General features: G+C 71.0%; 351 protein-coding genes, 9 tRNA genes and 1 riboswitch (1 of these 361 cut by a window edge). Of the genes, 142 read left to right on the forward strand and 218 right to left on the reverse strand.

Annotated features, from left to right (window positions below):
* The 5 genes in view from VM685_RS12230 to spt are tightly spaced (at most 40 nt apart) and all read left to right on the forward strand, a layout consistent with a single transcriptional unit that may run on beyond the window.
* Nucleotides 1-1,138: the 3' portion of a lipopolysaccharide biosynthesis protein gene (locus tag VM685_RS12230; protein ID WP_325460442.1), read on the forward strand. It extends 233 nt beyond the left edge of the window; 1,138 of the gene's 1,371 nt are visible here — the last part of the coding sequence; the start codon falls outside the window, past its left edge; the stop codon is at nucleotides 1,136-1,138.
* Nucleotides 1,135-2,841 carry a fatty acyl-AMP ligase gene (locus VM685_RS12235; RefSeq protein WP_325460443.1) on the forward strand — a complete coding sequence of 569 codons (1,707 nt, stop codon included), beginning with the start codon at nucleotides 1,135-1,137 and terminating at the stop codon, nucleotides 2,839-2,841. Before VM685_RS12230 ends, VM685_RS12235 begins: the two co-directional genes overlap by 4 nt.
* Before the next feature lie 3 nt (nucleotides 2,842-2,844).
* Entirely contained in the window at nucleotides 2,845-3,828 is a 984-nt protein-coding gene (locus tag VM685_RS12240; protein WP_325460444.1) for an NAD-dependent epimerase/dehydratase family protein, read from the forward strand.
* A gap of 40 nt (nucleotides 3,829-3,868) precedes the next feature.
* On the forward strand, nucleotides 3,869-4,117 hold the full coding sequence (locus VM685_RS12245; RefSeq protein ID WP_325460445.1) for an acyl carrier protein: 249 nt from the start codon (nucleotides 3,869-3,871) through the stop codon (nucleotides 4,115-4,117).
* 8 nt (nucleotides 4,118-4,125) lie between these two features.
* Complete coding sequence (gene spt / locus VM685_RS12250; protein ID WP_325460446.1) at nucleotides 4,126-5,340, forward strand: serine palmitoyltransferase; 1,215 nt, start codon at nucleotides 4,126-4,128, stop codon at nucleotides 5,338-5,340.
* Here the strand turns inward: spt and VM685_RS12255 are convergent.
* Genes VM685_RS12255 through VM685_RS12265 form a run of 3 tightly spaced genes read right to left on the reverse strand, consistent with a single transcriptional unit; the run spans nucleotide 5,337 to nucleotide 8,292 of the window.
* Nucleotides 5,337-6,251: a hypothetical protein gene (locus VM685_RS12255; RefSeq protein ID WP_325460447.1), complete on the reverse strand. Its 915-nt coding sequence runs from the start codon at nucleotides 6,249-6,251 to the stop codon at nucleotides 5,337-5,339. The two genes, spt and VM685_RS12255, sit on opposite strands and share 4 nt — an antisense overlap.
* Nucleotides 6,251-7,159 carry a diacylglycerol/lipid kinase family protein gene (locus tag VM685_RS12260; RefSeq protein ID WP_325460448.1) on the reverse strand — a complete coding sequence of 303 codons (909 nt, stop codon included), beginning with the start codon at nucleotides 7,157-7,159 and terminating at the stop codon, nucleotides 6,251-6,253. The genes VM685_RS12255 and VM685_RS12260 overlap by 1 nt, the downstream gene beginning before the upstream one ends.
* Nucleotides 7,159-8,292 (reverse strand): CDP-alcohol phosphatidyltransferase family protein, encoded by a 1,134-nt coding sequence (locus VM685_RS12265; RefSeq protein ID WP_325460449.1) that lies wholly within the window; start codon nucleotides 8,290-8,292, stop codon nucleotides 7,159-7,161. The genes VM685_RS12260 and VM685_RS12265 overlap by 1 nt, the downstream gene beginning before the upstream one ends.
* 67 nt (nucleotides 8,293-8,359) lie before the next feature.
* Between VM685_RS12265 and VM685_RS12270 the strand changes: the two genes are divergently transcribed.
* The gene (locus VM685_RS12270) at nucleotides 8,360-9,259 is read left to right on the forward strand and encodes a metallophosphoesterase (RefSeq protein ID WP_325460450.1); all 900 of its coding nucleotides are present in this window, start codon (nucleotides 8,360-8,362) and stop codon (nucleotides 9,257-9,259) included.
* On the opposite strand, the gene VM685_RS12275 is transcribed toward VM685_RS12270, so the two are convergent.
* Complete coding sequence (locus VM685_RS12275) at nucleotides 9,229-9,720, reverse strand: DUF2141 domain-containing protein (RefSeq protein WP_325460451.1); 492 nt, start codon at nucleotides 9,718-9,720, stop codon at nucleotides 9,229-9,231. The two genes, VM685_RS12270 and VM685_RS12275, sit on opposite strands and share 31 nt — an antisense overlap.
* A gap of 59 nt (nucleotides 9,721-9,779) precedes the next feature.
* Between VM685_RS12275 and VM685_RS12280 the strand changes: the two genes are divergently transcribed.
* From VM685_RS12280 to VM685_RS12300, 5 genes are read left to right on the forward strand one after another with little or no spacing between them, the layout of a single operon-like run.
* Nucleotides 9,780-10,217: an HIT family protein gene (locus VM685_RS12280; RefSeq protein WP_325460452.1), complete on the forward strand. Its 438-nt coding sequence runs from the start codon at nucleotides 9,780-9,782 to the stop codon at nucleotides 10,215-10,217.
* A 23-nt stretch (nucleotides 10,218-10,240) separates the two neighbouring features.
* Nucleotides 10,241-11,428, forward strand: coding sequence for an LptF/LptG family permease (locus VM685_RS12285; protein ID WP_325460453.1), 1,188 nt, complete (start codon nucleotides 10,241-10,243; stop codon nucleotides 11,426-11,428).
* The gene (locus tag VM685_RS12290; protein ID WP_325460454.1) at nucleotides 11,425-12,480 is read left to right on the forward strand and encodes an LptF/LptG family permease; all 1,056 of its coding nucleotides are present in this window, start codon (nucleotides 11,425-11,427) and stop codon (nucleotides 12,478-12,480) included. Before VM685_RS12285 ends, VM685_RS12290 begins: the two co-directional genes overlap by 4 nt.
* Nucleotides 12,480-13,631 (forward strand): dATP pyrophosphohydrolase, encoded by a 1,152-nt coding sequence (locus tag VM685_RS12295; RefSeq protein WP_325460777.1) that lies wholly within the window; start codon nucleotides 12,480-12,482, stop codon nucleotides 13,629-13,631. The genes VM685_RS12290 and VM685_RS12295 overlap by 1 nt, the downstream gene beginning before the upstream one ends.
* A complete protein-coding gene (locus tag VM685_RS12300) occupies nucleotides 13,628-14,380 on the forward strand; it encodes a nucleotidyltransferase family protein (RefSeq protein WP_325460455.1) in 753 nt (250 codons plus the stop codon). Before VM685_RS12295 ends, VM685_RS12300 begins: the two co-directional genes overlap by 4 nt.
* Here the strand turns inward: VM685_RS12300 and VM685_RS12305 are convergent.
* Nucleotides 14,377-15,141, reverse strand: a complete 765-nt coding sequence (locus VM685_RS12305; protein WP_325460456.1) for an NTP transferase domain-containing protein — start codon at nucleotides 15,139-15,141, stop codon at nucleotides 14,377-14,379. The two genes, VM685_RS12300 and VM685_RS12305, sit on opposite strands and share 4 nt — an antisense overlap.
* Before the next feature lie 436 nt (nucleotides 15,142-15,577).
* Here VM685_RS12305 and VM685_RS12310 point away from each other — a divergent pair, with 436 nt between their 5' ends.
* Together VM685_RS12310 and VM685_RS12315 are read left to right on the forward strand one after the other, a co-directional pair.
* A complete protein-coding gene (locus VM685_RS12310) occupies nucleotides 15,578-18,052 on the forward strand; it encodes a TonB-dependent receptor (RefSeq protein ID WP_325460457.1) in 2,475 nt (824 codons plus the stop codon).
* Between the two features lie 82 nt (nucleotides 18,053-18,134).
* Nucleotides 18,135-19,130, forward strand: a complete 996-nt coding sequence (locus tag VM685_RS12315) for an isopenicillin N synthase family dioxygenase (RefSeq protein WP_325460458.1) — start codon at nucleotides 18,135-18,137, stop codon at nucleotides 19,128-19,130.
* On the opposite strand, the gene VM685_RS12320 is transcribed toward VM685_RS12315, so the two are convergent.
* Genes VM685_RS12320 through VM685_RS12330 form a run of 3 tightly spaced genes read right to left on the reverse strand, consistent with a single transcriptional unit; the run spans nucleotide 19,127 to nucleotide 21,605 of the window.
* Nucleotides 19,127-19,666, reverse strand: a complete 540-nt coding sequence (locus VM685_RS12320) for an MOSC domain-containing protein (protein WP_325460459.1) — start codon at nucleotides 19,664-19,666, stop codon at nucleotides 19,127-19,129. The genes VM685_RS12315 and VM685_RS12320 overlap by 4 nt on opposite strands.
* Entirely contained in the window at nucleotides 19,663-20,499 is an 837-nt protein-coding gene (gene fghA / locus VM685_RS12325; protein WP_325460460.1) for an S-formylglutathione hydrolase, read from the reverse strand. Before fghA ends, VM685_RS12320 begins: the two co-directional genes overlap by 4 nt.
* A complete protein-coding gene (locus VM685_RS12330) occupies nucleotides 20,496-21,605 on the reverse strand; it encodes an S-(hydroxymethyl)glutathione dehydrogenase/class III alcohol dehydrogenase (RefSeq protein WP_325460461.1) in 1,110 nt (369 codons plus the stop codon). Before VM685_RS12330 ends, fghA begins: the two co-directional genes overlap by 4 nt.
* 134 nt (nucleotides 21,606-21,739) lie before the next feature.
* On the opposite strand from VM685_RS12330, the gene VM685_RS12335 reads away from it, so the two are divergent.
* Both VM685_RS12335 and VM685_RS12340 read left to right on the forward strand, forming a co-directional pair.
* Complete coding sequence (locus VM685_RS12335; RefSeq protein WP_325460462.1) at nucleotides 21,740-21,997, forward strand: hypothetical protein; 258 nt, start codon at nucleotides 21,740-21,742, stop codon at nucleotides 21,995-21,997.
* Between the two features lie 182 nt (nucleotides 21,998-22,179).
* Nucleotides 22,180-22,527, forward strand: a complete 348-nt coding sequence (locus tag VM685_RS12340; RefSeq protein ID WP_325460463.1) for a hypothetical protein — start codon at nucleotides 22,180-22,182, stop codon at nucleotides 22,525-22,527.
* Nucleotides 22,528-22,585: 58 nt separating this feature from the next.
* On the opposite strand, the gene VM685_RS12345 is transcribed toward VM685_RS12340, so the two are convergent.
* Nucleotides 22,586-24,037 carry an MFS transporter gene (locus tag VM685_RS12345; RefSeq protein WP_325460464.1) on the reverse strand — a complete coding sequence of 484 codons (1,452 nt, stop codon included), beginning with the start codon at nucleotides 24,035-24,037 and terminating at the stop codon, nucleotides 22,586-22,588.
* 86 nt (nucleotides 24,038-24,123) lie between these two features.
* Between VM685_RS12345 and VM685_RS12350 the strand changes: the two genes are divergently transcribed.
* Entirely contained in the window at nucleotides 24,124-24,354 is a 231-nt protein-coding gene (locus VM685_RS12350; protein WP_325460465.1) for a sulfurtransferase TusA family protein, read from the forward strand.
* Here VM685_RS12350 and VM685_RS12355 read toward each other — a convergent pair.
* The 3 genes from VM685_RS12355 to VM685_RS12365 all read right to left on the reverse strand — a co-directional run bounded on the left by VM685_RS12355 (nucleotide 24,329) and on the right by VM685_RS12365 (nucleotide 27,436).
* On the reverse strand, nucleotides 24,329-25,255 hold the full coding sequence (locus VM685_RS12355; protein ID WP_325460466.1) for a YihY/virulence factor BrkB family protein: 927 nt from the start codon (nucleotides 25,253-25,255) through the stop codon (nucleotides 24,329-24,331). The genes VM685_RS12350 and VM685_RS12355 overlap by 26 nt on opposite strands.
* 201 nt (nucleotides 25,256-25,456) lie before the next feature.
* Nucleotides 25,457-26,602: a CaiB/BaiF CoA-transferase family protein gene (locus VM685_RS12360; RefSeq protein ID WP_325460467.1), complete on the reverse strand. Its 1,146-nt coding sequence runs from the start codon at nucleotides 26,600-26,602 to the stop codon at nucleotides 25,457-25,459.
* 57 nt (nucleotides 26,603-26,659) lie between these two features.
* Nucleotides 26,660-27,436, reverse strand: a complete 777-nt coding sequence (locus VM685_RS12365) for an SDR family NAD(P)-dependent oxidoreductase (protein WP_325460468.1) — start codon at nucleotides 27,434-27,436, stop codon at nucleotides 26,660-26,662.
* 120 nt (nucleotides 27,437-27,556) lie between these two features.
* Between VM685_RS12365 and VM685_RS12370 the strand changes: the two genes are divergently transcribed.
* Nucleotides 27,557-28,888 carry a diguanylate cyclase domain-containing protein gene (locus VM685_RS12370; protein ID WP_325460469.1) on the forward strand — a complete coding sequence of 444 codons (1,332 nt, stop codon included), beginning with the start codon at nucleotides 27,557-27,559 and terminating at the stop codon, nucleotides 28,886-28,888.
* 16 nt (nucleotides 28,889-28,904) lie between these two features.
* Here the strand turns inward: VM685_RS12370 and VM685_RS12375 are convergent, their stop codons facing one another.
* The 3 genes from VM685_RS12375 to VM685_RS12385 are packed head-to-tail and all read right to left on the reverse strand — an operon-like array spanning nucleotide 28,905 to nucleotide 33,078.
* Nucleotides 28,905-29,267, reverse strand: a complete 363-nt coding sequence (locus VM685_RS12375; RefSeq protein WP_325460470.1) for a hypothetical protein — start codon at nucleotides 29,265-29,267, stop codon at nucleotides 28,905-28,907.
* A 39-nt stretch (nucleotides 29,268-29,306) separates the two neighbouring features.
* Nucleotides 29,307-32,798: a transcription-repair coupling factor gene (gene mfd, locus VM685_RS12380; RefSeq protein ID WP_325460471.1), complete on the reverse strand. Its 3,492-nt coding sequence runs from the start codon at nucleotides 32,796-32,798 to the stop codon at nucleotides 29,307-29,309.
* Nucleotides 32,788-33,078 carry a succinate dehydrogenase assembly factor 2 gene (locus tag VM685_RS12385; protein WP_325460472.1) on the reverse strand — a complete coding sequence of 97 codons (291 nt, stop codon included), beginning with the start codon at nucleotides 33,076-33,078 and terminating at the stop codon, nucleotides 32,788-32,790. Before VM685_RS12385 ends, mfd begins: the two co-directional genes overlap by 11 nt.
* A 59-nt stretch (nucleotides 33,079-33,137) precedes the next feature.
* Here VM685_RS12385 and recG point away from each other — a divergent pair, with 59 nt between their 5' ends.
* Nucleotides 33,138-35,213, forward strand: a complete 2,076-nt coding sequence (recG, locus tag VM685_RS12390) for an ATP-dependent DNA helicase RecG (protein ID WP_325460473.1) — start codon at nucleotides 33,138-33,140, stop codon at nucleotides 35,211-35,213.
* On the opposite strand, the gene VM685_RS12395 is transcribed toward recG, so the two are convergent.
* From VM685_RS12395 to kdsA, 6 genes are all read right to left on the reverse strand, one after another.
* Nucleotides 35,210-36,208: an NADP-dependent oxidoreductase gene (locus tag VM685_RS12395; RefSeq protein WP_325460474.1), complete on the reverse strand. Its 999-nt coding sequence runs from the start codon at nucleotides 36,206-36,208 to the stop codon at nucleotides 35,210-35,212. The genes recG and VM685_RS12395 overlap by 4 nt on opposite strands.
* Before the next feature lie 61 nt (nucleotides 36,209-36,269).
* Nucleotides 36,270-36,731, reverse strand: coding sequence for a DUF305 domain-containing protein (locus VM685_RS12400; RefSeq protein ID WP_325460475.1), 462 nt, complete (start codon nucleotides 36,729-36,731; stop codon nucleotides 36,270-36,272).
* A 51-nt stretch (nucleotides 36,732-36,782) separates the two neighbouring features.
* Nucleotides 36,783-37,886 carry a DUF3089 domain-containing protein gene (locus tag VM685_RS12405; RefSeq protein WP_325460476.1) on the reverse strand — a complete coding sequence of 368 codons (1,104 nt, stop codon included), beginning with the start codon at nucleotides 37,884-37,886 and terminating at the stop codon, nucleotides 36,783-36,785.
* A gap of 2 nt (nucleotides 37,887-37,888) precedes the next feature.
* Entirely contained in the window at nucleotides 37,889-38,890 is a 1,002-nt protein-coding gene (gene rfaD / locus VM685_RS12410) for an ADP-glyceromanno-heptose 6-epimerase (RefSeq protein ID WP_325460477.1), read from the reverse strand.
* On the reverse strand, nucleotides 38,887-40,359 hold the full coding sequence (rfaE2, locus tag VM685_RS12415) for a D-glycero-beta-D-manno-heptose 1-phosphate adenylyltransferase (protein ID WP_325460478.1): 1,473 nt from the start codon (nucleotides 40,357-40,359) through the stop codon (nucleotides 38,887-38,889). Before rfaE2 ends, rfaD begins: the two co-directional genes overlap by 4 nt.
* 46 nt (nucleotides 40,360-40,405) lie before the next feature.
* Entirely contained in the window at nucleotides 40,406-41,260 is an 855-nt protein-coding gene (gene kdsA / locus VM685_RS12420) for a 3-deoxy-8-phosphooctulonate synthase (protein ID WP_325460479.1), read from the reverse strand.
* A gap of 180 nt (nucleotides 41,261-41,440) precedes the next feature.
* Here kdsA and VM685_RS12425 point away from each other — a divergent pair, with 180 nt between their 5' ends.
* Genes VM685_RS12425 through VM685_RS12440 form a run of 4 tightly spaced genes read left to right on the forward strand, consistent with a single transcriptional unit; the run spans nucleotide 41,441 to nucleotide 45,073 of the window.
* The gene (locus VM685_RS12425) at nucleotides 41,441-42,697 is read left to right on the forward strand and encodes a cyclopropane-fatty-acyl-phospholipid synthase family protein (RefSeq protein ID WP_325460480.1); all 1,257 of its coding nucleotides are present in this window, start codon (nucleotides 41,441-41,443) and stop codon (nucleotides 42,695-42,697) included.
* Between the two features lie 43 nt (nucleotides 42,698-42,740).
* Nucleotides 42,741-43,742 carry a cysteine synthase A gene (locus VM685_RS12430; protein WP_325460481.1) on the forward strand — a complete coding sequence of 334 codons (1,002 nt, stop codon included), beginning with the start codon at nucleotides 42,741-42,743 and terminating at the stop codon, nucleotides 43,740-43,742.
* A complete protein-coding gene (sseA, locus tag VM685_RS12435) occupies nucleotides 43,739-44,578 on the forward strand; it encodes a 3-mercaptopyruvate sulfurtransferase (protein WP_325460482.1) in 840 nt (279 codons plus the stop codon). Before VM685_RS12430 ends, sseA begins: the two co-directional genes overlap by 4 nt.
* A gap of 51 nt (nucleotides 44,579-44,629) precedes the next feature.
* Nucleotides 44,630-45,073 (forward strand): GNAT family N-acetyltransferase, encoded by a 444-nt coding sequence (locus tag VM685_RS12440; RefSeq protein WP_325460483.1) that lies wholly within the window; start codon nucleotides 44,630-44,632, stop codon nucleotides 45,071-45,073.
* A 4-nt stretch (nucleotides 45,074-45,077) separates the two neighbouring features.
* Here the strand turns inward: VM685_RS12440 and VM685_RS12445 are convergent, their stop codons facing one another.
* The gene (locus tag VM685_RS12445) at nucleotides 45,078-46,175 is read right to left on the reverse strand and encodes an amino acid ABC transporter substrate-binding protein (protein ID WP_325460484.1); all 1,098 of its coding nucleotides are present in this window, start codon (nucleotides 46,173-46,175) and stop codon (nucleotides 45,078-45,080) included.
* Between the two features lie 82 nt (nucleotides 46,176-46,257).
* Between VM685_RS12445 and metC the strand changes: the two genes are divergently transcribed.
* From metC to VM685_RS12465, 4 genes are all read left to right on the forward strand, one after another.
* Nucleotides 46,258-47,421 carry a cystathionine beta-lyase gene (gene metC / locus VM685_RS12450; protein WP_325460485.1) on the forward strand — a complete coding sequence of 388 codons (1,164 nt, stop codon included), beginning with the start codon at nucleotides 46,258-46,260 and terminating at the stop codon, nucleotides 47,419-47,421.
* Between the two features lie 58 nt (nucleotides 47,422-47,479).
* Nucleotides 47,480-48,475, forward strand: coding sequence for an SDR family oxidoreductase (locus VM685_RS12455; protein ID WP_325460486.1), 996 nt, complete (start codon nucleotides 47,480-47,482; stop codon nucleotides 48,473-48,475).
* Between the two features lie 25 nt (nucleotides 48,476-48,500).
* The gene (locus tag VM685_RS12460) at nucleotides 48,501-49,361 is read left to right on the forward strand and encodes a kinase (protein ID WP_325460487.1); all 861 of its coding nucleotides are present in this window, start codon (nucleotides 48,501-48,503) and stop codon (nucleotides 49,359-49,361) included.
* 62 nt (nucleotides 49,362-49,423) lie between these two features.
* The gene (locus VM685_RS12465) at nucleotides 49,424-50,299 is read left to right on the forward strand and encodes an HAD family hydrolase (RefSeq protein ID WP_325460488.1); all 876 of its coding nucleotides are present in this window, start codon (nucleotides 49,424-49,426) and stop codon (nucleotides 50,297-50,299) included.
* Nucleotides 50,300-50,314: 15 nt separating this feature from the next.
* Here the strand turns inward: VM685_RS12465 and VM685_RS12470 are convergent, their stop codons facing one another.
* The 13 genes from VM685_RS12470 to VM685_RS12530 all read right to left on the reverse strand — a co-directional run bounded on the left by VM685_RS12470 (nucleotide 50,315) and on the right by VM685_RS12530 (nucleotide 59,419).
* Nucleotides 50,315-50,956, reverse strand: a complete 642-nt coding sequence (locus tag VM685_RS12470) for a hypothetical protein (protein WP_325460489.1) — start codon at nucleotides 50,954-50,956, stop codon at nucleotides 50,315-50,317.
* Nucleotides 50,957-51,052: 96 nt separating this feature from the next.
* Nucleotides 51,053-51,129: transfer RNA gene (locus tag VM685_RS12475), tRNA-Arg, on the reverse strand.
* A 15-nt stretch (nucleotides 51,130-51,144) separates the two neighbouring features.
* A complete protein-coding gene (locus tag VM685_RS12480; RefSeq protein WP_325460490.1) occupies nucleotides 51,145-51,453 on the reverse strand; it encodes an ETC complex I subunit in 309 nt (102 codons plus the stop codon).
* A gap of 29 nt (nucleotides 51,454-51,482) precedes the next feature.
* A tRNA-Pro gene (locus tag VM685_RS12485) sits at nucleotides 51,483-51,559 on the reverse strand.
* A gap of 61 nt (nucleotides 51,560-51,620) precedes the next feature.
* On the reverse strand, nucleotides 51,621-52,046 hold the full coding sequence (locus VM685_RS12490) for a PaaI family thioesterase (protein WP_325460491.1): 426 nt from the start codon (nucleotides 52,044-52,046) through the stop codon (nucleotides 51,621-51,623).
* A complete protein-coding gene (locus VM685_RS12495; RefSeq protein ID WP_325460492.1) occupies nucleotides 52,039-52,551 on the reverse strand; it encodes a DUF192 domain-containing protein in 513 nt (170 codons plus the stop codon). Before VM685_RS12495 ends, VM685_RS12490 begins: the two co-directional genes overlap by 8 nt.
* 23 nt (nucleotides 52,552-52,574) lie before the next feature.
* The gene (locus VM685_RS12500; RefSeq protein WP_325460493.1) at nucleotides 52,575-53,177 is read right to left on the reverse strand and encodes a cold shock domain-containing protein; all 603 of its coding nucleotides are present in this window, start codon (nucleotides 53,175-53,177) and stop codon (nucleotides 52,575-52,577) included.
* 146 nt (nucleotides 53,178-53,323) lie between these two features.
* A tRNA-Glu gene (locus VM685_RS12505) sits at nucleotides 53,324-53,398 on the reverse strand.
* Nucleotides 53,399-53,460: 62 nt separating this feature from the next.
* Complete coding sequence (gene recJ, locus VM685_RS12510) at nucleotides 53,461-55,260, reverse strand: single-stranded-DNA-specific exonuclease RecJ (protein ID WP_325460494.1); 1,800 nt, start codon at nucleotides 55,258-55,260, stop codon at nucleotides 53,461-53,463.
* Nucleotides 55,261-55,362: 102 nt separating this feature from the next.
* Nucleotides 55,363-56,316 carry a class II fructose-bisphosphatase gene (gene glpX, locus VM685_RS12515; RefSeq protein ID WP_325460495.1) on the reverse strand — a complete coding sequence of 318 codons (954 nt, stop codon included), beginning with the start codon at nucleotides 56,314-56,316 and terminating at the stop codon, nucleotides 55,363-55,365.
* Between the two features lie 44 nt (nucleotides 56,317-56,360).
* Nucleotides 56,361-57,647, reverse strand: coding sequence for a homoserine dehydrogenase (locus VM685_RS12520; protein WP_325460496.1), 1,287 nt, complete (start codon nucleotides 57,645-57,647; stop codon nucleotides 56,361-56,363).
* On the reverse strand, nucleotides 57,644-58,864 hold the full coding sequence (locus VM685_RS12525) for an LL-diaminopimelate aminotransferase (protein WP_325460497.1): 1,221 nt from the start codon (nucleotides 58,862-58,864) through the stop codon (nucleotides 57,644-57,646). Before VM685_RS12525 ends, VM685_RS12520 begins: the two co-directional genes overlap by 4 nt.
* Before the next feature lie 120 nt (nucleotides 58,865-58,984).
* A complete protein-coding gene (locus VM685_RS12530; RefSeq protein ID WP_325460498.1) occupies nucleotides 58,985-59,419 on the reverse strand; it encodes a hypothetical protein in 435 nt (144 codons plus the stop codon).
* A gap of 97 nt (nucleotides 59,420-59,516) precedes the next feature.
* Here VM685_RS12530 and phaC point away from each other — a divergent pair, with 97 nt between their 5' ends.
* The gene (gene phaC, locus VM685_RS12535; protein ID WP_414693364.1) at nucleotides 59,517-61,502 is read left to right on the forward strand and encodes a class I poly(R)-hydroxyalkanoic acid synthase; all 1,986 of its coding nucleotides are present in this window, start codon (nucleotides 59,517-59,519) and stop codon (nucleotides 61,500-61,502) included.
* Between the two features lie 136 nt (nucleotides 61,503-61,638).
* Here phaC and VM685_RS12540 read toward each other — a convergent pair whose 3' ends face one another.
* Entirely contained in the window at nucleotides 61,639-62,400 is a 762-nt protein-coding gene (locus VM685_RS12540) for a hypothetical protein (RefSeq protein WP_325460499.1), read from the reverse strand.
* Nucleotides 62,401-62,502: 102 nt separating this feature from the next.
* Between VM685_RS12540 and VM685_RS12545 the strand changes: the two genes are divergently transcribed.
* The 3 genes from VM685_RS12545 to VM685_RS12555 are packed head-to-tail and all read left to right on the forward strand — an operon-like array spanning nucleotide 62,503 to nucleotide 64,147.
* Nucleotides 62,503-62,829, forward strand: coding sequence for a PadR family transcriptional regulator (locus VM685_RS12545; protein WP_325460500.1), 327 nt, complete (start codon nucleotides 62,503-62,505; stop codon nucleotides 62,827-62,829).
* A complete protein-coding gene (locus tag VM685_RS12550; protein ID WP_325460501.1) occupies nucleotides 62,826-63,407 on the forward strand; it encodes a DUF1700 domain-containing protein in 582 nt (193 codons plus the stop codon). Before VM685_RS12545 ends, VM685_RS12550 begins: the two co-directional genes overlap by 4 nt.
* Nucleotides 63,404-64,147: a GIN domain-containing protein gene (locus VM685_RS12555; protein ID WP_325460502.1), complete on the forward strand. Its 744-nt coding sequence runs from the start codon at nucleotides 63,404-63,406 to the stop codon at nucleotides 64,145-64,147. Before VM685_RS12550 ends, VM685_RS12555 begins: the two co-directional genes overlap by 4 nt.
* Here VM685_RS12555 and msrB read toward each other — a convergent pair.
* From msrB to VM685_RS12580, 5 genes are all read right to left on the reverse strand, one after another.
* Nucleotides 64,144-64,623 carry a peptide-methionine (R)-S-oxide reductase MsrB gene (gene msrB / locus VM685_RS12560; protein ID WP_325460503.1) on the reverse strand — a complete coding sequence of 160 codons (480 nt, stop codon included), beginning with the start codon at nucleotides 64,621-64,623 and terminating at the stop codon, nucleotides 64,144-64,146. The two genes, VM685_RS12555 and msrB, sit on opposite strands and share 4 nt — an antisense overlap.
* 43 nt (nucleotides 64,624-64,666) lie before the next feature.
* Nucleotides 64,667-65,716: an N-acetyl-gamma-glutamyl-phosphate reductase gene (gene argC / locus VM685_RS12565; protein ID WP_325460779.1), complete on the reverse strand. Its 1,050-nt coding sequence runs from the start codon at nucleotides 65,714-65,716 to the stop codon at nucleotides 64,667-64,669.
* 15 nt (nucleotides 65,717-65,731) lie between these two features.
* Nucleotides 65,732-66,223 (reverse strand): 30S ribosomal protein S9, encoded by a 492-nt coding sequence (gene rpsI / locus VM685_RS12570; protein WP_325460504.1) that lies wholly within the window; start codon nucleotides 66,221-66,223, stop codon nucleotides 65,732-65,734.
* Complete coding sequence (gene rplM, locus VM685_RS12575) at nucleotides 66,223-66,696, reverse strand: 50S ribosomal protein L13 (RefSeq protein WP_325460780.1); 474 nt, start codon at nucleotides 66,694-66,696, stop codon at nucleotides 66,223-66,225. The genes rpsI and rplM overlap by 1 nt, the downstream gene beginning before the upstream one ends.
* Before the next feature lie 164 nt (nucleotides 66,697-66,860).
* The gene (locus tag VM685_RS12580; protein ID WP_325460505.1) at nucleotides 66,861-67,892 is read right to left on the reverse strand and encodes a COX15/CtaA family protein; all 1,032 of its coding nucleotides are present in this window, start codon (nucleotides 67,890-67,892) and stop codon (nucleotides 66,861-66,863) included.
* A gap of 96 nt (nucleotides 67,893-67,988) precedes the next feature.
* Here VM685_RS12580 and VM685_RS12585 point away from each other — a divergent pair, with 96 nt between their 5' ends.
* Both VM685_RS12585 and VM685_RS12590 read left to right on the forward strand, forming a co-directional pair.
* The gene (locus VM685_RS12585; protein ID WP_325460506.1) at nucleotides 67,989-68,192 is read left to right on the forward strand and encodes a DUF2842 domain-containing protein; all 204 of its coding nucleotides are present in this window, start codon (nucleotides 67,989-67,991) and stop codon (nucleotides 68,190-68,192) included.
* 70 nt (nucleotides 68,193-68,262) lie between these two features.
* Nucleotides 68,263-68,339, forward strand: a tRNA-Pro gene (locus VM685_RS12590).
* Nucleotides 68,340-68,376: 37 nt separating this feature from the next.
* On the opposite strand, the gene VM685_RS12595 is transcribed toward VM685_RS12590, so the two are convergent.
* From VM685_RS12595 to VM685_RS12620, 6 genes are all read right to left on the reverse strand, one after another.
* Nucleotides 68,377-68,790: a MerR family transcriptional regulator gene (locus tag VM685_RS12595; protein WP_325460507.1), complete on the reverse strand. Its 414-nt coding sequence runs from the start codon at nucleotides 68,788-68,790 to the stop codon at nucleotides 68,377-68,379.
* A gap of 27 nt (nucleotides 68,791-68,817) precedes the next feature.
* Nucleotides 68,818-69,120 carry an integration host factor subunit alpha gene (locus VM685_RS12600; protein ID WP_325460781.1) on the reverse strand — a complete coding sequence of 101 codons (303 nt, stop codon included), beginning with the start codon at nucleotides 69,118-69,120 and terminating at the stop codon, nucleotides 68,818-68,820.
* Between the two features lie 102 nt (nucleotides 69,121-69,222).
* Nucleotides 69,223-70,203 (reverse strand): beta-ketoacyl-ACP synthase III, encoded by a 981-nt coding sequence (locus VM685_RS12605; protein WP_325460508.1) that lies wholly within the window; start codon nucleotides 70,201-70,203, stop codon nucleotides 69,223-69,225.
* Nucleotides 70,204-71,262, reverse strand: a complete 1,059-nt coding sequence (gene plsX / locus VM685_RS12610; protein WP_325460509.1) for a phosphate acyltransferase PlsX — start codon at nucleotides 71,260-71,262, stop codon at nucleotides 70,204-70,206. It abuts the gene before it with no gap.
* An 82-nt stretch (nucleotides 71,263-71,344) separates the two neighbouring features.
* Nucleotides 71,345-71,866 (reverse strand): DUF177 domain-containing protein, encoded by a 522-nt coding sequence (locus tag VM685_RS12615; RefSeq protein WP_325460510.1) that lies wholly within the window; start codon nucleotides 71,864-71,866, stop codon nucleotides 71,345-71,347.
* On the reverse strand, nucleotides 71,863-72,390 hold the full coding sequence (locus VM685_RS12620) for a ubiquinol-cytochrome C chaperone family protein (RefSeq protein WP_325460511.1): 528 nt from the start codon (nucleotides 72,388-72,390) through the stop codon (nucleotides 71,863-71,865). The genes VM685_RS12615 and VM685_RS12620 overlap by 4 nt, the downstream gene beginning before the upstream one ends.
* A gap of 105 nt (nucleotides 72,391-72,495) precedes the next feature.
* On the opposite strand from VM685_RS12620, the gene bamE reads away from it, so the two are divergent.
* Complete coding sequence (gene bamE, locus VM685_RS12625; RefSeq protein WP_325460512.1) at nucleotides 72,496-72,981, forward strand: outer membrane protein assembly factor BamE domain-containing protein; 486 nt, start codon at nucleotides 72,496-72,498, stop codon at nucleotides 72,979-72,981.
* 243 nt (nucleotides 72,982-73,224) lie between these two features.
* Here the strand turns inward: bamE and VM685_RS12630 are convergent, their stop codons facing one another.
* Both VM685_RS12630 and VM685_RS12635 read right to left on the reverse strand, forming a co-directional pair.
* Nucleotides 73,225-75,351 (reverse strand): sodium-translocating pyrophosphatase, encoded by a 2,127-nt coding sequence (locus tag VM685_RS12630; protein ID WP_325460513.1) that lies wholly within the window; start codon nucleotides 75,349-75,351, stop codon nucleotides 73,225-73,227.
* Nucleotides 75,352-75,553: 202 nt separating this feature from the next.
* A complete protein-coding gene (locus VM685_RS12635) occupies nucleotides 75,554-76,021 on the reverse strand; it encodes a hypothetical protein (RefSeq protein ID WP_325460514.1) in 468 nt (155 codons plus the stop codon).
* Between the two features lie 113 nt (nucleotides 76,022-76,134).
* On the opposite strand from VM685_RS12635, the gene VM685_RS12640 reads away from it, so the two are divergent.
* Nucleotides 76,135-77,193, forward strand: a complete 1,059-nt coding sequence (locus tag VM685_RS12640) for a retroviral-like aspartic protease family protein (protein ID WP_325460515.1) — start codon at nucleotides 76,135-76,137, stop codon at nucleotides 77,191-77,193.
* On the opposite strand, the gene VM685_RS12645 is transcribed toward VM685_RS12640, so the two are convergent.
* The 9 genes from VM685_RS12645 to glyA form a co-directional block, all read right to left on the reverse strand.
* Entirely contained in the window at nucleotides 77,097-77,597 is a 501-nt protein-coding gene (locus VM685_RS12645; protein ID WP_325460516.1) for an isoprenylcysteine carboxyl methyltransferase family protein, read from the reverse strand. The two genes, VM685_RS12640 and VM685_RS12645, sit on opposite strands and share 97 nt — an antisense overlap.
* Nucleotides 77,594-78,643 carry a type III polyketide synthase gene (locus VM685_RS12650; RefSeq protein WP_325460517.1) on the reverse strand — a complete coding sequence of 350 codons (1,050 nt, stop codon included), beginning with the start codon at nucleotides 78,641-78,643 and terminating at the stop codon, nucleotides 77,594-77,596. Before VM685_RS12650 ends, VM685_RS12645 begins: the two co-directional genes overlap by 4 nt.
* Nucleotides 78,644-78,713: 70 nt before the next feature.
* Nucleotides 78,714-79,661: a thiamine-phosphate kinase gene (thiL, locus tag VM685_RS12655; RefSeq protein WP_325460518.1), complete on the reverse strand. Its 948-nt coding sequence runs from the start codon at nucleotides 79,659-79,661 to the stop codon at nucleotides 78,714-78,716.
* A complete protein-coding gene (gene nusB, locus VM685_RS12660) occupies nucleotides 79,648-80,094 on the reverse strand; it encodes a transcription antitermination factor NusB (protein WP_325460519.1) in 447 nt (148 codons plus the stop codon). The genes thiL and nusB overlap by 14 nt, the downstream gene beginning before the upstream one ends.
* On the reverse strand, nucleotides 80,091-80,558 hold the full coding sequence (gene ribH / locus VM685_RS12665) for a 6,7-dimethyl-8-ribityllumazine synthase (protein WP_325460520.1): 468 nt from the start codon (nucleotides 80,556-80,558) through the stop codon (nucleotides 80,091-80,093). The genes nusB and ribH overlap by 4 nt, the downstream gene beginning before the upstream one ends.
* Nucleotides 80,559-80,592: 34 nt before the next feature.
* Complete coding sequence (locus tag VM685_RS12670) at nucleotides 80,593-81,183, reverse strand: riboflavin synthase (RefSeq protein WP_325460521.1); 591 nt, start codon at nucleotides 81,181-81,183, stop codon at nucleotides 80,593-80,595.
* Nucleotides 81,184-81,828, reverse strand: a complete 645-nt coding sequence (locus tag VM685_RS12675; RefSeq protein ID WP_325460522.1) for a RibD family protein — start codon at nucleotides 81,826-81,828, stop codon at nucleotides 81,184-81,186. It lies immediately after the preceding gene.
* Between the two features lie 2 nt (nucleotides 81,829-81,830).
* A complete protein-coding gene (gene nrdR, locus VM685_RS12680) occupies nucleotides 81,831-82,301 on the reverse strand; it encodes a transcriptional regulator NrdR (RefSeq protein WP_325460523.1) in 471 nt (156 codons plus the stop codon).
* Nucleotides 82,302-82,332: 31 nt separating this feature from the next.
* Entirely contained in the window at nucleotides 82,333-83,619 is a 1,287-nt protein-coding gene (gene glyA, locus VM685_RS12685) for a serine hydroxymethyltransferase (RefSeq protein ID WP_414693374.1), read from the reverse strand.
* Between the two features lie 180 nt (nucleotides 83,620-83,799).
* Between glyA and VM685_RS12690 the strand changes: the two genes are divergently transcribed.
* The 3 genes from VM685_RS12690 to VM685_RS12700 all read left to right on the forward strand — a co-directional run bounded on the left by VM685_RS12690 (nucleotide 83,800) and on the right by VM685_RS12700 (nucleotide 86,651).
* On the forward strand, nucleotides 83,800-84,240 hold the full coding sequence (locus tag VM685_RS12690; protein WP_325460524.1) for a MucR family transcriptional regulator: 441 nt from the start codon (nucleotides 83,800-83,802) through the stop codon (nucleotides 84,238-84,240).
* On the forward strand, nucleotides 84,237-84,476 hold the full coding sequence (locus VM685_RS12695) for a hypothetical protein (protein ID WP_325460525.1): 240 nt from the start codon (nucleotides 84,237-84,239) through the stop codon (nucleotides 84,474-84,476). Before VM685_RS12690 ends, VM685_RS12695 begins: the two co-directional genes overlap by 4 nt.
* A 315-nt stretch (nucleotides 84,477-84,791) precedes the next feature.
* Nucleotides 84,792-86,651, forward strand: coding sequence for a hypothetical protein (locus VM685_RS12700; protein WP_325460526.1), 1,860 nt, complete (start codon nucleotides 84,792-84,794; stop codon nucleotides 86,649-86,651).
* Nucleotides 86,652-86,701: 50 nt separating this feature from the next.
* On the opposite strand, the gene hemA is transcribed toward VM685_RS12700, so the two are convergent.
* Nucleotides 86,702-87,931 (reverse strand): 5-aminolevulinate synthase, encoded by a 1,230-nt coding sequence (gene hemA / locus VM685_RS12705; RefSeq protein ID WP_325460527.1) that lies wholly within the window; start codon nucleotides 87,929-87,931, stop codon nucleotides 86,702-86,704.
* A gap of 250 nt (nucleotides 87,932-88,181) precedes the next feature.
* Here hemA and VM685_RS12710 point away from each other — a divergent pair, with 250 nt between their 5' ends.
* The 5 genes from VM685_RS12710 to alr all read left to right on the forward strand — a co-directional run bounded on the left by VM685_RS12710 (nucleotide 88,182) and on the right by alr (nucleotide 94,235).
* The gene (locus VM685_RS12710) at nucleotides 88,182-88,490 is read left to right on the forward strand and encodes a hypothetical protein (protein WP_325460528.1); all 309 of its coding nucleotides are present in this window, start codon (nucleotides 88,182-88,184) and stop codon (nucleotides 88,488-88,490) included.
* A 172-nt stretch (nucleotides 88,491-88,662) separates the two neighbouring features.
* Nucleotides 88,663-91,086 (forward strand): TonB-dependent receptor, encoded by a 2,424-nt coding sequence (locus VM685_RS12715; protein WP_325460529.1) that lies wholly within the window; start codon nucleotides 88,663-88,665, stop codon nucleotides 91,084-91,086.
* A gap of 71 nt (nucleotides 91,087-91,157) precedes the next feature.
* The gene (locus VM685_RS12720) at nucleotides 91,158-91,544 is read left to right on the forward strand and encodes a GFA family protein (protein WP_325460530.1); all 387 of its coding nucleotides are present in this window, start codon (nucleotides 91,158-91,160) and stop codon (nucleotides 91,542-91,544) included.
* Nucleotides 91,545-91,643: 99 nt separating this feature from the next.
* The gene (locus VM685_RS12725; protein ID WP_325460531.1) at nucleotides 91,644-93,134 is read left to right on the forward strand and encodes a replicative DNA helicase; all 1,491 of its coding nucleotides are present in this window, start codon (nucleotides 91,644-91,646) and stop codon (nucleotides 93,132-93,134) included.
* Nucleotides 93,135-93,140: 6 nt separating this feature from the next.
* Nucleotides 93,141-94,235, forward strand: a complete 1,095-nt coding sequence (gene alr, locus VM685_RS12730) for an alanine racemase (RefSeq protein WP_325460532.1) — start codon at nucleotides 93,141-93,143, stop codon at nucleotides 94,233-94,235.
* Here the strand turns inward: alr and VM685_RS12735 are convergent.
* Nucleotides 94,232-94,855, reverse strand: a complete 624-nt coding sequence (locus VM685_RS12735) for a Yip1 family protein (RefSeq protein ID WP_325460533.1) — start codon at nucleotides 94,853-94,855, stop codon at nucleotides 94,232-94,234. The two genes, alr and VM685_RS12735, sit on opposite strands and share 4 nt — an antisense overlap.
* Before the next feature lie 132 nt (nucleotides 94,856-94,987).
* Between VM685_RS12735 and radA the strand changes: the two genes are divergently transcribed.
* The 5 genes from radA to VM685_RS12760 are packed head-to-tail and all read left to right on the forward strand — an operon-like array spanning nucleotide 94,988 to nucleotide 100,226.
* A complete protein-coding gene (gene radA / locus VM685_RS12740) occupies nucleotides 94,988-96,358 on the forward strand; it encodes a DNA repair protein RadA (protein ID WP_325460534.1) in 1,371 nt (456 codons plus the stop codon).
* A 4-nt stretch (nucleotides 96,359-96,362) separates the two neighbouring features.
* Nucleotides 96,363-96,971, forward strand: a complete 609-nt coding sequence (locus VM685_RS12745; protein WP_325460535.1) for a CvpA family protein — start codon at nucleotides 96,363-96,365, stop codon at nucleotides 96,969-96,971.
* The gene (purF, locus tag VM685_RS12750; protein WP_325460536.1) at nucleotides 96,968-98,458 is read left to right on the forward strand and encodes an amidophosphoribosyltransferase; all 1,491 of its coding nucleotides are present in this window, start codon (nucleotides 96,968-96,970) and stop codon (nucleotides 98,456-98,458) included. The genes VM685_RS12745 and purF overlap by 4 nt, the downstream gene beginning before the upstream one ends.
* Nucleotides 98,455-99,453, forward strand: a complete 999-nt coding sequence (locus VM685_RS12755; protein WP_325460537.1) for a bile acid:sodium symporter family protein — start codon at nucleotides 98,455-98,457, stop codon at nucleotides 99,451-99,453. The genes purF and VM685_RS12755 overlap by 4 nt, the downstream gene beginning before the upstream one ends.
* 11 nt (nucleotides 99,454-99,464) lie before the next feature.
* Complete coding sequence (locus tag VM685_RS12760) at nucleotides 99,465-100,226, forward strand: SDR family NAD(P)-dependent oxidoreductase (RefSeq protein WP_325460538.1); 762 nt, start codon at nucleotides 99,465-99,467, stop codon at nucleotides 100,224-100,226.
* Here VM685_RS12760 and der read toward each other — a convergent pair.
* From der to VM685_RS12815, 11 genes are all read right to left on the reverse strand, one after another.
* Nucleotides 100,174-101,757: a ribosome biogenesis GTPase Der gene (gene der / locus VM685_RS12765; protein WP_325460539.1), complete on the reverse strand. Its 1,584-nt coding sequence runs from the start codon at nucleotides 101,755-101,757 to the stop codon at nucleotides 100,174-100,176. The genes VM685_RS12760 and der overlap by 53 nt on opposite strands.
* Before the next feature lie 21 nt (nucleotides 101,758-101,778).
* Entirely contained in the window at nucleotides 101,779-103,164 is a 1,386-nt protein-coding gene (locus VM685_RS12770) for a PQQ-like beta-propeller repeat protein (protein WP_325460540.1), read from the reverse strand.
* Nucleotides 103,161-103,946 (reverse strand): tetratricopeptide repeat protein, encoded by a 786-nt coding sequence (locus VM685_RS12775; protein ID WP_325460541.1) that lies wholly within the window; start codon nucleotides 103,944-103,946, stop codon nucleotides 103,161-103,163. Before VM685_RS12775 ends, VM685_RS12770 begins: the two co-directional genes overlap by 4 nt.
* 88 nt (nucleotides 103,947-104,034) lie before the next feature.
* Entirely contained in the window at nucleotides 104,035-104,862 is an 828-nt protein-coding gene (gene panB, locus VM685_RS12780) for a 3-methyl-2-oxobutanoate hydroxymethyltransferase (RefSeq protein ID WP_325460542.1), read from the reverse strand.
* A complete protein-coding gene (locus VM685_RS12785) occupies nucleotides 104,863-105,240 on the reverse strand; it encodes a hypothetical protein (protein WP_325460543.1) in 378 nt (125 codons plus the stop codon).
* A complete protein-coding gene (locus VM685_RS12790) occupies nucleotides 105,233-105,814 on the reverse strand; it encodes an RNA polymerase sigma factor (RefSeq protein WP_325460544.1) in 582 nt (193 codons plus the stop codon). Before VM685_RS12790 ends, VM685_RS12785 begins: the two co-directional genes overlap by 8 nt.
* Nucleotides 105,815-105,838: 24 nt before the next feature.
* Complete coding sequence (locus tag VM685_RS12795; protein ID WP_325460545.1) at nucleotides 105,839-106,216, reverse strand: DUF6249 domain-containing protein; 378 nt, start codon at nucleotides 106,214-106,216, stop codon at nucleotides 105,839-105,841.
* Between the two features lie 99 nt (nucleotides 106,217-106,315).
* Nucleotides 106,316-106,624, reverse strand: coding sequence for a hypothetical protein (locus VM685_RS12800; protein ID WP_325460546.1), 309 nt, complete (start codon nucleotides 106,622-106,624; stop codon nucleotides 106,316-106,318).
* A complete protein-coding gene (locus VM685_RS12805; RefSeq protein ID WP_325460547.1) occupies nucleotides 106,617-107,150 on the reverse strand; it encodes an RNA polymerase sigma factor in 534 nt (177 codons plus the stop codon). Before VM685_RS12805 ends, VM685_RS12800 begins: the two co-directional genes overlap by 8 nt.
* Nucleotides 107,147-107,602, reverse strand: a complete 456-nt coding sequence (locus tag VM685_RS12810; protein ID WP_325460548.1) for a hypothetical protein — start codon at nucleotides 107,600-107,602, stop codon at nucleotides 107,147-107,149. The genes VM685_RS12805 and VM685_RS12810 overlap by 4 nt, the downstream gene beginning before the upstream one ends.
* A gap of 94 nt (nucleotides 107,603-107,696) precedes the next feature.
* Complete coding sequence (locus VM685_RS12815; protein ID WP_325460549.1) at nucleotides 107,697-108,044, reverse strand: ArsC family reductase; 348 nt, start codon at nucleotides 108,042-108,044, stop codon at nucleotides 107,697-107,699.
* A gap of 25 nt (nucleotides 108,045-108,069) precedes the next feature.
* Between VM685_RS12815 and VM685_RS12820 the strand changes: the two genes are divergently transcribed.
* Nucleotides 108,070-108,318 (forward strand): DUF2164 domain-containing protein, encoded by a 249-nt coding sequence (locus VM685_RS12820; protein ID WP_325460550.1) that lies wholly within the window; start codon nucleotides 108,070-108,072, stop codon nucleotides 108,316-108,318.
* Here VM685_RS12820 and VM685_RS12825 read toward each other — a convergent pair.
* Complete coding sequence (locus tag VM685_RS12825) at nucleotides 108,315-108,851, reverse strand: 2'-5' RNA ligase family protein (protein WP_325460551.1); 537 nt, start codon at nucleotides 108,849-108,851, stop codon at nucleotides 108,315-108,317. The genes VM685_RS12820 and VM685_RS12825 overlap by 4 nt on opposite strands.
* A gap of 73 nt (nucleotides 108,852-108,924) precedes the next feature.
* On the opposite strand from VM685_RS12825, the gene VM685_RS12830 reads away from it, so the two are divergent.
* Complete coding sequence (locus tag VM685_RS12830) at nucleotides 108,925-109,332, forward strand: nuclear transport factor 2 family protein (protein ID WP_325460552.1); 408 nt, start codon at nucleotides 108,925-108,927, stop codon at nucleotides 109,330-109,332.
* A complete protein-coding gene (locus tag VM685_RS12835; protein ID WP_325460553.1) occupies nucleotides 109,329-109,727 on the forward strand; it encodes a MerR family transcriptional regulator in 399 nt (132 codons plus the stop codon). The genes VM685_RS12830 and VM685_RS12835 overlap by 4 nt, the downstream gene beginning before the upstream one ends.
* A gap of 4 nt (nucleotides 109,728-109,731) precedes the next feature.
* Here the strand turns inward: VM685_RS12835 and guaA are convergent, their stop codons facing one another.
* From guaA to VM685_RS12855, 4 genes are all read right to left on the reverse strand, one after another.
* Nucleotides 109,732-111,303 carry a glutamine-hydrolyzing GMP synthase gene (gene guaA, locus VM685_RS12840; RefSeq protein WP_325460554.1) on the reverse strand — a complete coding sequence of 524 codons (1,572 nt, stop codon included), beginning with the start codon at nucleotides 111,301-111,303 and terminating at the stop codon, nucleotides 109,732-109,734.
* Between the two features lie 9 nt (nucleotides 111,304-111,312).
* Complete coding sequence (locus VM685_RS12845; RefSeq protein ID WP_325460555.1) at nucleotides 111,313-112,590, reverse strand: RsmB/NOP family class I SAM-dependent RNA methyltransferase; 1,278 nt, start codon at nucleotides 112,588-112,590, stop codon at nucleotides 111,313-111,315.
* 91 nt (nucleotides 112,591-112,681) lie between these two features.
* Complete coding sequence (gene guaB, locus VM685_RS12850) at nucleotides 112,682-114,139, reverse strand: IMP dehydrogenase (protein WP_325460556.1); 1,458 nt, start codon at nucleotides 114,137-114,139, stop codon at nucleotides 112,682-112,684.
* A 71-nt stretch (nucleotides 114,140-114,210) separates the two neighbouring features.
* A complete protein-coding gene (locus tag VM685_RS12855) occupies nucleotides 114,211-115,401 on the reverse strand; it encodes an MFS transporter (RefSeq protein WP_325460783.1) in 1,191 nt (396 codons plus the stop codon).
* A gap of 54 nt (nucleotides 115,402-115,455) precedes the next feature.
* On the opposite strand from VM685_RS12855, the gene VM685_RS12860 reads away from it, so the two are divergent.
* Together VM685_RS12860 and VM685_RS12865 are read left to right on the forward strand one after the other, a co-directional pair.
* Entirely contained in the window at nucleotides 115,456-116,349 is an 894-nt protein-coding gene (locus VM685_RS12860) for a LysR family transcriptional regulator (RefSeq protein ID WP_325460557.1), read from the forward strand.
* A 94-nt stretch (nucleotides 116,350-116,443) separates the two neighbouring features.
* Nucleotides 116,444-117,259 (forward strand): DUF2189 domain-containing protein, encoded by an 816-nt coding sequence (locus VM685_RS12865; protein ID WP_325460558.1) that lies wholly within the window; start codon nucleotides 116,444-116,446, stop codon nucleotides 117,257-117,259.
* Here the strand turns inward: VM685_RS12865 and VM685_RS12870 are convergent.
* Both VM685_RS12870 and VM685_RS12875 read right to left on the reverse strand, forming a co-directional pair.
* Nucleotides 117,223-117,930, reverse strand: a complete 708-nt coding sequence (locus tag VM685_RS12870; RefSeq protein ID WP_325460559.1) for an RlmE family RNA methyltransferase — start codon at nucleotides 117,928-117,930, stop codon at nucleotides 117,223-117,225. The genes VM685_RS12865 and VM685_RS12870 overlap by 37 nt on opposite strands.
* Nucleotides 117,927-119,003, reverse strand: coding sequence for a Ppx/GppA phosphatase family protein (locus VM685_RS12875; protein ID WP_325460560.1), 1,077 nt, complete (start codon nucleotides 119,001-119,003; stop codon nucleotides 117,927-117,929). The genes VM685_RS12870 and VM685_RS12875 overlap by 4 nt, the downstream gene beginning before the upstream one ends.
* 161 nt (nucleotides 119,004-119,164) lie before the next feature.
* Here VM685_RS12875 and hspQ point away from each other — a divergent pair, with 161 nt between their 5' ends.
* Nucleotides 119,165-119,494 (forward strand): heat shock protein HspQ, encoded by a 330-nt coding sequence (gene hspQ, locus VM685_RS12880; RefSeq protein ID WP_325460561.1) that lies wholly within the window; start codon nucleotides 119,165-119,167, stop codon nucleotides 119,492-119,494.
* On the opposite strand, the gene VM685_RS12885 is transcribed toward hspQ, so the two are convergent.
* Nucleotides 119,491-121,083, reverse strand: coding sequence for a tetratricopeptide repeat protein (locus tag VM685_RS12885; protein WP_325460562.1), 1,593 nt, complete (start codon nucleotides 121,081-121,083; stop codon nucleotides 119,491-119,493). The two genes, hspQ and VM685_RS12885, sit on opposite strands and share 4 nt — an antisense overlap.
* A 35-nt stretch (nucleotides 121,084-121,118) precedes the next feature.
* A complete protein-coding gene (locus VM685_RS12890; RefSeq protein WP_325460563.1) occupies nucleotides 121,119-123,923 on the reverse strand; it encodes a M16 family metallopeptidase in 2,805 nt (934 codons plus the stop codon).
* A 179-nt stretch (nucleotides 123,924-124,102) separates the two neighbouring features.
* Between VM685_RS12890 and phhA the strand changes: the two genes are divergently transcribed.
* Nucleotides 124,103-124,984: a phenylalanine 4-monooxygenase gene (gene phhA / locus VM685_RS12895; RefSeq protein WP_325460564.1), complete on the forward strand. Its 882-nt coding sequence runs from the start codon at nucleotides 124,103-124,105 to the stop codon at nucleotides 124,982-124,984.
* On the opposite strand, the gene VM685_RS12900 is transcribed toward phhA, so the two are convergent.
* Complete coding sequence (locus VM685_RS12900) at nucleotides 124,981-129,141, reverse strand: translocation/assembly module TamB domain-containing protein (RefSeq protein WP_325460565.1); 4,161 nt, start codon at nucleotides 129,139-129,141, stop codon at nucleotides 124,981-124,983. The two genes, phhA and VM685_RS12900, sit on opposite strands and share 4 nt — an antisense overlap.
* A complete protein-coding gene (locus VM685_RS12905; RefSeq protein WP_325460566.1) occupies nucleotides 129,138-130,937 on the reverse strand; it encodes an autotransporter assembly complex family protein in 1,800 nt (599 codons plus the stop codon). The genes VM685_RS12900 and VM685_RS12905 overlap by 4 nt, the downstream gene beginning before the upstream one ends.
* Nucleotides 130,938-131,374: 437 nt before the next feature.
* Here VM685_RS12905 and VM685_RS12910 point away from each other — a divergent pair, with 437 nt between their 5' ends.
* From VM685_RS12910 to VM685_RS12925, 4 genes are all read left to right on the forward strand, one after another.
* The gene (locus VM685_RS12910; RefSeq protein WP_325460567.1) at nucleotides 131,375-133,579 is read left to right on the forward strand and encodes a family 16 glycosylhydrolase; all 2,205 of its coding nucleotides are present in this window, start codon (nucleotides 131,375-131,377) and stop codon (nucleotides 133,577-133,579) included.
* A 185-nt stretch (nucleotides 133,580-133,764) separates the two neighbouring features.
* Nucleotides 133,765-135,210 (forward strand): circularly permuted type 2 ATP-grasp protein, encoded by a 1,446-nt coding sequence (locus tag VM685_RS12915; protein ID WP_325460784.1) that lies wholly within the window; start codon nucleotides 133,765-133,767, stop codon nucleotides 135,208-135,210.
* A complete protein-coding gene (locus VM685_RS12920; protein WP_325460568.1) occupies nucleotides 135,207-136,148 on the forward strand; it encodes an alpha-E domain-containing protein in 942 nt (313 codons plus the stop codon). Before VM685_RS12915 ends, VM685_RS12920 begins: the two co-directional genes overlap by 4 nt.
* An 11-nt stretch (nucleotides 136,149-136,159) precedes the next feature.
* Nucleotides 136,160-137,137 carry a transglutaminase family protein gene (locus tag VM685_RS12925; protein ID WP_325460569.1) on the forward strand — a complete coding sequence of 326 codons (978 nt, stop codon included), beginning with the start codon at nucleotides 136,160-136,162 and terminating at the stop codon, nucleotides 137,135-137,137.
* 136 nt (nucleotides 137,138-137,273) lie between these two features.
* Here VM685_RS12925 and VM685_RS12930 read toward each other — a convergent pair whose 3' ends face one another.
* The gene (locus VM685_RS12930) at nucleotides 137,274-138,446 is read right to left on the reverse strand and encodes an FAD-dependent oxidoreductase (protein WP_325460570.1); all 1,173 of its coding nucleotides are present in this window, start codon (nucleotides 138,444-138,446) and stop codon (nucleotides 137,274-137,276) included.
* A gap of 164 nt (nucleotides 138,447-138,610) precedes the next feature.
* Here VM685_RS12930 and VM685_RS12935 point away from each other — a divergent pair, with 164 nt between their 5' ends.
* The gene (locus tag VM685_RS12935) at nucleotides 138,611-139,702 is read left to right on the forward strand and encodes a S1C family serine protease (protein WP_325460571.1); all 1,092 of its coding nucleotides are present in this window, start codon (nucleotides 138,611-138,613) and stop codon (nucleotides 139,700-139,702) included.
* A gap of 1 nt (nucleotide 139,703) precedes the next feature.
* Here the strand turns inward: VM685_RS12935 and VM685_RS12940 are convergent.
* A tRNA-Lys gene (locus VM685_RS12940) sits at nucleotides 139,704-139,778 on the reverse strand.
* Between the two features lie 127 nt (nucleotides 139,779-139,905).
* Between VM685_RS12940 and VM685_RS12945 the strand changes: the two genes are divergently transcribed.
* Entirely contained in the window at nucleotides 139,906-140,490 is a 585-nt protein-coding gene (locus VM685_RS12945; RefSeq protein WP_325460572.1) for a hypothetical protein, read from the forward strand.
* Here VM685_RS12945 and tgt read toward each other — a convergent pair.
* Together tgt and queA are read right to left on the reverse strand one after the other, a co-directional pair.
* Nucleotides 140,456-141,586 carry a tRNA guanosine(34) transglycosylase Tgt gene (gene tgt, locus VM685_RS12950; protein WP_325460573.1) on the reverse strand — a complete coding sequence of 377 codons (1,131 nt, stop codon included), beginning with the start codon at nucleotides 141,584-141,586 and terminating at the stop codon, nucleotides 140,456-140,458. The two genes, VM685_RS12945 and tgt, sit on opposite strands and share 35 nt — an antisense overlap.
* Complete coding sequence (gene queA / locus VM685_RS12955; RefSeq protein ID WP_325460574.1) at nucleotides 141,586-142,659, reverse strand: tRNA preQ1(34) S-adenosylmethionine ribosyltransferase-isomerase QueA; 1,074 nt, start codon at nucleotides 142,657-142,659, stop codon at nucleotides 141,586-141,588. The genes tgt and queA overlap by 1 nt, the downstream gene beginning before the upstream one ends.
* Before the next feature lie 65 nt (nucleotides 142,660-142,724).
* Between queA and VM685_RS12960 the strand changes: the two genes are divergently transcribed.
* Nucleotides 142,725-143,696, forward strand: coding sequence for an endonuclease/exonuclease/phosphatase family protein (locus VM685_RS12960; protein WP_325460575.1), 972 nt, complete (start codon nucleotides 142,725-142,727; stop codon nucleotides 143,694-143,696).
* Here VM685_RS12960 and VM685_RS12965 read toward each other — a convergent pair.
* The 6 genes from VM685_RS12965 to gyrA form a co-directional block, all read right to left on the reverse strand.
* Complete coding sequence (locus VM685_RS12965) at nucleotides 143,668-144,129, reverse strand: hypothetical protein (RefSeq protein WP_325460576.1); 462 nt, start codon at nucleotides 144,127-144,129, stop codon at nucleotides 143,668-143,670. The two genes, VM685_RS12960 and VM685_RS12965, sit on opposite strands and share 29 nt — an antisense overlap.
* Before the next feature lie 2 nt (nucleotides 144,130-144,131).
* A complete protein-coding gene (locus tag VM685_RS12970) occupies nucleotides 144,132-144,701 on the reverse strand; it encodes a phosphohydrolase (protein WP_325460577.1) in 570 nt (189 codons plus the stop codon).
* Complete coding sequence (locus VM685_RS12975) at nucleotides 144,673-145,164, reverse strand: peptidylprolyl isomerase (RefSeq protein WP_325460578.1); 492 nt, start codon at nucleotides 145,162-145,164, stop codon at nucleotides 144,673-144,675. Before VM685_RS12975 ends, VM685_RS12970 begins: the two co-directional genes overlap by 29 nt.
* The gene (locus VM685_RS12980; RefSeq protein ID WP_325460579.1) at nucleotides 145,164-146,030 is read right to left on the reverse strand and encodes a peptidylprolyl isomerase; all 867 of its coding nucleotides are present in this window, start codon (nucleotides 146,028-146,030) and stop codon (nucleotides 145,164-145,166) included. The genes VM685_RS12975 and VM685_RS12980 overlap by 1 nt, the downstream gene beginning before the upstream one ends.
* A 35-nt stretch (nucleotides 146,031-146,065) precedes the next feature.
* Nucleotides 146,066-146,560, reverse strand: coding sequence for a pantetheine-phosphate adenylyltransferase (coaD, locus tag VM685_RS12985; RefSeq protein ID WP_325460580.1), 495 nt, complete (start codon nucleotides 146,558-146,560; stop codon nucleotides 146,066-146,068).
* A gap of 96 nt (nucleotides 146,561-146,656) precedes the next feature.
* A complete protein-coding gene (gyrA, locus tag VM685_RS12990) occupies nucleotides 146,657-149,446 on the reverse strand; it encodes a DNA gyrase subunit A (protein WP_325460581.1) in 2,790 nt (929 codons plus the stop codon).
* Between the two features lie 160 nt (nucleotides 149,447-149,606).
* Between gyrA and VM685_RS12995 the strand changes: the two genes are divergently transcribed.
* From VM685_RS12995 to VM685_RS13005, 3 genes are read left to right on the forward strand one after another with little or no spacing between them, the layout of a single operon-like run.
* Complete coding sequence (locus tag VM685_RS12995; protein WP_325460582.1) at nucleotides 149,607-150,665, forward strand: 2OG-Fe(II) oxygenase; 1,059 nt, start codon at nucleotides 149,607-149,609, stop codon at nucleotides 150,663-150,665.
* The gene (locus VM685_RS13000; protein ID WP_325460583.1) at nucleotides 150,662-151,780 is read left to right on the forward strand and encodes a 2OG-Fe(II) oxygenase; all 1,119 of its coding nucleotides are present in this window, start codon (nucleotides 150,662-150,664) and stop codon (nucleotides 151,778-151,780) included. Before VM685_RS12995 ends, VM685_RS13000 begins: the two co-directional genes overlap by 4 nt.
* A gap of 19 nt (nucleotides 151,781-151,799) precedes the next feature.
* Nucleotides 151,800-152,237, forward strand: a complete 438-nt coding sequence (locus tag VM685_RS13005) for a DUF3617 domain-containing protein (RefSeq protein WP_325460584.1) — start codon at nucleotides 151,800-151,802, stop codon at nucleotides 152,235-152,237.
* 53 nt (nucleotides 152,238-152,290) lie between these two features.
* Here the strand turns inward: VM685_RS13005 and VM685_RS13010 are convergent, their stop codons facing one another.
* Complete coding sequence (locus VM685_RS13010) at nucleotides 152,291-154,126, reverse strand: methyl-accepting chemotaxis protein (protein ID WP_325460585.1); 1,836 nt, start codon at nucleotides 154,124-154,126, stop codon at nucleotides 152,291-152,293.
* Between the two features lie 181 nt (nucleotides 154,127-154,307).
* Here VM685_RS13010 and VM685_RS13015 point away from each other — a divergent pair, with 181 nt between their 5' ends.
* Complete coding sequence (locus VM685_RS13015; protein WP_325460586.1) at nucleotides 154,308-155,489, forward strand: carbohydrate porin; 1,182 nt, start codon at nucleotides 154,308-154,310, stop codon at nucleotides 155,487-155,489.
* Between the two features lie 4 nt (nucleotides 155,490-155,493).
* On the opposite strand, the gene VM685_RS13020 is transcribed toward VM685_RS13015, so the two are convergent.
* The 10 genes from VM685_RS13020 to flbT all read right to left on the reverse strand — a co-directional run bounded on the left by VM685_RS13020 (nucleotide 155,494) and on the right by flbT (nucleotide 164,637).
* The gene (locus tag VM685_RS13020; RefSeq protein WP_325460587.1) at nucleotides 155,494-155,976 is read right to left on the reverse strand and encodes a single-stranded DNA-binding protein; all 483 of its coding nucleotides are present in this window, start codon (nucleotides 155,974-155,976) and stop codon (nucleotides 155,494-155,496) included.
* 121 nt (nucleotides 155,977-156,097) lie between these two features.
* Nucleotides 156,098-156,484 carry a hypothetical protein gene (locus tag VM685_RS13025; RefSeq protein WP_325460588.1) on the reverse strand — a complete coding sequence of 129 codons (387 nt, stop codon included), beginning with the start codon at nucleotides 156,482-156,484 and terminating at the stop codon, nucleotides 156,098-156,100.
* Nucleotides 156,485-156,515: 31 nt separating this feature from the next.
* Nucleotides 156,516-157,217 carry a hypothetical protein gene (locus VM685_RS13030; protein WP_325460589.1) on the reverse strand — a complete coding sequence of 234 codons (702 nt, stop codon included), beginning with the start codon at nucleotides 157,215-157,217 and terminating at the stop codon, nucleotides 156,516-156,518.
* A gap of 40 nt (nucleotides 157,218-157,257) precedes the next feature.
* Nucleotides 157,258-160,029: a hypothetical protein gene (locus tag VM685_RS13035; protein WP_325460590.1), complete on the reverse strand. Its 2,772-nt coding sequence runs from the start codon at nucleotides 160,027-160,029 to the stop codon at nucleotides 157,258-157,260.
* A gap of 136 nt (nucleotides 160,030-160,165) precedes the next feature.
* Nucleotides 160,166-160,999 (reverse strand): flagellin, encoded by an 834-nt coding sequence (locus VM685_RS13040; protein WP_325460591.1) that lies wholly within the window; start codon nucleotides 160,997-160,999, stop codon nucleotides 160,166-160,168.
* A gap of 189 nt (nucleotides 161,000-161,188) precedes the next feature.
* Complete coding sequence (locus VM685_RS13045) at nucleotides 161,189-161,479, reverse strand: flagellar protein FlaG (protein WP_325460592.1); 291 nt, start codon at nucleotides 161,477-161,479, stop codon at nucleotides 161,189-161,191.
* A gap of 121 nt (nucleotides 161,480-161,600) precedes the next feature.
* Nucleotides 161,601-162,425, reverse strand: a complete 825-nt coding sequence (locus VM685_RS13050; RefSeq protein WP_325460593.1) for a flagellin — start codon at nucleotides 162,423-162,425, stop codon at nucleotides 161,601-161,603.
* A gap of 297 nt (nucleotides 162,426-162,722) precedes the next feature.
* Entirely contained in the window at nucleotides 162,723-163,559 is an 837-nt protein-coding gene (locus VM685_RS13055; protein WP_325460594.1) for a flagellin, read from the reverse strand.
* 291 nt (nucleotides 163,560-163,850) lie between these two features.
* Nucleotides 163,851-164,252: a flagellar biosynthesis regulator FlaF gene (flaF, locus tag VM685_RS13060; protein WP_325460595.1), complete on the reverse strand. Its 402-nt coding sequence runs from the start codon at nucleotides 164,250-164,252 to the stop codon at nucleotides 163,851-163,853.
* Nucleotides 164,218-164,637 carry a flagellar biosynthesis repressor FlbT gene (gene flbT / locus VM685_RS13065; RefSeq protein ID WP_325460596.1) on the reverse strand — a complete coding sequence of 140 codons (420 nt, stop codon included), beginning with the start codon at nucleotides 164,635-164,637 and terminating at the stop codon, nucleotides 164,218-164,220. The genes flaF and flbT overlap by 35 nt, the downstream gene beginning before the upstream one ends.
* A 203-nt stretch (nucleotides 164,638-164,840) precedes the next feature.
* Here flbT and VM685_RS13070 point away from each other — a divergent pair, with 203 nt between their 5' ends.
* The 3 genes from VM685_RS13070 (at nucleotide 164,841) to VM685_RS13080 (ending at nucleotide 168,029) form a co-directional block, all read left to right on the forward strand.
* Nucleotides 164,841-166,658 carry a tetratricopeptide repeat protein gene (locus VM685_RS13070; protein WP_325460597.1) on the forward strand — a complete coding sequence of 606 codons (1,818 nt, stop codon included), beginning with the start codon at nucleotides 164,841-164,843 and terminating at the stop codon, nucleotides 166,656-166,658.
* A gap of 62 nt (nucleotides 166,659-166,720) precedes the next feature.
* Nucleotides 166,721-167,269 carry a hypothetical protein gene (locus tag VM685_RS13075; protein ID WP_325460598.1) on the forward strand — a complete coding sequence of 183 codons (549 nt, stop codon included), beginning with the start codon at nucleotides 166,721-166,723 and terminating at the stop codon, nucleotides 167,267-167,269.
* Nucleotides 167,270-167,333: 64 nt separating this feature from the next.
* Complete coding sequence (locus VM685_RS13080; protein ID WP_325460599.1) at nucleotides 167,334-168,029, forward strand: glycosyltransferase family protein; 696 nt, start codon at nucleotides 167,334-167,336, stop codon at nucleotides 168,027-168,029.
* On the opposite strand, the gene pseI is transcribed toward VM685_RS13080, so the two are convergent.
* The 4 genes from pseI to VM685_RS13100 are packed head-to-tail and all read right to left on the reverse strand — an operon-like array spanning nucleotide 168,026 to nucleotide 171,603.
* Nucleotides 168,026-169,078 carry a pseudaminic acid synthase gene (gene pseI, locus VM685_RS13085; RefSeq protein WP_325460600.1) on the reverse strand — a complete coding sequence of 351 codons (1,053 nt, stop codon included), beginning with the start codon at nucleotides 169,076-169,078 and terminating at the stop codon, nucleotides 168,026-168,028. The genes VM685_RS13080 and pseI overlap by 4 nt on opposite strands.
* Complete coding sequence (locus tag VM685_RS13090; protein ID WP_325460601.1) at nucleotides 169,075-169,761, reverse strand: HAD family hydrolase; 687 nt, start codon at nucleotides 169,759-169,761, stop codon at nucleotides 169,075-169,077. The genes pseI and VM685_RS13090 overlap by 4 nt, the downstream gene beginning before the upstream one ends.
* Before the next feature lies 1 nt (nucleotide 169,762).
* Nucleotides 169,763-170,722 (reverse strand): ATP-grasp domain-containing protein, encoded by a 960-nt coding sequence (locus VM685_RS13095; RefSeq protein ID WP_325460602.1) that lies wholly within the window; start codon nucleotides 170,720-170,722, stop codon nucleotides 169,763-169,765.
* Complete coding sequence (locus VM685_RS13100) at nucleotides 170,719-171,603, reverse strand: class I SAM-dependent methyltransferase (RefSeq protein ID WP_325460603.1); 885 nt, start codon at nucleotides 171,601-171,603, stop codon at nucleotides 170,719-170,721. The genes VM685_RS13095 and VM685_RS13100 overlap by 4 nt, the downstream gene beginning before the upstream one ends.
* A 213-nt stretch (nucleotides 171,604-171,816) precedes the next feature.
* Here VM685_RS13100 and VM685_RS13105 point away from each other — a divergent pair, with 213 nt between their 5' ends.
* Nucleotides 171,817-172,689, forward strand: a complete 873-nt coding sequence (locus VM685_RS13105; RefSeq protein WP_325460604.1) for a MoxR family ATPase — start codon at nucleotides 171,817-171,819, stop codon at nucleotides 172,687-172,689.
* Nucleotides 172,690-172,793: 104 nt separating this feature from the next.
* Nucleotides 172,794-173,624 carry a methyltransferase type 11 gene (locus tag VM685_RS13110; protein ID WP_325460605.1) on the forward strand — a complete coding sequence of 277 codons (831 nt, stop codon included), beginning with the start codon at nucleotides 172,794-172,796 and terminating at the stop codon, nucleotides 173,622-173,624.
* Here VM685_RS13110 and VM685_RS13115 read toward each other — a convergent pair.
* Nucleotides 173,621-173,995, reverse strand: a complete 375-nt coding sequence (locus VM685_RS13115; RefSeq protein WP_325460606.1) for a hypothetical protein — start codon at nucleotides 173,993-173,995, stop codon at nucleotides 173,621-173,623. The two genes, VM685_RS13110 and VM685_RS13115, sit on opposite strands and share 4 nt — an antisense overlap.
* 20 nt (nucleotides 173,996-174,015) lie before the next feature.
* Complete coding sequence (locus tag VM685_RS13120; RefSeq protein WP_325460607.1) at nucleotides 174,016-174,828, reverse strand: universal stress protein; 813 nt, start codon at nucleotides 174,826-174,828, stop codon at nucleotides 174,016-174,018.
* Nucleotides 174,829-174,939: 111 nt separating this feature from the next.
* Here VM685_RS13120 and VM685_RS13125 point away from each other — a divergent pair, with 111 nt between their 5' ends.
* A complete protein-coding gene (locus VM685_RS13125) occupies nucleotides 174,940-175,584 on the forward strand; it encodes a YfbR-like 5'-deoxynucleotidase (protein WP_414693367.1) in 645 nt (214 codons plus the stop codon).
* 5 nt (nucleotides 175,585-175,589) lie between these two features.
* The gene (locus tag VM685_RS13130; protein WP_325460608.1) at nucleotides 175,590-176,525 is read left to right on the forward strand and encodes an NUDIX hydrolase; all 936 of its coding nucleotides are present in this window, start codon (nucleotides 175,590-175,592) and stop codon (nucleotides 176,523-176,525) included.
* Here the strand turns inward: VM685_RS13130 and VM685_RS13135 are convergent.
* From VM685_RS13135 to VM685_RS13145, 3 genes are all read right to left on the reverse strand, one after another.
* Nucleotides 176,522-177,448 carry a sterol desaturase family protein gene (locus VM685_RS13135; RefSeq protein ID WP_325460609.1) on the reverse strand — a complete coding sequence of 309 codons (927 nt, stop codon included), beginning with the start codon at nucleotides 177,446-177,448 and terminating at the stop codon, nucleotides 176,522-176,524. The genes VM685_RS13130 and VM685_RS13135 overlap by 4 nt on opposite strands.
* A complete protein-coding gene (locus tag VM685_RS13140) occupies nucleotides 177,445-177,846 on the reverse strand; it encodes a hypothetical protein (protein ID WP_325460610.1) in 402 nt (133 codons plus the stop codon). Before VM685_RS13140 ends, VM685_RS13135 begins: the two co-directional genes overlap by 4 nt.
* A 137-nt stretch (nucleotides 177,847-177,983) precedes the next feature.
* Nucleotides 177,984-178,529, reverse strand: coding sequence for a porin family protein (locus VM685_RS13145; RefSeq protein WP_325460611.1), 546 nt, complete (start codon nucleotides 178,527-178,529; stop codon nucleotides 177,984-177,986).
* Nucleotides 178,530-178,722: 193 nt separating this feature from the next.
* Here VM685_RS13145 and VM685_RS13150 point away from each other — a divergent pair, with 193 nt between their 5' ends.
* The 4 genes from VM685_RS13150 to VM685_RS13165 all read left to right on the forward strand — a co-directional run bounded on the left by VM685_RS13150 (nucleotide 178,723) and on the right by VM685_RS13165 (nucleotide 182,872).
* Nucleotides 178,723-179,838 carry a beta-ketoacyl-ACP synthase III gene (locus tag VM685_RS13150; protein ID WP_325460612.1) on the forward strand — a complete coding sequence of 372 codons (1,116 nt, stop codon included), beginning with the start codon at nucleotides 178,723-178,725 and terminating at the stop codon, nucleotides 179,836-179,838.
* 189 nt (nucleotides 179,839-180,027) lie between these two features.
* The gene (locus VM685_RS13155; protein ID WP_325460613.1) at nucleotides 180,028-180,192 is read left to right on the forward strand and encodes a YegP family protein; all 165 of its coding nucleotides are present in this window, start codon (nucleotides 180,028-180,030) and stop codon (nucleotides 180,190-180,192) included.
* 310 nt (nucleotides 180,193-180,502) lie between these two features.
* Nucleotides 180,503-182,227, forward strand: coding sequence for a D-aminoacylase (locus VM685_RS13160; RefSeq protein WP_325460614.1), 1,725 nt, complete (start codon nucleotides 180,503-180,505; stop codon nucleotides 182,225-182,227).
* Nucleotides 182,228-182,278: 51 nt separating this feature from the next.
* Entirely contained in the window at nucleotides 182,279-182,872 is a 594-nt protein-coding gene (locus tag VM685_RS13165) for an exopolysaccharide biosynthesis protein (protein WP_325460615.1), read from the forward strand.
* Here VM685_RS13165 and VM685_RS13170 read toward each other — a convergent pair.
* The 7 genes from VM685_RS13170 to VM685_RS13200 form a co-directional block, all read right to left on the reverse strand.
* On the reverse strand, nucleotides 182,869-184,116 hold the full coding sequence (locus VM685_RS13170) for a hypothetical protein (RefSeq protein ID WP_325460616.1): 1,248 nt from the start codon (nucleotides 184,114-184,116) through the stop codon (nucleotides 182,869-182,871). The two genes, VM685_RS13165 and VM685_RS13170, sit on opposite strands and share 4 nt — an antisense overlap.
* 41 nt (nucleotides 184,117-184,157) lie before the next feature.
* On the reverse strand, nucleotides 184,158-186,854 hold the full coding sequence (gene ppdK / locus VM685_RS13175) for a pyruvate, phosphate dikinase (protein WP_325460617.1): 2,697 nt from the start codon (nucleotides 186,852-186,854) through the stop codon (nucleotides 184,158-184,160).
* 14 nt (nucleotides 186,855-186,868) lie between these two features.
* Complete coding sequence (gene glyS, locus VM685_RS13180) at nucleotides 186,869-188,878, reverse strand: glycine--tRNA ligase subunit beta (RefSeq protein ID WP_325460618.1); 2,010 nt, start codon at nucleotides 188,876-188,878, stop codon at nucleotides 186,869-186,871.
* Nucleotides 188,879-188,881: 3 nt separating this feature from the next.
* Nucleotides 188,882-189,808: a glycine--tRNA ligase subunit alpha gene (locus tag VM685_RS13185; RefSeq protein ID WP_325460619.1), complete on the reverse strand. Its 927-nt coding sequence runs from the start codon at nucleotides 189,806-189,808 to the stop codon at nucleotides 188,882-188,884.
* A gap of 103 nt (nucleotides 189,809-189,911) precedes the next feature.
* A complete protein-coding gene (locus tag VM685_RS13190) occupies nucleotides 189,912-190,400 on the reverse strand; it encodes a hypothetical protein (RefSeq protein WP_325460620.1) in 489 nt (162 codons plus the stop codon).
* Nucleotides 190,401-190,534: 134 nt separating this feature from the next.
* Nucleotides 190,535-190,951, reverse strand: a complete 417-nt coding sequence (locus VM685_RS13195; RefSeq protein WP_325460621.1) for a hypothetical protein — start codon at nucleotides 190,949-190,951, stop codon at nucleotides 190,535-190,537.
* Between the two features lie 58 nt (nucleotides 190,952-191,009).
* Nucleotides 191,010-191,774: a fasciclin domain-containing protein gene (locus VM685_RS13200; RefSeq protein ID WP_325460622.1), complete on the reverse strand. Its 765-nt coding sequence runs from the start codon at nucleotides 191,772-191,774 to the stop codon at nucleotides 191,010-191,012.
* 373 nt (nucleotides 191,775-192,147) lie between these two features.
* Between VM685_RS13200 and VM685_RS13205 the strand changes: the two genes are divergently transcribed.
* Nucleotides 192,148-192,486 carry a P-II family nitrogen regulator gene (locus VM685_RS13205; protein WP_325460623.1) on the forward strand — a complete coding sequence of 113 codons (339 nt, stop codon included), beginning with the start codon at nucleotides 192,148-192,150 and terminating at the stop codon, nucleotides 192,484-192,486.
* A 27-nt stretch (nucleotides 192,487-192,513) separates the two neighbouring features.
* Nucleotides 192,514-194,061 carry an ammonium transporter gene (locus tag VM685_RS13210; protein WP_325460624.1) on the forward strand — a complete coding sequence of 516 codons (1,548 nt, stop codon included), beginning with the start codon at nucleotides 192,514-192,516 and terminating at the stop codon, nucleotides 194,059-194,061.
* A 61-nt stretch (nucleotides 194,062-194,122) separates the two neighbouring features.
* On the opposite strand, the gene VM685_RS13215 is transcribed toward VM685_RS13210, so the two are convergent.
* The 3 genes from VM685_RS13215 to VM685_RS13225 are packed head-to-tail and all read right to left on the reverse strand — an operon-like array spanning nucleotide 194,123 to nucleotide 198,413.
* A complete protein-coding gene (locus VM685_RS13215) occupies nucleotides 194,123-195,004 on the reverse strand; it encodes a 4-(cytidine 5'-diphospho)-2-C-methyl-D-erythritol kinase (protein WP_325460625.1) in 882 nt (293 codons plus the stop codon).
* A 4-nt stretch (nucleotides 195,005-195,008) separates the two neighbouring features.
* Complete coding sequence (locus VM685_RS13220) at nucleotides 195,009-196,694, reverse strand: tetratricopeptide repeat protein (protein ID WP_325460626.1); 1,686 nt, start codon at nucleotides 196,692-196,694, stop codon at nucleotides 195,009-195,011.
* Nucleotides 196,695-196,742: 48 nt separating this feature from the next.
* On the reverse strand, nucleotides 196,743-198,413 hold the full coding sequence (locus VM685_RS13225) for an electron transfer flavoprotein-ubiquinone oxidoreductase (RefSeq protein ID WP_325460627.1): 1,671 nt from the start codon (nucleotides 198,411-198,413) through the stop codon (nucleotides 196,743-196,745).
* A gap of 214 nt (nucleotides 198,414-198,627) precedes the next feature.
* Between VM685_RS13225 and VM685_RS13230 the strand changes: the two genes are divergently transcribed.
* Entirely contained in the window at nucleotides 198,628-199,368 is a 741-nt protein-coding gene (locus VM685_RS13230) for a hypothetical protein (RefSeq protein WP_325460628.1), read from the forward strand.
* Nucleotides 199,365-200,120 (forward strand): metallophosphoesterase family protein, encoded by a 756-nt coding sequence (locus tag VM685_RS13235; RefSeq protein ID WP_325460629.1) that lies wholly within the window; start codon nucleotides 199,365-199,367, stop codon nucleotides 200,118-200,120. Before VM685_RS13230 ends, VM685_RS13235 begins: the two co-directional genes overlap by 4 nt.
* On the opposite strand, the gene VM685_RS13240 is transcribed toward VM685_RS13235, so the two are convergent.
* Nucleotides 200,117-200,329, reverse strand: coding sequence for a hypothetical protein (locus VM685_RS13240; protein WP_325460630.1), 213 nt, complete (start codon nucleotides 200,327-200,329; stop codon nucleotides 200,117-200,119). The two genes, VM685_RS13235 and VM685_RS13240, sit on opposite strands and share 4 nt — an antisense overlap.
* An 84-nt stretch (nucleotides 200,330-200,413) precedes the next feature.
* Nucleotides 200,414-201,778: a sialate O-acetylesterase gene (locus tag VM685_RS13245; RefSeq protein WP_325460631.1), complete on the reverse strand. Its 1,365-nt coding sequence runs from the start codon at nucleotides 201,776-201,778 to the stop codon at nucleotides 200,414-200,416.
* Nucleotides 201,779-201,940: 162 nt separating this feature from the next.
* On the opposite strand from VM685_RS13245, the gene VM685_RS13250 reads away from it, so the two are divergent.
* The 3 genes from VM685_RS13250 to VM685_RS13260 all read left to right on the forward strand — a co-directional run bounded on the left by VM685_RS13250 (nucleotide 201,941) and on the right by VM685_RS13260 (nucleotide 205,824).
* Entirely contained in the window at nucleotides 201,941-203,134 is a 1,194-nt protein-coding gene (locus VM685_RS13250; protein ID WP_325460632.1) for a cation:proton antiporter, read from the forward strand.
* 33 nt (nucleotides 203,135-203,167) lie between these two features.
* The gene (locus VM685_RS13255) at nucleotides 203,168-203,992 is read left to right on the forward strand and encodes a uracil-DNA glycosylase (RefSeq protein WP_325460633.1); all 825 of its coding nucleotides are present in this window, start codon (nucleotides 203,168-203,170) and stop codon (nucleotides 203,990-203,992) included.
* A 257-nt stretch (nucleotides 203,993-204,249) separates the two neighbouring features.
* Nucleotides 204,250-205,824: a lytic transglycosylase domain-containing protein gene (locus VM685_RS13260; RefSeq protein WP_325460634.1), complete on the forward strand. Its 1,575-nt coding sequence runs from the start codon at nucleotides 204,250-204,252 to the stop codon at nucleotides 205,822-205,824.
* Here VM685_RS13260 and VM685_RS13265 read toward each other — a convergent pair.
* On the reverse strand, nucleotides 205,759-206,217 hold the full coding sequence (locus tag VM685_RS13265; RefSeq protein WP_325460635.1) for a hypothetical protein: 459 nt from the start codon (nucleotides 206,215-206,217) through the stop codon (nucleotides 205,759-205,761). The genes VM685_RS13260 and VM685_RS13265 overlap by 66 nt on opposite strands.
* Before the next feature lie 76 nt (nucleotides 206,218-206,293).
* Between VM685_RS13265 and VM685_RS13270 the strand changes: the two genes are divergently transcribed.
* Nucleotides 206,294-207,373: a PA0069 family radical SAM protein gene (locus VM685_RS13270; RefSeq protein ID WP_325460636.1), complete on the forward strand. Its 1,080-nt coding sequence runs from the start codon at nucleotides 206,294-206,296 to the stop codon at nucleotides 207,371-207,373.
* On the opposite strand, the gene VM685_RS13275 is transcribed toward VM685_RS13270, so the two are convergent.
* Nucleotides 207,370-208,374 carry an LLM class flavin-dependent oxidoreductase gene (locus tag VM685_RS13275; protein WP_325460637.1) on the reverse strand — a complete coding sequence of 335 codons (1,005 nt, stop codon included), beginning with the start codon at nucleotides 208,372-208,374 and terminating at the stop codon, nucleotides 207,370-207,372. The two genes, VM685_RS13270 and VM685_RS13275, sit on opposite strands and share 4 nt — an antisense overlap.
* Nucleotides 208,375-208,394: 20 nt before the next feature.
* Nucleotides 208,395-209,669 carry a class I SAM-dependent RNA methyltransferase gene (locus VM685_RS13280; protein WP_325460638.1) on the reverse strand — a complete coding sequence of 425 codons (1,275 nt, stop codon included), beginning with the start codon at nucleotides 209,667-209,669 and terminating at the stop codon, nucleotides 208,395-208,397.
* Nucleotides 209,670-209,808: 139 nt separating this feature from the next.
* Between VM685_RS13280 and VM685_RS13285 the strand changes: the two genes are divergently transcribed.
* A complete protein-coding gene (locus tag VM685_RS13285; RefSeq protein WP_325460639.1) occupies nucleotides 209,809-210,468 on the forward strand; it encodes a glycine zipper domain-containing protein in 660 nt (219 codons plus the stop codon).
* Between the two features lie 37 nt (nucleotides 210,469-210,505).
* Here the strand turns inward: VM685_RS13285 and VM685_RS13290 are convergent, their stop codons facing one another.
* A complete protein-coding gene (locus VM685_RS13290) occupies nucleotides 210,506-211,249 on the reverse strand; it encodes a TlyA family RNA methyltransferase (RefSeq protein ID WP_325460786.1) in 744 nt (247 codons plus the stop codon).
* The gene (locus tag VM685_RS13295; protein ID WP_325460640.1) at nucleotides 211,246-213,006 is read right to left on the reverse strand and encodes a class I adenylate-forming enzyme family protein; all 1,761 of its coding nucleotides are present in this window, start codon (nucleotides 213,004-213,006) and stop codon (nucleotides 211,246-211,248) included. The genes VM685_RS13290 and VM685_RS13295 overlap by 4 nt, the downstream gene beginning before the upstream one ends.
* A 168-nt stretch (nucleotides 213,007-213,174) precedes the next feature.
* Here VM685_RS13295 and VM685_RS13300 point away from each other — a divergent pair, with 168 nt between their 5' ends.
* Complete coding sequence (locus tag VM685_RS13300) at nucleotides 213,175-215,274, forward strand: TonB-dependent receptor (protein ID WP_325460641.1); 2,100 nt, start codon at nucleotides 213,175-213,177, stop codon at nucleotides 215,272-215,274.
* Entirely contained in the window at nucleotides 215,274-216,296 is a 1,023-nt protein-coding gene (locus tag VM685_RS13305; RefSeq protein WP_325460642.1) for a PepSY-associated TM helix domain-containing protein, read from the forward strand. The genes VM685_RS13300 and VM685_RS13305 overlap by 1 nt, the downstream gene beginning before the upstream one ends.
* Before the next feature lie 8 nt (nucleotides 216,297-216,304).
* Here VM685_RS13305 and VM685_RS13310 read toward each other — a convergent pair whose 3' ends face one another.
* From VM685_RS13310 to VM685_RS13325, 4 genes are all read right to left on the reverse strand, one after another.
* Nucleotides 216,305-218,971: a valine--tRNA ligase gene (locus tag VM685_RS13310; protein WP_325460643.1), complete on the reverse strand. Its 2,667-nt coding sequence runs from the start codon at nucleotides 218,969-218,971 to the stop codon at nucleotides 216,305-216,307.
* Between the two features lie 172 nt (nucleotides 218,972-219,143).
* Nucleotides 219,144-219,734 carry a DUF2497 domain-containing protein gene (locus VM685_RS13315; RefSeq protein WP_325460644.1) on the reverse strand — a complete coding sequence of 197 codons (591 nt, stop codon included), beginning with the start codon at nucleotides 219,732-219,734 and terminating at the stop codon, nucleotides 219,144-219,146.
* 111 nt (nucleotides 219,735-219,845) lie between these two features.
* Nucleotides 219,846-221,372: a TolC family outer membrane protein gene (locus tag VM685_RS13320; protein ID WP_325460645.1), complete on the reverse strand. Its 1,527-nt coding sequence runs from the start codon at nucleotides 221,370-221,372 to the stop codon at nucleotides 219,846-219,848.
* Nucleotides 221,373-221,496: 124 nt separating this feature from the next.
* The gene (locus VM685_RS13325) at nucleotides 221,497-222,069 is read right to left on the reverse strand and encodes a protein-L-isoaspartate O-methyltransferase (protein WP_325460787.1); all 573 of its coding nucleotides are present in this window, start codon (nucleotides 222,067-222,069) and stop codon (nucleotides 221,497-221,499) included.
* A 121-nt stretch (nucleotides 222,070-222,190) separates the two neighbouring features.
* On the opposite strand from VM685_RS13325, the gene VM685_RS13330 reads away from it, so the two are divergent.
* Nucleotides 222,191-222,264: transfer RNA gene (locus tag VM685_RS13330), tRNA-Cys, on the forward strand.
* A gap of 50 nt (nucleotides 222,265-222,314) precedes the next feature.
* Nucleotides 222,315-223,271 (forward strand): flavodoxin domain-containing protein, encoded by a 957-nt coding sequence (locus tag VM685_RS13335; RefSeq protein WP_325460646.1) that lies wholly within the window; start codon nucleotides 222,315-222,317, stop codon nucleotides 223,269-223,271.
* An 18-nt stretch (nucleotides 223,272-223,289) separates the two neighbouring features.
* Here VM685_RS13335 and VM685_RS13340 read toward each other — a convergent pair whose 3' ends face one another.
* The 3 genes from VM685_RS13340 to VM685_RS13350 all read right to left on the reverse strand — a co-directional run bounded on the left by VM685_RS13340 (nucleotide 223,290) and on the right by VM685_RS13350 (nucleotide 226,656).
* Nucleotides 223,290-225,335 carry a prolyl oligopeptidase family serine peptidase gene (locus tag VM685_RS13340; protein ID WP_325460647.1) on the reverse strand — a complete coding sequence of 682 codons (2,046 nt, stop codon included), beginning with the start codon at nucleotides 225,333-225,335 and terminating at the stop codon, nucleotides 223,290-223,292.
* Between the two features lie 140 nt (nucleotides 225,336-225,475).
* Nucleotides 225,476-225,628 (reverse strand): hypothetical protein, encoded by a 153-nt coding sequence (locus VM685_RS13345; protein WP_325460648.1) that lies wholly within the window; start codon nucleotides 225,626-225,628, stop codon nucleotides 225,476-225,478.
* A gap of 29 nt (nucleotides 225,629-225,657) precedes the next feature.
* On the reverse strand, nucleotides 225,658-226,656 hold the full coding sequence (locus VM685_RS13350) for a WYL domain-containing protein (protein WP_325460649.1): 999 nt from the start codon (nucleotides 226,654-226,656) through the stop codon (nucleotides 225,658-225,660).
* 76 nt (nucleotides 226,657-226,732) lie between these two features.
* On the opposite strand from VM685_RS13350, the gene VM685_RS13355 reads away from it, so the two are divergent.
* The gene (locus tag VM685_RS13355) at nucleotides 226,733-227,011 is read left to right on the forward strand and encodes a hypothetical protein (protein WP_325460650.1); all 279 of its coding nucleotides are present in this window, start codon (nucleotides 226,733-226,735) and stop codon (nucleotides 227,009-227,011) included.
* Here the strand turns inward: VM685_RS13355 and VM685_RS13360 are convergent.
* Together VM685_RS13360 and VM685_RS13365 are read right to left on the reverse strand one after the other, a co-directional pair.
* Entirely contained in the window at nucleotides 227,008-227,373 is a 366-nt protein-coding gene (locus tag VM685_RS13360; protein ID WP_325460651.1) for a DUF6285 domain-containing protein, read from the reverse strand. The genes VM685_RS13355 and VM685_RS13360 overlap by 4 nt on opposite strands.
* The gene (locus VM685_RS13365; protein ID WP_325460652.1) at nucleotides 227,370-228,365 is read right to left on the reverse strand and encodes a phosphotransferase family protein; all 996 of its coding nucleotides are present in this window, start codon (nucleotides 228,363-228,365) and stop codon (nucleotides 227,370-227,372) included. The genes VM685_RS13360 and VM685_RS13365 overlap by 4 nt, the downstream gene beginning before the upstream one ends.
* A gap of 114 nt (nucleotides 228,366-228,479) precedes the next feature.
* On the opposite strand from VM685_RS13365, the gene VM685_RS13370 reads away from it, so the two are divergent.
* On the forward strand, nucleotides 228,480-229,820 hold the full coding sequence (locus VM685_RS13370; protein WP_325460653.1) for an acyl-CoA dehydrogenase: 1,341 nt from the start codon (nucleotides 228,480-228,482) through the stop codon (nucleotides 229,818-229,820).
* Here VM685_RS13370 and VM685_RS13375 read toward each other — a convergent pair.
* A complete protein-coding gene (locus VM685_RS13375) occupies nucleotides 229,817-231,229 on the reverse strand; it encodes a Mur ligase family protein (protein ID WP_325460654.1) in 1,413 nt (470 codons plus the stop codon). The two genes, VM685_RS13370 and VM685_RS13375, sit on opposite strands and share 4 nt — an antisense overlap.
* A gap of 392 nt (nucleotides 231,230-231,621) precedes the next feature.
* Here VM685_RS13375 and VM685_RS13380 point away from each other — a divergent pair.
* Nucleotides 231,622-231,697: transfer RNA gene (locus VM685_RS13380), tRNA-Asn, on the forward strand.
* Nucleotides 231,698-231,796: 99 nt separating this feature from the next.
* Here VM685_RS13380 and VM685_RS13385 read toward each other — a convergent pair.
* Nucleotides 231,797-233,182, reverse strand: a complete 1,386-nt coding sequence (locus tag VM685_RS13385; RefSeq protein ID WP_325460655.1) for a hypothetical protein — start codon at nucleotides 233,180-233,182, stop codon at nucleotides 231,797-231,799.
* Between the two features lie 361 nt (nucleotides 233,183-233,543).
* On the opposite strand from VM685_RS13385, the gene VM685_RS13390 reads away from it, so the two are divergent.
* Nucleotides 233,544-235,649, forward strand: a complete 2,106-nt coding sequence (locus VM685_RS13390) for a M10 family metallopeptidase C-terminal domain-containing protein (protein WP_325460656.1) — start codon at nucleotides 233,544-233,546, stop codon at nucleotides 235,647-235,649.
* 328 nt (nucleotides 235,650-235,977) lie between these two features.
* On the opposite strand, the gene VM685_RS13395 is transcribed toward VM685_RS13390, so the two are convergent.
* From VM685_RS13395 to coxB, 4 genes are all read right to left on the reverse strand, one after another.
* On the reverse strand, nucleotides 235,978-236,112 hold the full coding sequence (locus tag VM685_RS13395; RefSeq protein WP_325460657.1) for a hypothetical protein: 135 nt from the start codon (nucleotides 236,110-236,112) through the stop codon (nucleotides 235,978-235,980).
* Nucleotides 236,113-236,221: 109 nt separating this feature from the next.
* The gene (locus tag VM685_RS13400; protein ID WP_325460658.1) at nucleotides 236,222-236,560 is read right to left on the reverse strand and encodes a hypothetical protein; all 339 of its coding nucleotides are present in this window, start codon (nucleotides 236,558-236,560) and stop codon (nucleotides 236,222-236,224) included.
* Complete coding sequence (locus VM685_RS13405; protein ID WP_325460659.1) at nucleotides 236,557-239,100, reverse strand: cbb3-type cytochrome c oxidase subunit I; 2,544 nt, start codon at nucleotides 239,098-239,100, stop codon at nucleotides 236,557-236,559. The genes VM685_RS13400 and VM685_RS13405 overlap by 4 nt, the downstream gene beginning before the upstream one ends.
* Entirely contained in the window at nucleotides 239,097-240,005 is a 909-nt protein-coding gene (gene coxB / locus VM685_RS13410) for a cytochrome c oxidase subunit II (protein WP_325460660.1), read from the reverse strand. The genes VM685_RS13405 and coxB overlap by 4 nt, the downstream gene beginning before the upstream one ends.
* 221 nt (nucleotides 240,006-240,226) lie before the next feature.
* Between coxB and VM685_RS13415 the strand changes: the two genes are divergently transcribed.
* Entirely contained in the window at nucleotides 240,227-240,664 is a 438-nt protein-coding gene (locus tag VM685_RS13415; RefSeq protein ID WP_325460661.1) for a group III truncated hemoglobin, read from the forward strand.
* Nucleotides 240,665-240,671: 7 nt separating this feature from the next.
* Here VM685_RS13415 and VM685_RS13420 read toward each other — a convergent pair whose 3' ends face one another.
* On the reverse strand, nucleotides 240,672-241,112 hold the full coding sequence (locus VM685_RS13420; protein WP_325460662.1) for a VOC family protein: 441 nt from the start codon (nucleotides 241,110-241,112) through the stop codon (nucleotides 240,672-240,674).
* A 234-nt stretch (nucleotides 241,113-241,346) separates the two neighbouring features.
* Here VM685_RS13420 and VM685_RS13425 point away from each other — a divergent pair, with 234 nt between their 5' ends.
* Both VM685_RS13425 and VM685_RS13430 read left to right on the forward strand, forming a co-directional pair.
* The gene (locus VM685_RS13425) at nucleotides 241,347-242,423 is read left to right on the forward strand and encodes an efflux RND transporter periplasmic adaptor subunit (RefSeq protein WP_325460663.1); all 1,077 of its coding nucleotides are present in this window, start codon (nucleotides 241,347-241,349) and stop codon (nucleotides 242,421-242,423) included.
* Between the two features lie 27 nt (nucleotides 242,424-242,450).
* The gene (locus VM685_RS13430; protein ID WP_325460664.1) at nucleotides 242,451-245,681 is read left to right on the forward strand and encodes an efflux RND transporter permease subunit; all 3,231 of its coding nucleotides are present in this window, start codon (nucleotides 242,451-242,453) and stop codon (nucleotides 245,679-245,681) included.
* A gap of 4 nt (nucleotides 245,682-245,685) precedes the next feature.
* Here the strand turns inward: VM685_RS13430 and VM685_RS13435 are convergent, their stop codons facing one another.
* Both VM685_RS13435 and VM685_RS13440 read right to left on the reverse strand, forming a co-directional pair.
* On the reverse strand, nucleotides 245,686-247,482 hold the full coding sequence (locus VM685_RS13435; RefSeq protein WP_414693369.1) for an ABCB family ABC transporter ATP-binding protein/permease: 1,797 nt from the start codon (nucleotides 247,480-247,482) through the stop codon (nucleotides 245,686-245,688).
* Between the two features lie 64 nt (nucleotides 247,483-247,546).
* Nucleotides 247,547-248,317 (reverse strand): hypothetical protein, encoded by a 771-nt coding sequence (locus tag VM685_RS13440; RefSeq protein WP_325460665.1) that lies wholly within the window; start codon nucleotides 248,315-248,317, stop codon nucleotides 247,547-247,549.
* Between the two features lie 95 nt (nucleotides 248,318-248,412).
* Between VM685_RS13440 and VM685_RS13445 the strand changes: the two genes are divergently transcribed.
* Nucleotides 248,413-249,012, forward strand: a complete 600-nt coding sequence (locus tag VM685_RS13445) for a TIGR00730 family Rossman fold protein (protein WP_325460666.1) — start codon at nucleotides 248,413-248,415, stop codon at nucleotides 249,010-249,012.
* Here VM685_RS13445 and VM685_RS13450 read toward each other — a convergent pair.
* Nucleotides 249,005-249,931, reverse strand: a complete 927-nt coding sequence (locus VM685_RS13450; protein WP_325460667.1) for a LysR substrate-binding domain-containing protein — start codon at nucleotides 249,929-249,931, stop codon at nucleotides 249,005-249,007. The two genes, VM685_RS13445 and VM685_RS13450, sit on opposite strands and share 8 nt — an antisense overlap.
* Before the next feature lie 98 nt (nucleotides 249,932-250,029).
* Between VM685_RS13450 and VM685_RS13455 the strand changes: the two genes are divergently transcribed.
* A complete protein-coding gene (locus VM685_RS13455) occupies nucleotides 250,030-250,197 on the forward strand; it encodes a hypothetical protein (protein WP_325460668.1) in 168 nt (55 codons plus the stop codon).
* A 6-nt stretch (nucleotides 250,198-250,203) separates the two neighbouring features.
* Here the strand turns inward: VM685_RS13455 and VM685_RS13460 are convergent, their stop codons facing one another.
* The 3 genes from VM685_RS13460 to VM685_RS13470 all read right to left on the reverse strand — a co-directional run bounded on the left by VM685_RS13460 (nucleotide 250,204) and on the right by VM685_RS13470 (nucleotide 253,384).
* Nucleotides 250,204-252,249 carry an NAD(+) synthase gene (locus VM685_RS13460; RefSeq protein ID WP_325460669.1) on the reverse strand — a complete coding sequence of 682 codons (2,046 nt, stop codon included), beginning with the start codon at nucleotides 252,247-252,249 and terminating at the stop codon, nucleotides 250,204-250,206.
* Nucleotides 252,250-252,434: 185 nt separating this feature from the next.
* Nucleotides 252,435-252,863, reverse strand: coding sequence for an RNA polymerase-binding protein DksA (dksA, locus tag VM685_RS13465; protein ID WP_325460670.1), 429 nt, complete (start codon nucleotides 252,861-252,863; stop codon nucleotides 252,435-252,437).
* Between the two features lie 92 nt (nucleotides 252,864-252,955).
* Nucleotides 252,956-253,384 (reverse strand): flagellar assembly protein FliX, encoded by a 429-nt coding sequence (locus VM685_RS13470; RefSeq protein ID WP_325460671.1) that lies wholly within the window; start codon nucleotides 253,382-253,384, stop codon nucleotides 252,956-252,958.
* Nucleotides 253,385-253,591: 207 nt separating this feature from the next.
* Here VM685_RS13470 and VM685_RS13475 point away from each other — a divergent pair, with 207 nt between their 5' ends.
* The 3 genes from VM685_RS13475 to VM685_RS13485 are packed head-to-tail and all read left to right on the forward strand — an operon-like array spanning nucleotide 253,592 to nucleotide 255,470.
* Nucleotides 253,592-254,701, forward strand: coding sequence for a flagellar basal body P-ring protein FlgI (locus VM685_RS13475; RefSeq protein WP_325460672.1), 1,110 nt, complete (start codon nucleotides 253,592-253,594; stop codon nucleotides 254,699-254,701).
* A gap of 14 nt (nucleotides 254,702-254,715) precedes the next feature.
* Complete coding sequence (locus VM685_RS13480; protein WP_325460789.1) at nucleotides 254,716-255,009, forward strand: rod-binding protein; 294 nt, start codon at nucleotides 254,716-254,718, stop codon at nucleotides 255,007-255,009.
* A gap of 11 nt (nucleotides 255,010-255,020) precedes the next feature.
* Nucleotides 255,021-255,470, forward strand: a complete 450-nt coding sequence (locus tag VM685_RS13485) for a flagellar basal body protein (RefSeq protein WP_325460673.1) — start codon at nucleotides 255,021-255,023, stop codon at nucleotides 255,468-255,470.
* On the opposite strand, the gene VM685_RS13490 is transcribed toward VM685_RS13485, so the two are convergent.
* A complete protein-coding gene (locus VM685_RS13490) occupies nucleotides 255,467-255,844 on the reverse strand; it encodes a VOC family protein (protein ID WP_325460674.1) in 378 nt (125 codons plus the stop codon). The genes VM685_RS13485 and VM685_RS13490 overlap by 4 nt on opposite strands.
* A gap of 134 nt (nucleotides 255,845-255,978) precedes the next feature.
* Nucleotides 255,979-256,144, forward strand: a riboswitch (FMN riboswitch).
* 85 nt (nucleotides 256,145-256,229) lie between these two features.
* On the opposite strand from VM685_RS13490, the gene VM685_RS13495 reads away from it, so the two are divergent.
* Genes VM685_RS13495 through VM685_RS13505 form a run of 3 tightly spaced genes read left to right on the forward strand, consistent with a single transcriptional unit; the run spans nucleotide 256,230 to nucleotide 257,454 of the window.
* Nucleotides 256,230-256,739 (forward strand): 6,7-dimethyl-8-ribityllumazine synthase, encoded by a 510-nt coding sequence (locus VM685_RS13495; protein ID WP_325460675.1) that lies wholly within the window; start codon nucleotides 256,230-256,232, stop codon nucleotides 256,737-256,739.
* Nucleotides 256,739-257,167 (forward strand): PaaI family thioesterase, encoded by a 429-nt coding sequence (locus VM685_RS13500; protein WP_325460676.1) that lies wholly within the window; start codon nucleotides 256,739-256,741, stop codon nucleotides 257,165-257,167. Before VM685_RS13495 ends, VM685_RS13500 begins: the two co-directional genes overlap by 1 nt.
* Nucleotides 257,164-257,454 (forward strand): DUF1330 domain-containing protein, encoded by a 291-nt coding sequence (locus tag VM685_RS13505; protein ID WP_325460677.1) that lies wholly within the window; start codon nucleotides 257,164-257,166, stop codon nucleotides 257,452-257,454. Before VM685_RS13500 ends, VM685_RS13505 begins: the two co-directional genes overlap by 4 nt.
* 44 nt (nucleotides 257,455-257,498) lie before the next feature.
* On the opposite strand, the gene VM685_RS13510 is transcribed toward VM685_RS13505, so the two are convergent.
* The gene (locus VM685_RS13510; RefSeq protein WP_325460678.1) at nucleotides 257,499-259,079 is read right to left on the reverse strand and encodes an ABC-F family ATP-binding cassette domain-containing protein; all 1,581 of its coding nucleotides are present in this window, start codon (nucleotides 259,077-259,079) and stop codon (nucleotides 257,499-257,501) included.
* Between the two features lie 176 nt (nucleotides 259,080-259,255).
* Here VM685_RS13510 and VM685_RS13515 point away from each other — a divergent pair, with 176 nt between their 5' ends.
* The 6 genes from VM685_RS13515 (at nucleotide 259,256) to VM685_RS13540 (ending at nucleotide 264,487) form a co-directional block, all read left to right on the forward strand.
* A complete protein-coding gene (locus VM685_RS13515) occupies nucleotides 259,256-260,323 on the forward strand; it encodes a DUF2157 domain-containing protein (protein WP_325460679.1) in 1,068 nt (355 codons plus the stop codon).
* The gene (locus VM685_RS13520) at nucleotides 260,320-260,883 is read left to right on the forward strand and encodes a GDYXXLXY domain-containing protein (protein WP_325460680.1); all 564 of its coding nucleotides are present in this window, start codon (nucleotides 260,320-260,322) and stop codon (nucleotides 260,881-260,883) included. The genes VM685_RS13515 and VM685_RS13520 overlap by 4 nt, the downstream gene beginning before the upstream one ends.
* Nucleotides 260,884-260,961: 78 nt before the next feature.
* The gene (locus VM685_RS13525) at nucleotides 260,962-261,678 is read left to right on the forward strand and encodes a 2OG-Fe(II) oxygenase (protein ID WP_325460681.1); all 717 of its coding nucleotides are present in this window, start codon (nucleotides 260,962-260,964) and stop codon (nucleotides 261,676-261,678) included.
* A 12-nt stretch (nucleotides 261,679-261,690) separates the two neighbouring features.
* Nucleotides 261,691-262,158: a DUF1203 domain-containing protein gene (locus VM685_RS13530; RefSeq protein WP_325460682.1), complete on the forward strand. Its 468-nt coding sequence runs from the start codon at nucleotides 261,691-261,693 to the stop codon at nucleotides 262,156-262,158.
* Between the two features lie 57 nt (nucleotides 262,159-262,215).
* On the forward strand, nucleotides 262,216-263,181 hold the full coding sequence (locus VM685_RS13535; protein ID WP_325460683.1) for an alpha/beta hydrolase: 966 nt from the start codon (nucleotides 262,216-262,218) through the stop codon (nucleotides 263,179-263,181).
* A gap of 100 nt (nucleotides 263,182-263,281) precedes the next feature.
* On the forward strand, nucleotides 263,282-264,487 hold the full coding sequence (locus tag VM685_RS13540) for a dipeptidase (RefSeq protein WP_325460684.1): 1,206 nt from the start codon (nucleotides 263,282-263,284) through the stop codon (nucleotides 264,485-264,487).
* Between the two features lie 39 nt (nucleotides 264,488-264,526).
* On the opposite strand, the gene VM685_RS13545 is transcribed toward VM685_RS13540, so the two are convergent.
* Nucleotides 264,527-265,594: an FkbM family methyltransferase gene (locus tag VM685_RS13545; RefSeq protein ID WP_325460685.1), complete on the reverse strand. Its 1,068-nt coding sequence runs from the start codon at nucleotides 265,592-265,594 to the stop codon at nucleotides 264,527-264,529.
* 236 nt (nucleotides 265,595-265,830) lie between these two features.
* Here VM685_RS13545 and uvrA point away from each other — a divergent pair, with 236 nt between their 5' ends.
* The gene (gene uvrA / locus VM685_RS13550) at nucleotides 265,831-268,737 is read left to right on the forward strand and encodes an excinuclease ABC subunit UvrA (RefSeq protein WP_325460686.1); all 2,907 of its coding nucleotides are present in this window, start codon (nucleotides 265,831-265,833) and stop codon (nucleotides 268,735-268,737) included.
* On the opposite strand, the gene VM685_RS13555 is transcribed toward uvrA, so the two are convergent.
* Entirely contained in the window at nucleotides 268,734-270,509 is a 1,776-nt protein-coding gene (locus VM685_RS13555) for a DUF885 domain-containing protein (RefSeq protein WP_325460687.1), read from the reverse strand. The two genes, uvrA and VM685_RS13555, sit on opposite strands and share 4 nt — an antisense overlap.
* A 78-nt stretch (nucleotides 270,510-270,587) precedes the next feature.
* On the opposite strand from VM685_RS13555, the gene VM685_RS13560 reads away from it, so the two are divergent.
* Nucleotides 270,588-271,199 carry a glutathione S-transferase family protein gene (locus VM685_RS13560; RefSeq protein WP_325460688.1) on the forward strand — a complete coding sequence of 204 codons (612 nt, stop codon included), beginning with the start codon at nucleotides 270,588-270,590 and terminating at the stop codon, nucleotides 271,197-271,199.
* Here VM685_RS13560 and VM685_RS13565 read toward each other — a convergent pair.
* Nucleotides 271,190-272,029, reverse strand: a complete 840-nt coding sequence (locus tag VM685_RS13565; protein ID WP_325460689.1) for a hypothetical protein — start codon at nucleotides 272,027-272,029, stop codon at nucleotides 271,190-271,192. The genes VM685_RS13560 and VM685_RS13565 overlap by 10 nt on opposite strands.
* Nucleotides 272,026-272,883: a hypothetical protein gene (locus VM685_RS13570; RefSeq protein WP_325460690.1), complete on the reverse strand. Its 858-nt coding sequence runs from the start codon at nucleotides 272,881-272,883 to the stop codon at nucleotides 272,026-272,028. The genes VM685_RS13565 and VM685_RS13570 overlap by 4 nt, the downstream gene beginning before the upstream one ends.
* A gap of 127 nt (nucleotides 272,884-273,010) precedes the next feature.
* On the opposite strand from VM685_RS13570, the gene trmFO reads away from it, so the two are divergent.
* Complete coding sequence (gene trmFO / locus VM685_RS13575; protein ID WP_325460691.1) at nucleotides 273,011-274,414, forward strand: methylenetetrahydrofolate--tRNA-(uracil(54)-C(5))-methyltransferase (FADH(2)-oxidizing) TrmFO; 1,404 nt, start codon at nucleotides 273,011-273,013, stop codon at nucleotides 274,412-274,414.
* Here the strand turns inward: trmFO and VM685_RS13580 are convergent, their stop codons facing one another.
* From VM685_RS13580 to yajC, 6 genes are all read right to left on the reverse strand, one after another.
* Nucleotides 274,415-275,098 carry a squalene/phytoene synthase family protein gene (locus VM685_RS13580; RefSeq protein WP_325460692.1) on the reverse strand — a complete coding sequence of 228 codons (684 nt, stop codon included), beginning with the start codon at nucleotides 275,096-275,098 and terminating at the stop codon, nucleotides 274,415-274,417.
* Between the two features lie 67 nt (nucleotides 275,099-275,165).
* On the reverse strand, nucleotides 275,166-275,783 hold the full coding sequence (locus VM685_RS13585; protein WP_325460693.1) for a hypothetical protein: 618 nt from the start codon (nucleotides 275,781-275,783) through the stop codon (nucleotides 275,166-275,168).
* A gap of 79 nt (nucleotides 275,784-275,862) precedes the next feature.
* Nucleotides 275,863-276,222, reverse strand: coding sequence for an Mth938-like domain-containing protein (locus VM685_RS13590; protein WP_325460694.1), 360 nt, complete (start codon nucleotides 276,220-276,222; stop codon nucleotides 275,863-275,865).
* Nucleotides 276,223-276,234: 12 nt separating this feature from the next.
* Nucleotides 276,235-277,197 carry a protein translocase subunit SecF gene (secF, locus tag VM685_RS13595; protein ID WP_325460695.1) on the reverse strand — a complete coding sequence of 321 codons (963 nt, stop codon included), beginning with the start codon at nucleotides 277,195-277,197 and terminating at the stop codon, nucleotides 276,235-276,237.
* 15 nt (nucleotides 277,198-277,212) lie between these two features.
* On the reverse strand, nucleotides 277,213-278,817 hold the full coding sequence (gene secD / locus VM685_RS13600; RefSeq protein WP_325460696.1) for a protein translocase subunit SecD: 1,605 nt from the start codon (nucleotides 278,815-278,817) through the stop codon (nucleotides 277,213-277,215).
* Nucleotides 278,818-278,832: 15 nt separating this feature from the next.
* A complete protein-coding gene (gene yajC, locus VM685_RS13605; RefSeq protein WP_325460697.1) occupies nucleotides 278,833-279,180 on the reverse strand; it encodes a preprotein translocase subunit YajC in 348 nt (115 codons plus the stop codon).
* A gap of 119 nt (nucleotides 279,181-279,299) precedes the next feature.
* On the opposite strand from yajC, the gene VM685_RS13610 reads away from it, so the two are divergent.
* Nucleotides 279,300-280,139 carry an ATP-binding protein gene (locus VM685_RS13610; protein ID WP_325460698.1) on the forward strand — a complete coding sequence of 280 codons (840 nt, stop codon included), beginning with the start codon at nucleotides 279,300-279,302 and terminating at the stop codon, nucleotides 280,137-280,139.
* A 1-nt stretch (nucleotide 280,140) separates the two neighbouring features.
* Here VM685_RS13610 and VM685_RS13615 read toward each other — a convergent pair whose 3' ends face one another.
* The 12 genes from VM685_RS13615 to VM685_RS13670 form a co-directional block, all read right to left on the reverse strand.
* Complete coding sequence (locus tag VM685_RS13615; protein ID WP_325460699.1) at nucleotides 280,141-282,039, reverse strand: LysM peptidoglycan-binding domain-containing protein; 1,899 nt, start codon at nucleotides 282,037-282,039, stop codon at nucleotides 280,141-280,143.
* A gap of 94 nt (nucleotides 282,040-282,133) precedes the next feature.
* Nucleotides 282,134-282,790 (reverse strand): protein-L-isoaspartate(D-aspartate) O-methyltransferase, encoded by a 657-nt coding sequence (locus tag VM685_RS13620; protein WP_325460700.1) that lies wholly within the window; start codon nucleotides 282,788-282,790, stop codon nucleotides 282,134-282,136.
* 1 nt (nucleotide 282,791) lies between these two features.
* The gene (surE, locus tag VM685_RS13625) at nucleotides 282,792-283,568 is read right to left on the reverse strand and encodes a 5'/3'-nucleotidase SurE (protein ID WP_325460701.1); all 777 of its coding nucleotides are present in this window, start codon (nucleotides 283,566-283,568) and stop codon (nucleotides 282,792-282,794) included.
* Nucleotides 283,569-284,855, reverse strand: coding sequence for a serine--tRNA ligase (gene serS / locus VM685_RS13630; RefSeq protein ID WP_325460702.1), 1,287 nt, complete (start codon nucleotides 284,853-284,855; stop codon nucleotides 283,569-283,571).
* Between the two features lie 75 nt (nucleotides 284,856-284,930).
* A complete protein-coding gene (gene tatC, locus VM685_RS13635) occupies nucleotides 284,931-285,824 on the reverse strand; it encodes a twin-arginine translocase subunit TatC (protein ID WP_325460703.1) in 894 nt (297 codons plus the stop codon).
* Entirely contained in the window at nucleotides 285,821-286,315 is a 495-nt protein-coding gene (gene tatB / locus VM685_RS13640) for a Sec-independent protein translocase protein TatB (protein ID WP_325460704.1), read from the reverse strand. The genes tatC and tatB overlap by 4 nt, the downstream gene beginning before the upstream one ends.
* A gap of 76 nt (nucleotides 286,316-286,391) precedes the next feature.
* On the reverse strand, nucleotides 286,392-286,601 hold the full coding sequence (locus tag VM685_RS13645; protein ID WP_325460705.1) for a twin-arginine translocase TatA/TatE family subunit: 210 nt from the start codon (nucleotides 286,599-286,601) through the stop codon (nucleotides 286,392-286,394).
* A gap of 99 nt (nucleotides 286,602-286,700) precedes the next feature.
* Complete coding sequence (gene scpB / locus VM685_RS13650) at nucleotides 286,701-287,345, reverse strand: SMC-Scp complex subunit ScpB (RefSeq protein ID WP_325460706.1); 645 nt, start codon at nucleotides 287,343-287,345, stop codon at nucleotides 286,701-286,703.
* Entirely contained in the window at nucleotides 287,342-288,148 is an 807-nt protein-coding gene (locus tag VM685_RS13655) for a ScpA family protein (protein WP_325460707.1), read from the reverse strand. Before VM685_RS13655 ends, scpB begins: the two co-directional genes overlap by 4 nt.
* A complete protein-coding gene (nagZ, locus tag VM685_RS13660) occupies nucleotides 288,145-289,158 on the reverse strand; it encodes a beta-N-acetylhexosaminidase (RefSeq protein ID WP_325460708.1) in 1,014 nt (337 codons plus the stop codon). The genes VM685_RS13655 and nagZ overlap by 4 nt, the downstream gene beginning before the upstream one ends.
* Nucleotides 289,155-289,961: an SPOR domain-containing protein gene (locus tag VM685_RS13665; protein ID WP_325460709.1), complete on the reverse strand. Its 807-nt coding sequence runs from the start codon at nucleotides 289,959-289,961 to the stop codon at nucleotides 289,155-289,157. The genes nagZ and VM685_RS13665 overlap by 4 nt, the downstream gene beginning before the upstream one ends.
* A gap of 149 nt (nucleotides 289,962-290,110) precedes the next feature.
* A complete protein-coding gene (locus VM685_RS13670; protein WP_325460710.1) occupies nucleotides 290,111-291,283 on the reverse strand; it encodes a deoxyguanosinetriphosphate triphosphohydrolase in 1,173 nt (390 codons plus the stop codon).
* 81 nt (nucleotides 291,284-291,364) lie between these two features.
* Here VM685_RS13670 and erpA point away from each other — a divergent pair, with 81 nt between their 5' ends.
* Complete coding sequence (gene erpA, locus VM685_RS13675; protein WP_325460711.1) at nucleotides 291,365-291,697, forward strand: iron-sulfur cluster insertion protein ErpA; 333 nt, start codon at nucleotides 291,365-291,367, stop codon at nucleotides 291,695-291,697.
* Here the strand turns inward: erpA and VM685_RS13680 are convergent.
* The 4 genes from VM685_RS13680 to VM685_RS13695 form a co-directional block, all read right to left on the reverse strand.
* Nucleotides 291,694-292,149: an SRPBCC family protein gene (locus VM685_RS13680; protein ID WP_325460712.1), complete on the reverse strand. Its 456-nt coding sequence runs from the start codon at nucleotides 292,147-292,149 to the stop codon at nucleotides 291,694-291,696. The two genes, erpA and VM685_RS13680, sit on opposite strands and share 4 nt — an antisense overlap.
* Nucleotides 292,146-292,484, reverse strand: coding sequence for a metalloregulator ArsR/SmtB family transcription factor (locus tag VM685_RS13685; protein ID WP_325460713.1), 339 nt, complete (start codon nucleotides 292,482-292,484; stop codon nucleotides 292,146-292,148). The genes VM685_RS13680 and VM685_RS13685 overlap by 4 nt, the downstream gene beginning before the upstream one ends.
* Entirely contained in the window at nucleotides 292,481-293,134 is a 654-nt protein-coding gene (locus VM685_RS13690) for a glutathione S-transferase family protein (RefSeq protein ID WP_325460714.1), read from the reverse strand. Before VM685_RS13690 ends, VM685_RS13685 begins: the two co-directional genes overlap by 4 nt.
* Nucleotides 293,135-293,196: 62 nt before the next feature.
* Nucleotides 293,197-294,099, reverse strand: a complete 903-nt coding sequence (locus VM685_RS13695) for a LysR family transcriptional regulator (protein WP_325460715.1) — start codon at nucleotides 294,097-294,099, stop codon at nucleotides 293,197-293,199.
* Nucleotides 294,100-294,188: 89 nt separating this feature from the next.
* Between VM685_RS13695 and VM685_RS13700 the strand changes: the two genes are divergently transcribed.
* From VM685_RS13700 to VM685_RS13720, 5 genes are all read left to right on the forward strand, one after another.
* Nucleotides 294,189-295,055, forward strand: a complete 867-nt coding sequence (locus tag VM685_RS13700) for an isocitrate lyase/phosphoenolpyruvate mutase family protein (RefSeq protein WP_325460716.1) — start codon at nucleotides 294,189-294,191, stop codon at nucleotides 295,053-295,055.
* A gap of 88 nt (nucleotides 295,056-295,143) precedes the next feature.
* Nucleotides 295,144-295,938, forward strand: coding sequence for an exodeoxyribonuclease III (gene xth, locus VM685_RS13705; RefSeq protein WP_325460717.1), 795 nt, complete (start codon nucleotides 295,144-295,146; stop codon nucleotides 295,936-295,938).
* A gap of 45 nt (nucleotides 295,939-295,983) precedes the next feature.
* On the forward strand, nucleotides 295,984-296,613 hold the full coding sequence (locus VM685_RS13710) for a hypothetical protein (protein WP_325460718.1): 630 nt from the start codon (nucleotides 295,984-295,986) through the stop codon (nucleotides 296,611-296,613).
* A 31-nt stretch (nucleotides 296,614-296,644) separates the two neighbouring features.
* On the forward strand, nucleotides 296,645-297,337 hold the full coding sequence (locus tag VM685_RS13715) for an NnrU family protein (protein WP_325460719.1): 693 nt from the start codon (nucleotides 296,645-296,647) through the stop codon (nucleotides 297,335-297,337).
* Nucleotides 297,338-297,379: 42 nt separating this feature from the next.
* Entirely contained in the window at nucleotides 297,380-299,035 is a 1,656-nt protein-coding gene (locus VM685_RS13720) for an acyl-CoA dehydrogenase family protein (protein WP_325460720.1), read from the forward strand.
* On the opposite strand, the gene VM685_RS13725 is transcribed toward VM685_RS13720, so the two are convergent.
* Both VM685_RS13725 and ilvD read right to left on the reverse strand, forming a co-directional pair.
* Nucleotides 299,032-299,724 carry an aspartate/glutamate racemase family protein gene (locus VM685_RS13725; RefSeq protein WP_325460721.1) on the reverse strand — a complete coding sequence of 231 codons (693 nt, stop codon included), beginning with the start codon at nucleotides 299,722-299,724 and terminating at the stop codon, nucleotides 299,032-299,034. The genes VM685_RS13720 and VM685_RS13725 overlap by 4 nt on opposite strands.
* A gap of 1 nt (nucleotide 299,725) precedes the next feature.
* Nucleotides 299,726-301,465, reverse strand: a complete 1,740-nt coding sequence (gene ilvD, locus VM685_RS13730; RefSeq protein ID WP_325460722.1) for a dihydroxy-acid dehydratase — start codon at nucleotides 301,463-301,465, stop codon at nucleotides 299,726-299,728.
* 521 nt (nucleotides 301,466-301,986) lie between these two features.
* Between ilvD and VM685_RS13735 the strand changes: the two genes are divergently transcribed.
* The gene (locus VM685_RS13735; protein ID WP_325460723.1) at nucleotides 301,987-304,752 is read left to right on the forward strand and encodes a TonB-dependent receptor; all 2,766 of its coding nucleotides are present in this window, start codon (nucleotides 301,987-301,989) and stop codon (nucleotides 304,750-304,752) included.
* A 46-nt stretch (nucleotides 304,753-304,798) separates the two neighbouring features.
* On the opposite strand, the gene VM685_RS13740 is transcribed toward VM685_RS13735, so the two are convergent.
* The 3 genes from VM685_RS13740 to VM685_RS13750 are packed head-to-tail and all read right to left on the reverse strand — an operon-like array spanning nucleotide 304,799 to nucleotide 306,624.
* The gene (locus VM685_RS13740; protein ID WP_325460724.1) at nucleotides 304,799-305,137 is read right to left on the reverse strand and encodes a globin; all 339 of its coding nucleotides are present in this window, start codon (nucleotides 305,135-305,137) and stop codon (nucleotides 304,799-304,801) included.
* A gap of 44 nt (nucleotides 305,138-305,181) precedes the next feature.
* Nucleotides 305,182-305,661 (reverse strand): glutathione peroxidase, encoded by a 480-nt coding sequence (locus tag VM685_RS13745; RefSeq protein WP_325460725.1) that lies wholly within the window; start codon nucleotides 305,659-305,661, stop codon nucleotides 305,182-305,184.
* 39 nt (nucleotides 305,662-305,700) lie between these two features.
* Nucleotides 305,701-306,624, reverse strand: a complete 924-nt coding sequence (locus tag VM685_RS13750; RefSeq protein ID WP_325460726.1) for a Gfo/Idh/MocA family oxidoreductase — start codon at nucleotides 306,622-306,624, stop codon at nucleotides 305,701-305,703.
* 107 nt (nucleotides 306,625-306,731) lie between these two features.
* Here VM685_RS13750 and VM685_RS13755 point away from each other — a divergent pair, with 107 nt between their 5' ends.
* Nucleotides 306,732-307,733, forward strand: a complete 1,002-nt coding sequence (locus VM685_RS13755) for an NADP-dependent oxidoreductase (RefSeq protein ID WP_325460727.1) — start codon at nucleotides 306,732-306,734, stop codon at nucleotides 307,731-307,733.
* Between the two features lie 76 nt (nucleotides 307,734-307,809).
* Nucleotides 307,810-308,712 (forward strand): cobalamin biosynthesis protein CbiG, encoded by a 903-nt coding sequence (locus VM685_RS13760; RefSeq protein WP_325460728.1) that lies wholly within the window; start codon nucleotides 307,810-307,812, stop codon nucleotides 308,710-308,712.
* Here VM685_RS13760 and VM685_RS13765 read toward each other — a convergent pair.
* Nucleotides 308,709-309,629, reverse strand: coding sequence for a LytTR family DNA-binding domain-containing protein (locus VM685_RS13765; RefSeq protein ID WP_325460729.1), 921 nt, complete (start codon nucleotides 309,627-309,629; stop codon nucleotides 308,709-308,711). The two genes, VM685_RS13760 and VM685_RS13765, sit on opposite strands and share 4 nt — an antisense overlap.
* 13 nt (nucleotides 309,630-309,642) lie before the next feature.
* On the opposite strand from VM685_RS13765, the gene VM685_RS13770 reads away from it, so the two are divergent.
* Entirely contained in the window at nucleotides 309,643-311,586 is a 1,944-nt protein-coding gene (locus VM685_RS13770; protein WP_325460730.1) for a pyrroloquinoline quinone-dependent dehydrogenase, read from the forward strand.
* On the opposite strand, the gene VM685_RS13775 is transcribed toward VM685_RS13770, so the two are convergent.
* Nucleotides 311,567-312,943 carry an MATE family efflux transporter gene (locus tag VM685_RS13775; protein ID WP_325460731.1) on the reverse strand — a complete coding sequence of 459 codons (1,377 nt, stop codon included), beginning with the start codon at nucleotides 312,941-312,943 and terminating at the stop codon, nucleotides 311,567-311,569. The two genes, VM685_RS13770 and VM685_RS13775, sit on opposite strands and share 20 nt — an antisense overlap.
* A 183-nt stretch (nucleotides 312,944-313,126) precedes the next feature.
* Here VM685_RS13775 and VM685_RS13780 point away from each other — a divergent pair, with 183 nt between their 5' ends.
* Complete coding sequence (locus tag VM685_RS13780) at nucleotides 313,127-314,194, forward strand: phosphotransferase family protein (protein WP_325460732.1); 1,068 nt, start codon at nucleotides 313,127-313,129, stop codon at nucleotides 314,192-314,194.
* 4 nt (nucleotides 314,195-314,198) lie between these two features.
* Nucleotides 314,199-314,972: an SDR family NAD(P)-dependent oxidoreductase gene (locus VM685_RS13785; RefSeq protein ID WP_325460733.1), complete on the forward strand. Its 774-nt coding sequence runs from the start codon at nucleotides 314,199-314,201 to the stop codon at nucleotides 314,970-314,972.
* Nucleotides 314,973-315,033: 61 nt separating this feature from the next.
* Here the strand turns inward: VM685_RS13785 and VM685_RS13790 are convergent, their stop codons facing one another.
* The 5 genes from VM685_RS13790 to glmU are packed head-to-tail and all read right to left on the reverse strand — an operon-like array spanning nucleotide 315,034 to nucleotide 321,157.
* A complete protein-coding gene (locus VM685_RS13790) occupies nucleotides 315,034-316,419 on the reverse strand; it encodes a class II 3-deoxy-7-phosphoheptulonate synthase (protein WP_325460734.1) in 1,386 nt (461 codons plus the stop codon).
* A gap of 59 nt (nucleotides 316,420-316,478) precedes the next feature.
* Nucleotides 316,479-317,675 carry an O-antigen ligase family protein gene (locus tag VM685_RS13795; protein ID WP_325460735.1) on the reverse strand — a complete coding sequence of 399 codons (1,197 nt, stop codon included), beginning with the start codon at nucleotides 317,673-317,675 and terminating at the stop codon, nucleotides 316,479-316,481.
* A 41-nt stretch (nucleotides 317,676-317,716) separates the two neighbouring features.
* Entirely contained in the window at nucleotides 317,717-319,102 is a 1,386-nt protein-coding gene (gene gor / locus VM685_RS13800) for a glutathione-disulfide reductase (protein WP_325460736.1), read from the reverse strand.
* Between the two features lie 13 nt (nucleotides 319,103-319,115).
* Complete coding sequence (gene rpiA, locus VM685_RS13805) at nucleotides 319,116-319,802, reverse strand: ribose-5-phosphate isomerase RpiA (protein WP_325460737.1); 687 nt, start codon at nucleotides 319,800-319,802, stop codon at nucleotides 319,116-319,118.
* A complete protein-coding gene (glmU, locus tag VM685_RS13810; RefSeq protein WP_325460738.1) occupies nucleotides 319,799-321,157 on the reverse strand; it encodes a bifunctional UDP-N-acetylglucosamine diphosphorylase/glucosamine-1-phosphate N-acetyltransferase GlmU in 1,359 nt (452 codons plus the stop codon). Before glmU ends, rpiA begins: the two co-directional genes overlap by 4 nt.
* 115 nt (nucleotides 321,158-321,272) lie before the next feature.
* Between glmU and VM685_RS13815 the strand changes: the two genes are divergently transcribed.
* On the forward strand, nucleotides 321,273-321,974 hold the full coding sequence (locus VM685_RS13815) for an HAD-IA family hydrolase (RefSeq protein WP_325460739.1): 702 nt from the start codon (nucleotides 321,273-321,275) through the stop codon (nucleotides 321,972-321,974).
* A gap of 31 nt (nucleotides 321,975-322,005) precedes the next feature.
* A tRNA-Val gene (locus VM685_RS13820) sits at nucleotides 322,006-322,080 on the forward strand.
* A gap of 309 nt (nucleotides 322,081-322,389) precedes the next feature.
* Here VM685_RS13820 and VM685_RS13825 read toward each other — a convergent pair.
* From VM685_RS13825 to VM685_RS13855, 7 genes are all read right to left on the reverse strand, one after another.
* The gene (locus tag VM685_RS13825) at nucleotides 322,390-324,177 is read right to left on the reverse strand and encodes an SIR2 family protein (protein ID WP_325460740.1); all 1,788 of its coding nucleotides are present in this window, start codon (nucleotides 324,175-324,177) and stop codon (nucleotides 322,390-322,392) included.
* Between the two features lie 452 nt (nucleotides 324,178-324,629).
* Complete coding sequence (locus tag VM685_RS13830; RefSeq protein WP_325460741.1) at nucleotides 324,630-326,801, reverse strand: KAP family NTPase; 2,172 nt, start codon at nucleotides 326,799-326,801, stop codon at nucleotides 324,630-324,632.
* Between the two features lie 339 nt (nucleotides 326,802-327,140).
* Nucleotides 327,141-329,369, reverse strand: a complete 2,229-nt coding sequence (locus tag VM685_RS13835; RefSeq protein WP_325460742.1) for a phage/plasmid primase, P4 family — start codon at nucleotides 329,367-329,369, stop codon at nucleotides 327,141-327,143.
* Entirely contained in the window at nucleotides 329,366-329,812 is a 447-nt protein-coding gene (locus tag VM685_RS13840) for a hypothetical protein (RefSeq protein ID WP_325460743.1), read from the reverse strand. The genes VM685_RS13835 and VM685_RS13840 overlap by 4 nt, the downstream gene beginning before the upstream one ends.
* Nucleotides 329,809-330,063: a hypothetical protein gene (locus VM685_RS13845; protein ID WP_325460744.1), complete on the reverse strand. Its 255-nt coding sequence runs from the start codon at nucleotides 330,061-330,063 to the stop codon at nucleotides 329,809-329,811. Before VM685_RS13845 ends, VM685_RS13840 begins: the two co-directional genes overlap by 4 nt.
* A gap of 89 nt (nucleotides 330,064-330,152) precedes the next feature.
* Entirely contained in the window at nucleotides 330,153-330,842 is a 690-nt protein-coding gene (locus tag VM685_RS13850; RefSeq protein ID WP_325460745.1) for a hypothetical protein, read from the reverse strand.
* A complete protein-coding gene (locus VM685_RS13855; RefSeq protein ID WP_414693370.1) occupies nucleotides 330,839-332,146 on the reverse strand; it encodes a tyrosine-type recombinase/integrase in 1,308 nt (435 codons plus the stop codon). Before VM685_RS13855 ends, VM685_RS13850 begins: the two co-directional genes overlap by 4 nt.
* A 292-nt stretch (nucleotides 332,147-332,438) precedes the next feature.
* Between VM685_RS13855 and VM685_RS13860 the strand changes: the two genes are divergently transcribed.
* Both VM685_RS13860 and VM685_RS13865 read left to right on the forward strand, forming a co-directional pair.
* Entirely contained in the window at nucleotides 332,439-334,583 is a 2,145-nt protein-coding gene (locus VM685_RS13860) for a family 16 glycosylhydrolase (protein ID WP_325460747.1), read from the forward strand.
* Between the two features lie 121 nt (nucleotides 334,584-334,704).
* Complete coding sequence (locus VM685_RS13865) at nucleotides 334,705-335,850, forward strand: mechanosensitive ion channel family protein (RefSeq protein ID WP_325460748.1); 1,146 nt, start codon at nucleotides 334,705-334,707, stop codon at nucleotides 335,848-335,850.
* Nucleotides 335,851-335,853: 3 nt separating this feature from the next.
* Here the strand turns inward: VM685_RS13865 and VM685_RS13870 are convergent, their stop codons facing one another.
* The 6 genes from VM685_RS13870 to VM685_RS13895 form a co-directional block, all read right to left on the reverse strand.
* Complete coding sequence (locus tag VM685_RS13870; protein ID WP_325460749.1) at nucleotides 335,854-336,657, reverse strand: M56 family metallopeptidase; 804 nt, start codon at nucleotides 336,655-336,657, stop codon at nucleotides 335,854-335,856.
* The gene (locus VM685_RS13875) at nucleotides 336,644-337,018 is read right to left on the reverse strand and encodes a BlaI/MecI/CopY family transcriptional regulator (RefSeq protein ID WP_325460750.1); all 375 of its coding nucleotides are present in this window, start codon (nucleotides 337,016-337,018) and stop codon (nucleotides 336,644-336,646) included. The genes VM685_RS13870 and VM685_RS13875 overlap by 14 nt, the downstream gene beginning before the upstream one ends.
* 10 nt (nucleotides 337,019-337,028) lie before the next feature.
* A complete protein-coding gene (locus VM685_RS13880; protein ID WP_325460751.1) occupies nucleotides 337,029-337,598 on the reverse strand; it encodes a MotA/TolQ/ExbB proton channel family protein in 570 nt (189 codons plus the stop codon).
* A 61-nt stretch (nucleotides 337,599-337,659) separates the two neighbouring features.
* Nucleotides 337,660-338,382, reverse strand: a complete 723-nt coding sequence (locus VM685_RS13885; protein ID WP_325460752.1) for a DUF72 domain-containing protein — start codon at nucleotides 338,380-338,382, stop codon at nucleotides 337,660-337,662.
* On the reverse strand, nucleotides 338,379-338,900 hold the full coding sequence (locus VM685_RS13890) for a YdcF family protein (protein WP_325460753.1): 522 nt from the start codon (nucleotides 338,898-338,900) through the stop codon (nucleotides 338,379-338,381). Before VM685_RS13890 ends, VM685_RS13885 begins: the two co-directional genes overlap by 4 nt.
* Nucleotides 338,901-338,938: 38 nt before the next feature.
* Nucleotides 338,939-339,271 (reverse strand): hypothetical protein, encoded by a 333-nt coding sequence (locus VM685_RS13895; RefSeq protein WP_325460754.1) that lies wholly within the window; start codon nucleotides 339,269-339,271, stop codon nucleotides 338,939-338,941.
* Between the two features lie 224 nt (nucleotides 339,272-339,495).
* Here VM685_RS13895 and VM685_RS13900 point away from each other — a divergent pair, with 224 nt between their 5' ends.
* The 4 genes from VM685_RS13900 to VM685_RS13915 are packed head-to-tail and all read left to right on the forward strand — an operon-like array spanning nucleotide 339,496 to nucleotide 343,020.
* A complete protein-coding gene (locus tag VM685_RS13900; protein ID WP_325460755.1) occupies nucleotides 339,496-340,623 on the forward strand; it encodes an ABC transporter permease in 1,128 nt (375 codons plus the stop codon).
* Between the two features lie 38 nt (nucleotides 340,624-340,661).
* Nucleotides 340,662-341,456: an ABC transporter ATP-binding protein gene (locus tag VM685_RS13905; protein ID WP_325460790.1), complete on the forward strand. Its 795-nt coding sequence runs from the start codon at nucleotides 340,662-340,664 to the stop codon at nucleotides 341,454-341,456.
* The gene (locus tag VM685_RS13910) at nucleotides 341,456-342,394 is read left to right on the forward strand and encodes an MlaD family protein (RefSeq protein WP_325460756.1); all 939 of its coding nucleotides are present in this window, start codon (nucleotides 341,456-341,458) and stop codon (nucleotides 342,392-342,394) included. The genes VM685_RS13905 and VM685_RS13910 overlap by 1 nt, the downstream gene beginning before the upstream one ends.
* On the forward strand, nucleotides 342,391-343,020 hold the full coding sequence (locus tag VM685_RS13915; RefSeq protein ID WP_325460757.1) for an ABC-type transport auxiliary lipoprotein family protein: 630 nt from the start codon (nucleotides 342,391-342,393) through the stop codon (nucleotides 343,018-343,020). The genes VM685_RS13910 and VM685_RS13915 overlap by 4 nt, the downstream gene beginning before the upstream one ends.
* Here the strand turns inward: VM685_RS13915 and folD are convergent.
* The 4 genes from folD to VM685_RS13935 are packed head-to-tail and all read right to left on the reverse strand — an operon-like array spanning nucleotide 343,017 to nucleotide 346,062.
* Nucleotides 343,017-343,922, reverse strand: coding sequence for a bifunctional methylenetetrahydrofolate dehydrogenase/methenyltetrahydrofolate cyclohydrolase FolD (gene folD, locus VM685_RS13920; RefSeq protein WP_325460758.1), 906 nt, complete (start codon nucleotides 343,920-343,922; stop codon nucleotides 343,017-343,019). The genes VM685_RS13915 and folD overlap by 4 nt on opposite strands.
* 24 nt (nucleotides 343,923-343,946) lie before the next feature.
* Complete coding sequence (locus tag VM685_RS13925) at nucleotides 343,947-344,420, reverse strand: NUDIX domain-containing protein (RefSeq protein WP_325460759.1); 474 nt, start codon at nucleotides 344,418-344,420, stop codon at nucleotides 343,947-343,949.
* Nucleotides 344,420-345,427, reverse strand: a complete 1,008-nt coding sequence (locus VM685_RS13930) for a S1/P1 Nuclease (protein WP_325460760.1) — start codon at nucleotides 345,425-345,427, stop codon at nucleotides 344,420-344,422. Before VM685_RS13930 ends, VM685_RS13925 begins: the two co-directional genes overlap by 1 nt.
* A 38-nt stretch (nucleotides 345,428-345,465) precedes the next feature.
* Nucleotides 345,466-346,062 (reverse strand): glutathione S-transferase family protein, encoded by a 597-nt coding sequence (locus VM685_RS13935; protein WP_325460761.1) that lies wholly within the window; start codon nucleotides 346,060-346,062, stop codon nucleotides 345,466-345,468.
* A 281-nt stretch (nucleotides 346,063-346,343) separates the two neighbouring features.
* On the opposite strand from VM685_RS13935, the gene VM685_RS13940 reads away from it, so the two are divergent.
* Genes VM685_RS13940 through VM685_RS13950 form a run of 3 tightly spaced genes read left to right on the forward strand, consistent with a single transcriptional unit; the run spans nucleotide 346,344 to nucleotide 347,488 of the window.
* Nucleotides 346,344-346,727, forward strand: a complete 384-nt coding sequence (locus VM685_RS13940) for a 3D domain-containing protein (protein WP_414693371.1) — start codon at nucleotides 346,344-346,346, stop codon at nucleotides 346,725-346,727.
* A gap of 16 nt (nucleotides 346,728-346,743) precedes the next feature.
* Nucleotides 346,744-346,968, forward strand: a complete 225-nt coding sequence (locus VM685_RS13945; RefSeq protein WP_325460763.1) for a hypothetical protein — start codon at nucleotides 346,744-346,746, stop codon at nucleotides 346,966-346,968.
* Between the two features lie 28 nt (nucleotides 346,969-346,996).
* Nucleotides 346,997-347,488 carry an AAA family ATPase gene (locus VM685_RS13950; RefSeq protein WP_325460791.1) on the forward strand — a complete coding sequence of 164 codons (492 nt, stop codon included), beginning with the start codon at nucleotides 346,997-346,999 and terminating at the stop codon, nucleotides 347,486-347,488.
* Here the strand turns inward: VM685_RS13950 and VM685_RS13955 are convergent.
* The 6 genes from VM685_RS13955 to cobA are packed head-to-tail and all read right to left on the reverse strand — an operon-like array spanning nucleotide 347,485 to nucleotide 352,413.
* Complete coding sequence (locus VM685_RS13955; RefSeq protein ID WP_325460764.1) at nucleotides 347,485-348,297, reverse strand: ferredoxin--NADP reductase; 813 nt, start codon at nucleotides 348,295-348,297, stop codon at nucleotides 347,485-347,487. The genes VM685_RS13950 and VM685_RS13955 overlap by 4 nt on opposite strands.
* A 29-nt stretch (nucleotides 348,298-348,326) precedes the next feature.
* A complete protein-coding gene (locus tag VM685_RS13960) occupies nucleotides 348,327-349,067 on the reverse strand; it encodes a phosphoadenylyl-sulfate reductase (RefSeq protein ID WP_414693375.1) in 741 nt (246 codons plus the stop codon).
* A gap of 2 nt (nucleotides 349,068-349,069) precedes the next feature.
* Nucleotides 349,070-349,570 carry a DUF934 domain-containing protein gene (locus tag VM685_RS13965; protein WP_325460766.1) on the reverse strand — a complete coding sequence of 167 codons (501 nt, stop codon included), beginning with the start codon at nucleotides 349,568-349,570 and terminating at the stop codon, nucleotides 349,070-349,072.
* Entirely contained in the window at nucleotides 349,554-351,209 is a 1,656-nt protein-coding gene (locus tag VM685_RS13970) for a nitrite/sulfite reductase (RefSeq protein ID WP_325460767.1), read from the reverse strand. The genes VM685_RS13965 and VM685_RS13970 overlap by 17 nt, the downstream gene beginning before the upstream one ends.
* Before the next feature lie 8 nt (nucleotides 351,210-351,217).
* Complete coding sequence (locus tag VM685_RS13975; protein ID WP_325460768.1) at nucleotides 351,218-351,577, reverse strand: DUF2849 domain-containing protein; 360 nt, start codon at nucleotides 351,575-351,577, stop codon at nucleotides 351,218-351,220.
* Complete coding sequence (gene cobA / locus VM685_RS13980) at nucleotides 351,574-352,413, reverse strand: uroporphyrinogen-III C-methyltransferase (protein ID WP_414693372.1); 840 nt, start codon at nucleotides 352,411-352,413, stop codon at nucleotides 351,574-351,576. The genes VM685_RS13975 and cobA overlap by 4 nt, the downstream gene beginning before the upstream one ends.
* 172 nt (nucleotides 352,414-352,585) lie before the next feature.
* On the opposite strand from cobA, the gene gcvA reads away from it, so the two are divergent.
* Nucleotides 352,586-353,542, forward strand: a complete 957-nt coding sequence (gene gcvA, locus VM685_RS13985; protein WP_325460769.1) for a transcriptional regulator GcvA — start codon at nucleotides 352,586-352,588, stop codon at nucleotides 353,540-353,542.
* Between the two features lie 4 nt (nucleotides 353,543-353,546).
* Here the strand turns inward: gcvA and VM685_RS13990 are convergent, their stop codons facing one another.
* Nucleotides 353,547-353,867 (reverse strand): Hpt domain-containing protein, encoded by a 321-nt coding sequence (locus tag VM685_RS13990; RefSeq protein ID WP_325460770.1) that lies wholly within the window; start codon nucleotides 353,865-353,867, stop codon nucleotides 353,547-353,549.
* A 199-nt stretch (nucleotides 353,868-354,066) separates the two neighbouring features.
* Here VM685_RS13990 and VM685_RS13995 point away from each other — a divergent pair.
* Both VM685_RS13995 and VM685_RS14000 read left to right on the forward strand, forming a co-directional pair.
* A tRNA-Lys gene (locus tag VM685_RS13995) sits at nucleotides 354,067-354,142 on the forward strand.
* A gap of 180 nt (nucleotides 354,143-354,322) precedes the next feature.
* Nucleotides 354,323-355,561: a cation:proton antiporter gene (locus tag VM685_RS14000; RefSeq protein ID WP_325460771.1), complete on the forward strand. Its 1,239-nt coding sequence runs from the start codon at nucleotides 354,323-354,325 to the stop codon at nucleotides 355,559-355,561.
* A 5-nt stretch (nucleotides 355,562-355,566) separates the two neighbouring features.
* Here the strand turns inward: VM685_RS14000 and VM685_RS14005 are convergent, their stop codons facing one another.
* Together VM685_RS14005 and VM685_RS14010 are read right to left on the reverse strand one after the other, a co-directional pair.
* Nucleotides 355,567-356,568: a class 1 fructose-bisphosphatase gene (locus VM685_RS14005; RefSeq protein ID WP_325460772.1), complete on the reverse strand. Its 1,002-nt coding sequence runs from the start codon at nucleotides 356,566-356,568 to the stop codon at nucleotides 355,567-355,569.
* Between the two features lie 77 nt (nucleotides 356,569-356,645).
* A complete protein-coding gene (locus VM685_RS14010; protein ID WP_325460773.1) occupies nucleotides 356,646-357,608 on the reverse strand; it encodes an alpha/beta hydrolase in 963 nt (320 codons plus the stop codon).
* A 58-nt stretch (nucleotides 357,609-357,666) separates the two neighbouring features.
* Here VM685_RS14010 and VM685_RS14015 point away from each other — a divergent pair, with 58 nt between their 5' ends.
* Both VM685_RS14015 and VM685_RS14020 read left to right on the forward strand, forming a co-directional pair.
* Nucleotides 357,667-359,235 carry a carboxylesterase/lipase family protein gene (locus VM685_RS14015; protein WP_414693373.1) on the forward strand — a complete coding sequence of 523 codons (1,569 nt, stop codon included), beginning with the start codon at nucleotides 357,667-357,669 and terminating at the stop codon, nucleotides 359,233-359,235.
* A 24-nt stretch (nucleotides 359,236-359,259) separates the two neighbouring features.
* The gene (locus VM685_RS14020; protein WP_325460774.1) at nucleotides 359,260-359,928 is read left to right on the forward strand and encodes a DsbA family oxidoreductase; all 669 of its coding nucleotides are present in this window, start codon (nucleotides 359,260-359,262) and stop codon (nucleotides 359,926-359,928) included.
* Between the two features lies 1 nt (nucleotide 359,929).
* On the opposite strand, the gene VM685_RS14025 is transcribed toward VM685_RS14020, so the two are convergent.
* Nucleotides 359,930-360,404, reverse strand: a 475-nt coding sequence (locus tag VM685_RS14025; protein ID WP_325460775.1) for an NAD-dependent epimerase/dehydratase family protein, incomplete at its 5' end; no start/stop codon positions are given.

Here is a 360,404-nt window from a genome sequence, read left to right on the forward strand (position 1 = left end):
CCACTACGGCGCGGGCCCGCTGGCCGCCCGCCAGACGACCACCTTCCAGCAGGTGCTGCGGCTGACGCTGGCGCTGGACGCGGCGAGCTGCGCGGTCGGGCTGACGATCGGGATCGCCGGCGCCTTCGTGCTGGCGGGTCCGCTCGGCTGGGGCGCGGCGAACGCGCCGGCCGCGGCGGGCTATGTGCTCTCCATCGCCTTCATGGTCTCGGCGACGCCGCTCGGCCTGCTGCGGCTGTTCGACCGGTTCGACGTCATGGCCAAGCAGACGGCGCTGGTCTCGCTGGTCCGGCTAGTCGGATGCGGGCTCGCCTGGGCGCTCAAGGCGCCGCTGGAGATCTACCTGCTGGTCTGGGCGCTGGGCACCGGCGCGGGCTTCGCCTACCTCGTGACCGCCTCGGTGGGCGAGCTCAAGCTGCGCGGCCTGCTGGAGGGCTTTCGGCTGCGGGGGCCGCTGGGCAAGGGGCTGCCCGGCGTCTGGCGTTTCGCCTGGTCCACCAACCTCAGCGCCACCCTGGACGTGGCCTTCACCCATGTGGTCACGCTGGCCGTGGGGGCCATGGTCGGGCCCGCCCAGGCCGGGTTCTGGCGGCTGGGGCGGCAGGTGGCCGACGCCATCGCCAAGCCGGCCAAGCTGCTCACCCCAGCGCTCTATCCCGAACTCGCGCGGATCCGGGTGGCGGAGGGCGAGGGTCAGATGGCGAGGCTCGCCGCCCAGGTGGGGCTGATGACGGGCGGCTTCAGCCTGGTGATCGTCGCCGTCGCCGCCTTCGCGGGCGCCCCGCTGCTCGGCCTGGTCATGGGCGAGGCCTTCGCGCCCGCCGCGACCCTGATGACCTGGCAGGTGGCGGCCGCCGCGATCGGCATCTTCGCCCTGCCGCTGGAGCCGATGCTGGTGTCGCTGGGGCGTCCGGGCGCGGCGCTCAGGGTCCGCATGGTGGTGAGCGCGGCCTTCCTCGCCGCCCTGCCCCTGCTGATGGGGGAATGGGGCGCGAAGGGTGCGGCCATCGGCCTCGTGGCGGCCGCCGCCGCCATGGCGCTGGGTAATCTGGGGATGCTGCTGCGGGGCCCTCGCGGGCCGCGCAGCCAAGAAGCCGCTTGCGAGGAACCTGCCTCCGGCGCGAAAGACGGTTTGTGACTCCGACTCCCACTGCACCAGACCGCGAACTGCGCCTCGGCTTCCCAACCCTCGTCGAGGCCCTGGAGTTCGCCGCCACGCGCCCGACCGGCGTGAACCTGTACGACCTGCGCGGCAAGCTGGCGCTCGTCCTGCCCTACGCCACCCTGCGCGACGAGGCGCAGGTCCTGGCCCGGCGGCTGCTGGCCTCGGGCCTGGCTCCGGGCGACCGCGTGGGGCTGGTGGCCGACACCGACGCCGACTTCGTGCGTCTGTTCTTCGCCTGCCAGTACGCCGGCCTGATCCCCGCGCCCCTGCCGCTGCCCGCGCCGCTGGCCGGGCGGCAGGCCTATATCGACCAGCTCGGCCGCCTGCTGGGCTCGGCGGGCGCCGCGGCGGTGTTCGGGCCGGCCAGCCTGCTGCCCTGGCTGGCCGAAGCCGCCACAGCCCTGGACATGCCGGCGCCGATCGCCATCGACGACCTGCCGCCGCCGGCGGCGGGCGAGCTGCCGGCCGTGACGCCGGACGCGGCCTGCTACGTGCAGTTCTCCTCGGGCAGCACGCGCAATCCGACGGGCGTGCTGGTCACCCACAAGGCGCTGATGGCCAACGCGCTGGCGATCACCCGTGACGGGCTGCAGGTGAAGCCGCAGGACCGGGCCGTCTCCTGGCTGCCGCTCTACCACGACATGGGCCTGATCGGCTTCCTGCTGAGCCCGCTGGCCAGCCAGATGAGCGTCGACCTGATGCCGACGGCGGCCTTCGTGCGCCGGCCGCTGATCTGGCTCGACCTGATGACCCGCGGCGGGACGATCTCCTACAGCCCCTCCTTCGGCTATGAGCTCTGCGCCCGGCGCGCCGACACCGCCGACATCTCCGGCTACGACCTCTCGGGCTGGCGGATCGCCGGCAGCGGCGGGGACATGGTCCGGCCCGGCCCGCTGCGCACCTTCGCCGAGCGGTTCGCCGAGGTGGGCTTCAGCGAGCGGGCCTTCGTGGCGAGCTACGGCATGGCCGAGGCGACGCTGGCGCTGACCATGGCGCCGCTCGGCCAGGGGCTGCAGGCGGCGTCCGTCGACGTGGAGCGCATGGAGGCCGATGGCCTCGTGCGGCCCGCCTCCGGCCGCCGCGCCCGGGAGTTCGTGAGCTGCGGTCCGGTGCTGCCGGGCCACGAGCTGGAGGTCCGCGGGGCCTCCGGCGAGCGCCTGCCCGAGGGCCAGGTGGGCCGCATCTTCGTGCGCGGACCCAGCATCATGACGGGCTACCTCAACCAGCCCGAGGCCACCGCCGCCGTGCTCGACGCGGCCGGCTGGCTCGACACCGGCGACCTGGGCTTCCTGGACGGCGGCGCCTTCACGCCGACGGGCCGCGCCAAGGACCTGATCCTGCTCAACGGCCGCAACATCTGGCCGCAGGACCTGGAGTGGACGGCGGAGGCCGAGGTGGAGCGCCTGCGCTCCGGCGACGTCGCCGCCTTCGCCGTCGAGGGCGACCCGGAGGACGAGGTGGTGGTGCTGGTGCAGTCGCGCTCGAGCGATCCGGCCGTGCGCGAGGCGCTGACCGCCGACGTGGCCGCGGTGCTGCGGGCCCGTCACGCCGTCGAGGCCCGGGTGGAGTTGGTGGGCGCGCACGCCCTGCCCCAGACCTCCTCGGGAAAGCTCAGCCGCTCCAAGGCTCGCGCCCTTTATCTGGCCGGCGCGTTCCGGTCGGTCGAGCCGGCCTGAACGGTGGCCCGAGGGCTCGCCGCGCTCACGGGCGCGACCGGATTCCTCGGCCGCCAGGTGGCGCGCGAGCTGGCCCGCCAGGGCTGGCGGGTCCGCGTGCTCACCCGCCGCGATCCCGTTCATTCCGACTGGCGGGATTTCGAGCCCGAGGTGGTGATCGGCGACCTTTCCGATTCGGCGGCGCTGGCCGCGCTGACCCGCGGCGCCGAGGTGGTGATCCACGCGGCGGGCCTGGTGAAGGCGCGCCGGCTCGAGGACTTCCGGCGGGTGAACGCCGAGGGGGCGGCGAAGGTCGCCGAAGCGGCGGGCGACGCCCACCTGCTGCTGGTCTCCAGCCTGGCGGCCCGGGAGCCGCAGCTTTCCCCCTACGCGGCCAGCAAGCGAGCCGGCGAGGACGCGGCCCGGGCGACGGCGGGCGAGCGGCTGACCATCGTGCGCCCCCCGGCCATCTACGGGCCCGGCGACCGGGAGATCCTGCCGCTGTTCCAGGCCGCGGCGCGGACGCCCATCCTGCCGGTGTTCGCCGACCACGCCCGCACCGCCCTGATCCACGTGGAGGACGCCGCCCGGCAGGTGGCGGCGCTGGCGGGCATGAGGCCGCAGGGCGCGACCTATGCGCTCAGCGACGCGCGCCCCGCAGGCTACGGCTGGGCCGAGATCATGCGCGCCGCCGCCGAGGTGATGGGCGCGCGCCCGCGGCTGGTGCGCACGCCAGGGGTCGTGGTGCGCGGCCTGGCCGCCGCCAGCGTCCTACGCCGCCTCGCGGGGGAGGCCCCGATCTTCACGCCCGGCAAGGCCCGTGAGCTGCTGCACCCGGACTGGAGCATCGCGCCGCACGAGCAGGCCGCCGGGCTGCCACAACCGGAATTTGACCTTTCGACCGGTCTGGCGCACACGGCGCAATGGTATCGGGCCGCCGGCTGGCTGCCGCGAGTTTTTGTGACCGCGGCGTTACAAACGGTGGAAAAACCGGAACTTCGTGATTAGCTACTCACCGGGACCGAGCCGAAGGGGGCAAGGCGTAAGCATGGCCGAAGTCGTGACTGACCTCACGGTGCGCGAAATCGAGCGCGCCGTGGCAACCGTGCTTGGCCGGTCGGTAAGGTTGCAGGACGAGACTGACATCGCCCGAGACCTGTCGGTCGATTCGCTCGCCCTGATGAACATCGTGATGGAGCTGGAAGACCGCTTCGATATTTCGATCCCCCTCGATCGACTTGCGGATATTCAGACGATCGGCGACCTGAGCGGTCTGATCACCGAGCTGCGGGCGTAAGGCGGACAATGGGACTGCTCGACAAGCATCTGGGCTACAGCCAGGCCTACGAAGGCATCCGCAGCCAGGGCGCGGACCCGTTCAACGTGCGATTCGACGCCGTGCGCTCGCCGACCGAGGCGGAGCTGCAGGGACGGCGGGTGATTCTGCTGGGCACCAACAACTACCTCGGCCTGACCTTCGACCCCGACTGCATCGAGGCCTCCGCCGAGGCGGTGCGCGCCTGGGGCACGGGCACCACGGGCTCGCGGATCGCCAACGGCAGCTTCGACGGCCACCTGGCCATGGAGCGCGACCTGGCCAAGTTCTACGGCCGCGACCACGCCATGGTGTTCACGACCGGCTACCAGGCCAATCTCGGCGTGCTCTCGGCCCTGGTCGGCCGCGGCGACCACCTGATCCTCGACGCCGACAGCCACGCCTCGATCTATGACGGCGCCCGGCTCGGCCATTCGGAAGTGATCCGCTTCCGCCACAACGACCCGGAAGACCTCTACAAGCGCCTGCGCCGCCTGAAGGACCAGCCCGGCGAGCGGCTGATCGTGGTCGAGGGCATCTACTCGATGATGGGCGACGTGGCGCCGCTCAAGGAGATCGTCGCGGTCAAGCGCGAGATGGGCGCCTACCTGCTGGTGGACGAGGCCCACTCCATGGGCGTGCTGGGCGACAAGGGCCGCGGGCTGGCCGAAGCCGCCGGCGTGGAAGCCGACGTCGACTACATCGTCGGCACCTTCTCCAAGAGCCTGGGCGCGATCGGCGGCTTCTGCGTCTCCGACGACAAGGACTTCGACATCCTGCGCGTCGTCAGCCGCCCCTACATGTTCACCGCCTCCCTGCCCCCGGCGGTCGTCGCCTCGACCCTGGCGGCGCTGAAGCGGGTCGAGGACGAGCCCGGGCTGCGGGCCCGCCTGCAGGCCAACTCCAAGCGGCTGTTCGACGGCCTGCGCGCCATGGGCTTCACGACCGGCGACACGGTCAGCCCGATCGTCGCCGTCGTGATGCCGGACCTGCCGGCGGCGCTCACCGCCTGGAACGCGCTCCTGGCCAACGGGGTCTACCTGAACCTCGCCATGCCGCCGGCCACGCCGGACAACCGCCCGCTGCTGCGCTCCAGCGTCAGCGCCGCCCACACCTTCGAGCAGATCGACGAGGTGCTGGGGGTGTTCGAGGCGGTGGGCAAGCAGATCGGCCTGCTGCCCTCCGAGCAGCGCGTCTCGGCCTAGGCCCGCTTCGCGCGCCAGAGTCGCCAGAGCACGCCGGGCGCCGCCAGGATCGGGTGGCGCTCGCGGAAGGGCGTGACGGCGATCTTTAGCCCGGTGTGCCGCTCGATCTTCCAGGCCGCGTAGCGCGCCGCGCCGTCGAAGGTGAAGGCGGCCTTGACCAGCCTCGCCATGTTCAGCGGCTTGCCGGCCAGGCGGCGGGCCCGCCAGCGATCCTCCAGGTGGCGCCGCAAGGCGGGATCCAGCGCCGGGCGCAGGTCGTCGCCGACGCGCTGGAACGCCAGCCCCTCGGCGCTCCAGGCGAGCGGCAGGAGCGAGGCCCAGCGGATCGGGGCGGCGCGGAGCAGCTCGTCGGCGCGGCCGGCGGTCTCCACCCGGAACTCGGCCTGGTAGGTCTGGCGGAACAGGGCGCGCCAGAACTCCAGCGCCACGCCCCGCTCGGGACCCAGCGCCGCGGCGAACCGGCCGGCGGTGCGCACCGCCGCGGTGACGGCGCGGACGACCTCGTCGCGGGCGGCGACGTCCCGCGTCCAGACCAGGGCGGTGGGCTGCACGAAGCGCGCCCAGATGGTGGTGTCGAGCGTCCCGCCGGCGGCGGCCCGCGCGAAGGTGGCGAGCGGCATGGTGGCGACCTTGGCCCGCAGCACGTCGCCCTGCGCGTCGAACTCACGGTAGCTGACCTCGGGCCAAAGGGCGCGCTCGGCCACGCGGCGCAGGCCGGTGCGGTGCGGCTGGTCGGTGAGCACATAGAAGTCCAGGAGGCCCGTGAGGTCGCCGGTGCGCAGCGTCGAGCCGTAGAAGATGACGGCCAGCGCGCCCGGCGCCTGGGCCAGCGCCTCGGCGAAGCGGCGGATGGGCGGCGGCGTCCTGGCCGACAGCTCCTTCTTCACGACGGAGTCCAACGAGACCGCCATCAGGTGACGAACTCCATCACCGGTCCCTGGCGCACCGTGAGCGCGCCGGCCCGGTAGGCTTCGCCGTCCAGCACGTACTCGCCCTGGAAGTCGACCTCGAGATCGCCGTCGCGGCGGACGTAGCCGGCGTCCTCCAGCCAGGCCGGCTGGGCCCCGGTCCAGAGCGGCGGCAGGGCGGCCACGAGCCGGCGCGGCGGCGCCTCGATCGCCAGGGCCTTCAGGCCGGGGCGGACCGGGCCGAACGGCTTCAGGCCCAGCGGCAGGGTCTCCAGCGTCGAGGCGATCACCAGGAACCGGGCGCCGTCCGTCGGGCCGCCGCCGCCGAGCGCCAGGCGCATCCCCTCCCCGGCCCGCCAGCCGCGGTCGCTGCGGCCCGCCATGCTCTGGACCACGGAGGCGGCCAGCGTCAGGGCGACGGAGGCGGTCCCGAAGGCGCCCATGCGGTGCGCCGACTGCGCCAGGCGCGTGGCGCGGACATAGGCGCCCGTACCGAAGATGAAGCCGCGGCGGCGCTCGCTGCCGTCACGGCGGACGACCTCCACGCAGGGCCGGCTGGCCCGCGGCCGGCCAGGCTCCAGGGCGCGCTGCAGGGCGGCCTCAACGGTCCAGTCGGCGGGCACGCCGAGATCCTCGGCGAGCACATTGGTCTTGCCGGAGGGCACGACCGCCAGCCGCGGCCGCCGCTCCCCGAACGCGGCGGGCAGGCGGGTGAGCACGTCGCGCACGGTGCCGTCGCCGCCGTCGATCACCAGGGTGTCGACCCCCTCCCCCGCGAAGCCCGCCAGCGCCTCGGCGAGCGCCTCCTTGGTCTTCGGCTTGGCGAACAGCGTCCCCTCCGGCGCCGCGGCCCAGGCCATGTTCCGCCGGTTGCGGTGGCTCTTCGGGTTGCGGATCACGCCGGCGCGCATCAGCGCGAGAGCCAGGAGACGACCTGGTCGCGCGGCGTCATCAGCGCCTTGGCGAGCTGCACCGCGTGCACGGCCAGGGAGATGGCCGTCCAGGCGCCCATCAGCCAGAAGCCCAGCCCGGGCGCGCCGAGCAGGGCCGCCGGCGTCAGGATCAGCATGTTGGGGTTCCGCCGGGCGGTGATCAGCCGGAAGAAGCTGTCGAACGGCCGCCAGGAGTGCACGTGGAAGCCGTAGCGGCGCATGAACACGCCCTCCATGCCCCGCTGCACCCAGTAGCCGATCAGGATGATGCCGAGCATCAGCCCGGCGTCCGGCGGCAGCTGGCCGGTGGCCTGCAGGCCCACGTACCAGGCCCACCACCAGAAGGGCGGGTGGATCAGGTCGATGCCGTGGTCGAAGAGGTTGCCGAACTTGGACGAGGTGAGCGTCACCCGGGCGAGCTTGCCGTCGACGGTGTCCAGGAAGGTCATGATCCAGGCGCAGACCAGGCCCCAGCCGAACTCGCCGATCCAGAACAGCCAGAAGGCCGCCAGCACCAGCAGGAAGCCCACGAAGGTCACCTGGTTGGGCGTCATCCCGGCGAGCGCGCACCAGCGGGTGACGATCCGCGCCGGCGTCGGCCAGACGTACTTGGTGACGATGTCGGTGACGCCCTTGTAGGAGCCCTTGAAGGTGCGCGCCTCCACGGCCCGGACGTTGGCCTCCGAGAGCGGCGTGAGGACCGGCGGCTCGCGCTTGCGCAGGGCGCTGTTGTAGGCGACCGACGAGGGATCGAGTTGCTCCAGCTCGCCCGGCGCGGTCCCGGCGGCGAGCATGGCGGCCACGGCCTCGGCCCGGCCTGCGGGCGCGTGCGCCGCCACCGGCTCGCCGCCCGGGCCCACCAGCACCACGCCCGGACGCGCGGCGACCTCCTTGACCAGGGGCTCGTCGATCACCCAGTCGGCGCGGGCGATCACCGCGGCCCGGTCGGGGGCGACGGACTCGGCGGGCTCCAGGCCGGCGCGCACGAAGGTGCGGCGCAGGCGCTCGGCCCCGGTCATGCCCCAGATGCGCGCCGCCCCACCGCCGACCGTCACGCCGAGCGGCCGACGCCCGCCAGATTCAACCTCGCCCGACTCGCCCAAGACGCGCATCACCCCTATTCAAAGCCGGCGCCTTGATAGCCAGATTGCGCTCGGCCTGACCAGAATCCTTCACGCTTTGCCGCACTTCCGCCTCGCCCACCTCTCGGACCCCCACCTGCCCCCGCCCGACCTGCGGCCGGGGTGGCGGGACATCGCGTCCAAGCGCCTGCTCAGCCGGATCGCCTGGCGCCGCAAACGCCATCGCCACCGGCCCGAGGTGCTGGCGGGCCTGGTGGCCGACGTGCGCGCCCAGGCCCCCGACCATGTGGCCCTGACCGGCGACCTCACCAACTTCTCCACCCCGGAGGAGTTCGCCGCGGCGCGCGCGTGGCTCGAGGGCATCGGTCCCACCGAGGCGGTGACGGTGAGCCCCGGCAACCACGACGCCCTGGTCCGGTCCCGGGGCGACGATCCGTTCTCCGCCTGGCGCGAGTGGCTCGGCGACGACCCGGCCGAGGCGTTCCCGAAGGTGCGGGTGCGCGGCGAGGTGGCGCTGATCAACCTCTGCTCGGCGGTCCCCACCGCCCTGCACCTGGCCCAGGGCCGGCTCGGGGAGCCGCAGGTCGCGCGGCTGGCGCAGGTGCTGCGCGAACAGGGCGAGGCCGGGCGCTTCCGCCTGGTCCTGGTGCACCATCCGATCGCCGAGGGCGCGGTCTCCGGCCGCAAGGCGCTGACCGACGCGACGGCGCTGCGCGCGGTGCTGGCGCGCGAGGGCGCCGAACTGGTGCTGCACGGCCACGCCCACGAGGCCCTGGTGACCCGCGTCGCGGGACCGACCGGGGCGATCCCCGTACTGGGCGTCCCCTCGGCCTCGGCGGCGGCGGACGGGCACGGCGAGGCCGCGCGCTGGCATGGGCTGGAGATCGCCCGCGCCGGCGACGGCTTCGAAATCGGCGTGGTGGCCCGCGGCCTCACGCCCGGCGGCGGGTTCGGCGAGCTCGGCCGCTACCGGCTGAGGTCGCCGGCGCGGAGGTAGCGCATCTGGACCGGCAGCGTCCGCCCGCCCGCGCCCACCGTGAAGCGCGCGCTCTCGAACGACGGCAGGCCGAATCGCGTCGGCGGGTCGTTGGAGAAGGCGAAGCCCTCCACCGGCATGCCCACGGCGTTGCGGTCGTAGTCGTGGTCGCCGTCGGCGTCGTGGTAGACCGCCACCGCATAGGCGCCGGGCCGCACCCAGAAGCAGGCCGTCGTCACCGGCGCCGCCGCGCGGGTGCGCACCCGCAGCAGCTTGCCGCCGGGGGCGAGGAAGCGGCGCTTGATGTTCGGATAGAGGGTGACGGCCACCTGCCCCCGCGCCGACTGCACGCCGGCCACCCGCACGACGAGCTGCACCGCGCCCGCGGACGGGTCGCCCTCGCACTCCGCCGCCCGGGCCGTGCCCTGGATTGCGAGCGCGCCGAGGACCGCCACGCACGCGGCGGCCAAACGGGCTTTCATCGGTACGACCCCCTCCCTATGATGGGCGGGACAGCGCCAGTGGCCTGTCCTGACGGACGATGACCAATCCTACCGCGCTGAAATTCGGGTATCCAAGGACCCTGGTCGCCGAGACGCCGCATTGGCTCGTTCTCGCGCGCCCCCAGCAGCCGACGCTCGGCTCGCTGGTGCTCGTCTGCAAGGACGTCGCCGGAGCCTTTTCCGAGCTTGGCCCGGAGGCGTTCGCCGACCTCAAGACCGCGGTGGACGGGATCGAGCGCCTGCTCACCGCCTTCGTGGGCTATGAGCGGATCAACTACCTGATGCTGATGATGGTGGACCGCGACGTCCACTTCCACGTCATTCCCCGCTACGAGGGCGCGCGGGAGCACGGCGGCCGCAGCTACGTCGACGCGGGCTGGCCGGCCCAGCCGAACCTCGGCGCGCACGTGGCCCTGGACGAGGACGCGGCCGCGGCGCTGGCGGCCGAGCTCGCCGCCCGCTGGACCGGCGCCTGAGCGCGCGGCGACGGGGGGACCGGTTGCGGATCATCGACCGCTACGTGCTGAAGCTCATGCTGTGGCCCCTGCTGGGCGCCATGCTGGTGACGCTGACCGGCCTCCTGCTGGAGCGCATCCTGCGGCTCCTGGACATGCTCTCGGGCAGCAGCAACCGGTTCGGCTTCCTGGCCGAGCTCAGCGCCAACCTGGTGCCGCACTACCTGGGCCTGACCCTGCCGGCGGCCTTCTTCATCGCCCTGTTCGTGGTGATCTCGCGGCTGAACCAGGATTCCGAAATCGACGCCCTGCTGGCCAGCGGCGTCTCGTTCACCCGGATCGTCTATCCCTACGTCGGGCTCGGGCTGGTGCTGATGTGCGTGAGTCTGGTGCTGTTCGGCTACCTGCAGCCCTATTCCCGCTACGCCTACCGCGCGGTGCTGCACGCCGCGGAGAACGCCGGCTGGAGCGGCACGGTGCAGTCCGGGATGATCGTCTCGCCCAACGACCAGCTGACCATGACGACCGACATGGCCGACGCCGCCGGGCGGCGGCTCACCGGGGTGTTCATCCGCCAGGTGGACGACCAGGGCCGGGAGATGGTCACCACGGCGCGCATGGGCCAGCTGCGCACCAACGCCGACGGCGAGACCGCCACCCTCGTGCTCGACGACGGGCTGCAGCTGCGCATCAACAGCCGCGGCGAGCCGGAGGTGCTGAGCTTCGACAGCTTCAGCCTCGAGGTGCCGCTGAGCGGGGCCGCGCGGCTGCTGCGCGCCCGCGGCGGCGACGAGCGTGAGCTGACCCTGACGGAGCTGGTGGCGGAGTCGCGCCGGCCCGACGGCCTCATTCCCCGCCAGACGCTGATCGCCGAGTTCCTGGCGAGGCTCAGCCGGGCGCTGTCCCTGCCGCTGCTGCCGCTGCTGGCGCTGCCGCTCGGGCTCGCCACCAAGCGGCGGGGCTCCGCGCCCGGGATCATCGTGGCCGGCCTGCTGCTGCTGACCTTCAACCAGCTCCTGCAGTTCGGCCAAGGGCTGGCGGCGGGCGGCGAGGCGCCGGCGGCGCTCTCGGTGGGCGCGCCGTTCGTGGCCTTCACGGCGATCTGCGCGATCACCTTCGCCACCAGCCGCAAGCGGCCGGGCGAGACGCCCGTGGGCGTGGCGGTGGAGCGGATCGCCGACGCGATCGTCGACCTGCGCCAGCGGATCCTGCCGAGGCGGGCGCAGGCATGACCATGGCCGCCCACATCCTGAAGACGGTGGGCCTGCGTATCCTGGCGGCGCTCCTCGTGCTGCTGGGCGTCCTGCAGGTGCTCGACCTGCTGGACGTGACGACCGACATCATCGAGCGCCAACTCGGCCTCTCGGGCGTGGCCTACTACGCGCTCCTGCGCCTGCCGCGGCTGATCGAGCAGGCCGCGCCGCTGGCGGTGCTCTCCGGCGCCCTGTTCGGGTTCAGCCGGCTGGCCCGCAACAGCGAGGTGACCGCCATGCGCGCGGCCGGCATGTCGGCCTACCGGGTCACCGCCCTCGCCGTCCCGGCGGCGATCGTGGTGATGGTCGTCCAGCTCCTGATGGCCACGGTCGTCGCCCCGCGCACCGACCAGACGCTGGCCGAGTGGTGGCGCGCCACGACCCCCAGCGCCAGCCGGCAGGTCGCCCAGCCGCGCACCTTCCGGGTGGGACGCGACCTGGTGGTCGCCACGCCCGCCTCGGTGGGCGGCGAGCGGCTGACCGACGTCAGCATCTACCAGCGCAACGCCGACGGCCGGCTGATCTCGACGACGCGGGCGCGCTCGGCGGTCTACCGCGACGGCGTCTGGGCCCTCGAGGCGCCGACGTTCCGCAGCGTGGCGCCCGGGCGCGTACAGTCGTCCTCGGCCGCCGAGATGATCTGGCGCAGCGAGCTCACGCCCGGGGACGTGGAGGCCCTGTTCGCCGGCAGCCAGCTCAGCCCCGGGGCGGCCGCCGCCGGCCTGGAGGGCAAGGCCGCGGTGCGGCCGCGAAGCTACTACGCCACCCAGCTGCAGCGGTTCGCCGCCGATCCGCTGGCCTGCGTGGTCATGCTGCTGCTGGCCGCGCCGGTGGCCATGGCTAATTTCCGCAGCGGCGGGACCGCCCTGCTCGTCACCTGCCTGGCGGCCGGGCTGGTCTTCCTGGTGGTCGACGGGATGTTCGTGGCGGTGGGCGAAAGCGGCCTGGCCGCGGCATGGCTGGCGGCCTGGGCGGCGCCTGTCCTATTCTCCGTCGGGGGACTCACGGCCCTGCTCTACCTGGAGGGATGATGGACGGGAGCGGCGCAACCAGCGCAGTCGGCCTCGTTCCGGTCTCCACCAAGGCGGAGCTCGAGCGGTTCATCCGCCTGCCGATGGCCCTCGGCCGGGGCGACCCCAACTACATCGCCCCGCTCCTGATGGAGCGGCGCGAGGCCCTGACCCCGAAGACCAATCCGTTCTTCGACCATGCGGAGGTGCAGCTCTGGCTGGCCGTGCGCGACGGCCGCGACGTGGGCCGGATCAGCGCCCAGATCGACCGCCTCTCCCCGGCCGCCATGGGCAAGGTCGGCCACTTCGGCCTGATCGCGGCCGAGGACGATCCGGCGGTGTTCGCCGCCCTGTTCCGCGAGGCGGAGGCCTGGCTTCGCGCCCGCGGCTGCGACCGCGCGCTGGGGCCCTTCAACCTGTCGATCAACGAGGAGGTCGGGCTGCTCGTGGAGGGGCACGACACCCCGCCCATGGTGATGATGGGCCACGACCCGGCCTACACGGGCGCCCAGATCGAGGCCCAGGGCTACGCCAAGGCCAAGGACGTCTACGCCTACATGGCGGAGACCTCGGTCGACCTGCCGGAACGGGTGCTGGAGCGGGTGCGGCGCGGCCTGCCCGAGGGCGTGGTCCTGCGCGAGCTGGACATGAGCCGCTACGACGAGGAGGTCGGCCGGCTCACCGAGATCCTCAACGACGCCTGGCAGGACAACTGGGGCTTCACGCCGACGACCGAGGCGGAGACCGCCCAGATCGCCAAGGCCATGCGGCCGGTGATCGACCGGCGGCTGACCTGGTTCGCCGAGATCGACGGGGAGCCGGCGGGCTTCATCGTCTTCCTGCCCAACGTCAACGAGGCGATCCGCGACCTGGGCGGGAAGCTGCTGCCGTTCGGCTGGGCCAAGCTGCTCTGGCGGCTGAAGGTGAAGGGTGTGAAGACCGCCCGCGTGCCGCTGATGGGGGTGCGCCGGAAGTTCGCCCGCACGCCGCGCGGCGTGGTCCTGCCGTTCCTGCTGATGAACGCCGGCGCCAGCGCCGCCCGCCGGCTCGGCTACGAACGGGCCGAGCTGTCCTGGATCCTGGAGGACAACCGGCCCATGCGCCACATCCTCGAGGCGGCCGGGGCCCGGATCTACAAGACCTACCGGATCTACGAGAAGGCCCTGGCGTGAGGCCGTTCCAGGCGCTGGTGCTGGCCGGCTCGCGCGGTGGGCCGGATCCGCTCGCCGAGGCGGCGGGCGTCAGCCACAAGGCGTTGATCCGCCTGGAGGGCCGCAGCCTACTGGAGCGGGTGGTGGGCGCGCTTCGCGAAGCCGGGGCCGGCCGCATCGCCATCTCCGCCAACCATGCGGACGTATGCCGGGAAGCCGAGCGGTTGGGCGTCGAGGTGCTGGAGGCCGCCGCCGGGCCCAGCGCCAGCGTCGAGACGGGCGCGGCGGTCCTCGGGACGCCGCTGCTGGTCACCACCTCGGACCACGCCCTGCTGCGCCCGGAGTGGATCGCCCGCTTCCTGGACGACGCCCCCGCCGACGCCGACATCTGCGCCCTCCTCGCCCGGCGCGAGACGGTGGAGAGGGACGCGCCGGTCACGCAGCGGACCTACCTGCGGCTGGCCGACGGCCACTGGTCGGGGTGCAACCTGTTCTACCTGGCGAGCCCCCGGGCGCTGGCCGCGGTGCGGCTCTGGCGGCGGGTGGAAGCGGAGCGGAAGCGGCCGTGGCGCATGGCCGCCATCCTGGGGCCCGGGATCCTCGTGGGCTTCCTGCTCGGGCGGCTGACGCTCACCCGTGCGGTGGCGCGGCTGGGGCGGCTGGCCGGGGTGCGCGCCGCGGCGGTGGCGACGCCCTACGGCCTGGCGGCGGTGGACGTCGACAAGATCGCCGACCTCGAACTGGTGCGCAGCCTCGTGGGCGAGGCCTAGGCCGCCGACTGGGCGGACCGCCGGGCCACCCAGCGCTCGGTGAGCGCGAGGTTCGCCTCCACGTCGGCGGGGAAGTCCATCTCGCCCCAGTCGAGGCCTTCGATGGACTGGACGGTGACCACGCCTGTGTCGCGCGCCAGCTCGTCGATGGCGCTCAGGTACCAGCGCTTCAGGCCGCCCGGCGAGCGGATCACCGCGTCGATGGCCGCCACGAACCGCGCCGCGCCGGCGGCGGAGAAGCGGATGAAGCCGATGGATTCGGCGTTGTACTCGGTGATCGTCTTGCCGATCGCCTCGAGGCGGCCGCCCTCCTCCAGGACCTTCATGTCGTCGGCGTCGTACTCGGCCTTGCGGTCGACGGTGACGGTGATCTCCGAGGCGGGCGCGGCCAGCAGGCGCTCGGCCACCGCCGGTTCGAACAGGGTGTCGCCGTTCAGCAGCAGGAGCTCGCGGTCGAACACCTCGCGGGCCATCCAGCAGGAAGCCAGGTTGTCGGCCACGTCATAGAACGGGTTGAACAGGGTGCGGACCTCGAGCCCCGGGATCGACAGGCGCGCCAGCTCGGCGTCCACGGCCTCGGCCTTGAAACCGGTGACCACCACCACCTCACGGATCCCGGCGGCGCGCAGGCCCTGGAGCTGCCACTCCAGCAGGGTCTTGCCGGAGAGGTCGATCAGGCACTTCGGGCGGGAGGTGGTCAGCGGCAGGAGCCGCTTACCCTGGCCGGCGCTGAGGATGAGGGCGCGAGTCACGGACGACATGGCTTCTCACTCGCAGAAGTTGGACGCGGCGGAAAGCCTCCGGCGGATCCGCGGCCGGGTCCCGCGTCGAACGGAGCCCGGCCGCAGTGGCAGGCCGACCGCAAGCGGCGGCCCTGCCGGCTCCGGTGTGGGTATGACGGAGCCGACCTCTGGTAGCAGGTCACGCGCCAGGAAGTTGTGCCCGCGCCCGCATCGCGACCTTCGGACGCAGCAGTCGGACGAACGAAGTTCGCTGACCGCACTCACATGAACTGCGGCCGGATCATGGCGGCGGCGCCTTTCCATTGCCCAATGCGTGTCCCCGGCGCCACAGAGGTGAGGCGTGACCGCCCCGCTTGATCTCAGGCAATTGCCGAGCCTGCCGACACGCCTAAATCCGGACCGCTTTGAGCCGGCGCCCGCGACTCCCCGCGTGGGCCGCTCCGGGAGGTTATCTATGCGAATTGTGAAGCTTCTTTGTGGGACCGCGCTGACGCCGGTCCTGCTCATGTCCGGCCTCGCCACGGCCGCCCACGCCCAGGAGGCCGAGGGGGCCGACCGGGCGGTGGAAGAAATCGTCGTCACCGCGCAGAAGCGCGAGCAGAGCCTGCAGGACGTGCCGATCGTCGTGACCTCGGTGTCCGGCGAGCTGATGCGCGACGCGGGCGTGCGCGACATCCGCGAACTGACCGTGCTGACGCCCGGCCTGACCGTCACCTCCACCTCGAACGAGACCATCGTGACCGCCCGCGTGCGCGGCGTCGGCACCGTGGGCGACAACCCGGGCCTGGAATCCTCCGTCGGCGTGGTGATCGACGGCGTCTACCGCCCGCGTAACGGCGTGTCGTTCGGCGACCTGGGCGAAGTGACCCGCATCGAGGTGCTGAAGGGCCCGCAGGGCACCCTGTTCGGCAAGAACACCTCGGCGGGCGTGATCAACATCATCACCGCCGGCCCGACCCGCGACTTCCAGGCCGAGTCCGAAGCCACCATCGGCAACCACGGCCAGTTCGGCGTCACGGGCGCCATCTCGGGCCCGATCACCGACACCGTGGCCGGCCGCCTGTTCGCCGGCGCCCGTCGCCGCGACGGCTACCAGGACATCGTCGTGGGCTCCGGCCCGCGCGGCCTCACCGAGGACAACGACCAGGACTTCTACACCCTGCGCGGCCAGCTCCTCTGGGAGCCCACCTCGGATCTCTCGGTCCGCCTGATCGGCGACTACACCAAGCGCGACGAGAACTGCTGCGTCGGCACCCAGCTGTTCGTGGGCCAGGCCGCCAACAGCCGCGCGAACCTGATCAACGCCGTGCGTCCGGGCTCCCTCGACACCACCTCCACCCCGTTCGACCGCCTGGGCTACGCCAACCGCGAGACCGACCAGCGCGTCGAGGACATGGGCTTCTCGGCCGAAGCCAACTGGGACATCACCCCGGACCTGCAGCTGACCTCGATCACCGCGGTCCGCAACTGGCGCGCCGAGACCGGCCAGGACAGCGACTTCACCGCCGCCGACCTGGTCTACCGTCCCGCCGACGGCACGAACTTCGTCGAGTTCGGCCAGTTCTCGCAGGAAGTGCGCCTGGCCGGCCAGGCTGTCGACAACCGCCTCAACTGGCTGGTCGGCGGCTTCTACGCCAAGGAAGACCTCGACACCCGCTCGATCCTCCGCTTCGGCGCCGACTACTACCCCTACTTCGCCGGCCGCGTGCTGGGCGGGGTGCCGGCCCTGATCGGCCTGACGCCGGCCACGATCCTGCAGGCGGGCACGGGCACGGACGACAGCTACTCGCAGGAGGGCGACACCTGGGCCCTGTTCACCAACAACTCGTTCGCGATCACCGACGCGCTCGAACTGACCGTGGGCCTGCGCTACACCCGTGACGAGAAGAGCCTGACGACCGACTACACGACCACGGGCTCCTCCTGCGACCAGGGCGAAGCGGCCTTCGGCTCGCTGGCGCGCCTGCTCGGGACGGCGACGGCCACGACGATCGTCGGCGGCCTGTGCCTGAACGGCCAGAACAACGACTTCGACGACCTGGGCGTGATCACCCAGAGCCGCACGGAGGAGGAAGTCTCCGGCACGGCGAAGATCGCCTACCGCTGGAACCCGGACATCATGACCTACGCGTCCTACTCGCGCGGGTACAAGGCGGGCGGCTTCAACCTGGACCGCGAGCAGCTGATCGCCGTGACCGCGACCGGCCCGAACTTCACGGCCGACCCGGACACCAGCTTCAAGGGCGAGTTCGTCGACTCCTACGAGATCGGCGCCAAGACCAGCTGGTTCGGCAACAGCCTGATGCTGAACACCGCGGTGTTCTACCAGCAGTTCACGGACTTCCAGCTGAACACCTTCGTCGGCACGGCCTTCGTCGTGGAGACCATCCCCGAGGTGATCTCGCGCGGCGTCGACCTGGACTTCATCTATGTCCCGCCGATCGACGGCCTGACCCTGCAGGGCGGCGTCACCTATGCGGAAACGGAGATCCAGCCGTTCACCGCCGCCGACCTGATCAACCCGACCCGGTTCAACAGCCTGCGTCGCCTGCCCGGCGCCCAGCTGTCGTTCGCGCCGCGCTACTCGGCCTCGCTGGCCGGGACCTACGAGCGTGACGTGTTCGGCGACATGAAGCTGCGCACCAACGTCTCGGCCAAGTACACCTCGCGCTACAACACCGGTTCCGACCTGCACCCCGTCAAGGAGCAGGACGAGATGGTGCTGGTGAACGCCCGGGTGGGCCTGGGCTCGGCCGACGAGCGCTGGACCGTCGAGCTGTGGGCCAACAACCTGTTCGACAAGGACTACCTGCAGGTCGGCTTCAACGGCCCCTACCAGGTGGACGAGAACAACGACGCGGTCAGCGTCTACGACACCTTCCTGGGCGCGCCCCGGACGGTCGGCGCGACGCTTCGCCTGAAGTACTAGTCTCGCGTACCTGAGACGGACGAACGGCCCGGAGCGATCCGGGCCGTTTTTCTTTGGGCGCGCCGTGTCTAGGGTGGCGGCCATGACCGAGCGCCTGCCGATCATCGACATGGAGCCGCTGTTCGACGCGGCCGACGAGGCCGGCCGGCGCAGGGTGGCCGACGCCATCGCTCAGGCCTGCGAGGCGCACGGCTTCTTCTACCTGGTGGGCCATCGCATCGCGCCGGCGGCCTTCGCCGAGCTGGAAGCGCAGAGCCGCCTGTTCTTCGCGCTGCCGGTCGAAGCGAAGGCGCAGATCGCCATGAGCCGCGGCGGGCGGGCCTGGCGCGGCTGGTTCCCGCTCGGCGGCGAGCTCACCTCCGGCCGGCCGGACCTCAAGGAAGGGCTCTACCTCGGGAGCGAGCTGTCTCCCGAACATCCGCGGGTCCGCGCCGGCCTGCCGATGCACGGGCCGAACCTCTGGCCGGCCGAACTGCCCGGGCTGAAGCCCACGGTCCTCGGCTACATGGACGCGGCGACCCGCGCCGCTGGCGTGCTGATGGAGGGCGTGTCCCTGAGCCTGGGCCTGGACGCCCGATGGTTCCAGCGCGCCTACCTCGCCGAGCCCACGGTGCTGTTCCGGATCTTCCACTATCCGGCGGGCGGCGAGCCGGACGCCTGGGGCGTGGGTGAGCACACCGACTATGGCCTGCTGACCCTGCTGGCGCAGGACCGCTTCGGCGGGCTGCAGGTGAAGACGCCCGGCGGCTGGGTCGAGGCGCCGCCCGTCGAAGGGGCCCTGGTCTGCAACATCGGCGACATGCTGGAGCGCCTGACCGGGGGGCGGTTCAGGTCCACGCCGCACAGGGTGCGTAACGTCAGCGGCCACGACCGCCTCTCCTTCCCGCTGTTCTTCGATCCGGACTTCACGGCGCGGATGCAGCCGCTGCCGGTCTCCGGGCGCGCGGACGTGGACGCCGACCGGGCCGAGCGTTGGGACAAGGCGAGCGTGCACGAGTTCGACGGGACCTACGGCGACTACCTGCTGGGCAAGGTCGCGAAGGTGTTCCCGCAGCTGGTGGATGCGGCGCTGGGCTAGACCGGTTTCAGCGCCTCGTGCGGGCCCGGCGGCAGCTCGACCGTGATCGCGTCGCCCGCCCTCACCTCTCCGCCTGACAGGACGACGCCCATGACGCCGGCCTTGCGGACGAGCTCATCGCCGCGCTTCTCCAGACAGGCCTGCATCAGGCCCTCCTGCAGCTGGTCGAGCTGGTAGCAGGGATTGCGCAGGCCGGTGACTTCGACGACGGTGCCCGCGCCGATCCGCAGCACCGCGCCCTTGGGCAGGCCCAGGAGGTCGACGCCGCGGGTGGTGATGTTCTCGCCCATGTAGCCGGGGGTGACCGCGAAGCCCTTCGCCGCCAGCTCGTCGTGCAGCTCCTGGTGCATCAGGTGGACCTGGCGGATGTTCGGCTGGGTCGGATCGCGCCGCCAGCGGCTGCGGTGCTTCACCGTCGCGCCGCAGTGGGCGTCGCCCTCGACGCCCTGGCCCTGCAGCAGGGTCACCACTTCGCGGTTGAGCTTCTTCGGGCCGTGCTTCGGCTTGGCGGAGACGGCGACGACGACGCCGCTCAAGCCAGCCGCTCCGCATGCCAGGCCAGGTGGTCGGCCATGAAGGTGGCGATGAAGTAGTAGCTGTGGTCGTAGCCGGGCTGCATCCGGAGCGTCAGCGGCACGCCGGCGTCACGGCAGGCGGCCTCCAGCAGCTCGGGCTTGAGCTGGTCCTTCAGGAAGTTGTCGGCGTCGCCCTGGTCCACCAGGATTTCCGGCAGGCGGGCGCCGTCCTCGATCAGGGCGGTGGCGTCATGGCGTCGCCAGGCGTGGCGATCGGGCCCCAGGTAGCCGGTCAGCGCCTTCTCGCCCCAGGGGCAGCGCATGGGCGAGGCGATCGGCGCGAAGGCCGAGACGCTGCGCCAGCGGCCGGGGGTCTTGAGCGCCAGGGTCAGCGCCCCGTGCCCGCCCATGGAGTGGCCGGTGAGGCCCTGGCGGGCCATGTCGACGGGAAAATGCCCGGCGATCACCTCCGGCAGCTCGGAGACGATGTAGCTCGCCATGCGGAAGTGCTGCGCCCAGGGGGGCTGGGTGGCGTCCACGTAGAAGCCGGCGCCCTGGCCGAAGTCGTAGGCGGGATCGTCCGGAACGCCCTCGCCCCGCGGACTGGTGTCCGGGGCCACGAAGACCAGGCCGAGCTCCGCGCAGGCGCGCTGGAACTGACCCTTCTCGGTGACATTGGCGTGGGTGCAGGTCAGCCCCGACAGGTACCAGACGACCGGCCTTGGCCCCTGCTCGGCCTGCGGGGGGACGAAGACGCTGAACGTCATGTCCGTGCCGGTCTCGCGGCTGCGGTGGCGGTAGACGCCCTGGGTTCCGCCGAAGGTCCGGGTCGTGGAGACGGTCTCGAGGCTCAATAGACCACCACGCTGCGGATGCTCTCGCCGGCGTGCATCAGGTCGAAGGCCCTGTTGATCTCCTCCAGGCTGAGCTTGTGGGTGATCATCGGGTCGATCTCGATCTTCCCCTCCATGTACCAGTCGACGATCTTCGGGGTGTCGGTGCGACCGCGCGCGCCGCCGAAGGCGGTGCCCTTCCACACCCGGCCGGTGACCAGCTGGAACGGCCGGGTGGCGATCTCCTTGCCGGCCTCGGCCACGCCGATGATGATGCTCTCGCCCCAGCCGCGGTGGCAGGCTTCCAGCGCCTGGCGCATGACGGTCGTGTTGCCGGTGGCGTCGAAGGTGTAGTCCGCCCCGCCGTCGGTCAGCGCCACCAGGTGGGCCACGAGGTCGCCGTCGACGGTCTTCGGATTGACGAAGTGGGTCATGCCGAACCGGCGGCCCCATTCCTCGCGGGCGGGGTTCAGGTCGACGCCGACGATCTGGCTCGCGCCCACCAGCTTCAGGCCCTGGATGACGTTGAGCCCGATGCCGCCCAGGCCGAAGACGATGCAGCGGGCGCCTGCCTCCACGTCGGCGGTGTTGACCACGGCGCCGACGCCGGTGGTGACGCCGCAGCCCACGTAGCAGGCCGTTTCGAAGGGCGCGTCCTCGCGGATCTTGGCCACCGCGATCTCGGGCAGGACCGTGTAGTTCGAGAAGGTCGAGCAGCCCATGTAGTGGTAGATCGTCTGCCCCTTGTAGGAGAACCGGCTGGTCCCGTCGGGCATCAGGCCCTTGCCCTGGGTGGCGCGGATCGCCGTGCAGAGGTTGGTCTTGCGCGAGAGGCAGCTTTTGCACTGCCGGCATTCCGGCGTGTAGAGCGGGATCACATGGTCGCCCGGCTTCACGCTGGTGACGCCGTGACCCACCTCGACGACCACGCCGGCCCCCTCGTGGCCCAGCACCGAGGGGAAGATGCCCTCGGAATCGAAGCCGTCGAGGGTGTAGGCGTCGGTGTGGCAGACGCCGGTGGCCTTGATCTCGACCAGGACCTCGCCGGCCTTTGGGCCCTCCAGGTCGAGCTCGACGATCTCCAGCGGCTTCTTGGCTTCGAAAGCCACCGCGGCGCGGGTCTTCATGGCAGGGCCCCTCCCCAAATTCCGGATGGGCGAGCAATTCCAGAACCGCGCCGCAAAGGGAAGCCCGCAGGGCCGAAATGACAACGTCGTCAGGACCGTGGCAACGCCGGGCCAAGGTCGGCGTTAGGGCCTTTATGCAACCGGGTCACGAACTCACGTCCGAGGAACGGCAGGTCCTGATGCAGGCGCTGGAGGCGCCTCTGGTGGATCGTGATCCGGTGATCCTCGGCCTGTGCCTTCGGCTTTGCGGCCGAAGGCTCCTGCAGCGCGCTGGCACCACGGCGGTGATGAACGGCTGGCGCGGCTCGCCCCACGCCTTCGTGCTGACCCGGGAGGGCTGGAGCGTGCTCAAGGCCCAGCGCGGCGCCTGGCCGGTCCGCCGGGCGGGCTGAGCGTCTCCAAGTCGGCGCAAACCAGCATTTGATGCGTCTTCTCAGATAGTTGAGCCCGCCGATCACATTTTCGGAACCGGCGTGGCGGCCTCGGGTTGCATCTCCCGGGCTGGCCCTCCGGCCGCGCCCTGACCAATCTGAGGGAATACCGGATGCGACTGAGAACCTTTGGCGCGGCCGTCTTGGCGACGGGCGCGATGCTGGGCCTTGCGGCCTGTGGCGGCGGCGACAAGGCGGCCGAGACGCCCGAAGCCACGGCCGCGGCGACGACCGATCCCGCGACCGCGGGCGGCGCGATGTCGGCGGGCGACGCCGGCATGGCGGCCTCCGGCGCCGCTACCGGCACGACGGGCGCCATGGCGACCGATCCCGCCGCGGCCGACGCGACGACCGGGACCGGCATGAACTCCGGCGCGGCGGGCGCCACGAGCGGCGGCGCCATGGGCTCGACCACGGGCACGACCGGCGCCACCGGCACGGCCGGCGGCACGGGCCCGACCGGCCCCACCGGCACGACCACCAACCCGTAAGGGCAGCCTTCGAGCTACGGAACGCGGGTCCGGCTCCGGCCGGGCCCGCGTTTTCGTGTCAGCCGTGCTCGTCGCGCGCCAGGGACAGCGGCGCGGCCACCGTCTCCAGCGGTTTCTTCTCGGCGCGCACGCCCAGGAACAGGGTGACCACGGCGGCCACCAGCATCAGCCCGCCCCCCAGCAGGTAGCCGACCAGGATCTGGCTTCGCTCGCCGGTGTCGATCAGGGCGCCGAACACCGCGGGCCCCGCGACCCCGCCCAGCAGGGTGCCAATCGCGTAGAACAGGGAGATGGTCAGCGCCCGGAGCTCCAGCGGGAAGAGCTCGCCCACCGTCAGATAGGCGGCGCTGGCGCCGGCCGAGGCGAAGAAGAAGATCACCGTCCAGGCAAGCGTCTGGGTCTCGGCGGTGAGCGCGCCTTGCGCGAACAGCCAGCCCGTGACGCACAGCAGCAGGCCCGCCAGACCGTAGGTCCCGGCGATCATCGGCTTGCGCCCGACGCTGTCGAACAGCCGGCCGAGCAGCAGCGGCCCCATGAAGTTGCCGAGCGCGAAGGGCAGCATGAACCAGCCGATGTTCTGCGCCGGGATGGCGTAGAAGCGCGTCAGGATCATCGCGTAGGTGAAGAAGATGGCGTTGTAGCAGAAGGCCTGGGTCGCCATCAGCACGAGCCCGAGGATGGTCCGCCGCGGATAGGTGCGGAACAGCGACACGCCGAGTTCCGTCCAGCTCGTGCGGGTGCGGTGGACCAGCCGGATGGTCGGGTGCGGGGCGAAGATCGGCGGCATGGCCGTGTGGCGCTCCACCCGGGCCTCGATGTCGCGGACCACGGCCTCGGCCTCCTCGGGGCGGCCATGGGTCATCAGCCAGCGTGGGCTCTCGGGGATGAAGCGGCGGATCCAGATGACGATCAGCGCCAGCAGCCCTCCGATGATGAAGGCGAGCCGCCAGCCCCAGGCCTGGTCGACCACGTCGGGGTCGAGCACCACGATCGAGCCCATCGCGCCGAGGGCCGCGCCCACCCAGAAGCTGCCGTTGATGGCCAGGTCCGTGTAGCCGCGCCGGCGCGCTGGGATCAGCTCCTGGATGGCCGAGTTCACCGCGCCGTACTCCCCGCCGATCCCTGCGCCGGTGATGAAGCGGAAGAGCAGGAACGACCAGAAATTCCAGGAGAAGCCCGTGGCGATGGTCGCCACGAGATAGACGGCGACAGTGATGGTGAAGAGCCTGCGCCGGCCCCAGCGGTCGGTCAGGCGGCCGAACACCAGGGCGCCGAGCACCGCCCCCAGGATGTAGGCGCTGCCGGCCAGGCCGATCTGTCCGGCGTCGAGGTTGAGGCCGTCCGCGCCTGCGATGGCGGGCGAGAGGGAGCCCACGAGCGTGACCTCCAGCCCGTCGAGGATCCAGGTGATCCCGAGCGCCACCACCACCAGCCAGTGGAATCGGCTCCACGGCAGCCGGTCCAGCCGGGCCGGAACATCAGTGGTGAAGACCTCGCGCGCGACGGCCATCCCCTCCCCGTATGCAAATGGACGTGCGGCCACAACGCGCGAAGGCGGAGCTTGGGTTCCACGAAGCCACGTTGTATGCGCCGCCCATGCCTGCCGACGAGATCCTGGTGGACGCCCGGGGCCACCGCTGCCCGGTGCCGACCCTGCGCCTGCGCCGCGCCCTGGAGGCCGCCCCGGCGGGCGCGCGGGTGCGGCTGCTGGCGGACGATCCGCTGGCGCGCATCGACGTGCCGCACTTCGCCGCCGAGACGGGCGCCACGCTCGCCGAGCGGGGCGAGGACGGCGGCGTGCTCAGCTTCGTGGTGGTGAAGGGCTGACCGCGATCGCCGCCTCGTGCGCGTCGATGGCGATCTCCACCTCGGTCGCCAGCGCCCCGCCGAAGAAGATGGCGTTCACATTCCAGGACAGCCAGATCAGGAAGATCACGACGGTCGCGACCGAGCCGTAGGTCGCGCCCAGATGGGCGATCTGCTCCACGTAGAAGCCCAGGCCCCACGAGGCGAAGATGCAGAGCGCCGCCGCGCTGGCCCCGCCCATCACCGAGGCCCGCCAGGCCACCGGCCGCCGCGACATGGCCCAGCGGTAGATGAAGGCCATGCCGATCGTCATGCCGGCGCTGGCCCAGGTCCATTCGCTGTAGAGCCAGAGCGCGCCGCGCAGCGGGCGCAGCTCGAAGGTCTCGCCGATGATCCGGAAGCCGAAGAACACCACGGACAGCACGCCGAGGCCCACGAAGCTCGCCACCAGCACGGCCAGCGCCAGCAGGTTGAAGCCGACGAAGCCGCGGGGTTCGTCCTCGTCATGGATGAAGGAGAGGCCCGCCAGCAGGGCCTTGAAGCCGCGGTGGGCGGCGTAGCCCCCGACCACCAGCGCCACGCCGCTCTGGAAGGACACCGCCTCCAGCGGCGCGTGGCTGAGCCGCATGAGCTCGCTCTGGAAGATCAGCCGCGCGGCGTCGGGCATCAGCCGGGCGAGGTATTCCCCCTGGCGCGCCGCCTGGGCCGGATCGGACAACAGGCTGTAGAGCCCCATGCCGATGGCGAGCGCCGGGAAGATGGCGAGCATGATGAAGAAGGAGACGCCGCCCGTGTAGAGCATCACGTCGCGGCCCCAGAGCCGGCCCAGCGCCTTGGCCAGGGTCTTGAGGCCGATGCGGAGCCAGTGGGTCGGATCCCAGTCGGCCGCCCGCAAGCGGCCGAGGGCGCGCCGGGTCGTCATCCGGCCGGAAGGTGGTGAAGCTGGCAGAGTCTGGCAAGCGCACAAATGGAAACGGCGCGCCACCTTGTTGAAGGGTGGCGCGCCGCCGATGGGCGTGTCGTTCCATCAGGTCGGCCGCCGCTTCGAGGGACGGGAGAGCGCGACGTCCAACCTGGGATGAGGTTTAAGGCCCGGCGGCTGAACCCAACCTGAACGGCGACTTCAGGAAACTCGCGTGTCGGCGATGGCGCCGGCGTCCGCCAGCCGGTCGATGTCCGGGCCGGAGAAGCCCCAGTCCAGCAGCGCCTCGCGATCGTGCTTGCCCACCTGGGCCGGCGGGCCCTGGATGGCGCCCGGGGTGGCGGAAAAGCGTGGCGCGGGCGCGGGCTGGGTCACACCCGCCACCTCCACGAAGGTCTGGCGGGCCACGTTGTGCGGGTGCTTGGGCGCCTCGTCGAGGTCGAGCACCGGGGCGAAGCAGACGTCGGTGCCGCCCATGATCGCCGTCCATTCGTCGCGGGTTTTCGTCGCGATGACCGCCGCCAGCTTGTCATGCAGCTTCGGCCAGGCGGCGCGGTCCATCTGGGCCTGGAAGTCCGGATCGGAGATGCCGGTCTTCTCCAGCAGCAGGGCGTAGAACTGCGGCTCGATGGAGCCGATGGAGACCCACTTGCCGTCGGCGCACTGGTAGGTGTCGTAGAAGTGGGCGCCGCCGTCGAGCAGGTTGGCGCGGCGCTCCTCCTGCCACATCCCCGAGGCCTTGAAGCCGTAGAACATGGCCATCAGCGAGGCCGCGCCGTCGCTCATGGCGCAGTCCACCACCTGGCCCTTGCCGGTCTCCCGGGCGTGGATCACCCCGGCCAGCAGGCCGAAGGCGAGGTAGAGCGCGCCGCCGCCGAAGTCGCCCACCAGGTTGAGCGGCGGGACCGGCTTGTCCTTCGTGCCGATGGCGTGGAGGGCGCCGGTGATGGCGATGTAGTTCATGTCGTGGCCGGCGGCCTGGGCGTAGGGGCCGGTCTGGCCCCAGCCGGTCATTCGGCCGTAGACCAGCTTCGGGTTGCGGGCGAGCGCCACGTCGGGCCCGAGCCCCAGGCGCTCCATCACGCCGGGGCGGAAGCCCTCCAGGATGGCGTCGGCGCCTTCCATCAGCTTCAGGCAGGCCTCGATGGCCGCCGGGCTCTTCAGGTCCAGCGCAACCGAGCGGCGGCCGCGGGCGGTGATGTCCGACGGCGCACCGCCCCGTCCGCCCTTGCGGTCGATGCGGATCACGTCGGCGCCGAGGTCCGACAGCAGCATGCCGCAGAACGGGCCGGGCCCGATGCCGGCGAACTCGATGACCTTCAGGCCTGACAGCGGTCCCTGGCGCATGTTCCGGTACTCCCTTGTGGACCTATCCAAGCATCCTGCCGTCCGGTCAGCCAAGCCTCAGCCGCCGCCGGGCAGCGACTGGCCGTCGTCCACGGTGACGACGCTGCCGGTCATGGCGCGGGCCGGATCGCCCACCAGCATGAGGAAGGCCGCGTCGAGGTCGGACGCCTGCATGAGACGCCGGCGCGGGAAGCCCTTGAGCTGTTTCTGGCCGCCTTCCGTGGGCCACCAGTCGGCGTTGATGTCGGTCTCGATGTAGCCGGGGCAGAGCGCGTTCACGGCGATCCCGCGCCGGGCCCACTCCCGCGCCAGGCTCTTCGTCAGCATGGCCACGGCGGCCTTGGAGCCGCAGTAGGCGGAGAGACCGGGCAGCACGGTGTGGCTGGCGATGGAGGCGATGTTGAGGATCCGCGCCTGGCCCCGTTCGGCGGCGCCGGAGGCGATCAGGGCGCGCGCCGCCGCCTGGGCGGCGAAGAAGGTCCCGCGGACGTTCACCGCGAAGGTGTTGTCGAAGTCCTCGACCGAGAGGTCCAGGGCCAGGCCCTCGCCGCCGACGCCGGCGTTGTTCACCAGGATGTTCAGCGGCCCGAGCTCCGCCTCGATCCGCTGGAACGCCGGGGCGATGGCGGCGGCGTCGGCCACGTCGAGCCGCATCGCCAGGGCGCGGCCGCCGGCGGCGTTCAGCTCGTCGGCGAGCGTCTGCACCTTCTCCTGGCGCCGCGCGGTGAGGGCCACCGCGGCCCCTTGGCGCGCCAGCAGCCGGGCGAAATGCTCGCCCAGGCCGCCGGACGCCCCCGTCACGACCGCCGTCAGACCCGCAAGACCGTCCGCCATCGTCCCTCCCCGCGACTCACCGCCGCGCCGCAACTGACGCGTGCAAGGCTATTGTTCCTATTCGCCCCGCCGCGATTCCGTGCTTAGCACGCTGGCGGGTCACGTCAGGGAATGGGGGATATGGCGGCAGGCGTCCAGGCGCGGGTCCTGATCGTTGCGCGGGACGATGTGCTGGCCGGGCCGCTCGCGGACGGGCTCGACCGTCTCGGCTGGCGAACGGCGACGGCGCGTGGGCCCTATTCGGCCATCGCCTGTCTCTCGGACCTGCAGATCGAGGCGGTGATCGTCGACCTGAAGCACGGCGGCGCGGACGCCCTGGGCCTCGCCGAGCGGCTGAAGGCCGCCTGCGCGCCGCGCAAGTTGCCGGTGGTGGCCATCGGCGATCCGGACCCTTCCCTCGCCGCCCAGGGCTTCGACCTGACGCTCGCGGCGCCGCTGCACCCCGCCCAGGCGGCGATGCGGCTCGAGACCCTGGTCCGCGTGGCGGTGTCGGAGGAGGAGTTCGAACTCCGCCAGGAGACCTTCGCCGACCGCGGCCGGGGCATGGACCTGCCCGAGCCCGACGTGAGCGCCTTCCGGGTGCTGGCGATCGGCGAGCCGGCTCCGCAGTTCCTGGCGCTGTCCAACGCGCTGAAGCGCAACGGGGCGGACGTGGTCGGCGCCTTCACCGCCTTCACGGCCTTCGACTACCTGCACGAGCGCGCCTTCGACGCGGTGGTGCTGTGGGCGGGCGAGAACCCGCAGGAGGCGATGTCCATCGCCGCGGGCTTGCGCCGCAACACCCGCCTCTTCCACACCCCGGCCCTGCTCTACATGCAGAGGGAGACGGCGGTGACCATCTCCGAGGCCTACCATCGCGGCATCTCGGACGTGGCCTCGCCCGAGACGCCGGAGAGCGAAACCGCCAAGCGCGTCGTCGAGCTGGCCCGCAGCCACCGCCGCGGCGTGAGCGTGCGCCAGGCGCTGGAGCGGGCCCGCAGCTCCGGCCTGATGGACGCCGCCACCGGCCTCTTCACCCGCGACCTGTTCGCCGCCCACCTGGCGCGGCTGGCCCAGGCCGCCCGGGTTCGCAACCGGCCGCTCAGCGTCTGCGTGCTCAAGGTGGCCGAGAAGCCCGAGGTGCACGCCGCCCGGGCCGGCGGCTGGCTTGACCGCGCCGTGCCGCAGATCGGCTCGATGATCGGACGCCTGGTGCGGGTGGAGGACACTGCCGCCCGGCTCGCGCCGGAGGTCTTCGCCCTCGCCCTGCCCGCCACGCCCCACGCCGCCGCCAAGGCCGCCGGCGAGCGGATCAGCGCCGTCATTGGCTGCACCGCTTTCGAGGCGGGCGCCGGCAAGCCGCCGTTCGTGGTCGATTTCGACATCGGGGTGGCCGAGGTCGGCGGTCCGGAGACGGTGGCGCGCGCGCTCGAAGAGGCCGCCTCGCGGGCCGACGGCCGCAAGGCCAGCTAATACCGGCCGCGTCGGCCTAGCGCTTCTCGTCCATGCCGTCGCCCACGAGCTTCATGGAGTCGCCCACCTTGGCGAACTCGTCGCCGCAGCGTTGGGCCTGAGTCCCGAACGTCTCGTCCGTGAAACCCTTCGCGACCTCCTGCAGGCGGGCCTCGAGGTTGAAGCCGCCGCCCACCGCAGAGAGGCGGCCGTAGTAGTAGAAGGCCAGCATCAGCCCCGCCTGCTGCTCCTCCTTGTCCTCCGACGCCGCGAGCACGAAGCCGACGACCGCGCAGTTGAGATCGCCGGTCGTAGCCGGGCTCTCCTGGGCGCGGGCCTGGGTCGCGGCCGTGGCGCCCAGGAGCGCGAGCGCCGCGGCGGCGGCCTTCCAACTGGTCACTGAGAAATCCCCCGAACTGAACGTCCGGGCAGCTTGGCCTCAGGCCGCCAGCTTGGCTAGCTCCGTCAGCACCTTCTCGGCGGCGTTCAGGCGCTGCTCCGGCGTCTCCCACTCGCCCTTGACCACGATCTTGTGGTCGGGGCGAAGCTTCCAGGCGACCTGGTTCTTGGCCACGAACTGGACCAGGGCGGCGGGGTTCTTCGGCTCGTCGCCGCGGAAGGTGACGACGGCGCCCTTCGGACCCACGTCGATCTTGGCGACGTTGGCCTCTCGGCAGAGCCCCTTGATGGCGACCACCTTGAGCAGCTGGCCGGCTTCCGGCGGCAGCGGGCCGAACCGGTCGATGAGCTCGGCGGCGAGCGCCTCGCGGTCCTGCGCCTTCTCGGCGTCCGAGAGCCGGCGGTAGAGCGACAGGCGCACGTTGAGGTCGGGGACGTAGTCCTCGGGCAGGAGGACCGCGGCGCCAGTGTTGATCTGCGGCGACCAGCCCCGGTCGTGCTCCAGGCCCTCGGCGCCGGCGAGCGTCTTCAGCTCGTTGACCGCGTCCTCCAGCATCTGCTGGTAGAGCTCGACCCCGATCTCGCGGATGTGGCCGGACTGCTCTTCGCCCAGCAGGTTGCCGCCGCCACGGATGTCGAGGTCGTGGCTGGCGAGCTGGAAGCCCGCGCCCAGGCTGTCGAGGGACTGCAGCACCTTCAGCCGCTTCTCCGCCGAGAGCGTGATCTGCTTCTCGGCCGGCGTGGTCAGATATGCGTAGGCGCGGCTCTTGGCCCGGCCGACGCGGCCGCGGAGCTGGTAGAGCTGGGCCAGGCCGAACATGTCCGCGCGGTGGATGACCAGGGTGTTGGCGGTCGGGATGTCGAGGCCGCTCTCGACGATGGTGGTCGACAGCAGCACGTCGTACTGGCCGTCGTAGAAGGCGCTCATCACCTCCTCGAGCTGGGTCGGCGCCATCTGGCCGTGACCGACCACGAACTTCACCTCCGGCACCTGCTCGCGCAGGAACCGCTCCAGCTCCGGCAGGTCGTTGACCCGCGGGGCGACGTAGTAGGCCTGGCCGCCGCGGTACTTCTCGCGCAGCAGGGCCTCGCGGATGACGACGGGATCCCAGGGGGTGATGTAGGTCCGCACGGCGAGGCGGTCGACGGGCGGCGTGGCGATGATCGACATCTCGCGGATGCCGGAGAGCGACATCTGCAGGGTGCGCGGGATCGGCGTGGCGGTCAGCGTCAGCATGTGCACGTCGGCGCGAAGCTCCTTGAGCTTCTCCTTGTGCTTGACCCCGAAGTGCTGCTCCTCGTCGACGATCACCAGGCCGAGGTTCCGGAAGCCCACCTGCTTGCCGAGGATGGCGTGGGTGCCGATGACGATCTCCACCTCGCCGTTCTTCAGCGCCTCCCGGGTCTCGGCGGCCTCCTTGGCGGTGACCAGGCGCGAGAGCCGGCGGATGCGCACCGGCCAGCCCTCGAACCGCTCGGTGAAGGTCTTGTAGTGCTGGCGGGCGAGCAGGGTCGTGGGGGCCACGACCGCCACCTGCTGGCCGCTCATGGCGACCACGAAGGCGGCGCGCAGCGCCACCTCGGTCTTGCCGAAGCCCACGTCGCCGCAGATCAGCCGGTCCATGGGCTTGCCGGCGGAGAGGTCCTCCAGGACGTCGCCGATGGCGGCCAGCTGGTCGTCCGTCTCCTCGTACGGGAACCGGGCGCAGAACTCGTCGAACACCCCGTGCGGCGGCTCCACCGCGTCGGTCTGCTTGGTGGCCCGCTCGGCGGCGATGCGGATGAGGCCCTCGGCCATCTCCCGCAGCCGTTCCTTGGCCCGCGCCCGCCTGGCTTGCCAGGCCGCCCCGCCGAGGCGGTCGAGCTGCACGCCCTCGCTGTCGGCGCCGTAGCGGGTCAGGAGGTCGATGTTCTCGACGGGCAGGTAGAGCTTGGCCTCGCCGCCATACTGCAGCTCGAGCGTGTCGTGCGGGGCGCCCTGGACGTCGAGGGTCTTCAGGCCCTCGTAGCGGCCGATGCCGTGGTCGATGTGCACCACGAGGTCGCCCGGCGTCAGCGAGGACGCTTCGGCGAGGAAATTGGACGCGCGGCGGCGGCGCTTCGGCCGGGCCAGGCGGTCGCCCAGGATGTCGGTCTCGGAGATGACCGCGAGGTTGTCGGTCTCAAAGCCGGCGTCGAGCGGCAGGACCACCCGCTGCGGGATCTTCGGGTTCGCGGCCCGGGCGGCGTCCCAGTAGGCGGCGAACGGCACGTTCTTCAGGCCGTGGTCGGCCAGCATGTGGCCCAGGCGGTCGGACGAGCCTTCCGACCAGGAGGCGAACAGCACGCGCTTGCCGGCCTCGGAGAGCTTCTTGGCGTGGTCGGCGGTGGCCTCGAAGAGATTCACCGAGTCCATCTTCCGCTCGGCGGCGAAGCTGCGCCCGGCCCGGGCGCCCATGTCGATGGCGACCTCGCCCTCGGCCTCGTTGAAGGCGGAGAACCGACGGTTGGGCCGCTTAGCGAGCTCAGCCTGCCACTCCTCGGCGTCGAGGTAGAGGCGGTTGGGCTCCAGCGGGTGGTACTGGACCTTGCGCTCGGTGGCGGCGCGGGACTCGTAGGCGTCCTCGATCAGCGCGAACCGCTCCTCGCGGGCCTCCCGGGCCAGGTGGTCGAGGGCCACCAGGGCGTCCTTCGGCAGGTAGTCGAAGAGGGTCGCCATGTCCGGGTAGAAGAGCGGCAGGTAGTGCTCCATGCCGGCCCGGCGGCCGCCCTCGGAGACGGCGGCGTAGAGCGGGTCGTCGCCGGGCGCGCCGAAGGTCTCCAGGTAGCCGGTGCGGAAGCGGCTGATCGCGTCGGCGTCCAGCAGGGCCTCGTTGACCGGCAGGAGGCTGACCTCCTTGAGCTGCTTCGTGGAGCGCTGGGTCTCGGGATCGAAGGCGCGGATGCTCTCCAGGGTGTCGCCGAACAGGTCGAGGCGCACCGGCTCCTCGGCGGACGGCGGGAAGACGTCGATCACCCCGCCGCGGATCGCGAACTCGCCGCGCTCGGAGACGGTGGAGGCGCGCTGGTAGCCATTGACGGCGAAATAGGCCTCGAGGTCCGCGATCTCGACGGTGTTGCCGGTCCGCCCCGAGTAGCTGGCGCGCTTGACGATCTTCCGCGGCGGCACGCGCTGGATCAGCGCCGGCACGGACGTGACCAGCAGGACCTTCGCCTTGCCGTCGATCCCCTCGACCAGCCGCGAGAGCGCGGTCATCCGCTGGGCCGAGACGCCGGCCGACGGGCCGACGCGGTCGTACGGCAGGCAGTCCCAGCTCGGGAAGGTCAGGATCTCCACGTCGGGCGCGAAGAAGCGGAAGGCGTCGGCGAAGGCCGAGAGCCGGGTTCCGTCGCGGGCGACGAAGACCGACAGCCCCTTCCGCGCCTTGACCACATCGGCCATGACCATGGCGTCGAAGCCCTCGGGAGCGCCGACGAGGTCGAGGCGGCCGGGATCGTCGGCCACGCGGCGGAGCTGGGCCGGCGCCACGGGCCGCGCGTCGTCAGCCGCCATGATCGTCTCCGCGGGACTTGTGAACTTCGAACCGGAATGCCTTGATCCGGTTCATGATTTCACCATCGAACTCCGGCGGCGTCGGCAGGGTTCCGATGATCCAGGCGTAAAGGTCCTGGTCCGGCTGCTCCAGCAGGCTCTCGAACCAGTCCAGCTCCGCGGGGCTGAAATCCTGGACATGGCGGTCCGCGAACGGCCCCAGGATGAGGTCCGCTTCCCTGAAGCCGCGCCGCCAGGCCCGGAACCTCAGCTTCTTCAGCCGTGCTTCGTCGATGGTCATAAGGAGGTCGCGGATATAGAGCGCGCGTGACGCCGGCGCCAGTCAGCTATGTTCGAAGGATGCGGCCGGAGATTCTGTTCCCGCTTTTTGCGCCGATCACCTCCCTGAAGGGGGTGGGCCCGCGCGTCGCCCCCCTGCTGGAGCGGCTCGCGGGGCCGATCGTGCGCGACGTGCTGTTCCTGAAGCCGCACTCGCTCGTCGTGCGCACGCCGGCCGACATCTCCGCGGCGGTCGACGGCCAGGTGATGACCTTCGACGTCACCATCGACGCCTACGAGCGGCCGCGCAGCAGCGCCCAGCCCTGGCGGGTGCGGGTCTCCGACCCCACCGGCTTCCTGACGCTGGTGTTCTTCGGCCGCTTCGCCGACCAGCTGGAGCAGCGCCATCCCGTGGGCGCGAAGCGGATCATCTCAGGCAAGGTCGAGGACCAGAAGTTCGGCCGCCAGATGGTCCACCCCGATTACATGGTGGAGCCCGGCAAGGCCGGGGACATCCCCGAGCTGGAGCCGATCTATCCGGCCACCGAGGGGCTTCCGGCCCGGCGCGTACGGGTGTTCGCCCAGGAGGCGCTGGAGCGCGCGCCCGAGCTGCCCGAGTGGCAGGACCCCGCCTGGCTGGCCCGCGAGAAGCTGCCGCCCTGGCGCGAGGCGATCGCGCGGCTGCACGGACCCGAGAGCGAAGCCGACCTCTCTCCCCTCTCCCGCCACTACCGCCGGCTGGCCTACGACGAGCTGCTGGCCCAGCAGCTGGCCATGGCCCAGCGCCGCGCCGAACGCCGGCGTGAGCCGGCAGTGCGGATCCCGGCCAGCGAGACGGCGGAGCGGATCCGCGGCGACCTGCCGTTCGCCTTCACCGGCGCCCAGACCCGCGCGCTCGCCGAGATCCGCGCCGACCTGGCCGGCGGCGAGCGGATGAGCCGGCTGATCCAGGGTGACGTGGGATCCGGCAAGACGGTGGTGGCCATGTGCGCCATGGCCGACGTGGCGTCCGCGGGCGGGCAGACGGCGCTGATGGCGCCCACCGAGATCCTCGCGCGGCAGCACTTCGAGACCATCCAGGGCCCGCTCACCGACCACGGCGTGGGCGTGATCCTGCTGACCGGGCGGGACAAGGGCGCGGGCCGGGCCGAGAAGCTCCGGGCGCTGGCGAGCGGAGCGGTGCAGGTGGCGGTCGGCACCCACGCCCTGTTCCAGGACGACGTCGCCTTCCACCGCCTGCAGCTGGCGGTGATCGACGAGCAGCACCGGTTCGGGGTGGCCGAGCGCCAGCGGCTGCAGGCCAAGGGCCAGGCGGTGCACCTGCTGGCCATGTCGGCGACGCCGATCCCGCGCACGCTGGAGCTGACCGTCTACGGGGACCTCGACGTCTCGCGCATCGACGAGAAGCCGCCGGGCCGCACGCCGGTGGCCACCCGCGCCATGCCGATGACCCGGATCGCCGAGGTGGAGGCGCGGCTCCACGAGGTGGTGCAGGCCGGCGCCCAGGCCTTCTGGATCTGCCCGCTGGTGTCCGAGAGCGAGCTGGTGGACCTGAAGGCCGCCGAAACCCGGGCCGCGGAGCTGCGCGAACGGATCGGACCAAGCGTCGGCCTGATCCACGGCAAGATGCCGGCCGCCGCCAAGGACGCGGTGATGGCCGAGTTCGCCGACGGCAAGCTCTCGGTGCTGGTCGCCACGACCGTCGTCGAGGTGGGCGTCAACGTGCCCAACGCCACCATCATGGTGATCGAGCAGGCCGAGCGGTTCGGCCTGGCCCAGCTGCACCAGCTCCGCGGCCGGGTGGGCCGGGGCAGCCGCGAGAGCGCCTGCGTGCTGCTTTACGACCCGCCGCTGTCGGAGACCGCCCAGAAGCGGCTCGACATCCTGCGGCGCACGGACGACGGCTTCCTGATCGCCGAGACCGACCTGGAGCTGCGCGGCGGCGGCGATGCGCTGGGCCTGCGCCAGTCGGGCTTCCCGGACTACGTCTTCGCCGACCCGATCGCCCACCGGGACCTGATCGCCGCGGCCGGCGACGACGCGCGGCTGATCATCGGCCGCGATCCGCAGCTCACGAGCCCGCGCGGCAAGGCGCTGCGCGTGCTGGAGGAGTTGTTCGACTGGAAGGCCGGGATGGCGCTCAAGTCGGCCGGCTAGGCGACCTTGACCATGCGCTTGCCGCGGTTCTCCCCGTGCAGCAGGCCGACGAGGGCCTGGGGAAGCGTCTCGAGCCCCTCCAGAACGTCCTCCTGGACCTTGAGCTTTCCTTCCGCGACCCACTGCTGGAGGTCCTTCAGGGCCTGGTCGCGCTGGGCGTCGAAATCGGAGACGATGAAGCCGCGCAGGGTCAGCCGCTTGGTGACGATCAGGCCCGGCACGCCGCGCGGCCCGTGCTGCGGGGGTGCGCCATCGTATTGGGACACGGCCCCGCAGCAGGCGATCCGCCCGTGGGTGTTCATGGCGAAAAGGCAGGCCTCGAAGACGTCGCCCCCCACGTTGTCGAAGTAGACGTCGATGCCGTTCGGCAGGACCTCCTTGAACTGCTGGCGGAGGTTCCCGGCCTTGTAGTCGACGGCGGCGTCGAACCCGAGCTCCTCGGTGAGCCAGCGGCCCTTCGCTTCCCCGCCGGCGATGCCGACCACCCGGCAGCCCTTGAGCTTGGCGATCTGGCCGACGATCGAGCCCACCGAGCCGGCCGCGGCGGAGACCACCACGGTCTCCCCGGCCTTCGGCTGGCCGCATTCCAGCAGGCCGAAATAGGCCGTGAGACCTGCCACGCCATAGACACTGAGCAGGTGGGTCATCGGCTCCAGCGCCGGCAGCTTGGCCAGCCGCTTCGCCGGCAGGACGGCGTATTCCTGCCAGCCGGTGTCGGCGAAGACGAGGTCGCCGGGCTTCAGATCGGAGCCGTTCGCCTCGACGACCTCGGCGAGCGCGCCGCCGGCCATCACCTGGCCCGCGTTGAGCGCCGAGCGGTAGGTCGCGCCCTGCATCCAGGCGCGGTTGGCGGCGTCCAGCGAGACGTAGCGGATCTTCAGCAGGGCCTCGCCCTCGCCCGGCGTCGGCCGCTCGGACTCGGCGAGGCGGAAGTGCTCAGGCGACAGCGGCCCCTGCGGGAGCTCGTCGAGCACGATCTGACGATTGGCCGGCATGGTCACGCCTCCTGGACATGGAGGCGCGACCATGAGGCCTCAGGCGCGAGGCGCCAAGGCGTCAGCGGCCGCCGTGGCGGTCCAGCCAGCCCTGCAGCTCGCCGACCTCCTTGCGCTGCATCTCGATGGTCTTCTGGGCCATCCGCTTCAGCTCGGCGTCATCGCCATGCTTCGTAAGCACCTCGGCCATGGCGATGCCGCCCTTGTGGTGCTCGATCATCATCTTGGCGAAGGCGCGGTCGGGATCGCGATCCGTAGCCTTCATCATGGCCTGATGCATGTCGTGCATGGCGCGCATGTTGTCCTGGCCGGCGGGGCCGCCGTGCATGGACATGTCCCCCTTCATCATCATGCCGTGCTCGCCGTGCTTCATCTGGCCCGGCGCGTGCTTCATCTCGCCCTGCTTCATCTGGCCCTGGGCGTGCTGGCCGTGCTGGTGCTGGGCCGCGCCCTGGGCGACGGCGGCGCCGCCGAGCGTGAGGGCGGCGACAGCGGCCAGGCCGGCTAGGGTGGTGTTCTTCATGGGTATCTCCCGGTTGTGACGGGAGAACGCCTGCGCCGCTCTGTCGGGTCCCTAACGGTCGGCGAAGGTGGCGACCCGGCCCTTCGCATCGGCCTCCAGGTCCGCATAGAAGAGGTTGTAGCCGGGGACCTTGCGCCGGTCGGCCCAGGAGCCGGTGCGCTTCAGCGCCGCCGAGCGCGGCGCCGAGACCCGCAGCACGCCACCCTCGCAGCGGGCGGACACCTGGCGGGCCATGAAGGCCGGCCTCGCGCCCCACTCCAGGTCGGTGGCGTTGGCCGCGCCGCGGTGCAGCCGGGCCGGGGCGGGTTCGTCCGTGGTGGCGCTGAGGATCGGGTTGAAACAGAGCGCCGGCCGGTCGCCGAGGTTCTCCAGGTCGCCCTGCGGCGTCCACACCAGGGCCCGGTCGAGCAGCACCTGGGCGCGCTCGAACTCGGCGCTGTTGACGCTGGCCCAGGCGGCGAGACAGCCGGCCTGGCCCGGGCCCATGCAGGGCGTGACCGGCGGCGCGTCGGCCGGGACCACGGTCTCGATGAGGTAGGCGGCGACGAGGCGGCCACGCAGCGCCGGATCCAGGGCGATCTCCTCGTCCAGCAGGCGCGCGGCCAGCGTGCCGCCCTGCTCCACACCCACGACGATGAATGGCCGGCCGCGGCTGTAGCGGGCAAGGTAGGTGCGGAAGGCCTGGGCCACGTCGCCGTAGGCGAAGCGCCGGGCCTCGCGGGCGTCCTCGCGCAGGGTGAGCAGGCTGTAGAGGCTGGCCTGGCGGTACCGGGGAGCGAAGATCCGCCCCACCCGCACGAAGGGCCCCGCGTAGTTGGGCGCCATGCTGTGGCGGAACAGCCGGTCGGCGCGGCCGTCGTCGATCGGCGCGTTCCAGTGCTCGCCGCCGTCATAGGTGGTGGGCGAGACGAAGAAGACGTCCACGGCGGGCTCGCCCGAGGCGACCCCGTCCGGGGTGGTGGGCATCAGGGCCCAGGCCGAGCGACTGGCGTAGTCCGGGGCTGGCGGCGGCTCGTAGGTCTGGAACGGCACCTTGGGATCGAGCGCCGTGCGCCGGAGGTCGCCCCAGAAGACTCCGGTGGCGACGCCCAGCACGAGCGTCACGCCCACCACGAAGACGGCCAGCCACCGGGTGCGGCGCGGCAGCGGCGCCATCGTCAGCGGTACGGGTCCGGCTGGGAGAGGTAGCGGCCGACGTATTCGCCGATCCCCTCCTCCAGCGAGGTCATGGGCTTGGGGTAACCGGCCTGGAACAGGCGGTCCATCTTCGCCTCGGTGAAATACTGGTACTTGTCGCGGATCGCCGGCGGCATGGGCGTGTAGTCGATCTGGGCGTTCTTGCCGGCCGCGGCGAACACCTGGCGGGCCATCTCCTCGAAGGTCCGCGCCGTACCCGAGCCCAGGTTGTAGATCCCGTTCACCCGCGGGTTGTCGTAGAGCCAGCGGGTCACGTCGGCGGCGTCGCGGACGTAGACGAAGTCGCGCTTCTGGCCGCCGTCGGGCACGTCCGGGCGGTAGCTCTTGAAGAGCTGGACCGAGTGGCCCTCGCGCACGTGCGGCCAGATCTGCGAGGCCACCGACTTCATCGAGTGCTTGTGCTCCTCGTTGGGCCCGTAGACGTTGAAGAACTTCAGGCCGACCCACTGCGGCGGGGCGTAGTCGCGGGCCGCCTGACGGGCGGCGAAGATGTCGAACATCGCCTTGGACCAGCCGTAGGTGTTGAGCGGGCGAAGCCGCGTCAGGCCCTCGTAGCTGTTGTCGTCGTCGAAGCCGTGCTCACCCGCGCCGTAGGTGGCGGCGGAGGAGGCGTAGACCAGCCGGCGCTGGCGGTCGGCGCACCAGCGGAACAGGTCGCGGGAGAGCGTGAAGTTGGAGTGGACGATCTTGTCGGCGTCCGGCTCGGTGGTCGACGAGACGGCGGCCATGTGGACGACCATCTCCACGTCGCGCCAGCGCTTCTCCAGCCAGTCGAACATGGCCTCAGGGGCCACGAAGTCGCCGATCGGGTGCTTGGCGATGTTGCGCCACTTGCCGAGCTCGGCCTCGCGCAGTCGGTCGCAGACGACGACGTCGAGGTCGCGGTCCTCGGCGAGCCGGGCCACGATGTTGGAGCCGATGAAGCCGGCGCCGCCGGTGACGAAGACGATGCGGCGGGTCATGCCTGTTCCTTGCGCGTCATGCGGCTGATGGCGGCGGTGGTGGAATAGCCCTCGACGATCTCGGCGAGCTTCACCTCGCCGCCCCAGGCCTTCACGAGGTCGCCGCCGACCACCTGCTCCTCGGAATAGTCGGCGCCCTTGACCAGAACGTCGGGCCGGGCGGCCTCGATGAGCTTGAGCGGCGTGGACTCCTCGAACGGCACCACGAGGTCGACGCTGCCCAGGCCCGCCAGCACGATGGCCCGGCTCTCCAGGTCGTTCACCGGCCGGCCCTCGCCCTTCAGGGCGCGCACCGAGGCGTCGGAGTTCAGGCCGACGATCAGCCGGTCGCACCAGGCGCGCGCCTGGCCGAGGTAGGCCACGTGGCCCTTGTGCAGGATGTCGAAGCAGCCGTTGGTGAAGCCCACGCGCAGCCCCTTGGCGCGCCAGCGGGCCACCTCGTCGGCCATGCGCTGCGGCGTGGCGACCTTGGCCTCGGCGGGCGCCAGGTGGGCCGAGATGGCGGCCTCCACCAGCTCCTCGGGACTGACGGTGGCGGTGCCGACCTTGCCCACGGCCACGCCGGCGGCGAGCTGGGCGAAGGCGATGGCGTCGTCCAGCGGCGCCTCGGCCGCGAGCGCCAGGCCCAGCGCGGCCAGCGTCGTGTCGCCGGCCCCGGAGACGTCGAAGACCTCGCGCGAGACCGTCGGGAAGTGGCGCACCGGCTCGCCGCGGACGGCCAGCGAGATGCCCTTGGCGGCGCGGGTCACGAGGACCGCCCTGGCGTCCCAGAGCTCGAGCGCGCGGGCGAGCGCTGCCTCCACCTGGGCGTCCGTGCCGGTGGGCATGTCCGTGGCGTGGGCGAGCTCGAGCGCGTTGGGCTTGATCAGGTCCACGGCGCCGTAGCGGGCGAAGGAGCGGGCCTTGGAATCCACCACCACCTTCGCCTTGCCCGCGCGGGCGGCCTCCAGGCAGGCGGCGATCATCGCGTCGGTGACCACGCCCTTGCCGTAGTCGGACAGCAGGATCACGCCCGCGCCGTCGATGGCGTCGCGCACGGTGCGAACCAGGCGCTGCTCGCAGTCGCCGTCGACCGGCCGGCTCTCCTCCAGGTCGACGCGCAGCAGCTGCTGCTGGCCGGAGACGTAGCGGGTCTTGAGCGTCGTCGGCCGGCCGGGGTCGGTGACGAGGTAGCCCTCGATGCCGCTCTCCTCGCCCACCAGGCGCATGGCCTCATGGCCCTCGGCGTCGCCGCCGATCAGGCCGACCAGCGCCACCGAGCCGCCGAGCGCGGCGACGTTGCGCGCCACGTTGCCGGCCGCGCCCAGCATCACCGTCTCGCGCGAGCGGGTGAGCACCGGGATCGGGGCCTCGGGGGAGATGCGGCTCACCTCGCCGTAGACGAAGCGGTCGACCATCACGTCGCCGACGCACACCACGCGCCGGCCGGGCGCCAGGCCCAGGAGGTGCTGCAGGGCGGAAAGGTCCATGGGCCTAGCGTGTGCGGCGCGTTGTGCGGCGGGTCAAGCCGCGGCGCTAGCCGGCCACCGCGGCGTGGACGGCCTTCAGGGTGGCGAGCAGCTCGCGGGCGCCCGACAGCGGCAGGCAGCTGGGCCCGTCGCAGAGCGCCTTGTCCGGATCCGGGTGGAATTCCAGGAAGACGCCGTCGGCGCCGGAGGCGACCGCCGCCTTGGCGATCACCGCCACGCCCTCGCGCCGGCCGCCGGTGGAGGCGCCACCGGTGCGCGGATCGGCGCCCGGGAGCTGGACCGCGTGGGTGGCGTCGATGGTCACCGGCACGCCCAGCTTCTTCATCTCGCCGATGCCCAGCATGTCGACGACGAGGTTGTTGTAGCCGAAGGAATTGCCGCGCTCGCACAGGACCGTCAGCTCCGCGCCGCCGGTGGCCTCCTTCACCTTGGAGACGATGTTCTTCGCGTCCCAGGGGGCGAGGAACTGGCCCTTCTTGACGTGCAGCCAGCCGCCGGCGGCGTGGGTGGCGCGCGCCGCGGCGACGACGAGGTCCGTCTGGCGGCAGAGGAAGGCGGGGATCTGCACCAGGTCGGCGACCGCCGCGACGGGTTCGGCCTCCTCCGGCGCGTGGATGTCGGTGGCGATCGGCACGTCGAGCTGGCGCTTCACCTCGGCGAGCATCTTCAGGCCCTCGGCGAGGCCCGGGCCGCGGTAGCTGGTGATCGAGGAGCGGTTGGCCTTGTCGTAGCTGGCCTTGAACACGTACGGCAGGCCGAGCTCGGCGGTGACCGCCTTGAGCTCGCCGCCGACCCGCAGCGCCAGGTCCAGATCCTCCAGCACATTGAGGCCGGCGATCACCACGAGCGGCTGGCCGTCGCCGATGGCGAGCTTCCAGCGGTCCAGGGTCAGGGCGGCCATGGCGGGTCCTCGCGGGCGGTGGGTCGGCTGGCGGCTAAGTGGCGCGGCCCGCGCGGCTTCACAAGCGCCTTTCGCGCATCCGCCGGGCCGCCGCGTCCGTATGCAAATACGAATCGGCTCTTCCCGGATCTTGGGTGACCGGTGTTATGCTTAAACCCAGTTTCCGGGGGAGTGCGTGCCATGAGCGTCGCCCACGAGACTTCACTGACGGCCCTCGCCGCGGACCCGCGGGCCTTTGGCCGACTGCCTGAGCTGAGGGGCGCCCCCTCGCCTTTCCGCTTCGCGCTGCGGGTGATCGCCCGCAACTGGGGGGTCGGCCGGCTGACCTTCGTCCTGCCGTCGGGCCGTGAGCTGCCGCTGGAGGGCCGCGAGCCCGGGCCACATGGCCGGCTGGTGGTGCGCGACTTCCGCTTCATGCGCCGGGTGCTGGCGTCCGGGGACATCGGCTTCGCCGAGGGCTACATGGCCGGCGAGTGGGAGACGCCGGACCTCTCGGCCCTGCTCACCGCCTTTGCCCTGAACTTCGAGCGCCTGCGTCGGGTGACCCATGGCGGGGCGCTGATGCGGGCGGTGAACCGCATCCTCCACGCCCTGAACCGCAACACGCGCGCCGGGTCCAAGCGCAACATCCACGCCCACTACGACCTGGGGAACGCCTTCTACTCGCGCTGGCTGGACCCGACCATGACCTACTCCTCGGCGCGCTTCGAGCGGCCGGGCCAGCCGCTGGACGAGGCCCAGCGCCACAAGTACCGCACGCTCGCCGAGGGCATGGATCTCTCGCCCGACCACCACGTGCTGGAGATCGGCTGTGGCTGGGGCGGCTTCGCCGAGTACGCGGCTCGCGACGTCGGCGCGCGGGTGACCGGCATCACCATCTCGCGGGAGCAGTTCGACTTCGCCCGCCGCCGGATGTTCGAACAGGGCCTCGCCGAGCGGGCCGACATCCGGCTGGTGGACTACCGCGACGTGGCGGGCCGCTTCGACCGGGTGGCTTCCATCGAGATGTTCGAGGCGGTGGGCGAGCGCTACTGGCCCGCCTACTTCGGCAAGATCCGCGAGAGCCTGACGCCCGGCGGCCGCGCGGGCCTGCAGATCATCACCATCCGCGACGAGCTGTTCACGGAGTACCAGCGCCGCGCCGACTTCATCCAGAAGTACGTCTTCCCGGGCGGCATGCTGCCGTCGGAGGCCCGCCTGAAGGCGGAGACCGACCGGGCCGGCCTGGACTGGCGCGGGATCAGCCGCTTCGGCCAGCACTACGCCGACACCCTGGCGTCCTGGGCGCAGCGCTTCGAGGCGGCCTGGGACGACATCCGGCGGCAGGGTTTCGACGAGCGCTTCCGCCGGCTCTGGCGCTTCTACCTCAGCTACTGCGAGGCGGGATTCCGCACCGGCCAGACCGATGTGGTGCAACTCAGCCTCGCCAGGGCCTGACCGCCCCTGTTCGCAAGCGCCCGCCGCGCTTAAGTAGCGAGCCATGCAAGTCGCCAGCAGCGTCCTGGACGCCATCGGAAACACGCCCCTCATCCGCCTGAACCGGGCGAGCGAGGCCACCGGCTGCGAGATCCTCGCCAAGGCCGAGTTCATGAACCCGGGACAGTCGGTGAAGGACCGCGCGGCCCTCTACATCATCCGCGACGCTGAGCAGTCCGGGCGGCTTCGCCCCGGCGGCCGGATCGTCGAGGGCACGGCGGGCAACACCGGCATCGGCCTGGCCATGGTCGGAAAGGCGCTGGGCTACAAGTGCACCATCGTCATCCCCCGCACGCAGAGCCAGGAGAAGAAGGACGCCATCCGGCTCTATGGCGCGGAGCTGGTGGAGGTGGACGCCGTCCCCTACGCCAACCCGATGAACTATGTGAAGTATTCCGGGCGGTTGGCTGAAGAACTTGATGCGTCGGAGCCGGGCGGCGCGGTCTGGGCCAACCAGTTCGACAATGTCGCCAACCGCGAGGCGCACCTGCACGGCACGGGCCCCGAGATCTGGGACCAGACCGACGGCAAGGTGGACGCCTTCATCTGCGCCGTGGGCTCCGGCGGAACGCTGGCCGGCGTCGCCCAGGCGCTGCGGGCGCGCAAGCCGGAGGTGGCGATCGGCCTGGCCGACCCGCACGGCGCGGCGCTCTACGCCTACTACACCGACGGCGAGCTGAAGTCGGAGGGCAGCTCGATCAGCGAGGGCATCGGCCAGGGGCGGATCACCGCCAACCTGGAGGGTCTGAAGATCGACCGGGCCTACCGGATTTCCGACGAGGAGATGCTGCTGGCCATCTACGACCTCGTGGAGCACGAGGGCCTGGTGATGGGCGGCTCGACGGGCGTGAACGTGGCCGGCGCGATCCGCATGGCCAAGGACCTGGGGCCCGGGCACACCGTCGTGACCGTGCTCTGCGACCACGGCCAGCGCTACCAGTCGAAAATCTACAATCCCGGCTTCCTGCAGGAGAAGGGGCTTCCCCTCCCCACCTGGCTCGCATGACCGACCCGCTGGTCTCCACAGCCTGGCTTGCCGAACGCCTGGGCTCTGCGCAGGTGCAGGTGGTGGACGCCACCTGGTTCATGCCGGGCGAAGGCGTCGGCCGCGACAGCTACGCCGCCGGGCACATCCCGGGCGCGGTGTTCTTCGACATCGACGAGATCGCCGACCGGTCGAGCGGCCTGCCGCACATGCTGCCGGAGCCGCGGGCTTTCGCCGAGGCGGCCGGGCGGCTCGGGCTGCGCCGGGACAGGACGGTGGTGGTCTACGACGCCCATGGGATCTTCTCCGCCCCGCGGGTCTGGTGGACGCTGCGCACCATGGGATTTCCCGAGGTCCGGGTGCTCGACGGCGGGCTGAAGGCGTGGCGCGCCGAAGGCCGCCCGGTGGAGACCGAGCCGGCCGCCCCGGCAGTGAGCGAACTGGAGTCGGCGCAGGACCCGCGGCTGGTCCGCGACCTGGGCGCGGTGAAGAACCTGCTGGCCCGCCGGGAGGCCCAGCTGGTGGACGCCCGCCCCGCCGCCCGCTTCCGCGGCGAGGCGCCCGAGCCGCGGGCCGGGCTGCGGTCCGGGCACATGCCGGGCGCCTGCAACGTCCCCTGGGGCCAGCTGGTGAACCCCGACGGTACGATGAAGGCCGCGGACGAGCTCCGCGCGGCCTTCGAGGCCGCGGGCGTGGACCTCACCGGACCGATCGTCACCACCTGCGGCTCCGGCGTCTCCGCGGCGCTGCTGGCGCTGGCGCTGGCGCGGCTCGGCCGCGACGACGTGGCGGTCTACGACGGCTCCTGGACGGAATGGGGCGGCCGCACGGACACTGAGGTCGTCACCGGAGCCTGACCCATAGAGATCCGCCTCGCCCACGTCGCCGACCTGACCGAGCTTCCCCGGGTGGAGCTCTCCGCGGCCCAGTCGTTCCATGGGCTCGACGTGCCGGCGGCCGTGCTGACCGAGTTCACCCCGCCGGAGGCCTGGGCGGGGCGGCAGGCGGCCGGAACGCTCTGGGTGGCGACGGACCAGGGGCGCGTCGAGGCCTTCCTCGGCGCCACCGTGCACGGCGATCGGCTGCACATCGACGAGTTCGCCGTGGCCCAGGGCCACCAGGGCCAGGGCCTCGGCCGGCGGATGCTCGAGCGGGTGGTCGCCTGGGCCCGCGATCGGGCCTTCCGCCGCCTCAGCCTGACGACCTTCCGGAACGTGCCCTTCAACGGACCCTTCTACGCCTCCGCCGGATTCCGCATCTGGGACCCGGCGCCGCGGGAGATCGCGGCGCTGCTGGCGGGCGAGGCGGCGCGCGGCCTGAAGGACCGCTGCGCCATGGTCATGGAGCTCTAAGGGCTCAGCGCATCGGCGGGGCGTACATCAGGCCGGGCTTGGGCGCGCTCCACAGGGCGTTGAGGCCTCGATCGAGGTTGAGCCCGGAGTCGGCGCCCACATCCCGGCGGAAGATCTCGTGGTAGGCGCCAACCTGCTTGATCACCTGATAGGCCCAGTCCTTCGGGAGCCCGAGCAGCGGGCCGAGGTCGCCGTCGAGGCCCAGGAGGCGCCGGGCCTGGGGATCGGTGACGGTCTCGCGGGCCGCCTCGACGGTGCGGGAGGTGAGGCCCAGTTCCTCGGCGAGCACGGTGGCGTGCACCGTCCAGCGGACGATGTCGGTCCAGGTGGGGTCGCCCTGCCGCACGACCGGCCCCAGCGGCTCCTTGGAGATCACATTGGGCAGGATCACGTGGGCGCCGGGATTGCTCATCACCGAGCGGGAGGCCGCGAGCGCCGAGATGTCGGCGCTGAACACGTCGCAGGCCTCGCTCTCGTAGAGCCGGCGGGCCTCCTCCTCCGAGGCCGCCGTGACGGGTCGGTAGCGCAGGCCCCGGACGTTGAACCACTCCGAGAGGTTCGCCTCGCTGGCGGTGCCCGCCTGGACGCAGATGCGCGCGCCGGAGAGCTCCTCGGCGCTGGCGATCCCCAGGGTGCGCGGAGCGAGGAAGCCCTGGCCGTCGTAGTAGGTGACCGCGGCGAAATCGACGCCCAGGCCGGCGTCGCGGGCGAAGGTCCAGGAGGTGTTGCGCGACAGGAGGTCGATCTGGCCCTTCTGCAGGGCGCTGAACCGGTCCTGGGCGGTGATCGGGATGAAGCGCACCTTGGCCGCGTCGCCCAGCGTAGCCGCGGCCACCGCCCGGCAGATGTCCACGTCGAAGCCCCGCCAGACGCCGCGGACGTCCGGGAAGGCGAAGCCCGGCAGGCCCGGATGGACGCCGCAGCGCACATAGCCGCGCCTGCGGACCTCGGCGAGCGTCGGGCTCTCCGCCGGCTTGTAGGTCGCCGCCGCGGTCGTGGCCTTCGGCGCGGGCTGGGCGGGCGGGGGCGCGGGGGTCTCCTGGCGCTCGCAGGCCGCCAGGCACAGGCTCATCATCGCCGTCGCCGCCAGGCGCCTGTTCATCCCTGCTCCTTGATCGCGGGAACCGTGAGGCTCTAAGTGCCCCCGGCACTTTCGCCAGCGTCGCTTGGGCCCGCAACCCCGCATGGACGAAGAAACCCGACTGATCCGCGCCGGGACCGCGCCGAAGGGCCTCGTGAAGACCGTGGGGCCGCCGATCCAGAAGGGCTCCACAGTCCTGCTGCCCAACGCCGAGGCGCTCTACGACGACGACCACCACGTCACCTACGGCCGACAGGGGCTGGCGGCCCAGGCCGCCCTTCAGGACGCGCTGGCCACCATGGAGGGCGCGGTCGGGGTGTCGCTCTATCCATCGGGGCTGGCGGCGCTGGCCGGCGCCCTGCTGGCGGTCCTGAGGGCGGGCGACGAGGTGCTGGTCTCCGACGCCATCTACAAGCCCACCCGCCGGTTCTGCGACCAGGTCCTGAAGCGCTTCGGCGTCACGACCACCTACTTCGATCCGGAGGCCGAGGCCGGCCCCCTGGTGGCCGCGGCCTCGGACGCGGTGCGGCTGATCCTGATGGAGAGTCCCGGCTCGCTGACCTTCGAGATGCAGGACCAGGCGGCCGTGGCCAGGCTGGCCCGCGAGCGCGGCATCCTCACCGCCACCGACAACACCTGGGGCGCGGGCTACCTCTACCGGCCGCTGGAGCACGGCGTCGACATCTCCATCCAGGCGCTCACCAAGTACGTGGGCGGCCATTCGGACGTCTTCATGGGCTCGGCCGCGGCGCGGGATCCCGAGCTGGTGCGGAGGCTGGACGACGGCGTGCTGCATCTCGGCTGGGCGGTCAGCCAGGAGGACGCCTACCAGATGCTGCGGGGTCTCCGGACCCTGCCCACGCGCCTGGCCAGGCAGGGCGAGAGCGCGCTGAGGATCGCCCGTTGGCTGGAGGCGCGGCCCGAGGTGGTGCGGGTCTACCACCCTGCCCTGCCCGGCGCGCCGGGCCACGAGCTGTTCGCCCGCGACTATTCCGGCGGCTGCGGTCTCTTCGCCTTCGCCCTCAGGCCCGCGCCGGAGGCGGCGGTCAACGCCTTCCTGGACGCCCTGGACCTGTTCGGGCTCGGCTTCTCCTGGGGCGGGTTCGAGAGCCTGGCCATCTCCTGCGAGCCGCAGCTGAAGAGCCGGAAGTTCCGGCGCGACTACGGCGGGCCGCTGATCCGGCTGCACATCGGCCTGGAGAGCCCCGACGACCTGATCGCCGACCTCGCCCAGGCGCTGGCGGCCTACGAAAGGCTCGCCGGCTAGGAACCGCCCGCGCTCCCGGGGATTGCCCCGCCAAACCCATCACCAGAGGGACCAGGCGATGAGCAATTCCGATATGGGCCGCTTCGAGGCCGAAGGCGAACGCACCGCCCAGGCCGAGCGCGAGATCCAGGCGCCGCTGGACGCCAAGCACGAGCAGCGCTCCTTCGAGTCGGGCGACGAGGACAAGCCGATGCAGGCCGGCGCGCGGGAGTATCCGGCGCCGCCGATGCCCAAGCAGCACCTCCAGAAGCCGGGCCTCGAAGGCGACCTCGAGCTCAAGCCCATGTGGGACGCCCCCTACTGGGAGGGCTCGGGCAAGCTGAAGGACAAGGTGGCGCTGATCACCGGCGGCGATTCCGGCATCGGTCGCGCGGTGGCCGTGCTGTTCGCCCGCGAAGGCGCCGACGTGGCGATCGCCTACCTCGACGAGGACGAGGACGCCGAGATCACCAAGCAGGCCGTGGAGAAGGAGGGCCGCCGGGCCATCCTGCTGCCGGGCGACGTGGCCGACCCCGCCTATGTCGGGCTGGCGGTGCAGAAGACGGTCCAGGAGCTCGGCAAGCTCGACATCCTGGTCAATAACGCCGCCTTCCAGGAGCACACTCACGACATCGCCGAGCTCACGCTGGAGCATTTCGACCGGACGCTGAAGACCAACCTCTACGGCTACTTCCTGATGGCCCAGGCGGCGATCCCGCACATGAAGCCCGGCTCGGCGATCGTGAACTGCGGCTCTGAGACGGCGCTGAAGGGCTCGAAAAACCTGCTCGACTACTCGATGACCAAGGGCGGCATCCACGCCTTCACCCGCTCTCTGGCGGGCAGCCTGATCCCCAAGGGCATCCGCGTGAACTGCGTGGCCCCCGGCCCCGTGTGGACGCCCCTGAACCCCGCCGACAAGGTCGAGGACGAGATCGAGAGCTTCGGCGGCTCGGTGCCGATGAAGCGGCCGGCCCAGCCGGAGGAGATCGCCCCCGCGTTCGTCTTCCTCGCCTCGCCGCAGATGTCGAGCTACATCACCGGCGAGATCCTGCCGGTCATCGGCGGCTACTAGGGGCGCGGCCCCACGAGGGGCGGACGTGCGCGACGACGACTGGCTGGCGGACTTCATGGCGGCGGAGGGCCTCCCCGAGGACTTCCGCACCACCTTCGAATGGGTCTGCCGGCCACTGGCCGACCGCGCCGGGCGGCTGCGCCAGGTGCGGCGGCGCACGGCCACTCTGGGCCTCTGCGGCGCGCAGGGCTCGGGCAAGTCCACCATCGCGGCGGCCACGGCGCGGCTCCTGGAGGCCCGCGGCCTGACCGCGGTGGCGCTGTCGCTGGACGACTTCTACCTGCCGGCCGGCGTGCGCCAGCAGCTCGCCAAGGAGATCCACCCGCTGCTCGCGGTGCGGGGTCCGCCGGGCACCCATGACGTGCGCCTGGCCGGGGCGACGCTGGACCAGTTGCGCGCCAAGGGCCGGGTCACCCTGCCCCGCTTCGACAAGGCGGCCGATACGCGCGCGCCGCGCGGCGGCTGGACCACGCTGGCCACCCCGGTGGACGTGGTGATCTTCGAGGGGTGGTGCGTCGGCGCCCGCGCCCAGGGATTGGCGGCCCTGGCCACGCCCGTCAACGACCTGGAGCGCGAGGCGGACCCGGACGGCCGCTGGCGGACCTGGGTCAACGAACAGCTCGACGGCCCCTACCAGGAGCTGTTCGCCCGGCTGAACAGCCTCGTGCTCCTCAAGGCGCCGAGCTTCGAGGTGGTGGCGGGCTGGCGGGCCGAGCAGGAGCTCAAGCTGCGCGAGCGGACCGGCCAGGGCATGGCCGAAGCTGACATCGGCCGCTTCGTCGCCCACTACGAGCGCCTCACCCGCTGGATCCTCGCCGAGATGCCCGAGCGCGCCGATTGGACCGTGGAGCTGGACGCCCACCGGCGGCCGGTGGGCGAGCGCTAGGCGGCTCGCGCGCGCCGCGGCCATGTCGTAGAACCCGCAGCCTCGCGACGGACGGACCGCACATGAACACCGAACGGCCCCGGGTGGTCTTCGCCTACGACTTCGACGGCACGCTGGCGCCGGGCTTCATGCAGAACCACGCCTTCATCCCCGACGAGCTGGCCATGGACCGGGCCGAGTTCTGGGCCGAGGTCGATGCGCTCGCCAAGGCCCAGCGCGGCGACACCATCCTGGCCTACATGCACATGATGCTCGCCAAGGCCCGCGAGAAGGGCCTGGAGCTGTCGCTGGACAGCTGGCGCCGGCGCGGCGCGACCCTGAAGTTGTTCCCCGGCGTGGAGGACTGGTTCGAGCGCCAGAACCAGCGCGCGGCCGGCATGGGGCTCGACCTGCACCACTTCATCATCTCGTCGGGCAACCGCGAGCTGATCGAGGGCTCGCCGATCGCCCGGCATTTCGAGCGGATCTACGCCTCGGCCTTCATGTTCGACGAGAACGAGGAGGCGATCGGGGTGGCGCTCGGCGTCAACTACACGTCCAAGACCCAGTACCTCTTCCGCATCAACAAGTGGACGCTGGAGGAGTGGGACAACTACGCGATCAACCGCGCCCAGGAGAAGGACGAGCGGCCGGTTCCGTTCGACCGCATCGTGTTCTTCGGCGACGGCTTCACCGACGTCCCCACCATGCGCCTGGTGACCGACCAGGGCGGCTATGCGGTGGCGGTCTACGAGGACGGCAATCCGTTCACCGAGCGGGCGGCCGTGGACCTGCGCAAGGACGGCCGGGCGCATCTCGCGGGACCCGGCGACTACCGGGAAGGCGCGCCGCTTGACCAGCTCGCCCAGGCCATGCTGACCGAGATCGCCGCCCGCGCCCACCTGCCGACCTTCGTCCGCTGGCCCGACGCCGAGACCCAGCCGAAGCTGCCGCTATAGGCTTGCCAGGGGGCTTCACGCCCAGGCGCGGATCGGGTGGCCCCGTGAGCCCCAGAAGATGAACCAGCGGCCGGCGGCCTCCACGATCTTCAACTGCTCGTCCAATACCGTGGGCTCCGCCCGCTTGCCCAGAAAGCCGAGAAGGCCACGCTTCGGCGGCGGGCGGGGCCCCGACGATCTCACCGCCTCCACGGCCGCAAGCAGCTCCTGCCCATAGGCGACGGCTTGCTCCGGCAACTTGTGCTCCCACGCACGGTCGATTTGGGACTGGTCCAGCACTGAGGTGCAGAGCGACAGGAAGGATCCGCGGAAGCTGGTCTCGTCCACGCCGTCGTACTGACCGCCATGGCTGTAGTCCGGAATTCCGTCGCTCTTCACCAGGGGCAGCGCATAGTAGCCGCGGTGCTCCGTCAGGACCCTCTCGATCTCCTCGGGGGTGCTTGCCTCGAGCTTCTCGATGATCCAGGCGTCGGCGGCGGAATCCTCGCCCACCCGAGGCGCCCCGAGACGCTCGTAGGCTGGCGTGCTGACCGCCGGGAAGCGCTCGGTTTCGGCGTCGCTAAGCTGCTCGTCCGCGAGGTAGCGCTCCATGATGCGCCGCCACTCGGCCTCGTGACCCGGACGCGCGCAACTCTCGACGAGAAGGTCCAGCCCCATTTGTCCCGCTCCGCGATGTGGAACGAAATAGAAACACAGTCCGGAAAGCTCGGCCAGACCCTCGCGGGTGGGAACCGCCCCAGCCGTAAGCCGCCCTGGCGCGCCCGGCAGGACTCGAACCTGCAACCGTCCGCTTAGAAGGCGGATGCTCTATCCGGTTGAGCTACGGGCGCCCGGGCGGTCCCGGATCAGTGCGTCCAGGGGATCTTGCGGCCGAAGGCGAAGTTGTCGGCATAGGCCTTGATGATCTTCTTGGCTGGCTTCGGGTCGATCAGCTGGAAGGCGATGCCGTGGGCGTCGGCGTAGCGGACCGCGTCCTCCTTGGTCTCGAAGGTCAGCCGGACCTGGCTGGAGACGGTGTCGCCGGTCTGGGTCCAGCCCATCAGCGGATCGGGTCTGCGCGCGGCGCTCGGCTCGAACTCCAGAACCCAGTCATGGGTCTTCTGCTTGCCCGACTGCATGGCGGTCTTGGACGGGCGGAAGATGCGCGCGAGCATGGACGGTCCTCGAACTCCTCAAGCCGGCGTGGTCGGGGCGGTGTGATTCGAACACACGACCCTCTGCTCCCAAAGCAGATGCGCTACCAGGCTGCGCTACGCCCCGGAAACGCCGGCGGTCCTGCAATATGGGCGTTTTCGGCTTTCCGCAAACGGAACGCGGCCGCTCAGTGGCCCATCAGCTTGAAGACGCCGGAGCAGCGGACCACGTCGGTCTTGCCTACATAGGCGCGACCCTCGGCGAAGGCGACGTCGCGGGTCGCGCGGGTGAGCCTCGCCTCCCCGATGATCCAGTCGCCGGCCCGGGCCATGTGCAGGAAGTCGATGGAGAGGTGGATGGTCACCGCCCGGCGGCGCGCGCCGCGCCAGACGGCGCCCGCCAGCACCCCGTCCATGAAGGCCGACAGCATGCCGCCGTGCACGATGCCGACGCCGTTGGTGTGGCGCTTCAGCGCATAGAAGGCCTGGGCCACGCCCTCGTCGTCGCCGGGGCGGTGGAAATAGGGGCCGTTGTGGGTGGAGAAGGCGCCGCGGCCTTCGGCCAGCACGAAGCCCGCGGGCGGGTCCGGGACCCGTTCCTCGTCCTCAGCCACCGGCGAAGATCCGGTGGACCACCTTGTCGCCCGGCAGGATGCCCAGTTGGGCGGCGCGGCCGCCGGGAATCTCGAGAACCGCGCGGGCCGCGCCGTTCGAGGGCAGTGGAGTCTCGTCGAGCGGCCGGGCGTTGCGGACGATGGAGAGCACCGTGCCGTCGGCGCGGATGTAGACGATGTCGAGCGGGATGAGCGTGTTGCGCATCCAGAACGCCAGGTTCTGCGGCTTGTGGAAGTCGAACAGCATGCCGCGGTCCGGCGCCATGCTCCGGCGGCACATCATCCCGTACTGCCGCTCGCGCTCGCTGTCGGCGTATTCCACCTGGAAGCTGGCGCGGCCTCTCTGGGTGACCACCTGCAGCGGCTGCAGCGGCCGGATCTCGGGCTGGCCCTTGCACCTGCCGGGGTCCTGCCGCGGGATGTCCTGCGCATAGGCCGCCGGCGAGACGCAAAGGACGGCGGCGAGCGCGAGGAGGCCGCGCCGGCCGAGCTGCAAGGTGGACAAGAGAGGACTCCGAGGCTTTCGCGCTAGCCTAGAGTGGTTTCGATCTCGGCGACAACAAGGCCCTTTGGCCCCTCGGCGAAACGGACCATGACGTCGTCGCCCGGCTGGAGGTCCTCCATCCCGGAGCGGCGCAGCGTCTCGATGTGGATGAAGATGTCGCCGGGCTCGGTGTCGCGGACCACGAAGCCGTAGCCCTTGGTGCGGTTGAACCACTTCACCTTGGCGCGCTCCAGCGGGCCCGTCGCCTGCACGGGCCGGCGCGGGACGCGGCTCACGAAGCCGGAGCCGAAGCCGTCGGGCCGCTCACGTCGGAAGCCGTCCTCCCGGCCCCGGCGCTCGGTTGGCGGCGGGGCGCAGCTCTCGTCGATCTCGACGACCTCGGCCACCTGCCATCCCTTCGGCCGGCGGACCACGTCGCAGGTGATGGCCGAGCCCTCGAGGGCGTTGTCACGGCCGGAGTTGCGGAGCGAGGTGACGTGAAGCAGCACGTCCTTCAGGTCGGTCTGGCTCGGATCGTCCGGGACGATGAAGCCATACCCCTTGCCCGCGTCGAACCATTTGACGCGACCGGTGATCCGCACGGCCACGGCCTGCGCATCCACCTGCTCGAATTCGAAACCAGCCATCTCGCCCCTCGGCCCCGATACCCCCCATCCACACGGATTGGAGCCAACTATAACACTGTTCGCCTAATGCGCGCGGCGTCAACGGGGATTTTAAGCGTGCGGAGGGGCCCGGAGCCGGACGGGTGCTCAATACGGGGGAGGCGCGATGGCAGTCCCTAGGGGAGTCGAACCCCTCTTTTCAGGTTGAAAACCTGACGTCCTAACCGATAGACGAAGGGACCGCGGTCGCGAGGCGGGCTCTATATAAGCCTTCAGACGGGGGTGCAAGACCCTCCGCTAAACATCAGGCGCGACGCGGATCGGCGACGTCCTCGATCTCGAACTGGACGCCTTCCCGGCCCTGCCAATCGTCCGGCTTCAGACGACCCACAACATGCACCGCGCCGCCCTCGGCGAGCAGCCGGCGGCCGGTCTCGGTATCCTCCACGCGCCAGGCGATCGCCTTCAGCTTGCCGCCGGAGCCGTCCGCGAGGGTGCAGCGGACGTGGCCGCCGCGCAGGGCCATCGGCCGCTCGATCCGCACGTCGGCGGCGGCGAACACCGGCTCCGGGTTGCCGGGGCCGAACGGCGCCAGGCGCTGGAAATCCTGCCACATGGCCCGGCTGCAGCCCTGGGCGGTCACCAGCGCGTCGACGTCGAGGCAGTCCTCGGCCGCCGCGGCCTCCGATTCGGCGGCCAGGCGTTCGTTCAGGAAGGCGCGGAGCTCGGGAATGGTGTCCGGGCGCACGGACAGGCCCGCCGCCATGGCGTGGCCGCCGCCGGCCAGCAGCAGCCCCTCGTCGAAGGCGGCCTGGACGGCGCGGCCGAGATTCACCCCGGGCTGCGAACGGCCGGAGCCCTTGCCGACGTTGGCGGCGCGATCGATGCCCACCACCACGACCGGCTTGCGGTAGCGTTCGCGCAGGCGTCCTGCGGCGATTCCGATGACGCCGGGATGCCAGCCGTCGGCGGCCACCAGCAGGCAGGCCTGGTCGGGCTGGTTCATCTCGCGCTCGATCACCGTCACGGCGGCCTCGACCACCTCGCGCTCCACTTCCTTGCGGGAGGCGTTCAGGGCGTCGAGCTCCTCGGCCAGCGCCCTCGCCTCCTCCGGGTCATCGGTGGACAGCAGGCGCGCGCCGAGGTCCGCGCGGCCGATCCGGCCGCCGGCGTTGATCCGGGGGCCGAGGATGAAGCCCACGTGGAAGACGCTGGCCGGACCCTCGCTCTTGGCGACGTCCAGCAGGGCCTTGAGGCCGAGATTGCGCCAGCCGCTCATGACCTTCAGCCCCTGGGCCGCGAGCGCGCGGTTGAAGCCGACGAGCTGGGTGACGTCGCAGATGGCGCCCATGGCGGCGAGGTCGAGCCACTGGCGCAGGTCCGGCTCGGCGCGGTCGCCGAACAGGCCGCGACGGCGCGCCTCGCGGTTCAGGGCGGCCAGCAGGACGAAGGTGACGCCAGCGGCGGCCAGGTGACCCTGGCCCGAGACGCAGTCGGGGCGGTTGGGGTTCACCAGGGCAGCGACGCTGGGAATCTCGTCGCCGCGCATCAGGTGGTGGTCGATGACGACGACCTCCAGGCCGATCTCGGCGGCGCAGGCCAGCGCGTCGTGGGCGGCCGCGCCGCAGTCGACGGTGACGACCAGCTCCGCGCCCTCGTCGCGCAGGCGGCGGAAGGCGGCCGGCGACGGACCGTAACCCTCGGTGATCCGGTCCGGAACGTAGATGGGAAGTTCGTGGCCCAAGGCCCTGAACCACCTGACCAATTGGGCGGCGGAGGAGGCGCCGTCGACGTCGTAGTCGGCGAACACGACCATGGGCCGGCGTCGCTCGAGCGCGTCGACCAGGACCTCGGCCGCGCGGTCCATGTCCTGGAAGCAGGAGGGGTCGGGGAAGAGCGCCTTGAGGGTGGGGTTGAGGTAGGTCTGCCCCTGGTCGTCCCCGACGCCGCGGGCGGCGAGCGCGCGGGCCAGGGGTTCGCTCAAGCCCAGCGAGAGCTGGTGGCGGCGGGTCAGGTCCGGGCAGGCCGGCCGCTCGCGCCACCGCCGGCCCGAGAGCGAGCGGTTGACGCCGAGATAGCCGATCGAGGCGCTGCCGTCCGCCAATGCCAGTCTCCCACCCGCTCCGAACGGCCACTATCGGCCTCCGGGGCGTGAGTCGCCACCCGACCGGTAGCCGCAGCGTCCGCCAGAAGCGGACGCAGGGTCTCAGATCGGCCGCTTCATCCGCACTTCGCGCACCGCGCGGGTGGCGGAGTTCATGACCAGGGTGTGGGTGTGCACGAAGCCGCCCTCGAACTTCACCCCGTCGAGGAGGGCGCCCTTGGTCACGCCGGTGGCGGCGAAGATGGCGTCGGCGCGGACCATCTCGTGCAGGTCGTACTTCTTGTCGAGGTCGGTGATGCCGGCGCGGGCGGCGCGGGCGCGTTCGTCGGCGTTGCGGAACATCAGCCGGCCCTGGAACTGGCCGCCGACGCACTTCAGGGCCGCGCAGGCCAGAACGCCCTCCGGCGCGCCGCCGGAGCCCAGGTAGAGGTCGATCCCGGTGGTGGGGTCGGCGGTGTTGATCACGCCGGCGATATCGCCGTCGCCGATCAGGTAGACGCGTGCGCCCACCTCGCGGAGGCTGGCGATGATCTCGGCGTGGCGCGGGCGGTCCAGCACGCAGACGGTGATCTCTGACGGCTCGACCCCCCTGGCCCTGGCCAGCGCCCGGACGTTGTCGGCGGGACTGGCGTCGAGGTCGATGATCCCGGGCGGATAGCCCGGGCCGCAGGCGATCTTGTCCATGTAGGTGTCGGGGGCGTGCAGCAGCGTCCCCTTGGGCGCCCAGGCCATCACCGCCAACGCATTGGGCATGGCCTTGGCGGTGAGCGTGGTGCCCTCCAGCGGGTCGAGGGCGATGTCGATCTTGATCTTGCCGCCCTTGCCGACCTTCTCGCCGATATAGAGCATCGGCGCCTCGTCGCGCTCGCCCTCGCCGATGACGATCTCGCCGTCGAGGGCCAGGTCGTTGAGCGCGGTGCGCATGGCGTCGACCGCGGCCTGGTCGGCGGCGATCTCGTCGCCCCGGCCGGCCAGGTTCCAGGCCGCGATGGCGGCCGCCTCGGTGACCCGGACGGCGTCGAGCACGAGCCCGCGGTCCAGAACTTCGGAACTCATCTCGTGTGCATCTCCCGCCCCAGGCGAGGATTATCCCCGAATTCTCAGATCCGCGCGATGCGTAACAGCCTGGGCCGCTCCAGCACCGCCGGCAGGCCCGCGATCCGCTCCACGGCGGCCATGAGCACCGATTCCGCCACTGCATGGGTGGTGAGCACGATCGGCACCCCCTCGGCGTTCTCCACCGGCTTCTGCAGGAAGCTCTCGATGGACACGCCCGCCTCGGCCAGGGTCTCGGAGACCGCCGCGATCACGCCGGGCTCGTCCTTCACCAGGAAGCGCAGGTAGGCGCGGCCCATCATCTTCGACGGATCGATGGGGGTGAACGGCTGCAACGATCCGGCCGGCGTCTGGAAGACGGGCCGGACGGCGCCGGTCATCACGTCGGCGATGTCGGCGGCCACGGCGGCGGCGGTGGGCCCCGCCCCCGCCCCCGGCCCCTGCACGAAGATCCGGCCGATGCGGGTCCCCTCGATGAAGAGGGCGTTCAGCGCCCCGCCCGCCTGGGCCAGCGGATGGCTCATGGGGGCCAGCGACGGATGGACCCGGACCAGCACGCCGTCGGGCGAGCGGTCGGCGGAGGCCACCAGCTTGATCCGGTAGCCGAGGTCGCGGGCGAGCTTGATGTCGAGCAGGTCGACCTGGTCGATGCCCTCGATCTCGGCGGCGGCGTAGTTCGGCGCGCAGCCGAAGGCGAGCGCCGCCAGGATGGAGATCTTGTGGGCCGCGTCGAAGCCGCCGACGTCCATGGTCGGGTCGGCCTCGGCGTAGCCCAGGCGCTGGGCCTCGGCGAGCACATCGGCGAATGAGCGCCCGGTGGCCTCCATCTCGGTGAGGATGAAGTTGCAGGTGCCGTTCAGGATGCCGGCCACCGACTTGATCTCGTCGCCGACCAGGGCTTCGCGGACCATCTTCACCGCCGGGACGCCGCCCATGACCGCGGCCTCGAACAGCAGCGGCGCGCCCTTGGCCTCGGCCAGGGCGGCGAGCTCCGCGCCATGCTCGGCGATCAGCGCCTTGTTGGCGGTGACCACGGGCTTGCCGGCGTTCAGCGCCGCCTCGACGGCGGCCTTGGCCGGGCCGTCGGAGCCGCCGATCAGCTCCACGAACAGGTCCACGTCCGGCGAGGTCGCCAGCGCCACCGGATCGTCGAACCAGGGCAGGTTCGAAATGTCGAACGGCCGCGGCCGCGAGCGCGAGCGGGCCGAGACGCCGGTCACGCTCACCCGCCCGCCCGCAGGCGCGAACCCGGGATGTTCGGAGAGGAAGGTCAGAAGACCGGCGCCGACGGTGCCGAGGCCCGCGACGCCGATACGCCAGTCTTTGGTCATTGCGCCGCCAGGGTGTTGTGATGCCGCCCGAGGATCTCGTCGGCGTTGGCCAGGAACTTCTTCACGTTGCGGGCCGCCTGCCGGATGCGGTGCTCGTTCTCCACGAGGCCGACGCGGACGAAGCCCTCGCCATACTCGCCGAAGCCGACGCCGGGCGCGACCGCGACGCCGGCCTCCTCCACCAGCAGCTTGGAGAAGAGCAAGCTGCCGGCCTCCTTGAACTGCTCCGGCACCGGGGCCCAGGCGAACATGGACGCCGGCGGCGCGGGGATGTCCCAGCCGGCGCGGCGCATGGATTCCACCAGCACGTCGCGGCGCGACTTGTAGATCGCTCGGATCTCGTCGACGCAGTCCTGCGGCCCGTTCAGCGCGGTCGCCGCGGCCACCTGGATCGGGGTGTAGGCGCCGTAGTCTAGATAGGACTTCACCCGGGCGAGCGCCGCGCAGATCCGCTCGTTGCCGACCACCATGCCGACCCGCCAGCCGGCCATGGCGTAGGTCTTGGACAGCGAGTTCACCTCGACGGCGATGTCCTTGGCGCCCTCGATCTGCAGGACCGACGGCGGCGGGTTGTCGTCGAAGTAGATCTCCGAATAGGCGATGTCGGAGATCACCAGCATGTCGTGCTTCTTCGCCAGCGCGATGGCGTCGCGATAGAAGTCGAGGTCCACGCACTGGGCCGTCGGGTTGGACGGATAGGACAGGATCAGCACGGTCGGTGGGGGCGCGGAGTGCTTCACCGCGCGGCTGACGCCGGCCAGGTACTCCTCCGGCGAGTGCGCCGGCACGTGGCGGATCACCCCGCCGGCCATGATGAAGCCGTAGGCGTGGATCGGATAGGCCGGGTTGGGGCAGACGATGACGTCGCCGGGCGCGGTCAGCGCCTGGGCGAGATTGGCGAAGCCTTCCTTGGACCCGAGGGTGGCGATCACCTCGGTGTCCGGGTTCAGCTTCACGCCGAAGCGGCGGCCGTAGTAGCCGGCCATGGCCTTGCGCAGGCCGGCGATGCCCTTGGAGGCGGAATAGCGCCCCGCCTTCGGGTCTCGCGCCGTCTCGATGAGCTTTTCGACGATGTGCTTCGGCGTCGGCATATCGGGATTGCCCATGCCGAAGTCGATGATGTCGGTCCCCTGCGCGCGCAGGCGGGCCTTGATGCGGTTCACCTCCTCGAGGACGTAAGGCGGGAGGCGACGGATACGGTGAAACTCGGGAGTCATTTCGAAGCTCTTGGCCGCGAGCTGCCCAATGCGGCGTTCCGGGAGCTGAGGTCGGGCATGGATAGACCCCGGGCAGAGGTCCGCCAAGCCATGGTTTGGAAGATTTTGCCCCCGCAGGCCCTATCTCTTAGGCGGCGGAGGCGGGGTAGCTCGCCTGCGCAGGTCGTCGGCGAAGGCTTCGGTGGACCGCGGATCGGCCGGCCCCGCGTCGGGGCCCGCGTCGCTGCGGGCGCGGGCGGCGAAGCTGTCGGTGTTGCTGAGCGTCCAGGTGGAGGGCGCCGTGGCCTGCTCCAGCGCCGCGCCGGCGGCCGCGACCTCGTCCGCCGCCTGGCCGAACAGGCGCAGCGGCCGCACGTCCGTCGGCTTCTTCGGGATCTCGGCGAAGGTGGGATAGTCCCTGTTGGCGCGGACCAGTCGGGAGACCTCGCCCGCGACCGGCGAGGTGGGGTCCACCTTGGCCGCGTCGAAGGGATTGCTCGCGCAGCCGGCCAGCAGCGCCGAGGCCCCGGCGGCCGCCAGCAGGCGCGCAGCCGTAGAGCCTTGACGGGCGTTCACAAAAAGGCGGGCGAGCGGAGTCATCTCCGCTAAGGTCTTATGCGATGATCGGATGCGGTGGAAGGGGCGCGCGCCTTCGCCGCAGGAAGGAAGCCAGATGAGCGAGCAGACGGCCAATCCCACGCCCGGCAAGACCAGCAAGGGCTCTCGCGCCACGGCCCCCGCCGAAAGCCCGGCGTTCGAGAAGCCGCCCCTGCCCGAGGACGCGATGGCGGAGATCGCCGTCACCCAGGCGCCGCGGGAGGAAACCCAGGCTGCCCCCGCGCCCGAGGCCCCCCGGGCGCCGGCCTTCGACATCGCCGCCCTGAGCGCCGAACAGCGCGACCAGCTCGAGAGGCTGTCCAGCAATCTCGCCCGCGCGGCGGTGGCGGCCCAGGGCGTGATCGCCGAGATGGCCCTGCGCAACGCCGAGCGACCGGCGGCGCTGACCGCCGACCCCTTCCACGTGGGCCCCGCGCTCACCGAGGTGATGAGCCGCCTCGCCGCCCAGCCGGACAAGCTGATGCGCGCCCAGGCCGACCTGTTCACCCGCTACATGGACCTCTGGCAGGCGACCGCGCGGCGGTTGCACGACGGCCGCTCCGAGCCGGTGGCCGCCCCGTCCAAGGGCGACAAGCGGTTCAACGACCCGGAGTGGACCGAGAACCCCGCCTTCGACGCCATCAAGCAGTCCTACCTGATCACCTCCGACTGGCTGAACAGCCTGGTGAGCGGCGTGGAGGGCGTCGACCCCATGGAGAAGCGGCGCGCCGAGTTCTTCATGAAGATGCTGACGGACGCCTTCGCGCCGTCGAACTTCCTGACCTCCAACCCCGCGGCGCTGCGCGAACTGCTGGCGACCGGCGGCGAGAGCCTGGTGCGCGGCATGGAGAACTTCGCCGCCGACCTGGAGCGCGGCGGCGGCCAGCTCGCCATCGCCCAGACCGACTACGAGATGTTCAAGATCGGCGAGAACGTGGCCACCGCCCCCGGCAAGGTCGTGTTCCGCAACGAGATCATCGAGCTGATCCAGTACAGCCCGTCCACCGAGCAGGTGCACGAGATCCCGCTGGTGATCTTCCCGCCCTGGATCAACAAGTTCTACATCCTGGACCTCAGGCCCGAGAACTCGATGATCCGCTGGCTCGCCGACCAGGGTTTCACGGTGTTCGTGGCCTCCTGGGTGAACCCCGACGCCAGCCTCGCCGACCGCACCTTCGGCGACTACATGCTGGACGGGATCTACGCCGGCACGGCAGCGGCCATGGAGCAGTGCGGCGTCACCCACGTGAACACCGTTGGCTACTGCATCGGCGGCACACTGCTGGGCTCGGCCCTGGCGCACATGGCGGCTCGCGGCGTGCAGCCCATCGGCTCGGCCACCTTCTTCGCCGCCCAGCACGACTTCTCGGAAGCCGGCGACCTCCTGCTGTTCACCAACGAGAACTGGCTCAAGACCCTCGAGCAGAAGATGGACGAGGGCGGCGGGGTGCTCTCCGGCCAGGCGATGGCCGACACCTTCAACATGCTGCGCGCCAACGACCTGATCTGGTCGTTCTTCGTGAACAACTACCTGCTGGGCCGGGAGCCGAAGCCGTTCGACCTGCTGTTCTGGAATTCCGACCAGACGCGAATGCCCAAGACCCTGCACATGTTCTACCTGCGCAAGTTCTACGGGGAGAACGCGCTCGCCAAGGGCGAGCTGGAGATCGACGGCACGCGGCTGAGCCTCGGGGACGTGAAGATCCCGATCTACATGCAGTCGTCCAAGGAGGACCACATCGCCCCCGCCCGCTCGGTCTACAAGAGCGCCAAGCTGTTCGGCGGGCCGGTGACCTTCACCATGGCCGGCTCGGGCCACATCGCCGGCGTGATCAATGCGCCGGCCGCCAACAAGTACCAGCACTGGACGGCCGAGGAGCTGCCCGCGACGCTGGAGGACTGGCAGGCCATGGCGAAGGAGACCCCCGGGTCCTGGTGGCCGCACTGGGCGGAATGGCTGAAAGCCAAGTCCGGCGGCCTCGTCCCGGCCCGCGACCCCGCCAAGGGGCCGCTGCCGCCGCTCGGCGACGCGCCGGGCGAGTATGTGAAGGTGAAGAGCTGATCATCCCTGACCGTCATGGCCGGGCCTGTCCCGGCCATCCATGATCACCGCGGTCCGGGAATTCCCGCGGCGCCGTCGCGGCTGGCCCCTACATGGATCCCCGGCACAAGGCCGTGGATGACGAGCATGGGGAGCGTCAGGCCGCCGCTTCGTCGCGGCGGGACGGCATCAGGAGCAGCCTCGCCAGCACGAGCAGGGCGCCCACCGGCATGGAGAAGCGGATGATCCACGGCGAGATGTCCGTGGCGCGGCCGAAGCCCATGTTCACCAGGCTAATCTGGGCGGCGGTGAAGCCGCCCTCCCCGGTCGTCCAGTTGAACCAGGCGGAGCCCACGCCGACGAGCGCCAGGGCCATCCAGGCGATCTTGAAGCGCAGGCCCCGCGTCATGGCGGCCAAGGCGGCGACAGCCACCATCACCAGCGGGCTCAGGAAGGCCGTGGCCAGGAAGCCGTAGTGCTGCGGGCTCTTGCCCGCGAGGCTGAAGCGGTTGGCCTCCACCACGCCCTTCGGAAGCCGGTTGGCGAGGAAGCTCGCCACCTGCAGGGAGCCGCCCGGGCCGGAGGGCGCGAGCGCGGTGTTCACCACCACGTCGGCGTCGGCGAACCGGTAGAGGTGGACGGCGGAGACGTGGTCCGCCCCGTCCGGCCGGGTCCATCCCACCGCCCTCACCTCTCGGACGGGGCCCGGCGGCAGGGCGCGGCGGACCTGCTCGAAGGCCGCGCGCCGATTCGCGGCGCGGGCCATGGCCGGCGACAGGCTGGCGTCCACGCGGCTCCAGTCCCCGGCGTGCACGGCGGCGTAGAAGTCGCGGGCGGCGCGGTCGGCCTGGGGATCGAGCGGCGCCCGGGCGCAGCCGGCGACGAACAGCAGGGATAGGAGGACGAACCAGGTCTTCATGCGCCGGAGCTTAGCGGTTCGCCGCAACCTTACTAACTTGTAACGCCCACTACCTTGTTACGCACGCTACCTTGCGATAGAGAAGCTCGTGAGGAGGCGCTCGTGCCCGAAGCCATCGAGATCCAGCTGAAGAAGGGAGCCCTCGAGCTCTGCGTGCTGGCGCTGCTCTCGCAGCACGACAGCTACGCCTACGAGATCGCCAGCCGCCTGGCCGACGCGATCGGCATGGGCGAAGGCACCATCTACCCGCTCATGCGCCGCCTGCAGAGCGACGGCCTGGTCGAAACCTACCTGGTGGAGTCCACCGCCGGCCCGTCGCGGAAGTACTATCGGCTCACCGAGGCGGGGAAGCGGAGCTTCGAGTCGCAGAAGGCGTCCTGGAGGTCGTTCTCCGGCGCCGTGGAAAACATCCTGGGAGAGGCGCAATGACGCGTCAGGCGTTCCTGGCGAGGTTGCGGGAGGGACTGGCGGGTCTGCCCGCCCACGCCATCACCGACATCGTCAACGACTACGAGACCCACTTCGCCGACGGCGCGGCCGCCGGCCGCACGGAGGAAGAGGTCGCCGCGGCGCTCGGGGATCCGTCCCGCCTCGCCCGGGAGCTGAAGGCCGAGATCGGCCTCAAGCGCTGGGAGCAGGAGCGCAACCCGTCGGCCGCGGGCGCGGCGGTGTTCGCGGTGCTGGGGCTCGGGGCCATCGACATCATCTTCCTGCTGCCGATCCTGATGGCGGTGGCCGGCGCGGTGTTCGGGATCGGGGTGGCGGTGATCGCCGTCTTCTTCGCCGGCGGCATGGTGTTTGCGGCCGGGCCCTTCACCGATCCGCCCGGCGGGCCGGTGACCGCGGTCCTGGCCGGCATCGGCCTGATGTCGGGCGCGGCCTCGGTGGGGGCGGTGCTCACCATCGTGGTGATCGGACTGGTCAACGCGCTCGTCTGGTACGGCCGGCTCCACTACCGCCTGCTGAAGCCGGCCCTCGAACCGCAAACCCAAGGGGCAGTGCAATGATCCGCGTGCTTCTGATGATCGCCGTGGCCGGCTTCTTCCTGTCGCTGGTCACCCTGTCCACCGCCGTCGCCATCGGCGGCCCGGACGCGGTCGCCCGCGGGGCCTGGGCGTCGGGCGACTGGTGGGACTGGGACTGGGACGTGGACCACCATGTGGACGTCTCGACCGGCGACGACGGACCCGAGGCGACCCGGGAGCTGGCCTGGACGGGCGGCGACACCCTGGAGCTCGACGTCCTGGCCGACGTCACCTATCGGCAGGCCGAGGGGCCGGCGAAGCTGACGGTGACCGGCCGCAAGCGCGCCGTCGACCTGCTGCGGATCGATAATGACGGGCGCGTATACCTCGACGGCCATCGCAGCCGCACCCGGCTGAACATCGTGATGACCGCGCCGAACCTGTCGACCTTCAGGCTCAACGGCTCGGACCGCCTGGTGCTGGAGAACTACAGCCAGGACGAGCTCAACCTGGACCTGGACGGCGCCGCCGAGGTGGCGGCCGAGGGCCAGGTCCAGCGGCTGGAGCTGGAGATCTCCGGCTCGGGCGAGGCCGATCTCAGCGACCTGAAGGCGCGCGAGGCCTCGGTGGACATCTCCGGCTCCGGCGAGGCGAAGATCGCCCCCACCGAGGCGGCGGACGTGAACATCTCGGGCTCCGGCGAGGTGATCCTGCTGACCAACCCCGCTCGGCTCACCTCCGACGTCTCCGGCTCCGGCACGGTGAGACGCGAAGGCGACTAGGCGGGCCGGAAGCTCAGCGCCAGGCCGTTGTTGCAGTAGCGCAGGCCGGTGGGCTTCGGGCCGTCGGGGAACAGGTGGCCCTGGTGGCCCAGGCACTGGGCGCAGTGGTACTCGGTCCGGCGCATGCCCAGGGTGTTGTCCACCTTCGTGCCGATGGCGCCGGGGATCACCCGGAAGAAGCTCGGCCAGCCGGTCCCGCTCTCGAACTTCCACTCCGAGCGGAACAGCGCCAGGCCGCAGCCGGCGCAGTGGAAGGTCCCCTTGCGCTTCTCCCGGTTCAGCGGGCTGGAGCCCGGCCGCTCGGTCGCCTCGTGGCGCAGCACCCGCCAGGCGTCGGGCGAGAGCTTCGTCTTCCAGTCGGCGTCGGTGAGCTTGCGGTAGGGCGAGCTCGCATAAGGGTCGGCGGCGGCCGGGGCGGGCGCGGCGCAGGCCAGGGCCGTCATCGTCAGGAAGCGGCGGCGGTCGATCGGGCTCATGGTGGAATTACGTGGCCCGCCGCCCCGAAGATGCAAGCGGGACCTAGAGCCCCGCCGCCTCGTCCAGGCCCAGCATCAGGTTGAGGTTCTGCACCGCCGCCCCGGACGCGCCCTTGCCGAGGTTGTCCAGCAGGGCCACGAGGCGGGCCTGGCGGCCGTCGGCGGAGCCGAACACGAACAGCTTCATCCGGTTGGTGCCGTTCAGCGCCTCGGGGTCGAGATCGGCCACGAAGCCGGCGGCGCCCTTGCGGCGCTCCTGCAGGTCGGCGGTTTCCTCGGTCCCGGCGACGTCGACGAAGCGCTCGCCCGCGTAGGCGGCCTCCAGCGCCGTCCGCAGGTCGGCGGGGGACGGCTGGCCAGGCAGGGCCCAGAGCTGCAGCGGAACCTCGACGATCATCCCTTGCGCGTAGCGGCCGACGGACGGCGCGAACACCGGCGGATGGACGAGGCCCGCGTGCTGCTGCATCTCCGGCAGGTGCTTGTGGGCCAGCGTCAGGCCATAGGTGCGGAAGGCGTCGGCGGAGCCGGCGGGGGGGGCCTGGTCCTCGAACTCGGCGATCAGCCCCTTACCGCCCCCGGAATAGCCGGAGATCGCGTTGACGGTCAGCGGGAAGTCGGCGGGGATGAGGCCGCGCTCCACCAGCGGGCGGACGAGCCCGATGAAGCCGGTGGGGTAGCAGCCGGGGTTGGAAACCCGCAGCGAGCGGCGGATCTGGTCGCGCTGTCCCTTGTCCATCTCTGCGAAGCCGTAGGCCCAGCTGCGCGAGACCCGGTGGGCGGTGGAGGCGTCCACCACCCGGACGTGGTTGGAGGAGATCATCTCCACGGCCTCCATGGCCGCCTCGTCGGGCAGGCAGAGCACGACGGCGTCCACGCCGTTCAGCAGCTCGCGCCGGGCGTCGGCGTCCTTGCGCCGGGCCGGGTCGATGGAGACCACCTCCAGGTCGGCGCGGCTCTCGAGCCGCTGGCGGATCTGCAGGCCGGTGGTGCCGGCTTCGCCGTCGATGAAGACTGTCTGGGCCATGGATGGATGATCCCGGAAAAGAGAAAGGGCGCCTCGGTTGCCCGAAGCGCCCCTTCCGTAAACGCGAATGGCTCGCGCGCGGCTCTAGCGCTTCGAGAACTGGAAGCTGCGGCGGGCCTTGGCCTTGCCGTACTTCTTCCGCTCGACGACGCGCGGGTCGCGGGTCAGGAGGCCGTGCGGCTTCAGCACGGCGCGCAGGCCGGGCTCGTAGTAGGTCAGCGCCTTGGAGATGGCGTGGCGCACGGCGCCGGCCTGGCCGGAGAGGCCGGAGCCTTCCACGGTGCAGACGACGTCGAACTGGCCGGCGCGGTCCGACAGCTCGAACGGCTGGGCGATCATCATCCGCAGCACGGGACGGGCGAAGTACACCGCCTGGTCGCGACCGTTGATGGTGATCTGGCCCTTGCCCGGCTTGATCCAGACGCGGGCGATGGCGTTCTTGCGCTTGCCGGTCGCATAGGAGCGGCCCTGGGCGTCGATCTTCGGCTCGCGGACCACGGCCTCTTCGGCGGCGGCGGTGCCCATGCCCTTCAGGGCGTCGAAGCCGGTGGCTTCGGTCGTGTTGGCTTCGCTCATTACGCGCTCCGCACGTTCTTGGCGTTCAGGTCGGCGAACGCGATGGTCTCGGGGTTCTGGGCCTCGTGCGGGTGCTCGCCGCTGTTGTAGATGCGCAGGTGCGTCATCTGCTTGCGGGCCAGCGGGCTTTCCTTCGGCAGCATGCGCTCGACGGCCTTCTCGAGCACGCGCTCGGGATACTTGCCGGCGAGGATCTGGCCGGCGGTGCGCTGCTTCACGCCGCCCGGGTGGCCGGTGTGCCAGTAGAAAATCTTGTCGGTGAGCTTCTTGCCGGTGAACTTCACCTTGTCGGCGTTGATCACGACGACATAGTCGCCGCAGTCGACGTGCGGGGTGTAGTCGGGCCGATGCTTGCCGCGAAGACGCATGGCGATGAACGAAGCCAGGCGGCCGACAACGGCGTCCTGGGCGTCGATCACGATCCACTTCTTCTCGACCTCGGCCGGCTTCAGCGAAGCCGTGGTGCTCTTCAGCATGAGGGTGCGATCCGTAGTTTAGGCGGGACCGTTACGCGCCCCGACGTGAGGCGCGGCATATGCCCAGCTACAGGCGCAAAGTCAACACCCCGGCGCACGCCATATCCTGGGAAACACCAGCAATTTCCGGACATTAGCTGTAGCGGTATTATTATACCGCGCTAAATTCGCCGCACGCGCCAGGCGAAGGCCACCGACAGGCACAGGGCCAGCGCGGCCACGAGTTGGTGGGCGATGCCCAGCCCGATCGGCACCCGGGCCATCAGGGTGGCGATCCCCAGCACCGCCTGGAAGACCACGACGCCCGCCGTGGCCACGGCCAGCAGCTTGGAATCCGGGGCCAGGTACCTGGAGCGCCAGGCGCTCCACCCGATGGCGACGGCCGCCACGGTGAGCAGGTAGGCGAAGAGCCGGTGGTGCAGCTGCACCGCGCCCTGGCTGTGGGCGATGGTCGCCCAAAGGCCCGCGCCGGCGTAGTCGTCCGGGAACAGCTTGCCGGCGAACAGCGGGAAGTCGTTGTAGACCAGGCCCGCGTCGTTGCCGGCCACGAGGGCGCCCAGCAGGATCTGGACGTAGATCAGCAGGGTCAGGATCGCCGCCCGGCGTCCCCAGGGGCTGGGGAGCGTCTGGCGCGCCCAGCCGGCCCAGGCGTCGAGCGCCGTCCAGACGAGCGCGCCCAGCAGGGCGAAGGCGAGGCCCAGGTGGACGGTCAGCCGCTCGGGCGCCACAGAGACCCGCTCGGAAAGGCCGCTGGCCACCATCCACCAGCCGATCAGCCCCTGCAGCCCGCCCAGCACGAACAGCAGGGCAAGCCGGATGTAGAGCCGGCTGGGGATCTGCCGCCGCACGGCGAAGATCACGAAGGGCACGAAGAAGGCGAGGCCCACGATGCGGCCCAGCAGCCGGTGCGACCACTCCCACCAGTAGATGGTCTTGAAGGCCTCCAGGCTCATGCCGCGGTTGACCTGCTGGTACTGTGGGATCTGCTGGTACTCGCGGAACTCCGCCTGCCAGTCGGCCTCGGAGAGCGGCGGGATCGCGCCCGTCACCGGCTTCCACTCGGTGATGGAGAGGCCCGAGTCGGTGAGCCGCGTCGCGCCGCCGACCACGATCATGGCGAGCACCAGGGCCGCCACGGCGAACAGCCAGACGGCCACGGCCTGGGACCGGTCGGAACGCAGGAATGAGGTCATGGAGCCGAAATCGCGCCGCTTTCAGGCTGAACTTTGGCGCTCCGCTAAACGGAAACGGCCGTTCCGTCCACGCCGCAGGCCCGCTATCACCGCGCCATGCTCGAAACCGCCCGCGCCCGCAAGCTGATCGGCCTGTTCGGCCTCCTGGCCTTCATGGCCGCCTACATCTGGATCGTGGCGTCGGTGGGCGAGCATGTGCCGAAGCACTGGGCCGCCCAGCTCGCCTACTACCTCGTGGCCGGCGTCCTCTGGGGCGTGCCGGTCCTGCCGCTGTTCCGCTGGATGAACTCGGGACGTTAGGGCGCGGCCGTTTGGGGATTGCCGGGCCGCCCCGCCCCTGCCTATAAGGCCCGCCTCGCCGACCGGCCTGCGGAGCGTAGCGCAGCCTGGTAGCGCACTTGACTGGGGGTCAAGGGGTCGCAGGTTCAAATCCTGTCGCTCCGACCAGCGGCCGGCGGCGAGGAATTTCCCACACGTGCGGAGGCTAGTGCTTCAGCAGGCCGTCGAGGCGGGCCTTGGCGCCTTCGAGTTCGGCGAGCATGGCGACGAGGCGGGCGCGGGCGGCGTCGTCCAGGTCGACGGCGTGCGCCTCGGCGAGGTCTTCGGCGGCGGGCGGGGCGACGCCCTCGCCCTCCCCGGCCGAGATCAGGCGGCGGACGCCCTGCTCGCGGTGGAGGCGCTGCACGCCCTTGATGGTGTAGCCCTCATCGTGCAGCAGGCGGCGCACGCCCTTGAGCACGGCGATGTCCTGCGGCCGGTAGAACCGCCGCCCGCCCGCCCGCTTCATCGGGCGGATGAAGGAGAACTTAGTTTCCCAGAACCGCAGCACGTGCTGGGGCACGTTCAGCTCGTCCGCCGCTTCGGAGATCGTCCGAAAGGCTTCCGGGCCTTTGGCCATGGCGGCTACGCGGTCCTCACCGCGCGATCACCGCGAGAGGGCGCGGTCGACCCGCGCCTTCATCACCTGGGACGCGCGGAAGCCGATCACCCGGCGCGGCTCGATCGCCGCCGGCTCGCCGGTCTTGGGATTGCGGCCCATGCGGGCGCGCTTGGCGCGCACCTGGAAGACGCCGAAGCCGGAAAGCTTGACCTGTTCGCCGCGCTCGAGGGCCTGGGCCATCAGCTCGAGGACGCGCTCGACCAGCTCACTGCAATCCTGGCGTGTGAGGCCAACCTCCTCGTGGACCGACTCGCAGAGATCGGCCCGCGTAACCGTCGCGCCCTTCATCGTCGCCCCGTTCCCCGCAGCGATGCTGTTCATGGTCCTTGATTGTCTTATCATGACAAGGACTTCAAGGGCTGGATTGCAGAACGCGGTTAAGCCGCGTTCCTAAAGCCTCACCACGCAGGCGCCCCAGGTGAGCCCGCCGCCCATGGCTTCGAGCAGCAGGAGCTGCCCGGGTTGTATCCGGCCGTCCTGAACCGCCGCGTCCAGGGCGAGCGGGATCGAGGCGGCCGAGGTGTTGGCGTGACGCATCACCGTGGTGACCACCTTGTCCTCGTCGATGCCACACCGGTGGGCCACGCCCTGCAGGATCCGAAGGTTGGCCTGGTGGGGGATGAACCAGTCCACGGCGGAGACCTCCACGCCCGCGTCGGCGGCCGCGGCGTTGATCGCCTCGGAGATGTTGACCACGGCGTGGCGGAACACCTGGTTGCCCTGCATCCGCAGGTGGCCGATGCGTCCGTCGGTGGAGGCGCCGCCGTCCACGTAGAGCAGGTCCTGCTTGGTCCCGTCGCAGCGCAGCGCGAAGCCCAGCAGGCCGCGGTCCTCGGTGGTCCCCTCGCCTTCCCGCGGCTCGACCACCACGGCGCCGGCCCCGTCGCCGAACAGCACGCAGGTGCCGCGGTCGGTCCAGTCCATCAGCCGGGTCATGGCGTCGGCGCCGATCACCAGGGCGCACTTGGAGCGGCCGCGGGCCACGAAGCCGTCGGCCACCGACAGGGCGTAGACGAAGCCCGAGCACACCGCCTGGACGTCGAAGGCGACGCCCACCGGGCAGCCCAGCTTGCGCTGCACGATGGCGGCGGTGGCCGGGAAGGTCAGGTCCGGCGTGGTGGTGGCCACGATGATCAGGTCCACGTCGTCCGGCGCGCGGCCGGCGGCGGCGAGCGCCTTGCGGGCGGCGGCCACGGCGAGGTCTGACACCGGCTCGTCGTCGCGCACCTTGTGGCGCTGCTCGATGCCAGTGCGCTCGCGGATCCACTCGTCGGACGTGTCGACGAACTTCGCGAGATCCTCGTTGGTGACGACCTGTTGGGGAAGGTAGCCGCCGACCCCGGTCACGACGCTACGCAGGACCTTGGACACTTAGGCGGCTCCATCGGCGGCTGGCTCCGGGCTCGTCTCGGCGAGCGCGGCGGGCAGCTTGGTCATATTCCGTTCGATCTCGGCGGCGAAGTCGCTTTGCGCGAGATCCGCTGCGACACGAAGCGCCTCGGAGATGTCGCGGGCGCTCGCGCCGCCGTGGCACTTCAGCACGATGCCGTTCAGGCCGAGCAGCGGGGCCGCCGCCGGCGGGCTCAGCCGGTCGCGGAACTTGCGCAGGGCGCCCTGCGCCACGAGCGCGCCGGCGGTGGCCATGACGTTCGACGTCAGCGCGCCCTTGAGCTCGGCGGTCATGAAGCGGGCGGCGCCCTCCATGGCCTTGAGCGCGATGTTGCCGGTGAAGCCGTCGGTGACGATCACGTCCACCACGCCCTTGGTGATGTCGTCGCCCTCGACGAAGCCGCGGTACTCCAGGTCGAGCCGGCCCTCGCGCAGCACCCGGTGGGCCTCGCGGACCTCCTCGTGGCCCTTCATGTCCTCGGAGCCGACGTTGAGGATGCCCACGGTCGGGCGGGAGGCCTTGTGTACGGCGCGGTGGAAGGCCTCGCCCATGATGGCGAACTCCACCAGCCGCTCGGCGTCGCAGTCGACGTTGGCGCCCACGTCCAGGAAGGTGGTCACCCCGCGCGGCGTGGGGATGCCGGCGACCAGGGCCGGACGCTCGAGGTCGGCGCTCATCCGCAGGATCAGCTTGGAGATCGCCATCAGGGCGCCGGTGTTGCCGCAGGAGACGGCGGCCACCGCCTCGCCCTCGCGGATCGCCTCGACGGCGTTCCACATGGACGTGCCCTTGGCCCGGCGGAGCGCCTGGGCCGGCTTTTCGTCCATGGCCACCACGCGCTCGGCGTGGCGGATCTCGACGCGGCCGGAGAGACCCTTGCAGCGGCCGACCTCGGCGGAGACGGCGGCCTCATCGCCGTGCAGCAGGAAGCGGACCGTGGACGGCAGGACGTCCAGGGCGCGGGCGACGCCGGGAATAACCACGGACGGGCCGTGGTCTCCGCCCATGGCGTCGATCGAGATCACCAGCGGATGAGTCAAATGGAGCGCCTGGTCCCTCGGCCGCGCGGAATCGCTCCGGACGATACCGCCCGCGGCGCCTGAGTTGCAAACCGGGGGCGACTTAGCCTTCCGGATCTTTCAGCTTCTTCAACACCGCGAACGGGGATTCCTCCTGCGTCGGCGGGGTGTAGTCGAACTCGACGCCGGGCTTGCGGGGGAACGGGTCCACCTCCAGCGCCAGGTGCTCCACCACATAGCCGGCCACGTCCACGGCCTCCCCCTCCAGCACGTCCGGCGGATCCGGGGCGTCGGGGTCGAGCTCCATCTCGCCGCCCTCGGCGGCGGGGGCGTGGGGGCTGCCCTGCGGCACCGCGCGCACCTCGATGACGCCTTCGAGGGTCTGCTCGAAGGGATCGAGGCTCACCGAGCAGATCTGCTCGACCACGGCGCGGAAGCGGCCGGTGATCTCGGCGCCGTCCAGCCAGGGCTTCACGGTCACCTGGGCGGTGAGCGCGGGCAGGCTCTCCAGCCCCAGGTCGTGGGCGACCTTGGCGCGTTCGGCGGCGTCGGGCTCCAGGGTCAGGGTCACGGAGCCGCGCCCGAGCTCGTGCAGGCGCAGCGGCTTCGTCCAGTCGGCGCTCATGCGGCCCTCCAGTCCACGTCGCCCTTCAGCAGCCCCGTCGCCGGCTGGGCGGCCAGGTGGTCGCGCTGGGCCAGCACATAGTCGGCCATGACCGGCGCCTTCGCCTCGTCGGCGCCGGCGTACACGGTGCGCGCGATCAGCGCCTCCAGGGGGCCACGGTCCGGCAGGGCCTCGAAGGCGGCGTGGTAGTTCTTCGCCCGGCCGAAGAAAGCCTCGCCGAGCTTGCGCATCTTCTTGCCCACCGAGAGATCGCCCACGCCCATCTCGCGCAGCGCATCGTCCAGCGACTTCACGTAGGCGTCGAACAGGGCCTGGGAGGTCTCGGCCGCCGCCGGACCGTCGCCGCGCAGCCGCTCGAGCAGCAGCACCACATGGAGGCTGTAGACCTCGAAGCGGCCCTCCACGGTGTCCGGGGCGCCCAGCGCCTCGTAGAGCGCCGGCGTGCGGGCCTGGGCCACGGCGGCGACGTAGAGCGCCTTCCCCGTGGTCTGGGCCGGTCGCGGTCTGAACAGGCGCTGGAGCATGCGCGGCCTCTATTTCGCCCAAGGGGGCGGCTAAAGCAGCCGTTGAACTAGTGGGCGGCGACGGATAGGTCAAAGCCTCGAACAAGCAACGGGTCCCGACCGCACATGTTTCGCCGCGCCGCCTTCGCCGCCCTCGCCGCCGGTCTGCTGACCACGGCCGCCTGCGCGCCGATCACCACCTACTCCGGCTTCCAGGCGATCGAATCGGACCCGAAGGATGTCGTCATCGGCACCGACACCAAGTCCACGGTCCGCGGCAAGCTGGGTTCGCCGTCGGCCACCTCGACCTTCGACCCGAACGTCTGGTTCTACATGAACCAGGTGAAGCAGCGCGTGGCCTTCCGCCGCCCGCAGGTCACCGCCCGCAACGTCACCGCCATCACCTTCAACAAGGAGACGGAGGTGGTGGAGACGGTGAACAACTACACCCTGAAGGACGGCAAGGTCATCGCCTACAACAACCGCGAGACCCCGACGCGCGGCCGCGAGATGACGGTGCTGGAACAGCTGCTGGGCACGGTGGGCCGGGGCGGCATGCTGCCCCGCGACGACGAAGGCGTTCCCGGCAACCGCCCGGGCGACCGGCGCTAGGCGCTCAGGTCCCTCCCTTGATGGGGAGGGTGGACAGCGCGACGCGCCGGACGGGTGGGGAGGCCGTGATCCTCCCCGATGTTGGCGCGCCAGTCCGGCGCTGTCTGAGCCTGAACCCTGCTTCCCCACCCCGCTCGCCTTTGGCGAGTCGGCCCTCCCCACGGAGGGGGAGGGAAAGCGGGCAAAGAAAAACGCCCCGGAGATCGCTCTCCGGGGCGTCTTCGTTTCCGGCTGGGCCGGGATCTAGCCGACCACGCCGTGGGCCAGGACTGCGAGGAGCAGCAGGGCCACGATGTTGGTGATCTTGATCATCGGGTTCACGGCGGGGCCCGCCGTGTCCTTGTACGGGTCGCCGACGGTGTCGCCGGTGACCGCGGCCTTGTGGGCTTCCGAGCCCTTGCCGCCGAAGTGACCTTCCTCGATCAGTTTCTTGGCGTTGTCCCAGGCGCCGCCGCCGGAGGTCATCGAGATGGCCACGAAGAGGCCGGTCACGATCACGCCCATCAGCATGGCGCCCAGCGAGGCGAAGGCGTCAGCCTTGCCGGCGATGGCGTTGATGATGAAGAACAGCAGGACCGGGGTCACGACCGGCAGCAGCGACGGCACGATCATCTCGCGGATCGCGGCCTTGGTCAGGATGTCCACGGCGCGGCCGTACTCCGGCTTCACCTCCCCGGTCATGATCCCGGGGTTCTCCTTGAACTGCCGGCGCACCTCGGCGACGACGGCTTCGGCCGCCCGGCCCACGGCGGTCATGGACAGGCCGCCGAACAGGAAGGGCAGCAGCCCCCCGAACAGCAGGCCCACGACGACGTAGGGGTTGGAGAGGTCGAAGGCGACGGTGCCCAGGCCCTCGAAGAACGAGCCCGGCGCGGCGTTGGCCGAGAAGAACTTCAGGTCCTCGGTGTAGGCGGCGAACAGCACGAGCGCGCCGAGGCCCGCCGAGCCGATCGCATAGCCCTTGGTCACCGCCTTGGTCGTGTTGCCCACGGCGTCAAGGGCGTCGGTGGAGACGCGGACTTCCGGCGGCAGGCCGGCCATTTCCGCGATGCCGCCGGCGTTGTCCGTCACCGGGCCAAAGGCGTCGAGGGCGACGATGAAGCCGGCCAGCGACAGCATGGCGGTGGTGGCGATGGCGATGCCGAACAGGCCCGCCAGGCCGTAGGCGACGATGATGCCGACGATGATCGTCAGCGCCGGGAGCGCCGTCGATTCCAGGCTCATGGCGAGGCCCTGGATCACGTTGGTGCCGTGACCGGAGACCGACGCCTTGGCCACCGACTTCACCGGCCGGAAGCCCGTGCCGGTGTAGTACTCGGTGATCACCACGATGGCCGCGGTGACCGCGAGGCCGACCACGCCGCACCAGAACAGGTCCATGGCCCCGAAGGCCGAACCGTCGGCCATGGTGACCGTGCCGGGGACCAGCGCGTCGGTGACGAACCAGATGGCGACCAGCGAGGTCAGGCCGGTGACCACGAGGCCCTGGTAGAGGGCGCCCATGATGTTGCGGCTCTTGCCCAGGCGCACGAAGAAGGTGCCCAGGATCGAGGTGATGATGCAGGCGCCGCAGATGGCCAGCGGCAGCAGCATCATGTCGAACTCGAAACCGGTGCCGCGGAAGAAGATCGCCGCGAGCACCATGGTGGCGACCGTGGTCACCGCGTAGGTCTCGAACAGGTCGGCGGCCATGCCGGCGCAGTCGCCGACGTTGTCGCCCACGTTGTCGGCGATGGTCGCGGCGTTGCGGGGGTCGTCCTCCGGGATGCCCGCCTCGACCTTGCCGACCATGTCGCCGCCCACGTCGGCGCCCTTGGTGAAGATGCCGCCGCCGAGACGGGCGAAGATCGAGATCAGGCTGGCGCCGAAGCCGAGGGCGACGAGGCTGTCGACCACGTCACGGCTGGTGGGCTCCAGATCCATTGGGCCGGTGAGCACGGCGAAATAGACCGTCACGCCCAGGAGGGCGAAGCCCGCCACGAGCATGCCGGTGACCGCGCCGGAGCGGAACGCCAGCGACAGGCCCTTCTCCAGGCCTTCCGAAGCCGCCTGGGCGGTCCGGACGTTGGCGCGCACCGAGATCAGCATGCCCGCGAAGCCGGCGAGGCCCGACAGGATGGCGCCGATCGCGAAGCCGACCGCGGCCAGCGGCCCGATCAGCAGCGCGACGATGACCAGGATCACGACGCCGACGATGGCGATGGTGGTGTATTGCCGCTTCAGGTAGGCCTGCGCCCCCTCCTGGATCGCGGCGGCGATCTCCTGCATGCGCGCCGAGCCGGCCGAAGCCTTCAGCAGCATGCTGGTCTGCACCGCCCCGTAAAGGACGGCCAGTAGGCCGGCGATGATCACCAGCGTAAGCGTACTCATTTGTAGCGCACCCCTTTGCGATTGCGCGGAGGGGACTTCGCCGGCGATCTCAACTTACGGCCGCCGGAGCTCTCCCAACCCCTTTGGTTTCCCCCTGATCGGAGCGCATTCCCTACGGCGCTCCTGAACAGACGGCGGGGACACTGCCAAGGAACGGGCCCGTGCGCAACGGCTGGCGAAATGCCGCTCTCCTGACGTCGGGTCAGGTGGTGAGGACGGCTTTCGGGGGCGCGGACGACGGCTTGGGGACCTTGGCGCGGTGGCGCGGCGCCTGGGAGGTGACCACCACGGACTTCACCACGCCGGGCCCGGCGATGGCGACGGCGTCGCGCATCAGGCTGGCGCTCAGCCGCTGGGTGTCGATCTTCTGGTAGTCTTCCTTCAGCGTGAACGGCGTGCGGTGGCCGGCGCGGACCAGGGCGTCGCGGAAGTAGGGCTCGCGGGCCCGCCACTGGGAGGTGTTGGCGCCGCCCGTCAGGTTGATCCGCACATAGACGAAGACGTAGTTCACCAGCTGGCCGTTCGCGACGATCGGCAGGCCGACCGGGGCCAGGTCGACGTACTGGCCGACATCCTTGGGCGCGGTCTCCTTCTTGCCGCCTCCGGAGGCGGCGGCGGGCTGCACGGCCAGCAGCAGGACGGCGGCGGCGATGAGGGCGCGGCGAAACATCGCGTCCGTCCTAAAGCACAGGTGTTTCCGCGAGGTTGAGACGGCGTGGCCAAGGTGACCGCCTCGCGGAACGGTGATATCTTTCGGCGAAATAGTCGGGAGGAGTCAGGCACATGTCGGTCACCAGGCGCCACGTCTCAAGACGTCAGGCGGCAGCGGGACTGCTGACGGTCGCCGGGGCGGCGATGCTGCCCGCCCTCCCCGCGGTGGGCCAGACGGCCGAGATCGAGCCGCCGGAGGACCCGGACGAGCCGTCGATCGCCGTCGGGGCCGAGGAGAGCCGCAACGACCACCTGCTCGCGCCGGTCACGATCAACGGCTACGGGCCCTATCGATTCCTGCTGGACACCGGGGCCAACGCCTCGTGCGTGTCGCACCGGCTGATGGACCAGCTCGCCCTGACCCCGGGGCCGCCGACGCGGGTGCATACGGTGGTCGGCGTGCGCACCCGTCCCAGCGTGATGATCGACCGGCTGCAGGTGGGCGCACGCAACCGCAGGCGGGTCCGCGCCCCGGCCCTGCCGATCCGCGGCCCCGAGGTGGACGGCGTGCTGGGGGTCGACTGGCTGAAGGGCCAGCGGCTGGTGCTCGACTTCAAGACAAAGAACATCGAGATCACCAAGTCGCGGAGCGAGCGGTCCGAGGACGGCCGCGTGGTGGTGCCCGCCCGGCGCAGGCTCGGCCAGCTGACCATCGTCGACGCCGACCTGAGCGGCGAGCGGATCAGCGCGATGATCGATTCCGGCGCTCACGTCAGCCTCTGCAACGGCCCGCTGCACAAGCTGGTGGTCGCCGAGGAGCGCAAGCGCGGCCGGCTGGAGCCGCCGGTCAAGGTGGAGCTGGAGACCCTGGCCGGCGAGCGCTTCGAGGGCGAGCTCTTCTACCTGCCGTTCCTGCGGCTCGGCGGCCTGCACCTGGGCAACGTGCCGGTGGTCTACGCCGACATGCACGTGTTCGACATCTGGGGGCTGAAGGACACGCCCTCGATCGTGCTGGGCATGGACCTGCTCACTCAGTTCGACGCCGTGGCGCTCGACTTCGGCCGCAGCCAGGTGCGGTTCGACATGTCCGAGCCTCAGCGGACGGCGGACGCCTCGCGCAGCGCGGCCTCCTCGGCGCGGATCCTGACGAACAGGACCGAGGCGTTGAGGATCGAGAGGACCAGGGCGTAGGCGTAGAGGCCGAAGACCAGCGGCAGGACGGCGATCTCCGCGGCCACCACCACGTAGTTGGGATGCCGCAGGGCGCGATAGGGGCCGCGGGTCACCGGCGGCTCGCCCGGGAGGGTGATGATCCGCGTCGTCCAGCGCTCGCCAAGGGTGGCGATCACCCAGACGCGCAGCACCTGCAGGACGGCGAACACCGCCAGCCAGGCGAGGTTGGCCGGCCGGTCCCAGGCCAGCCACCAGAGCCCGCCCAGCCAGCCGGCGTGCAGGCCCACGAGGATCGGATAGTGCATGGCGCCCGATTCCACGCCGCCGCGGGCCAGCAGGCGGCGGGTGTTGCGACCGGCCAGGACCAGTTCGCCGAGGCGCTGAAGGGTGACGAAGCCGAGGATCAGGACGGGGAGGATCATGCGGCGCTGAGGGTCACCGTGCTGGCGGTGAAGCCCGGCCCCAGCGCCGTCATCACCGACCGCCGCGGCAGGCCGGCGCGGCGGGCGCGGTCGAGGACGTATAGGACGGTCGGCGCGGACATGTTGCCGTGGTCGGCCAGCACCTCGCGCTCGTGGTCCAGGGCGCCCTGGCCCAGGTCGAGCGCCGACTCCAGGGCTTCCACCACCTTGGTCCCGCCGGGGTGGCAGACGAAGCGGTCCACCTGCTCGACGCAGAGCCCCTGCCCGGCCAGCATGCTGTCCATGGCCGGCCGCAGCCGCTGGCGGGCGAACGGCGGGATGGCCTGGGCGAAGATCACGCCGAGTCCCTGGGGGTCCACGCGCCAGCCCATGATGTCGAGGGTGCCGGGCCAGGTGTGCTCGGCCGCGCCCTCGACCTGGGCGAAGCCGTCCTCGCCGGCCCGCAGCACGCAGGCCGCCGCGCCGTCCCCGAACAGGGCGGTGGCGACGATGTCGGCCTTGGAGGGGGCGTCCATCCGGAAGGACAGCGTGCAGAGTTCGAGGGCCACGAGCAGCACTCGCGCGCCCGGCTGGGCGGCCGCCAGCCGGGCCGCCAGCGCCAGCCCGGTCGCGCCGCCCGCGCAGCCGAGGCCGAACACCGGCACGCGCGCCGCGTCGGGGCGGAAGCCCATCGTCTCCATGGCCCGGGCCTCCAGGCTGGGCGTGGCGATGCCGGTGGAGGAGACGGTGACGATCAGGTCGATCTCGGCGCCGGTGAGGTCCGCCTCGTCCAGGGCGGCCTGCGCGACGCGCGCGAAGAGGTCGACCGCCGCGGTCGTGTAGGCCTCCATCCGCTCCGGCCAGCCGCGCGGCTCGAGGTACCACTCCATGGGCATGGCCGACTGGCGGGTGCGGATCCCCGTGGTCTCGAAGACCGGCGCCATGCGCTCGAACTGCGGGAAGCGGTCCCGGAAGATCTCCCCCGCCGCCCGCGCGACCTCGGCCTGCGGCAGCTCGTGCGGGGGCTGCGCAGTGGCCAGCGAGATCAGCCCGACGGGCGGTGTCATGTCTTCGCGGCCTCCCCGGCCGGGTTCAGCTTGCGAACCCCTGCCGCGGAACGTGGTTCCGCAGAGCCTGTCAGATGTGGCGCCAGCCCCCGTGCCCCGGATCGACGGGACGGCCGGACATCCGCACCGCGACGCCCTCCCCCTCCGAGACCTCTCCGACCACGGTGAACCCCGGCGGCTTCACGATCCCAGCGGGCATGGTGCAGACCACCTCGTAATCGTCGCCGCCCGTGGCCAGCTTCAGGAGGGCGGCGGTGGGGTCAGGCTGCGCCTCCAGCCAGGTGGCCGCGCCGCGGGAGAGGGGGATCCGCTCCAGATCCAGGGTCAGGCGCACGCCGCTGGCGCGGGCGATGTGACGGGCGTCGGCCACCAGGCCATCGGAGACGTCGGCCGCCGCGGTCGCGAGCCGCCGCAGCGGGGAGCGCAGGTCGAGCCGCGGCTCGGGCAGGTGGTAGCGGAAGGCGAGGTCCCCTTCCGGATCGTCGATCTCGCCGCGAACGGCGGCCAGGCCGAGCACCCCGTCGCCGATCGCGCCGCTGACCAGCACCTGATCCCCCGGCTGCGCGCCGGCACGCCTGACCATGCGGTCTTCGGGCACCCAGCCCATGGCCGTCAGGCTGGCCGTGAACGGCCCGGGCGTGGTCGTGGTGTCGCCGCCCAGGAGGTCGAGGCCGAAGGTCTCCAGGTCGGCGGCCAGGCCCATAGCGAAGCGCGCCCTGTCCTTCGGGCCGAAGCCTTGCGGCCAGCAGACCGCCAGGAAGCAGGCGAAGGGCTCGGCCGCCTTCGCCGCCAGGTCCGACAGGTTCACGCGCAGCAGCTTGCGAGCCACCAGGTCGGGCGCCTCACCCACCGGGAAGTGGATGCCCTCGACGATCGCGTCCTTGGTGACCACCAGGTCGTGGGCCGGACGCTTGGGGACGACGGCGGCGTCGTCCAGCAGGCCGAACGCGCCCGGCGCCCCGTGGGTCAGCGGGCGGAAGAGCCGTTCGATCTCTCCGAACTCGTCAGCTCCGGACATCCTGCGCCACGGCGTCGAGCGCCCCGTTCACGAAGCCCGGTTCCGGGCCCTCGAAGAAGGATTTGGCGAGCTCGACGTACTCGTCGATCACCACCTCGGTGGGGACGTCGCCGCGGTGGGCGAGCTCGTAGGACCCGGCGCGCAGGATGGCGCGCACGGTGGCGTCCAGTCGCTCCAGCCGCCAGCCCTGGGCCAGCCGCCGGGCGATGGCGGCGTCCACCGCCTTCTGCTCGGCGACGACGCCGCGCACCAGGTCGGCGAAGAACGCTTCGTCGGCGCCCGCCAGGGTCACGTCGTCCAGGTCGCGGTCGAAGCGGTGCTCGGCGAACTCCCGGATCACGGTCTCGGCCCCCGCGCTGGACACCTCCATCTGATAGAGAGCCTGGACGGCGGCCAGGCGGGCCACCGAGCGGGCCTGACGGGGCGTGCTCATCGCTTGCCGCCGAGCAGCTGCTGCTTCAGTTCGACCATCGACAGCGCCGCGCGGGCCGCGCCGCCGCCCTTGTCGCCCTCGCTCATCCGGGCGCGGGCCCAGGCCTGCTCCTCGTCCTCGACGGTCAGGATGCCGTTGCCGATGCACAGGCGCTTGCCGACGGTGAGGTCCATGATGCCGCGGGCGCTCTCGTTGGAGACGATCTCGAAGTGGTAGGTCTCGCCGCGGATCACGGTTCCCAGCGCCACATAGCCGTCGAACGGCGCGCCGCCGGCCGGGCGGTGGCCGCCCTCCTCGGCGAAGGCGATGGCGGCGGGGATCTCCAGGGCGCCGGGCACGGTCACCACCTCGTACTCCGCCCCGAACGCCTTGAGGGCGTCGGTCGCCCCCTGCAGGAGCGCGTCGGCGAGGTCTTCGTAGAAGCGCGCCTCGACGATGAGGATGCGGATCGGCTCTTCGGTCATCTGGAATGTCGCCCTTGGTGGTCGGGCGAACGCTTTAGGCCGTTTCGCGCCAGCGGGCGAGATAGCGCGCCAGCATATCGATCTCCAGGTTCACACGGGCGCCCGGTTTCAGCTCGCCGAGCGTGGTCACGTCCCAGGTGTGCGGGATCAGGTTCACCCCGAAGGCGTCGTCCTCCACCTCGTTGACGGTCAGCGACACGCCCTCGACGGTGATCGAGCCCTTCGGCGCAATGAAGCGGTGCAGCGGGCGCGGGACGCGGATTCGCACCCGGTGCGAACCACCCTCCTCCGCCACCGACAGCACCTCGCCGACGCCGTCGACGTGGCCGGAGACGATATGACCGCCCAGCTCGTCGCCCACGCGGGCGGCGCGCTCCAGGTTGACCCGGCGCCCCTCGCGCCAGTCGGACAGGGTGGTCTTGTCGAGGGTCTCGCCGGAGACCTCCACCGCGAACCAGCCCTCGCCCTTCTCCACCACGGTCAGGCAGCAGCCGGCGTGGGCGATGGAGGCGCCGATGTCGACGGTGGCCAGGTCGAACGACGTCTCGATCTCGAACCTGCGGTCGCGGTTGGTGTCACGCACCGCGCGCACGCGCCCCACGTCTGTGACGATGCCCGTGAACATTCAGACCCTCTCGTAGCGTTCCCAGAGGTCGTCGCCGACCTCGCGGACCTCGGTGCGCCGGAAATGGGGCGCATCGGCAAGCCCGGCAATGGCGAGGGCGCCCACGGCCGGACGGCCCTCGCCGCCGATGACGATGGGCGCGCGGAACCACTCCAGCGCGTCCACCAGGTCGCAGCGCAGGAAGCTGCCGGCTACCTGGCCGCCGCCCTCGACGAAGATGCGGTGAAGGCCCTCGGCGGCCAGGGCCTGCACGACCGTCTTCAGCTCCGGCCGGTCCTCGCCCACGGCGCGGACGTGCAGCACGCGCACGCCGAGCTCGACCAGCGCCGGATCCGGCTCGGTGGTGGCGACGATGTAGGTGGGGATCTCACGGGCGGTGCGGACCAGCTTGCAGTCCGGCGACAGGCGCTGGCGGCTGTCCAGCACGATCCGCGCGGGCTGCGGGCCGTTCCAGCCCGGCGTGCGCACCGTGAGCTCCGGGTCATCGGCGAGCGCGGTCTCCACGCCCACCAGCACGGCGTCGTGCTCCGCGCGGAGGCGATAGACCTGCTCGCGGGCCGGCTGTCCGGTGATCCACTTGCTCTGGCCCGCGGCCGTGGCGATCCGGCCGTCGAGGGAGGTGGCGAGCTTGAGGGTGACCGCCACGGCTAGCGCTCGCCGTCGGCCTCGCTCAGCCCCTCCTCGCCGAGGAACTTGGCGAAGTCGCCGGTCTCGCGGAAGTCGCGATAGACCGAGGCGTAGCGGACATAGGCCACGTCATCGAGCTGCTTCAGTTGCTTCATGACCAGCTCGCCGATGGTCGAGGACGGCAGCTCCGTCTCCCCCATGCTCTCGAGCTGGCGCACGATGGTTGAGATCATCCGCTCCACGCGCTCAGGCTCCACCGGCCGCTTGCGCATGGCGATGGAGATCGACCGCGCGAGCTTGTCGCGGTCGAACGGCGTGCGCCGCCCCGACCGCTTCAGGATGGTGATCTCGCGCAGCTGGACGCGTTCGAAGGTGGTGAAACGGCCGTTGCACACCGGGCAGAGCCGGCGACGACGGATCGCCGCGCCGTCTTCCGACGGTCGGCTGTCCTTCACCTGGGTTTCATCGTGGCCGCAGAACGGGCAGCGCATATCTAGCCCCTTTCGCGGCCATCTACCCCTATTAGGAGTAGATGGGGAAGCGTCGCGTCAAGGCAACGACTTCGCCGCGCACCTTCTGCTCGACGGCGGTGTTGTCGCCGCCCTGGCGGAGCCCGTCCAGAACCTCGCCGATCCACTTGCCCACCTGGCGGAACTCGCCGGGGCCGAAGCCGCGGCTGGTGCCGGCCGGCGAGCCCACGCGCAGGCCCGAGGTCTGCATCGGCGGCAGCGGGTCGCCAGGGATCGAGTTCTTGTTGGTGGTGATGCCGGCCCGCTCAAGCGCGATCTCGGCGTCGGCGCCCGAGACGCCCTTCGGCGTCAGGTCGACCAGCATCAGGTGGCTGTCGGTGCCGTTGGAGACGATCTTGAAGCCGACACTCTGGAGGCTGTCGGCCAGGGCGCGGGCGTTCTCGATCACCTGGCGGGCGTAGAGCTTGAACTCCGGCCGCAGCGCCTCGCCAAAGGCCACGGCCTTGGCGGCGATGACGTGCATGAGCGGCCCGCCCTGCAGCCCGGGGAAGACGGCGCTGTCGATCTTCTTCGCCAGCTTCTTGTCGTTGGTCATGATCATGCCGCCGCGCGGGCCGCGCAGGGTCTTGTGGGTCGTGGTGGTGACCACATGGGCGTGCGGGAAGGGGTTCGGGTACTCGCCGGCCGCCACCAGGCCCGCATAGTGGGCGATGTCGCACATCAGGAGCGCGCCCACCTCGTCGGCGATCGCCCGGAAGCGGGCGAAGTCGATATGGCGCGAATAGGCCGAGCCGCCGGCGATGATCACCTTGGGCTGGTTGGCGCGGGCCACCTCGGCGGCCTCGTCGTAGTCGATCAGGTGGTCCTGGGCGCGCACGCCGTAGGCCACCGGCGCGAACCACTTGCCCGACTGGTTGACGCTCTTGCCGTGGGTCAGGTGGCCGCCGTGGTCGAGGTTCATCCCCATGAAGGTGTCGCCCGGCTTCATGGTGGCCATGAACACCGCCTGGTTCGCCTGGCTGCCCGAGTGTGGCTGGACGTTGACGAACTCGCAGCCGAAGAGCTGCTTCGCCCGCTCGATAGCCAGCACCTCGGCCTCGTCCACGACCTCGCAGCCGCCGTAGTAGCGCTTCCCGGGATAGCCCTCGGCGTACTTGTTGGTGAGCACCGAGCCCTGGGCCTCCAGCACCGCGCGGGAGACGATGTTCTCCGACGCGATCAGTTCGATCTGCTCCTGCTGCCGCGTCAGCTCCTTGCCGACGATGGCGGCGATGGCGGGGTCGCCCGCGGCCAGGCCTTGGGTGAAGAACTCGTCGGTGGAGGGCTGGGGAGCGTGCACGTTCAAGGGCGGCGCCTTTCGAGCGGGGAGAATCCAGGGCGGGCGGAGTGGGCTCTTTACTCCGAACAGGGCCGGCTTCCAACGCCGGAACCAAAGTCTCCCGGCCGCGTTGCAGCCTCACCCGACGTGCACGTGCAACGCCGCGCGTCGGGCTGTGCGGAGTATGAGAAGGGGGACTGCATGAGCGTTGGACCCGACCCCGACCCCCGTTCGGGCGAGGAGCTGCTGCGTCTGGGCGCAGGAATCGTCGCGGCCTATGTCAGCCGGAACGCCGTCTCCGCCGAGGCCGTCCCCGACATCATCCGCACCGTGCACCAGGCCCTCGAGGGCCTGACCAAGGGCGCCGGCGGCGCGCCGGCCCAGGCCGAGGAGCGGCCGAAACCGGCCGTGCCGATCAGCAAGTCCGTGCAGCACGACTACATCGTCTGCCTCGAGGACGGTAAGCGCCTGAAGATGCTGAAGCGCTACCTGCGTTCACGCTACAACATGAGCCCGGACGAGTACCGCAGGCGGTGGGGCCTGCCGCCGGACTACCCCATGGTCGCGCCCGCCTATGCGGCCCGGCGCTCAGACTTCGCCAAGCAGATCGGCCTCGGTCGCGGCGTGAGGAGGCGCAAATGAAGCGCATTGACGCCGAGGTCCGCGCGTTCAACCGGAGCGGCTACGAAATCCTGGACGAGGACCTGCCGACCCGCGGCGAGGTGGTGATCTGGTCCGTCGACCCGCTGACGCCCCGCCTGGGCGATCTCTTCACCATCGAGAGCGACGGGCGGGTGCACGAGGTCGCCGTCGAGGAGCTGACCACCTTCAAGGGCGGCTGGAGCGCGAAGTGCCGGCTCGACTCGCCGCTCGCCTGACACGCCAGCCCGCGGGCCCATTCCGGGTCCCCACGCTCCCGCCGCGGCCTTGCGGCCGCACGGCGCGGGCCTATCTCCCGCATTCGCTTCGCGCGCAGGCGCTGGGTCTTTGAGTCAAGCGGACCGCCTGATCACCGGTCCCGCCCAGCCGACGCCGCAGAGCCAGCCAGAACAGCGCGCAGCGGTGTAGGAGCCGCCTTCGTCCCTCCTCGGGATGCCGCCTGTTCTGGCGTTGGGCGACGATCGCCGGGCGAGCAACCTTGACTTTAGCGGCGGCGCACGCCGCTATTCGCCGGGGGTTCGGGGACGGCGTTCATGCAACGAGGATACTGCCGGCGCAGAGACGCCGGCGCAGCCCGCAGCGTGGCGCTCGTCCTGGCCCTGGCCGCAGCCGCGCAGCCGGCGCTCGCCAATCCCTCCCTCGTCGAATGGGGCGTCGGACGTCCCGCCGAGCGCGAGGCTGCGCGTGAGCGTACCGAACTGGTCGGCCAGATTCGCCAACGCCCCCAGGACGCCGGCCTGCACCTGCGCCACGCGCGCCTGCTGGCTCGCGACTACCTGCGCCACCGCAGCGCGGACTGGCGACCCGCGGCGGCCGCCTTCGAATTCGCCGTCCAACTCGACCCGACGCTGACCGAGGCCCGGCTGGAGCTCGGCCGCTTCTACGCCGCGGTCGGGCGCGCCGGCCTCGCGGAGCAGACGCTGGCGGAATACGTCTCCCTGCAGGGGGGCGACGGCGCCGCCTTCGGCGATCTCGCCCGCGCGGCGCTGCGCAGCGGAGACCTCGCGGTGGCGCTGTGGGCCGGGCGCAAGGCCGCGAGCCTGTCGGCGCGCCCGGACGACCTGGAGGCCGCCGCCCTGGTCAGCGGCGCCGTCGATTCGGCCGACGCCGGCCCGCTGATGGAGCGCCTTCGGAGCCAGGATCCCGCCCGCGCCGCCCGCGTGGCGCGCGACGTGGCCGCCTGGAGGGGCGCCGCCGTCCTGGCGGCCGCCCTGCCCGCGCCTCGGTCGCTGGCGGTCCCGGCCGCCGCGCCGCAAGCGCCGGCGCCCACGGCCTTGAACGTCCCGGCGACGTCCTGGCCTGGCACGGCGACGCCGGCGCTACCCGGTCCCGTGCTCACCGCCGACTGGCGCGCCTGCGATCCCATCGCGGCCGCGGCCCGGACGGCGACCTATTCGTCCTACAGCACGACGTCGTACGGCCAGAACTCCAGCTATTCGACCGCCTCCACGACGCCGCTCGGACCGCAGGCGCTGCCGCCGCTCGCCGGGCCGTGCGCCCAGACGCCGCATCCGCCGATGGCCGTGATCGAGGCGGTGATCGTCCGGCAGGTGGACGAGGCCTCGGAGTCGCGGGGCATCAACCTGCTCTCCACGCTGCAGCTCGTCGCCCGGGGCCGGCTCCGGATCGCCGAGGAACGGGCCTCGGGCCTGGGCTCGACGACCAGCAACTTCCTGACCCTGTCCCTGCCCGACAACGGTTTGACCTACCTGCTCGACATCCTCGACGACCGCACGGTCCGCGCCGACGTGCTAGCCAAGCCGTCTCTGGTGGCGCTGGACCGGACGCCGTCGCTGTTCTTCTCGGGCTCGACGATCTCCGTGCCGATCAGCGGCCAGTACTCCAGCTCGCTGGAGGAGAAGGTGATCGGCGTCTCCCTGGCGGTCACCCCGACCTTCCTGTCGGACGACGAGATGCTTCTCGCGGTCAACGCCGGCCGGTCCTTCCTGGAGAACGGCCTGGACGCCCAGCTCGAGCAGGGCATCCAGACCTCGGCGAACTCGGTCACCGCCAACGTCCGCATGCGCTTCGGCGAGACCCTGGTCCTGTCGGGGCTCATCGAGCGCGAGGAGGACGCGACCACGAGCGAAACCCCGCTGCTGGGGCGGCTGCCGCTGGGCTCTCTGTTCCTCGCCGAACGCGACCGCCGCAGCCTGCGGCACAACCTCGTCGTGCTCCTGACCCCGCGGCGGCCGAACGAGAGCGGCCAGGGCCGCCAGACCGATGACAGCCTGCTGCCCGAGCGCCACGACCGGCGTCTGGCGGAGGCCGTCGCCGCCCTCGCCCGCTCCGAGACCCCCGAGGCGGCGGCGCTGGACGACCTGTCCCGCCGGCTGGCCCGCGCCGACCTCCTGGACAAGCTGCCGATCACGACGGCGGCCCCGCCCCCGTGAACCGGTGAGCGGGCCCGCGTCGGACGTAGCGCCCGGCGCCGCCTGACCCTCTAGGCCGCGACGCCGCCGACGCGCTTGATGTTGCAGTGGACCCAGAGGGTCTCCAGCGCCTGGGTGAGCTTGTCCATCATCTCGTCCGTGTGGGCCGGCGACGGCGTGAAGCGCAGTCGCTCGGTGCCGCGGGGCACGGTCGGGAAGTTGATGGGCTGGACGTAGATCCCGTAGTCCTCGAGCAGGATGTCCGAGATCATCTTGCAGTGGACCGCGTCCCCCACCAGCACCGGGACGATGTGGCTGACGCTCGGCATCACCGGCAGGCCGGCCTTGGCCAGCCGGGCCTTGAGGGTGGCGGCGCGCTCCTGGTGGGCCTCCCGCACCTCATTGTGGTCCTTGAGGTAGCGGATCGAGGCCACCGCGCCGGCGGCGAGCGCCGGCGGCAGCGAGGTGGTGAAGATGAAGCCGTCGGCATAGCTGCGGATGGCGTCGACGATCACCGCGTCGGCCGCGATGTAGCCGCCCATGACGCCGAACGCCTTGCCCAGCGTGCCCTCGATGATGTCGATCTCGGTCATCAGGCCGTCGCGCTCGGCGACGCCCGCGCCATGCTGGCCGTACATGCCGACCGCGTGGACCTCGTCGATGTAGGTCATGGCGCCGTACTTCTTCGCCAGCGCCACGGTGCCGGCGATGTCGGCGATGTCGCCGTCCATGGAGTAGACGCTCTCGAAGGCGATCAGCTTCGGCGCCGCCGGATCGGCCTCGATCAGCAGCTGCTCGAGGTGCTCCAGGTCGTTGTGCTTGAAGACCCGGCGCTGCTCGCGCTTGCCGGCGCGGATGCCGGAGATCATCGAGTTGTGGTTGAGCTCGTCGGAGAAGACAATCAGGCCCGGCAGGATCTTGTAGAGCGTCGACAGCGACGCCTCGTTGGAGACGTAGCCGGAGGTGAACAGCAGCGCGCTTTCCTTGCCGTGCAGCGTGGCGAGCTCGCGCTCCAGCTCCACGTGGTAGTGCGTGGTGCCGGAGATGTTGCGGGTGCCGCCGGAGCCGGCGCCGGCCTCCTCGATCGCCTGGTGCATGGCGTCGAGCACGACCGGGTTCTGGCCCTGGCCGAGGTAGTCGTTGGAGCACCAGACGGTCACGTCGGCCTGGCTGCCATCGTCGCGGGTCCAGGTGGCGCGCGGGAACTCGCCGCGATGGCGCTTCAGGTCGGCGAAGACGCGATAGCGGCCTTCGGCGCGGACCTTCTCCAGTGCGGTGCGAAACGCGTCTCTGTAATCCATAGACCTGACCCGGCCTGGCGTCCGACGATCTCGCGCCCGTCCGGTCCCCTTGAATCTCGCCCCGGCTTTTCGCACCGGGAACTCCATGTGTCTACTCGACGACCCGCGGCGGGCCGTTGATCTGCGTCAACGGCCGCCTTTCTTCGTCAGCGGATATCGGTCCTGAGGCGGAGGGATCAAGGACGCAGAACCTGCGGCCGTCTGGCGCGCTTCCTTGCTGGAGATATGCAAACAGTCCGGAGCAGGCACCTTGGCCACCATCATCCGCGTCTATCCCGCCGTCGAGGAGACGGGCCTGGGCCCGCACCTGGAGTTCAACCTCGCTGACTTCGGCGGCCAGCTGCCCTCGCGCGGGGACCTGATCATGAAGCCGCGGGCCCACGCCGCGGCGTCCCCGCCCGCCGCGGCCGAGGAGGTGTGGGAGGTGATGGCGCGCTACTTCGACCCCGGCCCGGGGTTCGACGCCGGCGCCTGCCTGCACGTGCTGGTGCGGACCCGGACCATGACGCCGGTGGAGCGCGCCCTGCACGAGGGCCTGTCCCCGGCCGCGGCGCGCTGACGCCGGGCGCCCGTCCCGGCCGAGCGTCCGCCGCGGAGGCGGTGCGACGAATGGCGCCGGGCGAGCGGAGCCATTGGGCGGCGCTGTTGCAGAAATGTCATTTCGGGAACCTGCGGCGCACCCTAGCTTGGCCTGCAGCTGAATTTTCAGGCCTGCCAAGGGGATAGACTTCATGAACTTCCGCGCCACGCTGTTCGCCGCCGCCTCGGCCGCGACGCTCTGGGCCGGCGGCGCCGCCGCCCAGACGACCGCCAACGCCGAGGTGGAGGAACTGGTCGTCACCGGCACCCGGACCGAGGGCCGCTCGCGGCTGGAATCGCTGTCGCCCGTGGACGTGCTGCAGGGCGAGGTGCTGGCCCGGCAGGGCAATGGCGCGGAGCTCGCCCAGGCCCTGGCCAACCTGACCCCGGCCGTGAACTTCCCCCGCCCGGCGATCACCGACGGCTCGGACCACGTGCGGCCTGCGACCCTGCGCGGCCTGCAGCCCGACCAGACGCTGGTGCTGATCAACGGCATGCGCGGCCACACCTCGGCGCTGATCAACGTCAACACCTCGATCGGCCGCGGCGCCTCGGCGTTCGACCTGAACACCATCCCGACCGTCGCGGTCCAGCAGGTGGAAGTCCTGCGCGAGGGCGCGGCGGCCCAGTATGGCTCCGACGCCATCGCCGGCGTGATCAACATCCGCCTGCGCGAGGCCCGCGAGGGCGGCGGCGCGATCCTCAACTACGGGATCCACAACACCACGGTGAAGACCTCGCGCGGCGAGCGCGACGCCAACGACGGCATGACCCAATCGGTGGCCATGTGGCAGGGCCTGCCGCTCGGGGCCGAAGGCTTCCTGACGGTCTCGGGCGAATACCTGCTGCGCAAGGCGACCAACCGCTCGGACTTCGCCAACGCCACCGCCCTGCCGGCCTACGGCCGGCCGATCGTGCTGGGCCGCTACGGCGATCCGGAGCTGCGCAGCTGGTCGACCTACGTCAACGCCGGCCTGCCGCTGAACGAGACCTGGGAGGCCTACGGCTACGCCGGCTACCAGCGCCGCGACACCAGCGCCGCGGCCACCGCGCGCGCCTACAACAACGCCAACAACATCCCCTCGGTCTATCCGGGCGGCTTCCTGCCGAAGATCGACACCGACATCGTGGACTACAACGTCCAGGGCGGCGTCCGCGGCGAGGTGGCCGGCTGGCGCACCGACCTGGGGGTCAGCTACGGCCGCAACGAGCTCGACTACTACACGGTGAACTCGATCAACGCCTCGTTCGGCGCGGCCTCCAAGCGTGACTTCTACGCGGGCTCGCTCGGCTACGACCAGACGCTGGTGAACCTGAACCTCTCGCGCGGGTTCGAGATGGGCCTGGCCGAGCCGCTGAACATCGCTGCCGGGGTGGAATACCGCCGCGAGTCCTTCGAGATCGGCGCCGGCGAGCCGGCCTCCTATTCTCCGGGTCCGGATCCGACCAAGGCGCCGCTGTCGCAGGGCTTCGGCGGCTTCCGGCCGTCCAACGCCACGGACGTGAACCGGCACAACTGGAGCGCCTATCTCGACGTGGAAGGCCAGCTCACCGAGGCCCTCGGCTTCGACGCGGCGGTCCGCTACGAGGACTATTCGGACTTCGGCTCCAAGGTGACCGGCAAGCTGTCCGGCCGCTATGACTTCAATGAGAACATCGCGCTCCGCGCCTCGGTGTCGTCCGGCTTCAAGGCCCCGGCCCTGCAGCAGCAGTTCTTCACCTACACCTCGACGAACAACACCCTGGTGGGCTCGACCTTCCAGCTGATCGAGGTCGGCACCTTCCCGGTGTCGAGCCCGGTGGCCCGCGCGCTGGGCGCCCAGCCGCTCGAGCCCGAGACCTCGATGAACTACTCGGTGGGCCTGGTGTATCGCCGCGGACCGTTCGAGCTGACCGTCGACGCCTACCAGATTGACATCGAGAACCGGATCGTGCTGTCGGAGAACCTGCCGAACAACAACACCCCGGCGGCGACGGCGGCGGCGATCCGGACGATCCTGCAGCCCTTCGGCATCAGCGCCGCGCGCTTCTTCATCAATGGCGTGGACACCACCACCAAGGGCGTCGACGCGGTGGCGCGCTACCGTCTCGAGATGGGCGAGAGCCGGCTCGATCTGACCGCCGCCCTGAACCTGAACTACACCAACATCACCAAGACCCCGGGCCTGCCGACGCTGACCAGCCTGCCGCAGCCGACCTTCCTGTTCGACCGCCAGGCGCGACTGACCTTCGAAAAGGGCACGCCGGAGCGGAAGCTCGTGCTGTCCGGCGACTGGAGCCGCAACCAGCTCGGCGCGACGGTGCGGATGACCGCCTACGACAGCGTGCTGCTGCCGCAGAACGCCCTCGGCTCGGACCAGACCACGGGCAACGCCGCCCTGGTGGACCTGGAAGGCCGCTACGACGTGCTGGACAACGTCACCCTGGCGCTGGGCGTGAACAACGTGCTGGACGAGTACCCGAACTACACCCCGGGCTTCGTCAACTCGCCGACCGGCTCCATCGGCTTCCCCGGCTACTCGCCGTTCGGCTTCAACGGCCGGTTCCTGTACGGCCGGCTGAGCGTGAACTGGTAGACCCCGTCCCGATCGGACGACAGGCGGCGCGGGACCTCGGTCCCGCGCCGCTTTGCTTGTAGGGTCGGGGGATGGATACCCAGACGCATCGGGGCGGCTGCCTGTGCGGCGCCGTCCGGTTCGAGATCGCGGGGCCGGCCAAGTGGACCGGCTACTGCCACTGCCACAGCTGCCGCAAACACACCGGCGCGCCCGCCTCGGCCTTTGCCGGGTTCGAGCGGAGCCAGGTCACGGTGACAGCCGGCGAACTGGCGCTGTTCGCCTCCTCGCCCGGCGTGCGGCGCGGCTTCTGCGCCGCCTGCGGCTCGACGCGCAGCTACGAGGGCGATCGCTGGCCGACCGAATTCCACGTCCACGTGGGAGCCTTCGACGACCCCGAGCCGTTCGCGCCGACGGGCCACGCCTTCGCCGAGGAGCGGGTGTCATGGCTCCACCTGACCGATCCGGCGCCGCCATAGCCACGCTTGTCCACAATCGACCATTTGTGTGTGGACAGACGGCCGCACGGCCCGTTGTCACAGTGCTCGTTTCCGCCCCGATGGGCTAACGGTTGATCCATGTCCCTAGTCCCGGCGCTCGACCTTCGCCCCGTCTCCAACGACGTGGCGATCCCCCACGTCCCCGCCAACGTCGAAGCCGAGCAGGCCCTGCTCGGCGCGCTGCTCTACGACAACGCCGCCTTCGAGCGGATCGGCGACTACCTGCAGGCGCGCCACTTCTTCGAGCCGTTCCACCAGCGCCTGTTCCAGGCGATCGAGAGCCACATCCGCAAGGGCCAGCTGGCCGAGCCGATCCTGCTGGCCGAGCAGTTCAACCGGGATCCGGCCTTCGAGGAACTGGGCGGCGTCCGCTACCTCGCCGATCTCGTGGACCGCGCGCCGCCGGCGGCGAACGCCCCCGACTACGCCCGGGCCGTCTACGACCTGGCCCTGCGACGCGACCTGATCCGCATCGGCGGAGACATCGCCACGGTCGCGGCCCAGGGCGACGAGGAGCTGTCGGCCCGCGACCAGATCGAGAAGGCCGAGCAGCAGCTCTTCCAGCTCGCCGAGACCGGCGGCGTCTCCCAGGGCTTCGTGACCTTCGCCGATGCCCTGCACGGCGCCGTCACCATGGCCGCCGAGGCGCACAGCCGTGACGGCGGCCTAGCCGGGATCTCCACCGGTCTGATCGACCTCGACCAGAAGATCGGCGGCCTGCACCCCTCCGACCTGGTGATCCTGGCCGCCCGCCCCTCCATGGGGAAGACGTCGCTCGCCTGTAACATCGCCTTCGACGTGGCCCGGCACTACGCCTGGGAGCCGCAGCCGGACGGTTCGAAGAAGACCGTCGCCGGCGGGGTGGTCGCCTTCTTCTCCCTGGAAATGAGCGCCGAGCAGCTGGCCATGCGCCTGCTGGCCGAGGTCTCCGGCGTGTCGGGCGACCGGCTCCGGAAGGGCGAGATCGACGCCATGGAGTTCGGGCGCGTCCGCGATGCGGCCCTCGAGATCCAGGAAGCGCCGCTCTACATCGACGCTACCGGCGGCATCACGATCGCCAAGCTGGCCGCCCGGGCGCGGCGGCTGAAGCGGATGGTCGGTCTCGACCTGATCATCGTCGACTACCTCCAGCTCGTCACGGGCGGGACCGGCGGCCCGGACAACCGGGTGCAGGAGGTCTCGATGATCACCCAGGGCCTGAAGGCCCTGGCCAAGGAGCTGTCCGTGCCGGTCATCGCCCTCTCCCAGCTCTCCCGCCAGGTGGAGAACCGGGAGGACAAGCGGCCGCAGCTCTCGGACCTGCGGGAATCCGGCTCGATCGAGCAGGACGCCGACATGGTGATGTTCGTGTACCGGGAGAGCTACTACCTCTCCCGCGCCGAGCCGCGCGAAGGCACCGAAGAGCACTTCAAGTGGCAGGAGCAGATGGACCAGGTCCGCGGGCTGGCCGACATAATCATCGGCAAGCAGCGTCACGGCCCGATCGGCACCGTCCGCCTGTCGTTCAACGAGGACATCACCAAGTTCGGCAACCTGGCGCGTGACGCCAGCCGCTACGACCCGCACTAGGGCCGGATGCCGGAGCCTGCCCAGGCGCGCCTGACCATCGATCTGGACGCGCTCGCCCACAATCACGCCGTGCTGAAGCGCGAGGCCGGCGGCGCCGAGGTGGCGCCGGTGGTGAAGTCCGACGGCTACGGCCTGGGCGCGGGCCCCCTCGCCCGCCGGCTGTGGGCCGATGGCGCGCGGAGCTTCTTCGTCGCCCGCCTCGCGGAAGGCGAAGCGCTGCGGGCGGAGCTGGGCCCCGACCGGCCGGCGGCCATCCACGTGCTGGACGGCCTGACGACGGGCGCCGCGCCCCGGTTCCACGCCGCGGGGCTGACGCCTGTGATCAGCAGCCTGCCGCAGGCCGCCGCCGCCAGCGTCTGGGCCCGCCAGGCCGGCCGCCGCTGGCCTATCACCCTGCACGTGGACACTGGCATGAACCGCCAGGGGCTCTCCACCGAGGAAACCCGGGCGCTCGCCCAGGCGCCGGACGGGCTGCGCGACCTGGACGTCACCCTGGTGATGAGCCACCTGGGCTCCGCCAGCGAGCCCTCGGACGTGCGCAGCGCCGAACAACTGGAGCGCTTCCGACAGATCCTGCCCCTGTTCCCCGACAGCCGGGCGAGCCTGGCGGCCTCGGCGGGACTGTTCCTGGGCGAGGACTACCGGTTCGACGTGGTGCGGCCGGGCGTCAGCCTCTACGGCGGCGGTCCGCTGGAGCGGCCGGACGCGCGCCTGAAGGCCGTAGCCACCCTCACCGCTCCTATCCTCGACATCCGCAACCTGCGGCCCGGGGACCGGCTGGGCTACGGCTCGGGGGTGACGGCGGACCGGCCGACCCGCATCGCCGTGGTCGGCGCCGGCTATGCCGACGGGGTGATCCGCGCCGCGCGCCGGAGCGGCTACGCCTGGCTCGCCGGGGAGCGGCGGCGCCTGCTGATCGTCACGATGGACCTGCTGGCGATCGAGATCGGCGACGCCGAGGGCCAGGTGGGCCAGCCGGTGGAGCTTCTGGGGCCCAACGCCCTGCTGGACGACCAGGCCGCCGCCGCGGGGACCGTGGCCCACGAGGTGCTGGTGCGCCTGAGCCGGCGAGCTGAGCGGGTCTACCTGGGCGGAGCCTAGCCGGTGCGCAGCGGCCCGCCGAGTTCGGCGGCTCGGGCGACCACGACGCTCTTCAGGACCAGGATCACCAGGATCGCGCCCAGGATCGCGGCGAAACAGGTGAGCGCGTTCTCCGGCGGAATCCGCATCAGGCGCGGCAGGCCGAGATAGAGGGTGTAGAGGCTGTAGAGCCCGCCGAGGATGGCGACGAGCAGCCCCAGGCTCGGATAGAGGGCGAAGACCCCGGCCACCCACAGCGCGGTGGCCGAATAGGCGGCGAGCTTCAGGGCCTGGCCGCGGTCGCGGACGCCCCCGAACCTGGGCGCCAGGGAGTCGATGGCCAGCGCCGTGAGGAACACCGCCGCCAGCGTCAGGCCGTAGTCGGCGACCGTCTCGATCAGCGAGGTGGCGAGGTTGGCCTGGAAGCCGATGCCGGCGATGGAATAGCCAAACAGCAGCATCCCGACGAAGCCGCAGACCGCGGGAATGGCGGCGAGCGGCGCGACATAGCCGCGGTAGAGCTCGCGGGTGGAGACGACCTCGGCATCGATGACTTCCCAGGCCCGCGACGGCCGCAGCAGCATGGCTCTGACGCGCGCGAACAGGCTCTCGCCCGCCGACCCCGGCTCCACCACGCTCACTCCACCCCTCCAGCCAGATCCAGAACCGCCCGCCGCCGAGCCTAGAGCAAGGGCCGGGCACGGCAAGCCGCCGCACAGACGCCGGGCGCCCGGGTCGGCTAGACTGGGGCCCTGCCGAATCAGGAGCGACCCTTGGCCCGCGACGGCGCCGTCTATGCCTGCCAGTCCTGCGGAGCGGTCCAGACCAAGTGGTCCGGCCAGTGCTCCGGCTGCGGCGCCTGGAACACCCTGGTGGAGGAGGTGCAGGCCCGGCCGCCCGGCGCGCTCGCGCCCGCTCGCGGCGCAGCCAAGGGCCGGGGCCTCAACTTCGAGGGGCTGGAGGACGAGACCCCAGCCCCGCCCCGCATCTCCACCGGCGTGGACGAGTTCGACCGGGTGTGCGGCGGCGGCGTGGTGCCGGGCTCGGCCATCCTGCTCGGCGGCGACCCGGGCGTGGGCAAGTCGACCCTGCTGATGCAGGTGGCGGCCCACGCGGCGCGCAAGGGCGCGGCCTGCGCCTACATCTCCGGTGAGGAGGCGGTGGAGCAGGTCCGCGGCCGCGCCCAGCGCATGGGCCTGGCCGACGCGCCGGTGAAGCTGGCCGCGGAGACCTCGCTCAGGACCATCCTCGACGGGCTGAAGCGCGAGCGCTTCGACCTGGTAGTGATCGATTCCATCCAGACGATGTGGAGCGACGCCCACGAGGCGGGGCCGGGATCCGTGACCCAGGTGCGCGCGGCGGCCGGCGAGCTGGTGCGGCTGGCCAAGAAGCAGGGCGTGGCGATCATCCTCGTGGGCCACGTCACCAAGGAGGGCACGATCGCCGGTCCCCGGGTGATCGAGCACATGGTGGACGCCGTCCTCGCCTTCGAGGGCGAGCGCGGCTACCCCTTCCGCATCCTGCGCGGGGCCAAGAACCGCTTCGGGGCCACCGACGAGATCGGCGTCTTCGAGATGGGCGACGCGGGCCTGTCGGAGGTGCGCAACCCCTCCGCCCTGTTCCTCAACACCTCCGGCGAGCGGGCGGCGGGCGCGGCGGTGTTCGCCGGCATCGAGGGCTCGCGCCCGGTGCTGGTGGAGTTCCAGGCGCTGGTGGCGCCTTCGGCCTACGGCACGCCGCGGCGCGCGGTGGTCGGATGGGACTCCGGACGCCTCGCCATGGTGCTCGCCGTGCTCGAGGCCCGGTGCGGCCTTGGTTTCGGGGACCGCGATGTCTATCTGAACGTCGCCGGGGGGCTGCGCATCAGCGAGCCGGCCGCCGACCTCGCGGCGGCGGCGGCGCTGGCGTCGTCGGCGCTCGACCAAGCCCTGCCGCAGGATTGCGTGGTGTTCGGCGAGATCAGCCTTTCGGGCGAGGTCCGGCCCGTCAGCCGCATGGACTCGCGCCTGAAGGAGGCGGCCAAGCTCGGCTTCCGTCGGGCGCTCGCGCCCGGAGACGCGGACGCCGCGCCGCCGATGACCGTGACCGGGGTGGGCCGACTGGCCGACGCCATCCGTCGCATCGGCGACGGGGACTGGAACTAGGGTAGTGACGCAGCTCGACTTCATCGTCCTAGGCCTGCTGGCCATCTCCGCCGCCGTCGGCTTCGCCCGCGGCGCGGCGCGGGAGATCGCCGCCCTGTTCGCGCTGGTCGCCGCCGCCCTGCTGGCGATCTTCGGCCTGCCCGTGGCCGCGCCGATCGTCCGCGAGGTGGTCAAGCCTGGCTGGCTGGGCACGGCCGCGGCGCTGATCCTGGTGTTCGTCGTGTCCTACGTGGCCCTGCGGCTGATCGGCGCGATGGTGGCGCGGCGGATCCAGCGCACCGATCTCCTGGGGGCGCTGGACCGCAGCGTGGGCCTGCTGATCGGCCTGGCGCGCGGGCTGCTGGTGCTGGGAGCGCTCTACCTGATGTTCAACGCCGCCACGCCCAAGGACCTGCAGCCGCGCTGGATCACCGAAGCCACGACCTGGCCGCTGGCGCGCAACATGGGCAACTTCCTGACCGCGCTGGCGCCTCGGGGACTGGACATTGCGGGCCGCCTCGGCCCGGCCTTCGACAAGGCGATCCGCGACGGGACGGGTGACAGAACCGTGACGGACGGGTACGAGGCGCCGCAACGCAGCGAACCCGAGGATCTGGTGGAGAAATCCCGATGACTGAGGCCCACGACCGATGGTCGCCCCCGGTTCGTGACCCCGAGGACGACGCCCCGCGCCTCGAGTGTGGCGTTTTCGGCGTCTATGACGTGGCCGACGCCGCGGCGCTGACGGCGCTGGGCCTCCACGCGCTGCAGCATCGCGGCCAGGAAGCCTGCGGCATCGCCGCCTTCGACGGCCAGCGGTTCCACACCGAACGGCACATGGGTCACGTCGGCGACGCGTTCGGCGGCGGCGGCCTGGACCAGCGCCTGCCCGGCCACTGCGCCATCGGCCACACCCGCTACTCCACGGCCGGCGGCTCCTTCATCCGCAACGTGCAGCCGATGTTCGCCGACCTCGAAGCCGGCGGCGTGGCGCTGGCCCACAACGGCAATCTCACCAACTTCCTGACGCTGCGCGAACAGCTCGTGGCCGAGGGCGCGATCTTCCAGTCCACCTCGGACTCCGAGGTGATCCTCCACCTGATCGCCCGCTCCCGGAAGGTGCGGCTCGTCGACCGCTTCATCGACGCCCTGACCCAGATCGAGGGCGGCTACGCGCTCGTGGCGCTGACGAACAAGAAGCTGATCGGGGTGCGCGACCCGCTGGGTATCCGTCCGCTGGTGCTGGGCGACCTGGAGGGCAAGCCGGTGCTGGCCTCCGAGACCTGCGCGCTGGACATGGTCGGCGCCCGGTTCGTGCGCGACATCGAGCACGGGGAGATGGTGATCATCGACCAGGACGGCGTGCAGAGCGTGCGGCCGTTCCCGGCCCGCCAGGCGCGGCCCTGCATCTTCGAATACGTCTACTTCGCGCGCCCGGACTCGGTGGTGAACGGCAAGTCGGTCTACGAGGTGCGCAAGCGCATGGGCCGCAGGCTCGCGCAGGAGAGCCCGGCCGAGGTGGACGTGGTGGTGCCGGTGCCGGACTCCGGCGTGCCGGCCGCCCTCGGCTTCGCCCAGGAAGCGGGCGTGCCGTTCGAGATGGGCATCATCCGCAACCACTACGTGGGCCGGACCTTCATCCAGCCGACCCAGGGCCAGCGGGAGATGGGCGTGCGCATGAAGCTGTCGCCCAACCGCGCCGTGCTGGCCGGCAAGCGGGTGATGCTGATCGACGACTCCATCGTGCGCGGCACCAACTCGGTCCGGGTGGTGCGCATGGTCCGCGAGGCCGGCGCCGCGGAGGTGCACCTGCGCTCGGCCTCGCCGCCGATCCAGTGGCCAGACTACTACGGCATCGACATGCCGGACCGGGAGAAGCTGCTCGCCGCCAACCATTCGGTGGAGGAGATCGCCAAGATCCTGAACGTCGACTCCATGGGCTACCTGTCCGTCGACGGCCTCTACTGGGCGATGGAGGCGGGCTCGCGCAACGCCGAGCAGCCGCAGTTCACCGACCACTACTTCACCGGCGACTACCCCACCCGCCTGCTCGACCGGGAGATCGCCGAAGGCCGTAACGAGGCGGTGGAGCGCCAGCTCTCCTTCCTGGTCGACGCGTGAGCCAAGCGCCCGCGCGGGCGAGCTGGCTCGGCCGGCTCCGCCCCGACTGGTACGTCGTCCTGATCTTCGGGATGATGCTGGCCGCCACCCTCGCGCCGGCTCGCGGCGCGGCGGCCCCGGTCTTCGAGTGGACCACCCGGATCGCCATCGGCTTCGTCTTTTTCCTGCACGGCGCACGCCTGTCGCGCGAGGCGGTGATCGGGGGCCTCGTGCACTGGCGGCTGCACCTGGTGGTGCTGTCGGCGACCTACCTGCTGTTCCCGCTGGCCTGCCTGGGGCTGGCCGCCCTGCCCGCCTGGATCACGCCGCCGGCGCTGGCCAGCGGCATCATCTTCCTGGGCTGCCTGCCCTCCACGATCCAGAGCTCCATCGGCTTCACCGCCATCGCCCGGGGCAATGTCGCCGCCGCCGTCGCCGCGGCCTCGGCCTCGAACCTGCTGGGGGTGGCGCTGACGCCGTTGCTAGTGGGCCTGACCCTGCACGCCCAGGGCGCGGCGTCGCCCGACGCCATCCAGGCCATCGTCCTGCAACTCCTCGTCCCCTTCGTGGCCGGCCAGGCCCTGCGCCGCTGGATCGGCGGCTGGGTGACGAAGCAGGCGAAGCTGCTGTCGCTGGTGGACCGGGGCGCCATCCTGCTCGTCGTCTACACGGCCTTCTCTGGCGCTGTGGTCGAGGGCGTCTGGAGCCGGATCGGCGCGCTGGACCTGGTGCGGCTGACCATCCTCTGCGCCGTGCTGCTGGCGATCGTGCTGGCCGCGACCTGGGGCGCGGCCCGGGCGCTGCGCTTCTCCCGGGAGGACGAGATCGCCATCGTCTTCTGCGGCTCCAAGAAGAGCCTGGCGAGCGGAGCGCCGATGGCGGGCCTGCTGTTCCCGACCGCCACGGCGGGGATCGCGATCCTGCCGCTGATGCTGTTCCACCAGATCCAGCTGATGGCCTGCGCCGTGATCGCCCAGCGCTACGCCGCACGCGACTTGGGCGCGGAGTCCGGCTAGAGAGCGGCCCCATGTCCGAACCGACCTCCGAACCGCTTCCGCTCGCCGACAAGATCGCCCTGGTGACGGGCGCCAGCCGCGGCATCGGCCGCGCCGCCGCCGTCGCGCTCGCCAAGGCCGGGGCGCACGTCGTGGCCGTGGCGCTGAACCAGGGCGGGCTCGAGGACCTCGACGACGAGATCCGCGCCGAAACCGGCAAGTCGGCGACGCTCGTGCCGCTCGACATCGGCGACGGCGACGCCCTCGACCACCTCGGCTACGCCCTGCACCAGCGCTATGGCCGGCTGGACATCCTGGTGCACGCCGCCGGCGTGCTGGGGCCCATCACGCCGGTGGCGCACATCGAGCCGAAGCACTGGGACCGGGTGATGGCGGTGAACCTGACCGGGACCTGGCGGCTGATCCGCACGACCGAGCCCCTGCTGCGCGCCGCGCCGCAGGCCCGGGCGATCTTCCTGACCAGCGGCAAGGCGGCGAAGCCCGCCGCCTTCTGGGGGCCCTACGGCGCCAGCAAGGCGGCCATGGAGAACCTGGTGCGCACCTGGGCCGACGAGCTGGAGAAGACCAACATCCGCGCCGTGCTGCTGAACCCCGGCCCCATGCGCACGCGGATGCGCGCCGAGGCCATGCCGGGCGAGGACCGCGAGACCCTGCCCGACCCGTCGGAGATCGGCCCATTGATCCTGGAGCTGGCGCAGGCCGACCTCGGCCTGCCGCACGTCACCGTGGCGTTCGACGCGTGGAAGACGGCCGGGACGCCCGTTTCGGCTTGACCCCCGGCCGCGCGAGCTTCTGGGTCCGGCCCCGCGGGTTGCCGGCCTTCGGCTTCGGCTTACCCGCCGTCTTGGGCTTGCCGCCCGCCGCCGTCGCCCCCGCCTTGGCCTTGGCGGCCGCGGCGCTGCGGGTCTTGGCGACGAGGCCCTTGCTGGCCCCCGGCTCACGCCGCTGGGGTGCGGGGCCGCTCTTCTCCTCGCCCTCGGCATAGGGGTTCTTGTTGGAGCGGATGCTCACCCGGAGCGGCACGCCCGGCAGGTCGAAGCTCTCGCGCAGCGAATTGATCAGGTAGCGCCGGTAGCTCTCCGGCAGCTGGTCGGCGCGGCTGGAGAACAGCACGAAGGTCGGCGGCCGGGCCTTGGTCTGGGCCATGTACTTGGGCTTGATCCGCCGGCCGCCCACCGAGGGCGGCGGGTGGCGCTGCATGGCCATCTGCAGCCAGTCGTTGAGGTCGCGGGTCTTCACCTTGGTGGACCAGTCGGCGTGGGTCTTGAACACCGCCGGCATCAGCCGGTCGAGGCCGCGGCCGGTCTCCGCCGACAGGGCGACGATGGGGGCGCCCTTCACCTGCGGCAGCTGGCGCTGGGCCTCCTCGATGATCTCGGCGAGGGTCGCCTGCGGATCCTCCACCAGGTCCCACTTGGCCAGGACGAAGACCAGGGCCCGGCCCTCGCGCTCCACGAGGTCGGCGATCTGCAGGTCCTGGATCTCGAACGGGTGCGTGGCGTCCATCACCAGGATCACCACCTCGGCGAAGGTGATGGCGCGGATGGTGTCCTGGGTGGAGAGCTTCTCCAGCTTCTCCTGCACCTTGGCCTTGCGGCGCAGGCCGGCGGTGTCGACCAGGCGCACGGCGCGGCCGTCCCACTGCCAGTCCACGGGAATGGCGTCGCGGGTGATGCCGGCCTCCGGACCGGTCAGCAGGCGGTCCTCGCCGATTAGCTTGTTGACCAGGGTGGACTTGCCGGCGTTCGGACGGCCGACGATGGCGATGCGGATCGGCTTGTCGGCCTCGTCCTCGGCCTCCTCGTCCTCGTCGGAGGCGACGGCGGCGATGGCGGCGTAGAGGTCGGCCATGCCCTCGCCGTGCTCGGCGGAGATCGGGATCGGCTCGCCCAGGCCCAGCCCGAAGGCTTCCAGGATGCCCTGGTCGCCCTGCCGGCCCTCGGCCTTGTTGGCGGCCAGGATGACCGGCTTGTCGTGGCGGCGCAGGATCTCGCCGAACACCTCGTCAAGCGGGGTCACGCCCTCGCGGGAATCGACCACGAACAGCGAGACGTCGGCCTCCTCAATGGCGCGGATCGTCTGGGCGCGCATCCGGGACTCGAGGCTCTCGTCGGAGACGTCCTCGAAGCCTGCGGTGTCGATCAGCTCCAGGTCGATGTCGCCCAGCCGGCCCATGGCGAAGCGGCGGTCGCGGGTGACGCCCGGCCGGTCGTCGACGATGGCGAGCTTCTTGCCCGCCAGCCGGTTGAACAGGGTGGATTTGCCGACGTTGGGACGCCCGACGATCGCAAGTTTCAGCGCCATGGCGTCAGTCTATACGTCCGCTTACCGCAGCGCGATCAGCTGGGCCCGGTCCGTCGCCACATAGATCGTGTCGCCGACGGCGATCGGAGCCAGCAGGACGGGCCCGCCCACGTCGAAGCGCCGCTGCACCTCGCCGGTCTTGGCGTTGAGCACGGCCACGTCGCCGGAGGAACCGCCGAGGATCAGGCGATCGTTGGCCAGGATCGGGCTGGACCACACCGGACGCACGGCCCGGCGGCCGCCGATGCCGAAGAAGCCGCCGCGGCGCTTGGCCTGGAAGCCTTCGTTGAGGTCGCGGATCCAGTAGATCTGGCCGCTCTCGCGCGAGGCGCAGATCACGCGGCCGTCGCGGCCGACCACATAGACCACGTCGCCGGCCGGCAGCGGGGTGCCGATGCCCACGACCGGCAGGCTCCAGCGGGCCTGGCCGGTGCGCAGGTCGATGGCGGCGAAGACGCCGGAGTGGCTGACCGCATAGACGTCGCCCTGGTAGATCACCGGGCGGCCGGGAATGTCGCGGATTTCGGAGAGCGCGCTGGTGCGGCTGGCGCGCGACAGGGCCTCGTTCCACAGGTCGTTGCCGTTGGTGGAGCGGAGCGCCACGAGCTCGCCCGAGCCGAAGGCGGCCACCAGGGTGTCGCCGGAGACCGCGGGGCTGGACGCCGCCAGGATCCGCGCCGACTCGGTGAGCGCCTGGTAGGTCCAGGCGGGCGCGCCGGTGGCCGTCTCGAAGGTGAGCAGGGTGTTGTCGATGGCCACCACGGCGACGCGGCCGGCGGCCAGCGTCGGGGCGCCGTGGATCGGCTGCTCGGTGCGGGTCACCCATCCGGGCTGCCCGGTGGCGGCGTCGAGCTGCGCCACGAGGCGGTAGCCGGACGAGACGTAGATCTTGCCGTCGCCGTAGGCCAGGCCGCCGCCGAAAGCCTCGCGATCGCGGCGCTCGTTCGGGCGGACGTCGCGGCGCCAGACCTGCTGGCCGGTGCGGGCGTCGAAGGCGGTGACGGTGGCCTCGGCGTCCATCACATAGACGCGGCCGTCGGCCGAGATCGGCGGGGCGGTGATGTGGCGGCCGCCGCCGGAGCCTTCGCCGAAACCACGGCGCCAGGCGACCGACAGCGTCGGCGCGGCGTCCACGTGGCCGACCCACTGCTCGGTCGTGCCACCGGGCAGCGGCCAGGCGGGCACGGCCGCTGGCGTCGGCAGGGAGAACTCCACGCCTTTGAGAGCCTCGGCGGGCTCGAGGACCTGGTCGGCGGGGACGATGGAGATGCGCTCACCCTCGCCGGCGGTCTCCTGCGGCCCCTCGTCCCGGTCGAACGGGTTCAGGCGGCCCAACGTCGAGCAGCCGCTCGCGCCGAGCGCGGCGACCAAGGCGAGGGCCAGGAGGGAATTACGGCGAGACGTCATTGAGGTCCGGGGGCTTGCGGTTGGGCTTGCTGGGGCGCCACGAGGCCAGGCGGGAGACCCGGCGGCAGGAGGCCGGCCGGGGCCTGCGGACGCGGCAGGGCGGCCGCGGCCTTGACCGCGGCCGGCAGCCCCTTGGCGGAGCCGGAATCGATCAGGTCCATGCCGGCCTTGGCCCGGGCGCGGGCGCCCTCGGGAGCGTCCAGCATGCTCGAGATGACCAGCAAATCGCTGCGTGCGCCGGCGGTGTCGCCCTTCATCAGCTTGGCGAAGGCCAGCGCCTCGCGCGCCTGCACGCGGTACGGGCGGCCTTCCTCGGCGAGGGGTTTCAAGCGGCTCTCCAGCTCGGTGTAGGGAGCGGTGTCGAGCAAGGCCAAGGCGGATTTGAGGCGTGCGGCGTCGCCCAGGATCTCGTCGGGCGCGGCCTTGGCGGCCTCGTCGAACAACTTCACGGCGGCGGGCGCCTTGTCGTCGGCGATCTGCAGGCCGCCCAGTTGCATGAGGGCGAGCGACTTGAACCCGCCGGACGGCGACTTGGAGACTTCGGTCCAGAGCTGGGTCGCCTTGGCCTCGTCGCCTTGCGAGAAGGCGTCGAGCGCCGCGGCGTACTGCTCCGAGGCCTTGGCGGCTTCACGGTCGCGCCAGGTGGTCCAGCCCCACCAGGCAAGCGCCGCGATCAGGGCGGCGGCGAGCGCGGCCAGCACCCAAGGCAGCACCTTGCGCGCAAGCGTCCGGTACCGGTCGGAGCGCAGCTGCTCCTCGACCTCTTCGAACAGATCGGTCACGAACGGGGACTCCGGACTCTCGTGGAATAGGGCTGTCAGCCAGAGGCGGGGAACCTATAGCGCGCCGCCCCGCGCCGCAACGTGCGGCTCAACCGGCCTTCGCGAAGTAGATCTCCGCGGGGCCCGGGAAGCGGCGGGCGCGCACGTCCTCGGCGTAGCCCGCGGCCGCCCGGCTGATCTCGCCGCGCAGGTCGGCGTAGCGGCGCACGAACTTCGGGGTCCAGTCGAACAGGCCCAGCATATCGTCGGTGACCAGGATCTGGCCGTCGCAGCCGGCCGAGGCGCCGATGCCGATGGTCGGGACCGCGATCGCCTCGGTGATCTCGCGGGCCAGGCCCTCGGCCACGCCTTCCACCACGACGGCGAAGGCGCCGGCCTCGGCGGTCGCGCGCGCCTCCTCCAGGATGCGGCGGCGCTCCTCGCCGGCCTTGCCCTTGGCCTTGAAGCCGCCATCGACCAGCACCGCCTGCGGCCTGAGCCCCACGTGGCCCATCACCGGGATCCCGCGGTCGACCATGTACTGGATGGTGCCGACCACGGCCGGGCCGGCCTCGACCTTCACGGCGCCGGCCCCGGTCTCCTTCATGACGCGGGCGGCGTTGGCGTAGGCCTCCTCCGGGGCGCCCTCGTAGGACCCGAACGGCAGGTCCACGACCACCATGGCCTTGCGCGCGCCACGCATGACCGCCTGGCCGTGCAGGATCATCATCTCGAGGGTGACGCCGACGGTATTGGGCAGGCCGTGGACCACCATGCCCACGGAATCGCCCACCAGGAGCAGGTCGCAGTGGTCGTCGAGCAGCTCGGCCACCGGCGCGGTGTAGGCCGTCAGGCAGACGATCGGCTCCTTGCCCTTGCGCGCGGCGATGTCCGGCGCGGCCAGCCGGCGGACGGTCTCCTGACGATGCGACGACACTCAGATCTCCTCGATCACCCGGGTGAGCACGAAGCCCATGGCGAGAACCGCCAGGCCCGAGGCGATCCATACCACGCCCCCGCCGCCGCCCAGCATGGCCATCCATTCGGCGCGCGGCGCCACCTGGCTGAGCCCGGAGGAGAGCAGACGCGCGGAATCCTCCGCCGTCTCCACCCGCTGGAAGAAGTTGGAGAGCATGAGCTGGCTCGCGCCAACGATCCCGCCGACCACGCCCGCGCCGCCGATCAGCCAGCGGCGCATGGTCCAGCCACGGTCGAGACGGCGTTCGATGCGTTCGGCGAAGCTCCTGCTGTCGGGGAGCTCCGGCGCCTCGGCGAAGAGGCGTTCGAGGCGGCGTTCGAAGTCGACCTCAGCCATTGCCGCGCCTCCCTTCCAGAGCGGCGCCGTCGGCCGGCGCCAGCCGCGCTCTGAGCTTATCCAGACCACGTTTGACATGGGATTTGACCGTTCCAAGCGGCAGGTTCAAGGCTTCTGCGGCCTCGGCATGGGAAAGCCCCGCCCCGAAGCAGAGCGACACGCACATGCGTTCTCCCGGCGCCAGGCGCTTCAGCGCCCCGTCCAGGTCGATGCGCCCGTCGGCGTCGCCGCCTTGAACCTCGATCTCCTCGTCGCCCCCGTCCGCGAACACGCCCAGCCTGCGCTCCCGCTGCAGGCGGCGCAGGTAGAGCCGCGCGGCGATGCGCTTGACCCACCCGGCGAACGTCCCCTCGCCCCGGAATTCCGCGATGCGCTCGAAGCCGGCCAGGAAGGCGTCCTGGGCCACGTCGTCGGCTTCGGCGGCCTGCGCGCCCATCCGCCGGAGCAGTCCGCGGACGGCCGAGCCGTGCCGTCGCACCAGCTCTCCGAAGGCCTTGCGCTCACCGGCCGCGGCGCGAGCGCAGAGCTCCACGTCGTGCAGGCTGGCCAGCGCCAATGTTGTTGAGCCCGGCATGGGCCTGATCCCCCGGATCCGATCCTAGGCCTTCGGCTTGTTCAGGAAGCTGAGGACGACGAACGCCAGGCCGATGAACCCCGGGAAGGCGGAGATGGCGATCATCGGATAGGTCACGTCCGGCTCCTCGAAGCCCATGGCGATCCCGAAGGCGGCGAGGCCCACCGCGACGCCGAGCCAGATGATCCCGGTGCGCAGGTCGCGTGAGGGGGACGGCGCATTGGGCGTGCGGACGTCCTTCGACATGGCGTCCACGATCTCGGTCGGGAGCGGCTGGCCCTTCTCCATGGCCACGCGCAGGGTGTCGGCGAGCTTCTGGCGCTCAAGGCTCTTGAAGTAGCGCGGCACGACGACGATCGCCGCGATCATCGCGAAGAGCGCGATGGGGACCAGGACTTCCATAGTTCGAGTTCTCCAGTTGGCCGGCGGAATGGCCGGTCTCTGCTTGGGAAGAGGCGCGGCGGGACGCCCACAGATGCAGCCAGGCCTATGAAATCTTGGTCATGATTCCACCTCGACCGGTTCAGACGGCCGGCCCGACAGCAGTAGGATCGCGCAGGCGGCCACCGCCAGCCCGGCCGCCACCGGGGCCAGGCCTTGAGAAACGGCGACGATCGCCGGCTGCAGCACCGGCCACGCGGCCCACAGCGCCACCGCGCCCACCACCGACGCGCCGGTGAGCAGGGCCACGTCCCTCTGGAACTCGCGGCGGATCACCGCCTCCATCACCTCGGCGGAGAAGGCTGCGTCCCGGGGCGGCGGCTCGTCCAGGGCGAACAGCGCCGCCAGCTTGTCTTCCGCCTCACGCATCACGGCCTCCCAACGCCTGCAGGAGCCGCGCGCGGCCCCGGCTCACATGACTCTTCACCGTTCCCAGCGGCAGGCCAAGCGCGTCGGCGGCCTCCGCGTGGCTGAAATCCGCCGCCAGGCACAGCGCCACGCAGGCCCGCTGGTCCGGCGGCAGGTCGGCCATGGCCGCGTCCAGGGCCAGCCGGTCCTCGGCGAGCGCCGCCGAGGCGGGCGGCCGCTCGGACTCGTAGACAGCCTCCCGGGCGCGGCTGCGGGCGGCGCCTCGGAGCGCCGTCAGGTGCTTGTTGTAGCCGATGCCGCAGAGCCAGGCGCGCACGCTCGCCCCCGCCTGCAGCCGGCCGATCTTCGACCATGCGGCCAGGAAGGTCTCCTGGGCGAGGTCGTCGGCCAGCGCCCAGTCCCCGCAGGTGCGGCGCAGGAAGGCCCTGAGCGCCTGCTGGTGGCGTTCGACGAGGCGCGAGAAGGCGTCGGTCGAACCGTCCTTGGCCGCGGCGACCAGGGCCTCGTCGAGGCCGACCGGGTTCATCGGCGGAAGCTGGAGCCCAGGACCGCGATGACCAGCTGGGCCCCCGCCACGCAGGTCAGGATGATGGCCACGATCTGGAACGCGCCATTGGCGCCGGGAATGTCGGCGTATTCGGCGGCGAGCCAGAAGCCGAGCGCCACCGCGCCGGTGACCAGGAAGCTCCGCCACTGCCAGTAGGGGCTGTAGCGCCGCCAATGGCGCATGCGGCGGTAGTGGCGGCGGCGGCTGTAGCGATCCTCGTCGTCGTCCTCGAGGAGGTCATCGTCGAGCGCCGCGGCGCGCACGGTGCGCAGCAGCTCCGGCGGCGGCTCCCGGCCCTGGGCCGCGTAGCTCTTCAGCAGCTCCAGGTGATCACGGCTGCGCCTGTAGAGCAGCCAGCGGTCCCAGGCGCCGAAGATGAAGAACCCGATCGGAAACAGCAGCCACCAGTAGCTGCGGAAGATGTCTTCCATGACCCCACTCCCCGAAAGGGCCGGAGACCATTTCCCCTGCCCTTCTCACCCCTAGTCGCCGCCGAGGCTACGCTTGGATGCAGGGTCAAGACAGTCAGGCTCTGAGCGCCTCATACTCCGCGGGCCGGAAGCCGACGAGAAGCCGCCCGCCGGCCTCCAGCACCGGCCGCTTGATCATCGAGGGCTGCTCCAGCATCAGCCGGACCGCCTTGGCCTGGTCGAGGTCCTGGCGCTCGGCGTCGGGAAGCTTGCGGAAGGTGGTTCCCGACCGGTTCAGCAGCGGCTCCCATCCCACCTGCCTCACCCACCCCTCCAGGGTGGCGCGGTCGATCCCCTGCTTCCTGTAGTCGTGGAAGGCGTAGGCGATCCCGTTCTGGTCGAGCCAGGTCCAGGCCTTCTTCATCGTGTCGCAGTTGCGGATGCCGTAGAGGGTGGCGGTCAAGGCAGGCTCCCGGGAGATTGGGCGGATGGCGAGGATCGAACTGGAGAAGCCGGTGCGCGAGGCGCTGGTCCGGACGCTCTCCCGCTACCTCAAGGACGAGCTGGACGTCGAGATCGGCGGCATGGACGCGATCCTGTTCCTGGACTTCATCAGCGAGAAGATGGGACCGCATTTCTACAACCAGGGCCTCGCGGACGCCCAGGCGATCCTGCAGGCCAAGCTCGAGCAGATCAGCGAAGCCATTTACGAGATCGAGAAACCGGCCAAGATCTAGGCGAGCGGCCAGCGACCGAGGACCGACTGGCGCCCGACGCCCTGCAGGCTCTCCAGGAGGACGACGGCCCGCGCGGTCCAGGCGAGCGGCGTCTCCAGCCAGGCCGGAGCCACCTCGCGGTCCGTCCACAGCAGGGTCATGTGCGGCTCGAAGGCGCGCACACGGCCGGGCGCGAGGCCCCACCCGGCGAGCGCGAGGTGGATCGCGGCGTGCAGGCGCTCGACCCCGATGACGCCCTCGTCGCCCCACAAGACTAGCGGCCGCTTTCCCGCGCCCGCGAAGCTGCCCGCCCGGTTGAAGGCGATGCGGAACGGCGGGACGCGGAGCGCCGAGACAGCGTCGCAGGCCCGGGCCACCGAGCGCTCGTCCGGGTCCTCGCCCAGGCCGTTCAGCGAGACGTGCAGGCGGCCGGCGGGCACGGGCGCGGCGCCCAGGCCGTTTTCCGCGGCGAGGCGCGCCGCCAGCCGCACGGCGGCGGTCGCCACGGGCGGGTCCGGCTGCAGGGCGAAATAGACGACACGTCGCGTGGGCATGGGGCGCCCTCTTGACCTAGAGAATGCTCTAGGCCGTTTCCTCCGTGGCTGGTTCTATCTGGAGACCAGTCACATGAGCGAGATCGATAACAAGCGCATCGTCACCGGAGTCATGGAAGCCATGGCGCGCGGCGACAGCGGTCCCTTCTACGACGCCTTCGCCGACGACCTCGTCTGGCGGCCGATGACGAACGGCGTCTGGGGCAAGGTCCACCGCGGCAAGGCGGCCGCCCGCGACGAGCTTTTCCTGCCGCTGCGCCGGCAGTACGCCGACCGTTACACCAACACCGCCACCGGCATCTTCGCCGACGGAGATCACGTGGTTGTCGAGGCCCAAGGTGCGGTGACGCTGAAGAGCGGAAAGCGCTACGACAACCGCTACTGCTTCGTGATCCGGATGAAGGACGGGAAGATGACCGAGGTGCGCGAATACCTCGACAGCGCGCTGGCCGAGGCCGTGCTGGAGCCCCTGCCGGCATGAGCGACCGCTTCCACATCGGCGGCCTTGCCCGGCGCTGCGGCCGCAGCGTGCACACCATCCGCTGGTACGAGGCGCAGGGGCTGATCCCCCGCGTCGGCCGCGACGCGGGCGGGCGGCGCGTCTACGAGGCCGAGCACCTGGACCACTTGATCTTCCTCGAGCGGATGCGGCGCACGGGCATGTCCGTGGCCGAGATGCGCCGGCTGACCGAACTCTCCATCGCCGGCTGGCGGACGCTGGGCGACCGCCAGGCGCTTCTCCTGGCCCATCGCCAGGCCGTGGAAGAGAAGATCGCCGATCTGAAGGCCGCCCTCGAGCTGATCGACGCCAAGACGCGCTACTACGCCGAATGGGCGGTGCGGAAAAAGCGCCCGCCGCCGCCCGCCGAGCCCTGAGGGCCTATTCCCACTCGATGGTGCCGGGGGGCTTGGAGGTGACGTCGTAGACCACCCGGTTCACGCCGCGGACCTCGTTGATGATGCGCGTGGCGCAGCGGCCCAGGACTTCCCAGGGGAACTCGAAGAAATCGGCCGTCATGCCGTCGGTCGAGGTGACGGCGCGCAGGGCCAGGACGTGCTCGTAGGTGCGGGCGTCGCCCATCACGCCGACGGTCTTCACCGGCAGCAGGACGGCGAAGGCCTGCCAGATGGTGTCGTAGAGGCCCGCTTTGCGGATCTCGTCCAGGTAGATGGCGTCGGCGGCCTGCAGCACGGCGACCTTCTCGCGGGTGATCTCCCCGGGGATGCGGATGGCCAGCCCCGGCCCCGGGAACGGGTGGCGGCCGACGAACTGCGGCGGCAGGCCGAGCTCGACGCCGAGCGCACGGACCTCGTCCTTGAAGAGCTCGCGCAGGGGCTCGACGAGCTTGAGCTTCATATAGTCGGGCAGACCGCCCACGTTGTGGTGGCTCTTGATGACCACGGACGGGCCGCCGCTCGCCGAGACGCTCTCGATCACGTCGGGATAGAGCGTGCCCTGGGCCAGGAACTCGACGCCCTCGATCTTGGCGCTCTCGCGGTCGAACACCTCGATGAACAGCCGGCCGATGGTCTTGCGCTTGGTCTCGGGGTCGGTGACGCCCTCGAGCTGACCGAGGAAAAGGTCAGCCGCATCAACGTGGACGAGCGGAATGTTGTAGTGGTCGCGGAACATGGTGACGACCTGCTGGCCCTCGTCCTTCCGCAGCAGGCCGGTGTCCACGAAGACGCAGGTGAGCTGGTCGCCGATGGCCTCGTGGATCAGGACGGCGGCGACGGACGAATCGACGCCGCCCGAGAGGCCGCAGATCACCTTGGCGTCGCCGACCTGAGCGCGAATCTTCGCGATCTGCTCCTGGCGGTAGGAGGCCATGGTCCAGTCGCCCGTGAGGCCGGCGATCCGGTGGGTGAAGTTGCGCAGGATGAGCGCGCCGCGCGGCGTGTGGGCCACCTCCGGGTGGAACTGGATGCCGTAGAACCGCCGGCCCTCGTCGGCGATCACCGCATAGGGGCTGCCGGGCGAGGTCGCGACGACCTCGAACCCCTGCGGAATGGCGGTGACCTTGTCCCCGTGGCTCATCCAGACCGTCTCGGTGTGGCCGAGCTCGCCCAGCCCTTCGAGCAGCGGGCTCTCCAGCTGGATGGCGATCTCGGCGCGGCCGAACTCGCGGTCGTGGCCGCCTTCCACGGCGCCGCCGAGCTGGGCGCACATGGTCATCTCGCCGTAGCAGATGCCCAGCACCGGGACGCCCATCTCGAACACCCGCTGCGGCGCCCGCGGGCTTTCGTCCTCGTGCACGCTGGCCGGGCCGCCCGACAGGATGATCGCCTTCGGCCCGAAGCGCTCGAGGAAGGCGGCGTCCACCTTGTCGTAGGGGTGGATCTCGCAATAGACGCCGCTTTCGCGCAGCCGCCGGGCGATCAGCTGGGTCACCTGGCTGCCGAAATCGACGATCAGGACGCGCTCGTGGTCGGTGTGGGCGGTGTCGGTCATGGGGCTCCGTTAGCGGGGTTTCTCCAGCACGGCGACGAAAAAGCCGTCCGTTCCGGCGGTGCGGGGCGTGAGGCGCAGAAAGCCGTCAGGGGTGAGCCGATCGGCGAGCTTCGGGTCCTCCGTGGCCGGGCGGACCTGGAACTCCGGATGGCGCTCGCGGAAGGCGGCGACACGGTCCTCGTCCTCCTCCGGCAGGATCGAGCAGGTGACGTAGACCAGCCGGCCGCCGGGCTTCACGAAGGCCGCGCCGTCGTCGAGCACCTGGTCCTGGTCGGCGATCCGGCGGGCCAGCGTCTCGGGCGTCAGCCGCCACTTGGTGTCCGGGTGCCGGCGCCAGGAGCCCGTGCCGCTGCAGGGGGCGTCGAGGAAGACCACGTCCATTTTGCCCTCCAGCCCCTTCAGAGGCTCGGGGTTCACGGGCGAGCGGATCTGCAGGTTGCGCACCCCGGCCCGTTCGCCGCGGCGGATGGTGTCCGCCAGGCGCCGGGCGTCGGAGTCGTAGGCGTAGATCTGGCCCGTGTTGCCCATGGCCCCGGCCAGCGCGAGCGTCTTGCCGCCGCCGCCGGCGCAGAGATCGAGGACCTGCTTGCCCTTCACCTCGCCGGCCGCCGACGCGGCGAGCTGGGAGCCCAGGTCCTGGACCTCGAACCAGCCCTTGGAGAACTGCGGGATCGCCTCCACCGCGCCGGAACGGGCGGTGGGATCGAGGGCGGGCATGCGCAGCGCCGTCTCCAGCACCTCGACGGGTTCGGCGTGCAGCGGCTGCAACGCCTTCAGCGCCCGCTGCGGGTCGGTCTTCAGCAGGTTCACCCGCAGGTCCACCGGTGCGCGATGGGACAGCGCCTCCCCTTCCGCCGCCCGATCCGCGCCGAAGGCGCGAGCGAAAGAGGCGTCCAGCCAGTCCGGATAGTCGCCCTGGACGGCGGGCGGGGCCTCGGCCAGGTCGCGTGGGTGCATCAGCGCCGTGCGCTCGGCCTCGGTGAGCCGCCCCGGACCGTGCGGCTCCTCGCCGGCCGCCTCGGCGATCCGCTCCAGCGGCCAGTCCCAGAGGAACCTGAGCGCGCCCAACGCCGCGGCGCGGACGCTCTCCTCCCCCATCCGCCAGCCGAGCGAGCGGCGGCGCCGCAGGACGTCGAGCACCAGGCCCGAGACGAAGGCCCGGTCCTTCGCGCCGGCGTAGCGGGACGCGTCGCCCCAGGCCTTCAGCGCGAGACGCACGGGCCTGTGCCGTGTCTCGATGTCCTCCAGGACCTCAATGGCCGCCGCCAGGCGTCCGCCGTCGCGCATTCAAATCACCAGCAAAGGACCGCGGCCGCCGCAGCGCCCGGGCGTTTCAGTTCCACGTCTCAGCCTCGCCCGTCGCCGGGAAGGGAGCGCCCTAGGCGGGGCTCGGATAGTTGGGCGCCTCGCGCGTGATCATCACGTCGTGGACGTGGCTCTCGCGCAGGCCCGCGCCGGTGATGCGGATGAACCGCGCCCGCTCGCGGAACTGCACCATGTCGGCGGCCCCCACGTAGCCCATGGCCGCGCGCAGGCCGCCCACCATCTGGTGCAGGATCGGCGAGATGGGGCCCTTGTACGGCACCTGCCCCTCGATCCCCTCCGGCACCAGCTTCAGGGCCGAGACCTCCTTCTGGAAGTAGCGGTCCGCCGAGCCCTGGGACATGGCGCCCAGGGAGCCCATGCCGCGGTAGGCCTTGTAGGAGCGCCCCTGGTAGAGGAACACCTCGCCAGGAGCCTCGTCCACGCCCGCGAACACCGAGCCCATCATGGCCACCGAGGCGCCCATGGCGAGCGCCTTGGCGAGGTCGCCGGAGTACTTGATGCCGCCATCGGCGACGATCGGCACGTCGCTGTCGCGGGCCGCGCGGACCGCATCGGCGATGGCCGTCAGCTGGGGCACGCCCACGCCGGCGACGATGCGGGTGGTGCAGATCGAGCCCGGGCCGATGCCGACCTTCACCGCGTCCGCGCCGGCGTCGATGAGGGCGCGCGCGCCGTCGTAGGTGGCGACGTTGCCGGCGACCACCTGGACCCGGTTGCTCTCGCGCTTCACCCGGTCGACCGCGCGGGCCACGTCGGCGTTGTGGCCGTGGGCGGTGTCGATCACCACCACGTCGACGCCGGCGTCCACCAGCGCCATGGACCGCTCGAAGCCGGCGTCACCCACCGTGGAGGCGGCGCCGACCAGCAGGCGGCCCTGGGCGTCCTTGGCGGCGTTCGGATAGGCCTCGGACTTCTCCATGTCCTTGACCGTGATGAGGCCGACGGCGTGGTAGTCGTCGTCGACGACGATCAGCCGCTCGATCTTGTGGCGGCGCAGGAGTTCTCGGGCCTCGGCCTGGCCGACGCCCTCCTTCACCGTGACCAGGTTCTCGGTGGTCATCAGCGCCTTGGCCGGGACCTCGCCGCTGCCCTCGAAGCGCATGTCGCGATTGGTCAGGATGCCGCAGAGCTTGCCGGCCTCGTCCACCACAGGGAAGCCGGAGATCTTCCGGCGCGCCTTGATCTCGCGGATCTCGGACAGCGGGGTGTCGGGATGGATGGTCAGCGGGTTGATGACCATGCCGCTCTCGTAGCGCTTCACCTCGCGCACCTGGTCGGCCTGCTCCTCGACCGTGAGGTTGCGGTGCAGGACGCCCATGCCGCCGGCCTGGGCCATGGCGATGGCCAGCCGGCTCTCGGTGACGGTGTCCATGGCGGCGGACACGAGCGGGATATTGAGCTTGATCTCTCGCGTGAACCTGGTGGCGACATCCACCTGGGTTGGCATCACTTCGGATGCGCCGGGTTCGAGCAAAACATCGTCGAAGGTGAGCCCTTCGCGAATCTCCATGAGACTCTCCGTTTTGCGGCGCGGGTATAGGCGGTCGGGGCCGGTGGGGGCAAGGGCCGTGAACGGTGCGGTCATGAGAAAGCGGGTCTCCTGGCGCGATGGGCCGCGGGAACGAGGCCGAAGGTCATGGCGAACATCACCAGGCACAGCGCGCTGGTGAGGACGAGGGCGAGGGCGGCCGAGACGTCGAGGACCACCGCGAACACCGCGGGCCCGGCGACCTGGGCGACCATGGCGGGCCGGCCGATCAGGGCCGACCGGTAGGCGTAGCTCCGCGGTCCGTAGAGGCTGAGCGGCAGGACGCCCTTGGCCACGGTGAGCATGCCGTTGCCGGCCCCCTGCCCGAGCGCGAAGAGCGGCGCGGCCGGCCCGCCGCCAGCGACCAACGCCACGGCGCCGGCCGGGTGCGTCAGGGTCGCCGCCCGCGTGGTGGCGAGCGGCGGCAGGCGGCGCAGGACCGTGAATTCGAGGAAGCGCACCGCGACCGCGGCGATCCCCACGAGGCCCGCCACCGCCGCCGCCCTGCTCATCGGCAGGCCGAAGTGGGTGAGCAGCCTCGGCAGGTGGGCGCTCATGCAGGTGGAGATGAACCAGGCGCAGGCGAACAGCACGGCGAGCTGGGCCATGGGGCGGTCCCAGCGCACCTCGCCGTGCTGCGCCTCGGCATGGGCGCGGCCGCGGCCCGGCGTCGGCGGGCAGATCCAGCTCATCAGCGGGAACATCGCCAGATGAACCAGGGCCCAGGTGAAGCAGGCGCCCCGCCAGCCGGCCGTCTCCGCCAGCCAGCCGGTGAGCGGCCACCCCAGCGTCGAGCCCAGCCCGCCGATCAGGGCGACGCCGGTGATCGGCCGCCTGGCCGCCTCCCCGTAGAGCTGGACGAGGATGGCGAAGGGCGTCGGCGACAGGCCGTAGGCCATGCCGAGGCCCATCACCAGCATGGCGGCCGCCAGCCCGGCGGCGTTCTGCGCATAGCCGAGAAGCGCGAGCCCGAGGGCGAAGACCAGGTGCGACGACAGGAGAGTGCGCGCGCCGCCGCCCTCGTCGATCCTTCGCGCGACGGCCGGCGCCAGCAGGGCGGGGACCGCCAGCGACAGGGAGACGGTCGCGAAGACGAAAGTGGAGCTCAGCCCCAGGTCGCCGGCGACGGCGTCGCCCAGGACGCCCATCAGGTAGAAGCTGGAGGCGAAGGCGACGATCTGGCCCGCGCCGAAGCCCAGCACCACCAGGCTCTTTGGCCGATCGGGGGACGTCGCGCCTTCCATGGCCAGCAAGTGCCGGAGTTGTCGTTTGGAGAAAATCGACTTATTCGAACCACTATGTTCGATAAACTCACATCGGCATCCCTGCCCTCGCTGAATGCGCTGCGCGCGTTCGAGGCGGTGGCGCGGACCGGGAAGGTGACGCTCGCGGCCGAGGAGCTCCACGTCACCCACTCGGCCGTCAGCCGGCAGGTGAAGGCGCTCGAGGCCCACCTGGGCGTGCGGCTGTTCGCCGGGCCGAAGAACCGGCTGGAGCTGACCGCCGCCGGCCGGGAGCTGGCCCCTGCTCTCACCGAGGCTTTCGACCAGATCGCCGGGGCCGTCCGCGGAGTGCGCGGCGCCGGCGAGGACCTGCATATCGCCGTGAACGCCAGCCTCTCGGTGAAGTGGCTGATCCCGCGCCTCGCCGGCTTCCAGGCGGCGCACCCCGAGGTCCGCCTGCACCTTTCCGAGCTCGCCGCCCACGCCACCGCCCAGCGCGGCGCTCAGGCCGTGGTGCGGATCGTGCCCACCAGCCGGCTCTCCGATCCCGGCTGCACGCCGTTCATCCGCAATGCGCTGGGGCTCGTGATGTCGCCCGAGCTCGCCGGACGCTACGCCGACGATCCCCTTCGCGCGCCGCGGCTGGGCGCGACCACCCATCCGGAGGGCTGGCCCGTGTGGGCCGAACTGGCTGGGGTTGAGTTGCCGCCGGCCGCCGAGCGGCCCTTCGCCCACGTCCACTTCGCCATGGACGCGGCGATCGCCGGGCTCGGGGCCGCCATCGTCTCCTGGCCGCTCTGCGCCACCGAGGTCGAAGCCGGCCGGCTCGTCGCGCCGCTGGGTTTCCGCCGCTCCGAGAGCGCCTTCGCCATTCTCCAGGCCCCCGGCCCGGCGAGTCGGCCGCTGGAGCGCTTCCGGGCCTGGCTCGTGGCGGAAGGCGGCAAGACACCGCAGCCTCCGGGGACTTGATCCAGATCAAGGCCGGGCCGAACCTCCACGGTGACGCTTCCGCGCACAAGGGGACCTCCGCGCCACCGGCGCCGGGGGCAAGGGAGGACATTCAATGGCGACGCAGGGCGGCCTGCCGGCGATCAACGACATCCGGGTTCTGGACCCCTTCCGCTGGCTGGGCGGCGCTTGGCTGGATCTATGGCGCGCGCCCCTGCCCCTGCTGACGTACGGTCTGCTCGTGGCGGCCGGCAGCGCGGCCCTGGCCTACGGCATCTATGTGACCAACGCCGCCTTCTGGGTGCTGGCGCTCACCTTCGGCTTCGTCTTCGTGGCCCCGGTGTTGGCCATGGGGCCCTACGAGGCCGGACGGCGGCTAGAGATGGGGGAGCGGCCGAAGCTCGCCGACATCCTCCTGGTGCGCACGGCGCTGCGCCAGGACGTGGCCTACCTGGGGCTGGCCCTGCTCCTGATCTACTTCTTCTGGGGCCGGATCGCGCAGGTGGTCTACGGCTTGTCGACCTACCGGCTCTACCACACCGCCCCGGAGTTCGTGGACTTCGCGCTGCGCACGCCCGAGGGCCACAACATGCTGATGGCCGGCAGCGTAGTGGGCGGGGCGCTGGCCTTCTTCACCTTCACGATGGTGGTGGTCTCCGCGCCCATGCTGCTCGACCCGGCCGCCAACATGTTCGCCGCCACCGCCAGCAGCTTCCGGGCCGTGAGCCGCAATCCCGGCCCGATGCTGCTCTGGGCCGTGCTGATCGCGCTCCTCGTGGGGATCTGCGTGGCCACCGGGTTCTTGGGCATGATCCTGATCTTCCCGTGGCTGGGGCTGGCGAGCTGGCGAGCCTACCGCGCCCTGGTGGCCGAAGCCCCGGCGCCGCGGGTGGTTCAGCGGCCGCCCTTGAAGCCCGTCGCCACGAGGTAGACCTCCGAGCTGTCCGCCCGGCTCGCCTTGGGCTTGATGTTGCGGACTTCGGTGAAGTGCCGCTTCAGCTCGCCGATCAGTTGGGCGGTCTCGCCCCCCTGGAAGGCCTTGGCCACGAACGCGCCGCCGGGCTTCAGGACCTCGATAGCGAACTCGGCGGCCGCTTCGATGAGTCCGACGATCCGCAGGTGATCGGTCTGACGGTGACCGACGGTGTTGGGCGCCATGTCGGAGAGCACCACGTCGGGCGGGCCGCCCAGGAGCTCGATCAGCTTCGGTCCGCAGGCGGGGTCGGTGAAATCCATCTGCAGGATGTGGGCGGGCGGCAGCGGATCCACCGGCAGGAGGTCGACGCCGGCCACCTGGGTCACGCCGCGCTGCAGGGCCAGCTGCGTCCAGCCGCCGGGGGCGAGCCCCAGGTCGACGACGCGGGCGCCCGGTTTCAGCAGCCGGAAGCGGTCGTCGATCTCCTCCAGCTTGAAGGCCGCGCGGCTGCGGTAGCCGAGCGCGCGGGCCTTGGCGGCGAAGGGATCGTTGATCTGGCGCTCCAGCCAGGCCTGCTGGGAGGGCGTGCGCTTCCAGGCCGTCTTGAGGCGCGCCGGCTTGGCGCGGCCCTCGTCGCTGCCGCCCGTGGGCGGCTTCACCATGCGCTTGCGGGGAGGCTCGGTCATGCGGCGACCTCTGCGCGGCGCGGGCGGCGCTTGCGGCGGCGCCGGCCGCCGCGCTCGGCCATCAGGGAGAGGAGGATGCCCTCGCGCAGGCCACGGTCGGCGACGCGCACCCGCGAGCAGGGCCAGAGCTCCTGCACGGCCTGCAGGATCGCCGCGCCGGCCAGCACCAGGTCGGCGCGGTCGGGGCCGATGCAGGGCTGGTCGGCGCGCTGGCGGGCGTTCAGCGAGAGCAGCCGGCCGGCGGCGGCGTCGCACTCGTCGCGGCTCATCCAGATGCCGTCGACGCGGCTGCGGTCGTAGCGCATCAGGTTCAGGTGCAGGCCGGCCAGGCTGGTGATCGCGCCCGAGGTGCCCACCAGGTGGGCGCGGTCGGCGTCGAACACCTCGCGCATGGGGTCGGCGCGACGGAAGGCGGCGATCTCGCCCTTCACGGCCTCCACCATCCGCCGGAACCAGGCCTCGGTGGCGTCCTCGTCCTCCGGATAGCGCTCGGCCAGCGTCACCACACCGATTGGCACGGAGAGCCACGCCCGGATCGGCGGGAGTCCGGTGGGCGGGGCGTCCCTCAGCTCCACCCACGACAGCTCGGTCGAGCCGCCGCCCACGTCGACCACCAGGGCCGCGTCCGCGGACCGGTCGAGCAGATTGAGGCAGCCCTGCACCGAGAGGCGGGCCTCCTCCTGGGGGCTGATGATCTGCAGGCGCATGCCGGTCTCGTCGAACACCCGGTCGATGAAGGCGGGACCGTTCTCGGCCATGCGGCAGGCCTGGGTGGCGATAGCGCGCAGGCGCACCACGCGGCGGCGGCGCACCTTCTCGGCGCTGACCTTCAGGGCTGCCAGCGCCCGCTCCATCGCCACGTCGGACAGCCGGCCGCTCTGGTCCAGCCCCTCGCCCAGCCGGACGATCCGTGAATAGGCTTCGACCACCCGGAAGCTCTGTCCCGCCGGGGTGGCGATCAGCAGTCGGCAGTTGTTGGTGCCCAGGTCCAGGGCGGCGTAACAGGGCGGGTCACCCGCAGACCTGTCCCGGCCACGCCACTGTGCGCCGGGCGCGCTCGGCGCCTCGTTCATGGACCGCATCCGTCCTTCGCAGGCGTCGCCCGTACGCGCGCCTCACTTCGGGGGCGACTGTAGCAAGCGGTTTCGCGCGCCGGAAGGCGCGGGCTTTCAACACGGCTTGGTGAGCGGTACGTTCACCTTCCGGTCAGGAGAAGGGCGCTAGATTCGTCGCCATGAACGCGCAACTCGCCAAATTCGCCATCGGCCAGGTCGTGCGGCACCGCGTCTATCCTTTCCGCGGCGTGATCTTCGACGTGGATCCGATGTTCGCGAACACCGAGGAATACTGGCTGTCGATCCCGGAACACATCCGGCCGCACAAGGACCAGCCCTTCTACCACCTGCTCGCCGAGAACGACGACAGCTCCTACGTGGCCTACGTCTCCGAGCAGAACCTCGTCCCTGACGACTCCGGCCAGCCCGTGGGCCACCCCCAGGCCCAGCTGCTGTTCGAGTCCTTCCGCGAGGGCCAGTACAAGCTTCGCCCGCGGATCAGCCACTAGGCGTCGGCCTCGACCGGCTTTTCGTTCTCACCCGCCTGGGGATCCAGGCGGAGCGCCTCGGCCTTGTCGGCCCGCGCCCCCGCCGCGTCGCCGAGCGCCGCCTTGGCTTGCGCCCGCCACCAGAAGGCTTTGGCGTAGCTGGGATCGAGCTTGAGTCCGGCGTCCAGCGCCTGGAGCGCGGAGGTGAAGTCACCGAGCTCGCCGTAGATGTACCCTTTCTGGATGTGCGCGATGGCGGTCTCCGGGGCCAGACGGATGACCAGGTTGAGGTCCTTGAGAGCCCGATCGTGCCGATCCTGGTCGAGAAAGGCGCGCGAGCGGTCGTACAGCAGCGAGGCGTTGTCAGGCGTCACCTTCAGCGCCGCCTCCAGGTCGGCCTCGGCCAGCGCCGGACGGCTGGTGTCGAGATAGAACCGGGCGCGCTCCTGAAGGGCGAAGGCGGACGTCGGAGCCAGCTTCAGCGCGGTCTGAAAGTCCGCCAGCGCGGCCTTGTCCTCCTCCAGCGCATGCAACACCCGGCCGCGCTGCGCCAAGGCGTCGGCATTGGCCTGCTCCAGCCTTAGACTGGCGTCCAGCTCCCGGCGGGCCGCGGCAAGATCCCCGGCGAACTCGTAGCCCAACGCCATCTGGATGTGCAGATCGGCGCTTTGCGGATCTGTGGCCAGCGCCGTGCGCAGGTCGGCCAGCATCTTCTCCGTCTCGCCGCTCTCCTGCCAGCTGCGTGCGCGGCTCAGCAGGGCGGTCCGGTGGGTCGGGTCGATGGCGAGCGCGGCGTCGAAGGACTTCATTCCTTCATCCGCTCGCTGCATGTCGCGCAGCACCACGCCTTCGGCGGCCAGAAGATCGGGGTCCTTGGGGGCGATCTTCAGCCCGTCGCGGAACGCCTCGAGCGCGCCGGCCAGGTCGCCCGCGGCGAACCTCATGTCGCCGCGCAGGTAGAAGAACCTCGGATCGGTGGCGTCCATTTCGATGGCGCGGTCGACGTCGGCCCGCGCGCGCTCGGCCTGGTCCTTGGCGGAGAGCAGCGCGCCGCGCAGGTAATAGGCGGTCGCGGTCGGCTCGGGACCCTTGAGCACAGCGTCCAGCAGCGGCATCGCCTCCTCCGGCCGGTCCAGGTCGTTGAGGACGAAGGCCAGAGCCTCCATGGCGTCGGCATCGTTCGGAACCTGCTTCAGCAGTCCGCGAAGCCCAGCCTCGGCCCTCGCCAGGTCGCCGGCGAGATAATGGGCCTTCGCCTGGATCCGGAGCGCCAGCTCGTGCTTTGGCTGCGCCTTCAAGGCGGCCCGGGCGTCGCGCAGCGCGGCGGCGGCGTCGCCCATGCGGTAGTAGATGGCGGCGCGCAGGCCGAGCAGGTCGACGTCGCCCGGGACGATTCGCAGGACCGCATCGACATCCGCCAGCCCCTCACGGAACTTGCCGTCGAGGGCGAGCTGTGCGGCGCGGTGCACCCGGGCCTCGGCACGGTCCTCTTCGCTCGCGCCGGCCGTGTCGATCACCCGGCCGCAGGCGACGATGCGCGCGGCGGCGGGCTTGGCCGTGTCGCGGCAGTCCGCGAGATCTGCGGCGCGGGCGCCCCCGGCGGCGAACACCAGGAGGGCCGCCAGGCCGGCGGTCTTGAGACGGTTCATGTCTTCGGCTCCTTGGTCTGGGCCGGCTGGGCCAGCACGGGGATCGGCGGCGGCGCCAGCCAGCGCGTGGCGGCCGCGCGCACCTCCTCGAGGGTGAGCGAGGCCACCGTGTCCCGGGCCTTCAGAAGGGCGTGCATCTCCTCGGGCTGGTCGGCCGCGCTCAGCACGTCCAGCCACCAGTCGTTGTCGTCCTGCAGCCGCCGCCAGCCCGCGAGAAGCGGCGTGCGGGACGCCTCGAGTTCAGTCTGGGTGATCTCGCCCCGCGCCAGGCGTGCGCCAAGCGCCCGCACCTCGGCCTCCACGCGCTCGAGGTCGCGCGGCGAGGTCTCCACCGACACCCAGAAATAGCCCTGGTCGCCATGATCCCACACCGCCGCGCCGGCCGCGGGCGCATAGGTCATGCCGAGCCGCTCGCGCACCGCATGTCGCAGGGCGTCCTCGTAAACGGCTCCGACGAGGCGAAGGGCATACTCCTCCCGCCGGCGATCCGGCGCGCCGACGAACAGCGGCCAGAACAGGCTCACCATGGCCTTGTCGGCGGCGCCCTGGTGGGTCAGCCGGATCGGCCCGGGCGCGGCGGCCGGAAACCGGCGGTACCAGGTGTCCGCCCGCTGCCGGGATCCGTCCCGGCGGGCCGGGATGGCGGCCAGGGTCCTGGACATGGCGTCCACGACCGCCGCCTCCTTCACATCGCCGACGATGGTGACCTGCAGCGGAGCTCCCGTCAGGACCGGCTTGAGCACGCGCGCGAAGTCGGTGTTGCGCGCCGCAAGCAGGACCTCCGGCGGCGGAAGGTTGATGGGCGCGCCGGGCGCGATCGCCTCGTCCAGGCCCATGAAGGTGACCTGGCCAGGATCGGCGCGCACGTTGCGGATCGTCTGGTCCGTGAGCACGGGAGCCAGACCATTGAGGACGGGCTGAAACCCCGGGTCGGTCAGATAGGCCGCGAGAAACGACAGCTGGGCCTCGAGGCCGGTGGCGAAAGTCTTTCCGTCCAGTTCGAAGGCCCGATCCCGAACCTTGAGGTCCACGTCCCATTCCATCGCCCGGGTCAGCGCAGCGAGATCGTCGTAGGAGATCCGGCCGAGGCCGCCCTGCTTGAGATAGGCCGCGCCGAACAGCGCGAGCTGGAAGTCCCGGTCCGGGATCTCCCGACGGCCCGCGCCGAACTTGACGCGCACCAGCACCTGACCGGCCTGGCTCCGCGTCTGCTTGAAGTTGACGGTCACGCCGTTCGAGAAGGCCAATCGCACAAATCCCGGCTCCCCGACCTCTTCGCGGCGGACCACGTGGCCATCGCGGCCGAACCGCTCGTAGGGCCAGACGGTCGTACGCTGACCCGTCGCCCCACCCTTCGCGGCCGTGACGGGGCCGTGGCGCCCTTCCCAGGCTGCGCGCACCAGAGCCTCGTCCACCGCTTCCTTTGACGTGACCGCCAGCAGCGGTCCCGAACCGGCCCAGTCGGCCTTGAAGGCGGCGTGCAGATCGGCCGTAGTCAGCTCTTCGGCCATCAGGTTGAACACCCGCATGGCCTCCCGCGCCGAGGGCCCCGGCGGCCCGTCCAGCAGTTGCCCCATCAACGCATCGGCCCGTTCCTCAGGGCGCAGCGTGGCCTCCTGGGTCACGGCGCCCCGATGGGAGGCGCGCAACTGGCCGACCGCGGCTTCCATCTCCGCCTCCGTAGGGCCCTCCTGCTGGAAGCGGGTGAGCTCCGCCGTCACCGCCGCGATCGCCTCGCCCATCCGCCCCGCGGATGGGCTGACCTCGACGCAGACCACGCGCGCGTCCGGCCGGGTCTCCCCCGTCGTGAGCGCGCTCAGCACGTCCCGGCCCTGCCGCGCCGCCAGCCGGGCGTCCAGAACCGTCATCCAGAGGGCCTGCGCGAGCTCGTCGCGCAACGCCGCCGGCGTACCGCGCCCGGGCCGGGGCGGCTGAACACGGCAGGCGCTCGCCGCGAACGGCGCGTGGGAATGGACGTCGAACAGGTACTCCGGCCCCCGGACGTCCAGCGAGCCCTGGCGCGGCGCGCGCACCCCGGCCGCGCCGCGACCCCGCCAGTCGCCAAACGCCTCGCGCACCAGCGCCTCCAGGCGCTCCGCCGGGAGGTCGCCAACGGCGATCACCATGGCGTTCTCCGGTCGATACCACCGGTCGTAGAAGGCCCTCAGCCGCGAGGCGTCGGCGGCGCGGACGGTTTCGACGGCGCCGATCGGCTGGCGCGTCTGCGATCGCAGGCCGCGGTAGCGGAAATCCGCCAATGGCTCCCGCCAGGCGTCGTCGGCCTCGAGCCTCGCTTCCCGCTCCGCGAGGATCACGCCGCGTTCCCGGTTCACCGCCGCCGGATCGAACACCATCCCGTCGGCGACGTCGCGCAGCCACTGGAAGGCCGGCGTCAGCCGCGCCACGTCGGCAGAGGGCAGATCCAGGTGGAAACTCGTCCCCACCTGGGACGTGAACGCGTTGTGGTCGCGGCCGAAGCCGACGCCAAGCGGCGCGAACACGCTCTCCAGCTGGTCCTCGCCAAACCGGCGGGTGCCATTGAAGGCCATGTGCTCCACGAAGTGGGCGACGCCGCGTTCGTCGTCGGCCTCGTCGTAGCTGCCCACGCCCACCAGCAGGCGGAGCGAGAGCGCGCCCGGTTGCACGCCATGCTTGGCCACGGCGAAGCGCAGCCCGTTAGGAAGCTGGCCGTAGCGCACTGATGGGTCCGGCTGGACCGCCGGAACCGGCGCCTGCGCCTGCGCGCCCGACGCTCCGCCCAAGACGGCGCAGAGCAGGCCGATCGCCACGATCCGCTTCAATCCGAACGCCCCTGAAACCCCGCACCCCGCCAGACGGGGCGCAACAAACAGTGAACAATAGCCTGACGACAATAGGAAGCCCCACCGCAGGTGTGCGGCGCAAGTTTCTTCCCGCAGGTCGCGAATCCAGCAGCAAGTCCGAACGGAACTTGCACCCGAAGGGCGCCATTGTTCCGCATATGAGCGCTGACGGTTTCGCCAACGGTCCGCCGCCCGGGGCGCGGGCCGACTGGACCATCGACCAGGGGTGGGAGAGCTACTCCCAGGCCGAGCACGACGTCTGGATCACCCTCTACGAGCGGCAGGCGAAGCTGCTGCCGGGCCGGGCCGCCGATCCGTTCCTCAAGGGGCTGGAGGCGCTCGACCTGCACCGGGCCGGCATTCCCGACTTCGCCCGCATCAACGAGGAGCTGCAGCGGCTTACCGGCTGGACGGTCGTGGCCGTGCCGGGGCTGGTGCCGGACGACGTCTTCTTCGACCACCTGGCCAACCGCCGCTTCCCGGCCGGCCAGTTCGTCCGCAAGGCGGAGGAGCTGGACTACCTGCAGGAGCCGGACATCTTCCACGACGTGTTCGGCCACGTGCCGATGCTCACCGACCCGGTGTTCGCCGACTACATGCAGGCCTATGGCGAGGGCGGCCGGCGCGCCCTGGGACTGGGCCGGCTGCACAACCTCGCCCGGCTCTACTGGTACACAGTGGAATTCGGCCTGCTGCAGACGCCGCAGGGCCTCAGGATCTACGGCGCGGGCATCGTCTCGAGCTTCGCGGAATCGGTCTTCGCGCTGGACGACCCCTCGCCCAACCGCCTGGGCTTCGACCTGGAGCGGGTGATGCGCACGCCCTACCGAATCGACGACTTCCAGCAGGTCTATTTCGTGATCCCGTCGCTGCAGTCCCTGCTCGACGCCACCCTGCAGGATTTCGCGCCGATCTACGCCCGGCTGGCCGAGGCCAGGGACATCCCCATCGCGGCGATCGAGCCCACGGACAAGGTCTTCACCCGCGGCACCCAGGCCTACGCCGAGGCCGGCGGGCGGTCCGGGGGCAAGGCCGCCTAGTAGTCGCGCCGCCAGCGCACGGCGAGCTTCGAGCCGCCCTGCCCGGTCAGGCGCGAGATGATCGCGAGGTTGCGGGTCACCCGCCATTCCACCTGCGCTGCGGTGCCCTCGCGCCCGCCGCCGATGATCTCCAGGTAGACGTCGTCGGTGATGTACTTGCCGCCGGCCACGGTCATGGCCGACTCGCCGCCGCCGGCGAAGGCCAGGCGATCGAGGCCGGCGAAGGTGCGCAGGTTGCCGATCACGTCGAAGCCGCCGCCGCCCGCCAGCGCCGAGATCGCCGAGGCGAGCTGTGCCGCCTCGATCGGCGAAAGCTGCGAGGCCGAGCGACCGAACAGCACCTGGGACAGCACCTCGTCGTTCGGCAGGGTGGGCGTGGAGGTCAGGGTCACCTCCGGCCGGGCCGCCGTGCCCCGGATCCGAACCACGGCGGTCAGGGAGGGGTCGTCGCGGGTGGCGGTCAGGTCCAGTCGGATCTCGCCCGGCCGGGTGGAGAGGTAGACCACGCTGCGGGTGTCGAAGATGAAGCGCTTGCCGGCGAAGTCGTAGTCGCCGCGCACCACGCGAGCCGTGCCGCTGAGCTGCGGTCGCGACGTCGAGCCCCCCACGTGGGCGTCGAGGGAGAGCTCCACGTCCAGGCCGCGGCCACGCAGGAAGACCTGGTTCGGCGCGCGCAGTCGCACGTCGAGGGCCCAGCCGTCCCCGCGGCGCTGCGGCGGCGGCAGGGAGGCGGCGAGCTCGGGCGGGCGGTTGCGCTCCACCACGTCCATCGCGACCACCCCGGAGGGCGTCGGCAGTTCGGCGGCCACCTCGGCCTCGTTGATGGTCAGGTCCCCGGACAGGCGGACACGGCCGTCGGCGCCGCGGTCGATGGTCACCGGCCCGCTGGCCTGGGCGGTGGCCTGGTCGTTGTCGATCAGGCGGAAGTTGTCGAGGTTCAGGCGGAAGCTGGAGACGCCGTTGCGCGCCAGGCTGATCCGCCCGGCCCCGGCCACCGAACCGCCCTGGGTGTCGACGCCGGTGGCCCGGGTCACGTTGACCGCGCTCTGGGCGAAGTCGGCGCGCAGGGAGACCTGGCGCAGCGAGAGACCCGTCTGGCCGTCGTCGAACCGGCCGCCGGTGACTGTGATCCGCCCCGCCGCCTGCGGCGCGGCCAGGGTGCCGCTGAGCGTGCCGGCGGTGGAGACCTGGCCGGCCAGGCTGCGCTCGCCGCCGACCAGCAGGTCCCACAACGGCCGCACCTCGCCCTCGGCGGCGAAGCGGCCCTGCATCGGCCGCTGGCGCGCGACCGCCAGGCGGAACGGCGCCGCCGAGGCCTCGGTCGGCAGGACGAGGTAGGTGGTGGCCCGCAACCCCTGCTCATTGGTCGCCGACGCCTCCAGGGTGAGGCTGGAGTCCGCCAGCCGACCGCGCACGACGCCGTCGATCCCCGCGCTGGCCGGAGAGCCGCGCCCGCGCGCGTCGCTCAGGCGGGCATCCACCTGGCCGGTGAGCGCCGCGCCGCGGCCCTGCAGGCTGAGCGTGCCCTCCACCCGGCCAGCAAGGTCCTGGTCGAAGAGGCCCAGCCCCAGGCCGGAGACTTCGGCCCGCACGTCGGCGAGGTCGCCGGCCAGGCGGCCGTCGAGATCTATACGTCCGCCGTCGGTCGCCGCCAGTCGCACGCGCGCGCTCCGCTCCGGTCCGCCGAACCGGAGGACAGCGGTCTCCGCCGTGCGCAGATTGCGGTCGCCCAGGCGGCCCGTGCCGTCGAAGCTGAGGGCGTAGCCCGGGCGGGTCTCGGCCAGCAGGCCGCGGCCGGCCAGGCTCCAGCGCTCCGCGCGGGTCACGCCCTCGGCCTCGGCGGTGTAGGGGAGCCGCGCCAGCGGCCCTTCGGCGGAGATCCGCGCCGTCCGGACCACCGTGCCGGACCCCAGGGCCGTACCCTGGGCCGTGAGGTCCAGGTCCGCCCGCGGGCCGCCCGCGGCGTCGACGATGCGGGCGGTCCCGGCGATCCGGCCCGACCGGATGAAAGCCCCCGGCCCCACCTCCACCGTGAGGTCGGCGGCCGAGGGCGTGCGCCGGCGCAGCGACAGGGCCCCGGAGGCCTTCAGCCCGCCGGCGTCGACGTTGAGGTTGGTGAGGTCCACGCCGCCGGCCGGGAAGCGGAAGTCGGAACGGGCCTGGGCCGGGCCGTGCTGGCTCTGCGCCGAGACGGCGATCGCGCCCGACGAGCCGTCCGCGCCGCGCAGGAAGCTGAGCGTGATCTGGGCGTCGCGGAGCGGCAGCCGCGGCACGTCCACCTCGTCGACGCGGGCGGTGAGGTCGGCGCGCGGGGCGCCGAGCGTGCCGCTGATCGCCCCGTCGCCGCGGGCGCGGCCGGTGATCTCCACGGGGCCCGCGCGGAACGGGCCGACGGCGTTCCAGTCGACCTTGAAGGCGAGCCCCCCGTCGGCCGCCAGAACTCCTGCGGTGGAGGCGTCGAAGGCCGCGCCGTCGAGGGCCGCCTTGGCCACCGCCACACGCCGCCCCTGGACGTTGGCCTGGAGCGACAGCCGCGGCGCGCCGCCCAGCAGGCGGTCGAGTTCGGCGAAGCCGGTGGCCAGGCGCTGGCCGCGGGCGTCGACGTCGAACACCCAGGGCCTGCCGGCGCCGGCCTGGGTGGCGCTCCAGGTGGCGGTCGCCTGTCCGGAGGCGCCGGGCCGGGCCGCGGCGAGGTTGGAGACCAGGGCGCGGCCCTTGAAGTTGAGCCCGCCCAGCAGGCCCCGGCCGCCGCTCGCCTCCACGTCCAGGCCCCGGCCGTCCAGGTCGAGCGAGCGGAGCGCCAGCCGGCCGTCGGCGAGACGTGACCCGTCCAGGCCGGCGCGGGGCGTTCCGCCGAGGATCGCGGCCACGAACCCGGTCCCGGTCCCGCCGCGCCCGGCGAGGTCGGCCTCCACCGTGATCGCGCCCGCGCGCGTCTCGACCTCGATGGGCCCGGAGACCTGGGCCAGGCCGTAGCCGCCCAGCCGCAGTTGCGAGACGGCGCCGGAGCCCGCAAACCGGTAGCCGGCCGCGCCGCCCGTCAGCACCCCGGTGACGCGCGTGGCGCCCATCTGCGGTCCGCCGACGATCTGTGACAGGGACCGCGTGGTGGCGGTGAGGGTCAGGCCCTTGGGCCCCAGGCGGCGTTCCGCGAGATTGCCAAGGCCGACCGCCTGGACCACCAGGTTCTCGGCGGTGAAGCGGCCATCCAGGGCATAGAGGTCCGCGCCCGACTTGCGCCCGGCAAGCGTGAAGGCGACCTCGGGGCCCAGGCGCTCGGCCCAGCGGCGGGTCAGCGTCGAGGCGGTCAGCGACAGCCGGCCGGCCGCCTGCCCGCCGGCCTCGGTCCAGGCGCCCTGCGCCTCCAGGGGCCGGAGACTGCCGGAGGTGGCGTAGGCGGTGAAGCGGCCGGTGGAGCCGCGCCCGTCGGCGGCGGCCTGCAGGGCGAACGGCTGGTCGGACGCGAGGCCGAGGGCGCCGGCGAGCGCTCCGCCGCGGGCCTCCAGCGCGTCCACCCGCAGCCGCAGTGGCCGCGCGGGCCCGGCATCGAGGTTCAGGTAGAGGTGGTCGCCGGGATGGAGGACGCTGAGCGCACGGACGTCGACCTTGCGGCCTCCGCGACGCTCGATGTCGAGGGCGGCGGTGAGGTCGTAGACGCCCCGGCGGTAGCTGAACTCGGGCAGCATCTCCACCCGGGCGCGGGCCTGTTCGATCTCGAAGGACACCGGCAGGCCCCGGTCCTTCCCTTTTGGCGTCAGCGTTGGCCGCCGCAGGATCCGGATCGACTGGGCCTCGATGGAGTCGGCGTGGAACCGCCGCCTGAAGAGTTCGAGGTAACTCCATGTGAGATGGACGTTATTGGCCTCCAGCCACACGCCCTTCTCGTCCCGGATGGTGAGCTTGCGGACACTGAAGTCGCGCCAGATGTCGCCGGACAGCCCTTCGATCTTCAACCGTCCCACCCGGCCGACCTTGAGCCCGTCGGTGCGCGCCTCGATGAGCAGGCGGGCCTGCGGCAGGAGCACGCCATACCGAGTCCCGGCCACGAGCGCGCCCAGCAGCACGAGCACGCCAAGGCAGACTGCGACGATCGCCTTCGGTATCGCCGAGCGCTTGAGCGCCTCCGCCGGCGCGGGCGTGTCGCCGGTCTCGGTCAAAAGCTCTGCCCGATGCTGACGTAGATCTGGAACGGCGCGCCGCCGTTTCGCTGCGTGACGGGCGTGGCCACATCCACCCGGATCGGCCCGAAGCCCAGGTGGTAGCGGACGCCGATGCCTGCGCCGATCGCGAAGTTGTCGAAGTCCGGCGTCTGGTCAGAGCCGACCGAGCCGCCGTCGACGAAGGCGGCCACCTCCCAGCGCGGGGTGATCTGGCGGCGCAGCTCGACCGAGGCTTCGAAGAGCGAGGCCCCGCCCTGCGGCGTGCCGTCGGCGAGCCTCGGCCCCACGTCCTGGTAGCCGAAGCCACGCACCGAGCCGCCGCCGCCGGAGTAGAAGCGCCGGGAGGCCGGCACCTGGGGGATCTGGCCGTTGACCATCACGCCTAGGCGAAGGCGGCTGGCCACCACGGTCCGCGCCTGCGCGCCGAACGGCCAGTAGTGGGAGCCCTGCGCCTGGATGCGCACATAAGGCAGGTTGGTCTCGCCGACGATCAGGGTGGGCTCGGCGCGAACGTTGGCCCGCCAGCCGCTGCGCGGGTCGAGAGGATCGTCCGACCTGTCCACGGCGAAGTCGCCCAGCGCCGCCACGGTGACGAGATCGCGGCCGAGCGGCGTGAGCTCCTCCACGCGCAGTTCCTCGGTGCGGCTGACGTCCACGGAGCCGCCGAGCGTCACGTAGGAGCCCTGCACAAAGGACGACGTGCGCCCGAACCGGCGGGTGACGTCCCCGCGGACGCCGACCCCGGTCTCGTCGTAGGCGTCGGTGGTGACGCGGTAGGCCGCCGCCGAACCGGTCAGGGTCTGCTGCGGACGACGCCAGTGCGGCAGCGAGACGGTGGCGCTGAGCCGGGAATCCAGCTCCGAGACCCGGCCGAGCAGCGACAGGGTGTCGGCGCGGCCAAGCCAGTTGTAGCGGGTCCAGCGCGTCTCGACCCCGCCGCCTTCCTCCGTGGCCCAGCTCGCGCCGACCTCGATGGTCCGGCGCTTGCGTTCGGCGAGGCTGACGACCACCGGTCGGTGGCCTTCCGGCGTCTCCTTGGCCTTGGGGGCCAGCGCCACGGTCACGGAGTCGTAGACGCCTGCGTCCAGCAGCCGCCGCTCCAGTTCCGCCACCGAGTCCGGGTCGTAGGCCTGGCCGGGACGCCAGGGCGCCAGCCGACTGACCCAGGCGGGATCGGTCCGGCCGTCGGTGGTCAGGTCGATGCCGTCGAGGCGCACGATCTCCCCCGCGGCGATGCGGTAGGTCGGCCTCACGGTCTGGTCGGCGTGGTCGACGATCACCTCGCGGGGCTCGGCCCGGACGTCTGCGTAGCCGCGCTTCTGGATCGCCGCCACGGCGCGCCCCTCGGCGCCGACCACCTCCACGGCGCGCCCCGGCTGACCGGGAGCCAGGGCCAGGGCGTCGGCCGCCGCCTGGCCCGCCTGCGGCTCGGGCGGCTCCCCCACCCAGCTGATCTTCGGCTCTGCCACGGTGAAGCGGGGCCCCGGCGTGACCCGCACCACGGCGGCGGGCGGCTCGGCGTCGCTGACGTCCGGCTCCACGACGTAGGCGTAGTAGCCCTCCGAACGCAGCACCGCGATGGCGTCTTCGGCCGCCGCGCGGGCGCGGCGGCGGGCCTCGAAACGGTTCTCCACGGGACGGTCCGTCTCGCCGACCGCACGCTCGATAGCTTCCCGCAGCGCCGCGTCCAGTTCGCCTTCCACGGTGGCGCGCGGCTCGTCGGCTCGTGCGGGCCCGGCGAGGGCGGCGCACAGGGCCGCGGAGGCGGCGACGGCGTAAACCAGTCGACTCAAAGCCCTAGTGTCCCCAAGCGCCCCCAGGAGTCGGTTTAGCCGCGCCTCGCGGCGCTGTCACGGCTCCGCTGGCAGGCATTTGCACGCGAGATACGTCAGGTGCTCGACTGCGACGTTGTGTGGCGCTGCACGCAAGAACAACTCTGGATAGAAGGTTGTTCGCAAGTAAACAAGCTAGGCGGTTGCAGACGCGACTAACAACAAATCCGGCTTAAATTTGGCAAATGCGGTCGCCTGACGTAGGCGCGCGGTCACAATAGCTTGTGACCATAAGTCCAAGCGTCACAACAGACTGATGTTGCTGCGAAGAAACGTCTCCCCTAATTCGGCGAGAAGCAGGGGGGAGCGCCGCTCGGCCGCAGGGCCGTCGGACCTCCAAACAACTCACCAGAACCGCCGAGGGTTTCCGCATGGGGTATCGGAATTTTGCGGGCGCGATGCTGCCCGACACCAATCAGTGGGGCGTCCGCTATGTGAACGGCTCCTGGGCGAACGAGACCCTGAACGGGTCCGCCGGCCCCGACCAGTTCGAGGGCGGCGGGGGCCGCGACACCCTGGTGGGCCAGGGCGGCGACGACTTCTACTGGGTCCGCGACACGCGCGACTCGGTCGTGGAGTGGGCCGGCGGCGGCGTGGACACCATCAAGATCTGGTCGTCCTACACCCTGCCCGCCAACGTGGAGAACCTGATCGTCTTCGGCGGCGGCAGCTACGCGGCCGGCAACGACTCCGACAACATCATCCAGGGCCTCGACGGCGACCAGTTCATCTATGGCGGCAAGGGCGCCGACGTGCTGGTGGGCGGCGCGGGGGCCGACACCTTCCTGGTGCGCCAGGGCGAGGGGAACAAGGTCATCGAGGACTTCCAGTCCTGGAGCGACAAGATCCGCCTCATCGGCGGCCAGCTGAACACCTTCGACGAGGTCAAGGCGGCCATGAGCCAGCAGGGCTCCGATGTGCTGCTCAACGACGGCGGCACGCAAATCCTGTTCCGCAATGCCAGCGTCGGCCAGTTCGCGGCCCGCGACTTCCAACTGCCAATCGAGTACCGGGCGCTGGGCAATCCCACCTTCCAGGACAACTTCGACAGCCTGCAGACCGGCACGGTCTGGAAGACCAACTTCGGCTACGCCGGCGATGGGCTGAACAGCTTCACCCTGCCCCGCAACGGCGAGCAGCAGATCTATGTGGCGCCCGAATTCAAGGGCACGACCGGCGCGCCCCTGGGGCTCAATCCCTATTCGATCGACGGCGGCGTCCTGACCATCAAGGCCCAGCCGCTCTCCGGCGACCTGGCCGGCAAGATGTGGGGCTACCAGTACAGCTCCGGCATGCTGGATTCCCACTACCAGCAGACCTACGGCTACTTCGAAATCCGCGCCGAGCTGCCGCACGGCCAGGGCCTGTGGCCGGCCTTCTGGCTGCTGGGCGAAGGCAACAACGAGATCGACATTCTCGAAGGCCTCGGGTCGAACACCAAGATCCCGTACAACGCCATCCACTCGAACGCCGTGCCGGCCGCGGGCCTGCAGAATTTCGTGCCGGACGACTCCGGCTTCCACACCTACGGCGCGCTGTGGAACGCCCAGGACATCATCTTCTACGTGGACGGGACCGAGGTGTGGCGCACGCCGACCCCGGTGGACATGCACCGGCCCATGCACATGATCGTCAACCTGGCGGTGGGCGGGAACTGGGCAGGCTCGCCCGACGGGACCACCCCGTGGCCGGCCGCGATGAAGGTCGACTACGTGAAGGCCTGGAATCTGCCGGATCCGAACTGGACACCGGGCCCCACGCCCCCGCCGCCTCCGCCGCCCGTCACGCCGCCGCCGCCTCCCCCGCCGACCACGTCGACCGGCCTGACGCTCACCTCGACCAAGTACGGCGATGTCCTGATCGGCGGCTCGGGGAGCGACACCCTTACCGCAGGCCAGGGGCCTGACCAGCTCACCGGCGGCGCCGGCGCGGACACCTTCGCCCTGAAGGCGTTGCCGTGGAACGCCGGCCGCATCAAGGACTTCCAGGTCGGGGTCGACCGCCTGGACCTGCAGGCCCTGCCGAACCGCGACGCGATCACCTTCGAGAGCGACGGCGCGGGGGGCACGAAGGTCGTGCTCGACGTGGACGGCGCGGGCGGCCAGTGGCCCTACCACGTGGTCACCCTGGAGGGCGTCTCCGCTTCGGGGCTGACCGCCGCCAAGCTGTTCGGCCAGGGCGGGTCCACGGCCGAGCCGCCGCCGCCGCCACCTTCCACGGGCGGCGTGGCGCTGGTCTCCAAGACCTATGGCGACGTCCTGACCGGCGGCAGCGGCAACGACACGCTGACCGCGGGCCAGGGGCCTGACCGGCTGACCGGCGGCGCGGGCGCAGACCGCTTCGACTTCGACGCCCTGCCCTGGAACGCCGGCCGGGTGACCGATTTCCAGGCCGGCGTCGACAAGCTGGACCTCACGGGCCTGGCCTCGGCCTACACCGGCGGCGACGTGATGCGCGACCTGAGCTTCGTCTCCGACGGCGCGGGCGGCACGAAGGTGATGCTGGACGCCGACGGGCCGTGGGGCGGCCAGTGGCCCACCCACATCGTCACCCTCGACGGCGTCGCGCCCACCAGCCTGACCCGAGCCGACTGGCTGTTCTGATGCGACGGGCGGGACTGCCCAATCTTTGGGCAGTCCCGCGCCGACCTGTCGATTGAGGCTCCGCCGGGGCGCTCCAGGCGTTAGGGTCTGCGAGGACCTTCAACGTTGAAGAGGATCGGCGGGGCGTGGCGAGGGACGAGCAGGCGATCGACGTCCGGGTCCCGACGCTTGCGCCCTACGACGAGATGCGGGCGCCGGACGGGGAGGTCCGCCCGCACTACGCCGCCCTTGCGGGCCGCCTGGAGACCCTGAGCGCCCAGGACCTGGCCGAGCGCCAGCGGACGCTCGAGCGGTTCTTCCTGCTGCAGGGGATCACCTTCACGGTCTACGGGGCCGAAAGCACCACCGAGCGGATCATCCCCACGGACCTGCTGCCGCGGATCATCGCCGCCCAGGAGTGGGCGACCATCGAGGCCGGGCTGACCCAGCGCCTGAAGGCGCTGAACATGTTCCTCGCGGACATCTACGCCGAGCAGCAGATCCTGATGGACGGGGTCGTGCCGCGCGACCTTGTGCTCTGCGCCCCCTCATACCGACGGGAGATGCAGAACCTCTACGTGCCGCACCAGCCCTACGCCAACGTCTGCGGCTCGGACCTCATCCGCCAGCCCGACGGCAGCTTCGCGGTGCTGGAGGACAACCTGCGGGTTCCCTCGGGCGTCTCCTACATGCTGGCCAACCGCGAGGCCTCGAAGCGGGTCTTTCCCGGCACCTTCCGCGGCGCCGGCGTCAGGCCCATCGACCGCTACCCCGACCTGCTGCTCTCGACGCTGAAGAGCATGGCGGCGGACTGGCGGCCCAACCCGCAGGTCGTGGTGCTGACGCCGGGCGTCTACAACTCCGCCTACTTCGAGCACGCCTACCTCGCCCGGCTGATGGGCGCGCCCCTGGTCGAGGGCCGCGATCTCGTGGTGCACGACAACATGGTCTACATGCGGACCACCACGGGTCTGCGCCGGATCGACGTGATCTACCGCCGCGTGGACGACGACTTCATAGACCCCCTCACCTTCCGCCGGGATTCCGGCCTCGGCGCGGCTGGCCTGTTCAACGCCTACCGGGCGGGCAATGTGGTGATCTGCAACGCGCCGGGCACCGGCGTCGCCGACGACAAGGCCGTCTACGCCTATGTCCCCGAGATCATCCGTTACTACCTGGGCGAGGAACCGATCCTGCCCAACATCGAGACCTACCTCTGCCGCGAGCCCAGCCAGCTCAGCCACGTGCTGGCCAACCTCGACAAGCTGGTGGTCAAGGCGGTGGGCGCGTCGGGCGGCTACGGCATGCTGGTGGGGCCGCACTCCACCCGCGCCGAGCGCGAGACCTTCGCCGCGGCCGTGAAGGCCGACCCGGCCAACTACATCGCCCAGCCGACGATCCAGCTCTCCACCGCGCCGTGCCTGATCGATTCCGCGATCGAGCCGCGGCACGTGGACCTGCGGCCATTCATCCTGTCCGGCGAGAAGATCGTGGTGACGCCCGGCGCCCTCACCCGTGTGGCGCTCCGCCGGGGCTCCCTGGTGGTCAACTCCAGCCAGGGCGGCGGCTCCAAGGACACCTGGGTGCTCGACGGCGACCAGGACGGCGCCGCCACGGCGCCGGCCGTCCCGAAGGAAGGGCCGCTCCCATGATGCTCGCCCGGGTGGCGGACAGCCTCTACTGGATCGGCCGCTACGTGGAACGCGCCGAGCACATGGCGCGGCTCTCCGACGTGATGCTCAACGCCACGCTCGACCGCAGCGAGGCGGCGACCCAGGTGGCGCGGATCGCGCTGTCGGCCGTGGGTGACCCGGATCCGGCCAAGGCGAAGAACCCTTACGAGGCGGCGCTCGCCCTGGTGCTGGACCGCGAGGATCCCGGCTCGATCGCCACCTCGCTCGCCAAGGCGCGGGAGAACGCCCGCCAGGTGCGCGACCAGATCACCACCGAGACCTGGGAGCGGCTGAACCTCGTCCACCTGCGGATGAGCGACCCGAACGCCGCGCGCGCCTTCCGCGACGGCTCGCAGCTCTTCCTGCACGACACCATCGCCGACCTGCACCTCTTCAAGGGCGCCGCCGACGCCACCATGAGCCATGGCGAGGGGTGGCGGTTCCTGCTGCTCGGCGTCTACCTGGAGCGCGCCCAGCTGATCGGCGGCCTGCTGGAGGTGTGCTTCGGCGACGGGCGCAGGCGGCCGATCGCCGACCACTTCGCGCTGACCAGCCTGCTGCGCATGAGCTGCGCGCTCGAGCCGTACCTGCGGGTCTACACGGCCGACATGCAGCCGCGCTTCATCCTGGAGTTCCTGCTGCTGGACGAGGACTTCCCCCGCTCGCTGCGGTTCTGCACCGCGCAAATCGAGGAGCATCTGGCAGGCGTCAGCGGCCATGTGGAATCCGGCCACACGAGCCCCGACCGCCTGGCGGGGCGCCTGCGCGCGCGGCTGCAGTACGCGGACATGGACGAGATCCTGGCCCAGGGCGCCAGCGCCTTCATCAAGAGCGTGCTGGACGAGTGCGCCGCCATCCACCGGACGATCTACGAGACCTTCGTCGCCTATCCCCTCGAACAGCGCCTGCCGGCCTGAAGGACCTTCCCGTGCTCCTCGAAGTCCGCCACGTGACGCAGTACCAGTACGACGAGCCCGTGCGCGAGAGCGTCATGGAGGTGTGGATGCAGCCCCAGCGCAGCCACAGCCAGCGCCTGGTCAGCTTCGACCTGGAGCTGGAGCCGGCCGCGAAGCTGTTCTCCTACGCCGACCCCTTCGGCAACGCCGTCTACCACTTCGACGTGCCCCAGCCGCACGACCGGCTGACGATCACCGCCCGATCCGCGGTCGAGACCTCCGCACCCGCGCCCCTGCCCGACGCGCTGGACATGGGCGAGTGGGACCGGCTGCGCGCCGATTTCGTGCAGGGCGACTGCTTCGAGTTCCTGCGGCCGCACGGCTTCGCCCGCGACAGCGAGCACCTGCACGCCTTCCTGGAGGAGCACGGCCTGCATCGCCTGCGGGCCCAGGACCCGCTGAGCGCGGTGCGCCAGCTCTCGGCGGGCATCTACGAAGCGTTCGAGTACGAGGCGGGGGTGACCCGCGCCGACAGCCCCATCGACCACGTGCTGGAAGAGCGTAAAGGGGTCTGCCAGGACTTCGCCCATGTGATGATCACCGTCTGCCGCGCGTGGGGGATCCCGGCGCGCTACGTCTCCGGCTACCTGTTCACCGACCGCGGCCACGACCGCTCGGATCCCGACGCCACGCACGCCTGGGTGGAGGTCTTCCTGCCCAGCCTGCGCTGGATCGGCTTCGACCCGACCAACAACATCGAAACCGGGGAGCGGCACGTCTCCTGCGCCATCGGCCGGGACTACTCCGACGTGCCGCCATCGCGCGGCGTCTACAAGGGCGAGGCCGAGAGCCAGCTGGCGGTCGGGGTCACCGTGCGCCGCGCCCGGACGGCGCTCAGCGAGCCCGAGTTCCTGCGCATGAACCAGGCGGCCGCCACCGCGCGGGACGGACGCCGCCGCGCCTCCATGAGCGCGCTGGTCGAGCAACAGCGCCAGCAACAGCAACAGTAGGAAGGGCGCTGCGGCGGGAGAACGCTCTTACGAAGACGCTCTGACCCACGGTCCGGAATGGGGCCGAAGTGGCGCGCCCGAGGGCCGTCGTAGCCCGCCGCAGCCCGCCCAATCTAGGGAGCCGCAGGTCCCCCGGCTAGGCGTAGACGCGGGCGATGGAGGCGACGGCCGCCTCGGCCTCGGCGCGGTCGGGCCGTTCGTTCGGGTCGTCGTAACCCCAGCCCTCGTCCGGCCCGGTCTGCTGGATCACGATCCCGTCCCGGCGGCCCAGCATGGTGACGTTGTCGTAGACGATGCCGTAGTTCACCTCCGGCTGCGGGATCAGCCAGGCGATCTGGCCGCGGACCGGCACCAGCGTCTCGTCCTTCCAGAGGGCGCGGGCGCCATAGCCGGTGCAGTTGATGATCCCCCGCTGCTTGAGGCGCGCCAGGTCGGCCGGGGTGTAGAACTCCGTCGTCTCGATGCGGCCGCCGTTCTGCAGGAACTCGGCGGTCAGGACCCGGGCGTACTCGGCGATGTTGAACATCGGCAGGGAGGTGCGCCGCGCATAGGCCGTGGGGAACGGGTGGCTGCCCGGCGGCAGGGACTCCATCGGCGGGGTCAGGTCGCGCACCCGGCTCCCGTAGTGGGCGAAGCCCACGGGGTCCGCGCGGCTGGCTGGCGGCGCGTCGGAGAGCACGTAGCGGTCGATCCATTCGATCGGCGAGCCGGGCAGGCCCAGGTAGCTCTGGAACATGCGGAAGGAGGACCTAGTCATCTCCTCCCAGAGCGCCGGGAAGTCCGGCGGGGCGGCGGCGGCCGTGGCGATCCGCGAGTCCGGCGACCAGACGCCGGTGGCCCTGGCCGATCGCACGTCGGGCATCCGGTCCTTGGCGTAGATGGTGGCGGTCGCTCCGGCCCGCTGGGCCACGACCGCTGCGGTCAGGCCGAGCGCCCCGCAGCCGATCACCGCGATGTCGCGGGCGCCGGCCGACAGCGCCTTCTTCACCGCGATCATCCCCGAGCCCCAGGACAGCGACCAGCCGCTGCCGCCGTGGCCGTAGTTGTGGACCACGAGCTTGTCGCCCACCGTCTCGGTGTCGAGCCTCGGACCGGCGGCGCGGAAGGGCCGCAGGCAGACCGTGATGTTCATGATCCGCTCCGGCCGGGCGTTCACCCGGGCGAGCGGCGGGACCGGGCGGAAGGCGGGCTTCGGCGCGAACGACGGGGTCGCGGCGGTGGCGCAGCCGCCGAGGGTAAAGAGGCCCGCCGCCGAGGCCTGCCTGAGGAATGCGCGGCGCGCAGGCCTCTCCGCCGTGTCGTACGCCACCGTGACTATCCCCGATCCATGATGCTGCGAGGGCTATCACAGGCGGCGCGGGGGTCCAGTGGAACCGGCCGGCGGGCTGACGGCGGCGGCGCACTGCGCTAGGCCTGCGTCTCTCACGGGCGCCGTCCGCCCCGGACGGCGCAGACTTCCTCGCGAGGCTGAAGATGATTCGCCGCACGTTTGCTCTCGCCCTGTCCGCCGCGCTCCTGACGCTCGGCGGCTGCGAGCGACCCGCCGCGACCAGCTCCGCGACGACGCCCGCCGCCACCCCGATCGTGGCCGCGCCTGCAGGGAGCGCGCCGAGCTCCTTCGCACCCATCGTGAAGCAGGTGTCGCCGGCGGTGGTCTCCATCGACACCCTGGCGCTGGGCGCCTCGCCCGGCGACTGGCTGGGCCAGCTGCCGCCGGGCATGGGCGCGGTCCCCGTGCGGCGCGGCGCCGGCAGCGGCTTCATCATCAGCGCCGACGGCTATGTGGTGACCAACAACCATGTGGTGGAGGGCGCCCAGCAGGTGATGGTCGCGCTCGCCGACGGCCGCCAGTTCCCCGCCCGCCTCATCGGCCGCGATCCGCCGACGGACCTGGCGGTGCTGAAGATCGACGCCCGCGCCCTGCCCTTCGTGAGCTTCGCGGCCTCCGCCCTGCCGGAGGTGGGCGACTGGGTGGTGGCCGTGGGCAATCCCTTCGGCCTGGGCGGCACGGCGACCGCCGGCATCGTCTCGGCGCATGGCCGCGAAATCGGCGAGGCCTATGTCAGCTACCTGCAGATCGACGCGCCCATCAACAGCGGCAATTCGGGCGGGCCGTCGTTCGACCTGCAGGGCCGCGTCGTCGGCGTCAACACGGCGATTTTCTCCCCTACCGGCGGCTCGGTCGGCATCGGCTTCGCCATTCCCGCGGACCTGGCCGAGAACGTCACCCGCCAGCTGATCCGCGCGGGACGCGTCACCCGCGGCTATCTGGGCGTGGGCGTCGCCGACCTCACGCCTGCCATCGCCTACCAGCTGGGGGCGCAGGGCCAGCGCGGCGCGGTGATTGCGACCGTCGAGAGGGGCGGCCCGGCGGCGGGCGTGCTCCAGTCGGGCGACATCATCACCGCGGTGGGGGGCGACGCGATCACCGGGGCCGGCGGGCTGACCCGGGCCATCGCCAACGCCCAGCCGGGCTCCAGCCTGGCGCTCGGCGTGATCCGCGACCGGCAGCGCCGGGAGGTGACGGTGAAGGTCGCCCGCAGGCCCGAGAACCTGGCGTCCTGATTGGTAGGCCGGGTGAGGTTCGAACTCACGACCATTCGATTAAAAGTCGAATGCTCTACCACTGAGCTACCGGCCCCCGACGCGGGCGGGCCTTCGTGAGACCGCCCGGGCGAAGCGGCGCGGACCCTAGGCGGCGAGCCCGGCGCGCGCAAGGGCGTCTAACCGCCTTAACAGCGCCACAGGCGAAGCTAGGATGTCCGCCGATGCGATACGCCGCCCTCCCCGCCCTGATCCTCGCCGCCGGCCTCGCCGGGTGCGTCACCGGAAGCCCGGATGGGCGCGTGCAGACCTCCACGGAGGCGAAGCGCGAGACCATGACCGGCGCCGTCTCGGCGCCGCTGCGGGACCTGAACGTGCTGCGCACCAAGATCCCAGACGTGCTTCTGCAGGCCATGGCCGATCCCTACGCGCGGCCGCCCAACACGCGCTGCAACACCCTGATCGCGCTGGTGCAGCCGCTGGACGAGGCGCTGGGCGCCGACCTCGACGTGCCGCAGACCACCGAGGACGACCTCCTGAGCCGCGAGACGGCCTATGGGGCCGTGGCCAGCGTGACCAGCGACGCGATCCCGTTCCGCGGCTGGGTGCGCAAGCTGACCGGCGCGGAGCGGCACGACGAATACGTCCAGGCTGCGATCACCGCCGGCGGCGTGCGCCGGGCCTATCTCAAAGGATTGGGCGAATCGAAGGGCTGCAAACCGCCGGCGACGCCCAGCCACGTGAAGGCCGGCACACCGGTGGTCACCCAGGGTTTCAAGCCGAAGTTTCCGACCCGGAAGACGCCCTAGCCCGGAAGTCTCGCCGGAACTGGTCCAGCCGCCCCTCGGCGATGGCCGCGCGCATCGCCGCCATCAGGGCCTGGAAGAAGGCGATGTTGTGCCAGGACAGCAGCACCTGGCCGAGGATCTCGTCGGCCTTCACCAGGTGGTGCAGGTAGGCCTTCGAATAGTCGCGGCTGGCCGGCACGTCGCTCGCAGGGTCCAGCGGCGCGTCATCCTCGGCGAAGCGGGCGTTCTTCAGGTTGATCGGGCCATCCCAGGTCCAGGCCTGCCCGTGGCGGCCGGAGCGGGTGGGCAGGACGCAGTCGAACATGTCGACGCCGCGGGCCACGGCCTCGACGAGGTCGATGGGCTTGCCCACGCCCATCAGGTAGCGCGGCCGGTCGGCGGGCAGCATGGCCGGCGCGTACTCCAGCACCTCCACCATGCCTTCGTGGCCTTCGCCGACCGCCAGGCCGCCGATCGCGTAGCCGTCGAAGCCCGTCTCGATCAGCCGTTCGGCCGATTCCCGGCGCAGGTGCTCCATCGTGCCGCCCTGCTGGATGCCGAACAGAGCCTGACGCTCCCGCTCTCCAAACGCGGCTTTCGAACGCGTTCCCCAGCGGGCGGAGAGCCGCATGGCCGCGGCGACCTCCGCCTCCGGGGCCGGCAGGCCCACCAGCTGGTCGAGCTGCATGACGATGTCGGAGCCCAGCAGGTCGGCCTGGATCTCGATGGAGCGCTCCGGGCTCAGCACGTGGCGCGAGCCGTCCAGGTGGCTCTGGAAGGTGACCGCCTCTTCGGTGACCTTCGAGATCTTCGAGAGCGACATCACCTGGAAGCCGCCGGAATCGGTGAGGATCGGCCGCTCCCAGCGCATGAAGCGGTGCAGTCCGCCCAGTCGCGCCACCCGCTCGGCGGTGGGGCGGAGCATCAGGTGGTAGGTGTTGCCCAGGATGATGTCCGCGCCGGTGGCCGCCACCTGGTCGACGGTCAGCGCCTTCACCGTGCCAGCCGTCCCCACCGGCATGAAGGCCGGCGTGCGGATCTCGCCGCGCGGCGTGGAGAGCACGCCGGTGCGCGCCTGGCCATCGGTGGCCCGGATGGCGAAGGGGAACGCGGCCATCAGGCCCTCCAGAGCAGGGACGCGTCCCCGTAGGAATAGAAGCGGTAGCCGCTGGCGATGGCGTGGGCGTAGGCCGCGCGCATGGTCTCCAGGCCCGCGAAGGCCGAGACCAGCATGAACAGCGTCGATTTCGGCAGGTGGAAGTTGGTCATCAGGCCGTCGGCGGCCCGGAACCGGTAGCCAGGGGTGATGAAGATCGCGGTCTCGTCCATGAACGGGCGGATAACGCCGTCCTCGCCGGTGGCGGACTCCAGCAGGCGAAGCGAGGTGGTGCCGACGCAGATGATCCGGCCCCCGGCGGCGCGCACGGCGTTGAGGCGCTCGGCGGTGGCGGCGTCCACCTCGCCCCATTCGGCGTGCATACGGTGCTCGGAGAGGTCCTCGGTCTTCACTGGCAGGAAGGTGCCGGCGCCCACGTGCAGGGTGACGAAGGCGGTCCCGACCCCGGCCGCCTCCAGGCGGGCGAAGAGCTCGGGGGTGAAGTGCAGGCCGGCCGTCGGCGCGGCCACCGAGCCGTCCTCCTCGGCGTAGACCGTCTGGTAGTCGGCGCGGTCCTGGGCGTCCTCGGCCCGCTTGGCGGCGATGTAGGGCGGCAGCGGCATGGCCCCGCGCTCGGCGATGGCGGCGTCGAGGTCCGGCCCGGCCAGGTCGAAGGCCAGCGTCACCTCCCCGCCCTCGCCCTTCGCCTTCACGGTGGCGTCCAGGGCTCCGAGGAAGCAGGCGCGGTCGTCCGTCTCCCCGAACGATACCCGGTCGCCGGGCGCGAGCCGCTTGCCGGGGCGCATGAAGGCGGTCCAGGCGCTGGACGAGAGGCGCTTGTGCAGGGTGGCCTCCACCGCGACCCGGCTCTCGTCGCGGGTGCGCACGCCTTTCAGCCGGGCCGGGATCACGCGGGTGTCGTTCAGCACGAGGATGTCGCCGGCGCGCAGCTGGCCCGGCAGCTCGCGCACGTGCAGGTCCTGCAAGGGACGGCCCGGCTCCACGACGAGCAGGCGCGCGGAATCCCGCGGGCTCGCGGGACGGAGCGCGATGCGCTCCTCTGGAAGATCGAAGTCGAAGTCGGCCAGTCGCATGGAGGTGGGCTCAAGGCCACGCGGCCGCAGTCGCGTCAAGCGACAGGCGTGCTAGAGGCGGAGACATGCGTTTCGTGCGACTCGCGCTGACGGTCCTCATCGCGCCGCCGCTGTTCCTGCTGGCCGCCGTCTGCGCCGGGGCGGCCGTGGCCGCGCATTTCGGCCGCGCGAGCCTGCAGTGGGACATCCTCGCCCACTTCGCGCCCGTCTGGCTGGCGGGCGCGCTGGCGGGGGCGCTGGGCGGCTTCTTCTTCCGCGGCTACGCCCGAGCGCTGATCGTCAGCATGGGCGGGGTGGGCGTGGCGGCGGCGGGCCTGTTGATGGCGCCGGAGTACCTGCGCGACACCGGACCCAAGGCCGGTCCCAACGCGCCCGACCAGCTGAAGGTCATACAGTTCAACGTCTGGCACCTCAATGAGCAGCGCGAGCGCTCGATCGACTGGCTGATCGCCCAGGACCCCGACATCGTGATCATGGAGGAGTCGCGTCCCGAGATCCGCCGGATGATCGAAGAGCGCACCCCCTGGCACGCCACCTGCGACGAGTGCGAGACGGTGATCTACAGCCGCGCCCCGCCGATCCGGCAGGGCTCGCCGCGGGTTCCCGGCGCGCCGGGGCCCCTCACCCGGGCCATCTTCGAGGACGCGCGCGGCCGCTACACGGTCATCGGGGTGCACTATTCCTGGCCCACCGACCCGCAGGCCCAGCAGCCGCAGGAGATGCGGCTCGCCCGCGTGCTCGGCGACACCGACCGCACCCGCGCGATCGTGGCGGGGGACCTGAACTCCGCGCCCTGGTCCTTCTTCCGCCGCCGCTGGGACGCCGAGTTCGGGATCGTCCGGCGCGACCGGGCGCTCTTCTCCTGGCCGGCCACGCAGTACAAGCGGCTGCGCTGGCTGGGCATCTTCCCGTTCCTGCCGATCGACCATGTCTACGCGGGCTCGGACTGGGCGACGGTGAAGGTAGAGCGCGGGCCTCGCCTGGGCTCCGACCACTATCCGGTGGTGATCACCCTAGCGCCTGTCGCGCGGCGCTGAGGGCCTCCTCGAACCGCGCCCGTTCGGCGGCGTGGTCGGCCTCCAGACCCTCCAGCTCACGCTCGATCCGGGCCCGCTGCGCCTCGAGCCGCGCCCGGGCGGTGTCGTGCGCCGCGTCGAGCGAGGCGATGCGCTTCTCCAGCTCGGCCACCTTCTTCAGGGCGGCCTTCGAGGGGCCGGCGGGCTTCGCCTTCCTGGGCGCCTTCAGCTTCGCGAGCTCGCCGCGCGTGCCGGCGGGGCGGCGCAGGACCTCGCCCGGCTGGGCGGTGGCGGCCTTCACGAGCTCCGGATCGTCGGTCTCGTGCGCGCTGCCGGTCTTGAACAGATCCTGGTGGCTGCCCCAGGCCGCGAGCGCCTTGGCCTTGGAGCTCACGGCCACGACGTAGTCGGTGAATCCGTCGGACGTCACGAACACCTTCAGGCGCGCCGCCATCCCTACCTCAGCGTCTCGAGCTCCCGCGAAAGGTTGGCCCGCGCCCGGGCCTCCCGCGCCGCCCGGAAATCCGGGTCGGGAAAGATAACCGGCGCGTCCAGGAAGCGTTGCAGCACGCGCCCCCGCCCCGCCCGCCACAGCGGCTCGGGCACATGGGCGTATTCCTCGCGGACGGCGCGCGCGTAGGCGTCGTAGGCCTGCGGGCTGCCGCCGAGAACCGCGAGGTCGATCGAGACCAGGATGGCGCCCAGCCGATCCCCCGCCGCCACCTCGTGGCCCGCGGTCAGGCGGACGAGGCGCGCGACCTCCTCCACCTCTGCGGACGAGGCGCCCAGCGCGGGAAGCTCGCGCCGGGCGAGGTCGGCGCTGCGCGCCTCGTTGTCGGAGGCTTTCGGATCATAGATGGCGTCGTGCCACCAGATCGCCCAGCCGAGCACGCGCCGCTCGGCGTCGCTCAGCCCCGGCCAGGCGTCCAGCAGGTCCAGGCAGGCGTCGATGTGCGCCTGGCCGTGGTAGCGCCGGTGCGGCTCGGCGTACCGCGCCTCAAGGGAGGACGTCGGCGGCGTTCTCAACGTCGGCGGCCACCTTCATCGAGACGATCTTGCCGGGCGCGCGCGGCGGCTCGCCCTTCGGCAGGGCGTCCACATGGTCCATGCCCGAGACCACCTCGCCCCAGACGGTGTACTGGCGGTCCAGGAAGGTGGCGTCGTCGAAGCAGATGAAGAACTGGCTGTTGGCCGAGTTCGGGTTGGGCGTACGCGCCATGGAGCAGACGCCGCGCACGTGATGGGCGTCCGAGAACTCCGCCTTCAGGTTCGGCTTGTCCGAGCCGCCCGAGCCGGTGCCGGTCGGGTCGCCGCCCTGGGCCATGAAACCCGGGATCACCCGGTGGAAGACCACACCGTCGTAGAAGCCCTCCCGCGCCAGCTCCTTGATGCGACTCACGTGGCCCGGCGCCAGGTCGGGGCGCAGCTTGATGACCACCGGCCCGCTCTCCAGCGTCATGATCAGGAAGTCTTCGGGGTCTTGGGCCATCACTTCACCTCTACCGGAATGGTCACGTCGCAGGCCGTAAAGTCGGCCCCCTTCTGCGCGCGGACGCGCGCGATCTCGGCCTTGAACCAGGCGCCCTTCGGATCGATCACCCGGACCTTCGGCCGGCCCGCCTCGGGCAAATCGGCGAGCACCCGGACGCGTTCCATCCGGTCCTGCGGATCGGGCACGGGCTCGCCCACCTTGATCGAGCGCACCACGTCCTGGCCGGAGATCACCCGGCCCCAGGCGGTGTAGCGCTTCTCGAGCGACGGATAGGCGTCGCGCATCAGGAAGAACTGGCTGTTGGCGGTGTCCTCGCCCTGGCCGCGGGCCATGCCGGCGACGCCGGGACAGAAGAGCGCCCAGCCGGCGACCTTCTGGTCGCGGGTCATCGGGGCCAGCATCATCGACTGCGTCATCACCGGCAGCGACTTGATGAAGCCCACTTCGGCCACCGCCTGGTCGGCGGCCAGCACGAACGGGGCGTCGGCGCCGCGGCGGAACATGAACTCGGCGGCGATGTCGGGCTTGGAGGAGCCGCCCTGGCCGTTGTTCTGCGGGTCGCCCGTCTGGGCCATGAAGCTCTCGATCACCCGAAAGAAGGTGAGGCCGTCATAGAGCCCCTCGCGGGTCAGCTCGCGAATGCGCTGGACGTGGTTCGGCGCCGCCTCGGGGATCATCTCGACGATCACCCGGCCCTTGTTGGTGTCGATCACCAGGACGTCGGCGGGATCGGGCGTGCGCCAGTCGGCCGCGGTCGGGGCGGCGGGCTTCGGCGGCGCGGCCGGCGCGGGCGCCTTCTTCTGGGCGGCGGCCGAGGTGGCGAGCGCGGCCAGGGCGGCCGCCAGCAGGAGGGATCGTCTCATGGGGCGCAGTCCTAGCCCAGCCGGCGGGCCGAGGTCTATGCGCGCCCGACCTTCTGCAGCAGGCGGTCCTTCACGCCGTCGCTGACGAACTTGGTGACGTCGCCGCCGAGGATGGCGATCTCCTTCACCAGCTTCGAGGCGATCGCCTGGTGGCGCGGGTCGGCCATCAGGAACACGGTCTCGATGTCCCGATCGAGCTGCTGGTTCATGGCCGTCATCTGGAATTCGAACTCGAAGTCGGCCACGGCGCGGAGACCCCGGACGATGACCCCGGCCCCGACCTCGCGGGCGAAGTGCATGGTCAGGCCCTCGAACGGCTGCACCACGATCTCGGCGCGGTTGCGGAGCGGCGCCACGGCCTCCTCCACGATCGCGACCCGCTCCTCCAGGGTGAACAGGGGCCCCTTGCCGGCGTTGATCGCCACGCCCAGGACCAGCTTGTCCACCAGCTTCACGGCCCGACCGATGATGTCGGTGTGCCCGTTGTGGATGGGATCGAACGTGCCCGGATAGAGCCCGATGCGGGTCATGCGCCTTGGTCCCCCAACTACCCGACTTCGCCTTTCGCTGGGGACCGCGGTTCTGGCAAGCCCAAACTTCCGTGAGGCGAGCGGGCGGCGTCGGCGCTAGGCCTCGCCGCCGCCCGTGTCTTCCGGACCTCCCGTGACGTCACCTTCGACCTCGTCGGCGTCGTCCTCGCCGGTGTCGGCCAGGCGCTCGACCGAGACTACATGCTCGTCCTGGTGCTTGCGGAAGATGATCACGCCCTGGGTGTTGCGGCCGGCGAGGCGGACCTGCTTCACCGGGATGCGGATCAGCTGGCCCTGGTCGCTGACCAGCAGGATCTGGTCGGTTTCGTCCACCGGGAAGGAGCCGGCGAGCTTTCCGCCGCGCTTGGTGAGGTCCTGGGCCAGCAGGCCCTGGCCGCCGCGGCCGGTCCGCCGGAACTCGTAGGCGCTGGTGCGCTTGCCGAAGCCCTCGGTGGAGACGGTGAGGATGATCTCCTCGCTGGCGCCTAGTTCTGCGATGCGCTCGGGGCTGAGGGCGGCCTCGCCCTCCGTGGCCTCGGCGTCCTCCTCCTCTGGCCCCGCGGACTCCTCGCCCTCCTCCGTCTCGCCCGTGGCGATGCGCATCGCCTTGGCGTGCTTCAGATAGGCGGCGCGTTCCGCCGGCGTGGCCGGGACGGAGCGCAGGATGGCCATGGAGATGACGCTGTCGCCATCGGCGAGGCGCACGCCGCGCACGCCGGTCGAATCGCGGCCGGCGAACACCCGGACCTCTTCCGTCGCGAAGCGGATGCAGCGACCGAGCGCGGTGGTCAGCAGGATGTCGTTCTGGCCCGCGTTGCAGACGCCCACGCCGATGATGGCGTCGCCCTCGTCGAGCTTCATGGCGATCTTGCCGTTGCGGCGGATATCCACGAAGTCCGACAGCTTGTTGCGGCGGACGTTGCCCGAGCGGGTGGCGAACATCACGTCGTACTGGTCCCAGCTCGCCTCGTCCTCGGGCAGGGCCAGGATGGAGGTGATGCTCTCGCCGGGCTCGATGGGCAGCAGGTTGACGAACGCCTTGCCGCGGCTGGTCGGCGTGCCGAGCGGCAGGCGCCAGACCTTCAGCTTGTAGGCCTTGCCGCCCGAGGAGAAGAACAGCATCGGCGTGTGGGTGTTGGCCGAGAACACGCGGGTGACGGCGTCCTCGTCCTTGGTCGCCATGCCCGAGCGGCCCTTCCCGCCCCGGTGCTGGGTCCGGTAGATCGAGAGCGGCGTGCGCTTCACATAGCCGCCGTGGGTGACGGTGATCACCATCTCCGCACGCTCGATCAGGTCCTCGTCCTCAACGTCGGCATCGCCCTCGACGATCTCGGTGCGGCGCGGCACGGCGAACTGATCGCGGACCGCCACCAGCTCCTCACGCACGATGCCCATGACGCGCTCGCGGCTGGCCAGGATCGTCAGGTGGCCCTGGATGGAGCCGGCGAGCTCGGTCGCCTCGCCGAAGATCTCGTCGCGGCCCAGGCCGGTGAGGCGCGACAGGGTCAGCGCCAGGATGGCGCGGGCCTGCTCGTCGGTGAGCCGGATCCGGCTGGCCTCGACCACCACGGTGCGCGGGTCGGCGATGAGCTCGACCAGCGGCAGCATCTCGCCGGCCGGCCAGTCACGCGCCACCAGCCGCTCGCGCGCCTCGGTCGGGTCCTTGGACGAGCGGATAATGTGGATGAACTCGTCGATGTTGGCGACGGCGATCGCCAGGCCCACCAAGACGTGGCCGCGGTCGCGGGCCTTGGAGAGCTCGAACTTGGTGCGGCGGACCACCACTTCTTCGCGGAAATCCACGAAGGCGGTGATCATCTCGCGCAGGCCCATCTGCTCGGGCCGGCCGCGGTTCAGCGCCAGCATGTTGACCCCGAACGAGCTCTGCAGCGGCGTGTAGCGGTAGAGCTGGTTGAGGATCACCTCGGCGGAGGCGTCGCGCTTCATCTCGATGACGACGCGCATGCCGTCGCGGTCGGACTCGTCGCGCAGGTCGGCGACGCCCTCGATCCGCTTCTCCCGCACCAGCTCGGCGATGCGCTCCACGAGCGCGGCCTTGTTCACCTGGTAGGGGATCGAGTGGATGACGATGGCCTCGCGCTCCTTGCGGAGCTCCTCGATGGAGGCCTTGCCGCGCATGATCACCGAGCCGCGGCCCGACATCAGCGCGTTGCGCGCGCCGGTGCGGCCGATGATCTCGCCGCCGGTGGGGAAGTCAGGGCCTGGGACGATGTCCAGCAGGTCGTCCAGGCCGATCTCCGGGTTGTCGATATAGGCCAGGCAGGCGTCGACGACTTCGCCAAGGTTGTGCGGCGGGATGTTGGTGGCCATGCCGACGGCGATGCCGCCGGCCCCGTTGACCAGCAGGTTGGGGATGCGCGACGGCAGGACGACCGGCTCCTGCTCGGAGCCGTCATAGTTGTCCTTGAAGTCGACCGTGTCCTTGTCGAGGTCCGCCAGGATGGCCATGGCGGCGCGGGTCATGCGGCTCTCGGTGTAGCGCATGGCCGCCGGCGGATCGTTGTCCACCGAGCCGAAGTTGCCCTGGCCGTCGATCAGCAGCAGGTTCATCGAGAACGGCTGCGCCAGGCGGACCATGGTGTCGTAGATCGCCACGTCGCCGTGCGGGTGATACTTACCCATCACGTCACCGACCACGCGGGCCGACTTCACATAGCCGCGGTCCGGAGTGTGCCCCTGCTCGTTCATCGAGAAGAGGATGCGGCGGTGCACGGGCTTCAGACCGTCGCGGACGTCAGGCAGGGCGCGGCTGACGATCACGCTCATGGCGTAGTCGAGATAGCTGCGCTTCAGCTCGTCTTCGATGGCGATAGGGGCGACGCCCCCGCGCCGGTCTTCCGGTGGGGTGGTGTTCTGGTCGGTCAAGGGAGGGAATTCGCCGTGAGAATCGGACAGTTACGTAGGGATTGTTGTTAGCATTTGCGAGCGGGCGAAGCCAACTCTCGCGCGGGCGCGCACGCGAGGCCATAGAGCCGCGCCCAACAGCCGCCGTGACCTGCGCGGCGCGAGCCACTAGGTTCCGGCCATGCCCCTGTCCCCCGGAGAGCCCGCCCCCTGGTTCACGGCGCCGACGCTGTCGAATCCCGAGTACGTGTTCGACACAGTGGCCGGCCGCTACGTGCTGCTGGTCTTCCTGCCCGCCGCCCCCGCCGAGGCGGCTCCGGTCCTGAAGGCGCTGGCGGCGCGCCAGCGGCTGTTCGACGATGTGCGCGCCTCGGCTTTCGTCGTGGTGCGCGGCGACGCCGCCCCGCCGGGGGCGCAGGACCTGCGCGGCCTGCGGTGGATCCTGGACCCCGAGGGCGCCGTGGCCCGGCTCTACGAGGCCGTGGAGCCCGACGGAAGCGAGCGGCCGCGGTGCGTCATCCTGGACCCCACCCTTCGGGTCTTGGGCCTGACGCCGGCGGCCAAGGTCGACGGCGCGCTGGACTACGTGGGACGCCTGCCGCCGCCAGGCGAGCATGCCGGCGCGCCGCTCCATGCGCCGGTGCTGATCCTGCCCCGGGTGTTCGAACCGGAGCTCTGCCGCGAGCTGATCGCCATGCACGAGGCGGAGGGCGGCGCATTCACCGGCGTCATGCGCGACCAGGGCGAGCGGACCGTCATGGTCATGGACGAGCTGAAGAAGCGCCGGGATATCTTCCTGCGCGACCCGGCCCTGCAGGCTCCCATCCGCGAGCGGATCGAGCGCCGGGTGTTCCCGCAGATCGAGCGGGCCATGGGCTTCCGGTGCACGCGCATCGAGCGCTACCTGGTCAGCTGTTACGACGCCGGCGACGACGGCGTCTTCCACGCCCACCGCGACAACACCACCTTCGGCACCGCGCACCGCGCCTTCGCCTGCTCGGTGAACCTCAACGACGACTTCGAGGGCGGCGACGTGCGCTTCCCCGAATTCGGCCCGACCGCCTACCGGCCGCCGCTGGGCGGCGCCGTGGTCTTTGCCTGCGGGCTGCTGCACGAGGTGATGCGGGTCACGAAGGGCCGGCGCTACGCCTTCCTGCCCTTCTATTACGACGAGGCCGGGGCCGAGACGCTGGCGGCCTACGAGGCCCGCACCGGCCAGCGACTGGAGCCGATCGGATGATCGCGCCCCTGCCCCCCGGCCTCACGGTCGGGGACACCGCCCCGCACTTCATCTGCCCCGCGCCGGGAAATCCCGCCTACGGCTTCGGCGCGGTGGCCGGCCGCTATGTGCTCCTGGGGTTCCTGCCGGAGGATTCGGCGGTGCGCGACGCCGCCGTCGGCGCCCTCGACGCCGAACGGGGCCGCTTCGACGACCTGACCCTCACCGCCTTCCTGGTGATCCGCGACGCCCCCTCCATCGCCCGGGCGAAGAACCGTCTGCCCGGCCTGCGCTGGCTGTTCGACGCCGACGGGACGGTGAGCCGGCTCTACGGCGCACTGGACACGGAGGGGCGCGAGCCCGGCCTGTGGGTGCTGCTCGACCCGGCGCTGCGGGTGATGGCCGTGGCCCCAATGTCGGAGACTGAGGCGATCTTCCGGCAGGTCGCCGCCCTGCCCCCGCCCGCCGAGCACGCCGGCGCGCCGTTGGTGGCCCCGGTGCTGATCGTGCCCCGGGTGTTCGAACCCGAGCTCTGCCGCCACCTGATCGAATACTACGACGCGCGCGGCGGCGAGCTGTCAGGGGTCATGCGGGACGTGGACGGCCGCACGGTCGGCGTGCTGGACGAAATGAAGCGGCGGCGGGACGTCCACGTGGAGGACGCAGCCCTGCGCCGCGAGCTGATGCTCAGGCTCCACCGGCGGCTCTCGCCCGAGATCCTCAAGGCCTACAACTTCCGCGCCACCCGCCTCGAGCGCTACCTGATCGCCTGTTACGACGCGAGCGACGGGGGCTACTTCCGCCCGCACCGGGACAACACCACCCTCGGCACCGCGCACCGCAAGTTCGCGGTGTCGATCAACCTCAACGCGGAAGGCTTCGAGGGCGGAGACCTCCGCTTCCCGGAATTCGGCCCGCGCACCTACCGCCCGCCGACCGGCGGCGCCGTCGTCTTCGCCTGCGGCCTGCTGCACGAGGCGACGCCGGTCACGAAGGGACGGCGCTACGCCTTCCTGCCGTTCCTCTACGACGAGGCCGGCGAGCGCCTGCGCGACGTCAACAGGGCCCATCTGGCGACGGAGACGCCCGGGTCATCGGCGGTTCAGGCGAGCGCGGCCAGTTTTGCGCCCGAATGACGTGCTACAGGGCTCCACGATGAGACTCATGACCTCCGCACTGCTGGTCGCCGCCGTGGCCCTGCCCGCCGCCGCCGCCCAGACCCCCATCGCCCCCGGCTATTGGGAAACCACCAGCCAGATCATCTCGCCGCTGCCGACCAAGAAGACCGAGAAGCGCTGCATCCGCGAGGAGGACGTCGAGAAGTTCATCGGCGGCGCGCCCAACCGGCACTACACCTGCACCTATCCGACGCGGGAGATCTCCGGCGGCAAGATCCGGCTGGTCGGGAGCTGCAAGACCAAGAACAGCGCGCCGGTGCCGATCAGCGGCGAGGGCGTCTACACCCGTGACAGCCTGCGGCTGGACGCCCGCGTGCGGGCCAAGCTCGGCGGCCTCACCGTGCCCGTCCACGCCCGCACGATCGCCAAACGCATCGGGGATGCCTGCCCCGCGCCCACCGCCGACGGCAAGTAGACGCCTCCAGCCGCGTCGGCCTCAGCCCGCGTCGACTTTGGGCCGTGTCGGCTTCAGGCCGCGTCGGCCCGTTCGTCCGGCTCGGCGATCGCCTCGACACTCCGCGGCGCGCCATCGGTGCGGAAGTGGGCGATCATCTCCGCAAGCCGCATCGTCTCGCGCCGCAGACTCTCCGAGGCGGCCGAGGTCTGCTCGACCATGGCGGCGTTCTGCTGGGTCACCTGGTCCATCTGGGCGATCGCCACATTGACCTCGCTGAGCCCGGTCGACTGTTCGCCCGCTGACGCCGCGATGGCGGTGACCACGGTGTCGATCTGGGCCACCTGGCCGAGGATCCGGTGCAGCGCCTCGCCGGCGCCGCCCACCAGCTCCACGCCCTGGTCGACCTGGGCGGTCGAGGCGGAGATCAGCGCCTTGATCTCCTTGGCCGCGTCGGCGGAGCGCTGGGCGAGCCCGCGCACCTCCGAGGCGACCACGGCGAAGCCCTTGCCGGCGTCGCCGGCGCGGGCGGCTTCCACCCCGGCGTTCAGCGCCAGCAGGTTGGTCTGGAAGGCGATCTCGTCGATCACCCCGATGATCTGGCTGATTTGCTGCGCCGACTTCTCGATCTCGCTCATCGCCGCCACCGCGGCGCCGACCACCTCGCCGGAGCGTTCCGCGTCGGCCTTCGACTGGGCGACCAGCGCTTGGGCCTCCTGCGCGCCCTCGGCGGTCTTCTTCACCGTGGCGGTGATCTCCTCCATGGCCGCGGCGGTCTCTTCCAGGCTCGCCGCCTGCCGCTCGGTGCGGGTCGAAAGGTCGCCGGCGGCGGAGCTGATCTCGTCGGCGCCCCGCAGCAGCTCGCCGGTGTTGCCGGCGATCTCGGCGACGGTCGCGTGGAGCCGCTCGATGGCGCCGTTGAAGTCGGCCCGCAGCCGCTCGTACTCCGGCGCGAAGGCGGTCTCGATCCTGTGCGTCAGATCGCCGGCCGACAGCCGATCCAAGCCTTCGGCGAGCGCCTCGACCACCTGGGCCTGCTCCCGCGCACGGGCGGCGCGCTCGGCCTGCTCGCGGGTCTGGGCGTCCGCCTCGGCCTCCCGGCGGCGCAGCGCCTCGGCCGCCTCCTGCTGGGCCTTGGTCTGGATGACCTCCTGGAACTCCTTCACCGCCCGCGCGATGTCGCCGACCTCGTCGCGCCGGGCCGCGCCGGCCAGTTCGACGTCGAGGTTGCCGGCCGCCAGCTGGCGCATGTCCCCGGTCAGGACCTGGATCGGCCGCACCACGGCGCGGCGGGCGAAGATCACGAGAAGCGCGGCAAGCGCCACCCCCATGGCCAGGGCCAGCCCCATCAGCAGGCGCGCCAGCCGGGCGCTCTCGGCGCCGGCCTCGGCCTCGCGCGTGGCGGCCGCCTCAATCTGCTCCGTGGCCTGCTCCATCGCCCCTTCGAGCGCCGTGAAGCGCGCCTTGAAGTCCGGCAGGGCGGCGTCGGCCGCCAGGGGATCGGCGATGGCGAGCTGCGCCATCTGTTCGGCCGCCTGGATGTATTCGCCCAGCGGCGCCTCCACCTTGGCGAGCGCGGCCCGGGATGCGGGATCCCGGACGATGGCGCGGTTCTCCTTCAGCGCCGCGCGGAAGCTGGCCGTATGCTCCGCCAGGTCCGCCCGCACTTCGTCCATCGCGACGCCCGCCCCCGGCTGGCGCGCGAGCAGGGCCGAGAGCACGTCCGAACGCAGGGCGTCGTGCATCATGTCGGCTTCCATGTGGTTGCGCAGCACCCGGGCTGAAACGGTGCCGCCCTCGAGCGCCACGGTCAGGTGAACGGCCACCCACATTCCCGCCCCCGCGCTCGCGGCGCAGAGCAGGAAGACGGCCGCCCCCGCGGCCATCACCTTCTGATTGATCGTTCGCACGTCGAATCCCCCAAGATCGTCCGTACCGACGGTATCCCACCGCGGGACTTAATAATTGCTCTACTATACTTCCGCTTCTTCCATTAGCTTGATAAGCATATACAATACCAACGTTCTCCAGGCTTAAATACTTGTTCAATTCCTGCGCTTAACTCTCCGCCTGAAAAGGAAGGGGAGCAGTATGCTCAGATCAACCAAGACACGCCTCGTCGCGGGCGCCGCGGCCTGCGTGCTCCTGGGGGCGACCGCGGCCCAGGCGCAGGACGCCGCCGCCTGGACGGTGGAAGGGACCTACACCGCCGACGTGACCGGCGCCCTGGACGGCGCGGACAGCCGCGCGGGATGGTTCCTGGACAACCTCGACATCATCGTGGACGGCGACCTGGAGGCCGCGGCCGGCTGGCGGGGCGCCAAGCTCCACCTCTACCTGCTGAACAACTCGGGCGGGCAGCCGAACGACCTCGTCGGCACGCTGCAGGGCGTGGACAACATCGAGGTGTCGCGCCAGCGCGCCCGCCTCTACGAACTGTGGATCGAGCAGAGCTTCGCCGACGGCCGCGCCTCGCTGCTGGCCGGGCTCTACGATCTCAACAGCGAGTTCTATTCCACCGAGGCCTCGGGCCTGCTGATCGCGCCGCCGTTCGGCATCGGCTCCGAGATCGCCGCCACCGGGCCGAACGGGCCCTCGATCTTCCCGTCCACCGCCCTGGCGGCCCGCCTGCGGTTCTCCGGTGAGGACGGACGCTATGCCCAGCTCGCGGTGGTCAACGCCCGGGCCGGGACGATCGGCGATCCCGACGGCCCCGACACCAACCTGGACAACGGCGCCCTGGTCATCGGCGAGGCGGGCGTCGGCGAAGGCCGCCGCCTGGCGCTGGGCGCCTGGACCTACACCGAGGCGCAGGACGACATCCGCGACCTGCGGGCCGACGGTTCGCCCGCGCAGAGCGACGCCCGCGGCGCCTATCTCCTCGCCGAGCACCCCCTCGCCGACGGCGGCGACGCGGCCCTGTCCGCCAGCGCCTTCCTGCGCATCGGGGTTTCCGATGGCGACACGACCGATTTCCGCGGCGGCTGGCAGGCCGGCGTGCTGGTGGAGCGGGTGTTCCCGGGCCGGCCCGACAGCGCCTTCTCCGTCGGCGTCGAGCAGGGGATCCTGTCCTCGAAAGGACGCGCCAACCTCCGCGACGCGGGGATCGACGCGGCCGGCGCCGAGAGCAGCCTGGAGATCACCTATTCCGACCGCATCCACCCGCGCGTGACGGTGCAGCCGGACCTGCAGCTGATCCGCCACCCCGGCGGCGACCGCCGGCGCGACACCGCCGTGGTGGGCGCCCTGCGGGTGACCGTGGACCTCTTCTAGCGCCCTAGAACGGAATCTCGTCGTCGAGGTCGGCGGAGAAGTCCTCGCGGGGACCGGAGGACTGGGCGCGCGGGCCGGAAGAGAAGCCGCCGGAATAGCCGCCCTCGTCACGGTCGCCCGCGCCGCCGCCTTCGCCGCGGCCGTCGAGCATGGTCAGTTCGCCGCGGAACTTCTGCAGCACCACCTCGGTGGAGAACTTCTCCTGGCCCGACTGGTCCTGCCACTTGCGGGTCTGCAGCGAGCCCTCGATGTAGACCTTGGAGCCCTTGCGCAGGTACTGCTCGGCGACCTTCACCAGGTTGTCGTTGAAGATCACGACCCGGTGCCACTCGGTCTTCTCCTTGCGCTCGCCGCTCGAGCGGTCGCGCCAGGTCTCGGACGTCGCGACACGGAGATTGGCGACCCGGTCGCCGGAGTTGAGGCTGCGGATCTCGGGATCCGCCCCGAGGTTGCCGACCAGAATGACCTTGTTGACGCTGCCCGCCATGGGATGTCCTGAGCTTCCGTGGTTGCGGGCCCGCCAAGCGCGGGCCGAAGCCCGTAGGCTAGCCCAGCGTTAACGCCGCATCAATAGAATGTTCTAGTTCTGTTCCGCTTCGTCCACAGGCTTATTGCTGGGGCTCCTGCGGCATCGCGCCCGGGATCGCGAGCCGACCGTCGCCGGTGCGGACCAGGGCCACGAAGCGCGGGCCCTCCAGCGAGGTGGAGGTCAGCACGCCGGCCTTCTCCAGGAACAGGAAGTTCGACTGGTAGGCGCCGTAGATCTCCTGCTGCGTGCCGCCCAGCCGCAGGAACTTGATGCGCATGGCCTCGAGGTTGGCGGCGCAGGTCTCGAGGTTCGGGGCGGTGACCAGCTTGTTGTACTTCAGCGAGCCGTCCTTCTGCGGCACGACGTGGAAGCAGACGCCGGGGTCGCCCGGCGGACGGGTCCGCTGAGCGCAGGCGGTGACGGCGGCCGTGGCGGCCAGGGCGAGGATCAGGGCGATGCGCTGCATGGCGCGAGCCTACACGGGCCGCGCCGGGCCGTCACCCGAGGCCGGGAAGCGAGCAACCCGGCCCCTGCTCGCCGAGGGTGCGGAAGCTGCGGTTGTCGTCGGAGACCTCCACCCGGCCCGGCACCAGGCGCAGGGTCTGCTGCCCCCAGCGGCCGTAGGTGGCGCCGCCCGGCCGTTCGCAACGCCCCGCGAACAGGGTGAGCGCGCAGGCGCCGCGGGGCATGTCGCCCGGCAGCCTCCGCCAGCGGCCGCCGGCGTAGCGCCAGCAGGCGGCCAGCGGTTCGTCCGGAGCCGGGGCCAGCTCCGGTTCGGCGGCGTCGGCTGGCTCCATCTCGGTCTCCACCGCGCCCTCCTCCGGCGGCAGCGGCGTGAGGACCATGCCGGCCTGCTCGGCGGCGGCGAGCGCGCCGGTCTCGTCGACGCCCACGTCCAGGGCGTCGGTGGCCACGCCGTTGCGGCGCGCGCATTCGGCCAGGGTGAACTCGCCGACGAACTGGCCGGCCACGAAGCAGCGGAGCGGCCGGGCCGGATCCAGTCGGTTGTCCACCTCGGCCGAGTCGATCACCAGGCCGCCCGTGGAGGCCGGCGGGGGCGGCGTGCGCTCACCCTGGCCAGAGGCCAGCAGCATCCAGGCGATGGCCATCCCGGCGACCAGCGCCACGGCGCCGCCGATGAGCACCAGGGCCAGGCGACGGTCCTTGGGCGGCGGGGGCGGCGTCGGGCTGGAATCCATGGCCCTCGCTAGACCGGGCCGACGACGCTTTCAAGGCGCCCTAGGCGCCGCCGGTCAGCCTGTCCAGGGCCGCCTGATAGTTGGCGATCTGGTTGGTGAGGTAGGCCGGCGCCTTGCCCGACTGGGCGGCGATCTGGTCGGCCGCGGACTTCGGCGTCACGGCGGCCACCATGTCCTTGTAGATGCTGCGGACCACCCCCATGGCCGCGGCCACCTCGGCGAGCGCGTGGCTGACCTGGTGGACATCGGAGAGGTTGAGGTCGCGCGGCAGCCCGAGCCCGTAGATCTTGGCGCGGCCGTCGGCGGGCATCTCCTTGCCGTCCACCGTGTTGGTGGTGCGCACCACGCTCTCGGTGATGCCGAGCATCTCCAGGGCGTCCTTGCCGGCGGTGCCCGCTCCCACCTCGATGACCATGCGCGGATTGATCGGCTCGATCTTCAGCGTCCGGGCGCCCTCGGCGGTGTTCAGCGTCACCTTGGCCTGGAAGCCGGAGGCCCGGCGGATCTTCTGGGCGAGGGTGTCTAGGGTGTCCTTCTCCTCGATGGTGATGGTCGACTGGCGCCCCTCCCCCATCCGGATCGTGAACTTGTCGCCCGACCGCAGCGAGCTCACCGCGGTCAGGCGCTCGGAATCGCCCAGCGGCAGCGCGCCGGTCGGGAGGCCCAGCCGATCCAGCACGCTTGCGCCGCCCGGATCCACGGCGATCGCCGTGGGCGCCGCGCGCCCGTCCTTGCCGCCGATCCGGCGCGACCAGTCGACCGCGCCGGTGGCGATGTCGAGGCTGGCCACGAAGCCGTCCTTGGTCCCGACGGGATCATGCCCCGGCAGGTCGGCCCCCACGGCCCCGCCGAGCCAGACCTTGCCGGCCGAAACGGCGAGCGAGGTGGCGCGGTCGTCGCCGCTCCCGCCGTAGTAGGCCACCTTGTCCGTCCCCGCAGGCGTCAGCCCGGCCGACAGCCGGGCCGCGAACGCGTCGGTTCCGCCGGCGTGGGCCCGAGTCACGGCGCCGGCGGTGAGGAAGCCGTTGGCCGTTGTGCCGGCGACCACCACCTCGCCGCCGTCCAGCGCGAGGCCCGCGATCTCGCCGCCCTGGAGGTCACCGAGGTCGCGCGTGGCCGTGAGCGCCGGCGCAGCGCCGGAGACGTCGAAGCGGCGCAGGACCGCGCGCCCCTGCTCCACGCTGGCCGTCACGATAGAGGTCCCGTCGACCACCAGGCCGGCGGTGCGGTCCGCGCTCGTGGTGCCGAAGCTCTGGGTGAACAGGGTCTGCACCTTCCCGGTGGCGGCATCCTGCCTGAACGCCTGGATGTAGCCATCCCAGTCGCCGATGACGTCGGCGCCCTGCATGGCCGACTTCGAACGGCCGGCCACGTAGACCGTGCCGTCCGCGCCGAACGCCACGTGGCTCGCCTCGTCATCCTGGCGCGCGCCGCGCCGCTGGGTCCACAGCTCCTGCCCGTCCGCGTCGAACAGGGTGACGAAGCTGTCGGTGTTCTTGGCGAAGGTGGTGCTGCCGTTGGAGTTCAGCGCCCCGTCCGTCGCACCGCCCAGGTCGCCGGTCACGGCGCCGGCGATCGCGATCTTCCCGTCGGCCGAGACCGAAAGCGCCATCCCGGTCGCGGAGCCGGCGGCGCCGAGCGTGCGCGCATAGATCAGCTTGCCGGCCGAGTCGTACTTCAGCAGAGCCACGTCCTGCTGGCCCTTGATCTCCTGCCCGGCCGTGGCGGCGGTGACGTCGGCCAGCATGTAGACCGCGCCATCGGGGCCGACGGTCTGGGCATGGACCGTCTTCACCTCGGGCCCGAGCGTCTTGGCGAACACCCGGCCTTCGACCCAGTGGCTCTCGCCGGCGGCCTGAACAGGCGGCGGCACGGCCGAGGTGTCGGTCTGGAACTTCAGGAACTGCTGTTCCACCCGGCTGTCGCTGGTCGCGCTCTTTCCATCAGGATCAGGATTGCCGACCTGCTGGGCGACATAGACCGCCCCTGCGGTGGCTGGGGCGGAGAAATTCACCGTCTCGCTGGTGCCGGCCTTCACCTTCAGCGCCCACTGGTCGGAACTGGGCGGCAGGGTGACGGCCTTGCCCGCGATGGTCACCTGCCGCGGCTGGCCCGGGATTCGGTGGCTGAGGATCCGGGTCTCCAGGCCCTCCGCCTGAAGCTGCTGGTTTATGTAGTTGATGACGTTGCCGATCGTGCGCGGCTGCCCCCCCATGCCGGCCAGGTCTATGGCCACGTCGTGCATGGTGTTCACCTTCTTCACCGACATGGTGAAGCTCACCGGCCCCTCGAAGGCCGCGACGGGCTCGCTCGTCGAATCGGTGAGCGGCGGGGTCACGTACTCGGTCTTGGTCTTCTGCACCGCCAGCTTGGTCTTGACCGAGGCGGTGGCCTCACCCTGGCTAAGTCGGGCCTGGTCGAGCTGGACATCGTTCACATAGCCCGAGACCTCACCCATGCCGCGAGCGAAGGTCTTCTGCAGCTGCGAGCGTTCGATGCTGGTCAGGCCCTTGGCCTGGGCGCGGCTCGCCACGTCGCTGAGCATCGAGAGGCCCTGGTAGAGGGCGAACAGCTTGCGATAGTCGGCGCTGGCCCCCGTCAGGTCGAGTTTGGCGCCGTTCTCGTCGATGAACTTGCGGCCGGACAGCGCGCTCTTCACCGCCGCGCTGGCGTCGGCCGCCGTGGGCGTCGCGGTCCAGGGCGCGGTGGGCGCGACCTTCTTGACGGGCGCAGCGGTGTCCGCGGCCGCGATTCCGGCGCGGGACTGGTAGAGCCCCAGAAGAACGCTGGTGTCGATCGGTGTTATGGCCATGCGACGCCGCCCGCAGGACGCAATCCCGCGCCACGATCTTGCCCGAACAGGGTGGCCAGGCCGTTAAGTCGACGCGAAAAACCCGGACGGAGGACCGCCCGGGCTTCGTTTGCGCCCCAACGGAGACCCAAGATCCTCAGCCCTTGAACAGCGAGAGGATGATCTGCGGCGCCTGGTTGGCGATCGAGAGCGCCTGGGCGCCCAGCTGCTGCTGTACCTGCAGGGCCTGCAATCGGGCGCTTTCCTTGGCCAGGTCCGCGTCCACGAGATTGCCGACCCCGGTCTCCAGAACGTCGGTCAGCTTGGAGACGAAATTGGCGTGAGCGGAAATCTGCTTGGCCTGAGAGCCGAGGTTGCCGAGCGCCTGGTTGACGTTGGCGATGGAGGCGTTGAGCGCCAGCAGCACCGAGGAGGCCATCGTCGCCGTGGAGAGCGAGGAGGTCGACGGGATGGTGACGATCAGCCCGCCGAGGGTCATGTCCTGGGCGGAGAGCGTGATGTATGAATTGGCCTCGGCGTTGGCGAGGAACTGGATGTCCGACGGGATCGACCCGTTGAGCATGTTCGCGCCGTCGAAGCTGGCGTTGTCCGTCACCTGCTTGATCTGGCGCAGGATCGCCTTGAAGTCGGAATCGAGGGCGAGGCGCGAGTTGGTGTCGAGCGACGTGTCCATCGCCGCGACGACCTTCTCCTTCAGCTGCACCAGCAGGTCGGAGACCGACTCGCCGGCGGTCATCGAGACCTCGGAGATGGAGTTGGCGCGGTCCAGGCTCATCTTGACGGCGGCCAGCGCGCCGATATCGGCCCGCTGCCCCTGCGCGATCGACCAGATGGCGGCGTTGTCCCGCGCGTTGGCGATCTTCAAGCCGGTGTTGATCCGATTCTGGGTGTCGCCGAGCTTGTCGTTGGTCGAGTTCAGGTTCTGGAGCGCGACCAGCGCGGACTTGTTCGTATGCACGCTGATCGACATAGCGGATTCTCCTCAGTCGCCCTTCTCCCCCCGCCCGCCGTCTGCGAGTCGCTTGGGGGGTTCGATGACGAGATTTGGAGATTATGGTGTCTAGAAGGTTAACGGGCTTAACGCGTATCGCCGCCGCCGGCCGGCGCCGGGGCGGTTAACAGGTGAAACGTCCGGCTCCTCAGTGAAGGAGCGTCGGGATCAGGCCTTCGTGCGGATGACCACGCCTGCGACGTATTGGGTCTCCTCGCGCATCTTCAGGACTTCTTCCCTGGGAAGCTGGAGGATGACCTCGCCGGTCCGGCGGTTGACGGTCTTGTACACGTAGGTGCCGCTGGCCTGGTCCTCTTCGATGATCAGCCGCAGGTCCGCCTGGTCCGAACTGGGCGCCGGGGCCTCGGCCGCGGCCCCGTGGTCGGGGTGCGGACTGGGCGTATGGCGGCCGAAGGTCGGGTCGGGCGTGGCTGCGAACGGCGCAACCTTGCTCTGCATGTCTCCATTCGCTGACGCTTCTGGCGCAAGCGCTCCGGGTTGAGCGTGAGCGGCGGGGAGGTCGCCCTCCCCGCCGCCACGTCAGGACGGGGAGCCCGAGGGCTCCACGTCCAGCGAGGCCTTAGCGGAAGAGGCCCAGGAGGATCGACGACGACTGGTTCGCGATCGAGAGCGCCTGGATGCCCAGCTGCTGCTTAGTCTGCAGAGCCTGCAGCTTGGCGCTTTCCTTCGCCAGGTCGGCGTCGACGAGGTTGCCGACCCCGGCCTCCAGGGTGTCCTGGAGCTTCATGACGAAGTTCAGGTGCGAAGCCAGCGACTTCGAGCCCGTGCCGAGCTTGGACAGCTTGGACGAGGTGTCGGTGATCGCGGTGTTGAGCGTCGCGATCATCGCCGAGGCCAGCGACTGGGTGCCGATCGACGAGCTGGCCGACAGGCCGATGCCGGCCAGCGACAGGTCCTGAGCGGCCACGGTGATCACCGACGAGGCGTCCGCGTTGGCCAGGGCCTCCACGGTGGTGCCGGTCGCCTTGACCATGTTGGCGCCGTTGAACACGGCGTTGTCCACGGCCTTGGTGATCTGGTCGCGCAGCGACGTGAAGTCGTCGTTGAGCGCCGCGAGGCTGTTGGCGTCGAGCGAGCTGTCGGCGGCGGCCAGGGCCTTTTCCTTCATCTGAAGGAGCAGCTCGGACACCGTCTCACCCGCCGAAATGGCCACATCCACGGTCGACTGACCGCGCTGCAGCGATTCCTTGACGGCGTTCAGGGAGTTCGCGGTGGCCCGCTGGTTCTGGGCGATGGCCCAGATGGCGCCGTTGTCCTTGGCGGAGGCGACGCGCTTGCCCGTGTTGATCCGGGCTTGGGTGGTGATGAGGTCGCCGTTGGTCGCATTCAGGTTCTGAAGCGCGACCATCGCGCCGACGTTCGTATTGACGCTATTCATAGGCATACGACTGGTTCCTTGTTTCAAGGTATCCGGCCGTCGTTCTGACCGCCGGGGGCTTTTTGCCCGGCAGAATCAGCAGCAAGCCGCGGGCCAACCCGGCAAAATCCGCCGAGTGGTCGCAGGCGTTTGATTTTATGGAGTTATAGGTCTGTTAGGCATGACCTGGAGCGGCATTTTCTGCCGACTCAACGGGCCTATGGGCAAGAATTGCCGAGCTGCCCGGCAGTTTTTGCCGGGAAGCGAGCCCCGCGAACAAGTCCGCCGGGCGGGCGGCGGGGCGCCCGCCCGGCGTCGCGACTATCACTGGAAGAGCGACAGCAACGACGAGGACGACTGGTTGGCGATTCCGAGCGCTTGGATCCCCAGTTGCTGCTTGGTCTGCAGCGCCTGGAGCTTTGCGCTTTCCTTCGCCAGGTCGGCGTCGACGAGGTTCCCGATCCCAGCATCCACCGTATCCTGAAGCTTGCTGATGAAGGTCAGGTGCGAAGCCAGCGACTTCGAGCCCGTACCCAGCTTCGAAAGCGCGCTCGACACGTTGATGATCGCCGTGTTGATGGCGCCGATCATCGCTGAGGCCAACGACTGGGTCCCGATGGAGTCGGTCGCCAGGATGCCCGCCAGCGCGCCCGTTCCCAGATCCATGGACTGAGCCGCCACCGTGATGGTGGAAGAACCGTCGGCGTTGGCCAGGGCCGCAACCGAGGTCGGACTCACCCCCTTCAGCATGTTGGCGCCGTTGAATTCGGCGTTGTTCACGGCCTTGGAGATCTGGTCGCGCAACGAAATGAAGTCGTCGTTGAGCGCCGTGCGACTGTTCGAGTCGAGAGTGGAGTCTGAGGCCGCCAGGGCCTTCTCCTTCATGAGAATGAGAAGGTCGGAGACGGACTCCCCCGCGGAGACTGCCACGTCGACGGTCGACTGACCGCGCTGCAGCGATTCTCTCACGGCGTTGAGCGAGTTGGACGTCGCACGCTGGTTCTGGGCGATCGCCCAGATAGCGCCGTTGTCCTTCACGCTACCCACCCGCTTACCGGTGTTGATGCGTGATTGAGTGGTTGCCAGCTCCGTGTTGGTCGCGTTGAGGTTCTGGAGCGCCACCATGGCGCCCACGTTCGTATTCACCGAATTGAACGGCATCTCTCGTCCTTCCATTCTGGAGGTAATCAGCCCGGCTTTTGCCGGCAGGCGATTTTTCGCCGTGAGAGAGTTCCGCAAGCTGCGGGCCAACCCGGTAACCTTTTATCCCTTTGTCTTTGCTGGGTTTTATTTCCGGCAGATGATTGCGCCGCTAACCAAAGGCGGCAAATTTCCTAGCGTGCGGCAGTTCCTGCCGCGCCCGGCCGCGAGCGCGTTTCGATTCCCCGGCCGGTCAACGAAAAAGGCCGCGGCGGGAGCCGCGGCCTTCGAGCGTCTGGAGAGGCGGGGCGGTCAGGCCGCCGCGACGGCCCCCGGGGCCGCTGCGGATCCGGCGCCTGCGCCGGGCCCCCCCGCAAGGCCCTGCATGATGATGCGGTTGATGTCGATCAGCGGCTCGATCTCCTCCTGGCGACGGATCACGGCGCTGGTGTGTTTCCCCACCCAGATCGACAGGGAGATGATGGACGCCCGCAGTTCGGGCGGCAGCCGGTTGTCGGGGTGCGAACAGTCCTCCCCCAGGAAGTTCCAGACACGCCGGTTCCAGTCGAGCGCGTCGATCCGCCCGCCGATATCCGTCGGGTCGCGCTTGGCGGCCTCCATCAGCGCGAGCGTGACCTGCGCGAACAGACGGTACTCCGTCTCGCGCGGGCTCTCCGCGCTAGTCGCCGTGCGCTGGTACGCCTGAAGGGACATTCCCCAACCTCTCGTCTTCGTACTCGATAAGCTTCCGGCAGAGCATGAGCGCCTTGTACCACTCGCGCTCCATGCAGAACTTCGAGATCTGCACGCACTCCGCGAGGATATCAGGGTTGCGGATGACCCCCATGAACTCGGTCAGGCGGACCACGAACTCGTCGTAGTACCGGGCTGCGCCAGGCTCATCGAGATACATCATCATGACCGGGAAGTAGATGCGGCGGGCAGGCGTGTTCGCCTCCTCCTGCTGCATGATGTCCTTCTCGCGAAGCACCGAGGCCTTGTTCTGCAGGACCAGTACGCCGCGCCGGTCGCCGTTCTGGACGACCGCGCCGTTGAGGACGAACTTCTCCCCGGGCTTCAGCGACAATTTTAGCGGCAACACCGCCTCCCGATCACAGCGTCCACGAATCTACGTCATGATTCGAATGACCCATTGTCGCCTTGTGCTGGGCCGAACGCACCATGAGGGTTAGCCGCAGGGGGTTAACGCGGCCTTGCCGAGGGTGTGGCCCAAAGCCGCGGTTAAGGTCTGGGTAACCATAAGGGCGCGATCTCAGGGTGTCCTTAGAAGGGGGAAGCTCCATGGCCCGTCAGGCCGCCTCCAGCGCCGTCTCGGCCGTCGCCCTGCGGGCCGGCGCCGCTCCCCCGGCCGCGGCGGTCGCGGCCGTCGCCACCCGACCCGGCCTGGTCGCCGGCGCCCTCGGCGAGGCGGGCTCCCATGACGCGCTGACCCGCCTGAAGGCGGCGATGCGGGAGGCCAGGGTCGCCGCCGCCAAGCCGATGCTCGACCGCGCGGTCGCCGCGCTCCTGGTCGACGATCATCGCACCGGCCGCGAATGGGCGCTCAAGGCCCTCGGCCAGGACGAGCGCAGCGGCTACGGCTGGTACCTCCTGGCGATCTCGCTGGAGCGCGCCGGCGACTTCGCCACCTCCATCACGGCCTATGAATCGGCGCTGAAGCTGCTGCCGGACCAGGCCGAGGTCGCCAACGACCTGGGGCGCCTCGCCTTCCGGATGGGCATGGCGACCACCGCGGAGAAGCTGTTCCGCCACTTCGTCGCCGCCAACCCGGACCACCCGGAAGGCTGCAACAACCTGGCCTGCGCGCTGCGCGAGCAGTCGCTGCTCGACGAGGCGGTGGATGTGCTCAAGCCGGCCATCCTGAAGTCGCCGCAGGTGGCGATGCTGTGGAACACCATGGGCACCATCATGGGGGAGAAGGGCGACTTCGATTCCGCCCACCTCTTCTTCCTGGAGGCCATGCGGCTCGACCCGGCGCTCGCCAAGGCCCGCTACAACTACAGCAACAGCCTCATGGCCCTGGGCGACCCTGAAGCTGCGCTCCGGGAATGCGACGCCGCCCTCGCCCTCGTCACCGCCGAAGACGAGCGCCAGATGATGCGCCTGGCGCGCTCCTCGATGCTGATCGCCCTGGGCCGCGTCGGCGAAGGGTTCGACGAATACGAGGCGCGCCTGCACCCGATGTACGGCGATCTCACACGGTTCCTGATCAACCGTCCGCGCTGGGATCCCGGCGCCGAACTCGCGGGCAAGCATCTCCTGGTGGTCGCCGAGCAGGGCCTGGGCGACGAGGTGCTGTTCGCCAACCTGCTCGAGGACGTGAAGGCGCAGCTCGGGCCGCAGGGCCGGATGACCATCGCCGTGGAGCGGCGGCTGGTCGACCTGTTCGCGCGCAGCTTCCCTGACTCCCAGGTCGGCGCCCATGCCACCGGCACGCTGCAGGGTCGTCCGGCCCGCCACGTGCCCTTCATGCAGCACGCCCAGGACGTCGACCTCTACGCGCCGATGGGGTCGCTGCTGCGCGGGTTCCGCCGCAGCCCGGAGGCCTTCCCCGACCGCGAGCGCTTCCTGGCCGCCGACCCGGAGCGGGTCGCCTACTGGCGCGAGCAGCTGAAGGCGGCCGGCCCGCGTCGCAAGGTGGGCCTGCTCTGGAAGAGCGCGCTGAAGCGCAACACGCGCCAGCGCTACTTCTCGCCGTTCGAGGCGTGGGCCCCGGTGCTCGCCCGGCCCGGCGTCACCTTCGTCAACCTGCAGTACGGCGACTGCGGCGAGGAACTGGCGTGGGCGAAGCGCGAACTGGGCGTGGAGGTCTGGCAGCCGCCGGGCATCGACCTGAAGCAGGACCTCGACGACGTGGCCGCGCTGGGCTGCGCCATGGACCTGGTGGTCGGTTTCTCGAACGCCACCTTCAACCTGGCCGCCGCCTGTGGGGCGCCGAGCTGGCTGATCTCCACCCCGGCGGCCTGGACCCTGCTCGGGACCGACCGCTACCCCTGGTACCCCCAGGCCCGGGTGTTCACCCCGAAGGGCTTCGGCGCATGGGACGAGATGATGGGCGAACTGGCCGAGGCGCTGGGGGCCTGGGCGGAGGAACGCTGAGCCGTCCCGGGGATTGATCCTGCATAGGCGCCGGCCCCGGCGCGAGATGCGAGGATGTCCCCATGCCCGGAACCAGCTTCGACAGCGAGTCCGACTTCGATCCCCAGGATCAGGCCGAGGCCTTCGACGAGAGCATGACGGTCGGCGGCGAGGGCTCCGTGGGGCTCGGCGGGGATTCCCCCTACGAGGTCGGCGAGGAGATGCGCACCCTCGAGGAGATGCCCGACGTCTATGACGTGACCAGCCGCGCCGGCGATCGCGCTGACGAGGAGGCGCTGGCCCTCGACGCCGACGAGTTCGACGAGGACGCCATCGACGACGGCGACCTGGAGGAGGACGACGAGCTCGACTATCGCGCCTCCGACGAGGAGCACGAGGACGACCTCGACGGCCTGGGCGCCGAGGCGGGCTCCGAGGGCATCGACGAGGACCGCATCGAGCCGGAGGAGATCGAGGGCCTCGAGACGGTGATGGACGCCGACGCGGTGTCCGGCGGCGAGGACGACTTCACCAACTTCCAGGCGCGAAACGTCTCCGACGAGGACCTGAAGCGCATGGGCTATTCCGAGGACCGCGGCGGCGAGACGAGGGCCAAGCCCGACGAGCGCTGACCGCCGCGCTTTGCCGCGAATCGCGCCCCCTCCCATCATCTGCGGAAGGTAGCGGGGAACGAGAATGGCGGTGGCGATCCTGCAGGCGCGGATGAGTTCCAGCCGCCTGCCCGGCAAGGTGATGAAGCCGCTGGCCGGGGCTCCCATGATCGAGCGCCAGATCGAGCGCCTGCGCCGCTGCGAAACGCTGGAATGCCTGATCGTGGCGACGAGCGACGACGCCTCGGACGACGTCCTGGCGGCCCACCTGCTAGGCCTGGGCGTCGACCTCCACCGCGGGCCGCTGAACGACGTGCTCGGACGCTTCCTCGGCGCGATGGACGCCTTCGCCATCGACGGCGAGGTGGTGCGGCTGACGGCCGACTGCCCTCTGGCCGACCCGGGCGTGATCGACGATGGCGTGCGGCTGCGGACCAAGCTGGCGGTCGACTACGTCTCCAACGGCCGGCTGCGCACCTATCCGCACGGGCTCGACATGGAGGTGTTCACCGCCGAGGCGCTGCGGTGCGCGGGCCGGGAGGCGACCGACGCCTACGACCGCGAGCACGTGACGCCCTTCATCTACCACCACCCGGAGCAGTTCAGCCTGGCGGACCTGACCCAGGACCGGGATGAGAGCCGGCTGCGCTGGACCGTGGACACGCCCGAGGACTACGCATTCGTCGAGCGGGTCTATGCGGCCCTCTATCCGAAGAACCCGGCCTTCACCTCGGACGACGTGCGCGCCCTGCCCTTCCAGCACTACGGGCCGGACGCCTAGGCGAGCATCTCCCAGGCCAGCGGCTCGCCTCGCTTCAGGGGCCGCGCGGCGCGGCGGTTCAGTACCTGCGGCAGGTGCTTGGGCGGCAGGCCGTGGCCGGGCCGGATCGAGCGCACATTGGCTGGCGTCAGCGGCTCGCCGGCGGCGACGTCGGCCACCACGTAGAGCGAGCGGCGGTGATCGCGGCTGGCGGCCTCCGACGGAACCTCGTCGTAGCGGACCTGGCCCAGGGCGAGCCAGGCGTCACGGCTCTCCTTCACCAGCCGCTCCAGCTCGTGCGGCTCCAGGGAGAAGTCGGAGTCGACGCCACCCTCGGCCCGGCTGAGGGTGAAGTGCTTCTCGATGAAGCAGGCGCCCAGCGCCACCGCCGCCACAGAGGCCGCGACACCCAGGGTATGGTCGGAGAGCCCGACCACCACGCCGTGCTCGTCCGCCAGGTGCTGCAGGGTGCGCAGGTTCATGTCCGAGGGCGGGGCGGGATAGGCGCTTGTGCAGTGGAGCAGGATGATGCCGCCGGATCCCGACTTGCGGGCGGCGGTGACCGCCTCGGCGATCTCCTGCGGCGAAGCCAGCCCCGTGGACATGATCAGCGGCTTGCCGGTGGTGGCGCAGAGCTCGATCAGCGGGATGTCGATCAGCTCGAATGAGGCGATCTTGTAGGCCGGCGCGCCGAGTTGCTCCAGCAGGTCGACGGCCGTGGGGTCGAAGGGCGAGGAGAAGATCGCGATGCCGATGCGGCGGGCGTGGGCGAACAGCTCCTCGTGCCACGCCCAGGGGGTGTGGGCCTCCTGGTAGAGCTCGTAGAGCCGCCGGCCGTCCCAGAGGCCGCCGTGGACACGGAACTCCGGCCCGTCGTGGTCGATGGTGATGGTGTCGGCGGTGTAGGTCTGCAGCTTGACCGCGTCGGCGCCGGCGGCCTTGGCCGCGTCGATCAGCGCCAGCGCCCGGGCGATGTCGCCGTTGTGGTTCCCCGACAGCTCCGCGACGATGTAGGGCGGCTCGCCGGGGCCGATCTTGCGACCCGCGATGGCGACGGGCGGCGCGGTCATGCCGCGGCTCCGAATCGTCCGCCGCGCAGCACCGGCGGCGCCTCGGGGAAGCTCGCCACGACGGCGTCGGCCGGGAAGCCCGCGTCGGGCTGGCCGGCGAACTTGCCGGTGAGCACGCGGATCGAGCGCGCGCCGATGGCGCGGGCCGCGGCCATGTCGTGTCCGGGATTGTCGCCGATCACCACCGTCTCCTCAGCGCGTGTACCGAGCCGCCGCAGCGCCTCGGCGTAGCAGGCCGGATCGGGCTTGGGCGACTCGTGCTCCCAAGAATACAGCACCTCGTCCACCAGCGCCTCGACGCCCAGCGCCGCGACCTTGCGCCGCTGCATGAGCGGCAGGCCGTCGGTGAGGATCGCCAGCCGATGGTCGCGCCGCAGGTCGGCCAGGGTCTCCGCCACGCCGGGCCAAAGGCTGATCGAAGGCTGGTGCGCGCGGTAGGCCGCGACGAGGCCCGCGACAGTCTCCGGATCGGGAGCGAGGCCCGCCTGCGCCAGGGCGCGGTCGAAGACCTGGCCGCGGCCGTGGGCGTCGAGTTCGGCCTGCATGGCGGCGAACAGGGCTTCGGCGTCGAGGCCACGGTGGCGCGACGCCACCTCGGCGGCCACGGCCCGGAACCCGGAGAGCACGTAGCTGCGCTCGTCGTAGAGGGTGTCGTCGAGATCGATGATCAGGGCGCGGGCCATCTCAGCCTTCCGCAAGCGCGGCGAGCTCGGCCTCGGTCACGAAGCGGTCCTCGGGGTAGCGCAGCATGGTCAGGCCATATTCGACGTGCCGCGGCGCGGCGGCCTCGGCCCCGCGGCCCTCGACCATCTGCAGGATCCGTTCGGGCGAGGCGAGGCCCGCCCGGATCGAGAGGTTCGACGCTCCGCCGAACCGCGGATTGACCTCGATGAACCGCGGCGGGCGGCCGGGGGCGTGGAACGCCTGGACGACATTGTGCCCGACGAGGCCGAGGGCGCCGCAAAGGGCCAGCGCCTGCTCCTCGAGTTCGGGCGCGTCCTCCACCCGCGACTTCACCGCCTCGCCGGCCCGCACCTGCAGCCGGCGCCGGGCCACCGCCTGCAGCGGCCGCCCGGCGAGGTCCAGCAGCACGTCGACCGTGTATTCGGGATCGGTCTCCAGGGCCTGGACGAGCAGGTCCGCGCCGCGCGGCAGGTCCTCGGCCCGATCGACCCGACGGGCGCCCTGCCCGCCTGCGCCGGTCACCGGCCGCACGAATACCGGGAAGCGCTCCGGCGCCTCGCCGGGCGCGTAGGTGCGCGGAGTGGCCAGACCCTGGGCGGCGCAGGCGGCCGTGAACCGGCGCTTGTCCTGGCAAGTGGCGAGGGCGTCCGGACCCGCGACGAGCGCCGTCACCCCCTGCTCCGCCAGCCGCTCCCTGGCCGCGGCCAGCACCGGCAGCTCGGCGTCACGGGTCGGCACGACCAGCCGCACGGCGTGGCCGGCGCAGGCGGCCGCCAGGGCGTCGGCGAAGCCCCGCGTGTCGCTGCGCGGCAGGATCACCGCGCCGTCGGCCTCGAACAGGGCCGCGTTGTCGGGTCCCAGGTCGGCCGCCAGGACCCGGCCGCCGCGCGCGTGCGCCGCCTCGGCGAAGGCGCGGACCAGCGGCACCTTGGCCGCGGCGCTGAGGATCAGGACATTCATCGCGTCTGGGCGGCGGGCCGGGCGTAGACGGTCTGGTTGCGGCCGATGCCGGCCCGCGCGCAGCCGCGGCGGAATTCCACGACCGCCTCCAGGGAGCGGTCCTTCCACAGGCCCATCTCGAAGGCGATGCGGGCGAAGTGGCAGGGCCGGCCCTTGGCGCGGTCGCGCATATAGCCGGTGTCCGGATTGAGCAGGAAGATGTCGATCGGGAACTCGCCCAGGTGCTCGACCACCTCCCAGCCGTGCGCCGCCATGGCCCGGGGCAGGCTGTCGGTGTTGAAGTAGTTGAGGTGATCCGGCGGAGCGAGCCAGAACTGCGGCACCGCCAGCCCCCGGCGCACGATCTGGTCCTGCAGCCAGGAGCCGTCGTTGGGCACGGAAATCCGCACCATCCCGTCGGGCGCCACGATCGCCCGCAGTCGGTCCAGCAGGCCCATGGGGTCGAGCACGTGCTCGAGCACGTTGTTGCAGACGACGAGATCCCAGGTCTCGCCCCGGGCGATCACCTCATCCAACAGGGCGAAGGCGTCGCCGAGGACCAGCTTGTCCGACAGCTCCGGGAAGAAGGCCTGCAGGCCGTCGTCGGTGAAGTCGAGGCCGCTCGCCTGCCAGCCGCGCTTCAGGAAGTAGTCGAGGGTGAAGCCCTCGCCCACGCCCACCTCCAGCAGGCGGCCGGGGGCCCGCCCCCAGACCCACTCGGTCTCGGCCGGCTGCAGGCGCTTATGCTCCAGCTCCTCGTCCGTGTAGCCGTGGGCGTAGGGATTCTTGCCGTGGTCGGCGACGAAGTACTTGTCGCGGTAGTAGGCGGCGAGCTCGTCCGGCGTCGGCCTGGGCTCGATCTCGAAATAGCCCTCGGGCTTCTCGACCAGTCTGCTCGTCATCACGCCTCCGCGAGTCGGGGCGAGTTTCGGCGCCCCGACCTTAAGGCGCCATTAAGCATGCCGCCGCGGGCCGGCTGACGCTGGGTCAGGCGCAATCGCGCCGATCGGGCGCCGTGATGGAACCCGCTTGATCCCCTTGCGCGCAGGCCTATAGGCTGGCCCAGACAAACAACTGTTCGAACGTGGGTGAGACCGCCCGCGCAGGGAGCCTCGATGAGCCAGCGTTTCGAAGGAACCGAGAACTACGTCGCCACCGAGGACCTGAAGGTCGCGGTCAACGCCGCGATCGCGCTCGAGCGCCCGCTGCTGATCAAGGGGGAGCCCGGCACCGGCAAGACGGTCCTGGCCTACGAGATCGCCGAGGCGCTGAACGCCCCGCTGATCACCTGGCACATCAAGTCGACCACCAAGGCCCACCAGGGCCTCTACGAGTACGACGCGGTGACCCGCCTGCGCGACAGCCAGCTCGGCGACGAGCGAGTGAAGGACGTCAAGAATTACATCAAGAAGGGCAAGCTCTGGGAGGCGTTCGAGGCGCCGCAGCGCCCCGTCCTGCTGATCGACGAGATCGACAAGGCCGACATCGAGTTCCCGAACGACCTCCTGCAGGAGCTCGATCGGATGGAGTTCTACGTCTACGAGACCAACGAGACCATCAAGGCGGCCGTCCGGCCGGTGGTGATCATCACGTCCAACAACGAGAAGGAGCTGCCGGACGCCTTCCTGCGCCGCTGCTTCTTCCACTACATCCGCTTCCCCGAGGCCGAGACGATGAACCAGATCGTCGAGGTCCACTATCCGGGCATCAAGCAGAAGCTCGTCGCCGAGGCGCTGCGCATCTTCTACGACATGCGCAAGGTGCCGGGCCTGAAGAAGAAGCCGTCCACCTCGGAGCTGCTCGACTGGCTGAAGCTGCTGATGGTCGAGGACATCGACGAGGTGGCGCTGAAGGAGAAGGATCCCACCAAGCTGATCCCGCCGCTGCACGGCGCGCTCCTGAAGAACGAGCAGGACGTGCACCTCTTCGAGCGTCTCGCCTTCCTGGCGCGGCGCGAGGGTGCGGGGTCCGGCCGCCCAGGCCAGTAGGCCACTCGGCAAGGCTGGGCCGTAAGGGCCGTTACGGCGAATTCACTCGATTTTTCCAAGGGCTCCAGCCACCCTTTGAGGGAACGGACTGGAGCCCTTTCGCCATGAAGTCCCTGCTTATCATCGCCTCCTCGACCCTGGCGCTCGCCGGCCTGGCCGCCTGCGGGCCCGGCGGCAAGCCGGCCGTCCGGGCGGCGCTCGACTGCCCCGAGGTCCAGGGCGAGCTGACCCGCACCGCCATCGCCGCCGACCGCAAGAGCTGCACCTACCGGACGGCCGCCGGGGCCGAGATCGGCCTGCAGCTGGTCGCCACCAACGGTGACCCGGCCACCGCGCTGAAGGCCATCGAGACCAGGCTGATGACCGTCGCCCAGCCGGCGCCGGGATCGACCCCGGTGGCGGAAGCGGCGGACGCCACGGCGCAAGCCGCCGAGGACGCGGCGCGCGACGCCGCCGCGGTGGCCCGGGAGGCGGAACAGGACGCCGCCCGCGCGGCGGGCGACGCCGAGCGTTCCATCAGCGCCAAGGTGGATATCCACGTCGACGGCGACGGCAAGACGGTGACCACCCAGAAGGACGGCGAGGTCACGCGGGTCCAGCTGCCGGGGATCAACATCACGGCCGGGGAGGACGACGCCAAGGTGAAGATCGGCGGCCTGACCGTCAACGCCGACGGCGACGAGGCCACCGTGCACATCGTCCGGGACGTGCGCCTGAAGGGGGAAGCCTTCTCCCGTCAGAAGCGGGGCCTGCGAGCGACCTTCATCCACGAGGGCGCACTGGCCGACGGCTACCGTTTCGTGGGCTACGAAGCCGCCGGGCCCAAGGCCGGCCCGATCACGGTCGCCACCGTCCGTGCGAAGACCGAGATCGACGACGGCAGCGCGGTCTACAAGGACGTGAAGCGCCTGGTCCGGCGCAACGGCGGCGTCTAGCCCGCGGGCTGGACCTCGACGACCTTGTAGGTGAGCGGCCGGCCGTCCTCGTCGGTGACGGTGACGTACTCGCCCACCGCGAAGCGGTGCTCGCCCAGGCGGTGAACCGGCTCGTCGTCGGCGGAGTCATCCTCGTCGTAGTCGAAGAACCAGCGCGCGCCGCGGCGGTTCAGGCGGCCGTCCAGCGGATCCTCGTCCGGCGCGAAGCGGCGCACGGTGCAGTTCTCCCGCGCCTTGGCGAAGGCGGCCTCGTCCAGCATGCCGTCGTCCGTGAGCGGGGCGGTCAGGGAGTAGCCGCGGTGGTCGTCGCCTCCGGCGAATTCCGTGCCAGGGTTGCGGGCAAGCCGCATGACGATGCGCGACAGGGCCATTTCTTCCACCTTCCAAAAAGCTAGTGAGACAAGAACAACGACGGCTGCTCGGAGTTCAACAGCGTCCGGGTCGTTCCCCCGAAGATGAACTCCTGCAGCCTCGGATGACCGAACGCGCCGGCCACCAGGATCTGGGCGCCGGCCTGTTTCGCAGCCGCCATGAGGGCCGGCGCGGCGTCGCCGGTGTCCGGCAGGACCTGCAGTTCGGCGTCGACGCCGCGGGCGGCATAGTAGGCCTTCAGCCGGGCGGCGTCGAAACTGCGGGCGCTGGCCTTGGGCGCGGCCAGGATGACCACCTTCTCCGCCTTCTCGAGCAGCGGCATGGCGAGGCGGGCTGCGCGGGAGGCTTCCTTGCCGCCGTCCCAGGCGACCGCCACGGCGCCGCCGACCCGCAGGCCCTCGCGGGCCACCAGCACCGGGCGCTGCTCGTCGGCGACCATCTGCTGGAACGCCTCGGCGAGCGGACCGCGGCCGCGGGCGGGGTCGGAATTGAACACCACCACGTCGGACAGCCGGCTCTCGGCGGAGAGGCCGGCCCAGACGGGGGTCTGCAGGGCGATGAACTGCTTCTTGCCGTAGCTCACGGCGTCCATGGCGGCGCGGGCGTTCTTCTCGCCGGCCGCGGCGGCTTCCTTCAGGGATTCAAGGGCCGTGGTCTGGACGCCGCCCAGGAAGCCCTCGCCCATCCAGGGCATGACGTCGGCCACGTCGGCGGGCGTGTAGACGCCGGCCACTTCCGCGCCGAACGGCTCGGCCAGCATGACCGCCGCGGCGACCGCCGCTCGGTCGCCCTGTCCGCCCGAAAGAGGCGCCATGATGCGCGCCCAGCTCATTCTTTTCGCCCCTTCATGCTGTGGACCTTGGACCCTGCGGCCTCACGCTCGCATTGATCTTTCTCAGGCTCTGGGCCAGTTCACCAGCCTGACCATGGAGGGAATGCGCCTGTGAGGAAAGGGCTGCGTCGCGTGAAGGAGGTCCGCGCCTGGCAGCGCATGCTGTCCGGCCGCCGGCTGGACCTGCTCGACCCGTCCCCCATGGACATCGAGATCGAGGACATCGCCCACGGCCTGGCTCGGGTGGCGCGCTGGAACGGCCAGACGGTGGGCGAGCACGCCTTCTCGGTCGCCCAGCACTCCATCGTGGTGGAGGAGATCGTGGCCCACATCCAGCCGGACGTGGAGCCGAGATGGCGCCTCGCCGCCCTGCTGCACGACGCCTCCGAATATGTGATCGGCGACATGATCTCGCCGTTCAAGGCGGCGCTCGGCGTGGACTACAAGACCTTCGAGGAGCGGCTGGAGAACGCGATCCACATCCGCTTCGGCCTGCCGGCGAAGACGCCGGTGGCGGTCAAGAAGCTGATCAAGCAGGCCGACCGGGCCTGCGCCTTCTTCGAGGCGACCCAGCTGGCGGGCTTCAGCCATGCGGAGTCGCTGGACTTCTTCGGCGCCCCGCCGGCCGGCTACACCCTGCACATCGAGCCGTGGCCGGCGAGCGTCGCCCAGCAGCGCTACGTGCAACGCTTCCACATCCTCTCCGAGGCCGCCGGCTACACGCCGTCGCCGGCCGCCGCCTTCGACACGGAGTAGCGCCCGTGCCCACCTCGGTCGTCATCGGGCTCTCGGCGGTGGTGGTGGCCATCTGCGACGGCGAGGCCGTGGTGCTGACCGTGCGCCCGCCGGGGCAGGAGCTGCAGGGCCTGCCGTTCGGCCCCTTCGACCCGGAGGGCCACCGCACCTTCGAGCTGGCGCTGCGGGCATTCGTGCGCGAGCAGACGCGGTTCGACCCCGGCTATGTGGAGCAGCTCTACACCTTCGGGGACAAAGGCCGCGACGCGCCGCTGGCCGACATGGGCGCGGGCGCGGCGCGGGTGATCTCCGTGGGCTACCTCGGACTGGCGCCGGCGGCGCTGGACAGCCACTCGGCGGCCTCGGGCTGGCAGCCGTGGACCCGCTTCTTCCCCTACGAGGACTGGCGCGAGGGCCGCCCGGCGGCCCTGGGGGTCATCGAGACGGCGCTGCGCACCTGGGCGACGACGCCGGACCGCCTGGCCCGGGCGCGCCTGCTGTTCGCGCTGGACGGCGCCCCGTGGAACGAGGAACGGGTGCTGGAGCGATACGAGCTGCTCTACGAGGCGGGGCTGGTGCACGAGGCGGCCCGCGACCGGGGCGAGGTCCAGCCCGCCACCCTGCCGCCAGCCGGCGAGCCGATGATCTCCGACCACCGGCGGATCCTGGCGACGGCGCTCTCGCGGCTGCGCGGCAAGCTCAAGTACCGGCCGGTCGTGTTCGAGCTGATGCCGGAGGCCTTCACCCTCTCGGCCCTGCAGCGGGCGGTGGAGGCGATCGCCGGCGTGCCGCTGCACAAGCAGAACTTCCGCCGCGCCCTGGAGCGAGCCGAGCTCGTGGAGGGCCTGGGCCGGATGGACGCCGAGACCGGCGGCCGGCCCGCCGAGCTGTTCCGCTTCCGCCGCGAGATCCTGGCCGCCCGGCCGGTGAGCGGGCTCAGCCTGCCACTGCTGAGGGACTAGGCGGCCTCCCGCGCGCCCTCGGGCTCGGCGGCGGCTTTCCCCTGCCCCCTCTCCCACTCCGCCTTCAGCATGGCGCTGGTCTGGCGGCTGCCGTCGGGGCTCCATCCGGGCGGGCCGAACAGCCAGCCCAGCGCATGGCGCGGCTGGCGGGCGATATCCTTCGCGATGCCGACCCACTCGTGGAAGGCCACGCGCAGGATGTTGAAGGCGCCGAGATTCCGCACGAGGCCATAGCGGCACGGCTCCTCGTCCAACTCGGGCTGGAAGGTGCCGAACAGGCGATCCCAGACGATGAGGATGCCCGCGTAGTTGCGATCGAGGTAGCGCGGGTTGCGGGCGTGATGGACGCGGTGGTGCGAGGGGGTGTTGAACACGGCCTCGAACCAGCGCGGCATCCGCCGGATGGTCTCGGTGTGAATCCAGTACTGGTAGACCAGGCTGATCCCCTTCTGGATGGCGATCATCGCCGGGCTGAAGCCCAGGAACGCCAGCGGCAGCCAGAGAAGCCACGTCCCCGCCACGCCGCCGGTCCAGGTCTGCCGCAGCGCCGTGGAGAGGTTGTAGTGCTGGCTGGAGTGGTGGTTGACGTGCGCCGCCCACCAGAACCGCCGCTCGTGACTGAGGCGGTGGAACCAGTAGTAGGTCAGGTCCTCGAGCAGGAAGAGCGCGACCCAGGCCCAGACGGCCGTGAACGGGACGGTGAAGACGCGGTGCTCATAGGCCCAGAGGCTGGCGGCGAACACCAGGCCGCCTGTGATCACGCCCGCGACGGTGGAGCCCAGGCCCATCCCCAGCGATACGGCGGTGTCCTTCCACTCGTAATGGGCGCGGACCTTGCCCAGGCGCGCCAGCACGATCTCCAGGACGATGGTGAGGATGAAGATCGGCGTCGCCAGCGTGACCGGATCGAACTCGGCCTTCATGCGGCGAGGTCCTTGCCCAGGTCCTTCGGCGGCCAGGACTGCAGGGCGAGCACGGCGCGCGGGGCGGCGATGTCGGCGAGGTCGATGCAGAGCTCGCCCTTGCGGAAGGCCGCCGAGAGCGCCTGGGCCCAGGGGATCTGGCGGGCCACGAAGCCATCTCCGAAGCGGCAGAGCACCAGGGCCGCGGCGCCGGACTTGGCCAGCGCGCCCTTGCCGTCCACCGCCACCCAAAGTCCGTCCAGCACGCGCCCGGGAAACTCCTCGGCGAACAGGGCGCGGGCCGTGGCGTCGCTGAGCGGCTGGTTGGGACGCGCGATGCTGGCCCAGGCGGCGAGCGCCACCAGCAGGGTGACCGCCAGCCCCGAGGCCGCGAGTTGTATGAAGAACGCCTGGCTCAAACTGTCTCCTCCCCGGCCGGGAGGCTGCGCGCGAACCGGCGCCCGGGTCAAGAAAAAGGCCCCCCGCGGAGCGCGGAGGGCCTCTTCCGACCGGCGGCGGCGAGGGACGTTGAGCCGCCGCCGGACCTCTTCCCGCCCTAGAAGCGGCGGGTGTAGCCGATCGACCAGACGTCGGCCTTGCCGCCGTCGCCGGTGAAGTCGTGGCGGGTCCAGTCGACGCGCACGCCGTTGACGCCGTCGAAGTGGTGCTGGGCGCCGACGCCGTAGTTCCAGGACTTGCCGGCGTCGCTGGCGCTCTGGCCGAGCGCCGAGCCCTCGATCTCGGTCTTGCCGTAGCCGATACGGGCGAACAGATCGGTGTTGGCCGACAGCGGGGCGAAGCCCACGGCATAGGCAGCGCCCTGCCACTCCACGTCGAAGTCGACGTCGGTGGGGCCGTTCGGACCGGCGACGGTGATCTCGTCACCCTTCACGCCCTTGGAGAGCTCGCCTTCGACACCCATCCAGTCGTTGAAGCGATAGCCGACACGGCCCTGGATCGCGCCGAAATTCAGGTCCTCGACCTCGCTCGCGGCGTAGCCAACGGAGCCGTAGACGCCCGGGGTCACGACCTGGGCCTGGGCGATGGCGGGAACGGCCACGGCGATAGCGGCGGCGGAGGCCGCGGCGAAAAGCATCTTCATTGGGGAGGTACTCCACTCTCTGACTGAACAGCTGCCCCCAGCCGTAGTCGATTGGCTCCCCAAACGCGGCGGGTTCGGGTGGGTTCTGCGGCTTGACTATGGCAGGCGCCGAGGTGTGGCCCTGCGGCCACAATGGCGGCTGACGCCTGGAATGGGCGTGCTACAAGCGCCCCCTGTCATGGAGAGACCCCGCTTGCCTGACGCCGTGATCGCCGCCACCGGCCTCTATACGCCGCCCAACAGCCTCTCGAACGCCGAGCTGGTGGAGACCTTCAACGCCTGGGTGGAGCGGGAGAACGCCCGCAACGCCAAGGCCATCAAGGCCGGCGAGCTGGAGCCGCTGGCCGCCTCGTCCGTGGAGTTCATCGAGAAGGCCTCGGGCATCAAGTCCCGCTTCGTGGTGGACAAGCAGGGTCTGGTCGACCCCGACCTGATGCGCCCGGTGATCCCCGAGCGGCCGAACGACCAGATCTCCGTCCTCGCCGAGATGGCGGTGGAAGCCGCGATGGACGCGCTGGTGAGCTGGGACAAGCCGGCCAGCGAGATCGGCGCGGTGATCTGCGCGGCCTCCAACATGCAGCGCGCCTACCCGGCCATGGCCATCGAGGTGCAGAACGCGCTCGGCATCGACGGCTTCGCCTTCGACATGAACGTGGCCTGCTCCTCGGCGACCTTCGGGATCAAGACCGCCGCCGACTTCATCGCCTCGGGCTCGGCCAAGGCGGTTCTGGTGGTGAACCCGGAGATCTGCTCCGGCCACCTGAACTTCCGCGACCGCGACAGCCACTTCATCTTCGGCGACGTGGCCACCGCGGTGATCGTCGAGGCCTCGGACCAGGCGGTGGGCGGCTGGGAGATCCTCGGCACGCGGCTGAAGACCCAGTTCTCCAACAACATCCGCAACAACTTCGGCTTCCTGAACCGCGCCGCGCCCGAGGGGATCGGCAAGACGGACAAGCTGTTCGTGCAGGAGGGCCGCAAGGTGTTCCGCGAGGTGGTGCCGATGGTCTCGGACATGATCGTCGAGCACGCCGGCGACCTCGGCCTCGACCCCACGAAGCTGAAGCGCCTGTGGCTGCACCAGGCCAACATCAACATGAACGAGCTGATCGGGCGCCGCGTGCTGGGGCGCGAGCCCACCCGCGAGGAGAACGTGATCATCCTCGACGAGTACGCCAACACCTCCTCGGCCGGCTCGGTGATCGCCTTCCACAAGCACAACGCCGACTTCCAGCGGGGCGATCTCGGCCTGATCTGCTCGTTCGGCGCCGGCTATTCCGCCGGGACGGTGTTCGTCCGCAAGCGGTAACCACCAAATGTGGGGTTCGACAGGCTTGTCGTCACAATTCCGTGTAGGCACGTCTATAGGTGGGGTTATCCCCAGCCTTTTTCACAACTAATAGACGCCGGGCCCTTGCGAGGCACATGACGTTCGGTAATCCTGTTATCGGGCCGAGAAAGGTCGCGGGTCCTCCGCGCCTTCGCCCGAGGACTAGCTATGTATTACTCCCTCTATACCGATTCCCGCGGCCAGTACCGCTGGCGCCTGCAGGCGGGAAACAACCGCATCATCGCCGATAGCGGCGAGAGCTACGTCAACCGCGCGGACTGCCTCGCGGCGATCAACCTGGTGAAGGCCAGCGGAGCTGCTCCGATCCAGTAACGAGAGGAAAGCGGTTTCTTAGTTGCGCTTAGGACCGCTTCCCTCCCGCCTTGGTTGGGGCTGAGGTGTGAACCTCAGCCCCAATTTCGTTGTGTACGCTACCTGACTACGACTCAAGTGAGGCAATTTTCCGATCCTGTTCGTGAGCCTGCCTCGGGTCTGTAAACAAGGTGTGGATGTCTTGTGGGCAACTGCCACCCATACAGGGGCGGTGGATGTCATCCACCGAAAGACATGTGGCTGCCAGGAAGACGGCTGCGGCAGAGCTAGGTAGGTTGGGTCGTAGCCCACTCCCATCGGAGCGTTCCGCATGAAGTTGTTCGTCGCGGCGGCCGTCGCGCTGGGCCTGGTCGCGGGCTCGTGCGCCACGCCGCAGGCGCCCGCCTACGATCTGGTGATCCGCGGCGGCGAGATCTACGACGGCTCGGGCGGCCAGCCGTTCCGCGGCGACGTGGCGGTGACTGGCGACCGCATCGCCTACATCGGGCCCCGCGCGCCGGGCGCCGGCAAGGTCGAGGTCCCGGCGGCCGGCAAGGCGGTGTCCCCCGGCTTCATCAACATGCTGTCCTGGTCCACCGAGAGCCTGCTCCACGACGGCCGCGGTCAGTCCGCGCTGCGCCAGGGCGTGACGCTGGAGGTCATGGGCGAAGGCAATTCCATGGGCCCGTGGAACGACGCCCAGAAGGCCCTCGACGTCCAGCGGCAGGGCGACATCAGGTACGACGTCGCCTGGACCACGCTCGACGAGTACCTGCGCCACCTGGAACGCAGGGGCGTCTCCATGAACGTCGCCTCGTTCGTGGGCGCCACCACGGTGCGGGTGAACGTGCTGGGCGAAGGCGACGTGGACCCGACGCCGGAGCAGCTCGCGCGGATGCGGGCCCTGGTCGTCCAGGCCATGGAGGACGGCGCGCTGGGCGTGGGCTCCTCGCTGATCTACGCGCCGGCCTCCTTCGCGGAGACCGACGAGCTGGTGGCCCTGACCAGCGAGGCCGGCCGCTGCGGCGGCATGTACATCAGCCACATCCGCTCGGAAGGCTCGCGGCTGCTGGAGGCCATCGACGAGCTGATCGAGATCTCCCGTCGCTCCGGCGCCCCGGCCGAGATCTACCACCTTAAGGCCGCTGGCCGGGCCCACTGGGACAAACTGGACGCGGCGATCGCCCGCATCGAGGCGGCCCGCGCCCAGGGCCTGCGGATCACCGCCGACATGTACACCTATCCGGCCAGCTCCACGGGCCTGGACGCAGCCATGCCGACCTGGGTGCAGGCCGGCGGGGTGGAGCAGTGGATCGCGCGGCTGAAGGACCCCGCCACACGGGCCAAGGTGATCGCCGAGATGCGCGACGGCTCGCCCACCTTCGAGAACCTGCAGCGGGGCGCCGGCGCCGAGGGCACCCTGCTGGTCGGCTTCAAGAACCCGAAGCTGAAGCCGCTGACCGGCAAGACCCTGGCGCAGGTCGCCAGGGAACGCGGCGTGAGCCCCGAGGACGCCGCCGTCGACCTGGTGATCGAGGACGGCAGCCGGGTGCAGGTGGTCTACTTCTCGATGCTGGAGGCCAATGTGGCGCGGCAGACCGCCCTGCCCTGGATGAGCTTCGGCTCCGACGCGGAGGCGCAGGCGCCGGAGGGGCCGTTCCTGCTGTCGTCCACCCATCCCCGGGCCTACGGCAACTTCGCCCGGCTGCTGGCCAGGTACGTGCGCGAGGAGAAGCGCCTCTCCGTGGCCGAGGCGGTGCGCAAGCTCTCCGCCCAGCCGGCGGCGAATCTCGGCCTGAAGGAGCGCGGACGGCTGCGGCAGGGCTATTTCGCCGACGTGGTGGTGTTCGATCCGGCGACCGTGCAGGACCACGCCACCTTCGAGAAGCCGCAGCAGTTCGCCACCGGGGTCAGTCACGTGGTGGTCAACGGCCAGCTCGCCCTGGCCGACGGCGAGCCCACCGCGGCGCGACCGGGCCGGGTGGTCCGCGGACGCGCCTGGAAGGGCTGGACCGACGGCGGCTGCCGGGCGAAGGCGTCCGACTGGAGCTGGTAGGCGCCTAATCCTCCGCTTGCGCGTTCAGGCCCCCGGAACGGAGGTCGCCCGATGGCGGAAGCTGCTCAGGATCTGGAAGACCTGCTCGCCGATCTGGACCGGGCGGCGAGCTCCAACGGCGCCAAGGTCTCCGTGGGCGAGATCATGGAGACCATCGGCAAGCGCTCGTTCGGCCCCCTGCTCCTGCTGGGCGGCCTGCTCGGCATGACGCCGGTGGCCGCGGTGCCGACGGCCCCCAGCATCATCGCGCTGATCACCATCCTGGTGTCGGTCCAGCTGCTGTTCGGCCGCGAGTCGGTGTGGATCCCCCGCTTCCTGGAGAAGGTGTCGGTGAAGGCCGACAAGGTGAAGAAGACGGTCAAGGTGAGCCGCAAACCTGCCCGCGTCATCGACCGGATGGTGAAGCCGCGACTCGAGGCCCTCACCCGCCCCTGGGCGGATCGGGTCGTGGCGCTGGTCTGCATGCTGGTGGCGATGATCGTGCCGCCGCTGGAGCTGCTGCCGTTCGTGGCCTTCGTGCCGGCCGCGGCCATCGCCACCTTCGGCCTGGGGCTGATCGCCCGCGACGGCCTGCTGGTGCTGATCGCCTTCGTGATCAGCACCACCGCGCTCGGCCTGGCGGTCTGGAAGTTCCTGCTGAGCTAGTGCCAGTCGGCGTCGGAGCGCATCTTCAGCTCCCGGGCGGCGGCCACGATGTCGTCGAGGTTCACCGGGTCGCTCAGCGGGTCGTCGTCCAGCCGGGTCACGCGGTTCAGCCGCTTCTGCCAACGCCGCAGCTCGTCGCAGTAGGCCTCCACCGGCACGCGGCGGAGGTCGCCGCGATCCTCCAGGAGATCGGCCAGCCCGTTGTGGACCCAGATGCCCTTGCCCCAGTCCTTCATGTCCACGGCCGGGAACAGGCAGATCCCGTGCAGGTCGATGCCCTGGTCCACCGCCGCCAAGGCTTCCTGGACGGTGTCGCGCAGCCAGTGGTGACGGCCCTCCTCCAGGCCGCTGGTCTCGCCGATGATCATGGGGCGGCGGTAGCGCTCGTAGGCGTACTTCAGCAGATGGCAGAGCGGCACGATCCGCTCGTCGTCGCGCGGCAGCGGCGCGTGCGGCCCCTGCTCGCGGTACTCCATCTGGCCGAACGAGTAGCAGTTGACCCCCAGCACATCGAGCACGTCGGGCGAGCCGCCCAGCTCCGGATTGCGCTTGCCGGAGATGATGTCCCAGGCGACGAAGGTGTCCTCGTAGGTCTCCCGCCAGGCGGCGGCGATCAGGTCCGGCCGGTCCATGGGCGCGACCACGTTCACCAGCGGGTCGATGTGGATCATCCGCGCCTCCGGACAGACCTCGCGGATCGCCTTCACGCCGGCGATGTCGGCGGCGCAGAGCCGCTGGCGCAGGTCGAAGCGCTCGGCCCGGCTGGTGCGGAACGGAGCCGCCCAGCCCCACTCCCCGCCGATGAAGGCGAAGAAGGTGATTTCGTTGATCGGGGTGAAGTAGTGCGGCCCCGGCAGCTTGGGGACCACATAGGCGGCGACCGCCCGGCAGTAGTCGGCGAAGCGCGGCACGAACTCCGGCCCGAACGGGTCGAGCCCGTCCGGGTAGCCGTAGTGGCAGAGGTCCCAGATCGGCAGCACCTGCTGCGCGTGCATGGCCTCGATCAGCGGATCGATGCACGAGAAGTCGTAGCGCCCGCCGCCCAGGTCCACGAATGGCCAGGGACAGCCCTCCCGCGCAACCCCGATGCCCAGGTGGCGCAGGAAGGCGTAGTCCTCCTGCGCGTGCTGAAGGTGCATCGTCTCCGCGGAGCAGTCGCGCCGGCCCTGGTCCTTCCAGACGAAGGTCGAGCACTCGAAGCCGGACAGGAAGAAGGTCGGGAAGATGCTCTCGTGCAGCGGCATGGCCGGACTAACCGGCCAGCGCCTGAGCCGTTCCCTGACCTCTAGCGGTCCTTCTCGCGCTCGCCGATCGCGGCCTGCGCCGCGGCCAGCCTCGCGATCGGCACGCGGTAGGCCGAGCAGCTGACGTAATCCAGGCCCACCGCCTCGCAGAACTGGATGGAGGCCGGGTCGCCGCCGTGCTCGCCGCAGATGCCGAGCTTGACGTCGGGCCGGGTCGCGCGGCCGCGCTCGGTGGCGATGCGGATCAGATCGCCGACGCCTTCCTGGTCGAGGCTGACGAACGGGTCGCGCTCGAAGATGCCCTTCTCGATGTAGGCGTTCAGGAACCGGCCCGAGTCATCGCGGCTGATGCCGAAGGTCGTCTGGGTGAGGTCGTTGGTGCCGAACGAGAAGAACTCGGCGTGCTCGGCCAGGTCCCCGGCGCGGATCGCGGCGCGCGGCAGCTCGACCATGGCGCCGACCTTGTACTCGATCTCCTGGCCGCGTTCGGCGAAGACGGCTTTCACCGTCTTGTCCGTCAGTTGGCGCAGGAACTTCATCTCCTCGCCCTTGGCCACCAGCGGGTGCATGATCTCGACAATCGGCGCGGGCTTGCCCGAGGCCTGCACGTCCAGGGCGGCCTCGACGATGGCCCGGACCTGGATCTCGTAGATCTCCGGATAGGCCACGCCGAGGCGGCAGCCGCGGTGGCCCAGCATCGGGTTCACCTCGTGCAGCTCCTTGGCGCGGCGCAGCAGCTTGGCCGGGTCGAGGCCGGTGGCCGCGGCGACGGAGGCCACGTCCTCCTCGGTGTGCGGCAGGAACTCGTGCAGCGGCGGGTCGAGCAGCCGGATGGTGACCGGCAGGCCCTCCATGATGCCGAACAGCTCCACGAAGTCCTGGCGCTGCATCGGCAGGATCTTCTCCAGCGCGGCGCGGCGGCCCTTCTCGTCGTCGGCCAGGATCATCTCGCGCACGGCGGCGATGCGGTCGGGGTCGAAGAACATGTGCTCGGTGCGGCACAGGCCGATGCCCTCGGCGCCGAACTGGCGGGCGGTGCGGGCGTCGAGCGCCGTCTCGGCGTTGGCCCGCACCTTCAGGCGGCGCACGCTGTCGGCCCAGGTCATCAGGGTGGCGAAGTCGCCGGAGAGCTCCGGCTCGATCATCTTCACCGCCCCGGCCAGCACCTCGCCGGTGGACCCGTCGATGGTGATCACGTCGTGGACCTTGAAGGTGCGGCCGCGGACGTGGAACTCGCCGGACTTCTGGTCGATGCGCAGCTCGCCGGCCCCGGAGACGCAGGGCCGGCCCATGCCGCGGGCGACCACGGCGGCGTGGCTGGTCATGCCGCCGCGGGCGGTGACGATGCCGCGGGCGGCGTCCATGCCGCGGATGTCCTCAGGGCTGGTCTCCTCGCGCATGAGGATCACCGACTCGCCGGCCGCGCCCAGCTTCTCGGCTTCCTCGGCGGTGAACACCACCTTGCCCGTGGCCGCGCCGGGCGAGGCCGGAAGGCCGCCCGCGATCACGTCGCGGGGGCTGGCCGGGTCGATGGTCGGGTGCAGCAGCTGGTCGAGGCTGGCGGGCTCCACCCGCATCACCGCCTCTTCCTTGGTGATCAGGCCCTCGGAGGCGAGGTCCACCGCAACCTTGAGCGCGGCCTTGGCCGTGCGCTTCCCGTTGCGCGTCTGCAGCATGTACAGACGGCCCTTCTCCACCGTGAACTCGATGTCCTGCATGTCGCGGTAGTGCTTCTCGAGCTTCTCCACGACCGACTTGAACTGGGTGAAGACCTCCGGAAGCGCCTCCTCCATGGAGGGGTTCTTCTCGCCCATCTCCTCGCGGGCGGCCTTGGTCAGGGCCTGCGGCGTGCGGATGCCGGCGACCACGTCCTCGCCCTGGGCGTTGATCAGGAACTCGCCGTAGAGGCGGTTCTCGCCGGTGGACGGATTGCGCGTGAAGGCGACGCCGGTGGCCGAGGTCTCGCCCATGTTGCCGAAGACCATCGACTGGACGTTGACCGCCGTGCCCCAGCTCTCGGGGATGTCGTGCATGCGGCGGTAGAACTTCGCCCGGTCGTTCATCCAGCTGGCGAAGACGGCGCTGATCGCGCCCCAGAGCTGGGCCTCCGGGTCCTGCGGGAACGGCTCGCCGCGCTCGCTCTCGACGGCCCGCTTGTAGTCGGCGACGACGGCTTCCCAATCCTCGGCGGTGAGCCCGGTGTCCACGTGGACGTCCAGGCGCTCCTTATGCTCGTCGAGGATCTCCTCGAACATGTGGTGGTCGAGGTTGAGGACCACGTTCGAGTACATCTGGATGAAGCGTCGGTAGCTGTCGAACGCGAAGCGGCGGTCGCCCGCCAGCTTGGCCAGGCCCTCCACCGTCGCGTCGTTCAGGCCGAGGTTGAGGACGGTGTCCATCATGCCCGGCATCGAGGCCCGGGCGCCGGAGCGCACCGACACCAGCAGCGGATTGGCCGGGTCGCCGAAGGTCTTGCCGACCTGGCTCTCGACCTTGGCGAGCGCGTCGCGGACCTGGTCCTTCAGGTCGGCCGGGTACTGCTGACCATGCGCGTAGTAGTAGGTGCAGACCTCGGTGGTGATGGTGAAGCCCGGCGGCACGGGGAGACCCAGGGACGACATCTCGGCGAGGTTCGCCCCCTTGCCGCCCAGCAGGTTCTTCATCGAGGCGTCGCCTTCCGCGCCCCCGCCGCCGAAGGCATAGACCCAGCGCGTCTTCACCATCGTGTCGGCCACCATCGACGTCCCCTTACTCAGCCTGTGACTTGTGAAAAGTCCGCCACGCGCCCCATGGCGTCACGGACCTTCACCAGAAGGCGCAAACGGTTCTCGCGTTCCGCCGCGACCTCGGAGTTGACTAGCACCTTGTCGAAAAAGGCGTCCACGGGCTCGCGAAGCGCCGCGAGTTCGCGCATGGCGGCCTCGAAGTCCTCGCGCTCCAGCGCCTTGCCGACCTCGATCTCCACGTGGCCGATCCGGACGACGAGCGCGGATTCCTCCGGCGGAGCCCCGGCCATGTCGACGGGCTCGCCGCTCGGCAGCGGCCCCTTCTTCTCCTCGGCGCGCAGGATGTTCACCGCGCGCTTGTAGCCGGCCAGCAGGTTTTTGCCGTCCTCGGTCCCGAGGAAGCCGTCGAGCGCATTCACGCGCGAGACGATGCGCACCAGGTCGTCATCGCCCAGGGCAAAGACCGCGTCCACCAGGTCGTGCCGCTGGCCCTGCTCGCGCAGCAGCACTTTCAGCCGGTCGGCGAAGAAGACCAGGAGATCGTCCGAGCAGAACCGCTTCAGCGGCAGGCGCGTGCGCGACTGCAGGAGGATGCGGATCACGCCGAGGGCGGCGCGGCGCAGCGCGTAGGGATCGCGGCTGCCCGTGGGCTTCTCGTCGATGGCGAAGAAGCTGACCAGGGTGTCGAGCTTGTCGGCCAGGGCCACGGTGGCGGCCACGGCCTGGACCGGCACGTCGTCGTTCGGGCCCTGTGGCCGGTAGTGGTGGCGGATGGCGTCGGCGATCTCGGGGTCGAGGCGCTCCTTGTCCGCGTAGTAGCCGCCCATCACGCCCTGCAGCTCCGGGAACTCGCCGACCATGCCGGTGACGAGGTCGGCCTTGGCCAGGCGCGCGGCTTCGACCGCCTTGTCCCGGGTGCCGGCGTCGTCGCGGACGTAGGGGGCAAGTTCCCCGGCAAGCGCCGCGATCCGCTCCACCCGCTCGAACATGGTTCCGAGCTTGGCGTGGAAGGTGACGCCCTTCAGCTTGTCCAGCCGGGCGGACAGCGGCGTCTTGCGGTCCTCGTCCCAGAAGAAGCGCGCGTCGTTCAGCCGGGCGGACAGCACCTTGGCGTTGCCGGCGGCGATGGCCCGGCCGCCGTCCTCGGCCTGGATGTTGGCCACCGTGACGAAGTGCGGGACCAGGAAGCCGGTCGCGGGGTCGCGCACCGCGAAATACTTCTGGTGGGTGCGCATGGAGGTGCGGATCACCTCGGGCGGCAGGTCCAGGAAGTCCGGGTCCATGTCGCCCAGGATCGGCGTCGGCCACTCGGCGAGGCCGGCAACCTCGTCCAGCAGGCCCTCGTCCTCGACCAGCTCGAAGTTGCGGGCGAAGCAGAGGGTGCGGGCGGCGTCCATGATCCGCTCCTTCCGCTCCTCAGGGTCGAGGACCACGAAGTGGCGGTCGAGGCCGTCCTGGTACTCGTCGAAGTCGCGGGCGCGGAACGGCTGGGCCGAGCCCATGAACCGGTGGCCCTCGGAGACGTCGCCGCTCTCGATGCCGTCGATGCTGAACGGCACGACCTCGCGGTCGAAGACGCAGAGGATCCGCTTCAGCGGCCGCACCCAGCGCAGGGTCCCGCGCCCCCAGGTCATCGACTTGGGCCAGGGGAAGCCGCGGACGACGGCGTCCACCATCTCGGCCACGATCTGCGGCGTGGGCCGGCCGGGCTTGTGGGTATGGGCGAAGTAGACGCCGTCCTTCTCCACGAGCTGGTCGCGGGTCAGGCCGGTGGAGCGCAGGAAGCCTTCGATGGCCTGGTCCGGCGCGCCGACGCGGGGACCCTTGCGCTCCTCGTGCCGGTCGGCCTGGGTCGCGGGCAGCCCTTCGGCCACCAGGGTCAGACGCCGGGGGCCGGTGAAGGTCTTCAGCGCCTCCGGCAGCAGGCCCTCGGCGGCCAGTTTCTCGCGCGCCATGCGCTCGAGGTCGCGGGCCGCCTGCGCCTGCATGCGCGCGGGGATCTCTTCGGAGAACAGTTCGAGCAGCAGCTGGGGCATGGGTCAGGCTCGCGCCTTCTCTGGCGCGGGCGGGGCGTTGCCGCCCTCGTTCTCCACCCAGGCCTCGGCGCACATCTTGGTCAGGTCGCGGATGCGGCCGATGTAGCTCTGGCGCTCGGCCACGGCGATCGCGCCGCGAGCGTCCATCAGGTTGAACAGGTGGCTGGCCTTCAGGACGTGGTCGTAGGCCGGCAGCACGGTGCGCTGGCCCTGCGGCCCGCGACCCTCCAGCAGCTTCGGCACCTGGGCCTCCATGTCCTCGAAGTGGCGCTTCAGCGTCGCCACGTCGTAGCCGTGGAAGTTGGCCTCGGAGTGCTGGCGCTCGTTCTCCAAAAACACCTCGCCATAGGTCTTCGGCTCCGGGCCGTCGGGGTCGTTGAAGGCCAGGTCGGTGAAGTGGTCGACGCCCTGCAGGTACATGGCCAGGCGCTCCAGGCCGTAGGTCAGCTCGCCGGCCACCGGCCAGACGTCGAGCCCGCCCACCTGCTGGAAGTAGGTGTACTGGGTGACTTCCATGCCGTCGCACCAGACCTCCCAGCCGAGGCCCCAGGCGCCGACGGTCGGGTTCTCCCAGTCGTCCTCGACGAAGCGGATGTCATGCAGGCGGGTGTCGAGCCCGATGGCCTCCAGGCTGCCCAGGTAGAGGTCCTGCAGGTTGTCCGGGTTCGGCTTCAGGATGACCTGGTACTGGTAATAGTGCTGCAGCCGGTTGGGGTTCTCGCCATAGCGGCCGTCGGCCGGCCGGCGCGAGGGCTGCACATAGGCCGCCCGCCACGGCTTGGGCCCGAGCGCACGCAGCACCGTCGCCGGGTGCAGGGTGCCGGCCCCCACCTCCACGTCGTGCGGCTGCAGGATGACGCAGCCCTGACGGCTCCAATAGTCGTGCAGTTTCAGGATCAGGCCCTGAAACGAAAGCGGCTTGTCAGGCATCGAAAAGGGGGCCGTTCGCAGGCGCAAAAAAAGTCGGCGGACCATAGGGCCCGCCGACCTTCGCTTCAAGCCGCCCTCTCGGGGTTTTCCGGCAGTCGGGCTGTCAGTTCCCGCGCGCGGCGGTCCGCTTGCCGGCCCGGGACATCGGCCCGCCGTACTTGGCGCGGTTCTCGGCGGTGTCCGGCACCGGGCCGTTGGTGGTGGTCGAAGTGGTCACGCTGGCGCCGGTCGAGGCGTCAGCGGCCGTGGTGGTCGCGCTGGCTGCGACGTCCGCGGTGGTGGTGGTCGCGTCCGTCGTCGCGGCGGCGGATGTCGTGCCGCTGGGCGTGCCGAGGCTGGTGCCGGTGGAATCGGTGGTGGCCGAGACGCCGACTTCGCCGTTCGGCAGGTTGGTCGCGCCCGCACCGGAGCCGGTCGGGCGGCTGGAATCCACCGAGGGCAGGCCGGTCGAGGACTGGGTGGCCGGCGCAGGCGACGCCTGGTTGGGCGTCTCGCCGGTCCCCGGCTGGGCGCTGGAGCCCACCTGGGCCTGAGCCGCGCCGGCGGCGAGGACGGACACCGCCGCGGCGGCGAGTAGGGGCTTGAGGTTCATGGTTTCGCTCCTGTCAGGTTTTCGCTGAAAGCCCCGCCCCAATCCAAATGTTCCCGCCCTCGCACGCTCCGAGACCGGCGTCGCCGAAGCGACGCCGGTCGCCGCCCGTGGGGCGGCTGGAACGACAGCTGGACTTAGTTGCCGCGCGCGGCGGTCATCTTGCCGGCCCGCGACATGGGCTGGCCGTACTTGGCGCGGTTCTCGGGGGTGTCCGGAACCGGGCCGTTGGTCACGAGCGTGGTGGTCACGCTGGCGCCCGTTGCGTAGCTGCCCGCCGACGGCGTGACCGTCGTGCTGGACGTCACCGACGTGTCGGCCGGCGGCATGGGCATCGTCGCCGTCGACGAGGACTCGGTGGTGACCGTCGTCGTCGTCGTGGACGGCTGGATGCGTTCGGACGCCGCGGAGCCGTCGGCGGGGGCGTGGGCGCCGTTCCAGTCGCCGGTGCGGGAGCCGGGTTGCGGCGCCTCGGTGGTCGACGGCTGGGCGAAGGCCGCACCGCCGACCAGCGCGGTCGCCGAGGCGGCGATAAGCAGATGGGTCAGCTTCATTGGGTTCACTCCTCGTGTGACGATCAGCGAAAGCCCCGCCCCGCGGTGAAGGTTCCCGCTACTGCTTGTTCGGCGGCGTCGAAGCCGTGGCGCTGGCCCCGGTGCTGGCGCCCGTCGAGGCGGCCGCGGTCGAGGTGTCGCCCTGGCCGGGCACAAGCACCCGGTCCACCACCTGCAGCAGGCCACTCCCGGTCTGGAGGTCAGCCTGGACGATGGTCGCGCCGTCGGCCTTCAGCGCCGCCTCGTCGCTGCCGTCGAGCAGCACCTGGTCGCCGGCGCCGGTCGCCACCGGGCCCTTCGCGCCCTTGATCTTCGACGAGGGGATCGGGGCGTTGACGACGTGGTGCAGGACGAACTTCTGCATCGCCGCCTTGTCGGCCTTCAGGCGCGCCAGCTCGGAGGCCGGCATCGCCGCGAACGCCGCGTCGGTCGGGGCGAAGACGGTCAGGTTCTTGTTGCTCTTCAGCAGGCCCGTCAGGTTGGTGGAATCCACCGCCTGGATGAAGGTGCTGAACTGGCCGGAGGCCTTGAGGGTGTCCACCAGGTCGCCCGCGACGGCGACGGGCTTGGCGGCGCCGGCGGCCGGGGCTGCGCCCTGGGCGGCGGCCACGGGAGCTGCGCCCTCCCTCACGGCGGCGGCAGTGCCCTGCGGCTGGGTGGCGGCCGCAGCGTCGGAGGACGTCTTGCCGGTGGCCGCCCGCGCGGCGGCCTCGGTCTTCGCGGTCGCCGCGGCGGCGGGGGTCTGGGCGGCGGCGCCCGAGGCGGCGAGCCCAGCGATGAGGGCGGCGGCGGCGGTGGCGGTCAGCAGGCGATAGGTCGTCATCCAAATCCTCGAGGTTACATCCGGTCAGCCCCACACGAACGCGCCCGCGCAAGCGAGTGGTCCGGCACCACTACGCATGGCGAAGCCTGGGGGTTCCGCATTCACCCCCTCGTGAACCGCTCACGCAGAGGCTCGCGCCGAACCGCTCCCGCGGCCGATTCCGCACAGTTTTGAGGCGCCGCGCAGCGCCGGCGCCCACAACTTGGGCCGCGACTGCCTTCTTGCTCAGCGGCGGCGCTGCGGCGGCGCTCCGCCGGCCCGGCCGTGTCTAGCGTCCAGCGACCGCCGCGCTTGGGGATGGGACGTCCGCGGCGGTCTTTTGAGCAACTGAAGGTGGGCGGGCCCAGCCCAAGGGTCGCGCGGGAGCGAGCGGATGAAACTCATCATGGCGATCGTCAAACCCTTCAAGCTGGACGACGTGCGCGAAGCGCTGGTCGCGGCCGGCGTGGAGGGCCTGACGGTCTCGGAAGTCAAAGGCTACGGCCGTCAGAAGGGGCAGACCGAGATCTACCGGGGCGCGGAGTACCAGGTGAACTTCCTGCCCAAGGTGAAGCTCGAGGCGGTCGTCGACGACGCCGCCGCGCCGAAGGCCGTGGAGGCCATCAAGGCCGCCGCCGCCACCGGCAAGATCGGCGACGGCAAGATCTTCGTCCTCGACGTCACGGACGCGGTCCGGATCCGGACCGGCGAGACCGGCGCCGCGGCGCTCTAGGGGACAGGGACAAAGGGGACAATGACAATGAAGCTCGCTGCATTCAAAGCGCTGGCGGGGCTCGCCCTCGCCGCCGCCATGGTCGGGGGACCGCTCGCGGCCCCGGCCTTCGCCCAGGAGGCCGGGCCCGCCGCGGCGCCCGCCGCGGCCGCGACGCCGGCCGCTGACGCCGCCGCGCCTGCGCCTGAAGCGGCACCGGCCGCGGCGGCCGAAGCGGCCCCGGCCGAGGCGGCCGCGCCGACGCCGGACAAGGGCGACGTGAGCTGGATGCTGGTTTCCACCATCCTCGTGCTGCTGATGATCGTGCCGGGGCTGGCGCTGTTCTACGGCGGCCTGGTTCGCCAGAAGAACATGCTCTCCATGCTTATGCAGGTGTCCACGGTCACCGTGGTCGGCATGATCGCCTGGGTGCTCTACGGCTACAGCCTGGCCTTCACCGACGGCGGCGGCCTCGACACCTTCGTCGGCGGCTTCGGCCGGCTGTTCCTGAAGGACGTGACGCCGGCCTCCAACGTGGCCACCTTCTCCACCGGCGTGGTGATCCCGGAACTGGCGTTCATCGCCTTCCAGATGACCTTCGCCTGCATCACCGCCGCCCTGGTGCTCGGCGGCGTGGCCGAGCGGATGAAGTTCGCCGCGGTGCTGGTCTTCGCGGTCCTGTGGCCGATCCTCTCCTACTATCCGATGGCCCACATGGTCTGGTGGTGGGCGGGTCCGGACGCCGTGGCGGCCGCCCCGACCGATCCGATCCAGGCCGGCCTGATCTGGAGCTTCGGGGCGCTCGACTTCGCGGGCGGCACCGTGGTGCACATCAACGCCGGCGTCGCGGCCCTGGTCGGCGCCCTGATCCTCGGCGCCCGCAAGGGCTACCGGTCCGAGCCCATGCCGCCCCACTCCCTGACGCTGACCCTGGTCGGCGCGGGCCTCCTGTGGGTCGGCTGGTTCGGCTTCAACGCCGGCTCCAACCTGGAAGCCAACGGCTATGCGGCGCTGGCGGTGGTCAACACCCTGATCGCCACGGCCGCGGCGGGCTTCTCCTGGACCATGACCGAGTGGATCACCCGCAAGAAGGCCTCGATGCTGGGCCTGGCCTCGGGCCTCGTGGCGGGCCTGGTCGCGGTGACCCCCGCGGCGGGCTTCGCCGGTCCGGTGGGCGCCCTGATCCTCGGCCTGATCGTGTCGCCGATCTGCGTCCTGTTCTGCTCGGCGGTGAAGAACGCCCTGAAGTACGACGACAGCCTGGACGCCTTCGGCATCCACGCGGTCGGCGGCATCGTCGGCGCCCTGGCCACGGGCCTGCTGGTCAACCCGGACTGGGGTGGCGCGGGCGTGGTCGACTACACCACCTGCGCCGCCGACGGCGACATCTCGACGTGCGACACCGCCGCCTACGTGATGGCGACGCAGGTGATGGCCCAGCTCAAGGCCGTGCTCGTGGCCATCGCCTGGTCGAGCGTCGCCAGCGCCATCGTCTTCTTCATCATCAAGTTCACCGTCGGCCTGCGGGTCAGCGAGGACACCGAGGAGGAAGGCCTCGACATCGTCGAGCACGGCGAGCGCGCCTACCACAGCTGATTGGGGGAGCTTTCAGCTGACGGGAGCGGGGGTCCTGCGGGGCCCCCATTTTCGTTCGGGGCTATTCCCAGGGCCCGCCGAGCCGCACGCGGCGGACCCACCAGTGCGGCGCCAGCGCCTCGATCCGCTCGGCCAGTCCCTCGGCCTCGATGTCCCCGGCGCACAGGGCGAAGCAGGTGCCGCCAGAGCCGGAGACGCGGGCCAGCAGGGTCTCCGGCTCGCCGGCCAGGGTCTCCAGCACGGCGCCCACCTCCGGGGCGGCGTCGATCGCCGCCGGCTCCAGGTCGTTGCGCAGCGTGGCCAGCCAGGCCGCCAGCTCCGCGGCGCTCTCGAAGGCGTCCGGCGCCGGCGGCGGGGTCACCTCGCCGAACCGGCCGCGCGCATCGAAGCGCCGATAGACCTCCGGCGTGGAGACCGGGACCCGGGGATTGACCAGCACGGCGTCCACGGGCGCGAAGGGCGGGGCCGGAGACAGCCGCTCGCCCCGGCCCTCGGCCACCACCGGCCGCCCCCAGAGGCAGGCGGCCCCGTCGGCCCCCAGGCCGGCCGCGATGGCTTCCAGCCGGGCGTCTTCGATCTGCAGCCCGGCCGCCTCGCGCAACAGGCGCAGGGTCGCGCCGGCGTCGCTCGAGCCGCCGCCGAGGCCGGCGGCGACGGGCAGCTGCTTGTCCAGGGAGAGGCTGAACGGCGCCACCGGACGCCGCGCTTCGGCCAGCAGGGCATGGGCCGCGCGCAGGACGAGGTTGTCCCCTGCCCCGTCGAGCGCCGCGCCGAAGGGGCCGGTGACCTTCAGCTCCATGGCGTCGGCCGGCTGCAGGGCCAGCCGGTCGCCGAAATCAGCGAAGGCCATCAGGCTGCAGAGCGGGTGGTAGCCGTCGCCGCCCGGCGCGCCCACGTGCAGGAACAGGTTGACCTTGGCCGGTGCCAGCGCAGTCAGCGCCATGGCGTCAGGGTCCGGCGATCTGCTGCTTGGGCCCCAGCCCGGAGGCCAGCTTGGCGTCCACGTCGGCGCGGATGCGCGCGTCCGGGTCCAGCGTGAGGACGCGCCGCCACTGGAAGACCGCCTCCTCCTTGCGCCCAACCATCCAGTAGGCGTCGCCGAGGTGGTTGTTGATCTCCGGATCGCCGGCCTCGAGTTCGACGGCCTGCTCCAGCTTCTCGACGGCCTTCTTGTAGTCGCCCATGCGGTAGAAGGCCCAGCCGAGGGAATCCACCATGGCGCCCGAGCGCGGATTGGCGGCCACCGCCTTCTCGACCATGGCCATGGCCTCAGACAGCCGCTCGCCCCGGTCGATCCAGGTGTAGCCCAGGTAGTTCAGCAACTCCGGCTCGTCGGGCCGCGCCTTCAGCGCGATCTGCAGGTCCGCCTCGGCCTCGGGCCAGCGGCCCAGCCGCTCCAGCGCCACGCCCCGGCTGTAGTGCAGCCGCCAGTCGGGAGTCTTGGCGTCCTTGATCAGACCGGTGAGCACCTCGACCGATTCGGCGTACTGCTCGTTGGCGCGCAGCAGGTCGGCGAGCGTGACGCGGGCCTCGGCGTCGCCGGAGGCGGCGGCGGTGCGGGCGAGTTTCAGGGCCGTCTCGCTGTCCTTGTCGGCCTGGTAGGTCCAGGCGAGCTTGGCCTGGGCGCCGGCGAACTCCGGGGAATTGGGCTTCGGCCGACCGTAGGCCTGGCGCGCGGCCTCGCTGTCGCCGGAGGCCTGCATGATGTCCCCCACCATGACCCAGGCCTCATCGCGCGACGGGTCGAGCCGGAGCACCATCCGCAGGTAGGCCAGGGAGATCTGCGTCTGCTTGGCCTGCAGCATGGTGGCGGCCGGCGCGAGCAGAGCCTGGGCGGCGCCCTGGCGCACGCCCGGTGCAGGCGGCGGCGACTTGCCCGCCTGGGCCCGGGCGCGGGCCGCCTTCACGGCCACGCTCGAAGGGTCCTCGCCCAGCAGGGTGTCGTAGAGAGCCACGGCGTCGGCGCGCCGGCCCCGCCGTTCCAGGAAGGCCCCATAGGCCAGCACCGACATCTCGCTGCCGGCCACCGACGTCACCGCCTTGAAGTCGGTCTCGGCCTCGTCGTAGCGGCGCGCACGTTCGAAGAGATGGGCCCGGCCGAGCTGGCCGAAATAGTCCACCACCCGGTCGCCGCGCACCTGCGGGCGGACGAGGGAAGCCTCCACGTCCCCGGCCTGGGCGGCTGCCCACGGCGCGAGCAGAGCGGCGGCCCCGCGATGCGGGAAGCCGATGTCCTCCCCGGCAAGGAGGTCGCGGGCGACCTTGCCGCGGCCGTCGGCGATCGCCTCGACCGCGTTCACCAGGGCGGCCATGCGCTTGGTGGCGTCGGAGACCTCGGGACCCTGGGGCGAAAGCGCCGACGCCTTCTCGATGTCGCCCGCCAGCACGGCCGCCGTGAAGGCGCGCTCGGCGACCAGGACGTCGGTCTCGGAGTGGGCGTTCGCCTGCTCGAAGAAGCGCGCGGCCTCCCCGCTGCGGCCGTCGTTCAGCGCCGCCTGCCCGGCCAGGAACATGCCGTAGGGCGAGAGCCCGAAGACCTCCTGCATCTGGCCCGCCGGCCGCTCGGGCTGGGCGGTGGCGCAGGCGGACAGCAGGACGAGCGGGGCGGCGGCGACTAGCAGGAAACGGCGCATGGGCGGACCTTCGACGTTAAAGGCGGCGGCCGCAAGGCGCCGCTCCTGTCACATGTTGGGGTAGTTCGGCCCGTCGCCACCCTGCGGAGTCGTCCAGTCGATGTTCTGCGACGGATCCTTGATGTCGCAGGTCTTGCAGTGGACGCAGTTCTGGAAGTTGATCTGGAACTTCGGGTTCTGGCCGTTGTCGTCGTAGAGCACCTCGTAGACGCCGGCCGGGCAGTACAGGCGCGCTGGTTCCCCGAACTTCGGCAGGTTCACCGAAATCGGCACGCTGGGATCGCGCAGGCGCAGGTGCGCCGGCTGGTTCTCGTCGTGGTTGGTGTTCGACAGGAAGACGCTGGAGAGCTTGTCGAACGACAGCACGCCGTCCGGTTTCGGATAGACGATGGGCTTGTGGTCCTTGGCGAGACCCGTGGATTCGGCGTCGCCCTTGGTGTGCTTCATGGTCCCGAACAGCGAGAAGCCACCCAGCGTGCTGGTGGTCCACATGTCGAACATGGAAAGCGCGCCGCCCAGCGCAGTGCCGAACTTCGACAGCATCGGCTTGGCGTTGCGGACGACGTGCAGCTCCTTCTTCACCCACGAGCGGTCGAAGGCCTCCGCGTAGTCGGTGAGCTCGTCGGCGGAGCGGCCGGACTGGATCGCGGCGAAGGCGGCCTCGGCGGCCATCATGCCGCTCTTCATGGCGTTGTGGCTGCCCTTGATCCGCGGGACGTTCACGAAGCCGGCGGAATCGCCCAGCAGCACACCGCCCGGGAAATAGAGCTTCGGCACCGACTGCAGTCCGCCCTCGCTGATGGCCCGCGCGCCGTAGGCGATGCGCTTGCCGCCCTCCAGGAACTTGGCCACCTCGGGGTGGTGCTTGAAGCGCTGGAACTCGTCGAACGGCGAGAGCCAGGGGTTCTTGTAGTTCAGGTGGACCACGAAGCCGACGGACACGTAGTTGTCGCCGAAGTGGTAGAGGAAGCTGCCGCCGCCGGTCTTGTCGTCCAGGGGCCAGCCCGTGGTGTGCTGCACCAGGCCCGGGACGAAGCAATCGTCCGGCACCTGCCACAGCTCCTTGATGCCGATGCCGTACTTCTCCGGGTCGGCGTCCTTGCACAGGCCGTACTTCGCCTTCAGCACCTTGGCGATGGAGCCGCGCACGCCCTCGCCGATGAAGACGTACTTGCCGAGCAGTTCCACGCCCGGCTGGTAGTCCGGCCCCGGGCCGTCCTTGGTCATGCCGAACACGCCGGCGACCACGCCCCGCACTCGGCCTTCGGGGTCGAACACGGCCTCGGAGGCGGCCATACCGGGATAGATCTCCACGCCCAGGCCCTCGGCCTGCTGGGCGAGCCAGCGGCAGACGTTGCCCAGGCTGGCGATGTAGTTGCCGTCGTTGTGCATGAAGCCCGGCATGGCGAACATCGGCAGCTCCAGGCTGCCCTGCGGCCCGAGCATCAGGAACTTGTCCTCGGTCACCGCCGTCTCCAGCGGGGCGCCGAGCTCCTTCCAGTTGGGCAGCAGCTCGTTCAGCGCGATGGGATCGATGACGGCGCCGGAGAGGATGTGGGCGCCCACTTCGGAGCCCTTCTCCAGCACCGCGACCGAGACGTCCGTCCCCGCCTGCTGGGCGAGCTGCTTCAGCCGGATCGCGGCGGCCAGGCCGGAAGGGCCGGCGCCGACGATGACGACGTCGTACTCCATCGATTCCCGTTCGACGCCTTCGCTCATGATCCCGCTCCCTCGCGCGCAGGAGATTCCCGCACGGCATTGATCCGACGCGGGTCTTATCAGGACGTCACGCCGGGGCGGTCAAGCAGGAACGCGGCCGTGGACGCGCCTCTTGCGTCGACTGTGGCGCCGTTTGGGATCGAAGCGGGGCCGCAACCGTTTGGGCTCCGTCGCCGCGCAAGCGGAGCGCAGACCGATGGAGACGGACCGCGCAATGACTTCCGATGGACCGAACCTGACACCGCCGCCCCCTGCCCCGCTTCCGGACCGCCGGGAGCTGTCGCGCACCGTCCGCGCGGACCTGGAGGAGATCTTCCAGCCCGTGAGCCCGGCCCCGGCCGGCCGCTCGCCGCGGGTGCGGATCTTCGTGGGCCGCTCGGCCGAGGCCCGCGAGCGTTCGCCCGCCCGCTGGGGCGCCCTGGCCGCCGCCGCCTTCGTGGGCCTCGCCGCGGGGGCCCTGATCGTCAAGCCGCCCGACTTCCGCCCGTCCGCGCCCGCGGCGTCGCCGCCGCCGGCCGCCCTGACGGTGGCGAGCCTCGCCCCAACGCCGACGCCAGCGCCCCCGGCGACGCGGGCGATCGCCTGGCCGGAGCCCCCGGTCGCCACGCCCGCGAAGGCCGAGCCTGCCCCGGTGAAGGCCGCCGCCCCGCGTACGGCCAGGCCGAAGCCTGCCAAGGCCGTCACCCGCAAGGGCGGGTCCCGCTGCGAAGGACTGCGCGGCGACAATCGCGCCCGCTGCGCCTACCCGTCGGTGATCGCCGCCGACCGCCGCCTGCGCCAGGCCTACGCCAGCGCCACCCGGGCCGGCGTGCCGCGCGCCACGCTCGTCTCCTACCGCAACCGCTGGGCCAGCCTGCGCCACCGGGCGGACAGCGACCCGGGGCGGGTGATCGCCGGCTACCAGGACATGGCCGGCGACCTCCGCCGGCTGGCCGACCGGGAGCGCCGGTCGTGAGCGTCGACGGCGGTCTCGTCTACGCGATCGGGGACATCCACGGCTGCTACGACGCCATGAAGGCGCTGCTGGCCGACATCGCCCGCGACTGCGCCGAGCAGGCGGCGGGCCGGCGTCCGGCGCTGATCTTCCTGGGGGACTACGTCGACCGCGGCCCGCACTCGCACAAGGTGCTGGAGGCGCTGGTCTGGCTGCAACGGCGCACGGACGTCGAGGTCCACCTTCTGAAGGGCAACCACGAGCAGGCCCTGCTGGCCTTCCTGGACGAGCCCGAGGGCGGCGGCGGCTGGCTGCGGTTCGGCGGCGCCGAGACGCTGGCGGCCTACGGCGTCGTGCCCCCCGGGCCCTATGACGGCGAGGACAGCTATGTCCGCGCCCGCGACGAACTGATGGAGCGGATGCCGGCCTCGCACCTGCGGCTGCTGGAGCGGCTGGAACTGATGGTGGTGGTCGGCGACTACGCCTTCGTCCATGCCGGCGTGAGGCCCGGGACGCCGCTGGCCGACCAGACCGAGGCCGACCTCCTGTGGATCCGCCAGGGCTTCCTGGATGCGACGGGGCCGTTCGACAAAGTGGTCGTCCACGGTCACACCTGGCTCGACGCGCGGCCCCAGCTCCTGGAGCACCGGATCGGGCTCGACACCGGAGCCTACGCCACGGGCGTGCTCACCGCTCTGCGTCTGCAGGACGGCGAGCGGACCGTGCTGCAGGCGGGCGTTCCCGTGGAGCGGCCGGCGCCGATCCCGGCCTAGTCGTTCTTGAAATAGCCGCTCCAGTCCGCATCGCCGCGGAGGCGGCGGAACACCCGCTGCATGCGCGGGCGCGTCAGAAGCCAGGCGTCGTAGCCGGCCACGAGCGCCAGGGTGACGATGAAGTTGCGGAAGAGCAGGAAGGAGACCACGAACAACAGCATGGTGGTCGCCACACAGAAGAGGATGGCGCGGACGTCTCGTCCTCTCATGACCCCTGACCTCGCTTGAACTGGACGCCCCTCTCCGCGTCACAACGAGCTAGGCCGCATCTGGCTCCCTGTCGGACACCCGACTTATGCGCCGACGACCCAGGCGCCCACGAATGAGGCGGCCGAGACGCCGACCAGCACGACCTGCGCGCCGCCGCCCAAGAAGAGCACCGCGTCGGCCCCGACCTGGTCGATCCGCCAGGTCGCGCCGGGCTCCAGCTGGATGCGGTCGCCCTCGGCGGCGTTGAAATCGGTGATCCGGTCGAGCCCCGCATCGCCGAAGCTGTGGAAGATGTCCGCGCCGGAGCCGCCGGAGAGGGTGTCGTCGCCACGGTCGCCGGAGAGCCAATCGTCGCCGCTCCAGCCGAACAGCTGGTCGCTGCCCTGGCCGCCGCGCACCAGGTCGTTGCCGGCGCCGCCGTCGCACAGATCGTCGCCGAGGTTGCCGTAGACGATGTCGGAGCCTTCGTCGCCGAACAGCCGGTCGGCGTCGCGGCCACCCACCACCCAGTCGTCGCCGTGGCCGCCCGCCAGCGTGTCGTCGCCCGCGTTGCCGTGCATGTCGTCGAAGTCGTCGCCGCCGGACATCAGGTCGCGGCCGTCGCCGCCGCGAAGCCGGTCCAGCCCAGCGCCGCCGCCCATGCTGTCGTCCCCGCCGCCGCCGTTGAGGGTGTCAGCCCAAGGCGTGCCGTCCAGCGACCGCCCGCCGCCGCCCTCACCGCCCGCGCCGCGCCACCCGGCGTAGAGGCGGAGGAACTCCGCCCCCACCATCCGGTAGCCCTCGGCCGAGTAGTGGAGCGCGTCGTTCTGCATGGGAAAGGCGCGGGTGTCGAAACTGTCGGCGCGCGTGTCCCACTCGTCGGTGAGCTGCTGGGCGCGGCGCACCTCCTCCGCGAACGCCATCGAGGCGCCCACCTGGAAGAAGCCGATCCGCCCGGCCGGGTCGCCCATCCACTCGTCACGCACGGCCGCGAAGAAGGCGGGCAGATTGTCCAGATAGGCCCGGGCCGAGCTCCATTTCGTGCCGTCCTCCTCGCCCTGCCCCCAGAAGACCGCATCCGGGCGCAGACCGCCCGCCGCGGCGCCCGCCTCACGGATCAGGGCGGTGGCGCGGTCGAAGAGCTCGTCGTCGCTGGCCGGAGACCAGTCGTAGTGCCACTGGGCCGGATCGCGATCGAGACCGGTGCCGCCGTGCGCCGTCTTCACGATCCGCAGCACCTCGCCCGGGAACAGGGCGCGGAAGGCCTGGGCGAACGACGCCTCCGGCCCCCAGGCCTCATGCTGGTCGCCGTAGCCGGTGTTCACGCCCGGCTGCATCGGCGCCCACGCCTTCTGTTCGGCGTCCCACACCAGCGTCAGCGGATCGGGCGTCCAGGCCTGCGGCAGGGTGGAGGCGTTCATGAACAGGCCGCCCATGTTGGACTGGCCGGCGAAGACGACGAAAGCCATGCGTGCGCGCTCCCCCGGCGATCGCCGGCCTAGATCCCTGGTGCAAGACTCGGCGACCCACGGCGAAGTTCCGGCCGCGACGGAAGAAAGTGCGCGGCGTGAGCTTGACGGCGCCGCCGGCCGCCGCCACGTCGGAAGCCTGCCCCCCTGCCAGGAGACCCGATGCCGCACGACGACAGCCTCATCCTCACGCTCGTCGCCGGTTTCGTGCTGGCTTTCGTCCTCGGGATGCTGGCCCTGCGGCTCAAGCTCTCGCCCCTGGTGGGCTATCTGTTGGCCGGCGTGGTGGTGGGGCCGTTCACGCCCGGATGGGTGGCGGACGCGGGCCTTGCAAGCCAGCTCGCCGAGGTCGGCGTCATCCTGCTGATGTTCGGGGTCGGGCTGCACTTCTCCCTCGCCGACCTCATGAAGGTGCGCAAGATCGCCGTCCCGGGCGCCCTCGTGCAGATCGCCGCCGCCACCCTGCTCGGCTGGGGCGTGGGGCGGCTGATGGGTCTGGGCGACGCGGAAGCGGCGCTCATGGGCTTCTCGCTCTCCGTCGCCTCGACGGTCGTGCTCCTGCGCGCGCTGGAGGAGCGCAAGGCGGTGAAGACCGACACCGGCCGCGTCGCCGTGGGCTGGCTGATCGTCGAGGACCTGGTGATGGTCGTAGCCCTGGTGCTCGTCCCTCTCCTGGCGGTGAGCGGCGCGAGCCCCGATCCGGGCGCGATCGCGCTGAAGATCGGCGGCACGCTGCTGAGCGTCGGGATCTTCGTGGCCTTCATGCTGCTGGTCGGCGCCCGGGTCCTGCCGTGGCTGCTGATCCGGATCGCCCACACCCGGTCGCGCGAGCTCTTCACCCTGGGGGTGCTCGCCATCGCGCTCGGCATCGCCTACCTGGCCTATGCGGTGTTCGGCGCCTCCTTCGCGCTCGGCGCCTTCATCGCCGGCGTGGTGCTGAACGGCACGCCGCTGGGCCACAACGCCGCCGAGCGTTCCCTCCCGTTGCGCGACGCCTTCGCCGTGCTGTTCTTCGTCTCCGTGGGCATGCTGTTCGATCCCATGGTGCTGGTCGAGCAGCCCGGACCGGTCGCGGCCGTCCTGGCGATCATCATCATCGGCAAGTCCGCCGCGGCGCTCGCCATCACGACGCTGTTCAGGATGGAGCGGCAGGGCGCCCTTATGGTCGCCGCGAGCCTCGCGCAGATCGGCGAGTTCTCCTTCATCCTGGCGGGCGTAGGCCTGAAGCTGGACATCATGAGCCGGGAGACGCACGACCTGATCCTGGCCGGCGCCCTGCTCTCGATCGTGCTCAACCCGTTCGTCTTCAAGCTGGCCGACCGGCTGGCGCGCAAGGTCGACCCCGCCCGGGCCTAGCCAAAGCCCCGCGGCCACGCCATGAGTGGGGCCATGCCCGCCGCGGCCGATCCCTCCAACCGCCTGCTCGCCGAGAGCCTGCTCGCCTTCTGGGCGGACGCGGGCGTCGACGCCATGCTGCTCAACGAGGCCATCGACCGGATCGAGGCGGGCAAGTTCGTGCCCCCGCCCCCGCCGACGCGCGCCGCCGCCACCGTCTCGCCGATCCGGCCCGCCGCCCCCGGCCAGCCGGACATTTCCGCCGCCGTCGCCCAGGCCCAGGCGCTCGCCGCCGGCGCCGAGACCCTGGACCAGCTCGCCGAGGCCATCGCCGGCTTCGAGGGCTGCCCTTTGCGATTCGAGGGCGCGACGCGCGCGGTCTTCTACCGCGGCCGCGCCGACGCCCCGCTGATGGTGATCGGCGAAGGTCCGGGCGCCGACGAGGACCGCCAGGGCGCCCCCTTCGTGGGCCGGGCCGGGCAGCTGCTGGACAGGATGCTGGCGGCGGCCGGCCTCACCGACCGGGTGTTCATCACCAATACGGTGTTCTGGCGTCCCCCCGGCAACCGCACGCCCACCCCGGCCGAACAGATGATCTGCGCGCCGTTCGTCGAGCGGGCCATCGCCCTCGTGAAGCCGAAGATGCTGCTGCTGGTTGGCGGCGCGTCGGCCAAGTCGATGCTGAAGCGGGAGGAAGGCATCCTCTCCCTGCGCGGCCGCTGGTTCGAGTGGCGCTCGGCCGACGCCGCCATGGAGCTGCCGGCCATGCCGACGCTGCACCCGGCCTTCCTGCTGCGCCAGCCGGCCGCCAAGAAGCGGGCCTGGACGGACCTGCTCACCCTCACCGAGCGGCTGGACCGGCCGCATCGGCCCGATTGAGCCCCTGCCCGGCAAATAGCCAAGCTTTCCGAAGACTTGCCTGCGGCGATCGAGCGCGGCGCGATCACGGATCCGTGCGCGACGGGGCGGCTTGATCCCCGTCAAAGCGCTGCCTAACACTACGAATCTGTTCGAGAAAAAGGGGCGCCGCGTAACCTCCCGTTAGAGGGGCCGGCGGCAGTAAGGACGGCATGACGCTCGTTAAGCGCCTATGCGTCGGGGTTTCCACCCTCGCGTGCGCCGCCTCCATCGCTTCCATGGCCGCCGCGGCGAGCCTGCAACCGCTCACGTCCGAAGACGCGCGCGCCTATTCGCTGGCGTTCGAGGCGGCCGACCGCGGGGACTTCATCGACGCGCAGATGAAGTCGCTGGAGATCAAGGACCAGTCCCTGCTGGGCTATGTGTCCTTCCGCCAGCTCATGCACCCCTCGGCGCACAAGGCGAACTACGACGAACTCACCGGCTGGCTGGCCAAGTTCCGCGACCTGCCGCTCGCCGAGCGAATCTTCTCGCTGGCCGCCAAGCGCAAGCCCGCCGACGCCCTCGACCCGCCGAAGCCAGAGCTGTCGGCCCAGGACATGGCCCGCCTGCCGCCCGCGGACCGCGGCTGGCAGGCGCGCTACGCCTTCTACACCGGCGACGTGAAGAAGGCCTCGCAGCTCGCTCCCGCCGTAGGCGAACGCTGGGTTGCCGGCCTCGCCGCCTGGCGGCTGAACGACTACGCCCAGGCCAAGGGCTGGTTCATCGAACTGGCCGACGATCCCGCCGAAGATCCGTGGCTGCGCGCCGCCGGCGCCTTCTGGGCGGCCCGCGCCGCCGGCATGCTGGGCGAGGCCGCCGAGGCCACGCGCTACCTGCGCACCGCCGCCCAGAGCGCCGACACCTTCTACGGCAAGATCGCCGCCCGGCAGCTGGAGCTGCAGCCGGCGGTGGCCGACACCGGCCTGTTCGTCCGCGCGTCCTGGCGCTCGCCGGCGCCGGCTCCGGCCCGACACGCGCCGCCCCCGGCCCCTGCCCCGGCCGCCGAGCCCGACGCGGAGCTGATCCGCTTCACCTCGCAATGGCCGCGCGCCCACCGCGCCGCCGCCCTCGTGCAGATCGGCCGCTGGGACGAGGCCCGCCAGGAGCTGCGCGCCGGCCTTGGCTTCGCCGGCAACGATCGCGACCGCGAGAACTGGGGCCGGCTGATCGCCGCCCTCGACGCCGCCGCCCCGCCCAAGCCGAAGACCCTGCGCCGTCCGCCGAGCGTCTGGGAATATCCGACGCCGGAACTGGAGCCGAAGTCCGGCTTCACCGTCGACAAGGCGCTGGTCTACGCCATCGCCTACCAGGAGAGCCGCTTCAATCCGCAGGCGGTGAGCCATGCCGGCGCCATCGGCCTGATGCAGCTCCTGCCTGAGAGCGCGGCGCGCGCCACGGGCGACGACAAGCTGAAGCGCGAGCCGCGACGGCTGTTCGACCCGGCCACCAACCTGCGCGCCGGCCAGGACTACCTGACCTTCCTCATGGAGCGCAGCACCGACTACGACATCCTGCGCACCGTGGCGGCCTACAACGGCGGCCCCGGCGCGGTGTCCAAAGCGGTGGAGCGCTGCTCGGCCTCCGACCCGCTGCTGCTCATCGAATGTCTGCCGGCCGAGGAGACCCGCAACTACGTCGAGAAGGTCATGACCGCCTACTGGAGCTACAAGAAGCTCTGGGGCCAGGAGACCAGGACCCTCGACGCCCTGGCCGGCGGCGCCCGGCTGATCGACGCGCGGCTCGACCTAGTCCAGCCGACGAGCCCCGGGACCGAGCTTTCCGCGCAGACCCTTCAGATCGGGCTCGACTAGGGCCGCCGCGTCGGCCCTGCCGATGATCACGCCGTAAGGCCGCCGGGCGAACAGGCCGGGCCGCTTTTCTCCGATCAGCATGGCCTCGCGGCCGCCGTCACGCAGGTGGTCGCCGAGCCGCTCGACCCAGCCGTTGCGGAATCGGATCGCCACCGGCACCACCAGCAGCAGGTCGGACTTGGCCCGGCCGATCGCCTGGCCAAGGTCGCCGGCCAGCTCGGCGCCCGTGTCGTCGCAGAGCGCGTCCACCTGGTCGGCCACCAGCTCGCTCCAGGCGGGCCCGGCGACCAGCACCTCGCGCACCAGCCCCTCCACGGCGGCGGGCGTCAGCACCGCCAGCAGCCCCGCCAGCCGGTCCTCGGCCGTTCCCGCATCGATGATCACCGACAGCATGGGCGCAGGAGCACGGCTCCGGCCGCCGAGGTCAATCAGTTCTTGTTTTGTTCTTGTCGACTGGTAGGTTGGGGAGGTGACCACCTTCACCCAGCAGATCCGTGGGCGCGGCGCCCGCTCCAACGCCAGCGGGCGCTACGAAAGCCAGGCGCGGGAAGCCTTCGATGACGGCTGGACGCCGGACGAGCCCGACCCCAAGGCCTTCACCACCACGGTGGAGGCCGAACGCGCCCGGGTGATCGTCACCCGCAACGACAGCCCGGACGTGGGCTTCTCGGCCTCAATCAACCCGTACCGGGGCTGCGAGCATGGCTGCATCTACTGCTACGCCCGGCCCGCGCACGCCTACATGGGCCTCTCACCCGGCCTGGACTTCGAGCAGAAGCTGTTCTTCAAGCCCGAGGCGGCGCGGCTGCTGGAGGCGGAGCTCTCGAAGCCCCGCTACGTCCCCGAGGTGATCCACATCGGCGGCAACACCGATCCCTACCAGCCGCAGGAGCGGCGCCTGCGCATCACCCGCGGCGTCATCGAGGTGCTGGCCCGCTTCAGCCACCCCTTCTCGGTGATCTCCAAGTCGGCGCTAGTCCTGCGCGACCTCGACCTGATCGCACCGATGGCGCAGCGGAACCTGGCGCGGGTGGCGATCTCCATCACCACCCTCGACCGGAAGCTCGCGCGGTCCATGGAGCCTCGCGCCGCCACGCCCGAGAAGCGGCTGGAGGCGGTGCGGCGGCTGGCGGACGCCGGCGTGCCGGTGATCGTCATGGCCGCCCCGATGATCCCGGGCCTGAACGACCACGAGCTGGAGGCGATCCTGGAGCGCTCGGCCGCGGCCGGGGCGCGCGGCGCGGGCTATGTGGCGTTGCGCCTGCCGCTGGAGATCAAGGACCTGTTCCGCGAGTGGCTGGAGACCGACCACCCCGACCGCGCCGGCCGGGTCATGTCGCTGGTGCGCCAGATGCGCGGCGGCAAGGACTACGACAGCCAGTGGGGCAAGCGGATGCGCGGCGAAGGCCCGATCGCGGACCTGCTCTCCAAGCGCTTCGCCGCGGCGAAGAAGCGCTACGACCTCGAGTTCCGCTTCGACGGCATGGACCTGACCCAGTTCCGCGTCCCGCCGAAGGCGGGAGACCAGATCGACCTGTTCGGGCTCTAGGCCGCCTTCGCCAGGGCGTCGCGGGCCTCGGCCGTGATCTCGAAGGAGCGGACGCGGGCGGCGTGGTCGTAGATCTGGGCGGTGACGATGATCTCGTCGGGCCGGTGGCCGCGAACGAAGTCGTCGAGCCCGGCCCGCACCGTCTCCGGGCTGCCCACCACGGCCTTGGCGAGCGCGCCCATCTGGGCCGGATCGACGCCGTGCTTGGCGAACCGCGCCTCGATGTCGTCGACCGGCGGCGGCAGCGGCGCGGGCTGGCCGTAGCGCAGGTTCAGGAACGCCTGCTGCAGGGAGGTGAACAGCCGCCGGGCCGCCTCGTCCGTCTCGGCGGCGACGACGTTCAGGCCGAGCATCACGTACGGCTTGTCCAGGTGTTCCGAGGGCTCGAAGCGGTCGCGGTAGATAGCGATCGCCTCCTCCATCTGCTGCGGCGCGAAGTGCGAGGCGAAGGCGTACGGCAGCCCGAGAGCCGCGGCGAGCTGGGCGCCGAACAGGCTTGAGCCGAGGACCCACACCGGCACGTTCAGTCCCGCGCCGGGCACCGCGCGGACGAGCTGGTTCGGCTGGGCCTCGCGGAAGTAGGCCATCAGCTCGACGACGTCCTGGGGGAAGCGGTCCACGTCGCCGGCGAGCGTGCGGCGCAGCGCCCGGGCCGTGACCTGGTCGGTCCCCGGCGCGCGGCCGACGCCCAGGTCGACGCGGCCGGGGAACAGGCTCTCGAGCGTCCCGAACTGCTCGGCGATCACCAGCGGTGCGTGGTTGGGCAGCATGATGCCGCCGGCGCCCACGCGGATGCTCGAGGTGCCCGCCGCCACGTGGCCGATGACCACGGCGGTGGCGGCGCTGGCCACGCCGGGCATGTTGTGGTGCTCGGCCAGCCAGAAGCGGCGATAGCCCAGCCGCTCGGCGTGGCGGGCGAGGTCGAGGGTGTTGCGGAACGACTGGGCGGCGTCGGAGCCTTCCAGGATCGGCGAGAGGTCGAGGACGGAGAGCGGAACCATGCCCCGCAATATGGGGCCGCTCAGCGCGAGAACACCCCCACCAATTCTATGTGCGGGGACCAGAGGAACTGGTCGACCGGCAGGACCCGCTCCAGCCGGAAGCCCGCGTCGACGAGGGTGCGCGCGTCGCGGGCGAAGGTGGCGGGATTGCAGGAGACGCCGATCACCCGGGCGACGCCCGAGCGGGCGAGCTCCGCCGCCTGCTCGGCCGCGCCGGCCCGCGGCGGATCGAAGACGGCCACGTCGGTCTTCCTCAGCTCCTCGGCGAGCACCGGCCGGCGGACCAGGTCGCGGGCCTCGGCGGTGATGCCGTGCAGGCCCGGGGCCGTGGCGACGGCGGCGCCGAGCGCCTGGATGGCCTCCGGCGCGAAGTCGGCCGCATGGACCTGGGCGATCCCAGCCAGCCGGAAGGTGAAGGTCCCCACTCCGCAGTAGAGGTCCGCGATGCGCGAGGCGCCGGCCGCGGCCTCGGCCACGAAGTCGCCCATGGCGATCTCGGCCCCGAGCGTGGCCTGCAGGAAAGCGCCTGGCGGCAGGCTCACCGTGACGGTCCCGAGACGCACCTGCGGCAGGCGGGCGAGGTAGGCGACCTCCCCGGCCAGGGTGACGCGGGCGAAGTCGGCCTCGGCGGCCCGCTCGGCGACCTGCATCCTGGCGTCGGCCGACAGCCCGCCGCTCTTGGCCTCGACGCCGGTGATGTCCACGTCGATGCCGGTGGCGGTGAGCGTGCAGTGGAGCGTCGGCGCGGACTTGGGGTGCTCGAACAGCGGCGCGGCGAGCCGCTTCAGGGCCGGGATCGCCGCCTGCAGCCGCGGCTCGGAGATCGGGCAGACGGCGATGTCCACCAGGTCCCAGGACTTGCGCGCCTTGTAGCCGGCGCGGGCCGCCTCGCGGTTCCCCCGTCGCGCGTGCAGGGCGAAACGGCGACGGGTCTGCGGTCCCGCGGCGTAGGCGGGCAGGAACTCGGCCTCGAGGTGCTGGCGGGCCAGCGTGCCGCGCAGGCGCTCCACCTTCCAGGCGAGGTAGGGCGCGTGCGCCCAGTGCTGCAGGGCGCAGCCGCCGCAGACGCCGAAGTGAGGGCACGGCGGCTCGACGCGCTCGGCGCTGGCGGCCAGCACCTCGACGAGCTCGCGCCGGTCGCCGCCGCCGCGGACCAGCACCCGCTCCCCCGGCAGGGTGAAGGGCGCGTAGACGCCGCCCGCCGCCACGCCATCGCCCTCCCCGCCCATGGCCTCGATGAGCAGTTCGACGGGCGGGCCGGAAGGCGCCTGGGGCCGGGGTCTGGAACGTCGCATGCGGCCTCTTAGCAGGCCTGCGCGCGCGAGAGATGAACGAAGATGAACGGGCCGCTCAACGTCCGTTCAGCTTGCGAGCCCGATAAACCGGGCCGAAGCGGCCGAGGGGCCTGCTGTGAAGGATTCGAGAGGGGATTTCATGTCGAAGCGTTCCACCATCGCCCGGAGCGCGCTGGTCGCGGTCGCAGGCGTCATGGCGCTGAGCGCCGGCGCGGCCAACGCCCAGCCCTACGGCCAGTACGGCTACTACGGCTCCGGCGGCGGGTACGACCCGTGCAAGCGCGAGCAGACCGGCCGCGGCGTGGTCGGCGCCCTGCTGGGCGGTGCGATCGGCGCGGCCGTGGGCGCCAATGCGGCGGCCCGCAACAACCGCCAGGACGGCGCCCTCCTGGGCGGCGGCGTGGGCGCGATCGCCGGGGCCATGGTCGGCAACCGCAGCGCGGCCTGCAACGGCGGGGCCGTGCCCTACGCGCCGCAGTCCAGTTACTACGGCAATGGCTACAGCCAGAGCTACGGCTATGCCCCGAGCTACGGCTACGCGCCGAGCTACGGCGGCCGCCGCGGCTACGCCGAGCGCGACTACTACGGCGACAACCGAGGCTATAGCGGCGCCTACGACGACGGCTCCTGGGCCTACGGCCGCCGCGGCGAACGCTATCGCCTGGCCCAGGGCTACAGCGCCGACGGTTCCGGCTGCACCCTGGCCGAGAGCCCGGTCTACATGCCGGACGGCCGCACCCAGACCCGCATGGTCCGGGTCTGCATGGACAGCCGCGGCCGCTATCAGGTCGTCGACTAAGAGCTTCTACGGAAGAGCATCTGGCCTCGGCCGCCCGCTAACCGCGGGCGGCCGCTTCTTTTTGCGCCCAGATCAGGAACTCGCGGTTGCCGTCGCCGCCGGCGATGGGGCTGTCAGCGCTGGCCCGCACGCTCCAGCCAGCGGCCTCCAGGAACACCTTCACACCCTCGAGGGCCGCGGCCTGCGCCGCCTCGTCCTTGACGAGGCCGCCCTTCCCCACCCGCTGGGGACCGACCTCGAACTGCGGCTTCACGAGCGCCAGCAGGTCGGCGCCGGGCCGCGCCAGGGCGAGCGCGGCCGGCAGGGCCTTGGCCAGACCGATGAAGCTCACGTCCGTGACGATCAGATCGACGGCGTCGGGAATGAGGGCGGGGGTGAGGTCGCGCGCGTCCGTGGCGTCCAGGCTCACCACCCGGGGATCTCCCGCCAGTCTCGGGTGGAGTTGCCCGCGCCCGACGTCGACGGCGTAAACCCGCGCCGCCTGGCGGCTCAGGCAAACCTCGGTGAAGCCGCCGGTCGAGGCGCCCACGTCCACGACGACCCCGCCCGCGACCTCGACCGGCCAGAGCTCCAGGGCGCCTAGGAGCTTGAGCGCCCCGCGTCCGACCCAGGGGTAAGCAGGCGTCGCGGAGACGACCGCCGCCTCGTCCAGCAGGTCGGAGGCCTTGCCCACCGGCCGCCCGTCTGCGGTGACGCCGCCCGCCTCGATGGCGGCGCGCGCCTTGGCGCGGCTCTCGAAGAGGCCGCGCTCCACCAGGAGCAGGTCGGCCCGCTTCCTCAGGCGTCGGCCTTCTCGTCCTCGAACAGCTTCTTCAGCTCGTTCTTGAGGATCTTGCCGTTCGGGTTGCGCGGCAGGGTCTCGTGCCAGAACTTCACCGCCACCGGCACCTTGAAGGCGGCCAGGCGCTCGGCGACGTGGGCGCGCAGCTCGTCCTCGCTGGCCTCGGCCCCAGGCTTCAGGGTGACCACCGCTGCGGGCTCCTCGCCCAGCGTCCGGTGCGGCACGCCGACGATGGCGGCGTCCATCACGGCCGGGTGGTCGTAGAGGACGTTCTCCACCTCCACGCAGTAGATGTTCTCGCCGCCGCGGATCAGCATGTCCTTGGCGCGGTCGATGATGAAGCAGAAGCCTTCCTCGTCCATGCGGGCGAGATCGCCGGTGCGCACCCAGCCGTCGACGAAGGTCTGGGCGGTGGCCTCGGGCTTGTTCCAGTAGCCGCGGGCGTTCATCGGGCCCTTGGACCACAGCTCGCCGACCTGGCCCGGCGGCAGGACGGTCTTGCCGTCCTCCACGTCGCGGATCTGGATCTCGGCCACCGCGGCGGCTACGCCGCAGCTGTCGGGGCGGTTGGCGTAGTCCTCGGCGCCGTTGGAGGTGACGGTGGCGCAGGTCTCCGTCATGCCCCAGCCCTGGCCGGACTGCGACTTCGGGAAGGCTTCCTTGATGCGCCGGACCAGCTCGGGCGCCGACGGCGCGCCGCCGTAGGAGACGGCCTCCAGCGAGGACAGGTCGTAGTTGGCCCGGGCCGGGTGTTCGATGAGCTGCCAGGCGATGGTCGGCACCCCGCCGGCCGACATGATCTTCTCGCGCTGGATCAGCTCGAAGGCGCGGATCACGTCCCACTTGTACATCATCACCAGCTTGGCCCCGCCGAACAGCGAGGGGTTCAGCACGGCGAAACAGCCGGTCACGTGGAAGAACGGCACGCTGATCAGGGAGGAGCGCTGCGGCGCCTCCGGATCCGGCATCGGCGGCATCTCGCCGCGGCGCAGGAAGCTCCGGGCGCCGGCGGCGGCGGCGGTCAGGATGTTGGTGTTCACCGCCCGCTGGGTGGCCAGCGCGCCCTTCGGCTTACCCGTGGTGCCCGAGGTGTAGAAGATGGTCGCGTCGTCGTCGGCGTCGACCTCGGCCGCGGGCAGAGGCTGGTCGGGCAGCGTCGCCCAGTCGTTCGGACCGCCCAGCACGCTCTCCAGCTTGGTGACGTACGGGTGGGCGTTCTCGTCCGGGTCTCGGCAGACGTAGACCCGCAGCAGGTCCGGGCAGTTGCCGAAATGCTCCACCAGGCGCTCGTGGCGCTCGGCGTCGACGACGGCGACCTTGGCGGCGGAATCGGTGAGGCCGTACTCCAGCTCCGGGCCGGTCCACCAGGCGTTCAGCGGGGTGACGATCGCGCCGATCGAGGCGGCGGCGTAGAAGGCGACCACCCACTCCGGCACGTTACGCATGATGACCGCGACCCGGTCGCCCTTGCCGACGCCCTGGGCCTGCAGCTCGCGGGCGAAGGCGGAGACCGCACGGTAGAAGGCCTCGAAGGTGACCCGCTCGTCCTCATAGACCAGGAACACCTTCTCGCCGTGCGCGCGGGAGGCCTCGACGACGGCCCGCAGGGACGGCGGCAGGTGCTTCCAGACCTTGTAGGTCACGCCGTGGATGACCTTCTCCTCGGTCTCCAGCGGCGTCCCGGGCTGGGTCATGAGCGCATGCGCCTGCTGGATCGACATGGCGGGCCAACCCGGCGGCAACGCGGCCTCGGACATCGTTTCACTCCTGCGCTTGCGCGGGATCTCGACGGCCCGCGTCCTCGTAGGTGAACAAGCATAACCCAAGGCCGGAGGCAAACGGGCGTTTGAAGAGGCGGTCGGATTGACGCCCCAGGCTGGGCCATGTACCTGCGAGTTATTCGCAGAAGCATTTGCAGAGTTTCAATGCCCCCCGTCGCCGCACGCCGCCTCCTCCCCCTCCTGCTGTCCGGCGTCAGCGCCCTGGCCACCGCCGCCCATGCCGCCGACGCGCCGCCGGAACTCGAAGAACTGGTGGTCACCGGCGAGATCGGCTTCGGGGCCGACGCGGTGCAGGCGGGCGCCTTCCGCAACACCCGCGTCCTCGACACCCCGCTGACCGTGAACGTCATCTCCCGGGAGGTGCTGGACGCCCAGGGCGCTCAGGGCCTTTACGACGCCCTGCGCAACACCGGCGGCGTGACCCGCTCGCAGCTCGCCGGCGGCACCTACGACAACATCGCCATCCGCGGGATCCTGGTGGAGAACCGGGGCAACTACCGGCTGAACGGCGCCCTGCCCGTCATCAACCTCGTCGAGCAGCCGCTCGAGGACAAGGCCCGCGTCGAGGTGCTGAAGGGCGCGTCCGCCCTCTACTACGGCTTCGTCCCGCCGTCGGGTGTGATCAACATGACCACCAAGCGCGCCGAGGCGGGCGCGTCGCCGGTGGCCGAGGTCACCCTGCGCGGCGACCACCACGGCTCGACCATCGCCTCCGTCGATCTCGGCGACCGCTTTCTGGACGGCCGGCTGGGCGTACGCGCCAACCTGGCGGCGGGCCACCTCGAGACCGGCGTCGACCACGTCTCCGGCGACCGGGCGCTGGCCGCGCTCGCCCTCGACATCGACCCGATCGAGAACCTGAAGATCGACCTCGACTTCGAGTACCTGGAGAAGGACATCGCCGAGCCGGCGGCCATCGCCCTGCCCGCGGCGGCGAACAACGCCATCACCCTGCCCGGCGTCCCGCGGAACACCCTGAACCTCGCCGGCGACTGGCAGCACTACGACGCCAGGGCGCAGAACCTGCTGGCGGCAGCGGAGTACCGCCTGACGCCGCGGTTCGCCGTGAAGCTCCAGGCGGGGCGCGCGGAGACCGTGCGCGACCGCGCCTTCTCCCAGTTCCAGAACTACAGCCTGGTCACCGGCGAGGGCGTGCTGCGGGTCTTCCAGACCTTCGGCCAGAAATACGTGAACCGGAACCTGCGCGCCGAACTGTTCGGGCTCGTGGACACCGGCCCGGTCGCCCACGAGCTGACCCTCGGCTGGACCTGGAACGAGCGCGAGCAGAACGGCCGCCAGAGCCCGACTTACGACGTCGCCCAGAACCTGTTCACGCCCAGGGACGTGCCGCACCGGCCGCTGACCACCGCCCTGACCCAGAACCCCTCGGTCATCGAGGACGAGGGGACCTATCTTGTCGACCGCATCACCTGGGGTCCGCTGCAGGTGATGGCGGGGGTGCGCTGGACGGAGTACGAGAGCCGCTCGAACCTGACCGCGGCGCGGCCCACGATCTACACGGCCTCGAAGGCCAGCCCAGCGGTCGCCGTGATCTACAAGCCGCTCGACAACCTCAGCCTCTACGGCACCTACCTGCAGGGCCTGGAGGAAGGCGGCATCGCCCCCGCCAACGCGGTCAACGCCTTCGAGGTGCTGGCCCCCGCCAAGTCCGAGCAGTGGGAAGCCGGGGTCAAGGCCGAGATGGCCTACGGCCTCGTGGCCTCCGTGTCGTGGTTCCAGATCACCCGCGCCAACGCCTTCACCAATGCCGAGCGCCGCTTCGTGCTCGACGGCGAGGTGGAGTACCGCGGGATCGAGGCCATGGCCTCGGGCGAGGTGACCGAGACCCTGTCGCTGGTCGGCTCCCTGCTCTGGCTGGACGCGGAGCAGGTGCGGGCCGCCGACACGCGCCTCATCGGCAAGCGACCCGAGAACACCGCCGAGTGGACCGCCAGCCTGTTCGCCGAGCTGGAGATCCCGCGGATCGAGGGCTTCGCCGTCAGCGCCGGGGTCTTCTACACGGGCGACCGGGCCGTGAACGCGCTGAACCAGGGCTACATCGACGGCTATGCCACCTTCGACCTGGGCGCCCGCCTCACCCGCGAGATCGCCGGGCGTGAGACCACCTTCCAGGTGAACGTCGAGAACCTTGCGGACAAGGACTACTGGAACACCGCCGGCAACGGCCTGATCGGGGTCGGCGCGCCGCGGACGGTGAAGTTCCGGTTCACCCGGGCCCTCTGATGCTGGCGGTGCTGCGCAAGCTGCACGCCTGGACGGGCCTTGCGCTCTGCCTGCTGCTGATCCCGCTGGCGCTCTCGGGCGCGAGCCTGGTGTTCAAGCCGCAGTGGCTGCGGGCGACCGTCCCGCACGCCGACCGCGCCGTGGAGGTCACGCCGGCGGAAGCCGCGCGGACCATGGTGGCGGCGCAGGCCGCCTTCCCCGACATGACGTCGGTGATCTTCGCCGGCCCGGCCATCGGCGTGCACGAGGTGCTGCGCAAGAACGGCGGCGGCTACTTGGCGCCGGGCTCCGGGGAGATCGTGCAGCGCTGGCCGAAGAACGGCCGGGTGGTGGACTGGCTGTTCGACCTGCACCACCACCTGCTGTCCGGCGACACCGGGACCAAGGTCGCAGGCGCCGTCGGCCTGCTCGCTGCGGCCATGATCCTCACGGGATTCGTGGTCTGGGTCCCGGCCTGGCGGAGCTTCGCCTGGCGCGTGAAGCCGGGAAAGAAGGGCCGCGCAGGCTGGCTGGCCGCCCACCGGGACCTCGGCCTGATCAGCGCCCCGGTCGCGTTCGTCATCGTCGTCACCGGCTCGGCCGTGGCCCTGGACGACCTGGCGGCGGCCGTCATGGGTTTCGAGCGCGCCAGGCCGCCGTCCGCGGCAGGCGTAGGCGAGGTCGATTGGACGAAGGCCTTCACGGCGGCGCAGGCGCGCTTCCCGGGATCTGAGATCCGCATCGCCGCCCTCCCCCGTCCGGGAAAGCCCGCCGTCATCCGGGTGCGGCAGGCGGACGAGTGGCACGCCAACGGCCGCACCACGGTGTGGATCGATCCGGCGACGAGCGAGATCACGGCCGTCGACGACGCCCTGGCCCAGGCCCGCCCGGCGCAGCTCTATAACGCCTTCTGGCCCCTGCACGCGTCGAAGGTCGGCGGGCTGGGCTGGAAGGTCGTGACCTTCCTCACAGGCCTCGCCCTGGCGGCCCTGTCGCTCTACGGCGCGGAGTCCTACCGCCGGAAGCTGTTCCCCCGGCGGTAGTCGGCGGATCAGGCGACGGCGGTCAGCCTCGAGAGCGCGCCTTCCAGCTTGGCCTTGGCGGTTTCGGCCTCGGCCAGGCGCTCGCGGTTCTCCTCGACCACCTCCTCCGGCGCGCGGGCGACGAAGTCGGGGTTGCCGAGCTTCTTCGCCGTCTTCTCGATGTCGGCGGCGAGGCTCGCCACCTCCTTGGAGAGCCGGGCGCGCTCGGCGGCGAGGTCGATGAACTCCGCCACGGGCAGGGCCAGCGTCGCGCCGTCGACCACGTAGGGGATCGCCCCCTCCGGCGCGGCGTCCACGAAGCGGACCTCCTCGACACGCAGCAGGCGCGCGATCAGCGGCGCGCTCTCGGACAGCACCTTCTTCTGCGCCTCGCTCGCCTCGACCACCAGCAGCGGCGGACGGGCGGACGGCGGCACGTTCAGCTCGGACCGGACCGAACGGCCCTCGGAGATGCTCTCGATGAGCAGCTCGATCTCGGCGTCGGCGCCCGCGTCGACCAGGGTGTCCGGCAGCTCCGGCCAGGGCGCGGTCATCAGGAAGCCCGTGTGGGCCCGGGCCGCGCCGAGGTCGGCGGTCTGGCCCCACAGCTCCTCGGTGAGGAAGGGCATGACCGGGTGGAGCAGGAGCAGGATCTGGTCCAGCGCCCAGGCCGCGGTGGCCTGGGTCTCAGCCTTGGCCGCTTTGTCCTCGCCGGTGAGGATCGGCTTGGCGAGCTCGACGTACCAGTCGCAGAACTGGCGCCAGATGAACTTGTAGAGCGCGTCCGCCGCCTGGTCGAAGCCGCAGTCGGCGAGGGCTTCGGTGACCACTTTCGCGGTCCGCTGGGTCTCGCCGACGATCCAGCGGTTCAGGACGCCCTTCACCTGCGCCGGGTCGAAGCCCTCGGCGCGGGCGCAGCCGTTCATCTGGGCGAAGCGCGTGGCGTTCCACAGCTTGGTGCCGAAGTTGCGGTAGCCCTCGATGCGCTGGCGCGAGAGCTTGATGTCGCGCGCGGCCCCCGACATCGCGGTCAGGGTGAAGCGCAGGGCGTCGGCGCCGAAGTCGTCCACCAGCTCCAGGGGGTCCAGGACATTGCCCTTGGACTTGGACATCTTCGCGCCCGAGGCGTCGCGGACGAGCGCGTTGATGAACACCCGCTTGAACGGCACCTCGCCCATGAAGTGCAGCCCCTGCATCATCATCCGGGCGACCCAGAAGAAGATGATGTCGAACCCGGTGATCAGGGTGTGGGTCGGATAGAACCGGCGCAGGTCCTCGGTCTTCTCCGGCCAGCCGAGCGTCGAGAACGGCCACAGCGCGGACGAGAACCAGGTGTCGAGGACGTCCTCGTCCTGCTTCAGCGGCTCGTCGCGGCCGTAGAGCTCGCGGGCCTGGCGCTTGGCCTCGTCCTCGGTCTCGGCGACGAAGACCTTCCCGTCCGGCCCGAACCAGGCCGGGATGCGGTGACCCCACCACAGCTGGCGCGAGATGCACCACGGCTGGATGTTCCGCATCCACTCGAAGTAGGTCTTCTCCCAGTGCTTCGGCACGAAGACGGTGCGGTCGGTCTCCACCGCCTTGATGGCGTCGCGGGCCAGCACCTCGGCGTTCACGTACCACTGGTCCGTCAGGTAGGGCTCGACGACGACGCCCGAGCGGTCGCCGTGCGGGACCATGTGGCGGGTCTTCTCGATGCCGCGCAGCAGGCCCAGTTCCTCGAACTGCTCGACGACCTTCTTGCGGGCGGCGAAGCGGTCGAGGCCGCGGTACTCGACGGGCGCGTTGTCGTTGACCTTCGCGAAGTCGTCGAAGACGTTGATCATCGGCAGGTTGTTGCGCTTGCCGACCATGAAGTCGTTGAAGTCGTGCGCCGGGGTGATCTTCACCGCGCCCGAGCCCTTCTCGGGGTCGGCGTACTCGTCGGCGATGATCGGCACGGGCCGGTTCACGATCGGCAGCCGCACGCACTTGCCGATCAGGTGCTTGTAGCGCTCGTCACCAGGGTGCACGGCTACGGCGGTGTCGCCCAGCATGGTCTCGGGCCGGGTGGTGGCCACGACGATCTCGCCGGAGCCGTCCTCCAGCGGATAGGCGAAGTGCCAGTAGTGGCCGTCGACCTCGCGCTGCTCGACCTCTAGGTCGGAGATCGCGGTCTGGAAGTGCGGGTCCCAGTTCACCAGCCGCTTGTCGCGGTAGATAAGCTTTTCCTTGTAGAGCGTCACGAACACCTTGCGGACGGCGGCGCTCAGCCCCTCGTCCAGGGTGAAGCGCTCGCGCGACCAGTCGCAGGAGGCGCCGAGGCGACGCAGCTGGTTGACGATCGTCCCGCCGGACTCGGCCTTCCACTCCCAGACCTTGGCGACGAAGGCCTCGCGGCCGAGGTCGCGGCGGCTCTGGTTGCCCTGCTGCGCCAGCTGGCGCTCCACCACCATCTGGGTGGCGATGCCGGCGTGGTCGGTGCCGGGCAGCCACAGCGCGGCCTTGCCACGCATCCGCTCGAAGCGGATCAGCACGTCCTGCAGGGTGTTGTTCAGCGCATGCCCGATGTGCAGCGAACCGGTCACGTTCGGCGGCGGGATGACGATGGAGAACGGCTCGGCGGCCGGGTCGTCCGTGGGCGCAAAGCCCCCCGACGCCTCCCAGGCGGCGTAGAGGCGCGGTTCAACGGTCTTGGGATCGAAGGTTTTTTCGAGCATGGAGCGGTTTCTAGCTGGCGCGGTCCAATACAATTCCGCTCATCCCCGCGGAAGCGGGGACCCAGGCTTTTTCCGTTTTCAGCAAAGGGCTGACCGCGGCCTGCGAGCTTGGAGGCTCACTAGCACAAAAACACCTGGGTCCCCGCTTTCGCGGGGATGAGCGGTGGAAAGCCTAGCGCACTCGGCCGCGGGCGATGCGCTCGACCTCGGACTCGACGGCGGTCTGGACGATGGCCGGCAGATGGTCGTCGAGCCACTGCTGCAGCAGCGGACGCAGCAGCTCGCGAACCACGTCCTCGAGGGTCCGGCCGTCGGCCGGCATGGCGATGGTTTGGGAGAGGCGATCGAACGCAGAGGCGGCGGCCGAGGCGGCGCGCTCGCTGACCAGCGGCGCGACCTCGGCGGCGGCCGCCGCCGGCTCGGGCGCGGGCTCCGGCGGCGGGGCCGCGGACGGGGTGTAGACGTCGAGGTCGCCGTGGGTCTCGACCTTGTCGGTCAGCTCGAGGAGGTCGTCGTCCTCCTCGACCGGGGCTGGCTCGGGCGCAGCGGCGACCGGCTCAGGCTCGGGGACGGGCTCAGGCTCCGGCTCCGGCGCGGCCTCGGCCATCGGCTCCGGCTCGGCCTCCACCGGGGTCGGCGGCTCGTCGCCGTGCGGCGGGGTGTCCTTGGCCTCGGCGGCCGGAGCCTCGTCCTCGGAGATGATCCGACGGATGGAGGCCAGGATCTCCTCCATGGTCGGTTCTTGCGAAGTCTGCTCGGACATGGGCTGGAGACCGCCGTTGAGAGTGAGAATCCCTAAGCCCCTAGCGTAAGCGCGCCCGACCGATCGCGCAATTTGTGCGGCGCGACGAATTCGCGCCTCAGGCGAAGTGGCCTAGCGGGGCTGGGGCGCGGCGGCCTTGACGGGCGGCGGCTGCAGGCCTGGCGCGATGGGGGCCTCCACCGGCTTGTCCTTGGGCTGCGGAATCGGCGGCACGGCGACGGTGCGATCGATGATCGCGATCGGCTCCTCCCAGGGCACCCAGCCCCAGGTGATGCGCAGCTTCCGGAAGTTGGCCTTGGCGTCGTACTGCGGCTCCGTCGGGATCAGGTTGCGGGCTTCGAGCCGGCCCATGGCCGAGAGCACGGACGCGGCCGCCACGTACTCGTCCCGACGGGCGCTGACCTGGGAGAGCTCGGCGTTGCGCAGTTCCTGCTCGGCGTTCAGCACGTCCAGGGTGGTGCGCAGGCCGACCTGCTGCTCCTGGCGGGTGCCTTCGGCGGCGATCCGCGCGGCGCGCACCTGCTCGGCGGTGGAGCCGATATTGGCGCGGGCGGCGATCAGCTGGTTCCACGACTGGGTGACCTGCTGCAGCACGGTGCGCCGCTGGGTCTCGATGTTGATCCGATCGGCGTTGTTGCGCTCGATGGACTGCCGGATGCGCGAGGTCGTCAGGCCCCCGTTGAACAGCGGCACCGTCACGGTCGCCCGCGCCGTGAATTCCCGCGCATAGAGGTCGCGATCGAAGGGCTCTGCGGGGCCGCCGAAGACCAGGCCGCTGTTCACCGACACCGTCGGCATGCGCTCGGCGCGGGCGCCGGCGACGCGGGCCCGGCTCGCCTGTTCGGCGAACTGCTGGGCGCGGAGCTGCGGGTTGAAGGAGTCCGCGACCGTGAAGGCCTCGTCCACCGTCGGCGGCAGCAGGAAGGCCAGCGACGGCTCCGGCTCCAGGGTCCCCGGATTGCGGCCGACCGCGGCGGCGTAGTTGGAGCGGCTGTTGCCGAGCTGCGCCTCGGCGACCTGCAGCTGCGACTGGGCGGCGGCGAGGCGGGCCTGCGACTGGGCGACGTCGGTGCGGGTGATCTCGCCGACCTCGAAGCGCGCGTTCGATTCCTCCAGCTGCCGCTGCAGCACGGCGACGTTCTCCTGGCGGATGCGCAGGGCTTCCTGGTCGCGGCGGACGTCGGCGTAGGCCTGGACGACCTGGCCGATCACCTGCGACTCGATCCGGCGCAGGTTCTCGCGGCCCTGCATGATGTCGGACTGGGCGGCCGAGACCGCCGCGGCCACGCGGCCGCCGGTCCAGATCGGCTGGGAGAAGGACAGCCCGGCGGTCGCGGAGTTGCCTTCCTCGATGGTCCGCTGGCCCAGGCGAGACAGCGCCTCGGCCGGCGTTCGGCTCTCGGTGTAGGTCGCCTGGCCGCTCAGGCTGAGCGTCGGCCGCCAGCCGGAGCGGGCCTGCACGAAGGTCTCGTCGAGCGCGCGCTGGGTCGCGCGCTGCGCCTGCAGGGTCGGGTTCGACTCGTAGGCCATGGCGATGGCGTCGGCGAGGGTCTCGGCCGCAGCGGGCGCGGCGATCGCGCCGGCGGCCCCCACGCTGAAGATCGCGGCGACGAGACGGCCGCGAAGGCTCTTCGACATTCGATATCCCCGATATTTAGGCGAGAGAGACTGTAGCCCTATATGCAACCCCTAGGGCCAAGACCAACCAGGCGTCACCTTAAGCTTTTTTCACTCCGAGGTTTCGTCGGTGTTTCAAGGGCACTCAGAAGGCGAAACCGTGTTGCGCCTCGAAGCCTGGCAAGACCGGCGGCGTGGCGTCGAAAAGCTCACGCCGGCCAACCCCGTCCTCGGCCATCATGTAGAGGCAGCCCTTGCCGACCGGCCCGTCGCGCTCGATCACCGCCAGGCGACCGCCCTGCTCGAGCGCCGAAAGCCAGGCCTGTGGCGGACGGGCCACGGCGCCCTCGCAGATGATCAGGTCGTACTTCTGACCGTCGAGCGCCGTCAGGTCCTCGCCATCGAGCCGGGTCACGGCGACGCCCATGGCCTCGATCACGGCGCCCGCGTAGGGCGCGGCGACGGCCAGCGCGCGCTCGCCCGGCATCGGCCGCAGGGCCTGCACGAGCTTGGCGACGTCGCGGGGCTTCAGCAGGTAGCGGCCGGGGGCGTACTCCACCTCGGTGTCGGCATAGGCCAGATAGCCGCGCCCCTCGGGCACGAACTGTTCCCGCGGCAGGGCCCGCATGGCGTCGTGGATGCGCACGTCGGTGACGTCTTGGGTGCGCACCTGGCTTTCCACCATGTTCAGGCGGGCGGCGGCGAGGTCGGCCATCAGGTCCTCTGGAAGCAAGGGAACGACGCGGGCTTATAGGTCCGCGTCGCGCGCGAACGCAATGCGGCCCGCTGACAGACGTTGCCGGGCCCCGGCCGTTCTGTTAGCGAGGCGCCCTCCGGTTGGCCTGATGGCGGAGTGGTGACGCAGCGGACTGCAAATCCGTGCACCCGGGTTCGATTCCCGGTCAGGCCTCCAACCTTCCCCTGATCCAAGGTCCGATTGCGCGCCCGCCGCGTTGAGGCCCTATGAGGGTCCCCTATCTCCAGGCGCGGCTGGCGGAGGCCGTCGAGGCGCTGGCCGCCCACGACGGCGACCTGCACGACGCCCTCTATGCCGCGCACCTGCGCCTCCACACCCTGCTTCCGGAGCACTTCCCCCCCGGTCCCTTGCGCGAAGCCTTCGCGGCGTTGCATGCGGCGCTGACCAAGCGGCGGCCGTCAGACCCGCAGGAGGCGAGCGTCCTGGACGTGATCCGCGCCCTGCCGGCCGCGGACGCCGAGCGAATCCGCCGGCAGATCATCGAGCTGCAGGCGCGCGCCGCGGGACTGTCCCCCGAGGAGCCGGCGCCCGAAACGCCTGAGCCCGCTCCCATGCGCCTTTCCGGGCCGGTGGCCCGGGCATTCCCGGCGGAGGAGGCGCCGGTGCTCGTGGTGTTCGGCAGCACCGAGGGTCACACCGAGCGCCTGGCCGGCCTCGCCGCCGACCGCCTGCGCGCCAACGGGCATGCGGTGAGCCTGGTCCACGCCGCCCAGGCGGAACGGACGCTGGATCCCGCCGGCCTGGCCGGCGTGCTGGTCGCCGCCTCGATCCACTGGGGACGCTACCAGGCCTCGGTCACCGCCTTCGCCCGCGCCAATCACGCGGTGCTGAACGCCCTGCCCTGCGCCTTCCTGTCGACCTCGCTCTCGGCGGCCGGGGTGGAGCAGCCGGACGAGGTCGGGCTGGAGGACTTCGTGCGCACCTTCGAGAACGAGACCCTCTGGACGCCGCGCCTCGTGCACCATGCCGGCGGCGCGATCCGGCGAAGCAGCTACGACTACTTCAAGCGCCTCGCGGTGACCCTGATCGCCCGCTCGCGCGGCGACGCCCTGGCCGAGGGCGGCGAGTACGACCTCACCGACTATGCGGCCCTGGAGGAGTTCCTCGAGACGTTCCGGACCGCTGTGCAGGCCGGGACGGAGGGGCGGCCCTTCGCCTGGTGAAGGCGCCCCCGCCGCCGCTCAGTCCATCAGCTGCTGGTGCAGGTAGGTGTATTCCAGGGCCTGGCGCATGGCCCGCTCGTTGAGGTTCGCGGCCGCGGCGTGCCCGCCGTCGATGTTCTCGTAGTAGAGGTAGTCGTAGCCGTACTCCTTCAGCCGCGCGCCGGCCTTGCGGGCGTGGGCCGGATGAACCCGGTCGTCCTTGGTGGAGGTCTCCAGGAACACCCGCGGGTACTTCTGGCCGGGCTTCAGGTTCTGGTAGGGCGAATAGCTCTCGATCACCGCCCGCTCGGCGGGCACGGCGGGGTCGCCGTACTCGCCCACCCAGGAGGCGCCGGCGCCGATGTGGGTGTAGCCGATCATGTCGAACAGCGGCACCTGGATGACCACGGCGTTGTAGAGTTCCGGCCGCTGGGTCAGGGCCACGCCCATCAAGAGGCCGCCGTTGGAGCCGCCCATGATGCCGAGCCGGCGCGGGCTGGTGATCTTGCGCCGGATCAGGTCCTCCGACACGGCGAAGAAGTCGTCGTAGACCCGCATGCGGTTCAGCTTCAGGCCGGCGTTGTGCCAGCGCGGGCCGAACTCGCCGCCGCCGCGGATGTTGGCGACCACATAGACGCCGCCCTTCTCCAGCCAGAGCTTGCCGACGGTGGAGGCGTAGGCGGGCGTCTGGCTAACCAGGAAGCCGCCATAGGCGTAGAGCAGCGTGGGCGCCGTCCCGTCGAGCTTCAGGTCCTTCGGCCGGACCACGAAGTACGGAACCTTGGTCCCGTCCTTCGAGGTGGCCCAGTGCTGCTCGACCATGTGCTTGGAGGCGTCGAACCGCGCCGGCGCGGTCTTCAGCACCGCCGTCTGTGCGCTCGAAGCGTCGGCCAGGAACTGCTGCGACGGGGTGAGATAGCTGGTGGCGTAGACGATCATCCGGTCGTCCTGCTCGGTCGCCGATCCGATGGAGATCGAGGAGTCCTTCGGCAGGTCGAGCTTGGTCGAGGTCCAGCCGTCGCCCTTCGGCGCGAAGCTGAGGATCTGACCCTTCACATTGTCGTAGAGCGCCACGACCAGCCGGTTCCGGGTGGTCGCCACCTGCTCGATCGCCTGGGTATCGGTGGGGCGCAGCACCAGCCGGCCCGCGAGCCGGGCGGGGTCGGCCTTCACCGCCGCGATGTCGAAGTCGAGAAGGTCGCCTTCCTTGAAGCCGCGCGCGGCCCAGTCCTGCTCGAGGGTCACCAGCAGCCGGCCGGCGACATAGCCCTGAACGCTGGCCTTGGTGGGCAGGTCGAGCTTCTTCGGCCCGGCGTCGGTGACGAGGTAGTGCTCGGCGTTGAAAGTGTCGAGCGGACGGTGGGCGAGGATCGCCTGCACCTTGCCGTCGGGGTCGCGCAGCACGATCGGCGAGACGCCGTAGCCGCCGTCCTTCGCCTCGCCGCGGAACACCTCAGTGGCGGCCGACAGCGCTTGGCCGCGTTTCACCAGCTTCAGCACGTAGGGGTAGCCGGAGGTGGTGACCTGGCCCTTCTCCCACTCCGTGGCGACCACCAGGTTGTCGCGGTCCACCCAGCTGTAGCGGTGCTTGCCTTCCGGCAGCCGGAACCCGCCCTCCACGAACTTGCCCGTCGAGACGTCGAACTCGCGGACGATGTCGGCGTCCTTGCCGCCGTCCGACAGGGCCACCAGGCAGAGCCGGTCCTCCGGCGGCAGGCAGCTCGCGCCGTGCCAGACCCAGTTCGCCTTCTCCGACTTCGCCAGCGCGTCGATGTCGAGCACCGTTCGCCAACCAGGCGTGCCGGTGCGGTAGGTCTCCAGGCTCGTCGTGCGCCAGATGCCGCGCACGTGCTCGCGGTCCTGCCAGAAGTCGTAGAGCTGGCCGTCGCCGGCGAAATAGACGCCCGGGATGCGGTCGGTCGCCGTGGCGATCTTCAGGGCATCCTCGTAGAGGCCGGGGTAGCGCGGATCGTCCTGCAGCTTGGGCAGGCTGCGGGCGTTCTCCGCCCTCGCCCACTCCAGGGCCTTTGCCCCCTCGATCTCTTCCATCCAGGCGTAGGGATCGTCGTTCGGGGCGGCGCCCATCAGAAATACTCCGGCCAACATGGTCGCTATGAAGCGCGCTTTCATCTCAGGAACCCCGACGTGCACTGGGCGCCGATAGAGCGCGAAGCCGCGGCCGGGCTCAAGAGGCAAGGCGTCGCAAAGCGGCCGCCGCCGGCCGATCAACCGCGCCGTTCGCGCCAGATCTCGAGCGCGAGCTTCGGGCGGACCAGGAACAGCCCGGTCCAGACGGCCAGCGCCAGCGCCCGGCGGACGCGGTGGCGCGGGCGGATCTCCAGTTCGTACAGGGCGGCGTAGTCGGCGACGACGGTCATGGGCTTGCTCCTCTCACGAGGACCAAGATCTAGGCCGTGGGTGCGTCAGTTCCGGACGCATGGGCCCGGCGGGCCAGCTCGATCTGCTCCACCAGGATGTCCTTCAGGCGCTGCGGCGCCAGCACCTGCACCTGGTCGCCCCAGGTGAACAGGTGCCAGGCCAGTTCGCGCATGCCGCTGGCGCGGAAGCGGACGAGAACCGAGCCGTCCGGCTGCGGCTCCAGCGTCTGGTCGGAGTGGAAGCGCCAGCGCATCGCCCCCTCGGCCGAGGCCGGCAGGATGCGCAGCACCACGTCCTCGGTGTCGTCCTGGTAGATGCCGAAGCTCTCGTCGGCGTAGTCCTGCAGGGAGAAGTCCGGGTCGCGCTGCGCCGGTCGGCCCGTCACCTCCACGTCACGCAGCCGGTCCAGGCGCCAGTTGCGCGGGCTCCCCTCGCCTTCCGCCGCCACCAGGTAGTTGGCCCGGCCGAACAGGACGCCATAGGGGGTCACCTCGCGAACCCGCCCCGGCGTCGAGCCGCCCTCGTAGCGGAAACGCAGGGTCGAGAGGCCCTTCAGGGCGTCACGGACGGTGGCCAGCACCGCCTCGTCCTCGAACGGACGCGGCCCGGCCTGGACGGCGATGGTCTCGGCCTGCAGCAGGGCCTCCAGGTCCGGCGCGAGGCGGCGGCGGGCGGCGGCGCGGGTGGCCGAGAGCACCTTCTGCTCCAGGGACTTCAACGCCGCGGCGCGGCCGTGCGCGCCCTGGAGGGTCCAGGCCTCGGCCGCGGCGTTCAACGCCGCGAGTTCCTCGGCGGTGGGCGCCTGGAAGAGGCCGTCCAGCCCGCTCGGGATGCGGAAGCGGCGGGTCGGCGGGTCGTCCACCTCCTCCATCTGCGGGAAGATCTCGCGCACGGCGTCGCGCATCCGCTCGGCGGTGCGCCGCCCGACGCCCACGCGCTCGGCTATCTCGTCCAGCGTCAGCCCCTCGGCGGTGCTCGCCAGGAGGCGCGCCAGCTCCAGCAGCCGGCCGGCCTTTTCGTGCCTCATGAGTTGTACGTCCGATTCTGTCGCACCGGGCCATCAGAACGGAAACCATCGAAACCCGCAAACGGAGTTCGGACCGATGGCCAGCTACCGCCGCTTCAAGCCCCGCGTCGCCCGCCCGATCGAGGATCCCCGCGTATCGCCGCCGCCGGCCGCGGTGGTCGACGCCGTGCTGCGCTACCACGACCGGGAGGACGAACAGAGCTCGGGCTTCACCCTGCTGCGCCTGTCGCCCGAGCGCATCCGGCAGCGCGAGGTCAGGGCCGCGCTCGGCGACCACGCCGCTCGCGCCGCCCGCGTCTCCATCCTCTGGAACGAGCGCGAGAGCGAGATCATCCGCGTCCTGGAAGCCGCCTAGGACTGGACGCTTCCCTCGTGCCGGTAGCTCGGCTGGTCGATGGCCAGCTGGTCGAGCGCGATCACCTTCAGAGCTGCGAGCAGGCCGGGCGTCTCGGGCGTCAGCTCGCCGGCCCGAATGCGGGCGCAGAGCTCGGCGTTCAGCTCCTGGAACGTTCCGGCGCGGCCCAGCACCTCGCCGATCTTCTCGGTCGCTCGGACCTCGGCGGCTGGGCCCAGCGTCAGCTCGCGCACGATGGTGTGCATGGCGTTGCCGGCGACGCGGGCCAGGAAGCCGTTGCGGGGGTCGAGCGTCGGGCGGACCTGCTCGATCCACAGGGCCACGGCCTCGGCCAGCTCCTCGGTCCTCGGATGGGTGATCACAGGCCTTGCTCCATCAGGACGACCAGGTCGGCTTCGGTCTCGGACACCCGCCGGCCGATCATCGGGCGCTCCACCGACTTCTCCACCCCGCTCTGCCAGCTCAGGTACATGGTCAGGCACATGACGCCCCAGCGCAGCGAGCCGAACGCCTGCCAGAAGCGCACCCGCGACAGGGGCACGGGCCGTCCGCCCGCCGCCTCGTAGCCCGCCAGCAGGTCAGCGTAGTCGCCGAAGCCGCCCACCGGGCGGTCGGGCCGGCCGAAACGCCAGGAGTTGGTGCAGATCCAGCCCATGTCCTCGGCCGGGTCGCCCACGTGGGCCAGCTCCCAATCGAGCACGGCGGCGACACCCGTCTCGGGGTCGAACATGATGTTGCCGTTCCGGAAGTCGCCGTGCAGCAGCACCGGGTCCACGGGCTCCGGCAGCTGCTTGCGCAGGTGCTGGAAGGCGAGCTCCAGGATCGGCCGCTCGGCGCCGGTGGCGCGATAGACCTCCTCGTAGCGGTCGAGCTCGCCCTCGGCGTCGGAGACCTTTAAGTCAAGGCCAGGCGGCGGCGGGGTGGCGTGGATCTTCGCCAGCACCTCCCCGCACTGGCGGGCGAGCCTCGGCCGGACGGCGTCGAAGCGGGGATCGGAGACGATCTTGCGGCCGAGGGTCTCCCCGCCGATCCGGCCCATCACATAGGCCTCGCCGAGGCCGTCGGCGGCGTCGCAAAGGTGCCGGACGGGCGGCACGGGCGCCCCTTGCGCCCCTGTCGCCCGGATCAGCGCCGCCTCGGTGGAGAGCGGGATCGAGCGGGCGGTCTCGGGATCGTAGGGCGCCGTCCGCCGCCGCAGGATCAGGTCCTCGCGCCCGCCCGGCCCCTCGACGGCGAAGGCCCAGGTTTCCATGCTAGCGCCGCCGGACAGGCGCTGGGCGCCCGTGGCCTCGGCGCCGGGCCCGGCGAGCCGTACGGCAAGGCGGGAAAGGGCCTCGGAAACCTCGCCGTTCATGACCCGACGGAACCTCCCAGATGGTCTAACCTGCCGATCTGGCGGGCTGACCTGCGGCTTGTAAATGCTCCCCCGGCGTCAAGCTCCGTCCAAGAGCCATACGAGGGAACGCCCATGGATTTCGACCTGCCCCAGGATCTCGTCGACTACCTCGCCGAACTGGACCGGTTCATTGAGGACGTGATCATGCCGCTGCAGCGGCAGGACGATAACGACCGCTTCTTCGACCATCGCCGCGAGCACGCCAGAACGGACTGGGACAACCAGGGCCTGCCGCGCCACGAGTGGGAGGAGCTGCTCGCCAAGGCCCGCAAGCTGGCCGACGAGGCCGGCCACCTGCGCTACGCCTGGCCGAAGGAGATGGGCGGCAAGGGCGGGTCGCAGCTCGCCATGGCGGTGATCCGGGAGCACCTGGCGGCCAAGGGGCTGGGCCTGTTCAACGACCTGCAGACCGAGCACTCGATCGTCGGCAACAACCCCTTCGTGCTGATGTTCAAGGAGTTCGCCACGAACGCCCAGTACGAGCGCGACGGCGACAAGCTGCTGAACGGCGGCATGCGCACCGCCTTCGGCCTGACCGAGCCCAACCATGGCTCCGACGCCACCTTCATGGAGACGCGGGCGGTCCCGCACGAGAAGGACGGCAAGCCGGGTTGGCTGATCAACGGCGAGAAGATGTGGACCACCGGCATGCACGTGGCGACCCACGTGATGGTCTTCGCGCGGACGTCGGGGAAGGACGGGGACGCCCACGGGATCACCTGCTTCATCGTCCCGGCGGACACGCCGGGGGTGAAGGTCGAGCAGTACATGTGGACCTTCAACATGCCGACGGATCACCCGCGGGTGAGCTTCACCGACGTGTGGGTGCCGGAGGATAGCTACTGGGGTCAGATCGACCGCGGGCTGGGGCTGGGGCAGAGCTTCGTGCACCAGAACCGGATCCGGCAGGCGGCCTCGAGCCTGGGGGCGGCGCAGTTCTGCATCGACGAGAGCGTGAAGTACGCCAGGCGTCGCAAGCCGTTCGGCAAGGCGCTGGCGGAGAACCAGGCGATCCAGTGGCCGCTGGTGGAGCTGCAGACCCAGTGCGAAATGCTCCGCCTACTGATCAGGAAGACGGCCTGGCAGATGGACCGGATGGAGCACAAGGAGATCGAGAAGACGATCTCGGACAAGGTCTCCATGTGCAACTACTGGGCGAACCGGCTGGTCTGCGAGGCGGCCGACCGGGCGATGCAGGTGCACGGCGGCATGGGCTATTCCCGGCACACGCCGTTCGAGCACATCTACCGCCACCACCGCCGCTACCGGATCACCGAGGGCTCGGAGGAGATCCAGATGCGCAAGGTGGCGGCCTACCTGTTCGGCTACCTCGGGCCCAAGCGGCAGCAGTTCAAGGACGCCGACGCCCAGCGCGACGCCGAGTACGTCCAGCCGACCCCGCCCCGGCCCTAGGCGGCGGCGGCGTCGGCGTAGAGGGCGTCGAACACCGGCGGCAGGCTGTCGGGCAGGCCCAACAGGGGGCCCGACGAGAGCAGCAGGACGACCTCCTCGCCGGTGAGGGCGCTGAGCGCGGCGGTCGCCTCGTCGGCCGTGCGGACCCCGTCGACGGCGATGCCAGCGGCGGCGGTGCGGGCGAGGATCTCCTCGAAGCTCGACTGGTTGTGGCTGGCCGCCCCGTGGCTCGGCGGCGGCACGATCAGGGCCCGGGCGACGCCGGCGAACACCGTGTCGTACCACGGCAGGGCGTCGCGGTTGCGCCAGGAGAAGGTGTGCGGCTCGAAGACCACGGTCAGCGGCCGGGTCGGATAGTGCAGCAGCATGGCCTCGATGGCCGAGCGGGCCTTCTCGTAGGACGAGCCGAAGCCCTCGATCACCGGCACCCGGGAGGCTGCCGTGAGCCGGTCGAGGCGGCGACGGATGCCGCCGAAACTGGCGACCGCGCGGACCAGGGCGGCCTCGGAGGCGAGGCCGCGCTCCAGGACATAGGCCGCGACGCCGACGATGTTCTCGATGTTGTGCTCGCCGAGCAGGGTCGTGGCCATGGCGATCCGCCGGCCGTCGGGCGCGACCAGGGTGAAGCGGGTGGTCTCGCCGTAGGCCACGTCCTCGCTGAACCAGCCCTCGCAAGGCGCGGTGTCGTACCAGACGATCCGGCAGGCGGCCTCGTCGGCGACGGCGCGGATCGCGGGATGGTCGCGGGCCACCAGCAGGCCCTCGGCGGGCAGCAGGCGCAGCAGCTCGCGGAACGGCTTCTCGTAGTCGGCGAAGGTCGGGAAGACGTTGACGTGGTCGTGGATCAGCGACGTCAGCAGCACGTCGCGGGGGTGATAGAGCACGAACTTCGAGCGGTGGTCCGCGGGCCCCACGATGTACTCGTCGCCCTCCAGGATCACCTCGGGCGCGGTTCCCCAGTGGCCGGTGGCGGGCAGCGAGGGCGAGATGGCGCCGATCATCCAGCCTGCGTCGCGGTCGGCCGCCTTCAGCACGTGGGCCAGGAGCGCCGTGCAGGTGGACTTGCCGAAGGAGCCGGCGACCACGGTGTTGAGGCGGTCGCGCGTCGCCTCGCCCACCAGCTCGGGGAAGGTGGTGACCTTCACGCCGCGGCGGCGGGCCTCGGCGACCTCGGGATTGTCCTCGCCCCCCAGCTTGGCGCTGGCGCCCAGCACCAGGACGTCGAGGTCGGCCGGCAGGTTGGCGGCGTCGAAGCTGCGATGGAACGGAAAGCCGAGCCCTTCCACATAGGTGGACATCGGCGGGAAGACGTCGGCGTCGGAGCCGGACAGCTCGTGCCCCGCGTCGCGCATCATCAGGGCCACCGCGCTCATGCCCGCGCCGGCGATCCCCGTGAAATGGATGCGCATCGCCGCCTCCCTGGCCGTCATCGATTCGTCGTGGAGTAGCCGATCCGCCCGCCCGCTCCAATCCGGGGCGACAATGCGCGGCGCCGGCCCGCCGCGCGGCGCTAGGCGCCTTTTGCCGGGCGGGCCGATTCCGGAGACTCGCGTTCGCCCGACGGGGCCGATTCCTTGCCGAAATTAATCAATGTTTGGAACCGTTTACCGACATTAACGACCACTTAACCAAGGGGGCCGATTCTATGAACGTCTTCCTTGAAGACACCCCACCATCACCGACTTTATTCAGCCCGGCGCTCGCGCCGGGCTCTTTTTTCGCCGGGGCCGCGGCAAGCCGCCAGCCCCGCTTGCGCACCAGCAAATCGCATCGTATATGCGCCGCCTCTTCGACGGCCTGATCCCGGATAGCTCAGTTGGTAGAGCAGTCGGCTGTTAACCGACTTGTCGCAGGTTCGAGTCCTGCTCCGGGAGCCATCGAGACCCTCCGCCGCGACGGCGCGGCGCATCCCCCTCCCTTCCGCTAGACGCGCCAGGCGACGACCGCCACGCCGCCGCCCGCGCGCCCCCGCGCCCCTATTCCGCGGGCTCGGGAATCCGCCCGCCCGGCAGCCGCGCCGGACGTTCCTTGCGACGCGACAGCTCGTCCTCGAGCACCTCGATCATGCCGACGATGGCGCCCGCCTCCAGCTCGGCGAGCGGCCGGGGCCCGGAGTCCATGCCGCAGTCGGCCAGGGTGTGCGAGCGCAGGAGCAGGGAATCGGGCGCCAGGGAGATCTCGCGCCAGGCGAAGCAGGAGCGGATGGTCTCCTGGAAGGCCCCCTGGTTCAGCTTGCGGTCGGCCCGCAGGAGCTGGCGCAGGACCTCGTGGTAGGTGAGGAAGTCGGGCGAGAGGTTGCGCCAGCACTCCGCCAGCAGGCGACCGAGACCATCGCGGGCCTCCAGCAGCGCCGCCTTGAACCCCGTCTCGTGACCGGCGTAGGCGGCCGCGAACTCGGCCTGAAGGGCCGCGAGGTCCTGGACCGTGTTGTCCGGCTCCTGGGACGAGCGCTTGGCGAGGTCAGCCGTGATCAGGCCGCGCTGCACGAGCTTGATCTGGAACATCTCGACCATGACGTCGAAGATCGCGCCGGTGAGCGGCAGCGAGCGCTCGTGCGGCTCGGCTCCCACGTCGGACATGCGGTGATAGTTGAAGGCCGTACGGATCTCGCGGCTCTCGGACAGCTCACCGACCCGCTCCAGCTCGTTGACGCTGAACAGGTTGCCGCTGGTCGAGGCCAGCACGTGGTCGACCACGGAGTTGAAGTGCAGCGAGGCGACGATGGCGACCAGGTCGCCGGCCGACTCGTGCATGCCGCTGTAGTCGAGGGCCGGATCGTTCGCGAACTTCGGATAGCCGACCTCGGCGAAGATCAGGCTGTGCCCGAGTTCGTGGGCGAGGACGTCGAAGTTCTCGCAGTACGGCCGGGAATGGTCGATGCCGCCGCCGGCCTTGCGGCCGTAGCCGAACTCCAGGAAGCCGTATCCCGACTGGGCGTTGTCCCACTCGATCAGCGGGATCAGTTCGAGGCGGTCGAAGTGCGCCTCGAAGTGCCAGGCGATGTGCCCGCCGAAATAGTCCTCCCAGATGTCGAGGACCCGGCGGACCGTGGCGTACATGGTGGCCGCCTGGAAGGCGCGGCTCTTCGGATCGAGGTGGTCGAAATGGCCGTCAGGGCCCGGCTGGACGGGCGGGTTCGCCTTGCCCTTGAACGGCGGCCGGTTGGCCTGGGAATAGGGCAGCTTGTTCGCCGCATCGACCACGAACATGCGTGTGTCGGCGGGACCGGGCCGCACCTCGCCCACGGGCACGCTGACGGTGACCACCTCCGGCTGCGAGAAGGCCGGCAGGTAGCGGGGCTGGGGAAAGATCCGGAAGCGCGTTCCGGTTTGCTCAAGCTGAAGATCGAGTTCGACCGACATGATGCGGCCTCCTTGCGACCACGGCCGGCCAGGATGGCGGCGCCTCGTGGCGAGGAAGCTTTGCGCCGGGGCCCCGCCGGCGGCGCGTGACCGGCATCACGCGGCCCCGACACCCGAGGCCGACCCATCGGAATTCGGCAGAGCTGAGCCGCGGGAAACACTTGTTTCGCGGTGAAGGTTCCAGCCGGGCAAATCTTGTCGCGATTGGGGCAGATGAGCCTGAAAACGTACTGACTCCGCCGCAGTCTCGCCTCAACTCATGCCATCCTAATAACGTTGTTCTCGTCGGGGTGGGGCCGTTCGCGGCGAGGGGGCTCTCGTCCGTGATCGTTGCGTGCCAACGCCCAGGACGAGAGGAAACATGCGCGAATACTACCTCGATGACGGATTTGGGCCCCAGGGCTCGCTCTACGACTTCTCCACCCCCCTCACCGCTTCCGCGGCCGCCGACTTCGGCGCCCAGACGAACTGCGGCTGCCCGTCGTGCCTGCGCACGGCCTTCTACCGCGACGCCTCGGGCGAACCGCTTGGCCAGGCGCCGGCCAAGCCGTCGTTCGCGGCGCTGACCGCGGCCAACCTGGTCACCGACGAGGTCGGCGGCGACAGGGCCACGGCCGGCAGCCTGACGGTCAACGGGCCGCACGTGATCTCGACGATCAACGCCCCGGGCGACTTCGACTTCTTCAAGGTGAGCCTGAAGGCCGGCCAGACCTACGACTTCAGCGTCATCGCCAAGACCCTGGGCCCGAGCGGCGTGCCGCTGGCCGACGCCTTCGTGGAGCTCTACGATTCCACCGGCAAGCTGGTCGGGCTGTCCGACGGCGGGGCCAGCACGACGCTCAACCAGCTCAACTCCGGCTTCGACGCGGTGCTGACGTTCACGGCCACCGCCGACGGGACCTACTATGTGAACGCCCGCGCGTTCGACCAGGACGCGACGAACGGGACCGGCGGCGACTTCGTCGGCGACTACGAGGTGTTCGTCGCCCAGGCCGACCCGCGGACCGCCTACAAGCCGCTCTACACCCTGGACAGCCCGCTGCACTCGATCGACTGGGGCAGCCAGGTGGACCGCACCTCGCGCAACCCGGATGGCGACAACGGCCCGCGCGACAACGGCTCGACCTTCACCGGCGTGCTGTCGAACCCGACCTACGGGGTCGAGGGCAAGAATGTCATCACCTACTACTTCGCCCGCCAGGGCGACCTGTTCGTGGACAGCAACCCGCTGACCCCCGGCTCCACCGACACCATGCTGCAGGTGAAGGACATGGCCGACTGGGAGAAGGCCGCCTTCCGCGCCGCCTTCGCCGAGTACGAGAAGGTGGCCGACGTGGTCTACATCGAGGTCCAGAACCGCGCCGAGGCCGACTTCAAGCTGATCACCTACCAGGGCACCCCCGGCGTCGGCGCGAGCCTGCTGGGCCGGATGAGCCCGCCCAACGAGGAGAACGAGGGCCAGGCCGAGTTCAACGCCGGCGACGCGCGCTGGACGCAAGCCGGCCTGCAGCAGGGCGGCTTCTACTTCCCGACCCTGCTGCATGAGTTCGGCCACGGCCACGGCCTCTCGCACCCGCACGACACGGGCGGCCGCTCGAGCGTCATGCGCGGCTCCGACGACGGCAGCGTGATCGGCGGCGGCACCGCCGCGTTCGGCCTCTCCCAGCAGGTCTTCACGATCATGTCCTACAACGACGGCTGGACGCTCTCGCCCTACGGCCAGCCGAAGTCCGGCGGCGTGACCGGCACGGACGTGGAGCACTTCGGCTGGATGGGCACGCTGGCGCCCCTCGACATCGCCGTCCTGCAGGACAAGTACGGGGTCAACGAAGAGTACGCGACGGGCGCCGACGCCTACGTCCTGAAGGACGTGAACGGACCGGGCACGTTCTATTCGGCGATCTGGGACGCGGGCGGCGTCGACTCCATCACCTACGCCGGCGCCCGGGACGCGCGGATCGACCTGCGGGCGGCGACCCTGCAGTACGAGGAAGGCGGCGGCGGCCACGTCTCCTACGCCCACGGGATCCACGGCGGCTTCGTGATCGCCAACGGCGTGACCATCGAGAACGCCACCTCGGGCGACGGCAACGACACCCTGAACGGCAATGCGGCGACCAATGTGCTGAACGCCGGCGGCGGCGCCGACATGCTGTCCGGCTTCGGCGGCGACGACCTGATCACCGGCGGCGCGGGCGACGACACCCTGACCGGCGGGGCGGGCGTCGACCAGTTCTGGTTCGACCACCTGTCCGGCGACGACATGGTGATGGACTTCGAGCAGGGCGTCGACCGCGTGGGCCTGGGCGGCAACGCCCCCGACAGCTTCGCGGCCCTGACCATCACGGCCGAGGCCCGCGGCGGCGCCGACGGCGCCCTGGTCACCTGGGGCGACGGCTCGCAGTCGATCTGGCTGAAGGGCGTCGGAGCCACGTCGCTGAGCAGCAGCGACTTCCTGTTCGCCTGAGGGCGGCGGGGCGCCTGGCCTGGCCCTCCTCCATGGAGGAGGGCTGGGTGGTGGTGCGGGCGCTGCGGTGACGTGAGGGGCTCGTGTGGCTCAGCGCCGAGAGCGCCGCTACTCCGCCGCCCTGCACTCACCACCATCCCTACCCTTCCTCCATCGAGGAGGAAGGGGCGCCCGGTTGGCCAGGTGGGCGCGTGGCTGACCCGGATAGCCCTCCTCCTCGATGGAGGAGGGTTGGGTGGTGGTGCGGGCGCTGAGGTGACGCGAGGGGCTCGTGTGGGCTCGGCGCCGAGAGCGCCGCTACTTCACCGCCCTGCACTCACCACCATCCCTACCCTTCCTCCATCGAGGAGGAAGGGGAGCCCGGTTCGGCCAGGTGGGCGCGTGGCTGACCCGGATAGCCCTCCTCCTCGATGGAGGAGGGTTGGGTGGTGGTGCGGGCGCTGAGGTGACGCAGATCGCGCATGTGGGCGCTGAGCCGAACAACGCTCCTCCCGCCGCGCCCTGCACTCACCACCATCCCTACCCTTCCTCCATCGAGGAGGAAGGGGCGCGTGTTCCGGTAGGCTGAGGGGTCAGCCCGGGACCATCAGGGCGGGCAGGCCCTGGTAGAGGACGGTGATGAGGGAGAGGCCGGCGCCTGCGCCGATGACGCCGCGCCAGAAGCGCAGGGCCTCGGCGTCGGGCTCGCGGGCCAGCACCGGCAGCCGGCCGCGCCAGGCGAGCGAGATCACCCAGGCGTTGACCAGCGCGCTGAGCGTGGTGGTGGCGGCCATGCCCAGGCGCACCGCCAGGTCCGGCGCTGGCTGGGGCGCATCGCCCAGGCTCGCCCAGCCGTAGAGCGCCAGGAGGTGCAGGAAACCGATCGTCGGACCCGCCAGCGCGAGCGACCAGACCTGGGCGCTGGGCTTCATGGCGCCAGCACCGGGAAGAGCCGGGTGAGCGCCAGGCCGACCGCGCCCTGGGCGACGGTGTAGCCCCAGAGCAGCGCCAGGGCTTCGTAGCCGGCGCGGATGCGGCCGTCGGCCATGCCGCGGGCGGCGCGCACCGCCATGCCGGCGGCGAACAGGATCACGCAGGCGGCCAGCACCGCCTGCAGGCCGGCGATCGCGTAGACCGAGGCGCCGTAGGCGCTCTGGTAGCCCCGCAGGCCGGTCTCCCAGTGGCCGCGGAAATCGACCAGTCCGGCGCCGGCGGTGAGCAGCGCGCCCAGCGGCAGGAGCCAGGCGAGCTGGCGCGGCCGGGTGCGGATCCACCAGGCGGAGAGCCACAGCGCGAGGCCGGCCAGGACATAGAGCGCCAGCGCGCCCCAGCCGCTGCCCGCACCCGGCAGGCCCGCGTCGCTGGGCGGCCAGCCCACGGGATCGCGGCTCCACAGGAAGACGTAGGTGAAGACCGTCATGGCGAAGATCATCGCCAGGACCACCAGCAGCACGATCATCGCCCACCAGCCGTGACTGCCCGGGCCGGTGACATAGGTGGGCAGGCGGATGCCGCCGCCGATGTCGACCTCGTCCACCGGCAGCGGCCGGTCGATCTCCCACACCCAGCGGAAGATGCAGGCGATGGCCACGACGCCGAAGGCGACGCCGATCCAGTAGAGCTGGACGGTCAGCAGCAGGAAGAAGACGGCCGTCGCGACGGCGGCGCCCACGTGCCAGAACGACGGGCCCGGCATGCGCATCAGGTACTGCGGCTCGGCCTTGATCGGGCTGGTGATGATGGTCTCGCGGAAGCCGGTGGCGGCGTACGGCAGGAGGTGGCGGCCCTCCTCCACCTCCTTCGAGATCTGCGGCCGGTCCCAGAGCGGGTAGCGGCTGTCCACCACCGGGATCGAGCGGGTGGAATAGACGTCGCCGGGCAGCCATTCGAGGGTTCCGCCCTCGTAGACGTTGCCGGCCGTGTCGCCGACGCTGAAGCGGAAGTTGCGGATCAGGTCGAGGATGAAGACCGCGACCCCGGCGGCGATGGTGAAGGCGCCGATGGTGGAGATCAGGTTCACCGTCTCCCAGCCGTGGCCGGGCTGGTAGGTCCACACCCGCCTGGGCATGCCCATCAGGCCGGTGAGGTGCATGGGCAGGAAGGTGACCTGCATGCCGGTGAACATCAGCCAGAACGCGATGCGGCCGAGGCGCTTGGACAGTGGCTTCCGGCTGATCATCGGGGCCCAGTAGTAGAAGCCGGCGAACAGCGGGAAGACCATGCCGCCGATCAGCACATAGTGCAGGTGGGCCACCACGAAGTGGGTGTCGTGGACCTGCCAGTCGAAGGGCACCAGCGCCACCATTACCCCGGTCAAGCCGCCGATCACGAAGGTGACGATGCCGCCGACGGCGAACAGGCCGGGCGGGTCGGGCCGGAAGCGGCCAGCCGCCAGGGTCGCGATCCAGGCGAACACCTGCAGGCCCGCGGGGATGGAGACCGCCGACCCCGCGGCCGAGAAGACGCTGACCGAGATCGGCGGCAGGCCGGTGGCGAACATGTGGTGGACCCACACCCCGAAGGCGAGGAAGCCGGTGGCGATCTGGGCCAGGACGACGAGGCGGTAGGCGACCAGCGGGGTGCGCGCGGCGGTGGGCACGATCATCGACAGCATCCCCGCCGCCGGCAGGAAGATGATGTAGACCTCCGGGTGGCCGAAGAACCAGAAGAGGTGCTGCCACAGCAGCGGGTCGCCGCCCTTCGCCGCGATGAAGAACGGCCAGTGCAGGGCGCGCTCCAGCTCCAGGAGCGCGGTCGCCACGATGATCGACGGGAAGCCGATCATCACCATGCCCGCGAAGACCAGCATGGCCCAGGCGAACACCGGCAGCTTGTCGAGCGTCATGCCCGGCGCGCGGGTCTTCAGGATACCGACCACGATCTCGATGGCGCCGGCGATGGCGCTGATCTCGATGAAGCCGATGCCGAGCAGCCAGAAGTCGGCGTTGATGCCCGGCGAGTGCTCGTAGGAGGTCAGCGGCGGGTACATGAACCAGCCGCCGCTGGGGGCCAGGCCGAAGAAGATCGAGGCGAAGAAGCAAAGGCCGCCCACCAGATAGGCCCAGAAGGCGTAGGCCGAGAGCCGGGGGAACGGCAGGTCGCGGGCGGCCAGCATCTGGGGGAGCAGGAGCACGCCCATGGCCTCCACCGCCGGCACGGCGAAGAGGAACATCATGGTCGTGCCGTGCATGGTGAAGACCTGGTTGTAGGTCTCCTGGCCCAGCACCCCGTTCAGCGGCAGGGCGAGCTGGGTGCGCATGAGCAGCGCCAGCACGCCGGCCAGCAGGAAGAACAGGAAGGCCGCGCCGACGTAGAACAGGCCGATGTAGTTGTTGTTGACCGCGGTGATCAGCTTCCAGCCGGTGGGCGGGGCCCAGACGCGCTTGAGCTCCTTCTCCTCCGCCTCCGGCCGCGGCTCGGGGATTGGGAAGCGCTTCAGGAGGTCCGGGTCGAAGCCGCTCTCGGAGGTCATGTGAGGCCCTCCAGATAGGCGGTGAGCGCCTGCAGCTCCTCGCCGGACAGGCGGTACTCGGGCATGCGGTTCTGCGGCTTGATCCGCTGGTTGCCGGTGATCCAGGCGCCGAAGCCGGCGCGGTTCACGGGCAGGACGCCGGCGGCGAGCGCGCCGCGCGACGCCACATGGGTCAGGTCCGGGCCGGCCTGGCCGCCGGCCGGCGTGCCGCGCACGGCGTGGCAGAGCGGGCAGCCCTGCGTCTGGAACAGGTCGCGGCCGCGGCGGGCGTCGCCGGCCGTGGGCTCGGCGGCGGGGCGGACGCGGGCGGCGGCCCAGGCGCGGTGCTCGGCCTCCGGGCGGGCCACCACCACGAGCGCCATCAGGGCGTGCGCGCCGCCGCAGTATTCCGCGCACTGGCCGCGGTAGACGCCGGGGGCGTCGGCCTGGAGGCGCAGCCGGTTGCGGCGGCCGGGGATCATGTCGAGCTTGCCCGAGAGCCTGGGCACCCAGAAGGAGTGGATGACGTCCTGGGAGAGCAGCTCGACGGTCACGGGGCGGCCCACCGGGATGTGCACCTCGTTGGCCTCGGTGACGCCGGCGGCGGGGCCGCTGAGGTACTGGACGCGCCACCACCACTGGTGGCCGGTGACCCGCACGCGCAGCTCGTCCTCGGCCGGGCGGGTCAGGCCGGCGGTGAGCGTCAGGCCCCACACGAGCAGCGCGGTGAGCACCACGAGCGGAAAGGCCAGGCCGCCGGCCAGCACCGCGCGCTCGCCCCGCAGCAGGGCGCGCCAGCGCTCCGGCCCCCAGAACGACACCGCCAGGGCGACGCCCACCACGACGCAGACCAGGGCGGCCATGGCGAAAAGGCCCCAGGCCAGCGTGGCCACGGGCTCGGCGAAGGGACCGGCAGGGTCGAGCACGGCCGGGGCCGAGCGCCCGGCCGGCGTCGGCGCCGACGCTGCCGCGGATCCTGGAATCGCACACCTCCCCGGCGGGGGCGCGCAGGTCCCCCGCCAAGCATCAAACCCACGGCGAAGCTGGGCGTTCCGCGGGCGGTGCGCGGCGCCTACGTAGTCGGCCGGAGTTCGGCCCGGCGGCCGGGCCGCCTATATGTCCCTTCCCGTCCCCTGGAGCCCGCCCGATGGCCGAAGACCGCGCAGCCCTGCGCGCCCGCATCGCCCCCGGCGCGCCGGTCGGCGTGACCGAGGAGATGATCCACGCCCTGGTGCACGGCTTCTACGACCGGATCCGGGCCGATCCGGCGCTGGGACCGGTTTTCAATCGGGTGATCACCGACTGGGACCCGCACCTGGAGCGGATGTGCGACTTCTGGTCGTCGGTGATGCTGATGACCGGCCGGTTCAAGGGCGCGCCGATGGCCGCCCACGTGCGGATCGAGGGGCTGGGGGCCGCGCACTTCGCCCGCTGGCTGGACCTGTTCCGGCAGACGGCCGCCGAGCTCTGCCCGCCCGACGCCGCCGCCGTGTTCGTGGCCAAGGCCGAGATGATCGCCCAGAGCCTGCAGCTGGGCATCGCCGCCAGCCGGGGCGAGCTACCGCCCGCCCGGGCCGCGACCTAGGGGCCGCCTACCAGGTCCCGACGTTGGGCATGGAGGCCCAGGGCTCCTGCGGGGGCTTGCGCTCGCCGGCCTGCAGCAGCTCGACGGAGATGTTGTCGGGCGAGCGGACGAAGGCCATGTGGCCGTCGCGCGGCGGGCGGTTGATGGTCACGCCGCCGTCCTTCAGGCGCTGGCAGACCGCGTAGATGTCGTCCACCGCATAGGCCAGGTGGCCGAAGTTGCGGCCGCCCTCGTAGACCTCCGGATCCCAGTTGTAGGTGAGCTCGACCATCGGCGCCTTGCGCTCGCGGGCCAGTTCCTCGTCGCCGGGGGCGCAGAGGAAGACCAGGGTGAAGCGGCCGCCTTCGTTCTCGACGCGAGACACTTCCTTAAGGCCGAGCTTGTTGCAGTAGAAGTCGATCGACGCGTCGAGGTCCGTCACCCGGACCATGGTGTGGAGGTATCTCACCGGAGGGTTTTTCCTTTACTCTGTAAACTGTGCGACATAGGGTCACGCTACGTCATCGGGCCGGGCGTGCTGCACTCGTGGCCGCGTGGCCAGAATAACCGCCCTCCCCGCCACCTGTCCGCGATTTCATTTGCACTCGCGTAACGGTGGCATCAAAAGCGCCGGACACCGTGAGGTGGGAGCCGGCGCGCGGATGGGGCCAACCGCGCGAGCCAGGGGCTCGGGGAACTGTTCATGCGAATGAAATCGCAACATATTTTCGTCATCGCCGTGCTGGCGGTGGTCGTCCTGTTCTTCCTCGTGCGCGGCCTGTTCGGCGGCGACGAGAGCAGCACGGCGCAAGCCAAGGCGAGCGCGCCGGCGAAGGCTGGCGACGTGCCCAGCGTGCAGGTGAAGCTGAGCCAGGAGTCGGCCAGGCCCTACGAGGTCGTGCTGCGCGGCCGGACCGAATCGGCGCGCGCCGTGGTGGTCCGCTCCGAAACCGCCGGCGTCGTGGCCCAGACCCCGGCCCGCGAGGGTTCGCTGGTCCGCAAGGGCCAGGTGCTGTGCCGGCTGGCCGTGGACGCCCGCCAGGCGACGCTGGACCAGGCCCGCGCCAACCTTCGCTCGCGCCAGCTGCAGCGGCAGGCCGCCGCCCAGCTCGCCGAGAAGGGCTACCGCTCCCAGACCCAGGTCCTGGAGGCCCAGGCCGCGCTCGACGCCGCCCAGGCCCAGGTCCGCGCCGCCGAGATCGCGCTCGCTCAGGTCAACATCACCGCCCCGTTCACCGGGGTGTTCGACAAGCGCGACGCCGAGGTCGGGACCTACCTCGCGCCCGGCCAGCCGTGCGGAACGGTGATCGAGCTCAATCCGCTGCTGGTGGTGGGCGACGTGCCCGAGACCGACGCGGCGCGGCTGAGCGTCGGCGCGCCGGCCAGCGCCAAGCTGGTGTCCGGCCGGGTGCTGAACGGCCAGGTGCGCTACGTGGCGCGCGAGGCCGATCCGGCGACCCGCACCTACCATGTGGAGATCGCCGTCCCGAACGCGCAGATGGACGTCCGCTCCGGCCTCTCGGCCGAGCTGCGGGTCGGCGCGGGCGTCGGCGCGGCGCACCTGGTGCCGGTCTCGGCCCTGGTGCTGGACGCCGCCGGGCGGCAGGGCGTGCGCTACGTCCTGCCCGACGCCCGGGTGGCCTTCGCGCCGGTCACGGTGCTGGAGGAGACGCCGCAGGGCATCTGGGTCAGCGGCCTGAACGGCGCCGTGCGGGTGATCACCGTCGGCCAGTCCTTCGTCGCCGACGGCCAGAAGGTTCGCGTCGCCCAGGCGCAGTAGCGCCGAGCGACCGGGGAGACGCACACCATGATCGGTCCCTTGATCGATGGAGCCATCAAGCGCCGGAAGGTGGTGCTGGGCGTCACCCTGATCGCCGCCCTGTTCGGCCTGTTCGCCTATCTGTCGATGCCCCGGGAGTCCGAGCCCGACATCGACCTGCCCTACATCTCCGTGGTGGTCCCCTACCCCGGCGTCTCGCCCGAGGACGCCGAACGGCTGCTGGTGAAGCCCCTCGAGGTGGAGCTGCAGACCATCCAGGGCATCAAGTCGATGAACGCCGTGGCCCGCGAGAGCGTGGCGGTGGTGACCCTCGAGTTCGAGGCCGACTTCGACAAGGACAAGGCGCTGGAGGACGTCCGCGCCAAGGTCGACCTGGCCCGCGGCGAGTTCCCGCCGGACGCCGAGGAGCCGATCATCGAGGAGGCCAACTTCTCGGGCGAGCCGATCATCGGCATCGTGATCTCGGGCGCCGCGCCCGAGCGCGAGCTGCACCGCGTGGCGCGCGGCCTGAAGGAGCGGCTGGAGGGCACGCCGGGCGTGCTCGAGGTCTACATGAGCGGCGGCCGCGAGGAGGTGCTCGAGGTCACCATCGATCCGCTCAGGATGGAGGCCTACAACGTCACCACCGGCGAGCTCGGCCAGGTGATCGGCCGCAACAACCAGCTGGTGCCGGCCGGGAGCCTGCGCTCCGGCCCCGGCCAGTTCGCGGTGAAGGTGCCCGGTGTCGTCGAGGACCCGGCCGACATCCTGGCCCTGCCGATCAAGAAGAACGGCGACCGGCTGGTCACCGTGGGCGACATCGGCGACGTGCGGCGGACCTTCAAGGAAGCCAATTCGATCAGCCGCTTCAACGGCCACCCGGCCTTCATCCTGGAGGTCTCCAAGCGCGGCGGGGCCAACATCCTCGACACGGTGAAGACCGTGAAGGGCGTGGTGGAGCAGGACTCCGCGCGCTGGGCGTCCACCGTCCAGGTCAACTACATCTACGACGAGAGCGAGTTCATCGGGCGCACCCTGGTGGTGCTCGAAAGCGGCCTGATCTCGGCCAGCCTGCTGGTGATGCTGATCATCGTCGCCAGCCTCGGCATCCGCCAGGGGCTGATGGTCGGCCTGGCCATCCCCGCCTGCTTCCTGCTCGCCTTCATGATGCTCAACGGCATGGGCGTGACGCTCAACCAGATGGTCATGTTCGGCATGGTGCTGGCGGTCGGCATCCTGGTCGACGGCGGGATCGTGGTGGTGGAGTACGCCGACCGGAAGATGGCCGAGGGGCTGTCCAAGGACGAGGCCTTCGCCGCCGCGGGCAAGCGGATGTTCTGGCCGGTGCTGAACGGCACGCTGACCACGCTGTGCGCCTTCGTGCCGTTCATGTTCTGGAACTCGATCGCCGGGAAGTTCATGAGCTTCCTGCCGCTGACCCTGTTCTTCGTGCTGGGCGCCTCGATCTTCGTGGCCCTGCTGTTCACCCCGGCGCTCGGCTCCATCTTCGGCCGCAAGGCGGCGGTGGACGAGGAGCACCTGGCCGAGATCATGAAGTCCGAGCACGGCGACCCGCGCGAGATGAAGGGCTTCATGGGCTGGTACGCCCGCACCCTCACCTACCTCGGCCGCCACCCGACCCGCTCGCTGGCGGCCGGCGCGCTGGTGGTGTTCCTGATCGCCTTCTGGTTCGCCAAGACGCCGCACCGCACCGAGTTCTTCCTGGAGCAGGACCCGGAGTTCGTGGCCGTGTTCGTGAAGGCCCGGGGCAACCTTTCGCCGGAGGCGCAGAACGCCCTGGTCGCCCAGGTGGAGCGCAGGCTGGCGGGCGTGAAGGGCGTGGAGTCCTTCTACACCCGCGCCGGCGGCTTCACCTCCAACGGCGGCCCCAACTCCGCGCCGAACGACACCGTGGGCCGCATCCGCGTGGACTTCGTGGACTTCGAGGAGCGCAAGGAGCTCGGCCTGCGCGGCAAGGACATCGAGAACGAGATCCGCGCCCGCGTGCAGGACATTCCCGGCATGCAGATCGAGGTGCGCGGACCGCAGAACGGGCCGCCGATCGGCAAGGACATCCAGGTCCAGGTGCAGAGCCACGATCCGGCCGCCCTGAACCGCGCCGCCGACCTCGTGAAGACCAAGCTGGCCGGCGACCGCCAGCTCATCGAGCTGGAGGACAACCGCACCTCGCCCGGCATCGAGTGGAACCTGACCGTCGACCGCGAGGCCGCCGGCCGCTACGGCGTGGACGTGCTCTCCGTGGGCCAGACGATCCAGTTCCTCACCGGCGGCGTACTCATGGGGCGCTTCCGGCCCGACGACGCCGAGGACGAGCTGGACATCCGCGTCCGCTTCCCGGCCGAGGCGCGCAACGTGGCGGCGTTCAACCAGCTGAAGATCACGACACCCCAGGGGCCGGTGCCGCTGAGCTACTTCATCAAGCGCGTGCCCGCCCAGCAGGTGACCCAGATCCAGCGCCGCGATGGCCAGCGGATCGTCATCGTCCAGGCCAATGCCGCCGAGGGCGTGGCCGCGAACCAGAAGATCGCCGAGCTGAAGCCGTGGCTGGAGAAGGCGCCGCTGGACCCCGCCGTGACCTGGAAGTTCGTCGGCGCCGACGAGGAGGGCCAGGAGGCGGCGGTGTTCTTCATGGTCGCCATGGCCGCCTCGCTGTTCATGATGTTCGTGATCCTGCTCTGGCAGTTCAACAGCTTCTACGGCGTGGTGGTGACCCTCTCGGCGGTGATCCTCTCGACCATAGGGGTGCTGCTGGGCGTGCAGGTGAACCTGCTGCACACCTTCGACTACATTTCGGTGATCATGCTTGGGACAGGCGTGGTGGCGCTGTTCGGCGTGGTCGTTGGCCACAACATCGTGCTGGTGGACACCTTCTACCAGCTCCGCAGGCAGGGCTACCTGCCGGACGAGGCGGCGGTGCGCGCCGCAGCCCAGCGCTTCCGGCCGGTGCTGCTCACCACGCTCGTGACCGTCGTGGGCCTCTTGCCGCTGATGTTCCAGGTCCACCCCAATTTCCACACGGGCCACGTGGAGTACCAGGCGCCCGGCTCGGAATGGTGGGTGCAGCTCTCGGCCGCCGTGGTCTGGGGCCTGTCGTTCGCGACCCTGCTGACGCTCGTGCTGACGCCGGTGATGCTGGCCGCCCCGAAGATCTATTCGGAGCGCTTCCGGTGGCTGTGGCGCTGGGCCCACGAGCGGTTCGGCCGCACCCCGCCGGCCCGCCGGCCGCGTCCGGCCGACCTGCCCAAGGCCGCCGAGTAGCCGCTCAGGCCTGACGCGTCTGGCGCCGCCACAGCGCGGCGTACTCGCCCTGTTTCGCCAGCAGGTCGGCGTGGGTCCCACGCTCGACGATGCGCCCGCGGCGCAGCACCAGGATCTGGTCGGCGTCGACGATGGTCGAGAGCCGGTGGGCGATGACCAGGGTCGTGCGCCCGCTGCGCACCTTGCGCAGGGTCTCCTGGATGGCCGCCTCGGTGGGGCCGTCGAGCGCGCTGGTCGCTTCGTCGAGGATCAGCATCCGCGGATCCGCCAGCAGGGCGCGGGCGATGCCGACCCGCTGGCGCTCGCCGCCCGACAGCTTCAGGCCGCGCTCGCCCACGAGGGTGGACATTCCTTCCGGCAGGCTGTCGATGAAGGCGCCGAGCTCGGCGGCGTCGGCGGCCGACCTCACCTCCTCCGCCGTGGCCTCCGGCCGGGCGAAGGCGATGTTGGCCTGCAGGGTGTCGTTGAACAGGGCCACGTCCTGGGGGACGAGGGCCACGGCGCGGCGCAGCGAGGCCTGCCGCACCTGGCGCATGTCGAGCCCATCCAGGGTGACGCGGCCCTCCTGCGGGTCGAGCAGCCGCATGGCCAGCCGCACGGCGGTGGTCTTGCCGGCGCCGGAGGGACCGACCAGGGCCACGGTCTGGCCGGGCTCGGCCTGGAAGCTGACGTCCAGCAGCCCCTGCGAGCGGGCGTCGTGGCGGAAGGTGACGCCCTCGAAGGCGAGCGCAGCGCCGCGGCCGCTGGCCGGCGGCAGGTCCCGGGCGTCGGGGGCGTCGACGATGTCCGGCGCACGCGCCTTCAGGGCCACCATCTGCTCCATATCGATCAGGCCCTGGCGGATCTCCCGGTACTGGAAGCCCAGCATGCCGAGCGGGGCGTAGAGGCTGGAGAGCAGCAGGATGGCCATGGTGACGTCGCCGATCTGCAGGCGGCCGCCCGCCACCTCGTAGCCGGCCATGACGGTCAGGGCCGCGAGGCCGACGTTCAGGACCAGGGCCTGGGCGGCGTTCAGCAGGTTCAGCGAGCCGTTGGCGCGGGAGCTGGCGTCCACGTAAGCCGCCATGGCCCGGTCGTAGGCGGCCTCCACCCGGCGCTCGGCCCCGAAGGTCTTCACCGTCTCGTAGTTGATCAGGGCGTCGGAGGAGAGGCCGGCCACCCGGTTCTCGGCGTCGTTCAGCTCGCGCCGGTGCGACAGGCGCCAGTCGGTGATCCGGAAGGTGACGACGGCGTAGATCACCAGGGTCACGAAGGCGGTGAGCGCGAAGCGCCAGTCCAGGCGCACGGTCATCACCACCATGGCCAGCACCAGCTCCACGAAGGTGGGGCCCAGGCTGAAGACCACGCTGCGGATCAGGAAGTCGGTGGAGCGGGCCCCGCGATCGATGATCCGCGAGAGCGTTCCGGTCTGCTTGGTCTGGTGGAAGTCGAGGGAGAGCGCCAGCGCATGGCCGAAGGTCTCCACCGCCGCCCTGGCCATGGTCGACTGGGAGACGCGGGTGAAGATGGCGTCGCGGGCGTAGGGCGCGCAGGCGGCGAGCAGGCGCAGACCGGCGAAACCCAGGGCCAGCAGGATGAAGCTCGCGCCGACCACCACCGCGCCGTCGGCGGTGGGGGTGAGCGTGTTGATGCCGTCGCCGAGCAGCACCGGGGCCATGACCGCCGCGGCCTTGCCGAACAGCACCAGGCCCAGCGCCGCGGCGATGCGCAGCCGAAGCTGCGGCGCGCCCGAACGCAGCACCAGCTGGCCGAGATCGGCCATGGAGCCCCAGAAGTCGAACTTCGCGCCGGCCGGAGCCACCGCCCCCGGTCCGCCGAACCGCCCCCCTGCGGGAGCGTGGATATGCGCCAACCCTCTAAGCCTTTCAGTCGATGAGCACGGTCGACTGGACCCCGCCGCCCGGCGTCATCCAGTCGGCGCGCAGGCCGCTCCCGGAGAGCTGGCTACGCAGTGGCCCGCCGGCAAGGGGCGCGGCGGCGGCGGTCTGCACCCGCGCCTCGTCCTGGAAGCCGTCGCCGTAGATCTGCAGGCGATGGACGCCCCCGCCGATCGGCGGCAGCGGGACCTCGAAGCGCCCGGCCTCGTCGGCCCGGCCCTCGGCGGCCTGGTTCCCGTCCAGCCGCACCAGCACGACCGCGCGGGCGGGCGCCCAGCCGGAGATCACCGCCCCGCCGCCGCGGTCGAAGTCGAAGGCGCCGATGCCGGAGCCGCCCGGCCGGTCGAGCCGCACCGCGCCGGCCCCCGAGCGCAGCATCGCCGCCTGGCCGGCGGGCGTGACCAGCAGGTAGCCCTGCGCCTGCACCTGGCGGGCGCCGAGCGTCATCGACAGCCCGTAGATCGCCGCCGCCCGGACCGGCGGCAGGGTCAAGGTCCAGCGGCCTTCCGGGTCGGCGGCGACGACGCGCGCCTCCCCGGCGGGCGTGGCCAGCCGCACGCGGGCGCCCGGCGCGGCCTGGCCGGTCAGGGCGACCCCGCCCGGCCCCGCCCGGGCGGCCAGGATCACCGGCGGCGTCAGATAGCCCGCCTCCGCCGGAGCGTCGGACGCCGAGCCGGCGCCCTTCTCGGGCCGGGGCGCGCAGGCGCTCACGACGGCCAGGGCGAGGAGCAGGGCGAGGCGCGGGGCGGCTGGGAACACGGTCGGCTTGAAACTCCTTAACCCGGGCCATAGCTAATCGGGTTTGGCCGCGCGCAGAAGCACAACACCGCGGCCCTGTCTTGGAGCACCTGCCCATGGGGCGTCACAGCCTGGATTCCGTCTGCGTCTTCTGCGGCTCGTCCGACGCCGCGGACCCGCAGTTCCTCAGCGCCGCGGCGGCGCTGGGCCGGGCGCTCGCGCAGGCGGACCTGAAGCTCGTCTACGGCGGCGGCGGCGTGGGCCTGATGGGCGCGACGGCGCGCGCCGCCCACGATTCCGGCGGCCGGGTGCTGGGCATCATCCCCGATTTCCTGGTGGGCAAGGAGCGCGCGCTGGAGACGGTGGAGCACATCGTGGTCTCGTCGATGCACGAGCGGAAGATCATGATGTTCGAGCGCGCCGACAGCTTCGTCGTGCTGCCGGGCGGCATCGGCACCCTGGAGGAAATCGTCGAGCTCCTGTCCTGGCGCCGGCTCGACCTGCACGCGAAGCCGGTGGTGTTCTACAACCCGCGCGGCTTCTGGGATCCGCTGTTCGCGCTGTTCCAGCACACGGTCGACGAGAAGCTCACCCCGCCCGAGTTCATGCAGGCGTGGACCTCGGTGGAGGCGATCGAGGACGTGATCCCGACGCTGCTGGGCGAAGGCGCGTCGGACGACGCCGAGGACGAGCGGCGCGTGGCCGGGCTCAGCTAGCCACGGCGTAGCGGTCGATCGCGGGATCGGCGGCGACGCAGGCCAGCACCCACTCGCGGAAGGCGGCGATCTTGCGCGCCCGGCGGCGGTCCTGCGGATAGACCAGCCAGTAGGTCTGCCCCATGGCGACGGTCACGGGGAACGGCTGCACGAGACGGCCGCTCTCGATCTCGCCCGAAAACAGGACCGGGGACGCCAGCGCGATCCCCTGCCCCGCCAGCGCCGCGGCCACCTCCAGCGTCTGGGTGTCGCCCGTGAGACGCGGGGCGGCCTCGATGGCGTCGGCCGGCGGATCGACCCCGGCGGCGCGGAACCACAGCGCCCACTCCCAGGCCGCGCCGATCCGCGGGGCGTCCAGCAGGTCCTTTGGCGAGGTGAGCGGGGCGAGCCGCTCCAGCAGGGCGGGCGAGGCCAAGGCCGTCTGGCTGGTCGGGAACAGCGGCAGGCACTCCAGCCCCGGCCAGTCGCCCTGGCCGGCCCGGATGCCGACGTCGGCCTCCTCGCGCAGCAGGTCCACAACGCGGTTGGCGGTCTCCACCCGCACGGCGATCTCCGGATGGGCCACCTGGAAGGCGCCGAGCCTGGGGGCGAGCCACTGCATGGCGAAGGTCTGCAGCGTGGTGATGGCGAGCACCCCGTCAGAGCGGTCGCTGATGTCGGCGAGCGCGACGCGCAGGCTGTTCATGGCCTCGGTGGCGGCGCGGGCCAGGCGCTCGCCCGACGCGGTCAGGGCTACCTCGCGCGGCAGCCGACGGAACAGCGGCTGGCCCAGGCGCTGCTCCAGCGCCTTCACCTGCCAGCTGACCGCCGCCTGGGTCATGCCCAGCTCCTCCGCGGCGCGGGTGAAGCCGCCCAGGCGGGCGGCGGCCTCGAACACGCGGATGGCGCTCAGCGGAATGCCGGAGAGCAGGTCTGACATAAGTCACCCTTATGGATGCAGCAGGAGAACCCGTTTGTGGTCAGGCTGCACCAGGCGCAGTTTCTCCTTTCTGAACAACCCACGCAAGGGGAAGACCGATGGACGAGCTCTTCAAGACCCACAAGGACGTTCCTTATGGCTGGCTGCTGGCGCTGCAGCAGGCGCTGACGCTGTCGCGCCGGCGGCGGGCCCGGCGGGCCGGCGCCTGCGAGGCCCCCTTCGCCGCCCTGCCCGGCGGCCTGAACCATCTCTCCGGCCCGCACTAGGCGGGATCAGGGGACGTTGGCTTCCAGCTCCTGCAGCCAGACCGTGGCCGTGCCGTCCGAGGGCGCGCGCCAGTCGCCGCGGGGCGAGAGGTTGCCGCCGGAGATCACCTTCGGGCCGTTCGGCATGGCCGAGCGCTTGAACTGGCTGATCTCGAAGAAGCGGAACAGGAACAGGCCCAGCCAGTGCTTGATGGCCGCCAGGTCGTACTGGTGGCGGGCTTCGTCCGGGAAGTTGGGCGGCCACTGGCCGGCGTCGGCGTCGCGCCAGGCGTGCCAGGCGAGGAAGGCGACCTTGGACGGCGCCAGGCCGTAGCGGGTGATGTAGTAGAGGTTGAAGTCCTGCAGCTCGTAGGGGCCGATCTTGGCCTGGGTCGACTGGATGGCGCCCGAGGCGTCCGGCGGCACGAGTTCGGGTGAGATCTCGGTCCCCAGGATCGACAGCAGCGTCTCGGAGGCTTCCGGCTCGAGCTGGCCGGTCTTCACCACCCAGCGGATCAGGTGCTGGATCGAGGTCTTCGCCACCGAGCCGTTGACGTTGTAGTGGCTCATCTGGTCGCCGACGCCGTAGGTGCACCACCCCAGCGCCAGCTCCGACAGGTCGCCGGTGCCGAGCACGAAGCCCTGCCGCTGGTTGGCGAGCCGGAACAGGTAGTCGGTGCGCAGGCCCGCCTGCACGTTCTCGAAGGTCACGTCGTAGACCGGCTGCCCCTCGGCGAAGGGGTGGCCCATGTCCTTCAGGAGCTGGATGGCCGCCGGGCGGATGTCGATCTCCTCGCCGGTGACGCCGAGCGCGTTCATCAGCTTCCAGGCGTTGGACTTGGTCCCCTCGCTGGTGGCGAAGCCCGGCATGGTGAAGCCCAGGATGTCCGAGCGCGGCTTGCCCAGCGCGTCGAAGGCCTTGGCGGCGACCAGCAGGGCGTGGGTGGAATCCAGCCCGCCCGAGACGCCGATGGTGATGTGCTTCGACTTCGTGGCCTGCAGCCGGCGGACCAGGCCCTGCACCTGGATGTTGAAGGCCTCGTAGCAGTCCTTGTCGAGCCGGGCGGGGTCGTCGGGCACGAAGGGGAAGCGGTCGATGTGGCGCAGCAGGCCCACGTCGTCGAACGCCGGCCGGTGCTCGAAGCGGATGCGGCGGAAGGCGCGCTCGGGATGGCCGGCGGCGACCGCGGCGTCGTTGAAGGTGGGCGAGCGCATCCGCTCAAGGCGCAGGCGCTGCACGTCGACGTCGGCGAGCGCCATCTGGGCCTTGGCCGGGAAGCGGTCGGTGCAGGCGAGCTGGCGGCCGAGCTCGTGGATGGTGGCCTGGCCGTCCCAGGCGAGGTCGGTAGTGCTCTCGCCGGGACCCGCGGCCGAATAGAGGTAGGCCGCCTGGCAGCGGGCCGACTGGGAGGCGCAGAGCAGCTCGCGCTCGTCGGCCTTGCCGACCACGATGTTGGAGGCCGACAGGTTGCAGAGGATCAGCGCCCCGGCCATGGCCGCCTGGGTGGACGGCGGCGCGGGGGCCCAGAAGTCCTCGCAGATCTCCGCGGCGAAGACGAAGTCGGCGAGGTCCTCGGCCTCGAAGAGCAGATCCGTGCCGAACGGGACGTCCTGGCCGGCCAGCCGCATCGTCAGGCCGGTGACCCCGGCGCCGGGGGCGAACCAGCGCTTCTCGTAGTACTCGCGGTAGTTGGGCAGGAAGCTCTTGGGGACCACGCCGAGGATGCGGCCGCGGTGGATGGCGACGGCGCAGTTGTAGAGCCGGCCGGTGTGGGCCAGCGGCGCGCCGACCAGCAGCACGGGGGCGAGGTCCTTGGAGGCCTCGGCGAGGCCGGCGATCTCGGCCTCGACGCGCTTCAGCAGGGCGTCCTGCAGCAGGAGGTCGTCGATGGCGTAGGCGCTGATGCCGAGCTCGGGGAACAGCATCAGGTCGCAGCCCTGGGCGTGGCCCTCCTTCGCCAGCGCCAGGGTCTCGGCGGCGTTGAAGCCCGGATCCCCCGGCAGGACCTTCGGCGTGCAGGCGGCGACGCGCACGAAGCCGTGGCTGTGGATCGAGTAGAAGGCCTTGGTCACGCCCGGCTCCGCTGCAGTTGCGCCCGATCGGCTAACGCGCGCCGACGCGCCTGGCGCCAGCGCGGCTATAGCAGACCGGCGGGACCCCAGGGGGAAATGCTCACTTTGAGCATATATAGCGTGGCCGTGCGCGCGGCGCAAAGCCGGGGCGCAAATGAAAACGGCCCCTCGCGGGGCCGCTGACGTCAGTCGTCGCGATGGACCCGTTCGCGGCGCTCGTGCCGCTCCTGGGCCTCGAGGCTGAGCGTGGCGATCGGCCGGGCTTCGAGGCGGGCGATGCCGATGGGCTCGCCGGTCTCCTCGCAGAAGCCGTAGGAGCCGTCCTCGATCCGCCGCAGGGCCTCGTCGATCTTGGAGATCAGCTTGCGCTGACGATCCCGGGTCCGAAGCTCAAGAGCCCGGTCGGTCTCCGAAGAGGCGCGGTCGGCAAGATCAGGATGGTTCTCAGTCTCGCTCTGAAGATGGGTGAGGGTCTCGCGAGATTCGCGAAGGATATCCTCCTTCCAGTTCAGGAGCTTCTGCTTGAAGTACTCAAGCTGACGCTCGTTCATGAACTCCTCGTCCTCGGAAGGACGATACTCGGGCTTGTCAGCCAGAACTGCGGCTGCCTTCATGAAAACCTCACGCCCCCCTAAGAAACCGAGACACGCGACCGGCTTATAGCAAAGAGAACGCCGGTTTCAACGTGCCACATTCCGCAGGGTAATTACGCCGCACGCTGCGCCTGCTCAAGCTTCGCCATCTCCACGGCCGCACGAACCTCGATTTCCTCCAGCACCGCTTCGAGCTTCGGATCGTCCGTCTGGGCCCGTTCGTCGCGCACCGCGCGACGCAGCCGGTCGAGGTCGTGGCCCGACAGGCGGCCGTCCAGCAGCGCGACCTTCATGTCGTCGAGCACGTCGAGGATGCGGCCCGCGCGGCTCACCGCCCGGCGCTTGCGCTCCAGCGGCCCGCCCACGTCCTGCAGGGCCAGCAGGGCGTCCATGCCCATGATGCTGGACGTGGCCGACACGCCCGCCGACGGCGCCGGCCCCTCGGCCTGGCCAACGCCGGGTAGCCGGAAGCCGGAGCCGCCGGACGGCTTGGCCTTCGGCCCGCCCGCCGGTCCGATCGCACCTGGTCCAGTGACCTTCATGTGGAAAGACGCCCGCCCCTACCCAATCTCGCAGCCAATCTCGGGGCGCCTTGCTTGCGGTATGGTTAATGCCGGGCAATTTTTGCCCAGGGCGCCCGGCGCCGCCCTCCCCGGACCAGCTTCCCACTGACTCCATTGGGGTTTTGCCGCCGAGCCGCTTGGCACGGCTGTCGCATGGGGACGCGGGAAGCAGCTTCACGGTTAACCATGATCCGCGCCTTCCGTCTCTTCTCCGCCGTCCTCGTGTCGCTGGCGCTCGTCGCCCAGCCGGCCTTCGCCAAGTCCCGCATCAAGGACATCGTCGAGTTCGAGGGCGTGCGCGAGAACATGCTCGTGGGCTACGGCATCGTGGTCGGCCTGAACGGCACGGGCGACGCGCTGCGCAACGCCCCCTTCACCAAGCAGAGCCTGGAGGCGATGCTGGAGCGGCTGGGGGTCAACACCCGCGACGCCAACCTCAACACCAAGAACGTCGCCGCGGTGATGGTCACCGCCAAGCTGCCGGCCTTCGCCGCGGCGGGCGCGAAGATCGACGCGACCGTCTCGGCCATGGGCGACGCCAAGAGCCTGCTGGGCGGCACCCTGCTGGTCACCCCCCTGCTCGGCGCCGACGGCCAGGCCTATGCCGTGGCCCAGGGGACGATCCAGACGGGCTCGATCAGCGCCTCGGGCGCCTCGGGCTCGACGGTGTCGAAGGGCGTGCCCACCGCCGGCCGGATCGCCGGCGGGGCGATCGTGGAAAAGGAGATCGGCTTCCAGCTGGCCCAGATGGACAGCCTGCGCATGACGCTTCGCAATCCGGACTTCACCACCGCGCGACGCATCGCCGAGGCGGTGAACAAGAGCTATCCGGGCTCGGCCATGGCGGAGAACCCGACGATCGTGGCGATCCGCCCGCCCACCGGACGGGACATGATGACCTTCGTCTCGATGGTGGAGAACCTGACCGTCGATCCGGACGCGCCGGCCAAGGTGGTCATCGACGAGGTCGCCGGCGTGATCGTGATGGGCGAGAACGTGCGGGTCTCCACCGTGGCGATCCAGCAGGGCAACCTGACGATCACGGTCCGCGAGAGCCCGGCGGTCAGCCAGCCGCCGCCCTTCGCCCGCACCGGCCAGACCGCGGTCGTGCCGCAGAGCGACGTGCAGGTGGACGAGGAGACCGGCCGGCAGTTCGTGACGCTGCGCGAGGGCGCCTCGCTCTCCAGCCTGGTCTCCGGCCTCAACGCGCTCGGCGTCACGCCCCGGGACATGATCTCCATCCTGCAGACCATCAAGGCCGCCGGCGCCCTGCAGGCCGACATCGAGGTGATGTGATGAGCGGCCCCGTCATGGTCCCGCCGACCCTCCTGCAGCCGACCGGGCCCGCGAACACCGCGGAGCTGGCCAAGCGCGGCGAGATCAAGGCCACCGCCCAGAAGTTCGAGGAGCAGTTCCTCTCGATCATGCTGCAGCAGATGTTCGAGGGGGTGAACACGTCCGCCCCGTTCGGCGGCGGGGCCGGCGAGCAGATGTTCAAGTCCTTCATGACCGAGGCCATGGCCAAGCAGATGACCCGCGCCGGCGGCATCGGCCTCACCGACACCATCTCGCGCGAAATGCTGAAACTCCAGGGGCTCAAGTAGGAGGACCCGCCATGGCGCTCGCCGCCGATAACGCTTCCGACCGCGTCGACCAGCTGATCATCCTGACCGAGCGCCTGACCGAGCTGATCGCGCTCGAGTGCCAGGCTTTCGAGGCCCGCCGGCCGCAGGACGCCGCCCAGCACATGGACGAGACGGCCCGGCTCGCCAACCTCTACCGCCACGAGAGCACCCGCGTGCGGGCCGAGCCGCGGCTGGTCTCCGGCGCGCCGAAGGATCAGCGCCTGCGCCTGATCCGCGCCACGGAGGCCTTCGACGCCGTGCTGGCCCGCCAGGGCCGGGCCATCGAGGCGGCCAAGACGGTCACCGAAGGCCTGGTCCGCGCCATCGCCGAGGAGGTCGCCGGCCAGCGCCAGCAGGCCTCCGGCTACGGCCCGGGCGCGACCCTCGCCGGCCAGACCGCGGCCACCGCGACCGCGATCACCCTCAACCGCACGGCCTAGTGCATCGGGGCGGCGACGATCTCCAGCTTGTTGCCGTCCGGATCCAGCACCACCGCGCCGTAGTAGCCGGGCGCGATGTCGGGATGCTCGCCCACCGGCCGCACGACCGTCGCGCCGGCCGCCACGGCCGCGGCATAGGCCTGGTCGGCGGCGAGCCGGCTCCCGGCGGTGAAGGCGGTGTGGGCGCCGAGGCCCGCCACCCGCTCCCCGTCGGTGGGATAGAGGTAGAACTGCGGCCCGACGCCGGCCTGGCCGTAGCCGAGCTCGGCCGGCTTCTCCGACAGCACGGCGGCGCCGAGCGGCGCGAAGAAGGCGTCGTAGAAGCGGCGGGCGGCGGCGAGGTCGCGCACGCCGAGCGAGAGATGGTCGATCATCGGGAAGCCCTCCGGAGCTTCGCCTTAGCTGTGGTCCCGCCCCGTGCGCCGCAACCCTTGCGAATGCAATTCAAACGCTTGTTTGCCGTTGCGGAAGGGGCGTAGGCTCCTTCCTGCCGCCGAGTCCCGGCGGCCTGCGTTCTCAGGGCGGGGTGGAACTCCCCACCGGCGGTAATGCCCTTCAAGGCCCAGGCGGCGGAGGGACGAGCCCGCGGGCGCCTGGCGGCCTCGGCCGGCAGGGACGAGCAGACCCGGTGCGATCCCGGGGCCGACGGTCATAGTCCGGTTATGAGAACCGCCGCGTGTCGCGTGGGCGAAGTTGCGCCTGCGCGCGCCCGGCGTCTCCCTGAGTCGTGGTCACTCGAACCCGGTCAGGGAGAGAACCATGACCCAAGTCGCCCCCCTTTCACTCTCAGGGGAACTGCCCACCGCCAACGGCGCCTTCCGCGCCGCACGGATCGCTTTCGTCCATTCCCTCTGGCACGCCGACATCGTGCGCGAGGCCCACACGGGCTTCGTGGAGGAGATCACCGCGCTCGGCTTCCCGCCCGACGCGGTGGAGCGCTTCGAGACCCCGGGCGCCTTCGAGATCCCCCTGCACGCCCAGACCCTGGCCCGCACCGGCAAGTACGCCGGCATCGTCGCGGCGGGGTTCGTGGTGGACGGGGGCATCTACCGCCACGACTACGTCGCCCAGACGGTGATCCAGGCGCTGATGCAGGTGCAGCTCGCCACCGAGACGCCGGTGTTCTCGGTGGTGCTGACGCCGCATCACTTCCACGAGCACGACGTCCACCAGCGGTTCTTCCACGACCACTTCCGGGTGAAGGGCCAGGAGGCGGCCCGGGCCTGCGCCGGGACGCTGGAAAGCCTCGCCAGACTGGCGGCCGCGTGATGGCGCCGGTTCTCGACGTCCCCGCGGGCTTTGCGCGCCACGACCGCAAGAGCCCGCTCACCGAGCCGTGGGAGCCGCTCTACAGCCGCCTCGCCGATGACACCGTCGTGCTGGGCCTGCGGGCCGGCGACGCCCACACCAACAGCCGCGGCTTCGTCCACGGCGGCCTGATCTCGGCGCTCGCCGACAACGCCATGGGCCTGTCCTGCGCCCGCCGGCTCGGGCTGGAGACGGGGCTGGTGACGGTGAACCTGAGCGTCGATTTCCTGGGGCTCGCCCACAAGGGCGAGTGGCTGGAGTTCGACACGGTGTTCGTCAAGCCGGGGTCCACCCTCTGCTTCGCCCAGGCCTTCGTCACCGCGGACGGCCAGCCGTGCGCCCGGGCCAATGCGGTCTTCCGGGTGATCAGCCGGAGGGTCGCGGCATGACCTGCTACCTGGTGGGCCGGATCGCCATCCACGACGCGGAGCGCTACGGCCGCTACGCCGCCGCCTTCATGCCGGTGCTGAAGCAGCACGGCGGCCGCCTGCTCGTCTCCGAGACACGGCCGGAGGCCATGGAGGGCGAATGGGACGGCCGCAAGCTGGTCGTGCTCGCATTCCCGGACCGTGAGGCGGCCGTGCGCTGGGCGGAGTCGCCGGAGTACCGGGAGATCGCCAAGGACCGCCTCGCCGGCTCCGATGCCATCGTGCTGATGGCGGAGGGGATGGGCTAGCCCCAGCGCCATCCCCGGCTTCGCGCCGGGGATGGCGCGTCGGCTCAGAGCACCACCTCCCGCTCGACGCCCACCGCCTCGAGGAAGTCGCGGTCGTGGCTGACGACCAGGAGGGCGCCGTCGTAGCCGGCGAGCGCGGCCTCGACGGCCGCGATGGAGTCCAGGTCCAGGTGGTTGGTGGGCTCGTCGAGGATCAGGAGCTGCGGCGGCGCCTGCGCCATCAGCAGGCAGGCCAGCGCCGCCCGCAGCCGTTCGCCGCCGGAGAGCGCCGCGACCGGCTTCTCCGCAGCGGTGTTGCGGAACAGGAAGCGGGCCAGCGCCGCCCGGGCGGCGTTGTCCGAGGCCTCCGGGTTCAGCCGGCGGAAGGCGTCCACCAGGGTCTCGTCGGGCCGCAGCAGGGCCGTCTGCTGGTCGAGGAAGGCCACGCGGCCGCCCCGCCGGATGCGGCCGGCGGTCGGCTGCAGCTCGCCCGCGGCGAGCCGGATCAGGGTCGTCTTGCCCGCGCCGTTGGGGCCGGTCACCGCGAGGCGCTCGGGCCCGGCGATCCGGAGGTCCACGTCCTCGAGCAGCGGCGGCCGTCCGGGCCAGGCGAAGCCGACCGCCTCCAGGGCCAGCACCACCTTGCCCTCGGGCAGGTTGGTGGACGGCAGGTCGAAGGCCAGGGTGCGGACACGCTCCACCCGCGCCTGCGCTTCCGCGAGGTTCTCCGCCGCGCCGGCGCGCAGGCGGTCGGCCAGCACCTGCCCCTTGCCGGCGCTCTCCTCGGCGCGCCGCTTCAGGCCGCCCAGCAGGATGCGCGGGGCGGAGCCGGACCGGGCGTAGCGCCGCCCCGCGGCGTCGCGCCGGGCCTTGCGCTCCGCCAGCGCCTGGGTCTCGCGGGCGACGCGGTCCATGGCGCGTTCGGCCTCGCCGAGGGCCCGCTCGGCCGCGGCGGCCTCCGCCGCCTTGCGCTCGGCATAGAGGTCGTAGCCGCCGCCGTAGACCTTCGCGCCGAGCCCGGAGAGCTCGACGATCCGGTCCATGCGCCGCAGCAGCGTCCGGTCGTGGCTGACCACGATCGCCCCGCCCCTCCAGCGGCCGAGCACGCCGGCCACCAGGTCGCGGGCCTCGGCGTCGAGGTTGTTGGTGGGCTCGTCCAGCACCAGCAGGTCCGGCTCGGCCGCGACGAGGCCGGCGAGGCTCGCCCGGGTGACCTGGCCGCCGCTCAGGGTCGCGGCGGGGCGATCGAGGTCTAGGCCCGGCAGGCCAACGTCGGCGAGGGCCACAGCGAGCCGCGCCTCCAGGCTCCAGTCGGCCTCCGCGAGATCGTCGGCGCTCCCCTGCCCCGCCTCGATGCGGGCGAGCCGGGCGAGCGGCTCGGCCACGCCCAACAGCGCGGCGACGGTGACGCCCGCGGGCGGCGCGAGCGCCTGCCGAAGAACGCCCAGCCGGCCGCGCACCGTCACCGTTCCGGCGGCCGGCGGAAGCTCGCCCAGGATCAGGCGCAGCAGGGTGGTCTTGCCGACCCCGTTGCGGCCGACGAGGCCGGTGCGCTCGGCGCCGAACGCGAGGGTCAGGTTGTCGAGGAGCGTGCGCCCGTCAGGCGCGCGGAAGCTCAGGGAATCGAGGGTGACGACGGCCGGCATGGGAGACCCGGGAAGCGTGGACGTTCGGGACGAGGCGGGTGTCCGTCGCGTGGCGCATGGCGGTCTCCTTGGAGCGGAAGCCGGTATCTAGGGCCGGCGCGCCCCCGACGCAACGCGGGGCCGCCCGGTTGTGGCCGGGCGGGAACTCGGCCACTCTCGCCGCCGGAGGGGGATCGATGGCGAGCTACAGGAGCCGGCTGGAACGCGACCTCGAGGGCTGGATCGCCGCCGGCCTGGTGCCGGCCGACAGCCGCGAGCCGATCCTGGCCACCGTGCCGGAGACCCGGCGGCTGGACGCGGCCACCGCGCTCGCCGCCATCGGCGCCTTCCTGGCCGGGGTGGCGGTGATCGCCTTCGTCGCCGCCAACTGGGCGGAGATCCCCCGCCTCCTGCGCTTCGCCCTGATCCTCGCAGCCTTCCTCGCCGCGGCCGGCGGCGCGGCCTGGGCCGCGGGGCGCGGGCGGGAGGTGACCAAGAACGTCCTGCTGAGCGTCGCGGCCCTGGTGTTCGCCGCCGCGATCGGGCTCACGGGACAGATCTTCGACATCGCCGGCGATCCGGCGACTGCCCTGCACGGCGCGGGCCTCGCCGCCGGCCTGCTGGCGCTGGCGGGGCGCTCGCCCTGGACCGCGGCGGCCGCCGTGGTGCTGATCGTGATGGGCGACGGCTTCGCCTCGGCCGACCGCTGGGGCGGCCAGGGCATCCAGCCGCCCCTTCCCTGGGCCCTGGCCGCCGCGCCGCTGGCGGCGCTCGGCAGCCTCGCCTGGCGCTCGTCGCCCCTCGCCCACGCCGCCGGCCTCGCGGCCCTGGCGGCCGTGATGTTCCTGCCGCCGAATCTGGTCGCCGACCGGGCCAAGGACCTGGCCGCCGCCGGAATCTTCGCCGTCCTCGCCGCCTGGGCGCGGCACGGGCGGGGCCGCTACGACACCGTCGCGGGCGTGCTCTACGGCTGGGCCGCGGCCGGGACCCTGATCTACTTCGGCATGGCCGGCTTCACGCATGAGCACCTGGGGGTCGTCCATTCCATCGCCTGGCTGGCGCTGTCGGCCGGCGTCGTGACGCTCGGCCGGCACGACGGGCACGGCCTGGTCACCGCGGCCGGGGTGATCAGCCTGTTCGCGGCCGGCGCCGCCCTGCTGTTCAACCTGGGCGTCGGACTGATGACGGCGGCGGCGGTGTTCGGCGCCTGCGCCGTAGCGGCCCTGGTGGTCGCCATCCTGCTGAAGCGGACGCGGGCGGCATGAAGCCCGGCCTGCCCGTCCGTATCGTCGCCGCCGCGGTCGTGCTGGTCGCGGCGCTCGTCGGCCTCGTGATCCGCGAGGGGAGCGCCCGCGCGCAGGGCCAGGAGGTGGTGCTCGCCATCGAGGCGTACGACCCGCGCAGCCCGCTCGGCGGCCACTATGTGGCTTTCCAGCTGCAGGACGCCGCGGCGGCCTGCCCGCCCGGCGTGCGCGACTACGGCGCCGGCCCCGCGCCCAAATGGGTCGCGCTCACCCGCGACGGGCCGCGCCACCGGGTGAGCGGGGCGGCGGCGACGCGGGCGCAGGCGATGGCGCTGGGCCAGGTCGTGGTGCGCGGCCGGGCGTACTGCGTGCAGCCGCCGGGCGGGCCGCGGGTGAACCTGGAGGTCGGCGTCGACCGCTTCCACGCCGACCAGCAGGAGGCCCAGTCCATCGAGCGCGCCCTGGCCGGGAACCGGCAGAACGCCTCCGCCTTCGCGGTGATCTCCGCGGGTCGGGACGGCAAGGCGCGGCTGAAGGGCATCATCGTCAACGGCCGCCGGACCGACCTGACCTGGCTGTAGGGCAGGCCCTGGCGGCATTCGGACCTGTGTTGCGTTTGCCCGATTGAGGCAAGGCGTGCGGGACGCGATCTCTCGCGCATGGACGCCCACCCTGCCACGCCCCGCCTGGAGCGCATCGACTGGACCGCCGTCGAGGCCGAGCTCGACGCCCACGGCTGCGCCCTGATCCCGCGCCTGCTCGACCCCGAGACCTGCGCCGCGATCGCCGGCTGGTACGACCGGGCGGAGCTGTTCCGATCGACGGTCGTCATGGCCCGGCACGGCTTCGGCCGGGGCGAGTACCGCTATTTCGCCTATCCCCTGCCCGACCTCATCGCGGGCCTGCGCGCGGCGCTCTATCCGCCGCTCGCGGCGATCGCCAACCGCTGGAACGCCACCCTTGGGGTGGAGGCGCGGTTTCCGGGCGAGCACGCCGACTTCCTCGCCCGCTGCCACGCCGCCGGCCAGACGCGGCCGACGCCGCTCCTGCTGCGCTACGGGCCGGGCGACTACAACTGCCTGCACCAGGACCTCTACGGCGAGCATGTCTTCCCGCTGCAGGCCGCGGTCCTGCTCTCCGGGCCCGGGCGGGACTTCGCGGGCGGGGAGTTCGTGCTGACGGAGCAGCGCCCGCGGATGCAGAGCCGCGCCGAGGTCGTGCCCCTCCGTCTCGGCGACGCCGTCGTCTTCCCCGTCCGCGAGCGGCCCGTCCGGGGCGGCCGTGGCCCCTATCGCGCGAACCTGCGCCACGGCGTCAGCCGCCTGCGCGCGGGCCAGCGCCACACCCTCGGCGTCATCTTTCACGACGCCGCCTGAAGGAGACCCTCCATGAGCTTCGTCGTGTCCGCCCTGCCGCTCGCGCCGTTCGCGCCGTTGTTCGCCCTCTCCGACGCGGAGCTCGCCGAGCGCGGCGTGCTTCGCCGGGTGGCGGACGGCCCGGGCGCGCCTTGCCGGGTGACCCTGGAGGACGCCCCGGTCGGCGAGCGGGTGCTGCTGCTCAACTGGGAGCACCAGCCGGCCGACACCCCGTTCAGGTCGCGCCACGCGATCTTCGTGCGCGAGGCGGCGCGGGACACGACCTTCGCGCCGGGCGAGATCCCGCCGGCCTTCGCGGCGCGGAAGTTCCTGTCGCTGCGGGCCTTCGACGACAGCGGCATGATGGTGGACGCCGACCTGACGCCCACCGCCGAGCTGCCAGAGGCCGTCGGCCGCCTGCTGGCGAACCCCCAGGCCGCCTACCTGCACGCCCACTACGCCGGCGCCGGCTGCTACGCGGCGCGGATCGACCGGGCGTGAGGCGTCCGGCTTGCGCCGGGTCAAGCCGGCGGGGCCGGCGACGGAGTTCCATGGGGCATGCGCCGCCCCCTTCTCCGCCTCGCCGCCCTGGCCGCCGTCGCGGGCGGCGCCCTCGTGGGCTCAGCCTTCCACGCCGACATGGAGCGGGCGCGGGGCCGGCTCGTCGGCCGCAGCCAGGTGATCGACAGCCCCTGGGGGCCGATCGAGTACGCCGACGTGGGCCAGGGGCCGGCGGTGCTGATGATCCACGGCAGCGGCGGCGGCTTCGACCAGGGCCTCGACTTCGCCGAGCCGTTGGCGCGCAGCGGCTTTCGGGTGATCGCCCCGTCGCGGTTCGGCTACCTGCGCAGCGCCTTTCCGGAGGGCGCCTCGCCGGAGATGCAGGCCGACGCGCTCGCCCATCTGCTGGCGCGGCTCGGCGTCGAACGGGCCGTGGTGATCGGCGGCTCGGCGGGCGCGCTCTCCGCCACCCAGCTGGCGCTGCGCCATCCCACGCTCTGCCGCGGGCTCGTGCTGATGGTCCCGGCGAGCTACGCCCCGGACCGGCCGACCAACGCCAGCGCGGCCCAAAGCCCGGCCGTGGCCGCGGCGGTGCAGGGGCTGCTGCGGTCGGACTTCCTGTTCTGGGCGGCCAGCCGGGTCGCGCCGGAGGGGATGACCCGGCTGGTGCTGGCCACCGAGCCCGCGGTGGTGAAGGCCGCCCCGCCGGACGAGCAGCGCCGGGTGGCCGACGTGCTGGCGCACATCCTGCCGGTCAGTGCGCGGGCCGACGGGCTGCTGCTGGATTCGGCCACCGCCGGCGCCCCGCCGCCCTACCCGCTGGAACAGCTGGCCTGCCCCGTCCTGGCGCTCAGCGTCCGCGACGACCTCTACGGGACCGCGGCGGCCGCGATCCATGTGGCGGCGCAGGCGCCCGATGCGCGCCTGGTGCTCTACGACCGGGGGGGCCACCTCTGGGTCGGACACCAGGAGGAGGTCTGGCGCGAGGTGACGGACTTCCTGCACGGACTGCCGCCGAACTGAGCAGCGGCCCGGTTCGCAGCGCCCGGCGCGCCGGCGGATCGACCGCGGGCCCGCGGCGCCGCTATACCGGAGGGAGCCTTCCGCCGGAGTCCGCACGCCCGTGTCCCTTCGCCCCCTGATCCTCGCCGCCCTCGTCGCCGCCGCCGGCTCGCCCGCCCTGGCCCAGAGCCGCGCCGACCGCGTCCTGCACGAGAGCGTCGTCGTCCTCGACACCCACTTCGACACCCCGGCCCTGTTCGGGGTGGAGGGCTGGAGCATCATGGACCGCCACGAGGTCGCCGAGGACGGCAGCCAGGTGGACTATCCGCGCATGGTGGAGGGCGGCGTCGACGGCGGCGTCTTCGTGGTGTTCACCGCCCAGGGGCCACGCACGCCGGAGGGCCACGCCAACGCCCGCGACTTCGCGCTCGTGCGGATCAACGAGATCCGCGAGATGGCCGCGCGCCACCACGACCGCTTCGGCCTGGTGACCACCGCCGCGGAGGCCCGGGCGCTGGCCAACACGAAGAGGAAGTTCGTCTTCATCAGCCTGGAGAACAGCTATCCGCTGGGGCGCGACCTGACCCTGATGAAGACCTTCCACGACCTGGGCGCGCGGATGATGAGCCCGGTGCACACGGCCAACAACGACCTGGCCGATTCCGCCACCGCCCCGCCGGAGCACGGGGGCCTGTCGCCGCTCGGCCGCCAGTGGGTGGCCGAGGCCAACCGGCTGGGGATCCTGATCGACGCCTCCCACGCCTCGGACGCGGCCACCGAGCAGATGATCGAGCTCTCCAAGGCGCCGATCATCCTGTCCCACACCGGCGCCAAGGCGGTGTTCGACCATCCGCGCAACATCGGCGACGAGCTGATGCGCAAGCTGGCGGCCAAGGGCGGGGTGATCCAGCTGAACGCGCTCTCCAACTACATGATCACCGTGCCGCCGAACCCGGAGCGCGAGGCAGCCCTGGCGGAGCTCGGCCGCAAGTACGGCCGCGGCCGGCCGGACACCCTGGCCGAACTGCGGGCGCTGACCGCCGAGCGCGACGCGATCCTCGCCCGCTATCCGGCGCCCCGGGCCACCTTCGACGACTTCATGAAGCACCTGCTGCACGCCATCGAAGTGGCCGGGATCGACCATGTGGGGATCAGCGGCGACTTCGATGGCGGCGGCGGCCTGACCGGCTTCGAGGACGTCACCGACTATCCGAAGGTCAGCGCCGCCCTGCGCGCCGCGGGCTATTCGAAGGACGACATCGCCAAGGTCTGGGGCGGCAATGCGCTGCGGGTGTTCGAACAGGCCCAGGCCGCGGCCGGTCGCTGATTGTTCTCCCTGCTGCCAGCGTTGTGGCAGCAGGGCCGCCTAGCGGCGCCTGGGCGCGCCGTAGAGCACCGTCTCCTCGGCGTGCACCGTGTAGTGGTCGAGGTGGAAGTCGTACCCGGGCAAGGTCGCGGCCAGGTACTGCGGCACCGTCAGGAAGTCGTCGGGGCGGTGGTAGACCGATATCGCGAGCTTGGGCCGGTCGCGCACCAGGGTGGCGCGCGCGCCGACCAGCGCGTCGAGTTCGGAACCCTCGATGTCCATCTTGATGAAGTCGACCCTGGGGATTCCTTCGTCCGCCACGAAGGCGTCGATGGAGGTGAGCGGCAGTCGCTCCTCCTGGCCGACAATGCGGAAGCCCGGATTGGCGCCACGCGCCGCGATGGGGGCGACGTCGTTGCCCTTGTCGCTGACCGCCTTGGGAACCACGACCACACGGCCCTCGAAGCCGTTCTGCCGGGCGTTGAACCGCGTCGCGTCCACATGGTCCGGCAGGGGGTCGAAGGCGTAGACGCGGCCTTCGGGCCCGACCCTGGCGGCGAAGGCCAGGGCGGTGTCGCCGAGGCAGGCGCCGAGGTCGAGGACCGTCTCCCCGCGCTCGGGCTGGATACGGACCGGGCCGCGCTCCAGGAAATACTGGCGCTTGAGGAAGGCGTACACGACGCCGCCGGGCCAGCCGTCGATCTCCAGGGTCTCGCCCTCGAACTCCAGGCCGCTAAAGCGCCTCAAGCCGCCGAACATGCCGCTGATTGGCAGCGAGGACTCGCCCGCCGCCAGCGCCTCCGCCGCCTCGTAGAGACGGCTGTCGAAGCTGTACCCGACGTCGTCGCGGATGCGCATGTGCCGGTGGCCCAGGAGCCGGTACAGGATCAGCCGTGCGAACAGCCGGCGCGACTCGTCGTCGGCGAGCAGCATCCAGGTGGCGTGGAACTCGCGGTAGCGCTGGGCGAACAGCGACATGTAGCCGGCGTGCATCTGCGCCTGGAAGGTCCCCGAGCGGTCGACCCCGTCGGGCGAGAAGCGGGCCGTGTCGTAGTTGTCCGACGCCTCGACGTGGAGCCTCGCATAGAACTCGCGAAGGATGCTGTTGAGGAACTGCTCGGGGGTCATGGCTCGTCGGGCTGGGCGCAGGGCGGTCCGGAGCGCCGGCCGCGGCCGATACTAGGCGAGCGCGGGGGAGGCAACCAGCGTTCCCCTTGCTGCCAGCGTTGTGTCAGCAGCCGGGGCGGCAGGCCGCCGCAGGGCGTTTGTTCCGGTTGCGTTCCGGTGTTATCTACGAGTCGGCGAACTACATTAGGCAGCTTGCCCGGGGGACCTTCTGCGGGCGCTTTCACGTTTCCGGAAACATGGCCGAACAGACGAACATGATCCGCGTCCGCGGGGCGCGTGAGCACAACCTCAAGGACGTGAGCGTCGACATCCCGCGCGGCGAGCTCGTGGTGCTGACGGGCCTGTCGGGCTCCGGGAAGAGCTCGCTCGCCTTCGACACCATCTACGCCGAGGGCCAGCGCCGCTATGTGGAGAGCCTGTCGGCCTACGCGCGCCAGTTCCTGGAACTGATGAGCAAGCCGGACGTGGACCTCATCGAGGGCCTGTCGCCGGCCATCTCCATCGAGCAGAAGACCACCAGCCGCAACCCGCGCTCCACCGTCGGCACGGTGACCGAGATCCACGACTACATGCGCCTGCTGTGGGCGCGGGTCGGCGTCCCCTATTCGCCGGCCACGGGCCTGCCGATCGAGAGCCAGACCATCAGCCAGATGGTCGACAAGCTCACCGCCCTGCCCGAAGGCACCCGCCTCTACCTGCTGGCGCCGGTGATCCGCGGCCGCAAGGGCGAGTACCGCAAGGAGATCGCCGAGTGGCAGAAGGCCGGCTTCCAGCGGCTGAAGATCAACGGCGAGTTCTACCCGATCGAGGACGCGCCGACCCTAGACAAGAAGTTCAAGCACGACATCGACGTGGTCGTGGACCGGCTGGTCACCAAGCCGGGCCTGGAGAGCCGCTACGCCGACAGCCTGGAGACGGCGCTGAAGCTGGCGGACGGCATCGCCGTGGCGGAATGGGCCGACACCGACCCCGGCGAGGCCGAGCCCCGCCGGCTGCTGTTCTCCGAGAAGTTCGCCTGCCCGGTTTCCGGCTTCACGATCAGCGAGATCGAGCCCCGGCTGTTCTCGTTCAACAATCCCTACGGCGCCTGCCCGGTGTGCGACGGCCTGGGCGCGAAGCTCGCCTTCGACGCCGACATGGTGGTGCCGGACAAGGACCGCACCCTGCACAAGGGCGCCATCTCGCCCTGGGCCAAGGGTCCCTCGCCGCTCTACACCCAGACCCTGCAGGCGCTGGCCCGCCACTACGACTTCTCCATGGACACCCCGTGGTGGAAGCTGCCCGAGGCCGCCCGGCAGGTGATCCTGCACGGCTCGGGCGGGGAGAAGATCCGCTTCATCTATGACGACAACGCACGCAAGTACGAGGTCAACAAGACCTTCGAGGGCGTGCTGCCGAACCTCGAGCGCCGCTGGCGAGAGACGGACTCCTCCTGGGTCCGGGAGGAACTCGGCCGCTACCAGTCGGAGACGCCCTGCGAGGCCTGCTCCGGCTACCGGCTGAAGCCCGAGGCGCTGGCCGTGAAGATCGACGGCAAGCACATCGGCGAGGTCTCCACCCTTTCCATCCGGCACGCCGGCGAATGGTTCGAGGCCCTGGGCGGCCGGCTGACCGACAAGCAGATGGAGATCGCCCGGCGGATCCTGAAGGAGATCAACGACCGCCTGCGGTTCCTGGTCAACGTCGGCCTCGACTACCTGAACCTCAGCCGTGGCTCCGGCACGCTGTCGGGTGGCGAGAGCCAGCGCATCCGGCTGGCCAGCCAGATCGGCTCGGGCCTGACCGGCGTGCTCTATGTGCTCGACGAGCCGTCCATCGGCCTGCACCAGCGCGACAACACGCGCCTGCTGACCTCGCTGAAGGGCCTGCGCGACCTCGGCAACTCGGTGCTGGTGGTGGAGCACGACGAGGAGGCGATCCTCACCGCCGACTACGTGATCGACATGGGTCCGGCGGCGGGCGTCCACGGCGGGGAGATCATCGCCCAGGGTTCGCCCGACGACATCATGGCCAACCCCAAGAGCCTGACCGGCCAGTACCTGTCCGGCGCGCGCGAGATCGAGGTGCCGGAGGACCGCCGCCCGATCTCCAAGAAGAAGGTGCTGCGGGTCATCGGGGCCACCGGCAACAACCTGAAGAACGTCACCGCCGAGATCCCGGTGGGGACCTTCACCTGCATCACCGGCGTCTCGGGGGGCGGCAAGTCCACCTTCACCATCGAGACCCTCTACAAGGCCGCCGCGCGCCGGCTGCACAACGCCTCGGACGCGCCGGCCCCGCACGATCGCATCGAGGGGCTGGAGAACTTCGACAAGGTCATCGACATCGACCAGAGCCCGATCGGGCGCACGCCGCGGTCGAACCCGGCCACCTACACCGGCGCCTTCCAGCCGATCCGCGACTGGTTCGCGGGGCTGCCGGAGTCCAAGGCGCGGGGCTACGGTCCCGGCCGGTTCTCGTTCAACGTGAAGGGCGGCCGGTGCGAGGCCTGCCAGGGCGACGGCCTGATCAAGATCGAGATGCACTTCCTGCCCGACGTCTACGTCACCTGCGACGTCTGCCACGGCCACCGGTACAACCGGGAGACCCTGGAGATCATGTTCAAGGGCAAGAACATCGCCGATGTCCTTGATATGACGGTGGAAGAGGCGGCCGACTTCTTCAAGGCGGTGCCCCCGATCCGGGAGAAGATGGAGACGCTGAAGCGCGTCGGCCTGGGCTACATCAAGGTGGGCCAGCAGGCGACGACCCTATCGGGCGGCGAGGCCCAGCGGGTGAAGCTCTCCAAGGAGCTGTCGCGGAAGGCCACGGGCAAGACGCTCTACATCCTCGACGAGCCGACCACGGGCCTGCACTTCGAGGACGTGAAGAAGCTGCTGGAGGTGCTCCACGAGCTGGCCGACCAGGGCAACACCGTGGTGGTCATCGAGCACAACCTCGACGTCGTGAAGACCGCCGACTGGCTGGTGGACTTCGGTCCCGAGGGCGGCGACGGCGGCGGCGAGATCGTCGCCCAGGGCTCGCCGGAGCAGGTCGCCGACAATCCCAGGAGCTGGACCGGCCGCTACCTGCACGAGCTGCTGGAGCGCCACCGCCAGCGCCGCGGCGAGCGGAAGAAGAAGCTGGTGGCCGCGAACGCCTAGGCCATCGTCCGGGCCAGCACCTCCATCGGCATGGGCCCGGCGGCGAGCACCCGCTCGTGCCAGTCGTGCACGTCGAAGGCCGAGCCCTGCCGGCGCCGGGCGGCTTCCCGCGTGCGCAACAGCTCCAGGCGGCCGACCATGAAGGCGCAGGCCTGGCCGGGATAGACGCAGTAGCGGTTGATCTCGCGCTGGGCGGAGGCGGCCTGCTCGCCCGCGTTCTCGATCATCCAGTGCGTCGCCTCGGCGCGCGACCACCGCTTGTGGTGGATGCCGGTGTCCACGACGATGCGGGCCGCGCGGAAGAGCGCCGACTGCACCGCGCCGATCTCCCCGAACGGATCGTCCTCGTAGGCCCCGATCTCGACCGCCACCTGCTCGGCGTAGAGCGCCCAGCCTTCCACATAGGCCGAGTACTGGGCGAACTGGCGATAGAGCGGCTTGTCGCCGCCGGCGCGCCGGAAGACCGCGTGCTGGAGGTGGTGGCCCGGATCCCCCTCGTGATGGATGAGGGTCTTCAGCCGCCAGATCGGCCACTCGGCGGTGTCCTTCAGGTTGATCGAGATGACGCCCGGCCGCGAGCCATCGGCGGGCGGGCCCTCGTAGTAGGCGCCGGGGGCGCCCGCCTCGATGGCCGGCGGGATGCGGTCGACCGTGATGTCGCGGTCCGGCAGGGTGCGGAACGCGCGCGGCAGCAGGCCATGGACGCGGTTCAGATGGTCGCGCGAGAACTGCAGGATGTCCGCCCGGCCGGCCTCGGTGTTCGGCTTCAGGAGGCGTGGATCCTGGTCCAGGGCCCGGATCCTTTGGGCGACGGAGCCCTCCCCCAGCCCCTGCGCCCGCAGCCTGGCGTCGAGTTCGGCGCGCAGCGCCTCGAAGGTGTCCAGCCCCAGCCGGTGCATCTCCTCGGGGGGCGTCGCGACGGTGGTGTTCGACCGCAGGGCCAGGGCGTACCAAGTCTCCCCATCCGGCAGCCGCCAGACCCCGGCCTCCGACGAAGCGCCCCGCTGCAGCGCCTGCAGGGCTTCGATCTGTCGCTGCAGGGCCGGGACGACCTGCCGCTCGACGGTCCGCCGCGCCGCGGGGCCGACGTCCGCCAGGCCCGCCGCGGCCGCCCGCGCCGCCGGACCGTCGGCGAGGCTGGCCGCCGCTCCGGTCCGGAGCGCAGAGAGCTGGCCTATCGTGCGCGTGAGCACGAAGTCAGGCGGCGCCACGCCGGCGCGGGCGTCCGCGACGATGCCCCGGGTCTCCCCGTCCAGCACCCGCGCGAAGTCGGCCAGCCGGGACAGGTAGAGATCGGCGTCCTCGCGGGTCCCCGCCGGGGCGCGCGAGAAGTCCTGTGGCTGCCAGTAGTAGGCGCCGGCCATCTGGTTCACGAGGTAGGGGCCGGGCCGCAGCGCATGGTCCTGGAAGCCGTAGCGGGCCCCAACGGCCTCCAGCATCTCGTAGGCGAAGGCGGCCGTGTCGTATTCCATCCGACGCGCCTCGCCCAGGGCGCCGCGGTCGATCCCGCGGAGTTCCGCACGCCAGCGCCGCGCCGCCGCCACCTGCGCCGCCTTGGCCTCGGGCGAGCGGTCGTCGAGCCGGGCGCGCGCCGCCCGGCCGCGAGCGCCGGTCAGAACGGCCGCCGCCGTCTCCGGCGAGGCCGCCAGGTGTTCTTCCATGTGCCGGGCCAGCAGGGCGGCGAGCGCAGCGTCGGCGTCCGGCGCCGCCAGGGCCGGTCCGCCCATGACGGCGGCCCCGCCGCCGAGAAGGACATGGCGGCGGCTGGGCATGGGCTACTCCGGTGCTATGCGCGAACAGGGGACTGGGTCTAAGCCTAGCTGCCAACAACACCCGGGGAGAACAAGTCCATGATCCTGTACGGCGCGCCGATGCCGGCGCCGAACCCCAGGCGGGTGCGCATCTTCCTGGCGGAGAAGGGGATCGAGCTCCCCGAGACGCCGGTGAACCTGATGAAGCGGGAGCACAAGAGCCCCGAGCACCGGGCGCGCAACTCCCTGGGACAGGTGCCGACGCTGGTGCTGGACGACGGGACGGCGATCTCCGAGACGGTCGCCATCTGCCGCTACTTCGAGGAGACGCAGCCCGAGCCGCCGCTGTTCGGGAGCACGGCGGTCGAGAAGGCGCTGGTGGACATGTGGATCCGGCGGGTCGAGTTCATCCTGATGAGCCCGGTGGGCAACTACTGGCGCCACGCCCATCCGCGCACCGCGGCCCTGCTGACCCAGTACAGGGACTTCGGCGAGTCAAACCGGGAGACCTATGCCAACGCCCTGCGGTGGCTGGATCGGGAGCTGGCCGAGCGGCCGTTCGTGGCCGGCGAGGCCTACACCATGGCCGACATCTGCGCGCTGACGACGGTGGACTTCGCCGAGTGGATCGGCCTGCCGCTGGGCGAGGAGCACGGCCACGTGCGGGCCTGGCATGAACGGGCTTCGGCGCGGCCCAGCGCTCAGGCCTGAGCCTCGTCCTTCAGCCCCAGGTAGGCCGCGACCAGGGGGGCCTGGCTGATCACCCACAGGACCGGGGCGAACAGGAACTGGACCAGAAGCTGGACCGCGTAGAAGCCGGGCCGCTCGCTGACGGCGTTCGCGTCGGTGCGCAGCAGGAGGCCCAGGTCGCGCCAGCCCGTGGCGGCGCCGGAGATCAGCGCCAGGGCGAGCCAGGCCAGCACCATGATCATCGCCAGCAGGCAGAAGGTCAGCACCGCCATGCCGAGCAGGGAGGCGGTGTGGCCCTTCGTCAGCCGCCAGGAGGCGGCGAAGCCGATCCGGCGCTCGGCGACCGCGATAGGTGCCGCCAGCGACAGCCGCAGGGCCAGCCAGCCCAGCGCCCCGAACAGGACGATGATGGCCGGTACGCCGATGCGCCAGCCGCCCGCGCGGCCGGCCAGGCTCGAGAGGTAGAGGGCGAGCAGGCCGCCGGCCACGAAGGCGCTCAGCATCACCAGCCAGACCGCCGCCACGCGCAGTTCGTCGGGACCGAAGCGCAGGTGCAGGAAGCCCGGCGGCTCGTCGCGCAGCAGCCTCCGGAAAAGGGCGGCGACGATCATCACCTCGACGGCGAAGGCGGCGAAGGCCAGCACCAGCCCGCCGATCGCCCCACCCACCGCGCCCGCGGTCTCGCTGGTGGTGGAGGCCACCGCGGCGATGCCGATCAGCACGGCGGCCAGGACGCTGGCGGCGACGAGGCCCAGCACATTGAACAGCGCCCAGCCCACCACCAGTCGCCACTGGGAGCGGATGACGCGGAAGCCCTCCACCGCCGCGTCGCTGGCGGAGAAGCGGCTCAACGGTGCGTCGCCGTCTGGCCGGTGATCTGCTGGTAGGCGACCGCGAAGGGGGCGTAGATCATCACGATCTGCAGCACCGACAGCAGGAACTGCATGACGAGGGTGAGCAGGCCGCCGATCACGGCGCCGGGGGTGAGCTCGCCGGCCTCGATGGCCTGGCTGCCGCCCGCGATCGCCACGATGGCGACGCCGATGATGCTGAGCAGCAGCCAGATCATCAGGTAGAAGATCGCCGCCAGCACCATCATGCCCAGCAGCGGCCACATCCGGCCGCGGGTGAGCTTCCAGGCCGGTCCGAAGGCGATCTTGCGGCTGGCGAAGGTCATCGGCGTGACCATGGAGAGCCGCGCCCCCAGCCACGCGGTGAGGGCGACCACGGCCAGCAGCAGGATGATCCCCAGCGGAGAGCCGGTCTCCCGCAGGTAGGTGACGGCGATGATCGCGGCGAAGAGGCAGATGAAGCCGATGGGGAAAAGCGCCAGGTTCACGGCGGTCAGCCGGAACTCGTCGGCGCCGAGGCGCAGGTGCGCCAGCCCGGGCTCCTCAGGCCGGAGCACCAGCCGGTAGATGCCGGCCATCAGCACCGACATCAGGGTGGCCACCACGAGCAGGACCAGCAGGAAGGCGGGCCAGGAGTCCGCCAGCATGCCCGCCACCAGGTCGGTGTCCTCGGGCGTGAGCTGGCCGCGCTGCATGACTTCGGCGAACTGCGGACCGAGCGCCAGCACCATCAGGAGCGCGATGGCCATGATCCCCAGGAAGTAGACGCCCGCCCAGGCCAGGATCGTGCCGGGGCGCTCCCGGGTGAGGCGGAAGCCCTCCAAGGCGGCTTCGCTCGCCGAAAACTGGTTCATTCTCGTCCCTTGGCCCGACACGTTGAGGTAACGAGTCGCAGGCCCTTCGGCTGCAACCTGTTACCGCTGGACCCCGCGCGCAAGGCCCCGCTCGCGAACGGGTGCGATCGTTGCTAGTTAGCCACGCATGACGAAAGCTCCTGTACACGTGGTCGGCGGCGGCCTGGCCGGGTCCGAAGCCGCCTGGCAGATCGCCCAGGCGGGCGTCCCGGTGGTCCTGCACGAGATGCGCCCGGTGCGCGGCACCGACGCCCACCAGACCGACCGCCTGGCGGAGCTGGTCTGCTCCAACTCCTTCCGGGCCGACGACTGGGCCGGCAACGCGGTCGGACTGCTGCACGCCGAGATGCGCAAGCTGGGCTCGGTGATCATGGCCTGCGGCGACGCTCACCAGGTGCCGGCCGGCGGCGCGCTCGCGGTGGACCGGGAGGGCTTCTCCCAGTCCGTGACCGAGCGGCTGGAGGCCCACCCTCTCGTCACCATCGCCCGCGAGGAGGTGGCCGGCCTGCCGCCCGCGGAGTGGGACAGCGTGATCGTGGCCACCGGCCCCCTCACCTCGCCCGCCCTGGCTGACGCTATCCTGGACCTCACCGGCGAAGGCCAGCTGTCCTTCTTCGACGCCATCGCGCCGATCGTGAACTTCGAGTCCATCGACATGTCGGTGGCCTGGCGCCAGTCGCGCTACGACAAGGAAGGCCCCGGCGGGGACGCCGCCGCCTACATCAACTGCCCGATGGACAGGGACCAGTACGAGGCCTTCATCGACGCCTTGCTGGCCGGTCCGAAGTCCGAGTTCAAGGACTGGGAGCACGTCCCCTACTTCGACGGCTGCCTGCCCATCGAGGTGATGGCCGAGCGGGGCCGCGAGACCCTGCGCCACGGGCCGATGAAGCCGGTGGGCCTAACCAACGCGCACGACCCGCAGACCAAGCCCTGGGCCGTCGTCCAGCTGCGCCAGGACAATGCGCTGGGCACGCTGTGGAACATGGTGGGCTTCCAGACCAAGCTGAAGCACGGCGCCCAGACCGAAATCTTCCGGATGATCCCAGGCCTGGAGAAGGCGGTGTTCGCGAGGCTGGGCGGCCTGCACCGGAACACCTTCCTGAACAGTCCCCGCCTGCTCGACCGGCAACTGCGGCTGAAGGCGCAGCCGCGCCTGCGGTTCGCCGGCCAGATGACGGGCGTGGAGGGCTATGTGGAGAGCGCCGCCGTGGGCCTGCTGGCCGGCCGCCTGGCCGCCGCCGAGCGCCTGGGGCGGCCCCTCGAGGCGCCGCCCGCCACGACGGCGCTGGGGGCGCTGGTGAACCACATCACCGGCGGCCACCTGGAGGGCGGCGCGGGCTCCTTCCAGCCGATGAACATCAACTACGGCCTGCTGCCGCCGCTCGAGGCGCCGAAGAAGGACGCCGACGGCAAGCGCCTGCCCAACAAGGAGCGGGGACGGGCCAAGAAGCGGCTGATGGGCGAGCGGGCGCTGGCCGACCTCGACGCCTGGACGACCGGCGCGCCAGCGCTGGAAGCGGCCGAATAGCTAGAGGCGGCCCCGCGCCACGGCCCAGATGAGCCGCAGGCGTCGGGCGACCTCGGAGTCCGAGCGGCCCACGAACACGGCGTGGGCCACCGCCGGGAAGGCCGCCACGCTGAGCGTCTTCGCGCCGGTGCGGGCCCCGCCCAGGAGCTTCTCCACCGTGGGCGCGAAGACCGGCTGCTCGCGCGCCCGGCGGGACAGCGCCCAGGCCGAGCCGGCGCCGCGGGCCTTGGCCGTGTCGCCGGCGGGATCCAGGATGCGGGCGGCGAGTTCGGCAGCCAGGCCGCCGGTGTCGCGGGCCCATTCCAGCGCCTCCGCCACCGACATGGGGCTGGCGTCCAGCTCGCGGTAGCGGGCGTCGATCATCGCCTCCAGCGGTTCGCGCGGCAGGCTGCGGCGGCGGATCGCCTGGGCGAGCGCCTGGGCGGTGGGGTGGCGGCGGACCGGCCGGCCCTCGTAGACCTCGTCCAGAACCTCGCGCCACCAGGCGAGGCGGATCTCCCCCAGCAGCGGATTGGAAGCCACCTTCGGCGCGCGGGCCAGCTCGTGGTCGAAGGCGTAGATCGCCACCACGTCGGCGCGCTTCTCCCGGTCGCCGACGAACCGGCTGGAGAGCCAGCGGTCGGGGTCCACGCGCCGCAGCAGGGCGTCCAGGTCGCCGGTGTCGCTGACTGCGTCGTCGCTCATGCTCACGCCCGAAAAGAGGAAGGCCCGCCGGTCGGGCGGGCCTTCTAGCAGTCCTGGCGGCCGGGCGTCAGCCGAACAGCGTCTGCGTCATCGTCATGGACGTGAGCATCGGGATCGAAAGCAGCAGGTTGGTGCGCGAGAACAGCATGGCCACGCGACCCGCCTTGGCCTTCGCGTCGGCGTCGGCCTCGACGATGCCGAGCGCGATCTTCTGGTTCGGCCAGATGAACGCCCAGACGTTGATGAACATGATGATGCCGAGCCAGGCGCCGAGGCCCATCAGGGTGTAGCCGCGGTCACCGGCGCCGTAGCCGTTGAACAGGCCCAGCGTCAGGGTCTCGTGGGCGTAGTCGACGCCGCGGGCGTAGGCGAGGATCAGGCCCATGAGGACCGTGGCGAGCGCCGCCCAGCGGAACCAGAACAGCGCCTCGGGCGCGATGTACTTGGAGATGCCCGGCTTAAGCTCGGCGGGGACCTCCGGCATTTTCCGGATCTGGACGAAGTTGAAGTAGTAGAGGAGCCCGATCCAGAGGATGCCGAAGAAGGTGTGCATCCAGCGGAAGACAGCCTGCCAGAAGGCGGCGTCTATGCCTTGCGGGCTTTGCGAATAGGCGAAGACCATGATCAGCGCCAGGACGACGCTGAGGATCACGGTGTTGCGGAAATTGGAAAGCAGACCGGCCATCTTGGAGCCCCTCGAATCCTACCTGGGCTGTCAGGTATAGGGTCGTTTTGACGCAGGCGCAAAGCGCGATGCGGGGGCGTCAGACGGCGATGAGGGCGGCGGCGAGACGGCGGCCTTCGGCGGTCAGCACGTTGTAGAGCCGCGCCGCCGCCGGCGTGTCCATGAACTCCAGCCCGATCCCGGCGCGCTGCAGGGCCTCGCGGACCGGCCGCGGCGGCTGGGCGTTGCGGGCGCCGACGCCCAGCAGCAGGAACTCCACCTCCGCCCGGCCGGCGGCCAGCACGGGCTGCAGGCTCTCGGGCGTGAGCTCGGCCAGCGAGCCCACGCTCCAGGTCCGCGCCTCGTCGGCCAGGATCAGCAGCGAGCCCTCGTGCCGCTCGCCGGAGAGGCGGAAGCCGCCGCCGCCGTAGGCGTCGATGGAGGGCGCGTCGCGGGCCACGGCGGCCGGGCCCTACGGCCGGACGCTGGCGGGCTTCAGCGGCTCGGCTTCTTCGTCGCCGCGCTTGACGCCCCACAGCAGGATCACCGGAGCGGCGACATAGATCGACGAATAGGTGCCGATCACGATGCCGAACATCAGCACCAGCGACATGGCGAACAGGGTCGGCCCGCCGAAGATGGCGAGGCCCGCGAGCGCCAGGAGCGCGGTCACGCCGGTAATGATCGTCCGCGACAGCGTCTCGTTGATGGAGAGGTCGATCACCTCGCGCAGGGGCATGCGCTTGTACTTGCGCAGGTTCTCCCGCAGGCGGTCGAACACGACGACGGTGTCGTTCATCGAGTAGCCGATGACGGTGAGGATGGCGGCCACCGTGGTCAGGCTGAACTCCAGCCCCAGGAAGCCGATCACCCCGAAGGTCAGGATTACGTCGTGGAACAGGGCGACGACCGCGCCGATCCCGAACTGCAGCTCGAACCGGAACCAGATGTAGACGAGCATCAGCAGGATCGCGAGGCCGAGCGCCATCAGGCCGCTGGTGAACAGCTCGCCGGAGACCTTGGCGCCGACCACGTCCGGCTGCTCGAAGGTGACCTGCCCGAGCGCCTGGGTCAGCGCCGCGCGGACCTGGCCGGCGGTCTCGTTGACGTCGGCGCCGGCGGGCGGCTGGTAGCGCACCATGGCCGCGCTCGCCTCGCCGAAGCCCTGCACCTGCGGATCCCCGAGCTCGAGCCGGGTCAGGGCCTCGCGGGCGGCGGCGAGGTCCACCGCCTTGGGCGCGGTGGAAAATTCGATCAGGGTGCCGCCGGTGAAGTCGATCCCGCAGTTGAGGCCGCCGCACGGCGGCTCGAACGGGATCATGGCGCGCGCCAGGGAAGCGATCACCGCGAGCGCCGAAATCACGGCCGCGAACTTGGCGAAGGCGACGAACCGGAAGTTCGTCTTCTGCGGCAGGAGCTTGATCAGGGGCCACATGGCTGAAGGCCCTCCCTATTCGATCGGCAGGGTCTTGGGACGGGTGGCGCGGAACCACACGGCCAGGAGCACCTGGGTGATGAGGACGGCGGTGAACACCGAGGTGAGCACGCCGATCGAAAGCGTCCAGGCGAAGCCCTTCACCGGGCCCGCCCCGAACTGGAACATCAGCAGCGCGGCCAGCAGGGTCGTCAGGTTGGCGTCGATGATGGTGCTCATGGCCCGCGAGAAGCCCGCGTCCATGGCCGAGATCACCGAGCGCCCGGCCCGGACCTCGTCGCGCATGCGCTCGTAGATCAGCACGTTGGCGTCGACCGCGACGGCGAGCGTCAGGATCAGGCCGGCGATGCCCGGGAGCGTCAGGGTCGCCTGGGTGAGGCTCATCGCGGCGATGATCAGCAGGCCGTTGACCAGCAGGGCCAGGATCGAGATGCCGCCGAACAGCAGGCCGTAGGCCAGCACCATGAAGACGATGATCGCGGCGAAGGCGATGGCCGTGGAGATCTTGCCCGCCTGGATGGAGTCGGCGCCGAGTTCGGCGCTCACCGTCCGCTGCTCCTCGACGTTCAGCGGGGCCGGCAGGGCGCCGGCGCGCAGCAGCAGGGCGAGGTCGTTGGCCGTCTCGGGGGTGAAGTTGCCCTCGATGTAGCCCGAGCCGCCGGTGATGGCCGAGTTGATGCGCGGCGCGGAAATGACCTTGCGGTCCAGCACGATGGCGAAGCGCTTGCCGATGTTCTGGCTGGTCACCTCGCCGAAGCGGCGGGCGCCCTGGCCGTTGAAGCGGAATTCGACAATCGGCTGGCCGTTCTCGGGGTGGAAGCCCTGGTTGGCGTGCACCAGCATCTCGCCGGTGACCACCGAGCGCTTCTTCACGACGACGAAGGGCTCGGCCGGATCGTCCTGCGGCAGGAGCTCGGAGCCCGGCGGAATACGGCCCGCGGCGGCCTCGGCGGCGCCGACGCTGTCGTCGACCATCTGGAAGGTCAGCTTGGCCGTCTGGCCGATGACGTCCTTCAGCCGCTCCGGATCGCTCTCGCCCGGCGCCTGGACGACCACGCGGTTCGTGCCCTGGCGGGTGATGCTGGGCTCGCGAGTACCGAGCTCGTCCACTCGGCGGCGGATGATCTCGATCGACTGGTCGACGGCGCGCGAGGCCTCGGCCTCCAGGGCCTCGGGCACGAAGGCGATGCGAAGCCGCTGGTCCGGGCCGGTGGCGACGGTGATGTCACGCCCGCCCACCGTGCCGGCCAGCGGCACGCCCAGGGTGTTTCGCAGCACGCGCAGGGCCGGCTGCACCTGGGCCGGATCGGTGATGCGCACAGCCACCTCGCCGCCCGCGACGCCCAGATCCGTGAAGGCGATCTGCTCGTTGCGCAGGTTGAGGCGCACGTCCTCGACGAGGTTCGTCAGCCGCTCGCGGCGCAGCGCGGCGGTGTCCACCTCGAGCAGCAGGTGCGAGCCGCCCTGCAGGTCGAGGCCGAGGTTGAGCGTCTGCTTCGGCATGAAGGCCGGCAGGCTGGCGCGCACGCCGGCGGGCAGCACGTTGGGCAGGGCGAAGAGCGCGCCCAGCACCACCGCCAGAACGACGAGGATGACCTTCCAGCGGGAAAGGGTGAGCATCGGAGGGCTTTAAGCTCAGACCTTGGAGTCGTTGGCCGGCGACGGCTCGCCGCGGGTGCGGACGTCGGCGATCATGGTCTTGACCACCTTCACCGTCACGCCGGTGGCGATCTCGAGGCCGACTTCCTTGTCCTCGACGCGGACCACCTTACCGATCATGCCGGAGGAGAGGACGACCACGTCGTTCCGCTTCAGGGCGGTCAGCATCTGCTGATGCTGCTTCATCCGGCGCTGCTGCGGCCGGATCATCAGGAAATAGAACAGGATGACCAGGCCGATGAGCGGCAGGAACTGGATCAGCATGCCCTCGGGGCCCGCAGGAGCGGCGCCGGCGGCTTGGGCATAGGCGGGGGTGGCGAACATGGCCTCTCCGGAATAGGGCTGACGGGGCGGCTCTCCAGAGCCCCCCGTCGAGGTCGGCGGAAGCTATGCGCTGCGCCCCCGTTTTGCAATGGAACCGCTCGGCGGCTATGCGTCCGCCGATGGACCCGCAGCTGAAACCCGTGCTGGAGCGCATCGCCGAGGCTCTCGAGCGCCTGGCGCCCCCCAGGACCCAGGCGCCGGCGTTCGGCGAGGCGCGCCTGTTCCGGCACGATCCGGCGACCGGCGGCTTCCACCCGGCGCCGGACTATCCGCTGGCGCTGGAGAGCCTGGTGGGCGTGGACCGGCAGAAGGCGCGGTTCCTGGAGAACCTGCAGCGCTTCGCCCGCGGCCTGCCCTACAACCACGCCCTGCTGTGGGGTGTGCGCGGCACCGGCAAGAGCTCTCTGGCCAAGGCCGCCTTCATGGCGGTGGAGGCGGACGCGCACGGCCTGAAGCTGGTGGAGGTCGACCGCGATCAGGTCACCGCCCTGCCCGGCCTGTTCGACGTGCTGCGCGGCCGGCCGGAGCGGTTCGTCGTGCTCTGCGACGACCTTTCGTTCGAGGAGGGCGCGGCGGCGGCCAAGGCGCTGAAGTCGGCGCTCGAGGGCGGCGTCTCGGGACCGCCGGGCAATGTCCTCTTCGTGGCCACCTCCAACCGCCGCCACCTGATGCCGCGGGCGCACGTGGAGGACCGCGGGCTGGTGGCCGCCGCCGAGGACGCCGAGGAGGAGGTCAGCGTCTCCGACCGCTTCGGCCTGTGGGTGGGCTTCCCGCCCATGGACCAGCCCACCTACCTGGCGGCAGTCACCGGCTACGCCGAGCGGTTCGGCCTGACGGTTCCCGACCTGGAGCGCCGCGCGCTGCAGTGGGCGCAGCTGCGCGGCGGCCGATCGGGCCGCGTCGCCTGGCAGTTCATCCGCGACCTGGCCGGGGAGCTGGGCAAGCCCCTCCCCCTCTAACCTACCGCGGCAGCACCAGCTTCGGGTCGATCGGACGGGCACGGTCGAGCGGCGACGGCGCGTAGCGGACCTCGAAGTGGAGCTGCGGCTCCGGCACCCCGCCGGTGGCGCCGGCCTGGCCGACCTGCTGCCCCTGGGTGATCTTCTGGGTCATCTTCACGTCGATGCGGGACAGGTGGCCGTAGGCCGTGACCCAGCCGTCTTCGTGCTTGATCAGCACCAGGTTGCCGAAGCCCGGCACCTGGTCGCCAGCGTAGACCACGTCGCCGGCGGCGGCGGCGCGGACCGCGTCGCCGGCCCGGGCGCGGATGTTAATCCCGTCGTTCCGCTGGTTGCCGGGCTTGGGCCCGAACTCGGAGACCACGTCACCCTGCAGGGGCCAGATGAACCGGCCGCGGCCGAGCTGCGAGATCTGGGCGTCGCTGACCGCCGCGGCCGGCGCGACGTCGGTCACCTGCGGCCTGCCTGACGTGGGCGGCCGGGTGGCAGGCGCGGGCTGAGACACCGGCGGCGGCGCCGGGCGGGTGGTCTGCGGCGGCGGGGCGGGCCGGGCCTGGGCCGGCGCCGGCAGCGGGGCCGGACGGGTCTGGACCGGCGGCGGCGGCGGGCGGACGCCGGGCGACGGCGTGTAGGGCTGCGGCCGCGACGGCAGCACCGGCGCGGGCTCGGGCGGCGGCGGGGTGACGGCGGCCGGCGGCGGCGCGGGCGTGGGCGCCGGCGCGGCGGGTCGCTCCACGGGCACGCGGCTGGTGGCGGTGATCGGCCCGCGGTCGCGGTAGCCGTCCGGCAGGCGGACGCGCTGGCCGGAGCGGATCGTGGCGTTGCGCGACAGGCCGTTCTCGGCGCGGAGGGCGGCCGCCGTCACGGAGAAGCGGCGGGCGATCTGGTCCAGGGTGTCGCCGGAGCCGGCCACATAGGCCTTGGCCGTGCTGCGCGGACCCTTGAGGTCCTGGCCGGGCTGGATGTTCGAGCCCTTGATGTTGTTGTCCTTCCGCAGCTGCTCCACCGTGGTGTCGAGCTCGCGGGCGATCTCGATCAGGCTGTCGCCCTTCTTGACCTCGTAGGTGACCGCCTTGCCCTCGACCTCGACCACGCGGCCGGTGACGCTGCGGGTGGTCACGGTGCGGTAGGCGGGCTCGCTGCTGGACGGCTGCGGCGCGGCGGTGCGTTCCGGCGGCGGCGAAGGCCGCAGGGCGGGCGTCGGCTGAGGGGCGGCGCCCTCCACGGCCACGCGGGTGGTGGTCACCGTGGGACCCCGGTCGCGGAAGCCTTCGGGCAGGCGCAGGCGCTGGCCGCTGCGGATGGTGGCGTTGCGGGAGAGGTCGTTCTCCTCCGCGAGCGCATCGGCGGTGACGCTGAACCGGCGGGCGATGGCGAACAGGGTGTCGCCGGAGGCGACGACGTAGGCCTTGGCCGAGGTCGTGGGGCCCTTCAGCTTCTGGCCCGGGCGGATGTTGGAGCCCTGGATGTCGTTGTCCTCGCGCAGCTGGTCCACCGTGGTGTCGAGCTTGCGGGCGATGGCGATCAGGCTGTCGCCCTTCTGGACCTCGTAGGTCGTCGCGCGGCCGTCGGCGTCGACGACGCGGCCGGTGACGCTGCGGGTGGTGACCGTCCGGTAGGTGGGCTCGGGGCGCGGCGGCGGCGCCTGGGCCGGCGCGGGCGCGGCGGGCGGCAGGCTGTCCAGCGGCCGCGATTCGACCGGCGCCGGGTTCGCCTGGGCGAGCGGCGCGTCCTCCGCCCGCGGCGGCGCAGGCTGGGCGGCCGGCGGCGGCGCCTGCGGGGCGGCGTCCGCGCTGCGGACCGGGAAATTCGGGCGCAGGGGTTCGGTCTGGGTCGCGCACGCCGAGAGCGCGCTCGTCGCGAGCAGGGCCAGGACCGTTCGCTGCAGGGAAAGCGTCATCGCCGCTCCGGGGTCGGTGTCAGAATCAGTTCGGGGCGTCCGCGGATGATGGGCCGCCCCGGACGCATGGGCCAACCCGCAAACCGCCGCAGACTCACAGCTCTTTGGCGACGCCTTCCAGGAGCGGCACGAACCGGACGTCGAGCAGGTCCTCGACCTTGAACCCGCCCTCCCCGTCGCCGGTGTAGCGGCGAAGCGTCTGCACGGGCCCGCGTCCGATCGGCGCCACGAGAATCCCCGTGGGCTTGAGTTGCGACAGCAGAGCCTTCGGCTCTCCCGGCGCCGCCGCCGTGACCATAATGCGGTCGAAAGGCGCCTGCTCGGGCCAGCCCTCCCCGCCGTCGCCGAAGCGGGTGATGATGTTGGTCAGGCCGAGCTGCTTGAAGCGGCCCTCGGCCTCCTTCATCAGGGTGCGGTAGCGCTCCACCGTGTAGACCAGCCGCGCGAGCCGCGAGAGGATGGCGGTCTGGTAGCCGGAGCCGGTGCCGATCTCGAGCACGCGGTCGCGCTTCTCCACCTGCAGCGCCTGGCTCATCAGGCCGACGATGAACGGCTGGCTTATGGTCTGGCCGCAGGCGATCGGCAGGGCCGAATCCTCGAACGCCCGCTCCTTGAACAGCTCCGGGGTGAAGAGTTCGCGCGGAGTCTTCTCGATGGCGTGGAGCACCTTGGCGTCGGTCACGCCCTGCGACCGGAGCGCGAGGATCAGTTCGGCGAAGCGCGGATCGGGGGTGTGGTCGGACTTCGCCATTTCAAGCCTTCGGCGGGGCGCCGCCCAGCAGCCCCTTCAGGTCGTTGATGCTCGACTGGTGGGTCAGGTCGATGTGCAGCGGCGTCACCGAGATGCGGCCTTCGTAGAGCGCCCTGAGGTCCGTGCCCTCGGCGGGCTTGGAGCGCTCCTGGCGGAAGCCGATCCAGTAGTATTCGCGACCGCGCAGGTCCATGCGCTTCTCGGCGTGACGCACGTGGACGTCCCGGAAGCCCTGGCGGGTGACCTCCACCTCGGTGATCTGCTCGATCGGCAGCATCGGGAAGTTCACGTTCATGATCACGTCGGCGGGCCAGCCGACCTCGACGAGCCGCTTGATGATCCCCGGCGCGAACACCTCGGCGGGCTCGAAGAAGTCGTCCAGGGGATCGTAGCCCCCCATCTGGGAGAGCGCGATGCCGGGCACGCCGAGCGCCATGGCCTCGATGGCCCCGGCCACCGTGCCCGACATGCTCACGTCCTCGGCGAGGTTGGCTCCGCGATTGACGCCGGACAGCACGAGGTCGGGCCTGGCGCCCTCGACCAGTTCGTGGACGCCCAGCATGACGCAGTCGGTAGGCGTGCCGGTGGTGGAGAACTTCCGCGGGCCAAGCTTGCGCACCCGGATCGGCTCGGCGAGCGTCAGCGCGCGGCTGGCCCCCGACTGCTCGTACTCCGGGGCGCAGACCCAGACGTCGTCGCTGAGGGCCGCGGCGATCCTCTCCAGGGCCACGAGGCCCGGGGCGTTGATGCCGTCGTCGTTGGTTAGCAGGATGCGCATCTAGTCGGCGCCGCCGATGTGCGTCAGGCCCGGCAGGTAGCGGTGCAGGGCCTGCGGGATGGCGATCCGGCCGCCCTCGTCCTGGTAGTTCTCCATGATCGCCACCAGGGTGCGCCCGACGGCGAGGCCCGAGCCGTTGAGGGTGTGCACGAAGCGCGTGCCCTTCTCGCCGGCCTTCTTGGTGCGGGCGTCCATGCGGCGGGCCTGGAAGTCGCCGCAGTTCGAGCAGGAGCTGATCTCGCGATATTTTTCCTGGCTCGGCAGCCAGACCTCGAGGTCGTAGGTCTTGCGCGCGCCGAAGCCCATGTCGCCGGTGCAGAGCAGCATGGTCCGGAACGGCAGCTCCAGGCGCTTCAGCACGGCCTCGGCGCAGCCGACCATCCGCTCGTGCTCCTCCTCGGACTTTTCCGGAGCCACGATCGAGACCAGCTCGACCTTGTTGAACTGGTGCTGGCGGATCATGCCGCGGGTGTCGCGCCCGCTGGCGCCGGCCTCGGAGCGGAAGCAGGGCGTCAACGCGGTGAAGCGCAGCGGCAGCTCCTCCTCGGCGACGATCTGGTCCATCACCAGGCTGGTCAGCGGCACCTCGGCGGTGGGGATCAGCCAGCGGCCGTCGGTGGTCTGGAAGAGGTCATCGGCGAACTTCGGCAGCTTGTCGGTGCCGTAGGCGGCCGCGTCGTTGACCATAAGCGGCGGGGCGACCTCCAGGTAGCCGTGCTCCTCGGTCTGCAGGTCGAGCATGAACTGTCCGAGCGCGCGCTCGAGGCGGGCGAGCTGACCCTTCAGCACCGTGAACCGGGCGCCGCTCATCCGGGCGGCGGCCTCGAAGTCCAGGAGGCCCAGGGCCTCGCCGAGGTCGACATGGTCCTTCGGGCTGGAGATGGCGAACGGCTCGCCCCAGCGGCGGACCTCGACGTTCTCCTCCTCGCTCTCGCCGAGCGGCACGTCGGACGCGGGGACGTTCGGCAGGGTGGCCAGCAGGCCGCGCAGCGTCTCGGCGGTGGCGCGCTCGACCTCCGCCTGCTCCTCCAGCGTGCGCTTCAGGGTCTCCACGTGCGCCATCAGGCGCGCGGCCTCGTCCTCGTTCTTCTGCGCCTTGGCCTGGCCGATCTTCTTGGAGGTCTCGTTGCGCTCGGCCTGGGCCGCCTGCAGGGTCGTCTGGGCGCCGCGGAGGGTGGCGTCGAACGCCAGGATCTGCTCGACCAGCGCCGCGCCGGACAGCCTCTTGGAGTCCCAGCCCTTCACGTACAGCTCGGGGGTCTCGCGAATGGCTCGGATGTCGTGCATGGCGGCCGCTGTCTGGGAGTGAGCGGTCTTCCTAGTGCGCGTCGGCGGACGGGCCAAGCCCCAGCCGGCCGGCAATCAGGTGGTCACGATCCCCGTGCCGGCCTCTTCGCGGGCGCGGCGGACCTCGATCAAGCGCACGCACCAGATGGAGATCTCGTAGAGCAGGATGATCGGCACCGCGAGAAGGGTCTGACTGATCGGGTCCGGCGGGGTGACGATCGCGGCCACCACGAAGACGCCGACGATGGCGTAGCGCCGACCGGCGCGCAGCATCTGCGAGCTGACGAGGCCCGCCATGCCGAGCAGGGTCAGGACCACCGGCAGCTGGAAGCAGAGGCCAAAGGCGAGCAGCAGGGTGGTGACGAGGGTCAGGTAGTCCGAGACCTTGGGCAGCAGCTCCACGGCGATGCCGCCCGACCCGACGATCTGCTGGCTCAGCGAGAACCACAGAACGAAGGGCAGGATCACGAAATAGACCAGGGCGGCGCCCAGCAGGAACAGCGACGGGGCCGCGAGCAGGAACGGCAGGAAGGCGCGCCGCTCGCGCTTGTAGAGGCCCGGCGCCACGAAGGCGTAGACCTGCCAGGCGAGCACCGGGAAGGTCAGCACGACCGCGCCGAAGCCGGCGAGCTTCAGCTTCGTGAAGAAGAACTCCAGCGGGGCGGTGAAGACCAGCCGCAGGTCGTCGCCCGACAGGTTCGGCACGTCCTTGTAGCCGACCAGCACGAGGATCAGGTCGAACGGCCCGCCGCCGTGGCCGGCCTTTTCGGCCGCGAACAGCCGCGCGGCCATCTCGAAGGGGTGCAGCAGGAACTGGTAGATCGGCGTCGCGAAGCCGAAGCAGACGATGAAGCCCAGGACCACCGCGGCGACGCAGATGATCAGGCGCTTACGCAGCTCCACGAGGTGGTCGAGCAGCGGGGCGCGGCTGGCCTCGATCTCGGCTTCGTCGGGGTCGTAGTCGCTCACGAGCCGCCTTCCACGATCTTCTTGGCGCGCGGCTTGCGGGGTGCGGCGGGCGTCTTGACCTCGGCGGCGGGCTTGGGTCCGGCGGCCTTGCGGGCGCGGGGCTTCTTCGGCGGCGGCGCGGGGATCGGGGCCACCTCCGGTTCGACCTCAGGCGTCGTGGCGTCCCACTGATGGCTCATCGGTGGGTGCAGCTGGACGCCCACGTCGGTCAGGCTCTGGTTGATGTCGTCGAACGCCTGGCTGACGTCGGTGGTGGGCGCGCCGGCGAACTCGCCGCGGCGCATGGCCTCGACCTCCTTGCGCAGCTCGTCGAGCTCGGACTGGCGGGCCATCTCGTCGAAGCTGGCGCGGAATTCCGCCGCCATGCCGCGCAGCTTGGCCATGAACTGGCCGAGCCGGCGCAGCAGCATGGGCAGGTCCTTGGGACCCACCACGATCAGCGCCACCACGGCGATGACGAGCAGCTCTGTGGCGCCGATGTCGGGAAGCATGCGCTGGCCTAGGCGAAGACGCCGGCCGCGATCAAGTCCGCGCCGGCGCCGAAATCAGCTGTTGGACGCGTGGCGGTCAGCCGCGCGTGGTGTCCTTCTCGCGCTCCTTGGGGAGCGGCTTGGCGTCGGCCTGCTGGGTGTCGTCCTCGCCCTTCAGGCCGTCGCGGAAGGCGCGGATGCCCTTGGCGGCGTCGCCCATGAGACCGGACAGCTTGCCGCGGCCGCCGAACAGCAGGGCCACGACGACCAGCACGATCAGCCAGTGCCAGATGGAAAAAGAGCCCATGACGGCCAAACTCCTTGTGGGTCGCGCCCCCGGCGACCGAATAGCTTCGCGGGCTATATAGTCCGTCGCCGCGGCCCGCGCCAACGCCGACTCCGCGGCCTAACGGCCCGCCTCGTCCTCGCCCAGGAAATCGATGTGGAATTCCGGGGCGTCGGCGGCGTCCAGCGGGTCCTCATCGGGGGCGAGCTGGTCGGGATTGGGCACGGCGAAGTCGGACGGCAGGTCGAGGGAGAGCAGGCCCGCGGCCTTCATCTCCGCCGCGCCCGGCAGGTCGCCGAGGCTGGCCAGGCCGTAGTGCTCCAGGAAGGCGTCGGTGGTGCCGTAGGTGACCGGCCGGCCGGGCGTGCGGCGGCGCCCGCGCATGCGCACGAGGCCCAGCTCCAGCAGGACGTCGAGGGTGCCCTTGCTGGCCTGCACGCCGCGCACCGCCTCGATCTCGGCCCGCGTCACGGGCTGGTGGTAGGCGATGATGGCGAGCGTCTCCTGGGCGGCCTTGGAGAGGCGCCGCGGCTCCTCCTTCTCCTCGGTCATCAGCCAGGCGAGGTCGGCGGCGGTCTGGAAGCGCCAGCGGCCGGCGACGCAGGCCAGCTCCACCCCGCGCCCCTCGTAGCGGGCCTGCAGGGCCGCGATCGCGCCCTCCACGTCGGCGCCTTCGGGCAGCCTCCGGGCCAGGTCCTCCAGGCTGAGGGGGCCCGCGGCGGCGAACAGCAGGGCCTCGACCTCGCGCTCGGTGTCGGCGCTCACGGCCGGACCTCCGGACGGCGCTTCAGGTAGATGTCGGCGAAGGCCTCGAGCTGGCGGGTCTCCAGGGCGCCCTCCTTCACCAGTTCCAGGCTGGCGGAGAGGGTCGAGGCCAGGAAGGAGGCGCGGCTCGGCCCGTGCTCGGCCGGGCCGAACGGGGCGACGCCGGACAGAGGCGTCCAGCGGTCGAGGTCGGGCAGCATGCTGCGCAGCCGGTCGCGGGCGTCCTCCAGCGGATAGGCCACCGGCGCGCGCGGCGTGTAGTGGCGGCCCTGCTCCTTCTTCCGCTGGTCGATGTAGGCGCTCATCAGGCCGTAGAGGTCGCCCTCGATGCGGCCGGAGGGGATCACCTTGATGGCTTCCGGATCGCCGCGGCCGAACACCTCGCGGCCGAGCTGCGGACGCTCCTTCAGGGCGTCGGCGGCCTTGCGCATCGCGTCGAGCTTGGCCAGCCGGAAGGCGAGCCGCGCGGCGATCTCCTCGGCCGGCGCCTCCTCGGGCTTCATCTTCTCGGGCTTGGGTAGCAGCAGGCGCGATTTCAGGTAGGCGAGCCAGGCGGCCATCACGAGGTAGTCGGCGGCCAGCGAGAAGCGCATCCGCCGGGCCTGCTGCACGAAGGACAGGTATTGCTCGGCGAGCTTCAGGATCGAGAGCTGGAGCAGGTCGACCTTCTGGCTGCGGGCCAGGGCGAGGAGGACGTGCAGCGGGCCCTCGTAGCCCTCGATGTCGACGATCAGGGCCTCGCCGTCCTCGGCCGCTGTGGCCGCAGCCGTGAAGTCCAGGTTGGGCTGGAAGCCGGCGCTCATGCGTAGCGCCCCTCGAAGGCCGCGTCGAAGCGGGCGCGGCCCTCGGCCGGGTCGAACGGCTCGGGCTGGGCCGGCAGGCGCGCCAGGGCGGCGCGGGCCCGTTCGGCCGCCCTGCCCTCCAGCGAGGCCGCGCCCTCGGCCACCTGGCGCATCGCCGGCATGTCGCCCTTGCCGTGCAGGACCACGTCGCAGCCGGCCGCCCGCGAGCGCTCCGCCCGCTCGGCGAAGCCGCCATCCAGCGCCTGCATGGCGAGGTCGTCGCTCATGACGAGGCCCTCGAAGCCGATCGCGCCGCGGATCACCCGCTCGAACACCCTAGCGGAGGTGGTCGCCGGGCGCGCGTCGTCGATGGCGGCGTAGACCACGTGGGCGGTCATGGCCATGGGCAGGTCGGCCAACGCCCGGAACGGGGCGAAGTCGCGGGCCTCGAGATCCTCGGCCGAGGCGTCGACCACCGGCAGGGTCTCGTGGCTGTCCGCGGCGGCGCGACCGTGGCCGGGCATGTGCTTGACCACCGGCAGGACGCCGCCGGCCAGCAGCCCCTCGGCCGCGGCACGGCCGAGGGCCGCCACCTCGGCCGGATCGTCGGAATAGGCGCGGTCGCCGACCACCTCGTGGCCGTCGGGGTCGCGCACGTCCAGGACCGGCAGGCAGTCGACGTTGACCCCGACAGCGGCAAGGTCATGGGCCAGGAGGCGCGCGCCCAGTCGCGTGACCTCGCGGCGGCGGGCCGGGGGCAGCTCGCCATAGGCGCGGCCCGGCGGATAGCGCTTCCAGTGCGGCGGCTTGAGCCGAGCCACGCGGCCGCCCTCCTGGTCGACGAGGATCGGCGCGTCGCCGCGCTCCACCGTCCCGCGCAGGTCGTCGGTCAGCCGGCGCACCTGGTCAGGCGTCTCGACGTTGCGGCCGAAGAGGATGAACCCCCATGGCTTCACGGCGCGGAAGAACGCCGCCTCCTCCGCGGTCAGGGTCGGTCCCGAGCAGCCGAGGATGGCGGCGCAGGCGCTCACCGGACGAAGCAGCTCTTCCCGGCGGCCTTCAGCCGGTTGCAGAAGGCGGTGGCCTGCGCGCGGTCGGCGAAGCCGGTGACGGCGGTGCGGTAGAGGACCGAGCCGTCGCGCTCGATGCGCTCCACGCTCTTGCCCTTGCCGGCGGCGAGACCGGGCGCGGCGGCGACGGCGTCGTTCCAGGCCTTGTCGGCGAGCGCGGTGGACGACACCGCCCCAATCTGCACCGCGGCGCCGCCGGTCGCCTTGGCGGCCGGGGCGGGGGCGAACGTGGGCGCGGCCTTCGGCGCGGGCGGCGGCGGGGCGGCGGCGACCTGGGCCGGCGGCGCGGCCTTGGGCGCGGGCGCCTGGGCGGCCGGCAGGGCGGGACGCAGCGCCGGGCCGCTGGCCACCGGCTGGGTCGGCGCGGCGGCGGGCGGGGCGACGACCACCGGAGCCGGCGCGGGACGCGGCTGCGGCTGCTCGGGCGGCGGGGTGAACTGCGGCGGCACGGCCTCCGGCGGCTGGCCGGCCTCCGAGCGGTAGATCTGCAGGCCGGCGGCCGGGTCCTGCGGCTGGGCCTCGGCCGGCGGGGCGGCCTTCATCTCGGCGACCGGCGCGCCGACGGTCTGCGGCGGCTGGCCCGCCTCGCGCACGCCGGAGCGGTAGAAGATGACGATGGCGACCACCAGGGCCACCAGCACCAGGGCGGAAATGATCAGGGTGAAGGGGATCGGCCGCGCCCCGCGCACCGGCTGGCGCGCGTCGAACGACAGCGGCGCATCGGTGGTCGGGGGCGTGTAGGCGCCGCGCTCGTGGTCGGACATCGCTAGGCTCCGAGGATCTGGCGGTCCGCCCTGCGGGCGAATCGCTCGTCGACGGCCAGTCTAGCGAAGCCTGACAGCTCCTTAACTGCGCCGACGCCGCATTTCCTGTGGGCGGTCGCAGGCGGAATTGCGGCGGCGGGTGGTCCCCCTTACCCCAGCACGTCCAGGTGGAAGAGCTTGCGGTGCTCCTCGATGGCGAAGCGGTCGGTCATGCCGGCGATGTAATCGCAGACCACCCGCGCGCGGCCGGCCTCGTCGCGGGCCTGGGCCCGGGCGCCCCACTCGGCCGGCAGGACATCCGGCTCGTGCAGGAAGAGCTGGAACATCTCCGCCAGGATGCGGCGCGCCTGACTGCGGGTGCGGTTGACCTTCCAGTGGCGGTACATGCGGTCCATCAGGAACCGGCGCAGCTCGCCCAGGTCCTCGACCATGTCGCGGGAGAAGGCGACCACCGCGTGGTCCAGGTTGCGGACGTCCTCCGGCCCCTTCAGGCCCTCGGCACGGCGGCGGGTCTCGGCGAGCACGTCGTCGACCATCGCCCCGATCATCCGGCGCACGGCCTCCAGGCGGATGATCCGCTGGTCGCAGTCGGGGAAGTCCTGCATGGCCGAGTGCACGTGCGGCCCGATCAGCGGCACGTCCAGCAGCTCCTTCAGGAAGAAGAGGCCGGCCTCCACGCCGTCGTCCACGTCGTGGTTGTTGTAGGCGATGTCGTCGGCGAGCGCGGCGACCTGGGCCTCGGCGGACGCCCAGGTGGAAAGCCTGAGCCCATACTCGGCGTCGAACTCGGCGATGGCGCTCCAGGACGGGCGGTCCAGCTTATCGACCACCGGGCCGTTGTGCTTGATCACCCCTTCCAGGGTCTCCCAGGTGAGGTTCAGTCCGTCGAAGCGCGGGTAGCGGCGCTCCAGCTTCGTCACGACCCGGAAGGTCTGCACGTTGTGGTCGAAGCCGCCGTAGGCCTGCATCTGGACCTGCAGCTCGTCCTCCCCCGCATGTCCGAACGGCGGGTGGCCCAGGTCGTGGGCGAGCGCGATGGTCTCGGCGAGGTCGGGGTCGAGGCCCAGCGCGGTCGCGAGGGAGCGAGCGATCTGCGCCACCTCCAGCGAGTGGGTCAGGCGCGTGCGGAAGTGGTCGCCCTCGTGGGCCACGAAGACCTGGGTCTTCTCCTTCAGCCGGCGGAAGGCCGTGGAGTGGATGATCCGGTCCCGGTCGCGGGCGAAGGGGGTGCGGGTGCGGCTCTCGGGCTCGGCGACCTTGCGGCCGCGTGAGGCGGCGGGGTCTTCGGCGTAGGGCGCGCGGGGCGGAATCGTGGAGGCCATCAAACCGTTCTGGATATTGGCCTCTTGGTCGAAGCCGCGGGGGACCTCATATAGGCTAAGCCCTGCAAACGTTTAACAGCCATGACCACCACTGACGTCACCCTCTCCGAAAGCGCCGCCCAGCGCATCCGGGCCATCGGCGAAGCCGAGGGGCGGCCGGTGATGCTGCGCGTGGCGGTGGAAGGCGGCGGCTGCTCCGGCTTCCAGTACCAGTTCGACCTGGTGGACGCCGCGCAGGAGGACGACCTGAAGGTCGAGCGCGACGGCGCCGCGGCCCTGGTGGACGTGGTCTCCATGGCCCTGCTGAAGGGCTCGGAGATCGACTTCGTGGACGAGCTGGCCGGCGCCGAGTTCCGGATCCGCAACCCCAACGCCAAGTCGAGCTGCGGCTGCGGCGTCAGCTTCTCGATCTAGCCCAGCGCCTGCCCCAGCTTCTCAAGCAGCCAGCGGGTCCCCTCCTCCCGGCTTCCGGCGTCGTCGTAGCCGTCGAGGAAGGCGCCCTGCTCGGTCATCACCAGGCGCGTCCCCTGCCCGGCTGCGTGGAACTCGATGGTGGCGAGCGAGACCGAGATCTTCCGGCCGTCCACGTACATGTCGTAGCCGTAGATGATCCGCGCATCCGGGATCACCTCGAAGTAGCGGGCCTGGAAGTCCGAGACCTTGCCGCCGGGATGCCTGCCCCACAGCCGCTCGGCGCCGCCGGACCGGAAGTCCATCGAGCGCTCGTAGCATTCGAACCCCTCGGGCCCCGCGAACCACTGCGCCTTGGCCTCGGGGCTGGCCCAGGCGGCGAAGGCCCGGGCCGGCGGGACGGGATAGGCGCGCTCGATGCAGAAGGTGGCGTGCACGACGTTGCGGTCGGTCATGGCTCGTCCTTGGGGTGTTCGGGATTGGCGGCGAGGTAGTCGCCGAGGCGGTCGAGGCGCCGTTCCCAGGCGGTGCGGCGCTCGTGGATCCACTGCTCGGCGCGGCTGAGCGCGGCGGCGTCGAGCTGGCAGGTGCGGACGCGGCCCACCTTCTCGGATTTCACCACCCCGGCGGCCTCCAGCACGCCCAGGTGCTGCACCACCGCCGGCAGGCTCATGTCGAACGGCCGGGCGAGGTCGCTGACCGAGGCGGGGCCGCGGCTCAGCCGCTCGAGCATCGCCCGGCGCGTCGGGTCGGCCAGCGCCTGGAAGAGGCCGTCGAGGTCGGGGCTCACGCCGCCTTCCGGCCGGGGAACATGTGCCACACGGGCTGGGCCTCCTCGAGCGTCCGCGCGAAGGACGGCCGCGCTTCCAGCCGCCCGAGATAGGCCCCCAGCGTGGGGTGGCTGGCCCGGAACGGCAGCACCTTGTCCGCGTAGAACAGCGAAGGCGCGGCGGCGCAGTCGGCCAGGGTGAAGGCCTCCCCCGCCGCCCAGGTCCGACGGGCCAGTTCGCCCTCCAGCCAGGCATAGGACTTGGCCAGCAGCGCGTCGGCCTGGGCCACGCCGACGGGGTCCTCTCCGCCGCGGAAGTTCTCGGCGACGATCCGGGACATCGGCTCCATGACGTAGCTGTCGAACACCCGGTCCAGCAGGCGCACACGGAGCGCCGTGTCGGGATCGGCGGGGATCATTCCGGCCGCGGGCGCGTGGAAGGTCTGGACGTATTCGATGATGACGCTGGTTTCTGGGATCACCCGGCCGCGTCCCGTGTCCTCCAGCACCGGCATCTTGCCGATTGGCCAGCGGGCCAGGTGGGCCGCCCACGACTGCTCATTGTACGGCTCCACGAGCCGCGCCTCGAACGGAACGCCCATGTCGTAGAGCGCGGTCTTGGCCTTCCAGCAGAAGGACGACAGGGGATGCTCGTGCAGGATCAGGGTCATGGCGGCGCCTTCACTTAAGTCTTCACTTAAGTATCAGCCGCCGGCCGCGCGGGCAATCCCCGTCAGCGCGACGCGATGAGCTCCAGCAGCCGCCGAGCCGCGGCGCTGAGATAGCCGCCGCGGCGCACGACGCTGGCGACCGGCCGCGCCGCCTCGAGGTCCGCCACCTCGATCCGGCCAAGGGTCCCCTCCGCCAGGGCCGCGGCGACGAAGCTCTCGGGCATGAGCGCGACGCCGAATCCCGCCTCCACGAGCCGCTTCTGCGCGGTCAGGCTGTCCACCGCCGTCCAGTCGAGCTGGCCGAGGCCGCGGGCCCGGAAGACGCCGAAGACATGGCTGGCGGCGATCTCCTCCCGTCCCGGGGTGATCGGGAAGGCCAGCCACCGCTCGCCCTGCAGTTCGGCGAGGACCGCCACGGTGCGGCCGGCCCGCGGGTGCTCCGGCGCGCAGACCACCACCAGCGGCTCGGCCCACAGGACCTCGCAGGCCAGATCCGGCGCCGGATCGGCGTGGTAGCGCAGGCCGAGCGTCGCCTCGCCGCGCCGCACGACGTCGCTCACCTCGGCGCTGGTGGCGGTGCGCAGGCGCAGGTCGACGCGCGGGTGCTCGGCCGCGAACCGGCGCAGCGCGGGCGCGAGGTCGGTGTCGGCGAGCGTGCCCACGATCGCCAGCGACACCGGGCCTACCGTGTTTGCGGCCAGGTCGCGCACGGCGCTGCGGGCGTCCTCCACCGCCGCCAGCGCCCGCTCGGCGTAGGGGACGAGGGCGCGCCCGGCCTGGCTGAGGACCGCGCCGCCCGCCGTCCGGTCGAACAGCGGTGCGCCGAGCTCGGCCTCCAGGATGGCGATCCGGCGGCTAATCGCCGGCTGCGTCCGGCCGAGCGCCTCGGCCGCCGCCGAGAAGCCCTTCATCCGGCTGACGGCCAGGAAGGTCGCGAGCCCATCGACGTCCATGAGGCTTTCCATGCGTAGAACTGATCTTTCGTAGTCATACTATGCATTGGGCTGATGTCACGGCGGCGGCTAGCCTCCTCAAGCCAGCCAAGGAGCCCTGCATGCCGCCTTCGACCCCCGGCGAGATCTTCCTCGCCCTCCACCGCCGCGCGGGCGGTTTCGTGATGCCGAACGCCTGGGACGCCGGGAGCGCGATCCTGCTGGCGGACGCGGGCTTCCAGGCCATCGGCACCACCAGCGCCGGGATCGCCTTCTCCATGGGCCTGCAGGATTACGGCTCGGCCGCGGCCCTCGGCGTTTCCCGCGAGGCGATGTTCGCGCGCATGGCCGAGATCGCCCGGGCGGTGCGGATCCCGGTGAACGGCGACCTGGAGGCGGGCTACGGCGACACGCCCGAGGCGGTGGCCGAGACGGTGCGGCTGGCGATCGACGCCGGCCTGGCGGGCGGCAACATCGAGGACAAGGTCCCCTTCGAGCCGCGGCTCTACGACGAGGGACTGGCGGTGGAGCGCATCGCCGCCGCCCGCCAGGCCATAGAGTCCAGCGACGCGGCCTTCGTGCTCACCGCCCGCACCGACGCCCTCGCAGTCTCGAGCGACCTGGATCAGGCCATCCGGCGGGCGAACCTCTACCGGCAGGCCGGCGCGGACTGCCTCTTCGCGCCGGGGCCGGCGGACCTGGAGACGAGCGGCGCCCTGGTGCGGGCGATCGAGGGCCCCGTGAACGTGGTGGTCGGCCTGGCCGGCGCGGCGCCCGGCGCATCGGCGCTGCTGGCGCTCGGCGTGCAGCGGATCAGCCTGGGCGGAACGATCGCGCGCGCGGCCTTCGGCTTCCTCCGCAAAGCGGCGCAGGAGCTGCGCGAGCACGGCACGCTCGGCTTCGCGGCGGACCAGATCCCCGCAGGCGAACTCAACCGGATCTTCGCGAAGGCCCGGTCCTCCATTGAGCCCACGCCCGCAGCCCTCTAGCTTCCGGCCCTGAATCCAAAAGTCTGAGCGCGTTCTGATCGCAACACCGCGATCCACTTTGCGGAACGCGCTCCCGCCGGAGCTCTCGATGCGCATCGCCACCTGGAACGTGAACTCGATCAACGCCCGTCTGGAGACCGTGGTGCGCTGGTTCGAGGCGGCCCAGCCCGACGTGGCCTGCCTGCAGGAGCTCAAGTGCGTCGACGAGAAATTCCCGGCCGAACCCTTCGAAAGGCTTGGCTACAACATCGCCGTCCACGGCCAGAAGACCTACAACGGTGTGGCCATCCTCTCGAAGACGCCGCTGGAGGACGTCCGCCGCGGCCTGCCGGTCCATCCCGAACACGGCGGGGAGGAGGACGACCACGCCCGCTACATCGAGGCGGTGATTTCCGGGCCCCGGCCGGTGCGGGTGGCGTCCATCTACCTGCCGAACGGCAATCCGATCGGGACCGAGAAGTTCGCCTACAAGCTCGCCTGGATGGGGCGGCTCAACGCGCACGCCCGCGAGCTGCTGGCGCTGGAGGAGCCGCTGGCGCTGGTCGGCGACTACAACGTCATCCCCGAGCCGCGCGATGCGGAATACCCGAAGAACTGGGAGACCGACGCCCTCTTCCAGACCGAGAGCCGCGAGGCCTTCCGGGCGCTGAAGTGGCTGGGCCTCACCGACGCCTACCTCGAGGCCGACGGCGCGCCGGGCGCCTACACCTTCTGGGACTACCAGGCCGGCGCCTGGCAGCGGAACAACGGCATCCGGATCGACCACGCCCTGCTCTCGCCCCAGGCCGCCGACCTGTTGCGCGGCGTTTCGATCCACCGCGACGTGCGCAGCTGGGACAAGCCCTCTGACCACGTGCCCCTGGTGGTTGAGCTGGACGTCTGACCACCCGCTTGGGAAGACTCACAAAACAGGCTTAGCCTTGGGGCGATGGACGAAGTCGCGCGGCTCATCCTGCTGCTCGCGCTGGCGGGCGTGGCCCTGACCCTGATGGGTGCGGCCGCGATCCGGCTTTCCGACGAGAGCCGGCGCATCCGGCGCAGTCTCAGGAAGGTGCTGAAGTGCGAGCCGCACGCCCTGCTGGTGGCCCGCGGGCGCGGCCGCGGCGTCGGCTTCAACTTCACCTCCAACACCCTGGCGGTCGCGTGGGACGCGGGCGCCTGGTGCCTGATCTACCGGATCGACGAGCTGGTGGGGGCCGAGGTGGTGGTGGACGGCCAGGTCTGCGCCCGCGCCCACCGCGGCGAAGCCCGCCGGGCGCTCGACACCCTCACCGGGGCCGACAAGCTGGTGCGCCTGCGGCTGATCTTCGACGATCCGCGCCACCCCGACTTCGACCTCGACCTGTGGATGCCGGAGGACGACAGCCGCAAGAGCATGATGAGCGCGCCCGAAGCGGTGCAGGAGGCGAACCGCTGGATCGCCCGCACCGAGTCGCTCGTGCGCCGCCACGTCCCGCGCCGCGAGCCCGTCCCTGTCGCCGCGCGCCCGGAGCCGGAGCTGAAGCCGGAGCCTGCCCCCGATCCCGAAGAGACGATCGTTGACAGTGTAAATCAATAGCCGCAGTGTCCGGCCACGGAGGGCCCGAGCCATGACCAGTCTGATCGCCGCGGCCATCTTCTTCGTCCTGATCCACCTGCTGATCTCCGGCACCCGGGTGCGCGACGTCCTGGTCGGGCGGATCGGCGCGGGGCCCTACCTGGGCTTGTTCGTGGTGCTGTCCTGGATCGGGGTGATCTGTCTGGGCTGGGCCTTCGCACTCACCCGCGGCGCGCCCGGCAACACCGTCATGTGGGGGATGACGCCCGCGACCCATGGCCTGCAGCTGGTCCTGCAGTTCGTGGCCGTGCTGTTCATCGTCATCGGCCTCACCACCCGCAACCCGACCAGCGTCCGCCAGGAGGGCGCCCTGGACAATCCGGAGGTGGTCCGCGGCATGCTGCGGGTCACCCGCCACCCCTTCCTCTGGGGCGTCGCGCTCTGGGCCCTGGGCCACCTGATCGTCAACGGCGACGCCGGCAGCATCATCCTGTTCGGCTCGCTGCTGGCGTTGGCCCTGTTCGGCACGGCCAGCATCGACGCCAAGCGCCGCCGGGCGCTGGGGAGCAAGTGGGACGCCTTCGCGGCGCAGACCTCGAACATCCCCTTCCTGGCCATCGCCTCGGGCCGCCAGCGCCTCAGCGTGGGCGAGATCGGCTGGTGGCGGATCCTCGTGGCGCTCGCGGTCTACGGCGTGGTCGGCTGGGCCCACCCCTACCTGTTCGGCGCGCCCGTCTTCTTTTGATCTGCCGCATGGCGGGCGCGGGCGCTTAGGATCGGATGCGTCATGCCCAGCTTCGCCCCCACGACCCGTCTCGAGACCCATGAGGTCATGAACCAGCCGCCGGAGTTCGGCGGCCGAAACCTCTACGCGATCGACGCGGCCTTCCGCGAAGGCGCCCAGCGCGAGGGCGGCGCCTGGCTGGACGAGCCGCTCTCCCGACTGGGCGCGGCGGTGGGCTCCGAACAGGTGCTGGAATGGGGCGCGGAGGCCAACCGCTTCCCGCCCGAGCTGGTCACCTTCGACCGCTACGGCCGGCGCGTGGACGAGGCCCGCTTCCACCCGGCCTACCATTCGCTGATGGCGCTCGCGATGGAGCACCGGATCCACGACATCGCCTGGACCGCCGAGCGGCCGGGCGGCCACGTGGGCCACCTGTCGCTGCTGGCGCTGTTCACGCAGGCGGAAGCCGGCGTGATGTGCCCGATCAACATGACCTATGCCGCCGTCCCGGCCCTGCGCGTGCAGCCGGACGTCACCGGCCCCTGGCTGGAGAAGCTGCTCGGCGGCCGCTACGACGCCCCGCTCGGGCCCATCGCCGGCAAGGCCGGGATCACAGTGGGCATGGCCATGACCGAGAAGCAGGGCGGCTCGGACGTGCGGGCCAACACCACCCGCGCGTATAGGCTGGAGAGCTCCGACCCGCGCGCCTACCGGCTGGTGGGGCACAAGTGGTTCTGCTCGGCGCCGATGAGCGACGGCTTCCTGACGCTGGCCTACGCCGAGCGCGGCCTCTCCTGCTTCCTCGTCCCCCGCATCACGCCGGACGGCGAGCGCAACGGCGTCCGGGTGATGCGGCTGAAGGACAAGCTGGGCAACAAGTCCAACGCCTCCAGCGAGATCGAGTACCACGACGCCTACGCCCAGCTCCTCGGCGAGGAGGGCGAAGGGGTGAAGGTGATCATCGACATGGTCCACCACACCCGGCTGGGGACCATGGGCGGGACCCTCGGCATCATGCGCATGGCGCTGGCCCAGGCGGTCCACCAGGTGAGCGGCCGCCGCGCCTTCCAGAAGACCCTGATCGACCAGCCCGCGATGACCGCGGTGATCGCCGACCTTGCGCTGGAGTACGAGGCCGCCGTGGCGCTCTCCATGCGGGTGGCCCGCGCTTTCGACGCCGAGGACCCGGCCGGCCGCGCCTTCGCCCGGCTATCGGTGGCCGTGGGCAAGTACTGGCTCACCAAACGCAACCCGAACTTCGTCTACGAGTGCATGGAGTGCCACGGGGGCGTCGGCTACGTGGAGGAGACGCCCCTGCCCCGGCTGTTCCGCGAGAGCCCGCTGAACGCGATCTGGGAGGGCTCCGGCAACGTCATCGCCCTCGACATCCTGCGCACCCTGGGCCGAGAACCGCTGGCGCTGGAGGCCTATGCCGCCGAGATCGCCGAGGCGCGGGGCGCCGACGCCCGGCTGGACGCCGCCGCCGGGACCCTGCTCGACGGGCTCGCCCGCCATCGTCCCACAGAGGGCGAAGCGCGGATCACCGCCGAGCGCATGGCGCTGGTGCTGCAGGGGGCGCTGCTGGTGCGCCACGCGCCGCCGGCCGTGGCCGACGGCTTCTGCGCCACCCGGCTGGCGGGCGACTGGGGCCGCTCGTTCGGGACGCTTCCGGCCGGCGTGGACATCGCCGCCATCGTGGCGCGGCAGCGGTTCGACTAGACGCCCAGCGCGAAGTCCACGGCGGCCTCGCAGTGGGCGACGGCGCTGTCGACGGTGGGCAGGGCCATCTGCGCGGGGTCCAGGAGGAGCCCGATCTCGGTGCAGCCGAATATCACCCCGTCGGCGCCGGCCGCGCGGCCGCGCTCGATGATCTCCAGGACGGCGGCCCGGGAGTCCTCGCGGATCACGCCCTGGCAGAGCTCGTCGTAGATGATGGCGTGCAGGCGCTCGCGGTCGGCCTGCTCCGGCGCGAAGCCGTCCAGCCCCTGCCCGCGCAGCCGGTCCAGGTAGAACGGCTTCTCCATGGTGAAGCGGGTGGCGAGCAGCAGCGGCCGCTTCACCCCGCGGGCCTTCAGCGCCTCGGCCGTCGCGTCGGCGATGTGGATCACCGGCACGCCGCCGGCCTCCGCCACCTGCGGAGCGTTCAGGTGCATGGTGTTGGCGCAGATCAGCATGGCCTCGGCGCCGGCAGCGGCGAGCCTCCGGGCGGCCTCGCCGAGCTGGCGGCCCGTCTCGTCCCAGTCGCCCTTGGCCTGCAGCTCGGCGATCGGCGCGAAGTCCACCGACCACAGGATCAGCTTCGCCGAGTGCAGCCCGCCCAGCCGCTCGCGCACCAGCCGGTTGATCAGCTGGTAGTAGACGACCGTGCTCTCGGCGCTGATCCCGCCGATCAGGCCGAGCGTGCGCACCTCAGAGGTCCGCGTAGACGTGGGTCTCGGCCTTCGCGCCCGGATGGGTCACCGCCCCCAGGTGGGCCGGACCGACCCCCTGGGCGAACTTCCAGATCGCGCCCGTCTGGTAGTTCGTCCGCCGTGGCGGCTCCTGGGCGAGCAGGTGCGCGCGGTGCTCGAGCTCGATGGGGTCGACCTCCAGCTCGATCGTCCCCGCATCGGCGTCGATGGTGATGATGTCGCCGTCCTTCACGAGCGCGATCGGGCCGCCGGCGGCGGCTTCCGGGCCGACGTGGCCGATGCAGAGGCCGCGGGTCGCACCCGAGAACCGGCCGTCGGTGATCAGGGCGATGTTCTCCACGCCCTGGCCGTAGAGGGCCGCGGTGGTGGCCAGCATCTCGCGCATGCCAGGGCCGCCCTTCGGGCCCTCGTAGCGGATGACCAGGACGTCGCCTTCCTTGTAGTCGCGGGCGGTGACGGCCGCGAAGCAGGCGTCCTCGCCGTCGAACACGCGGGCCGGGCCGCGGTGCTTGGTGTGCTTCAGGCCCGCGACCTTGGTGATGCAGCCGTCCGGGGCCAGCGAGCCCCAGAGGCCGACGACGCCGCCGGTGGGCGACAGCGGGTTGGAGACCGGGCGGATGACCTCCTGGTCGTCGCGCCAGACCACGTCAGCGACGTTCTCGGCCAGCGTCTTGCCGGTGACGGTCATGACGTCGCCGTGGAGGTAGCCGCCTTCCAGCAGCGTCTTCAGCAGCATGGGCGTGCCGCCGGCCTCACCCATGTCCTTCGCCACGAACCGGCCGCCGGGCTTCAGGTCGGCGATGTAGGGGGTGCGGGCGCAGATCTCGGCGAAGTCGCGGAGCGTGAACTCGATACCGCACTCGTGGGCCATGGCCGGCAGGTGCAGGCCGCCGTTGGTGGAGCCGCCGCTGGCCGCGATCACCACCGCTGCGTTCTCGAACGCGTCGCGGGTGCAGATGTCGCGCGGTCGAATGTTCTGCTCGATCAGCCGCATCACCGCCTCGCCCGAGGCGCGGGCGAACTGGTCGCGATCGGTGTAGGCGGCCGGCAAGGCCGAGGAGAGCGGCAAGGCCAGGCCGATGGCCTCGGAGACCATGGCCATGGTGTTGGCGGTGAACTGGCCGCCGCAGGCGCCGTCGCCCGGGCAGGCGTGCTGCTCCACCTGGCAGAGCCGCTCCTCGCTGATGGCGCCGGCGGAGAACTGCCCGACCGCTTCGAAGACGTCCTGGACAGTGAGATCCTTGCCGTCGAGCCGGCCCGGCAGGATCGAGCCGCCGTAGATGAACACCGACGGCACGTTGAGGCGCAGCATGGCCATCATCATGCCCGGCAGGCTCTTGTCGCAGCCGGCGACGCCGACCAGGGCGTCATAGCCGTGGCCGCGCATGGTCAGCTCGACCGAGTCGGCGATCACCTCGCGGCTGGCCAGCGACGAGCGCATGCCTTCGTGACCCATGGCGATGCCGTCGGTCACCGTGATGGTGCAGAACTCCCGCGGCGTGCCGCCGGCGGCCTTCACCCCCTCGGCGGCGGCGTTGGCCTGGCGCATCAGCGCGGTGTTGCAGGGCGCCGCCTGGTTCCAGCAGGAGGCCACGCCGACGAAGGGCTGGGCGATCTCCCGGCTGCCGAGGCCCATGGCGTAGTAGTAGGACCGGTGCGGGGCCCGCGAGGGGCCTTCCGTCACGTGGCGGCTGGGCAGCCTGGTCTTGTCCCAGGTCCCGTCTGGTTTCCGGTGCATAGCGACGCCTCCGACTAGAGGCGCCTTCCTTAGAGGGGTGAAAAGCCCCGGGGAAGACCCGAGGCCCGCAAACCGGCCGCTGCGGCGAGGCGCGCTACTTGTAGCTGTGCCGCCGGCGCCGTCTCCACCCGCCCCCCTGCGGCCACGCCGCGGCTTTCGCGGAACGACGCTATCCCTTGCGGCGCAAGCGATTGAGGCGTCTGAGGCCCGACCTTCGCCGCGCGGGCGCCCACCGCGAATACCACTCCCGGACAACAAAAGAGGCGCGCCGAAGCGCGCCTCCAGGTTGTTCTCTGGGAAGAACAAAGTCAGTAACCGCACGACAGTGCGCCGGTCTTCTTCCGGCTACAACCCATCCTAGGTTGAATTCTCACCGAGAACAGCAAGGCAAGGTGAGCCATATTTAGTTATCAATGTTCAGTTTGCGTCGCGCACGTTGACGCGTGGTCGAGGCTGCTTCAGCTTGGCTTTGAAGCGCAGGCAATAGCGCTCACTCAGAAGCTGCGGGGAGGCGGCTGACAATGCATCGCAAACTCTACTTCATGGCGTCCAGCGCCCTGCTGGCCGCCGTCTTGGGCACGACTGCGCACGCGCAGACCACCAACACCATCGAAGAGCTCGTGATCACCGCCGAGAAGCGTGAGCAGAGCCTGCAGGACGTGCCGGTCGCCGTCTCCGCCTTCACCTCGGAGAACCGGGACATCATCGGCATCACCAGCGTGGCCGACATCACCAACTTCACGCCGGGGCTGCAGTACTCCAGCCAGACGGACCGGGTGAGCCTGCGCGGCGTTGGCCGGACCAGCAACGTCCACTCGGCCGACGCGTCGGTGTCGGTCTATTCGGACGGCATCTACACCACCTCGACGGTCGAGGCCGGCAAGACGCCGCTGTTCCTGGAGCGGACGGAGATCCTGCGCGGGCCGCAGGCCACCCTCTACGGGCGCAACGCCGTGGCCGGCGCCATCAACCTGGTGTCCAAGCGGCCGACCGACGAGTGGTACGCTGAAGCCCGGGCGCAGTACCAGAACTACAACCACCACCTCCTGGAGTTCGCGGCCTCCGGCCCGACCATGGTCCCGGGGATCACCTTCCGGATCGCGGCCAACTGGGAGAAGCAGACCAAGGGCTGGATCGACAACATCGTCCCGGGCTTTCCGGACGAGGGCAACGTCATCGACACCAACATCGTCGAGGGCCAGCTGAAGTTCGACTTCCACGAGAACTTCGAGGGCTGGGCCAAGCTCACCTGGATCGAGTGGCGCAACGGCGCCGGCGGCCCGGGCGCGCGTGCGACCTGGACGCCGGCCCCCTACCCCACCACCGAGGCCCTGTTCTCGACGGCCATCACGCTGAACCCCGGCTACGGCTGCAACCCGAACACCAGCAATGTGGTGAACCTGTCGCCGCAAGGCTGCGTGAACCCGGCGCTGACCAATCCGCGGAAGATCGCGTCCACCGTGCCCTACGACGTGGACCTGAACGGCACCTACATCTTCGCAAGCGAGTGGACCTACCACTTCGAGGGCTTCGACCTGCGCTACCTGACCGGCGCGGTGAACTACAACTACGCCCTGAACGGGCCGACTCCGGTGGACAACACCGCTCCGATCGTCGCCTACCGCCTGCCGTCGCTGGTGCCCGGCGGCAACCTGACGGTCCGGCCGCGCTACGCCTTCAACTACCAGGAGCGCGAGCAGTGGTGGAGCAACGAGCTCACCCTGGTCTCCACCGGCGACGGGCCGCTCCAGTGGCTGGCCGGCCTCTACCACTGGGACGAGAACTACACCCAGCCGGTCTACACCTACCTGCCCGACGAGCCCCGCGTGCAGGGGCCGTTCGGCGTGCCCGCCCTGCTCTGCGCCCAGCGGCAGGGCGTCTGCCCGCCCAACCCAAGCCAGCGGATCTTCGACACCCAGCCGGAATTCGACATCACCTCGAAGGCCGTCTACGGCCAGATCGACTGGGAATTCATCCCCACCTTCACCCTGACCGTCGGGGCCCGCTACTCGGTGGACAAAAAGGAGGGCGTCGAGCGCGGACGGCTGCTCTGTTACCTGGTCGCCGGCTGCTTCGCGGCTCCGGAGCTGAACGGCGCGGTGCCGGGCGGCATCCCGCCGGTGGACATCACCGAGAACCAGTGGGGGCCGCGGCCCACCCTGCCGCCGGGCGTCTCGGGCCCGACGACCTTCGACCAGGCCACCGGCTTCGCCATCCGGCCGCTCTCCGACACCTGGAAGGAGGCCACCGGCAACATCGGGGTGAAGTGGGAGCCGGACGCCGACACCAACGCCTATGCCCGCTACAGCCACGGCTACAAGCCGGGCGGGTTCCGGATCGGCATCGACGTCGGCTTCTCGCCCAACCCGCGCACCGAGAAGGAGACGGTGGACGCCTTCGAGATCGGGATGAAGAAGACCTTCGGCGGGCGGCTGCAGACCAACCTGGCGGCCTTCTACTACGACTACCAGAACGCCCAGATCCCGCTCAGCGTGATCAACACCTCCGGTTCGGTCGCCGCCTCGGAGGCCATCCTCTACAACGTGCCGAAGGCGACCTCGAAGGGCGTGGAACTGGAGTCGATCTGGCAGCCGGTCGACAACCTCCAGATCCTGTTCAACTACTCCTACCTCGACGCCGAGATCACCGAGGGCACGGCCGTCGACCCAGTCGATCCCGCCGCGCTCAACGCCCGGGCGACGCCGATCACCAACCGCGCCAACTGCCGGGCCATCGTCTACGGCGACACGACGACCACCTGCGCGGCGGACGTCTACACGAGCCCGCGGCCGGTGGTGAACGCCGCCGGCGCGACGACCCAGGTCTCCGCCACGCCGGATCCGAACGGCGGCTTCCAGCGGGTGCAGGACCTGGACGGCAACTCCCTGCCGAATGCGCCCAAGCACAAGGTGGCGGTCAACGCCAACTACACCTGGGACCTGCCGGCCGGCGGGGCGCTGATCGGCTCGGTGAGCTACATCTGGCGCGACGCCCAGTACGGCTCGATCTTCAACCGCGACTACTACAAGTCGCCGTCGTGGGATCAGTGGGACGCCCGCGTCACCTGGCAGGCGCCGGATGACAAGGTGACGGTCATCGCATTCATCAAGAACATCTTCGACGACCTCGGCTACGAGGGCGGCGCGGGCGCGACCCGGCGGGCCGGCAGCATCTACACTCCGCCGGCCGGGGCGCCGATCAGCAACGTGGTGCAGGGCGTGGCGAGCACCTATCCGCTCACCCCGCCGCGCACCTACGGCATCGAGCTGCAGTACCGGTTCTTCTAGGGACGACGAGGGGCGCTCCGCGGCAATCCGCGGAGCGCCCGTTTCGTCAGGCGTGGACCAGGCCCGCGACCCGCTCCAGGCGCTCGGCCCAGGCGCGTTCGAACTCCGCCGTCCAGTCCGCGCCAAGGCTCTCGCGGCAGACGTCGCGGACGATCGGGAAGAAGCGGGCGAAGGCCTCGGGCGCGACCCCGAAAGCGTCGTGGTTCACCCGCTCGGCGGCGATGAAGTTCGCCCCGTAGCTGCCGTCCAGGTCCAGCAGGCACTGGAACGCCACCGCCAGCATCTCGCCCCGCACCGCGCCGAGGGTGTCGCGCACGAACAGGGCCTCGGTCTCAGGGAGTTCGGCGAACAGGCGCGCATAGACGAGCGGCGTCGGGTCGCCCACGCGCTCGGCCAGCAGGTCCAGGGACCGGGAGACGGCGTCGGGGCTCAGAGCGCGCCCTCGATCGCATCGGTGACCTCGCTGTCGAGGGGATCGGTGCGCGGCCCGAAGGCGCGGATCGCCTCGCCATTCTTGCCCACCAGGATCTTGTGGAAGTTCCAGACCGGCACCGCCGGCTCGCCCAGCTGCTGCTCGGCCCAGCGGTAGAACGGGTGCGCGCCGTCGCCCTTCACGTCGACCTTCGCGGTGAGCGGGAAGTCGATCTTGAAGCGGGTCTCGCAGAAGTCCTTGATCTCGGCCTCCGTGCCCGGCTCCTGGCCCGCGAACTGGTTGCAGGGCACGCCGAGCACCACGAGGCCACGGTCCTTGTATTCGGAATAGAGCTGCTCCAGGCCGTCGTACTGCGGCGTCAGCCCGCACTGGGAGGCGGTGTTGACCACCAGCACCACCTTGTCGCGGAAGGTGGTGAGCGGCAGGGGCTGGCCGTCGATGGTGTTGAACGAGAGCTCGTGCGCGCTGGATGTCATGGCTGTCCTCCTGGACGTCTCGCGCCAAGGCTAGCGCCGTTACCCCACGTCTTCCAACGCCTGTTCGACCGCCAGCGCCAGATCGAGCGCCCGGATCGCCTCCTCGGCGGTGACGATCGGCCGGGGCGCCTCGCCCCGCACGGCCTGCAGGAAGCCCTCCACGCTCGCGCCGAGCGGGTCGTTGGCGGCCGGGGTGTCGGCGAAGTCGCGGTTGAGCGCGAAGGGGGTGGTGTTGCGGAACTCGCGGGTCACGAAGTCGATCTCCACCTCGCCGGAGGGGTAGACCACCTTCATGTGCCGCCGCCGCTCGGGCGCCATGCGCGAGACGTCGAAGCGGGCGGTGAAGCCGTCCTCGAAGCTGACCTCGGAGCGGATCACGTCCCAGACGCCGCCCTTCCCCTGCTCGCCCTCGCCCTCTGCGGTTACCGGCTCGGCGGCGGAGATGGAGAGCGCCAGATCCAGGTCATGGATCATCAGGTCGAGCACGGCCGAGACGTCGCGGCTGCGCTCCGACGGCGGGCCGTGGCGCAGAGCCTCCAGGAACAGCGGCTGCTCGGGAACGTCCAGCAGGCCCATGGCGCGGAACACCACCCGCTCCTGGTGGCCGCAGGCGACCACAAGTCCCTTGGCCTGCGCCAGGCTGCGGACCTTCTCGGCGTCGGCGACGGTGACCGCGATCGGCTTCTCCACATAGACGTGCTTGCCGGCCTCGAGCGCGGCGATCGCCTGGCCGGCGTGGTGGCTGGCGGGCGATGCGATGGTCACCACGTCGACGGCGTCGAGGAACTCCGCCATCTCGTGGAAGGCGCGGCCGCCCAGGGGCACGGCCACGCGGGCCGCGCGGTCGGGATGGGGGTCGAGGACCGCGGACAGGACCACGCCATCGAGCCGGGCGTACTGGCGGGCGTGGTAGCCGCCGAAGACGCCGGCCCCGATGACGCCGCCGCGCAGGGACTCAGCCATGGAGACCTCCGGATTGGCGCGAGCGCCTACCAGAGGAGCAGCCTCGACGCCACAGCCCCGTCCGGTCTAAACACTCGTTTGAACCAACGAGAACGAGAGGGACGTCCATGGCCACGGTGCGCGAAGTCCGGCTGAAGAGCCGCCCGGTGGGCAACCCCACCCACGACAATTTCGAGATCGCCGCCGTCGAGCTGAAGGACCCGGGTCCCGGCGAGGTCCAGGTGAAGAACCTCTGGATGACGGTCGATCCCTACATGCGCGGCCGCATGAACGACGTGAAGAGCTACGCCCCGCCCTTCCAGCTGGGCGAGGTCATGACCGGCGGCGCGGTGGGCCAGGTGACCGCCTCCAACGACGCGAACCTGAAGGAAGGCGACCTCGTCCTCTCGCAGCTCGGCTGGCGCGAGGCGTTCACCGCGCCCGCCAACACCCTGCAGAAGCTCGATCCGCGCGGCCTGCCCGTCCAGGCCTTCCTCGGCGCCGCCGGCATGCCGGGGCTGACCGCCTACGCCGGCCTGCTGCGCGTGGCCGCCCTGAAGGAAGGTGACGTGGTGTTCGTCTCCGGCGGCGCGGGCGCGGTGGGCTCCATGGTCGCCCAGATCGCCAAGGCCAAGGGCCACCGGGTGATCGCCTCGGCGGGCGGTCCCGAGAAGGTCGCGTTCCTGAAGTCCATCGGGGTGGACCACGCCATCGACTACAAGGCCGAGAAGGACCTGACGGCGGCGATCCTCGCCGGCGCGCCGGACGGCATCGACGTCTACTTCGACAACGTCGGCGGCGACCACCTGGAGGCGGCGCTTAACGCCGCGCGGCTGTTCGCCCGGTTCGCCATCTGCGGGATGATCTCGATCTACAACGCCACCGAGCCGCAGCCCGGCCCGAGCAACCTGGCCCTGCTGATCGGCAAGAACATCCGCATGGAAGGCTTCATCGTCTCCCACCACTTCGACATGATGCCGAAGTACATCGAGGACCTCTCCGGCTGGGCCCGCGAGGGAAAGGTGACCTGGAAGGAAACCGTCTTCGAAGGGATCGAGAAGGCGCCGGACGCCTTCATGGGCCTCTTCAAGGGGGACAACCTGGGCAAGATGCTGGTGAAGCTCGCGTGAGGTGAACGTCGCGGCCGTTGGCCCGTTCTTCCAGAGGGGTTAGAAGCCACCGTCCCCGCCTAATGGAGCCGCCAACGTGCCGCGCCTTTTCAGCGCCTATGTGATCGTCGACTGGAGCGCCGCCTCCAAGCCGACCACCGGGGCGGATTCCGTCTGGATCGGCGTGCTGAAGCGCGACGTTCGCTTCCGGCTGACGTTCGAGAGCTTCAACCCACCGACCCGGGCGGAGGCCGAGAAGCGTCTCAACCTGATCCTCGACGACTTCAAGAAGCGCTCCGAGCGGGCGCTGGTCGGCTTCGACTTCCCGCTCGGATTCCCGCGTGGATTCGCGGCCGCCCTGAAGCTGCCGGGCGAGCAGCCCTGGCGCGCGTCCTGGGACCAGATCGACAAGATGGCCAAGGACAAGGCCGACAACACGAACAACCGCTTCTCGGTCGGCTCCGAGATCAACCGGCGGCTGACCGGCGGGCCTTTCCCGTTCTGGGGCTGCCCCCCGAAGGACGCCCTGACCACCCTGCAGCCGAAGCGCACCCGCAACCACGGCCCCGACGACCTGCCGGAGTTCCGGCACGCGGACCTGGCGGCCAAGGGCGCGGCCTCGATCTGGAAGCTCTATTACAACGGATCCGTCGGCGGTCAGGCGATCCTCGGCATCCCGGCGGTGCGACGGCTGAAGCTGGCCCGCGGCGAGGCGCTGAAGGCCTGGCCCTTCGAGACCGGCTTCAAGGCGCTGACCGAGGCCGACCTGGCCGGCGTCGACGTGGTGGTGGCCGAGGTCTACCCCTCGCTGCTGAAGGTCCAGCCGGGCCCCGGCGAGGTGAAGGACCTGGCCCAGGTGCGCACGACCGCGGAGCATTTCGCCAAGCTGGACGAGGCCAACAAGCTGGGCGGCCTGTTCGCGGCGCCGAAGGGGACCGCCGCCGAGGTCGTGCTCGAGGCCGAGCGCGAAGAGGGCTGGATCCTCGGCGCCGGCGCCTAGGCGCGGATCGCCTGCAGGGCTGCGCGGAAGCGCCGGGACAGCGGCGCCTCCTCGGCCCCTAGCTCCACCGTGTAGTCGCCCGAGCCGTCGGGCCTGAGGCCCGTCACCCGCGCGGTGTTGACGAGCCACGACCTGTGGGTGCGCACGAAGCCGCGACCGGCCAGCCGGTCGGCCAGGGCCGCGAGCGGGGTGCGCATCAGCGGCCGGCGGCCGTCCGCCAGCAGGAACTCCACGTAGTTGCCCGCCGAGCGCGCGGCGAGCACCTCGGCCAGCGGCGTGCGGATGAGGCGCGCCCCGTCGCGGATGTCGAGGACGTCGTCGGCGCCCGGGCCGCCGTTCGGCGAGGGCGCGCTCAGCCGCCAGCGGAACACCAGCCAGGCGATGAGCCCGCCGAGCGCGAAGGCCGGCACGTCCTTGCTGGCCTCGTACAGGAACTCGGGGATCAGCGGCGCGAACACATAGCGCCGGCCCAGCAGGGGCTCGTAGGCCAGGGTCCGCAACGCCACGAAGCCCGCCACGTGAGCCGCGGGATAGGCCGCGGCGCCGGCGATCCAGGCGAGCGCCGCCTGCCAGGCCGGCGGGCGGCGGCGGACCACCCAGAGCGCCAGGCCCAGCGGCAGCAGGGCCACGACGGAGGTCACGAGCGCGCTCGAGAGCTCGTCGATGAGCGGCCACAGCACGCCATGCTCAGGCAGGTTGTGGACCCGGGTCGTGACGTTGAACACCATGACCATCACGACGATAGCCATGGCGATCAGCCAGACGAACAGCAGCGCCTCGCGCGCCGCGCCGCTCGGCCCTGACCCCGCGCCGCTCGGCCCGACGGCGGCCGCGCCGTCACCGCCCCGCCGCCGCTCGTCACCCGCCGCTTGGGCCGACGCGCGATCATGCTTGGTAGGGGCGTTCCTCGACGCCATCCCGGATCCCACGATGATTTCCCTGCGCTCCGCCCCGGCCGCGACGCTGACGACCTTACTCGCTCTGGCCGCCTGTTCGCCACCCGCCCCGCCTGCGCCTGCGCCGGACGTCGGCTGGGCCCACTTCGGCTCCGACGCCGGCGGCACGCGGTACTCGCCCGCGGCCCAGATCACCCCGGCCAATGTGCGCGGGCTGAAGGTCGCCTGGAGCTATTCGACGGGCGAGATGACCGCCAAGGGCGAGGCCATGGAGCAGGCCTCCTTCGAGGCGACGCCGATCCTGGCGGGCGGCCGGCTCTACCTCTGTTCGCCGTTCAACGCCGTGGCCGCGCTCGACCCCGCGACGGGCAAGGCGCTCTGGCGTTTCGATCCCAGGGTCGCCCCCCACGTGAACTATCCCAACGACTACGTCTGCCGGGGCGTGACCTACTGGCGCGACCCGCAGGCGCCGGCGGATGGGCCCTGCGCGGAGCGGATCTTCACGGCGACCAACGACCGGCGGCTGTTCGCCCTCGACGCGGCGAGCGGCCGCCCCTGCCCCGGCTTCGGCGCCGCTGGCGTCGTGGACGTGGGCGCCGGCGTGAGGCTGGCGAGGCCGGGCGCCATGCAGATCACCTCCCCGCCCGTCGTGGCGCGCGGCGTGGTCGTGGTGGGCTCGTCCATCGACGACAACCAGCGGATCGACGAGGTGCGCGGGACCGTCCGCGCCTACGACCCGCGCACCGGCGCGCCACGCTGGACCTTCGACCCCCTGGCCGCGGCCGAGGCGGGCGTGAAGGCCGGCGCGGCCAACGTCTGGGCGCCCATGTCGGTGGACGAGGCGCGCGGGCTGGTCTTCCTGCCCACCTCCAGCCCCAGCCCCGATTTCTGGGGCGGCGCGCGGCTGGGGGACGAGGGCCACGCCAATTCGGTGGTGGCGCTGGACGCGGAAACCGGCCGGCCGGCGTGGAGCTTCGCCACCGTGCATCACGACGTCTGGGACTACGACGTGCCCGCCCAGCCGACGCTCGCCGACGTGGCCTACGGCGGCCGCACGACGCCCGCGGTCATCCAGCCGACCAAGCAGGGCCTGATCTTCACCCTGGCGCGCCATGACGGTCGCCCGGTCATCCCGGTGGAGGAGCGGAAGGTCCCGCAAGGGGCCGCGCCCGGCGAGCGGCTGTCGCCGACCCAGCCCTTCCCCGTCGCGCCCCGGCCCCTGACGCCGATCCGGGTGTCGGCGGAGGACGCCTATGGCCTGACACCCTGGGACCGTGGGGCCTGCCGCCGGCTGATCGCCGGCGCGCGCAACGAGGGGATCTACACGCCGCCGTCGACGCAGGGGACGATCCTGCACCCGTTCACCGGCGGCGGAGTGAACTGGGGCGGCCTGGCCTTCGATCCCGGCCGGCAGGTGGCGTTCGTGAACACCTCCAGCCTGCTGCACCGGGTCACCCTGATCCCGGCCGACCGGGTGAAGGCCGAGCGGGCGGCCAATCCGGGGGTGGAGATCTCCGCCCAGGCCGGGGCTCCCTACGGCATGCGCCGCGAAGTGCTGCTCTCGCCGCTGGGGCTGCCCTGCAACAAGCCGCCGTGGGGCCGGCTGCACGCGGTGGACATGCGGACAGGCCAGGTGCTCTGGGAGGTCCCGCTCGGCACCACCCGCGACCTCGCGCCGGGCAGCCAGCTGCTGCTGGGGACCATCGGCGTGCCGAGCTTCGGCGGGCCCATGGCCACCGGCTCCGGCCTCGTCTTCATCGGGGCGGCGGTGGACAACTATCTGCGGGCCTTCGACGGGCGCACGGGCAAGGAGCTGTGGAAGGGCCGGCTGCCGGCTGGCGGCCAGGCCACGCCCATGACCTATGTGTGGAAGGGCCGCCAGTACGTGGTCATCGCCGCTGGCGGGCATGCGAAGTCGGACACCAAGCGCGGCGACACGCTCGTGGCGTTCGCCCTGCCTACAAGGGGCGGCGGCTGAGCAGCCAGAAGCGGCCGAGCAGCAGGACGGCCGAGATGACGCTGGCGATGACCACGGCCCAGACGATGCCGATCAGGTGCAGCCCCATGGGTATCGCCAGCACATAGGCCAGCGGCATCATGATCACGATGTAGCTGGCCAGGTGGGTGAAGGTGGGCAGCCAGACGTCGCCGCGGGCGCGCAGGGCCTGGGCCGCCACCACCTGCAGGGAGTCGGGCAGGAACATCAGGCAGGCGAGCGCCAGCGCCGGCGCCGCCATGGCGATGGTCGCCGCATCGCGCGTGTAGCCGCTGGAGATGAGACCCGCGGTGGGCCAGATGGCCAGGGTGACTAGGACGCCGAAGACGGCGGTGACGCCGAACACCACGACACCGGCGCGGTTCACGCCCACCGGATCGCGCGCGCCATAGGCGGTGCCAACCAGCACCGCCCCGCCTGTGGCCAGGCCCAGCGGCACCATGAAGACGATGGCCGCCACGTTCAGCACGATCGCCCAGGCCGCCACGGCCAAGCCGCCCAGCCAGCCGGCGATGACGTTCATGCTGGCGAAGGAGGCGACCTCGAAGAAGTTGGATGCGCCCGCGCCGTAGCCGATGCGCCGCTGCTCGGCCTCGGCCGCCCGGTCGCGCGGCGGCTTGGCGAAGACCCCGAGCGCGCGGGCCTCCGGCATCAGGGCGATGTAGCCCAGCATGGCCACGGCCAGGAACAGCCGCGCCCCGGTGGTCGCCCAGGCCGCGCCGACGGCGCCCATGGCAGGGATGTCCCAGGGCCCCGGCACCAGCAGCAGCACGAGGCCGAGGTTGACCACATTGGCCGCCCACATGGCCCAGGCGCCGGGCCCGGGCCGCGAGAGGCCCTCCAGCCAGAAGCTGGCGGTGACGCTGAGCGCATAGCCGGGCAGCGACAGCGAGAAGACCAGCAGGGCGCGACTGGCGCCGTCCGCCAGATCCTTCTCCAGGCCGATCACGTGCAGGAACGGGGGACCGATGATCGCAAGGCCCACGGTCGAGGCCACGCCGATCAGCAGGCTGTAGGTGAGGCCCCGCCGCAGCACCGCCCCGGTCTCGTGGCGGCGGCCCTCGCCGATGGCGCGGGCGGTCATCACCTGCACACCGATGAGCAGGCCGATGGCCATGGTCAGCACCACGCTGGTCGGGGCCCAGGCGAGCGCGTGGTAGCCCAGCTCCTTCGCCGAATAGCGGCCGACGACCACGGCGTCCGTGAGGCCCATGGTCATGATGCCCAGGCGCGACATCACCACCGGCCCGGACAGCTTCAGCAGCCGGGGCAGTTCGTCGCGAACGGGAGAGAGGCGCCCTCCCGCGAGCGAGGACGCCTGGGCCGCGGAGGGCTCCATGGGACACCTGGGATTTCAAAGAAGCTGCCGAAACTGACCGCCGCGCCTGAAAAGGCAAGCGGAGCTTCGCCCGTGTTAACCTTCGCCGTGCGGGCGTGGCCGGGAAGGCACAGGCCCAGGCGCTGGACTGCCGCCACGGCAGTCGCGGCGCACTCGCTTCTCCTGCCGCCACGGGGATGCCGGATGACGCTCGACGAGACCGCCGCCACGACGCCCGACCCGCCGGTCCGCGAGGTCGTCCCGGCCCACCGCTTCGACGAGGCTCGGCTGCGCGGCTGGCTGCGCGAGCGGCTGCCCGAAGTCGGTGAGCGGCTGCAGGTGCAGCAGTTCCAGGGCGGCGCCTCGAACCCGACCTTCCTGCTCACCAGCGGCGAGGGCCGCCGCTACGTCCTGCGCAAGAAGCCGCCGGGCCAGCTCCTCGCCAGCGCCCACCAGGTGGAGCGCGAATACCGGGTGATGAAGGCCCTGGAGGGTCAGATTCCGGTCCCGCGGATGCGTGCGCTCTGCGAGGACGCCGAGGTGATCGGGACGCCGTTCTACGTCATGGACTACCTGGCCGGCCGTATCTTCCGCGACGCCGCCCTCCCCGGCCTCGCCCCTGCCGAGCGCGCCGCCATCTACGACGACCTGAACGCCACCCTGGCCCGGCTGCACCAGGTGGACTTCCAAGCGGTGGGCCTCGGAGACTTCGGCCGGCCGGGCAACTACTTCGAGCGTCAGGTGGCCCGCTGGACCCGCCAATATCGCGACGCCGCCACCGAGACGATCCCGGCCATGGACGCCCTGATCGAGGAGCTGCCGGCGCGCATCCCGAAGGACCAGTCGGTCTCCATCGCCCACGGCGACTACCGTCTGGAGAACGTGATGTTCCATCCCACGGAGCCGCGGATCATCGCCGTTCTGGACTGGGAGCTCTCCACCATCGGCCACCCGCTGGCCGACATCGCCTACAACGCCTTCCTGTGGCGCTCGCACGGGGCGTCCTGGGGCAGCCTGGACGGGGTGGATTTCGCCACGAGCGGCATCCCCACCGAGGCCGAATACGTCGCCGCCTACTGCCGCCGAACGGGACGCGGGGAGATCGAGGACTGGCCGTTCCTGATGGCCTTTTCGATCTTCCGCCTGGCCTCGATCTCGCAGGGCGTCTACGCCCGCACCCTCGCCGGTGTGCTGGCCAGCGAGCGCGAGGCGGTCAACGGCTGCCCGGCGCTCGCCGAGCAGGCGCTGGCGATCCTCCACGGACAGGAATAGCGCGATGCAGCTTGGACTGGACGGCAAGGTGATCTTCGTGGCTGGGGCGAGCCGCGGCATCGGCCTGGGAATCGTCGAGGCCTGCCTGGCCGAGGGCGCGCGGCTGGTGATCACCGCCCGGGGCGCCGAGGCGCTGGAGGCGACGCGGGCGCGGCTGGCAGGCGACCACGGCGACGACCGGCTGCTCGCCATCGCAGGCGACATGCGCCAGACCCAGGTCATCGAGGACGCCGTCGCGCGCGCCGAGGATTCCTTCGGCCCGATCTTCGGCGCCGTGGCCAACGTCGGCCTGCACCCCTGCCCGCCCGGGCTGGAGGTGGACGACGAGACCTGGGACGCGGGCTTCACCCAGAACCTGGATTCCGCCTGGCGGCTCTCGCGCGCGGCGCTGCGACGGATGACGCCCAGGGGCGAGGGCTCGGTCCTGCTGATCAGCTCGATCGCGGGCCTGGGCGCGCTGGGGACACCGCTGACCTACGGCACGGCCAAGGCGGGCGTGAACCACCTGACCAAGGAGCTGGCGCGGATCGCCGGCCCCAGCAACGTCCGGGTCAACGCCATCGCGCCCGGCAACATCATCTTCCCGGGCGGCGAGTGGGAGGAGCGCTCGCAAGGTCCCCGCGGGGAGGCCTGGACCCGCTGGATCAACCGCGAGGTCCCGCTCAGGCGGTTCGGCCGGCCGGAGGAGATCGGCGCGGTCGCGGCCTTCCTGCTGAGCCCGCTGTCGAGCTTCATGACCGGGGCTATCGTGCCGGTGGACGGCGGCCAGACGCGCTAGGCGAGCTTTCAGGCTGGAGCTTGGCTGCTCCTCGTCCGTCAGCCACCGGAGCGATCGACGCCTAGCCGCCGGCGACGGCCCGGCGCTGCTCGTCGACGCGGTCTTCCTTCAGCTTCTCGGCCACCAGGAAGGCCAGTTCCAGCGCCTGCTCGCCGTTCAGGCGCGGGTCGCAGTGCGTGTGGTAGCGGTCCGCCAGGTCTGTCTCGGCCAGCGCGCGGGCGCCGCCCAGGCACTCGGTGACGTTCTGGCCGGTCATCTCCAGGTGGACGCCGCCCGGGTGCACGCCCTCGGCCCGGCAGATCTCCACGAAGCTCTTCACCTCGGAGAGGATGCGGTCGAACGGCCGGGTCTTGTAGCCGTTGGCGGCGGTGAGCGTATTGCCGTGCATCGGGTCGATCGCCCAGACCACGCTGCGGCCGGCCGCCTTGGTGGCGCGCAGCAGGCGGGGCAGCCGGTCCTCGATCTTGTCGGAGCCGAAACGTCCGTAGAGGGTGAGCCGGCCCGGCTCGTTCTGCGGGTTCAGCACGTCGGCCAGGCGCAGGAGGTCGTCGCCCTCCATGGTCGGGCCGCACTTCACGCCGATCGGGTTCTTGATGCCGCGGAAGAACTCCACGTGAGCGCCGTCCAGCTCGCGGGTGCGCTCGCCGATCCACACCAGGTGGGCCGAGGTGTCGTACCACTGGCCCGAGGTGCTATCGACGCGGGTCATCGCCTCCTCGTAGCCCAGCAGCAGGGCCTCGTGGCTGGTGAAGAACTCCACCTGATGCAGGCTGGCGTGGCTCTCCGGCGTGACGCCGATGGCCTGCATGAAGGCCAGGCTGTCGCTGATCTTGTCGGCCAGCTCACGGTAGCGGGCGCCCTGCGGGCTGTCGGAGACGAAGCCCAGGGTCCAGCGGTGGATGTTGTGCAGGTCGGCGTAGCCGCCGCCGGCGAAGGCGCGCAGCAGGTTCAGGGTCGCCGCCGACTGGGAGTAGGCCTGGATCAGGCGCTGCGGATCGGGCGTCCGCCCCTCCGGCGTGAACTCCATCGCATTGATGTTGTCGCCCCGATAGGACGGCAAGGTGACGCCGTTCTGGGTCTCGATGGGCGCCGAGCGCGGTTTGGCGAACTGGCCCGCCATCCGGCCGACCTTCACCACGGGCTTGCCGCCGGCGAAGGTCAGCACCACCGCCATCTGCAGGATCAGGCGGAAGGTGTCGCGGATGTTGTCGGCGTGGAACTCCTTGAAGCTCTCGGCGCAGTCACCGCCCTGCAGCAGGAAGGCGCGGCCTTCCGAGACGTCGGCCAGCAGGCTCTTCAGCCGGCGCGCCTCGCCGGCGAACACCAGCGGCGGCATGCCCCGGAGCGTCTGCTCGACCTTCGCGACCTCGGCGAGGTCGGGATAGTCCGTCGGCATGTGCTTGGCCGGCTTCGATCTCCAGGAGGCGGGCGTCCAGTGTTCGGTCATGACTTCGTACTTGAGCGATATCGCTCCCCCCGAGGGAGCGGAAGGGGCGGGTTCTACCCTTAAATAGGGTCTCGGGTCGATGGGCGAAGGACGTTTTGCCCTTTTATCGCACCGGCCAGCGCGACGCAGAGCGCGGCGGCCGCCAGCCACCACTCCTGCCAGACGCCGAAGTTCACCGCGCCGAACAGCAGGTAGATCATGGCCGAGGCCGCCGCGGCGGCGGCGATCAGGTCCGGCTTGTCGCGGGTCAGCCGGCTGAGCGCCAGCCACCAGACCGCCGCAGCCAGCAGCGCGCCCGCCGCACCGAGTTCCAGCCACACCTGCAGGGGACTGTTGTGCGGGTGGAGCACAATGCCCGGTCCGAACGCGCGGCTGGCCTCCAGTCCCCAACCGCGCAGGGGGTGGTCGCCGATCCAGTCGGCGGCGTGGCTCCAGTAGCCCAGCCGCATGGCCCAGGAGAGCGGCAGGCCGGGCGCGATCGAAAGCGCCTGGGCCGCCGCCCGGCCGGCCAGGACCACGGCCGGCATGACGATGAACAGCACCGCCGCCAGGCTGCCCAGCGCCCGGGGCGCGTCGGCCGGCCAGCGCAGCACGGCGAGGCCCACGACGGCGGCCAGGGCCACGGCTATGGCCGGGGCGTCGGCGTTGAAGGCGATGGCGCCCACGACCGTGCCGACCGCCATGGGGGCGGCGAGCCAGCCCGGGGCGCCGCCCCGCATCGCCCCGACGGTCGCCAGCGGCCACAGGAGCGCCAGCACGAAGGTCGCCCGGCCGAGGTTCCGGCCGGCGAGGTCCGGCCGGATCGGCTCGATGAAGCGGCCGTGCAGGGCCTGGTAGATGGCGCCGCCGGTGACGGCCTCGAAGATCAGCATAAGGCCGAGCGCGGCCAGGCCCCAGGCAAGGATCTGCAGAGCCAGGTTACGCAAGCCGGGGCTCGCCCGCCGTGCGCCGCAGATGGCGCTCCAGTAGAGGGGGAGTTGCAGGCCGAGCTTGAGGGCCGTGGAGTCTTCCGGATTCTTCGGGACGTGCGGGCTCCAGGTCGAGGAGACCGCGGCCCAGGCGAGCGCGACCAGCAGCACGATGAGCACCGGCCGGTCGTCCCGGCTCAGGCGGAGCGCCGGCAGCATCAGCAGGCCCGCGAGCGCCATCAGGGGCGCGAAGCCGAGCTGGGCCAGCCAGGCGAGCAGCGGGACGAGCACGGCCACGCCGACCAGCACCCAGCCGCACCACCTCTCCAGCCTGCCCCCCTCGCCCACAGCCGGACCCCGGGGGCTCCGTGCGGAGCCCCGAAGCCCGATCATGCGGCCTGGCCCAGGCCCGGCGGCACGTACTTCTCACGCAGGGTGACCAGTTCCTCGGCCAGCGTCGGGTGGACGGCGCAGGTGGCGTCCCACTGGGCCTTGGTCGAGCCCATCTTCATGGCGATGGCGGCCATCTGGATCATTTCCGGGCCGTCGGGGCCCACGATGTGACAACCCACAACGCGGTCGGTGGCGGCGTCCACCACCAGCTTCATCAGACAGCGCTCGTCGGCGCCGGTGAAGGCGTACTTCATCGGCCGGAAGCGGGTCAGGTAGATGTCCACCTTGCCGTACTTGTGCCGGGCGTCGGCCTCCGACAGGCCCACCGAGCCGATCGGCGGCTGGGAGAAGACGGCGGACGCCACCATCTCGTGGTCGAAGGTCGTGGGCCGGCCGTAGAACTCCGTATCGGCGAAGGCGTGACCCTCGCGGATCGCCACCGGCGTCAGGTTGATCCGGTCGGTGACGTCGCCGACGGCCCAGATCGAATCCACATTGGTCTTCGAGTACGCGTCGACCACGACGGCGCCGTTGTCGGAGAGCTTCACGCCGGCGTTCTCGAGGCCGAGGCCCTGCGTGTATGGCTCGCGGCCGAGGGCGAACATGACCACCTCGCTCTCGCAGTGGTGGCCGTTGGTGAACTGGCTGACGAAGCGGCCCTCGCCCAGCTTCTCGATGGACCTGTGCTGGGCGCCCAGGATCACCTTGATCCCGCGCTTCTCCATCTCCTCGGCCACGTGGGCGCGGACGTCGTCGTCGAAGCCGCGCAGCAGGTTGGGCCCGCGGTGGACGATGGTGGTGTCCACCCCCAGGCCGTTGAAGATGCCGGCGAACTCGATGGCGATGTAGCCGCCGCCGGCGATGACGATGCTCCTGGGCAGGGTCGGCAGGTGGAAGGCCTCGTTGGAGGTGATGGCGTGCTCCACCCCCGGCAGGTCCTTTGGCATCCAGGGCCGGCCGCCCGTGGCGATCAGGATGCGCTCGGCGGTGGCGCGGCCCTTCTCGGGGCTCTCGACGGTGTGGGCGTCGACGACCGTCACCCGGCTGTGGACCAGCTCGGCGCCGGCGTTCTGCAGGTTGCGGACGTAGATGCCGGAGAGCCGGGCGATCTCCTTGTCCTTCTCGGCGATGAAGGCCGGCCAGTCGAAGCGCGCGCCCTCCACCGTCCAGCCGTAGCCCTCGGCCGTCTTGAAGTGGTGGGCGAACTCCGAGGCGTAGACCATGAACTTCTTGGGCACGCAGCCGCGGATCACGCAGGTGCCGCCGACGCGGTGCTCCTCGGCCACCGCCACCTTGGCGCCGGACAGGGCCGCGAGCCGGGCGGCGCGCACGCCGCCGGATCCGGCCCCGATCACGAAGAGGTCGTAGTCGTATTTCGCCAAGGGGCGCTCCTTCTTACGGCTCCAGCGTCGTCACGCCGTCCGGCGCGCCGATCAGGGCCTGCTCGGCCAGGTCGAGGAACAGGCCATGGTCGACGACCCCGGTGATGCTCTTCAGCGCCGCGGCCAGCGACGCCGGCTCCTCGATCCGCCCGCAGGCTGCGTCATAGATAAGGTTGCCGCCGTCGGTTCTCACGGGCTGGCCGTCCTTGACCCGCAGGCGCGGGGCCATGCCGATCTCGAACTCGGCGAGGACATCGCAGATCCGGGCCGCGATGGTCTTGTGCCCGAACGCCACCACCTCGATGGGCAGGGGGAACCTGCCCAGGGTCTTCACCACCTTGGCGGCGTCGGCGATGACGACGCAGCGGCGCGAGGCCTCCCACACGAGCTTCTCGCGCAGCAGGGCCGCGCCGCCGCCCTTGATGAGCGCGAGACCGGGGCCGACCTCGTCCGCGCCGTCGACGGTGAGGTCGATCTCGCGCGTCTCCCCGAGCTGGGCGACCTTCAGACCGACGCTTGTCGCCAGCTCCTCGGTGGCGAGCGAGGTGGCCACGCAGGTGACGTCCAGCTTCCGCTCGCCCAGTGCGCGGACGAAGCAGGCGGCGGTGGAGCCGGTGCCCAGGCCCACGACCATGCCGCTCTCGACCAGGGCCGCGGCGGCCTCGCCGGCGGCCTTCTTCTGTGCGTCCGCCTCGCTCATGTCTTCCCCTTCGCCGCCTTTTCCGCCGCCTTGCGGGCGCGGAACTCCGCGGCCCACCCCGGCCGGTTGGTCTGGCCGCCGCGCTCGAGGGCGAGCGCGTCGCCCGGGACGTCCTGGGTGATCACCGAGCCCGAGCCCGTCATGCCGCCGGGGCCGACCCTCACCGGCGCCACGAGGGCGGTGTTGGATCCGATGAAGGCGCCCTCCCCCACGTGCGTCTCGTATTTGAAGAAGCCGTCGTAGTTGCAGAAGATGGTGCCTGCGCCGATGTTCGCGCCGGCGCCCACCGAGCCGTCGCCCAGATAGCTCAGATGGTTGGCCTTGGCGCCCTGGCCGACCTTGACGTTCTTCACCTCGACGAAGTTTCCGATGTGGGCGTCCGGTCCAATGTCCGCCCCGGGCCGCAGCCGCGCATAGGGCCCGACCAGCGCACCGGCGCGGACGACACAGCCCTCCAGGTGGCTGAAGGCGCGGATCACCGCCCCCTGCTCCACGGTCACGCCCTGCGCGAAGACCACGAACTGCTCGACCACGGCGCCGGGAGCGAGATGGGTGTCCCAGGCGAAGTGCACGGTGTCCGGCGCGAGCATGGTGACGCCTTCGGCCAGAAAGTGGGCGCGCTGGCGTTGCTGGAAGATGGCCTCGGCCTGGGCGAGCTGGGCCGGGGTGTCGCAGCCCATCACCGCCGATTCGGACGCCGAATGGCTTCGCACCAGGGCGTGCTCCTGGGTGGCGATGCCGACGATGTCGGTCAGGTAGTACTCGCCCTTGGCGTTGGCGTTGCCGACCTTGGAGAGCCAGCCGAACAGCCGCGCGCGGTCGGCGGCCATCATGCCGGCGTTGCAGCAGCGCACGGCCTTCTCCTCGGGCGTCGCGTCGCGGGCCTCGACGATGCGGATGACGTGGCCGTCTGCGCCCTTGATCACCCGGCCGTAGAGCAGCGGGTCGGCCGGCTCGAAGGTCAGCATGGCCAGGTCGACGCCATTGGCGCGCAGGCCGAACAGAGGCTCCAGGTCCTGGGCTGTGAGCAGGGGCGCATCGGCGTAGGTGATCAGCACATCGCCGTTGAAGTCGGCGAGGTTGTCCCTGGCGGCCACCACGGCGTGGGCGGTGCCGAGCGGCTCGGTCTGGACGGCCACGGCCTCCGCGCCCAGGCGCTTCTCGACCAGCTGGCGGACCGCGGGGCTGTGGGTCCCGACGACGACGACGATGCGCTCGCAGCCGGCGGCCTGGACGGTGTCGATCATCCGGTCCAGGTGGCTGCGGCCGCCGACCTTGTGCAGCACCTTGGGGATCGGCGACTTCATGCGCGTGCCCTGCCCTGCGGCGAGGATCACGGCGGCGCGGGCGGTCATCTGCGGGCGTCTCCCAAGTCCGAGTCAGGCGCTTCCTGCGGCGAGCCTTAGCAAGCCTTGTGGCCAGGCGCGAGAAGCGGCTAGCGTCCGCCGCCGTTCCCGGGAGCCCCTGCGTTTGACCGACACCCTATCCCCGCTCGCCGGCGCCGTGATCGCCTTCGACCTCGACGGCACCCTGGTGGACACCGCCCCGGACCTGATCGGCACGCTCAACCTGCTGCTCGAGGAGGAAGGCGTCCGGCCGCTGCCCATGGACGAGGCCCGGCCGTTCATCGGCTGCGGGGCCCGCTGGCTGATCGAGAGGGGCTTCCAGGCGGCCGAGGCGCCGCTGCCGGCGGAGCGCGTGCCCGAGCTGTTCGAGCGGTTCGTCGTGCGCTACCACGGCCGCATCGCCGACGAGAGCCGGCCGTTCCCCGGCGTGGTGGAGGCCCTGGAGACCATGAAGGCGGCGGGTGCGCGCCTGTGCGTCTGCACCAACAAGCTCACGGGCCTCTCGGTCTCGCTGCTCGACGCGCTCGACCTCTCGCGCCTGTTCGATGCGGTGACCGGGGCCGACGCCGCGCCCGCGCCCAAGCCCGACCCGCGCCACCTGGAAGCCGCGGTGGCGGCGGCCGGCGGACGGCTGGAGCGGGCGATTCTCGTGGGCGACGCCGCCACCGACGCGGGCGCCGCGCGGGCCGCCGGGGCCGGCCTGATCCTGGTCAGCTTCGGCTACACGGAGATCCCGGCGGGGGAGCTCGCCCCCGACATCCTCATCGACCACTTCGACGAGCTGCCGGAAGCCTGCGCGAGGCTCCTTGGCGCTTGCGGCGCGTAAGGGCTCACGCTATACGCCCCCTCCTTCCGGCGGATGCGTAGCTCAGCGGGAGAGCACCTCGTTCACACCGAGGGGGTCACAGGTTCAATCCCTGTCGCATCCACCATCCCTTCTTGATTTCATTCAGAAATCCGGCAGGAACCACCCGCTACCCATCATTGCAACCATCAATGGCGCGTCGGCGGTTTAGTGGCCGGCGGCCGGTGCTGACGCTCGGCCCAGCTCGCGGGAAAGAAGGCCCCTCGTCGCGACCACCTGCGGGGCCTGAGGTCCCTGGTGAAGACGGGCCGCGGACCCCCGCCGTTCGGGGCACGACCCGACCCGACCCCTGGGGAGGGGGTCGCTGCGCGCGCGGCAATTTAATATCCCACTTCCGCAGGAAATTTTGGTTTGGGCCAGAATGGCCTTGCCCGCCCTACATGAACATCCGGCGTGAACTGATCCAATCGAGGTTCTTCACGAATAGGTCGAGGTACCGCGAATTGTTCCGCCCGAACCCGGCCGCAAGGAGGGCCTGCTGACCGGCACCGGGCTCCAACTCCTCGCGCAGCTTGACCAAACGATTGCGGTCCCACGAAACGCGTCCCACCGGCGTCCAGACCCAGTTGTTGTTGGTCATAGCCGCGGTGCCGATCTGCCCCTCCAGCTCCTTCAAGTCGTGCTGTTCGAAGTGGGCCAGAGCCCCCAAGACTTCGAACCGCTCGTACAGCAGCTCGAAATCCGGAACGAAGCCCAGGACCGGGGACAGCCACGCCTTGAAGAGGTCGCACTGCATGTCGGAGAACGCCGTCTTGCGGTTCTCGAACCCCGCGACGCGCTTCCACAGGTCGTCCGTGTTTCCTCGCCACGCATAGTTCAGCAGGTTGTCCACCATCCGGCGTGCGCCTTGTTCATCCCTGCGCCGCAGCGGGGCGACAAGGAACTTGTGCAGCGTCGCCAGCCGCTCCGCCCGGATCAGGCCCAGAGCGTAGGCGGTGAAGACCATGACGGCCGGATAGGATCGAAGCCCCAATAGTGAGGTGTAGCCGCCGCCAACGTCGTCCGCGTGGGCCACCTGCATGGTGATGAGGTCGAGGACGGCGGGAAGCTCACTGTCCGTGCCCCATCGCCCGAGAACCGCCGCCAGCTTCGCTATCGCCTCCGTTGCGGCCTCGTGTTGCCCCGCGCGGCGCTTCCATTCCGCCCCGTCCAAGGAGCCGCTGCCGTCGAAGTTGGGGACGCGGGCCATCCAGTCCGCCGCCGTTTCGCTGATTAGGTCATCTAGCTGGATGCGGTGCTCCGGCTTGCTCAGGTACCGCTTCGCGCTGGCGACGATCAGCTCGATGGAGAGGGGGTTGCGGCGGCCGGTTTGGCGGAGGGTTTCGACCCGTTCCGCCAAGCCGGTGAAGAAGCTGTCGGCGTCGGCCACCTGCAAGGTCACGCCGCGGCGATGCTCCACGATCTCTTTGGCCCCGTCGGCCAGGTCGCCGAGGGTGGACCAGAACGTGGAGTAGCGGCGGCTCTTCGCCCGCAGCATGGCGGCGCGGAGGGCATGGTCCCAAGCCCCCGACCAGCCCGCCACGATGAGCCCATGCTCATCAAAGATGCGGTCAAGGAGCTGGTTGTACTCGTCGGGGTAGGCGCTCAGCTCCTCGTCGGTGTTCAGGATGCGGGCGTCCTTGTAGTCCCCGTGGACTTTCAGGATGTAGCAGGTGGTGTGGGACAGCGGCTCCGCCCCTGCCAAGGCGTCCACGGACGACACGACGGTCGGCTCGATGCCCCGCTCCCGCAACGCCGTCTCCAGCAGGCGGTCGAAGTTGGTGGTTACGATGACCCGAATGAACCCACCGGCGACCAGCTCGGCGATGGCCTTGTGGGCGCGGGTCGGCGTACGACGCCCGGCTTCGCGGTCCTCGTCGGAGGGCTCGATGTAGCCGTGCAGGATCGCGCGCCGCTCGTCGGGCGACAGGGCCAGCTCCGCGAGCAAATCGGAGTAGCTGGGCTCGCCGCCCGTCTTCTTGCGGTACCAGTCCGCCCAATCGGCCTGATCTTCCACGCCCTGCGCCAGGGCGACCCGGCGCACGAGGTCAAGGGTCACTTCCCAGCCGGTGGGGATTTCGGCGGCCCGGGAGAGCCCGGAGCCCAGGAGCAGCGCATAGACGCCCTTGTTCTGGAAGATGGTGAAGGCGAGCTGGGTCAGCCGGTCACCGTCGAGCAACGACATGCGGGCTCCTCGGAGGGGGTTGCAACGCGAGGTACGGGCTTGCCCATGTAGGGAGCGTCACCATGGCCCGCCACCTGTTTGACACAAGAACATGCGGAGAACATACCAGCCGTAGCCAGGCATCGTCGCCGCGCAGACCCTGCCTGCCCGCCTCGTGTTCACCAACGTCCCCGGCCTGGCGTATCTCAGCTTTCTCGCTGAAGCGGCGGCCACAGTCGTCATGTGGCTCTAGCTGGCGCCGACAAGCTTGACCGCGGCGCGCCGCTGAGTTCGCCTGAAGCGATGTGGTTCCTCAGGTCCCTTTTTCCAGACAGCCGCCAGCGTGATGTGCTCATCTTCCTTGGCAGCCTGCGTCCCCGCCTGAGGGACGACCTTTACGGCATCATGCGGGCAGCCGTCCTGGACCATGGGAAGGAGATCAATGAGGCTGTGGTGGTGCGGGGCCTCACGGTTCAGCAGTCCTCGTCATCTTCTCCGTGGTCGAACATGTTATCCTTCCCCTGCAAGGACCGCCGAAGTCGGCGAAGACAAGCGTCGCTCCAGGTCGAGTTCTTGGCGCTCGCGCCCTCGCCAGCCGCCTTCATTCGGCTGAGGACCGCCTCGGCATCAAACAGGCGGTTGAGCGTCGAGAGGTCGGCTGAATGGGAGGGTGGAACGATTAGGGATGCGAGCGAGGCGCGAGCTTCATAGCTGTCGAGCTGCGACGTCAGGCTGTCGCGAAGCTCATCGTCCCAGAGTTCGGCATTGGCGAGAGAATACATCGCTTCGCCGTTAGGGAGGCGTCGAAGAAGGGTTCCGTCAAGGACGGCCGCCTTAAAGCGTTGTCTCGTCTGGTCCCGCAGCTTCTCCGTCTCGGAGCGGTCGAAGATGAACAATTCTCCGCGCTCGCCCCTTTCGTGATGGGTGAGGCCCCAGCGGAATAGGTGCTTCCGCAGGATGGTTGGTACCAGCACCAGGTCACCGTCCGCGTCCAAGGCCGCGACGATGTCCTTCACGCGGGGCACCTGCTTCGCGTCCCTCCACCCGAGCCGCAGCAGGTGGGTCACAGCATCATCGGCGTAAGCGGCGTGCGGCTCCGCATGCAAGTACCAGTCATGGTCGCGCACCAGCGCTCGGGCAAGGGCCGGCCAGAAGGTCGTGTCGCCGCTCGTTGGGAGCTTCGGCAGGAGGTCATCCAGTCTATCGAGGATGCCGGGCAACTCCCCGTTCGCGAGTTCCCGCACCAGCGTGAGCGTAAGCTCGTCCACGTTCGGTTCGCGCCACAGCCTCTCCAAGGTCTCACGCGTCGCGATGCCTGGCGCGTCTCCGAGGTAGAGCGTCCGGACCAAATTGCGCCGCACGGAAAGACGATGGCCGTTGTGTTCTCGCTCCTGCGGCCTGAACTGCGGGAACAGAAGCTTGAGGAGTTCGCCGTGGGCTCCGGGCGGCCCGCCCAGCGCGTCGTCAAGGCTGGGCTCACGTTTCTCCATCCGGTCGATCACCCGGCGGCTCACGGTTTCGCTCGTCGCGTCATCCACGAAGGCGTCGAGGTTGTTGGCGATCGCCTCTCGGAGAGCGGGTGCCTTGATCATCAACCAGCAGTAGCCCAGGACGTCGGCAGCGCTCACTTCCTGGCGCAACATCTCTGCGATGACGGCGTAGGCACCGATAAGACGCTTGAGGTCGCGGGGCGTCTCGATTGCTTTCTGCACACAGGCCACGACCGCAAGTTCATCCTCGGACAGGTCCGGCGGAAGTTGGATGCTATGATGTTCGAGAAGGCGTCGGAAAAGCACCCCGACGTCATGCGTGAAGAGCGGTCGAACCGGGATCGGATGCTGAATGATCTTCTCAAGGTAAGCCTCCCCCGCACCCGGGTCGCCTCGACCTAAAGCAGTGGCTACCCGCTTCGGGTCGTAGGCCACGAGGTACGACACGCCTTGGATGTCCCCGACTGCCTTCACCAACTGCGCAACAGCGCGGACTTCATCGTCGTCGACCCGGTCAAGCTCGTCGATCAGCACGACGACGGCCACCTTGGCGGCACCGAGCTTCTTCTCCAGCGCGCGCCGCTCCTCTTGCGGGGACAGATCCTTGGGCCGCGTGATGACCTTCATCCACCCGAGGACCTTGAGGATGCCCTTGCCCACCCACGCCGGAAAAACAGTGTCCGCTGCGAACGCTATGGCCTGACCGCCGGCGGTTATCGCGGCTCGATACTTGTCCAACGCGGTCATGGCCTCGCGGACTTTCTCCTCGGGGCTTCGGCCCAGAGCGTCGCGAAGTTCGTTGAAGAATGCGGCTAGGAGTTCGTCTCGGCCCTTGAACAGCCACGGGTTGAAGGTTGCCACGGCGACGTGGTCCATACCGTCCAATTGTTCGCGGAGCAGGTGCAAGATCATCGACTTGCCGGAGCCCCACTTGCCCGTCAGTCCGACGACCACGCCCGTAGCTCGGCGCGCTACAACGCGACCCGTGAGTGGGTCCACCTCGTCCACCACAAGTGCGCGCACGAGACTTTCGACGAACGGCCCTCGATCCAGCAGATCATCGGCTGCACGCTCGCCGGGACGGTCCTGCCCCAGGCTTGTCATAGAATGCCCCCCCAGCGCAGGTGATGATGGCGGGGAACGCTTGGTGGTCAAGATCGCGGCATCCCGAGATCGACGAGCTTGCTTGTTGCTTCCGCAGACGGTTAGAGCCTCGCCTCCCATGCAGCCCGGGGCGAAGTGGGACGAAGCGAAAATTCCTGAAACCCACAATAATACAATGGTTTGTCGGCGTTGTTCCGATCCCAGTTCCTGACGGTTGCCAGGCGTGCCGGCTCCCTTCTGTATTTTACAAACGTACGACGAGGGGTCGATGCACCGCATGTGTGAACGAGCACAATGACGATCGCGCGTGACGCATATGACGCCTATCCGGATAGCGGCTCTACGCGCGGGAAGGCTCCTACCGGACGGAACGTCACATGTGTCACGTCCCTAAGCCGGGAAATCCAGCGGCTTCAGCCGGAGCCCCACAACGCCCCGTGCTTGGTTGGTGCGCCGGAGGGTGAAGCCGCGCCCCTCCAGGGCTTGGACAAACCACTTTGCTGACCGCACTGGCTCGCCATGGCGTTCCGCCCAACCCTTCCAGGAGGCGAACAGCTCACCCGACGCGCCCCATGCCTGCGGATCGCGCTGGCACGCTTCATCAATCCAGGCCGCCAGGGCGTCCTCGCCTTCCAGATAGGCGTCCGTGGCGGCGCGAACGGCGGGCGGAGACGCTAGGCCCACCCGCTGCCACTCCACACAGCCCTTGATCATCCAGGCCAGAATGGCGGGCCATTCAGCTCGAAGCTTGGCCGTCAGCGCGGGGTCTCTTTCCTCCGGCGGGATCGTCACAGCGAAGGGCACCAGGTGAAAGCGGCGGCGCATGGCCTCGTCCACGGACCGTAGGCCCGGCCGGTGGTTGCCCGCGACGAACAGCTTGAACTGCGGCGTGTAGAAGAAGAAGTCCTGCCGCATGAACCGCGCCGCGATCTCGTCGCCGCCGGTCAGCGTTTTGATCCGGCTTTCTGCCCAGCGGCGGCCCTCCTCCGTCTCCGCGGCCGTCACGAGCCGCGCGCCCCGGAGCATGGCCAGCTCCGTTGGGTGACGCTCGCCGCCGCTCTCGGTGAACGTCTCAATGGGCGCGGTCTTGTGGTAGTCGCCGAGCAGGCCCGCCACGGTGTCGATCATCACAGACTTGCCGTTAGCGCCGGTGCCGTAGCCGAAGAACAACGCCTGGGCGCTCGTGTCGCCAGTTAGGGCATAGCCGAGCACTCGCTGGAGGTAGCTTTGCAGCTCCCTGTCCCCGTTCGTGATGCGCTCCAGGAACCTGAGCCAGACCACAGGCTGGACGCCATCCTGATCCGGAGCCGCGCCCGTGACCTTGGTCATGTGCAAGGCCGGGTCGGACGGGCGGAGCCGGCCGGTCTTTAGGTCTACGACGCCACCTGGAGTATTGAGGAGCCACGGGTCAGCGTCCCACTGGTCGGAAGTGGCCGCCAGCCGGCGATCTGCCTGCGCGAGGCGGGCCACCGCCGAGACCGTTTGCGCCCGGCCCAGAGCCAGGGCGGTGCGGTCATCGGAGACTGCCGCCACGCGGCGGCAGAGGTCGCGTGCGAGGCAAATGGCGAGTTGTGTGGTGTCCGGCGTCCAGCGCACGCCATCCCAGATCAGCCATTGTCCCCAGTCGTTGCAATAACGCAGAGCGGCCTCGTTCTCCTGCGCGAAGGCGAGAGCCAGATCCTCCTCAGAACGGCCCAGGCCAGCCGGCAGTCGCTGCGCGCGGGAAGCTGGGTTGTGCCAGCCCTGGCGCTGGGCCGCGGCAAAGATGGCGGGGTAGCCGGTCCGCTCCGGCTTGAAGCTGCTCCACTTGGCGTCCGCCTCCGCTGGATCATATGACATCGAGCTCGCTGACCACTGGTGCCACAGATCGCGGCCAACTTCGCCGAGCGGCTTGAGCGCGTGTCCTACGCTGATCCAAGTGGCGTACTCGTCGGAGTCGAGGAACCGTAGTGCCTCCTGCAGGTTCGCGGTCAGACTGGGAGAGGCTGCGTCGAGAGGGTCGGTGGAAATGACGTGGAGAGGGCGGGCAGCGGCGGCTGCGGGGCCGGGCGACGGGCGCTGAGCCTTGTGGGCGCCGTGCATCGGCCGAAGCTCGCTGTCCACGAAGTCGGCGATGTCCGTGATTGGGCCATGGTTCAGGCGCTTCCCCGTCACGGTGAAGTAGCGGCCGCTGCTGTACGCCTCGATGCCGCTCACGTTCGAGCCCAGGGGCGCGAAGGGACGGCCATAGCCGATGGCATGGACGCCGTTTCCGGACGGGCTGGTCTCGATGAAGCCAGGGAGGCGTCGCGCCAGGTCTTGCAGCTCGGCGCGTTGGCCGACGCCGTCGAGGTCGACGCCTTGCCACGTATGGCCGCTGGCATCCGGGCCCAGGGCGAAGCCCAGGCCCGCATAGTCGCCGCCTGCCAGGGCCGCCACCGCAGCGTCGAACGTCGCCAGCCTGCCGCGGTCCTCGGGCGTGTCCAGCTTGCCGCTGCGCGGCGTGCCGTCCGCGTAGAAGGGGGCTTTTATCGGCTTCTTCCCCTGCGCCCGCGGGATGGACTTCCACAGCAGCCATCTTGGCGCGCGCCGCATCTCCTGTGGCAGGTGGCTGAACGGGTCGTGGGCAACGGCATTCATTGCGCAGCGCCCGCCAGCTTGGCGATCAGGAAGTGGACGCGATTGGTCTTCGCCGCCGAACGCCCAACACGGTCGGCTGCCAGCATCGCCGCCGCCAGCTCAGGGCCGCCGGCGGGCATGGACCTTGCCAAACGTCTCAGCTCGACCACTGCACGCGTGGCTCGCCGGGCTTTGGAGTTGGCCATCCGTCGCGCGAACGTGCGCTGCCGCTTCGACCGCGCGAACCGCTTTGCGAGCACCAGGGCGATGCTTTCCTCGCCCTCCGGAAGGGCGTCGGACGAGGCGACGAGCGGGCCCGACTGCGCTGCCGTGACGGCCCACCACAGGCCCCACAGCTCATGCAGGAAGTCCGGGAACGCGGCGGGAAAACCGTGTTTGCCGGACTGGTCGGCGATAGGGCGCGGCGGGCGCGCATTTGGGCCGTTGGTGCTGTTGCTGGTCATCGCAGGCCCGCCGACTTGGAGGCCAGGGCCGCGAGGGCTTCGCGAAGCGCGCCCACCTGCCAGCCGTTGACGCGGGAGCCGAGCTTCACCCGCTTGGGCAGGCGTCCGGCCTTTTCGAGCCGATCGACTTCGAAATCCGAGATGCCGCCCCACAGGGCCTGCACGACCTGGCGCTTGACGAATGCTGCTGAAGGTAGGTCATCAAAGGCGGCGAGAACTGCCGCCGTCGTGGGGTGGGTCTGGGTTGCCATCGTTGGCCTCCGTTGCTGATGCAGCGGAGATCGCGGCGTTCGGCGCGCTCAGGCTCGATGTAGGATTTGCCCCTGTCGGGAAATCCTACTTAGGAATTGCGCTTGGTGTCCTTCTCGGGGTCGTAGGCCGCTTCAGCAAGTTTCAGCCACTTGCGGATGGTGTCGTCCGACACGGGGTGACCGCGATCCTGGGCCTCACGCTCAAGGTCTGCGGCTAGGCCGTGATAGAAGCCCTTACGGTTTCTCAGAAGAACCAGCGTGGCGATGATCTTGGCGGCGTAATTCCGCTCCTTGGGCGACAACTCACGCTCTTCGGCGGGCGCACTAGCGGTAGCCCGCGCCGACCACCCCTGGTCGATGACGTACAGATCGCAAGGCGTGCGCAATTGCTCGCCAGCCCACATTTCGCCCGACCACCTTAGCTGCCTGCCCAGCTCGCCCGGTGCCTGCCAGACGTGGGGCAGGACGGGGTGCTGCTCGCCCGTCCAGGGGTGCACTGCAACCACCTTGAGGGTTCCAGCGATCAACCGCTGCTGGAGCCGGTCGGCCAAGGCGGCCAGCTCCTGATCCGATCTGCATGCGCTGATTTGAGCCGTGATCCAGCGCATCCAGTAGACACCGCCCGGCGGCGTCCTGTTGGCCGGCGGCCAGCTCTCCGACCGCTCCCAGTCCCGGTGCTCGCGATCCTGGTCTTGCTCCCACGGTGGCGGAGGCGGTTCTTCCTCTGCGGGGCCGAGAACGATCAGTAGCTTCGCGATAAGGTCGCTTGGGTCGCTCACGCTGCCGCCCCTTGCAGGGGCTTGACGTTCCCGCGCTTGGCGGCCACCGGCCTCGACAGGAAGGCCGCCCAGGCCTCCATGAGCTTGCGGCGCTTCTCCAGGGCGTCGCCACGCCTGTAGGCCTGTTCCACGGAGCTGCCCGTCGTGTGCGCCAGGGCAGCCTCCGCGACTTCCCGCGGGAAGTTGGTGAACTCCCCGCACCAGTCACGAAAGGTCGACCGGAAGCCGTGGGCGGTCACGTCAACGTCCATGCGCCGCAGAACGGCAAGCAGCGTTCGGTCCGAAAGCGGCGTGCCGCTCGCCGAGGGGAACACAAGGTCCGTGTCGGCGAACCTCGGCAGGGCCTCCAGCAAAGCCATCGCCTGGGCCGACAGCGGAACGCGATGCTCCTTGCCCATCTTCATCCGGCTGGCCGGGATGGTCCAAACCTTGTCCCGCAGATCAATTTCGCTCCAGGTCGCGCCCCTGACCTCACCGCTTCGCGCTGCCGTCAGGACCACGAACTCCAACGCGCGTGCGCCCGTGCCGCCCGCCGCGCGGAGCCGGACCATGAAGGCGGGAACGTCGCCGATGGCCATCGCCGCCATGTGGCCCTTCGGCTTCAACTTTGTCGGGTTCGGCAGCATCTTGTCCAGGTGGCCCTTCCATCTGGCAGGGTTCAGGCCTTCCCGGTACCCACGCGCCGTCGCCCAATCGAGCACCAGCTCCATCCGCCCCCGAAGCCGGTTCGCCGTTTCCGTCCGCACGCGCCAGATGGGCTCCAGCACGGCCAGCACGTGGGCCACTTCTATGTCGCGAACCGCGAGTTTGCCCAGGTGGGGGTAGGCAAGCCCCGTAAGCGTGTTCCGCCACTGCTCACGGTGCTTGGCGTTGCGCCAGCTAGATTCATGGGCCGCCATGTAGGCCTTCGCCGCGTCTTCGAACGTGACCAGCTTGGCGTCGTCGGCCCGTAGCGCCGCCTTCGCGGCGCGCCGGACCTCTATGGGATCAAAGCCCTTGTCGATCTTGTCCCGGGCATCCCTTGCCCGTTCTCGGGCTCCTGCCAGGGTGACCGATGGGAAACCGCCCAGGCCCATGTCGCGACGCTTCCCGCCGACCATGGCGCGCAAGACCCAAGACCGCCCCCCCGGGACAATCTTCGTCGGGTCCTCAGGGTCGGGACGTGGCGGAAGCACTTGCAGGTAGAGGCCGGACACCCCACCCACTGCATGAAGACCGGGGGTAGTCAGGCGGGAGACCGCCAACGGTCCAAGTTCCTTCGCCACGCGCGCCACAGGTCTGCCTCCACAAGCCCCACGTCTCACCCATCAATAGGCCCGTGGTTGCACGTGGCGTCAAGTGGCGTCCTGTGCCGGAGCGCTGCCCCTCACCGAGACGCCAGCGGAAGTTGCGTGCCGAACTGTGGTGACGTGAGGTTCAGCGGAAGCGGATGTCGCATCCACCATTCCTTCCCTCCGTCCAGACCACCCCCACCGCCGCGTCCGCGCGCGGCGAAGATCCGCCTGCGGCCGATTGGACCTGCGACGCTTCCGCGCCTAGTCCCGGAGCGGCCGCCAGCTAGCTTCCCCAAAACAAGCTCGCGGGGAAGTCCTTCACATGGCCATGTACAAGTACGACGGCGCGGCGGCGTCCGTCAGCGCGGCGGCGCGCGCCGGGTTCTATTCCACGGCCGCTGCCGAGACGTTCACCGGGACCAGCCTGGCCGAGGAGTTCTGGGGCGGGGACGGCGACCGGCTGGTCGGCGGCGCGGGCGACGACACCTACTACCTGCAGGGCTTCGGGGTGGAGATCGTCGAGGTCGCCGGCGGCGGGATCGACACCGTCGCAGGCTGGCAGAGCATCGACCTCTCGCGCCTGCCGGAGGTGGAGAACGTCCGGGTGGCCAACAACGGCCTCTATGCGGCGGGCAACGCCCAGGACAACATCGTGGAAGGCGGGGCCGAGGGCCAGCAGCTCTACGGCGCCGGCGGCCAGGACGTGCTGGTCGGCGGGGCCGGCGCCGACGTCTTCATCGTCTACAAGGGCGAGGGCAACGACGTCATCCAGGATTTCAGCGCCGCCGAGGACGTGCTGCGGCTGAAGGCCGGGTTCACGACCTTCGCCCAGGTGCAGGCGAACCTGACCCAGCTCGGCGCCGACGTGAAGCTGGACCTGGGCGACGGGGACGGCCTGATCTTCCGCAACCTCACCGTGGACCAGCTCACCGGGGCGAACTTCCAGCTCGAGCTGGACCCGGCGCGTCTCGGCGCCCGGACCTTCGCCGACGAGTTCTCGGGCGCGCTGTCGCTCTGGGACCCGGAGAGCAATCCTTCCGGCCTCTGGCGGCCGGACTACGGCTACCAGGGCCCGCAGGGGGTCGGCAGCTACACCCTGGTCTCCAACGACGAGAAGCAGGTCTACACCTCGCCCTACTTCCGCGACCACGCCGGCGACTTCGCCGAGAGCCCGTTCGCCTCCAACGCCGACGGCACGCTTTCAATCTGGGCGCGGCCTTCGACCAACGGCGAGATCTTCGGCTACGGCTACACCTCGGGCCTGATCACCACCAAGCCGTCCTTCGCCCAGACCTACGGCTACTTCGAGATGCGGGTGGACCTGCCCTCCGGCGCCGGCGTCTGGCCGGCCTTCTGGCTGCTGCCGGCCGACGGCTCCTGGCCGCCGGAGCTGGACGTCATGGAGGTGCTGGGCCAGGACCCCAACGCCACCTGGACCACGGCGCATTCGAACGCCACCGGCGGCCACACGTCCAACGGCGTCGCCGCCTACACGCCCGGCGGCTCCGAGGGATTCCACACCTTCGGCGTGCTTTGGACGCAGACCGAGCTCACTTGGTACGTGGACGGCGTGCAGGTGTTCAGCCAGCCGACGCCGGCCGACATGCACAAGCCGATGTTCATGCTGGCCAACCTGGCGCTCGGCGGCTGGGCGGGCGCCGTGGACGCGGGCGCCCTGCCCGCCGAGATGCGCATCGACTACATCCGCGCCTATGCCCTGGGCGATCGGAGCGATCCGCCGCCGCCGCCGCCGGAGCCTGCCTACGAGAACAGCCTGTTCGTCCTGCCTGAGACGGCTGCGTCGACGCGGACGATCGCCGGCTCATCGAAGCAGGACACCCTGACCGGCGACGCCCGCAACGACCTGATCGACGGCAAGGGCAACACCGACACCATGACCGGCCGCGGCGGCGACGACACCTACATGGTCGACCGGGCCACGGACCGGGTGGTCGAAGCCGCTGGCGAGGGTGTGGACGAGGTGGTCAGCACCAGCGCGGCCTATACCCTGGCGGCCAACGTCGAGAACCTCCGGCTCGCCGGCAAGGGCGCACAGACGGGGGTCGGCAACGAGCTCGGCAACCGGCTGGAGGCGAACGGCGCGGGCTCGACGCTGGACGGCGCGGCGGGCGACGACATCCTGGTGGCGGGCCACGGCGCCGACGTCCTGACGGGGGGCGCGGGCAAGGACATCTTCCGCTTCGACCAGTTGGGCCCGGCCGACCGGATCACCGACTTCACGCGCGGCGAGGACATGCTGGACCTGCGCGGCCTGTTCCAGCAGGCGGGGTATGCGGGCTCCGACCCGATCGCCGACGGCTGGCTGCAGCTGAAGGCGGGCGCGGAGGGCGTGGCGGTCTGGTTCGACGCCGACGGCGCCGGGTCCGGAGCGCCCGTGCTGGTGGCGACCCTGGCGGGGGTGACGACCACCGCGCTGGCGGCCCAGAACGACTGGTTCTTCGCCTAGGGGGGCGTTCGGCGCGGGCGACTGCGACGGCGGCCAGGTGCGACACCGGAGCCGGCAAGGAGCGGAACAGGGTCGCGCCCCGAGGGGTTTGCGAGGCGTCCCCCCAACAGCCTGACGCCGGATGCCCACTGCCGCCTCGATATCCCGCGACCTGCGCGAACTGCTTGCCTGGGCGCCCGCGTGGCTGGCGACCCTGATCGTCTTCGCCGGCGCCCTGGCCCTCGCCCTCGCCGCCCACGAGTTGCTCGTGCGGCTGGTCCGGCGGGCGCTGAGCCGCCGCGACGAGTTCTGGCGGGCGCTGGTGGTCCGCACGCGCAGGCCGGGTCGTATGGCCATGGTGCTGCTGGCGCTGGTCGCCGCCAGTCCCGTCGCGCCGCTCAGCGCCGAGACCGCCGGCCTCGTCCGCCACGCCCTGCTGATCGGCTTCATCCTGCTGTTCGGCTGGATGACCATGACGGCGGTGGACATCGGCGCGGCGCTCTACATGCGCCGCTACCGCGTCGACGTCTCCGACAACCTGGTCGCCCGCAAGCACCTGACCCAGGTGCGGATCCTGCGCCGGGCGCTGGCGACCCTGGTGATCGTCGTGAGCGTCGGGCTTGCGCTGATGACCATCAGCGGCGTGCGGCAATGGGGGGTAAGCCTGCTGGCGGCCGGCGGGGCGGCTTCGCTGCTGGTGGGCCTCGCCCTGCAGCCCCTGCTGTCCAACCTGTTCGCCGGCATCCAGATCGCGGTGACCCAGCCGATCCGCATCGACGACGCGGTGATCGTCGAGGGCGAGTGGGGAAACGTGGAGGAGATCACCGCGACCTATGTGGTGGTGCGCGTCTGGGACGAGCGCCGGCTGGTCGTGCCCCTGACCTATTTCCTGCAGAAGCCCTTCCAGAACTGGACGCGGGAATCGTCGTCCCTGCTGGGTACGGCCATGGTCCATGTGGATTACGCCGCGCCGGTGGAGATGATCCGGCGCAAGCTGGAGGAGATCGCCCGGGCCTCGCCGCACTGGGACGGTCGGGTCTGCGTCCTGCAGGTGACCGACCTTCGCGAACGGACCATGGAGCTGCGCTGCCTGGTCAGCGCCGCCAATGCGGGCGCGGCCTTCGACCTGCGCTGCGAGGTGCGGGAGAAGCTGATCGGCTGGCTGCAGGCCGAGTCGCCCCAGGCCCTGCCGCGCGCGCGGACCGTACTGCATCCCTCGGACGACTGGCGGCGTGACGACGAGGACCGGCCGCCGCTTGAGCCGCGGCCCGAAGCCCGGCCGCAGTAGGCCTCAGGGGCGGATGGCGTTCACCTGAACGCCCACCGCGCCGCCGCGGCCGCCGCCGACGCGACGCTTCAGCAGGGCGACGCGGACCTCCAGCGGATGCGGTCCGAGCGCCGACCAGTAGCAGCCCAGCGGCAGCGACGACCCGGCGAGCTGCGTCTTGAGCAGGGTGCGGGCGTAGAGCGCCCGCGCGCCGGGGCGACTGAGCACCACGCCCGCGTCGCAGGCCAGCTCCTGGTCCAGGCGCAGCGGGCCTGCGGCCAGGTGGATGACGGGGTTGTACCAGAACAGGCAGCGGACCAGCGCCAGGAGGGCCACGGCCCGGGTGTCCTTGCGTGCGATGTGCTGACGCTCGTGGGCGCGGATCAGCTCGCGCTCCTCGGGCGTGTAGCGACCGTCGTCGGCGGGCATGACGATGCGCGGGGAGATCAGGCCGACCACGGCCGGCCCGCCAAGGCCGCGCCGGAGCTGGACCACGAAACGCGCCTGGGCCACGGCGAAGACGCCGGCCGCGAGCGCTGCGCCGACGGCCCAGACGACGGTCACCGCAAGGCCGGGAGCCTGGACCGGCAGCCGCTGCGCGGGCGCCTGGCCCGCGAACAGCGCCAGCGCCCCGCCTGCCGCCAGCAGCGGCAGGGCCCAGAGCGCGTAGGCCACCTGCGGGCCCACCAGCCGGCGCACGGGAATGCGGGCCGCCAGCACCACGAGCAGTCCAGCCGCCGCGGCGAGGTTCACATAGACGAGGGCCGTCGCGAAGGTGACGGCCGGGTCCGGGCCGACCAGCGGGACAAGGGCCTCAGGCGTCGTCATCGTCCAGGTCCTCGATCAGGCGCTTCAGCCGGGCGACCTCGTCCGGCGCGAGCGGCCGGTGCTTGGCGTAGTGGGCCACCAGCGGCGCCAGCTCCCCGCCGAACAGGCGGTCGAGCAGCCCCTGACTCTCGCCGGTGAGATACTCGGCGCGGCTGACAAGCGGGCGGTAGCGCGTGCGCCCGCCGCTCCGCTCGGAAACCAGCGCCTTCTTCTTCAGGAGGCGGTTGATCAGCGTCTTGACCGTGGCCTCGCCCCAGTTCTGGGCGGGCCCGACCTGGCCCACGATCTCGTCGGCGCTGAGCGGGCTGTCCCGCCAGAGCGCTTCCATGATGTGGCTTTCCGCCGCCGAGATCCGGGTCATGGCGGTCAGTCTACGCCGAGACTCGCGCCTGGCGCGACAGGGATTGCAGAGGCGCGGCGGCGGGCTCGTCGGGCTCGATCCCCACACTGTAGAGCCGGGCCTTCAGGTGCCGGTGGCCGATCACCGCGATGGCGGCGGCGAGCAGGCCCAGCATGGCCGACAGCAGGGCCTCGGCGAAGCCGGGGGCCATGATGCTGAGCGAGGGCACGGGGCGCACATTGGAGACGCCGATGAAGGAATGCAGCAGGGTGTAGGCCGAGCCGAAGAAGCCGATGAGCGGACCTGCGGCGCCCAGCGCCGACAGATAGGCCATGGCGCCGGCGAAGCCGCGACCGCCCCGCCCGATCCGGAAGGCCTGCACGATCCAGACGACCAGAGCCGCCAGGGCGGCCAGCACCAGCCCGCCCATCACCAACTGCATGACGATGTCGGCGTCGGCGAACACCCCGCCCAGGGTGAGACGGTCCTCAGGCGCCACCAGCATCCACGCCGGGTCCGGCGGCGCGATGGTCTGGGCGGCGGCGCTGGCGCCGGTCAGGAAGGCGAGCGCCGCGGCGCTCCAGGTCAGGTGGCGAAGCATCGGCGTCTCTCTCCCGGTTTATGTCTGTAAGATAGAGAAATTACGCCTGTAACCGCAGCTGTCAAGCGGCGAGCAGTTCCCGTAGCCGCAGGGCGTCGGCCGCGGCCGCGCCTGAGGTGGTGTTGTCGAACACGCACCAGACCTCGGCGGCCGACGATGCGCGCAGGCGATCCGCGAGGTCCGCGAGCCACGCCTCCTCGTAGGCCGAGTAGTACATCCGCGGCGAGCCGTGCAGCCGCCAGTATGCGAGCTCGGGCCAGCCGCCCGGCTTGCCCGCCAGCGGGTGTCGCATGGGGTCGGCGGCGACACGGGCCACCCGGAGACGGCGCAGCAGCGCGTCGGCCTCGGCCCCGAACCAGGTGACATGGCGTGGCTCGCAGGCGACCGGACCGTCGAAACGCTCCCGCAGCGCCTGGAAGAACCCGGCAGCCCCTGCCGCATCGAACGCCAGGCTGGGCGGCAGCTGCACCAGGATCGGCCCCAGCCTCGGCCCCAGCAGGCGCGTCTCGGCGAGGAAGGCGTCCAGCAGGTCGTCCGGCTCGGCGAGCCGTCGCTCGTGGGTCAGCGTGCGCGGCGCCTTCACGGCGAAGCGGAAGCCCTCAGGGGTTTCCTGCGCCCATCGCGCGTAGGTGCCTGGGCGATGCGACCGGTAGAAGGTGGAGTTGATCTCGGCGGCGTCGAACCGGCCGGCGTAGCGCTGCAACCCGCTGGCGGCCTCGGGAAACCGATCGCGCACGGCGCGGGGAACGGCCCACCCCGCGGTCCCCACCCGGATGCGGCTCATCGGTGGATCGCCGCCAGCAGGCTTCGTCGGCGGACGAGCACGATGGCCAGGTCGTAGGGGATGGCCAGCAGTTCGCGCAGCCGCATGCGCATCCACGGCAGGAAACGGCTGCCGCCGCGCCCGGCGAGCAGCGGCCCCGGCTCGGTGGCGACGCCCAGGGCCGCCAGCAGCAGGCGGATGCGGGGGATGTGATAGCGGTCGCTGCAGACGATGGCGTGGGAGAGCCCCCTCGCCTTCAGGAAGCGCGCGGCGGCCAACACGCTCTGCAGGGTGTCGCGGCTCTCCTCGTCGAGCACGATCCGCTCGGGCGGCACCCCGCGGGCGCGGAGCGCCGCGGCCATGACCGAGGCCTCGGAGGGACCCGCCCTGCCGACCGCGCCCGAACAGAGCACCGGCGCGTCCGCTGCGGCCAGGGCGGCCTGCAGCCCGTAGCCGATCCGGCGGGCGAGCGCCGGCGACGGGCGACCATCCGCGCGCACGGCGGCGCCGAAGATGACGATGGCGGGCGCTCGGTCCACGCCGGGAGGATGGCGGGCGTCGCCGCCCGCCGCCAGCCCTAAGCCCGGTTCTCGCGGCCCTCGCGGTTCATCGGCGGCTGATAGTGCTCGATGAGATCCTCGCGCTCGGCCTCACGCACGGCGCGGGTGACATTCAGGCGCGTGAGCACCTTGGCCTCGGCGTACTTCTTGCGCGCCGCCTCCAGCGCTGCGCGCCAGGTGAGATTGGCCAGGTTGTCCGTCTCGCCGGCATAGACCACATGCGCGCCCTCGGGCGTGAGTTCGGCGATCACGTAGTTGGCGCCGGCAGGCGCGATGAAGCGTTCCTCTTCGAGCGCGGTGTAGCGGTAGCGGGCGCCGGACTTCCCGGCGAGTTCGATCTGGCGGGTCAACGCACTCTCCAGCCTTCGGACCAGTCGGGTATCGGCAAGCGAATCCCCGAGCCCACGATTACGGTTCCGAGTGGGGCGAAAATGCGCCGGAGCTTGGCTGTAGCTGACGGAACGGGCGTCGCCATAAGGCGTTCGGCCCCGGCGTCGGCTCTGCTAGGGTCGGATTTCGTCCGCCGGCGCGACTCGCGTTCGGCGGGCAGCAGGAGTTTCGAGACCACCGCCGAATGGAGAGACCCGCCGACTTCAAGCTCGAGCCCGCGGCGGATCGCCCCACCGTGACGCTGAGCGGCGACTGGACGGCGAACCAGCTGGGCGAGGCTGGCCGCGGCCTCGCCGACACCCTGGACGGGCTCAGCAACTTCGCGCTCGACCTGCGCCGGGTCCGCCGCCTCGACACGGCCGGCGCCTATGCGGTGATCCGGGCGGCGGGCAAGGGCTTCGACCTCTCGCAGGTGCACGCCCGGCCGGAGACCCAGCGGCTGCTGACCCTGGTGGGCGAGGCGGTCACGCACGAGCCCGTGGTCCGGCGCGAGCCCAAGGGCTTCCACGACCTCACGATCCGCATCGGCAAGGGCGTGATGAACGCCGGGGCCGAGGCGCTCGACACCATGGGCTTCCTCGGCCACCTGCTGGTGGTGCTGGCGCGGACCCTGGTGAACCTGTTCATCGCGCCGCGCCGGATCCGCTGGGCGGCGATCGTCTCGCTGATGGAGCGCGCGGGGCTCGACGCCATCCCGATCGTGGCGATCACCAGCTTCTTCATCGGCGCGGTCGTGGGCCTCCTGGGCGCCAACATGCTGCAGCAGTTCGGCGCGGAGGTGTTCGCGGTCGAGCTGATCGGCATCGCGGTGCTGCGCGAGTTCAACATCATCATCACCGCCGTGCTGCTGGCCGGCCGCTCGGCCTCGTCCTTCGCCGCCGAGATCGGCTCGATGAAGATGAACCAGGAGATCGACGCCATGCGCGTGCTGGGCGTCGACCCGTTCGAGGCCCTGGTCTTCCCGCGTTTCGCGGCCCTGCTGCTGACGATCCCCCTGCTGACCTTCGTGGCCACGCTGGCCGGCCTGTTCGGCGGTCTGGCGGTCACCTGGTCGGTGCTCGATCTCGGCCCCGCCTTTTTCCTGCAGCGGATCATCGACAACGTCGGGCCGACCCACTTCTGGATCGCACTCTCCAAGGCGCCGGTGATGGCTGCGGTGATCGCCGGCATCGGCTGCCGCCAGGGACTGGAGGTCGGCGTCGACGTGGAGTCCCTGGGCCGGCGCGTGACGGCGGCGGTGGTCCACGCCATCTTCGCGATCATCATGATCGATGCGGCCTTCGCCCTGCTCTACATGGAGCTGGACCTGTGACCGAGGTCCGCGACGAGAAACACCTCACCGACGAGGAGCTGCTCGACCAGGAGGGGCCGGCTATCGAGGTCCATGGCCTGGTCAACGCCTTTGGCGACCACGTGGTGCATGACCGACTCGACCTGACCGTGAAGCGCGGCGAGGTGCTGGGCGTGGTGGGCGGCTCGGGGGCCGGCAAGTCGGTGCTGCTGAACTCGATCATCGGCCTGCGCAGCCCGCAGGGCGGCACGGTCCGGGTGTTCGGCAACGATATAGAATCGATCTCGCGGCGGCGGTGGGGTGCCATCAACCGCAGCTGGGGCGTGCTCTTCCAGGCGGGGGCCCTGTTCTCGAACCTGACGGTGCGCGAGAACGTGGCCGCGCCGATGTACGAGCACACCAACATGTCGCGCGCCGAGATCAACGAACTGGCCGACCTGAAGATCGCGCTCGTGGGCCTGCGGCCAGACGCCGGCGTTCTGAAGCCGGCGGAGCTCTCGGGCGGCATGCGCAAGCGGGCGGGCCTGGCCCGCGCCCTGGCGCTCGACCCGGAGCTGCTGTTCCTGGACGAGCCCACGGCCGGGCTCGACCCGATCGGGGCGGCGGCGTTCGACGAGCTGATCAAGGACCTCTCCGACAGCCTCTCGCTGACGGTGTTCATGATCACCCACGACCTCGACACGCTGTATGAGATAACGGACCGGGTCGCGGTCATCGCCGACAAGAAGGTGGTGGCCCTGGCGCCGGTTCAGGAGTTGGAATCGTCGGATCACCCCTGGATCCGCGAATACTTCCTGGGCCCGCGTGGCCGCGCGGCGAAGGCCGCTGCGGAGCGGGCGAGGACGGAGGGCTGATGGAGAAGAACGCCAACTACGCGATGGTGGGCCTGAGCGCGCTCATCCTCTCCATCGGCCTCGTGATCTTCATCATCTGGCTCGCCCGCTGGCAGTTCCGGCAGGAGAACGACCTCTACGACATCCTCTTCCAGGGACCGGTCCGCGGCCTGAACCAGGGCGGCGAGGTGCACTTCAACGGCATCAAGGTGGGCGAGGTGACGCGCATCGCGCTCGACCGCACCAACCCCAGCCGGGTGATCGCGCGCGCCCGGGTGACCTCGGACGTGCCGATCCGCGTGGATTCCTACGCCACGCTCGAGCCGCAGGGCATCACCGGCGTGAACTACATCCAGATCACCGCCGGGACGCCATCCAAGCCGCTGCTCAAGGACACCGTGCCCGACGACAAGATCCCGATCATCCGCAGCCAGCGGAGCACCCTGTCCGACCTGCTGGAGGGCGGCGGCACCGTGCTGACCCGCACGATCGAGGCGCTGGATCGGGTGAACCGAGTGCTTTCCGACCAGAACATCAAGAACTTCTCCGCCGCGGTCTCCGACGCCCAGGCGGTCACCGCCGAGTTCCGCGAGCGCAAGGCGATCATCGCCGACGCGCAGAGCGCGCTGCAGCGGATCGACGAGGCCGCCGCCGAGCTGACCCTGCTCACCAAGGACGGCCGCGACATGCTGAACGGCGACGGCCGCCGGACCCTGAGGAACGTCGCCGACGCCGCCGAGGAGGCCAAGGCCACGGCCGCCGACGCCCGGGCGATGATCGGCGCCCTGCAGGCCCCCACCACCGACTTCGCCACGAACGGCCTGCCGCAGATCACCGCGGCGGTGATCCAGCTGCAGAGCGCGGCGGAATCGCTGGAGCGGCTGGTCAACGAGGTGCAGCGCAGCCCGACGGGCGCGATCTCCAAGCCGAAGGCCGAAGAACTGGAGCTGAAGCCATGAGCCGCCCGACCGCCCTCCTCCGCCTGGCGGCGCTCGGCGCGTGCGCCCTCATGCTCACCGGCTGCATCTCGCTGTTCCCGAAGACCAAGCCGGCGCAGCTCTACCGGTTCGGCCAGACGCCGGCCGAGACCGAGGCGGCGGCGCCCGCGACCGGAACGGTCGCCGTGTTCCGCGCCGGTGGGACCTTCCAGAACGAGACGGCCGGCGACCGACTGCTGGCGATTACCGGCGGCGAAGCGCAGTACATCGCGGAATCCCGCTGGGTCGCCCCGGCCTCGGTGCTGTTCGACCAGGCGGTGCTGGCGGCCTTCGACGCCGCGCCGGGCCGGGTGCGGCTCCTCTCCCGCGGCGAGGCCGGGCGGGCCGACTACGTCCTGCGGCTCGACGTGCGCAACTTCGAGACCCGCTACGAGAACGGCGCCGAAGCCGCGCCGACCGTCGTGGTCCGGGTGCGCGCGTCCCTGACCCGCAGCCGCGACCGCAGCCTCGCGGGCGAGGAGATCCTGGAGGCCCGCGTGCCGGCCAGCGGCAACCGGGTGGGCGCGATCGTCTCCGCCTATGACCGCGCCACCGGCGACGTCATCGGCCAGCTCGTCCGCTGGCTGGAGACCCGCGCGGCGGCCTAGTCCAGCCCGGCGATCCGCTTGGCGGCGGTGACGGTGTTCTGCAGCAGGACCGCCACGGTCATCAGGCCGACGCCGCCCGGAACCGGCGTGATCCAGCCGGCCACCTGGCTCGCCTCCTTGTAATGGACGTCGCCCACCACCTTGGTGCGGCCGGCGGCGGCCTTGATCGGATCGTCGAACGGCACCCGGTTGATGCCGACGTCGATCACCGCCGCCCCCGGCTTGATCCAGTCGCCGCGGATCATCCGCGGACGGCCGACCGCGGCCACCAGGATGTCGGCCTCGCGGCAGACGGCCGGCAGGTCGCGGGTCCGGGAGTGGGCGATGGTGACGGTGCAGTCGGCCTGCAGCAGAAGCTGGGCGATCGGGCGACCCACCAGCACCGAGCGGCCGACGACCACGGCCCGAAGGCCGGACAGGTCGCCCACCGCCTCGCGCAGCATGATCATGCATCCGAGCGGGGTGCAGGGGGTCAGCGCCGGCACGCCGTTGGCCAGGCGCCCGGCGTTGACGACGTGCAGACCGTCGACGTCCTTGTCGGGGCTGATGGCGGCGATCACCGCCTGCTCGTCGAAGCCCTTCGGCAGCGGCAGCTGGACGAGGATGCCGTGGATCGCCGGGTCGGCGTTCAGCTCGCCCACCAGCCGCAGGAGCTCGACCTGGCTCACGTCCGCGGGTAGCCGGTGGGTCACCGAGTGCATGCCCACGGCCAGCGAATGCTCGCCCTTGGAGCGGACGTAAATCTGGCTGGCGGCGTCGTCGCCCACCAGCACCACCGCCAGGCCGGGCTGGAGGTTGTAGTCGGCCCGCAGCCGCGTCACCTCGCGGGCGACCTGCTCGCGCAGACGTTCGGCGTAGACCTTGCCGTCGATGATCTTGGCGGCGGGGGCAATATCGGCCATGGGCGCTCCGGGAAGGGCCCCGAACTAGCCCGTCGGACGCTCCCGCTCAAGCCGCCGCATCCAGGCGGCCATCGCCCAGGCGTGGGCGTCGCGGTCCAGGCCGGTCAGCGCGTCCTGCGGGGTGATCCACACCAGGGTGTGGTCGTCCTCGACCTTCAGCTCGGGCGCCTCGGCCGCGACCCGACCGGAGAAGAACCGGCCCCGCGAGTTGTGCGACCAGCCGTCGTCGTTGATGAAGTAGTGGTCGGCCAGGGCGAAGGGCTCGGCCTCCAGTTCCACGACCAGCCCGGCCTCCTCCCCGCATTCGCGGGCCGCAGCGTCGCGCGCGCTCTCGCCGTCGTCGATCCCGCCGCCGGGCAGGTCGAGCACCAGGCCGCGCCGGCGGCTGTCCACCCGCACCACCGCCACGAGGCCGTCACGCTCCAGGACGGCGAACGCCGCCGGCCTGTCGGGATAGTCCCGGCCAGGCTCCCGAACGCCGAACTGCGGCGCGGCCATCAGTCGATGCCGTAGAGGTTCGGATAGGGGTCGACCTTGCCGGACAGCACGTCCGCCACGGCGACCGGCCGCCAGCCCACCTTGGCCTCCGCGCTCGCCCGCCAGGCCTCGACGATCACGTCGCGCAGCTCGGACGCGCCGGCCGCCAGCCGCTCGGTGGCGAAGGCGGGACCGCGGGGATCGCCCTGCCCCAGGCCACCCGCCTTCTCCATCTCGTAGAACGGGATGATGAACTTCGCGCCGGCCTGGATGTAATCCACCGTCCTTTGCTCGGGCGAGCAGCCGCACAGCCTCAGCGGCGCCATTCCCGCCTCGACGCCACGGGCGCGAACCGCGTTCTTCACCAGGTCGCCCTCGAAGGGGCCGTGCAGGCGCGCGGTGGAGAAGCCCCGCGGGTTCGGATAGTCGCCCCAGCCGTTATAGTGGACGCTGAGGTGAAGCGGCTGGCTACCGTCGCCCACGAAGTGGGAGAGCTCGCCGAGCGTGCGCAGGATCAGGCCCTCGCGGCGGAGGCGGTCGGCCTTGAACCACTTGCGGTGGGCCTTCCACTTCGGATTGGCCTCGGCCGCCTTCAGCACGCGCCAGTAGGCGAAATCCTGGGCGAGCTGCTGCTTGCGGTCGATCATCGAGTACGGAAGGTAGCCGGTCTTCCAGCTGTCCTGGCCCACGGCCCGCAGCGCCGTCTCGTAATCGGCGCGCGTCGGCGACAACGGCAGGAACGGCGCGCCGCCCAGCAGGCGGCCATCGTCCTCCAGATCGACGAAGTGGGCGGCGTCACGATCGTGGTCGTGGATCTTGCCGGCGCCCTTGGAACGGTCCGGCTCCCGGGAGAGCTCGCCCACCTCCGCCACGGCCGCCTTGGTGCGCAGGAAGGCGGGGATCTCGGCCGGCAGCGCCTTCATGGCCGCCTCCCCGACCATGCGGTGACCGGCGGAGCCCCAGGCCAGGGCGTGGGTGGGCGCCGCGAACAGGGCGGCGGCGACGACGGCGGAGACGAGGCGCTGCATGCGTCCCGTTTGCGGGGTCGCCGGGCCGAAGGCAAGGGCTAGGCGGCGACCGGCTCGGCGATCCCCAGCGCCTGCTCCACCCGAGCCACCCAGGCCTCGACGTGGGGATAATGGGCCAGGTCGAAGCCGCCCTCGTGCGCCTTGCGGGTGTAGGCGACCAGGGCGATGTCGGCGAGGCTCAGGCGCTCGCCCACGAGGAATGGCGAGGCGGCAAGTCCGTCCTCGAGCCGCTGCAGCGCCGCCTTGCCGCGCTCCACCAGCCGCGGCTCCAGATCCGCGACGGGCTTGCCGAGGTACTTCACCTGGAAGCGGGCGACGGCGACATAGGGTTCGTGGCTGTACTGCTCCCAGAACATCCACTCGAGCATCTTCGCCCGATCATAGGCGTCGGCGGGAATCAGCGCCGAGCCCTCGGCGATGTGCAGGATGATGGCGTTGGACTGGGCGAGCGGGCGGCCGTCCTCCAGCACCGCGAGCGGCACCTGTCCGGCCGGGTTCAGGGCGAGGAACTCCGGCGTCCGGCTCTCGCCGACCATGATGTCCGTCTCGATCCAGGTGGTCGGCCGGCCCAGCAGATCGGCCGTCCACTTCACCTTCAGGCAATTGCCGGACTTCGAGTCACCGTAGATTTTCATGGCCTCACCCCCGAGCTTCACCGGAGCGAGAGGCGGCAAAATCTTAAGGAAAGCAAGCGATGGTCTCTGGACGGCGCTGTTAGCCCAGCTGACAGCGCATCCGGCCGCACCCGCCGCGGGTTGCCCCGCAGGCGGAGTCCGGATAGGAGTCCGCCTACCAGTTCAACGACGAAGGAGACGCCGTCATGCGACGCCGCCTCGCCGCCCTGGCAGCTTTCTCTCTGATCGCTGTGTCCTCTAACGCACAAGCCGCGACCCAAGATCCCGTCGGGGATCTGATCATGTCGGTGATCACCGGCACGATGCCCACCTCGCCGGGCTGGAACGTGAAGGCCACCCTCTACCATGCGGGGGCGAAGGGCGTGGGCGCTCTCGACTCGCTGGGCTGCAAGGTCGTCGCCATGCGCACCGTCGCCGTGGACAAGACCCTGATCCCGCGCCGCAGCGTCCTGTTCATCAAGGAAACGGTCGGGCTGAAGATGCCCGACGGCAAGCTGCACGACGGCTACTGGTACGCCTCCGACGTCGGCGGCGCGATCAAGGGCAAGCGCATCGACCTCTACACGGGGAAGGGCGCGGCCTCGATGAACCCGATCAAGAAGCTGAACCTGGCCACCCTGTCGGCCGTGAAGGTCGGCGAGTTCAAGGGCTGCCCGCCGGCCTGACCCTGGGGCTGACCCTTTGGAAGCTTTCGACGCCTTCGTCCGGCAGCCGGCGGTCACCGCGGTGCTTGCCATCATCGCCGTCCTCGGCCTCGGCTACGAGATGCGCAGCGTCCTTGCTCTGAGGAAGGTTGAGCCGAAGGGCGACCAGGCTCAGATCACGCGAATTCTCGTCCCCGCCGCCATCGCCGGCGGGATCGGTGTGCTGGCTGTCGTCGCCCTGCTGCTGACCTACGCCTCCTGATGCCGCGCCCAGGGAGGCGCTCCTGATCCTGAAGCCTGGCCTTTTCGCGCTCACCGGCGGTCCGGGAGCGGGAAAGACCACGCTCGTGCGCGCGCTGGAGGCGCGGGGGCTGACCTGCGTTCCGGAGACCGCGCGGGCCATCATCCGTGAGCATGGCGGCCGACCGCCCCTGCCCCGCTTCGCAGCGCTGATGTTGGACCGCGACCTGGCCCGGTTCCAGGAGACGGAGGGCCCGGCCCTGTTCGACCGCTCCCTGGTAGACGCCTGGGCGACCCACCGCACGCCCGAGGGCGAGCGGGCCGTGCGCGAGTATCGCTACAACCGCATCGCCTTCGTCGCCCCGCCCTGGCGGGAGATCTATGTGCAGGACGCCGAGCGCGACCAGACCTGGGACGAGGCGATCGCGAGCCATGAGCTCTGCGCCCGGGCCTACGCCGACGCCGGCTACGACCTCGTCGAGCTGCCCCTCAGCGACGTGGAGACCCGCGCCGCGTTCGTGCTGGGGCGGATGGGCCTCTAGGTCTCGACGAACGCCCGCTCGAGGACGAAGTCGCCCGGCTTGGCGATGGAGCCTTCCACGAACCCGCGGTCCAGCAGCTGCTGCTTCAGGTCCACGAGCACCGAGGGCCCGCCGCAGAGCATGACGCGGTCCTCCGCCGGATCGAACGGCGGATTGCCGATGTCCTCGAAGAACTTGCCGCTCTCGATCAGGTCGGTGATCCGGCCCTGGGTCCGGAACGGCTCGCGCGTGACGGTCGGATAGTAGGTGAGCTTGCCGCCGATCACCTCGGCCAGGATCTCGTCCTTCGGCAGCTCCTCCTCGAAGAGCTCGCGGTAGTTGAGGTCGGCCACCTCGCGCACCGTGTGGGTGACGATCACCTGCTCGAAGCGCTCGTACACCTCCGGGTCGCGGGCGAGCGACAGCCAGGGGGCGAGCCCCGTGCCGGTGCCCAGCATGTAGAGCCGCTTGCCCGGCTTCAGGCCGTCGAGCACCAGGGTGCCGGTGGGCTTGCGCCCGATCAGCACCTGGTCGCCCACCTTGATGTTCTGCAGGCGCGAGGTGAGCGGGCCGTCCGGCACCTTGATGGAATAGAACTCCAGCTCCTCGTGCCAGGCCGGCGAGGCGATGGAATAGGCGCGCACCAGCGGCTTGCCGTCGACCACCAGGCCCACCATCACGAACTGGCCGCTGGCGAAGCGCAGGCCCGGATCCCGGGTGGTGCGGAACGAGAACAGGCTCTCGGTCCAGTGCTGAACCCAGGTCACCGTCTCCACGTAGAAGGCGCCGGAGGCCTTCAGGGGCGGCTGGGCCACGGAAACATCGGTCATCGAACTCTCGGGTCTGTCGTAGGGCGCCATCAGATGTCACCCCCCACGTTGGCGACCGCGCCAGGCGCGCGCGCCACATGTATGCCGCACTCGGTCTTGTCCAACCCTTTCCAGCGGCCGGCGCGCACATCCTCGCCCTCTTCCACGGGCTGGGTGCAGGGCCAGCAGCCGATCGACGGGAAGCCCTGGGCGACCAGGGGGTGGGCCGGCAGGTCGTGCTCGGCGGCGTAGGCGTCGAGCTCGGTCTTGGTCCAGTTGGCCAGCGGGTTGAACTTCAGCTTGCCCTCGGACTCCTCGACCACGCGCAGGCGCAGCCGGTCGCCGCCATGGAAGCGCTTGCGGCCGGTGATCCAGGCCCCGAACTCGCCCAGCGCCCGGTCCAGCGGCAGCACCTTGCGGATGTGGCAGCAGGCGTCGGTGTCGCTCTGCCAGAGCTTGGCTTCGGGATCGCCCGTGGCCAGATCCTGGTAGTGGGGGCGCAGGTCGCGCACGCCGGTCAGGCCGAGCTGGGCGGCGAGGTTCTTGCGGTAGTCCAGCGTCTGGCCGAACAGCATGCCGGTGTCCAGGAAGAGCACCGGGATGTCCGGCTTCACCTGGGCGGCGATATGCAGCAGCACCGCCGATTCCGCCCCGAAGGACGAGACCAGCGCCAGCTTGTCGCCGTACTCGCGCACCGCCGCGGCGACGATCTCGCGCGGGTGGGCGTCGCGCAGCTCGGCGTCCAGCTGGTCGGCGCGGGAGAGGGCCTGGGGCCTCTGGTCGTACGCCACGCTCATGAGCCGCGCTCCACGAACGCGGGGACCCGCGCGTCGGCGGCGCGCTGGTAGACATGACGGAAGCGCTGCGTGGCGGCCTCCCACTCGGGGGGGCCGGAGCCGTCGGCGGGCTCGAAGGCGTCGAACCCGCAGCGAAGCATGAAGCCCGCCTGCTCGCGCAGGACGTCGCCCACCGCCCTCACCTCGCCCTTGTAGCCCAGCCGCTCGCGCAGGATGCGGGCGTTGGAGTACTGCCGGCCGTCGCGGAACTTCGGGAAGGCGAGCGCCACCAGCGCCAGCCTCGGCAGGTCGTAGGCCAAGGCCTCGACCGTCTCGTCGCTCTGCAGGCGCACGCCCACCTGGCGGCCCTCGGAGAGCAACCGGTCGCCTTCCGCCTGGAAGCGGGTCAGCGACAGGATCACCTCGCCGGAGGCCAGCTCCTGGTCGTCGTCCACGTGGGTGAAGGCGTCGTTGGCCAGCACCATGCGGCCATTCTGGGCCTTAATGAGCGTCGGCATAGACGGCCTCCTTGAAGGGGGTGACGCCGGTCCGGCGGAAGGTGTCCAGGAAGCGCTCGCCGTCGCGGCGTTCGCGCATGTAGACCTCGACCATCTGCTCGACGGCCTCGGAGACCTTGTCGGCCGGCAGCGCGGGGCCGAGGATCTGGCCGAGCGTGGCGTCCTCGGCGCCGGAGCCGCCCAGGGTGACCTGGTAGAACTCCTCGCCCTTCTTATCGACGCCCAGGATGCCGATGTGGCCCACGTGGTGGTGGCCGCAGGCGTTGATGCAGCCCGAGATCTTGATCTTCAGCTCGCCGATCGCCTCGGCGCGCTCAGGGTCGGCGAAGCGCGTGGCGATCTGCTGGGCCACCGGGATCGCCCGCGCGTTGGCCAGAGCGCAGTAGTCCAGCCCCGGGCAGGCGATGATGTCGCTGACCAGGTCCATGTTCGGCGTCGCGAGCCCGGCGTCGGCCAGGGCGCGGTAGACGGTGGGCAGGTCGTCCAGCTTCACGTGCGGCAAGAGCAGGTTCTGCTGGTAGTTGACCCGGATCTCGTCGAGCGAGTGCCGCTCGCCCAGGTCGGCGACCACGTCCATCTGGGTCGAGGTGATGTCGCCCGGGGTCTCGCCCGGCGTCTTCAGCGAGACGTCGACGATGGCGTAGCCCGGGACCTTGTGCGGGTGCACGTTGCGGCGGAGCCACCGGGCGAAGGCCGGATCGGAGGCCTTCGCGGCCTCCAGGGCCTCCGACCTCGCCGGCAGGGTCTCGAACCGCGGCGTGAAGTCCGCGCGGATGCGGGCCAGCTCGGTGTCCGGCAGGTCGGCGTGGGCGTGGTCGGACTTGGCCCACTCGTCCTCGACCTGGCGGGCGAACTCCTCGGGGCCCAGGGAGGCGACCAGCACCTTGATTCGGGCCTTCCAGATGTTGTCCCGGCGGCCGTGGCGGTTGTAGACCCGCAGGATCGCCTCCAGGTACGACAGCAGGTGCCGGACCGGCAGGAACTCGCGGATCGTCGGGCCCAGGTAGGGCGTCCGGCCGAGGCCGCCGCCCACCATCACCTCGAAGCCCAGCTCGCCGCCCCGGCCCCGGCGCATGGCCAGGCCGATGTCGTAGATCTTGGCCGCTGTGCGGTCCTTGGCCGAGGCGGTGACCGCGATCTTGAACTTGCGCGGCAGGAAGCTGAACTCGGGGTGCAGGGTCGACCACTGGCGGATCGCCTCGGCCCAGACGCGCGGGTCGTCCAGTTCGTCCGACGTCGCCCCGGCATAGGGGTCGGCGGTGACGTTGCGGATCGTGTTGCCCGAGGTCTGCATGGAATGCATCTCGACCTCGGCCAGGTGCTCGAGGATCTCCGGCGCGTCCTTCAGCTTGATCCAGTGCAGCTGCAGGTTGGTGCGCGTCGTGAAGTGGCCGTAGCCCTTGTCGTAGGTCTGGGCGATCCAGGCGAGCTTGCGCAGCTTCTTCGAGGTCAGCGTCCCGTAGGGGATCGCGATCCGCAGCATGTAGGCGTGGAGCTGCAGGTAGAGGCCGTTCAGCAGCCGGATGGGCTTGAACTGGTCCTCGGTGATCTCGCCGGCCAGGCGGCGGTTCACCTGCTCGCGGAACTCGGCCGTGCGGTCGGCGACGAATTCCTTGTCGATGACGTCGTAGCGGTACATGGCCGCCCTCACTTACGCTTGATCAGATTGACCCGGCCCGAGGAGCGGGCCGTGCCGTGGGCGTGCTGCAGGGCGACGATGTCGTCGCCGCCGAGCGCCTGCTTGCCGTGCTGGGGATGGTTGGTCGGGCCCAGCGCCCGGATGCGCTCGCGGTAGGCGAGCGGCGCCCAGAGCCCCTCGGACTCCACCACGTCGATCAGGTAGGGGTCGACGACCACGGTGAGCGCGGCCTTGGCCCTGCCCTCCGCGTCCTCGGCCACGGCCTCGTCGTCGAAGATCTCCGCGTCCGCGAAGCGCTCGACCCACTGGCCCTTCCTCCAGAACACCGTCTCGCCGTCGGTGAGCCGGTTCGCCGTCAGAGCCTTCATGCCCGCGCCTCCCGAACGATGGCCTCGACCGCCGCCTGGTCCCCGCCCCCGCGGGCCAGGGCCATGGCCTCGCCCACGATCAGCAGGGCCGGGCCGGCCAGGGCCTGGGCGGCCTCGGCGAGACCGGAAAGGGTGGTGACCACCCGCCGCTCATCGGCGCGCGAGGCGTTCTCGACGATCAGGGCGGGCGTCGCCGGATCGCGGCCGGCGGCCATCAGCCGGGCCGCGATCGGGGTGGCCATGGAGAGGCCCATGTAGATCACCACCGTGTGGTTGGCCCGGGCGAGGCCCGTCCAGTCCAGGTCCGGCTCGCCGCCATTGGCGGCATGGCCGGTGACGAAGGTGACCGCCTGGGCCGAGCCGCGGTGGGTCAGCGGGGCGCCCGCCGAGGCGCCGGCCGCCAGGGCCGCGGTGACGCCGGGCACCACGTGGCACTCGACGCCGGCCTCGCGGCAGGCTTCCAGCTCCTCGCCGCCGCGGCCGAAGATGAAGGGATCGCCGCCCTTCAGCCGCACGACCTCCAGCCCCTCCTGGGCGAAGGCCACGAGCATGCGGTTGATCTCGTCCTGGCTGTAGGAGTGGCGGGACTTGCGCTTGGCCACCGAGATGCGCCGGGCCGCCCGCGGCGCGAGCGCGAGGATCTCGTCGGAGACCAGGCCGTCGTGGACGACCACGTCGGCGCGCTCCAGCGCCTTCAGGGCCTTGAGGGTCAGGAGCTCGGGGTCGCCGGGGCCCGCGCCCACCAGCCAGACCGAGCCCGGGCGAGCGCGCTGGGCGCCGCCGCCCAGGACCACCAGCCGGTCGGCGCGCTTGGACCTGTCTTGGCGATGAGGCATATTGAGCTTCTCTAAACGCTACGCTTGAAACGAGGACGGGACGGGCTGGCGCCCGCCCCGACCCGTTGTCCGCCGACGAAAAGGGCCGATACATCGGCGGACGCTTGCAATTAGGTGTCGGACGCGCCACCTCGCAAGCCGAGGACTTCTGCCGGGGCTGTCAGGAAAACTCATGGAACGGAACCACGAGCGCCGGCGCCTTCCGCCGCTGAACGCCTTGCGCGCCTTCGAGGCCGCCGCACGGCACCTGAACTTCAGCCGCGCCGCCGACGAGCTGTCGGTGACGCCCGGCGCGGTGAGCCAGCAGATCCAGAACCTGGAGGACTACGTCGGCGCGGCGCTGTTCAAGCGCACGCCCAAGGGCCTGCTGCTGACCGACGCGGCCCAGACCGCCCTGCCCGCCCTGCGCGAGGCCTTCGACCGCCTGGCCGAGGCCGCCAGCCTGCTCACCGCCGCGGTGGACGGCCGGCGCCTGACGATCACCGCCGCCCCCTCCTTCGCCGCCAAGTGGCTGGTGCCGAGACTGGGCGCGTTCGAGCAGAAACACCCGCAGGTGGACGTCTGGCTTTCGGCCGGCCTGGAGCTCGTGGACCTCACCGCCGGAGAGGTCGACCTCGCCATCCGCTACGGCGGCGGGCGCTATCCCGGCCTGGAGGTCACCCGCCTGCTGGGCGAGAGCGTGATCCCGGTGATCAGCCCGGCCCTGCTCGCCGAGACGCCGCTCGCCACGCCCGAGGACCTGAAGAACCACGTCCTGCTGCACGACGGCTCGCCGGACCCGGACGACAGCTGCCCCGACTGGCCCATGTGGCTGGCCGCGCGGGGGCTGAAGAACATCGACGGCATGCGCGGCCCGCGGTTCAACCAGTCGAGCCTGGTGATCGAGGCCGCCGTGAACGGCCGCGGCGTGGCGCTCGCCAAGCGCACCATCGCCCAGGCGGACCTGGAGGCCGGCCGGCTGGTCGCCCCGCTGCAGATCGCCACCGCCGTGGACTTCGCCTACTACCTCGTCCACCCCAAGGCGAAGGGCCGGCTGCCGCAGGTGAAGGCCTTCATCAGCTGGATCGAGGCCGAGGCCCAGGCGCACGAGGCGGCCATGGCGGCCATCGACAACGGCGCCGGGATCTAGGCCGCTAGGCGCGCGCGGCCTGGTAGGCGGCGATCTCCGCCACGGCGGCCTCCAGGGCCTCCCGGACCGCCGGAAGGTCCTCTGGAGCGCCGAACTCGGCCTTGTCGCAGGCGTCGCCCAGGGCGTTGGCGCCGACCCCGCGGGCGGCCCCCTTGATGGTGTGCACCACGTTCCGCCACTCGGGGTCCTCGGGCCTCAGAGTGTCGGCCCAGCTCTCCGCCTGCTGGCGGAACAGGTCCAGCACCTCGCAGACGATGGCCGCATCGCCAGAGACGAACGACTCCAGGTATCCGAAGTCCACCACCCCGTCCGCTCGCCGCGCCACGTCCGACCTCGCCCTTGATGCTCAGGGCATGCCTACGCCCGCAGCCTTAAGCGCCGGTGAAAGCCCCACCGTGCGCGCACGGGGCCCTTGCCAAGGCCGGGGCAACCGACTAGATGGGTCCCCTCCCGGAGCCGGGGCGGCCGAAACGCCGATCCGCAGGTCATCGGGAAGCCGGAAAGTCTAAAGCTTTCAACGGCATGGGTGTATAGCTCAGTTGGTAGAGCAGCTGACTCTTAATCAGCGGGTCCAAGGTTCGAATCCTTGTACACCCACCATCTTCCTCGACAGTCGCCAGCCCGTCGACCGCCCGCCTCAGCGGGCGGCGGTCCGCGGCCGCGTGAGATCGAACTCCAGGCGGAATTGGCGCTCGCGGCGCACGGACCAAGCCGGGCGCCGCGGCCAATGAACCGAACGCGCCGCTAAGCGTAAGGCTGGCGTCCCCCCCGGAGCCGCGCTTGTTCGAGTTCTCCAGCTATCATGTGCTGCTCGCCGCCCTGGGTGTGGCGATCATCCTCGCCTACTGGCTGCCGAGGTTCTTCTCGGGCCGCGAGCCGGCGGCCTCGGCGCTCCTGATCGGCCTGGGCTTTCTCATCTTCGGCTGGATCCCGGGCATGCCCGAGGCGATCAGCCCGGTCACCTCGCCCAAGGTCTGGGAGGTGGTCAGCGAGCTTTGCGTGATCGTGGGCCTGTTCGGCGTCGGCCTGCGGATCGACCGGATCTTTGACCGGGGGCGGTGGACGCCTACCGTCCGCCTTCTGGCGGTGGCGATGCCGTTGACGATCGTGGCGCTGGCGGTGGTCGGCTGGGCCTGGGCTGGTCTGGGTCTGACCGCGGCCCTGCTGCTGGGCGCCGTGCTGTCGCCTACCGATCCCGTCCTCGCCAGCGACGTGCAGGTGGGCCGACCGACCGAGGGCGGCGAGCACCCCGTGCGCTTCACCCTCACCACCGAAGCCGGGCTGAACGATGGCCTGGCCTTTCCCTTCGTGCACCTGGCGCTCGCGCTGGCTGCTGCGGGCGCGCTGACGCTGGGCGTCGCAGGCGAGTGGCTGTGGCGCGACGTGCTGTTCCGGATCGCCATGGGCGCGGCCTGCGGTGCGGCCGTCGGCTGGCTGTTGGGCAAGATCCTGTTCGCCTTTCCCCGTGCGAACGCCCTGGCCGAGACCGAGTCCGGGGTGTTCGCCCTTGCGGGCGTGTTCGTCGCCTACGGCGTCACCGAACTGGCGGAGGGCTATGGCTTCATCGCCGCCTTCGTGGCCGGCCTGACCCTGCGGCGGATCGAGTCCGACCACGCTTTCCACGTCCGGCTGCACGACTTCTCGGAGACGATCGAGCATGCCCTGACGGCCATGCTGCTCATCGGCCTGGGCGCCGCCCTGCCCGCCGTCCTCGCGGAACTCGATCTCGCCACGGCCGCCGTCGCCGCGGCGCTGATCCTCCTCATCCGTCCGGCGGCGGGCTGGCTCAGCCTCTCGGGCACGCTGTTCTCAGGCCGGCGGCGGGCCGTGGTCGCGTTCTACGGCGTCCGCGGCGTCGGCTCGATCTACTACCTGAGCTACGCAGGTTCTCATGCGGATCTGCCCGAGGAAGGCCGCCTGTGGGCGATCGTCGCCTTTGCGATCCTGCTCTCCACGGTTCTGCACGGGTTCACGGCGGCCTTCGCCGTGGAGAAGGCGACCGGCGAGAAGCAGACCTGAGGTGATCAGGCCGGCTGCAGCGCCTCCTCGTGCAGGCGCTGCAGGCGCTCCACCTCGGCGGCCGAGCCCAGCATCACCGAGACGCGCTGGTGCAGGGACGCGGGCTTGGCGTCCAGCGTCGGCCCGAAGCCGTCGTAGGCCGCCCCGCCGGCCTGCTCGATGACCATGGCCATGGGGTTGGCCTCGTACATCAGCCGCAACTTCCCGGCCCGGTTCGGCTCGCGCGCGTCCCAGGGATAGAGGAAGACGCCGCCGCGCATGACGATGCGGTGCACGTCGGCGACCATCGAGGCCACCCAGCGCATGTTGAAGTTCTTGCCCCGCGCGCCGGTCTCGCCCGCCAGGCAGTCGTCGATGTAGCGGCGCACGGGCGGGGCCCAGTGACGCATGTTCGACGCGTTGATGGCGAACTCCTTGGTCTCGCGCGGGATCGAGACCGCCCCGATCACCTGCAGCCACTGGTCGGTCTCGGGATCCAGGGTGAAGGCGGTGACGCCGCGGCCGAAGGTCATGACCAGGGTGGTCTGGGGCCCGTAGACCACATAGCCGGCGGCCGCCTGATTGCGGCCCGGCTGCAGGAAGTCGGCTTCGGTGACGTCCCGCGGCGCCTCGGCGCTGACCGGCAGGACCGAGAAGATGGTGCCGATGGAGACATTCACGTCGATGTTGCTGGAGCCGTCCAGCGGGTCGAACAGCAGGAGGTAGCGCGCCTCGTCGGTCACCGGGCGGACGGGATGGACCGTGTCCATCTCCTCGGAGGCCATGCCGGCCAGGGCCGGCGCCTTGGCGCAGGCCTCCAGCAGGATGTCGTTGGAGATGACGTCGAGCTTCTTCTGGACCTCGCCCTGGACGTTCTCGCTCTCCAGCGCGCCCAGCACCTCGCCGGCCGCGCCGCGACGCACCAGGGCGCTGATCTCCGCGCAGGCGTCGGCCACCGCGCCGATCAGCTGAGCCAGGCCCGGCTCCGCGGCGCCGTCGGCGAGAAATTGGTCGAGCGTCACCGGCATCGTTCCCCCATGCGTACAGGCTGCGAATCCCCAGCCGGCCGCAGCTTCCGGCGATCAGCTCAACGGAAGCGTCGCCGTCAAGGTTCCCTTGCAGATTCCGAGGGGAGCTGGCGCCGCCACCAGGCGTGGAACAGCTCGGGCCAGGCGGCCGCGGGCTTGCCCGCCGCGCCCCGGATCCCGAAGCCGTGGCCGCCCTCCTGGAAGTAGTGGGCTTCGACCGGGACCCTGGCCCTCCGCAGGGCGGCCTGGAAGGCGAGGCTGTGCTCGATGGGCACCGACGGGTCGTCTGCGGCGTGGACGAGGAAGGTGGGCGGGACCTGCGGGCCTGCGCGCGTCTCCAGGGAGTAAGCGCTCACCTGGGCCTCCGACGGCGTCGAGCCCAGCAGGTTGCGGCGGGACTCGGCGTGGGTGATGGCCTCGCGCATCGAGATCACCGGATAGATGAGGCCCACGGCGTCCGGCCGCGCCGGCAGGCGGTCGGCGGCGTCGACGGGGGCATAGGTCGCGTCGGCGTGGCGCGTGGCGAGCATGGCCGTCGCGTGGCCGCCGGCCGAGAAGCCCACCGCCGCCACCTGGCCCCGGCTCCGCGCGCGGACCAGCCGCATCGCCCGCTGGGCGTCCTGCAGGGCCGCGTCGGGACCGGCCGCCCAGCCGTCGGCCGGCAGGCGGTAGAAGAGGACGTAGGCGGTGACCCCGCGCTGGGCGAGGACGCGGCCGAGCTCGAACCCTTCCTTGTCCACGACGACGCGGGCGTAGGCGCCGCCGGGCAGGAGGAGCGCCGCATCTCCCGTCGGCCTATCGGGCCGGAAGACCCGCAGCACGGCACGGGTGACGTTGAACACCGCCCGGTCACCCGGTTGTCCTGGCCGGGCGCGCTCCACCGTGCGCTCGACGAGCCCGGGCCTCACCCCGCCGGGCGGCCCGGCCGGCCAGAGCTCAATGACCTCGGTCGGGTCGGAAGCCTGGGCGGCGGCCGCGGCGGGCGCGGCGGGCGCGGCGGCCAGCGCGCTCGCGAGGAGGCTGCGGCGGTCGAGGTCCATGGGTTCTCCTTGGCCTATTGCTACCGGTGTCATAGCTTTCCGGGAAGGGAGGAACAGCATGGGTGAGACGAGCCGGCGACGGGTGCTGGGCGGCGCGGCCGCAGGCGTGGGCTGGATGGCCGCGGGCGGCGCCTGGGGCGCGGACCACCCGGTGGCGCAGACAACGGCGGGCCGTGTTCGCGGCTATCTCGATGGCGGAGTCCGGGTGTTCAGGGGCGTTCGCTACGGCGCTGACACGGGTCCGCGCCGCTTCCAGCCGCCCGTCCCGCCGACGCCCTGGCGCGGGATCGTCGAGGCCCACGCCTATGGCCCCGCCTCCCCGCAGCCCGGCCGCGAGCCGAACCAGGCCGAGGACTGCCTGTTCCTCAACGTCTGGACGCCCGGGCTCGACGCCGCCCGCCGGCCGGTGATGGTCTACTTCCACGGCGGCGCCTATTCGACCGGCTCCGGCTCCAGCCCGCTCTACGACGGCGCCCGCCTCGCCCGCCGCGGCGACGTCGTGGTGGTGACCGTGAACCACCGGCTGAACGCCTTCGGCTACGCCTATCTGGCCAGGCTCGTCCCCGAGCTGGCGGACTCCGGCGCCGCAGGCCAGCTCGACCTGATCCTGGCGCTGCGCTGGGTGCGCGACAACATCGCGGGGTTCGGCGGCGATCCCGCGCGGGTGATGGTGTTCGGCCAGTCCGGCGGCGGGGCCAAGATCGCCACCCTGATGGCCACGCCCGCCGCGGCCGGCCTGTTCCACCGCGCCGCGACCATGAGCGGCCAGCAGGTGACCGCCTCCGGGCCGCTGAACGCCCACCAGCGCACGCTGGCGTTCCTGGACGCCCTGAAGCTGAAGCCGGAGCAGGCCGCGGAGCTCCGCACCCTGCCCGCCCCGCGGCTGGTGGAGGCGCAGGCCGCCCGCGATCCGATCCTGCCGTTCGGCGGGATCTACTTCGGCCCGGTGCTCGACGAACGCAGCCTGACGCGCCACCCGTTCTACCCCGACGCGCCGCCCCAGTCGGCGAAGATCCCGATGATCATCGGCAACACCCACGACGAGACCCGCGCCTTCCTCGGCAACGACGAGACGAACTTCACCGTCGGCTGGGACGGGCTCGCCGCCAAGCTGATCCCGAACATGCGCGTGGACATCTCGCCGGAGCTGGTCATCGCCGAGTACCGGCGGCTCTATCCGCACTACAGCCCGAGCGACGTGCTGTTCGCCGCCACCACCGCGTCGCGCTCCTGGCGCGGCGCGATCATCGAGGCCGAGCTGCGCGCGCTGCAGGGGTCGCCGGCGTGGGTCTACCAGCTCGACTTCCGTTCCCCGGCGGAGGGCGGGCGGCTGGGCGCGTTCCACACCCTCGACATCCCCCTGGTGTTCGACAACACCGCCGCCGAGGGCTCGCGGACCGGCGACGGCCCAGAGGCGCGGCGGACCGCGGCGGCCATGAGCGAGGCCTTCATCGCGCTCGCGCGGACGGGCGACCCGAACCACCCCGCCCTGCCCCGCTGGGAGCCCTACGCCCTGCCCCGCCGGCAGACCATGATCTTCGACGCCGAGCCCCGGATGGCGGACGATCCCCGGGGTGAGGAGCGCGCCCTGTTCGCCAGGGTCCCCTACGTCCAGCCCGGAACCTGACGGGCGGGCAAGGGTTGCCGGGGCATGAGCGCCCACGCCCCCCTGCCCATCACCTACTTCTCCGACCTGCTGTGCATCTACGCCTATGCGAGCGAGGTCCGCCTGGCGAAGCTCCAGGAGGCGCACGGCCCGCGCGTGCGCGTCCAGCGGCGGTTCTGCGTCACCTTCGGGAACACCGAGGCCAAGATCGGCGAGGGCTGGAAGGACAGGGGTGGCTGGGAGGGCTTCGCCGACCACGTGCAGGAGGTGGCGGCCGGCTTCCCGCACCTCGATGTGGCCCAGGCCATCTGGCGCGACGTGCGGCCGACCAGTTCGCACGCGCCGCATCTCTTCCTGAAGGCCGTGGAACTGGCCTGCGGCCGTGAAGACTACGAGACCGCGACCCTGGCGCTGCGCCACGCCTTCTTCGCCGAGGCGCGGGACATCTCGCGCGGCGAGGTGCAGCGCTCGGCCGCGCGGGCCGCAGGCGTCGACGTCGGCGCCGCCGAGGCGCGCATCGAGGATGGTACGGCCTTCGCTGCCCTGGCCGGCGACTACGAGGCCGCGGAAACCCAGAAGGTGCAGGGCAGCCCGACCTTCGTCTTTCCCGAGGGGCGGCAGAAGCTCTACGGCAACGTCGGCTTCCGCATCATCGAGGCCAACGTCGCCGAGCTGCTGCGCCCGCCGGCGCCGGACGAGCCCGCCTGGTGCTGACCTAAGCCAGGGCGTCGGCCCGCAGCAGGCCGTCGAAATAGGTGATGGTCTTCTTCAGCCCCTCATCGAGCGTGATCGTCGGCTCCCAGCCGAGGATCTCCTTGGCCTTGGCGATGTTCGGCTGGCGCTGCTGGGGGTCGTCCTGCGGCAGCGGCCGGAACTCGATCTTCGACTTCGAACCGGTGAGGGCGATCACCTTCTCGGCGAGCTCGCGGATCGTGAACTCGCCGGGATTGCCAAGGTTGATCGGGCCGGTGACATCATCGCCGGTGGCCATGAAGCGCAGGAAGGCCTCCACCAGGTCGTCGACGTAGCAGAAGGAGCGCGTCTGGGCGCCCTCGCCATAGAGGGTGATCGCCTCGCCCTTCAGCGCCTGGACGACGAAGTTCGAGACCACGCGCCCGTCGTTCGGATGCATGCGCGGGCCGTAGGTGTTGAAGATCCGCGCCACCTTGATGCGCAGGTTGTGCTGGCGG

Origin of the sequence: Phenylobacterium sp. (assembly GCF_035539035.1) — a bacterium.
Classification (GTDB): Bacteria; Pseudomonadota; Alphaproteobacteria; order Caulobacterales; family Caulobacteraceae; genus Phenylobacterium.

Coding starts and splice junctions, on each gene's coding strand:
- VM685_RS12915 (WP_325460784.1), top strand. CDS start 133,765: ATGCGGGCGCCGGACGGGGAGGTCCGCCCGCACTACGCCGCCCTTGCG.
- VM685_RS13720 (WP_325460720.1), top strand. CDS start 297,380: ATGCCCAGCTTCGCCCCCACGACCCGTCTCGAGACCCATGAGGTCATG.
- VM685_RS13620 (WP_325460700.1), bottom strand. CDS start 282,790: ATGGCGAAGTCCGACCACACCCCCGATCCGCGCTTCGCCGAACTGATC.
- VM685_RS13350 (WP_325460649.1), bottom strand. CDS start 226,656: ATGAGGCACGAAAAGGCCGGCCGGCTGCTGGAGCTGGCGCGCCTCCTG.
- secD (WP_325460696.1), bottom strand. CDS start 278,817: ATGCTCACCCTTTCCCGCTGGAAGGTCATCCTCGTCGTTCTGGCGGTG.
- VM685_RS13240 (WP_325460630.1), bottom strand. CDS start 200,329: ATGAGAGGACGAGACGTCCGCGCCATCCTCTTCTGTGTGGCGACCACC.
- VM685_RS12700 (WP_325460526.1), top strand. CDS start 84,792: ATGCAACGAGGATACTGCCGGCGCAGAGACGCCGGCGCAGCCCGCAGC.
- VM685_RS12290 (WP_325460454.1), top strand. CDS start 11,425: ATGACCATGGCCGCCCACATCCTGAAGACGGTGGGCCTGCGTATCCTG.
- VM685_RS12810 (WP_325460548.1), bottom strand. CDS start 107,602: ATGGAAGACATCTTCCGCAGCTACTGGTGGCTGCTGTTTCCGATCGGG.
- VM685_RS12425 (WP_325460480.1), top strand. CDS start 41,441: ATGAGCGTCGCCCACGAGACTTCACTGACGGCCCTCGCCGCGGACCCG.
- VM685_RS13690 (WP_325460714.1), bottom strand. CDS start 293,134: ATGACCCTGATCCTGCACGAGCATCCCCTGTCGTCCTTCTGCTGGAAG.
- VM685_RS12525 (WP_325460497.1), bottom strand. CDS start 58,864: ATGACTCCCGAGTTTCACCGTATCCGTCGCCTCCCGCCTTACGTCCTC.
- VM685_RS13335 (WP_325460646.1), top strand. CDS start 222,315: ATGAGGGTCCCCTATCTCCAGGCGCGGCTGGCGGAGGCCGTCGAGGCG.
- VM685_RS12795 (WP_325460545.1), bottom strand. CDS start 106,216: ATGGAAGTCCTGGTCCCCATCGCGCTCTTCGCGATGATCGCGGCGATC.
- VM685_RS12330 (WP_325460461.1), bottom strand. CDS start 21,605: ATGAAGACCCGCGCCGCGGTGGCTTTCGAAGCCAAGAAGCCGCTGGAG.
- VM685_RS13520 (WP_325460680.1), top strand. CDS start 260,320: ATGAAGCCCGGCCTGCCCGTCCGTATCGTCGCCGCCGCGGTCGTGCTG.
- VM685_RS13480 (WP_325460789.1), top strand. CDS start 254,716: ATGGTCCCGCCGACCCTCCTGCAGCCGACCGGGCCCGCGAACACCGCG.
- VM685_RS13840 (WP_325460743.1), bottom strand. CDS start 329,812: ATGACCAGCAACAGCACCAACGGCCCAAATGCGCGCCCGCCGCGCCCT.
- nusB (WP_325460519.1), bottom strand. CDS start 80,094: ATGAGCACGCCCCGTCAGGCCCGCTCGGTGGCCCGCCTGGCCGCCGTC.
- guaB (WP_325460556.1), bottom strand. CDS start 114,139: ATGGAGATTCGCGAAGGGCTCACCTTCGACGATGTTTTGCTCGAACCC.
- VM685_RS13000 (WP_325460583.1), top strand. CDS start 150,662: ATGATCGCGCCCCTGCCCCCCGGCCTCACGGTCGGGGACACCGCCCCG.
- uvrA (WP_325460686.1), top strand. CDS start 265,831: ATGGCCGAACAGACGAACATGATCCGCGTCCGCGGGGCGCGTGAGCAC.
- VM685_RS12315 (WP_325460458.1), top strand. CDS start 18,135: ATGACCGAGCGCCTGCCGATCATCGACATGGAGCCGCTGTTCGACGCG.
- VM685_RS12395 (WP_325460474.1), bottom strand. CDS start 36,208: ATGCCGGCCAATCGTCAGATCGTGCTCGACGAGCTCCCGCAGGGGCCG.
- VM685_RS13445 (WP_325460666.1), top strand. CDS start 248,413: ATGGGGCGTCACAGCCTGGATTCCGTCTGCGTCTTCTGCGGCTCGTCC.
- tatB (WP_325460704.1), bottom strand. CDS start 286,315: ATGCTTCCCGACATCGGCGCCACAGAGCTGCTCGTCATCGCCGTGGTG.
- VM685_RS13845 (WP_325460744.1), bottom strand. CDS start 330,063: ATGGCAACCCAGACCCACCCCACGACGGCGGCAGTTCTCGCCGCCTTT.
- VM685_RS12275 (WP_325460451.1), bottom strand. CDS start 9,720: ATGAAAGCCCGTTTGGCCGCCGCGTGCGTGGCGGTCCTCGGCGCGCTC.
- ilvD (WP_325460722.1), bottom strand. CDS start 301,465: ATGCACCGGAAACCAGACGGGACCTGGGACAAGACCAGGCTGCCCAGC.
- VM685_RS13615 (WP_325460699.1), bottom strand. CDS start 282,039: ATGACGCTTTCCCTGCAGCGAACGGTCCTGGCCCTGCTCGCGACGAGC.
- VM685_RS13885 (WP_325460752.1), bottom strand. CDS start 338,382: ATGAGCCGCATCCGGGTGGGGACCGCGGGGTGGGCCGTTCCCCGCGCC.
- VM685_RS13015 (WP_325460586.1), top strand. CDS start 154,308: ATGCTCAGATCAACCAAGACACGCCTCGTCGCGGGCGCCGCGGCCTGC.
- VM685_RS12865 (WP_325460558.1), top strand. CDS start 116,444: ATGGCGACGCAGGGCGGCCTGCCGGCGATCAACGACATCCGGGTTCTG.
- VM685_RS13285 (WP_325460639.1), top strand. CDS start 209,809: ATGTCGAAGCGTTCCACCATCGCCCGGAGCGCGCTGGTCGCGGTCGCA.
- secF (WP_325460695.1), bottom strand. CDS start 277,197: ATGTGGCCCCTGATCAAGCTCCTGCCGCAGAAGACGAACTTCCGGTTC.
- VM685_RS12645 (WP_325460516.1), bottom strand. CDS start 77,597: ATGATCCTCCCCGTCCTGATCCTCGGCTTCGTCACCCTTCAGCGCCTC.
- VM685_RS13295 (WP_325460640.1), bottom strand. CDS start 213,006: ATGTCCGAGGCCGCGTTGCCGCCGGGTTGGCCCGCCATGTCGATCCAG.
- VM685_RS12980 (WP_325460579.1), bottom strand. CDS start 146,030: ATGAGACGATCCCTCCTGCTGGCGGCCGCCCTGGCCGCGCTCGCCACC.
- VM685_RS13215 (WP_325460625.1), bottom strand. CDS start 195,004: ATGGCGCTGACTGCGCTGGCACCGGCCAAGGTCAACCTGTTCCTGCAC.
- VM685_RS13315 (WP_325460644.1), bottom strand. CDS start 219,734: ATGTCCGAGCAGACTTCGCAAGAACCGACCATGGAGGAGATCCTGGCC.
- VM685_RS13500 (WP_325460676.1), top strand. CDS start 256,739: ATGGCGCCGGTTCTCGACGTCCCCGCGGGCTTTGCGCGCCACGACCGC.
- VM685_RS12470 (WP_325460489.1), bottom strand. CDS start 50,956: ATGGGGCTGGACCTTCTCGTCGAGAGTTGCGCGCGTCCGGGTCACGAG.
- rpiA (WP_325460737.1), bottom strand. CDS start 319,802: ATGAGCGAGGCGGACGCACAGAAGAAGGCCGCCGGCGAGGCCGCCGCG.
- VM685_RS12650 (WP_325460517.1), bottom strand. CDS start 78,643: ATGACACCGCCCGTCGGGCTGATCTCGCTGGCCACTGCGCAGCCCCCG.
- VM685_RS13230 (WP_325460628.1), top strand. CDS start 198,628: ATGACTTCCGATGGACCGAACCTGACACCGCCGCCCCCTGCCCCGCTT.
- VM685_RS13210 (WP_325460624.1), top strand. CDS start 192,514: ATGAAGCTCGCTGCATTCAAAGCGCTGGCGGGGCTCGCCCTCGCCGCC.
- VM685_RS13580 (WP_325460692.1), bottom strand. CDS start 275,098: ATGAGCGACGACGCAGTCAGCGACACCGGCGACCTGGACGCCCTGCTG.
- VM685_RS13940 (WP_414693371.1), top strand. CDS start 346,344: ATGTCGGTGATCACCGGCACGATGCCCACCTCGCCGGGCTGGAACGTG.
- VM685_RS12830 (WP_325460552.1), top strand. CDS start 108,925: ATGAGCGAGATCGATAACAAGCGCATCGTCACCGGAGTCATGGAAGCC.
- VM685_RS12585 (WP_325460506.1), top strand. CDS start 67,989: ATGCTCGAAACCGCCCGCGCCCGCAAGCTGATCGGCCTGTTCGGCCTC.
- kdsA (WP_325460479.1), bottom strand. CDS start 41,260: ATGGCCGCCCTGACCCTGGACCGCTGGAAGCTCGCCATCGGCGACGGC.
- VM685_RS13715 (WP_325460719.1), top strand. CDS start 296,645: ATGACCAGTCTGATCGCCGCGGCCATCTTCTTCGTCCTGATCCACCTG.
- VM685_RS13050 (WP_325460593.1), bottom strand. CDS start 162,425: ATGCCTATGAATAGCGTCAATACGAACGTCGGCGCGATGGTCGCGCTT.
- cobA (WP_414693372.1), bottom strand. CDS start 352,413: ATGCCTCATCGCCAAGACAGGTCCAAGCGCGCCGACCGGCTGGTGGTC.
- VM685_RS13790 (WP_325460734.1), bottom strand. CDS start 316,419: ATGACCGAACACTGGACGCCCGCCTCCTGGAGATCGAAGCCGGCCAAG.
- VM685_RS12310 (WP_325460457.1), top strand. CDS start 15,578: ATGCGAATTGTGAAGCTTCTTTGTGGGACCGCGCTGACGCCGGTCCTG.
- VM685_RS13825 (WP_325460740.1), bottom strand. CDS start 324,177: ATGTCGTTGCTCGACGGTGACCGGCTGACCCAGCTCGCCTTCACCATC.
- VM685_RS12280 (WP_325460452.1), top strand. CDS start 9,780: ATGACCAATCCTACCGCGCTGAAATTCGGGTATCCAAGGACCCTGGTC.
- VM685_RS12385 (WP_325460472.1), bottom strand. CDS start 33,078: ATGACCATCGACGAAGCACGGCTGAAGAAGCTGAGGTTCCGGGCCTGG.
- VM685_RS12520 (WP_325460496.1), bottom strand. CDS start 57,647: ATGACCAAAGACTGGCGTATCGGCGTCGCGGGCCTCGGCACCGTCGGC.
- VM685_RS13225 (WP_325460627.1), bottom strand. CDS start 198,413: ATGAGCGAAGGCGTCGAACGGGAATCGATGGAGTACGACGTCGTCATC.
- VM685_RS13105 (WP_325460604.1), top strand. CDS start 171,817: ATGAGCCAGCGTTTCGAAGGAACCGAGAACTACGTCGCCACCGAGGAC.
- VM685_RS12405 (WP_325460476.1), bottom strand. CDS start 37,886: ATGGCGCCGCTGCCGCGCCGCACCCGGTGGCTGGCCGTCTTCGTGGTG.
- VM685_RS12465 (WP_325460488.1), top strand. CDS start 49,424: ATGAACACCGAACGGCCCCGGGTGGTCTTCGCCTACGACTTCGACGGC.
- VM685_RS12400 (WP_325460475.1), bottom strand. CDS start 36,731: ATGAAGAACACCACCCTAGCCGGCCTGGCCGCTGTCGCCGCCCTCACG.
- VM685_RS12785 (WP_325460543.1), bottom strand. CDS start 105,240: ATGGCTGAGGTCGACTTCGAACGCCGCCTCGAACGCCTCTTCGCCGAG.
- VM685_RS13430 (WP_325460664.1), top strand. CDS start 242,451: ATGATCGGTCCCTTGATCGATGGAGCCATCAAGCGCCGGAAGGTGGTG.
- serS (WP_325460702.1), bottom strand. CDS start 284,855: ATGCACGACATCCGAGCCATTCGCGAGACCCCCGAGCTGTACGTGAAG.
- VM685_RS12995 (WP_325460582.1), top strand. CDS start 149,607: ATGCCCCTGTCCCCCGGAGAGCCCGCCCCCTGGTTCACGGCGCCGACG.
- pseI (WP_325460600.1), bottom strand. CDS start 169,078: ATGACCGCGCCGCCCGTCGCCATCGCGGGTCGCAAGATCGGCCCCGGC.
- VM685_RS12620 (WP_325460511.1), bottom strand. CDS start 72,390: ATGCTCCAGCGCCTGTTCAGACCGCGACCGGCCCAGACCACGGGGAAG.
- VM685_RS13045 (WP_325460592.1), bottom strand. CDS start 161,479: ATGCAGAGCAAGGTTGCGCCGTTCGCAGCCACGCCCGACCCGACCTTC.
- VM685_RS13220 (WP_325460626.1), bottom strand. CDS start 196,694: ATGCGCCGTTTCCTGCTAGTCGCCGCCGCCCCGCTCGTCCTGCTGTCC.
- VM685_RS13260 (WP_325460634.1), top strand. CDS start 204,250: ATGGCCGCCGCGGCGAGCCTGCAACCGCTCACGTCCGAAGACGCGCGC.
- VM685_RS12600 (WP_325460781.1), bottom strand. CDS start 69,120: ATGAAGGGCGCGACGGTTACGCGGGCCGATCTCTGCGAGTCGGTCCAC.
- VM685_RS12790 (WP_325460544.1), bottom strand. CDS start 105,814: ATGCCGGGCTCAACAACATTGGCGCTGGCCAGCCTGCACGACGTGGAG.
- VM685_RS13165 (WP_325460615.1), top strand. CDS start 182,279: ATGGCGGAAGCTGCTCAGGATCTGGAAGACCTGCTCGCCGATCTGGAC.
- VM685_RS12945 (WP_325460572.1), top strand. CDS start 139,906: ATGCGATACGCCGCCCTCCCCGCCCTGATCCTCGCCGCCGGCCTCGCC.
- VM685_RS13245 (WP_325460631.1), bottom strand. CDS start 201,778: ATGGCTTTCGTCGTCTTCGCCGGCCAGTCCAACATGGGCGGCCTGTTC.
- VM685_RS13485 (WP_325460673.1), top strand. CDS start 255,021: ATGGCGCTCGCCGCCGATAACGCTTCCGACCGCGTCGACCAGCTGATC.
- alr (WP_325460532.1), top strand. CDS start 93,141: ATGCCGGAGCCTGCCCAGGCGCGCCTGACCATCGATCTGGACGCGCTC.
- VM685_RS13700 (WP_325460716.1), top strand. CDS start 294,189: ATGCCGCCTTCGACCCCCGGCGAGATCTTCCTCGCCCTCCACCGCCGC.
- VM685_RS13160 (WP_325460614.1), top strand. CDS start 180,503: ATGAAGTTGTTCGTCGCGGCGGCCGTCGCGCTGGGCCTGGTCGCGGGC.
- VM685_RS12695 (WP_325460525.1), top strand. CDS start 84,237: ATGAAGCGCATTGACGCCGAGGTCCGCGCGTTCAACCGGAGCGGCTAC.
- VM685_RS12975 (WP_325460578.1), bottom strand. CDS start 145,164: ATGGCCCAAGACCCCGAAGACTTCCTGATCATGACGCTGGAGAGCGGG.
- VM685_RS13555 (WP_325460687.1), bottom strand. CDS start 270,509: ATGCCCAGCCGCCGCCATGTCCTTCTCGGCGGCGGGGCCGCCGTCATG.
- xth (WP_325460717.1), top strand. CDS start 295,144: ATGCGCATCGCCACCTGGAACGTGAACTCGATCAACGCCCGTCTGGAG.
- VM685_RS13695 (WP_325460715.1), bottom strand. CDS start 294,099: ATGGAAAGCCTCATGGACGTCGATGGGCTCGCGACCTTCCTGGCCGTC.
- VM685_RS13965 (WP_325460766.1), bottom strand. CDS start 349,570: ATGCCGACGCTCATTAAGGCCCAGAATGGCCGCATGGTGCTGGCCAAC.
- VM685_RS13040 (WP_325460591.1), bottom strand. CDS start 160,999: ATGTCGATCAGCGTGCATACGAACAAGTCCGCGCTGGTCGCGCTCCAG.
- msrB (WP_325460503.1), bottom strand. CDS start 64,623: ATGAGCCCGATCGACCGCCGCCGCTTCCTGACGATGACGGCCCTGGCC.
- VM685_RS13205 (WP_325460623.1), top strand. CDS start 192,148: ATGAAACTCATCATGGCGATCGTCAAACCCTTCAAGCTGGACGACGTG.
- VM685_RS12445 (WP_325460484.1), bottom strand. CDS start 46,175: ATGAACAGGCGCCTGGCGGCGACGGCGATGATGAGCCTGTGCCTGGCG.
- VM685_RS13545 (WP_325460685.1), bottom strand. CDS start 265,594: ATGACCCCCGAGCAGTTCCTCAACAGCATCCTTCGCGAGTTCTATGCG.
- VM685_RS13870 (WP_325460749.1), bottom strand. CDS start 336,657: ATGACGACGCCTGAGGCCCTTGTCCCGCTGGTCGGCCCGGACCCGGCC.
- ppdK (WP_325460617.1), bottom strand. CDS start 186,854: ATGGTGGCCGACACGATGGTGAAGACGCGCTGGGTCTATGCCTTCGGC.
- VM685_RS13070 (WP_325460597.1), top strand. CDS start 164,841: ATGGCCCGTCAGGCCGCCTCCAGCGCCGTCTCGGCCGTCGCCCTGCGG.
- ribH (WP_325460520.1), bottom strand. CDS start 80,558: ATGACCGAAGAGCCGATCCGCATCCTCATCGTCGAGGCGCGCTTCTAC.
- VM685_RS12920 (WP_325460568.1), top strand. CDS start 135,207: ATGATGCTCGCCCGGGTGGCGGACAGCCTCTACTGGATCGGCCGCTAC.
- VM685_RS13115 (WP_325460606.1), bottom strand. CDS start 173,995: ATGGCCCTGTCGCGCATCGTCATGCGGCTTGCCCGCAACCCTGGCACG.
- VM685_RS12255 (WP_325460447.1), bottom strand. CDS start 6,251: ATGGCGGTCTCGTTGGACTCCGTCGTGAAGAAGGAGCTGTCGGCCAGG.
- sseA (WP_325460482.1), top strand. CDS start 43,739: ATGACCGACCCGCTGGTCTCCACAGCCTGGCTTGCCGAACGCCTGGGC.
- VM685_RS13570 (WP_325460690.1), bottom strand. CDS start 272,883: ATGAACCAGTTTTCGGCGAGCGAAGCCGCCTTGGAGGGCTTCCGCCTC.
- VM685_RS13455 (WP_325460668.1), top strand. CDS start 250,030: ATGGACGAGCTCTTCAAGACCCACAAGGACGTTCCTTATGGCTGGCTG.
- VM685_RS13035 (WP_325460590.1), bottom strand. CDS start 160,029: ATGGCCATAACACCGATCGACACCAGCGTTCTTCTGGGGCTCTACCAG.
- yajC (WP_325460697.1), bottom strand. CDS start 279,180: ATGTTCGCCACCCCCGCCTATGCCCAAGCCGCCGGCGCCGCTCCTGCG.
- VM685_RS13405 (WP_325460659.1), bottom strand. CDS start 239,100: ATGACCTCCGAGAGCGGCTTCGACCCGGACCTCCTGAAGCGCTTCCCA.
- VM685_RS13955 (WP_325460764.1), bottom strand. CDS start 348,297: ATGACCGATGTTTCCGTGGCCCAGCCGCCCCTGAAGGCCTCCGGCGCC.
- folD (WP_325460758.1), bottom strand. CDS start 343,922: ATGGCCGATATTGCCCCCGCCGCCAAGATCATCGACGGCAAGGTCTAC.
- VM685_RS13340 (WP_325460647.1), bottom strand. CDS start 225,335: ATGGGCGCCGCCCCGAACGACGATCCCTACGCCTGGATGGAAGAGATC.
- VM685_RS13280 (WP_325460638.1), bottom strand. CDS start 209,669: ATGCGACGTTCCAGACCCCGGCCCCAGGCGCCTTCCGGCCCGCCCGTC.
- hemA (WP_325460527.1), bottom strand. CDS start 87,931: ATGGATTACAGAGACGCGTTTCGCACCGCACTGGAGAAGGTCCGCGCC.
- VM685_RS12910 (WP_325460567.1), top strand. CDS start 131,375: ATGCTGCCCGACACCAATCAGTGGGGCGTCCGCTATGTGAACGGCTCC.
- VM685_RS13755 (WP_325460727.1), top strand. CDS start 306,732: ATGGCCACGGTGCGCGAAGTCCGGCTGAAGAGCCGCCCGGTGGGCAAC.
- VM685_RS13310 (WP_325460643.1), bottom strand. CDS start 218,971: ATGCTCGAAAAAACCTTCGATCCCAAGACCGTTGAACCGCGCCTCTAC.
- trmFO (WP_325460691.1), top strand. CDS start 273,011: ATGACGAAAGCTCCTGTACACGTGGTCGGCGGCGGCCTGGCCGGGTCC.
- VM685_RS13055 (WP_325460594.1), bottom strand. CDS start 163,559: ATGCCGTTCAATTCGGTGAATACGAACGTGGGCGCCATGGTGGCGCTC.
- VM685_RS13560 (WP_325460688.1), top strand. CDS start 270,588: ATGATCCTGTACGGCGCGCCGATGCCGGCGCCGAACCCCAGGCGGGTG.
- VM685_RS13770 (WP_325460730.1), top strand. CDS start 309,643: ATGATTTCCCTGCGCTCCGCCCCGGCCGCGACGCTGACGACCTTACTC.
- VM685_RS13925 (WP_325460759.1), bottom strand. CDS start 344,420: ATGGCCGCGCCGCAGTTCGGCGTTCGGGAGCCTGGCCGGGACTATCCC.
- VM685_RS13100 (WP_325460603.1), bottom strand. CDS start 171,603: ATGACGAGCAGACTGGTCGAGAAGCCCGAGGGCTATTTCGAGATCGAG.
- glmU (WP_325460738.1), bottom strand. CDS start 321,157: ATGACCGCCCGCGCCGCCGTGATCCTCGCCGCAGGGCAGGGCACGCGC.
- VM685_RS12260 (WP_325460448.1), bottom strand. CDS start 7,159: ATGCGCGCCGGCGTGATCCGCAACCCGAAGAGCCACCGCAACCGGCGG.
- VM685_RS13710 (WP_325460718.1), top strand. CDS start 295,984: ATGGACGAAGTCGCGCGGCTCATCCTGCTGCTCGCGCTGGCGGGCGTG.
- VM685_RS13735 (WP_325460723.1), top strand. CDS start 301,987: ATGCATCGCAAACTCTACTTCATGGCGTCCAGCGCCCTGCTGGCCGCC.
- VM685_RS12265 (WP_325460449.1), bottom strand. CDS start 8,292: ATGCGCGTCTTGGGCGAGTCGGGCGAGGTTGAATCTGGCGGGCGTCGG.
- VM685_RS13155 (WP_325460613.1), top strand. CDS start 180,028: ATGTATTACTCCCTCTATACCGATTCCCGCGGCCAGTACCGCTGGCGC.
- phhA (WP_325460564.1), top strand. CDS start 124,103: ATGAGCGCTGACGGTTTCGCCAACGGTCCGCCGCCCGGGGCGCGGGCC.
- VM685_RS13505 (WP_325460677.1), top strand. CDS start 257,164: ATGACCTGCTACCTGGTGGGCCGGATCGCCATCCACGACGCGGAGCGC.
- VM685_RS12580 (WP_325460505.1), bottom strand. CDS start 67,892: ATGACCTCATTCCTGCGTTCCGACCGGTCCCAGGCCGTGGCCGTCTGG.
- VM685_RS12615 (WP_325460510.1), bottom strand. CDS start 71,866: ATGAGCGCCGACTGGACGAAGCCGCTGCGCCTGCACGAGCTCGGGCGC.
- VM685_RS13110 (WP_325460605.1), top strand. CDS start 172,794: ATGAAGTCCCTGCTTATCATCGCCTCCTCGACCCTGGCGCTCGCCGGC.
- VM685_RS12480 (WP_325460490.1), bottom strand. CDS start 51,453: ATGCTCGCGCGCATCTTCCGCCCGTCCAAGACCGCCATGCAGTCGGGC.
- VM685_RS12335 (WP_325460462.1), top strand. CDS start 21,740: ATGCAACCGGGTCACGAACTCACGTCCGAGGAACGGCAGGTCCTGATG.
- VM685_RS12245 (WP_325460445.1), top strand. CDS start 3,869: ATGGCCGAAGTCGTGACTGACCTCACGGTGCGCGAAATCGAGCGCGCC.
- VM685_RS13610 (WP_325460698.1), top strand. CDS start 279,300: ATGGACCCGCAGCTGAAACCCGTGCTGGAGCGCATCGCCGAGGCTCTC.
- VM685_RS13490 (WP_325460674.1), bottom strand. CDS start 255,844: ATGATCGACCATCTCTCGCTCGGCGTGCGCGACCTCGCCGCCGCCCGC.
- VM685_RS13665 (WP_325460709.1), bottom strand. CDS start 289,961: ATGTCCGACCACGAGCGCGGCGCCTACACGCCCCCGACCACCGATGCG.
- VM685_RS13185 (WP_325460619.1), bottom strand. CDS start 189,808: ATGCCTGACAAGCCGCTTTCGTTTCAGGGCCTGATCCTGAAACTGCAC.
- VM685_RS13020 (WP_325460587.1), bottom strand. CDS start 155,976: ATGGCGGGCAGCGTCAACAAGGTCATTCTGGTCGGCAACCTCGGGGCG.
- der (WP_325460539.1), bottom strand. CDS start 101,757: ATGGCGCTGAAACTTGCGATCGTCGGGCGTCCCAACGTCGGCAAATCC.
- glpX (WP_325460495.1), bottom strand. CDS start 56,316: ATGAGTTCCGAAGTTCTGGACCGCGGGCTCGTGCTCGACGCCGTCCGG.
- VM685_RS13370 (WP_325460653.1), top strand. CDS start 228,480: ATGGATTTCGACCTGCCCCAGGATCTCGTCGACTACCTCGCCGAACTG.
- VM685_RS13135 (WP_325460609.1), bottom strand. CDS start 177,448: ATGAAGGCCGAGTTCGATCCGGTCACGCTGGCGACGCCGATCTTCATC.
- VM685_RS13930 (WP_325460760.1), bottom strand. CDS start 345,427: ATGCAGCGCCTCGTCTCCGCCGTCGTCGCCGCCGCCCTGTTCGCGGCG.
- VM685_RS13670 (WP_325460710.1), bottom strand. CDS start 291,283: ATGGCCTCCACGATTCCGCCCCGCGCGCCCTACGCCGAAGACCCCGCC.
- thiL (WP_325460518.1), bottom strand. CDS start 79,661: ATGTCCGGAGCTGACGAGTTCGGAGAGATCGAACGGCTCTTCCGCCCG.
- VM685_RS13510 (WP_325460678.1), bottom strand. CDS start 259,079: ATGCCGGCCGTCGTCACCCTCGATTCCCTGAGCTTCCGCGCGCCTGAC.
- VM685_RS13780 (WP_325460732.1), top strand. CDS start 313,127: ATGACGCTCGACGAGACCGCCGCCACGACGCCCGACCCGCCGGTCCGC.
- VM685_RS13395 (WP_325460657.1), bottom strand. CDS start 236,112: ATGCGCGATCTGCGTCACCTCAGCGCCCGCACCACCACCCAACCCTCC.
- VM685_RS12855 (WP_325460783.1), bottom strand. CDS start 115,401: ATGGAAGGCGCGACGTCCCCCGATCGGCCAAAGAGCCTGGTGGTGCTG.
- VM685_RS12960 (WP_325460575.1), top strand. CDS start 142,725: ATGCGTTTCGTGCGACTCGCGCTGACGGTCCTCATCGCGCCGCCGCTG.
- VM685_RS12720 (WP_325460530.1), top strand. CDS start 91,158: ATGGATACCCAGACGCATCGGGGCGGCTGCCTGTGCGGCGCCGTCCGG.
- VM685_RS13300 (WP_325460641.1), top strand. CDS start 213,175: ATGCCCCCCGTCGCCGCACGCCGCCTCCTCCCCCTCCTGCTGTCCGGC.
- VM685_RS13025 (WP_325460588.1), bottom strand. CDS start 156,484: ATGCAGCGCATCGCCCTGATCCTCGCCCTGGCCGCCACGGCCGCCGTC.
- VM685_RS13320 (WP_325460645.1), bottom strand. CDS start 221,372: ATGTCGAAGAGCCTTCGCGGCCGTCTCGTCGCCGCGATCTTCAGCGTG.
- VM685_RS13835 (WP_325460742.1), bottom strand. CDS start 329,369: ATGAATGCCGTTGCCCACGACCCGTTCAGCCACCTGCCACAGGAGATG.
- VM685_RS13910 (WP_325460756.1), top strand. CDS start 341,456: ATGGAGAAGAACGCCAACTACGCGATGGTGGGCCTGAGCGCGCTCATC.
- VM685_RS13470 (WP_325460671.1), bottom strand. CDS start 253,384: ATGAAGGTCACTGGACCAGGTGCGATCGGACCGGCGGGCGGGCCGAAG.
- VM685_RS12365 (WP_325460468.1), bottom strand. CDS start 27,436: ATGGCGGACGGTCTTGCGGGTCTGACGGCGGTCGTGACGGGGGCGTCC.
- VM685_RS12835 (WP_325460553.1), top strand. CDS start 109,329: ATGAGCGACCGCTTCCACATCGGCGGCCTTGCCCGGCGCTGCGGCCGC.
- VM685_RS12370 (WP_325460469.1), top strand. CDS start 27,557: ATGGCGGCAGGCGTCCAGGCGCGGGTCCTGATCGTTGCGCGGGACGAT.
- VM685_RS13785 (WP_325460733.1), top strand. CDS start 314,199: ATGCAGCTTGGACTGGACGGCAAGGTGATCTTCGTGGCTGGGGCGAGC.
- VM685_RS13030 (WP_325460589.1), bottom strand. CDS start 157,217: ATGGATTCCAGCCCGACGCCGCCCCCGCCGCCCAAGGACCGTCGCCTG.
- VM685_RS13915 (WP_325460757.1), top strand. CDS start 342,391: ATGAGCCGCCCGACCGCCCTCCTCCGCCTGGCGGCGCTCGGCGCGTGC.
- dksA (WP_325460670.1), bottom strand. CDS start 252,863: ATGAAGGCAGCCGCAGTTCTGGCTGACAAGCCCGAGTATCGTCCTTCC.
- VM685_RS12860 (WP_325460557.1), top strand. CDS start 115,456: ATGTTCGATAAACTCACATCGGCATCCCTGCCCTCGCTGAATGCGCTG.
- purF (WP_325460536.1), top strand. CDS start 96,968: ATGACTGAGGCCCACGACCGATGGTCGCCCCCGGTTCGTGACCCCGAG.
- VM685_RS12500 (WP_325460493.1), bottom strand. CDS start 53,177: ATGGCTGGTTTCGAATTCGAGCAGGTGGATGCGCAGGCCGTGGCCGTG.
- VM685_RS12640 (WP_325460515.1), top strand. CDS start 76,135: ATGTCGGTCACCAGGCGCCACGTCTCAAGACGTCAGGCGGCAGCGGGA.
- VM685_RS13200 (WP_325460622.1), bottom strand. CDS start 191,774: ATGACGACCTATCGCCTGCTGACCGCCACCGCCGCCGCCGCCCTCATC.
- VM685_RS13385 (WP_325460655.1), bottom strand. CDS start 233,182: ATGTCGGTCGAACTCGATCTTCAGCTTGAGCAAACCGGAACGCGCTTC.
- VM685_RS12760 (WP_325460538.1), top strand. CDS start 99,465: ATGTCCGAACCGACCTCCGAACCGCTTCCGCTCGCCGACAAGATCGCC.
- VM685_RS13515 (WP_325460679.1), top strand. CDS start 259,256: ATGGCGAGCTACAGGAGCCGGCTGGAACGCGACCTCGAGGGCTGGATC.
- VM685_RS12550 (WP_325460501.1), top strand. CDS start 62,826: ATGACGCGTCAGGCGTTCCTGGCGAGGTTGCGGGAGGGACTGGCGGGT.
- coaD (WP_325460580.1), bottom strand. CDS start 146,560: ATGACCCGCATCGGGCTCTATCCGGGCACGTTCGATCCCATCCACAAC.
- VM685_RS13535 (WP_325460683.1), top strand. CDS start 262,216: ATGCGCCGCCCCCTTCTCCGCCTCGCCGCCCTGGCCGCCGTCGCGGGC.
- queA (WP_325460574.1), bottom strand. CDS start 142,659: ATGCGACTGGCCGACTTCGACTTCGATCTTCCAGAGGAGCGCATCGCG.
- VM685_RS13745 (WP_325460725.1), bottom strand. CDS start 305,661: ATGACATCCAGCGCGCACGAGCTCTCGTTCAACACCATCGACGGCCAG.
- VM685_RS13765 (WP_325460729.1), bottom strand. CDS start 309,629: ATGGCGTCGAGGAACGCCCCTACCAAGCATGATCGCGCGTCGGCCCAA.
- VM685_RS13095 (WP_325460602.1), bottom strand. CDS start 170,722: ATGAATGTCCTGATCCTCAGCGCCGCGGCCAAGGTGCCGCTGGTCCGC.
- VM685_RS12350 (WP_325460465.1), top strand. CDS start 24,124: ATGCCTGCCGACGAGATCCTGGTGGACGCCCGGGGCCACCGCTGCCCG.
- VM685_RS14010 (WP_325460773.1), bottom strand. CDS start 357,608: ATGGACCTCGACCGCCGCAGCCTCCTCGCGAGCGCGCTGGCCGCCGCG.
- VM685_RS12820 (WP_325460550.1), top strand. CDS start 108,070: ATGGCGAGGATCGAACTGGAGAAGCCGGTGCGCGAGGCGCTGGTCCGG.
- rpsI (WP_325460504.1), bottom strand. CDS start 66,223: ATGAGCGAAGCCAACACGACCGAAGCCACCGGCTTCGACGCCCTGAAG.
- VM685_RS13090 (WP_325460601.1), bottom strand. CDS start 169,761: ATGGCCCGCGCCCTGATCATCGATCTCGACGACACCCTCTACGACGAG.
- VM685_RS12540 (WP_325460499.1), bottom strand. CDS start 62,400: ATGAAGACCTGGTTCGTCCTCCTATCCCTGCTGTTCGTCGCCGGCTGC.
- VM685_RS13305 (WP_325460642.1), top strand. CDS start 215,274: ATGCTGGCGGTGCTGCGCAAGCTGCACGCCTGGACGGGCCTTGCGCTC.
- VM685_RS13255 (WP_325460633.1), top strand. CDS start 203,168: ATGCCCGCCGCGGCCGATCCCTCCAACCGCCTGCTCGCCGAGAGCCTG.
- VM685_RS12630 (WP_325460513.1), bottom strand. CDS start 75,351: ATGAGTACGCTTACGCTGGTGATCATCGCCGGCCTACTGGCCGTCCTT.
- VM685_RS13860 (WP_325460747.1), top strand. CDS start 332,439: ATGGCCATGTACAAGTACGACGGCGCGGCGGCGTCCGTCAGCGCGGCG.
- VM685_RS13400 (WP_325460658.1), bottom strand. CDS start 236,560: ATGAAGCCCAGCGCCCAGGTCTGGTCGCTCGCGCTGGCGGGTCCGACG.
- VM685_RS14005 (WP_325460772.1), bottom strand. CDS start 356,568: ATGCCGGTGACGCTCGACCAATTTCTCGCCGACGGCGCCGCGGAGCCG.
- VM685_RS12635 (WP_325460514.1), bottom strand. CDS start 76,021: ATGTTTCGCCGCGCCCTCATCGCCGCCGCCGTCCTGCTGCTGGCCGTG.
- VM685_RS13475 (WP_325460672.1), top strand. CDS start 253,592: ATGATCCGCGCCTTCCGTCTCTTCTCCGCCGTCCTCGTGTCGCTGGCG.
- VM685_RS13900 (WP_325460755.1), top strand. CDS start 339,496: ATGGAGAGACCCGCCGACTTCAAGCTCGAGCCCGCGGCGGATCGCCCC.
- VM685_RS12670 (WP_325460521.1), bottom strand. CDS start 81,183: ATGTTCACGGGCATCGTCACAGACGTGGGGCGCGTGCGCGCGGTGCGT.
- VM685_RS12875 (WP_325460560.1), bottom strand. CDS start 119,003: ATGAACGAGGCGCCGAGCGCGCCCGGCGCACAGTGGCGTGGCCGGGAC.
- VM685_RS12845 (WP_325460555.1), bottom strand. CDS start 112,590: ATGCGCGACGGCGGACGCCTGGCGGCGGCCATTGAGGTCCTGGAGGAC.
- VM685_RS13120 (WP_325460607.1), bottom strand. CDS start 174,828: ATGAGCTGGGCGCGCATCATGGCGCCTCTTTCGGGCGGACAGGGCGAC.
- VM685_RS13390 (WP_325460656.1), top strand. CDS start 233,544: ATGCGCGAATACTACCTCGATGACGGATTTGGGCCCCAGGGCTCGCTC.
- VM685_RS13375 (WP_325460654.1), bottom strand. CDS start 231,229: ATGCGCATCCATTTCACGGGGATCGCCGGCGCGGGCATGAGCGCGGTG.
- guaA (WP_325460554.1), bottom strand. CDS start 111,303: ATGACCGACACCGCCCACACCGACCACGAGCGCGTCCTGATCGTCGAT.
- glyS (WP_325460618.1), bottom strand. CDS start 188,878: ATGCCCCAGCTGCTGCTCGAACTGTTCTCCGAAGAGATCCCCGCGCGC.
- VM685_RS13265 (WP_325460635.1), bottom strand. CDS start 206,217: ATGCTGTCGGTGATCATCGATGCGGGAACGGCCGAGGACCGGCTGGCG.
- VM685_RS12690 (WP_325460524.1), top strand. CDS start 83,800: ATGAGCGTTGGACCCGACCCCGACCCCCGTTCGGGCGAGGAGCTGCTG.
- phaC (WP_414693364.1), top strand. CDS start 59,517: ATGAGCGAGCAGACGGCCAATCCCACGCCCGGCAAGACCAGCAAGGGC.
- VM685_RS13970 (WP_325460767.1), bottom strand. CDS start 351,209: ATGTACCGCTACGACGTCATCGACAAGGAATTCGTCGCCGACCGCACG.
- rfaE2 (WP_325460478.1), bottom strand. CDS start 40,359: ATGGACCTTTCCGCCCTGCAGCACCTCCTGGGCCTGGCGCCCGGCCGG.
- VM685_RS13365 (WP_325460652.1), bottom strand. CDS start 228,365: ATGAACGGCGAGGTTTCCGAGGCCCTTTCCCGCCTTGCCGTACGGCTC.
- VM685_RS13250 (WP_325460632.1), top strand. CDS start 201,941: ATGCCGCACGACGACAGCCTCATCCTCACGCTCGTCGCCGGTTTCGTG.
- gcvA (WP_325460769.1), top strand. CDS start 352,586: ATGGAACGGAACCACGAGCGCCGGCGCCTTCCGCCGCTGAACGCCTTG.
- tgt (WP_325460573.1), bottom strand. CDS start 141,586: ATGGCCGCGTTCCCCTTCGCCATCCGGGCCACCGATGGCCAGGCGCGC.
- VM685_RS13645 (WP_325460705.1), bottom strand. CDS start 286,601: ATGGGCTCTTTTTCCATCTGGCACTGGCTGATCGTGCTGGTCGTCGTG.
- VM685_RS13190 (WP_325460620.1), bottom strand. CDS start 190,400: ATGAACCTCAAGCCCCTACTCGCCGCCGCGGCGGTGTCCGTCCTCGCC.
- rfaD (WP_325460477.1), bottom strand. CDS start 38,890: ATGACCCGCCGCATCGTCTTCGTCACCGGCGGCGCCGGCTTCATCGGC.
- VM685_RS12295 (WP_325460777.1), top strand. CDS start 12,480: ATGGACGGGAGCGGCGCAACCAGCGCAGTCGGCCTCGTTCCGGTCTCC.
- VM685_RS12935 (WP_325460571.1), top strand. CDS start 138,611: ATGATTCGCCGCACGTTTGCTCTCGCCCTGTCCGCCGCGCTCCTGACG.
- VM685_RS13170 (WP_325460616.1), bottom strand. CDS start 184,116: ATGCCGCTGCACGAGAGCATCTTCCCGACCTTCTTCCTGTCCGGCTTC.
- VM685_RS13680 (WP_325460712.1), bottom strand. CDS start 292,149: ATGACCGACCGCAACGTCGTGCACGCCACCTTCTGCATCGAGCGCGCC.
- VM685_RS13880 (WP_325460751.1), bottom strand. CDS start 337,598: ATGCTTCGCCACCTGACCTGGAGCGCCGCGGCGCTCGCCTTCCTGACC.
- VM685_RS12770 (WP_325460540.1), bottom strand. CDS start 103,164: ATGACGTCTCGCCGTAATTCCCTCCTGGCCCTCGCCTTGGTCGCCGCG.
- flaF (WP_325460595.1), bottom strand. CDS start 164,252: ATGTCCCTTCAGGCGTACCAGCGCACGGCGACTAGCGCGGAGAGCCCG.
- erpA (WP_325460711.1), top strand. CDS start 291,365: ATGACCACCACTGACGTCACCCTCTCCGAAAGCGCCGCCCAGCGCATC.
- VM685_RS12305 (WP_325460456.1), bottom strand. CDS start 15,141: ATGTCGTCCGTGACTCGCGCCCTCATCCTCAGCGCCGGCCAGGGTAAG.
- VM685_RS13075 (WP_325460598.1), top strand. CDS start 166,721: ATGCCCGGAACCAGCTTCGACAGCGAGTCCGACTTCGATCCCCAGGAT.
- bamE (WP_325460512.1), top strand. CDS start 72,496: ATGTTTCGCCGCGCCGCCTTCGCCGCCCTCGCCGCCGGTCTGCTGACC.
- VM685_RS14015 (WP_414693373.1), top strand. CDS start 357,667: ATGGGTGAGACGAGCCGGCGACGGGTGCTGGGCGGCGCGGCCGCAGGC.
- VM685_RS12715 (WP_325460529.1), top strand. CDS start 88,663: ATGAACTTCCGCGCCACGCTGTTCGCCGCCGCCTCGGCCGCGACGCTC.
- VM685_RS13345 (WP_325460648.1), bottom strand. CDS start 225,628: ATGACCGTCGTCGCCGACTACGCCGCCCTGTACGAACTGGAGATCCGC.
- VM685_RS12355 (WP_325460466.1), bottom strand. CDS start 25,255: ATGACGACCCGGCGCGCCCTCGGCCGCTTGCGGGCGGCCGACTGGGAT.
- VM685_RS13775 (WP_325460731.1), bottom strand. CDS start 312,943: ATGGAGCCCTCCGCGGCCCAGGCGTCCTCGCTCGCGGGAGGGCGCCTC.
- VM685_RS13080 (WP_325460599.1), top strand. CDS start 167,334: ATGGCGGTGGCGATCCTGCAGGCGCGGATGAGTTCCAGCCGCCTGCCC.
- VM685_RS12555 (WP_325460502.1), top strand. CDS start 63,404: ATGATCCGCGTGCTTCTGATGATCGCCGTGGCCGGCTTCTTCCTGTCG.
- VM685_RS13935 (WP_325460761.1), bottom strand. CDS start 346,062: ATGAAAATCTACGGTGACTCGAAGTCCGGCAATTGCCTGAAGGTGAAG.
- VM685_RS13425 (WP_325460663.1), top strand. CDS start 241,347: ATGCGAATGAAATCGCAACATATTTTCGTCATCGCCGTGCTGGCGGTG.
- VM685_RS13655 (WP_325460707.1), bottom strand. CDS start 288,148: ATGAGCGCCGGCTTCCAGCCCAACCTGGACTTCACGGCTGCGGCCACA.
- VM685_RS13450 (WP_325460667.1), bottom strand. CDS start 249,931: ATGTCAGACCTGCTCTCCGGCATTCCGCTGAGCGCCATCCGCGTGTTC.
- VM685_RS12345 (WP_325460464.1), bottom strand. CDS start 24,037: ATGGCCGTCGCGCGCGAGGTCTTCACCACTGATGTTCCGGCCCGGCTG.
- VM685_RS13275 (WP_325460637.1), bottom strand. CDS start 208,374: ATGGTTCCGCTCTCCGTCCTCGACCTCTCGCCGATCCTGGAAGGCTCC.
- VM685_RS12965 (WP_325460576.1), bottom strand. CDS start 144,129: ATGGCGGCGCGCCTGAAGGTGTTCGTGACGTCCGACGGATTCACCGAC.
- metC (WP_325460485.1), top strand. CDS start 46,258: ATGGACGAAGAAACCCGACTGATCCGCGCCGGGACCGCGCCGAAGGGC.
- VM685_RS12595 (WP_325460507.1), bottom strand. CDS start 68,790: ATGGCCAAAGGCCCGGAAGCCTTTCGGACGATCTCCGAAGCGGCGGAC.
- VM685_RS13005 (WP_325460584.1), top strand. CDS start 151,800: ATGAGACTCATGACCTCCGCACTGCTGGTCGCCGCCGTGGCCCTGCCC.
- VM685_RS12805 (WP_325460547.1), bottom strand. CDS start 107,150: ATGAACCCGGTCGGCCTCGACGAGGCCCTGGTCGCCGCGGCCAAGGAC.
- VM685_RS13415 (WP_325460661.1), top strand. CDS start 240,227: ATGGCCGAAGACCGCGCAGCCCTGCGCGCCCGCATCGCCCCCGGCGCG.
- hspQ (WP_325460561.1), top strand. CDS start 119,165: ATGAACGCGCAACTCGCCAAATTCGCCATCGGCCAGGTCGTGCGGCAC.
- VM685_RS13525 (WP_325460681.1), top strand. CDS start 260,962: ATGGACGCCCACCCTGCCACGCCCCGCCTGGAGCGCATCGACTGGACC.
- VM685_RS14020 (WP_325460774.1), top strand. CDS start 359,260: ATGAGCGCCCACGCCCCCCTGCCCATCACCTACTTCTCCGACCTGCTG.
- spt (WP_325460446.1), top strand. CDS start 4,126: ATGGGACTGCTCGACAAGCATCTGGGCTACAGCCAGGCCTACGAAGGC.
- nrdR (WP_325460523.1), bottom strand. CDS start 82,301: ATGCGCTGCCCGTTCTGCGGCCACGATGAAACCCAGGTGAAGGACAGC.
- VM685_RS12870 (WP_325460559.1), bottom strand. CDS start 117,930: ATGACCGAGCCTCCCCGCAAGCGCATGGTGAAGCCGCCCACGGGCGGC.
- VM685_RS12725 (WP_325460531.1), top strand. CDS start 91,644: ATGTCCCTAGTCCCGGCGCTCGACCTTCGCCCCGTCTCCAACGACGTG.
- VM685_RS13875 (WP_325460750.1), bottom strand. CDS start 337,018: ATGACCCGGATCTCGGCGGCGGAAAGCCACATCATGGAAGCGCTCTGG.
- VM685_RS12455 (WP_325460486.1), top strand. CDS start 47,480: ATGAGCAATTCCGATATGGGCCGCTTCGAGGCCGAAGGCGAACGCACC.
- VM685_RS13530 (WP_325460682.1), top strand. CDS start 261,691: ATGAGCTTCGTCGTGTCCGCCCTGCCGCTCGCGCCGTTCGCGCCGTTG.
- VM685_RS12360 (WP_325460467.1), bottom strand. CDS start 26,602: ATGCGCCAGGGACCGCTGTCAGGCCTGAAGGTCATCGAGTTCGCCGGC.
- VM685_RS13975 (WP_325460768.1), bottom strand. CDS start 351,577: ATGAAGGCTCTGACGGCGAACCGGCTCACCGACGGCGAGACGGTGTTC.
- VM685_RS12430 (WP_325460481.1), top strand. CDS start 42,741: ATGCAAGTCGCCAGCAGCGTCCTGGACGCCATCGGAAACACGCCCCTC.
- mfd (WP_325460471.1), bottom strand. CDS start 32,798: ATGGCGGCTGACGACGCGCGGCCCGTGGCGCCGGCCCAGCTCCGCCGC.
- surE (WP_325460701.1), bottom strand. CDS start 283,568: ATGCGCATCCTGCTAACCAACGACGACGGCATCAACGCCCCGGGCCTC.
- VM685_RS13750 (WP_325460726.1), bottom strand. CDS start 306,624: ATGGCTGAGTCCCTGCGCGGCGGCGTCATCGGGGCCGGCGTCTTCGGC.
- recG (WP_325460473.1), top strand. CDS start 33,138: ATGCGGCCGGAGATTCTGTTCCCGCTTTTTGCGCCGATCACCTCCCTG.
- VM685_RS13355 (WP_325460650.1), top strand. CDS start 226,733: ATGGCCAGCTACCGCCGCTTCAAGCCCCGCGTCGCCCGCCCGATCGAG.
- VM685_RS13495 (WP_325460675.1), top strand. CDS start 256,230: ATGACCCAAGTCGCCCCCCTTTCACTCTCAGGGGAACTGCCCACCGCC.
- VM685_RS13585 (WP_325460693.1), bottom strand. CDS start 275,783: ATGGCCGGTCTGCTTTCCAATTTCCGCAACACCGTGATCCTCAGCGTC.
- VM685_RS13865 (WP_325460748.1), top strand. CDS start 334,705: ATGCCCACTGCCGCCTCGATATCCCGCGACCTGCGCGAACTGCTTGCC.
- VM685_RS12825 (WP_325460551.1), bottom strand. CDS start 108,851: ATGCCCACGCGACGTGTCGTCTATTTCGCCCTGCAGCCGGACCCGCCC.
- VM685_RS13145 (WP_325460611.1), bottom strand. CDS start 178,529: ATGAAGATGCTTTTCGCCGCGGCCTCCGCCGCCGCTATCGCCGTGGCC.
- VM685_RS12800 (WP_325460546.1), bottom strand. CDS start 106,624: ATGCGTGAGGCGGAAGACAAGCTGGCGGCGCTGTTCGCCCTGGACGAG.
- VM685_RS13195 (WP_325460621.1), bottom strand. CDS start 190,951: ATGAAGCTGACCCATCTGCTTATCGCCGCCTCGGCGACCGCGCTGGTC.